Annotated in this window: 390 protein-coding genes, 5 tRNA genes, 1 pseudogene and 1 riboswitch (2 of these 397 cut by a window edge); of the genes and pseudogenes, 248 read left to right on the top strand and 148 right to left on the bottom strand. The window is 73.1% G+C overall.

The window, feature by feature from the left end; all coding sequences use genetic code 11:
• A tRNA-Thr gene (locus ACMXGY_RS04230) sits at positions 1 to 61 on the top strand (it extends 15 nt beyond the left edge of the window).
• A gap of 180 nt (positions 62 to 241) precedes the next feature.
• Positions 242 to 1,453, top strand: a complete 1,212-nt coding sequence (locus tag ACMXGY_RS04235; RefSeq protein ID WP_483775639.1) for a Fic family protein — start codon at positions 242 to 244, stop codon at positions 1,451 to 1,453.
• Positions 1,454 to 1,516: 63 nt separating this feature from the next.
• On the opposite strand, the gene ACMXGY_RS04240 is transcribed toward ACMXGY_RS04235, so the two are convergent.
• A complete protein-coding gene (locus tag ACMXGY_RS04240) occupies positions 1,517 to 2,263 on the bottom strand; it encodes a hypothetical protein (protein ID WP_483775640.1) in 747 nt (248 codons plus the stop codon).
• 174 nt (positions 2,264 to 2,437) lie between these two features.
• Here ACMXGY_RS04240 and ACMXGY_RS04245 point away from each other — a divergent pair, with 174 nt between their 5' ends.
• Entirely contained in the window at positions 2,438 to 2,974 is a 537-nt protein-coding gene (locus ACMXGY_RS04245; RefSeq protein WP_483776781.1) for a 23S rRNA (adenine(2058)-N(6))-methyltransferase Erm(C), read from the top strand.
• 15 nt (positions 2,975 to 2,989) lie between these two features.
• Here the strand turns inward: ACMXGY_RS04245 and ACMXGY_RS04250 are convergent, their stop codons facing one another.
• From ACMXGY_RS04250 to ACMXGY_RS04275, 6 genes are all read right to left on the bottom strand, one after another.
• The gene (locus ACMXGY_RS04250) at positions 2,990 to 3,589 is read right to left on the bottom strand and encodes an alpha/beta hydrolase family protein (RefSeq protein ID WP_483775641.1); all 600 of its coding nucleotides are present in this window, start codon (positions 3,587 to 3,589) and stop codon (positions 2,990 to 2,992) included.
• A 101-nt stretch (positions 3,590 to 3,690) separates the two neighbouring features.
• Positions 3,691 to 5,976, bottom strand: coding sequence for a heavy metal translocating P-type ATPase (locus tag ACMXGY_RS04255; RefSeq protein WP_483775642.1), 2,286 nt, complete (start codon positions 5,974 to 5,976; stop codon positions 3,691 to 3,693).
• 167 nt (positions 5,977 to 6,143) lie between these two features.
• Positions 6,144 to 7,031 (bottom strand): sugar phosphate isomerase/epimerase family protein, encoded by an 888-nt coding sequence (locus ACMXGY_RS04260; protein WP_483775643.1) that lies wholly within the window; start codon positions 7,029 to 7,031, stop codon positions 6,144 to 6,146.
• On the bottom strand, positions 7,028 to 8,224 hold the full coding sequence (locus ACMXGY_RS04265) for a dihydrodipicolinate synthase family protein (protein ID WP_483776782.1): 1,197 nt from the start codon (positions 8,222 to 8,224) through the stop codon (positions 7,028 to 7,030). Before ACMXGY_RS04265 ends, ACMXGY_RS04260 begins: the two co-directional genes overlap by 4 nt.
• Positions 8,225 to 8,343: 119 nt before the next feature.
• Positions 8,344 to 9,510: a Gfo/Idh/MocA family protein gene (locus tag ACMXGY_RS04270; protein WP_483775644.1), complete on the bottom strand. Its 1,167-nt coding sequence runs from the start codon at positions 9,508 to 9,510 to the stop codon at positions 8,344 to 8,346.
• A 141-nt stretch (positions 9,511 to 9,651) separates the two neighbouring features.
• A complete protein-coding gene (locus ACMXGY_RS04275) occupies positions 9,652 to 10,725 on the bottom strand; it encodes a LacI family DNA-binding transcriptional regulator (RefSeq protein WP_483775645.1) in 1,074 nt (357 codons plus the stop codon).
• Positions 10,726 to 10,842: 117 nt separating this feature from the next.
• On the opposite strand from ACMXGY_RS04275, the gene ACMXGY_RS04280 reads away from it, so the two are divergent.
• Positions 10,843 to 11,355 (top strand): hypothetical protein, encoded by a 513-nt coding sequence (locus ACMXGY_RS04280; protein ID WP_483775646.1) that lies wholly within the window; start codon positions 10,843 to 10,845, stop codon positions 11,353 to 11,355.
• A 94-nt stretch (positions 11,356 to 11,449) separates the two neighbouring features.
• On the opposite strand, the gene ACMXGY_RS04285 is transcribed toward ACMXGY_RS04280, so the two are convergent.
• A complete protein-coding gene (locus ACMXGY_RS04285; protein ID WP_483775647.1) occupies positions 11,450 to 11,782 on the bottom strand; it encodes a cupin domain-containing protein in 333 nt (110 codons plus the stop codon).
• 117 nt (positions 11,783 to 11,899) lie between these two features.
• Between ACMXGY_RS04285 and ACMXGY_RS04290 the strand changes: the two genes are divergently transcribed.
• Positions 11,900 to 13,927 (top strand): ABC1 kinase family protein, encoded by a 2,028-nt coding sequence (locus ACMXGY_RS04290; RefSeq protein WP_483775648.1) that lies wholly within the window; start codon positions 11,900 to 11,902, stop codon positions 13,925 to 13,927.
• A gap of 54 nt (positions 13,928 to 13,981) precedes the next feature.
• Here ACMXGY_RS04290 and ACMXGY_RS04295 read toward each other — a convergent pair whose 3' ends face one another.
• The 3 genes from ACMXGY_RS04295 to ACMXGY_RS04305 all read right to left on the bottom strand — a co-directional run bounded on the left by ACMXGY_RS04295 (position 13,982) and on the right by ACMXGY_RS04305 (position 16,185).
• Positions 13,982 to 14,941, bottom strand: a complete 960-nt coding sequence (locus tag ACMXGY_RS04295) for a COX15/CtaA family protein (RefSeq protein ID WP_483775649.1) — start codon at positions 14,939 to 14,941, stop codon at positions 13,982 to 13,984.
• Between the two features lie 138 nt (positions 14,942 to 15,079).
• Positions 15,080 to 15,511 carry a hypothetical protein gene (locus ACMXGY_RS04300; RefSeq protein ID WP_483775650.1) on the bottom strand — a complete coding sequence of 144 codons (432 nt, stop codon included), beginning with the start codon at positions 15,509 to 15,511 and terminating at the stop codon, positions 15,080 to 15,082.
• A complete protein-coding gene (locus ACMXGY_RS04305; RefSeq protein ID WP_483775651.1) occupies positions 15,508 to 16,185 on the bottom strand; it encodes an NAD(P)-dependent oxidoreductase in 678 nt (225 codons plus the stop codon). The genes ACMXGY_RS04300 and ACMXGY_RS04305 overlap by 4 nt, the downstream gene beginning before the upstream one ends.
• Before the next feature lie 131 nt (positions 16,186 to 16,316).
• Here ACMXGY_RS04305 and ACMXGY_RS04310 point away from each other — a divergent pair, with 131 nt between their 5' ends.
• Positions 16,317 to 16,889: a PadR family transcriptional regulator gene (locus ACMXGY_RS04310; protein ID WP_483775652.1), complete on the top strand. Its 573-nt coding sequence runs from the start codon at positions 16,317 to 16,319 to the stop codon at positions 16,887 to 16,889.
• 216 nt (positions 16,890 to 17,105) lie between these two features.
• Here the strand turns inward: ACMXGY_RS04310 and ACMXGY_RS04315 are convergent, their stop codons facing one another.
• On the bottom strand, positions 17,106 to 18,098 hold the full coding sequence (locus ACMXGY_RS04315; protein WP_483775653.1) for a universal stress protein: 993 nt from the start codon (positions 18,096 to 18,098) through the stop codon (positions 17,106 to 17,108).
• Positions 18,099 to 18,226: 128 nt separating this feature from the next.
• Complete coding sequence (locus ACMXGY_RS04320) at positions 18,227 to 18,922, bottom strand: hypothetical protein (RefSeq protein WP_483775654.1); 696 nt, start codon at positions 18,920 to 18,922, stop codon at positions 18,227 to 18,229.
• A 259-nt stretch (positions 18,923 to 19,181) separates the two neighbouring features.
• On the opposite strand from ACMXGY_RS04320, the gene ACMXGY_RS04325 reads away from it, so the two are divergent.
• The 7 genes from ACMXGY_RS04325 to ACMXGY_RS04355 all read left to right on the top strand — a co-directional run bounded on the left by ACMXGY_RS04325 (position 19,182) and on the right by ACMXGY_RS04355 (position 29,034).
• A complete protein-coding gene (locus tag ACMXGY_RS04325; protein WP_483775655.1) occupies positions 19,182 to 21,749 on the top strand; it encodes an ATP-dependent Clp protease ATP-binding subunit in 2,568 nt (855 codons plus the stop codon).
• A 1,100-nt stretch (positions 21,750 to 22,849) separates the two neighbouring features.
• Positions 22,850 to 23,974, top strand: coding sequence for an ABC transporter substrate-binding protein (locus ACMXGY_RS04330; protein ID WP_483775656.1), 1,125 nt, complete (start codon positions 22,850 to 22,852; stop codon positions 23,972 to 23,974).
• On the top strand, positions 23,971 to 24,834 hold the full coding sequence (locus ACMXGY_RS04335; RefSeq protein ID WP_483775657.1) for an ABC transporter permease: 864 nt from the start codon (positions 23,971 to 23,973) through the stop codon (positions 24,832 to 24,834). The genes ACMXGY_RS04330 and ACMXGY_RS04335 overlap by 4 nt, the downstream gene beginning before the upstream one ends.
• Positions 24,810 to 25,613: an ABC transporter ATP-binding protein gene (locus ACMXGY_RS04340; RefSeq protein ID WP_483775658.1), complete on the top strand. Its 804-nt coding sequence runs from the start codon at positions 24,810 to 24,812 to the stop codon at positions 25,611 to 25,613. Before ACMXGY_RS04335 ends, ACMXGY_RS04340 begins: the two co-directional genes overlap by 25 nt.
• Positions 25,610 to 27,022 (top strand): LLM class flavin-dependent oxidoreductase, encoded by a 1,413-nt coding sequence (locus tag ACMXGY_RS04345; protein ID WP_483775659.1) that lies wholly within the window; start codon positions 25,610 to 25,612, stop codon positions 27,020 to 27,022. The genes ACMXGY_RS04340 and ACMXGY_RS04345 overlap by 4 nt, the downstream gene beginning before the upstream one ends.
• Positions 27,019 to 28,101 carry an LLM class flavin-dependent oxidoreductase gene (locus tag ACMXGY_RS04350; protein WP_483775660.1) on the top strand — a complete coding sequence of 361 codons (1,083 nt, stop codon included), beginning with the start codon at positions 27,019 to 27,021 and terminating at the stop codon, positions 28,099 to 28,101. The genes ACMXGY_RS04345 and ACMXGY_RS04350 overlap by 4 nt, the downstream gene beginning before the upstream one ends.
• Before the next feature lie 75 nt (positions 28,102 to 28,176).
• A complete protein-coding gene (locus tag ACMXGY_RS04355; protein WP_483775661.1) occupies positions 28,177 to 29,034 on the top strand; it encodes a methyltransferase in 858 nt (285 codons plus the stop codon).
• 66 nt (positions 29,035 to 29,100) lie between these two features.
• On the opposite strand, the gene ACMXGY_RS04360 is transcribed toward ACMXGY_RS04355, so the two are convergent.
• The gene (locus tag ACMXGY_RS04360) at positions 29,101 to 29,805 is read right to left on the bottom strand and encodes a uridine kinase family protein (protein WP_483775662.1); all 705 of its coding nucleotides are present in this window, start codon (positions 29,803 to 29,805) and stop codon (positions 29,101 to 29,103) included.
• A gap of 91 nt (positions 29,806 to 29,896) precedes the next feature.
• Between ACMXGY_RS04360 and ACMXGY_RS04365 the strand changes: the two genes are divergently transcribed.
• Positions 29,897 to 30,538, top strand: a complete 642-nt coding sequence (locus ACMXGY_RS04365; RefSeq protein WP_483775663.1) for an NUDIX hydrolase — start codon at positions 29,897 to 29,899, stop codon at positions 30,536 to 30,538.
• Between the two features lie 63 nt (positions 30,539 to 30,601).
• Here the strand turns inward: ACMXGY_RS04365 and ACMXGY_RS04370 are convergent, their stop codons facing one another.
• Genes ACMXGY_RS04370 through ACMXGY_RS04380 form a run of 3 tightly spaced genes read right to left on the bottom strand, consistent with a single transcriptional unit; the run spans position 30,602 to position 33,656 of the window.
• Positions 30,602 to 31,258 (bottom strand): LutC/YkgG family protein, encoded by a 657-nt coding sequence (locus tag ACMXGY_RS04370; protein ID WP_483775664.1) that lies wholly within the window; start codon positions 31,256 to 31,258, stop codon positions 30,602 to 30,604.
• Positions 31,255 to 32,874, bottom strand: coding sequence for a LutB/LldF family L-lactate oxidation iron-sulfur protein (locus ACMXGY_RS04375; RefSeq protein WP_483775665.1), 1,620 nt, complete (start codon positions 32,872 to 32,874; stop codon positions 31,255 to 31,257). The genes ACMXGY_RS04370 and ACMXGY_RS04375 overlap by 4 nt, the downstream gene beginning before the upstream one ends.
• The gene (locus tag ACMXGY_RS04380; protein WP_483775666.1) at positions 32,871 to 33,656 is read right to left on the bottom strand and encodes a (Fe-S)-binding protein; all 786 of its coding nucleotides are present in this window, start codon (positions 33,654 to 33,656) and stop codon (positions 32,871 to 32,873) included. The genes ACMXGY_RS04375 and ACMXGY_RS04380 overlap by 4 nt, the downstream gene beginning before the upstream one ends.
• 174 nt (positions 33,657 to 33,830) lie before the next feature.
• On the opposite strand from ACMXGY_RS04380, the gene ACMXGY_RS04385 reads away from it, so the two are divergent.
• The 8 genes from ACMXGY_RS04385 (at position 33,831) to ACMXGY_RS04420 (ending at position 41,823) form a co-directional block, all read left to right on the top strand.
• Positions 33,831 to 34,544 (top strand): FadR/GntR family transcriptional regulator, encoded by a 714-nt coding sequence (locus tag ACMXGY_RS04385; RefSeq protein ID WP_483775667.1) that lies wholly within the window; start codon positions 33,831 to 33,833, stop codon positions 34,542 to 34,544.
• Between the two features lie 119 nt (positions 34,545 to 34,663).
• Positions 34,664 to 35,494 carry a rhamnogalacturonan acetylesterase gene (locus tag ACMXGY_RS04390; RefSeq protein WP_483775668.1) on the top strand — a complete coding sequence of 277 codons (831 nt, stop codon included), beginning with the start codon at positions 34,664 to 34,666 and terminating at the stop codon, positions 35,492 to 35,494.
• Between the two features lie 161 nt (positions 35,495 to 35,655).
• On the top strand, positions 35,656 to 36,633 hold the full coding sequence (locus ACMXGY_RS04395) for an ABC transporter permease (RefSeq protein ID WP_483775669.1): 978 nt from the start codon (positions 35,656 to 35,658) through the stop codon (positions 36,631 to 36,633).
• Positions 36,634 to 36,664: 31 nt separating this feature from the next.
• Positions 36,665 to 37,405 carry a YesL family protein gene (locus ACMXGY_RS04400; RefSeq protein WP_483775670.1) on the top strand — a complete coding sequence of 247 codons (741 nt, stop codon included), beginning with the start codon at positions 36,665 to 36,667 and terminating at the stop codon, positions 37,403 to 37,405.
• Positions 37,402 to 38,922, top strand: coding sequence for an extracellular solute-binding protein (locus ACMXGY_RS04405; protein WP_483775671.1), 1,521 nt, complete (start codon positions 37,402 to 37,404; stop codon positions 38,920 to 38,922). Before ACMXGY_RS04400 ends, ACMXGY_RS04405 begins: the two co-directional genes overlap by 4 nt.
• Before the next feature lie 114 nt (positions 38,923 to 39,036).
• On the top strand, positions 39,037 to 40,374 hold the full coding sequence (locus ACMXGY_RS04410) for a glycoside hydrolase family 28 protein (RefSeq protein WP_483775672.1): 1,338 nt from the start codon (positions 39,037 to 39,039) through the stop codon (positions 40,372 to 40,374).
• Complete coding sequence (locus ACMXGY_RS04415) at positions 40,358 to 40,912, top strand: hypothetical protein (protein ID WP_483775673.1); 555 nt, start codon at positions 40,358 to 40,360, stop codon at positions 40,910 to 40,912. Before ACMXGY_RS04410 ends, ACMXGY_RS04415 begins: the two co-directional genes overlap by 17 nt.
• Positions 40,909 to 41,823 carry a carbohydrate ABC transporter permease gene (locus ACMXGY_RS04420; RefSeq protein ID WP_483775674.1) on the top strand — a complete coding sequence of 305 codons (915 nt, stop codon included), beginning with the start codon at positions 40,909 to 40,911 and terminating at the stop codon, positions 41,821 to 41,823. The genes ACMXGY_RS04415 and ACMXGY_RS04420 overlap by 4 nt, the downstream gene beginning before the upstream one ends.
• Here the strand turns inward: ACMXGY_RS04420 and ACMXGY_RS04425 are convergent.
• From ACMXGY_RS04425 to ACMXGY_RS04435, 3 genes are all read right to left on the bottom strand, one after another.
• Positions 41,813 to 43,195 carry a serine hydrolase domain-containing protein gene (locus ACMXGY_RS04425; RefSeq protein WP_483775675.1) on the bottom strand — a complete coding sequence of 461 codons (1,383 nt, stop codon included), beginning with the start codon at positions 43,193 to 43,195 and terminating at the stop codon, positions 41,813 to 41,815. The genes ACMXGY_RS04420 and ACMXGY_RS04425 overlap by 11 nt on opposite strands.
• A gap of 157 nt (positions 43,196 to 43,352) precedes the next feature.
• Positions 43,353 to 44,984, bottom strand: coding sequence for a glycoside hydrolase family 10 protein (locus ACMXGY_RS04430; protein ID WP_483775676.1), 1,632 nt, complete (start codon positions 44,982 to 44,984; stop codon positions 43,353 to 43,355).
• A gap of 165 nt (positions 44,985 to 45,149) precedes the next feature.
• Complete coding sequence (locus ACMXGY_RS04435; RefSeq protein ID WP_483775677.1) at positions 45,150 to 46,187, bottom strand: LacI family DNA-binding transcriptional regulator; 1,038 nt, start codon at positions 46,185 to 46,187, stop codon at positions 45,150 to 45,152.
• A 286-nt stretch (positions 46,188 to 46,473) separates the two neighbouring features.
• Here ACMXGY_RS04435 and ACMXGY_RS04440 point away from each other — a divergent pair, with 286 nt between their 5' ends.
• The 7 genes from ACMXGY_RS04440 to ACMXGY_RS04470 all read left to right on the top strand — a co-directional run bounded on the left by ACMXGY_RS04440 (position 46,474) and on the right by ACMXGY_RS04470 (position 57,209).
• Entirely contained in the window at positions 46,474 to 48,930 is a 2,457-nt protein-coding gene (locus ACMXGY_RS04440) for a beta-xylosidase/alpha-l-arabinosidase (RefSeq protein ID WP_483775678.1), read from the top strand.
• Positions 48,927 to 49,967: an ABC transporter permease gene (locus ACMXGY_RS04445; RefSeq protein ID WP_483775679.1), complete on the top strand. Its 1,041-nt coding sequence runs from the start codon at positions 48,927 to 48,929 to the stop codon at positions 49,965 to 49,967. The genes ACMXGY_RS04440 and ACMXGY_RS04445 overlap by 4 nt, the downstream gene beginning before the upstream one ends.
• Positions 49,961 to 50,899, top strand: a complete 939-nt coding sequence (locus ACMXGY_RS04450) for a carbohydrate ABC transporter permease (protein WP_483775680.1) — start codon at positions 49,961 to 49,963, stop codon at positions 50,897 to 50,899. The genes ACMXGY_RS04445 and ACMXGY_RS04450 overlap by 7 nt, the downstream gene beginning before the upstream one ends.
• A gap of 85 nt (positions 50,900 to 50,984) precedes the next feature.
• Entirely contained in the window at positions 50,985 to 52,649 is a 1,665-nt protein-coding gene (locus tag ACMXGY_RS04455) for an ABC transporter substrate-binding protein (RefSeq protein WP_483775681.1), read from the top strand.
• 128 nt (positions 52,650 to 52,777) lie between these two features.
• Entirely contained in the window at positions 52,778 to 54,340 is a 1,563-nt protein-coding gene (locus ACMXGY_RS04460; protein ID WP_483775682.1) for a GH39 family glycosyl hydrolase, read from the top strand.
• Entirely contained in the window at positions 54,337 to 55,053 is a 717-nt protein-coding gene (locus ACMXGY_RS04465; RefSeq protein ID WP_483775683.1) for a DUF624 domain-containing protein, read from the top strand. The genes ACMXGY_RS04460 and ACMXGY_RS04465 overlap by 4 nt, the downstream gene beginning before the upstream one ends.
• Before the next feature lie 44 nt (positions 55,054 to 55,097).
• Positions 55,098 to 57,209, top strand: a complete 2,112-nt coding sequence (locus ACMXGY_RS04470; protein ID WP_483775684.1) for a beta-galactosidase — start codon at positions 55,098 to 55,100, stop codon at positions 57,207 to 57,209.
• Between the two features lie 18 nt (positions 57,210 to 57,227).
• Here the strand turns inward: ACMXGY_RS04470 and ACMXGY_RS04475 are convergent, their stop codons facing one another.
• The 6 genes from ACMXGY_RS04475 to uxaC form a co-directional block, all read right to left on the bottom strand.
• Positions 57,228 to 57,923 carry a GAF and ANTAR domain-containing protein gene (locus ACMXGY_RS04475; RefSeq protein ID WP_483775685.1) on the bottom strand — a complete coding sequence of 232 codons (696 nt, stop codon included), beginning with the start codon at positions 57,921 to 57,923 and terminating at the stop codon, positions 57,228 to 57,230.
• Positions 57,920 to 58,630 (bottom strand): GAF and ANTAR domain-containing protein, encoded by a 711-nt coding sequence (locus tag ACMXGY_RS04480; RefSeq protein ID WP_483775686.1) that lies wholly within the window; start codon positions 58,628 to 58,630, stop codon positions 57,920 to 57,922. The genes ACMXGY_RS04475 and ACMXGY_RS04480 overlap by 4 nt, the downstream gene beginning before the upstream one ends.
• Positions 58,631 to 58,745: 115 nt before the next feature.
• Positions 58,746 to 59,414 (bottom strand): ANTAR domain-containing protein, encoded by a 669-nt coding sequence (locus tag ACMXGY_RS04485; RefSeq protein ID WP_483775687.1) that lies wholly within the window; start codon positions 59,412 to 59,414, stop codon positions 58,746 to 58,748.
• A 172-nt stretch (positions 59,415 to 59,586) separates the two neighbouring features.
• A complete protein-coding gene (locus ACMXGY_RS04490; protein WP_483775688.1) occupies positions 59,587 to 61,035 on the bottom strand; it encodes a serine hydrolase domain-containing protein in 1,449 nt (482 codons plus the stop codon).
• 31 nt (positions 61,036 to 61,066) lie between these two features.
• Positions 61,067 to 63,214, bottom strand: coding sequence for an alpha-glucuronidase (locus ACMXGY_RS04495; protein WP_483775689.1), 2,148 nt, complete (start codon positions 63,212 to 63,214; stop codon positions 61,067 to 61,069).
• A gap of 84 nt (positions 63,215 to 63,298) precedes the next feature.
• Positions 63,299 to 64,795, bottom strand: a complete 1,497-nt coding sequence (gene uxaC / locus ACMXGY_RS04500; protein ID WP_483775690.1) for a glucuronate isomerase — start codon at positions 64,793 to 64,795, stop codon at positions 63,299 to 63,301.
• Between the two features lie 128 nt (positions 64,796 to 64,923).
• Between uxaC and ACMXGY_RS04505 the strand changes: the two genes are divergently transcribed.
• Entirely contained in the window at positions 64,924 to 65,967 is a 1,044-nt protein-coding gene (locus ACMXGY_RS04505) for a LacI family DNA-binding transcriptional regulator (protein ID WP_483775691.1), read from the top strand.
• A 526-nt stretch (positions 65,968 to 66,493) separates the two neighbouring features.
• Here the strand turns inward: ACMXGY_RS04505 and ACMXGY_RS04510 are convergent.
• Positions 66,494 to 69,862 carry a 3-keto-alpha-glucoside-1,2-lyase-like domain-containing protein gene (locus tag ACMXGY_RS04510; protein ID WP_483775692.1) on the bottom strand — a complete coding sequence of 1,123 codons (3,369 nt, stop codon included), beginning with the start codon at positions 69,860 to 69,862 and terminating at the stop codon, positions 66,494 to 66,496.
• Positions 69,863 to 69,995: 133 nt separating this feature from the next.
• Entirely contained in the window at positions 69,996 to 71,000 is a 1,005-nt protein-coding gene (locus tag ACMXGY_RS04515; RefSeq protein ID WP_483775693.1) for a LacI family DNA-binding transcriptional regulator, read from the bottom strand.
• Between the two features lie 254 nt (positions 71,001 to 71,254).
• Here ACMXGY_RS04515 and ACMXGY_RS04520 point away from each other — a divergent pair, with 254 nt between their 5' ends.
• The 8 genes from ACMXGY_RS04520 to uxuA all read left to right on the top strand — a co-directional run bounded on the left by ACMXGY_RS04520 (position 71,255) and on the right by uxuA (position 79,666).
• Entirely contained in the window at positions 71,255 to 71,854 is a 600-nt protein-coding gene (locus ACMXGY_RS04520; protein WP_483775694.1) for an adenine nucleotide alpha-hydrolase family protein, read from the top strand.
• 310 nt (positions 71,855 to 72,164) lie between these two features.
• Positions 72,165 to 72,992 (top strand): sugar phosphate isomerase/epimerase family protein, encoded by an 828-nt coding sequence (locus ACMXGY_RS04525; RefSeq protein WP_483775695.1) that lies wholly within the window; start codon positions 72,165 to 72,167, stop codon positions 72,990 to 72,992.
• Between the two features lie 62 nt (positions 72,993 to 73,054).
• Positions 73,055 to 73,945, top strand: a complete 891-nt coding sequence (locus tag ACMXGY_RS04530; protein WP_483775696.1) for an ABC transporter permease — start codon at positions 73,055 to 73,057, stop codon at positions 73,943 to 73,945.
• Between the two features lie 83 nt (positions 73,946 to 74,028).
• A complete protein-coding gene (locus ACMXGY_RS04535; RefSeq protein ID WP_483775697.1) occupies positions 74,029 to 75,057 on the top strand; it encodes an ABC transporter substrate-binding protein in 1,029 nt (342 codons plus the stop codon).
• Entirely contained in the window at positions 75,054 to 75,872 is an 819-nt protein-coding gene (locus ACMXGY_RS04540) for an ABC transporter ATP-binding protein (RefSeq protein ID WP_483775698.1), read from the top strand. Before ACMXGY_RS04535 ends, ACMXGY_RS04540 begins: the two co-directional genes overlap by 4 nt.
• 5 nt (positions 75,873 to 75,877) lie before the next feature.
• On the top strand, positions 75,878 to 76,882 hold the full coding sequence (locus ACMXGY_RS04545; RefSeq protein WP_483775699.1) for a Gfo/Idh/MocA family protein: 1,005 nt from the start codon (positions 75,878 to 75,880) through the stop codon (positions 76,880 to 76,882).
• Between the two features lie 145 nt (positions 76,883 to 77,027).
• Positions 77,028 to 78,548: a mannitol dehydrogenase family protein gene (locus tag ACMXGY_RS04550; protein ID WP_483775700.1), complete on the top strand. Its 1,521-nt coding sequence runs from the start codon at positions 77,028 to 77,030 to the stop codon at positions 78,546 to 78,548.
• A 2-nt stretch (positions 78,549 to 78,550) separates the two neighbouring features.
• Entirely contained in the window at positions 78,551 to 79,666 is a 1,116-nt protein-coding gene (uxuA, locus tag ACMXGY_RS04555) for a mannonate dehydratase (RefSeq protein WP_483776783.1), read from the top strand.
• On the opposite strand, the gene ACMXGY_RS04560 is transcribed toward uxuA, so the two are convergent.
• From ACMXGY_RS04560 to ACMXGY_RS04610, 11 genes and pseudogenes are all read right to left on the bottom strand, one after another.
• Positions 79,654 to 80,070 (bottom strand): PPOX class F420-dependent oxidoreductase, encoded by a 417-nt coding sequence (locus tag ACMXGY_RS04560; RefSeq protein WP_483775701.1) that lies wholly within the window; start codon positions 80,068 to 80,070, stop codon positions 79,654 to 79,656. The genes uxuA and ACMXGY_RS04560 overlap by 13 nt on opposite strands.
• Positions 80,071 to 80,304: 234 nt before the next feature.
• Positions 80,305 to 81,531 (bottom strand): MFS transporter, encoded by a 1,227-nt coding sequence (locus ACMXGY_RS04565; RefSeq protein ID WP_483775702.1) that lies wholly within the window; start codon positions 81,529 to 81,531, stop codon positions 80,305 to 80,307.
• A gap of 158 nt (positions 81,532 to 81,689) precedes the next feature.
• Positions 81,690 to 82,883, bottom strand: a complete 1,194-nt coding sequence (locus tag ACMXGY_RS04570) for an acetyl-CoA C-acyltransferase (protein ID WP_483775703.1) — start codon at positions 82,881 to 82,883, stop codon at positions 81,690 to 81,692.
• A complete protein-coding gene (locus tag ACMXGY_RS04575; RefSeq protein ID WP_483775704.1) occupies positions 82,880 to 83,551 on the bottom strand; it encodes a CoA transferase subunit B in 672 nt (223 codons plus the stop codon). Before ACMXGY_RS04575 ends, ACMXGY_RS04570 begins: the two co-directional genes overlap by 4 nt.
• A gap of 1 nt (position 83,552) precedes the next feature.
• Positions 83,553 to 84,299, bottom strand: a complete 747-nt coding sequence (locus ACMXGY_RS04580; protein ID WP_483775705.1) for a CoA transferase subunit A — start codon at positions 84,297 to 84,299, stop codon at positions 83,553 to 83,555.
• Complete coding sequence (locus ACMXGY_RS04585) at positions 84,296 to 85,321, bottom strand: fumarylacetoacetate hydrolase family protein (RefSeq protein WP_483775706.1); 1,026 nt, start codon at positions 85,319 to 85,321, stop codon at positions 84,296 to 84,298. Before ACMXGY_RS04585 ends, ACMXGY_RS04580 begins: the two co-directional genes overlap by 4 nt.
• A complete protein-coding gene (locus ACMXGY_RS04590) occupies positions 85,318 to 86,457 on the bottom strand; it encodes an FAD-dependent monooxygenase (protein ID WP_483775707.1) in 1,140 nt (379 codons plus the stop codon). Before ACMXGY_RS04590 ends, ACMXGY_RS04585 begins: the two co-directional genes overlap by 4 nt.
• A gap of 43 nt (positions 86,458 to 86,500) precedes the next feature.
• Positions 86,501 to 87,523, bottom strand: a complete 1,023-nt coding sequence (locus tag ACMXGY_RS04595; RefSeq protein WP_483775708.1) for a cyclase family protein — start codon at positions 87,521 to 87,523, stop codon at positions 86,501 to 86,503.
• The gene (locus ACMXGY_RS04600; RefSeq protein ID WP_483775709.1) at positions 87,520 to 88,692 is read right to left on the bottom strand and encodes an alpha/beta hydrolase family protein; all 1,173 of its coding nucleotides are present in this window, start codon (positions 88,690 to 88,692) and stop codon (positions 87,520 to 87,522) included. Before ACMXGY_RS04600 ends, ACMXGY_RS04595 begins: the two co-directional genes overlap by 4 nt.
• A gap of 8 nt (positions 88,693 to 88,700) precedes the next feature.
• On the bottom strand, positions 88,701 to 89,729 hold the full coding sequence (locus tag ACMXGY_RS04605; protein ID WP_483776784.1) for a VOC family protein: 1,029 nt from the start codon (positions 89,727 to 89,729) through the stop codon (positions 88,701 to 88,703).
• Between the two features lie 282 nt (positions 89,730 to 90,011).
• Positions 90,012 to 90,746: pseudogene (locus tag ACMXGY_RS04610) on the bottom strand (SDR family NAD(P)-dependent oxidoreductase); the annotation flags it as partial.
• A gap of 47 nt (positions 90,747 to 90,793) precedes the next feature.
• Here ACMXGY_RS04610 and ACMXGY_RS04615 point away from each other — a divergent pair.
• Positions 90,794 to 91,774, top strand: a complete 981-nt coding sequence (locus ACMXGY_RS04615; RefSeq protein WP_483775710.1) for a LysR family transcriptional regulator — start codon at positions 90,794 to 90,796, stop codon at positions 91,772 to 91,774.
• A gap of 16 nt (positions 91,775 to 91,790) precedes the next feature.
• Here the strand turns inward: ACMXGY_RS04615 and ACMXGY_RS04620 are convergent, their stop codons facing one another.
• Complete coding sequence (locus ACMXGY_RS04620; protein ID WP_483775711.1) at positions 91,791 to 92,582, bottom strand: IclR family transcriptional regulator; 792 nt, start codon at positions 92,580 to 92,582, stop codon at positions 91,791 to 91,793.
• Positions 92,583 to 92,631: 49 nt separating this feature from the next.
• On the opposite strand from ACMXGY_RS04620, the gene ACMXGY_RS04625 reads away from it, so the two are divergent.
• The 5 genes from ACMXGY_RS04625 to ACMXGY_RS04645 are packed head-to-tail and all read left to right on the top strand — an operon-like array spanning position 92,632 to position 97,846.
• On the top strand, positions 92,632 to 93,858 hold the full coding sequence (locus tag ACMXGY_RS04625) for an FAD-dependent monooxygenase (protein WP_483775712.1): 1,227 nt from the start codon (positions 92,632 to 92,634) through the stop codon (positions 93,856 to 93,858).
• Positions 93,859 to 93,879: 21 nt separating this feature from the next.
• Positions 93,880 to 94,764: a fumarylacetoacetate hydrolase family protein gene (locus ACMXGY_RS04630; RefSeq protein WP_483775713.1), complete on the top strand. Its 885-nt coding sequence runs from the start codon at positions 93,880 to 93,882 to the stop codon at positions 94,762 to 94,764.
• Complete coding sequence (locus ACMXGY_RS04635; RefSeq protein ID WP_483775714.1) at positions 94,764 to 96,146, top strand: MFS transporter; 1,383 nt, start codon at positions 94,764 to 94,766, stop codon at positions 96,144 to 96,146. Before ACMXGY_RS04630 ends, ACMXGY_RS04635 begins: the two co-directional genes overlap by 1 nt.
• Positions 96,143 to 97,270 carry a cupin domain-containing protein gene (locus tag ACMXGY_RS04640; RefSeq protein ID WP_483775715.1) on the top strand — a complete coding sequence of 376 codons (1,128 nt, stop codon included), beginning with the start codon at positions 96,143 to 96,145 and terminating at the stop codon, positions 97,268 to 97,270. Before ACMXGY_RS04635 ends, ACMXGY_RS04640 begins: the two co-directional genes overlap by 4 nt.
• Positions 97,271 to 97,273: 3 nt before the next feature.
• Positions 97,274 to 97,846, top strand: coding sequence for a maleylpyruvate isomerase N-terminal domain-containing protein (locus ACMXGY_RS04645; RefSeq protein ID WP_483775716.1), 573 nt, complete (start codon positions 97,274 to 97,276; stop codon positions 97,844 to 97,846).
• Here ACMXGY_RS04645 and ACMXGY_RS04650 read toward each other — a convergent pair.
• A complete protein-coding gene (locus tag ACMXGY_RS04650) occupies positions 97,838 to 98,896 on the bottom strand; it encodes a LacI family DNA-binding transcriptional regulator (protein ID WP_483775717.1) in 1,059 nt (352 codons plus the stop codon). The genes ACMXGY_RS04645 and ACMXGY_RS04650 overlap by 9 nt on opposite strands.
• A gap of 165 nt (positions 98,897 to 99,061) precedes the next feature.
• On the opposite strand from ACMXGY_RS04650, the gene ACMXGY_RS04655 reads away from it, so the two are divergent.
• From ACMXGY_RS04655 to ACMXGY_RS04695, 9 genes are all read left to right on the top strand, one after another.
• Positions 99,062 to 100,408 (top strand): ABC transporter substrate-binding protein, encoded by a 1,347-nt coding sequence (locus ACMXGY_RS04655; protein ID WP_483775718.1) that lies wholly within the window; start codon positions 99,062 to 99,064, stop codon positions 100,406 to 100,408.
• Between the two features lie 104 nt (positions 100,409 to 100,512).
• Entirely contained in the window at positions 100,513 to 101,397 is an 885-nt protein-coding gene (locus tag ACMXGY_RS04660) for a carbohydrate ABC transporter permease (protein ID WP_483775719.1), read from the top strand.
• 3 nt (positions 101,398 to 101,400) lie between these two features.
• On the top strand, positions 101,401 to 102,303 hold the full coding sequence (locus ACMXGY_RS04665; protein ID WP_483775720.1) for a carbohydrate ABC transporter permease: 903 nt from the start codon (positions 101,401 to 101,403) through the stop codon (positions 102,301 to 102,303).
• The gene (locus tag ACMXGY_RS04670) at positions 102,303 to 104,957 is read left to right on the top strand and encodes a family 78 glycoside hydrolase catalytic domain (RefSeq protein WP_483775721.1); all 2,655 of its coding nucleotides are present in this window, start codon (positions 102,303 to 102,305) and stop codon (positions 104,955 to 104,957) included. The genes ACMXGY_RS04665 and ACMXGY_RS04670 overlap by 1 nt, the downstream gene beginning before the upstream one ends.
• Position 104,958: 1 nt before the next feature.
• Positions 104,959 to 107,214, top strand: a complete 2,256-nt coding sequence (locus ACMXGY_RS04675; RefSeq protein WP_483775722.1) for a glycoside hydrolase family 3 C-terminal domain-containing protein — start codon at positions 104,959 to 104,961, stop codon at positions 107,212 to 107,214.
• Positions 107,211 to 108,395, top strand: coding sequence for an L-rhamnose isomerase (rhaI, locus tag ACMXGY_RS04680; protein WP_483775723.1), 1,185 nt, complete (start codon positions 107,211 to 107,213; stop codon positions 108,393 to 108,395). The genes ACMXGY_RS04675 and rhaI overlap by 4 nt, the downstream gene beginning before the upstream one ends.
• A gap of 64 nt (positions 108,396 to 108,459) precedes the next feature.
• Positions 108,460 to 110,538, top strand: coding sequence for a bifunctional aldolase/short-chain dehydrogenase (locus tag ACMXGY_RS04685; RefSeq protein ID WP_483775724.1), 2,079 nt, complete (start codon positions 108,460 to 108,462; stop codon positions 110,536 to 110,538).
• A complete protein-coding gene (locus ACMXGY_RS04690; RefSeq protein WP_483775725.1) occupies positions 110,535 to 111,962 on the top strand; it encodes a rhamnulokinase in 1,428 nt (475 codons plus the stop codon). The genes ACMXGY_RS04685 and ACMXGY_RS04690 overlap by 4 nt, the downstream gene beginning before the upstream one ends.
• Positions 111,959 to 113,215: an alpha-hydroxy acid oxidase gene (locus tag ACMXGY_RS04695; RefSeq protein WP_483775726.1), complete on the top strand. Its 1,257-nt coding sequence runs from the start codon at positions 111,959 to 111,961 to the stop codon at positions 113,213 to 113,215. The genes ACMXGY_RS04690 and ACMXGY_RS04695 overlap by 4 nt, the downstream gene beginning before the upstream one ends.
• Here ACMXGY_RS04695 and ACMXGY_RS04700 read toward each other — a convergent pair.
• Both ACMXGY_RS04700 and ACMXGY_RS04705 read right to left on the bottom strand, forming a co-directional pair.
• A complete protein-coding gene (locus ACMXGY_RS04700; RefSeq protein ID WP_483775727.1) occupies positions 113,184 to 114,314 on the bottom strand; it encodes a Gfo/Idh/MocA family protein in 1,131 nt (376 codons plus the stop codon). The two genes, ACMXGY_RS04695 and ACMXGY_RS04700, sit on opposite strands and share 32 nt — an antisense overlap.
• The gene (locus ACMXGY_RS04705) at positions 114,311 to 116,275 is read right to left on the bottom strand and encodes a DUF6807 family protein (protein WP_483775728.1); all 1,965 of its coding nucleotides are present in this window, start codon (positions 116,273 to 116,275) and stop codon (positions 114,311 to 114,313) included. The genes ACMXGY_RS04700 and ACMXGY_RS04705 overlap by 4 nt, the downstream gene beginning before the upstream one ends.
• A gap of 240 nt (positions 116,276 to 116,515) precedes the next feature.
• Between ACMXGY_RS04705 and ACMXGY_RS04710 the strand changes: the two genes are divergently transcribed.
• The 7 genes from ACMXGY_RS04710 (at position 116,516) to mgrA (ending at position 125,193) form a co-directional block, all read left to right on the top strand.
• The gene (locus ACMXGY_RS04710) at positions 116,516 to 117,445 is read left to right on the top strand and encodes a carbohydrate ABC transporter permease (RefSeq protein ID WP_483775729.1); all 930 of its coding nucleotides are present in this window, start codon (positions 116,516 to 116,518) and stop codon (positions 117,443 to 117,445) included.
• Entirely contained in the window at positions 117,438 to 118,445 is a 1,008-nt protein-coding gene (locus ACMXGY_RS04715) for a carbohydrate ABC transporter permease (RefSeq protein ID WP_483775730.1), read from the top strand. The genes ACMXGY_RS04710 and ACMXGY_RS04715 overlap by 8 nt, the downstream gene beginning before the upstream one ends.
• 88 nt (positions 118,446 to 118,533) lie before the next feature.
• The gene (locus ACMXGY_RS04720) at positions 118,534 to 119,886 is read left to right on the top strand and encodes an ABC transporter substrate-binding protein (protein WP_483775731.1); all 1,353 of its coding nucleotides are present in this window, start codon (positions 118,534 to 118,536) and stop codon (positions 119,884 to 119,886) included.
• Positions 119,887 to 120,048: 162 nt separating this feature from the next.
• Positions 120,049 to 121,494, top strand: a complete 1,446-nt coding sequence (locus tag ACMXGY_RS04725; protein WP_483775732.1) for a Gfo/Idh/MocA family oxidoreductase — start codon at positions 120,049 to 120,051, stop codon at positions 121,492 to 121,494.
• On the top strand, positions 121,491 to 123,062 hold the full coding sequence (locus ACMXGY_RS04730; RefSeq protein ID WP_483775733.1) for a UxaA family hydrolase: 1,572 nt from the start codon (positions 121,491 to 121,493) through the stop codon (positions 123,060 to 123,062). The genes ACMXGY_RS04725 and ACMXGY_RS04730 overlap by 4 nt, the downstream gene beginning before the upstream one ends.
• A gap of 31 nt (positions 123,063 to 123,093) precedes the next feature.
• Complete coding sequence (locus tag ACMXGY_RS04735) at positions 123,094 to 124,119, top strand: 3-oxoacyl-[acyl-carrier-protein] synthase III C-terminal domain-containing protein (RefSeq protein WP_483775734.1); 1,026 nt, start codon at positions 123,094 to 123,096, stop codon at positions 124,117 to 124,119.
• Between the two features lie 21 nt (positions 124,120 to 124,140).
• A complete protein-coding gene (gene mgrA, locus ACMXGY_RS04740; protein ID WP_483775735.1) occupies positions 124,141 to 125,193 on the top strand; it encodes an L-glyceraldehyde 3-phosphate reductase in 1,053 nt (350 codons plus the stop codon).
• 43 nt (positions 125,194 to 125,236) lie between these two features.
• On the opposite strand, the gene ACMXGY_RS04745 is transcribed toward mgrA, so the two are convergent.
• The 9 genes from ACMXGY_RS04745 to ACMXGY_RS04785 form a co-directional block, all read right to left on the bottom strand.
• The gene (locus tag ACMXGY_RS04745) at positions 125,237 to 126,226 is read right to left on the bottom strand and encodes an ornithine cyclodeaminase family protein (protein ID WP_483775736.1); all 990 of its coding nucleotides are present in this window, start codon (positions 126,224 to 126,226) and stop codon (positions 125,237 to 125,239) included.
• Positions 126,227 to 126,272: 46 nt separating this feature from the next.
• The gene (locus tag ACMXGY_RS04750) at positions 126,273 to 127,199 is read right to left on the bottom strand and encodes an ABC transporter permease (protein ID WP_483775737.1); all 927 of its coding nucleotides are present in this window, start codon (positions 127,197 to 127,199) and stop codon (positions 126,273 to 126,275) included.
• Positions 127,196 to 128,440, bottom strand: coding sequence for an ABC transporter permease (locus tag ACMXGY_RS04755; RefSeq protein WP_483775738.1), 1,245 nt, complete (start codon positions 128,438 to 128,440; stop codon positions 127,196 to 127,198). Before ACMXGY_RS04755 ends, ACMXGY_RS04750 begins: the two co-directional genes overlap by 4 nt.
• The gene (locus ACMXGY_RS04760) at positions 128,437 to 130,134 is read right to left on the bottom strand and encodes an ABC transporter ATP-binding protein (protein WP_483775739.1); all 1,698 of its coding nucleotides are present in this window, start codon (positions 130,132 to 130,134) and stop codon (positions 128,437 to 128,439) included. Before ACMXGY_RS04760 ends, ACMXGY_RS04755 begins: the two co-directional genes overlap by 4 nt.
• A 47-nt stretch (positions 130,135 to 130,181) precedes the next feature.
• On the bottom strand, positions 130,182 to 131,252 hold the full coding sequence (locus ACMXGY_RS04765; RefSeq protein ID WP_483775740.1) for a BMP family protein: 1,071 nt from the start codon (positions 131,250 to 131,252) through the stop codon (positions 130,182 to 130,184).
• 150 nt (positions 131,253 to 131,402) lie between these two features.
• The gene (locus ACMXGY_RS04770; protein WP_483775741.1) at positions 131,403 to 132,131 is read right to left on the bottom strand and encodes a GntR family transcriptional regulator; all 729 of its coding nucleotides are present in this window, start codon (positions 132,129 to 132,131) and stop codon (positions 131,403 to 131,405) included.
• A 9-nt stretch (positions 132,132 to 132,140) separates the two neighbouring features.
• Entirely contained in the window at positions 132,141 to 133,478 is a 1,338-nt protein-coding gene (locus tag ACMXGY_RS04775) for an RNA polymerase sigma factor (RefSeq protein ID WP_483775742.1), read from the bottom strand.
• A 32-nt stretch (positions 133,479 to 133,510) separates the two neighbouring features.
• Positions 133,511 to 133,948 carry a YciI family protein gene (locus ACMXGY_RS04780; protein ID WP_483775743.1) on the bottom strand — a complete coding sequence of 146 codons (438 nt, stop codon included), beginning with the start codon at positions 133,946 to 133,948 and terminating at the stop codon, positions 133,511 to 133,513.
• A gap of 128 nt (positions 133,949 to 134,076) precedes the next feature.
• Entirely contained in the window at positions 134,077 to 134,874 is a 798-nt protein-coding gene (locus ACMXGY_RS04785; RefSeq protein ID WP_483775744.1) for an ABC transporter ATP-binding protein, read from the bottom strand.
• Positions 134,875 to 135,144: 270 nt separating this feature from the next.
• On the opposite strand from ACMXGY_RS04785, the gene ACMXGY_RS04790 reads away from it, so the two are divergent.
• Positions 135,145 to 137,427 carry a SpoIIE family protein phosphatase gene (locus tag ACMXGY_RS04790; RefSeq protein WP_483775745.1) on the top strand — a complete coding sequence of 761 codons (2,283 nt, stop codon included), beginning with the start codon at positions 135,145 to 135,147 and terminating at the stop codon, positions 137,425 to 137,427.
• 59 nt (positions 137,428 to 137,486) lie between these two features.
• Here ACMXGY_RS04790 and ACMXGY_RS04795 read toward each other — a convergent pair whose 3' ends face one another.
• From ACMXGY_RS04795 to ACMXGY_RS04825, 7 genes are all read right to left on the bottom strand, one after another.
• Positions 137,487 to 137,960, bottom strand: a complete 474-nt coding sequence (locus ACMXGY_RS04795) for an ATP-binding protein (RefSeq protein WP_483775746.1) — start codon at positions 137,958 to 137,960, stop codon at positions 137,487 to 137,489.
• Entirely contained in the window at positions 137,957 to 138,271 is a 315-nt protein-coding gene (locus ACMXGY_RS04800) for an STAS domain-containing protein (protein WP_483775747.1), read from the bottom strand. The genes ACMXGY_RS04795 and ACMXGY_RS04800 overlap by 4 nt, the downstream gene beginning before the upstream one ends.
• 172 nt (positions 138,272 to 138,443) lie before the next feature.
• Complete coding sequence (locus tag ACMXGY_RS04805) at positions 138,444 to 142,052, bottom strand: Ig-like domain-containing protein (RefSeq protein ID WP_483775748.1); 3,609 nt, start codon at positions 142,050 to 142,052, stop codon at positions 138,444 to 138,446.
• Between the two features lie 181 nt (positions 142,053 to 142,233).
• Positions 142,234 to 144,378 carry a beta-galactosidase gene (locus tag ACMXGY_RS04810; RefSeq protein WP_483775749.1) on the bottom strand — a complete coding sequence of 715 codons (2,145 nt, stop codon included), beginning with the start codon at positions 144,376 to 144,378 and terminating at the stop codon, positions 142,234 to 142,236.
• Between the two features lie 155 nt (positions 144,379 to 144,533).
• Positions 144,534 to 145,877, bottom strand: coding sequence for an ABC transporter substrate-binding protein (locus ACMXGY_RS04815; RefSeq protein WP_483775750.1), 1,344 nt, complete (start codon positions 145,875 to 145,877; stop codon positions 144,534 to 144,536).
• A 109-nt stretch (positions 145,878 to 145,986) separates the two neighbouring features.
• Positions 145,987 to 146,931 (bottom strand): carbohydrate ABC transporter permease, encoded by a 945-nt coding sequence (locus ACMXGY_RS04820; RefSeq protein WP_483775751.1) that lies wholly within the window; start codon positions 146,929 to 146,931, stop codon positions 145,987 to 145,989.
• 2 nt (positions 146,932 to 146,933) lie between these two features.
• Positions 146,934 to 147,875, bottom strand: coding sequence for a carbohydrate ABC transporter permease (locus ACMXGY_RS04825; protein WP_483775752.1), 942 nt, complete (start codon positions 147,873 to 147,875; stop codon positions 146,934 to 146,936).
• A 215-nt stretch (positions 147,876 to 148,090) separates the two neighbouring features.
• Between ACMXGY_RS04825 and ACMXGY_RS04830 the strand changes: the two genes are divergently transcribed.
• Entirely contained in the window at positions 148,091 to 149,191 is a 1,101-nt protein-coding gene (locus tag ACMXGY_RS04830) for a LacI family DNA-binding transcriptional regulator (protein ID WP_483775753.1), read from the top strand.
• A 46-nt stretch (positions 149,192 to 149,237) separates the two neighbouring features.
• Here the strand turns inward: ACMXGY_RS04830 and ACMXGY_RS04835 are convergent, their stop codons facing one another.
• Positions 149,238 to 150,554, bottom strand: a complete 1,317-nt coding sequence (locus tag ACMXGY_RS04835) for an ROK family transcriptional regulator (protein ID WP_483775754.1) — start codon at positions 150,552 to 150,554, stop codon at positions 149,238 to 149,240.
• A 66-nt stretch (positions 150,555 to 150,620) separates the two neighbouring features.
• Between ACMXGY_RS04835 and xylA the strand changes: the two genes are divergently transcribed.
• Positions 150,621 to 151,838 (top strand): xylose isomerase, encoded by a 1,218-nt coding sequence (gene xylA / locus ACMXGY_RS04840; RefSeq protein ID WP_483775755.1) that lies wholly within the window; start codon positions 150,621 to 150,623, stop codon positions 151,836 to 151,838.
• Position 151,839: 1 nt separating this feature from the next.
• Positions 151,840 to 153,399, top strand: coding sequence for a xylulokinase (locus tag ACMXGY_RS04845; protein WP_483775756.1), 1,560 nt, complete (start codon positions 151,840 to 151,842; stop codon positions 153,397 to 153,399).
• 83 nt (positions 153,400 to 153,482) lie between these two features.
• Here the strand turns inward: ACMXGY_RS04845 and ACMXGY_RS04850 are convergent, their stop codons facing one another.
• A complete protein-coding gene (locus tag ACMXGY_RS04850) occupies positions 153,483 to 153,944 on the bottom strand; it encodes a tRNA (cytidine(34)-2'-O)-methyltransferase (RefSeq protein ID WP_483776785.1) in 462 nt (153 codons plus the stop codon).
• A 152-nt stretch (positions 153,945 to 154,096) separates the two neighbouring features.
• Between ACMXGY_RS04850 and ACMXGY_RS04855 the strand changes: the two genes are divergently transcribed.
• A complete protein-coding gene (locus ACMXGY_RS04855; RefSeq protein WP_483775757.1) occupies positions 154,097 to 154,492 on the top strand; it encodes a YybH family protein in 396 nt (131 codons plus the stop codon).
• 13 nt (positions 154,493 to 154,505) lie between these two features.
• Here ACMXGY_RS04855 and ACMXGY_RS04860 read toward each other — a convergent pair whose 3' ends face one another.
• From ACMXGY_RS04860 to ACMXGY_RS04870, 3 genes are read right to left on the bottom strand one after another with little or no spacing between them, the layout of a single operon-like run.
• Complete coding sequence (locus tag ACMXGY_RS04860; RefSeq protein WP_483775758.1) at positions 154,506 to 155,819, bottom strand: RNA polymerase sigma factor; 1,314 nt, start codon at positions 155,817 to 155,819, stop codon at positions 154,506 to 154,508.
• The gene (locus tag ACMXGY_RS04865) at positions 155,792 to 156,211 is read right to left on the bottom strand and encodes a YciI family protein (RefSeq protein ID WP_483775759.1); all 420 of its coding nucleotides are present in this window, start codon (positions 156,209 to 156,211) and stop codon (positions 155,792 to 155,794) included. The genes ACMXGY_RS04860 and ACMXGY_RS04865 overlap by 28 nt, the downstream gene beginning before the upstream one ends.
• Positions 156,212 to 156,258: 47 nt before the next feature.
• The gene (locus ACMXGY_RS04870) at positions 156,259 to 157,176 is read right to left on the bottom strand and encodes a LysR family transcriptional regulator (protein WP_483775760.1); all 918 of its coding nucleotides are present in this window, start codon (positions 157,174 to 157,176) and stop codon (positions 156,259 to 156,261) included.
• An 81-nt stretch (positions 157,177 to 157,257) separates the two neighbouring features.
• Between ACMXGY_RS04870 and ACMXGY_RS04875 the strand changes: the two genes are divergently transcribed.
• Positions 157,258 to 158,256 carry a DMT family transporter gene (locus ACMXGY_RS04875; protein WP_483775761.1) on the top strand — a complete coding sequence of 333 codons (999 nt, stop codon included), beginning with the start codon at positions 157,258 to 157,260 and terminating at the stop codon, positions 158,254 to 158,256.
• A 7-nt stretch (positions 158,257 to 158,263) separates the two neighbouring features.
• Here the strand turns inward: ACMXGY_RS04875 and ACMXGY_RS04880 are convergent, their stop codons facing one another.
• The 12 genes from ACMXGY_RS04880 to ACMXGY_RS04935 form a co-directional block, all read right to left on the bottom strand.
• On the bottom strand, positions 158,264 to 159,286 hold the full coding sequence (locus tag ACMXGY_RS04880) for a hydroxyacid dehydrogenase (RefSeq protein WP_483775762.1): 1,023 nt from the start codon (positions 159,284 to 159,286) through the stop codon (positions 158,264 to 158,266).
• Complete coding sequence (locus tag ACMXGY_RS04885; RefSeq protein WP_483775763.1) at positions 159,274 to 160,443, bottom strand: dihydrodipicolinate synthase family protein; 1,170 nt, start codon at positions 160,441 to 160,443, stop codon at positions 159,274 to 159,276. Before ACMXGY_RS04885 ends, ACMXGY_RS04880 begins: the two co-directional genes overlap by 13 nt.
• Positions 160,443 to 161,504, bottom strand: coding sequence for an NAD-dependent epimerase/dehydratase family protein (locus tag ACMXGY_RS04890; RefSeq protein WP_483775764.1), 1,062 nt, complete (start codon positions 161,502 to 161,504; stop codon positions 160,443 to 160,445). Before ACMXGY_RS04890 ends, ACMXGY_RS04885 begins: the two co-directional genes overlap by 1 nt.
• An 8-nt stretch (positions 161,505 to 161,512) precedes the next feature.
• Complete coding sequence (locus tag ACMXGY_RS04895) at positions 161,513 to 162,433, bottom strand: carbohydrate ABC transporter permease (RefSeq protein ID WP_483775765.1); 921 nt, start codon at positions 162,431 to 162,433, stop codon at positions 161,513 to 161,515.
• Positions 162,430 to 163,386: a carbohydrate ABC transporter permease gene (locus ACMXGY_RS04900; protein WP_483775766.1), complete on the bottom strand. Its 957-nt coding sequence runs from the start codon at positions 163,384 to 163,386 to the stop codon at positions 162,430 to 162,432. The genes ACMXGY_RS04895 and ACMXGY_RS04900 overlap by 4 nt, the downstream gene beginning before the upstream one ends.
• A 71-nt stretch (positions 163,387 to 163,457) precedes the next feature.
• Entirely contained in the window at positions 163,458 to 164,732 is a 1,275-nt protein-coding gene (locus ACMXGY_RS04905; RefSeq protein ID WP_483775767.1) for an ABC transporter substrate-binding protein, read from the bottom strand.
• Between the two features lie 62 nt (positions 164,733 to 164,794).
• Entirely contained in the window at positions 164,795 to 166,111 is a 1,317-nt protein-coding gene (locus ACMXGY_RS04910; RefSeq protein ID WP_483775768.1) for a Gfo/Idh/MocA family protein, read from the bottom strand.
• A gap of 315 nt (positions 166,112 to 166,426) precedes the next feature.
• Positions 166,427 to 168,631: a peptidase C14 gene (locus ACMXGY_RS04915; protein WP_483775769.1), complete on the bottom strand. Its 2,205-nt coding sequence runs from the start codon at positions 168,629 to 168,631 to the stop codon at positions 166,427 to 166,429.
• A gap of 85 nt (positions 168,632 to 168,716) precedes the next feature.
• Positions 168,717 to 170,876 carry a peptidase C14 gene (locus tag ACMXGY_RS04920; protein WP_483775770.1) on the bottom strand — a complete coding sequence of 720 codons (2,160 nt, stop codon included), beginning with the start codon at positions 170,874 to 170,876 and terminating at the stop codon, positions 168,717 to 168,719.
• 807 nt (positions 170,877 to 171,683) lie between these two features.
• A complete protein-coding gene (locus tag ACMXGY_RS04925) occupies positions 171,684 to 172,748 on the bottom strand; it encodes a GNAT family N-acetyltransferase (RefSeq protein WP_483775771.1) in 1,065 nt (354 codons plus the stop codon).
• A 154-nt stretch (positions 172,749 to 172,902) separates the two neighbouring features.
• Positions 172,903 to 173,652, bottom strand: a complete 750-nt coding sequence (locus ACMXGY_RS04930; protein WP_483775772.1) for an SDR family oxidoreductase — start codon at positions 173,650 to 173,652, stop codon at positions 172,903 to 172,905.
• A 114-nt stretch (positions 173,653 to 173,766) separates the two neighbouring features.
• Positions 173,767 to 174,453, bottom strand: a complete 687-nt coding sequence (locus ACMXGY_RS04935; RefSeq protein WP_483775773.1) for a GntR family transcriptional regulator — start codon at positions 174,451 to 174,453, stop codon at positions 173,767 to 173,769.
• A 150-nt stretch (positions 174,454 to 174,603) separates the two neighbouring features.
• On the opposite strand from ACMXGY_RS04935, the gene ACMXGY_RS04940 reads away from it, so the two are divergent.
• Genes ACMXGY_RS04940 through ACMXGY_RS04955 form a run of 4 tightly spaced genes read left to right on the top strand, consistent with a single transcriptional unit; the run spans position 174,604 to position 179,151 of the window.
• A complete protein-coding gene (locus ACMXGY_RS04940; protein WP_483775774.1) occupies positions 174,604 to 176,262 on the top strand; it encodes a hypothetical protein in 1,659 nt (552 codons plus the stop codon).
• Complete coding sequence (locus ACMXGY_RS04945; RefSeq protein ID WP_483775775.1) at positions 176,259 to 177,056, top strand: SDR family NAD(P)-dependent oxidoreductase; 798 nt, start codon at positions 176,259 to 176,261, stop codon at positions 177,054 to 177,056. The genes ACMXGY_RS04940 and ACMXGY_RS04945 overlap by 4 nt, the downstream gene beginning before the upstream one ends.
• A 2-nt stretch (positions 177,057 to 177,058) precedes the next feature.
• The gene (locus ACMXGY_RS04950) at positions 177,059 to 178,303 is read left to right on the top strand and encodes an enolase C-terminal domain-like protein (protein WP_483775776.1); all 1,245 of its coding nucleotides are present in this window, start codon (positions 177,059 to 177,061) and stop codon (positions 178,301 to 178,303) included.
• Between the two features lie 20 nt (positions 178,304 to 178,323).
• On the top strand, positions 178,324 to 179,151 hold the full coding sequence (locus ACMXGY_RS04955) for an SDR family NAD(P)-dependent oxidoreductase (RefSeq protein ID WP_483775777.1): 828 nt from the start codon (positions 178,324 to 178,326) through the stop codon (positions 179,149 to 179,151).
• Positions 179,152 to 179,179: 28 nt separating this feature from the next.
• Here the strand turns inward: ACMXGY_RS04955 and ACMXGY_RS04960 are convergent, their stop codons facing one another.
• The 3 genes from ACMXGY_RS04960 to ACMXGY_RS04970 all read right to left on the bottom strand — a co-directional run bounded on the left by ACMXGY_RS04960 (position 179,180) and on the right by ACMXGY_RS04970 (position 180,971).
• The gene (locus ACMXGY_RS04960) at positions 179,180 to 179,665 is read right to left on the bottom strand and encodes a GNAT family N-acetyltransferase (protein WP_483775778.1); all 486 of its coding nucleotides are present in this window, start codon (positions 179,663 to 179,665) and stop codon (positions 179,180 to 179,182) included.
• Between the two features lie 122 nt (positions 179,666 to 179,787).
• Positions 179,788 to 180,120 carry a nuclear transport factor 2 family protein gene (locus ACMXGY_RS04965; protein ID WP_483775779.1) on the bottom strand — a complete coding sequence of 111 codons (333 nt, stop codon included), beginning with the start codon at positions 180,118 to 180,120 and terminating at the stop codon, positions 179,788 to 179,790.
• 38 nt (positions 180,121 to 180,158) lie between these two features.
• Positions 180,159 to 180,971: an SDR family NAD(P)-dependent oxidoreductase gene (locus tag ACMXGY_RS04970; RefSeq protein ID WP_483775780.1), complete on the bottom strand. Its 813-nt coding sequence runs from the start codon at positions 180,969 to 180,971 to the stop codon at positions 180,159 to 180,161.
• Positions 180,972 to 181,041: 70 nt separating this feature from the next.
• On the opposite strand from ACMXGY_RS04970, the gene ACMXGY_RS04975 reads away from it, so the two are divergent.
• On the top strand, positions 181,042 to 182,046 hold the full coding sequence (locus tag ACMXGY_RS04975) for a C-terminal binding protein (RefSeq protein ID WP_483775781.1): 1,005 nt from the start codon (positions 181,042 to 181,044) through the stop codon (positions 182,044 to 182,046).
• Between the two features lie 70 nt (positions 182,047 to 182,116).
• Positions 182,117 to 182,971, top strand: a complete 855-nt coding sequence (locus tag ACMXGY_RS04980) for a fumarylacetoacetate hydrolase family protein (protein WP_483775782.1) — start codon at positions 182,117 to 182,119, stop codon at positions 182,969 to 182,971.
• A 17-nt stretch (positions 182,972 to 182,988) separates the two neighbouring features.
• Here ACMXGY_RS04980 and ACMXGY_RS04985 read toward each other — a convergent pair whose 3' ends face one another.
• A complete protein-coding gene (locus tag ACMXGY_RS04985; RefSeq protein ID WP_483775783.1) occupies positions 182,989 to 183,861 on the bottom strand; it encodes an SMP-30/gluconolactonase/LRE family protein in 873 nt (290 codons plus the stop codon).
• Between the two features lie 229 nt (positions 183,862 to 184,090).
• Here ACMXGY_RS04985 and trpS point away from each other — a divergent pair, with 229 nt between their 5' ends.
• Positions 184,091 to 185,248 carry a tryptophan--tRNA ligase gene (gene trpS / locus ACMXGY_RS04990; protein WP_483775784.1) on the top strand — a complete coding sequence of 386 codons (1,158 nt, stop codon included), beginning with the start codon at positions 184,091 to 184,093 and terminating at the stop codon, positions 185,246 to 185,248.
• Positions 185,249 to 185,270: 22 nt separating this feature from the next.
• Here trpS and ACMXGY_RS04995 read toward each other — a convergent pair whose 3' ends face one another.
• Both ACMXGY_RS04995 and ACMXGY_RS05000 read right to left on the bottom strand, forming a co-directional pair.
• Positions 185,271 to 185,930 (bottom strand): DUF4153 domain-containing protein, encoded by a 660-nt coding sequence (locus tag ACMXGY_RS04995; protein ID WP_483775785.1) that lies wholly within the window; start codon positions 185,928 to 185,930, stop codon positions 185,271 to 185,273.
• Positions 185,927 to 186,601: a PRC-barrel domain-containing protein gene (locus ACMXGY_RS05000; protein WP_483775786.1), complete on the bottom strand. Its 675-nt coding sequence runs from the start codon at positions 186,599 to 186,601 to the stop codon at positions 185,927 to 185,929. Before ACMXGY_RS05000 ends, ACMXGY_RS04995 begins: the two co-directional genes overlap by 4 nt.
• Positions 186,602 to 186,791: 190 nt before the next feature.
• On the opposite strand from ACMXGY_RS05000, the gene ACMXGY_RS05005 reads away from it, so the two are divergent.
• Positions 186,792 to 187,982, top strand: a complete 1,191-nt coding sequence (locus ACMXGY_RS05005; protein WP_483775787.1) for a VOC family protein — start codon at positions 186,792 to 186,794, stop codon at positions 187,980 to 187,982.
• 34 nt (positions 187,983 to 188,016) lie between these two features.
• Here ACMXGY_RS05005 and ACMXGY_RS05010 read toward each other — a convergent pair whose 3' ends face one another.
• Positions 188,017 to 189,939, bottom strand: a complete 1,923-nt coding sequence (locus ACMXGY_RS05010; RefSeq protein WP_483775788.1) for a phosphoenolpyruvate carboxykinase (GTP) — start codon at positions 189,937 to 189,939, stop codon at positions 188,017 to 188,019.
• Between the two features lie 123 nt (positions 189,940 to 190,062).
• Here ACMXGY_RS05010 and ACMXGY_RS05015 point away from each other — a divergent pair, with 123 nt between their 5' ends.
• Positions 190,063 to 191,574, top strand: coding sequence for a helix-turn-helix domain-containing protein (locus ACMXGY_RS05015; protein WP_483775789.1), 1,512 nt, complete (start codon positions 190,063 to 190,065; stop codon positions 191,572 to 191,574).
• A gap of 51 nt (positions 191,575 to 191,625) precedes the next feature.
• Here the strand turns inward: ACMXGY_RS05015 and ACMXGY_RS05020 are convergent, their stop codons facing one another.
• From ACMXGY_RS05020 to ACMXGY_RS05045, 6 genes are all read right to left on the bottom strand, one after another.
• Positions 191,626 to 192,900, bottom strand: coding sequence for an alpha/beta fold hydrolase (locus ACMXGY_RS05020; RefSeq protein ID WP_483776786.1), 1,275 nt, complete (start codon positions 192,898 to 192,900; stop codon positions 191,626 to 191,628).
• A gap of 96 nt (positions 192,901 to 192,996) precedes the next feature.
• Positions 192,997 to 193,956, bottom strand: coding sequence for an NAD(P)-dependent alcohol dehydrogenase (locus tag ACMXGY_RS05025; RefSeq protein ID WP_483775790.1), 960 nt, complete (start codon positions 193,954 to 193,956; stop codon positions 192,997 to 192,999).
• Positions 193,957 to 194,013: 57 nt separating this feature from the next.
• The gene (locus ACMXGY_RS05030; protein ID WP_483775791.1) at positions 194,014 to 194,523 is read right to left on the bottom strand and encodes a pyridoxamine 5'-phosphate oxidase family protein; all 510 of its coding nucleotides are present in this window, start codon (positions 194,521 to 194,523) and stop codon (positions 194,014 to 194,016) included.
• 162 nt (positions 194,524 to 194,685) lie between these two features.
• The gene (gene glpK / locus ACMXGY_RS05035) at positions 194,686 to 196,203 is read right to left on the bottom strand and encodes a glycerol kinase GlpK (protein WP_483775792.1); all 1,518 of its coding nucleotides are present in this window, start codon (positions 196,201 to 196,203) and stop codon (positions 194,686 to 194,688) included.
• Between the two features lie 136 nt (positions 196,204 to 196,339).
• Positions 196,340 to 197,101, bottom strand: coding sequence for an MIP/aquaporin family protein (locus tag ACMXGY_RS05040; RefSeq protein WP_483775793.1), 762 nt, complete (start codon positions 197,099 to 197,101; stop codon positions 196,340 to 196,342).
• A 119-nt stretch (positions 197,102 to 197,220) separates the two neighbouring features.
• Entirely contained in the window at positions 197,221 to 198,969 is a 1,749-nt protein-coding gene (locus ACMXGY_RS05045) for a glycerol-3-phosphate dehydrogenase/oxidase (protein ID WP_483775794.1), read from the bottom strand.
• A gap of 229 nt (positions 198,970 to 199,198) precedes the next feature.
• Here ACMXGY_RS05045 and ACMXGY_RS05050 point away from each other — a divergent pair, with 229 nt between their 5' ends.
• Together ACMXGY_RS05050 and ACMXGY_RS05055 are read left to right on the top strand one after the other, a co-directional pair.
• Positions 199,199 to 200,149 carry a sugar-binding transcriptional regulator gene (locus tag ACMXGY_RS05050; protein WP_483775795.1) on the top strand — a complete coding sequence of 317 codons (951 nt, stop codon included), beginning with the start codon at positions 199,199 to 199,201 and terminating at the stop codon, positions 200,147 to 200,149.
• A gap of 141 nt (positions 200,150 to 200,290) precedes the next feature.
• Complete coding sequence (locus ACMXGY_RS05055; RefSeq protein WP_483776787.1) at positions 200,291 to 200,812, top strand: amino-acid N-acetyltransferase; 522 nt, start codon at positions 200,291 to 200,293, stop codon at positions 200,810 to 200,812.
• 20 nt (positions 200,813 to 200,832) lie between these two features.
• On the opposite strand, the gene ACMXGY_RS05060 is transcribed toward ACMXGY_RS05055, so the two are convergent.
• Positions 200,833 to 201,711 (bottom strand): HhH-GPD family protein, encoded by an 879-nt coding sequence (locus ACMXGY_RS05060; protein WP_483775796.1) that lies wholly within the window; start codon positions 201,709 to 201,711, stop codon positions 200,833 to 200,835.
• A 170-nt stretch (positions 201,712 to 201,881) separates the two neighbouring features.
• On the opposite strand from ACMXGY_RS05060, the gene ACMXGY_RS05065 reads away from it, so the two are divergent.
• Positions 201,882 to 202,628 (top strand): hypothetical protein, encoded by a 747-nt coding sequence (locus ACMXGY_RS05065; RefSeq protein ID WP_483775797.1) that lies wholly within the window; start codon positions 201,882 to 201,884, stop codon positions 202,626 to 202,628.
• 9 nt (positions 202,629 to 202,637) lie between these two features.
• Here ACMXGY_RS05065 and ACMXGY_RS05070 read toward each other — a convergent pair whose 3' ends face one another.
• The 4 genes from ACMXGY_RS05070 to ACMXGY_RS05085 form a co-directional block, all read right to left on the bottom strand.
• Positions 202,638 to 203,360 (bottom strand): class I SAM-dependent methyltransferase, encoded by a 723-nt coding sequence (locus ACMXGY_RS05070; RefSeq protein ID WP_483775798.1) that lies wholly within the window; start codon positions 203,358 to 203,360, stop codon positions 202,638 to 202,640.
• A 41-nt stretch (positions 203,361 to 203,401) separates the two neighbouring features.
• Complete coding sequence (gene disA / locus ACMXGY_RS05075) at positions 203,402 to 204,487, bottom strand: DNA integrity scanning diadenylate cyclase DisA (RefSeq protein ID WP_483775799.1); 1,086 nt, start codon at positions 204,485 to 204,487, stop codon at positions 203,402 to 203,404.
• 285 nt (positions 204,488 to 204,772) lie between these two features.
• Entirely contained in the window at positions 204,773 to 205,141 is a 369-nt protein-coding gene (locus tag ACMXGY_RS05080; RefSeq protein ID WP_483775800.1) for a YciI family protein, read from the bottom strand.
• Between the two features lie 132 nt (positions 205,142 to 205,273).
• Positions 205,274 to 206,740, bottom strand: a complete 1,467-nt coding sequence (locus ACMXGY_RS05085; RefSeq protein ID WP_483775801.1) for a DNA repair protein RadA — start codon at positions 206,738 to 206,740, stop codon at positions 205,274 to 205,276.
• Positions 206,741 to 206,872: 132 nt separating this feature from the next.
• Here ACMXGY_RS05085 and ACMXGY_RS05090 point away from each other — a divergent pair, with 132 nt between their 5' ends.
• The 19 genes from ACMXGY_RS05090 (at position 206,873) to ACMXGY_RS05180 (ending at position 244,849) form a co-directional block, all read left to right on the top strand.
• Positions 206,873 to 207,358 (top strand): potassium channel family protein, encoded by a 486-nt coding sequence (locus ACMXGY_RS05090; protein ID WP_483775802.1) that lies wholly within the window; start codon positions 206,873 to 206,875, stop codon positions 207,356 to 207,358.
• A gap of 168 nt (positions 207,359 to 207,526) precedes the next feature.
• Complete coding sequence (locus tag ACMXGY_RS05095) at positions 207,527 to 208,288, top strand: hypothetical protein (RefSeq protein ID WP_483775803.1); 762 nt, start codon at positions 207,527 to 207,529, stop codon at positions 208,286 to 208,288.
• Positions 208,289 to 208,405: 117 nt separating this feature from the next.
• Complete coding sequence (proC, locus tag ACMXGY_RS05100) at positions 208,406 to 209,278, top strand: pyrroline-5-carboxylate reductase (protein ID WP_483775804.1); 873 nt, start codon at positions 208,406 to 208,408, stop codon at positions 209,276 to 209,278.
• Positions 209,275 to 210,378 carry a LacI family DNA-binding transcriptional regulator gene (locus tag ACMXGY_RS05105; RefSeq protein ID WP_483775805.1) on the top strand — a complete coding sequence of 368 codons (1,104 nt, stop codon included), beginning with the start codon at positions 209,275 to 209,277 and terminating at the stop codon, positions 210,376 to 210,378. The genes proC and ACMXGY_RS05105 overlap by 4 nt, the downstream gene beginning before the upstream one ends.
• Before the next feature lie 148 nt (positions 210,379 to 210,526).
• A complete protein-coding gene (locus ACMXGY_RS05110) occupies positions 210,527 to 212,185 on the top strand; it encodes a xylulokinase (RefSeq protein ID WP_483775806.1) in 1,659 nt (552 codons plus the stop codon).
• Positions 212,182 to 212,949, top strand: coding sequence for an L-ribulose-5-phosphate 4-epimerase (locus ACMXGY_RS05115; RefSeq protein WP_483775807.1), 768 nt, complete (start codon positions 212,182 to 212,184; stop codon positions 212,947 to 212,949). Before ACMXGY_RS05110 ends, ACMXGY_RS05115 begins: the two co-directional genes overlap by 4 nt.
• Positions 212,950 to 213,066: 117 nt before the next feature.
• Positions 213,067 to 214,575 (top strand): L-arabinose isomerase, encoded by a 1,509-nt coding sequence (gene araA / locus ACMXGY_RS05120; protein ID WP_483775808.1) that lies wholly within the window; start codon positions 213,067 to 213,069, stop codon positions 214,573 to 214,575.
• Positions 214,576 to 214,582: 7 nt separating this feature from the next.
• Positions 214,583 to 215,623, top strand: coding sequence for a glycoside hydrolase family 43 protein (locus tag ACMXGY_RS05125; RefSeq protein WP_483775809.1), 1,041 nt, complete (start codon positions 214,583 to 214,585; stop codon positions 215,621 to 215,623).
• A gap of 439 nt (positions 215,624 to 216,062) precedes the next feature.
• Positions 216,063 to 217,079: an ABC transporter substrate-binding protein gene (locus ACMXGY_RS05130; RefSeq protein WP_483775810.1), complete on the top strand. Its 1,017-nt coding sequence runs from the start codon at positions 216,063 to 216,065 to the stop codon at positions 217,077 to 217,079.
• A gap of 213 nt (positions 217,080 to 217,292) precedes the next feature.
• Complete coding sequence (locus ACMXGY_RS05135) at positions 217,293 to 218,834, top strand: sugar ABC transporter ATP-binding protein (protein ID WP_483775811.1); 1,542 nt, start codon at positions 217,293 to 217,295, stop codon at positions 218,832 to 218,834.
• Positions 218,831 to 219,889 (top strand): ABC transporter permease, encoded by a 1,059-nt coding sequence (locus ACMXGY_RS05140; RefSeq protein ID WP_483775812.1) that lies wholly within the window; start codon positions 218,831 to 218,833, stop codon positions 219,887 to 219,889. The genes ACMXGY_RS05135 and ACMXGY_RS05140 overlap by 4 nt, the downstream gene beginning before the upstream one ends.
• The gene (yjfF, locus tag ACMXGY_RS05145; RefSeq protein WP_483775813.1) at positions 219,889 to 220,944 is read left to right on the top strand and encodes a galactofuranose ABC transporter, permease protein YjfF; all 1,056 of its coding nucleotides are present in this window, start codon (positions 219,889 to 219,891) and stop codon (positions 220,942 to 220,944) included. The genes ACMXGY_RS05140 and yjfF overlap by 1 nt, the downstream gene beginning before the upstream one ends.
• 301 nt (positions 220,945 to 221,245) lie before the next feature.
• Positions 221,246 to 225,112: an alpha-L-arabinofuranosidase C-terminal domain-containing protein gene (locus ACMXGY_RS05150; protein ID WP_483775814.1), complete on the top strand. Its 3,867-nt coding sequence runs from the start codon at positions 221,246 to 221,248 to the stop codon at positions 225,110 to 225,112.
• 383 nt (positions 225,113 to 225,495) lie between these two features.
• Positions 225,496 to 229,689 carry a beta-L-arabinofuranosidase domain-containing protein gene (locus ACMXGY_RS05155; protein WP_483775815.1) on the top strand — a complete coding sequence of 1,398 codons (4,194 nt, stop codon included), beginning with the start codon at positions 225,496 to 225,498 and terminating at the stop codon, positions 229,687 to 229,689.
• Positions 229,690 to 230,477: 788 nt separating this feature from the next.
• Positions 230,478 to 233,366, top strand: coding sequence for a beta-xylosidase family glycoside hydrolase (locus tag ACMXGY_RS05160; RefSeq protein WP_483775816.1), 2,889 nt, complete (start codon positions 230,478 to 230,480; stop codon positions 233,364 to 233,366).
• 108 nt (positions 233,367 to 233,474) lie between these two features.
• A complete protein-coding gene (locus tag ACMXGY_RS05165) occupies positions 233,475 to 235,895 on the top strand; it encodes a family 43 glycosylhydrolase (protein WP_483775817.1) in 2,421 nt (806 codons plus the stop codon).
• Positions 235,896 to 236,238: 343 nt separating this feature from the next.
• The gene (locus tag ACMXGY_RS05170; protein WP_483775818.1) at positions 236,239 to 241,188 is read left to right on the top strand and encodes a family 43 glycosylhydrolase; all 4,950 of its coding nucleotides are present in this window, start codon (positions 236,239 to 236,241) and stop codon (positions 241,186 to 241,188) included.
• Positions 241,189 to 241,297: 109 nt separating this feature from the next.
• The gene (locus ACMXGY_RS05175; RefSeq protein ID WP_483775819.1) at positions 241,298 to 243,910 is read left to right on the top strand and encodes an immunoglobulin-like domain-containing protein; all 2,613 of its coding nucleotides are present in this window, start codon (positions 241,298 to 241,300) and stop codon (positions 243,908 to 243,910) included.
• Positions 243,911 to 244,213: 303 nt separating this feature from the next.
• Positions 244,214 to 244,849, top strand: a complete 636-nt coding sequence (locus ACMXGY_RS05180) for a hypothetical protein (protein ID WP_483775820.1) — start codon at positions 244,214 to 244,216, stop codon at positions 244,847 to 244,849.
• Between the two features lie 29 nt (positions 244,850 to 244,878).
• Here the strand turns inward: ACMXGY_RS05180 and ACMXGY_RS05185 are convergent, their stop codons facing one another.
• Entirely contained in the window at positions 244,879 to 246,204 is a 1,326-nt protein-coding gene (locus tag ACMXGY_RS05185; RefSeq protein ID WP_483775821.1) for an MFS transporter, read from the bottom strand.
• Positions 246,205 to 246,281: 77 nt separating this feature from the next.
• On the opposite strand from ACMXGY_RS05185, the gene ACMXGY_RS05190 reads away from it, so the two are divergent.
• Positions 246,282 to 246,875: an ArsR/SmtB family transcription factor gene (locus ACMXGY_RS05190; RefSeq protein WP_483775822.1), complete on the top strand. Its 594-nt coding sequence runs from the start codon at positions 246,282 to 246,284 to the stop codon at positions 246,873 to 246,875.
• 18 nt (positions 246,876 to 246,893) lie between these two features.
• Here ACMXGY_RS05190 and ACMXGY_RS05195 read toward each other — a convergent pair whose 3' ends face one another.
• Both ACMXGY_RS05195 and ACMXGY_RS05200 read right to left on the bottom strand, forming a co-directional pair.
• Complete coding sequence (locus ACMXGY_RS05195; RefSeq protein ID WP_483776788.1) at positions 246,894 to 247,598, bottom strand: potassium channel family protein; 705 nt, start codon at positions 247,596 to 247,598, stop codon at positions 246,894 to 246,896.
• 153 nt (positions 247,599 to 247,751) lie between these two features.
• Positions 247,752 to 249,128 (bottom strand): TrkH family potassium uptake protein, encoded by a 1,377-nt coding sequence (locus ACMXGY_RS05200; RefSeq protein WP_483775823.1) that lies wholly within the window; start codon positions 249,126 to 249,128, stop codon positions 247,752 to 247,754.
• A gap of 299 nt (positions 249,129 to 249,427) precedes the next feature.
• Between ACMXGY_RS05200 and ACMXGY_RS05205 the strand changes: the two genes are divergently transcribed.
• Both ACMXGY_RS05205 and ACMXGY_RS05210 read left to right on the top strand, forming a co-directional pair.
• Positions 249,428 to 250,612 carry an acetoin utilization protein AcuC gene (locus ACMXGY_RS05205; protein WP_483776789.1) on the top strand — a complete coding sequence of 395 codons (1,185 nt, stop codon included), beginning with the start codon at positions 249,428 to 249,430 and terminating at the stop codon, positions 250,610 to 250,612.
• 215 nt (positions 250,613 to 250,827) lie between these two features.
• Positions 250,828 to 250,926: a 30S ribosomal protein bS22 gene (locus ACMXGY_RS05210; RefSeq protein WP_003792170.1), complete on the top strand. Its 99-nt coding sequence runs from the start codon at positions 250,828 to 250,830 to the stop codon at positions 250,924 to 250,926.
• An 862-nt stretch (positions 250,927 to 251,788) separates the two neighbouring features.
• Here ACMXGY_RS05210 and ACMXGY_RS05215 read toward each other — a convergent pair.
• Entirely contained in the window at positions 251,789 to 252,652 is an 864-nt protein-coding gene (locus ACMXGY_RS05215; RefSeq protein WP_483775824.1) for an HAD family hydrolase, read from the bottom strand.
• Between the two features lie 49 nt (positions 252,653 to 252,701).
• Here ACMXGY_RS05215 and ACMXGY_RS05220 point away from each other — a divergent pair, with 49 nt between their 5' ends.
• Both ACMXGY_RS05220 and ACMXGY_RS05225 read left to right on the top strand, forming a co-directional pair.
• Entirely contained in the window at positions 252,702 to 252,995 is a 294-nt protein-coding gene (locus ACMXGY_RS05220) for a glutaredoxin family protein (protein ID WP_483775825.1), read from the top strand.
• Between the two features lie 58 nt (positions 252,996 to 253,053).
• Positions 253,054 to 253,725 carry a redox-sensing transcriptional repressor Rex gene (locus tag ACMXGY_RS05225; RefSeq protein ID WP_483775826.1) on the top strand — a complete coding sequence of 224 codons (672 nt, stop codon included), beginning with the start codon at positions 253,054 to 253,056 and terminating at the stop codon, positions 253,723 to 253,725.
• 199 nt (positions 253,726 to 253,924) lie between these two features.
• Here ACMXGY_RS05225 and ACMXGY_RS05230 read toward each other — a convergent pair whose 3' ends face one another.
• The gene (locus ACMXGY_RS05230; protein WP_483775827.1) at positions 253,925 to 254,476 is read right to left on the bottom strand and encodes a YceI family protein; all 552 of its coding nucleotides are present in this window, start codon (positions 254,474 to 254,476) and stop codon (positions 253,925 to 253,927) included.
• Between the two features lie 171 nt (positions 254,477 to 254,647).
• Between ACMXGY_RS05230 and ACMXGY_RS05235 the strand changes: the two genes are divergently transcribed.
• The 6 genes from ACMXGY_RS05235 to ccsB all read left to right on the top strand — a co-directional run bounded on the left by ACMXGY_RS05235 (position 254,648) and on the right by ccsB (position 260,411).
• The gene (locus ACMXGY_RS05235) at positions 254,648 to 255,175 is read left to right on the top strand and encodes a MarR family winged helix-turn-helix transcriptional regulator (RefSeq protein ID WP_483775828.1); all 528 of its coding nucleotides are present in this window, start codon (positions 254,648 to 254,650) and stop codon (positions 255,173 to 255,175) included.
• Positions 255,176 to 255,247: 72 nt separating this feature from the next.
• Positions 255,248 to 255,919, top strand: coding sequence for a histidine phosphatase family protein (locus ACMXGY_RS05240; protein ID WP_483775829.1), 672 nt, complete (start codon positions 255,248 to 255,250; stop codon positions 255,917 to 255,919).
• 127 nt (positions 255,920 to 256,046) lie between these two features.
• Positions 256,047 to 256,688, top strand: a complete 642-nt coding sequence (locus ACMXGY_RS05245) for a TlpA family protein disulfide reductase (protein WP_483775830.1) — start codon at positions 256,047 to 256,049, stop codon at positions 256,686 to 256,688.
• 104 nt (positions 256,689 to 256,792) lie between these two features.
• Complete coding sequence (locus ACMXGY_RS05250; protein ID WP_483776790.1) at positions 256,793 to 257,557, top strand: cytochrome c biogenesis CcdA family protein; 765 nt, start codon at positions 256,793 to 256,795, stop codon at positions 257,555 to 257,557.
• Positions 257,557 to 259,359 (top strand): cytochrome c biogenesis protein ResB, encoded by a 1,803-nt coding sequence (resB, locus tag ACMXGY_RS05255; RefSeq protein WP_483775831.1) that lies wholly within the window; start codon positions 257,557 to 257,559, stop codon positions 259,357 to 259,359. Before ACMXGY_RS05250 ends, resB begins: the two co-directional genes overlap by 1 nt.
• Entirely contained in the window at positions 259,356 to 260,411 is a 1,056-nt protein-coding gene (gene ccsB, locus ACMXGY_RS05260; protein WP_483775832.1) for a c-type cytochrome biogenesis protein CcsB, read from the top strand. The genes resB and ccsB overlap by 4 nt, the downstream gene beginning before the upstream one ends.
• 54 nt (positions 260,412 to 260,465) lie before the next feature.
• On the opposite strand, the gene ACMXGY_RS05265 is transcribed toward ccsB, so the two are convergent.
• Both ACMXGY_RS05265 and ACMXGY_RS05270 read right to left on the bottom strand, forming a co-directional pair.
• Entirely contained in the window at positions 260,466 to 260,894 is a 429-nt protein-coding gene (locus ACMXGY_RS05265) for an SRPBCC family protein (RefSeq protein ID WP_483775833.1), read from the bottom strand.
• Positions 260,895 to 260,934: 40 nt separating this feature from the next.
• A complete protein-coding gene (locus ACMXGY_RS05270) occupies positions 260,935 to 261,405 on the bottom strand; it encodes a PLD nuclease N-terminal domain-containing protein (protein ID WP_483775834.1) in 471 nt (156 codons plus the stop codon).
• Between the two features lie 31 nt (positions 261,406 to 261,436).
• Between ACMXGY_RS05270 and ACMXGY_RS05275 the strand changes: the two genes are divergently transcribed.
• The gene (locus tag ACMXGY_RS05275; protein WP_483775835.1) at positions 261,437 to 261,742 is read left to right on the top strand and encodes a DUF4229 domain-containing protein; all 306 of its coding nucleotides are present in this window, start codon (positions 261,437 to 261,439) and stop codon (positions 261,740 to 261,742) included.
• A gap of 30 nt (positions 261,743 to 261,772) precedes the next feature.
• On the opposite strand, the gene ACMXGY_RS05280 is transcribed toward ACMXGY_RS05275, so the two are convergent.
• The gene (locus ACMXGY_RS05280) at positions 261,773 to 262,642 is read right to left on the bottom strand and encodes a 1,4-dihydroxy-2-naphthoate polyprenyltransferase (protein ID WP_483775836.1); all 870 of its coding nucleotides are present in this window, start codon (positions 262,640 to 262,642) and stop codon (positions 261,773 to 261,775) included.
• A gap of 42 nt (positions 262,643 to 262,684) precedes the next feature.
• Positions 262,685 to 263,992 (bottom strand): AMP-binding protein, encoded by a 1,308-nt coding sequence (locus ACMXGY_RS05285; protein WP_483775837.1) that lies wholly within the window; start codon positions 263,990 to 263,992, stop codon positions 262,685 to 262,687.
• A gap of 129 nt (positions 263,993 to 264,121) precedes the next feature.
• On the opposite strand from ACMXGY_RS05285, the gene ACMXGY_RS05290 reads away from it, so the two are divergent.
• A complete protein-coding gene (locus tag ACMXGY_RS05290) occupies positions 264,122 to 265,165 on the top strand; it encodes a DUF3048 domain-containing protein (protein WP_483775838.1) in 1,044 nt (347 codons plus the stop codon).
• Positions 265,166 to 265,282: 117 nt separating this feature from the next.
• Complete coding sequence (locus ACMXGY_RS05295) at positions 265,283 to 265,522, top strand: hypothetical protein (RefSeq protein ID WP_483775839.1); 240 nt, start codon at positions 265,283 to 265,285, stop codon at positions 265,520 to 265,522.
• A gap of 25 nt (positions 265,523 to 265,547) precedes the next feature.
• On the opposite strand, the gene ACMXGY_RS05300 is transcribed toward ACMXGY_RS05295, so the two are convergent.
• Together ACMXGY_RS05300 and ACMXGY_RS05305 are read right to left on the bottom strand one after the other, a co-directional pair.
• A complete protein-coding gene (locus ACMXGY_RS05300; RefSeq protein WP_483775840.1) occupies positions 265,548 to 266,576 on the bottom strand; it encodes a 1,4-dihydroxy-2-naphthoyl-CoA synthase in 1,029 nt (342 codons plus the stop codon).
• Entirely contained in the window at positions 266,533 to 267,591 is a 1,059-nt protein-coding gene (locus tag ACMXGY_RS05305) for a DMT family transporter (protein WP_483775841.1), read from the bottom strand. The genes ACMXGY_RS05300 and ACMXGY_RS05305 overlap by 44 nt, the downstream gene beginning before the upstream one ends.
• Before the next feature lie 66 nt (positions 267,592 to 267,657).
• Here ACMXGY_RS05305 and pdxR point away from each other — a divergent pair, with 66 nt between their 5' ends.
• The 6 genes from pdxR (at position 267,658) to ACMXGY_RS05335 (ending at position 274,690) form a co-directional block, all read left to right on the top strand.
• Positions 267,658 to 269,097, top strand: coding sequence for a MocR-like pyridoxine biosynthesis transcription factor PdxR (gene pdxR / locus ACMXGY_RS05310; RefSeq protein WP_483775842.1), 1,440 nt, complete (start codon positions 267,658 to 267,660; stop codon positions 269,095 to 269,097).
• Between the two features lie 99 nt (positions 269,098 to 269,196).
• Positions 269,197 to 269,520 carry a DMT family transporter gene (locus ACMXGY_RS05315; protein WP_483775843.1) on the top strand — a complete coding sequence of 108 codons (324 nt, stop codon included), beginning with the start codon at positions 269,197 to 269,199 and terminating at the stop codon, positions 269,518 to 269,520.
• Between the two features lie 4 nt (positions 269,521 to 269,524).
• Positions 269,525 to 270,187, top strand: a complete 663-nt coding sequence (locus tag ACMXGY_RS05320; RefSeq protein WP_483775844.1) for a TetR/AcrR family transcriptional regulator — start codon at positions 269,525 to 269,527, stop codon at positions 270,185 to 270,187.
• A gap of 1 nt (position 270,188) precedes the next feature.
• Positions 270,189 to 271,196 carry an o-succinylbenzoate synthase gene (locus ACMXGY_RS05325; protein ID WP_483776791.1) on the top strand — a complete coding sequence of 336 codons (1,008 nt, stop codon included), beginning with the start codon at positions 270,189 to 270,191 and terminating at the stop codon, positions 271,194 to 271,196.
• Positions 271,193 to 273,004 (top strand): 2-succinyl-5-enolpyruvyl-6-hydroxy-3-cyclohexene-1-carboxylic-acid synthase, encoded by a 1,812-nt coding sequence (gene menD / locus ACMXGY_RS05330; RefSeq protein WP_483775845.1) that lies wholly within the window; start codon positions 271,193 to 271,195, stop codon positions 273,002 to 273,004. Before ACMXGY_RS05325 ends, menD begins: the two co-directional genes overlap by 4 nt.
• A 105-nt stretch (positions 273,005 to 273,109) precedes the next feature.
• Positions 273,110 to 274,690 carry a S1C family serine protease gene (locus tag ACMXGY_RS05335; RefSeq protein ID WP_483775846.1) on the top strand — a complete coding sequence of 527 codons (1,581 nt, stop codon included), beginning with the start codon at positions 273,110 to 273,112 and terminating at the stop codon, positions 274,688 to 274,690.
• A 70-nt stretch (positions 274,691 to 274,760) separates the two neighbouring features.
• On the opposite strand, the gene ACMXGY_RS05340 is transcribed toward ACMXGY_RS05335, so the two are convergent.
• Both ACMXGY_RS05340 and ACMXGY_RS05345 read right to left on the bottom strand, forming a co-directional pair.
• Entirely contained in the window at positions 274,761 to 275,258 is a 498-nt protein-coding gene (locus tag ACMXGY_RS05340; protein WP_483775847.1) for an N-acetyltransferase family protein, read from the bottom strand.
• A gap of 97 nt (positions 275,259 to 275,355) precedes the next feature.
• Complete coding sequence (locus ACMXGY_RS05345; protein WP_483775848.1) at positions 275,356 to 276,732, bottom strand: isochorismate synthase; 1,377 nt, start codon at positions 276,730 to 276,732, stop codon at positions 275,356 to 275,358.
• 100 nt (positions 276,733 to 276,832) lie between these two features.
• On the opposite strand from ACMXGY_RS05345, the gene ACMXGY_RS05350 reads away from it, so the two are divergent.
• A complete protein-coding gene (locus ACMXGY_RS05350; protein WP_483775849.1) occupies positions 276,833 to 277,528 on the top strand; it encodes a demethylmenaquinone methyltransferase in 696 nt (231 codons plus the stop codon).
• 8 nt (positions 277,529 to 277,536) lie between these two features.
• Here ACMXGY_RS05350 and ACMXGY_RS05355 read toward each other — a convergent pair whose 3' ends face one another.
• Positions 277,537 to 278,619, bottom strand: a complete 1,083-nt coding sequence (locus ACMXGY_RS05355) for an alpha/beta hydrolase (protein ID WP_483775850.1) — start codon at positions 278,617 to 278,619, stop codon at positions 277,537 to 277,539.
• A gap of 41 nt (positions 278,620 to 278,660) precedes the next feature.
• Entirely contained in the window at positions 278,661 to 279,212 is a 552-nt protein-coding gene (locus ACMXGY_RS05360; RefSeq protein WP_483775851.1) for an MOSC domain-containing protein, read from the bottom strand.
• A 271-nt stretch (positions 279,213 to 279,483) separates the two neighbouring features.
• Here ACMXGY_RS05360 and ACMXGY_RS05365 point away from each other — a divergent pair, with 271 nt between their 5' ends.
• The 31 genes from ACMXGY_RS05365 to ACMXGY_RS05515 all read left to right on the top strand — a co-directional run bounded on the left by ACMXGY_RS05365 (position 279,484) and on the right by ACMXGY_RS05515 (position 327,268).
• Complete coding sequence (locus ACMXGY_RS05365) at positions 279,484 to 280,785, top strand: geranylgeranyl reductase family protein (RefSeq protein WP_483775852.1); 1,302 nt, start codon at positions 279,484 to 279,486, stop codon at positions 280,783 to 280,785.
• A 109-nt stretch (positions 280,786 to 280,894) separates the two neighbouring features.
• Positions 280,895 to 281,257: an NADH-quinone oxidoreductase subunit A gene (locus ACMXGY_RS05370; protein WP_021481795.1), complete on the top strand. Its 363-nt coding sequence runs from the start codon at positions 280,895 to 280,897 to the stop codon at positions 281,255 to 281,257.
• A 68-nt stretch (positions 281,258 to 281,325) separates the two neighbouring features.
• Entirely contained in the window at positions 281,326 to 281,877 is a 552-nt protein-coding gene (locus ACMXGY_RS05375) for a NuoB/complex I 20 kDa subunit family protein (protein WP_047234408.1), read from the top strand.
• A gap of 47 nt (positions 281,878 to 281,924) precedes the next feature.
• On the top strand, positions 281,925 to 282,650 hold the full coding sequence (locus tag ACMXGY_RS05380; protein WP_483776792.1) for an NADH-quinone oxidoreductase subunit C: 726 nt from the start codon (positions 281,925 to 281,927) through the stop codon (positions 282,648 to 282,650).
• Positions 282,647 to 284,017 carry an NADH-quinone oxidoreductase subunit D gene (locus ACMXGY_RS05385; protein ID WP_483775853.1) on the top strand — a complete coding sequence of 457 codons (1,371 nt, stop codon included), beginning with the start codon at positions 282,647 to 282,649 and terminating at the stop codon, positions 284,015 to 284,017. Before ACMXGY_RS05380 ends, ACMXGY_RS05385 begins: the two co-directional genes overlap by 4 nt.
• A complete protein-coding gene (gene nuoE, locus ACMXGY_RS05390; protein ID WP_483775854.1) occupies positions 284,014 to 284,910 on the top strand; it encodes an NADH-quinone oxidoreductase subunit NuoE in 897 nt (298 codons plus the stop codon). Before ACMXGY_RS05385 ends, nuoE begins: the two co-directional genes overlap by 4 nt.
• Positions 284,907 to 286,262, top strand: coding sequence for an NADH-quinone oxidoreductase subunit NuoF (gene nuoF, locus ACMXGY_RS05395; protein WP_483775855.1), 1,356 nt, complete (start codon positions 284,907 to 284,909; stop codon positions 286,260 to 286,262). Before nuoE ends, nuoF begins: the two co-directional genes overlap by 4 nt.
• Positions 286,262 to 288,949 carry an NADH-quinone oxidoreductase subunit G gene (locus tag ACMXGY_RS05400; RefSeq protein ID WP_483775856.1) on the top strand — a complete coding sequence of 896 codons (2,688 nt, stop codon included), beginning with the start codon at positions 286,262 to 286,264 and terminating at the stop codon, positions 288,947 to 288,949. Before nuoF ends, ACMXGY_RS05400 begins: the two co-directional genes overlap by 1 nt.
• Entirely contained in the window at positions 288,946 to 290,367 is a 1,422-nt protein-coding gene (gene nuoH / locus ACMXGY_RS05405; RefSeq protein WP_483775857.1) for an NADH-quinone oxidoreductase subunit NuoH, read from the top strand. Before ACMXGY_RS05400 ends, nuoH begins: the two co-directional genes overlap by 4 nt.
• Positions 290,360 to 291,103: an NADH-quinone oxidoreductase subunit NuoI gene (gene nuoI / locus ACMXGY_RS05410; RefSeq protein WP_483775858.1), complete on the top strand. Its 744-nt coding sequence runs from the start codon at positions 290,360 to 290,362 to the stop codon at positions 291,101 to 291,103. The genes nuoH and nuoI overlap by 8 nt, the downstream gene beginning before the upstream one ends.
• 47 nt (positions 291,104 to 291,150) lie before the next feature.
• Positions 291,151 to 292,026, top strand: a complete 876-nt coding sequence (locus ACMXGY_RS05415) for an NADH-quinone oxidoreductase subunit J (RefSeq protein ID WP_483776793.1) — start codon at positions 291,151 to 291,153, stop codon at positions 292,024 to 292,026.
• Complete coding sequence (nuoK, locus tag ACMXGY_RS05420; protein WP_483775859.1) at positions 292,026 to 292,325, top strand: NADH-quinone oxidoreductase subunit NuoK; 300 nt, start codon at positions 292,026 to 292,028, stop codon at positions 292,323 to 292,325. Before ACMXGY_RS05415 ends, nuoK begins: the two co-directional genes overlap by 1 nt.
• Positions 292,326 to 292,338: 13 nt before the next feature.
• Positions 292,339 to 294,378, top strand: a complete 2,040-nt coding sequence (gene nuoL / locus ACMXGY_RS05425) for an NADH-quinone oxidoreductase subunit L (protein WP_483775860.1) — start codon at positions 292,339 to 292,341, stop codon at positions 294,376 to 294,378.
• A 13-nt stretch (positions 294,379 to 294,391) separates the two neighbouring features.
• Positions 294,392 to 296,014 carry an NADH-quinone oxidoreductase subunit M gene (locus ACMXGY_RS05430; RefSeq protein WP_483775861.1) on the top strand — a complete coding sequence of 541 codons (1,623 nt, stop codon included), beginning with the start codon at positions 294,392 to 294,394 and terminating at the stop codon, positions 296,012 to 296,014.
• Positions 296,011 to 297,813 carry an NADH-quinone oxidoreductase subunit NuoN gene (gene nuoN, locus ACMXGY_RS05435; RefSeq protein ID WP_483775862.1) on the top strand — a complete coding sequence of 601 codons (1,803 nt, stop codon included), beginning with the start codon at positions 296,011 to 296,013 and terminating at the stop codon, positions 297,811 to 297,813. Before ACMXGY_RS05430 ends, nuoN begins: the two co-directional genes overlap by 4 nt.
• Before the next feature lie 65 nt (positions 297,814 to 297,878).
• The gene (locus tag ACMXGY_RS05440) at positions 297,879 to 298,883 is read left to right on the top strand and encodes a polyprenyl synthetase family protein (RefSeq protein ID WP_483776794.1); all 1,005 of its coding nucleotides are present in this window, start codon (positions 297,879 to 297,881) and stop codon (positions 298,881 to 298,883) included.
• A gap of 369 nt (positions 298,884 to 299,252) precedes the next feature.
• Positions 299,253 to 305,273, top strand: a complete 6,021-nt coding sequence (locus ACMXGY_RS05445; RefSeq protein WP_483775863.1) for an Ig-like domain-containing protein — start codon at positions 299,253 to 299,255, stop codon at positions 305,271 to 305,273.
• A gap of 46 nt (positions 305,274 to 305,319) precedes the next feature.
• Complete coding sequence (locus ACMXGY_RS05450) at positions 305,320 to 306,294, top strand: AAA family ATPase (RefSeq protein WP_483775864.1); 975 nt, start codon at positions 305,320 to 305,322, stop codon at positions 306,292 to 306,294.
• Positions 306,295 to 306,377: 83 nt separating this feature from the next.
• Positions 306,378 to 307,697 (top strand): DUF58 domain-containing protein, encoded by a 1,320-nt coding sequence (locus tag ACMXGY_RS05455; RefSeq protein WP_483775865.1) that lies wholly within the window; start codon positions 306,378 to 306,380, stop codon positions 307,695 to 307,697.
• Positions 307,697 to 310,141, top strand: a complete 2,445-nt coding sequence (locus ACMXGY_RS05460) for a transglutaminase-like domain-containing protein (RefSeq protein ID WP_483775866.1) — start codon at positions 307,697 to 307,699, stop codon at positions 310,139 to 310,141. The genes ACMXGY_RS05455 and ACMXGY_RS05460 overlap by 1 nt, the downstream gene beginning before the upstream one ends.
• Positions 310,138 to 311,769: an RDD family protein gene (locus tag ACMXGY_RS05465; protein ID WP_483775867.1), complete on the top strand. Its 1,632-nt coding sequence runs from the start codon at positions 310,138 to 310,140 to the stop codon at positions 311,767 to 311,769. Before ACMXGY_RS05460 ends, ACMXGY_RS05465 begins: the two co-directional genes overlap by 4 nt.
• A gap of 17 nt (positions 311,770 to 311,786) precedes the next feature.
• A complete protein-coding gene (locus ACMXGY_RS05470; RefSeq protein WP_483775868.1) occupies positions 311,787 to 312,629 on the top strand; it encodes a PP2C family protein-serine/threonine phosphatase in 843 nt (280 codons plus the stop codon).
• Positions 312,626 to 314,404, top strand: coding sequence for an FHA domain-containing protein (locus ACMXGY_RS05475; RefSeq protein ID WP_483775869.1), 1,779 nt, complete (start codon positions 312,626 to 312,628; stop codon positions 314,402 to 314,404). Before ACMXGY_RS05470 ends, ACMXGY_RS05475 begins: the two co-directional genes overlap by 4 nt.
• A complete protein-coding gene (locus ACMXGY_RS05480) occupies positions 314,401 to 316,239 on the top strand; it encodes a serine/threonine-protein kinase (protein ID WP_483775870.1) in 1,839 nt (612 codons plus the stop codon). The genes ACMXGY_RS05475 and ACMXGY_RS05480 overlap by 4 nt, the downstream gene beginning before the upstream one ends.
• A complete protein-coding gene (locus ACMXGY_RS05485) occupies positions 316,236 to 316,931 on the top strand; it encodes an FHA domain-containing protein (RefSeq protein WP_483775871.1) in 696 nt (231 codons plus the stop codon). Before ACMXGY_RS05480 ends, ACMXGY_RS05485 begins: the two co-directional genes overlap by 4 nt.
• A gap of 109 nt (positions 316,932 to 317,040) precedes the next feature.
• Positions 317,041 to 321,543: an FtsK/SpoIIIE domain-containing protein gene (locus ACMXGY_RS05490; protein ID WP_483775872.1), complete on the top strand. Its 4,503-nt coding sequence runs from the start codon at positions 317,041 to 317,043 to the stop codon at positions 321,541 to 321,543.
• 145 nt (positions 321,544 to 321,688) lie between these two features.
• On the top strand, positions 321,689 to 321,958 hold the full coding sequence (locus ACMXGY_RS05495; protein ID WP_483775873.1) for a hypothetical protein: 270 nt from the start codon (positions 321,689 to 321,691) through the stop codon (positions 321,956 to 321,958).
• Positions 321,959 to 322,088: 130 nt separating this feature from the next.
• Complete coding sequence (locus ACMXGY_RS05500; RefSeq protein ID WP_483775874.1) at positions 322,089 to 322,562, top strand: LpqN/LpqT family lipoprotein; 474 nt, start codon at positions 322,089 to 322,091, stop codon at positions 322,560 to 322,562.
• Between the two features lie 216 nt (positions 322,563 to 322,778).
• On the top strand, positions 322,779 to 324,191 hold the full coding sequence (locus ACMXGY_RS05505; protein WP_483775875.1) for an FAD-dependent oxidoreductase: 1,413 nt from the start codon (positions 322,779 to 322,781) through the stop codon (positions 324,189 to 324,191).
• A 186-nt stretch (positions 324,192 to 324,377) separates the two neighbouring features.
• On the top strand, positions 324,378 to 325,265 hold the full coding sequence (htpX, locus tag ACMXGY_RS05510) for a zinc metalloprotease HtpX (protein ID WP_483775876.1): 888 nt from the start codon (positions 324,378 to 324,380) through the stop codon (positions 325,263 to 325,265).
• A 245-nt stretch (positions 325,266 to 325,510) separates the two neighbouring features.
• Positions 325,511 to 327,268, top strand: coding sequence for an L-aspartate oxidase (locus ACMXGY_RS05515; protein WP_483775877.1), 1,758 nt, complete (start codon positions 325,511 to 325,513; stop codon positions 327,266 to 327,268).
• Here the strand turns inward: ACMXGY_RS05515 and ACMXGY_RS05520 are convergent.
• The 3 genes from ACMXGY_RS05520 to rarD are packed head-to-tail and all read right to left on the bottom strand — an operon-like array spanning position 327,221 to position 329,666.
• The gene (locus ACMXGY_RS05520; RefSeq protein WP_483775878.1) at positions 327,221 to 328,117 is read right to left on the bottom strand and encodes an HAD family hydrolase; all 897 of its coding nucleotides are present in this window, start codon (positions 328,115 to 328,117) and stop codon (positions 327,221 to 327,223) included. The two genes, ACMXGY_RS05515 and ACMXGY_RS05520, sit on opposite strands and share 48 nt — an antisense overlap.
• Entirely contained in the window at positions 328,114 to 328,608 is a 495-nt protein-coding gene (locus ACMXGY_RS05525) for a YajQ family cyclic di-GMP-binding protein (protein ID WP_483775879.1), read from the bottom strand. Before ACMXGY_RS05525 ends, ACMXGY_RS05520 begins: the two co-directional genes overlap by 4 nt.
• A gap of 56 nt (positions 328,609 to 328,664) precedes the next feature.
• Complete coding sequence (gene rarD, locus ACMXGY_RS05530; protein WP_483775880.1) at positions 328,665 to 329,666, bottom strand: EamA family transporter RarD; 1,002 nt, start codon at positions 329,664 to 329,666, stop codon at positions 328,665 to 328,667.
• Positions 329,667 to 329,815: 149 nt separating this feature from the next.
• Here rarD and ACMXGY_RS05535 point away from each other — a divergent pair.
• From ACMXGY_RS05535 to ACMXGY_RS05560, 6 genes are all read left to right on the top strand, one after another.
• A tRNA-Tyr gene (locus tag ACMXGY_RS05535) sits at positions 329,816 to 329,897 on the top strand.
• Positions 329,898 to 330,073: 176 nt separating this feature from the next.
• Positions 330,074 to 330,146 (top strand) — tRNA-Thr (locus ACMXGY_RS05540).
• Positions 330,147 to 330,208: 62 nt separating this feature from the next.
• Positions 330,209 to 330,285, top strand: a tRNA-Met gene (locus ACMXGY_RS05545).
• A gap of 83 nt (positions 330,286 to 330,368) precedes the next feature.
• Positions 330,369 to 330,539, top strand: a complete 171-nt coding sequence (rpmG, locus tag ACMXGY_RS05550; RefSeq protein WP_021482899.1) for a 50S ribosomal protein L33 — start codon at positions 330,369 to 330,371, stop codon at positions 330,537 to 330,539.
• A 26-nt stretch (positions 330,540 to 330,565) separates the two neighbouring features.
• Positions 330,566 to 331,027 carry an FAS1-like dehydratase domain-containing protein gene (locus ACMXGY_RS05555; protein WP_483775881.1) on the top strand — a complete coding sequence of 154 codons (462 nt, stop codon included), beginning with the start codon at positions 330,566 to 330,568 and terminating at the stop codon, positions 331,025 to 331,027.
• Complete coding sequence (locus ACMXGY_RS05560) at positions 331,024 to 331,461, top strand: MaoC family dehydratase (protein ID WP_483775882.1); 438 nt, start codon at positions 331,024 to 331,026, stop codon at positions 331,459 to 331,461. Before ACMXGY_RS05555 ends, ACMXGY_RS05560 begins: the two co-directional genes overlap by 4 nt.
• A 93-nt stretch (positions 331,462 to 331,554) precedes the next feature.
• Here the strand turns inward: ACMXGY_RS05560 and ACMXGY_RS05565 are convergent, their stop codons facing one another.
• Together ACMXGY_RS05565 and ACMXGY_RS05570 are read right to left on the bottom strand one after the other, a co-directional pair.
• Positions 331,555 to 332,586, bottom strand: coding sequence for a hypothetical protein (locus tag ACMXGY_RS05565; RefSeq protein WP_483775883.1), 1,032 nt, complete (start codon positions 332,584 to 332,586; stop codon positions 331,555 to 331,557).
• Positions 332,583 to 333,239, bottom strand: a complete 657-nt coding sequence (locus ACMXGY_RS05570; protein ID WP_483775884.1) for a SigE family RNA polymerase sigma factor — start codon at positions 333,237 to 333,239, stop codon at positions 332,583 to 332,585. The genes ACMXGY_RS05565 and ACMXGY_RS05570 overlap by 4 nt, the downstream gene beginning before the upstream one ends.
• Positions 333,240 to 333,398: 159 nt before the next feature.
• On the opposite strand from ACMXGY_RS05570, the gene ACMXGY_RS05575 reads away from it, so the two are divergent.
• Complete coding sequence (locus ACMXGY_RS05575; RefSeq protein ID WP_483775885.1) at positions 333,399 to 334,928, top strand: Tat pathway signal sequence domain protein; 1,530 nt, start codon at positions 333,399 to 333,401, stop codon at positions 334,926 to 334,928.
• Between the two features lie 3 nt (positions 334,929 to 334,931).
• On the opposite strand, the gene ACMXGY_RS05580 is transcribed toward ACMXGY_RS05575, so the two are convergent.
• Positions 334,932 to 336,068, bottom strand: a complete 1,137-nt coding sequence (locus ACMXGY_RS05580; protein WP_483775886.1) for a LacI family DNA-binding transcriptional regulator — start codon at positions 336,066 to 336,068, stop codon at positions 334,932 to 334,934.
• Positions 336,069 to 336,140: 72 nt separating this feature from the next.
• On the opposite strand from ACMXGY_RS05580, the gene ACMXGY_RS05585 reads away from it, so the two are divergent.
• Genes ACMXGY_RS05585 through ACMXGY_RS05600 form a run of 4 tightly spaced genes read left to right on the top strand, consistent with a single transcriptional unit; the run spans position 336,141 to position 341,236 of the window.
• The gene (locus ACMXGY_RS05585) at positions 336,141 to 337,763 is read left to right on the top strand and encodes an MFS transporter (RefSeq protein ID WP_483775887.1); all 1,623 of its coding nucleotides are present in this window, start codon (positions 336,141 to 336,143) and stop codon (positions 337,761 to 337,763) included.
• Positions 337,760 to 339,073: an MFS transporter gene (locus tag ACMXGY_RS05590; RefSeq protein WP_483775888.1), complete on the top strand. Its 1,314-nt coding sequence runs from the start codon at positions 337,760 to 337,762 to the stop codon at positions 339,071 to 339,073. The genes ACMXGY_RS05585 and ACMXGY_RS05590 overlap by 4 nt, the downstream gene beginning before the upstream one ends.
• A gap of 55 nt (positions 339,074 to 339,128) precedes the next feature.
• Positions 339,129 to 339,914 (top strand): nucleotidyltransferase domain-containing protein, encoded by a 786-nt coding sequence (locus ACMXGY_RS05595; protein WP_483775889.1) that lies wholly within the window; start codon positions 339,129 to 339,131, stop codon positions 339,912 to 339,914.
• 17 nt (positions 339,915 to 339,931) lie between these two features.
• Positions 339,932 to 341,236, top strand: a complete 1,305-nt coding sequence (locus tag ACMXGY_RS05600) for a UDP-N-acetylmuramate dehydrogenase (protein ID WP_483775890.1) — start codon at positions 339,932 to 339,934, stop codon at positions 341,234 to 341,236.
• Positions 341,237 to 341,240: 4 nt separating this feature from the next.
• Here the strand turns inward: ACMXGY_RS05600 and ACMXGY_RS05605 are convergent, their stop codons facing one another.
• Together ACMXGY_RS05605 and ACMXGY_RS05610 are read right to left on the bottom strand one after the other, a co-directional pair.
• A complete protein-coding gene (locus ACMXGY_RS05605) occupies positions 341,241 to 342,128 on the bottom strand; it encodes a L,D-transpeptidase family protein (protein WP_483775891.1) in 888 nt (295 codons plus the stop codon).
• Positions 342,129 to 342,329: 201 nt separating this feature from the next.
• Complete coding sequence (locus tag ACMXGY_RS05610) at positions 342,330 to 342,815, bottom strand: GntR family transcriptional regulator (RefSeq protein WP_483775892.1); 486 nt, start codon at positions 342,813 to 342,815, stop codon at positions 342,330 to 342,332.
• A gap of 125 nt (positions 342,816 to 342,940) precedes the next feature.
• Here ACMXGY_RS05610 and ACMXGY_RS05615 point away from each other — a divergent pair, with 125 nt between their 5' ends.
• The gene (locus tag ACMXGY_RS05615; protein ID WP_483775893.1) at positions 342,941 to 344,392 is read left to right on the top strand and encodes a phosphotransferase; all 1,452 of its coding nucleotides are present in this window, start codon (positions 342,941 to 342,943) and stop codon (positions 344,390 to 344,392) included.
• Positions 344,389 to 344,790, top strand: a complete 402-nt coding sequence (locus ACMXGY_RS05620; RefSeq protein ID WP_483775894.1) for a hypothetical protein — start codon at positions 344,389 to 344,391, stop codon at positions 344,788 to 344,790. The genes ACMXGY_RS05615 and ACMXGY_RS05620 overlap by 4 nt, the downstream gene beginning before the upstream one ends.
• Positions 344,791 to 344,929: 139 nt before the next feature.
• On the opposite strand, the gene ACMXGY_RS05625 is transcribed toward ACMXGY_RS05620, so the two are convergent.
• From ACMXGY_RS05625 to ACMXGY_RS05660, 8 genes are all read right to left on the bottom strand, one after another.
• Positions 344,930 to 345,598, bottom strand: coding sequence for a response regulator transcription factor (locus ACMXGY_RS05625; RefSeq protein WP_483775895.1), 669 nt, complete (start codon positions 345,596 to 345,598; stop codon positions 344,930 to 344,932).
• Entirely contained in the window at positions 345,595 to 347,184 is a 1,590-nt protein-coding gene (locus ACMXGY_RS05630) for a sensor histidine kinase (protein WP_483775896.1), read from the bottom strand. Before ACMXGY_RS05630 ends, ACMXGY_RS05625 begins: the two co-directional genes overlap by 4 nt.
• Entirely contained in the window at positions 347,181 to 347,507 is a 327-nt protein-coding gene (locus tag ACMXGY_RS05635; protein WP_483775897.1) for a hypothetical protein, read from the bottom strand. The genes ACMXGY_RS05630 and ACMXGY_RS05635 overlap by 4 nt, the downstream gene beginning before the upstream one ends.
• A gap of 95 nt (positions 347,508 to 347,602) precedes the next feature.
• Positions 347,603 to 348,622 (bottom strand): adenosine deaminase, encoded by a 1,020-nt coding sequence (locus tag ACMXGY_RS05640; protein WP_483775898.1) that lies wholly within the window; start codon positions 348,620 to 348,622, stop codon positions 347,603 to 347,605.
• Positions 348,623 to 348,650: 28 nt separating this feature from the next.
• Positions 348,651 to 349,223: a response regulator gene (locus ACMXGY_RS05645; RefSeq protein ID WP_483776795.1), complete on the bottom strand. Its 573-nt coding sequence runs from the start codon at positions 349,221 to 349,223 to the stop codon at positions 348,651 to 348,653.
• Between the two features lie 74 nt (positions 349,224 to 349,297).
• Positions 349,298 to 350,602, bottom strand: coding sequence for a sensor histidine kinase (locus tag ACMXGY_RS05650; protein WP_483775899.1), 1,305 nt, complete (start codon positions 350,600 to 350,602; stop codon positions 349,298 to 349,300).
• The gene (locus ACMXGY_RS05655; protein ID WP_483775900.1) at positions 350,589 to 351,464 is read right to left on the bottom strand and encodes an ABC transporter permease; all 876 of its coding nucleotides are present in this window, start codon (positions 351,462 to 351,464) and stop codon (positions 350,589 to 350,591) included. Before ACMXGY_RS05655 ends, ACMXGY_RS05650 begins: the two co-directional genes overlap by 14 nt.
• Positions 351,461 to 352,420: an ABC transporter ATP-binding protein gene (locus tag ACMXGY_RS05660; RefSeq protein WP_483775901.1), complete on the bottom strand. Its 960-nt coding sequence runs from the start codon at positions 352,418 to 352,420 to the stop codon at positions 351,461 to 351,463. The genes ACMXGY_RS05655 and ACMXGY_RS05660 overlap by 4 nt, the downstream gene beginning before the upstream one ends.
• A 226-nt stretch (positions 352,421 to 352,646) precedes the next feature.
• Between ACMXGY_RS05660 and ACMXGY_RS05665 the strand changes: the two genes are divergently transcribed.
• The 5 genes from ACMXGY_RS05665 (at position 352,647) to rplA (ending at position 355,446) form a co-directional block, all read left to right on the top strand.
• Positions 352,647 to 352,719: transfer RNA gene (locus ACMXGY_RS05665), tRNA-Trp, on the top strand.
• Positions 352,720 to 352,866: 147 nt separating this feature from the next.
• A complete protein-coding gene (gene secE / locus ACMXGY_RS05670; RefSeq protein ID WP_483776796.1) occupies positions 352,867 to 353,097 on the top strand; it encodes a preprotein translocase subunit SecE in 231 nt (76 codons plus the stop codon).
• A gap of 113 nt (positions 353,098 to 353,210) precedes the next feature.
• On the top strand, positions 353,211 to 354,017 hold the full coding sequence (gene nusG / locus ACMXGY_RS05675; protein WP_483775902.1) for a transcription termination/antitermination protein NusG: 807 nt from the start codon (positions 353,211 to 353,213) through the stop codon (positions 354,015 to 354,017).
• 97 nt (positions 354,018 to 354,114) lie between these two features.
• Complete coding sequence (rplK, locus tag ACMXGY_RS05680) at positions 354,115 to 354,546, top strand: 50S ribosomal protein L11 (RefSeq protein ID WP_483775903.1); 432 nt, start codon at positions 354,115 to 354,117, stop codon at positions 354,544 to 354,546.
• Between the two features lie 183 nt (positions 354,547 to 354,729).
• Positions 354,730 to 355,446 (top strand): 50S ribosomal protein L1, encoded by a 717-nt coding sequence (gene rplA / locus ACMXGY_RS05685; RefSeq protein ID WP_483775904.1) that lies wholly within the window; start codon positions 354,730 to 354,732, stop codon positions 355,444 to 355,446.
• Positions 355,447 to 355,647: 201 nt separating this feature from the next.
• Here rplA and ACMXGY_RS05690 read toward each other — a convergent pair whose 3' ends face one another.
• Positions 355,648 to 356,943, bottom strand: coding sequence for a glycosyl hydrolase family 18 protein (locus ACMXGY_RS05690; RefSeq protein WP_483775905.1), 1,296 nt, complete (start codon positions 356,941 to 356,943; stop codon positions 355,648 to 355,650).
• A gap of 453 nt (positions 356,944 to 357,396) precedes the next feature.
• Here ACMXGY_RS05690 and ACMXGY_RS05695 point away from each other — a divergent pair, with 453 nt between their 5' ends.
• The 43 genes from ACMXGY_RS05695 (at position 357,397) to ACMXGY_RS05905 (ending at position 395,352) form a co-directional block, all read left to right on the top strand.
• Positions 357,397 to 358,032, top strand: coding sequence for an RNA polymerase sigma factor (locus ACMXGY_RS05695; protein WP_483775906.1), 636 nt, complete (start codon positions 357,397 to 357,399; stop codon positions 358,030 to 358,032).
• On the top strand, positions 358,029 to 358,526 hold the full coding sequence (locus ACMXGY_RS05700) for a hypothetical protein (RefSeq protein WP_483775907.1): 498 nt from the start codon (positions 358,029 to 358,031) through the stop codon (positions 358,524 to 358,526). The genes ACMXGY_RS05695 and ACMXGY_RS05700 overlap by 4 nt, the downstream gene beginning before the upstream one ends.
• A gap of 141 nt (positions 358,527 to 358,667) precedes the next feature.
• Positions 358,668 to 360,467 (top strand): S8/S53 family peptidase, encoded by a 1,800-nt coding sequence (locus ACMXGY_RS05705; RefSeq protein ID WP_483775908.1) that lies wholly within the window; start codon positions 358,668 to 358,670, stop codon positions 360,465 to 360,467.
• 96 nt (positions 360,468 to 360,563) lie between these two features.
• A complete protein-coding gene (locus ACMXGY_RS05710) occupies positions 360,564 to 363,059 on the top strand; it encodes a CHAT domain-containing protein (protein ID WP_483775909.1) in 2,496 nt (831 codons plus the stop codon).
• 273 nt (positions 363,060 to 363,332) lie between these two features.
• Positions 363,333 to 363,863, top strand: coding sequence for a 50S ribosomal protein L10 (gene rplJ / locus ACMXGY_RS05715; RefSeq protein WP_021483443.1), 531 nt, complete (start codon positions 363,333 to 363,335; stop codon positions 363,861 to 363,863).
• A 111-nt stretch (positions 363,864 to 363,974) separates the two neighbouring features.
• Positions 363,975 to 364,364, top strand: coding sequence for a 50S ribosomal protein L7/L12 (rplL, locus tag ACMXGY_RS05720; protein ID WP_483775910.1), 390 nt, complete (start codon positions 363,975 to 363,977; stop codon positions 364,362 to 364,364).
• Positions 364,365 to 364,839: 475 nt separating this feature from the next.
• On the top strand, positions 364,840 to 368,352 hold the full coding sequence (rpoB, locus tag ACMXGY_RS05725; protein WP_483775911.1) for a DNA-directed RNA polymerase subunit beta: 3,513 nt from the start codon (positions 364,840 to 364,842) through the stop codon (positions 368,350 to 368,352).
• A gap of 142 nt (positions 368,353 to 368,494) precedes the next feature.
• Entirely contained in the window at positions 368,495 to 372,376 is a 3,882-nt protein-coding gene (locus ACMXGY_RS05730) for a DNA-directed RNA polymerase subunit beta' (protein WP_483775912.1), read from the top strand.
• Between the two features lie 439 nt (positions 372,377 to 372,815).
• Positions 372,816 to 373,190: a 30S ribosomal protein S12 gene (gene rpsL, locus ACMXGY_RS05735; RefSeq protein ID WP_021479869.1), complete on the top strand. Its 375-nt coding sequence runs from the start codon at positions 372,816 to 372,818 to the stop codon at positions 373,188 to 373,190.
• Positions 373,190 to 373,660: a 30S ribosomal protein S7 gene (gene rpsG / locus ACMXGY_RS05740; protein WP_483775913.1), complete on the top strand. Its 471-nt coding sequence runs from the start codon at positions 373,190 to 373,192 to the stop codon at positions 373,658 to 373,660. Before rpsL ends, rpsG begins: the two co-directional genes overlap by 1 nt.
• A gap of 117 nt (positions 373,661 to 373,777) precedes the next feature.
• Entirely contained in the window at positions 373,778 to 375,880 is a 2,103-nt protein-coding gene (gene fusA, locus ACMXGY_RS05745) for an elongation factor G (RefSeq protein WP_483775914.1), read from the top strand.
• A 127-nt stretch (positions 375,881 to 376,007) separates the two neighbouring features.
• Complete coding sequence (tuf, locus tag ACMXGY_RS05750) at positions 376,008 to 377,204, top strand: elongation factor Tu (protein WP_483775915.1); 1,197 nt, start codon at positions 376,008 to 376,010, stop codon at positions 377,202 to 377,204.
• Positions 377,205 to 377,695: 491 nt separating this feature from the next.
• Positions 377,696 to 378,004, top strand: coding sequence for a 30S ribosomal protein S10 (rpsJ, locus tag ACMXGY_RS05755; protein ID WP_012867945.1), 309 nt, complete (start codon positions 377,696 to 377,698; stop codon positions 378,002 to 378,004).
• 14 nt (positions 378,005 to 378,018) lie between these two features.
• Positions 378,019 to 378,681 (top strand): 50S ribosomal protein L3, encoded by a 663-nt coding sequence (rplC, locus tag ACMXGY_RS05760; RefSeq protein WP_483775916.1) that lies wholly within the window; start codon positions 378,019 to 378,021, stop codon positions 378,679 to 378,681.
• 5 nt (positions 378,682 to 378,686) lie between these two features.
• Positions 378,687 to 379,391: a 50S ribosomal protein L4 gene (gene rplD, locus ACMXGY_RS05765; protein ID WP_483775917.1), complete on the top strand. Its 705-nt coding sequence runs from the start codon at positions 378,687 to 378,689 to the stop codon at positions 379,389 to 379,391.
• Entirely contained in the window at positions 379,388 to 379,678 is a 291-nt protein-coding gene (gene rplW, locus ACMXGY_RS05770; RefSeq protein ID WP_251153537.1) for a 50S ribosomal protein L23, read from the top strand. The genes rplD and rplW overlap by 4 nt, the downstream gene beginning before the upstream one ends.
• 31 nt (positions 379,679 to 379,709) lie before the next feature.
• Positions 379,710 to 380,546 carry a 50S ribosomal protein L2 gene (rplB, locus tag ACMXGY_RS05775; RefSeq protein WP_191612722.1) on the top strand — a complete coding sequence of 279 codons (837 nt, stop codon included), beginning with the start codon at positions 379,710 to 379,712 and terminating at the stop codon, positions 380,544 to 380,546.
• Between the two features lie 15 nt (positions 380,547 to 380,561).
• Positions 380,562 to 380,843, top strand: coding sequence for a 30S ribosomal protein S19 (rpsS, locus tag ACMXGY_RS05780; protein WP_021479878.1), 282 nt, complete (start codon positions 380,562 to 380,564; stop codon positions 380,841 to 380,843).
• Between the two features lie 67 nt (positions 380,844 to 380,910).
• A complete protein-coding gene (gene rplV / locus ACMXGY_RS05785; protein ID WP_251153538.1) occupies positions 380,911 to 381,282 on the top strand; it encodes a 50S ribosomal protein L22 in 372 nt (123 codons plus the stop codon).
• On the top strand, positions 381,282 to 382,142 hold the full coding sequence (rpsC, locus tag ACMXGY_RS05790) for a 30S ribosomal protein S3 (protein WP_483775918.1): 861 nt from the start codon (positions 381,282 to 381,284) through the stop codon (positions 382,140 to 382,142). The genes rplV and rpsC overlap by 1 nt, the downstream gene beginning before the upstream one ends.
• Before the next feature lie 3 nt (positions 382,143 to 382,145).
• Complete coding sequence (rplP, locus tag ACMXGY_RS05795) at positions 382,146 to 382,565, top strand: 50S ribosomal protein L16 (protein WP_069386374.1); 420 nt, start codon at positions 382,146 to 382,148, stop codon at positions 382,563 to 382,565.
• The gene (gene rpmC / locus ACMXGY_RS05800) at positions 382,565 to 382,801 is read left to right on the top strand and encodes a 50S ribosomal protein L29 (RefSeq protein ID WP_021480429.1); all 237 of its coding nucleotides are present in this window, start codon (positions 382,565 to 382,567) and stop codon (positions 382,799 to 382,801) included. Before rplP ends, rpmC begins: the two co-directional genes overlap by 1 nt.
• 11 nt (positions 382,802 to 382,812) lie before the next feature.
• The gene (rpsQ, locus tag ACMXGY_RS05805) at positions 382,813 to 383,112 is read left to right on the top strand and encodes a 30S ribosomal protein S17 (RefSeq protein WP_483775919.1); all 300 of its coding nucleotides are present in this window, start codon (positions 382,813 to 382,815) and stop codon (positions 383,110 to 383,112) included.
• A gap of 214 nt (positions 383,113 to 383,326) precedes the next feature.
• Entirely contained in the window at positions 383,327 to 383,695 is a 369-nt protein-coding gene (gene rplN / locus ACMXGY_RS05810; protein WP_021480431.1) for a 50S ribosomal protein L14, read from the top strand.
• A 2-nt stretch (positions 383,696 to 383,697) separates the two neighbouring features.
• Positions 383,698 to 384,039: a 50S ribosomal protein L24 gene (rplX, locus tag ACMXGY_RS05815; protein WP_483775920.1), complete on the top strand. Its 342-nt coding sequence runs from the start codon at positions 383,698 to 383,700 to the stop codon at positions 384,037 to 384,039.
• Complete coding sequence (gene rplE / locus ACMXGY_RS05820; protein WP_483775921.1) at positions 384,039 to 384,617, top strand: 50S ribosomal protein L5; 579 nt, start codon at positions 384,039 to 384,041, stop codon at positions 384,615 to 384,617. The genes rplX and rplE overlap by 1 nt, the downstream gene beginning before the upstream one ends.
• A gap of 1 nt (position 384,618) precedes the next feature.
• Positions 384,619 to 384,804, top strand: a complete 186-nt coding sequence (locus ACMXGY_RS05825; RefSeq protein WP_021480434.1) for a type Z 30S ribosomal protein S14 — start codon at positions 384,619 to 384,621, stop codon at positions 384,802 to 384,804.
• A gap of 81 nt (positions 384,805 to 384,885) precedes the next feature.
• Entirely contained in the window at positions 384,886 to 385,284 is a 399-nt protein-coding gene (rpsH, locus tag ACMXGY_RS05830) for a 30S ribosomal protein S8 (protein ID WP_483775922.1), read from the top strand.
• 19 nt (positions 385,285 to 385,303) lie between these two features.
• Entirely contained in the window at positions 385,304 to 385,840 is a 537-nt protein-coding gene (gene rplF / locus ACMXGY_RS05835) for a 50S ribosomal protein L6 (protein WP_483775923.1), read from the top strand.
• A gap of 2 nt (positions 385,841 to 385,842) precedes the next feature.
• Entirely contained in the window at positions 385,843 to 386,214 is a 372-nt protein-coding gene (gene rplR, locus ACMXGY_RS05840) for a 50S ribosomal protein L18 (protein ID WP_483775924.1), read from the top strand.
• A 40-nt stretch (positions 386,215 to 386,254) separates the two neighbouring features.
• Complete coding sequence (rpsE, locus tag ACMXGY_RS05845) at positions 386,255 to 386,911, top strand: 30S ribosomal protein S5 (RefSeq protein WP_021480438.1); 657 nt, start codon at positions 386,255 to 386,257, stop codon at positions 386,909 to 386,911.
• Positions 386,911 to 387,093 carry a 50S ribosomal protein L30 gene (rpmD, locus tag ACMXGY_RS05850; RefSeq protein WP_021480439.1) on the top strand — a complete coding sequence of 61 codons (183 nt, stop codon included), beginning with the start codon at positions 386,911 to 386,913 and terminating at the stop codon, positions 387,091 to 387,093. The genes rpsE and rpmD overlap by 1 nt, the downstream gene beginning before the upstream one ends.
• Before the next feature lie 2 nt (positions 387,094 to 387,095).
• Entirely contained in the window at positions 387,096 to 387,659 is a 564-nt protein-coding gene (rplO, locus tag ACMXGY_RS05855; RefSeq protein ID WP_483775925.1) for a 50S ribosomal protein L15, read from the top strand.
• 323 nt (positions 387,660 to 387,982) lie between these two features.
• Positions 387,983 to 389,281, top strand: a complete 1,299-nt coding sequence (gene secY, locus ACMXGY_RS05860; RefSeq protein ID WP_483775926.1) for a preprotein translocase subunit SecY — start codon at positions 387,983 to 387,985, stop codon at positions 389,279 to 389,281.
• Positions 389,278 to 389,892, top strand: coding sequence for an adenylate kinase (locus ACMXGY_RS05865; protein ID WP_483775927.1), 615 nt, complete (start codon positions 389,278 to 389,280; stop codon positions 389,890 to 389,892). The genes secY and ACMXGY_RS05865 overlap by 4 nt, the downstream gene beginning before the upstream one ends.
• 48 nt (positions 389,893 to 389,940) lie before the next feature.
• The gene (map, locus tag ACMXGY_RS05870) at positions 389,941 to 390,780 is read left to right on the top strand and encodes a type I methionyl aminopeptidase (RefSeq protein ID WP_483775928.1); all 840 of its coding nucleotides are present in this window, start codon (positions 389,941 to 389,943) and stop codon (positions 390,778 to 390,780) included.
• Positions 390,781 to 391,023: 243 nt separating this feature from the next.
• Complete coding sequence (gene infA, locus ACMXGY_RS05875; RefSeq protein ID WP_012867920.1) at positions 391,024 to 391,245, top strand: translation initiation factor IF-1; 222 nt, start codon at positions 391,024 to 391,026, stop codon at positions 391,243 to 391,245.
• Between the two features lie 94 nt (positions 391,246 to 391,339).
• Positions 391,340 to 391,453, top strand: a complete 114-nt coding sequence (gene rpmJ / locus ACMXGY_RS05880) for a 50S ribosomal protein L36 (protein WP_003956441.1) — start codon at positions 391,340 to 391,342, stop codon at positions 391,451 to 391,453.
• Between the two features lie 240 nt (positions 391,454 to 391,693).
• Positions 391,694 to 392,068, top strand: a complete 375-nt coding sequence (gene rpsM, locus ACMXGY_RS05885) for a 30S ribosomal protein S13 (RefSeq protein WP_483775929.1) — start codon at positions 391,694 to 391,696, stop codon at positions 392,066 to 392,068.
• 116 nt (positions 392,069 to 392,184) lie between these two features.
• On the top strand, positions 392,185 to 392,589 hold the full coding sequence (gene rpsK / locus ACMXGY_RS05890; RefSeq protein WP_483775930.1) for a 30S ribosomal protein S11: 405 nt from the start codon (positions 392,185 to 392,187) through the stop codon (positions 392,587 to 392,589).
• Between the two features lie 170 nt (positions 392,590 to 392,759).
• A complete protein-coding gene (locus ACMXGY_RS05895; protein WP_021479760.1) occupies positions 392,760 to 393,779 on the top strand; it encodes a DNA-directed RNA polymerase subunit alpha in 1,020 nt (339 codons plus the stop codon).
• A 74-nt stretch (positions 393,780 to 393,853) separates the two neighbouring features.
• Positions 393,854 to 394,417, top strand: coding sequence for a 50S ribosomal protein L17 (gene rplQ / locus ACMXGY_RS05900; RefSeq protein ID WP_483775931.1), 564 nt, complete (start codon positions 393,854 to 393,856; stop codon positions 394,415 to 394,417).
• A gap of 128 nt (positions 394,418 to 394,545) precedes the next feature.
• On the top strand, positions 394,546 to 395,352 hold the full coding sequence (locus tag ACMXGY_RS05905; RefSeq protein ID WP_483775932.1) for an alpha/beta fold hydrolase: 807 nt from the start codon (positions 394,546 to 394,548) through the stop codon (positions 395,350 to 395,352).
• A gap of 15 nt (positions 395,353 to 395,367) precedes the next feature.
• Here the strand turns inward: ACMXGY_RS05905 and ACMXGY_RS05910 are convergent, their stop codons facing one another.
• A complete protein-coding gene (locus ACMXGY_RS05910) occupies positions 395,368 to 396,138 on the bottom strand; it encodes an ROK family protein (RefSeq protein WP_483775933.1) in 771 nt (256 codons plus the stop codon).
• 125 nt (positions 396,139 to 396,263) lie between these two features.
• Here ACMXGY_RS05910 and truA point away from each other — a divergent pair, with 125 nt between their 5' ends.
• Entirely contained in the window at positions 396,264 to 397,160 is an 897-nt protein-coding gene (truA, locus tag ACMXGY_RS05915; RefSeq protein WP_483776797.1) for a tRNA pseudouridine(38-40) synthase TruA, read from the top strand.
• A 19-nt stretch (positions 397,161 to 397,179) separates the two neighbouring features.
• Here the strand turns inward: truA and ACMXGY_RS05920 are convergent, their stop codons facing one another.
• Positions 397,180 to 397,581: a DUF5709 domain-containing protein gene (locus tag ACMXGY_RS05920; RefSeq protein WP_483775934.1), complete on the bottom strand. Its 402-nt coding sequence runs from the start codon at positions 397,579 to 397,581 to the stop codon at positions 397,180 to 397,182.
• 103 nt (positions 397,582 to 397,684) lie between these two features.
• On the opposite strand from ACMXGY_RS05920, the gene ACMXGY_RS05925 reads away from it, so the two are divergent.
• From ACMXGY_RS05925 to ACMXGY_RS05960, 8 genes are all read left to right on the top strand, one after another.
• Complete coding sequence (locus ACMXGY_RS05925; protein WP_483775935.1) at positions 397,685 to 399,364, top strand: ABC-F family ATP-binding cassette domain-containing protein; 1,680 nt, start codon at positions 397,685 to 397,687, stop codon at positions 399,362 to 399,364.
• A gap of 20 nt (positions 399,365 to 399,384) precedes the next feature.
• The gene (trhO, locus tag ACMXGY_RS05930; protein ID WP_483775936.1) at positions 399,385 to 400,305 is read left to right on the top strand and encodes an oxygen-dependent tRNA uridine(34) hydroxylase TrhO; all 921 of its coding nucleotides are present in this window, start codon (positions 399,385 to 399,387) and stop codon (positions 400,303 to 400,305) included.
• 170 nt (positions 400,306 to 400,475) lie between these two features.
• Complete coding sequence (gene rplM, locus ACMXGY_RS05935; RefSeq protein ID WP_483775937.1) at positions 400,476 to 400,919, top strand: 50S ribosomal protein L13; 444 nt, start codon at positions 400,476 to 400,478, stop codon at positions 400,917 to 400,919.
• Positions 400,920 to 400,964: 45 nt separating this feature from the next.
• On the top strand, positions 400,965 to 401,453 hold the full coding sequence (rpsI, locus tag ACMXGY_RS05940) for a 30S ribosomal protein S9 (RefSeq protein WP_483775938.1): 489 nt from the start codon (positions 400,965 to 400,967) through the stop codon (positions 401,451 to 401,453).
• Positions 401,454 to 401,619: 166 nt separating this feature from the next.
• The gene (gene glmM / locus ACMXGY_RS05945; protein WP_483775939.1) at positions 401,620 to 402,981 is read left to right on the top strand and encodes a phosphoglucosamine mutase; all 1,362 of its coding nucleotides are present in this window, start codon (positions 401,620 to 401,622) and stop codon (positions 402,979 to 402,981) included.
• Complete coding sequence (locus ACMXGY_RS05950; RefSeq protein WP_483775940.1) at positions 402,978 to 403,589, top strand: peptide deformylase; 612 nt, start codon at positions 402,978 to 402,980, stop codon at positions 403,587 to 403,589. Before glmM ends, ACMXGY_RS05950 begins: the two co-directional genes overlap by 4 nt.
• Positions 403,590 to 403,596: 7 nt before the next feature.
• Positions 403,597 to 406,164, top strand: coding sequence for an ATP-dependent helicase HrpB (gene hrpB, locus ACMXGY_RS05955; protein WP_483775941.1), 2,568 nt, complete (start codon positions 403,597 to 403,599; stop codon positions 406,162 to 406,164).
• Between the two features lie 290 nt (positions 406,165 to 406,454).
• Positions 406,455 to 407,246, top strand: coding sequence for a DedA family protein (locus ACMXGY_RS05960; protein WP_483775942.1), 792 nt, complete (start codon positions 406,455 to 406,457; stop codon positions 407,244 to 407,246).
• A gap of 27 nt (positions 407,247 to 407,273) precedes the next feature.
• Here ACMXGY_RS05960 and coaA read toward each other — a convergent pair whose 3' ends face one another.
• Both coaA and ACMXGY_RS05970 read right to left on the bottom strand, forming a co-directional pair.
• Positions 407,274 to 408,263: a type I pantothenate kinase gene (coaA, locus tag ACMXGY_RS05965; RefSeq protein WP_483775943.1), complete on the bottom strand. Its 990-nt coding sequence runs from the start codon at positions 408,261 to 408,263 to the stop codon at positions 407,274 to 407,276.
• 104 nt (positions 408,264 to 408,367) lie between these two features.
• Positions 408,368 to 409,273, bottom strand: a complete 906-nt coding sequence (locus ACMXGY_RS05970; protein WP_483775944.1) for a DUF72 domain-containing protein — start codon at positions 409,271 to 409,273, stop codon at positions 408,368 to 408,370.
• Positions 409,274 to 409,432: 159 nt separating this feature from the next.
• Here ACMXGY_RS05970 and glmS point away from each other — a divergent pair, with 159 nt between their 5' ends.
• Positions 409,433 to 411,310: a glutamine--fructose-6-phosphate transaminase (isomerizing) gene (gene glmS, locus ACMXGY_RS05975; RefSeq protein ID WP_483775945.1), complete on the top strand. Its 1,878-nt coding sequence runs from the start codon at positions 409,433 to 409,435 to the stop codon at positions 411,308 to 411,310.
• Between the two features lie 31 nt (positions 411,311 to 411,341).
• Entirely contained in the window at positions 411,342 to 411,692 is a 351-nt protein-coding gene (locus ACMXGY_RS05980; protein ID WP_483775946.1) for a holo-ACP synthase, read from the top strand.
• 81 nt (positions 411,693 to 411,773) lie between these two features.
• Here the strand turns inward: ACMXGY_RS05980 and ACMXGY_RS05985 are convergent, their stop codons facing one another.
• Positions 411,774 to 412,823, bottom strand: a complete 1,050-nt coding sequence (locus tag ACMXGY_RS05985; protein WP_483775947.1) for an LLM class F420-dependent oxidoreductase — start codon at positions 412,821 to 412,823, stop codon at positions 411,774 to 411,776.
• A gap of 252 nt (positions 412,824 to 413,075) precedes the next feature.
• Between ACMXGY_RS05985 and ACMXGY_RS05990 the strand changes: the two genes are divergently transcribed.
• The 7 genes from ACMXGY_RS05990 to ACMXGY_RS06020 all read left to right on the top strand — a co-directional run bounded on the left by ACMXGY_RS05990 (position 413,076) and on the right by ACMXGY_RS06020 (position 419,922).
• Positions 413,076 to 414,779, top strand: a complete 1,704-nt coding sequence (locus tag ACMXGY_RS05990; RefSeq protein WP_483775948.1) for an NAD(P)H-hydrate dehydratase — start codon at positions 413,076 to 413,078, stop codon at positions 414,777 to 414,779.
• Positions 414,780 to 414,864: 85 nt separating this feature from the next.
• Positions 414,865 to 415,773, top strand: coding sequence for a pseudouridine synthase (locus ACMXGY_RS05995; protein WP_483775949.1), 909 nt, complete (start codon positions 414,865 to 414,867; stop codon positions 415,771 to 415,773).
• A gap of 14 nt (positions 415,774 to 415,787) precedes the next feature.
• Positions 415,788 to 417,092 (top strand): alanine racemase, encoded by a 1,305-nt coding sequence (alr, locus tag ACMXGY_RS06000; RefSeq protein WP_483775950.1) that lies wholly within the window; start codon positions 415,788 to 415,790, stop codon positions 417,090 to 417,092.
• The gene (gene tsaE, locus ACMXGY_RS06005) at positions 417,089 to 417,667 is read left to right on the top strand and encodes a tRNA (adenosine(37)-N6)-threonylcarbamoyltransferase complex ATPase subunit type 1 TsaE (protein ID WP_483775951.1); all 579 of its coding nucleotides are present in this window, start codon (positions 417,089 to 417,091) and stop codon (positions 417,665 to 417,667) included. The genes alr and tsaE overlap by 4 nt, the downstream gene beginning before the upstream one ends.
• Positions 417,668 to 417,698: 31 nt before the next feature.
• On the top strand, positions 417,699 to 418,436 hold the full coding sequence (gene tsaB / locus ACMXGY_RS06010; protein WP_483775952.1) for a tRNA (adenosine(37)-N6)-threonylcarbamoyltransferase complex dimerization subunit type 1 TsaB: 738 nt from the start codon (positions 417,699 to 417,701) through the stop codon (positions 418,434 to 418,436).
• Positions 418,433 to 419,014, top strand: a complete 582-nt coding sequence (gene rimI / locus ACMXGY_RS06015) for a ribosomal protein S18-alanine N-acetyltransferase (protein ID WP_483775953.1) — start codon at positions 418,433 to 418,435, stop codon at positions 419,012 to 419,014. The genes tsaB and rimI overlap by 4 nt, the downstream gene beginning before the upstream one ends.
• An 80-nt stretch (positions 419,015 to 419,094) precedes the next feature.
• Positions 419,095 to 419,922, top strand: coding sequence for a sulfurtransferase (locus ACMXGY_RS06020; RefSeq protein WP_483776798.1), 828 nt, complete (start codon positions 419,095 to 419,097; stop codon positions 419,920 to 419,922).
• Positions 419,923 to 419,970: 48 nt separating this feature from the next.
• Here the strand turns inward: ACMXGY_RS06020 and ACMXGY_RS06025 are convergent, their stop codons facing one another.
• The gene (locus ACMXGY_RS06025) at positions 419,971 to 420,591 is read right to left on the bottom strand and encodes a malonic semialdehyde reductase (RefSeq protein ID WP_483775954.1); all 621 of its coding nucleotides are present in this window, start codon (positions 420,589 to 420,591) and stop codon (positions 419,971 to 419,973) included.
• A 129-nt stretch (positions 420,592 to 420,720) separates the two neighbouring features.
• Between ACMXGY_RS06025 and tsaD the strand changes: the two genes are divergently transcribed.
• Positions 420,721 to 421,770, top strand: a complete 1,050-nt coding sequence (gene tsaD, locus ACMXGY_RS06030; protein ID WP_483775955.1) for a tRNA (adenosine(37)-N6)-threonylcarbamoyltransferase complex transferase subunit TsaD — start codon at positions 420,721 to 420,723, stop codon at positions 421,768 to 421,770.
• Positions 421,767 to 422,861: a hypothetical protein gene (locus tag ACMXGY_RS06035; RefSeq protein ID WP_483775956.1), complete on the top strand. Its 1,095-nt coding sequence runs from the start codon at positions 421,767 to 421,769 to the stop codon at positions 422,859 to 422,861. The genes tsaD and ACMXGY_RS06035 overlap by 4 nt, the downstream gene beginning before the upstream one ends.
• Positions 422,862 to 422,868: 7 nt before the next feature.
• Here ACMXGY_RS06035 and ACMXGY_RS06040 read toward each other — a convergent pair whose 3' ends face one another.
• Positions 422,869 to 424,026 carry a glutamate--cysteine ligase gene (locus ACMXGY_RS06040; RefSeq protein ID WP_483775957.1) on the bottom strand — a complete coding sequence of 386 codons (1,158 nt, stop codon included), beginning with the start codon at positions 424,024 to 424,026 and terminating at the stop codon, positions 422,869 to 422,871.
• The gene (locus tag ACMXGY_RS06045) at positions 424,023 to 425,306 is read right to left on the bottom strand and encodes a THUMP-like domain-containing protein (protein ID WP_483775958.1); all 1,284 of its coding nucleotides are present in this window, start codon (positions 425,304 to 425,306) and stop codon (positions 424,023 to 424,025) included. Before ACMXGY_RS06045 ends, ACMXGY_RS06040 begins: the two co-directional genes overlap by 4 nt.
• 244 nt (positions 425,307 to 425,550) lie before the next feature.
• On the opposite strand from ACMXGY_RS06045, the gene groES reads away from it, so the two are divergent.
• Positions 425,551 to 425,847: a co-chaperone GroES gene (gene groES / locus ACMXGY_RS06050; RefSeq protein WP_108048801.1), complete on the top strand. Its 297-nt coding sequence runs from the start codon at positions 425,551 to 425,553 to the stop codon at positions 425,845 to 425,847.
• 162 nt (positions 425,848 to 426,009) lie between these two features.
• On the opposite strand, the gene ACMXGY_RS06055 is transcribed toward groES, so the two are convergent.
• Entirely contained in the window at positions 426,010 to 426,300 is a 291-nt protein-coding gene (locus ACMXGY_RS06055) for a WhiB family transcriptional regulator (RefSeq protein ID WP_031316449.1), read from the bottom strand.
• 302 nt (positions 426,301 to 426,602) lie between these two features.
• On the opposite strand from ACMXGY_RS06055, the gene ACMXGY_RS06060 reads away from it, so the two are divergent.
• Both ACMXGY_RS06060 and guaB read left to right on the top strand, forming a co-directional pair.
• Positions 426,603 to 427,694: a MerR family transcriptional regulator gene (locus ACMXGY_RS06060; RefSeq protein ID WP_483775959.1), complete on the top strand. Its 1,092-nt coding sequence runs from the start codon at positions 426,603 to 426,605 to the stop codon at positions 427,692 to 427,694.
• A gap of 40 nt (positions 427,695 to 427,734) precedes the next feature.
• Positions 427,735 to 429,282 (top strand): IMP dehydrogenase, encoded by a 1,548-nt coding sequence (gene guaB, locus ACMXGY_RS06065; protein WP_483775960.1) that lies wholly within the window; start codon positions 427,735 to 427,737, stop codon positions 429,280 to 429,282.
• Between the two features lie 99 nt (positions 429,283 to 429,381).
• Here guaB and ACMXGY_RS06070 read toward each other — a convergent pair whose 3' ends face one another.
• Positions 429,382 to 430,995: a flavin monoamine oxidase family protein gene (locus ACMXGY_RS06070; RefSeq protein WP_483775961.1), complete on the bottom strand. Its 1,614-nt coding sequence runs from the start codon at positions 430,993 to 430,995 to the stop codon at positions 429,382 to 429,384.
• Positions 430,996 to 431,370: 375 nt separating this feature from the next.
• On the opposite strand from ACMXGY_RS06070, the gene ACMXGY_RS06075 reads away from it, so the two are divergent.
• Positions 431,371 to 432,009 carry a Rid family hydrolase gene (locus ACMXGY_RS06075; RefSeq protein ID WP_483775962.1) on the top strand — a complete coding sequence of 213 codons (639 nt, stop codon included), beginning with the start codon at positions 431,371 to 431,373 and terminating at the stop codon, positions 432,007 to 432,009.
• Between the two features lie 112 nt (positions 432,010 to 432,121).
• On the opposite strand, the gene ACMXGY_RS06080 is transcribed toward ACMXGY_RS06075, so the two are convergent.
• Together ACMXGY_RS06080 and ACMXGY_RS06085 are read right to left on the bottom strand one after the other, a co-directional pair.
• The gene (locus tag ACMXGY_RS06080) at positions 432,122 to 433,657 is read right to left on the bottom strand and encodes a UDP-N-acetylglucosamine 1-carboxyvinyltransferase (RefSeq protein ID WP_483775963.1); all 1,536 of its coding nucleotides are present in this window, start codon (positions 433,655 to 433,657) and stop codon (positions 432,122 to 432,124) included.
• A gap of 132 nt (positions 433,658 to 433,789) precedes the next feature.
• The gene (locus ACMXGY_RS06085) at positions 433,790 to 434,494 is read right to left on the bottom strand and encodes an exonuclease domain-containing protein (protein ID WP_483775964.1); all 705 of its coding nucleotides are present in this window, start codon (positions 434,492 to 434,494) and stop codon (positions 433,790 to 433,792) included.
• A gap of 109 nt (positions 434,495 to 434,603) precedes the next feature.
• On the opposite strand from ACMXGY_RS06085, the gene ACMXGY_RS06090 reads away from it, so the two are divergent.
• From ACMXGY_RS06090 to ACMXGY_RS06105, 4 genes are read left to right on the top strand one after another with little or no spacing between them, the layout of a single operon-like run.
• Positions 434,604 to 435,728 (top strand): GuaB3 family IMP dehydrogenase-related protein, encoded by a 1,125-nt coding sequence (locus ACMXGY_RS06090; protein WP_483775965.1) that lies wholly within the window; start codon positions 434,604 to 434,606, stop codon positions 435,726 to 435,728.
• An 8-nt stretch (positions 435,729 to 435,736) separates the two neighbouring features.
• Positions 435,737 to 436,327: a GNAT family acetyltransferase gene (locus ACMXGY_RS06095; RefSeq protein WP_483775966.1), complete on the top strand. Its 591-nt coding sequence runs from the start codon at positions 435,737 to 435,739 to the stop codon at positions 436,325 to 436,327.
• Positions 436,324 to 437,388, top strand: a complete 1,065-nt coding sequence (locus ACMXGY_RS06100) for a GNAT family N-acetyltransferase (RefSeq protein ID WP_483775967.1) — start codon at positions 436,324 to 436,326, stop codon at positions 437,386 to 437,388. Before ACMXGY_RS06095 ends, ACMXGY_RS06100 begins: the two co-directional genes overlap by 4 nt.
• Before the next feature lie 9 nt (positions 437,389 to 437,397).
• Complete coding sequence (locus tag ACMXGY_RS06105; protein ID WP_483775968.1) at positions 437,398 to 439,041, top strand: succinic semialdehyde dehydrogenase; 1,644 nt, start codon at positions 437,398 to 437,400, stop codon at positions 439,039 to 439,041.
• 42 nt (positions 439,042 to 439,083) lie between these two features.
• On the opposite strand, the gene ACMXGY_RS06110 is transcribed toward ACMXGY_RS06105, so the two are convergent.
• From ACMXGY_RS06110 to ACMXGY_RS06130, 5 genes are all read right to left on the bottom strand, one after another.
• Complete coding sequence (locus ACMXGY_RS06110) at positions 439,084 to 439,680, bottom strand: SanA/YdcF family protein (protein WP_483775969.1); 597 nt, start codon at positions 439,678 to 439,680, stop codon at positions 439,084 to 439,086.
• Positions 439,677 to 440,633 carry a DUF4031 domain-containing protein gene (locus tag ACMXGY_RS06115; protein ID WP_483775970.1) on the bottom strand — a complete coding sequence of 319 codons (957 nt, stop codon included), beginning with the start codon at positions 440,631 to 440,633 and terminating at the stop codon, positions 439,677 to 439,679. The genes ACMXGY_RS06110 and ACMXGY_RS06115 overlap by 4 nt, the downstream gene beginning before the upstream one ends.
• A 121-nt stretch (positions 440,634 to 440,754) precedes the next feature.
• The gene (locus tag ACMXGY_RS06120) at positions 440,755 to 442,014 is read right to left on the bottom strand and encodes an acetate/propionate family kinase (protein WP_483775971.1); all 1,260 of its coding nucleotides are present in this window, start codon (positions 442,012 to 442,014) and stop codon (positions 440,755 to 440,757) included.
• Positions 442,011 to 444,179 (bottom strand): phosphate acetyltransferase, encoded by a 2,169-nt coding sequence (gene pta, locus ACMXGY_RS06125; RefSeq protein WP_483775972.1) that lies wholly within the window; start codon positions 444,177 to 444,179, stop codon positions 442,011 to 442,013. The genes ACMXGY_RS06120 and pta overlap by 4 nt, the downstream gene beginning before the upstream one ends.
• Positions 444,176 to 446,674 (bottom strand): phosphoketolase family protein, encoded by a 2,499-nt coding sequence (locus ACMXGY_RS06130; RefSeq protein WP_483775973.1) that lies wholly within the window; start codon positions 446,672 to 446,674, stop codon positions 444,176 to 444,178. The genes pta and ACMXGY_RS06130 overlap by 4 nt, the downstream gene beginning before the upstream one ends.
• A 256-nt stretch (positions 446,675 to 446,930) precedes the next feature.
• On the opposite strand from ACMXGY_RS06130, the gene ACMXGY_RS06135 reads away from it, so the two are divergent.
• The 3 genes from ACMXGY_RS06135 (at position 446,931) to ACMXGY_RS06145 (ending at position 448,790) form a co-directional block, all read left to right on the top strand.
• Positions 446,931 to 447,248, top strand: a complete 318-nt coding sequence (locus ACMXGY_RS06135; RefSeq protein ID WP_483775974.1) for a hypothetical protein — start codon at positions 446,931 to 446,933, stop codon at positions 447,246 to 447,248.
• A 141-nt stretch (positions 447,249 to 447,389) separates the two neighbouring features.
• Positions 447,390 to 448,256, top strand: a complete 867-nt coding sequence (locus ACMXGY_RS06140) for an SURF1 family protein (RefSeq protein WP_483775975.1) — start codon at positions 447,390 to 447,392, stop codon at positions 448,254 to 448,256.
• 240 nt (positions 448,257 to 448,496) lie between these two features.
• Positions 448,497 to 448,790, top strand: coding sequence for a hypothetical protein (locus tag ACMXGY_RS06145; RefSeq protein ID WP_483775976.1), 294 nt, complete (start codon positions 448,497 to 448,499; stop codon positions 448,788 to 448,790).
• Positions 448,791 to 448,883: 93 nt separating this feature from the next.
• Here ACMXGY_RS06145 and ACMXGY_RS06150 read toward each other — a convergent pair whose 3' ends face one another.
• The gene (locus tag ACMXGY_RS06150; protein WP_483775977.1) at positions 448,884 to 450,617 is read right to left on the bottom strand and encodes an ABC transporter ATP-binding protein; all 1,734 of its coding nucleotides are present in this window, start codon (positions 450,615 to 450,617) and stop codon (positions 448,884 to 448,886) included.
• Positions 450,614 to 452,422 (bottom strand): ABC transporter transmembrane domain-containing protein, encoded by a 1,809-nt coding sequence (locus ACMXGY_RS06155; protein WP_483775978.1) that lies wholly within the window; start codon positions 452,420 to 452,422, stop codon positions 450,614 to 450,616. Before ACMXGY_RS06155 ends, ACMXGY_RS06150 begins: the two co-directional genes overlap by 4 nt.
• 134 nt (positions 452,423 to 452,556) lie before the next feature.
• On the opposite strand from ACMXGY_RS06155, the gene ACMXGY_RS06160 reads away from it, so the two are divergent.
• Complete coding sequence (locus tag ACMXGY_RS06160) at positions 452,557 to 452,985, top strand: DUF3817 domain-containing protein (RefSeq protein ID WP_483775979.1); 429 nt, start codon at positions 452,557 to 452,559, stop codon at positions 452,983 to 452,985.
• Positions 452,982 to 454,337: a ThiF family adenylyltransferase gene (locus ACMXGY_RS06165; RefSeq protein ID WP_483775980.1), complete on the top strand. Its 1,356-nt coding sequence runs from the start codon at positions 452,982 to 452,984 to the stop codon at positions 454,335 to 454,337. Before ACMXGY_RS06160 ends, ACMXGY_RS06165 begins: the two co-directional genes overlap by 4 nt.
• Positions 454,338 to 455,007: 670 nt before the next feature.
• On the opposite strand, the gene ACMXGY_RS06170 is transcribed toward ACMXGY_RS06165, so the two are convergent.
• The 3 genes from ACMXGY_RS06170 to thiO form a co-directional block, all read right to left on the bottom strand.
• Positions 455,008 to 455,751, bottom strand: coding sequence for a thiazole synthase (locus ACMXGY_RS06170; RefSeq protein ID WP_483776799.1), 744 nt, complete (start codon positions 455,749 to 455,751; stop codon positions 455,008 to 455,010).
• Positions 455,752 to 455,856: 105 nt separating this feature from the next.
• Positions 455,857 to 456,090 carry a sulfur carrier protein ThiS gene (gene thiS / locus ACMXGY_RS06175; protein WP_483775981.1) on the bottom strand — a complete coding sequence of 78 codons (234 nt, stop codon included), beginning with the start codon at positions 456,088 to 456,090 and terminating at the stop codon, positions 455,857 to 455,859.
• Positions 456,087 to 457,421, bottom strand: coding sequence for a glycine oxidase ThiO (thiO, locus tag ACMXGY_RS06180; RefSeq protein WP_483775982.1), 1,335 nt, complete (start codon positions 457,419 to 457,421; stop codon positions 456,087 to 456,089). The genes thiS and thiO overlap by 4 nt, the downstream gene beginning before the upstream one ends.
• A gap of 4 nt (positions 457,422 to 457,425) precedes the next feature.
• A riboswitch (TPP riboswitch) is annotated at positions 457,426 to 457,503 on the bottom strand.
• 52 nt (positions 457,504 to 457,555) lie between these two features.
• Here thiO and thiE point away from each other — a divergent pair.
• From thiE to guaA, 5 genes are all read left to right on the top strand, one after another.
• Positions 457,556 to 458,248: a thiamine phosphate synthase gene (gene thiE, locus ACMXGY_RS06185; protein ID WP_483775983.1), complete on the top strand. Its 693-nt coding sequence runs from the start codon at positions 457,556 to 457,558 to the stop codon at positions 458,246 to 458,248.
• A gap of 147 nt (positions 458,249 to 458,395) precedes the next feature.
• The gene (locus ACMXGY_RS06190; protein ID WP_483775984.1) at positions 458,396 to 459,046 is read left to right on the top strand and encodes a hypothetical protein; all 651 of its coding nucleotides are present in this window, start codon (positions 458,396 to 458,398) and stop codon (positions 459,044 to 459,046) included.
• The gene (locus ACMXGY_RS06195; protein WP_483775985.1) at positions 459,043 to 459,732 is read left to right on the top strand and encodes an OmpA family protein; all 690 of its coding nucleotides are present in this window, start codon (positions 459,043 to 459,045) and stop codon (positions 459,730 to 459,732) included. The genes ACMXGY_RS06190 and ACMXGY_RS06195 overlap by 4 nt, the downstream gene beginning before the upstream one ends.
• Positions 459,733 to 459,763: 31 nt before the next feature.
• The gene (locus ACMXGY_RS06200) at positions 459,764 to 460,192 is read left to right on the top strand and encodes a hypothetical protein (protein WP_483775986.1); all 429 of its coding nucleotides are present in this window, start codon (positions 459,764 to 459,766) and stop codon (positions 460,190 to 460,192) included.
• Between the two features lie 62 nt (positions 460,193 to 460,254).
• A protein-coding gene (gene guaA / locus ACMXGY_RS06205) for a glutamine-hydrolyzing GMP synthase (RefSeq protein WP_483775987.1) crosses the window boundary here: on the top strand, positions 460,255 to 461,373 show its 5' portion. The gene runs 489 nt beyond the window's last position; the window shows 1,119 of its 1,608 coding nt (coding positions 1–1,119); its start codon is at positions 460,255 to 460,257; its stop codon lies off the right edge, out of view.

The raw sequence follows: 461,373 nt of genomic DNA on the forward strand, positions 1-461,373 counted from the left end.
TCGGTAGAGCGATTCACTCGTAATGAATAGGTCGTCGGTTCGATTCCGACAGGCGGCTCCATCAGAGGCCCTTGAACTGCATGATGCAGTCAAGGGCCTTTGTCATGGCGGGAACTCGGCTCGCAGAGGGCGTCCCATCCCGAGGAGAGCCCCGCGTCGTGGATCTGTTCTGAGAAGTGAGGCCCGGAGTCCTCATCAGATATCTGATAAGTGATAACTTCGCAGGGTGGCGAGTTATCAGATGCAGTGGCCAGCAGTGGAGCACGAGCGGCTCGACTGGCGCTATGCAGGAACGGGCCCGACGGGCCGTGCTCCCGCGCGCACCTATGAAGCTGCGGTCGTCCCAGCAATCGCGGGCCTGATCGTGGACCTGCCCCCGGCTCTCGCTGCGGCTGCCGAGGAGGCAGCAAGGGGGATCGCGCGCTTCGACACCGAGATGGGTGGCGAGCTCGCGCCGTTCTCCACAGTCCTGCTGCGCAGCGAGTCGGCGGCCTCGTCCAAGATCGAACGTCTGACCGCGTCCTCACGGCAGATCGGCATGGCAGAGCTCGGCGCGGCAAACTTCGGGTCCAACGCGCCGACCATCGTCGCCAACACCAACGCCATGCGCGCCGCGCTCGCACTGTCCGACAGACCCGACGGGAACGCCATCCTGCGCATGCACCACGCCCTCATGGAGCACGACGACCCCGAGGAGGCGGGCCGCTGGCGCACCGAGCAGGTCTGGATCGGCGGTTCGGACCACTCACCGGCGGGAGCCGACTTCGTCCCTCCCCACCATGGCCGAGTGGCTGCAGCGATCGACGACCTCGTCGCGTTCATCGAGCGTGGCGACGTCCCCCCGCTGACGCGTGTGGCGATCGCGCACGCCCAGTTCGAGACGATCCACCCGTTCACCGACGGCAACGGACGCACAGGCCGTGCCCTCGTGCAGGCGATGATGCACAGCTCCGGTCTCACCCGGAACGTCACGATGCCGCTGTCCGCAGGTCTGCTCGCCGACGTCGAGAACTACTACGGCGCACTCGACACCTACCGCCGAGGCCATCCCGAGTCGGTCGTCGACCAGTTCATCCGTGCCAGCACCCGCGCCGTCGAGAACGGGCGGCGACTCGTGCAGGACGTCCGAGCGATCCGCGCCAGCTGGGACGAACGGCTGCACGTGCGTCGCGGCGCACGAACCTACGACGTCGCGGACCTGCTCACCCGCCAGCCCGTCATCAACGCCCAGGTGCTCGACCACGAGCTCGGCATCGGGCCGACGAACGTGCGGCGGCACATGGACCCGCTCGCTGAGGCGGGGATCGTCAACGAGACGAAGGTCCACCGCAAGGGCATCACGTGGTCGGCCATGGAGGTCCTCGCCGCGCTCGACGACTTCGCCGAACGCGCCGGCAAGCGCCGTATCGGGTACGGGAACGCCGCAGGACGGGGATCGGGCGAGAACGGCTGACAGTCGGTCGGGCGCGCGCCCGTGCTTGTCGTCGTACGGTGCCTCCGCCGTCGAACGACCTGTCTAGCCCATGCGCCGGACGAGCAGGATCGCTCCGCCCGCCGCCGCGGCGACGAGCCCGCCCAGGCCGACGACGGCGAGGGTGGGGAACCCGGAGTCGGCGGGCGGTGGGGGCGCCATGCGCTCGGCAGCGGACACGAGCGGCGTGCGTGAGGGCTCTGGACGGGGCCTGGTGGGCTCCGCGGTCGGGGAGGGCTCGACGGGGGCCTCGGTAGTCGGCTCCGGGGCCGGTTCCTCCGTGGCGACCGGCTCAGGGGCGTCCACGGTCTCGGCGGGCGCCTCCACGACCGGGGCGGGGGCCTCGACCGCGGGTGCTGCCTCGACCGGCGCCTCGGGCGTCGGGGCCGGCGACGGGCTCGGGGCCTCCTGCGCCGTCGTGCAGACGGCGTCGTCGCCGTCCCAACCGGCGAACTGGTCGTGGATGCCCGTGACCATGGCCCACGTGATGCAGTACCCGTCGGCGTACGGGCCGCGGGTGGGGACGTCGAGCTCCAGGACGCCGTCGGCCGCGTCCTCGCGCGAGTAGCCGTCGCCCAGGTTGCGCGCGTGCGAGCCGTCGGGCCTGGTCACGACGTACCCGAGCCAGCCACCGCCGGAGGACAACCTGGTCGCGTCGAACGAGACGGTGTCGACCGTCACGGTGAGCTCGCCGCCCCGGTCCCCCTCGGCGGCCACCGCCGGTGCCGCGACGAGCACGGCGGCGACGACTCCCAGGTGCGCGACGGCGAGCATGCCGGCAGCGGCGCGCATCGGTACCTCCGGGGTCGTCAGGGCGACGGGTCTCGTCCGCGGCACATCGTACGCAGTCGGGACGCTCGGGCGGAAAGCCCCGTCCGGGCGACGGACAAATCGCTCGACGCCGCCCGCGACCGCCTCGTAGCGTGCCGGGCATGTTCCAGGTGATGGTGCGTCGTGGCCGGGTCCGTGCAAGCGCCCCGCTCACGGCGCGAGTGGGGCTGGCACCCGCTCACTGACACCCACGCGGCGCGCGTGGTCGACGACGCGCACGTCCGTCCGGGCCAGCTCGTGCTCGACCTCGGCGCGGGTGACGGCGCGCTCACGCGCCACCTCGTCGCGGCGGGGGCCCGCGTCCTCGCGGTCGAGCTGCACGCAGGCCGTGCCCGGGCGCTGCGCGAGCGGTTCTCCGACGCCGACGTGACCGTCCTCGAGGTCGACCTCGGTGACCTGCGCCTGCCCGGGAGACCCTTCCGCGTCGTCGCGAACCCGCCGTTCGGGCTCACGTCCACCCTCCTCGCGCGCCTGCTCGCCCGCGGGTCCGCGCTCGTGGCGGCGGACGTCGTCGTGCAGCGGCAGGCGGCGCGGCGCATCGCGGCGGGCGAGGGGAGTGCCGGGCGGGCGGCGCGGCGCTGGGCCGTCGACGTCGGGCGCACGGTGCCGCGCGCGGCGTTCCGGCCGCCACCACGGGTCGACGCGGCCGTGCTGCGCGTGCGCCGGCGGTGATCCGACCGTCCGGGCTCAGGCGCTGAGCGTCGCGAGCCACGCGACGACGGCGTCGCACACGGCGGCGTCCTGGCCCTTGAGGTCGTGCGCGCCGGGCAGCTCGACGCGCACGACCGGGCCGGGGATCGCCGTGGAGTGCTCGGTGAGCTCGGCGGGCGTCGCGAACGGGTCGGTGCGCCCTGAGACGAGCAGCACCGGGACGTCGAGGTCCGGGAAGTGCTCGGTGCGCAGGCGGTCGGGCTTGCCCGGCGGGTGCAGGGGGTAGCTCACGAGCGCGAGACCTGCGGCGGGGAGCCCTTCGGCGACGGCCATCGAGCACATGCGGCCGCCGTAGGAGCGCCCGCCGAGGACGATCCGGTCGGTCGTCGTGCCGAGCTCGGCCGCGAACGCCTCGGCCTCGGCGCGCACGTGCGCGATCGCGACGGGCGGGCGGTCGGGCATCCGCTTGCCGGCGGTCCGGTACGGGAAGTCGACGCGCCGCACGGGTACGGGCGGGTCGAGCGCGACGAGCGCCTCTTCGAGCGCGACGAGCGTGCGGTGGTCCCGGCTCGCCCCCGCCCCGGGCGTGAGGAGGACGCCCGCGACGGGCCGGTCGTCGGGCGTCGGCGTGGTCACCCGTCCAGTCTGGCAGCGAGCAGGAGGTTCCTCGCGGTCGAGCACGAGGTTGCTGTCGTTCTCGAGTGGAGAACGACAGCAACCTCATGCTCGGCACCGCGTCAGCGAGCGGCGAGGTGGGCCGGGTCGAGGTCGATCCGGCGCAGGAGCTGCGCGTTGAGCGCGACGACGACGGTCGAGACCGACATGAGGATCGCGCCTACGGCCATCGGCAGGATGAACCCGACCGGCGCGAGCACGCCCGCCGCGAGGGGGACCGCCGCGATGTTGTAGCCCGCGGCCCACCACAGGTTCTGCTGCATCTTGCGGTACGACGCGTGCGACAGCTCCACGATCGACAGCACGGCGCGCGGGTCCGAGCTCGCGAGGATGACCCCGGCCGACGCGATCGCGACGTCGGTCCCCGCGCCGATCGCGATGCCGACGTCCGCCTGGGCGAGCGCGGGGGCGTCGTTGACGCCGTCGCCGACCATCGCGACGACGCGGCCCTCCTGCTGCAGCCCGGCGACCTTGGCGTCCTTGTCCTCCGGGCGCACGCCTGCGAAGACCTGGTCGATCCCGAGCTCACGCCCGACCGCCCGGGCGACCGGCTCGGCGTCGCCCGTGATCATGACGACCTGGATGCCGCGCCGGTGCAGCGCGTCGACGGCCTCGCGCGACTCAGGGCGGATCTCGTCCGCGAGGGCGAACGCCCCGACGACCCGTCCGGAGCTCGGTCCTTCCCCGGCGGGGTCCGAGACGACGACGTGGAGGACGGTCGCGCCGTCACGCTCCCACGCCGCGGCGTCGGCCAGGGGATCGAGGCCACGGTCGCGGAGCAGGGCCGGGCCGCCCACCGCGACCCGGCGCTCGCCATCCGGACCGGGAACCGTGGCCTCGACGCCGACCGCCGTGAGCGACCGGAAGTCCGTCGCGCGCGGGACGTCGACGCCGTCCTGGGCGGCCCGCGCCACGACCGCCCGGGCGAGCGGGTGCTGGCTGTCCGCCTCGGCCGCGGCCGCGAGCGCGAGCAGCTCGTCCTCGGAGGTTCCTCCGGCCGTCGCGAGGTGCGCGACGACGGGCTCGCCCTTCGTCAGCGTGCCGGTCTTGTCGAAGAGCACGGTGTCGACCGTGCGCATGCGCTCGAGCGCGAGGCGGTCCTTGACGAGCACCCCGGCCTTCGCGGCGCGCTCGGTCGAGATCGAGACGACGAGCGGGATCGCCAGGCCCAGCGCGTGGGGGCACGCGATGACGAGGACGGTGATCGCCCGGACGAGCGCCTGCTCGGGGGTGCCGAGCACGAGCCAGAAGGCGATCGTGATCGCCGCGGCACCCAGGGCGTACCAGAACAGCCAGCCCGCGGCACGGTCGGCCAGGCGCTGGGTCTTCGTGGACGACGACTGCGCGTCCGCGACGAGCCGCTGGATCCCCGCGAGCGCCGTGTCCTCGCCGACGGCCGTGATCCGCACGCGCAGCGCGTCGTCGGTCGCGACGGTCCCCGCGACCACGGGGTCGCCGACGCCACGGCGTACCGGCCTCGACTCGCCCGTGATCATGGACTCGTCCACGTCGGCCGAGCCCGACGCGACCTCGCCGTCGGCAGGGACGCGCCCGCCCGGGCGCACGATCACGAGGTCTCCGACGCCGAGCTCGGTGGGGGAGACGGTCGTGACGGACCCGTCCTCGGCCACCCGCTCGGCCTCGTCCGGCAGGAGTGCGGCGAGCGAGTCGAGCGCCGACGCGGTCTGGGCGAGCGAACGCATCTCGAGCCAGTGGCCGAGCAGCATGATGACGACGAGGAGCGCGAGCTCCCACCACACGTCGAGGTCGTGCGCGAGCACGCCGAGGCTCGCGCCGAGCGAGGACACGAACGCGACCGAGATCGCGAGCGAGATGAGCGTCATCATCCCGGGCTTGCGGTCGCGCAGCTCGCTCACCGCGCCGGTGAGGAACGGGCGCCCGCCCCACAGGAAGATCACCGACCCGAGGACGGGCGACACCCACGGCACCCACGCGGCGTCCGGGAGGTCGTACCCGAGGAGCATCGCGAACATCCCGCTGAGCACGACCGTCGGGACCGCGAGCACGAGCATGATCCAGAACAGCCGCCGGAACTGGGCGACGTGGTCGCCGTGGCCCCCATGCCCGCCATGGCCGCCGTGCTCGGCGTGGCCGCCGTGGTCGCCGTGGTCGGCGTGCCCGGCCTGCGAGTGCTGCCCGGCGTGGCCGTGGTGCCCGCCGTGGTCGTGACCGGCGTGCTGGTCGTGCTCGTTCCCGACGGCGGTCGCGGACTCCGCGTGCGTCGTCGCCGCACCGTGGTGGTGCTCGGGGCCGTGCTCGTCCCCGTGCTCGTGACCGCTCCGGTGCTGCGTGTGGTCGTCCACCGTGCCTCCGTCTCTCCGTCGCATACCCCCTAGGGGTATTACCTCCGTCTGATCATGCACCCGTTCCGTCGAGAGGTCAAGGGTCCCCGGACATGGCTCGGCGGCCCGCGCACCGGCTCGGCAGGAGGAGGACTGCCGGGCCGGCGCACGGGCCGCCGAGGTGTGGGGAGGCGGGAGGGGCCTCGAGGGGACTACAGGTGGGGGAGAACGTGCCGGGCGTAGCGGTCGGCGACGGTCGCGACGACGTCGCGCGGGTCGGCGTCCCAGATCTCCTGGCGGAAGATCTCGGTCTCGACGTCGCCGGTGTACCCGGCCTCGGCGACCCAGCGGGTGATGGTCGGGAAGTCGACGTACCCGTCGCCGACGTGCCCGCGCGAGAGCAGCGCGTCGTCGGCGAGCGGCAGCACCCAGTCGCACACCTGGTACCCCGCGATCCGGCCCTCGGCACCGGCGCGGGCGATGCTCGCGCGCAGGTCCGGGTCCCACCACACGTGGTAGGTGTCGACCACGACCCCGACCGTCGAGGCGTCGAACGGTGCCGCGAGGTCGAGCGCCTGCCCGAGCGTGGAGAGCACCGCGCGGTCGGCGGCGAAGATCGGGTGCAGCGCCTCGAGCACGAGCCGCACGCCGTGCTCGGCCGCGAACGGCGCGAGGTCCGCGAGGCGGTCGGCCACGCGCCCGCGCGCGGCGACGACGTCACGGTCCGCCGGGCCGGCGTCGAGACGCGGTCCCTGCCCGGGGGTGGCGTTCGCCGGGAGCCCGCCGACGACGAGCACGAGCTCGCGCGTGCCCACGGTCGCCGCCTCCTCGATCGCCCGCCGGTTGTCGTCGAGCGCAGCGGCGACGGCGGCCTCGTCGGTCGCGGTGAGGAACCCGCCGCGGCACAGCGACGAGACGCGTAGCCCGGCGTCGGCGACGACCTGCGCCGCGCGGTCCGCGCCGATCTCCTGGACGCGGTCGCGCCACAGCCCGACGGCGCCGTACCCGGCCTCGGCGGCGAGCGCCACGGCCTCGGCGAGGGTCGCGTGCTTGACCGTCGCGGTGTTGAGCGAGCAGCGCGAGAGGTCGGGCGCCGTCATCGGGTGACCCCGTTCGCGTCGAGGAGCGCGCGGGTGCGGCGGGCCGCGACGTCGGGGTCGAGCAGGAGCCCCGCGCGGTCCGCGAGGCGCACGAGCGCGACGAGGTGCGCGAGCGAGCGCGCGGACTGCATTCCGCCGACCATCTGGAACCCGGGCTGGAACCCGTTGAGCCAGGACAGGAAGGCGATCCCGGTCTTGTACGACGACGTCGGCGCGGTGAACACGTGCCGCCCCAGCGCCTCCGTCGCCGCGAGGATCGCGTGCGCGCGGTCGGGGTGGCCAGTGTCGAGCGCCTGGAGCGCCGTCGACGCCGCGGGGTAGATCGCGGCGAAGATGCCGAGCAGGGCGTCCGAGTGCAGCCTTCCGTCGCCGACGACGAGCTCCGGGTAGTTGAAGTCGTCCCCGGTGTAGAGGCGCACGGGTCCGGGCGCGTCCGGGCCGGAGCCGGGGTCCAGTGCCGCGAGGCGTGCGCGCAGGCCCTTCTCGTGGTCGGCGTCGAGCAGCGACACCTTCACCCCGTCGACGCGGCCCTGGTGCGTGCGGATCAGGTCGACGAACACGTCCGTCGCGGCGGCGACGTCGTCGCCCGTGCCCCAGTAGCCGTCGAGCGCGGGGTCGAACATCGTCCCGAGCCAGTGCAGGATCACGGGGGCGTCCGCCTCGGCGAGCACCGCGTCGTAGACGCGCGCGTAGTCCTCGGGCGAGCGGGCGACGCGGGCGAGCGCGCGCGACGCCATGACGATCACCTGGGCGCCGGCGTCCTGCACGACGCGCACCTGCTCGCGGTAGGCGTCGGTCACGGCGTCGAGCGCCGCGCGGTCGCCGGGCGCCCACGACGCGACGACGGCGGGGTCGAGCTGGTCGGTGCCGGCACCGCACGCGATGCGTGCGCCGACCGAGCGCGCCTCGGCCGCGGACCGCCGGACGAGCTCCTGCGTCGCGGCCCAGTCCAGGCCCATGCCGCGCTGCGCGGTGTCCATCGCGTCGGCGACGCCGAGCCCGTGCTCCCAGATGCGGTGCCGGTAGGCGAGGGTCGCGTCCCAGTCGACGACGGCGGGCGCGCCCGGCACGTTCTCCGCACCGACCTGGGGCACGACGTGCGCCGCCGCGAAGGCGACGCGCGAGGTGAACGGGGCGGTCGGCGTCGTCCACGGGCCGGGGACGAGCAGCTCGCGCACCTCGGTGCCGGCCACGCGCCCGTCGTCGGCGAACCGGGGCAGGTGCACGACGGCGCCGCTCCCGTCGCGGTCGCGCAGCTCGCGCGCGCCGGGCAGCGTCACCGGACCGGCGGGGCCGGCCTGCGTCACCGCGCTCACAGCGCGATCTCCGGGACGTCGAGGCGGCGGCCCTCGGCGGACGAGCGCAGGCCCAGCTCGGCGAGCTGGACCCCGCGCGCGGCGGACAGCAGGTCGAAGCGGTGCGGGCGCCCGGCGTGGACGTCGCGCAGGAACTCCTCCCACTGGGCCTTGAAGCCGTTGTCGAGGTCGTCGTTCGCGGGGACCTCGAGCCACTGGTCGCGGAACGGCTCGGTGACGGGCAGGTCGGGGTTCCACACGGGCTTGGGCGTGTGCGCACGCTGCTGCGCGACGCACTTGCGGAGCCCGGCGACCGCGGAGCCGTGCGTGCCGTCGACCTGGAACTCGACGAGCTCGTCGCGGTAGACGCGCACCGCCCAGGACGAGTTGATCTGCGCGACGACCGGGTCGCCGCCCGGGGTCTCGATGTCGAAGATCCCGTAGGCCGCGTCGTCGGCGGTCGCGGCGTACTCGCGGCCCTGCTCGTCCCAGCGGGTGGGGATGTGCGTCGTGGTCCGCGCGGTGACGGACCGCACCGAGCCGAGGATGCCCTCGAGCACGTAGTTCCAGTGGCAGAACATGTCCGTCGTCATGCCGCCGCCGTCCTCGGTGCGGTAGTTCCACGACGGGCGCTGAGCCGCCTGGTGGTCACCCTCGAAGACCCAGTAGCCGAACTCGCCGCGCAGCGACAGGATACGGCCGAAGAAGCCCTCGTCGACGAGGCGGCGCAGCTTGACGAGGCCGGGCAGGTAGAGCTTGTCGTGGACGACGCCGGCCGTCACGCCGGTCTCCTCGCGCAGCCGCGCGAGGTCGACGGCCTCGGCGAGCGTCTCCGCCGTCGGCTTCTCGGTGTACACGTGCTTGCCGGCCTGCATGGCCTTGGTGAGCGTCTTGGCGCGCAGCGCGGTCATCGAGGCGTCGAACACGACGTCGACGGTCGGGTCGGCGATCGCGCCGTCGAGGTCCGTCGTCCAGTGCTCGACGTCGTGCTGCGCGGCGAGCTCGCGGAGCTTCGTCTCGTTGCGCCCGACGAGGACGGGCTCGACCTGGAGCCGCGTGCCGTCGGGGAGCTCGACGCCGCCCTGCTCACGGATCGGCAGGATCGAGCGGACGAGGTGCTGGCGGTAGCCCATGCGGCCGGTCACGCCGTTCATGGCGATCCGCAGGGTGCGTGTGGTGGTCATGGGTCGGCTCCGTCGTCGGTCGGGCGCCCGGCGTCCGTGCCGAGCGCGGAATGCGCTTTCCGCAAGCGTAGGGGAACCGATTTCTCGCGTCAACCGCGAGCTGCTTCCGGGGTGGGAGGGCCGAGGATGCGGTGCGGCGGGTCAGAGCGGCGGCGTGGACTCGCGGAGCACGACGGCGCCCCGCACCTCGACGCGGTCGTCATGCCGCGCGAGCGCCAGCGCCAGGGCGCGCTCGCCGACGTCGACCAGCGGGATGCGGACGGTCGTCAGGGCCGGCGTCACGTCGCGAAGGGTCACGATGTCGTCGAAACCGGCGACCGCGACGTCGTCGGCCACCCGCAGCCCCGCGTCGCGCACGGCGGCCATGGCGCCCACCGCCATGACGTCGTTCACGGCGAAGACCGCACGCGGCCGGGCGTCGCCGACGGCACTGTCGGCGCGGTCGCCACCGCCCCCGTCCGTGGGGCCGACCCGGCTCAGCAGCTCGGCCATCCCGTGGTACCCGCCGTCGCGCGTGAACGCGCACTCCACGACCGCGGCGTCGCCGACCGCGCACCCGAGCTCCCGCAGCGCCGTCGTGAAGCCGCGGGCACGGTCGAGGGCCGTGCGGTGGCCGGCGGGCCCGGCGAGCACGCCGAACGACCGGTATCCCAGGCCGTGCAGCGCCCGCGCGAGATCCGCGGCGCCCTCCGCGTTCGCGATCTCGACCGCGGGCAGGTCGCCGATCGGCTGCCCGACCACCGACACCCCGCCACCGGTCTCCCGGTAGCGCTCCAGCGCCTCGCGCAGCGCGTCGTCGAGCGGCGCGCCGCCGGCGGACGGGCCGAGGCGCCCACCGCCGAGCACGATCGCGCGTGCCCGCTGCCGGTCCATGAGCTCGACGAACGCGAGCTCGCGCTCCGGCGAGTGCTGCGTGCTCGTCAGCGTGACGAGGAGCCCCTCGCGCTCCGCGGCGTCCGTGATGCCGGCGGCCAGCGAGGAGAAGTACGGGTCGGCGATGTCGTGCACGACGAGCCCGACCGTCGTCGTGCGTCCGCGGGCCATCGCCTGTGCGCTGGGATCGGGGGAGTAGTCGAGACGGCGGGCCGCGGCGAGGACCTTCTCCCGCAGGTCGGGGCGCACCGTGCGGGTCGCGCTCCCGTTGATGGCGCGCGACGCGGTCGCGAGCGAGACGCCGGCCGCGCGGGCGACGTCGCTCAGGGTGGGTCCGGGCACGGGCCCAGGCTAGCCGGACCGGCTCCGCAGGACGTGTGGGCCTCGCCGCGCACGGCTACGGTCGGATCGCGGCGCCGCCCTCGTGGCGGCCGCCCGTCCGATCCCGAGGAGGCCCGCATGCCCGGAAGCACCCACGCGGCGACCCGTCCCCGCCGCCCGGGGTCGACCAGCCCGTCGTCGCTCGTCGTCAGGGCCCTCGCGCTCGGCGTCGCGGCCGGCTCGCGCAGCACGCTCGGTGTGGCCGCCCCGGTGCTCGGTGGGCCCGCCGAGGGGACTCGCCCGGAGCGGACGGGGGCCGTCCGCGTCGGCGGGGTCGTCGCCGTCGCCGCGGTCGTCGGTGAGACGGCCGGCGACAAGCTTCCGACGGCGCCCAGCCGCCTCGCCCCGCCCGGCCCGGTGTTCCGCCTGGCGAGCGGCGCCGTCGGGGGCGTGCTCCTGGCCCGGCGCCGTGGGGCGCCGCGCTCCGCGGTGGCCGCCGCCGCGCTGGCAGGGATCGTGGGGTCGGCCGCCGGGACGTGGGGCGGCGCGGCCTGGCGGGGGCTCGCCGCCGGCAAGCGCCCCGACTGGCCGGGTGCCGTCGCCGAGGACGTCGCCGCGCTGGCGCTCGCGGCGTGGGCCGTGCGTCCCTGACCGACCGGTGCCGAACCCGGGGTTGCCGGGCACGACCGGGCCCCGGTGACCAGAAACCCGGGGTTCGGCCGGTGGCCGCTCGCGTCTGCCGCCCTCAGGCGTTCGGGATGCTCGTCACCGTGGTGAGCAGGAACGCGGAGTCCTGGAGCGCGCTCACGGCGTGCCGCTCGTGCGTGAGCACACGCAGCTCGCCCGCGCCGAGCTCGACGTCGCCCTCGCCCAGGGCGGTGACACGCACGCGCCCGCGCAGGACCTGGATCGACGCCGCGGGCGGCGAGTTGTGCTCGCCGAGCTCGACGCCCGCGCACAGCGCGAGGATCGTCTGGCGCAGCGGGCCGTCGTGCAGCACGACCTCGGCGCTGCGGCCGTTCGGGGCGCTGCGGGCGCTCGTGAGGTGCGCGTCGGTGAGAAGGTCGACGTTCGTCATCGGGGCTCCGACCTGTGGGGGAACCCCCATCATGCCGCGTCGCAGGGTCGTGGCACCTGCGGGTGGCACGGCGTGCCGGGGCGACGGACCGCAGCGCGGTCCGCAAGAGTGAGGGACATGCAGGTCGTCTCCGGTCTCCTCGGTGGTCTCGTCGCGTTCGTCGCCACCGCCGTGATGCTGGTGCTCCTGGCCGCGACGGCGCGGCGCGTCATGGGTGCCCCCGTCGGCTGGATCCGGTCGGGGGTCGTGTCGTTGGTCATGCTCTCGTTCGCCTCGTGGGCGCTGACGAGCGGCCTGCGCGACGCCGGCTGGTCGCGTCCCGACGGCACGCTCACCGTGAGCCCCGGCGTCGCGCTCGTGGCGGTCGCCCTCGCGTTCGCGTGGTCGTTCGTGCTGGGGCTGTGCGTCCTGCTCGTGCTCGAGCTGCTCGTACCCACGGGCTCCGTCCCGGGACCCTGGCGCGCGCTGCGCGGGATGCGCCAGGGGCGCCGGGAGACGCGGCGCTACGCGCAGATCCTCGCGATCGGCGCCCGGCACGGGCTCGGCGGCGCGCTCTCGCGCGGGGCGCGCCAGCCCGACGGGTCGCGGCTCTCGCGCACCGACCAGCGCCGCCAGGCCGCGGCGCTGCGCGACGCCCTGAGCGACGCGGGCGTGACGTTCGTGAAGTTCGGCCAGGTGCTGTCCACGCGCCGCGACCTGCTGCCCGCGACGTTCGCCGACACGCTCGCGACGCTCCAGAGCGACGTCCCTCCGGCGCCGTGGTCGCAGGTCGAGGCGGCCGTGACCGTGGCGCTCGGGCTCCCGGTCGACGAGGCCTTCGCGGAGTTCTCCGCGGAGCCGCTCGCGTCGGCGTCGGTCGGCCAGGTGCACGCGGCGCGCCTGCTCGACGGGCGCGACGTCGTCGTCAAGGTCCAGCGGCCCGGGGCGCGGGCCCAGGTCGAGACCGACCTGGCGATCCTCGGCCGGCTCGCGCGGCGCATCGAGCGCGACACCGCGTGGGGCCGCTCGCTGGGCGTCGTCGACCTCGCCGACGGTTTCGCCGCATCGCTGCGCGAGGAGCTCGACTACTCGGTCGAGCTGGAGAACACCGTCGCGCTGCGCGCGGCGCTCGCGGGCACCGAGAGCTCCGGCGTCTTCGTCCCCGAGGTCTACCCCGAGCTCTCCCGGCCGACGCTGCTCGTCATGGAGCGGCTCGACGGCGTCCCGGTGGGGCAGGCGGCCGACCTCCTCGCACGGCTCGACGACGAGACGCGGTCGGCTCTTGCGTCCCGGCTGCTCGCCGCGACGCTCGAGCAGGTGCTCGTGGCCGGGACGTTCCACGCCGACCTGCACCCGGGCAACGTCCTCGTGACCGACGACGGCCACCTGGGCCTGCTCGACATGGGTTCGGTCGGCCGGCTCGGCGAGCCCGAACGGCTGGCCCTCGCCGCGGTGCTGCTCGCCGTCGACGCCGACGACGCCGTCGCGGCGACGGACGCCCTCCTGGAGCTGCTCGACGCCCCGCCGGACCTCGACGTGCGGAGGCTAGAGCGCGCCGTCGGGCAGGTGATCGTCCGGTTCCGGGGTGCGGGAGCGAGCGGGGCGATGTTCACCGCGCTGTTCCGGCTCGTCACCGACGCCGGCCTCGCCGTCCCGCCGCAGGTCGCGGCCGCGTTCCGGACCTTCACGTCGCTCGAGGGCACGCTGCGCCTGCTCGACCCCTCCTTCGACCTCGTGGCGGGCGCACGCCAGACCGCGCAGCCGCTCGTGCGGCGCGTCGTGACGACGGAGAACCTGCGCAACCGGGCGACGAGCCTCTTCCTCGGACTCGCGCCCGAGCTCGAACGACTCCCACGGCGCCTCGCGAAGATCACGAGCGACGTCGAGGCCGGACGGCTCACCGTGAACGTCCGGTCGTTCGCGCACCCGGAGGACCGCGCGTTCCTCGCGGGCCTCGTGCAGCAGGTCGTCTCCACGGTCATCGCCGCCGCCGCGGTCGTCGCGGCCGTCGTGCTGGTCTCCGCGGACAGCGGCCCCGTGCTCGCCGAGGGCCTGCGGCTGTTCGCGGTGCTCGGCGCGGCGCTCGGGTTCGTCGGCACCGTGCTGGCCGTGCGGGTCCTCGTCTTCGCCTTCCGCGGGTCACCGGGGGCGACGACCCGGACCTGACCCGACCCCTGGTCTGAGTCGGTTCGACGCGGCACGTCGAGAGACAAGCTCGCCTCACGTTCTGGATGCGGTGGGCTCTGCCCCCGACGTCACGACCGATCCGTGCTCGACGTCGCCGCGTGCATCAAGCAGGACCCGAACGGCGCCGATCCAGACCAGCGCAGACCCGAGAAGGTGCAGCACGACGGCGAGCTCAGGCAGGCCGGACGCCACCTGGAAGACTCCGACCGCTGCCTGGGCGGCGAAGAGCAAGAGGAACACCGTCGTGCGCCAGTGCACCCTGGCGCTGGCGGTGTGCCGGCTGGCGAACCACAGCGCGAGAGCGACAATCCCGGCGAGGACAGCCGCCGCGCCGTGCAGGACGGTGACGGCGGTCCAGTCGAACGGCATGCGCGGGACGTCTGCTGAGTCGCCGGCGTGAGGCCCGGTCCCAGTCACCAACGCCCCCAGGACCACGAGCGCAGCCGTGGCGACCAGCAGGACGCCGGTGAGCCGCCGGACCCTCGGGTCTGAAGCCTCCGGCCGGCGGGCGGCCCCACGCGCCCGCACCTTGTGCCATGTCACGGTGGCTGCGGTCACGAGGAGCATCGCGGCGAGGAAATGGCCGGCGACCACGTAGGGGCTGAGGCGGGTCCACACGGTGATCCCCCCGACGACCGCATTCAGCACGATGACCCAGAACTGCGCCCATGCCCATCGGGTGATGATCGGGTCCGCGTCCCGCTGCAGTCGGGCGACGACGATGAGCCATCCGACGATCACGCACAGAACGATCGCCAGAAGCCGGTTGCCGAACTCGATCAGGCCGTGCACGCCCATCTCAGCGGTGGGGGCCAGCGTTTCGGCGGTGCAGTTCGGCCAGGTGTCGCAGCCGAGACCAGACCCGGTGACGCGGACGATCGAGCCGGTGACGACGATCATCACACTGGCCGCCAGAGCCGTGCCGGCCGCGATCGTCAGGTTGGTGGGTCCGAACTGGACCCGGTCAGCGAGCCAGCTCAGGGGCGTCTTCATCAGTCGGGCTCCGTCAGGGTGAATGGCAGCCGGGCCGGCAGGCGCCCAGCGATGTCGGCCCACGATATTCGTGGAGCACGAGATCGACGGCCCACTCGAGCCCTAGTCCGCGGCGGTCGAACGGGCACGCGAGTCGAGCTACCGGTCATGATCCCGCGGGGTGTGACGGGTCGTCGCCGCGGCGTCGCGTGACGTGGTTGCGCGTGCGAAGACCGCGGCGAGTGCCGCGGACCCGAGGGCCTGGTAGGCGAACCACACCTCGCCGCCGACCTCGGAACCGCCCCTCGCGAGCACGACGGCCAGGACCGTGGCGACGAGCCAGCCGGTGTCGTAGGCCACGAGGTACGTGACATGCGGTCGGACGTCGGAGCTCCTCACCGCGAACGCGACCTCGCACGCACCGCACACGACGAGGGCCGCGGCGGTCACCAGCACGAGCCACGGGGAGACGCCGAGACGGTCGGTGAGCATCGGGAGCAGCGCGGTGACGCCGGCTGCCGTGACGATCTTGAAGACCCCGTCCGCGACGAATCCGACGCGGAAGCGGCGGTCGGTGGTCGCGCGGCTCATGCTCGCCCCTCCGCGTGGCGGCGAGCCGGTCGTCCGCGGCTCGGCAGTCTTGCGAGACCGTAGGCGGTCCCACGTGTCTCCGGGCTCGTCGCGACGGCGAGCAACGCCGCCGCGAGGTCCGCACGCCGGACGGTGGCGATGGAGTTTCGCTCGGGGACGAGCCGGTAGCCGGCGGCCGGCCTGTCGACGAGGTAGCCCGGCCGCAGGATCGTCCAGTCGACCTCGTCGTCCGCTGCGCGCAGCACCTCCTCCATCGCCTCGAGGTCGGCGTAGACGAGCGGGCCGGACCGGCGCACGTACGGCCGTACCGTCTTGCGGAACCACCACGGCTCGCCGGCCCCAGAGCGGAGCGCCGGCGAGGCGGACACCGCCACGATCCTCCGTACGCCGCGGCGGCCCATCGCCGCGAGGAGGTTGGCGACGCCGTCGGCACACACACGCGTGGGGTCCTGGTACGACCGCTTCCCGAGGACGGACACCACGGCGTCGGCGTCGTCGGGCAGCTCGAGACCCCGACCGGTCACGACATCGGCCGCCTGGACCTGGGCCTCGTCCGGGCACGCGTACCGGGACTCGTCGCGCACCAGGGCGGTCACCCGGTGCCCGGCGTCGAGCGCCTGCTGGACCAACAGCGTGCCCGTCGCTCCTGACGCGCCTGCCACGACGAGATGCATCTGGCCTCCGGTGTTCGCGGGTGCCCCGGTCAGCGTCGAGGCACTACTCAAGTTTGTCTAATCATCGGACGCGGCGACGCGACTGGTCAAACTTGATGAGAAACTCGGGACGGGGTGGAACAGGAGGACGTATGACGGCGACACGACTGCTCATCCTGGGAGCGGTGCGCGAGCGGGGGAGGGCGCACGGCTATCAGGTGCGGCGCGATCTCGAGTCGTGGGGAGTGCACCTGTGGGCGAGCATCCAACCGGGGTCGATCTATCACGGCCTGCGGCGCCTGCACGACGACGGCCTCCTCGTCGAGGTCGAGGCGTCGCCGTCCGCAGGACCGTCGCGCACCGAGTACGCCGTGACCAGAGCCGGGCACACCGTGTTCCGCGAGATGCTCGAGGACGCGCTCCGCTCCGCCGACGGCTCGATCGCCGAGACCATCGCCGGTGTCGGCTTCATCACCGAGCTTCCGAGGTCTCGCGCAGTCGAACTGCTGCGGATGCGCGTGGAGGCGTTCGAGCGACGGCGCGCCCGGGTCGTGAGCGTGTACGAGCAGGATCCCGACGGCGACTGGCAGCACCACGCCGAGGCCGTACGCCTGTGGGCGCACACCGCCGACGCCGCTGTCCGGTGGACCCAGGGTCTGATCGAACGCCTCGAGGGCGGCGCATACGCGATGGCGGGCGAGGGGGACACGCTGCCCGACTCGTGACCGACGGTCATCGAAGACCGGCTCGAGCGCCGCGTCTGAGCGCTGAGTCCCTTTCTGACCAGCACGGACGACACGCCGCAAGACGCCTTACGTCAGCAGGTCGATGACGAACCCGGCCTCAGTCGCTGTGCGTCAGCCGCTCAAGCTCGGCGCTGGAGCGCTGCGCGGCCCAGACTGCGCATGCGCGTGACACGGATGAGCCCGAGCTACCCGACGTCAGTCGCCCGAGGGGTGCGTCGCGTCCGGCGGGCGGACGACGGTCACCGGGCAGTGCGCGTACTCGATCGCGTGCCGGCTCACGGAGCCGAGCAGGAGTCGGTCGAACCCGCCGATGCCCCGGTTTCCGAGCACGAGCCGCTCGGCGTGCGACGACGCCTCGATGAGTCCTTTCGCGGCGGCGACGTGACGCACGCTGCGCACGACGCGCTCTTCGGGCAGGTCCACCCCGGCCGCCTCGAGCGCGGCGTCGAGCTTCTGGGTGGCGAACTTCTCGTAGTCGTCGATCGGAGGCGCCCAGCCCCACGAGTCGGGCAGCGGCGCGAGCGACACGATCTGCCAGCAGAACAGCGCCTCGAGCGTCGCACCGGTCCGCCGGGCGACGTCGGCGCCGTGCCGCAGCGCGTGCAACGACGTCGACGACCCGTCGATCCCGACCACGACGGGCCGCCCGTGGTCGTGCCGCACGTCGGGCGTGCCGCGCACCACCGTCACAGGGACCGTCGCGTGCTGCACGACGGCGGTCGGCACCGACCCGAGGACCATGCGCCCGAGCCGTCCGCGGCCGCAGCGCCCGACGACGAGCAGGTCGGCGCCGTCGGCGGCGACCGGAGCGGTGCTCCCGTCTCCACGAGGTCTCTCGCCGTGCTCGTCCTCGTGCTCCTCCTCGTGGACCGCGGCCAGGTCCCTGCCGGGCTCGGCCAGCGCGAGGAGCGCGGTAGCGGGAGCGCCGGGCTCCACGCGGGCCGTCACCGTGACGGCGTCCGGTGCCAGTCCCGTGCGGCCGCGGGCCGCGTCCACCCACTCCTCGACCACGGCGCGCTTGCGCTCCACGGCCGCCTCCGGGCCGTCGTCGTGCGCGTCCTGGCGCCCCGGCTCCCAGGCGAGGGCCGCGACGAGCGGCACCCCGCGGTCCGCGGCCTCGCGCAGCGCCCAGTCGAGCGCGCCTGCCGACTCCTCCGAGCCGTCCACCCCGACGACCACGCCACGCATCCCGCCACCTCCCGCTCGGTCGGTCCGTCTGGTCCGACCCTAGGGCCGCGAGCGCCGCAGCGCCCGGGACGAGCGTCCCGAGCCGCCCCGACCAGGGGCCCTTGTCCCAGATCCGTCTCCGGACCGTCTCAGAACCGCGGGCTCTCCTGCTCGTGGAGGATGTTGCGCAGCGGGCGGGTCACGACGTCGACCCGGCCCAGCAGGTCCGACGGGCCGGAGACCACGAGCGCCCGGCCGCCCATGGGGACGTACACCGCGGACCGGTCGCGGACGGCGACGTGCAGGCACGGTCGTGGCTCGCCGTCGACCACGTACGTCGCGCGCTCGAGCGGTGCGTCGTCGACCTCCTCGACGATCGCGCGCATCGCGGCGCGGTACTCCTGGTAGGAGTCGAGGAAGTCGTCGTCGCCGGGGTTGTCGGAGTGCAGGGGCGCCGCGAGGGCGCCGCTCAGGGCGGTGCGCACGATGTCGGCGGCCTCCTCGTCGTGCGCTGCGAGGACCCGCAGCGTCTCGACGTCGAGCGTCTCGCCCGAGAACGACATGTAGGAGCGCAGGAACCGCTCCTCCGCGGGGTCGTGCGCGCCGCGTCCCGCTCCCGTGAGGGTCTCCTCGTCGAGGTCGAGGCCCCAGGTCAGCGGGTCGTCGACCTCGCCGACGTTCCCCCGGAACCTGTCGACGACCTGCTCCCAGGTCGCGGGCGCGCCCGCCGGACGGGCGTGCGGACGGGCTTCGCGGGCCGCGTCGTCGTGAGGTCCGGCGGCCGACTCGGAGGGCTTGGCGGCCGACGTCGTGGGGTCCTCGGGCTGCTGGTCCGGCTGCTGCATCGCTCTCGCCACCCTTCTGGCCGTCCGTGCGGGCCGTACTGCCGAGCCTGCCCGGGCCTTGAGCCGGGGTCAACGCCCGCGGTGCGTGTCGGCCCGGGTGATCCTCGCAGGTCACGGTCTGGCACCACTTTCACGCCCCTGGCGAACAACGGCATACGGAGGGGGTGTGCCTCGTTGGGAGCGCATAGAGTCAATGCGGTCAGGCTGTACCCGTCGATCCGACGGTGCGCAGGTGTACGCCGCTCGTGAGGAGCAGCACATGTTCGAGAGATTCACAGACCGAGCCCGTCGGGTCGTCGTCCTTGCCCAAGAAGAGGCACGGATGCTCAACCACAACTACATCGGCACCGAGCACATCCTCCTCGGCCTCATCCACGAGGGCGAGGGTGTCGCGGCCAAGGCGCTGGAGTCCCTCGGGATCTCCCTCGACGGCGTCCGCACCCAGGTGACCGAGATCATCGGCGAGGGCCAGCAGGCCCCGAGCGGGCACATCCCGTTCACGCCGCGTGCCAAGAAGGTGCTCGAGCTGTCGCTGCGCGAGGCGCTGCAGCTCGGCCACAACTACATCGGCACCGAGCACATCCTGCTCGGCCTCATCCGTGAGGGCGAGGGTGTCGCCGCCCAGGTCCTCACCAAGATGGGTGCCGACCTCAACAAGGTGCGCCAGCAGGTCATCCAGCTCCTGTCCGGCTACCAGGGCAAGGAGCCCGTCGCCGCGGGCGGACCCACCGAGGGCCAGCCGTCCGGCTCGGCCGTGCTCGACCAGTTCGGCCGCAACCTCACGCAGGCTGCGCGCGAGGGCAAGCTCGACCCCGTGATCGGGCGCAACCTCGAGATCGAGCGCGTCATGCAGGTGCTGAGCCGTCGCACCAAGAACAACCCGGTGCTGATCGGCGAGCCCGGCGTCGGCAAGACCGCCGTCGTCGAGGGCCTCGCGCAGGACATCGTGCGCGGCGACGTCCCCGAGACGCTCAAGGACAAGCAGCTCTACACGCTCGACCTGGGCGCGCTCGTGGCCGGTTCGCGCTACCGCGGTGACTTCGAGGAGCGCCTCAAGAAGGTGCTCAAGGAGATCCGCACGCGCGGCGACATCATCCTGTTCATCGACGAGATCCACACGCTCGTCGGTGCGGGTGCCGCGGAGGGCGCGATCGACGCGGCGAGCATCCTCAAGCCGATGCTCGCCCGCGGCGAGCTGCAGACCATCGGCGCGACGACGCTCGACGAGTACCGCAAGCACGTCGAGAAGGACCCGGCCCTGGAGCGCCGCTTCCAGCCGATCCAGGTCGCCGAGCCGTCCCTGACGCACGCGATCGAGATCCTCAAGGGCCTGCGCGACCGCTACGAGGCGCACCACCGCGTGTCCATCACGGACTCCGCGCTGGTCTCCGCGGCCACGCTCGCCGACCGGTACATCAACGACCGGTTCCTGCCCGACAAGGCGATCGACCTCATCGACGAGGCGGGCGCGCGCCTGCGCATCCGCCGCATGACCGCCCCGCCGGAGCTCAAGGAGCTCGACGAGGAGATCGCCGAGGCGCGCCGCGAGAAGGAGTCCGCGATCGACGCGCAGGACTTCGAGAAGGCCGCCGGGCTGCGCGACACCGAGAAGCAGCTCACGGCCAAGCGCGCCGACAAGGAGAAGGCCTGGAAGTCGGGCGACCTCGACACGGTCGCGGAGGTCGACGAGGAGCTGATCGCCGAGGTCCTGGCCATGGCCACGGGCATCCCGGTGTTCAAGCTCACCGAGGAGGAGTCCAGCCGCCTGCTCCACATGGAGGACGAGCTGCACAAGCGCGTCGTCGGCCAGGAGGCCGCGATCAAGGCGCTGTCGCAGGCCATCCGCCGTACGCGTGCCGGGCTCAAGGACCCCAAGCGCCCGGGTGGGTCGTTCATCTTCGCCGGCCCGACCGGCGTCGGGAAGACCGAGCTGGCCAAGGCGCTCGCCGAGTTCCTCTTCGGGGACGAGGACGCGCTCATCCAGCTCGACATGTCGGAGTTCTCCGAGAAGCACACCGTCTCGCGGCTGTTCGGCTCGCCCCCCGGCTACGTCGGGTACGACGAGGGTGGCCAGCTCACCGAGAAGGTGCGGCGCAAGCCGTTCTCGGTCGTCCTGTTCGACGAGGTGGAGAAGGCCCACGCGGACATCTTCAACTCGCTCCTGCAGATCCTCGAGGACGGTCGTCTGACCGACTCGCAGGGCCGCGTCGTGGACTTCAAGAACACCGTCATCATCATGACGACCAACCTCGGCACGCGGGACATCGCGAAGGGTGTCCAGACCGGCTTCAACGCCGGCGGCGACCTGGTGACGTCGTACGAGCGCATGAAGGCGAAGGTCAACGACGAGCTCAAGCAGCACTTCCGGCCTGAGTTCCTCAACCGCGTCGACGACGTGGTGGTCTTCCCGCAGCTCTCGCAGGACGAGATCATCCAGATCGTCGACCTCATGATCGCCCGTCTCGACGGTCGACTGCGGGACAAGGACATGGGCATCGAGCTCACCCCGGCCGCGAAGCGTCTGCTGGCCGAGAAGGGCTACGACCCGGTTCTCGGCGCCCGTCCGCTGCGCCGCGCCATCCAGCGCGACATCGAGGACGTGCTCTCCGAGAAGATCCTGTTCGGCGAGCTCAAGGCCGGCGAGATCGTCCTGGTCGACGCCGAGGGCGAGGGCCTGCTCGGGGAGTTCACCTTCCAGGGTGTCTCCAAGGGCGAGCACGACCGCGGCCCGGTGAGCGTGGGTGCGGCCGCCGCGCTTGACGCCCCCACCGGCGTGTCCGTCCGCGACCTGCCCCCGACGGGCGAGCTGCAGGCCGGCGCGGAGTAGTCCGCGACCCGGCAGCCGGTCCGACCGGCACCGCCTGACACACGGGCCCCGATCCTCCTCCGGGGGGGTCGGGGCCCGTCGTCGTCCGCGCCCGGGGAGAACCGTGGTCACGTGAGACAGAACCCTGGTCGCGCGAGGTAGAACCCTGGTCCGCCGAAGTAGAACCGTGGTCGTGTCGGACGGCGCGTGCGGCTGGGGTGTCGGGGTGGGTGGGGGCGCCGCGTCTTCCATCCGCCGCTCGTTCCTCGCGGCTCCCGCCAGGCCCTCCACGACGCGGCGCCCCCACCCACCCCTCCGGCGTCGTCGCGCCCTGGTCGTCGCTCACCTCGGGCGACCGCCCGGGTGCCGGGCTACGCCGGCGAGCGGGCTCACCCGCGTGCGGCCGACGGGCAGGGCAGCCCGTGCGGCGGGGTCCGGCCTGCTCGACCATCCCGTGCGCGCGCGACTCGCGCTCCCGACCCCCGCGTCGTCGTCGGACCACGCCTCTGTCTCGGCGGACCAGGGTTCTATCTCGGGCGACCAGGGTTCTATCTCGCGCGACCAGGGTTCTACCTCGTCGGTCCGATCGGGGGCCGGGCCACGGCACGGGTGAGGTGGTGGGCTGAGCGGTGGGGGTGGGCTCGGATGCGAAGGGGCGTCAGAGCCGCGCTCCCAAGACCCACGGCCGAAAGACCGAGGTGACGGCGCGGCAGCCCCGAGCACCGAGACCACCCCCACCGCGGACCCGCCCGCGCGGGTCTGAGACCCGATCCCCGCGGACCTCGGCCACGACCCGCGTTGCACGGCGTTACGTCTGTCCCCTGGGTGAGACGCTGCGGTCGGAGCCTTCCCGGGGTGCGGGCACGCTGGCACAGTCGCCCGCATGCAGACGACACCCGGGGGCCATGTCGTCGTCCCCGCCGCCGACGCCGGGCGCGTGCCCGGCCTCGCGTGTCGCAGCGCAAGCCCGTGTCGTCCGACCGCGTGTCGTCCGACCGCGTGTCTCTGAGCGCGTCCACGCGCTGACCGACGGCCGCCCACGGCCGCCGTCGGACCTTCCCCACCTCACCGCCCTGCACGGCTCCCGCACGTCTTCGTGCGCTCCCCGAGAGGACTCCGTCATGCCCGCACACCTGCACACCCGTCCGTCCGCGTCGCCGCCCGGCCGGCGCCGGAGCGTCGCGCTCGCGCTCGGCGTCGTCGCGCTGCTCGCCACGGGCGCGTGCAGCGCCGCCGAGGCGTCCGGCGAGGCCGACACGTCCGGCGCCGGCACGCTCGCGCCCGACGCCGAGCTCCCCACCGAGGTGCCCGAGGGCACCGTCCTGCGGATCGGCGACCCGACGACCCAGAAGGCGTTCGAGCTCGCCGGTGACGAGCTCGACAGCGACTTCTCGTTCGAGGTCGAGTGGGCCAACATCTCCGGCGGGCCGGCCACGACCGAGGCGTTCCGGGCCGACTCGCTCGACATCGGCGCCGTGGCCGAGATCCCGCCGATCCATGCGACGTGGACGGGTCTGGACGTGCAGATCTACGCGTCGATCGACCGCGAGAACTGGGAGGACGCACCGATCTACGAGTTCGCCGGGGCTCCGGGTGTCGAGCTCGACTCGCTCGAGGACTTCCGCGGACACCGCATCGCGTTCAGCCCGGGCCAGGCGCAGGGCGCGATCGTGCTCAAGGCCCTCCAGGAGGCCGGTCTCACGCAGGACGACGTCGAGCTCGTCGAGCTGCCGAGCACGGGTGACGTGTACTCGACGGCGCTCGCCGCGGGCGAGGTCGACATCGCACCGCTGGGCGGCACGCAGCTCTTCCGCTACCTGGGCACGTACGAGGCCGACGGCGCGACGTCGGTCAAGCACCACCTGCGCGACGACGCCTCGCACCTCTACGGACCGACCGACGTCGTGCGGGACCCCGCCAAGGCCGCGGCGCTGCGCGAGTACGTCGCCGCGTGGGCCGCGGCGAAGGTGTGGATCGACGAGCACCCGGAGGAGTGGAAGCAGGGGTACTACATCGAGGACCAGGGGCTGAGCGAGGAGGACGCGCAGTACCTCGTCGACCACGCCCCGGTCCCGGACATCCCGTCCGACCTCACCGAGGGCATCGAGCGCACGCAGGCGACGATCGACCTGCTCGCGACCGAGCTCGACCAGGAGCCGTTCGACGCGACCGACCTGTTCGACGAGCGCTTCGGCCCCGTCGCGGGCGAGGCCGCGACGGCGGCGCGGGACGGGGGCGCGCAGTGAGCGCGGCGGTCGTCGACCGGGTGGACCTCGCGGTCCCGAGTCGCGGCGACGCCCCTGCGGCCGCCACGGACGTGCGCCCCGGCGGCACGCGCCTGGGGCTGGGCCGCCCGATCCCGCTCGCCGCGCTCGTCGGGGTCACGCTCCTCGTGGGGGTCTGGTCGCTCGGGTCCGCGACCGGGCTCATCGACCCGCGCGTGCTCTCGGCGCCGTGGACCGTGGTCACGACGGGTGCCGAGCTCGTCGCGAACGGCAAGCTCGGCGCGCACCTCGGGGTGTCCCTCACGCGCGCGGCGCTCGGCCTCGCGTTCGGCATCGTCGCGGGCGTCGTGCTCGCGCTCGCCGCCGGGCTGAGCCGGGTCGGCGACGCCGTGCTCGACGGCCCGATCCAGGTCAAGCGCGCGATCCCCAACCTCGCGCTCCTGCCGCTGCTCATCCTGTGGTTCGGGATCGGCGAGGAGATGAAGGTCATCACCATCGCTCTCGGGGTCTTCATCCCCATCTACCTGCACACGCACAACGGGCTGCGGGCGATCGACAGCCGATACGTCGAACTGGCCGAGACGGTCCAGCTCTCGCGGTGGCAGTTCGTGCGCCGTGTCATCCTGCCGGGCGCGCTGCCCGGGTTCTTCCTCGGGCTGCGGTTCGCGGTCACGGGGTCGATGCTCGCGCTCGTCGTCGTCGAGCAGGTGAACGCGACGGCCGGCATCGGCTACATGATGGAGCTCGCCCGGACGTACGGGCAGACGGAGATCATCCTCGTCGGCCTCGTGGTCTACGGCGTGCTGGGCTACTCCGCGGACCTCGGCGTCCGCCTCCTGCAGAGGAGGGTGCTGTCATGGCGGCGCACGCTGGAGGACTGACCGGGACGAACCCGACGGCGGCCGGTCCAGCGGTCCGGGTCCGCTCGCTCGTGCGGTCGTACGGCGCGAAGCGGATCCTCGACGACCTGGACCTCACCGTGGACGACGGCGAGTTCGTCGCGATCCTGGGCCGCTCCGGTTCGGGCAAGAGCACGCTCCTGCGCGCGCTCGCGGCGCTCGACCACGGGGTCGACGGCTCGGGCGAGGTCGTCGTGCCTGACCAGGTGTCCGTCGTCTTCCAGGACTCGCGCCTCCTGCCGTGGGCGCGCGTGCTGGACAACGTGGTGCTCGGGCTCGACGGCAGGTCGCGAGGCCGGTCTCGGGCCGCGGCTCGCGACGCGGGCCGCGCGAGCCTCGCCGAGGTGGGGCTCGCGGGACGCGAGCGGGCGTGGCCCAACGAGCTCTCCGGCGGTGAGCAGCAGCGCGTGTCGCTCGCCCGCTCGCTCGTGCGCTCCCCGCGGCTCCTGCTCGCGGACGAGCCGTTCGGGGCGCTCGACGCGCTGACCCGGATCCGCATGCACGCGCTGCTGCGCGACCTGTGCGCGCGGCACCGCCCCGCCGTCCTGCTCGTCACGCACGACGTCGACGAGGCGATCGTCCTCGCGGACCGCGTCGTCGTGCTCGACGAGGGACGCATCGCGGCCGAGCGCCGCATCGACCAGAGCTACCTCCCCGGCGAGGCACGTGATCCCGCCGACCCTCGCTTCTCCCGGCTGCGCACCGAGCTGCTCGACGCGCTCGGCGTGGTCCGGGACGACAGGAAGGACACCGCCGCATGACCCACCGAACCACCGGGCACCGACCCGGACGCCTGCACCTCAACGCGTTCCTCATGAGCACAGGCCACCACGAGGCGTCCTGGCGGCTGCCCGAGAGCGACCCGTCGTGGACGTCGACGAACATCGCGCACCTGCAACGCCTCGCGCAGACCGCCGAGGCGGGCAAGCTCGACTCGATCTTCTTCGCCGACGGTCCGGGGCTGCGGTCCGACGTCGGGCGGCGCCCGGCCGGGTCGCTCGACCCGCTCATCGTCCTCACCGCGATCGCGGCCGTCACCGAGCGGATCGGGCTCATCGCCACCGCCTCGACGACGTACAACTCGCCGTACAACCTCGCGCGGCGGTTCGCGTCGATCGACCACGTCTCGGGGGGACGGGCCGGGTGGAACGTCGTGACGACGGCGGGGCCGGACATCGCGCGCAACTTCGGGCTCGACGACCAGCCGGCCCACGCGGCGCGGTACGAGCGAGCCGCGGAGTTCCTCGATGTCGCGTTCCAGCTGTGGGACTCGTGGGAGGACGACGCCGTGCTCGCGGACAAGGCCGCAGGCTTGTGGGCGGACGCGAGCAAGATCCACGCGCCCGGCCACGTCGGCACGCACTTCTCCGTGCACGGCGCGCTCACCACGCCGCGCTCGCCGCAGGCGCGGCCGCTCATCGTGCAGGCCGGGTCGTCGGAGGACGGCAAGGACCTCGCGGCGCGCTACGCCGAGGCGGTGTTCACGGCGCACCAGACGCTCGACGATGCGCAGGCGTTCTACCGCGATCTCAAGGCGCGGGCAGCCGCCGTGGGTCGCGACCCGCAGACGGTGAAGATCCTGCCCGGCATCGTCCCCGTCATCGGGTCGACCGAGGCGGAGGCGCTCGCGAAGGAGCGCGAGCTCGACGAGCTCATCGTCCCCGAGTACGCGCGCGCCCAGCTCGCGAAGACGCTGCGCCTCGCGCCCGAAGACCTGCCACTCGACCGCGAGCTGCCCGCCGACCTGCCGTCCGAGGACGAGATCGAGGGTGCCAAGAGCCGGTACACGCTCGTCGTCGAGCTGGCCCGTCGGGAGCGGCTCACGGTGCGCGAGCTCATCGGGCGCCTCGGCGGAGGGCGCGGTCACCGCACGTTCGCCGGCACGCCCGAGCAGGTCGCCGACGCGATCCAGGACTGGTACGACGCCGAGGCCGCCGACGGCTTCAACATCATGCCCGCGGTGCTGCCGTCGGGGCTCGAGCAGTTCGTCGAGCACGTCCTGCCCGTGCTTCGCGGACGCGGCCTGTTCCGCGAGGAGTACGAGGGCCGCACGCTGCGCGAGCACTACGGGCTCGAGCGCCCGGCCAACCGGTACGCCACGCCGTCGGGCCCGCTACAGGGGACGTCGCCGCAGGTGCCGTCCCGCGACCTCGAAGGAGTCCTCGCATGAGCGCCGCCGCCGAGCACCTCTGGTACATCCCGAACCAGGTGCGGCCGGGGCACCGCGGGGACGACGTCGTCGACGACCACAACAGCCTCGACACGCTCACGAGCCACGCCGTCGCGCTCGAGCGGCACGGTTGGGACGGCGCGCTGCTCGGGACGAGCTGGGGGCGTCCTGACACGTTCACGGTCGCGACGGCGCTCGCGGCCCGCACGACGACGTTCCAGCCGCTCGTCGCGGTCCGGCCCGGGTTCTGGCGGCCCGCGCACTTCGCGTCGGCCGCGGCGACGCTCGACCACCTCAGCGGGGGTCGCCTGCTCGTCAACGTCGTGTCGGGCACCGACGGGCAGGAGGCCTACGGGGACGGCGAGGCCGACCCGGTGCACCGCTACGCCCGCACGCGCGAGTTCCTCCAGATCGTGCGCCGGCTGTGGACGCAGGAGGAGGTCACGTATGCGGGTGACCACTTCTCCGTGACGCGGTCGTCGCTCGGGCCGCGGCCCGTCGTGCGTGAGGGCCGCGCGCACCCGCGGATCTACTTCGGTGGGGCGTCGGAGGCCGCGGAGCGGGTCGCCGCGACCGAGGCCGACGTGCAGCTCTTCTGGGGCGAGCCGCTCGACGGGATCGCTGAACGGATCGACCGGTTGAGGCGGCTGAGCGCCGAGCTCGGGCGCGAGCACGCGCCGCTCGAGTTCGGACTGCGGATCACGACGTTCGTACGCGACACCACCGAGGAGGCGTGGGCCGACGCCGAGGCCACCGTCGCACGGCTCGCGGCACGTGCCGAGCGGGGGGACGCCTGGTCCGCGCGGGACCGCGGGGGCCGTGCCGCCGTCGGGCAGCAGCGCCTGCTGGACCTCGCCGCGCGCGGCGAGGTGCTCGACGAGAACCTGTGGACGACGCCCGGCCGCTTCGGCGGCGGGGGAGCGGGCACCACGTGGCTCGTCGGGTCGGCGCAGGACGTCGCGAAGTCGCTGCGTCGCTACAAGGACCTGGGCGTCACGCACTTCGTCCTCTCGGACACGCCGTACCTGCGGGAGATCGAGCGACAGGGCGACCAGCTGCTCCCGCTCCTGCGTGGCTGAGGGGTGAGTCCCATCTCGTGGCGGCAGCGGTCGAAAAGCGCGGACGTACGGCCCGGCCCGGAGTACCGTCCGGACGTGAACCAGAGCCAGCTCGACGACCTCATCGCCCGCCTGCGCGCCGCCGGGTGCGTCTTCGCGGAGGACGAGGCCGCGCTCCTCGCCGAGCGGGCCGACGACGCCGCGCACCTCGAGGCGCTCGTCGCGCGCCGCGTCGCGGGGGAGCCGCTCGAGCACGTGCTCGGGTACGTCGACTTCCACGGGCTCCGGGTCGCCGTCGCCCCCGGGGTGTTCGTGCCGCGCCAGCGCACCACGCTGCTCGTCGACGAGGCGGTCGCGCTCGTGCGTCGCGCCGGGGGCGCGGCCTCCGACCCGTCGCCCGACGGTGCACCGGACGGTAGGCCCGACTGGTCGTCGGTCGTCGTGGTCGACCTGTGCTGCGGGGCCGGGGCGCTCGGCCTCGCGGTCGCGACGGACCTTGCGCGGAACCACGCCGTCGCGCTGCACGCGAGCGACGTGGACCCGGCCGCCGTCGCGTGCGCGGGGCGGAACGTCGCGACGGTCGGCGGTACCGCGTACGAGGGTGACCTCTTCGCCCCGCTCCCCGGCGGTCTGCGGGGCCGCGTGGACCTGCTGCTCGCCAACGTGCCGTACGTCCCGACGGCCGAGATCCCCCTCCTGCCGCGCGAGGCGCGAGACCACGAGGACCACGTCGCGCTCGACGGCGGCGGAGACGGGCTGGACGTGCTGCGCCGCGTCGCGGCCGAGGCGCCGGAGTGGCTCGCGCCCGGCGGTCACCTGCTCACCGAGTCGGGCGAGCGGCAGGCGGCGGGCGCCGTCGCCGTCCTCGAGCGCGCGGGGCTCTCCGCGCGCGTCGTCCGGGACGAGGAGATCGGTGCGACCGTCGTCGTCGGGACGCGTCCTGCCGAGACGTGAGAACGGGACAGGTCAGGTGGGCCGTCGGCCGCGACGATCGAGGTCGCCGACCCGCGAGCCTGACACCTACGCCGAGGCCGGGCGCAGGAGCGTGCGGATCTCCTTCTCGGCCTGGACGGGGGACAGGGCACGGCACCCGAGCGAGACCCAGTGGCGCACGAGTGCCGGCTCCGCGCGCAGGAGCGCCCAGCCGCGGCGCACGAGCGTGAGCGGCGGCTTGCGCATCTCCGCGAGGTCGCGCAGCAGGCGGAACCAGAAGGAGACGAGGCGTGGGCGGCGCAGGCAGATCGCGTCGGCCAGGACGTCCTCGGCGCGGCACGCCGCGACGATCTCCGCGGCGAAGATGCCCTCCGCGAGGACGATCCGCGAGCCGGTCACGTCGAGGTGCGTCGTCCCGGTGCGGCGCGACGTCGGGATGTCGTACACGGGGACGTCGGCGTGCCCGGTGCGGGCGAGCTGCACCAGCGCCGCGACGGCGCCGTCGGCGTCCCACGACCGGGGGTCGTCCCAGTCGACGATCCCGAACCGCTGCGGCAGACCGGGATGGTCGTGGTCGAGGTAGAAGTCGTCCAGCGCGACGACCGGCAGCCCGAGGCGGCGCGTGAGCGACGTCTTGCCCGAGCCGGACGCGCCCGTCAGGAGCACGACGCGCGTCGGGACCTCGCGCGAGCCGGGCGGGAGGTCGAAGAGCGCGGGGTCCGCGCCGTGGTCGTCGGTCGCCTGGTCCGCACCGGCGCCGGCCGGGCCTCCGTCGTGCTGAGGGTCGCTCACGGGACCCCATTCTCGCAGTGCGCGCGGGAGGTGGCGCCCTCGCCGGGCGGTGACGGTCGGGAAGAGGGCGTGCTCGACGTAGCCTTCCTCGGTGACCACGCCCGACCCCGCTGCCCTGCTCGCCCGTGACGCCCTCGCACGCCTCGACCGGTGGGAGCCGGTCGACGACCAGCAGGCGGTGCTCGCGGCGGAGTACCGCGCGTTCGTCCGCGGTGACGCCGGCCCGCGAGCCGACGCCGTGCGTCGCGACGGCGGGCCGCAGCACCTCACGGCGAGCTGCTTCGTGCTCAGTCCGGACCTCGACCGCGTCCTGCTCTGCTTCCACCGAAAGGGCCAGTTCTGGGTCCAGGTGGGCGGCCACACCGAGCCGGGCGACACGACCCTCGCGGGCGCCGCCTACCGCGAGGCGCGCGAGGAGAGCGGCGTCGACGGCCTCGTCCCGTTCGACCCCGACGCGTCGGCCGGCCCGGACGTACGACCGTCGGCGCCCGTCGACGTGCACCGCCACGACCTCGCGGCCGCGTTCGGGACGTGCCGGACGCACTGGGACGTCGGGTTCGTCGCGTTCGCCGACCCGGACGCGCGGACGGTCGTGAGTGACGAGAGCGAGGACGTCGCGTGGTTCGCCGTGGACGACCTGCCGGCAGGGTGCCCGCCCGACTTCCCCGTCCGGCTGGCGACGGTCCTCGCGGAGGTGCGCCACCGCCGTCGGGCAGGACTCCTCGCGAGGTAGAACGCTGGTACGCCGAGGTAGAACCGTGGTGAAGACCAGAGTTCTACCTCGCGGACCAAAGTTCTACCTCGGCGGGGCGAGGACCACGTGGAGCGTGCGCGGACCGTGCACGCCCTCGACGCGCGAGAGCTCGATGTCGCTCGTCGCGCTCGGGCCGCTGATCCACGTCTGCGGGCGCTCCGGGTGCGCGGCGAGCAGCCGCACCGCCTCCGGGACGGTGTGCAGGACCTGGTCCGTGCGCACGACGCACACGTGCAGGTCCGGCACGAGCGTGATGGCGCGGCGGCCCTGGTCGGGCTCGCCGTCGAGGACGATCGTGCCGGTGTCCGCGATCGCGACGCGGGCGCCGGTGACGACGGCGTCCACGTGGTCGAGCTCGTCGGGCGTCCGCGGGTCGTCGCGCGCGTCGTGCACGACGGCGGTCCCCGCCCCTAGCGCAGCCAGCCACGCCTCGTCCAGACCCGGGGGAACGACGACGGACGCCGCGTCCGCGAGCAGGTCGCCGACGATCGTGCCCACCTCCGTCGGGGTGCCGGCACGGTGCACGTGCGCCCGGTAGTCCACGAGCCGGTCGATCAGGACCTCGACGGCCTCGGCCGAGCCCGGCGCGAGCTCTCCGTGCGCGCGGTAGTCGCGGGGGACCGCCGTCGGGCGACCCTGCGCCGTCGACCCGCCGAGCGCCGCCCGGACGCGCGCGAGCACGTCGTCCCGCGCGCTCATCGGGCCTCGCCCTCCTCGTCGAACCCGGGGTCGCGGGTCACCGGGGCGTCGTCGTGCCCAGCGACCCCGGGTTCGGCGGGTCGGACCGGGACCGGGCGGTCACGCCACCAGTCGCGGAAGGTTTGCTTCGCGGGGGCGGGGAGGTCGCGCGAGCGGGTCCACGCGGACGCGGGCGGGGGGAGCGTCGAGATCCGGCCCTTCTGCCCGGCGACGACGCGTCCGAGCCCGGCCGCCTTCTCCGCGAGCTCGAAGCGCCGGGCGTCCGACATGACGAACGACGCCGCCGTCATCGCCGCACCCCACCCCGTGGGCAGGCCGCCCCGGTCCGCGTCGACCTCGCGCGCACGCAGCTCGACGAGGATGGACGGGATGTCGATCTTCACGGGGCACACCTCGTAGCACGCGCCGCACAGGGTCGAGGCGTAGGGGAGCGAGGCGTTGGGGTCGCCGTGACCGCCCAGCCCTCCGGAGCCCTTCGTGAGCTGCGGGGTGAGGATCGCGCCGATCGGGCCGGGGTACACCGACCCGTACGCGTGACCGCCGACGCGCTCGTACACCGGGCACACGTTGAGGCACGCGGAGCAGCGGATGCAGTGCAGCGCGGCCCGGCCCACCTCGTCGGCGAGGACGTCGGTGCGGCCGTTGTCGAGGAGCACGAGGTGGAACTCCTGGGGACCGTCGCCCGGCGTGACGCCCGTCCACAGGGACGTGTAGGGGTTCATGCGCTCGCCCGTCGACGAGCGGGGCAGGAGCTGGAGGAACACCTCGAGGTCGGGGTACGTCGGCACGACCTTCTCGATCCCCATCACGGTGATGAGCGTCTCGGGGAGCGTGAGGCACATGCGCCCGTTGCCCTCGGACTCGACGACGGTGAGGGTCCCGGTGTCCGCGACGCCGAAGTTCGCGCCGCTGATCGCGACCTTCGCCGAGAGGAACTTGCGGCGCAGGTGGGCGCGCGCGGCCATCGCGAGCTCACGGGGGACGTCGGACAGGTCGGGCGGGGCGTCGCCCATGCGCGCGAGGAAGATCTCGCGGATCTCGGCACGGTTGCGGTGGATCGCGGGGACGAGGATGTGCGACGGCATGTCGTCGGCGAGCTGCACGATGAGCTCGGCGAGGTCCGTCTCGTACGCCGCGACGCCCTCGGCGGCGAGTGCCTCGTTGAGCCCGATCTCCTGCGTCGCCATGGACTTGACCTTGACGACCTCGTCGACGCCCTTCGCCCTCACGAGGTCGGCGACGACCCGGTTCGCCTCCTCCGCGTCGCGCGCCCAGTGCACGACGCCGCCGCGTGCGACGACGTTGCGCTCCAGCTCCTCGAGGAGCTCGGGCAGGCGGGCCATGACGTCGGTCTTGATCGCGGACCCGGCGTCGCGCAGCGCCTCCCAGTCGGGCACCTCGTCGACGACGAGCGCGCGCTTGGCGCGGATGGTCGACGTGGCGTGGGCCAGGTTGCGGCGGAGCTGGGTGTTCTGCAGCGCCTCGCGTGCGGCGTCGGGGAAGGCGGCGCCCCAGCGCAGGGGAGCGTCGGGGTGCGGGACGGCACCGAACGGCTCGTCCGCGACCGGCGCGTCGGGGTGGCGCCGCGACCGGGGCAGCCCGAGGAACGTGCTCACCGTGCGCCTCCGCTCGTGGTCGCGGCCGGGGCGGGCGCGTCCTTCGTCGACGCGAGGATCTCTGCGAGATGGAGCGTGCGCACGCCCGCCCGGATGCGCGACAGCCCGCCGCCGATGTGCATGAGGCACGAGTAGTCGCCGGCGGTGACCACCTCGGCTCCCGTGGACTGCACGTGGGCCATCTTGTCCGCCAGCATCGCGGTCGACGTCTCGGCGTTCTTCAGCGCGAACGTGCCGCCGAACCCGCAGCACGACTCGGCCTCGGGCAGCTCGACGAGGTCGATCCCCTCGACCGCGCGCAGCAGCTGCAGCGGCTTGTCGCCGACGTGGATCATGCGCAGCGAGTGGCACGTCGGGTGGTAGGTGACCCGGTGCGGGAAGTAGGCGCCGACGTCGGTCACGCCGAGCACGTCGACGAGCAGCTCGGACAGCTCGTACGTCCGTGCGGCGACCGCGTCCGCCGTGGCGCCGAGCGCGTCGAGGCCCGCGCGCCGGCACACCATGCCCTGCTGGTGGCGGATCGACCCTGTGCACGACCCGGACGGCACGACGACCGCGTCCCACTCGCCGTCGAGCACGGGGGAGAACGTCTCGACGTGGTGCCGGATCACCGGCACGGCCTCGTCCATGTACCCGGTGTTGACGTGCATCTGGCCGCAGCAGGTCTGGCGCTCGGGGAAGAACACCTCGTGCCCGAGGCGCTCGAGGAGGAGGGCGGTGGCGCGCGGTGCCTGGGGGAACATCACGTCGCCGATGCAGGTCGCGGTGAGGGCTATGCGCATGGTCGCTCCGGGGAGGGGGAGTCGGTCCAGTCTCGCCGCACGGCGGCGCAGCCGCGCGGGGAGACCACCGTGGCGAGGCGCCGCGGCTGTGGTCTGACCACAGTGCGGCCACTCTAGACCATGCCGCACGGCGTGGTCTGACCACAGGGCATGGTGCTGGCCTACGCTGAGCGCGTGCGTACCCACGAGCGCGTCCTCGCCCGGATCGAGGCGGACCTCGCTGCAGGCCGCTGGGCCCTCGGCGAGCGGCTGCCGGCCGAACGCGCGCTCGCCGAGGAGCTCGGGGTCTCGCGACCGTCGGTCCGTGAGGCGATCCGCGTCCTGGAAGCCATGGGCATCGTGCGGACGGCGGTCGGCTCGGGGCCCGACGCCGGCGCGACGGTGATCGACCGGCCCGCGGCCGGGCTGGGCGCGGCCGTGCGGCTCCACGTCGCCTCGGGGACGCTCGCCGTGCGCGACGTCGTCGAGACACGGGTCCTGCTCGAGACGTGGGCCGTCGGAGTGGCGGCGGAACGGGTCGCGGCCGCCGGGGTGGCGGTCGGCGACGTGGCTGCCGTGCTCGCCGAGGCTCGGACGCTCCTCGACCGCATGGACGACCTGGCGCTCTCCGCGGAGGCGTTCCGCGAGCTCGACGCGTCGTTCCACCTGCTCCTCGTGCGGCTCGCGGGGAACGCGCTCGTCGAGGCGGTGATGACAGGTCTGCGCGGGGCGATCGAGGCCTACGTCGCGCAGGGCGGCGCAGCGCTGCCGTCGTGGGAGCGCACGGCGGCGCGCCTGCGCTCCGAGCACCGCGCCGTGCTCGAGGCGGTGGCCACCGGTCAGGCCGACGGCGCGGTGCAGCGGGTGCGTGCGCACATCGAGGGCTTCTACCGCGAGTCGGGGCTCTGATGCCGGTGGACGACCCGACACCCGGCGTGCGGTAGGGTCCTGGAAACCGGTTACCCGCGCGACGGCGCTCGGCGCTCGACGAGCGGGTAAGCGTTTGCCAGCGGCAGCACGCCGCGCCCGTGGGCATCGTCGCCCGTGGGGCCGAGACGAAGGGCGTGGTCGACGTGGACGCGAGCAGGGCCTCCGTGGCGCGCGAGGGGTACGAGGTGACGAGCAGCGGGGCAGGCGATCCCGAGGGCCGCGCGACGCGCGCCGTCCACCTCGCGGGCGACTCCACCGCGGCGCCGAAGCTCCGCGACGCCGCGCCCGAGACCGGGTGGGGCATGGGGCTCGGGTACTACCTGCGCCGGCACGGGGTCGTGAACCACGCGCGCAACGGGCGCAGCAGCGCCTCGTTCCTCGCGCTCGGCGGGCTCGAGCGCGTCGTCGGATCCCTGTGCGCGGGCGACGTCCTCGTCGTGCAGTTCGGCCACAACGACGCGAAGGTCGACGACCCGGAACGCTTCACCGACCCGTGGACCACGTACCAGGCGGCACTGCTGACCCTGGTCGAGGCCGCGCGGCGAGGCGGCGCGCAGCCCGTCCTCGTGACGCCGATCGAGCGGCGCGCCTTCGGCACCGACGGGCGAGCCGTCGCGGGGCACGGGGAGTACCCGGACGCGATGCGTGCGCTCGCCCGGCGCGAGGGCGTACCGCTCGTCGACGCCCAGGCGCAGTCGCTCGCCCTGTGGCAGAGCCTCGGCCCGGACGAGACGCGGCGGTACTTCCTGCACGCGGGCGGCCGTCGCGACGACACCCACCTGAGCCCGACGGGCGCCGGCGCGGTGGCGCGTCTGGTCACCGCCGGCCTGGTGTCCGCGGGCGTGCTCGCCCAGGACGACGTGGTCCATCTGGACACCTCGGTCCCGACGGACTGGTTCCGGTGGGCCGAGGGCGCGCTTCCCGACTGAGTCACCCCACCGAGGTCGGCCGGCTCGCGCCGGACGGGCTCTTGGCCTCGGCCGACGGGGCTGCTACTGTGCGTCAAGAAACCGGTTTCCCGCCTGGTATGCGAAAAATACTCCGTGGGAAAGCGGATTCCATGCTCGAAGAAGAGATGAGGAACGGCTGCATGAGCGTCACGACGGCGACCCGCCCGGTCGGGCAGGGGAGCACTCGCGCCCCGCGCCCTGCCGCACCCCGCCGCAGGTCCACGGCGAGCGGGTTCTGGAAGCACCGGGCGCTCTACCTGATGATCCTGCCCGGGGTCGTGTACTTCCTCGTCTTCAAGTACGTCCCCATGGGCGGGATCGTCATCGCGTTCCAGAACTACCAGCCGTTCCTGGGGTTCACCGGCAGCGAGTGGGTCGGCTTCGACAACTTCGTCCGGCTCTTCACCGAGGACACGTTCCTCGTCCTGCTGCGCAACACGCTCGTCATCTCCGGGCTGCTGCTCGCCTTCGCGTTCCCGACGCCGATCGTGCTCGCGCTCCTGCTCAACGAGGTGCGCACCAAGTTCCTCAAGAAGTCCGTGCAGACGATCGTCTACCTGCCGCACTTCATGTCGTGGGTCATCATCGTCTCGATCTTCTACGTGATGCTGACCATCGACGGCGGGAGCATCAACAACGTCATCGTCAGCCTCGGCGGCGAGCCCGTCCCGTTCCTCACCGACCCCGACTGGCTCCGGCCGATGTACGTCTTCCAGGAGATCTGGCGTGGCGCGGGGTGGGGCACGATCGTCTACCTCGCGGCCATCACGGCCGTCGACGAGCAGCTCTACGAGGCCGCCGAGCTCGACGGCGCGGGACGCCTCCGCCAGACCTGGCACATCACGCTGCCGGCCATCCGGCCGACGATCATCGTCATGCTCATCCTCAGCATCGGCGACATCATGGAGCTCGGCTTCGAGCACATGTTCCTCGTGATGAACTCGCTCAACCGCGAGGTCGCCGACATCTTCGACACGTACGTGTACACCACGGGCATCGTCAACGGGCAGTTCAGCTACGCGACCGCCGTCGGCCTCTTCAAGGGGCTCGTGGGTCTCGTCCTCGTCGTCCTCGCCAACAAGCTCGCGAAGCGCCTCGGCGAGGAAGGGGTCTACTGACGGCCCCCGCCGTCGGTGGAGCGGGACCGTCATGTTCTCCTTCGAGGGCTTCGTGCGCGTCAACACCTTCCTGGCCGGCGCCTACCGCCTCGTCCTCCTCAACCTGCTGTGGCTCGCCACGACCGTGCTCGGCCTCGGGGTCCTGGGGTTCGGCCCGGCGTCGTACGCGCTGGCCCGGTACGTCGACCGGTGGTTCCGGCTCGGGGAGGAGCCACCGGTGGTGCCCGCGTTCGTGGCCGCCGTGCGCGAGCACTTCTGGCGCTCGGCCGCGCTCGGCTGGGTCTACCTCGGCGCGGGGGCCGTCGTCGTGACCAACCTCTCCGCGTCCACGAGCTGGACCGTGCGGGTGCTCAACCTCGTGGCCCTCGTCCTGCTCGCCGTCTCGCTCTCGTACGCGTTCTCCGTCCTGGCCGCGCTCGACGTGCGCACCGTCCGCGAGACGGTCGCCGCGTCCCTCATGGTCGGCCTCGGGTCGCTGCACCTCACGATCCTCGGCGGCGCCGTGGTGCTCGTGACGGCGTCCCTGCTGTACCGCTTCGCGCTCCCCGTCCTGGCCCTGCTCGGGGCGGCCCTCCCGGCCGCCGCCGTCGGGCTCGTGACCCGTGTCGTCTACCGAGACCTCGAGGAGGAACCCGGACAACCCTCACGACGCCTGGCACCGCAGCCAGGCACGACGACGGTCGGCGACGACGCCGACCGAGGACACCTCACCACAGCAGCAAGGACGCGCGTGGCTCGTCGCGTACCGGAACGAGAGGAACACCCCGCATGAGGAAGACCAGGATCGGAGCGGCCGTCGCCGCGACCGCCGCGCTCGCGCTCGCGCTGACCGCCTGCGGCGGCGGCGGCGAGGAGGAGAAGGGCGCCGGCGCCGAGGAGAGCACCAAGGACAGCATCACCTGGATGACGATGCTGCACACCGCGACGACCCCGGAGCCCGACGGGGTCATCGAGAAGGCGCTCGAGGAGCACACCGGGCTCGGCATCGAGTTCCAGTGGGTGCCCGACGCGTCGAGGGACGAGAAGATCAACGCCGCGCTGGCGTCCGACTCGCTCGGTGACCTCGTCTCGCTGACGAGCATCACCAACACGACCGTGCGCCAGTCGATGACCCAGGGGCAGTTCTGGGACGTCGAGGAGTACCTCGCCGACTTCCCCAACCTCGCCAAGATCCCGGAGGGCACCCTGGAGTCGGCGAAGATCGACGGCCACCTGTACGGCGTGCCCTTCCAGAAGCCGCAGGCCCGCTACGGCGTGCTGGTCCGCAAGGACTGGCTCGACAACCTCGGGCTCGAGGTGCCGCACACGATCGAGGACCTCACCGAGGTCGCGCGGGCGTTCACCGAGGACGACCCCGACGGCAACGGCGTGGCCGACACGGTCGGGTTCTACGACCGCGAGGAGTCGTACGGCGTCGGCTTCCGCTCGCTCGCCGGCTACTTCGGCGCGGGGCAGCTCTTCACGCTGACCGAGGACGAGGAGGTCGTCCCGAGCTTCACGACGGACGAGTACAAGGACGCCATGGAGTGGTACCGGGACGTCTACGCGAACGGCTGGGTCAACCAGGAGTTCGTGACCGTCCAGAAGCAGAACCAGAAGGACGGCATCGTCCAGGGCAAGGGCGGCATCGTCGTCACCGGCCTCTTCGAGGCGAAGAACTTCCACCAGGCCGCGCTCGAGGCCGACCCCGCGACGCCGATGGAGTGGGCCCAGGTCAACGACATGACGTTCGGCGACGTCCCGCGCCGCATCCTCACGGACACCAGCGGCGGCATGGGTGGCTGGCTCGCGATCCCGAGGTCGAGCGTCGAGACCGAGGCCGACCTCAGGGTGGTCCTCGGCTTCATCGACAAGCTCCTCGACCCCGAGGCGTTCGACCTCATGACGAACGGCGTCGAGGGCACGCACTACGAGCTCGACGAGGCCGGTGTCGTGACGCAGATCAACCCCGTGTGGGAGCAGGAGGTGCAGCCGTTCGGCTCGTCCCGGCCGTCGGAGCTCGTCACGACGTTCGAGTCGTCGAACGAGTACACCAACCTCGCGAACACCCTCATGGCCGAGAACGACGAGTACGTGGTGTTCAACCCGGCGCAGTCGCTCACGTCCGCGACGTACGACGCGCAGTGGTCGCTCATCGACCAGCAGGTCAACGACGCCTACAACCGCTACATCACCGGGCAGATCGACATGGACGAGTTCGACGCGGTGATCGAGAGCCTGCGCGGGCAGGGCATCGACGCCGTGATCGAGGAGTTCACGGCGAGCTACACCGAGATCAACGGCGGCTGACGCCGTCAACCACCGACGGGCGGGGGGTGCGCACGCACGCACCGCACCCCCCGCCGCACCGGCGGCGCCCGGGAGAACGCCCGGAAGAAGCCGGCCCGACCCGACAGGAACACCGTGACCACGTACGACATCCGAGAGCTCGGCGCAGTACCTGCCGAGGTACCCGCCGAGGCGTCCGGCGAGGTGCCCGGCGTCCTGGCGACGCCGGTGATCCAGGGCGCGATCGACGCCGCGGCCGCTGCGGGCGGCGGCCGCGTCCTCGTGCCTGCCGGCCGCTGGACCACCGGGGCGCTGCGCCTGCGCTCGCACGTCGAGCTGCACCTGGCGGCCGGCGCCGTCCTGACCTTCGCCGCGGACCGCGACCTCTACCCGGTCGTCGACGCGCGGTGGGAGGGGGCCCCTGCGCGCATCTACTCCCCGTGCCTCTACGCGCACGGAGAGACGGACGTCGCGATCACGGGCCTCGGCACGGTCGACGGCGGAGGGCGGCCGTGGTGGGACGCCTTCCGCCGCGACCGTGCCTCGCTCGAGCACCCCCGCCCCACGCTGATCGGCCTGCACGGGTGCCGTCGCGTGACGATCCGTGACGTCACGCTGCGCGACTCGCCGAGCTGGACCGTGCACCCGCTGCTGTGCGAGGACGTGTCGATCTCCGGGGTGCGGATCCTCAACCCCGCCGACTCGCCCAACACCGACGGGATCGACCCCGAGTCGTGCCGGAACGTGCGGATCACCGACTGCCACATCGACGTCGGCGACGACTGCATCGCCATCAAGGCCGGCACCGAGGCGTCGCCGGAGCGGGTCGCGTGCGAGAACGTCGTCGTCACCGGCTGCACGATGGTGCACGGGCACGGCGGGGTCGTCATCGGGTCCGAGATGGCTGGCGGCGTGCGCAACGTCGTGATCAGCAACTGCGTGTTCCAGGGCACCGACCGCGGCATCCGGGTCAAGACCCGGCGCGGTCGCGGGGGAGTCGTCGAGGACGTGCGGGTGTCGAACGTCGTCATGGACGGCGTGATGTGCCCGTTCGTGGTGAACACGGCGTACTTCTGCGGGCCCGGCGGCAAGGACCCGGTCGTCGCCGACCGCGCGCCGCGCCCGGTGGACGACTCGACGCCGCTGGTCAGGCGCCTGCACGTCGCGCACGTCACGGTCCGCGGGGCGCACGCCGCGGCGGGGTACCTCCGCGGCCTGCCGGAGCGGCCCGTCGAGGACGTCACGTTCGACGACGTCGCGATCTCCTTCGCGCCCGACGCGGTCCGCGGCTACCCGGCGATGGCCGACGACGTCGAGGAGGTCGCGCGTCAGGGCTTCCAGCTCGCGTTCGTCTCCGGCGTCGTGTTCTCCGGCGTCCGGGTGGACGGCTGCGACGGCCCGGGGTTCGCCGTCGAGCACGGCGAGGACGTGCGCCGTCGCGACGTGAGGGTCAACGGTGCGTACGTCGACTGAGCGCGCCGCGCCCCACCGCACACCGCGGCGCACCGCGGAGATCGCGGTCGCGGGCGTGAGCCTCGCGCTGAGCACCGTCTTCCTCGGCGGGTTCGCCGCGGTCGTCGGACGCGCGGACGCGGCGTCGTTCGAGCGCGACGTGCTCCCCGCCCTCACGGAGGCGGGCATCGTCCTGGCCGGGGCGTCGGGGGCCGACGCCGCCCACGACGCCGCGCGGACCCTCGCCGCGTGGTTCGGGTTCACGCTCGTCGCGGTCCTGGCGGCGACGGTCGTCGGGATCGTCGTCGCGCGGGACCGGCCGTGGCGGCCGACGGGCGGCGTCTGGTTCCTCGTCGCGGGGGTCGCGTGCCTCGTCGGGAGCCAGCTGATCCTCTACCCGGTCGCGTTCGGGTTCTTCGTCGCGGCCGCGCTCTTCGCGGTGCGGCGCTTCCCGCCGCCCGAGGACCTGCGGCGCACCCGCACCACGCGCGAGGGACGACCGTCCCCGGCGCGAGCACCCAGCACCCGAGTACCGAGCAGCACGGGAGTACGACGATGAGCAAGAGCACCCCAGCGACCGTCACGAGCCGGTCGGGCCGACGGCGCCGGCCGACCGTCGGGCGCCGCGCGTTCCAGGTGGTGAACTTCCTGGTGCTCGGCGGGTTCGCCGCGATCTGCCTGGTCCCGTTCCTCAACATCATCGGCAGCTCGTTCGCGACCCCGGGCGAGCTGACGACGCGGCCGTTCGTCATCGTCCCCGAGACGTTCTCCCTGGACGCCTACCGGTACATCCTGTCGACGCCGACGATCTTCCGGGCGATGGGGATCTCGGTGTTCGTCACCGTCGTGGGGACGCTCGTCAGCCTCGTGCTCACGGCGCTCATGGCCTACGCGCTGTCGAAGCGGTACCTCAAGGGGCGTCGCGTCGTGAACTTCCTCGTGGTGTTCACCATGCTCTTCAGCGGCGGCATGATCCCCACGTTCATCGTGGTCAAGGAGCTCGGGCTCATCGACTCGCTGTGGTCGCTGATCCTCCCGGTCGCGATCAACGCGTTCAACTTCGTCATCATGCGCAGCTTCTTCCAGGCGATCCCCGACAGCCTCGAGGAGGCGGCACGCATCGACGGGTGCTCCGACCTCGGGGTGTTCTGGCGCATCGTGCTGCCGCTGTCGCTCGCGTCGATCGCGACGATCGGGCTGTTCTACGCCGTGTCGTACTGGAACACGTACCAGAGCGCGATCCTCTACATCAACTCGTCGGAGAAGTGGCCGATCCAGGTGCTCCTGCGCCAGATCGTCCTCGTCGCGAGCGGCATGAACGGCGACGCGAACGCGGTCGACGTCGTCCCGCCCGCGCAGTCGGTGAAGATGGCGGTCATCGTCGTCGCGACCCTGCCGATGCTGATCCTCTACCCGGTGCTGCAGAAGTACTTCGTCAAGGGCGCGCTCATCGGGTCCGTCAAGGGCTGACCTCGGACGCCGCCGCGTACGCGGCGACGAACGTCCACCGCGGGTCGACACCCTCGCCGAACCCCTGGGAGCGGACGGCCACAGTGTCGTCCGCGCCCACGTGCAGGCGCAGCCGGAACGTCGCGAGCTCGTCGTCGAGCATCCAGCACGTGACGTCGAGCGTGCGCGGCGCGGACCAGCCCGCGGCGACGACGCACGGCCGCGCGTCGGGCCCGAGCGTCCCAGGGAGCGCCCGGCCGGGGTGGGCGGCGAGCCGCCAGCCGTCGTCGTCGGCCGAGGCGACCACGACGCCGTCTGGCCGCAGGTCGAGGTCGAGGGTCGCCGGGCCGGCGCTCGCGGAAGCCCGGTAGCGGCCGGTGACGACGACGGCGTGCTCGGCGCGGTGGCCCGGCACCGGCCAGGCGAGCTCGGCGGACGGGGCGCGCGACGTCGTCGCGCTGGGGGCGGCCGGGCGGCCCGACGCGGCGACGAGCGGGTCGAGCAGGTGGCGCTCGACGAGCTTGACGAGGCACTGGTCGCCGTTCTGGCACGCCTGCGTGTCGGCCGTGACGACCAGCGCGAGGTCGTGGCGCGGGTCGCCCGCGACGATCTGCCCGCCGAGGCCGAACCACAGGAACCCGCCGCGCTCGGGCAGCCACTGCTGGTACCCGTACGCGCCCCGGAACGGCGTTCCCCAGGTCTGGGTCGCGGTGTCCACCTGCGGCGACGTCGCGTCGCGCAGGAAGTCCGCCGGGAGCAGCGCGACGCCGTCGTGCACCCCGCCGGCGAGCACGAGGCGGGCGAGGAGCAGGAGGTCGTGGGGGCGGCAGACGAGGCCGGACCCGCCGTGGCTGTACCCGTCGGGCCCGCGCAGGAACCGGACGTCGGCGCTCACGCCGAGCGGGTCGAGGAGTCGGGGGCGCAGGTAGTCGACGAGCGAGGTGCCGGTGACGCGCTCGACGAGCGCCGCGAGGGCGTACGACCCGCTCGTGTCGTACGTGAACAGGGTGCCCGGCGGGTGCGTGGGGGTCGTCGTGAAGTACGACGCGAGCCACGCCGGGTCGCCGGGCCGGAACGTCGTGGCGGCGTGCGGGCCGCGCATCGCGAGGACGTCGCGCAGCGTGGTCGCCTCGAGCCACGGGTGGAACGGGGCGTGCTCGCCGAACCACGTGGTCACCGACGCGTCGAGGTCGACGTGACCCTCGGCGGCGAGCAGCCCGACGGCGAGGCCGGTGACGGTCTTCGAGACGGAGTAGGTGCGGTGCGGGACGTCGGGGCCGGCCGGTCGGCACGCCGCACGGAGGATCGTCTCCGCGCCGAGCGTCATCTCCACGCTGTGCAGGGCGATGCCGAGCGCGGCGGACTCCGCGGCGAGACGGTCGAGGTCGGGCACGGGGAGCCTCCGGAGGCGACGGTGGTCCGCAGGCACCTGTCGCCGCGGAAGGGGTCGAGGCGAGGGTAACCGGTTTCCAGAGCGCCGGGGTACGGCGTCATGACGCACCGAGGCGGTGGGTCCCTGGGGAACCCACCGCCTCGGGTCGTCCGTCCGGTCAGGCCGAGCAGGTGGCCGTCGGGAGCGTCGTGTTGCCGTTCGAGTAGAGCGTGACGCCGAACGCGTCGCCGCTGCCGTTCGGCCTCGCGGTCAAGGTGCCGCTCGTGCCGGAGACCGTGGCGTTCCAGGAGTTCTGGAGGCTCTGGCCGGAGCCGGTCCGGATGGTGACGACCCAGCTCGCCGCGCCGGACACCTGGAACGTGGTGTTGAAGCGGTCGCCCCAGGAGTCGCCGCGCGTCACGGTCACGGTGCAGGTCTCGCCACCGCCGTCACCGCCGCCCGACGCGGACGCGCACGTGGCGGTCGGGAGGGTCGTGTTCCCGTTGGAGTAGAGCGTGACGCCGAACGCGTCGCCGTTGCCGTTCGGTGTCGCGGTGAGGGTGCCGCTCGTGCCGGAGACCGCGGCGTTCCAGGAGCTCTGGACGCTCTGGCCGGAGCCGGTCCGGATGGTCACGACCCAGTCGGACGCGCCGGACACCTGGAACGTGGTGTTGAAGCGGTCGCCCCAGGAGTCGCCGCGCGTCACGGTCACGGTGCAGGAACCGTCGCCCGGCTCACCGGGTTCGCCCGGCTCGCCCGGCTCGCCGGGGTTGCCGTCACCGCTGTTGAGCTGGTCGAGCACGGCGGTGTAGGCGGCCTTCTTGTTGCCGTTGCCGTCGAACAGCAGCGGCGTGCCCGACGCGCGCCACGAGTCCGTGTCGCGCACGCCCCACACCGTGATGCCCGTGCAGCGCGACACGGCCATGCACGCCTGGACGACGCCGCGGTACTGCTCGGCCTGCGACGAGCCGGAGCCCTCGATGTCGAGCTCGGTGATCTGCACGTCGACGCCCAGGTCGGCGAAGTTCTGCAGCGTCGTGTGGTAGTTGCTCGGCACGGGGTTGCCCGAGTTGAAGTGAGCCTGGAAGCCGACGCAGTCGATCGGCACGCCGCGCGCCTTGAAGTCGCGGACCATGTTGTAGACGCCCTGCGTCTTCGCGTGGCTCCAGTTGTCGGTGTTGTAGTCGTTGTAGCAGAGCTTGGCGCCGGGGTCGGCGGCACGGGCCGCGCGGAACGCGGCCTCGATCCAGTCGTTGCCGGTGCGCTGCAGGTTCGAGTCGCGGCGCCCGCCGGAGCTGCCGTCGGCGAAGGCCTCGTTGACGACGTCCCACGCGTAGATCTTGCCGCGGTAGTGCGTCGCGACCTGCGTCACGTGGTTGAGCATCGCCTGGCGGAGCGCGGAGCCCGACATGTTCTGCATCCAGCCCGGCTGCTGCGAGTGCCAGGCGAGCGCGTGCCCGCGCACCTGCTTGCCGCGGCTCGTGGCCCAGCTCACGATCTGGTCGCCCTGGGCGTAGTTGAACCGGTTCTGCGACGGCTCGGTCGCGTCCATCTTCATCTCGTTCTCGGCCGTGATCATGTCGAACTCGCGGTTGGCGATGGTCGAGTACGTCGAGTCGGACAGCCGGCCGGCGGCGAGCGCGGTGCCGAAGTAGCGGCCGGACTCGGCGGCCGCCGCCTCGAGGGTGGAGCCGGCCGCCTGTGCGGAACCGACACCGATCCCGGTGGTGACCACCAGGGCGGCGAGGGCGGCCACGACGGCCGTCCTCCTGCCGTTCTTCGTCGTGCGCGGGGGTAGTGCTCGGGTCATCGTCGATCCTCTTCCTCCCGGGACGAGCCACCGTTGGCTCGTCGGCGCGAAACGTGCGCGAGTGACGCTAGTCACTTCCGGAGGGCTTGGCAATCGGTATCGATACCGTTCTACACATGACAGCGCAGGCACTCTTGCGCTGGAGCGCGAGCGGGCGTCGACGCGTCAGGAACGCGGTGGAGCCGTGCTCTCGCGCACCACGAGCTCGGTCGCGAGGTCGAAGCGCTGGTTGACGGGCCGCTCACCGCGCGCGAGGTCGAGGAGCATGCGGGTGGCCGTCCCCGCCATGTCCTGGAGCGGCTGGTGCACCGTCGTCAGCTCGGGGCCGATCCATCTCGCGAGCGGGAGGTCGTCGTAGCCGACGACCGAGAGGTCCTCGGGCACGCGCAGCCCCAGCTCGCGCGCGGCGCGCAGCACCCCGAGCGCCTGCATGTCCGACCCGGCGAAGATCGCCGTCGGGCGGTCCGCGCGCGAGAGCAGCGCCTTGCCGTGCTCGTAGCCGCCGTCGACGTAGAAGTCGCCGTACCGCACGAGCTCGGGGTCGACGGGGATCCCGGCCTCGTCGTGCGCGCTGCGGTACCCGTCGATGCGGGCCCGGCTGCACAGCACGTCGGAGGGTCCGGAGATGATCGCGACGCGTCGGTGCCCCAGGCCGAGGAGGTGCCGCGTCGCGGAGAGCCCTCCGCTCCAGTTGTTCGACCCGACGGTCGGGACGCCCGCGGGCTGCTCGCCCTCGGTGTCGACGACGACGAAGGGGATCGAGCGGCTCTCGAGCTGGTGGCGCTGCCACTGGTCCAGGCTCGACAGCACGAGCAGGACGCCGAGCGGACGGCGGGCGAGGACGCCGTCGAGCCACTCCTGGGGCGGCCGGTGCTCGCCACCGAGCTCGGACAGCACGACGGCGACGCCGGCGGCCGCCGCCGCGTCCTCGACGCCCTTGATGATCTCCAGCGACCACGCCGAGGCGAGGCGGTGGAACACGAGGTCGATGAGCGGCGTCGGGGTCGACGGCGCGGACCGGCGCCGTCGGTACTGGTGGCGCTCCAGCGCGGCCTCGACCCGGGCGCGCGTGGAAGCCGCGACGTCGGGCCTGCCGTTGAGGACCTTCGAGACCGTGGGGACGGAGACCCCCGCCTCCGCGGCGATGGACGCGATGGTCGCCGGGCCGCCCGCGGCGGCGCCGCCTCGGTCCTGCACGGTCATGCTGCTCCTCGTGACTGGTCGCAACTTTCGAGGGAACCGTAGCACCGGATCGCGGTCGGCCTCACGCGGATCCGCGGCGTCGCGGGGGTGAATCGGCGGGACTCGGCGGTGGACCTCGTCATCGAATCGTGACCTGCGTCTCGCTTGACGGCGCAGATTCGTTCGGTCTAGCGTCCCGAGGCAACAGGTATCGGAGTCTTGCCCGATACTTTCGAACTCCACGATGCCGTGGACGCCCGGCCCCGCCGGGCGAGGCACGACGACGTGACCGAACCGAGGAACGCGATTGACGACCCAGACGACCCCGGCCGCAGCACGCGACCGGCAGGACGGCAGCACCACGCCCCCGTGGCGCGACGTGCGGCTCGCCGCCGCCGAGCGCGCCCGGGCGCTCGCCGCCGACATGACGCTCGAGGAGAAGATCGCGCAGCTCGTCGGCGTGTGGGTGGGGGCCGACGCGTCCGGAGGCGGCGTGGCACCGCACCAGGCCGACATGACGGGTGACGTCCCCTCGTGGCAGTCGGTGATCGAGCACGGCCTCGGTCAGCTCACGCGCCCCTACGGCACGGTGCCCGTCAGCCCCGAGGCCGGTGCGCGGTCGCTCGCCCGGTCGCAGCGCGAGCTCATGGCAGCGAGCCGGTTCGGTATCCCGGCCCAGGTGCACGAGGAGTGCCTCGCCGGGTTCGCGGCGTGGCGCGCGACGGCCTACCCCGTCCCGCTGTCGTGGGGTGCGAGCTTCGACCCCGAGCTCGTCGAGGCGGTGGCGGCGCGCATCGGCGCGACCATGCGGGCCGCCGGCGTGCACCAGGGCCTCGCGCCCGTGCTCGACGTGACGCGCGACCCCCGCTGGGGGCGGACCGAGGAGACCATCGGCGAGGACCCGTACCTCGTCGGCACGGTCGGTGCGGCCTACGTGCGCGGGCTCGAGTCGAGCGGCGTCGTCGCGACGCTCAAGCACTTCGCCGGGTACTCGGCGTCGCGCGCCGGGCGCAACCTCGCGCCGGTCGCGATGGGCCCGCGCGAGTACGCCGACGTGATCCTGCCGCCCTTCGAGACCGCCGTGCGCCACGGCCGCCCGCGCTCCGTCATGCACGCCTACACGGACGTCGACGGGATGCCGTCCGCCGCCGACCGCGGGCTTCTCACCGGCCTCCTGCGCGACACGTGGGGCTTCGACGGGACGGTCGTCGCCGACTACTTCGGTGTCCGGTTCCTCGAGCGGCTCCACGGCGTCGCGGCCGACGGCACCGACGCGGCACGGCTCGCGCTGCGCGCCGGGGTGGACGTCGAGCTGCCCACCGTGGACACGTTCGGACCCGCCCTCGCCGACGCCGTGCGGCGCGGTGACGTCGACGAGGAGCTCGTCGAGGTGGCTCTCCACCGCGTGCTGCGGCAGAAGGTCGAGCTCGGCCTGCTCGACCCGGGCTGGGAGCCCGTGCCCGACGGCGGCGCGGGCCTCGACCTCGACGACGCGGCCGGGCGCGACCTCGCCCTGCGCCTCGCCCGCGAGGCCGTCGTGCTCCTCGCGAACGACGCCGGCGCGCTGCCGCTCAGGGCCGGGACGCGCCTCGCGGTCCTCGGTCCGCTCGCGGACGACCCGATGGCGATGCTCGGCTGCTACTCCTTCCCCGCGCACGTCGGCTCGCACCACCCCGAGGTGGAGACCGGGATCGACATCCCGACGGTCCTCGATGAGCTCGGCTCGCGGTTCGACGTCGTGCACGCCCGCGGCTGCGACGTCACCGGGACGGACACGAGCGGGTTCGCCGACGCCGTCGCGGCGGCGAGCGCCGCCGACGTGTGCGTCGTCGCGGTGGGCGACCAGGCCGGGCTCTTCGGGCGCGGCACCTCGGGCGAGGGCTGCGACGCGGCCGACCTGCGGCTGCCGGGGGTCCAGGAGGACCTCGTGCGCGCGGTCCTCGCGACGGGAACGCCCGTCGTCGTGCTGCTGCTCACGGGCCGGCCCTATGCGCTGGGTGCGCTCCTCGGCTCGCCGACGCCGCCCGCCGCCGTCGTGCAGGCGTTCTTCCCCGGGCAGCTCGGCGGCCGGGCGCTCGCCGAGGTCCTCTCGGGCGAGGTGTCGCCGTCGGGACGCCTGCCCGTGAGCGTCCCGCGCGACCCGGGCGGGCAGCCCGGCACGTACCTCTCCGCCCCGCTCGGCCTGCGCTCCGGCGTCTCGAACGTCGACCCTACGCCGGCGTTCGCGTTCGGCCACGGGTTGTCCTACGCGACGTTCGCGTGGGAGGGCGTGCGCGTCGTGAGCCCGGTGGTTCCGGCCGCCGCACCCGACCGCCCCGAGGCCGCGGTCTGGCCGGTCGACGGCGAGGTGGACGTCGAGGTGACGGTGCGCAACACCGGCGCGGTCGCCGGGGCCGACGTCGTGCAGCTCTACCTGCACGACCCGGTCGCCCAGGTGACGCGGCCCGTCGTGCGCCTCGTCGGCTACGTGCGCGTCGCGCTCGGCCCGGGCGAGGTCGCGACCGTGACCTTCACGGTCCCCGCCGACGTCACGTCGTTCACGGGCGTCGAGGGCCACCGCGTCGTCGAGCCGGGTGACGTCGAGCTGCGCGTCTCGCGCTCGAGCGCCGACGCGGTCGCGACGCTCCCGCTGCGCCTCGTCGGGGTCGAGCGCGAGGTCGACCACACGCGCCGCCTCGTCACCGACGTCCGGGTCGAGCGACCCGGGGTGCCCGCCGAGCCCGGCCTGCACGAGAACCATCACGAGGAGGTGAGCGTGGGATGACCCTGGACCAGGGCCCCGTCGACGTCGGCGAGGCCACGAACGTCGCGACCGCCGTCGCCGCGGCCGAGCACGCACGCCCCGGCGAACCCGGGAAGGGTCGCGGGGAACGCAAGGCGCGCCGACGCCGGGCCGGCCACGTGACGTGGCGCGTCGCGCTGCGCAAGGACTGGCGGCTGTACACGTTCCTCGTGCTGCCGGTGCTGTTCCTGCTCGTCTTCCGGTACCTGCCGATGCTGGGGAACGTCATCGCGTTCCGTCGGTTCCGGCCGGGCGGCAACCCGTTCGGCGACGAGTGGGTCGGGCTCTACTACTTCGAGATGTTCATCCAGAACCAGCAGTTCTGGCAGGTGTTCTGGAACACGGTCGTCCTCGGCCTGCTGACCCTCGTGATCTGCTTCCCGCTGCCGATCGTGTTCGCGCTCCTGCTCAACGAGCTGCGCTCGCGCCGGTTCAAGCGCGTCGTGCAGACGGTCTCGTACCTGCCGCACTTCATGTCGATCGTCATCGTGGCCGGCCTGGTGCTGCAGCTCACGTCGATCAACGGCACGGTCAACCAGATCGTCGAGGCGTTCGGCGGCGACCCCGTCGCTTTCATGCAGCAGCCCGAGTGGTTCCGCACGATCTACGTCTCGTCGGAGGTCTGGCAGACCGTCGGGTGGGGCACGATCCTCTATCTCGCGGCGCTCACCACGATCGACGACCAGCTGTACGAGGCGTCGCGGATCGACGGCGCCAACCGGTGGCAGCAGACGTGGCACATCACGCTGCCGGGCATCCGGCCCACGATGATGGTCCTCCTCATCCTCAACATCGGCTCCTTCATGGCGGTCGGGTTCGAGAAGGTCCTGCTGCTGCAGAACCCGCTGATCTACTCCACGGGCGACGTCATCTCGACGTACCTCTACCGCGTCGGCATCCAGTCCGCGCAGTTCTCCTACGGGACCGCGATCGGGCTGTTCGAGGCCGTCATCGGCCTCGTCCTCGTGCTCACCGCGAACACCCTCTCGCGCCGCCTGACAGGAGCCTCGCTGTGGTGACCGACCCGCTGACCGCGGCCCCCGACATCGCCCGTGTGCGCCAGCAGGCCGGGGCCATCAAGGACTCCCTGGGCTACCGGGTCTTCCGTGTCGTCAACGGGTTCGTGCTCGTCGCGATCTGCGTCGTGACGCTGTACCCGTTCGTCAACCTCTTCGCGAAGGCGTTCTCGTCCGAGGGCTACATCGCGGCGGGCGAGGTCAACCTCGTGCCGCGCGGGTTCAACCTCGAGACGTTCCAGGTCGTCATGGGCGACCCGCTGTTCTGGACGAACTACAAGAACACGGTCGTGTACACGGTCGTCGGCACCGTCGTCGCGATGGCGCTCACGACGACGTACGCCTACGCGATCAGCCGCACGCAGCTCAAGGGCCGCAACTTCTTCATCGGCCTCGCGGTGTTCACCATGTTCTTCGGCGGCGGGCTGATCCCGAACTACATCCTCGTGGCCAACGTCCTGGGCCTGCGGAACACCATGTGGGCGGTGATCCTCCCGGGCGCGATCTCGGTGTTCAACCTGCTCGTCATGAAGTCGTTCTTCGAGAACTTCCCGTCGGAGCTCGAGGAGGCGGCGGCGATCGACGGGATGTCGACCTACGGCGTCTTCGCGCGGATCGTCCTGCCGTTGTCGAAGGCGGTGCTCGCGACGATGACGCTGTTCTACGCCGTGAGCATCTGGAACTCGTGGTTCACCGCGTTCCTGTACCTGGACCAGAAGGAGCTGTTCCCGGTCACGGTGTACCTGCGCAACCTCATCGCCGCGGCGACCGGCACGGAGGCCGTGACCGGTGGCGCCGGCGGCGACACCGTCCAGATCGGCGCCAACATCCAGTCGGTGACCATGCTCCTCACCGTCCTGCCGATCGTCTGCCTGTACCCGTTCGTCCAGAAGTACTTCGTCTCGGGCGTGATGCTCGGCTCCGTCAAGGGCTGACCTCTCGGACGAAGCACCCGCACCACGACCCACCCGCACATCTCAGCGACGTCAGAGCGACGAAGCTCGTCACCCGAGGAGAGAGATGAGAAAGACCCGAATCCCGGCCGCCGCGCTGGCGACCGCGACGACCCTGGCCCTGGTCCTGACCGCATGCAGCGGCAACGGCGGCGACACACCGGAGGCCGAGGAGGGCGGCGCCGTCACGATCGACGCCGAGCACTCCGTCGGCGCGATGGAGGAGTTCGAAGCAGGGACGACGTTCAAGGCCACCGAGCCCGTCGACTTCTCCCTCATGTACCGCGACCACCCGAACTACCCGGTGAAGGAGGACTGGTCGATCTTCGAGAACCTCGAGGCGAACCAGAACGTCACCTTCACGCGGACCGACGTGCCCCTGGCCGACTGGGACAACAAGAAGTCGCTGCTCATCGGCGCCGGCGACGCGTCCGAGCTCATCCCGGTGACCTACCCGGGCCAGGAGGTCCAGTTCGTCTCCGGCGGCGCGGTCCTGCCCGTCTCCGACTACCTCGAGTACATGCCGAACTTCGCCCAGAAGGTCGAGGACTGGGACCTGCAGGCCGAGCTCGACACGAAGCGCCAGGCCGACGGCAAGTACTACATCCTGCCCGGCCTGCGCGAGATCCCCGACGTCCAGTACTCGGTCGTGATCCGCGAGGACCTGTTCGAGAAGGCCGGCATCACGGAGGACGCCGAGACCTGGGACGAGTTCGCCGAGCAGCTCGAGCAGGTCAAGGCCGCGAACCCCGAGCTCTCCTACGCCATGACGGACCGCTGGACGGACACGACCCCGCTCGGCGCCATGCTCCAGTACATGGCACCGAACTTCGGGACGAGCGGCGGCTGGGGCTACGCCAACACGTGGTGGAACCCCGAGAGCGAGGAGTTCGAGCTCACCGGAACGACCGACGCGTACAAGGAGCTCGTCACCTACGTCGCCGGGCTCGTCGAGGCGGGCTCGCTCGACCCGGAGATCACCCAGAGCGACGACCAGGCGGTCCAGAAGCTCCTCGGCGGCCAGGTCGCCGCGATCTCGGGCAACACCCAGGAGATCAACTCCTACCGCCAGAAGCTCGCCGACGCCGGCAACCCCGACGTGCCGCTGCGCCTGATCGTGCTCCCGGACGGCCCGTTCGGCGGCCAGCTCGCGGGCAGCCGGCTCTCGTCGGGCCTCATGATCTCGTCCGACGCTGCCGAGCAGCCCCACTTCAAGGCGCTCCTGCAGTTCGTCGACTGGCTCTACTACTCCGACGAGGGCATCGAGTTCGCCCAGTGGGGCGTCGAGGGCGAGACGTACACGAAGGACGGCTCGGGCGTGCGCGCCCTCCAGCCCGACGTCGGCTGGAACGCGCTCAACCCCGACGCGCCGAAGAAGCTCAACGCGGACTTCGGCTACAGCAACGGCGTGTTCCTCCTGGCCAACGGCTCGTCCAAGGACCTGCTCCAGTCGGTCATGTCGGAGGAGACGAAGGAGTGGACCGACGCCGTGCTGGCGAAGAAGGAGACGCTCCCGGTGCCGCCGTCGGCCGGGCTCGACGAGCTCGAGCTCGAGCAGACCTCGCTGCTCGACACGCAGATCAAGGACGCCGTGATGGCGGCGACCGCGGCGTTCGTCACCGGCCAGCGCCCGCTGAGCGAGTGGGACGCGTACGTCGCGGAGATCGACGGGCTCGGCGGGACGCAGCTCATCGAGACCAACAACGCCGCCCTGGCGCGCCAGGGCGACTGACGCCGCCCGGCGCCGACGCCGCGGGGACTCCCCACCGCCGCCGCCCGGCCGCCCTGCCGGGCGGCGGCGGTCCCGCACCGTCGGCGCGCCGTACGACCCTTCGCAGACCCCAGACCTGGAGCCGTCCCGTGACACCCGTCGTCGTCCCGTCCGAGCCCGTCACCGTCCTGTCCGACGCATGGCGCACGTGCGTGGGGACGGGCCGCTTCAACCTCGCGCTGCGCCAGGACTACCAGGAGTCGCTCGCGCTCGTGCAGGCCGAGATCGGCTTCCGGTACGTCCGCGGCCACGGCCTGCTGTCGGACGACGTCGGGATCCACCGCCCGTACGACGTCGCGGGGCACCACGGCACGCGGTATGCGTTCACGTACGTCGACCAGGTGGTCGACGCGTACCTCGCGCTCGGGATCAAGCCGTTCCTCGAGCTCGGGTTCATGCCGTCGGGCCTCGCGTCCGGCGACCAGACGGTGTTCTGGTGGAAGGGCAACGTCACGCCGCCGCGCGACCACCGCGAGTGGGCCGCGCTCGTCTCCGCCGTGCTGCGCCACCTCGTCGACCGGTACGGGATCGACGAGGTCCGCACGTGGCCGGTCGAGGTGTGGAACGAGCCCAACCTCGTGAACTTCTGGGAGGGGGCCGACCAGGAGGCGTACCTCCGCCTCTACGAGACGACCGCGCACGCCGTCAAGGACGTCGACGCCGACCTGCAGGTGGGCGGCCCGGCGATCTCGCCCGGGGCCGACGACTGGTGGGCGCCGTTCGCCGACGCCGTCGCCGCGCGCGACCTCCCGTGCGACTTCGTCTCGTTCCACGCGTACACCACAGGTCCCGCGCAGCACGTCCCGTTCGGCGTCTACCAGACGCTGCGCCGCCCGACCGACCTGCTCGACCAGTTCGCCCGGCCCGGTGAGCTCCTCGCCGGGACCCGCCTGGCTGGGCTGCCAGCCCACGTCACGGAGTTCAACACGAGCTACCGCCCGGACAACCCCGTGCACGACACCGCGTACAACGCCGCCGCGCTCGCCCCCGTGCTCGCGGCCGGCGGCGACGTGGTGGACTCCTTCTCGTACTGGACGTTCTGCGACGTCTTCGAGGAGGAGAACATCCCCACGTCGATCTTCCACGGCGGCTTCGGCATGGTGGCCCACCGCCAGGTGCGCAAGCCCACGTACCACCTCTACGCGTTCATGGCCCGCATGGGCACCGACGTGCTCGCGCGCGGCGAGGACCACCTCGTGACGCGCGACGCCGCGGGCCGGGTCACCGTGCTCGCGTGGCAGCCCGTCGGCGGCACCGACGACCCGGCCGAGCCCGAGCGGCACGAGGTGCGGCTCTCCGTCCCGGTCGGCGCTCCGGGCGCCGGACCCGCGGGCGCCGACGGTCCCGCCCGTGCGTCCGTGCACCGCAGCGTCGTCAACGAGACCGACGGCAACGCGTTCACCGCGTGGCACCACCTGGGCCGCCCGGAGTCGCCCACCTCGCGTCAGCTCGACCTGCTCCACGAGGCGGCCGAGCCCGCACGCTCGCTCACGTCCCTGCCTGTCGACGGCGGCCGCGTGGACCTCGTGCTCACGCTCGCCCGGCACGAGGTCACGCTCGTCGAGATCGACCCGGTCCGCGACGAGACGCCGCCGTGGCTCGACGACGACCGCATCCTCGGCCGGGTCCTCGGCCGGGAGAGCGCGCGATGAGCGACCTGACCAGACCCGCGCCGCCGTCGGGCACGGGCGCGCCGCTCCCGGGTGAGCTGAACCAGGGCACGCTCGGCCGCGCGACGGCGCTCGTCTACTGGTACGTCGTCGTCACCGCGCTGCTCGCGCTGGCCGCGATGCCGACGCTCGTCCTGCTCCTGCTGCTCGACCGCTCGGCGTCCAACGCGCCCCTCGCGGCGCTCGCCGCCGTCCCGCTCGGGCCGGCGCTCTCCGCCGCGCTGCACGCCGTGGCAGCGCGCGAGACAGCGGACGAGGTGGCTCCCGCGCGCGCCTTCTGGCGCGGGTACCGTCGGAACGCGCTGGACGTGCTGCGCGTGTGGGCGCCCGCTCTCGTCGTGGTCGCGGTCGTGGGCGTCGTGCTCGCGAACGCCGACGCCGCCGGGGTCGGGCCGACCTACGCGGGCGTGCTCGTCGTGATCGCCGTCCTCGCGCTCGTCTGGGGCCTGCACGCGGTCGCGATCGCGACGTTCTACTCGTTCCGCACCCGCGACGTCGCGCGCCTCGCCGCCTACTACCTCGGCCGCCTGCCGCTCGTGAGCCTCGGCGTCGTCTCGCTGCTCGTCGCGGCCGCGGGAGTCGCGTGGTTCGCGACGGACGGCGTCCTCGCGCTCGTCGGCGGGATGTGGGCGTGGTGCTGGTACCGCAACGACCGGCGGATGCTCGACGACGTCCGCACCCGCTTCATCGCCTGACCAGCCGACTGATCCGCCCCTGACCCCCCGAGGAGCCTCCCGTCATGACGCCCGCCCGCCTCCCCGCGACCGAGAAGATCCTCTACGGGGGCGACTACAACCCCGAGCAGTGGACGCGCGACGTGTGGGAGGACGACTACGCCGCGTTCGACGAGGCGTCGATCGACACGGTGACGCTCGCGGTCTTCGGCTGGTCGTACCTGCAGCCCGCGGAGGACGTCTACGACTTCACGCGCCTCGACGAGATCGTCGCACGCGCTGTCGAGGGCGGGCGGAAGATCGTCCTCGCGACCTCGACCGGGGCGCTGCCGCCGTGGCTCGCGCACGCGTACCCCGAGGTGAACCGGACCGACTTCGAGGGCCGGGCGCACGCGTACGGGCAGCGGCACAACGCGTGCCCCAGCTCGCCCGTCTACCGGCGGCTGTCCGCCGAGCTCGCGGGCCGCATCGCGGAGCGCTACGCCGGGACGCCCGGCCTCGTCGCGTGGCACGTGGGCAACGAGTACGGCGGGTACGACGGCGGCTGCTGGTGCGAGCGCTGCGCCGTCGCCTTCCGCGGGTGGCTGCGCGAGCGGTACGGCACGATCGAGCGGCTCAACGAGGCGTGGAACGCGACGTTCTGGTCCCACCTGTTCTCCGACTGGGACCAGGTCGTGCCGCCCAACAAGCTCACCGAGCACTGGCGCGGGCCCGACCACACCGCGTTCCAGGGCATCACGCTCGACTACCGCCGCTTCATGACCGACGCGATGCGGCAGAACTTTCGCGACGAGAAGTCCCGCATCCGCGAGCACGACGCGACGACGCCCGTGACGACGAACTTCATGGGCATGTTCCGCCCGCTCGACTACCACCGCTGGGCCGACGACCTCGACTTCGCGTCGTGGGACAACTACCCGCCCGGGCAGCGCGAGCACGCGCGCATGGCGCTCGCGCACGACTTGATGCGCGGGCTCAAGGACGGCGCGCCGTTCTGGGTCATGGAGCAGACGCCGACCATCACCGCGAGCCGCGACGTCAACCCGGTCAAGCGTCCGGGCGTGCTGCGCCTGTGGTCGTGGCAGGCCGTCGCGCACGGCGCCGACGCGGTCCTGTACTTCCAGATGCGGCAGTCGAGGGGTGCGTGCGAGAAGTACCACGGCGCCGTCCTCGACCACGCGGGCCGTCGTGACACGCGCAGCTTCCGCGAGATCGCCGCGCTGGGCGCCGAGCTGCGCAACCTCGGCGACGCCGTGCTCGGCGCACGCACCCCGGCGCGCGTGGCGCTGCTGTTCGACTGGGACTCCTGGTGGGCGGCCGAGATGACGGACGGCTTCAACCGGCACGCGCGCTACGTCGACACAGCCCTGGCGTACTACCGGGCGCTCTGGCAGGCGAACGCCGACGTGGACGTCGTGCCGGTGACCGCGGACCTGTCGCGGTACGACATCGTCGTCGCGCCCATGCTGCACCTGCTCAAGGGCGACGTCGCCGCGCGGCTGGAGGGAGTGACGGCGCGCGGCGGGACGGTGCTCTCGTCGTTCTGGGCGGGGCGCGTCGACGAGCACGACAACGCGTTCCTCCTGGACGCTCCCGGCCCGCTCGGTCCGCTGTTCGGCCTGCGCGTCGAGGAGACCGACTCGGCCGAGCCGGGCGTCGTCAACCCCGTCGCGCTGCACGACCCCGACCTCGACGACGTCGCAGGCACCGTGGGGACGCCCGGCAGCGCGCAGGCCCCGCTCGTGGTGGGCGCCGAGCTCGTCTTCGAGGTCGTCGTCCCGCAGGGTGCCGAGGTCGTCGGGACGTACGGTGCCGAGTTCTACGCGGGCACGCCCGCTGTGACCCGGCACCGGGTCGGGGGAGCCGACGGCGCGCCCGGGGAGGCCTGGTACGTCGCCACGGCGCTCGACGACGCAGGCGTCGCCTGGGTCGTGCGGCGCGTGCTCGACCGGCACGCCCTCGTCGGGCCGTACGCCGACGTCCCCGACCTCGAGCTGGCCGTGCGCGAGCGCGACGGAGAGCGCACGGCCTTCGTGCTCAACCACGCCCAGGAGGCGGTCGAGGTCCCGGCCCACGCGTCGGGCACCGACCTCCTCACGGGCCGGCGGATCGAGCGCGGCGAGCCGCTGCGCCTCGCCCCGACCGGCGTCGTCGTGCTGCGGGAGGACCGCTCCTGAGACCGGGCGTCGGCAGGCCTACGGGCGCTGCGCCTGCCACAGGACGTCGCGCGCCGTCGCGGTCAGGGACCTGCTGTGCCGCTTCGACCGGTCGAGCAGCTCGTCGTACGCGGCGCCCATGTCGAGGCCGAGGTCCTGGGCGAGCGCGCCCTTCGCCTGCTCGATGACGACCCGCGCGCCGAGGGCGTGCGACATGCCGCGCAGGACGTCGTCCTTGCTCGGGGACTCGGGCTGGGCGATCGAGAGCGTGGCCATGTCGGCGAAGGCCCGTGCGGTCCGGCGGCTGGTGTCGTCGAGGACCAGCGGTGCTCGCGCGAAGAGGTTCAGACCACCGACGACGTCGCCCCGCCAGAACATCGGGGTCGCGTGGACGGCCTGGAAGCCGGCCTCGACGACGGCCGGCCCGACGGTCGGCCACCGCTGCGTCAGCTCGTCGACGCCAGTGGCGTGGATCGGCGCCTGGGTGTGGAGCACGTCCAGGCAGGGGCCCTCCGCACGCAGGGCCTGGTAGAGCTCGAGGTGGGTCGCCGCGTGCGACGTCGCGGTGAGGACCTCCTGGCCGCCCTCGGCCTGCACGAGCAGCCCACCGGCGTCGCAGCCGGTGAAGGTCGCGGCGTCCTGCACGAGCTGGAGGAGCAGACCGGCGAGGTCGTGCTCGTCCAGGAGCGAGGCGGCTGCGGCGGCGAGAGCGTCGGAAGGGGAGTGCGGCGTCATGGCTCCTCGGTTCTCTCGGACTCGACCGCGTCGAGGCCGTCCTGGGTGAAGGTGAGTCGACGCGCGATGACGTCGTTCGCCACGGCGTCGAGGGTGCTCGACGCGGCGAACGCGTGCGCCCGGAGGACGGCGAGCGCGTCGGCGGGCGGGATGCGCAGCTGCGCGGTCACCATCCCTGCCGCCTGGTGGACCTGCGCCCGGATGGACCAGTCGAGCGAGTCGACGTCGCCCACCACCGCCGCGCCCACCGCGTCCGCGAGGAACTGCAGGTCCGCGAGGTCACGGGTCAGGCGTCCCCCGCTCACGTACAGGGTGAGCACGCCGACGGTGTGGCCGCCCACCCGCATCGGGGCCGCATAGAAGGTCGCCGGACCGCTGAGCTCGCTGACGAGGGAGGAGAACAGCGGGAACGAGGCATCCATCGGACTCCCCCCGTCGAGCTCGGCGACGACGATCCGGTCCTGGTCCAGCGCGAGCCGCCCCGGCCCCTCACCGAGCAGCTGCTCCAGGTCCTCGATGTGCGCGGACATGCCGTCCGAGGTGCTGACGGTCAGCCGCTCCTCCGGTGTCGCCGAGACGACGACCGCCCCGCTCTGCGCGCCGAGGACCTCCACCGCAGCCCGGCACATCCGTGACGGCATCGGCAGCTCGGTCTCGACGTCCGCCAGAGCGCGCGCGAGCAGCCTGAGCAGCTGTGACGCGTCCACCACGCTTCTCCGTCCGGTCGGGTCCTGGTGACATTCTTCCACCAGCGCGCGCGCTCGCCCGGGAACCCGGCCCGGCTCGACATGACTCGAGGCGGCCGGGCTCGAGCGGCACGGCTCAGTGGCCATGGTCGACGATGTCCCCGTGCCCGCCCCAGACCAGGGTGCGCAGGATCGACTCCGCCACGACCCGCTCATCGACGCCCCGGCGGTCCGCGGTCGAGCGCAGCGCCGCCCGGGCGTCGTCCTGCGTTCCCCCGTTCGTCTCCATGATCGCTCCGACGGCCTGCTCGACGGCCACGGCGTCCGACATCGACCGGTAGAGGCCTGCCGCGGCGTCGTCGACCTCCGCGAACTGCAGGTGCAGCCTCACGCCTGCCGCCACGAGGCGCGCGTAGGCGTCCGCGACGCCGGGAAGATCGTCCGGCCACCGGCCTGGTGCACGGGAGTACAGGTTGAGCGCGATCGCGACCCCCGGTGCGACCTGGGCGGGCACGGCGAGGGCCTTGACGAAGCCTTCGTGCGTGGTCTGCTCGCGCCAGCTCGTCCAACGGGTCTCGTGCGCCACGTGCGGCACGTCCAGCTGGTCCTGGGCGACCATCGCGTCGATGCACGGCCCTGCGTCCGCCCGGGCCTCGGCCTGGTCGCAGCGCGCGGAGCCGGCGTCGCTGCTCCCGCCGCGCAGCGTGAGCCCGTGCTCGCGCACCGTGATCGACGCCTCGACGTCCTCGCCCAGGACCCCCGCGGCACGTTCGGCGTACTCCTGCAGGTAGCTCGAGAGAGCCATCGGTCCGCGTCCCGTCCGACGGCGAACCGCCAGTGGTGAGCCTGCCGAGGCAGCGGATCTGCCGGGCCGCTCTGTGCCGGAACCACGTGATCGCCCCGAACCTTCAGCCTACGCCTGCGCCGCCCACGTGCGGGTCGCCCCGGGGCCGCGTCGACGCCTTCTCGCCGCGACGTCAGACCGGGCTCACGACCCGTGCGGCGTGGGCGGCCGGGACGACGAGCGTCGTCAGGCTCGGGTGCCACAGCGGGGTCGTGTGCCAGCCGAGGGTCAGCCGCTCGCCCGGACGGCCCGTCGCGACGAGGCGGTGGGGCGAGGTCGGCAGCACCACGTGGAGCTCGACCCTCCCGTCCGGCAGGGCGCGGGCGCGTGCCGAGGCCACGAGCACGGGGTCGACGACCGGGCCGGCATCGGGCCCGGAGCCCTCCGCGGGGTACGGCCAGGGCAGGACGCGCGTCGTCCACGAGTGCTCCGCCACCGGGACCTGCTGCCCGCCGACGTCGACGCGCCACGCGAAGGGCGACCCCGCACGGGCGGCGTGGAGCGTCCACGGCACCGGGCTGATGACGTCCTGCGGCGTGGGACACGGGTCGAGCTCACGGTCGAGGGGACCCGGCCAGGCGTCGAGCCGCGCGAGCCGGTCGGCGAGGCGCGCCCCGGCCCCGGGGCCGGGCGGGAGTGTCGTCGCGTCGTCGACGCGTTCGACGAACGCCCAGATCGCGTCGAGCGTCGACTGCGTGTCGCGCGTCGACCCGCGGTAGCCGATCGCGAGCGCGCGCTCCGGGACGGCGATCGCGAACTGCCCGTACGCGCCGTCTGCCCGGAACCCGTGGCGGCTCGACCACACCTGGTACCCGTAGCCACGCGACCAGTCGGGCGGCTCCCCGCCGGGCACCCCGGCGGCGCCGCCGTGCACGGCCGTGTCCGACCACGGCACGCGCATCTCGTCCAGCCACGCGGGCGGGACCACCTGGACGCCGTCGTACCGTCCGCCGTCGGCCAGCGCGACGGCGAGGCGGCCCAGCGCGGGCGTCGTGACGTGCAGGCCGGAGAACCCCTGGTCGAGGCCGTCGATCGGCACCCACCACGGGTGCTCGACGCGCAGCGGGTCGAGCACGCGGGGGCGAAGGTAGTCGAGCAGCCGCTCGCCCGTGACCGCGGTGACGATCGCCGAGAGCGCGCGCGAGGCCGGTGAGCTGTAGACGAAGTGCTCGCCCGGGACGTGCTCGGGCGGTGTCGCGAGCAGGCGCGGGAGGTCGAACCCGATCTCGGCGAGCTGCTGCGCCGAGTGACCGGTGCTCATGGTCAGCAGGTGCTTCACGGTGAGCCCGGTCGGGTCGTGCAGCCCGAGCAGCTTCCCCGCGAGGTCGTCGACGGCGAGCCGGCCCTCGTCCACGAGGTGCCCGACGGCGATCGCCGTGAACGTCTTCGAGACCGAGTAGACCAGGCCGGGCAGCCCGGCGTCGTGCGGCGCCCACGACGCCTCGACCACGGGCACGCCGTGGCGTGCGACGACGAGGCCGTGCGGGTCGAGCCCGCCTCCCTCGAGGGCGTCGAGGAGCTCGAGCACCGCGGCGGTCGGGATGCCGTGAGCCTCGGGCGCCGCCGCGGACGGGTCGGTCATGCGTGCGTTCCTCCGGTGCTCGACAGGGTGCTCAGTAGATCGTGCGGCCGCGCGCGTCCGGAACACCGGACTTGCGCAGGAAGTACGCGCACACCTGGTCGCGCCACTCCCGGGCCGATCGCCGTTGCTCCGCGAGCCGTTCCGCGACGCGTGCGAACACCGCGTCGTCGACGGCGCCGCGCAGCCCGTCCCAGGTGCGGGCGTACTCCTCGGCGCGCTCGGCGCCCGCGAAGTGGGTGTCGTACACGTGCTGGACCACGGTCGTGCCGTCGTGCAGCACGTGACCGTACGGCACGTGGTGGAAGAACAGCAGCAGCTCGTCGGGACAGGTCGCGAGCGACTCGTACACCTCGCGCCACGGCTCCGGGTACTGACCGGTGTAGCCGGTGCCCGTCGCGCGCGTGCGGTCGACGCCGACGCCGTCGCGGTCCGCGAAGTGGTACGTGCCCCACGGCGTGTACTCGTAGCCGTCGACCGACGGCCCGTAGTGGTGGCCCGGGGCGACCATGAACCCCACGCCGAGCGGTGCCGTGTACGACTCGTAGGTGCGCCAGGAGTCGTCGAGGACGGCGTGCAGTGCGTCCCGCACGCGCGGGTCCACCGAGTCCTCGCCCGGGCGCGGCACCTCGCGCGCGAACGTCAGGGAGACCCACTCGTCGAGCACGTCGCGCGCGTCGAGCGTCGGGTCCCACGCGAGGCGGCCGAACGCGTACAGGTTGGCCTGCGCGAACGGGTGACCCGTCCAGAACGGGTCGTCCCCGACGTTCGACACGGCGGCGATGCCCCCGCCCCGCGCGGCCACGACCGACGGCGACACGCCCGGCCCCGCCCCCGCGACGACGTCGGACACCGTGGGTGACGCGACGTCCCCGTGGGCGCCCGCGGCCGTCGGGCCCCAGGGCCGGAACGCCAGGATCTCGCTCCACCACGGGCCGAGGTAGCACGCGTGCCGCTGCTGGCCCGTGTACTCCTGCGTCACCTGCAGCTCGACCGCCAGGCGCGTGCCCGGCATCGCCGCCAGCACGGGAGAGACGGGCTCGCGCGTCTGGAAGTCCATCGGCCCGTGCTTGACCTGCACCACGACGTTGTCGTCGAACCGGCCGTCGAGCGGCGCGAAGTGGTCGTACGCCGCGCGCGCCCGGTCCGTCGACCGGTCCCGCCAGTCCTGCGTGTGGTTGTACACGAACGCGCGCCAGTGCACCGTCCCGCCGAACGGGGCGAGCGCCCGCGCGAGCAGGTTCGCGCCGTCGGCGTGGTCTCGCCCGTACGCGAACGGGCCCGGCTGGCCCTCCGAGTCCGCCTTGACGACGAACCCGCCGAAGTCGGGGACCACCTCGTACACGTGGGCGGCGGCGTCGGCCCACCAGGCCTGGACGTCCGGGTCGAGCGGGTCCGCCGTCGCGAGCCCCCCGAGCACGATCGGTGACGCGAAGCTCACCGACAGGTGCACCCGGATGCCCCACGGCCGGAACGCCGCCGCGATCCGCGCGACGTCGGGCAGGTCGTCCGTGAGCAGCCGCGCCTCGCGGGCGTGCACGTTGACGTTGTTGATCGCGACCCGGTTCACGCCCGTCGCGGCGAGCAGCCGCGCGTACTGCTCGACGCGCGACAGGTCCTCCCGGACCTTCCCGTCCGCGTAGAAGATCGAGCCGCCCGAGTAGCCGCGCTCGACCTGGCCCATGACGGGGTGGACGTCGACGTTGTCCCAGTGGTCGAGCATCCGGAGCGCGTGCTGGGGCTCGTGGCGTTCGCTGCCGGGGGCCAGACCCTCCACGACCCGCCGCCGCCGCCCGGCATCGCGCCTTGCAGCGTGCGTCGCCCTGATCGTCGTGGCCGTCGTGGCCGTCAGCGTGCCCGTCCGGACCACGTGGAACCAGGCGTGGAGGAGGGCGGCGTCGCCGTCCGCCTCGATCGTCGTCGCGGTGTCGTCGCGGGTGAGCGTGAAGCCCTCGGCTGCCGCGGTGCTCTCCGAGCCGGTGTCATGGAGTGCGAGGTCGGCGGGGCCGCCGTCGGTGACGAGGGTCGCGCCCGCGCGGCGGGCCTCCGCGCGGACGGTGCCGGCGAGCGGGCCCTCGCCGACCACGCGGACGGTGCAGCCGCGCAGGAAGGCGGTCGCGGCGTCGGGCAGCCAGGCGGGGTGCACCGCAGGGCGCGCGGACGGGTGGTCCGGGATGGTCACGGAGGTCTCTCCTCGGGGACGGTTCGAGCGTGAGTGCATGAAACAGTCGCGCGAGCGGGCCTTCGCGGCGACTGTTTCACGCACTCAGCGGGGGGCGGGGTAGGAGGCCTTCGGGAGGTGGTAGGCCAGGTCGACGGCGGTCTCGAGGGCCTCGTCGAGGTCGAGACGGTGCTCGGCGACCAGGCGGGCGAGGTGGCCGGCGTCGATCCGGCGCGCGAGGTCGTGGCGGGCCGGGATGGAGCAGAACGCGCGCGTGTCGTCGACGAACCCGCTCGTGTTGTAGAAGCCCGCGGTGTCGGTCGCGGCCTCGCGGAAGCGGCGCATCCCGTCGGGCGTGTCGAGGAACCACCAGGGCGCGCCCAGGCGCAGCGCGGGGTACACGCCGGCGAGCGGGGCGAGCTCGCGCGAGAACGACGTCTCGTCGACCGTGAACGCGATCATCCGGAAGCCGGGGTGGTGGCCGAACGCCTCGAGCACCGGCCGCAGCGCCCGGACGTACTCGGTCTGCTCGGGGATGTCGTAACCCTTGTCGGGGCCGTAGGCCGCCGCGACCCCGGAGCAGTGGTCGCGCAGCACGCCCGGGTGGAGCTGCATGACGAGCCCGTCCTCCGCGGACATCGCCGCCATCTGGAAGAGCATGTGCGCGGAGAACGCCTGCGCCTGCGCGGCCGTGACCTCGCCCCGGAGCGCGGCGTCGAGGATGCGGGCCGCGTCGGCGGCGTCGAGCGGCGTCGTGTCGGCACGGAGGTGTCCGTGGTCCGTGGCGCGCGCGCCCGCGGCGACGAACGCGGCACGGCGCGCACGCAGCGCGTCGAGGTAGGTCCGGTAGTCGACGACGTCGGTGCCCGCCGCGGCGCCGAGCTCGGCCACCTGGGCGGCCCAGTCGCCGCGGTCCACGTGCAGGAGCGGGTCCGGGCGGAACGTCGGCACGACGCGCTCGCCCCAGCCGTCCGCGGCGAGGCGCGCGTGGTCGGCGAGCGGGGACTGCGCGGGGTCGGTCGTCGCGAGGAGCTCGAGGTTGAACCGCTCGAACAGCGCGCGGGGGCGGAACTCCGGGCGCGCGAGGCGGTCGACGAGGTGGTCGTAGAGCGCGTCGGCCGTCTCCGCGGAAGGCTTGACCGGGGCCTCGAAGACGTCGACGAGCGCGTGCTCGGTCCAGTAGCGCGTGGGCGTCCCGCGGAACAGGTGCCACCCGGCGCAGAAACGGCGCCAGATCTCGCACGGGTCGGTCTCGGCCGGCGCGGTGCCCGCGGGAGCCCCGGGCACCGGCGCGACCCCGAGGTCCTGGATCCCCCCGACACCGGGGGCACCGTGAGGTGACGTGCTCTGCGCGACGAGCATGCGCACGAGGTAGTGGTCGGGCGTGACGAACAGCTCGGCAGGGTTGCCGAAGGGGGTGTCGTCGGCGAACAGGGCGACGTCGACGTGGCCGTGCATCGACACGATCGGCAGCGCACGGGTCGCCGCGTGGATCTCCCGCGCGATCGGGCGCAGCACGGGGTCGGCCGGCAACGCGCGGTCGGGATGCAGCGACCACGGTGCCGTCGCGGTGGTCGGTTCACGGTGCGCCGTGCTCGTCACGGGATCCTCCTGATGCGTCGTTGCGAACGTTTGCATCCTACGCCACCGGAGATGTCCCTGGGTCGACGACCATGTGCCTACAATCGTTTGCACGGTCCGTCGGGGACCGCAGCACGAGGAGGCAAGCCGTGGTCACCGTCCGGGACGTCGCCCGCGAGAGCGGGGTGTCGATCTCCACCGTCTCGCGTGCCCTCGCGGAGCCCGACCGCGTCGCGCCCGAGACCCGTGACCGCGTCGTCGCGGTCGCGACGCGGCTCGGCTACCGGCCCAACCGCGCGGCGAGCGGGCTGCGGGCCGGGCGCACCGGGGCGCTCGGGCTCGTCGTGCCCGACCTCGAGAACCCGTACTTCGCGTCCGTCACCAAGGGCGTGCAGGCCCGGGCGCGCCAGACCGGCCACGCCGTGTTCGTCGTCGACGCGGGGGAGGACCCGGAGCTCGAGACCGAGCTCGTCACGGGGCTGGCCGCGCAGACCGACGGGCTCGTGCTGTGCTCCCCGCGGGCCGCCACGGCCGACCTGGACGCGGCGCGCGGCGCACCCGTGGTCCTCGTGAACCTCCGCGTCGACGGCGTCCCGTCCGTCTCGTCGGACGACCCGCACGGCGTCGTGCTCGCCGTCGAGCACCTGCGCGCGCTCGGGCACCGGCGTGTCGCGTACGTGGGCGGACCCGAGCGGTCGTGGTCGGACGCACGCCGTCGGGCCGGGCTCGAGGCCGTGCACGAGCGCTACCCCGACGTCGAGACGGTCGCCCTCGGGTCGTTCCGCCCCCGTGTGGACGGCGGGCGCGCGGCCGCCGACCTCGTCGTCGCGTCCGGCGCGACGGCGGTCCTCGCGTACAACGACCTCGTCGCCCTCGGCCTCGTGACGCGCCTGCGTGAGCGTGGCGTGTCCGTCCCGCAGGACCTGAGCGTCGTCGGCTTCGACGACACGTTCGTCGCGACCCTCGCGTCGCCTGCCCTCACGACGGTCCGCACCGACCTCGCGCAGCTCGGCGCGCGCGCCGTCGACCGCCTCGTCGCCGCCCTGGGCCCCCGCCGCCAGGCCGCCCCGACGGGCGCCGCCCGGACCGGCACGGCCCCGACGGGCACGGCCGAGGGACCGCTCGAGGCCGACGAGCTCCCCGTGGAGCTCGTGGTCCGCGACTCCACCACGATTGCTCCGCCCGCGAGGTAGTACCGCGGTCCACCGAGGTAGAACCGTGGTCCCGCGAGGTAGAACCGTGGTCTGCCGAGGTAGAACTGCGGTCCGACGACGGCCGGACCGTGCGCGCGCCGGCGCGCTGTGACCGTACCGAGCCTCGGGTGCGCGCCTGGGCTCGTTGCGACGATGCGGTTCCGGCCGGTCGAGCATGCGGTTGTCGCCCGTCAGGCGCCCAGGACGAGCCCCAACGACATGCTCGGCACGACACCGGGGTCGCGCCCGGGTGAGTACGAACCGGGGCGAGACGACGCCGGAGGGGTGGGTGGGGGCGCCGCGTCGTGGTCGGGCCTGGCGGGAGCCTCGAGGAACGAGCGGCGGATGGTAGACGCGGCGCCCCCACCCACCCCGACACCCAAGCCGACCCGACCGCCGTCGGGCATGGCGACCAGGGTTCTACTTCGCGGGACCACGGTTCTACCTCGGCGGCGGGTGACACGGCGGACCCGGGGCGGGTCCCACGTGGTGCGTGGGAACCGCCCCGGGTCCTGGAACCGGGCGGTCAGCCGCAGGTGGGCTGGCCGTGCTCCGGTGTCGCGACGGTCTCCCGCTCGTCGGAGCTGTCGGACGGTCGAGCGGTGACGGTCACGGATCCGGCCGCCGGGTCGGCGTCACGCACGGCGAACGACTGGTAGGCGTTCTTGCCGGGAGCGACGTCGGTGAACGTCTTGGACCCGTACGGCGTGTCGAGGACGACGTCCAGCGGGACGGTGTCGTCGTTGAGCGCGCGCACCGCGACGTACGGCGTGCCCGCGAGGCACCGGACCTCGGCGGTCGCGGTGACCGCGACCTCCTCCTGCCCGGGCTCCTCCACGCTGGGGAGGCGCTCGATCCAGACGTTGCGGAACCGGGGGTTGAGGCCGGGGTCGCCGTGGTCCTGGAGCTTGATGTACCCCGACGTCGGGCCTTCGTTCTTGCCGTTGCCGGTCTTCCCGTCCACGGCGACGTCGTCGTGCACGACCTGCCCGTTCCACACCAGGGTGATGCGGGCGTCCTCGGTCTTGACGCCGTCGGGGCCGAAGCGCGCACCCCGGAACTCGAGGTCGTACGTCTGCCACGTGCCCATGGGGGTCGCGGCGTTCACGTCGGGCGCCTTCTTGAGGTAGATCGACCCGGCGTCGTTGGTCTTGGGCGGGTCGATGCCGAAGGACTCGAGCACCTGCACCTCGTAGCGCTCCTGGATGTAGACGCCGCTGTTGCCGCGGGCCTGGCCCGTGACGTCGGGGGCGTGCTCGGGCTGGAACCACTCGACGTGCATCCGGAAGTCGTCGAACTTCTCCCGGGTGCGGATGTCGCCGCCGAGGGACTCGAACGAGCCGTCCGCGATCGGCCACGTCGCCGGCCCACCGCCGTTGACGGCGGCCCACGCGTCGAGGTCGTCGCCGTCGAACAGGGTGATGCGCTCGTTCGGGGTGACGGTGAGGCTGTCGAGGTTGACGTGACCGATGTCGTCGTCGTCGTGCCGGATCGTGATGGTGTTCGCGCCCTCGCGCAGCGGCACGGTCTCCACCTGCGTGGCCCACGTGGACCAGCTCACGGTGCTGTCGAACCAGACCTGCTTGAGCTTCTCGCCGTTGACGTAGAGGCTCAGGTTCCTCGGCAGCGGTGCGGGGTCGCTGTTCTGGCCGTTCGCGTAGCGGATCGCGAGGTCGTGCAGGCCGGCCTCCTCGGTGCGGACGGCGAACGTCGTCTGGGCGCCCGGCTCCCAGTTGCGGTCGACGAACCCGGAGCCCGAGTAGCCGGCGTGGTTGCTGTTCCAGCCGGCGCCGCCGGAGATGTCGGCGCCCTCCGCCTCGTAGACCGGCGGGGCGACCGAGCCGTCCGGCAGGCGCGTGAGGGTGTACCAGGCCTCGGTGCTCCACAGCTCCTGGCCGCTCTCGGAGGCGAACGGGCGCGGGGAGTGCACGTTGACGACGCGGCCGGGCTTGAGCCCGTCGATCTGCAGCGTGACGGTCTTCCGGTCCTCCGACACCGTCGCGGCGGTGACGCCGAGGTCCTCCTCGTCGACCTTCGGGCCGCCGTACTGCGGGGTCGCGACGTAGCGCCACTGTGCGGCGGTGTACTTCGACGCGAGGTCCTGCGCCGTCTCCTCGGAGAGCGGCTGCGTGTACTCGATCTCGAAGCCGCCCTCGACGGCGCGCATCGCGAGCATGTCGAACGCGTCGTTGCCGTCGTAGGTGAGCTTCTGCAGGCCGTAGGAGAGCTTGCCCGCCTGGCCCCAGTTGCCCGACCAGCCGATCCCGCCGACGTAGATCGCGCCGTCGGGGCCGACGCTCGTCCGGCTGACGCCGGACTCGAGGCCCTGCGTCATCCGGAAGACCGCGCCCTGCTCCTGGCCCGCGACGTCCTCGAGGTACGCGCGCTGGAGGCCGCCGTACGTCACGTCGCCGATCGCCAGCTGCCCGGCGAACACGCCCTCGGTCAGCACGACCGGGTTGCTCGGGGAGTTCGAGATCTCGCTGTGGGGCATCCACAGGACCGGCTCGGTGACAGGCTGGTCGTCGTACGGGCCGTCGGGGTTGGTGAAGTGGTTGTAGAACGCTCCCTCCTCCACGCGCACGAGCTTCGACGTGGGGATGCGGACGCCCTGGTTGTCGGTGACGTACATGCCGCCGTCGGCTCCCCAGCCCAGCCCGTTCGGGGTGCGCAGGCCGCCCGCGACGTACTCGACCTCGCCGGTGTCCTTGCTGATCTTCATGACCGACCCGCGGTTCTCCGCGAGCTGCGGGTCGAGCGAGTTGCCGCCCGGCACCATCGCGATGCCGGTGGTGACGTAGAAATACCCGTCCTCGTAGAGCAGGCCGAACGCGAACTCGTGGTAGTTGCCACCGAACGGCCAGGTCGCGATCGTGTCGTACTCGTCGGCGACATCGTCGCCGTCCGTGTCGACGAGGGCGGTCAGGCCGTCCTTCTCGGAGACGTAGATCGTGCCGTCGACGTACTTCAGGCCCATCGGCTCCGTGAGGCCCTCGGCGACCTGGGTGTAGGTCACCTCGTCGGCGCCGGTGTCTCCCGTGACGTGGTCGACCAGGTACACGGCGCCGAGCTGCGTCAGTCGGTCGCCGCCCCACGTGGAGATGGCGAGACGGCCGTCGGGCAGCCAGTCCATGCCCGTCACCTGGGGCTGGAAGCCCTCGGGCCGCAGGTCCGTGAGCGTGTAGTCGGGGTGGACCTCGGTGAGGGGGAGCCCGTCGCCGGGGGCCTCGGTGACGCCCTCGCACTGCTTGCGGCCGGGCGAGGTGACGCGCGTGACGTCGGCGTCGGTGCTCAGCACGGAGCTCGGGACGACGACGTAGCCCGTCGCGCCCGGCGGTCGCCACTCGAGCTTGAGCCGCTGGTCGAACTCGCCGTCGAAGTGGTCGATGCGCAGCGCGCGGTAGCCCGCCTCGAGCTCGATCGACCCTTCCTTGGGCGTCGCGCCGTGGCGGCCCGGGTGGTCGACCACCAGCTCGTCGTCCAGCAGCAGGCGCGCGCCGTCGTCGTTCGTGATCCGGAAGTCGTACGTGCCGGCCTCGGGGACGTTCAGGTACCCCGTCACCTCGGTGACGAACTTGTCCGTGAGGCCGAAGTCGGCCGCCGTGGTCCAGTCGATGGTCGGCATGATCTTGTCGACGTTGGGCGTCTGCCCGGGCTTGAGCGTGCAGTAGTCGTCGAGGATGACCTGCACGTCGAAGACGCGCAGGGTCACCCCGGGTTCCTGCGGCCGGATGTCGGCCTGCACGGTGGCCGGCACGTCGGCCTGCATCGCGGCCTGCGCCGAGAGCGTGCCGAACGGTACGGCCAGCGCGACGAGCGCGGCGACGGTCGTGCGCCGTCTCCGTCTGCGGTGCCGGGTGCGTGGGGGTCTTGCGTCGAACGAGGTGAGTTCCATCAGCCTGCCTCTCCGTCGAGGGCCTTGCGTGTGGGGAGTGCACGGGGTGCGCATCGGTGCGCTGCCTCGTCACTATCGGGCGGTGCGACGGCCACGGGCAACGAGTTGCCACTTGTTGCAGCAGTCGCCCGGATCAGCCGCGGCGGCTGGTCGAGGCCCGCTCCACGAGCTTCGCGGGGAGCAGGGTCGGCCCGGCGGCTGGTGCGGGCGAGGTGCGCAGCTGCGCGAGGAGCCTCTGGACGGCGAACGACCCGAAGTGGCGCAACGGCGCAGCCACGGTCGTCAGTGGTGGGGAGCAGAAGTCCGAGCCGAAGATGTTGTCGAACCCGATGATGCTCATGTCCCGCGGGACCTCCACACCGAGGCGCCGCAGGCCGCGCATCGCGCCGATCGCGATGAGGTCGTTGTAGGCGACGGCGGCGGTGGCGGAGTGCCTGACCAGCGTCTTCGCGGCCGACAGGCCGCCGGCGAGGGTCGGCGCGTACGGGCCGAGCCGACGAGCCTGCAGGGACACCTCGCGCGTCGCCTCGCGGAAGGCGCGCCAGCGCATGCCGTCGGCCCACGACGCCTCGGGACCGGCGAGGTAGGCGAGGCTCGTGTGCCCGAGGCCGGCCAGGTGCTCGACGGCGCTGCGCATCCCCTGGGCGTTGTCCGTCAGGACGCTGGGGACGTCGGTCATCAGGCGGTTCATGACGACGGTGGGGCGCTGCTTGGCGGCGACCCGGATCGAGGAGTCCGAGAGCCGGGACGTCGCGAGGATCATGCCCTCCACGAGGGGCAGCGTGCGGTCGAGGGCCTGGCGCTCCGCCTCGTCGGACTCGTGGGCGTCGACCATGAGGAGCGTGTACCCGGCGTCGCGCGCCGTCTTCTCCGCCCCGCGGATGATCTCGAAGAAGAAGGGGTTGGTCACGTCCGCCACGACGATGCCGAGGAGCGACGTCCGGCCCGTCGGCAGGCCGCGCGCGAGCGGGTTCGTCCGGTAGCCGAGCTCGCTCGCGACCTGGCGGATGCGCTCCGCGGTCTCCGCGTTGACACGGCCGGGGCGCGAGAACGCGCGCGAGACGGTCGAGGCCGCCACGCCGGCCGCCTCGGCCACGTCGTAGATCGTCGGGCTGGCACCATTGCCGGCTGAGGTCATGCGCTCGGACTGTAACGGTCGTGACAGCGCCGGACAACAACCGCTTGCGGCTCGGCGCGCGCCGGCGTGCGGCGAAGGCAAGTGATGGCAACTGCTTGACGCCCCCTGCCGCACGCCCTCCAATGGCAACCGTGATCAGGCGCGCAGACGCGCCCCTGCCTGTCCCGACGGCGAGTCGGCCGCGGGCCTCGGGGCCCCCCGGTACGACGACGGTCGACGAGCTCGTCCGGGCAGTAACCGCCCGGATCGCCACGGTGGGCGACGGGGGCCGCCTGGGCGTCGTCTTCTCGGGCGACGAGAGCTCGCAGGTCCTGCTCGGCCTGACGGTCGCCGCCCTCGGACGGTCGCGCGTCGTGGCCCTCGTGGACGCCGCGGGCGCCGCCACGCCGACCGAGCGCTGCGCCGCCGTGCAGGTCGCGAACGGGCTCGGCGCGCCGGCGTTCGACCTGGGCGGGGATGCGGTCGACGAGGTGGTCCGGGCGCTCGACCTGTGCGCCGCGGTCGTCGTCGAGGACGCGCACCGCCCCGACAGGCTGGCCGCCGTCGTCCCGCTCTCGCTGGCGGGGCTCGACCTCGCGGCCCTCGGGATCGCGGGCCCGACGCCGGACCGGTCGCGGGCGGGCGAGGACGCCGTCCAGGTCGAGGCGGCCGAGAGCGAGCTGCGCCGGCTCGGTCTCGAGGAGCTCCGTGTGCACCACCACGGCGAGCTCGCCCGGTTGGAGGCACCGCACACCGAGGTGGCGGCCGTGGCCGCCGAGCCTCTGCGCGGCGAGGTCCTGCGGGCCGTCCGCTCGGCGGGGTTCCGTCGTGTCGCGCTCGACCTCGGCGCCCTCGCGGACCCGCGCGAGGCCTGAGCCCTCGCTCGACCGGCGCCCGACAGGGCGCCGACGTGGCCCCGAGCATGGCAACCGGTGGCAACCGGCGCCGCCTCGCGCCAGGTGCGCGCGACCGCGTCGCGGACCTGCCGGAGGCGGACAGGTGCAACAAGTGGCAACTCGTTGTTCCGGTCGCGACCAGCCCCCTACTGTCCATGCAGACGCACCGAGAACGAGCTCCGTGCGCAGTTCCTCGACACGCCTCCCTCGGACCCGAACCCCTCGCAGAGGCCGCCGACGACGGCGCGGGTCGCTCCCGGGGAGGCACGACGAGAAAGGGAGGCACGACGTGTGGACGCTCTCGGGCTTCGCGGACGAGATCTCGCCTGATCTCGAGACGCAGTGCGTGGTGGCGACCGAGCTCGGTCTGCGGTTCGTCGAGCTCCGCAGCGCCTGGGACACCAACGTCCTCGACCTCGACGACGAGCAGCTCCTCCGGGCCGAGCGCCTGCTGGGCCGGTACGACCTGCGGGTGTCGAGCATCGGGTCGCCGATCGGGAAGATCTTCGTCGACGAGGACTTCGACGCCCACCTCGCACGGATGCGGCACGCCGCTCGCGTCGCGCAGCGGCTCCAGGCCCCGTACGTCCGGGTCTTCTCGTTCTTCGTACGGCCCGGGACCGATCCCGACGCGTGGCGCGATGTCGTGCTGCAGCGCATGACGGCGCTCGCGGACGTGGCGCGCGAGGCCGACGTCGTGCTGGTCCACGAGAACGAGAAGGACATCTACGGGGACACCCCGCGGCGCTGCCTGGACGTCGTGGAGTCGGTCGGCTCGTCCCACCTGCGGCTCGCCTGGGACTCGGCGAACTTCGTGCAGGTCGGCGTGCGCCCCTTCACGGACGGCTACGCGCTGCTGCGCCCGCACCTGGAGTACGTGCAGGTGAAGGACGCGCTGAGCGCCACCGGGCAGGTCGTCCCGGCGGGTCGCGGCGACGGGCAGCTCGTAGAGACGGTCCGGGCCCTGCGTGACGACGGGTTCGACGGCTTCTTCTCGCTCGAGCCGCACCTGAGCGCGGCCCACAGCCTCGGCGGATTCTCCGGACCGGAGCTCTTCACCGAGGCCTGGGAGGCCTTCACGACAATCCTCGCCGCCGAGGGGGTGCCGTCCCGATGACGGACGCACCGACCCCGGACGGACCCCCGAGCACCAGGACGACCACCATGGAGGACAGTGCGATGACGACTGCCCAGGACGTACGACCCGCCCGCCCGGCGCCGCCGACCACGACCCGCGCCGCGCGGCCCGGGACGGGCGCCCGGACCACGACGTCGTTCCGCGGCCGGGTGGTCGCGCTCGCCTCCGCGGCGTGGCGGCCCGCCCTCGTGCTCCTCGTCCTGTTCGGCGTCTGGTGGTTCGTCGCGTGGCGCGAGCTCGTCCCGGCGTACCTCGTCCCGTCACCGGGCGCGGTGTGGGAGACCATGGTCGAGGACTGGGCCATGCTGGCCGAGCACACCTGGGTGACCACGATGGAGACGGTGGTCGGGTTCGTGCTCGCCGCCGTGATCGGCGTCGCGACGGCGGTCCTCCTCGTCTACTCGCCGACCGCGGAGAAGTCGCTGTACCCGCTCATCCTCTTCGCCCAGGTCATCCCCAAGATCGCCATCGCCCCGATCCTCGTGGTCTGGTTCGGGTTCGGTGCCGCGCCGAAGATCATCCTCGCGGTGCTCATCGCGTTCTTCCCCGTCGTGGTCTCGGCGGTCGCCGGCCTGCGGTCGATCGACCCCGAGCTGCTCGAGATGTCGGCGACGATGGGCGCCTCGCGCTGGAAGACGTTCCGCAAGATCCGGTTCCCCGGCTCGCTCCCGCAGCTGATGTCCGGGCTCAAGGTCGCCGTCACGCTCGCGGTGGTCGGCGCCGTCGTCGGCGAGTTCGTCGGGGCCGACCGCGGCCTCGGGTACGTGCTGCTCCTCGCGAGCGGGAACCTCGACGCGCCGCTCCTGTTCGCGGACCTCATCCTCATGTCGCTCATCGGCGTCGTGCTCTTCCTCCTGGTCGAGCTGCTGGAGCGCCTCCTCATCCCGTGGCACGCGTCCCGCCGGGGCAACGTCGTCCTCGCGTCCTCCTGACGGACGCCGCGACACCTCAGATCCGCACCGATTTTCTCCCGCCGCCTCGACGACGAGGCGGCACGAGCAGAAGGGCACTTCCCATGCGCGGTGGAAAGTTCGCAGTCTCGCTGGCGCTCGCCGGCGTCGTGGTGGCAGGGACGACGGCCTGCGGGCAGTCGGCCGACCCCTCCGGGACCGGGGGCGGGGAGGGGGACGGCGGGCCGACCGAGGTCACGGTCACCCTCAACTGGGTGCCCTACGGGGAGCACGCGCCGTTCTACCTCGGGGTCGAGCAGGGGATCTTCGAGGAGGAGGGCATCGACCTCACGATCCAGCCGGGCAACGGCTCCGGCAACACGGTCCAGCAGGTCGCCCAGCGCAACACCGACTTCGGGTGGGCCGACACGCCGCCCCTGGCGAACGCGATCGCCTCGGGCATGCCGGTGCGCAGCGTCGGCGTCTTCCTGCAGACCGGCCCGAGCTCCGTCGAGTTCTTCGCCGACCAGGGCATCACCGAGCCCTCGGACCTCGTCGGCAAGACGGTCGGCGGGACGCCCGGCGACGCGATGTACGGCACGTTCCCCGCGTGGCTGGAGATCAACGGGGTCGACCCGGCGGACGTCACGGTGGTCAACGTCGACGCGGCGGGCAAGATCGCCGCGCTGATCGAGGGCAAGGTCGACGCCATCCAGGGCTTCCACCACGACCAGGCGCCGACGATCGAGAACCAGACCGGGGAGGAGGTCGACGCGCTGCCGTTCGCCGACTTCGGCATGAACCTGCTCGGGACGGGCCTGGTGGCGAACGAGGCCCTCATCGCGGACGACCCGGAGCTCGTGGAGGCGATGGTGCGCGCGACGTCGCGGTCGTTCCTCGCCGCGGCCGAGGACCCCGACGCGGCGGTCGCCGCCATGGCCGCCGGCGCCGAGCAGGCTCCCGCCGAGGAGGTCCTTGCGGCGCAGCTCGCGGCGACGATCGAGCTCCTCAACCTCGACGGCGCACCGGCGCCGGGCGTCAACACCGAGGAGCAGTGGACCGACACGCTGACGTTCCTGTCCGAGAACACCGACTTCGACGGCGGCACCACGCCCGCGGACTTCTGGGACGCCTCGTTCGGGGCGGACCTGTGACCGCCGCGACCGCGCTCGACGCGCGTGCGGACGCGCTCGACACCGAGCCCATCATCGAGGTCCGGGACGTGACGAAGCGCTTCTCCTCGAAGCGGTCGGAGACGGTGGCGCTCGACGACGTCTCGTTGACCGTCCGGCCCGGGGAGTTCGTGACGATCGTGGGGCCGTCGGGCTGCGGCAAGTCCACGCTCCTCAAGATCGTCGCCGGCCTGACGGCCTACACCGAGGGGGAGGTGCGGCTGTACGGCGAGCGCGTGACGCGGCCCCAGCGGGAGATCGGGTTCGCGTTCCAGCGCTCGGCGCTGCTCGAGTGGCGTGGCGTGCGCAAGAACATCCTGCTCCAGGCGGAGATGCGGGGGATGGACCGGCGTCGGGCGCAGGAGCGCGTGGACGAGCTCATCGCCCTCACCGGGCTCACGGGCTTCGAGAAGGCGCTGCCGCACGAGCTGTCCGGGGGGATGCAGCAGCGCGTCGCGCTGTGCCGGGCACTGCTGCACGAGCCGCGGGTCCTGCTCATGGACGAGCCGTTCGGCGCGCTCGACGCGCTGACGCGCGAGCAGATGAACATCGAGATGAACCGGATCTGGCGAGAGACGGGCACGACGGTCGTGCTCGTCACCCACTCCGTCCCCGAGGCGGTGTTCCTGGGGAGCCGGATCGTCGTCATGAGCGCGCGCCCCGGGCGGATCGTCGAGATCCTCGAGCCCGGCCTGCCCGACGAGCGCGACTACGGGACGACGCTCGTCGACCCCCGCTTCACGGGTGCCGCCGAGCGGCTGCGCGACCTGCTCGGCGCCAGCCACGTCGCCGAGTGACGGGCATGGGCACCCGGGCGGTCGGCGTCGGGCTCGTGGGCAGGGGCAGCATCGGCGCCCTGCACGCGAGGGCCCTGCACGAGCTGGAGCCCCGTGCGCGCCTCGTGGTGCACAGCGGAGGGACCGGTGGGTTGACGCCCGACGAGGTGATCCATCACGAGGACGTGGACGTGGTGGCGATCTGCTCGCCGAGCGGGACCCACGCCCGTCTGGCTCTGGCGGCGCTCGAGGCGGGCCGCCACGTCGTGGTCGAGAAGCCGCTCGCCGTGACGGTCGAGGACGCTCAGCGCGTCGAGAGCGCCGCGCGCGAGCGGGGTCTGCTGGTCTCGATGATCTCCCAGCGGCGCTTCGAGCCCCAGCACGAGGCGCTCCGGCGCGTGCTCGACGACGGCGCCCTCGGCGAGCTGCGGCTCGCCACCACGCACGTGCACTGGTACCGCGACGACGACTACTACGCGGCCGCCGCGTGGCGGTCGTCGGCGGCCCAGGGCGGGGGGTCGCTGATGAACCAGGGCGTGCACAACGTCGACCTCCTGCGCTGGCTGTGCGGGCCGGTCGAGTCGGTCACCGCGCAGTCCGGGACGCTCGCTCGCGCGTACGGCGTCGAGGACACCACCGTCGCGACGCTGCGGTTCGCGTCCGGGGCGCTGGGCGTCGTCACGACGACGACCGCGACGCCGCCGGGGTTCCCCGCGACCGTGACCCTCCACGGGTCGCGCGGGACGGTCGAGCTCGCGCAGGACGAGGTGCTCCGCTGGGACGTGCCCGGTGTGCCGGCACCGGCCTCGGGGAGCGCGGCCGGAGGGGCCGCGGACCCGCTCGCCATCGGGCACGCCGGTCACCTCGCCCAGTGGCGACTGGTCCTCGACGCCCTGGAGGGCTCGGCGCCGGCTCCCGTAGGAGCGGTCGACGCGGTGGAGACCGTTCGGCTCCTGTGCGCGATCCAGGAGGCGGCCGCGACCGGTCGGGTCGTCCGGCCGGCCGACCTCGCCGTGCTGCCGACCCGGTGAGGGCTCACGGCCCGCACAGACCCGAGAGGTGCGAGCCTGCGAACGTTTTCAGCGATGGCTCGACAGCCAGCACAACAGTGCCGTGGCTAGGGATACAATCGTTTGCACGGCCGGTCCACGGCCCACAGACCCGCAGGAGGCCAGCGTGACCGCCCCGACCGCCACCCCGACCCCTCCCGACGTCACGACAGCCGGCGCGCCGGCTGCGCGCCTGCACCGTGAGGCGGTGCCGGCGATCCCGCCCGCGCCCGCCCGGCCGACGCAGGTCGGCATCGTCCACCTCGGGATCGGCGCGTTCCACCGCGCGCACCAGGCCGTCGCGACGGAGGACGCCGCGAACGCCACGGGCGACACGCGGTGGGGCATCCTCGGCGTGACGCAACGCTCGGCATCGGTCCGGGACCAGCTCCGCCCGCAGGGCGGGGTGTACACCGTGCTCACCGTGGGCCCGGACGGCACGTCTCCGCGCGTCGTGGGGTCCGTGACCGACGTCGCCTGGCCGGCCGAGGAGACGCCGCGCGTCCTCGCGGCCCTCGCCGCCCCGACGACGCACGTCGTCACGCTCACGATCACGGAGAAGGGGTACGCGCGCGGGGCGGACGGACGGCTCGACGTCGGCGCCGTCGGTGCCGACCTCGACGTCCTCGCCGCCGAGGAGCGCGCGGGCGCTGCGGAGAGTGCGCACGCCGTGCCCGCGACCAGCGCCGTCGGGCTCCTCGTGCGCGGGCTCGCGGCGCGCCGTCGGGCTGGGGGAGGAGCGGTGACCGTGCTGAGCTGCGACAACCTCGCCGACAACGGGCACGTGCTCGGGCAGCTCGTGCGCGAGGCCGTCGACGCCGCGCTGCCGGGCCCCGAGGGCGACGCGCTGCGCGGATGGCTCGCGGCCGACACGGCGTTCCCGTGCAGCATGGTCGACCGGATCGTCCCGGCGACCACCGCCGCCCAGCGCGACGAGGTCGAGGCGCTGCTCGGCGCGCGCGACGAGGGCCTCGTCGTCGCGGAGCCGTTCCTCCAGTGGGTCATCGAGGACCGGTTCGCCGGCCCGCGACCGGCCTGGGAGCAGGGCGGCGCGACCTTCACGACGGACGTCGCGCCGTACGAGCGCGCCAAGCTGCGCCTGCTCAACGGCGCCCACTCCTACCTCGCCTACGCCGGGTCGCTCGCGGGGTACGCGACGATCGCCGAGGCGGTCGCCGACCCCGCGCTCGCCGCGGGCGCCAGCGCGCTGCAGACCGACGCGCTCGCCACGCTCGAGGCGCCCGACGGCGTCGACCTCGCGGCGTACGCGCAGGCGCTGCTCGACCGCTTCGCCAACCCCGCGACGGGGCACACGACGCGCCAGGTCGCGATGGACGGGACGCAGAAGATCCCGTTCCGCTGGGGCGCGACGCTCGCCGACCTCCTCGGTGAGGACCCCGCGGTGCTGCCGGGCGGCGTCGTCGCGGCGCTCGCGGCGTGGGCCGCGTACGTCGTCGCAGAGGTGCGCGCGGGCCGCGGCGTCGACGACCCGCGGGCCGACGAGCTCCGCGCCGTCGTCGACGACGCGGCGGACGACGCCGGGGCGGTGCGCGCGCTCGTGCGGCTCCCGGGCCTGCTGCCCGAGGTCACCGACCCGGCCGTGCTCGACCGGCTCGCCGACGCGGTGGTCGAGGTGGCAGCACCGTGAAGATGGGGTTCCGCTGGTACGGCGAGGGAAACGACACCGTCACGCTCGACCACGTCCGCCAGATCCCGGGCGTGGAGACGATCGTGTGGAGCCTGCACGGCAAGCAGGCTGGCGAGGTGTGGGAGCAGGCGGAGATCGACGCGGAGGTCGCGCGGATCACCGGCCTGACGGACGAGGCGCGCGCCCGGGGCGTCACGCGGACGTTCGACGCCGAGGTGGTCGAGTCCGTCAACGTGCACGAGTCGATCAAGCTCGGCAGGACCGTGCTCGGGCTGGGCCGCGACGAGGCGATCGAGAACTACGCGACCACGATCCGGCGCCTCGGCCGCGCCGGCGTGAAGGTCGTCTGCTACAACTTCATGCCGGTCTTCGACTGGCTGCGCACCGACCTGTGGCACCCGCTGCCCGACGGCTCGACCGCGCTGTTCTACGAGCAGGCCGTCGTGGACCGGATGTCTCCGCAGAGCCTCATCGCCGACATGGAGGCGAACACCCACGGGCTGACGCTGCCGGGCTGGGAGCCGGAGCGCCTCGCGAGCTTCGGCGAGCTGAACGCCGCCTACGAGGGCGTCACGCACGAGGACCTGTACCGGAACTACCGGTACTTCCTCGACGCGGTCGTCCCGGTGTGCGAGGAGGTCGACGTCAGGCTCGGCGTGCACCCCGACGACCCGCCGTTCGACGTCTTCGGGTGGCCGCGCGTCGTGTCGTCCAAGGACGACATCGCGCGGGTGCTCTCGCTCCACGACAGCCCGTACCACGGCCTGACGCTCTGCCTCGGCAGCTTCTCGGCGAACGCCGGGGCCGACGCCGTCGACGCGGTGCGCACCTTCATGGACCGGATCCACTTCACCCACGTGCGCAACATCAAGCACCTCGGCGGCGGCGACTTCACCGAGGTCGCGCACCGCGCGAGCGAGGGCAGCGTCGACACGACCGGGATCATGAAGGCGTACGCCGAGGCGGGCTACCAGGGCTATGTGCGCCCCGACCACGGCCGCCACCTCTGGGACGAGAACACGACCAACAAGCCCCGGCCCGGCTACGGCCTCTACGACCGGGCGCTCGGCATCCAGTACCTGCTCGGCGCCTGGGACGCGTTCCGCTACGAGGCCTGAGCGTCCTTCGCCTCGCCCCAGCCGTACCAGCGCTCGACCTCGATGAACGCGCTGACCCTCGGGTCGGTGCGGTTCGGGTAGGCATGGCCCGTGTAGTGCTGCGAGATGCGGTCGGTGTCCGCGAGGCCCTCGTCCGCGGTCAGCTCGACGACCCGGCCGATGAGCGTCACGTGCGTGTACCAGTTCTCGTCGAGCACGGTGAGCGAGACGCGCGGGTCGTTCCGCAGGTGCTTGAGGCGGACGCGGGACTCGTCCAGGTTGACGAGCACGCGCCCGTCGTCCTCCCAGACGTACCAGGTGGCAGCGGTCACGGGTGCGCCGTCGGACCGGACCGTCGCCATGACGGCGGCGTTCGGTCGGCGCAGCAGGTCGACGAGACGGGACGGCAGCGGGGGTCGGGACACGACGGCTCCTCGGACAGGGGGCGGGACGGTCCGACCGTACCGCCCCCGCCGGGCTGTCGCAGCGGTGCGGCCGTCTCGTCGAGCAGCCGCTCCATCGTCGGCGACCACTGTCTGGGTCACGGGTGACGCAACGGGATCAGCGCTGGGTGCAGATCGCTGAGGGAAGTGAACTTCAGCGATCGGGCCGGGGCGCTGGTGCGCCCCGGCCCTGACCACGTGCAGCGTCGAAGGCCGTCAGTCGAGCGTGCTCTCGCCGATCGCCGATCGTCGGCTGTGCGCGAGCAGGACTAGTGCGAGGACGAGGGCTGCTGCCCCCACGGCACCGATCGCTGCGGGCAGACCACCGAGAGCGGCGGCGATCCCGGTGGCGACGAGGGGAGCGAGGAACTGGCCGAGGTAGAAGGCCGAGTTCCACAGCCCGGACACACGGCCTCGTTGCTCGAACGGCTGGCGAGCGATGACCCAGACCACCAGGGTCGGCAAGAGCAGGCCGGACCCTACCGACGCGATCACTGCCCCGGTGACCACTGCTGCGAGGCCGCCCGGTGCGAGCCAGATGATCAGCATGCCGATGGACTGCAGGCCGAAGGCGGCGGGAAGCAGCCTCGCCGGGGTGAACCGTGCGACGCGCGGGAAGGTGAGGCCGCCGGCGGCCGTGGCCAGGGATGCCCCGGCCGCGACGGCACCGATGATCGCGGTGGACTGGGCATCGACTCCGGTACCCACCACGAGGTAGCTGATCTCTACGATGAGCACGTAGAACGTGATGCCGCCTGCCAGCGTGACGAGGAGGGGGACCGCGATCTCGCGCCAGGGGATGCGGGACAGCGTGAGTGATGTCGCGGCGGAGGCGGTCCGCTGGGCGGTGGGCTCCCAGAGGAGGAGCGCGACCGGGACGGCGATCACGAGACCCGCCGAGTAGATCCAGAAGGGTGTGTGCCAGCCGTTGGCGCCCAGCGCGCCACCGATGCCGATGAAGGCCGTTGCCGCCAGGGTCGTGGTGACTGCCTGCAGCCCGAGGTAGCGGTTCCTGCGCTTCTCGTCGGGGAAGTAGTCGACGATGAGCGCTGTCGCGACGGTCATGATCGCGGCCTCGCAGATGCCGAGAAGGACGCGGGTGACGAGGATGCTGGGCAGTCCGTCCATCAACGCGGGGGCGACGCCGACGACCGAGTAGACGACGAGCGCGCCCAGGAGGAGCTTCTTGCGTGCGATCCGGTCGGCGATCTGCCCGGCGAAGGGCGCGAAGAGGGCGATCATCAGGGCCGGGATGGCGACGATCATCGGCACGAGCACGGTCGCGCCAGGGGTGGTGGCGAAGTGCTCAGAGATCTGTGGAAGCACGGGGGTGATGAGGACAGATCCGAGCACGGGCATGCAGCTGGCAGCGAGAAGGGGCAGGGCTTGGGCTAGGCCTGCTGCGCGTGGAGTCGACGTGTGTCGTTCGACGACGTCGGTCATGAGATCTCCTTTGATCCTTGATGAAGGTGGTCGTGCTGCGTGCGTCTCGCCGTCGAGGCGCACGCCGCTGACGGGCGATTGGTCGGGAGATGAGGCGCCCGCCGGCGGTCGTGGGGAGCGACAAGGTCGCTGCCAGGTGGGTTCGTCTGAGCAGAGGGTCAGCCTTCAAGGAGCAGAGCGGCGCCCTGGCCGCCACCGCCGCAGAGCGCGACGCCCGCCCGCCCTCCCGTTCGGCGCAGGGTGTGCGCCGCGTGGACGACGAGTCGAGCGCCACTCGCTCCGAGCGGGTGTCCGAGGGAGAGTCCGCCGCCGTCGGTGTTGAGCCGCGGATCGGCTGGGTCGATGCCGAGGGCCAGCGCCGATGCGGCGACGACGGCGGCGAAGGCCTCGTTGATCTCGATCGTGGTGAGCTGGTCGGTGGTCCAGCCTTCGGCCTTGAGCGCGATCGTGAGCGCGCGGGCGGGCTGTTCGAGGAGCGTGTTGTCCGGTCCCGCTACTTCGACGTGCGCACGGAGCGAGGCGAGCACGGGCCATGCCTCCGCCCCGGCGCGAGCTCGGGTCGTGAGGACGACCGCTGCTGCGCCGTCGGACAGGGGAGAGGCGTTCCCGGCGGTGATGGTGCCGTCGGGCTCGAACGCCGGCGCGAGACGCGCCAGCGTGTCGCCCGTGGACTCCGGACGAACGCCTTCGTCGTCCGTGAGGAGGAGCTCGCCACGGCGGTGCGGGACGTGGACCGGGACGATCTCGGCGCGCAGGGTGCCGTCCGCGCGCGCCCGTGCCGCTCGGCGGTGAGAACGCACCGCGAGGGCGTCTTGGAGGACTCGGCCGATCGGCTGGCCGGCGATGCTGCGCTCTGTCAGCTCGCCCATGGATACTCCGTCGAACGCGTCGGTGAGGCCGTCGTGACGTGCGTGGTCGAGGAGCCCGACATCGCCGAAGGTGAATCCCGCCCGAGATCCGGGGAGGAGATGAGGAGCCCGGGTCATGGACTCCATCCCGCCTGCGACGACGACCTCTGCCTCGCCGAGCCGCAGCCACCGGGCCGCTTCGATGATCGCGGTGAGGCCCGAGAGGCACACCGTGTTGACCGTGACCGCACGGGCCTCCCAGCCGAGACCGGCGCGCAGCGCCACCTGACGGGCGGGGTTCTGACCGACGCCGGCCTGGAGGACCTGCCCCATCGCGACGCCGTCCACGACACGGGGGTTGACGTCGGCCTGGGCGAGTGCGCCGCGGAGAGCGATCGCGCCGAGCTCCGTGGCGGGTACGGGTGCGAGCTCGCCTCGCAGGCGCCCTTGTGGGGTGCGTGCCGCGCCGACGATGACGATCTCGTGCGCCCTGGGATCGCTCATGTGCGTACGGCCGCGGCAGCGAGACGCGTGAGGTCGCGGTCGACGAGGAACGCTGGTTCCGTCGACGTCCGCAGGTCGTCGACGGTGACGCCGGGCGCGAGCTCGCGCAGGATCAGCCCGCGCGGCGAGACGTCGAGCACGGCACGGTCGGTGATGATGCGGTCGACGACGCCCTGGGCCGTCAACGGCAGGTCGCACTCCTCGACGATCTTGGGTGCGCCGTCTCGGGTGAGGTGGTCCATGAGGACGACGACGCGGCGCGCACCGACGACGAGGTCCATCGCCCCTCCCATGCCCTTGACCATGGACCCGGGGATCTGCCAGTTGGCGAGGTCGCCGGACGCCGAGACCTGGAGCGCGCCCAGGATCGCCACGGCGATGTGCCCACCGCGGATCATGGTGAAGGACGTGACGGAGTCGAAGCAGCTCGCGCCGGGCTGCGTGGTGACCGTCTGCTTGCCGGCGTTGACGAGGTCGGGGTCCTCGTCCCCGTCGAACGGGAACGGGCCGATGCCGAGGAGTCCGTTCTCGCTCTGCAAGGTCACGCGGACGTCACTCGGCACGTGGCCGGCGACGAGCGTGGGGATGCCGATCCCGAGGTTGACGTAGTCGCCGTCACGAAGCTCGTGCGCGGCTCGGGCGGCCATCTGGTCACGGGTCCAGGGCACGTCAGGCACCTCCGTGGAGTGTGGGGACGGCAGCGCTCCGGGGCGTGCGTTCGCGTACGGTGCGCTTCTCGATCGGTCTGTCGTGGGTGGTCGTCACGACGGCGTTCACGAACACGCCGGGCGTCACGACGTCGTCCGGGTCGAGGTAGCCCTCGACCGTCGGATCGAGAAGGTGCTCGACGGATGCTGCCGTGAAAGGCGCGGCCGTCGCGACGACCGGGTTGAAGTTCCGCGCTGTGAGCCGGTATCGCAGGTTGCCGGCCGCGTCCGCCGTGTGTGCATGGACGAGCGCGAGGTCGGCACGGATCGCGCGTTCGAGGATGTACGTGCGGCCGTCGAACTCGGCGGTCGGCTTGCCGTCGGCGACGGCTGTGCCGACGCCCGTGGGAGTGTAGAAGGCGGGGATGCCTGCACCTCCCGCCCGGAGGCGCTCTGCGAGGGAGCCCTGTGGGACCAGCTCGACGTCGAGCTCGCCGGCGAGGAAGCGGCGGGCGAACAGCTTGTTCTCGCCCACGTACGAGGCGAGGACCCGGCTGACCTGGTCGTTCTCCAGCAGCACCCCGAGGCCCAGGCCGTCCACTCCCATGTTGTTGGAGACGATGGTGAGGTCGCGGACGCCGGAGGCACGGACGGCATCGATGAGGTCGTAGGGCACTCCGCAGAGGCCGAACCCGCCGACGGCGATGGTCATGCCGTCTCGGAGCACACCAGCGAGGGCCTGGTGTGCGTCACGCTCGAGCGTGGTCATCGCACCTCCTGCGGCGCGTGGGTCGCGGTGTCCGATGCTCGGTCGCGCCGTCGGTCTCGGGGGCGTGCGGGCGGTACGAGAGGAAGGTCGCTGAGGGAGGGTCCGGGAACGATCTGGTTCTCGACGGCGCCGATCCCTTCGACCTCGAGCCTGACGACGTCGCCGGGCACGAGCGGCGGCGGATCCTGGACGCCGGTCCGGCCCCAGAGCTCGGCGAGGCATCCCCCGTTGCCGCACGTCCCCGACGCCAGGACGTCGCCAGGCTGGACCCAGGTCCCGCGAGAGGCGTACGCGATCATCTCTTCGAAGGTCCAGGCGGCGTTCGACAGCAGGTCGCGGCCGACCGCTCGCCCTCCGATCGTCGCGTCGAGTCCGAGGGCGAGGTACCCGTCGGCGTCCCGGTAGTCCTCGAGCTCGTCGGCCGTGACGATCCACGGCCCGAGCGTGCTGGCGGAGTCCTTGCCCTTGGCGGGTCCGAGATTGACCTGCATCTCGCGGCCCTGGAGGTCTCGAGCGGACCAGTCGTTGAACACCGTGTACCCGAAGATGTGGTCGCGCGCCGCACGCGGGGAGAGGTTCGTTCCCGCGTGTGACACCACGACGGCGACCTCGAGCTCGAAGTCGAGCCGTGTGGAACCGGGCGGTACGGGGACGTCGTCGTGGGCACCGACCATCGAGTGCGGGTTGGTGAAGTAGAACGTCGGCGCGTCGTACCAGGCAGCGGGGACGGCACCGTCGTCGGACACGCTGCGCACGACTCCCTCGACATGCTCCTCGAACGCGACGAAGTCCCGTACCGACGGTGGCTGCAGCGGCGGGAGGAGACGGACGTCGGCGATCGGCACGAGCGCGGAGCTGGCGCGTGCCCACGACGCCGCCTCGACGGCGGCGGGCAGGCCCGCTCCCGCGACGTCGAGCACCGTGGTCCCCGGCCGCAGATCGTGCAGCCGTTCCTCGCCCGGCGCTCCGACGACGAGCGCGTGATGCTCCGCGCCCGCAAGCTCGTACCGTGCGAACCTCATGCCGGATCCGTGACGAGAGTCGAGATGCGTCGCATGAGGCCAGGGACGTCGGCCTCGATCGGCGGGGTGTGGTCGAGCATCCACCGAGCGACCTGGACCGACGCCTCGACGACCGTCGAGGCGCGAGGCCGGCGCCGGTCCGCGTAGGACGAGAGGAGCGACTCGTCGAAGGCGTCCGCGGCGACGAGGAGCTCCGCGAGGACGAGCGCATCCTCGAACCCCTGCGCGGCGCCCTGGGCGATCGTCGGCGGGCAGGAGTGTGCGGCATCGCCGACGAGGACCACGCGCCCGCGGTGCCAGGCCCCCGGTACGACGTGGTGCTCGAAGCGCGCGTAGTTGATGAAGGTGTCCGGAGAGAGGCTGTCCCGGATCTCGTCCCAGGCGCCGTGGTACGACGACGCGAGATCGCGGAAGACGTCGATCTGGTCGGCGTGGTTCAGTCCCGACCGGTCCTGCACGTCCTCGACGAGGTAGGCGTACATCGTGTCCGCACCGGTGGGGCAGTAGCCGGCGATGTAGCACCGCCCGCCGTAGGTGAGGTCGGTGCGCTCGACCGCGGCCGGGCGAGGCACGTGCACGCGCCAGATCCCCATCCCGGCGCTGGTCGGTTCGACGTCGATGCCGAGCTCACGTCGAGTCCACGAGTGGATGCCGTCGGCGCCGACGACGAGGTCGTATCGTCCGCTCGATCCGTCGGCGAACGCGGCGTCGACTCCCGAGGCGTCCTGGCTGAGGGTCGTCGGGACGGTGCCGTACCGGATCTTGACCCCGGCCTCCGCGGCGCGGTCCAGCAGGACGCGTGCCAGGACAGGTCGGGGCATCCCGAGGGTGGCCGGGAGGTCGGGCCCGCCGGTGCGCACGTCGGGGATCTCGGCCACGAGGGTCGCCGCGGGGTCGGGCAGGCGGATGCCGAGGGAGTCGAAGGGGTAGCCGGCCGAAAGGACGTCGTCCCACACGCCCAGCTCTCGCAGGATCCGTAGGGCGTTGCCCTGCAGGGTGATGCCGGACCCGACGTCGGGCACGTCGGGGCGCTCCTCGACGAGCTCGACGGCCACACCCTCTCGGGCGAGCAGGATGGCCGTTGCCGTGCCGGCGGCGCCACCGCCGACGATCAGGACGGAACGTACTGCAGGCATCGTTGCCTCACTTCCGGGTGGTTCGATGGAGAGGATCAGCGGTTCACTTCAGGGCGACGGGGTTCAGGGGCGAACCGACGGCACCGGTGATCGGCAGGGGTGGTGCGACGAGCAGGAACTCGTAGATCTCGTCGTCGGAGCAGTCTGCGCCGAGCTCCTCGAGCGCCCACATCTCGCCGAGGAACAGGCCGAGATGGGGGATGACAACCTGGTGGAACGGCTGGAACGCGTCCTCGAACTCGTTGGGCCTGACCTCGACGCCCCAGGTGTCCGTGGCCACGGCTGCCACGTCGCGCTCCCGGAGCCAGTCGATGGTCGTGAAGGACAGCCCCGGGGCAGGCCCGCCCGCGTACGCGCCCCACCCTTCGCGGCGGGTCCGTCCGTAGTGCCCGGTTCGGACGACCAGGAAGTCGCCGGGACCGACCTGGGACGTCGAGCCCTGCACGGCGATCGTGGCGTCGAGGTGTTCGGGCAGGATCGCGAAGCCGTCCGGCAGCTCACCGCCGGCCGCTGAGCCCAGGTGCCGCCCGACGTCGAGCAGGACCCCGCGCCCGGCGAAGTCTGCCGCGACGGTCTCCATGCCGGTGACGGAGTCGCCCGCCGAGGTGACCACCTCGCTCGCGCGACGGCCGTTCCAAGCGCGGCCGTGGTCGAAGATGTGCCCGAGCCCGTCCCACTGGGTGGAGCACTGCAGCGGCATGGCCACGACGTCGTCGGCGCCGCCGATGCCGTGCGGGAGACCCTGGTCGCCGAGCTCCGCCTCGACCCCCGTGTCGAGCATCGTGTGGACCGGGTTGGTGCGCCGGCGCCAGCCCTTCTGCGGCCCGTCCATGTCGAAGCGCTGCGCCAGCGAGAAGCTCGCCCCCCGCCGCACGAGGGCAGCGGCACGACGGCGGTGCTCGTCCGTCACGAGGTTGAGCGTCCCCTTGACGTCGTCCTCGCCCCACCGGCCCCAGTTCGAGCAGCGGGCCGCGGTTGCGGCGACCGCGCCCGCGGGGTCGGACCGGTCGATCGTCGGAGGCTTGTGGGTCGTGACCGTGCCGCCCACCTCCCGGGCGGTGCTCATCGTGTCCTCCCGCCGAGCCGGTCGGCGACCCAGTCGGCGATGACGTCCGTCGCGACCGACCCGTTGTCCACGCTCGAGTGCGCGGTGCCCCCGGTGCGGTCGGTGAAGACGACGAGCTCGCGGTCCGGCGACGACGTGAGCTGGTCGTAGGTGCGGTGGGCGTACTCGAGCGGGATCTGCCGGTCGTGCTCGCCGTGGGTGACGAGGAACGGCACCTGGACCCGGTCGAGGACGCCGTCGAGGTGGACGTTCTCCGCGATCTGGAAGAACTCGTCGAGGTCCTTCGCGCCCCACACCCACTGGACGTGCTCCCAGTAGTGGGGGACGGGTCGTTCGCCCTCACGGGCACGCCGTGCCTTCTGGACCGCGCGCCAGTCGTGGTTGGCACCCCAGGCGACGCCGAGGGCGAAGCGCGGCTCGAACGCGACCGCTCGGGGTGCGTAGTAGCCGCCCAGGGAGACACCCAGGAGACCGACCCGTTCGGCGTCCACGTCGTCACGGCCCGCCACTGCCTCGTAGACCACGGACGCCCACTTCTCGGCCTCCGCGATGGCGTGCAGTCCCTGCAGGCGCAGCGCCTCCCCGGTTCCCGGTTGGTCCAGGCACAGGCTGGAGATGCCGCGGGCGGCGAGCTTCGCGGCCGGCCCCGTGCGGTAGAGCATCTCCTTGGTGCTGTCGAGGCCGTTCACCTGCACGAGCAGCGGACTCGGCCCCTGGAGCCTGGTTCCGTCCGGACCCAGCGCGTGGGTGAGGATGCCCGCGAGGTGCGTACCTGCGTAGGCGATCTCCACCCGCTCGGCGTTCTCGCGCGCCAGGTGCGCGCCGCGGTCGAACGTGTCGCGGAACTTGGCGTACAACGCGGCGCGCGGTGCGTGGTTGGCGGCCTGCATCCGCTCCGCGGTGAGGAAGTAGGTCGCGGCGCGCGAGAGCTTCTCACCGGCGGACAGGAGGTGCCCGGCGGCCTCGTCCTCGTCAGCGAGCTCGACGAGCGTGTCGCCCTTGGCTTCCCACGCGGCCTTGAGCTCGACGGTGCCCGCGTCCTCGCCGCGTGTGGCAGCCTCGAGCAGGGGCCGACAGATGGTGTCGATCTCGCCGATCTGGCCGCCCATCTGGAGGGCGAGGTTCACGGAGAGGTTCCAGACGTAGTTTCCGGGAAAGTACTGGAACACGAGGCGCCTCAGCCCTGGCCGTGGCGGGCGTAGGGGTTGACGAGCGCGTCCTCGGTCCCGGGCAGCACGCCCTCCTCGGTGGCCGAGGGCTTGCCCGGGTCGGGCGGGAAGCACTCCGTCATCGACATCGGCATCGCGGAGTTGCGGTAGATGCTGTTCGAGCCGAGCGAGGGCCGCCAGGTGTTGGCCTGCCAGTCGGGGACGTAGTTGCGGTAGCCGCCGGTGTTCAGCTCGATGCGCATGCCGCCGGGCTCGCGGAAATACAGGAAGGACTGCTCTCCGATGCCGTGGATGGACGGCCCGTACTCGATGTGGGCGCCGTTCTCCATGAGCACGTCGGCGGCGACGAGAAGCTCCTGGACGGAGTCGGTCCAGAACGCGATGTGGTTCACGCGACCGCCACGGTCCGAGGAGTCGAGCACGACGCCGAGGTCGTGCGACTTCTCGTTGGTCGTGAGCACGCTGAAGACCGTGATCTCCGCGTGGTCGAGCTCGGTGAACGCCATCACGCGGAAGCCGAGGACCTCGCTGTACCAGGCGGCGAAGCCCTTGACGTCGCTCGCGGCGATCGTCACATGGTCGAGGAACCGCGGGGCGGCGGCGTGCGAGCTGCGGCGCTCGGGGCGGTCCGGGAACACGGACGCGAGCTCGGCGGGCGCCGAGTGCTGCGGCACGTCCCAGTACAGCTCCATCGTGTGGCCGAACGGGCCGGTGAACTGGAACGACCGTCCGTGGCCCTGTCGCTTGTCGTGCCAGGTACCCTCGACGCCCTTCGCCAGCACGAGGGCGCCGGCCTCCTCGAGCGCGTCGGCGCTCGTCGTCCGCCAGGCCATGTTCACCAGCGCGGGCTCGGCACCGGGGGAGACGATGAGGCTGTAGGGGTAGTAGTCGCCCCAGCACCGGAGGTAGGTGGTCCCGTCGTCGTCGCGGGCGACGGGCCGCAGCCCGAACTGCTTCTCGAAGAAGGCTGCGGTCGCGTCCACGTCGGGGGAGGCGATCTCCAGGTGGGCCAGGTGTGCCAGGTGCGTGCTCGTCATCGAACGTCGTCCTCTCGGGTCGGTCATCACCGGTCCGCGCGGCGCTCGTCGCACCTGAGGAGTTGCGCTACGCCGCGCGGCCTGGCACCACTCTGGGTCCCCGTGACTCATCAGGGAAGACGATGTTGTCGATGTGCGGTATCGACGCGATCGATACGACCAAGGAGACTGCGTACCGGGCGCCGGAAGGGCGTCTGCGATCGACCGCACGCCGCCGTGCGCCGTCAGGCCTCCGTCGACGGGGATCTCCGCGCCGGTGACGAACGAGGCGGCGTCGCTCACCAGGAAGGCGACGACGTGGGCGACCTCGTCGACGGTGCCGGTGCGGCCCAGTGGCGTCTCCGCGACGTTGGCGGCGCGGAACGACGCAGGTGCGGCGGCGGTCATCGGGGTCTCGACGTAGCCGGGGTGGACGGCGTTCACGCGGATCCCGCGTGTGCCGAGCTCGAGGCAGGCGACCTTCGTCAGGCCGCGGAGCGCCCACTTGCTCGTCGTGTAGGCGAGGGGGACGTGCGCCGTGAGCGCGACGACCGAACCGACGTTGACGATCGACCCGCCCGCGCCCATGAGGGGCACGCAGTGCTGGATGCCCAGCAGGGGACCGACGACGTTGACCCGGTGGACCCGCTCCAGGTCGACGGGGTCCAGGTCTTCGAGCCGGGCGCGCCAGGTGACCGCGGCGTTGTTGACCAGCCCGTCGACGCGCCCGTGCGTCTCGCGGAGGTCCATGGCCAGCGCGGCCCACGCGGCGGCGTCGGTCACGTCCAGGCGGTGGAACGCGGCGCCGCCCAGGTCCTCCTCGGGCCGGTCCGTGACGTCGACGGCGACCACGTGCGCGCCGCGTCGGGACAGGAGGCGTGCCTCGGCCGCCCCTTGCCCTCGGCCTGCGCCGGTGACGACGACGACCCGTCCGCCCAGGTCACCGAAATCGGGGCGCGCGCTCGGCGCGGGGGAGAAGACAGGGTCGGGGTCCGGGCCGGCACCGAGGTCGGTGACGGCTCCGTCGTCGAGGCTCATCCCGACACTGTCCGGTCCGAGCGCCGGGGGGAAGGCATGATGTGCCTATGGTGCCCATCGACCGCATGGATGCGGATCGGTCGAACCCGTCGTCGCGCCATCCCGTGTCCTCGACGCGACTGACGAACCTCGACCTCAACCTCCTCGTCGCGCTGGACGCGCTGCTCCAGAACCGCAGCGTGACCCGGGCCGCAGCGCAGATGGGACTCAGCCAGCCCGCGCTCTCCGCCTCTCTGGCGCGGCTCCGGCGGCACTTCGACGACCCGTTGCTGAGCCGACGCGGGAACGAGTACGTCCTCACGCCGCTCGCGCAGCAGCTCCGGGAACGGACACGCACGGTGCTCGCGGGCGTCGAGCGGGTGTTCGCCGCCGAGCCGGTCTTCGACCCGGCCTCCTCGACACGGCAGCTCACGATCGTCGCGAGCGACTACAGCGTCGCGATCCTCGGAGCGCCGCTCACCGCGCTGCTCGAGCGGGAGGCTCCGGGCATGAGGGTGCACTTCTCCGCGAACACGCCGAGCATCATCGACGACGCGGAGCACGCCCTCGTCGGCGTCGACCTCATCCTCCTGCCGCACGGGTTCGTGATCGACCTCCCGCACAGCGACCTCCACGACGACCGGTGGGTGTGCGTGGTCGCCGCGTCGAACACCGACGTGGGCGACGAGCTGACTCGCGATCAGCTCACCGAGCTCCCGTGGGTGATGACGTTCCACAGCCCGACGGCGTCGACACCCGCTGCCCGTCGTCTGCGGATGGCCGGCGTCGAGCCGCGGGTCGAGGTGGTCACCGAGCACTTCCTCACCGTGCCTGCCCTCGTCGCGGGGAGCGGCCGGATCGCGGTGCTCCAGGAGCGGCTCGCGCGCCGGCTCTCCCCAGAGGCCGGTGTGCGCACCGTGGCCTCGCCTGTCGACCTGGGGTCCCTCGTCGAGGCCATGTGGTGGCACCCGGTCAACACGAACGACCCCGAGCACGAGTTCTTGCGCGACGTGCTTCGGCGCGCGGCGCGCACGCTGGACCACCCCTAGCGAGACTGCACAGACGTCAGGTCAGCTCCACGTCGGCGAGGTCTCGCTCGATCTGTGCGCGCGAGTCCAGCAGCAGCGGCAGCAACGTCGACGGCAGCCGTTCCGCGAACCGGTCCGCCCGGGTGGAGAGGGTCACGGCGCCCACGGGTGTACCCCAACGGTCGTGGACGGCCGTCCCGACCGCTGCGACCCCACGTTCCGTCTCTTCGACGTTGACGGCGTAACCGTGAGCACGGGCCCTCTTCGCGTCGCCGAGCAGCTTCGCCATGGCGGCCTCGGTGAGGGTTGCTGCAGGCCCCGCCGTGTAGATCTCTCGGATCTGGTCGTCGGTGAGCTCGGCCAGGAGCGCCTTGCCCCCCGATGCCTCGTGCGCGGGCATGACGACGCCGTCACGGTCGTGTGTCGCCTCGACGGTTCGGGCCCGGACCGTGACGAGGAAGCGGACGTTCGTGCCCACGCGGATCATGAGGTTCGCCGACTCTCGACTGCGCCGCGACAGAACCTCGAGATGGGGCTGGCACAGCCGCCGGAAGTCGCGCGTCCACTCCAGGCGCGCCGGCCCCGCGTCCATGGAGGGCCCCGGTAGGTAGACGTGAGCCTCGTTCTGCACGGCGAAGCCGCGGAACACCAGGGTCTGCAGCAGACGGTGAGCGCTGGACCGCGAGACGCCGAGCTGCTGGGCGGCGTCCGCGACGCGCAGCGCGCCGTAGTCCCGCAAGAGCTGGAGCAGCCGCAAGCCACGGTCCAGGGACTCCACGGCGGTCGACGGGCGCTCCGGCAGCGGCGGGTGGGTTCGAAGATTCCTCACAGCGGAACATTCTCGCGCACACGTCACGGTCACGCTTACGGTCCCCGGCATGGTTCACGACGTGGTGGTCCCGACAGAGACGTCCCTGGTGGTCGGCGGAGGCATCGGAGGCCTCGCCGCCGCCCTCGCCCTCAGACGCAGCGGCCAGGCGGTCACCGTGGTCGAGCAGGCGCCCGCCTTCGGCGAGATCGGCGCGGGGTTGCAGCTCGGCCCGAACGCCACCCGCATCCTTGCCGACTGGGGCTTGCTCGACGAGGTCCGCGCGGTCGGCGTCGAGCCCCGCCGTCTCGTCCTGCGGGACGCGATCACCGGCGACGAGCTCGCGGCCCTCGACCTCACGGGCAGCTTCCGAGACCGGTACGCCTCGCCGTACGTGGTCATCCACCGCACCGACCTGCACGCCATCCTGCTGCGTGCCTGTCAGGACGCCGGGGTGGACCTGGAGACCTCGACGCGTATCGCCGAGGTCACCCAGGACGAGGGGGGCACGCTGGCGCGCACCGACGACGGCCGGACCTTCGGCGCGGACGTGACCTTCGGCGCGGACGGTCTGCACTCCGTGCTGCGGCAGGACATCGTCGGCGACGAGGTGGTCCCCTCGGGCTTCGTCGCCTACCGGGGAACCGTGCCCGTCGAAGACGTACCCGACGCCCGTGCGCTCGACGACGTGGTGTGCTGGGTCGCGCCCGGGGCACACGTGGTCCAGTACCGGCTCAGGGGCGGCAGCGTTCTCAACGTCGTCGCGACGTTCCGCTCGCCGGGCTTCGACCGTGGCGAGCCCGACTACGGCACGCCCGAGGAGCTGGAAGAGGTCTTCTCCGCGTGCGATCCGCGCGTGCGCGAGGCCGTGTCCCACGTGGGGCGCCAGCGTCGCTGGCCCCTGTTCGACCGCGAGCCCGCGGACCGATGGGGGGCAGGTCGAATCGTGCTGACCGGCGATGCCGCGCACCCGATGCTGCAGTACCTGGCGCAGGGCTGCTGCCAGGCGCTGGAGGACGCCCGCACGATCGAGGAGCTCCTGGCCGAGCAGACGCTCGGTGCCACCGACTGGCCACAGGTCCTCGAGCGCTTCACGCAGGCGAGGATCCCGCGGACCGCCGAGGTCCAGCGGCGCGCCCGGTTCTTCGGCGAGGTCTGTCATGCCGACGGCGCGGCCCGGGTGCTGCGCAACGCCCTGCTCGAGCACGCGGACGACCTCAGCGAGTACACCGACTGGCTCTATGCGGGCACCGCCGCCGAGCGCCTCGCACCGACCCGACCCCTGACGCTCGCCTGAGCCCGATCGACGGAGATCACCATGAGACTCGCAGTGCTGGACAACACCATCCCGGTCATCATCATCGGCGACGACGCCGTGGACGTCAGCGACGTCGTCGGCCCGCAGCAGGGGCTCGCCGGACCATGGGGAGCATTCCTGGAGGCCGGGCGCGGGGTGGACGAGCTCGCGGCCCTCGACCTGAGGGCGTTCCCTCTCGCCTCTCTGGATCTCGGGCGTCTGTCTGCGCCGCTGCGCCGGCCCCGCAAGATCGTGGCTGCGCCGGTCAACTACCTCGACCACAAGGTGGAGATGGCCGAGCAGAAGTCCATCGCGGACTACGGCGTCTTCCTCAAGGCCGGGACGTCGGTCGTCGGGCCGGGCCAGGACGTCCAGCTGCCGTATCACGACAAGCGCACCGACCAGGAGGGGGAGCTCGCCCTGGTCATCGGACGCACGGCCCGGCACGTCTCGACGGACGACGCCCTGGACCACGTCTTCGCGTACACGTGCGGGCTCGACATCAGCCTTCGCTCGACCGAGGACCGTTCCACCCGCAAGTCGTTCGACACCTTCACGCCGCTCGGCCCCTGGCTCGTGACCGCCGACGAGATATCCGACCCCGACGACCTCGCCCTGCGGTGCTGGGTCTCCGGTGAGCTGCGGCAGAGGACGAGCACGGCCGAGCTGCTCTTCTCGGTGCCGCAGCTCATCTCCTACGCCTCGTCGGTGATGACCCTGGAGCCCGGAGACGTCGTCCTGACGGGGACGCCGGCGGGCGTCGGCCCGCTCGCCGACGGCGATCGCGTTCGGGTGGAGATCGACTCGGTCGGTTCGCTCGAGGTCGGCGTGACGGCTCGGCACGCCGTCGCGTACGACGCCCGCCCCCAGGGGCGGATCGGCTCACTGGCGGGGGAGGGCCGCTGATGAGCCTCACGCAACGCGTGCAGTCCGCGCCGATGAGCCGGACGCAGTATGCGGTCGTCGCTCTGTGCGTCGCGATGAACATGCTCGACGGCTTCGACGTGCTGGCCCTGGCCTTCAGCAGCTCGGCCATCGCGGACGAGTGGCAGCTCTCGGGAGGGCAGCTGGGCGTGCTGCTGAGCAGCGCGCTGCTGGGCATGGCGATCGGCTCGGCCCTGGTCTCCCAGGTCGCCGACGTGATCGGACGTCGCACCACCGTCCTGGCGTGCGGCGCCGTGATCACCCTGGGGATGGCTCTGTCTGCGGCCGCCACCGGCTACGAGATGCTCCTGGCCGTGCGCGTACTGACCGGACTCGCGATCGGCACGCTGCAGGCGTGCCTCAACGTGCTCGTCTCGGAGTACGCCTCCGCACGCCACCGGCCCACGGCGATCAGCTTCTACACGGCCGGCCAGCCGATCGGCGGGACCCTGGGGGGCATCCTCGCCGGCGTCCTGCTCGCCACCCTCGGCTGGCGCTCGGTCTTCGCCTTCGGCGCCGTGGCGACCGGGGTGCTGATGCTCGTGGTCTGTCGTGTGCTGCCCGAGTCGATCGACTACCTCACCAGTCGTCGACCTCCCCGAGCCCTCGAACGCCTCAACGCGATCCTCGCTCGCATCGGCCACCCACCCGTGACAGAGCTGCCCGCACCGGCGGAGGCCCGTACGACGAGGGCACGCTGGAGCGCCGTCCTGATGGGCCGGGCCGGCCTGGTCACGCTGGCCCTGGGTCTCGCCTTCTTCATGCTCATGGCGGGCTTCTACTTCGCGAACTCGTGGACGCCGCAGCTGATCGTCCTGAACGGCTTCCTGCCGGCAGACGGGGTCCAGGCAGGGGTCATGTTCAGCCTGGGCGGTATCGCCGGGTCGCTGATCTTCGGCCCTGTCGCATCACGCCTCGGTGTCCGGCCGACGCTGGTAGCGGCCTTCGTCCTCGCCGGCGCAGCCTTCGCCGGCTATGCGTCGTCGATGGGATCGCTCGCCGTGGCCTTCGCTCTTGCCGCCGCGCTCGGGGCGATGACCAGCGCCGCGATGGCCGGCATGTTCTCCGTCGGGCCGATGTCCTACGACGCCGCCACCCGGGCGACCGGGGTCGGGCTGATCATCGGGCTCGGCCGGGTCGGTGCGATCGTGTCGCCGATCGTCGCCGGTCGTCTGCTCGACACCGGCTGGGACCCGGGCCAGCTCTACTACCTGTTCGTCATCCCCATGCTCGTGGGCGCAGCCGCGATCGCACTGCTGCGCCGCGTTCCGCTTGCCACCCCTGACACCACCGTGGCCAGCCCCGCTCCGACGGGACAGGCCGTCGGGACCGTGACGTCGACTACTTCAGGAGGTCAGCCATGAGCACGCAGTCCGAGACTCTTCCCGAGGCCCACGACGGCCAGCCCGAACCAGGCCCCGAGCTCGACCGTCTGTATGCGGACTTCGAGCGCAACAGCATGGCGCCGCTGTGGACCCAGACCAACGACCTCATGCCGATGGTCCCCAAGCCGGCGGCGGTGCCGTTCGTGTGGCGGTGGAGCGAGCTGGTCGACATCGCCCGCCGAGCCGGCGATCTCGTGCCGGTCGGGCGTGGCGGTGAGCGCCGCGCCATCGGGCTGGCCAACCCGGGACTCGCCCCCACCGCGTACGCCACCCCCACGTTGTGGTGCGCCATCCAGTGGCTGGGACCGTTCGAGACCGCGCCCGAGCATCGACACGCACAGAACGCGTTCCGGTTCGTCGTGGAGGGGGAGGGCGTCTGGACCGTCGTCAACGGGGACCCCGTCCGCATGAGCCGAGGAGACCTGCTGCTGACGCCGGGGTGGAACTTCCACGGGCACCACAACGACACCGACCAGCCCATGGCGTGGATCGACGGCCTCGACGTCCCCTTCGTCCACGACGTCGACTTCGGCTTCTTCGAGTACGGCTCGGAGCGCGTCACCGACGAGGCATCCCCGCCGTTCTCGCGTTCCGAGCGGCTCTGGGCCCACCCGGGGCTCACGCCCCTATCCTCCCCGGGCCCGCAGGTCTCCACGCCGATCGCCGCCTACCGGTGGGAGCACACCGACGCCGCGCTGCGCGAGCAGCTCGCACTCGAGGACGAGGGCCACCCCGCCACGGTCGAGCAGGGGCACGCGGCGATCAAGTACACCAACCCCACCACGGGGGGCGATGTCCTGCCGACGATGCGCTGCGAGTTCCACCGCCTGCGGCCCGGTGCCCGTTCGGCCGCCCGTCGCGAGGTCGGTTCGTCCGTCTGGCAGGTCTTCGAGGGCTCGGGGGCGGTCGTGCTCGACGGGGAGGAGCGCGAGCTGCACAAGGGCGATCTGTTCGTCGTGCCCTCGTGGGCCGAGTGGTCGCTCAAGGCGCGCGAGGAGTTCGACCTCTTCCGGTTCTCTGACGCACCCATCGTCGAGCGGCTGCAGTTCCAGCGGACCCATCTCACCGAGTCGGGCCGCCTGCTGCCGGGCAGCCGAGGCTGAGCGATGGTCGCACGTACCGACCTCGTCACCGACCCCGGCATCAGATCCGATCTCCTGCTGGCGCGGCGCGGCACCGCCTACTTCTCCCGCAAGCTCAACGAGCTCTCCGACGCCGACCTGTATTGCCCGTCTCGCGTGCCCGGCTGGAGCAGAGCGCACGTCGTCGCGCACGTGGGCTACCACGCCCGGGAGCTGGCCGGTGCCATCGAGCTCGCACGCACCGGCGCGCGCTCGGATCCGGAGGTGGCGTACGGACCCGACACGGTGGACTTCGGCGCCACGCTGCCACCCAGCGCGCTGCGCAACCTGCACGCACACGCCGTAGTTCATCTGAACGTCGAGTGGCGAGACCTTCCGTCCGAACGCTGGGAGCTGGTGGTCGCGGTCCCGGAGTCCGGCGACGAGAAGGTGTCGCGCACCCCGTGGCTGCGAGCACGGGAGGTGTGGCTGGCAGCGGTCGACCTCGACAACGGAGCTCGGCGGGAGGACCTGCCGGCGCGGGTCCGAGAACGTCTCCCGCTCATCGCGCGAGGTGGTGGCTCCGAGGGCATGCGGCCCGGGACGGGCTCAGGCTGAGCCGACGACCTTCGTGGTCCAGGCCGGGCTCGTGCTCGCGCGCACGACGAGCGTGGGCTCGAGCACCACGCCGCGGTGCTGGTGCTCGGTGCGCCCGCGCGCTTCCTCGAGCACGAGCTCGGTCCCGACCCGACCCATCTCTTCGCCCGGCTGGGCGACGGTCGTAATGGGGATCGGGCTGTCCCACGCGGCCTGGTTGTTGTCGTAGCCCACGACGGCGACGTCGCCCGGCACGGAGACGTCGGCGTTCGTGAGCGCCTGGACGATGCCGGCGGCGAGGAGGTCGGTCGCCGCGAACACGCCGTCGACGAGGCCTGACCGCACGTCGGCGACGAGAGCGCTGCCGACCTCCCACCCGTCAGCGCGGTTCACGCCGGACGGGTTGATCGTGCGCACGCCCTCGACGTCGCGCTCGCGCGCCGCGCGCTCGAACCCCCGGGCGCGGTCCCGGACGGGCTCCAGCGTCGCCGGCCCGCCGACGAAGACCAGTCGGCGGCGACCCGTGTCGGCCAGGTGGTTCGTGGCGATCCAGCCACCGAGCTCGTTGTCGACCGACACGCTGCACGAGCGCGCGGGCGGAACGGCGAGGTTGAGCATCACCGTGGGTGCCGAGCGGGGGGTCTCCCCGGCGACGGCCGCGTAGTGCTCCCCGTCGTTCAGCGTGAGGAGGATCCCCGCGGCGCGGGCCTGGGTGAAGGTCCGCAGGTACCGGGACTCCCGCTCGAGCCGTGTGTCGCTGTTGGCGATCATGAGCGTGTGGTCGGCGGCCTCCGCCGCGCCCTCGGCCCCGCGCGCGACGTCGACGAACAGGGAGTTGCTCAGGTCGGGGAGGACGATCCCGATCGTCCGGCTCGATCCGGCGGCGAGCGACCGGGCGTTGCCGTCCGGCACGTAGTCGAGCATGGCCATGGCCCGGACGACCTTGTCGGCCGTCGCCGCGGACACGCGGCTCGGGTGGTTGAGCACGTTTGACACCGTGCCGAGGGACACGCCGGCCAGCGCGGCCACGTCCCCGATCGACGGGCGCGCCCGGTTCTTCTCGCCGTTCATCTGGTGGTGAACCTCCTCGTCGCTGCCCTGGCAGCATAGCCGCAATTGATCCGCTTCATCCGCCGTCCGAATACCCCCACGTCGCAAGGGTGCGTGTCCAAACCTTGACTCCCAGGGGCGCATCGCTGCTTGCCAGACGGAGCGTCCGCACTCTAGCCTCACCGCTTGAAGCGCTTCAAAGGCGTGGCGGACAACTTCGAGGAGGAAGTGATGATCACTCAGGGACAGCGGCGCGCGGCGCTGCTCACGGCATCGACGCTGTCGATCGCGCTGATCGCGGCGGCATGCTCGTCCGGCGACGGCGGCGAACAGGGCGGCGAGTCCAGCGGGAAGTTCGAGTACCTCTCGCTGGCGGAGAACACGGCGGTCCAGGACACGCTGACCGCGCTGAGCGAGGACCAGTGCGCCGCGCCGGAGGAGACGGCCGCACTGTCCGTCACGACGCAGCCGCAGGCAAGCTTCGACCAGCAGCTCCAGCTGCTGGCAGGGCAGGACGCGCTGCCCACGCTCTTCGCGACCGGCAACTCGCCCCAGGTCATCAAGGACGTCCACGACGCCGGTCAGCTCGTCGACATCGACGCCGAGCTCGAGGCGATGGGCAAGTCCGACGCGATCATCCCGGCGGCACGCTCGACGATCGAGGCGCTGTACGACGGCGAGGTGTACGTCCTGCCGTCCGAGTTCAACGTCGAGGGCATCTGGTACAACACGGCCCTGTTCGAGGAGAACGGGGTCAACATCCCCACGACGTGGGACGAGCTCGTCACCGCGACGGAGCAGTTCGCGGCGGCCGGCGTCACCCCGATGGCGGCTGCCGGCAAGGACGGCTGGCCCCTGACGCGCCTCGTCGGCAACTACATCTACCGCACGGTGGGCCCCGACGCGCTGCAGAAGGTCGCCGACGGTGAGGCGGAGCTCACCGACCCGGAGTACGTCGAGGGTGCGGCCAAGGTCGCCGAGCTCGGAGCGGCCGGCGCCTTCGGTCCCTCCGTGGGGTCGATCGACTACACCACCGCGATGAACGAGTTCCTCACCGGCAAGGCCGCGATGTACTACATGGGCAGCTGGGCGCTGGCGAACTTCAACGACTCGGCCCAGAACATGGTGGGGGCGGACAACATCGGCTTCGTCCCGTTCCCGAACGTCGATGGGGGCGCGGGCGACTCGACGCAGCTCGCCGCCAACATCGGTGTGCCGCTCGCGATGTCGAAGAACGCGTACGACGACGGCGCGAAGGAGTGGCTCGGCTGCATCGCGGACGGCTTCGGCACCCAGTCCCTCGGTGAGCAGGGCGTCATCACCGGCTTCGCGGCGGACGAGTCCGTCGAGGTGGAGCCGCTCACCGGCACCGTGCAGGACCAGATCGCCGCGGCGGACACGACCGTCCTGTGGTTCGAGGCCCTGTTCAACCCGAAGGCCACGACGACCGCGACGGCCAACGCACAGCTCCTCGTGACCGGGCAGATGACCCCCGAGGACTTCATGGCGGCCGTCCAGGCCGACCTCGGCTGATCCCTCAGCGGGGCGTGCGCCGGACGATCCGGCCACGCCCCGCAGTGCCCTTCACCACCCGGGGTCCCTCGACGATGCGGATCCCTTGAGACGGAGAGAACTCCATGCGTCACGTACTCGGTGATCGGCGTGCGATCGCCCTGCTCCTCGGGCCCGCGCTCGTCCTGTACACCCTGATCCTGCTCGTGCCGGTTGTCTGGTCGCTCGGCTACACGTTCTTCGAGGGCAACGCGATCAGCGGGTTCACCTTCGTCGGTACCGAGAACTTCACGCGGCTGGCCACCGACCCCGCCGTGCGTGACGCGCTGTGGTTCACCGTCCGGTTCGCGCTCGTCCTGACCGTCGTGCAGGTCGCCGTCGGGTACCTGCTCTCCCTGCTGTACGTCTTCGTCCTGCGACGGTCCTCAGGCATCGTGCGAACGCTGGTCTTCTTCCCGGTCGTGCTGCCGACGGTCGCGGTGGCGCTGATGTTCCAGCAGCTCTTCGAGTCCGCCCCGCGCACCGGACCGGTGAACGCCCTGCTGGAGGCAGTCGGCATCGGCGCCGTCGACTGGTTCGCCAGCGGCTCGAGCGCCTTCTGGGTGATCATCCTCATGGAGGCGTGGCGTTCGATGGGGTTCTACGCCGTGCTGCTCTACGCCGGCCTCGTGGACATCCCCGAGGAGACGCTCGAGTCCGCGCGTCTCGACGGCGCGTCGGGCTTCCGTCTCGTGCGGCACATCGTGCTCCCGCTCTCGCTGCCGGTGCTGCTCTCGTCGGTGATCTTCTCGATCAACGGCACGCTCAAGGTCTTCGACTCCGTCCTCGCGCTGACCAACGGAGGGCCAGGCAGCCAGACGACGCCGCTGACGCTGTACATGTACCAGACCTCGTTCAGCTACGGCGAGTACGGGTACGGCAGCTCGCTCGCGCTGCTGCTGACGATGCTGTGCCTCGTCGTGACCCTCTTCATCTTCCGCTCGAGCCGCCGCGACCTGACGAAGGCCTGAACCATGACCACCACCCTCGCTCCCACCACCGCCCCGTCCGCGCCGACGCGTGCGCCGCGGCGCCGTCGGCCCGCACGACGCGTCTGGCACTCCGTCTGGACCGGCCTCGTCACCGCTCTCGTGCTCGTGATCGTTGTCTACCCGTTGGTGTGGCTCGTCCTCGGCTCGCTGAAGTCGCAGCCGGAGTTCCTCAACAACCCGACGTTCGCCCTGCCCGAGAACTGGGCGAACCTCGACAACTACGTGACGGCGATCACCGACGGCAACCTCGGCACGTACGCGCGCAACAGCATCGTCGCCGTGATCCCTTCTCTCGCCCTGACGATCCTGCTCGGCGTCGCCGCCGGCTTCGCCCTCGAGGTCATGGTGTGGAAGGGGCGCTCGACCACGCTCCTGCTGTTCCTGGCCGGGATCATGATCCCTGGCCAGATGATCCTGCTGCCGCTGTTCACCATCTACTTCGAGATCGGGCTCACGGGCTCGCTCTGGCCGCTCATCATCACCTACACCACGATCGGCCTTCCCCTCACGGTGTTCATGATGGCGACCTTCTTCCGCAGCGTGCCGCGCGAGATCTTCGAGGCTGCGACCCTCGACGGTGCGAACGTGCTGCGGATGTTCTTCTCGGTCGGCCTGCCGCTCGTGCGCAACGCGATCTTCACCGTGGCGCTCGTGCAGTTCTTCTTCATCTGGAACGACCTGCTCATCGCACTCACCTTCACCAACCGTGACGAGCTGCGCACCATCCAGGTCGGCCTCCTCAACTTCCGCGGCCAGTTCGGCCAGGTCGACTACGGCCCGACCTTCGCGGCGATCTGCCTCAACGTGTTCGGCACCCTGGCGATCTACCTGTTCCTCAACCAGCGGGTCATGAAGGGCCTCACCGCGGGATCGGTGAAGGGCTGATGGGCACGACCGTCGTCGACCTGCGTGCCGAGCACCGTGGTGACGCGCTGGGGATCGGGGAGCTCGCCCCGCGCCTGAGCTGGCGCCTCGAGGGGTGTGCACCCGGCGTCGAGCAGAGCGGGTACGAGATCGACGTCGAGCGAGACACGCGCGACCGCGCAGCGGTCCGCGTGGACTCGGCGGACGTCGCCCTGGTGCTCTGGCCGACGGAGGCGCTGGAGCCGCGCGAACGAGCGACGGTCCGGGTTCGTGCGACTCTCACCGACGGCAGCACGACCGCGTGGTCCGACCCCCTGACGATCGAGGCCGGGATCGGCACGCAGGACTGGGTCGAGCACTTCGTCTCGCCGTCGGTCTCGGCGCCGAGCGGCGAGGCTCGACCGGGTTGGCTCCTGCGCGCCACCTTCAGCGTCCCGGCCACGGCGGACCGTGTGCGCGCCTACGTCACCGCGCACGGGGTCTACGACCTCGAGGTGAACGGCAGCCGTGCGAGCGACGCCGAGCTCGCGCCCGGGTGGAGCAGCTACGCGCACAGGCTGCGCTACCAGACCCTCGATCTCGGCGGGGTCACCTCGACGGGGGAGAACGTCCTCGGCGTCTGGCTCGCCGACGGGTGGTACCGCGGCCGGATCGGGTTCAACGGCGGCCTGTGGGACGTCTACGGGGCGGACGTCGCCGTCCTGGCGCAGCTCGAGGTCCGGCACGTCGACGGCACCCTGGAACGCGTCCCGGTGGAATGGCGGACGGCGCCCGCGCCCGTCGTCGCGGCGGGGCTCTACGAGGGCGAGACGTACGACGCGCGGCTGGAGCAGCCGGGATGGTCCCGCGTGGGCTTCGACGACAGCGCCTGGGACGTCCCGGTCGTCCTGCCGCGCTCGGTCTTCACCCACATCGTCGAGGCGCCGCCCGGGCCCTCGGTCGAGGTCGTCGAGTCGCTTCGCCCGGTCTCGGTGGAGCACCGCGCCGACGGACGCGTGAGGCTCGACTTCGGCCAGAACATCTCCGGGAAGGTGCGGTTCAGCACGACGGCACCGCGCGGTCACGTCCTGCGCGTGCACCACGCCGAGGTCCTCGAGGACGACGAGCTGGCCACGCGCCCGCTGCGCTCCGCGACCTCCGTCGACGAGTACGTCTTCGCCGGGAACGGCACGGAGACCTGGACGCCACGCTTCACCGTGCACGGCTTCCGGTACGTCGAGATCGAGGGCTGGCCCGAGGGCCAGAGCCTCGAGACGGTCAAGGCTCTCGTCGTGCACTCGCCGATGCGCCGGACCGGGTGGTTCCAGTCGTCGCACGAGCTGCTCGACCGGTTCCACGAGAACGTCGTGTGGAGCATGCGCGACAACTTCGTCGACCTGCCCACCGACTGCCCGCAGCGCGACGAGCGGCTCGGCTGGACGGGCGACATCCAGGTGTTCGCTCCTGCGGCCTCGTTCCTGTACGACAGCACGGGCGTGCTCCTGAGCTGGCTGCGAGACGTCAAGGCAGAGCAGTCCGCGCAGGGGACGATGCGCAACTTCCACCCGTGGCTGGAGTGCGGGTTCCCGGCCGACCCCGCCGCAGCATGGGGCGACGCCGCCGTCATCGTCCCCTGGACGCTGTACGAGCGCACCGGGGACGAGCAGATCCTGCGTGACCATGCCGGGAGCATGGCGGCCTGGGTCGACCAGGTCGACAGGGCCACCGGTGGCACGGGCTTGTGGGACACGAGCTTCCAGCTCGGAGACTGGCTCGACCCCGCCGCACCGCCGGACAAGCCGGGGGAGTCCAAGACCGACCCTCACCTCGTGGCAACCGCGTACCACGCCCGCAGCGCGCACCTGCTCGCCCGGACGTTCGAGGTGCTGGGAGACCGCGAGAAGACGCAGCACTACGCCGCCGTCGCGGCCCAGGCACGACTGGCGTTCCAGACGACCTTCGTCTCCCCGTCCGGACGGGTCGTCAGCGACACCGTCACGGCCCTGTCCGTCGCGATCTGCTTCGACCTGCTCGCTGACGCAGCGCAGATCCAGGTAGCGGGTCAGCGCCTGGCCGAGCTCGTCCGCGAGAGCGACCACGTGATCAGCACCGGGTTCGTCGGTACACCGCTCGTGTGCGACGCGTTGGCGCGGACCGGGTCGGTCGACACCGCGTACCACCTCCTGCTCCAGACGCGGTGCCCGTCGTGGCTCTACCCCGTCACCATGGGGGCCACGACCGTGTGGGAGCGGTGGGACAGCATGCTGCCGGACGGCAGCGTCAATCCCGGTGAGATGACGTCGTTCAACCACTACGCGCTCGGTGCGGTCGTCGACTACCTGCACCGCGTCGTCGCCGGGCTGGCACCGTCGGCTCCCGGGTACCGCTCGGTCGAGTTCGCTCCGCGTCCCGGTGGTGGCCTGACGCACGCGTCGGCTGCGCATCTCTCGCCCCAGGGCTTCGTCCGCAGCAGCTGGCGCCGCGACGGCGACGTCTTCCGCCTGTCGGTCGAGCTGCCACCGGGTACCCGTGGGACGGTCCGCCTGCCAGACGGGAGCCCGGTGATCGAGGTCGGCCCCGGCGTCTGGGAATACGAGTGCCGGTGGAGCGCCGCTGACGAGGACCCGCCCCGGCCGCGCCTGTGGAACATCCACAACCCCGACGACCGCGCACTGATGGAAGCGGGAGCGGCCTGACATGTCCACCTCGACCCTCCGTGACCAGCTCTTCGAGGCGACCCAGCTCCTCGTCGGTGCCGACATGGCGAGCACGCGCAGCACCGCGGACGTGCCGCGCCTGGTCATGTCCGACGGACCCAGCGGGTTGGCGATGAACCTGCCTGACTTCACAGGCAAGGTCCCCGCCACGAGCTTTCCCTGCCCGTCGGCGCTGGCTGCCACCTGGGACACCGAGCTCCTCGAGGAGGTCGGTGCCGCAGTCGGCGCCGAAGCGCGGGCCGCGGGGGCCGACATCCTTCTCGGGCCCTCGGTGAACATCAAGCGCTCGCCGCTGGGTGGTCGCAACTTCGAGTACTACGCCGAGGACCCCTTCCTCGCCGGCAGGGTAGGCGCCGCGTTCGTCCGCGGCGTGCAGGGCGAGGGCGTCGGCGCCTGCGTCAAGCACTTCGCGGTCAACAGCCAGGAGACCGACCGCATGCGTGTCAGCGCGGAGGTCAGCGAGCGGGCGCTGCGCGAGATCTACCTCCCGGCGTTCGAGCACATCGTGCGCACCGCGCGGCCGGCGATGGTCATGGCGTCCTACAACCGGATCAACGGGCAGTACGCGGCGCAGAACCCGCACCTTCTGACGCAGGTCCTTCGCGAGGAGTGGGGCTTCACCGGCGTCGTGGTCTCCGACTGGGGCGCCGTGGACGACCCTGTCCTCGCGGTCGCGGCGGGGCTGGACATCCAGATGCCCGGACCTGCTGACTCCGCACGGGAAGCGATCCTCGACGCCGTCGATTCCGGCAAGCTCGAGGCGAGCACGGTCTTCCGGGCGGCCGAGCGGGTCACGAAGACGGCTCGTGCATGGTCGGGACTGCCCGCTCGTGCGGTCGACCGTGACGCGCACGAGGATCTCGCGCGACGGGTGGCGGAGCGGTCGGTGGTCCTCCTGCGCAACGAGGATCAGGTGCTGCCCCTTCCCGGGACGGGGACTCTCCTCGTGCTCGGGGAGCTGGCTCGCGCTCCTCGTCGCGAGGGCGGCGGCAGCGCACACGTCGGTGGTGAGTCCTCCGGCGAGACACCGCTGGATGCCCTGCGTGCCTCCTGGAGCGGTGAGGTCCGGTTCGACGCGGCGTACGACGACGACGGCTCGACGTTGCGCGACCTCGAGAACTCCCTCGCGCAGGTGAGCGACGCCGACGCGGTGGTCGTGTTCGCCGGCCCACCGGCGGGGACGGATTCCGAGGGCTACGACAGAGCTTCGATCGCGCTGCCGCAGGCGCAGGTGCGACTGATCGAAGAGGTGGGCCGCACCGGTCGTCCCACGGTCGTCGTCCTGAACGCCGGGGGTGTCGTCCAGACCTCCCCCTGGGAGGCGAACGTCGCCGCGGTCCTGCACACCTGGCTGCCGGGCGGGCACGGCGCGGGCGCGATCGCCGACATCCTTGTCGGGGAGGTGAACCCGGCCGGCAAGCTGACCGAGACGATCCCGCTGGCGATCGAGGACAGCCCCGCCTGGCCCGGGTTCCCCGCGACGGACGGCCGAGCCCTGCACGCCGAGGGCGTGCTGGTCGGATACCGCTGGTACGACCGAGCGGGAAAGGATGTGGCCTACCCCTTCGGCCACGGCCTGAGCTACACGACCTTCGAGTACTCGGCCCTCGAGATGAGCACCTCGAGCGACACGAGCGACGCGGCCGGCGACGGCCCGGTTCACCTGAGCTTCCTCCTGACCAACTCCGGAGAGCGAGCCGGGACGGAGATCTGGCAGGCCTACCTCGAGCGGTCTGGTTCGGGCCAGCACGCTGCGGTGCGAGTGCTCGTCGGCTTCGGTGCCGTGACCGTCGAGCCGGGAACATCGCAGCTCGTCCGGTTCACCGTGGACGCGCCGAGCTTTCGGACCTGGAGCGTAGACACCAACGGCTGGGTCACCCCCGGAGGCGACTGCTCGATCACCGTCGGCTCGTCGTCCCGCGACCTGCGCTGCGCCGTGGAGGTCTCGCGCCGCGCCGACAACCCCCTCGTGCCGCTCACCCAGGGTTCGACACTGCGCGAATGGGTCCAGCACGACGTCTACGGACCACTGCTGCTGGACCAGATCGCCGAGGTCGATCCGAGCGGACGCACCACGGGCTTCATCACCGACACCACCGTGCTGACCATGATCGGCGACATGCCGGTCCACCGGCTGTTCGGCGACGCCGGGAACGCGCTGAGCGCCGAGCTGCTGGAACGTGTCCGTCGGACAGCAGACCGTCGCGAGCAGACTTCTGAAAGGGACGACCGATGACCATCACCCCCCGCACGCAGTCGGCACAGGCCGCGCTGCGCGAGCAGACGATCGAGCTTCCCTCGTGGGCCTTCGGCAACTCCGGCACCCGCTTCAAGGTGTTCACCACGCCCGGCACCCCGCGCGACCCGTACGAGAAGATCGCGGACGCCGCTCAGGTGCACCGGTACACCGGCATCGCGCCGCGCGTGTCGCTGCACATCCCGTGGGACCTCGTGGACGACTACGCCGACCTGTCACAGCACGCAGCCGACCAGGGCGTGGTCATCGGCATGATCAACTCCAACCTGTTCCAGGACGACGACTACAAGCTCGGCTCCCTGACGCACCCTGATCCTGTGGTGCGCAAGAAGGCGGTGGACCACCACCTGCAGTGCATCGAGGTGATGGCGGCCACCGGCTCACGTGAGCTCAAGCTGTGGCTGCCGGACGGCATCAACTACCCGGGCCAGGACTCGCTGCGCGCTCGTCAGGACCGCCTCGCCGAGTCGCTGGCCGAGATCTACGCCGAGCTCACCGCCGCGCACCCGGAGAACGTGCTCGTGCTGGAGTACAAGTTCTTCGAGCCGGCGTTCTACGCCACGGACATCCCGGACTGGGGCACGTCGCTGCTGCACTGCCTCGCGCTGGGAGACCGGGCCAAGGTCGTCCTGGACACCGGCCACCACGCGCCGGGCACCAACATCGAGTTCATCGTCATGCAGCTGCTGCGGCAGGGGCGCCTGGGCGCGTTCGACTTCAACTCACGCTTCTACGCCGATGACGACCTCATGGCCGGCGCGGCCGACCCGTTCCAACTCTTCCGGATCATGCACGAGATCTTCCAGTCCGGAGCGCTCGCCCCTGACTCCGGCGTGAACTTCATGCTCGATCAGTGCCACAACGTCGAGGCGAAGATCCCGGGGCAGATCCGCTCCGTGATGAACGTCCAAGAAGCGACCGCCAAGGCGCTGCTGGTCGACGCCGAGGCGCTCCGCGCCGCCCAGGTCTCCGGTGACGTCCTTGCTGCGAACGGCGTCCTCATGGACGCCTACAACACCGACGTCCGGCCCCTGCTCGCAGAGCTGCGCGCCGAGCAGGGCCTGGCGCCCGACCCGATGACGGCGTTCGCTGCCTCGGGCTACACCCAGACCATCGTCGCCGAGCGCGTCGGCGGCGTACAGGCCGGATGGGGCGCCTGACGCCCCTCGCCGCAAGCAGCACCCGCCGCCCCACGCCCGTCCTCAGCACCCCGGAGACCGACTCATGAGTACCTCGACCACCGTCCACACCGGCACCCAGGCCGTCGCTGACCTGGTCGCGCGTTCGAACCGCCTGGGCGCAGACCCTCGCGTGACGAACTACGCGGGCGGCAACACGTCCGCCAAGGGCACCGAGACCGACCCGGTCACGGGTGAGCCCGTCGAGCTGCTGTGGGTCAAGGGCTCGGGCGGTGACCTCGGCACGCTCACCGAGAAGAACCTCGCGGTCCTGCGCCTCGACCGTCTGCGCGCGCTCGTCGGCGTCTACCCGGGCGTGGACCGCGAGGACGAGATGGTCGCGGCGTTCGACTACTGCCTGCACGGCAAGGGCGGTGCGGCGCCGTCGATCGACACCGCGATGCACGGCCTGGTCGACGCCGCGCACGTCGACCACCTGCACCCCGACGCGGGCATCGCGCTCGCGACCGCTGCGGACGGCGAGGCTCTGACGCGCGAGGTCTTCGGCGACGAGGTCGTCTGGGTGCCGTGGCGGCGCCCGGGCTTCCAGCTCGGGCTGGACATCGCTGCCATCAAGGACGCGAACCCGCAGGCGGTCGGGTGCGTGCTCGGCGGGCACGGCATCACCGCGTGGGGCGAGACGTCGGACGAGGCCGAGCGGCGCTCCCTCGACATCGTCCGCCGCGCGGAGGAGTTCATTGCCCGCCGGACGGCGCAGCTCGCCGACCGAGGCGAGCACCCGTTCGGCGCGGTGCGCCCGGGATACGAGGCGCTGGGCGAAGAGGAGCGGCGCGCCAAGGCCGCCGCGCTCGCGCCGACGATCCGTGGGCTCGCCTCGACCGACGCGCCGCAGGTCGGGCACTTCACCGACTCCGACGTCGTGCTCGACCTCCTCGCCCGCGAGAAGCTGGCCCCGTTGGCCGCGCTCGGCACGTCGTGCCCGGACCACTTCCTGCGCACCAAGGTCAGCCCGCTCGTCGTCGACGTGCCCGCCGACGCGTCCGTCGAGGACACGGTCGCCGCGCTGCGCGTGGCCCACGCCGCCTACCACCAGGCCTACCGCGCGTACTACGACCGGCACGCGACGCCGGACAGCCCGGCGATCCGCGGGGCCGACCCGGCGATCGTGCTCGTCCCCGGGGTCGGCATGTTCTCGTTCGGGAAGAACAAGCAGACCGCGCGCGTCGCGGCGGAGTTCTACGTCAACGCGATCAACGTCATGCGCGGCGCCGAGGCGATCAGCACCTACGCGCCCATCGAGGAGTCGGAGAAGTTCCGCATCGAGTACTGGGCGCTCGAGGAAGCCAAGCTCCAGCGGATGCCGCAGCCGAAGACCCTCTCGACGCGCGTCGCGCTCGTCACCGGCGGCGGGTCGGGCATCGGCAAGGCCATCGCCGAGCGGCTCGCGGCCGAGGGCGCGTGCGTCGTCGTCGCGGACCGCAACCTCGACGGCGCGCGCGAGGTCGCCGACGCGCTCGGCGGTCCGGACGTCGCCGTCGCCGTCGGCGGCGACGTCACCTCCGCGGCCGACGTCGCCGCGATGGTCGACGCGGCAGCCCTCGCCTTCGGCGGGGTCGATCTCGTCGTCAACAACGCCGGCCTGTCGATCTCCAAGCCGCTCCTCGAGACCACCGAGGCCGACTGGGACCTTCAGCACGACGTCATGGCCAAGGGCTCGTTCCTCGTGTCCCGCGAGGCGGCCCGCGCCATGATCGCCCAGGGCATGGGCGGCGACATCGTCTACATCGCCTCCAAGAACGCCGTCTTCGCCGGCCCGAACAACGTCGCCTACTCCGCGACCAAGGCCGACCAGGCTCACCAGGTCCGCCTGCTCGCGGCCGAGCTCGGCGAGCACCAGATCCGCGTCAACGGCATCAACCCCGACGGCGTCGTGCGCGGCTCCGGCATCTTCGCCGCAGGCTGGGGCGCGCAGCGCGCAGCGGTGTACGGCGTCGACGAGCAGGACCTCGGGGCGTTCTACGCCCAGCGCACGCTGCTCAAGCGCGAGGTGCTCCCCGAGCACGTCGCCGCCGCGGTCCTCGCGCTCACCGGGCCCGACCTCGCCCAGACCACAGGCCTGCACGTGCCCGTCGACTCGGGTGTCGCTGCCGCGTTCCTGCGATGACCCGTCGTCCCGTCCACGTCGTGGCGGTCGACCTCGGGGCGACCAGCGGGCGCGTCATCGTCGGCCGGGTAGGGCCGGAGAGTCTCGACCTTCATCAGGTCGCACGGTTCCCCAACGACCCGGTCCGGACCCCTGACGGGCTGCACTGGAACATGCTCGAGCTCTACCGTCAGATCCTGGTGGGCCTGGCGCGCGCGGAGCGCGAGCTCCCGGGCAAGGTGGAGAGCCTGGGCATCGACTCGTGGGCCGTGGACTATGCGTTGCTGCGCAGGGGGCAGGTCCTCGGTCTGCCCTACCACTACCGCGACGAGCGCACCGCCCGGGGCGTCACGTCGGTCCATCGACGGGTCGGCGCGCCGGACCTCTACCACCGCAACGGGCTGCAGCACCTGCCCTTCAACACCCTGTTCCAGCTCGCGGCTGAAGAGGGACTGCTCGACGTCGCCGACACGATGCTGCTCGTGCCGGACCTGCTGACGTACTGGCTGACCGGCGAGGTCGTCGCGGAACGCACCAACGCGTCCACGACCGGGCTGCTCGGCGTGCACACCCGCGAGTGGGACACCCAGCTCGCGGGACAGCTCGATCTGCCCGCGGAGCTGCTGCCACACCTGGTGGACCCAGGAACCCGGGTGGGTGAGCTCACAGGGAACCCGTTGTCCGTCGTCGGGCGCCCGATCGCGGTCACCACCGTCGGCTCGCACGACACCGCGTCCGCGGTGGTGGCGCTGCCGACGACCGAGCGTGACGTCGCCTTCGTGTCGTGCGGCACCTGGGGACTCGTCGGGCTCGAGCTGGACCGCCCGATCCTGTCGGAGGAAGCCCGTCTGCAGGGCTTCACGAACGAAGGCGGTGTGGACGACCGGTACCGCTTCCTGCGCAACGTCATGGGCCTGTGGGTGCTGACCGAGACGATCCGCACCTGGGAGCGCACCCCGGAGAGTGTCGCGTCGTTGCCCGAGCTGCTCCGCGACGCCGCAGCCGTGCCGGGCCCGCACCCCGTCTTCGACGTCGACGACCCCTGCTTCCTCCCGCCGGGAGACATGCCGTCCCGGATCAGCGAGTGGTTCGCCCGACATGGTGTGGAGGGTCCGTCCTCGCGGGCGGCTCTCGTGCGCAGCATCATCGAGAGCCTCGCCGAGGCCTTCGCCCGGACGGCGCACGAGGCGTCGCTCCTGGCGTCTCGCTCGATCAGGGCGATCCACGTCGTCGGCGGAGGGTCACAGAACGCCTTGCTGTGCCAAGCGACCGCCGACCGCGCGGGCCTACCGGTGCTGGCGGGACCGGTAGAGGCCACCGCGATCGGCAACATCCTGGTCCAGGCACGAGCCGCCGGCGCCGTGGACGACACGCTGGAGGACCTGCGCTCCCTCGTCGCGCGCGCCTTTCCCCCCACACGTTACGAGCCCCGGAGAACCGCATGACCCGTCGCCAGATGCCGCGCCCGGCAGAGCTCCTGCAGCTCGTCCAGCTCAAGAAGCCCGAGCTCGACGCCCGTCGACGGCGCCTGGACCGCGCGCTCACCATCGAAGATCTGCGCACGATCGCGAAGCGACGCACTCCTCGCGCAGCGTTCGACTACACCGACGGCGCCGCAGAGGCAGAGATCTCGCTCGCTCGTGCGCGCCAGGCGTTCCGTGACATCGAGCTGCACCCGTCGATCCTTCGAGACGTCTCCAAGGTCGACACCTCCGCGACGGTCCTGGGCGGCCACAGCGCGCTGCCCTTCGCCATCGCTCCCACCGGCTTCACCCGCCTCATGCACACCGCAGGCGAGATCGCGGGGGCCGGCGCCGCGGGCGCAGCCGGGATCCCCTTCACGCTCTCCACGCTGGGCACCACGTCCATCGAGGACGTGCGCGCGGCGAACCCGACCGGCCGCAACTGGTTCCAGCTCTACGTCATGAAGAAGCGTGAGGTCTCCTACGGCCTCGTCGAGCGCGCCGCCGCGGCGGGGTTCGACACGCTGTTCTTCACCGTCGACACCCCCGTCGCCGGCGCCCGGCTGCGCGACAAGCGCAACGGGTTCTCCATCCCGCCCCAGCTGACGGCCGCCACGATCCTCGACGCGCTTCCACGACCGTGGTGGTGGTTCGACTTCCTCACGACGCCGACCCTCGAGTTCGCGTCGCTGTCGTCCACGGGAGGGACGGTGGGCGAACTGCTGGACTCCGCGATGGACCCGACGATCAGCTTCTCCGACCTCGACGAGATCCGCCGCCTGTGGCCCGGGAAGCTCGTCGTCAAGGGCGTCCAGAGCGTCGAGGACTCGCGCCGGCTGGCCGACCTCGGCGTCGACGGCATCGTGCTGTCCAACCACGGCGGCCGCCAGCTCGACCGGGCCCCCGTGCCGTTCCGGCTGCTGCCCGACGTCGTGCGCGAGGTCGGGACGGACCTCGAGGTGGGGATCGACACCGGCATCATGAACGGGGCGGACGTCGTCGCCTCCGTCGCCCTCGGCGCGCGGTTCACCCTGGTCGGACGCGCCTACCTCTACGGCCTCATGGCCGGTGGTCGTGCCGGCGTGGACCGCGCGGTGCAGATCCTGGCGGACCAGCTCGTCCGCACCATGAAGCTGCTGCAGGTCGCCAGCCTGGAGGAGCTGACCCCGGCGCACGTCACGCAGCTCACCCGCCTCGTGCCGGTCAGCGCGCCCAGGGGGCCCCGAGCTCGCTGAAGGTGCGTGCGGTGCGGGCGGCCTCCTCGCACCAGCGCACGACGTGGTCCACCACGGGACGGCGGTCGTCGCCCTCGCCCGTCCACGTCACCGCGGACGGGTCGATCGGGCGAGGGTCGGCGGCCGTCCTGACGGCCTCCATGACGCGCATGAACGCGCCGGTGTCCCGGACGTCGCACGCGAGGCGGCGCTGCGGGTCGCGGCGCGCGGCGAGCAGGTCCTCCAGCAGGCCGGTCCGCCCGTACGTCTTCTCGACGTGCGCGCGCGGCGTCCGGACGAGCACGCGGTCGTGCTCGTACTCGAGCCCGATCTCGCCCTCGGTCCCCAGCACGAGGACGCGCGCCGGCGTGCGCTCGGGAGCGCAGAGCGTCAGGCCGAACCCGTAGGGCAGGCCGTCGCGCGCGACGACGCGCAGCGACGACGTGTCGTCCGACTCGATGGGGTTGGCGCGCCACAGGTCGGTGACGACGTGGGCCACGTCCTGCGCAGTGCGCGCCCCGCCGATGCGCAGCGCCGTCGCGACGGCGTGCGCGAGCGGGTTCGTCACGACTCCGTCGACGACGTCGCGGCCGTCGAGCCGGCGGCGGCCCGCCCACGGGGCGCGCTGCCAGTAGCCCGTCGTGCGCACCCACGTGCCGACGGCGCCGATCCCGACCAGGTCGCCGATCTCGCCGTCGGCGACGAGCTCGACCACGGCGTCGACCGCGTGCGACCCGAACGTCTGGAACCCGACCTGGCAGCGGCGGCCCGTGCGCTCGGCGACCTCGACGAGCGCGAGGTGCTCCGCGAGCGACGCCGCGGTCGGCTTCTCGAGCAGGACGTCGATCCCGGCCTCCATCGCGGCGCGCGCGAGCGGGAGGTGCGTCGGGATGGGTGTGCAGATCACGACGACCTCGGGCCGGACCCGCGGGTCGTCGTCGGAGAGGAGGTCGCCGAGGCTCGGGTACCAGGGTGCGGCTGCGTCGTCGGGACGACGCGGGTCGACGACGGCGCTGAGCCGCACGAGCCCGCGCTCGGCGAGCGTGGCGATCGTGCGGAGGTGGGAGCCGCCGTGCCCGTGCACGCCCACGACGGCGACGGGCACCGGTGCCCCGCTCACCGGACGCGTTCCGCGAGCGCCGCGGCCTCGTCGAGGTCGAGGCCGCGGTCGACGAGGACGGCGCGGGCGCCGGTCTCGAGCGTGCCGCCCGCGGGGATCGTCCGCGGCGCGTCCCACGCGAGGGCCGGCCCGGCACCCGGGTACTCCGCCGCGCGGAGGAACCACGGCACGCGCTCGCCCTGCTGGACGAGCAGCAGCGTCGTGGTGTGCGTGGGCTGCTCCTGGACGAACGCGACCCACGGCGACGTGCTGCCGTGAGCGCTCTCCTCGCCACGCCCGTGCGCGCTGAGCACCTCGGTCGACGTGGCCGTGCGCAGCCGCCAGAAGAACCCGCCGTAGCCGGCGCCGGGGCGCCCGTTGGTCGCGGGCGAGCCGATGACGAGCGCGCCGCGCTCCGCGCGCAGGGTCGAGCGCCAGTCCAGGACCCACGCCTCGTCGTCGAGCACCCACGCGTCGAGCAGCCGGTCCTCCTCGAGCTGGGGGACGCCCTGCTCGTCGTGCCAGCGGACGCCGTCGTGCAGCAGGTGCTGCTCGACCGGGTCGACGGCGAGCGCGTGGCTCACCTGGCGCCCGTGGTTCGGCAGGAGCGTCGGGCCGACGTCGGCGACGAACGTGCGCCCGCCCCAGTACGACGTCCCGTTGACGTCGGCGACGGCCATCGAGGCGCCGTAGTGGTGGCGGTGGTCGACGGGGCCGGCGTCCGTGAGCGGCACGCCCGCGAGGGTGTGCACGGGGTGCAGGTACGAGCGCGGGGCGTGCACGGCCGGGACCCGGTCGCCCTGCAGGTAGCGCGCGAGGCGCAGGTCGCCGCAGCGCAGGACGACGGCGTCGCCGTCGGGAACCCAGCGGACGTCGTGGGTCGTGGGCGGGCCCGGCGCGGCGACGGGCTCGACGACGGCCTCGACCAGCGTGGTGGCGCGGGCGCGCGCGACCTGCCGGGGGACGGGCCCGGAGGTCGCGCGCACCTCGAGCCGCGGCTCGAAGCGGGTCGTGCGGGACGCGGGCGCGGTGTCCTCGATCAGGGCGGACAGCTCCTTCCAGGCGTGGCGTCCGAGCTCGGACTGGGGGACGGCCACGGTCGTGAGCGCCGGGGTCGCGAAGCGGGCGAGGTCGATGTCGTCGAAGCCGACGACGGACATGTCCTTCGGCACCGCGACGCCGGCCTCGTTGAGCCCGGCGAGCAGCCCGAACGCCACGAGGTCGTTGAAGGCGACGACGGCGGTGGGCCGGGCGGTGAGCACCTCGTCGACGGCGGCGTGGCCGGCGGCGATGTCCGGGCCGGCCGGCAGCTCGACGAGCTCGAGGTCGGGCGTGCGGTCGAGCACGCGGCGCAGCCCGGCGCGGCGGAGCGCGTCGGACGCGCTGCCGGGCGGGCCGGCGAGGTAGGCGACCCGCCGGTGCCCGAGCGAGAGCAGGTGCTCGAGGACCTGCGCGGCGGCCTCGGCGTAGTCGACCACGAGCGACGGGACGGCCGGGACGTCGGGTCCGTGCGTCACCTCGCGGTTGACGAGGACGACGGGGGAGACGTCGGGGACCAGGAGGGCCAGCTCCGCGTCGGGCATCCGGGGCGAGACGAGCACGAGGGCGTCGCAGCGCAGGCGCGCCTCGAGCGCGATGGCGGCCTCCTCGGTCGGGTCCTCGGCGGTGTCCGCGACGAGCACGCGGTAGCCGGACGGTGCGGCCGCCGTCGTCACGCCGCGCAGGATCTGCTGGAACACGGGGTTGCCGAGGTCGGGGACGACCAGGGCGACCGTGTTCGTCCGTCCGAGCGAGAGGCTCCGGGCCACGTTGCTGGGACGGTAGCTGAGGTCCGCCGCCGCCCGGCGGACGCGCTCGCTGATGTCCGGGTCGACCGACGCGCGGCCGTTCATGACGCGCGACACCGTCGCCCGGGAGACGCCCGCGGCGGCCGCGACGTCGGCGATCGTCACCCCGCCTCGCCGTGTGCTCACGCTTGCCATCGTTCTCCCTCAGGTCGTGGTCCGCGCGTCGCGGGGCGCGCACGGCATCGTGGCGCCCGCGCTCGCCGGGGTCGTCCGGTGTCGCGCGATGCGATGACCGTACACCATGGGAAACCGGTTACACGTGTGCTACGGTCCTCTTCCAGCAACCGGTTTCCTACTGTCGGGGAACTCGGGGCTACCGATCGACGACGACCGGAGGTGACCGATGACCGGCACGAGCTGCGAGGAGGGTCTCGCATGGCGGTGACCGAGCTCGCACGAGCGAGCACCACTGCGACGCAGCGGCGACCGCGCCGGCGCGGGGACGGGAAGGCCGCAGCGCTCTTCCTCGCTCCCTGGTTCGTGGGGCTCGCGCTCATCACGGCGGGGCCCATGGTCGCGTCGCTCTACCTGTCCTTCACGGACTACAACCTGCTCCAGGCGCCGAGCTGGATCGGCTGGGACAACTACGAGCGCATGTTCTCCGACCCGCGGCTGCTCAACTCGCTGCAGGTCACCTTCACGTACGTGCTCGTCTCGGTGCCGCTCCAGCTCGCCGCGGCCCTCGGGCTCGCGCTCCTGCTGGACAAGGGTCTGCGCGGCCTCGCGGTCTACCGCTCGATCTACTACCTGCCGTCGCTCCTGGGCGGCAGCGTCGCGATCGCGATCCTCTGGCGTCAGGTCTTCGGCGCCGACGGCCTGCTCAACCAGGTGCTCGCGATCTTCGGGATCGAGGGCCAGGGCTGGGTGTCGCACCCGGACTACGCGCTCGGGACGCTCATCGCGCTCAACGTGTGGACGTTCGGCGCGCCGATGATCATCTTCCTCGCCGGCCTGCGGCAGATCCCGCGCATGTACTACGAGGCGGCCTCGATCGACGGCGCGAGCCGGTGGCGCCAGTTCCGGTCGATCACCGTGCCGATGCTCACGCCGATCATCTTCTTCAACCTCGTGCTGCAGCTCATCAACGCGTTCCAGTCGTTCACGCAGGCGTTCGTCGTCAGCGGCGGCACCGGCGGTCCGGCGGACTCGACGATGTTCTACACGCTGTACCTCTACCTCAAGGGGTTCGGCTCGCTCGAGATGGGCTACGCCTCGGCGATGGCCTGGTTCCTCCTCCTGATCATCGGCGGGATGACGTTCGTCAACTTCCTCGCCTCGAAGTACTGGGTCTTCTACGATGACTGACACCACCTTCCCCGCCACGTCGGGCTCCCACTCGGACGCAGAGTCCTCGGCGTCCGGCCCCGTCCGCGTCGCCGCCGACGCCGCCACCGCCACCGAGGACCGTCGCGAGTCGCTCTCCGAGCTCGCCGCCGGCACCCCGGACGGCCGGCCCCGACCGCGACGTCGTGCGCAGGCCGCCCGCACGCAGTCGGTGCTCAAGCACGTGCTGCTCATCGTCTTCGGGTTCGTGATGCTGTACCCGCTGCTGTGGATGCTCGCGAGCTCGTTCAAGCCGTCCGCGCTGATCTTCCGCGAGCCGGGGCTCATCCCGAGCGACATCGACCTCAGCAACTACACCGAGGGCTGGAACGCGCTCACGCACCCGTTCAGCCAGTACCTGCTGAACTCGGCGATCATCGTGCTCGGGTCCGTCCTGGGCAACCTCGTCTCCTGCTCGCTCGCCGCCTACGCGTTCGCCCGGCTGCAGTTCCGCGGCCGGGGCGTCTGGTTCGCGATCATGCTCATGTCGATCATGCTCCCGATCCACGTCGTGATCGTGCCGCAGTACGTGCTGTTCTCCTCGCTCGAGTGGATCAACACGTTCCTGCCGCTCATCGTGCCGAAGCTGCTCGCGACCGACGCGTTCTTCATCTTCCTCATGGTCCAGTTCTTCCGCGGCATCCCGAAGGAGCTGGACGAGGCCGCGCGCCTCGACGGGTGCGGGCACGGGCGGATCTACCTGCAGATCATGATGCCGCTCGCCCTGCCGGCGCTCGCGACGACCGCGATCTTCACGTTCATCTGGACGTGGAACGACTTCTTCAGCCAGCTCATCTTCCTCACGAAGCCGGACATGTACACGGTGCCGATCGCGCTGCGCACGTTCATCGACGCCACGGGCGAGAGCTCGTGGGGGCCGATGTTCGCGATGTCGATCGTCTCCCTGGTCCCGGTCTTCCTCGTCTTCCTCTTCGGCCAGAAGTACCTCGTCAAGGGCATCGCCACGACGGGGATCAAGTAGCACCTCTCGCCGGGGCGGAGCCTCACGCCGCCCCGGCACCACACCTGCACGACAGAACGACGACGTCCCGTCACGCACAAGGAGAGTCATGAACACCTCGATCTTCCGTCCGCAGCGCCGCCCCGGCGCGCGCCGCGCAGCGCTCGTCGCCGCGCTGACCGTCGGGGCCCTGGCCCTGACCGCCTGCAGCGGGGACGGCGGCGTCGCCAACCCCGGCGGCGACGACGACGAGACGTCGTCGGCCGACTCCGGCCCCGTCGAGATCCGCTTCTCGTGGTGGGGGTCGGACACCCGGCACCAGACCACGCAGGAGATCATCGACCTCTTCATGGAGAAGAACCCGGACATCACCGTCGTCCCCGACTACACCGACTGGGGCGGGTACTGGGACAAGCTCGCGACGTCCGTCGCCGCGGGCGACGCGCCCGACGTCATCACGCAGGAGGAGCGCTACCTCGCGGACTACGCCTCGCGCGGCGTCCTCGCGGACCTCGGCGAGCTCGAGATCGAGACCGGGTCGATCGACGAGTCGGTCCTCGCGTCCGGCGAGACCGAGGGCGCCCTGTACGGCATCCCGACCGGTGTCAACGCCTACGCCATGCTCGCCGACCCGCAGGTCTTCGCCGACGCGGGCGTCGAGATGCCGGACGACACGACGTGGACCTGGGAGGAGTACGTCGAGGTCTCCAACGCCGTGAGCGCGGGCGCGGCCGACGGCATCTACGGGACGCAGGACTACGGCTTCAACGAGGCTGGTCTGAACGTCCTCGCGCGGCAGCGCGGCGAGTCCCTGTACACGCCCGAGGGCGAGCTCGGCGTCTCCGAGGAGACCGTCGCCGACTTCTTCCAGATCTCCCTCGACCTGCAGGCGGGCGGCGGCCAGCCCGACGCCGCGCGCTCGGTGGAGCTCGAGGGTGCCGGCCCCGAGGGCTCGCTCCTCGGTACCAACACGGGCGCGATGGGCGTGTGGTGGACCAACCAGCTCGGCGCGATCAGCACCGCGTCCGGCCGCGAGCTCCAGCTCCTGCGCCTGCCCGGCGAGACCGAGGACGAGCGCACCGGCATGTACTTCAAGCCGGCCATGTACTACTCCGTCGCGAAGACGTCGGAGCACCCCGAGGCCGCGGCGAAGCTCGTCGACTTCCTCCTCAACGACCCCGAGGCCGGCGCGCTCATGCTCTCCGACCGCGGGCTGCCCGCGAACACCGAGGTGCGCGAGTCGATCCAGGAAGCCCTGTCGCCCGCCGACAAGCAGGCCGCGGACTTCCTCAAGTCGCTCGAGTCCGAGATCGTCGACGGCCCCCCGGTCCCGCCGCAGGGCGCCGGTGACGTGGTCGAGATCCTCAAGCGCATCAACACCGAGGTGCTCTTCGGGCAGGTCACGCCCGAGGACGCCGCGGCGAAGTTCCTGAGCGAGGTCGGCGCGGCGATCGGGCAGTAGCCCGACCGACCCGGCCACGACCGGGCGGCGACCTCGCCGCCCCCCTTGCCCGGCCGGGCCGGTCCGTCGCCCCGCGGACCGGCCCGGCCGTTCTCGCAGCAGCACGACCCGCACCACCCCGCGCCACGCCACCTGTGGCCGCACCGTCGAGAGGACAGCTCCGTGCAGGACCCCCGCGCCACCCCCACCGACCCGGTCGGACCGGCCCCGTCCCACGCCGCCCCGAGGCGCTACGCGGTCGCCGGCACCGGTCACCGTGCGCGCATGTTCGTCGACGCGCTGCTCGGCGAGCACCGCGAGGACGGCCGGCTGGTGGCGTGGTGCGAGCCGAACCCCGTGCGGGCGACCTGGCACGACGGCCGCCTGGCCGCGGCGGGCCACGCACCGCTCCCGCGCTACGCGCCGGAGCAGCTCGAGCAGATGTTCGCCGAGCAGGAGGTCGACGTGCTCGTCGTGACGTCGCCCGACCACACGCACGCGCGCTACGTCGTCGCCGCGCTGGACGCCGGCGTCGACGTGGTGTGCGAGAAGCCCCTGACGACCGACGCCGCGGGCATGGCGAGGATCCGGGCGGCCGCCGAGCGCTCGTCCGCGACGCTGACCGTGACGTTCAACTACCGCTACTCGCCGCGCAACACTGCGCTGCGGCGAGTCATCGCGTCGGGGGAGATCGGCGACGTCGTCTCCGTGCACTTCGAGTGGCTCCTCGACACGGTGCACGGCGCCGACTACTTCCGCCGCTGGCACCGCGAGAAGGCGGCGTCCGGCGGGCTGGCTGTGCACAAGGCGAGCCACCACTTCGACCTCGTGAACTGGTGGCTCGACGACGTCCCCGAGGTGGTCACCGCCCTCGGCGGGCTGCGGTTCTACGGGGACGACGGCGCGGGCAGGCCGCCGGGGGAGCGGCCCGGCCTGGGCCGCGACGCCGCGCCCGACGACCCGTTCGGCATCGACCTCGCCGCCGACGACACGCTGCGCGCGCTGTACCTCGACGCGGAGTCCGAGGACGGGTACGTCCGCGACCGCGACGTCTTCGCGCCCGGGGTGAGCATCGAGGACACGATCGGTGCGCTCGTCGGCTACCGCAAGGGCGCGACGCTCACCTACTCGCTCACCGCGCACAGCCCCTGGGAGGGGTACCGCGTCGCGGTCAACGGCACGCGAGGGCGCGCCGAGCTCGACGTCGTCGAGCGCGCGCACGTCGAGTCCGGCCGCGCCGCCGAGGCGCTCGGCCCCGAGGGCAAGCGCCGCCCGGCCGTCGACCCGAGCGCGGTCCACGACCCCGGGGCGAGCGACGTGCGCCCCTACGGCGCGCGGCTCGTCGTGCAGCGGCACTGGGAGACCGCCCGCGAGGTCGTGATCGAGGAGGGCGAGGGGTCGCACGGGGGAGGCGACCGGCTCCTGCTCGCCGACGTCTTCCGGGGGCCCGGGGACGACCCCCTCGCGCGCGCCGCCGGGTACGTCGACGGGCTGCGCAGCGTCGCCGTCGGCGTCGCGGTGAACCGGTCGCTCGAGACCGGCGGCACCGTGCGCACGTCCGACCTGGGCGTGTCGCTCGAGCGCGCGGCACGCCGTCCCGCGCCCGTGGCCGAGGGAGCGCGGGCGTGACCGCCCCGGCCCGTGCGGCCGGCTCGCCGATCCTGGTCCTCCGTCCCGACGACGACGTCGCCGTCGCGACGCGCGACCTCGTCCCCGGCGACGTCCTGCCGGGCGACGTCCTGCCCGGCTCGGCGGGGACGGGCGGTGGCGTCGAGGTGCTCGACGCCGTCCCGCGCGGGCACAAGGTCGCGCTGCGGGCCGTGCCCGAGGGCGCCCCGGTGCGCAAGTACGGCCAGGTCATCGGCGTCGCGACGCGCGACGTGCGCCCCGGCGAGCACGTGCACACCCAGAACCTGGGCTTCGAGGAGGGCGAGCGCGAGCACGAGCTCGCGACCGTCCACACCCCGATGGAGGTGCCGCCCGGCCCGCGCCCGACGTTCCGCGGCTACCGCCGCGCGAACGGATCCGTCGGCACGCGCAGCTACGTCGCGATCCTCACGTCGGTCAACTGCTCGGCCAGTACCGCGCGCATGATCGCCGACCAGTTCCGCAGGTTCGCCCTCGACGCGTACGACGACGTCGACGGGGTGGTCGCGCTCACGCACCAGTCCGGGTGCGGGCTCGTGCCGACGAGCGAGGGCGCCCAGGTGCTCGTGCGCACGCTGCGCGGGTACGCCGCGCACCCCAACGTCACCGGTGTGCTCGTGCTCGGGCTGGGCTGCGAGATGATCGCCGTCGACACCGTGCTCGCCGGTGCCGACGTGTCCCCGGACACGGTCGTGCGCACCCTGACGATCCAGGACTCCGGCGGTGTGCGCGCCACCGTGCGCGCCGGGGTCGAGGCCGTGCGCGAGATGGTCGAGGAGGTCGACGCGCGCTTCGAGCGGACCGAGTGCGACGTCTCCGGGCTCGTGCTCGGGCTGAACTGCGGCGGCTCCGACGGCTACTCCGGGATCACGGCGAACCCCGCGCTCGGCATCGCATCCGACCGTCTCGTCGCCTACGGCGGGACGTCGGCGCTCGCCGAGACGCCCGAGGTGTTCGGCGCCGAGCACCTGCTCACGCGCCGGGCCGTCACGCCCGAGGTCGGGCAGCGCCTGCTCGACCGGCTCGAGTGGTGGCAGGGCTACGCCGCCGCGGGCGGCGGCACCCTCGACAACAACCCGTCACCCGGGAACAAGGCCGGCGGGCTGACGACGATCCTCGAGAAGTCGCTCGGTGCCGTCGCGAAGGGCGGGCAGGCCGACCTCGCCGCGGTGCACGAGTACGCCGAGCCCCTCGACACGCCGGGCTTCGTCTTCATGGACACCCCGGGCTACGACCCCGTCTCCGTGACGGGGCTCGTCGCGGGCGGGGCGAACGTCGTGTGCTTCACGACCGGCCGCGGCTCCGTGTTCGGGTGCAAGCCGACGCCGTCGCTCAAGCTCGGCACGAACAGCGAGCTGTACGCGCGCATGGGCGACGACATCGACATCGACTGCGGGCGCGTCGTCGAGGGGACCGCGACGCTCGAGCAGGTGGCCGACGAGATCTTCGCGCGCATCCTCGCCGTCGCGTCGGGCGAGCAGACCGCGAGCGAGGAGCTCGACATCGGCGGCGAGGAGTTCGTCCCCTGGCAGCTCGGGACGGTCACCTGACCCTCCCGGGGCGCGTGACATGATCGGTCCCATGCTCACTCCCGCCACCGGTGCGGCCGGGTCGCGCCTCCTCGGCCTCGGTCACTTCCAGCCCGAGAAGATCCTCACGAACGACGACGTCGCGCAGCTCGTCGAGACGAACGACGAGTGGATCCGCTCGCGCACCGGGATCGTCACGCGCCACGTCGCGGACGACGACACGACGGTCGCGGACATGGCCACCGCCGCGGCACGGCACGCCCTGGAGGACGCGGGGGTCGAGGCCGGCGAGGTGGACCTCGTGATCGTCGCGACGGCGACCGCGACCGACCGCTCGCCGAACACCGCCGGGCGGGTCGCGTACCACCTGCGCACCGGCGTCATGCCGGGCCAGTCCACGCCCGAGGAGGCGTCCGAGCTCGACCTGCGCGGCGTCGTCGGGCCGGCCGTGCTCGACGTCAACGTCGCGTGCTCGGGCTTCGCGCACTCCGTCGCCCTCGCCGACCAGGCGATCCGCGCCGGGTCGGCGCGCACGGCCGTCGTCGTCGGCGCCGAGAAGCTCACCGCGTTCACCGACTGGACCGACCGCAGCACGTGCATCCTCACCGCCGACGGCGCGGGCGCGGCGGTGCTGCGCGCGACGGACGAGCCCGGCGTCGGGCCCGTGGCGTGGGGGTCCGAGCCCGACCTCACGCCCGCGGTGCTCATCGAGTCCCCTGAGGACAAGTTCGCCCAGGACGGTCGCGCCGTCTTCAAGTGGGCCATCACCCGCGCCGCCGAGCGCGCACGACTGGTGGTCGAGCGGTCGGGCGTCTCGCTCGACGACATCGAGGTGCTCGTCGCCCACCAGGCCAACCTGCGCATCATCGAGCCGCTCGCCAAGTCGCTCGGCCTCGACGCCAAGATCGTCGTCACCGACATCGTCGAGTCCGGCAACACCTCCGCAGCGTCCATCCCGCTCGGGCTCTCCAAGTGGTGGCACGCCGGCAAGATCCCTGCGGGCGTCCCTGCGCTGCTCTTCGGCTTCGGCGGTGGGTTCGCGTGGGCCGGCCAGGTCGTGGAGACGCCCTCGCGCTGAGCAGTGTGAAAGCCTGAACCCATGCCTCTCACCCCGCGCTACGTCGCCGCCGACGACCGGTACGACACCATGACCTACCGCCGCACAGGTCGCAGCGGCCTCGACCTGCCCGCGATCTCGCTCGGCCTGTGGCACAACTTCGGTGACGTGAACCCGTTCGAGACGCAGCGCGCCGTGCTGCGCCGGGCGTTCGACCTCGGAGTCACGCACTTCGACCTCGCGAACAACTACGGCCCGCCGTACGGCTCGGCGGAGGAGAACTTCGGCCGCCACCTCGCCCAGGACCTCGGCGCGTACCGCGACGAGCTCGTCATCTCCTCCAAGGCGGGCTACGACATGTGGCCCGGGCCGTACGGCGACGGCGGCTCGCGCAAGTACCTGCTGTCGTCGCTCGACCAGTCGCTCCAGCGCATGGGCCTCGACTACGTGGACGTCTTCTACCACCACCGCCCGGACCCGAGCACGCCGCTCGAGGAGTCCATGCGGGCGCTGCACGACGCCGTCCAGCAGGGCAAGGCGCTGTACGTCGGCGTCTCGAACTACTCGCCGTCCCGCACGCGCGAGGCCGCGCGCATCCTCGCGGACCTCGGGACGCCGCTGCTCATCCACCAGCCCAGCTACTCGATGCTCAACCGCCACGTGGAGGACGCGACGCACGAGGACCGTTACGACGGCGTCCAGAGCGAGTCGCTGCTCGACGTCGTCGGCGACCTCGGCGTCGGGACGATCGTCTTCTCCCCGCTCCAGCAGGGACTGCTCACCGACCGCTACCTCTCCGGGGCCGCCCCCGAGGGGTCGCGGGCGGCTCGTCCCGACTCGCCGTTCCTCTCGGCGGACAACCTGGACGAGGACTACCTCGCCACGGCCCGGGCGCTGAACGAGGTCGCGCAGGGCCGCGGGCAGTCGCTCGCGCAGCTCGCGCTCGCCTGGGTGCTGCGCGACGAGCGCGTCACCTCCGCGCTCGTCGGCGCGAGCAGCGTCCGCCAGCTCGAGAACAGCATCGCCGCGCTCTCCGCACCTGCGCTCACGGACGACGAGCTCGCCGCCGTCGAGCGGGCGCTCGCGCCGAGGTAGAACCCCCGCGGCGCACCAACGGTTCTCCCTCGTGCGGTCGGGCTCAGGCCGACAGCTCGAGGGAGAGGCCGCGACCGGCGGCGCGTGCAGCGTCCACGAGGAGGCGGCCGATCGCTACGTCGAGCAGCCCGAGGCCGACCGAGTCGAACAGCGTGACCTCGTCGGGCGTCCGCCGGCCGGACGCGCGCCCGGTGACGACGTCGCCCAGCTCGAGCCGGCACGCGGACTCGTCGATCGCGCCCTCGGCGATCGCGAGGAGCGCGTCGCCGGACTCGTGCAGCGCGGTCGAGACGGAGTCGACGACGACGCGCGCCCGGGCCATCGCCTCGCCGTCGACCTCGCGGTGGTCGGGGCGGGGCGGCGCCCCGACCACGTTGACGTGCAGCCCGGGGTGGAACCACGCGCCGCGCACGACGGGCTCGCGCGCGGGCGTGAGCGTGCACACGACGTCGGCCGACCCGACGGCGCTCGCGGGCGAGTCGACGCGTGTCACCTTGAGGTCGGGGTGACGCTCCGCCGTCCGCTCGACGAAGGTGCGCACGGTCGCGTCCGAGCGCGACCAGACGAGCACGTGCTCGAGCGGGCGGACGTGCAGGATCGCGCTGACGTGCTCGAGCGCGAGGCCGCCCGCCCCGACGAGGCCGAGCACCCGCGCGTCGGGCCGCGCGAGCCAGCGTGTGGCGACCGCGCTCGCCGCAGCGGTCCGCAGGCGGGTGGGCAGCCCCCCGTCGAGCACCGCGACGGGCTCGCCGGTCGTCGCGTCGGCGAGCACGAGGACCGAGCGCTGCGCGGGGAGCCCGTGCTCGCGGTTCGCGGGGATGTCGGCGAGGAGCTTCGACCCCGCGAGCCCGGTGCGCGGCGAGACGGCGGTCATCGGCAGGAAGTGCGCCCGGTCGTCGACGGCCGCGACGGCGAGGGGTGCCTGCGCCGCCGTCCCGTCGGCGAGGTCGGCGAACGCCTGCTCGACGACGTCGATCACCTGCGCGGGCGTGACGAGCCCGGCGAGGTCGGAACGGGTGAGGACGAGCGGCACGGGGCCTCCTGAGATAGCACGGGCGGGGGGTGGGGCAGGCGTGAGGTCAGGTCGCGCGACCGAGGCGGACGAAGGGTGTCGTGAGCGCGCTGGGCGGGCGGCTGTGGGTCACGAACCCGGCGACGGCGAGCAGCGCGAGGACGTAGGGGAGCATGACGAGCAGGGCGAACGGCACGTCGACGCCGAGCGCGGGCAGCGTGAACTGCAGCGCCTGCGCGAGGCCGAAGACGAGCGCGGCGACCGCCACGCCGACGGGCCGCCAGCTGCCGGCGATCACGGCCACCACCGCGAGGTAGCCGACGCCGGCGGTCATGTTGTCGGTGAACGTGCGCACCTCGGACAGCGCGAGCTGCGTGCCGGCGAGCCCGGAGAGGAGGCCGACGACGAGGACCGCGGCGAACCGGACGCGCGGCACGCCGATGCCCGAGCGGTCGGCGCTCGCGGCGTCCTCCCCGACGGCGTCGACCGCGAGCCCCCAGCGGGTGCGCCGGGACGTGAGCACGGCGAGGAGCACGACTGCGGCGAGCAGGGCGTAGGCGAGGCCCGTCTGCCGGAAGAGCGCGGGCCCGACCACGGGGATCTGCGACAGGACCGGGATCGCGACGCGCTCGAACCCCGGGACCTCGGTCCCGCGCTCGAGGAGCAGGCGCGCACCGAACGTCGTGCCGGCGAGCGCGAGCGCGTTGGCGGCGATGCCGGTGACGATCTGGTCGGCGCGCAGCGTGACGCTGAGGACGGCCTGGAGCACGCCGACCAGGAGGCCGGCGAGCGCACCGCACGCGACCCCGACGAGGGCCGAGCCGCTCGACGTCGCGCCCACGACCGCGGCGAACGCGCCGGTGAGCATCATGCCCTCGACGCTCATGGTGAGGACGCCGGCACGTTCCCCGACGAGCTCGCCGCTCGCGGCGACGAGGATCGGGACGCACAGCGCGACGCTCGCGACGAGCAGGTCGGTCAGCGTGGGGATCATGGTGCGGCCTCCGGACGGGGAGCGGGGGACGGGCGCGCCCGGCGCACGCGCCGCACCGACCAGATCGCGGTGCCGGCGACGCCGAGGATGACGAGGCTCTCGGTGATCTGCGTGATGGACGCCGGGACGCCGGCGGCGAGCTGGAGGTTGATCCCGCCCGAGACGAGGAACCCGAGGGCGGTCGCGATGCCCGCCGCGGCCGCGAACGAGCCGCGCGCGAGGAGGCCCACGACCAGGCCCGAGAACCCGTACCCGGACGACAGCCCGTCGTCGAGCACGTGCGGCGCGGAGGCGACGAGGACGCCGCCCGCGAGTCCCGCGGTCGCTCCGGCGGTCGACAGCGCCGAGAAGCGCAGCCGGTCGACGGGCAGGCCCAGGCGCAGCGACGCCGCGCGCGACTGCCCGACGGCGGCGAGCCGTACGCCGGTCGCGGTGCGCCGCAGCACGACCGACGCGACGAGCGCGGCGGCGAGCGCCAGCACGACGGCCACGGTCGCGGGCGACCCCGGCACGCCGAGCAGGGGCAGGTGCGCCGCGTCGACGAGCGGCGAGGACTGCGGGAGGGTCTCCGAGCTGGTCACGGGCTGGCGCAGGAGCGCCTCCTCGTGGACGGCGAGGACGAGCACGGCGGCGCCGACGAAGTTGAGGAGCAGCGTGGTGATGACCTCGCTCACGCCCCGGCGCACGGCCAGCCACGCGGCGACCGACGCCCACGCCGCACCGCCGAGCGCGGCGACGAGGAGCACGAGGGGCAGCGCGAGGACGGCGGGGAGCGACGGCGGCAGCGTGGTCCCGACGGCGGTGGCGGCGACCGCGCCGGCGCAGATCTGGCCCTCGCCGCCCACGTTGACGAGCCCGGCGCGGTGGGCGACGAGGAAGCCCGTCGCGACGAGCAGGAGCACCGCCGCGACGTTGACTGAAGAGCCGATCGCGTACGGCGTGCCGACCATGCCCTCCCACAGCGCGGACGCCGCCTCGGCGGGCGTCGCGCCGGCGAGGGCGGCGAGCGCCGCGCTCACGGCGAGCGCACCGAGCACGGCGGCGACCGGGACGAGGACGGGGGCGAGGGCGCGGACCCGTTCGCCGGTGGTGCGGGCCGGGCGGCGGGCGGGCCGGCCGGCAGGGTCCCGACGTGCGGATCTGCCGTGCGGCGGCGGTCCCGGCGGCGCCGCCCGGTGCGATCCGGGCGCCGTCGTGACGACACCGTGGACGACGCCCGTCCGGGCGGTGGGGGCGGTCATGCGGAGGCTCCCGTCATGAGCTGGGCGACGCGGTCGCGCGCGCCGGGGTCGGTGGTGGGGACCGGGCCGCGCAGCGCGCCCCGGTAGGCGACGTGGACGCGGTCGCACAGCACGAGCAGCTCGGACAGCTCGCTCGACACGACGAGCACCCCGATCCCGGCGGCGGCCGCGGCGCGCAGGTGCGCGACGACCGCGTCGACCGCGCCGAGGTCGAGCCCGCGCGTCGGCTGCGCGGCGACCACGCAGCGCAGCGGGTCGAGGCTCAGTTCGCGCGCGAGCACGGCCTTCTGCTGGTTGCCGCCGGACAGCGAGGAGACCGGGGCGTCGAGGCTCGCGGCCCGCACGTCGAAGCGTCGCGCGAGGTCGGTGGCCGCCGCGCGCATCGCCCGCCGGTCGAGGAGGCCGAACCGGCGGAAGCGGCGCAGGCGCCCGAGGAGGAGGTTCGTGGTGACGCTGAGCGTGGTCACGACGGCCTCGTGGTGGCGGTCCTCGGGCACGACGCCGAGCCCGAGCGCGGTCCGACCGCCGGGCCGAGCTCGCGTGACGTCGACGCCGTCGAGGAGGACCAGGCCCGCGGTGGGTACCGCCGCACCCGAGAGCGCGGCGACGAGCTCGCTCTGCCCGTTGCCCTCGACGCCGGCGATGCCGACGATCTCGCCGGGCCGCACGACGAGGTCGACCGCGTCGACCCGCCGCGCGCCGTCCGGACCGTCGACCACGAGCCCGCGGACGTCGAGCACCGCCGGTCCCGCGTGGGCTGCGGCGGGGTGCTCGCCGGAGCGCTCCGCGGTGTGCTCCTCCGGGGCGGCGACCGGTCCCGTGACGCCGACGCTCGCGGCGAGGACCGGGTCGAGGCTCGACGCGTCGCGACCGACCATGAGCGCGACGAGGTCGGTGGCGGCGAGCCGTTCGCCTTCGGGGGCCGGGTCGGGCCGACCGGTGCCGGAGCGGCCCGCGTCGCGAGCCAGGACGCCGGTCCCGACCACGCGCCCGCCGCGCAGGACCGTCGCGCGGTCGCCGACGCGCATGACCTCGGCGAGCTTGTGCGTGATGAGCACGACGGCGGTCCCCGCGTCCGCGACGCGGCGGCACGTCGCGAGCAGCCTGTCGATCTCGTCGGGCCCCAGGACGCCCGTGGGCTCGTCGAGCAGGAGGAGCCGGGGGCGGTCGAGGAGCGCCTTGACGATCTCGACCTGCTGGCGCGCACCGACCGTCAGCGTCCCGACCCGTGCGCCCAGGTCGACGCGCAGGCCGAGCGTCTGCTCGATCTCGGTGAGCCGCGTCGCGAGCCCGCGGCGGTCGGGGCGCAGCCCCCGCCCGCCACCCCGGCCGAGGAGCAGGTTCTCCTCGACGGTCAGCGTCGCGACGAGCGAGAAGTGCTGGTGCACCATGGCGACGCCGTGCGCGAGGGCGTCCGCGGGCGAGGCCGGCGCGTAGGCCTCGCCCGCGAGCAGGACCTCACCCGACGTCGGCCGGAGCGCGCCGAACACGATGTTGCACAGCGTGGACTTGCCGGCGCCGTTCTCGCCGAGCACGCAGTGCACCTCGCCGGGCGCGACCTCGAGGTCGACCGCGTCGAGCGCCGTGTGGGTGCCGAAGACCCGGGTCACGTCGCGCAGGACGAGCGCCGGTGACGCGGGCTGTGCGTCGGGCACGTCGAGCGCCGCCGCGCCCGCGGGGAACGTCGTGGGCATGAGGACTCCGTCCGGTGGGGGAGGTCGGGATCGTGGCGCGGGGTGCGTCAGTACGGGGTGACCGCGCCGCTCGCGACGGACTCGGTGATCTCGTCGATCGTGGCGACGGTCTCGGGGTCGTCCGTGCACACGACGAGCTCGGTGCCGCCCAGGTCGCTCGTCAGCCCGAACGGGACCTGCGCCGCCTCCCACGTCCCGTCGAGGACGGAGCGGACGGCGTGCTCGACCTCGGTGCCGACGTCGGTGCGCACGAATCCGACGTAGGGGCCGCCGTCCGTGCACTCACCGGGGATCGGGCCCCCGACCATCGACGCGCCCGCGTCCTTCGCGGCCTGCTCGATGCCCTGCTTGCCGAGGTTGACGATCTGCCCGACGACATCGACGCCCACACCGAAGTTGGCGGCGGCGGCCTGCTTGGCCTTGGCCGGGTCGTTGAAGTCGCCGAGGAACTGGGGTGTCACGACCGTCGTCCCGGGCACGGCGGCCTCCGCGCCGTTCGCGAACGCGACCGACGCGTTGACGATCGCGGGCAGCTCGACGCCTCCGATGAACCCGACCTTGCCCGTGGTGGACGACAGCGCGGCGAGCGCGCCGGAGAGGTACTCCGCCTCGGCCTGCTGCGGGTCGTAGTAGGCGAGGTTCTCGAGCGGCTCGGCGTCGGCCGGGCCGCCGATCTCGACGAACGTCACGTCGGGGAACTGGGGCGCGACCTTGCGCAGGTCCGCGTCGGTCTGGCCGCCGACCGAGACGACGAGGTCCGACGTGCTCGCGAAGCGCACCAGCGTCTGCTCGTAGTCGGCCGCGGCGACCTCCTCCACGAACGACAGCTCGACCTCGTCGCCGAGCTCCTCCTCGAGCCGCTGGTAGCCGAGGTAGGCGGACTGCATGAATCCGGTGTCGGACGTCGAGCCGGGCAGGAACACGCCGACCCGCAGCGGCTCCTCGTCGCCCGCGTCGGTGCCGGTGCCGGCCTCGGTGGGCGTGCTGCAGGCAGCGAGGGCCACGAGGCTCGCGGCGGAGAGGGCCGCGACGGCTGCGCCGCGGAACGGGCGGTCACGGTGTCGCTGGACGCGGGCGGCGGGGCCGGACGGGACGGCGGTGGAGCGGGTGCTGCGCATGGGTCCTCCTGGTCGAGTTAGTGGTATACCACTAAGCCTCGAGTGTGGGGACGCCATGTTTCGGGGGTGTCAACCGACCGTAAATCGTGCGTGACCGATCGGGGTGGAACCGTCCTCGGGACGCGCACCCACGTGCCGCGCGGTCGCGGCTCAGCGCGGCCGGGGCGCTCGGTTGCGCGTGCGCGTCGCCGCGACGGGGTCGATCGGTGCCGACGCCCACGTCTCGGCTAGGGCGAGGCTCGGCTCGCGCCCCGACGCGACGTGCTGCGCCGCGAGCGCCGCGACCCCGTCCTCGTCGCGTGCCTCGATCGCCGCGAGCATCGCGGCGTGCTCCTCGCACTGCTCGCGCGTGTCGCGCTGCTTCGTGAGATGGAAGAGCCACCGCACGCGGGCGTCGAGCGGGGCGAGCATCGAGCGCAGGAGCGGGTTCCCGCACGCGGTCACGACGGCGGCGTGGAAGCCTGCGTTGGCGGCGGCGGTCGCGGCGTCGTCGTGCGCGGCGAGCGCCGTGCGCGCGGCGTCGACCGAGGCGCGCATCACGGCGAGGTCCGCCTCCGAGCGGCGGAGCGCCGCGAGCCGGAAGGCGAGCACCTCGACGCTCTCGCGCACCTCGAACAGGTGCTCGACGTCGTCGCGCGTGAAGGGCGCGACGAGCGCGCCCTGCCTCGGCACGAGGACGACCAGTCCCTCGCTCTCGAGCAGCTGCAGGGCTTCGCGCAGGGGGACGCGGGAGACCCCGAGCTCGGTCGCGAGCTCACGCTCCACGAGCCTCTGCCCCGGGTGCAGGTCGAGCCCGATGATGCGGTTCTTGAGCGCCTCGTACGCCACCTCGCGCAGCGACGGGCGGGCGTCGTCGGGCGCGGGAGGCGTCGTGGTCACGCCCTGATCCTAGGGAGCGGCCCGCTCCGCCGCGCCCGCCGCTCGTTCGAGCAGCAGCTGACGCTCGTGCCGGGTCGGGGCGAGGCCCGCGGCGCGCTCGAGCACGTCCGCCGCCTCGGCATGGCGGCCGAGCCGTACCAGGACGTCGCCCCGCACGGCGCCGTACAGGTGGTGGCGTGCGAGGCGCGGGTCGTCCGCGACGCCGTCGAGCACGACGAGCGCCGCCTCGGGGCCGTCCGCGAAGCCCACCGCGACCGCCCGGTTGAGCTCGACGACGGGGGAGGGCGCCACGGACGCGAGCGCGTCGTAGAGCGCGACGATCGCCTCCCAGTCGGTGTGCGCCCACGTCGCCGCGCGCGCGTGGCACGCCGCGATCGCCGCCTGCAGCGAGTACGGTCCGAGCGGCTTGCCCGCGCGCGTGCCCAGCGCGAGGGCGCGGTCGAGGGCCGCGAGCCCGTGCGTGATCAGCAGCCGGTCCCACCGGGAGCGGTCCTGGTCCTCGAGGAGGACGGGCTCGCCGTCGGGTCCTGTCCGTGCGGCGAACCGCGACGCCTGCAGCTCCATGAGCGCGACGAGGCCGTGCACCTCCGGTTCGCCGGGCAGGAGACCCGCAAGGACCCGCCCGAGGCGCATCGCGTCCTCGGCGATGCCGCGGCGCACCCACGCGTCACCGGACGTCGCGGAGTACCCCTCCGTGAAGACGAGGTAGACGACCTCCAGGGCCGCCGGCACGCGGGACGGCAGCTCGTCGGCCTGCGGGACCTCGAACGGGACGTTCGCCTCCGCGAGCGTGCGCTTGGCGCGCGACACGCGCTGGCCCACCGTCGCCGACGGGACGAGGAACGCCCGGGCGATCTCGTCCGTCGTCAGGCCCCCGACGAGCCGCAGCGTGAGCGCCACCCGGGAATCCCGGGGCAGCACCGGGTGGCACGCCACGAGGACCAGCGCGAGCAGGTCGTCGCCCACGGGGTCCTCGACGATCGCGTCGGGTGCGGGGACGGACCCGACGAGGACGGCGCCGCCGTCGCCCGGGTGGGCGACCGCCGTCGTGCCGCGGGCCCCGCGACCGGGCGCGGCGAGGTCCGCCGCGAGCCGCGCGTACTTCTCGTCGCGCGTGCGCTCGCGGCGGACCAGGTCGACGGCACGTCGCCGGGCGACGGTCGTCAGCCAGGCGCCCGGATTGTCCGGGACACCCTGCTCGGGCCACTGCTCGAGAGCGGCGACGAACGCCTCCTGCGCGACCTCCTCGGCGAGGCCGACGTCGCGCAGCGTCCGGGCGAGCCCTGCGACGAGGCGCGGTGACTCGATGCGCCACACGGCCTCGACCGTGCGGGAGACGTCGGTCATCGTCGTGCCTGACCCTCGCGGCCCAGCGGCCCTCAGGAGCCCTGCTGCGCGCGGATCTGCTCCTCGAGCCGCGCGTCCTTCTCGCGCTGCTCCGGCGTGTACTCGGCGCCGAAGTCCTCGATCTCGAAGATCGGCCGGATCTCGAGCACCTCCTCGAGCCCGAGGCTCGGGTCGCTCGGGCACTTCTTCGCCCACTCGACGGCCTCCTCGAGCGAGGACACCTGCCAGATCCAGTACCCGGCGACGATCTCCTTGGACTCGGTGAACGGCCCGTCGACGACGGACGTCTCGCCGCCGCTGAAGACGACGCGGGCGCCCTTGGCCGTGGGCTGCAGGCCCTGGCCGTCGAGCATGATGCCCGCCTTGACGAGCTCTTCGTTGTACGCGCCCATCTGGGCGAGCATCTCCTGCGTCGGGGCGATCTTGTCCTCGTCGACACCGGCGCCCTTGATCATGACCACGACTCGCATGACGTCTCCTCCTCGGTGAGTGCCTCTCGACCGTAGTGTCGTGGAGGCGGGTTCACCAGGACGTCGGACGGCGCACCCCGGTTTTCGACACGCTCGTCGAAGAACTTTCTCCGGGCCACGGCCCGTGCTCAGCGGAAGCGCTGGACGGCGAGCGGCGCCGCCTCGGCGAGGCCGCGGACGGCCGGGTGGTCCGACCCCGGAGCCGCGCCGGAGAAGACGTCCCGCAGCGCGCCCGACGCGACGAACGTCCCGTCCGCGAGCACGTGGACGGTGGGGCACAGGCGCTCCACGAGCTCCAGGTCGTGGGACACGAGGAGAACCGCCGTGCCGAGCTCCGCGGTCGCCTCGCCGAGGCGGCGCACGACGTCGCCGCGCATCGCCGGGTCGACGGCGGTGAGCGGCTCGTCGAGCAGCAGGGCCCGGGGGCGGGTCGCGAGCGCGACGGCGAGCGCCACCCGCTGCTTCTCCCCGCCCGAGAGCGAGTGGACGGTGCGCGGTGCGTAGCGCGGCTCGAGCGCGACGTCGCCGAGCAGGTCCTCGACGGACCGGCCGCTCGGCCGGCCCGCGCGCCGCGCGTCCTTGAGCGCGGCGGCCAGCGTGCGGTCGACCGTCCAGCGCGGGTCGATGCCGATGCCGGCGAGGCCGTCCTGCGAGACGCGCCGGACGTCGGCGGTGAACTGCTTCTTGTCGCGGCGGGAGAGCTTGGTCACCGTGCGGCCCGCGTAGGTGACGTGGCCCGCCGTCGGGCGGACGAGCCCGACGAGCGCACGCACGACCGTCGACTTGCCGGCGCCCGACTCGCCGACGATCCCGACGGGCGTGGTGCCCGGCGTCACGTCGAGGTCGATGCCGTGGACGACGTCGGGCCCGCCGTAGCCCGCCGCGAGGCCGGTGGCGCGCAGGATCGGGGTCGTCGTCGTGCTCATGGGTCACCTTCAGGTCGGGTCGGGTCGCGGACGGTGCTCCGGGTCCCCGCACGTCCGACGAACGACGCTACCGCGGAGTTCCGTGGCGTCGCTCACGCCACGGCGCCGGGGCTCCGGACGCTCCGACGGGAAGACGGCCTCACGAGGGTCTCCCGCCCGCAGTACCGAGCGCGGTAGCCTGGGGCACTCGACTCGGATCCTCGAGACCAGGTGGTCCGTCGCGCTGCACCGCGGCTCGCTCGCGCGGGAGGCGACTCGGACGGAGGACCCATGACCAGGACGGTCGACGAGCCGGAGCTTCTCGCGCCCGGCGAGGCGGTGGACCTCGACAACTGCGCGCGCGAGCCCATCCATGTCCCCGGTCTCGTCCAGCCACGGGGCGTGCTGCTCGTCGTGCGCGAGGAGGACGGCGTGCTGCTGCAGGCGTCGGCGAACGCGGCGGGGTACGCCGGTACGCCGGTGACCGAGCTGCTGGGCCGGCCCCTCGCCCACGTCCTCGGAGAGGGTCCCGCCCGCCAGGTGCTCGACCACGCGGCGAGCGTCGGCGACCTCGCAGCGCGCAACCCCGTCACGCTGCACCTCGACGGACGGGACGGCCGGCCCCTGGAGGTCGACGCCGTGCTGCACCGGCCGACGCTCCCGCTTCGCGCCCCGGCCGCAGAGCCGGTGCTCGTCATCGAACTCGAGGTTGCGTCCGGCGCCCGCCCCCTGACCTTCCCGAACACCTACCTCGCGGTGCGGCACGCGCTGCGCGACCTCGAGCGTGCCGCGACCCTCGACGAGCTGTACGACGACGCCGCACGGCACGTGCGCGCGCTCACCGGGTTCGACCGGGTGATGATCTACCGCTTCGACGACGCCTACAACGGGGAGGTGGTCGCGGAGGCGCGCCGCGACGACCTGAACCCGTTCCTCGGGCTGCACTACCCGGCGTCGGACATCCCGCCGCAGGCGCGTGCCCTGTACGAGAAGAACTGGATCCGGCTCATCGCCGACGTCGACTACGAGCCGCAGCCGATCGTCCCGACCCTGCTCCCGACGACCGGCGCACCGCTCGACCTGACGTACTCCACGCTGCGCAGCGTGTCGCCCATCCATCTCGAGTACCTGCGCAACATGGGCGTCCGCGCGTCGATGTCGATCTCCCTGCTGCGCGACGGGCGGCTGTGGGGGCTCATCGCGTGCCACCACTACGCGGGGCCGCACGAGCCGCCCTACGAGGTGCGCACGGCCGCCGAGTTCCTCGGGTCGACGCTCTCGGTCCGCCTCGTCGCGCAGGCGGAGGACGAGCGCGAGGCGGAGGTGCGCCGGGCCGAGGGCGTCCTCGCGCACCTCGCGGCCGACAGTCGCGACGAGAGCGCGCCACTCGGCATCGCGCTCACGCGCTCGGGGTGGCTGCGACGGCTCGTCCGGGCCGACGGCGCCGTCGTCGTCGCGGAGGGCGGCCTGATCTCCGTGGGCAACGTGCCGGACGACGACGGCTGCCGTGCTCTCGTCGCCTGGGTCCTCGGCCACGACGAGGACCTCGTGTCGACCGACTCCCTCGTCCAGGATGCGCCGGACGTCGCGGCCCTCGCCCCCGACGTCGCCGGCGTGCTCGGGATCGTGCTGCCCGAGGGGCAGGTCGTGGTGTGGGTGCGCGACGAGGTGCTGCGCCACGTGGACTGGGGCGGCGACCCCCACAACAAGGCGATCGCGCTCGGCGAGGGCGAGACCGTCCGGCTGAGCCCGCGCAAGTCGTTCGAGCGCTGGCGCGAGGTCGTGCGCGGCCACAGCGCCCCGTGGACGGCGGACCAGGTCGACGTCGCCTCCTCCCTCCGCGGCCACCTCGTCGAGGCGCTGTACCTGCGGGGGCGCAAGGCCGTGCGGGCGACGGAGGAGCTGCAGCGCAGCCTCCTGCCGGCGTTCCTGCCCGACGTCCCGGGGTGGTCGCTGCGGTCGCGGTACGAGTCCGCGGGAACGGGCCTCGTCGGCGGCGACTGGTACGACGCCCTGGTCCTCCCGTCCGGCCGGGTCGCGCTCGTCGTCGGGGACGTCACCGGCCACGGGCTCCAGGCCGCGGCCACGATGAGTCAGCTCGGGACGACGCTGCGCGCCGCGCTGGTCGGCAGCGGGTCCGCCGTCGAGGCGGTGACGCGGCTCGCGGAGGTCGCGCGCTGGACGCTGCCCGGAGAGGTGGCGACCCTCGCCGTCGCCCTGCTCGACCCCACGACCGGCGTCGTGGAGCACGTCAGCGTGGGGCACCCCCCGCTGCTCGTCGTCGCGCACGACGGGACGACCACGTGGGCCGAGAGCGCGGGCGTCCCGCCGCTCGGGCTGGTGGACCGGGTACCGACCGCGCACGTGCTCCAGGTGCCTCGCGGGGGAGCCCTGGTGCTCTACAGCGACGGCCTCGTCGAGCGCCGGGGCGAGTCGATCCGGGACGGGCTCCGCCGCCTCGCGAGCGTCTTCTCCGAGCGTCCGGGCGTCGACGAGGACGGCATCGTCGCCGCGGCGCGGGATCCGCGCTCGGCCGACGACGCCACGCTGCTCGTGGTGCGTCGCGACCCGTGACGCGTGGTGCGTCGCGCGCCTGAGCCGGACGTGCCCGCCCGGCGGCCGGGCGGGCCGGGTCAGCCCGTGGTCAGGAGCGCGCTTCGGGCGCTCGCCCCGGCGCGGTAGACCGGGACGTCGAAGCGTGCCCACACGTGCTTCTCGCCCGCCCCGGAGCGGCACCACGCGACCGCGCTCGCCGCTCGCCGCGCGAGCACCAGGCCGAAGCCGCCCGCGCCCGGCGGCCGGCGCGCGGCGATCACGGGGGCGTCCGGCGAGTGGTCGACGACGTCCACGACGAGCTCACGGCCGTCGCTGAGCAGACGGACCCGCGTCGGGGGCATCCCGTGCCGCAGCGCGTTCGTGGCGAGCTCGCTCGCGACGAGCACGACGCGCTCGGGCGTGGCGTCGAGCGGGCGGTCCGGGGGGAGCGGCACCCCGGTGAGCATCCGGTGCAGCCCCTCTCGCAGCGTGGCCAGGTCGTCGAGGGCCGTGAGCTGCCAGGATCCGATCTCGACGAAGGTCGGCGGGACCTCGGCGAGGGCGATGCTCACGCGTCGTCCCGGATCTCGAAGAGCTCGGTGACGCCGCTGAGCTCGAGCAGGTCGCGGACACGGTGCGGGACGCGGACGAGCACGGGGGTCCCGGTGCCGGCCGTGGCCGCGTGGTACAGGAGCCGCAGGCCGCCAGAATCCATGAACGTCACCCCTCCGAGGTCGATGTGGATCCGCTCCCGGGCCGACTCGGCGAGGCGGACCAGCTCGTCCTCGCGACGCGCCTGCACCGACGCGTCGATCTCGCCCTGCATCTCCCAGCGCGTTCCGTCGTGCGTCGTCAGGACGTCTCCGCTGATCGTCGGGGTCACGTGGTGCGCTCCTCCTCGCCCCGGCACCGTACCGGGCACTCGGGACACGCTACGCGGACGCGGCGATCCTCGCTCGCGTGGCTCATGACGGTCCCGGTCGAACATCGTGAAGAACACCGGGCCCGGCCGAGGTCGCGGACGACGTCGACCGGGCCCGGTGCGAGGTTCTGCGTCAGCAGGTGCGCGCGCCGAACGCGACCTGCACCGGCTCGAACCGGTCGACCGTCACGACGGCCGTCCCGCCCGCGACGGACGTCGCGCGCGACGCGAACGACTGGTACGCGCTCGCGCCGGGGGCCACCGCGGCCACCGTGCGCGTGCCGTACGGCGTCGCGAGCGTCACGTCGAGCGTCGCGTCGCCGTCGTTCGTGGCGCGGACCGCGACGTAGACCTTGCCGGCGAGGCACCTCGTCTCGGCGACGACCGTCACCGGCGCCGCGCCCGCATCGGGCGTCCAGCGCAGGGCGTACGCCTGCTCCGTCCCGTCCTCGGCCGTGACGCGGACCGTCGTCGTGCCGGGCACGCCGTCGGCGGCCTCCACCGCGACCGTCGCGTACGGGTCGTGCGCGACCGCCTCGACGGCGGGCACCCCGCCCGTGACGGGCACGTCGTACGCCGTGACGGCCGGGTCGAACCCGGCGAGGGTCTCGTCGTCCACGGTGATGCCCGACGCCGTGACGTCGGTCCCCGTGCCCGGCACCTTGGCCAGGACCTCGATCTCGGAGACCACCATGTGCGTGCTGGCGCGTGCCGTGAGGACGACGCGCACGGAGGACGTCCGCACGTCCGCGGGGATCTCCACCGCCGGCGCCGGGCCGTCCGGCGACGCGTCCACCGTGACGGGCGCGCCGACGTCGGTCCACGTGCCGCCGACGAGCGCCTGGAGCCGGACGGACTGCGCCCAGCTCGCGCTGGACCCGTCCTTCCAGAACCGGGTCACGACGCCCGTGACGTCCCTGTCGGCCGGGAGCGCGACGGTGAGCGTGTCGGACGTCCGCTTGGTGCCGGACACCCAGTTCGACCACGACTTGTCGGTGAGGTTGCCGTTGACGACGTCCCCGACGGAGTAGCCCGGCTCGGTGAACGTCGCGCTCGCGGTCGTGCCCGCGGCGAGCGCGCCGTTGGCGGACGCGGCCTCGGTCACCTGGACCCGGACGGTCGCCGGGAGCGTGGCCCCCGCTCCGGCGTCGGCCGTGCCCGTGAGCTCGACGACCCCGACGGCGTCGTAGGCGCCCGCAGGAGCGTCGTCCCAGGCCACCGGGCGCTGGACCTCCGCGCCGCCCGCGGCGACCGCAGTGACGGTCGTGGGGAGGGCAGGCGTGCCGCCCGCGTACGCCTTGGCCCGCGCGGGGAGCGTCGAGGTGAGCTCGTCGACGACGACGGTCGCCGTCGCGGCGACCTCGCCGCCGGTCGGCGTGGCCACGGTCCCCGTCACCTCGACGGTGCCGGGCTCGGCCCACGCGTCGTCGTCCGGCACGTCCCACGTCACGGGGAGCGCGCCGCGCGCCCCGTCGCGGTAGACGGGCGTGACGGTCGTGGGCAGCTCGGGCGCGGTGCCCGGCGTCGTGAACGCCTGGACGGGCTCGGTGCCGAGGACCGTCTCGTCGACGATCCGCCAGCGCTGGTTCACGCCGGAGTTCGCGAGGTACGTGCCCACGGGGGACCCGTCGGCCGTCGCCTGGCCGCCGACCTCGAGGAGGGTCTTCGAGGACGCGTTGACGAGCGTGTAGGTGCCGTCGCCGGTCGTCGAGAGGATCCACTGCGCGGCGAGCGGGGTGTCGGCGACGTCGGCGGGCGCGTCCTGGAGGACGGCGGACGTGTCGGCCGCGACGGCGAGCTGGCGGCCCGTGGCCCCGTTCGTCACGGCGTAGCGCGTCCGGTGCGTGCCGGAGCCCTCGGAGGCGCCGAGCGCCGTGAGCTCCCACGCCTGCTCCGCGACCGGCGCGTCGGTACGGATCACGACGCCCGTGCCCGATGCGGACGGCGCGAGCGAGCGGTCCGCCTGGACGCCGTCGAGGCGGTACGCGTGGCCGTCCTGGACGAGCGCCGCGTCGTCCGCGACGCCGGAGACGCCGTCGACGACGAACGTCGTCACCGACTCGGCCGGCACGACGAGCGTCGCGCTCGGACCGGCGCCGTCCTCGGCGCCCGGCGTGACGGGCACCGGCTCGCCCTCGACGAGGTAGCCGGCCGTGCTCGTGACCACGGGGGTGACGGTCGCATCGGACCCGACCGCACCGAACTTCGACAGGTCGAGCGTCACGGCGCGCTCGGCCTTCGTGGCGTTCACGTGCACGACCGTCGCGGACGTGCCGTCGGCCGACACCGCGGCCGTGCTGCTGGCGTCGTCCGAGCGGATCAGCGAGTCGCCCGGCTCGATGTAGTGCGTGAAGTTCTGGGTCGCCCAGTACTTCGTGTTCGTGTAGATGGGGCACGTCTCGAGGGTGTCCGTGGCCGTGCAGTCGAACGGGATCTGGATCTCGCCCCAGTTCATGCCGTTCGCGCTCTCGCCGCCGGGCGCCATGTTGGCGTAGTCCTCGACCGGCTGCCAGAACACCCACGCGCTCGGCTCGAGCTCGCGCAGGTCGTCGACGATGTGCTGCGCGCTGCCGAGCCCGGACTCCATGGTCTCGAAGTCCTGGCCGGTCGAGCTCCAGTTGCCGCCGACCTCGCTCATCCACAGCGGCTTGTCCTCGCCCTTGGCGATGTCGCGGACCGTGGTCCGCTGCCCGGTGCCGTACGTGTGGACGTTGAGCTGGGACACCTGGTCGCGCACCGCCTGCGGGTAGGCGTTCCAGTTGGTCGCGAACGTGCCGGGGTTGGTCTCGTCCATCGCGGAGATCACGGCGTCGGTCGAGGAGCCCTCGAGCGCCGCGGCGAGCGCCGGGACGACCTGCGCCTGGAGCGCCGGGCCCATGTGGGCGCCCTCCTGGCGGCCCCCGGTCGGGTTGCCGTCGGAGCCGAGCTGGGTGCCCCAGTAGTTGGTGTTGGGCTCGTTGAACGGGTCGATCGTCGCGACGTCGATGCCGTGCGCGTCCTCGAGCCGTTCCGTGACGCCCACCATGTAGGCGGCGAAGTCGTCGATGCTCTCGGTCTTGAGCTGGTCCGCCGTGGAGCTGAACCCGCCCGAGACGTAGCCGCTCACGGTCATGAACCACGGCGGCGAGTTGCTGAACGTCTCCCAGTGGGTGACGTCGTCCTTGATGCGGTCGACCCACCAGCGCTGCGTCGCGTCCGCGTCCTCGTCCCAGTGGTCCGGGTTCGCGGGGTCCCACCAGTCGACGTCGGTGCGCGTGGTGCCCGCCGGCGCCTTCCACCAGCCGTCGACCGCGCCGCCGGCCCGCAGGTAGTCCGGCACGTCGGGGGCGTTGCCGCCGCCGACGTTGTAGCGCGCGATGTTGAGGTTGAGGCCCTCGTCGCCGAACACCATGTCCGCGAGCCGGTCGCGGATCTCGTCCGGGTAGCCGCCCGTGGCGTTGGCGAACCACACGAGGCTCGTGCCCCAGCCCTCGAACGGCGCGCCCGCGTACGACGGGTCGGGCGTCACGGTGACGCCGGGGACGTCCGGAGCGGCCGTCGTGCCGGTCGTCGGGGCCGTCGCGGCGGGTGCCGCCTGCGCGGGCAGCGCCGCGAGGGCGCACCCGGCGACGAGCGCCCCGGCCCCCAGGCCGGCGCCCAGGCGCCGGAGCGCCGGACGGGCGGACCGTCGTGGCGCTGTCGCGCGGTGCGGACCGCGTGGCCCACCCCGCGGGGTGGTGTCGTCGTACTCGGTCGGGCTCATCGCTGAGCCACCTCCTTCGCGTCGCTGCGAACCGGCTGCTGCACCGGGTGCGGGTCGTTCCCGCGGGGGTCTGTCTGCCGAGGTAGAGGCTCGGTAGGGCGTAGGGCGTAGGGCGTAGAGCGAGGTAGAGGCGTGGTGGTGACGGTCGTGCACCACGCCTCTACCTCGGCGGACCAGGGTTCTACCTCGGCGGGGCGGCGTCGGCCGGGCGGCGGACGACCGCGACGCCGCGCGGGTCGAGCAGGAGCACGCCGGGGTCGTCGCCCTCGCCGGTGCCCGACGGGGCTAGGCGGCGCCCGGCGAGGACGTCGCCCGCGACGTCGGGCACCTCGACCGGACGGGCGGTGCGGTTGACGAGGAACCAGAAGTCGTCGGTCCCGTTCGTCCGCACGGCGAGCTCGACGTCGCCGCGGGCGGTGGCGGGCAGCTCGCTGCGCACCCCTGCGTCGTCGAGCAGACGCGAGAGCACCGGGACGAGGCCGAGGCGACCGAACCGGGTCGAGACGTACGCGGCCGAGCCCGCGCTGTCGCCGGACCGGACCGTGCGGCGCGTCACTGCGGCGCGCCCGGCCTGCTCGCCGGTCTTGTACCACCCCAGCACCTCGACGTCGGGATCGACGACGTCGACCGGCTCGGTCCACACGGTGCCCTCGACCTGCTCGCCCGCGACCTCGACGGTCGCGCTCTCGCCGTCCAGCAGGGGCGCGAACTCCTCGACGCGGATCCCGAGCAGGTCGCGCAGAGCGCCGGGGTATCCGCCGAGCCACGTGTGGTCGTCCTGGTCCACGACACCGGAGAAGTACGTGGCCACGAGGTGCCCGCCGCCCTCGACGAACGCCGTGAGGCGGTCGCGCAGGTCCGCCGGGACGACGTGCAGCACAGGCGCCACGACGACGTCGTACGTCGCGAGGTCCGTGGTCGTCGGCACCACGTCGGCGCGCACGCCGAGCGCGAGGAACGCCGAGTACCAGTCGAGCGCCTCCTGCCGGTAGCGCAGGCGGTCCGTGGGGTGCGAGTCGAGCTCGCTCGTCCACCACGAGTCCCAGTCGAAGACGATCGCCGCGCGCGCGAGCTTCTGCCCGCTGCCCGCGACGGGGGCGAGGTCGCGCAGCGTCGCGCCGAGCGCGACGACGTCGCGGAACAGGCGCGAGTGCTCGCCCGCGTGCGGGACCATCCCCGAGTGGTACTTCTCCGCGCCCGCGGCGGACTGGCGCCACTGGAAGTAGCAGACCGCGTCCGCGCCGTGCGCGACGTGCGTGAGGGAGTCGCGCGCGAGCTCGCCCGGCTTCTTCGCGACGTTCACGGGCTGCCAGTTCACCGCGCTCGTGGAGTGCTCCATGAGGAACCACGGGCGGTGCCGGGCGATGCCGCCCGTGAGGTTCGCGGAGAACGACAGCTCGTCGAGCGCCTGCGGGCCGGGGAGCACGTAGTGGTCGTTGGAGACGAAGTCGAGCTCGTCCGCCCACGCCGCGTAGTCCATGCCCTTCGTCTCGCCCATGACCATGAAGTTGGTCGTCACGGGGACGTCGGGGGTCGCGCGGCGCAGGATCGCGGCCTCGGCGCGCAGGTACTGCCGCAGCGCGTCGGAGGAGAACCGCTTGAAGTCGAGCTGCTGCGTGGGGTTCGGGTGCGACGCGGCGAGCCGGGGAGGCAGGATCTGGTCCCAGGCGCTGTAGCGCTGCGACCAGAACGCCGTGCCCCACGCGTCGTTGAGCGCGTCGAGGGTCGTGTAGCGCTCACGCAGCCACGTGCGGAACGCGGCGGCGGCGTCGTCGGAGAAGTCGTGGACGTTGTGGCAGCCGAGCTCGTTGGACACGTGCCACGCGACGAGGGCCGGGTGGTCGCCGTACCGCTCCGCCATGCGTTCGACGAGGCGCAGCGCGTGCTCGCGGAACACCGGCGACGTCGGGCGCCACTGCTGGCGGGCGCCGGGCCACAGGGTCTCGCCCGTGCGGGTCTGCGGCAGGATCTCCGGGTGCTTCGTCGTGAGCCACGGCGGCGGCGACGCCGTCGCGGTCGCGAGGTCGACCGTGATCCCGTTCGCGTGGAGCAGGTCCATGATCTCGTCGAGCCACGCGAAGTCCCACGTGTCCTCGGTCGGCTGGATGCGGGCCCACGAGAAGATCGCGAGCGACACCACCGTCACGCCGGCCTCGCGCATGAGGCGCACGTCCTCGTCCCAGACCTCGCGCGGCCACTGGTCCGGGTTGTAGTCCGCGCCGTAGGACATGCCCGACGGCGAGTGCTGCTCCGCGACGGGCGTCTCGCCCGGCGGCGTGTGCGCCCCGGGGCGGCGCAGCCAGCGGTGCGGGGTGGGGGTCGACATGCATGCTCCTCGAAGAACGGTGCTCGGTGCGAGCGGTCGGGGGAGGCGGACGTACCTCCTCCGGTGGTGACCGCCGGGCCGGCCCCGGGTGGGGGACGGCCCGGCGGCTCATGACAGCCGCGGGTCGGACGGCGCGACGCCCTCCGACGCCCGGCTCACTCGTTGACGGTGAAGCCCTGCTCCGCGCCGTAGCTCGCGGAGGCGTCCTGCCAGTCCTGCAGGCCCTCGGTCAGCGTGGTCGACGAGACGTACGCCTGGCCGACCGTGTCGTTGAAGATCGAGTTCGCGTAGACCTGGAACGGCAGGTACGACCAGCCCTCGACGACGTCGGACGCCGACTGCGCGAGGACCTCGTTGATCTTCTGGCCGCCGAAGTACTCCGACTCGTAGCCCTGGAACTCCTCGGACTCGAGCTCGGCCGTCGTCGCCGGGAAGGCGCCGCCGTCGACGCGCGCCTGGACGCCGTCACCGGCGTTCGCGTACTCGAGGAAGCCGTAGGCGAGCGCCTGGTTCGTGCTCGCGGCGGGCACCGAGAGCGCGGAGCCGCCGTTCTCGGCGCTCGCGGACGCGCCCTCCTCCCACTGCGGGAGCGGGGCGACGCGCCACTTGCCGGCGCCGTCGGGCACGCCCGACTCGAGGTTCGCGGGCATCCAGGCGCCGATCGCGAGCGTCGCGATGGTGCCGTTGCCGAGGCCCTGGTACCACTCGTCGCTCCACGAGCTGACGGGCGCGAGGAGGTCCTCGTCGATGAGCGTCTGCCACGTCTCGGCGAACGCCGTGCTGCCCTCGTCGGCGAGGTCGATCGTGACGTCCGTGCCGTCGACCTGGAAGGGCTGGCCGCCGGCCTGCCAGATGAGCGACGTCGTGAAGCCCGCGTCGCCCGTGTCGTTGGTGATGTAGACGTTCGGGTCGGCGGCATGCAGGGCGCGGGCCGCCTCGACGAAGCCGTCCCACGTCGACGGCACCTCGATGCCGTGCTGCGTGAAGACCTCCTCGTTGTAGAAGAGGGCCATGGGTCCGGAGTCCATCGGCAGGCCGAAGATTCCCTCGCCCTGCTGGACCGCGTTCCACGGGCCGGGCGTGAAGGTGCCGTCGAGCTCGTCGGCCCCGAACGACGTGAGGTCGGCGACCGCGTCCGAGAGCGCGAACTGGGGCAGCGCGTAGTACTCGAGCTGCGCGACGTCGGGGACGCCCTTGCCCGCAGCGATCGCGTTCTGCAGCGCGGTGTACTGGTCGTTGCCGGTGCCCGCGTTGACGAGCTCGACGTCGACGTTCGGGTACTCGGCCTCGAAGTCGGTGACGACCTGCTCGAGCGTGGGCTCCCACGCCCACACGGTGAGCGAGCCGCCCTCCTCGAGGGCCGCGGCGACGTCGTCGGCCGAGCCGCCGCCGTCGGAGCCGGCGTCGTTGCCGCCGCCGGAGCTGCAGGCCGCCAGGGCGAGGGCGACGACGCCGGTGGCGGCGACGGCGCGCAGGGCGCGGGTGGTGCGGATGGACATGAGGGTTCCTCTCACTTCGTCGTCAGACGGACGGGTCACGCTGGGTCGGGCTGGGCAGGGCCGGGCGATGGTGGGAAAGACCGGGTGCGGACGGGTTGCCTGGGGCCGGTCACTCCTTGACAGACCCGGCGGCGAGGCCGGACTGCCAGTAGCGCTGCAGGAGCAGGAACGCCGCGATCAGGGGCAGGATCGTCAGCAGCGAGCCGGTGATGACGAGGTCGAAGATCGCCTCGCCGCCCGCCGTGGCGGCCTGCGCGTTCCAGGCGTTCAGGCCGAGCGTCAGCGGGTACCAGTCCGGGTCCTTGAGCATGATCAGCGGCAGGAAGTAGTTGTTCCAGGTCGCGACCATCGTGAAGAGCAGGACCGTGACGACGCCCGGGGCGAGCAGCGGCAGGGAGACCTGGAAGAAGGTGCGGAACTCGCTCGACCCGTCCACGCGCGCAGCCTCGAGGAGCTCGGTCGGGATCGACTCGGCGGCGAAGACCCACATCAGGTAGAGCCCGAAGGGCGAGATGAGCGACGGGATGATGACCGCCCAGGGCGTGTTCGTGAGGCCCATCTGGCTGAACATGAGGAACGTCGGGACGGCGAGCGCGGTGCCGGGGACCGCCACCGCCCCGATGACGGTCGCGAACACACCCCGCTTGCCCGGGAAGTCGAACTTCGCCAGCGCGTAGCCGCCGAGGATCGCGAGGAACGTCGCGCCGCCCGCGCCGAGGACGACGTAGAGCAGCGTGTTCGCGAACCAGCGGCCGAAGATGCCGTCGTCGTAGGACAGCGTGCGGGCGATGTTGTCGAACAGCGCGAAGTCGCCGCTGAACCACAGGCCGAACGAGGCGAACAGGCTCGACTGGGTCTTGGACGCGTTGACGACGAGCCAGAGCAGCGGGACCAGCGCGTAGAGCAGGACGATCCCGCTGAGGACCGTGAGGAGCACGCTGCGGCGAGGTCGCGCGGCGCTGTGGGGAGCCCGGGAGCGCAACCGGACGGGCTTGCGGGCCGCGGGCCGTGCGGTGGGCACGGCGGACGGGGACGTGGGGGTCGTCGCGGTCACGGTCAGGCCTCCTTGCGCATGCCGCGCAGCTGGACGACGTAGGCCACGATCATCGTGAGGACGCCCATGATGATGGCGACGGTCGCCGAGTAGTTGTACTGCTGGCCGGAGAACGACAGCGAGTACGCGTACAGGTTCGGGGTGAAGTACGTCGTGATGGCGTTCGGCGCCAGGCTCTGCAGGATGCTCGGCTCGTTGAAGAGCTGGAACGAGCCGATGATCGAGAAGATCGTCGCGATGACGAGCGAACCGCGGATCGCGGGGATCTTGATGGCCCGCACGACCTGCCACTGGCTCGCGCCGTCGAGCTCGGCCGCCTCGTACAACGACGCCGGCACGACGCGCAGCGCGGCGTAGAAGATGAGCATGTTGTAGCCCACGAACTCCCAGGTCACGATGTTGCCGATCGCGAGGAGCACCCAGTCCGGGGAGAGCGGGTTGGGGATGGACGTCCCGAGGGCGTCGTTGATGTTGCCGACGAGTCCGAAGCGCGTGCCGTACATGAAGCCCCACATGAGCGTCGCGACGACGGCCGGGACCGCGTAGGGCAGGAAGATCGAGATCCGGAAGAAGTTCTTGCCGTACAGCCGCCCGCTGTCGATCGCGAGCGCCACCAGGAGGGCGATGCCCAGCATGATCGGCACCTGGACGAGGAGGAACAGCCCGACGCGGCTGACGCCCGACCAGAACTGCGGGTCGGAGAAGGCCCGGGCGTAGTTCTCGAACCCCACGAACTGGGTCCCGCCGACCATCTGCGTGCGGAAGAGGCTGAGGTAGATCGAGTACGCGATCGGGGCGAGGAAGACGAGCGCGAAGACCGCCATGAACGGGCCCACGAAGCCCCATCCGATCCAGGAGCGCCGGCGGCGCCTGGTCGGGCGGGACGAAGGAGCGTCGACCGGTGGCACGTGCTGCCCTGCCACGGGTGGGGACGTCGTCGTCATGCTGTGTCCTCGTCGTCGGGGTTGCCGGGCGACGGTCGTCGTCTCCCCGGTGTTTGCGTAAACATCAGCATGGCACGAGGTCGATGGTTACGCAAACATCGCCTACGCTGGCCTTGTCCGCCGCACCGCGGCGGCGCAGGGCAAACTGTGCATGCAGTGCAGACGGTGCAGACGGTGCAGACGGTGCACGAACACGAGCGCGAGGACGAGGACCGATGAGCGACGGGCTCGACGAGGACGCCCCACCCACGACGGTGCGCGACGGCGTGGCTCTCGCGACGATGCAGGCACCCGTGCGGCGGGTGTCGATGGCCGACGTCGCACGGGTCGCAGGAGTCTCCGCCCAGACCGTCTCGCGCGTGTCGAACGGGCACCCCGGCGTCGTGGAGGCCACGCGGACGCGGGTGCTCGACGCGATGGCGGAGCTCGGCTACCGGCCGAACAGCGCGGCGCGCGCGCTCAAGAGCGGCTCGTTCCGGACCATCGGCGTGATCCTCTTCTCGCTCGCGACGACGGGCAACGTGCGCACGCTCGAGGCCATCGCGACGTCCGCCGCCGGCGAGGGGTACGCCATCACGGTGATCCCGGTGGCGGCTCCCACCCAGGACGGCGTGCGTGGTGCGTTCACCCGGCTCGGCGAGCTCGCCGTCGACGCGATCATCCTCCTCATGGAGGTCCACCTCCTCGACGTCGCGCAGGTCAGCCTGCCGCCGGGCGTCCAGGTGGTCGTCGCCGACTCCGACGCCGGGGAGAGCTACGCCGTCGTCGACACAGACCAGGCCGACGGCACGCGTCAGGCCGTCCAGCACCTGCTCGACCTCGGCCACTCGACCGTCCACCACCTCGCCGGACCGGCGCACTCCTTCGCCGCCGAGCGCCGCACGCACGCGTGGCGCGGCACGCTCGAGGCCGCGAACCGGGCGGTCCCGGCCATCGAGCGGGGGGACTGGTCGCCGTCGTCGGGCTACGAGGCCGGGCTGCGGCTCGCCGCGCGCGAAGACTGCACGGCCGTGTTCGTCGCCAACGACCAGATGGCGCTCGGGCTCGTGCGCGCCCTGCACGACTCCGGCAAGCGTGTCCCCGAGGACGTGAGCGTCGTCGGGTTCGACGACCTGCCCGAGTCGAGCGAGTTCCTGCCCCCGCTCACGACGGTCCACCAGGACTTCGCCGAGGTCGGCCGCCGGTGCGTCGAGCAGGTGCTGCGTCAGGTGCGCGAGGGCGTCCACGAGACCGGCACGCGTCTCGTCCCGACGCGACTCGTGGAGCGCGCGAGCACCGCCCCGCCCCCGAGGGAGGGCCCCGGCCGCGGGCGGTAGGGCCCGGGTCGGGCGAGGTCGAGCTCCGCTCGGCCCGCTCGGCTGGTCAGTCCTCGCCGACCCAGGCGCTCGGGTTCTCCACGACGGCGCGCAGCACCTCGCGCGCACCGCCCGTGAGCGCCGCGTGGTCGCCGACGGGGGCGGGCAGCAGGGCGACGTCCGTCCAGGGTGCCGCGAGCACGCGGGCACGCAGCTCGGCCTCGGCGGTCGAGCGCAGGTACGGCAGGAGCGCGGGGTAGATGCCGCCCAGGAGGACCGTGTCGATGTCGACGAGGTTGACGTAGTCGGCGAGCGCGCTGCCGAGAGCCGTCCCGGCCCGCTCGACCGCGGCGACGGCGTCCGGCTCTCCGGCGTCGAGCGCGTCGACGAGCGCCGCGGTGTCCGCCTCGAGAGAGAGTCCCGCGCCCTTGAGGAGCGCGTCCTTGCCCGCGTACTGCTCGAGGCAGCCGGTCGCGCCGCAGCGGCACCGTGGCCCGCGCGGGTCGACGACGACGTGACCGACCTCGCCCGTCCAGCCGTGGCGGCCGTGGAAGAGCCGCCGGTCGACGACGATCGCCGACCCGATCCCGACGTCGCCGGACACGTAGAGGTACGTCGACGGGGCGGCTGGAGCGTCGTCGTGCGACCCGGGGCCGTGCGCGGGGAGCCCGTTCGTGGGGAGACCGCTCGTGCGCGGCGCGTCGTCGGGGACGGCGTCCACGGGAGCGGCGCCGTCGGGCACGACGCCGTGGCTCGACTGGGCGAGGGCGGCGAGCTTGGCCTCGTTGCCGATCTCGACGGCGAGGTCGAGGCCGAGGAGCGGGACCGGGTCGAGATGGGACCAGCCGAGGTTGGGTGCGACCTCGAGGCGGCCGGCGCGGGAGTCGACGAGCCCGGGCAGTGCGAGGTACGCCCCGGCGACGGTCATGCCGTCGGACCGGACCCGGTCGAGCAGGTCGCGTGCGATGCGGCCGAGGCGGCCGAGCACCTCCGCGGGGTCGCTGTCGTGGAGGTCGTCCGGGTCGACGTGCTCGGCCACGACGGCGCCCGTGAGGTCGAGCACGCGCCCGCCGAGGTAGTCGACGTTCACCTCGAGCCCCAGCCCGACGAGGGTCCGCGGCGCGGGCGCTAGGGGGACGGCGGGCCGCCCGGCTCGCTGCGGGGTGGCGGGCGGGAGCTCGGCGACGATGCTCGCGGCGACGAGGCGGTCGACGAGGGTCGACACGGTCGCGCGCGTGAGCCCGCTGGCCGCGGCGATGTCGGCACGGGAGCAGGGCACGGGGGACTCGAAGACGGCGCGGGCGACGAGGGCGAGGTTGTGCTCGCGCAGCGTGGCCTGCCGGGCTGCTGGGGGACCCGAGCGGGTCGCGGCGCTGCGGTTCACGGTCTTGACCTTACCGACTCCGGCGGATAAGTTCAGCCGTACGACATAAATAGGCCGACGGCGACGGTGCTCGCCGCGGCCCTCTCGACGAGGAGACCAACTGTGGCCGACGAGACCACCCAGGACATCAACTTCTCCTTCGGTCTGTGGACCGTGGGCTGGAACGCGCAGGACCAGTTCGGCAGCGCGAGCCGTCCGGCGCTCGACCCCGCCGACTCGATCCGCCGTCTGGCCGACCTCGGCGCGTGGGGCTTCACGTTCCACGACGACGACGTCGTGCCGTTCGGCTCCGACGACTCCGAGCGCACCAAGCGCCTCGACGCCGTGCGCACCGCGGCCGAGGAGACCGGCCTCGTCATCGAGATGGTGACGACCAACCTCTTCAGCCACCCGGTCTTCAAGGACGGCGGCCTGACGTCGAACGACCGCGGCGTGCGCCGCTACGCGCTGCGCAAGGTGCTGCGCAACGTCGACCTCACGGCCGAGCTGGGCGCGAAGACGTTCGTCATGTGGGGTGGCCGCGAGGGCACCGAGTACGACGGCGCCAAGGACCTGCACTCCGCGCACGAGCGCTACGCCGAGGGCATCGACCTCACCGCGGCGTACATCAAGGAGAAGGGCTACGACCTCAAGATCGCCCTCGAGCCCAAGCCGAACGAGCCCCGCGGCGACATCTTCCTGCCGACGATCGGCCACGCGCTCGGCCTCATCGCGAAGCTCGACAACGGCGACATCGTCGGCCTCAACCCCGAGACCGGCCACGAGCAGATGGCGGGCCTCAACTACACGCACGGCATCGCGCAGGCGCTGTGGGCGGGCAAGCTCTTCCACATCGACCTCAACGGCCAGCGCTCGATCAAGTTCGACCAGGACCTCGTGTTCGGCCACGGCGACGTGCTGTCCGCCTTCTTCACGGTCGACCTGCTCGAGAACGGCTTCCCGAACGGCGGCCCCACGTACACGGGCCCGCGCCACTTCGACTACAAGCCGTCGCGCACCGAGAACGAGGTCGGCGTGTGGGACTCCGCGCGCGCCAACATGGAGACCTACCGCCTGCTCGCGCGCAAGGCCGCGGCGTACCGCGCGGACAGCCGCGTCCAGGAGGCGTTCGCGCACTCGGGCGTCTTCGAGCTGGGCCAGCCGACCCTCGCCGAGGGCGAGTCCGTCGCCGACCTGCTCGCGGACCGCAGCGCGTACGAGGAGTTCGACGTCGACGCCGCGGCGAACCGCGACTTCGGCTTCGTGCGCCTCAACCAGCTCGCGCTCGAGCACCTCATCGGCTGAGGTGGCCACCGACGCCAGGACGTCGGACGCCGGCGGCGAGCGCACGCTCGTCGCCGGCGTCGACACGTCCACGCAGTCCTGCAAGGTCGTCGTGCGCGACGCCGCGACGGGCGCGCTCGTGCGCTTCGGGTCGTCGAGGCACCCTGACGGCACCGAGGTCCACCCCGACGCGTGGTGGCAGGCGTTCCGCGAGGCCGCCGCCGCGGCGGGCGGGCTGGACGACGTCGCGGCGCTCGCCGTCGGCGGCCAGCAGCACGGTCTCGTCGCGCTCGACGCGGACGGGAACGTCGTCCGCGACGCGCTCCTGTGGAACGACACGCGTTCGGCCCCCGCGGCGCGTGAACTGACCCGCGAGCTGGGCGACGGCGACGTCGAGGCGGGCGCCCAGGCGTGGGCCGACGCGATCGGCTCCGTGCCGGTCGCGTCCCTCACCGTGACCAAGCTGCGCTGGCTCCGCGACGCGGAGCCGGAGAACGCGGCGCGCGTCGCGGCCGTCGCGCTGCCGCACGACTGGCTCACGTGGCGCATCGCGGGCTACGGCCCGACGGGCGACCCGTCGGCGCCGCTCGGCCCGGACCTCGACGCGCTCGTCACCGACGCGTCCGACGCGTCCGGCACGGGGTACTACGACGCCACGCGCGCGGACGGTGACGACGGCCGGGGCGCCTACCGCCTCGACCTGCTCGAGCTCGCGCTCGGGCGGACCGACGTCGTGCTGCCGCGCGTCGTCGCGCCGTCGGCCGTGGCGGGCGTCGCCCACACGTCGGTCGCGGGTGCGCAGGTCGAGGGCGGCACGCTCCTCGGCCCGGGTGCCGGTGACAACGCGGGCGCGGCGCTCGGCCTCGGCATGGTCGCGGGCGACGTCGCGGTGTCGATCGGGACGTCGGGTGTCGTGTCGGCCGTGACCGACGACCGCACCGCCGACGGGTCCGGCCTGGTCAACGGGTTCTCCGACGCCACCGGCCGGTACCTGCTCCTCGCGGTGACGCTCAACGCGAGCCGCGTGCTCGACGCGGCACGCGCGGTGCTCGGGGTCGACCACGCGGGGCTCTCGCGGCTCGCGCTCCAGGCGCCTCCCGGCGCGGACGGGCTCGTGCTCGTGCCGTACCTGGAGGGCGAGCGCATGCCCAACCGTCCCGACGCGTCGGGCACGCTGCACGGCATCCGGCTCGGTACCTCGACGCCGGAGCACCTCGCCCGCGCGTACGTCGAGGGCATGCTGTGCGGCCTCGCGGACGGGCTCGACGCCCTGCGCGCCCTGGGTGTGAAGGTCGAGCGCGTGCAGCTCATCGGCGGCGGCGCGCAGTCGGAGGCCGTGCGGCGCATCGCGCCGCAGGTCCTCGGTCTGCCGGTCACGGTCCCCGAGCCGGGCGAGTACGTGGCCGACGGCGCGGCCCGCCAGGCCGCGTGGGTCCTCGCCGCGCACGCGGCGGGCGCCTCGGGCGCCGACCAGGGCGAGGTCGCCCCGCCCACCTGGGCCGCGTCGTCGGCCACGGTGGTCGAGGCCGACCCGGTCCCGGCGATCCGCGAGCAGTACGCCACGGTGCGCGACCTCGTCTGACTCCTGCGCCCTGACGTGGGCATGACATGGGCCCGGTCTCCGTCAGGAGGCCGGGCCCGTTCCATGCCCACAACCGGTTCGGGTCAGGCGCCGCCGGCGAAGCCCGCCTGACGCCACGCCTCGTAGACCGCGATGGACGCGGCGTTCGTGAGGTTGAGCGACCGGCGGCCCGGCTGCATGGGGATCTTGAGCTGGTCGGTGATCCGCGCGTGCGCGAGCACGTCGTCGGGCAGGCCGGTGGGCTCGGGGCCGAACAGCAGCACGTCGTCCGGGCGGTAGGTCACGTCCGTGTACGACGTCGTCGCGCGCGTCGTGAACGCGAAGACCCTCCCCGGGAGGGTCGCGAGGGCGGCGTCCAGGTCGGCGTGCACCTCGACGCTCGCGAGGTCGTGGTAGTCGAGCCCCGCGCGGCGCAGCTTCGGCTCGTCGAGGTCGAACCCGAGCGGCTCCACGAGGTGCAGGCGCGCGCCGGTCACCGCGGCGAGGCGGATCGCGTTCCCGGTGTTGCCCGGGATGCGCGGCTCGAAGAACACCACGTGGGGCAGGGTCGACGGCGGTCGGTCGGCGGGGTCGGCGACGTGCGGTCGCCAGTCGGTCCCGGGCTCGGGGGAGTCGCTCACGCGACCGATTCTCCCAGCCGTCGCGAGCGCGGGCGTGCGGGTAGCGTCGGAGTCGCCGTCGTCGACGAGGAGGAACCATGACCGGGAACCGCGAGCGCGTCATGACCTGGGTCGCGGCGTACGAGCGAGCGTGGCGGGCCAGCGACCCGAGCGCCGTCGCCGACCTGTTCACCGAGGACGCGACGTACCTGCGGTCGCCGTACGACGAGGATCCGCTCCGCGGCCACGACGCCATCCGTGGCTTCTGGACCGCCGACGAAGGGGCGACGTTCACCGTGGCGGCCGAACCCGTCGCCGTGGAGGGCGACTCCGCCGTCGTGCTGCTCGAGGTGCGGTACACCGGGTCGGAGGAGCAGGAGTACCGCGACCTGTGGGTGCTGCGGTTCGCGCCGGACGGGCGGGTCGAGCACTTCGAGGAGTGGGCGTACTGGCCGGGCCGGTCGTACACGGCGCAGGCGCCCGACGGGTCGTAGCGGCCTGGGGGCGTCAGGCGCCGAGCGCTGCCGCCTTGAGCTCCAGCAGGGCCCGCTCGCGGGGGTTGGGGCACAGCCGGACGGCGAGCGCGTACTCGGCGCGCGCCTCCTCGACGCGACCGAGGCGCCCGAGCAGCTCGGCGCGCACGCTCGGCAGCAGGTGGAACCCGGGCAGCCGGTCGGTCGCGACGAGCTCGTCGGCGATCCGCAGCCCTGCTGCGGGTCCGTGCGCCATCGCGACGGCCACCGCCCGGTTGAGCTCGACCACGGGGGACGGCGCCACCCGCCCCAGCGCCTCGTACAGGAGCACGACGCGGTCCCAGTCGGTCTCCTCGACCGAGGGTGCGACGGCGTGGCACTCCGCGATCGCCGCCTGCAGCCCGTACGGCCCGCGCCCCCGGCCGAGCGCGTCGGCGTGCGCGAGCGCCGCCCGGCCGCGCCGGACCGCCGACCGGTCCCACCGCCGTCGGTCCTGGTCAGCGAGCAGGACGAGGTCGCCCTCGGGGGTGACGCGCGCCGGGAACCGCGCCGCCGTGAGCTCGAGGAGCGCGACGAGCGCGTGGGCCTCGTGCTCGTCGGGGACGAGGCCGGCGAGCACGCGCGCGAGCCGGCGCGCCTCCTGCGCGAGGTCGGGCCGCAGCCACTCGTCGCCCGACGTCGCCGTGGACCCCTCGGTGAAGATCACGTACAGCACGGCCAGGACGGACCCCAGCCGCTCCCGACGCTCCTCGGGCGGGGGCACGCCGAACGGCACGCCCGCCGCGGCGAGGGTCTTCTTCGCGCGCGTGATGCGGGCCTGGACCGTCGCGGTGGGCACGAGGAACGCGCGGGCGATCTCGTCGCTCGACAGCCCGCCCACGACGCGCAGCGTGAGCGCGACGCGCGCCTCGGGCGACAGCACCGGGTGGCACGCGACGAGCACGAGGGCGAGCACGTCGTCATCGACCTGGTCCGGGTCCCACAGCAGGTCGGCGTCCGTCCCGGCCGGCGTGCCCGACGGCGGCCGGCCCGTCACGGCGGCGCCGTCGCCCAGGCCGTGGGCCAGGGCGGCGTACCGCTCGTCGAGGGCGGACCGCCGTCGGAACGTGTCGATCGCGCGTCGCCGGCCGACCGTGAGCAGCCAGCCGGACGGGTTGCGCGGCACCCCGTCGCGGGGCCAGGCGACGAGCGCCTCGGCCAGCGCCTCCTGCGCGAGGTCCTCGGCGAGCGCGAAGTCGCCGGTGTAGCGCGCGAGCGCGCCGACGATCCGCGCCGACTCGATGCGCCACACCGCCTCGACGGCACGGCGCCCCGGGTCGCTCACACCTGGCCGGTCGCCTCGCGCCACGCCCGCTCCTTGCGGATCCACTCGTTGTCCTGCGGGAACTCGTCGATCGACGGGACGCGGCGGATCTCGACCTTCGTCCCGGGCCCGGAGTAGGGGAGCCGCTTGGCCCACTCGACGGCCTCCTCCTTCGAGGCGACGTCGAGCACGTAGTAGCCGCCGAACAGCTCCTTGGCCTCGCCGTAGGGTCCGTCGGTGACGACGGGGACGTCGGACGAGAGGTCGACGACCACGCCCTCCGCCGCGTCGTCGAGGCCCTCCGCGGCGAGCAGGACGCCCGCCCGGATGAGCTCGTCGTTGAACCGGCCCATGGTCTCGAGCATCTCGTCGAACGAGACGTTCTCGAACGCGGCCTGGCTCTCCTCGGTGCCTCGCATGATGAGCATGTACTTCATCGTTCGCTCCCGGTGTCGGTGGGCCGGTCCTTCCGACCCTCTCATCCTCAGGTCGAACGGGACAGGGCGAGATCGACACGGCCTCCGACGACGTCGCGGAGCGTCTCGACGACGGCGCGCGCGGGCGGCGAGCCCACGACGGCGTCGCGCAGCACGACATGGATGGAGCGCACCGGCGCCGGTCGGACCACGGGGACGGCGACGAGCCCGGGCGGCAGGTGCACGGCACCCAGCCCGGGCAGGACCGTCACGCCGATCCCCGCGCCGACGAACGCGATCGCGGTGGGGTAGTCGTGGGCCTCGACGTGGAACGTCGGGCTGAAGCCTGCTGCGGTGCACGCCTCGACGAGGTTGCGCCGGCACCAGCCGCGCGCGAAGTCGTTGTCGACCCAGCGCTCGTCGACCAGCTCGGTGAGCTCGATCTCCGCGCGCCCGGCCAGGTGGTGGTCCTGCGGCAGCACGACGACGTACGCGTCGTCGAGGAGGTGGTGCGCACGGAACCCGGGGCCTGGGTCGAACGTGCGGGGCGCCACGACGAGCTGCACGTCGGCACGTTCGTCCGGGTCGTCGGGGATCGTCTCGCGCAGCGAGAGGTCGAGGCGGACACCCGGGAAGTCGGTGGTCAGGCGGTGCACGACCCGCGGGAGCCACGCCGCGCCGACCGAGGCGAAGTACGCGATGGACAGCGACCCGGTCCGCCCGGCGCGCAGGTCCGCGACGACCGCCTCCACCTCGCCGAGGCGGGCGAGCACGCCGTCGGCCTGGGCGGCGAGCGCGAGCCCGGCCGCCGTGGGACGGACGCCGCGGCCCGCGCGCTCGAGGAGCGCGAGCCCGGTCTCGCGCTGGAGCGCCGTGACGTGCTGGCTCACCGCCGAGGGCGTGTAGCCGAGGTTGGCCGCGGCGGACTGCACGGAGCCGCTCGCGACGACGGAGCGGAAGATCCTCAGGCGGTGGACGTCGAGCATGGATCGACCGTACAGCGGAACTGAATCGGACGGAAGGAATGCGTGCTGGTGCTGAAGAGTCGGGCAGGGGACGATCGAGACATGACGCCGCCCGAACCCGCCGCCGTTGCCGACCTCCGACCCGCCCCCACCTCGCGGCCGACCCTCGACCGCCGACCGGGCGGTGGCGGTCTGGTCGTCGCCGCGGTCGCGGTGACGGTGGTCCTGTGGGCCGCCGCGTTCATCGGCGTGCGCGCTGCGGGCCACGACTACTCGCCGGGTTCGCTCGCCCTCGGTCGTCAGCTCGCGGGCAGCGTCGGACTGACCGTGTTCGTCGCGGTCCGCTGGTTCCGCAGCGGTGCGCGGCCGGTGCTCCCGCGCGGTCGCGTGCTCGTCGCGGTCCTCGCGTGGGGCGTCGGGTGGTTCAGCCTCTACAACCTCGCGCTCAACGCCGCGGAGCAGCACCTCGACGCCGGCACGACGGCGCTCCTCGTCAACGTCGCCCCCGTCCTCGTCGCCGTGCTGGCGGGCCTGCTGCTCGGCGAGGGCTTCCCGCGGCGGCTGCTCGTCGGCATGGCCGCGGCGTTCGCGGGGGTCGCCGTCATCGCGGTGGCGACGTCGTCGGGCGAGCGCGACGTGCTCGGCGTCGCGCTCGGGCTCGCCGCCGCGGTCCTCTACGCGGGCGCCGCGACGTCGCAGAAGCGGCTGCTGGCGCGCGTCGACGCGCTCACGATGACGTGGGTCGGCTGCCTCGCGGGGACGGTGGCGCTCCTGCCGTTCGCGCCGACCCTGTCCGCCGAGGCGACGTCCGCACCCGCCTCGTCGACCTGGGCCGTCGTGCTCCTCGGACTCGGCCCGACGGCGGTCGCCTTCACGACCTGGGGCTACGCGCTCTCACGCCTGAGCGCGGGCCGCGCCGCGGCGACCACCTACCTCGTCCCGCCGATCGTCGTGCTGCTGTCGTGGCTCGTGCTCAGCGAGGTCCCCGCCCCGGTCGTGTTCGCGGGCGGTGCGCTGTGCCTCGCCGGGGTCGCGGTGGCGACGGCGCCGCGTCGTCGCGCCGCTCCGGCGTCACGGCCCGCGCCGGACCGTCGGGCCTGACGGCGGCTCAACCCATGCGGTCGAGGTCGGCCTCGCGCACCTCGTGGGCCAGCGCCTCGCCGGCACGGAACCGTGCGAGCTCGTCGACGACGATCGCCCCCTGCGCGAACCGGCCCTGGACGGTCGCGGCGGCGTGGTGGGGCGTGAGCAGCACGGTGGGCAGGCGGCGCAGCGGATGGTCGACGGGCAGCGGCTCCGCGTCGTAGACGTCGAGTGCGGCGCTGATCCGCCCGGTCGCGAGCTCGCGCACGAGCGCGTCCTCGTCCGTGAGCCACGACCGCGCGGTGTTCACGAGGCCTGCGTGGTCGGGCATGAGCGAGAGCTCGCGCTCCCCGAGCAGGTGACGCGTCTCGGGCAGCACGGGAGCGTGGAGCATCGTGACGCGGCTCGTCGCGAGGAGCTCGTCCAGACCGACGAGCGTCGTGCCGAGCGCGGCGGCGTCGGCAGGGGAGAGCGTGGGGTCGGCGACGACGACCTCGGCCCCGAGAGCGCGCAGCATCGCGATCGCGGCGCGCCCCGTGCGCGACGCGCCGATGACCCCGACCCGCGTGCCGGCGATCTCGTAGCGCGGAGGCGCGGACTCCGCCTCCGCCCAGGGGACGCCGTCGTGCAGGGCGTTGTGGAACGCGGGCACCTGGTGGAGCAGCGCGAGCGCGAACGTCACCGAGACCTCCGCGACCGGGCGTGCCATCGCCTGACCCGCCTGCGTGACACGGATACCGCGTGCCCACAGGTGCGGCGTGACGAACGGCTTGACCGAGGCGCCCGTGTGCGCGACGAGCCGCAGCGCGGGCAGCCGGTCGAGGAGTCCGGCGTCCAGCGGCGGCGTGCCCCACGAGATCACCAGCGCGTCGACGCTCTCCCGTGCGGCGGGGTCGAGCCGGTCCAGCGCGGCGCCGAGCGCACGCGGGTCGTCGACGACGTCGGACGGACCCGCCGCGACCAGCCGCTCCCAGACGTCGGGCTCGAACAGCTCGGCGCGCAGCCACGGCGCGACCGCGACGACCGTGCGGGTCGTCATCGCAGCCATGCCTCGAGATTCTCCGCGACGAGCGCGTCGTCCGCGGCCGCGAGCCACGGGTACGACGACGTCACACGCGTGAGCTCCTCGGCCTGCCCGGGGGAGAGGGTCTCGTCGGGGTCGAGGCACCAGATGCCGTCGAGCAGACCCTGTCGACGCAGCACCTCGTGCACGCCGGCGATCACGCCCGCGAAGTCACCCGCGGCGTCGAACACCGCGGCGTTCGCGTCGGTGAGGCCCGCGGCCCTCGCGGTGAGCGTGGCGAGCGCCGCGTGGTCGGGCACGGTAGCCGAGCCGTCGGGCGCGATGCCGTGCGCCGCGTGCGCGAGGGCCAGCGTCTCGACGGCGCCGCGCGTCCACACCGCCCACTGCCCGAGCAGCCCGCCGACGAACCGCGCGGTGAAGGTGGTGGCCCGGCCGTCGGCGTCCGTCACGGGCACGTCGAGGCGCTGCGTCAGGTCGGCGACGATCGCGTCGTCGTTGCCCGTGTACAGCGCGATCTCGTCGCCGCGGCCCGACGCCGCGACGCCGTGCAGCACGTCGAGGGTCCGGTAGCGGTGGAACGGCGCGGCCTTGATCGCGACGACCGCCTCGATCGAGGCGTACTCGCGCCAGAACCCCACGGACAGGCGCGGGCCGCCGATCGCCTCCTGGAGGTAGAACCCGATGACGGGCAGCACCTCGCCGACGGCGCGCGCCCGGTCGAGCAGGGCGCGCTCCACCTCCTCGCGCGACCCCGTGAGGCCCGGCACGCGCGGGGCGAGCAGGACGGCGTCGTACCCGAGCGACGCCGCGAGCTCGGCCTCCGCGACGGCCTGGCTCACGTCGCCCGCGGCGCCCGCGACCTGCACGAGCGGGCGCGGGCCGGCGTGCGGCGAGCCCGCCGGTGCGTCGCCCGCGATCGTCGCGCGCGACACCTCGGCCGCGAGCTCGAGCACGGGGCGCAGGAGCCCGTGCTCGCGGATCTCGAACTGCGTCGTGTGGACGCCGACGGCCACGCCGCCCGCGCCCGCCGCGTGGTAGTACCGCGTGAGCGCGCGCTGGCGGCGCTCGTCGAGGCGGCGGTCGGCGTCGAGCGCGAGGGGCTGCGCCGGGATGACGGTCCCCGCGCGCAGGAGCGCGGCGACGTCGTCGGCGAGGCGCGGGACCGTGACGGTGCTCGTCATCAGAACGCTCCGTCGCGCACGGCGAACTTCGTCGGCTTGCCGCTCGTCGGCAGCCCGGCCGCGAGCCACGACGCCTGCCAGTCCACGAGCGTGCGCAGCGGCACCTGCGGGTAGCCGAAGAGCTCGTGGCACCGGGTCGCGTCGTTGAGGAGCGCCGACGGGGCGGGCTCGCCCGTGAACGACACCTCCCGGTCGAGGCCGCGCCCGAGCAGCTCCGCGAGGCGCCGGACCGACGCCGTCTCCGGGCCGGTGAGGTTGATCGCCGTCGCGGGCGAGGACGCGAGGCCGAGAGAGCGCAGCGCGACCTCGTTCGCGTACCCCTGCCACACGACGTTGACGTGGCCCGTCGTGAGGTCCACGGGCTCGCCCGCGAGGATCGGCGCCGCGACGTCGAACAGCACGCCGTAGCGCAGGTCGACGGCGTAGTTGAGGCGGATCGTCACGACCTTGGTGCCGCGCGAGAGCGCGGCGTGCTGGAGCACGCGCTCGCGCCCGAGGCAGCTCATCGCGTACTCGCCGACCGGCCCGACCGGGTGCTCCTCCGAGCACCCGCCCGACTCGACGGGCACGAGCGGGTAGACGTTGCCGGTGGAGAACGCGGCGATGGTCGAGTCGGCGTACCGGCGCGCGACGTCGTGCACGAGCGCGGCGTTCGCGGCCCACGCGAGCGAGGGCGCCGAGGACGTGCCGAACTTCGCCCCGACCATGTAGACGACGTCGGCGCCGTCGGGCAGCGAGCCGAGGTCGGCGTCGGGTGCGAGCAGGTCGGCCGCGACGACGTTCACCCCGGCCTCGCGCAGCCGGTCCGCCTGCGAGGCGTCCGACCACCGGGAGACGGCGTGCACCGCGTCGCCCGTGCGCCCGGCGGCGTCGAGCGCGCGCCGTGCGAGGACGGTCAGGCTCGGGCCCATCTTGCCGCCGGCGCCGAGGATCACGAGGTCGCCCGTGCGGGCGGCCAGGTCCTCGACGAGCGCCGGGGACGGCGTCGTGAGCAGGTCCTCGAGCTCGGCGACGGAGCCTGGGGCCTTCGGGGTGGCGGGTGTGCTGGTCTGCGTGGTCATGTGGTGGGTCATCCCTTGATGCCGGACGAGGTGACGCCCTCGACGAAGAAGCGCTGGGCCACGAGGTACGAGGCGAAGATCGGTACGAACGAGATGGTGGCGCCCGCGAGCACCATGTTGAGCGGCACGTCCTGCTGCTGGAGCGAGGCGATCCCGACGGTGAGCGTCCAGTGGTCGGTGCCCTGGCCGATGATCAGCGGCCACAGGAAGTCGTTCCAGTGCCACAGGAAGACGAACGTGCCGAGCGTCGCGAGGATCGGCTTGCACAGCGGCAGCACGATGCGCAGGAAGATGCGCCACTCCGAGGCGCCGTCGAGCTTCGCGGCCTCGAACAGCTCGTCGGGCAGGTCGAGGATGAACTGGCGCATGAGGAACACGGCCTGCGCGTTCGCGAGCGTCGGCAGGATGAGGCCCCAGTACGTGTCGAGCCCGCCCGCCTGCGCGATGAGGATGAACGTCGGGATGAGGGTCACGTGGTACGGGACCATGACCATCGCGAGGAACGACCAGAACATCGCCTCGCGCCCGGGGAACCTCTTCTTGGCGAACGCGTAGCCCGCCATCGACGCGAGCAGCAGCACCGCGACGACGGACACGACGGAGTACACGAGCGTGTTGACGAGCCAGGTGCCGATGTTGCCCGCGCCGAGCACGCGGCCGTAGGCCTCGGTCGTGAGGTTCGTCGGCAGGAGCGACGCGGGGAAGTCGATGGCGGCGGCCGGCTTCAGCGACAGCACGACCATCGCGTAGAACGGGAAGATCGTCACGACGGCGGCGAGAGACAGCAGGGCGTAGCGCACGAGCTTGCCGCGCACCGACAGGTCGCTGGCGCCGGAGCGGCCGCGGCGGCGCCGGGTCGCGGTGGGTCGCACGGGCAGGGCGGCGCCCTCGAGCACCCGCCCGGTGGTGGTGGGGTCGACGGTGGTCACTTGTCCCTCCCGATGGCGAGGCGCTGGAGCAGGGCGACCACGAGCGTGACGACGAACAGCGCCACGCCGAGCGCGCTCGCGTAGCCGAGGTCGAAGTACTTGAAGCCCTGGTCGTAGATGTAGAAGACGAGGTTGTAGCTCGCCCGGGCGGGGCCGCCCGCCGTCATCACGTAGACGAGGTCGAAGATCTGGAACGACGCGGTCGTCTCGATGACGGCGAGGAAGAACAGCGTGGGCTTGAGCTGCGGGGCGATGATGTGCCAGAACCGCTTCCAGGGCCCGGCACCGTCGATCGCGGCGGCCTCCTCGAGCTCGCGCGGCAGGTCCTGCATGCGGGCGAGGAGGATGAGCATCCCGTACCCGAAGCGCGACCAGATGGCGACCATCGCGAGCGCCGGCAGCACCAGCAGCGTGTCGCCGAGCCACGACTCCGTCGAGAACCCGAGCGCGCCCATGAGCTTGGACCACGGACCGTTCGTGGAGAACACCCACGTGAACACGGTCGCGGCGAGCACGAGGCTCGTGACGACGGGCAGGAAGAACACCGACCGGTAGAAGCCGGAGCCGCGGAACGAGCGGCGCACCATGAGCGCCATGAGGGTCGAGATGGCGAGCGACACCGGCACGATGAGCAGGCTCAGCACCACGGTGACGCGCAGCGCCGACCAGAAGATCGGGTCGTCGACCATGCGCCGGAAGTTCTCGACGCCCGTCCACTCGGCGCCGACGCCGATCGTGTAGTCGAAGAAGCTCAGCGCGACGCCGGCGATGGCGGGGCCGAAGCGGAACAGCAGGAACAGCAGGAACGCGGGGAGGGCGAACAGCAGGCCGATCCTCGCCTCACGGCGCTCCAGGACGCGGCGGGTCGCACCGTGCGGGGGCCTCGACGACGCCGGGCGCCGGTCTGGCCCTTCGGCGGTCAGCCCGTCCGAGGTGGGGGCGGTCGCGGTCATGGTTCTCCTCTCGTACCGCGAGGTGTCGCGGCGCGGGCAGCAGGGGGAGGCTGCCCGCGCCGCGACGTGGGTCAGCCGAGCAGCGGGTCTGCCGCCGCGGCCGCGTCCTTCAGGGCCTGCTCCGGCGTCTTCTTGCCGATGAGCGCGGCCTGGATCTCCGGGGCGAGCACGCCCATGACCTCACGGGACTTCTCGTTGACCTCGCCCGCGGTCGTGTACTGCAGCGTGTCCTCGAGCGCAGACAGGACCGGGTCGTCGGCGTAGAGGCCGGACTCGCTCTCGTACGGCGAGAACCAGCCCGCCGCCTTCGCGTACTCGGTGCTCACCTCGGGCGACGTCGCGAACGCCGCCCACTTCCCGGCGGCGTCGAGGCTCTCCGCGGTCTTGAGCACGGACAGCGAGCCGACCGTGCCGAACGCGACCGCCTCGGCCTCCTTGAGCGGCGGGAGCACGACGACGTTCTCCTCGCCCCAGAAGCCCGCGACGTCGGCCGGGCCCTGCTGCCACGTGCAGGCGATCTTGCCCTTGGCGGTGTTCGTCTGCTCGAACGCGGGGATCGTGGTCAGCAGGTCCTTCTCGATGAACCCGCCCTCGGCGAGGTCGACCACGAGCTGGAGCGCCTCGACGCCCTCGGGCGAGTCGAACGCGACCGACGAGCCGTCCTCGGAGAAGACGGACCCGCCCGCCTGCCACAGCAGCGGGTAGAAGGACTCGTTGAGCGTCGCGTCGACCGAGCCCCAGTAGTTGGTGACGTCGTAGCCCGCGGCCTGGAACGTCGGCGCGAGCGCCATGAGGTCGTCCCACGTCTCCGGGTAGTTGCCGGCCTCGCCGACGGCCTCGAACGCCGCGGCGTTGCACACGAGCGGCTTGCTGTTCATGATCAGCGGCGAGCCGAGCATCGCGCCGTCGACCGTGACGGCCTTCGACGCGTTCTCGCGCAGGTCGCCCACCTGGTCGGTGACGTAGTTGTCGACGGCCGCGAGCGACTTGCTGTACTTGGGGATCTGGTCCGGGATGAGGTAGACGACGTCCGGGCCCTTGTTGCCCGCGATCGCCGTCGCGAGGGTCTCGTCGCGGCCGGCCCAGGGGTAGATCTCGACCGTGACGTCGACGTCAGGGTTCTCCTCCTGGAAGGCCGCGACCTGCTCGTCCCAGAACGCCTTGTGGGCCGCCTCGTCCGCGATGACGGGGTAGGTCCACATGGTGACGGAGCCGGACGCGGCCCCGTCCTCGGGGGTGGGGGTGGAGCTGCCGGCGCCGGCGCCGCCGGCACAGGCGCTCAGCGCGCCGAGCGTGCCGACCGCGAGAGCGGCGGTCCAGAGGCGCTTCGTCGTGCGCAGGGTCATCGACGTGTCTCCTTGGTGAGGTCCCGCCCGGAGGGCGGGCGCGGGGTGGATGGTGCGGGTGGTCAGCGTGCCGGGACGTCGACGACGGTGCGCCGGTGCCTCGACTCCTCGGCCGCGAACACGGCGAGGTGGCTCTGCAGTGACTCGACGGCACCGGAGCGCACATGGCTCGGGTCGCCCGTCGCGACGGCGCGCACGAACGCGTCCATGACGCCCGAGTCGCCGCCGCCGTGGTCGTCCGCGGCGTTGGTGGCGCCGTGGTGGCCGCCGTCGTGCACCGTGACGGTGCCGTCGCGGAAGTCGGTGACGCGGACCTTCTCGCCGTCGCCGTCGAGGCACCCGTGGGTGCCGAAGATCTGCGTCTTGCGGTGGTCCTGCTCGGAGAACGCGGTCATGGTGAACGTCGCCGCGCCGCCGCCCTCGAGCTCCATGGCGACGACCTGGTGGTCGACGACGTCGTTGTCGGACGCGTAGACGCAGCGGCCGTAGTCGGTGGTGCGCAGGGCCTCGACGACGCCGGCCTCGTCGGTCGCGTCCGTGATGACCGTGACGGGCCAGATGGGGCCCTTCTCGCGCAGCGTCGACAGGTACAGGCGCGGCGCCGAGTAGGGGCACGTCGGCTCGAGCGGGCAGTCGAGGCAGCGGTCGGCAGCGCCCGCGGGACGCTCCTCGGGCCGGAAGTGCTTGAGGGAGCCGAAGCTCGCGACGGTCGTGATCCGCTTGCCCGTGACGTAGCGGATCCAGTCGAGGTCGTGGCTCGACTTCGCGAGCAGCATCGGGCTCGACGTCTTCTCCGAGCGCCACGGGCCGCGCACGTACGAGTGGGCGTCGTGCCACCAGCCCACGGGCTCGAGGTGCTGGACGTTGACGATCTCGCCCAGGACCCCGGAGTCGACGACCGACTTCACGAGGTCCGTGTACGGCATGTAGCGCATCACGTGGCACACGCCGAAGAGCACGCCCGACGCCTCGACCGCGTCGACGACGTCGCGGCACTCCTCGGGGCTCGGGGCGAGCGGCTTCTCGACGAGGATCGCGTACCCCTGGGGCGCGAGCGCGACGACCGGGTCGCGGTGCTCGCGGTCCTGCGTCGCGACGATCACCATGTCCGCGAGCCGCCCGGTGCCCCCTGCCGCACGGTCGGCCTCGCCCGCGGCGACGAGGTCGCGCCACGACGCGTACTGCGCGACGTCCGGGAGGGAGCCGGCCTGGGCGGCGACGGCCTGGTCGACCACGAGCCCGCGCTGGTGCGGGCGAGGGTCGGCGACGGCCACCAGGCGTGCACGCTCCGGGTGCTCGGCGATCCAGCGCGCGTACGTCTGACCGCGGTTGCCGGCGCCGACGAGGGCGACGGTGACGGGCTGGTGGGTGGGGGTCACGTGTGCGGTCCTTGCTCCGTTGCGATGGTCCTGCGGGTCGGGGTCTTCCGGCCCCGGCAAGCCTCGTTTGCTATTTGCTATAGCAAGCCTGCCAGGCCGATGTTACGCCAGATCGGCGCTCGTGTTAACTCGTCGGCGACGAGATGCCGAGTTGTGACCTTTTGCGCCGATGGGCTCTCGACGCCTGCCGAACCCGGGGTTGCGCGCCACGAACGGGTCGTCCTGGCGCGCAACCCCGGGTTCGGGCGGAGGCCGGTGGCGCGTGCGCACGCGTTCGGCCCGCGCTGTCCTCGGCCGGTTGCCGGTGGGGCGCCCTCAGACGACGAGGTTGCCCGTCGTGACGACGCGCTCCCCGTCCTCGGGGAAGGCCGCGCGGGTCACGCCCTGCTCGACGTTGCCGCTGTGCAGCACGTACGACTCGCCGCCCAGCGCGGACGGCGCGAGCGCGAGGCTGCCGCCCGCGAAGGTCGAGCCGGTCGCGGACCACTTGTTGATACCTGCGTCTAGGTTCACGTGTCCAGTGTCACCCGACGGCGCGGTGCTCCGGACGCCGTCGAGCGCCCACGTGACCGGCTTGTCCGCCTTCGCCCGGCGCAGGAAGCTGCCGCCCGCGGGCTTTCCCTCCAGCCGGGCGCCGCCGTCGAGCTGGATCGTCTGCTCCGCGGCGCCCGCCGCGACGATCGCGACGTTGCGCACGACGCCGCCGCGCACCGTGAGGTCGCCGCTCGCCGTGACCGTGCCCTCGCCCTCGGCCGCCTCGAGCGTGCACGCGTCCAGCACGACCCGTCCCTTCCCGGCGAACGAGGCGTTCTTCAGCCCGTTCAGTGTGGTGCGCACGAGGTGCACGGGGTTCGTGACGTTCGCCTGGGTGATCGCGGTGTCGGGCAGCACTGCGAAGCGAGACCCCTCGATGACGTTGGGCCGCTTCGACAGCGCCGACGCCTGGGAGATGATCAGGGTGTCGTCGGCCTGGCAGCCGCGGAGCTGCACGCCGTCGGCGTTGACCCACATCATCCCGGAGCCCGCAAGGCCGTCCTTGCGGATGACCTGCACGTCCTCGAGCGTGAGGTCGGTGACCTTGACGCGTGCGACGAACCACGAGCACACGTGCCGCGTCACCGTGATGCGCTTCGCCGCGCCGCCCCAGGCCGCGCCCGAGTTGGCGAACGTCATGAGCCCCGAGTTCCCCACGTAGGTGAGGTCGTGCTCGTACTGGCCGTGCGTGACGAAAGGGCCCTGGTCGTCGCCGTCGCCGTGGCAGTTCTCCACGAGCCCGTACGACGACGCGGTCCAGTCGTTGAGGTGTCGCGAGTTGGTCGTGTGGCAGTCCACGACGTGCCCGTAGTTGCAGTAGATCTGCTGCGTCAGGTAGCCCGCGCCGCCCCACGTGACCGACGCCGGGTTGGTCAGCGAGCAGCCCGACGTGCGGAAGAACGTGCTCCAGCGACGCATGACGAGCGGCCAGAACGTCGCGACGCCGTGCACGTTCTCCACGTCGCACCGCACCGCGTACTCGTAGGCGACCGGGTGGGAGCCGGTGTACTGGTCGCCGTCGGGCCGACCGCGGAACGCGAGGTTGCGCACGTGCACCTGCTCGACGGGCTCGACGCGCGTCCACGTGAGCGTGCGGCCCTTCGCCAGGGACCAGCCCGCCTTGTAGTTGACACGCACGTGGGTGGCGTCGACGATCTGCGTGACCTGCACCAGACGCTGCAGCTCGCGCTCCCACCGCCCGGCGAGCGCGTTCACCTCGAGCGCGTACCACTGGCCGACCTCGAACTGCGACGAGTCCGCGACCTCGTAGTCGTCGCGGAGCTCGGGCATGAGGGCCGTGAGCGTGTTCGTCCGGACGTCGTCCGTGACGTTCCCGCGGAAGAACAGGACCGCCGCGAACGGGTCGTCCTGACCCGCCTTCTCGATTCCCTCGGTGGTCATGAGGTGGCCACCGAAGTCGAGCTCGAGGTGGGAACGCGTGAAGGTGTGGCGGCGGACGAAGTTGAGGTCGGTGTGGGCCTCGATGCGGGTGATGCTGGGGTCGTCGACGAGGGCGTCGAGCGCGTCGTCGGCCGGGTTCTCGGGTCCGAAGAGGCCGAACCAGCGGAAGTCGGCGGTTCCGGTGTGCAGGGTGTGCCAGCGGCCCTCGGCCCCGGCGTCCGCCGGGGCGAGGACGGTGCCGCCGTTCGGGTTCGCCTTCGAGGCCGCGTCGTAGCGGACGAGCCGGCCGGCGCCGTCGCCCGCGGTGGCGTGGCCGAGGAGCTGGGCGACGGTGCCGTCGTCGAGCTTCTTCGCCCTCCAGCCAGTGAGCTCGGCGACGGTCGTCGCGACGAGGACCCCGGCGTCGGGCTTCTCGTCCTTCTTCGCGATGAGCGGGGCCGCGTGCGCGGTGCCGTTCCCGAGGGCGACGGCGCCCGCGGCGAGGGAGGCGATGCCCGCCACGCGCAGGAGGTTGCGGCGCGACGGCGGCTGGGCGCCCTCGGACGGGGCGGCGTCCGCCGGTCCGATGGTGGTGTCGAGGGTCATGGGTGTCCTTTCGTCGGCCCGCGCACGACGGCGCGGGTGTCGGTGGGAGGGCGGGTGAGTGCCCGAGGGCGGTAGCCCGGGCGCGTCAGACGACGACGTTGGCGTCCACCAGGACGTCGACGCCCGTCGTCGGCAGCCCGGCGCGGTCGACGCCGGTCTCGACGTTGCGCGCGTGGAGGACGCGTACGCCGTCGGGCAGGTCGAGGCGGCCGCCCGCGAACCGCGTGCCGGTCGCGGCATACCGGTCACCAGGCCGCAGGGCGACGTGCGCGGTGCCGGCCGGGACGCTCAGGTCGGCGCCGCGGAGGGTGACGTCCACGACGCCGGCCCCGGCGCCGCGGGAGACGAGCGCGCCGGCCGTCGTCGTGCCGGACGCGCGCAGGCCGTCGACCACGGCCCGCTGGTCCCGCGCCCCGCTGAGCCGCACGCCCACGCCGCGCCACGACCCGCCCGTGACGGTGACGTCCGCCGAGCCGAGGTCGACCGGCGCGGCCGGCGCGTCGTCCGTGCCGCCGACGAGCTCGCAGTCGGTGAACGTCACGGGGCCGGCGCCGCGCAGGATCGTGCCGTCCACCCCCGTGATGCGGGTGCGCACGAAGTGCACCGGGTTCGTCACCGGCGTCTGGTGCAGCACGGACCCTGCGGGCAGCGCGAACGCGCAGTCCTCGACGACCGTCGGGCGCCGCGACAGAGACGACCGCTGCCCGACGGCGAAGAAGCCCGCCGTGCAGCCGCGCACCTGCGCGCCGTCGGCGTTGATCGTCAGCGTGGCCTGCGGGTCGAACGTCGAGCGTGCGACGACGTGCACGTCCTCGAGCGTGAGGTCCGTGATCTTGGTGCCCGCGACGAGCCACGAGCACGTGTGGTGCCTGACCGTGATGCGCTTGGCCGCCGTCCCCCACTGGCCGCCCGAGTTGGCGATGTCCATGAGCCCGCTGTTGCCGACGAACACGAGGTCGTGCTCGTACTGGCCGTGGGTCGTGAAGGGGTTGCCGCCCTGGTCGTCGCCGTCGCCGTGGCAGTTCTCCACGAGGCAGTACGCCGACGCGGTGAGGTCGTTGAGGTGCCGCGCGTTGTGGCTCGTGCAGTCGGAGACCCGCCCGTACAGGCAGTAGATCTGCTGCGTGAGGTACCCCGCGCCGCCGTAGAACACCGTCGGCGGGTTGGCGACCGAGCACCGCTCCGTGACGAAGTGGGTGTTCCAGCGCCGCATGATCACCGGCCACCACGTGCGGTGGCCGTGCACGTCCGCGACGTCGCAGCGCACCGCGTACTCGAACGCGACGGGGTGCGAGCCGGTCATCTCGCGGTCGTCGGGCAGCTCGCCGTTCGCCGGGCCGTCGAAGGGCCCGGAACCGTGGAACGTCATCGCGCGCACGTGCACCTGCTCGACGGGCTCGACGCGCGTCCAGGTGAGCACGCGTCCGGCGGGCAGCTCCCAGCCGTTCTTGTAGTCGACTCGCACGTGCGTCGCGTCCAGCACCTGCGTGACCTGGACGAGGCGCTGGAGCTCGCGCTCGTCCCCGCCGCCGCCCGGGCGCTCGTCCGAGCGCAGCGCCCACCACTGCCCGACGGCGAACGCGCCCGCGTCGGCGACCTCGAACACGTCGGCCAGGTCGGGGAGCGTCGCGGAGAGCGTGCGGCTCTGCGTCTCGTCGGTCACCCGGCCCTGGAAGAACAGGACCGCCCCGAACGGGTTGTCGTGCGCGTTGCGTTCGATGCCCTCGCTCGTGACCGTGTGCCCACCGAAGTCGAGCTCGAGGTGGGAGCGGGTGAAGGTGTGGCGGCGGACGAAGTTGAGGTCGGTGTGGGCCTCGATGCGGCTGATGCTGGCGTCGTCGACGAGGGCGTCGAGCGCGGCATCGGCGCTGCCGGCCGGGGCGTCGGGACCGAGGGCGCCGAACCAGCGGAAGTCGGCGGTTCCGGTGTGCAGGGTGTGCCAGCGGCCCTCGGCTCCGGCGTCCTGCGGGGCGAGGACGGTGCCGCCGTTGGGTGCGGCGGTGGACGTGGCGTCGTAGCGCACGAGGCGTGCGGCGCCGTCGCCGGGCGTGGCGTGGCCGAGGAGCTGGGCGACGGTGCCGTCGTCGAGCTTCGTGGCCTTCCACCCGGTGAGCTCGGCGACGCTCGCGGCGACGAGGACCTCGGCGTCGGGCTTCCCGTCCTTCGTCGTGGGGAACGGGGTGGCGTGGGCGCCGCCGGTGGCGAGGGCGACGGCACCGGCGGCGAGGGACGCGACGCCGGCCACGCGCAGGAGATGCCGACGGGACGGCGGGGGCGACGCCGGCGTGGCGTCGACGGCAGGGGCGCCTCGGCCGAGGGCCGGCGACGTGGGGACGGACGGTGGTCGGGAGATGGGGGACAACTCAGGCACCCTTCGGGACGTCGGGAGGGACGCCGTATGGGCGGGCGACGCGGTGGCTCCGGCGGCCCGGGGCTGCGGGGTGTTCCGGGGGAGCGGTGCTGCGGGTCGTGCGGTTCCGGTGCTGGGTCGGGGTCAGCGGGTTCGTGCGCGTCGTTGCGACGGTGAACCGGACCCTCCGGAGACTAGTCGGATGCTATGGCATCGTCAACCCGTAAAGTCGTTGCATCATCCCAGGTCAGCACCGTTTCTTCGTAGCCAGGATGCCATAGCAACGAAACTTCGAGTCGCCGCGGCGACGTCCCGCGCCGCCGTGAGCGACCTCGCCCGCCAAGGTAGAACGCTGGCCCGCCGAGGTAGAACCCTGGTCCATCGAGGTAGAACCGTGGTCCGCCAGGTGGCGCTCGCCGGTGCCGCGCGACCGCGGTCATGCACGGGTGGGCACGGACCAGGGTGGGTGATGCCGGGAGGGGTGGGTGGGGGCGCCGCGTCGTGGTCGGGCCTGGCGGGAGCGCCGCGAGGAACGAGCGGCGCGGATGGAAGACGCGGCGCCCCCACCCACCCCGACACCCAAGCCGACGACGCGACGTCCGACACGACCACGGTTCTACCTCGCGCGACCAGGGTTCTACCTCGGCGGACCAGGGTTCTACCTCGGCAGACCGCGGTTCTACCTCGCGCGACGGGAGGTGGTCAGAGGTAGTCGCCCGGCCAGTGGAAGCCAGACCCCGCCGCCGCGGCCACGTGCAGGCGAGCGACGACGTCGGCCCCCGCGCGGACCGGGCGCAGCATCCCGGTCGTGTCGGTGTCGGCGACGGGCGCGTCGAGCACCATCGCGGCGAAGCGGTCGGTGAGGGGGTGTGCGGGCAGGCGCACCTCGACGGCCGGGGAACCGTGGAGCCGCGCGCGGTCGAGCGTGGTGCGCGCGAGCGCGTCGACGACCTCGCCGGCGCGCTCCGCCGTCGGGTCCAGGCCGAGCTCACGGACCTTCAGCAGGCCCGGTCCGGGCTCGAGGACGAGGTAGCCCACGACCTTCCCGGTCGCAGCCCGCGCGGTGAACACCTCGGCGCCGGAGTACCAGAGCGGGATGCGGCGCTCCCAGTGCTCGGCGGTGCGCCGGGTGGCGAGGGGACGCGGTCCGCCCGGCACGGTGTCGAACGCGTCGTGCAGCACGGCGAGCTGCTCCCACCGCAGCGCGACCCACCACGCGGGCCACGGGACGCCGGGCAGGCGGTCGGTGCGGACCCGCACGGGGGCGTCGCCCACGCGGTCCGACGGCGCGGCGTCCGTCGGGAGCCCGTCGTCGTCGAGGTCTTCCTGTCCGGTGTCCGGGTCGTCGACCGGACGCGGTGCGCCGCGCAGGAGCGGCACGTCGAACGTCTCGAAGCCGCTCGACCGGTAGACATCCGGGGTGCCGGTGAACAGCAGCGCGACGTCCGCGCCGTCCCGCTCCATCTGCTCGACGGTTCGGGAGAGCAGTGCGCGGACGAGGCCACGGCCCCGCGCCTCGGGGGCGGTCGCGACGTTCGCGACACCGCCCGCCCGGAGGGTGCCGCCGTCGGGCCCGCCGAGCTTGCGCGGCGTCCAGTACACCGAGCCCACGACCCGGCCGTCGAGCGGGTCGGCGGCGACGTGGGTGCGCTCGAGCCGGCCGTCGTCGGTCTCGTAGACCGGCACCATGAGCGCCGCGTCGAACGCGCGCCCCCACAGGGCGTAGAGGGAGGGGACGTCGTCGGGCGTGGCGGTGCGCAGGTGCATGGCCGTCCAGGGTCGCGGGCCGGTGTTGACGGGATGCTATAGCAAAAGTAGGGTCGCGGGACGACCGTCGGCGTGCGACGCGACGGACCGTGCGGGCCGGGCTGGGCACGCACGACACCCCGGGCGGCGGCGTGCCGCCACCCGGGGTGCACCGTCAGGCTGCCTGGGCGGCGAGCCAGTCGTCGAGGCGCGTGCCGAAGAGCTCGGCGCCGTCGAGGGCGACCAGCGTGCGCTCCTCGATCGGCGCGCCGAAGTACGGTGCGTCGTCCGCCGAGACGACCTCTCGCTCGACGCCCTGCGCGGCGAGCGTCCGGCGAACGAGGTCGCCGATCGAGAGGACCTCTGGCCCGGCGATCTCGACGTCGCCCACGGGGGCGCCCGCGGAGATGCGCGCGACGGCGGTCGCGACGTCCTCCGCGGCGATCGGCTGGATCGACGCGCTCGACACCCGCACCGTGTTGCCCTGCGTGGCGGTGCCGATGATCGCGGGCGTGAACTCGAAGAACTGCGTCGCGTGCACGAGCGAGTACGGCACGCCCGACTCCCGGACGACGCGCTCCTGCTCGGCCTTGCCGTGGAAGTAGCCGATGCCCTGCGGTCGGTCGGTCCCCACGATGGTGAGCGCGACGTGATGGCGCACGCCCGCAGCCTTCTCGGCCGCGACGAGGTTCGCCGTCGACGTGGCGAAGAAGTCCCGGACCTCGTCCGGGACGTACGACGGCGCCTGGGTGATGTCGACGACCACGTCGGCGCCGTCGAGCGCCTCGGCCAGTCCCGCGCCGGTGTACGCGTCGACGCCCGTGCGTCGTGACGCCACGACGGCGTCGTGCCCGTGCGCGGTGAGCTTCTCGACGACGCGCGAGCCCACGCGGCCCGTGCCCCCGACGACGATGATGCGTGCCATGTTCGGCCTCCCTGAGTACCGGGGATGCGGGTGCATCCCCTCGGCAGGTCGACCGGTGGCCCTCGGGCGCTGTGACGTCGGGCAGCTGGTGCTCTGCGGTCGGGCCGGTGTGCGTCAGGCCCCGACGGCGGGCTCTGCCTCGTCCTCGGTGTGGCTCGCAAGGCGGGCAGCGGCCTCGCCGATGTGCTCGGCCATGACGCGCCGGGCGGTGTCGGGGTCGCCGCCGGCGATGGCGTCGACGATGAGCTCGTGGGTGCGGGCGTGCTCGACGCGCGCCTCGGGCTCGAGAGCCGCGTTCGCGGCGCGCAGGAACCCGGTGATGCGGCTGCGGAGCTGGGCGTTGAGCGTCATGAGCATGCGGTGGTCGGCCATCTCCCAGAGCTGCTCGTGGAAGCGCCGGTCGAGCTCGAAGACGCGCGCGTTGCTGCCCTTCTCCGCCGCCTGGACCATCTGCTGCACGGTCTTGCGCAGCTTCGCCTCCTTGGCGGGGTCCCACGCGTCCTGGACCCGCACGACGGCGAACTGCTCGAGCAGCGTGCGCAGGCTCGAGATCTCCTCGAGGTCGCGGCTCGTGAGCGCGGCGACGCGCGCCCCGCGGTGCGGCAGCCGCTCGACGAGGCCCTCCTGCGTGAGGCGGGTGAGGGCCTCGCGCACCGGGATGTGGCTCGTGCCGAGGCGCTCGGCGAGCTTGCGCTCGACGAGCCGTTCGCCCGGCGCGAGGTCCCCGCTGAAGATCGCCTCCCGCAGCTCGACCGTCACACGGTCGGCGACGTTCTGGTCCGGCACGCTCTTGAGCGCCATGGTTTCTCCGTGGTGTCGTGGGGACGGCGGGCTCGGATCGTCGTCGGTCGGCTCGTCCGAAGGGTAGCGGCCACGGTGCCTGCCCTGGTGGGACGTGCCGACAGAGGAACATGCTATAGCATCGGCACTCCCGAGCCCAGAGGAGGTGCGATGGTCGCCCTGCACACGAGGGCCCCCGTCCCCGCGTTCGTCGGCCTGGCCGGCGTGGCCGTCCGCGACGTGACGCCCCCTGCCGGCGTCCGGGCGCGCAACTGGGGTCCGGCGGACTGGGACGTCTCGGAGGGCGCCCACCGCACGATGACGCTCACGGCGGTCGCGCTCGCGGAGGACCCGGCCGCCGGTGCCGACCCCGCGGCACCGCTCGTCCTCGTGACGATCGACGGCACGTGGTGGCGACGGGTCGACGACGAGGCAGCGCTGCGCACGACGGTCCTCGACGCGACCGGCCTGCCCGCCGAGCGACTGCTCGTGTCGCTCTCGCACACGCACGCCGGGCCCGTCCTGTGCTCGGGCGACGCCGACCTCCCGGGAGGCGACCGCGGCATCGAGTACCTCCACGACCTCGCCCGCGCCGCGGCTGCCGCCGCGGTCGAGGCGATCGGGTCGCTGCGCCCGGCGGTCCTCGAGTGGACCACCGGGCGCTGCGGCCTCGCGTCCAACCGCGAGGCGCTGCTCGACGGCTGCGCCGGAGACGGGGGCACGAGCGCGGCGGCCGAGCCGCGACCCCTCGTCGGGTTCAACCCCGACGCCGGCACTCCCCGCTCTCCCGGCGCCGACACCGCGGACGACACGGTCGTCGTCGGTCGTCTCACCGCGCGCCCCGGCCCCACGCCCGCGTCCGGCGCCGCACCCACCGGGACGTCGCCCGACGGCGGCGCGCACCCGGGCGGGCCCGTCGCCCTCGCGACGATCGTCAACTACGCGTGCCACCCGACGACGCTCGCGTGGCAGAACCGCCTCGTCTCGCCCGACTACGTGGGAGCGATGCGCGACCTCGTCGAGCGTGAGACGGGCGCCCCGGTCGCGTTCCTGCAGGGTGCGTCGGGCGAGCTCGCCCCGCGCGAGCAGTACACGGGTGACACCGCCGTCGCGGACCGCCACGGCACGTCGCTCGGGCACGCCGTGCTCGCGGCGCTCGCGGAGCTCCCGCCGCCAGGCACGGAGCTGGAGCTGACCCACGTCGTCGAGTCCGGCGCGCCGCTCGCCGTCTGGGAGCCCGCGCCGTCGGCCGCTCTCGCCGGCACGGGCACAGGCCCCCACACCGATGCCCGCCCCGACGCCCGGACCCTCGCCGCCGTCGAGGAGCCCGTCACGCTCGACCTGCGCGACCTCCCGACGTGGGACGAGCTCGAGGCCCAGTGGGCGGGCATCGATCCCCGCTCGCGCGAGGAGCGCCTGCGCCGCGCCCGGAACCTGCGCGACGGCTACGTCGCCGGCCCGACCGTGTCGCACCCCACGTGGGTGTGGCGCGTCGGCGAGGCGCTGCTCGTCGCGCACCCCGGCGAGGCGTACTCGCGTCTCCAGCGCACGGTGCGCGCCCACGCCGGGGTGCGGCCCGTCGTCGTCGCCAACCTCACCAACGGCCCCGGCTTCGTCTACCTGCCCACGCGCGAGGCGTACGACGTCGGCGCCTACCAGGCGTGGCAGTCGCCGCTCGCGCCGGGCTCGCTCGAACGCCTGGAGCGGCACGCGTGCGCCGTCGTCGACGACGTGCTCGCCGGCATCGCGGCCTGGCCCCCCGGCGCGGTCGCACCACCGCACACCGCACCCGCGACCCCGATCCGTCCCGTCCCCGAGGAGGACCAGTGACCACCCCCGCCCCCGACGCCCCGCGCGTCCCGCTCGCCGTCGTCACCGGGGGAGCGGCCGGCATCGGCCGTGCCGTCGCCGAGCGCCTCGCGACCGACGGGTTCCGCGTCGTGTGCGCGGACGTCGTGCAGCACGACCTCCCCGCGCTCGACCTCGGTGCCGTCCCCGACACGCCGGGACTCGTGTGGACCCCGCTCGACGTCACCGACCACGCCGCCGTGCGCGCCGCGTTCGACGACCTCGCGGCCGCGTTCGGTGGCGTCGACGCGCTCGTCAACAACGCGGGCATCCAGCGCCACCGCGCGCTCGAGGACCTCACGTGGGACGAGTGGTCCGCCGTCGTCGACGTCAACCTGCACGGCGTCTTCGCGTGCCTCCAGGCCGCGGGCCGTCACATGCTCGCCGCGGGTCGGGGAGCCGTCGTCAACATCTCGTCGATCTCTGCGCGCGGGTCCGCCGGGCGCGCGCCCTACTCCACGACGAAAGCCGCGGTCATCGGCCTCACGGCCACCGCGGGCGCCGAGTGGGCCGCGCGCGGCGTGCGCGTCAACGCCGTCGCGCCGGGCTACATCGACACGGGCGTGTTCCGCCAGGGCGTCGCGCAGGGCACGCTCTCGGAGGAGACGATCCTCGCGCGCATCCCGGCGGGCCGGCTCGCGCAGCCGGAGGAGATCGGCAACGCGGTGAGCTGGCTCGTCTCGGACCAGGCGGCGTACATGGTCGGCCAGACCGTCTACGTCGACGGCGGGTTCCTCGTCGACTACGGCGTGCCGCTCGCGAAGAAGCCGGAGTGAGCGTGGCCGCCACGACCGCGCGCGTCGTCGCCGTCCGCACCGCGACGACGGTCGTCCCGCTGCCGCAGCCGCTGCGCCTCGGCGCGATGACGGTCGAGCGCCGCGAGTACGTCGGCGTGCGCGTCGTCGCCGAGACGGACGACGGCCGGACGGTCGCGGGGGAGTCGTACGCGCTCACGCGCGAGGCGCCCATGGCCGAGCTCGTGGACCGGCTCGTCGCCCCGCACGTCGTAGGGCGCGAGCTCGTGGCGTCCGACGGCGTCGCCGCGCGCGCGAGCGTCGGCGCCGCGTGGGACGCGGCCCTGCGCGGGTCCGCGATCGTCGGCCGCGTGGGCCTCGTGCGGCGCGCGATCGGCCTGGTCGACGTCGCGCTGTGGGACCTCGCGGGCCGGCTCGCCGGGCGGCCGGTGTGGAGCCTGCTCGACGACGGCGCCGACCTCGCTGGGTCCGCGGGCCCGGTCGCCGCGCCGCGGCCCGCGATCCTCGTCGCCGCCTACCCGACGCCGGGCCGCACCGCGCGCGACGTCGCGGACGAGGTGCTCACGCACGGGCGCGCCGGGTGGCCGCTGCTGAAGATCTCGCGCTCGCCCGACCGCGCGCTCATGCGCGACCTGCTCACGATCCTGCGCGCCGAGCTGCCGGACGTCACGGGCCGGCCGACCGTCGCCGGGCGCAGCGGCGTCGTCGTCGACGTGGGCTTCGGCTGGCGCGACGCGGACGAGGCGCTCGCGGACCTCGACGCGTGGGGAGTCACGGGTGCGGAGGGGCAGTCGGGAGAAGTCGAGCCTGCGCTCGCGTGGCTCGAGGACCCGCTGCTCCCCGAGGACGCGGTCGGCGCCGCGCGCGTGCGCGACGCGTCCGGGCTGCCGCTCTCCGTCGGCGACGAGGTGACCGACCCCGAGGTCTTCGCGCACCTCGACGCGTTGGGCGCGCTCGACGTGCCGCGCGTCGACGTCGTCGCGATCGGCGGCATCACCGCCGCCGACCCGCTCGTGCGCGCGTGGACCGCGCGCGGCATGGTGGTCTCCAGCCACGTGTACCCCGAGGTGAGCGTGCACCTGGGTGGCGCGGCGGGCATCGGCGTCGAGACGTTCGACCGTTCGCCCTCGGGAAACCCCTACGACCCCGCGCCGCTGCTCGTGCGCGGCGGTCCGGTGTTCGACGGCGGCCACGCCATCCCGCCCGACGCCCCTGGTCTGGGCTTCACGCTCGACCCTGACCGCTTCGACCTGGAGGCACGCTCGTGACAGGACCCGCGGCCGAACCCGTGAACAGGCACCTGAACAGACGTCGCAGCGTCGTCGTCACCGGCAGCGGCAAGGGCATCGGCCGCGCCGTGGCGGCACGTCTCACCGCCGACGGGTGGAGCGTCGTCGGGCTGGAGCGCACCCCGGGCTCGGGGACGGTCGAGGAGGGGTTGTGCGCCGCCGTCGTGCTGGGCGACTCGCGCGACCGCGAGGCCCACCGAGAGGCCGCGCGGACCGCGCGCGACCTCGCGCCGCTCGGCGGATGGGTGAACAACGCGGGCATCACCGTCCGCACGCCGCTGCACGCGCTCGCCGACCCGGCGCGTGCGGCGCAGGTCGAGCGGGACGCGCGCGACGTCGTCGAGATCAACGGCCTCGGCTACCTGTGGGGCTGCGCCGCCGCCGTCGAGGCGTTCACCGACCAGGTGAGCGGCGGGTCGATCGTCAACATCGGCTCGATCCACGGGCGCGCCGCGTTCGCCGACCACGCCGCCTACGAGCTGACCAAGGGCGGCATCGACGCGCTCGCGCGGTCCGTCGCCGTGACGTACGGGCGGTACGGCATCCGCGCCAACACCGTCGCGCCCGGCGGCGTGCGCACCCCGCATCTCGACGCCCAGATCGCGCGCGCCGCCGACCCGGCAGCCGAGGAGCGTGCGCTCGCCGAGGGCCCGCCGCTCGGCCGTATCGCCGAGTCCGGGGAGATCGCCGCGCTCGTCGCGTTCCTGCTGTCCGACGAGGCGGGCTACGTGTCCGGCCAGTCGATCGCTGCCGACGGCGCCTGGACCGCGTCCTTCGGCAACCCGCCCCACGACCCCGACCTCGACGCGCGCTACGGCCTCACCTGAACCCGGGCGCACCGGAACCCGTCGGTCCCTAGCCCCTCCTGACCAGCCACAGCGTCGCGTCGCCGTCGTCGTCGACCCAGGACCCGGCGTCGACGTAGCCGAGCCGACGCAGGAGGCGCAGGGACGCCTCGTTCTCCGGGGCGACGGTGGCATGGACGGCATCCAGCCCGAGCGTCTCCAGGCCGTGCTTCGTGATGCCCTCCGCGATCTCGGTGCCGAGGCCACGGCCCCACGCGTCGGGAACGAGGGCATAGACCAGCTCGTGCCCGTCGACGTGCGGGTCGGGGCTCGGCTTGAGCTCGCCGTGGCCGACGTAGACGCCGTCCGCCCAGATCGCCCAGATGTCCCAGGTGGGCTCCGCGGCGACGACCGAGCGGAAGACCTCGCGGAGCGGCCGGGCGGGAACGCCCATCCAGCGGGTGACCACGGGGTCGCCGAGGAGCCCGGTGAAGTGGTCCTCGTCCTCGGGGGCGTAGGAGCGGAGCACGAGGCGGTCGGTGACGACGTCGGTCATGGGCGAACCGTAACGCCCGCGCCTCAGAGCGGTCCCGCGGATTTCCCTGGAAGTCTCCGGCCCGTGCACCGGGAGGACGCGGCGGCGAGGGATCGCGCGCCGCGCCACGTGCGCGGTACGCGTCAGCCCTTGACCATGCTCGCGCGGGTGATGAGGCCGTCGCGCACCTCGAACGTCGCGACGGTCTCGCCGGTGCCGTTCGACGTCGTGACCAGCTCGCGGGCGACGAGCCAGCGGTCGCCGAAGGTCACGGACGCGTCGATCACGCAGTGCAGCGCGGTGTCCTCGAACCGGCTCGCGTAGAACGCGCGCAGGGCGTCGCGACCGACGATCGGCTCGGGGGTCACGCCGCTCACGACGGCATCGGGCGCGTACGTCGCGCAGAATGCGTCGAGGTCGCGGACGTTGAACGCGTCGACCTGGGCGGTGACGACGGCGGACGGGGACGTGCTCATGGGTGCCTCCTCGGGCAGGGGTGTGCGGGGGAGCGTGGTCAGTCGATCCGGACGCCGCCGTTGACGTCGTACGTCGCGCCCGTGACGAACCCGGCGCGCGGGGAGGCGAGGGACGCGACGACCCACGCGACGTCGTCGGGCGTGCCGAAGTCCCCGAGGGGGATGGACGCGGTGAGCCCGGCGCGGGCGTCGGGGGCGAGCTGGTCGGTGATCGCGCTCGTCACCGGGCCGGGGGTCACGGCGTTCACGCGGATGCCCTCGCTCGCCAGGATGCGCGCGAACGAGCGCGTGATCGCGAGGATCGCGGCCTTGCTCGCGGCGTAGTGGACCCCGGTCTTGAGTGCGCCCTGCTCGCCGGCGATCGAGGAGAGGTTGACGATCGCGCGGTCGCGCGCGGCCCGCTCGTCGGGTGTCGTCGTGACTCCTGCGGGCGACGGACGGTCCGCGCGCAGCAGCGGGAGCGCGGCGCGCGACAGCACGAACGTGCCGCGCGCGTTGGTCTCCATGACCATGTCCCACTCGTCGAGCTCGATGTCGTCGAGCGCGCGGTAGGGGCACACGCCGCCGTTGTTGACGAGCACGTCGAGGCGTCCCCACGCGTCGGTGACCTCGGCGACGAGCGCCTCGACGGACGCGGTGTCGCGCAGGTCGAGGCGGGAGACGCGCGTCGCGGCGCCCGCCTCCTCGCAGCGAGCAGCGGTAGCGCGCGCGCCGGCCTCGCCGCCGGTGTACGTGAGCCAGACGTCGTGCCCGTCGCGTGCGAGCTGGAGGGCGGTGGCGGCACCGATGCCGGAGCTGGCGCCGGTGACGAGGGCGAGTCGGCGACGAGCGCCGTCCGGGGCAAGGGTCATGAGGCCACGCTATAGCATCCGACCGGCCCGACGGTTGGCCGTCGTTGCTATCTGCTATAGCATTCAGCGCATGACAGCCGACACCGTCGTCATCACCGACTGCGACCTGCCCGGGACCGCGTGCGAGGACACCCTGACCGCCGCCGGGCTGCGGGCCGTGCGCGCCGCCGCACGCACCGAGGACGAGGTGATCGCCGCCGTCGAGCAGGCCGCAGCGGGCGGCTCCGCGCCGTCGGCGCTGGTCGTGCAGTGGGCGCCCATCACCGCCCGCGTGCTCGACGCCGTCGCCGGGACGGGCGGGGTGCGCATGGTCTCGCGCATGGGCATCGGCTACGACATGGTCGACGTCGCGGCCGCCACCGCGCGCGGCGTCGCCGTCGCGAACACCCCGACCTACTGCATCGAGGAGGTCGCGAGCCACACGGTCGCGATGATCCTCACCCTCGACCGCGGCCTCGTCGCCTACGACCGCGCGCTGCGCGCCGGCACGTGGGCCCCGACGGCGCAGCACGCCGCGCGCCTGTCCAGCACGGTCGTCGCCGTGATCGGGTACGGGCGCATCGGCTCCGAGGTCGCGCGCTCGGCGCGGGCGCTCGGCTACCGCGTGCTCGTGCACGACCCGTTCGTCGACGCGGCGGCCGTCGCCGCCGACGGACACGAGACCGTGGGGCTCGACGAGGCTGTCGCGCGCGCCGACGTCATCACGCTGCACGCGCCGCTCACCGACTCGACGCGCCACCTGCTCGACGCCCGCACGCTCGCGGCCGCGAAGCCCGGCGTGCGCGTGGTGAACACGTGCCGCGGCCCGCTCGTCGACGAGGACGCGCTCGCCGACGCGCTCGCGTCCGGCCACGTGGGCTCCGCCGCGCTCGACGTCTACGCGACCGAGCCCCTGCCCGCGGACTCGCGCCTGCGCACCCTCGAGAACGTGCTCCTCACCCCGCACGCCGCGTGGTTCTCGCCCGAGGCCATGCAGGACCTTCCCGTGCACACCGCGCGCAACGCCGTCGACTTCCTCGCAGGCCGCCCCGTGCCGTCGATCGTGAACCCGGACCACGCGCGCGCCCTCGCCTGAGAACGCGCACACTGCTCTCGCGCCCCGGCGAGCCCGCCTCGCCACCCGTCCCGACCTAGGAGACCCACCCGTGCAGCTCGTCCGTCTCGGCCCCCTCGGCCAGGAGCGTCCCGCCGTCCGCGAGGACGGGGTCGTGTACTCCCTCGACCCGCTCACCACCGAGATCGACGGCGCGTTCCTCGCGGCCGACGGCGTCGGCCGGGTCCGCGCGGCGCTCGCCGCAGGCGCGCTGTCCGTGCTCGACGGCGCCGACGACCTGCGCGTGGGCGCGCCGGTCGCTCGCCCGACCGCGGTCGTGTGCATCGGGATGAACTACGCGGAGCACGCCGCCGAGTCCGGCTCGACCCCGCCCGACGTCCCGATCGTCTTCTGGAAGCACTCCAACACCGTGGTCGGCCCGTACGACGACGTCCTCGTGCCGCCCGGCGCGACGACGGTCGACTGGGAGGTCGAGCTGGGCGTCGTGGTCGGACGCCGCGCGCGCTACCTGTCGTCCCCCGAGGAGGCGCTCGACCACGTCGCCGGCTACGTCCTGTCCCACGACGTCTCCGAGCGCGACTTCCAGATGAAGGTCTCCGGCGGGCAGTGGTCCAAGGGCAAGAGCTGCGAGACGTTCAACCCGCTCGGCCCGTGGCTCGTGCCGGCCGACGAGGTCGACGCCCAGAACCTCGGGCTGCGGTCCTGGGTCAACGGCGAACCCCGCCAGGACTCGACGACAGCCGACATGATCTTCGACGTCGCCTACCTCGTGCACCACCTGTCGCAGTACATGGTTCTCGAGCCCGGCGACCTCATCAACACCGGCACCCCGCAGGGCGTCGCGCTCTCGGGCCGCTTCCCCTACCTGCGCGACGGCGACGTCGTCGCCCTGGAGATCGACGGCCTGGGCCGCGCCGAGCAACGCGTGCGCGACGCCGTCCGCTGACGACCCGGGGGCGCCGTTCAGCCGGCGAAGAGGAGGACCGGCAGCCCTCGCACGCCGGGGTCCGCGACGAAGAGCGAGCCCGACGCGGCCTCGTCCGGGTCAGGGTCGTCCAGACCCTGGCGCGACGTCGTCACGTAGAGCCGGTCGAGGTCGTCGCCGCCGAACGTGCACGCGCTGACCTGCGACACGGGGAGCGGGACGACGGCGTCGAGCGTGCCGTCGGGGGAGTAGCGCCGGACCGCGCCGCCGCCCCACAGCGCGACCCAGACACCGCCCTCGGCGTCGACCGTGAGACCGTCGGGCATGCCGTCGTCGGGGTCGACCTCGACGAACGGGCGGCGCCGCACGAGGCCGCGCGCGTCCTCCTCGGCCGGCACCACGTCGAGGACGTCGACGCGCCGCGTCGCCGAGTCGACGTAGTACGCCCGCGTGCCGTCCGGCGAGAACCCCAGGCCGTTGGACACCTCGATGCCGTCGAGCACGACGCGCGTCGACCCGTCGGCCTCCACCCGGTACAGCGCGCTCGGCCGGTCGCCCTCCGCCTGGCCGCCGGCGTAGAACGCGCCGTCCGGCCCGGAGGCGCCCTCGTTGAGCCGGACCGTCGGGTCCTCGACGAGCGTCGCAAGGGGACGGACCGGCGCGCCGTCGTCGTCCGCGACCGCGACGGACCGCGCGAGCCCGACGACGAACCCGCCCCCGGTACGCGGCCGCACCACGGCCGCGTGGTCACCCACGTGGAGACGGTCGACGCCGCCGTCGGGCCGCAGCGTCAGGAGGTCGCCCGCGAGCATGTCCACGTACCGCAGGCCGCCCCACCCGGGCCACCACACCGGGCCCTCCGCGTGGTAGGCGACGGGGCCGGTGACGTTCTCGACGGAGATCTCAGGCATCCGGCCATTCTCGTCGAGGCCACCCCCCTCGCTCGGCAGAGCGCGGCTCGGACACCCGGTCGCGGCGTAGGCTGGGCGCATGATCACGCAGAGCTGGTGGTGGCTGCCCCCGCAGCCGTGACCAGTCCTGCCCACGTCCCGAGCTGCGCGCCGCAGCCGGGACGTCGTCATGTCCGGGCCAGAACCTGCCAGGACGCGGCGCGCGGCTCCCCACCGAAGGAGAGCCCGCATGACCACCACCCTCGCCGCCACCGAGGCGACCCGACCTGCTGACCCTCCCGCGCCGTCGTCCGGCCCGGCGCGCTCCACCCCGCGCTCGTCCACCGCGTCCGTCGCCGCCGCGCACGAGCGCTCCGCCGAGATCGAGGCCCTACTCGAGGGGGACCCGACCGGCTTCCGCGTCCTCACCGGCGACCGCCCGACCGGCGCGCTGCACCTGGGCCACTACCTCGGCACGGTCGCCAACCGCGTCCGGCTGCAGGACGACGGCGCGGAGGTCGTGCTCGTCGTCGCCGACTACCAGGTCATCACCGACCGCGACGACGCGGGGGACCTGCGCGGGACAGTGCGCGAGGTCGTCCTCGACTACCTCGCCGCAGGCATCGACCCCGCGCGCACGACGATCTTCACGCACTCCTCGGTGCCAGCGCTCAACCAGCTCCTGCTGCCGTTCCTCAGCCTCGTCACGACGGCCGAGATCGAGCGCAACCCGACCGTCAAGGCCGAGGCCGTGGCGGCCGCCGCCCGTCAGGGTCGCCCGATGAGCGGCCTGCTGTTCACCTACCCCGTGCACCAGGCGGCCGACATCCTGTTCTGCCACGGCAACCTCGTCCCGGGCGGGCAGGACCAGCTCCCGCACGTCGAGATCACCCGGACGATCGCGCGGCGGTTCAACCAGCGCTACAGCCCCGCCCGCCCGTACTTCCCCGAGCCCGACGTGCTCCTCGCACCCGCCCCGACGGTCCTCGGCACGGACGGGCGCAAGATGAGCAAGTCCGCGGGCAACGCGCTCGAGCTGCGCGACGACGAGGACGCCACCGCGCGCTTCGTCCGCCGCCACCGCACCGACTCCGAGCGGCACGTCACGTACGAGCCCGAGCGCCGCCCAGAGGTCGCGAACCTCCTCACGCTCGGTGCGTTCGCCGCGGGGACGACGCCGGAGGCGCTCGCGGACGAGATCGGCGCGGCAGGGGCGGGCCGGCTCAAGCACGTGGTGACCGAGGCGCTCGTCGAGCACCTGCGCCCCCTGCGCGCCCGACGCCGCGCGCTCGCCGCGGGCGACGGCCCGGACCCTCTCGACGTGCTCCGGGAGGGCAACGCCCGCGCGAGCGCGGTCGCCGACCGCACCCTCGCGGACGTCCGCGACCTCATGGGCATGTCGTACTGATCGGCGCCGTGGTCAGCCCTCGTCAGACGTCGAGACCCGCCCGGTCCACCCTGCGGTGGAAGCGCATGCCGGCGATCCCGCCGAGCACGGCGCCGACGAGGCTGATCACGGCCGCCGCGACGAGAGCGATGACGCCTCCCGTCGTCAGGTCGCTCGTGCTCACCGGGATCTGGGGGAACGTGTTGAGCTCCGACAGCACGTTGTACTGGCTGCCGGCCACGAGCCCCAGGAGGGCGAGGACGATCGCGATGACCACGGCCCAGAGCCATACCGCGAAGCCCTGCTTGGCGCCGTCGAAGCGCGCCATGCGCCCGGCGACGTACCCGCCGCAGTAGTAGGCGACGAACAGGACGACGACGAGCACGATGCCGCCCACGATGCCGATCGTCTCGGCGTTCTCGCTCGCCTGGTCGACGGCCTCCTGGGCGTCGGTGGTGCCGTTGAGGCCGAAGGCCGCGCCCGCGGCGGCGGCCAGGGCGGTGAGGATGACGGCCGTCCCGGTGGCGGTGAGCCACCCGAAGAACGCGGAGCCGAACTTGATGCCGCCGTACTCCTCCTTCTCCCGCGCCACGACGGACTCGCGGTCGCGCGCCACGGGGTCGGGTCCGACCCGGTCGTCTCCGGCACGGTCCGGGTCGCGTGGGTCGTTCTGGGGCGGGGTGGCCCCGTAGCTGGTGCTCATGGCCGGTCGTCCTCTCCCTCGATGATCTCTTCGCGGACGCGTTCCGAGACCTTGCGCTCCTCGTCGAACCCCTGGCCCTCGGTACCCGACTGCTCGGTCGGTACCGTCCGCGTCTCGTACTCCGTGACGACGTACCGGCGGAGCCGGACTCGGCCCGCCCTGTCGTCGTCCGACGTCGCCGACGCGTCGTCGGTGGCCGGCCCGGCGGCGTGCCGCCCGACGGCACCCGCCTCGTGCGGGCGGTCGCCCGCGTCGTCGCCATGGCGGTCCTGCTCGTCGTGCCGGTCAGCGTCGCTCTCGCCGTGCCGGTCGTCCTGGTCACCGGTTCCGGAACGGTCGTCGCCGGCACCGGCCTGCGCCCGCCCGTAGTAGCGGTAGAGCTCTGCCTCCCCCTCGGGCGAGAGGTGGCCCTCCGAGTCGTCGACGCGCGGCGCGCCCTTGACCCTGTCCTTGTCGAACGGGACGCGGATCTCGTCGCCCTGGACGTCGGCGTCGGAGAGCGGGACGAAGGACTCGCCCGTGCCGAACAGGCCGGTCTTGACCGTCACCCACTCCGGCTCGCCGCTGCGGTCGTCGAGGAAGACCTGGCCGACCTTGCCGATCTTCTCGCCGCCCTGCGAGACGACGGTGCCGCCGGAGAGCAGCCTCTCGATCTGGTCCGTGGTGATCATGGTGGGTCCTTCGGACGGTGCTGCAGCAAGGCCCGTCTGCTGGAGCCGACGTCTTCATCGTGCGAGGACAAGCGGTCGCACGCACGCGGACAGCAGGACCGCACGCCGTCGCCGGCACGCCGTCGAGGACGGCTGCGATCGCGGGTGGGTCACCCGAAGGCGTCGAGGTCGTGGGCCCTACAGTGCAGGGATGGCAGAGACCGGAACGGACTGGCGGGTCCTCGCGGGTGTGGCGACGGCCTGGTTCGACGCTCCGTCGCTGGTCGAGGGGACGGCGCTGGCCGGGCGCGTCGTGGAGCTGTCCCCCGGGAGCGCGGTCGACGTGCGCGCCACAGGCGTCCGGGTCCACCTCGACACGCCCGAGCACGCCGAGGCGGTTTCGGCGGCGGCGCGGCACCTGGGCCTTGCCGCGAACCCGGACATGCTGCAGGAGCTGAGCATCGTGATCGACGCCGCCGACCCGTCGGTCGTGAGGCCGTTCTGGCAGCGCGCGCTCGACTACGGGGACGGGCGCGACGGCCGCCTGGTGGATCGGTTGCGGCGTGATCCCGCGTTGCGCGTCCGGCAGTCGACCGAGCTGCGGCCGTTGCGCAACCGCATCCATCTCGACGTGGTGCGGCCGGCTGCGGCGGTCGCACGGGCGAGCCTGGGGGAGGCGACGGGACCGTACGGGGTCTGCCACACCGACCCTGACGGCAACGAGGTCGACCTGGTGCCGGGTGAAGCGCTCGGCGAGGGCGCCGGGACCGCCGACTGGCAGGCGGTCTTCAGCGCGATGGCGTGCTATCGCGTCAACTCGATCACCCAGCACCGCGACCTGGCCGCCGCGGCTGCGGGTCTGGCCGCAGACGCGGGGTTCCCGCTGCTGGTCGACCTGCGCCCCGGGCTCGTGATCCTCGACAGCGGCAAGGACCAGTGGGAGGACGACGCCCACGGCCTCGAGCTCGACTTCACCGACCTGGCCGAGAAAGTCCAGGCCGCCGCCCGCGAGCTCGGAGCCGTGGCGGACCTCGGACTGCCGCGCTTCGTCCAGCTCTTCCTGGACGCAGCCGACGTCGCCGCGGTGCGCGCGTTCTGGCTCGCCGCGCTCGGATACGTCCCCGACCGACGGGACGGGACCACCGACATCGACGACCCGCGGCGGCTGAACCCGGTCCTCGTGTTCCAGGAGATCGATCGTGCGGAGACCGAGCGTCGCCGGCAGCGCAACCGGATCCACATCGAGCTGGCCGTGCCGACGGACGTCGTCCGGACGCGCCTGGACACGATCGTGGGCGCCGGTGGCCGGGTGCTCGACGAGTCGCAGGACCGCTGGCGGGTCGTCGACCCCGAGGGCAACGAGATGGTGATCGTCCGCGCGGACGGTCTCGCGGCCGGCTGACCTGCACCTGGCGGTGGCTCGGAGAACGCGCTCCCTACGCGCCGAGCCGGTCGCGGAGCCGCGCGAGCTGGGCCCACAGCTCGTCCGGGACGCGGTTGCCGAACGTGTCGAAGAACTCGGCGGTCAGCTCGGCCTCCGCGAGCCACTGCTCGGGCGACACGTCGAACAGGGCGTCGAGGTCGCCGTCGTCCAGGTGCAGACCGCCGAGCTCGAGCGCGCCGGGCGCGGGGAGCAGCCCGATCGGGCTCTTCACGGCGCCGCAGTCGGTCCGCACGCCGCGCGAGCGGTCGACCTGCGCGGCGATCCACGCGACGACGCGCGCGTTCTCGCCGAACCCGGGCCACAGGTAGCGACCCTCGGCATCCTTGCGGAACCAGTTGACCTGGAAGATCTTGGGCCGCTTCTCCGGGTCGAGCGACGCCCCCACGCGCAGCCAGTGCGCCCAGTGGTCGGCCATGTTGTAGCCGCAGAAGGGCAGCATCGCGAAGGGGTCGCGACGCAGCTCGCCGACCGTGCCCTCGGCGGCGGCGGTCTGCTCCGAGGAGATGGTCGCGCCCATGAACACGCCGTGCTCCCACCCGTACGCCTGCGCGACGAGGGGCACGTTGGTCGCACGACGGCCACCGAAGATGATCGCGTCGACCGGCACGCCCTCGGGGTCCTCCCACGAGTCGGCGATCGTCGGGCACTGCGCTGCTGCCACGGTGAACCGCGAGTTCGGGTGGGCGGCGGGCCGACCCGAGTCGGGTGTCCAGTCGTGGCCGGTCCAGTCGACGAGGTGCGCGGGCGGCTCGGGCGTCAGGCCCTCCCACCACACGTCGCCGTCGTCGGTGAGCGCGACGTTGGTGAAGATCGTGTCGCGCGCGAACGTCTCGACGGCGGCCGGGTTGGTCTCGACGCCGGTACCCGGTGCGACGCCGAAGAAGCCGGCCTCGGGGTTGATGGCGCGCAGGCGGCCGTCCGGCCCGGGGCGCAGCCAGGCGATGTCGTCGCCGATGGTCTCGACCGTCCACCCGGGGATCGTCGGGCGCAGCATCGCGAGGTTCGTCTTGCCGCACGCGGACGGGAAGGCGGCGGCGAGGTGGTACTGGCGCCCCTCGGGCGACGTCGCGCGGACGAGGAGCATGTGCTCGGCGAGCCAGCCCTCGTCGCGCGCCATCGCGGAGGCGATGCGCAGCGCGAAGCACTTCTTGCCCAGCAGGGCGTTGCCCCCGTACCCGGAGCCGTACGACCAGATCTCGCGCGTCTCGGGGAAGTGGGCGATGTACTTCGTGTCGTTGCACGGCCACGGCACGTCCTCGGCGACGGCGCCCGTGTCGTCGACGAGCGGCGCCCCGACCGAGTGCACCGCCGGGACGAACGGCGCCCCGCCGTCGATCAGGTCCATGACCTCCTGGCCCACGCGCGTCATGATCCCCATGCTCACGACGACGTACGGCGAGTCGGTGACCTGGATGCCGGCCTGGGAGATCGGTCCGCCCACCGGGCCCATGGAGAACGGCACGACGTACATGGTCCGGCCGCGCATCGAGCCCTCGAACACGCCGCGCAGCTCGGCGCGCATCGCCTCGGGCTCGCGCCAGTTGTTCGTCGGGCCGGCGTCGACCTCCTCGCGCGAGCAGATGAACGTGCGCGACTCGACGCGCGCGACGTCGCTGGGGTCGGACCGCGCGAGGTAGCTGCCCGGGCGCAGCTCGGGGTCGAGGGGGAGGAGCGTGCCGGCATGGACGAGCAGGTCGATCAGACGCTGCTTCTCCCCGGCGGAGCCGTCGCACCAGACGATCGCGTCGGGCTCGGTGAGGTTCGCGATCTCGCGGACCCACGCGCGGGCGTCGCGCGGGCGGGGATCCGTCCCTGAGGCGAGCCCGGGGGTGGAAAGCCCGGCGAGCTCCGTCTCGACGTCGTCGAGCAGCGCGGCAAGGCGCGTGCGGCGGGGGTGGGCGGTGCTGGTCGTCATGGGTTCTCCCTGCGGGGGCGTCGCGGGTCGTGCTCCGTCGTGCTTCCAGCCTCGCCCTGGTCTGGCGCACCTTTCCAGCCAGAACGCTGTGAAGAACGGCAGATCTTGACGTACGGTCAAGGGATGGCCACCACCATGCCCTCCGGTCGCGCGGCGGGACGCCCCGCGGACACCGACCAGCAGCCTGCGTCGCACGCGGACCTCATCACCCTCGGGCGGCGCATCCGTCACTTCCGCACGACGCGCGGGCTGACGCTCGACGCGCTGGGCGAGGCCGTGGGCACGGCCCCGAGCCTGCTGTCGATGATCGAGAACGGTCGCCGGGAGCCGCGGTTGTCGCTGCTGCAGCACCTCGCCCAGGCGCTCGACGTGCCGGTGACCGACCTGCTCGCGGACGAGCCGCCGTCGCGCAGGGCCGCCCTGGAGATCACGCTGGACCGGGCGCAGCGCGGACCCTTGTTCGCGGCGCTCGGCCTGCCCGCCGTGAGGGCGAGCCAGAAGCTCCCTCTGCCGGTGCTGGAGAACCTCGTCGGGCTCCACACGGAGCTGCAGCGCCGGGCCACCGAGGCCGTCGCGACGCCCGAGGAGGCGCGCCGCGCGAACACCGAGCTGCGCCTCGAGCGCCAGGCGCGCGACAACTACTACCCGGAGATCGAGGAGCTCGCGGAGGAGATGGCGCGCAAGGCCGGGTACACCGTCGGCGCGCTCACCCACCGCACGGTCGCGCGCATGGCGGAGCAGCTCGGCTTCACGATCTGGCACGTCGACGACCTGCCGCACTCGACCCGCACCGTCACCGACCTGGAGAACGGCCGCATCTACCTCCCGCCGGCCTCGATCCCGGGTGGCCACGGGCTGCGCTCGCTCGCGCTGCAGGCGCTCGCCCACCGCGTCCTCGGCCACGAGCGCCCGCGCTCGTACGCGGAGTTCCTGCGCCAGCGCGTCGAGATCACGTACTTCGCGGCGTGCTGCCTCATCCCGCAGAGCGCCGCGGTCGAGTTCCTCGAGCGGCGCAAGCGCGAGAAGGACCTGGCGGTCGAGGACTTCCGCGACGCGTTCGGCGTGACGCACGAGGCCGCGGCCCAGCGGTTCACCAACCTCGCGACCGTCCACCTCGGCATCCCGCTGCACTTCCTGCGCGTGGGCGACGACGGCGCCCTGTTCCGCGGGTACGAGAACGACGGGCTGCCCCTGCCCGCCGACGTGACAGGCGCGATCGAGGGCCAGATGGTGTGCCGCAAGTGGGCCGTGCGGGAGGCGTTCACGCGCCGCGACCGCGCGCAGGAGTCGTACCAGTACACCGACACCCCGGCGGGGACGTACTGGTGCTCGACCCAGACCGGCACGACGGCGACCGGCCAGTTCTCGATCGCCGTCGGGGTCCCGTTCGCGTCGGCGAAGTGGTTCCGAGGCCGCGACACGACGGTGCGGCGCCAGTCGACGTGCCCCGACGAGTCGTGCTGCCGCCGCCCCGCGGAGGACGACGCGGCGCGCTGGCGGGACGCGTCGTGGCCCAGCGCGCGCATGCACCAGCACGTGCTCTCCGCGCTCCCCACGGGTGCGTTCCCCGGTGTCGACGCGACCGAGGTCTACGCCTTCCTCGCCAAGCACGCCCCGACACCCTCGAGCCGCTGAGTGCATGAGATCGTCGCGGCTTCCCGCCGGGAGCGCGACTTCTTCATGCACTCAGGAGGTGGGGAGGGGGCCGCCCCGGGCGGTGAGGCGCTCCGTGAGGCGCGCGAGGACGTCTCCCGTGCGCAGGCCGTCGTGCTCGAACTCGTTCGTCACCCAGGTGCGGACGTTCCCCACGCGTGCGGCGGTCTCGAGCGACAGCCCGGCGTCGACGAACATGTCGTCGAAGTACACGGCCGCCTCGACCGGCACCTCGTTGCGGGCGAGCGTGTCGAGGTCGTACAGGTCCGCCCAGCCGTCGCGCGCGGCCAGCGCCTCTGCCGCCGCACGGAACGGCCGCAGCGCGCCGATCTCCTCGAACATCCAGGGGTAGATCATCTCGCCCGTGAGCAGCAGCGGGCGCGCGGCCGGGTCGAACGCCGGGTCCTCGGCGCGGACCGCCTCGGCGGCCCACGCCGTCGGGCCGGTGCCGGACTGCGCGTAGATCGACTCGTGCAGGACGGCGTAGAGCGGGTTCGTGCGGAACGACGTCGCCGCCGCGACGTCCGCGAGGAACGTCTCGCTGAGCTCGTCGGGCGCACCGGCGTCGAACGCCTCGTCCACGACCCAGTGGATCCGCTCGGGACCCGGCTTCATGCCGAGGTCCATGCCGAGCGACTGCAGGCGGCGCACGGTGAGCGTGTCGCCGTCGGGGAGGCGGACGTCGCCCGCGGAGACGCGGTCGGCGACGCGCGCGAGCCGGACCGTGTCGTCCGGGTACCGCTCGCGGTATCGCGCGTTCTTCGCGACGACGCGCGGCTGGGTGCGCCGGTAGACGTCGCGCGCGTCCGCCGTCAGGCCCGGAAGCCCGCCCGTGACGTAGCACGCGGCCAGCGCCTCGGGGGCCCGTGACAGGTAGGTCATCGTGAGGAAGCCGCCGTACGACTGTCCGAGCGACGTCCAGCGGCGGCCGTCGTAGACCGTACGCCGCACGTGCTCGGCGTCGGCGACGATCGCGTCCGCCCGGAAGTGCGTGAGGTACTCGGCCTGGGCGCGACCGTCGCCGCGCCCGGCGAGCGCCGCGCCGCGCACGGCGGACGAGCGCCCGGTGCCGCGCTGGTCGAGCAGGACGACGCGGTAGGTCTTCAGGGCCTCACCGAGCCACCCGTCGGGGCCGGTGGGCCGCGGCCCCTTGCCGCCGGGCCCGCCCTGGAGGAACACCAGCGGGGGCAGGTCGTCGCGGCGCCGCGCCGGGTCGACGACCTCGCGGACGAACAGGGTCAGCCGCCGCGGGTCGCCGTCGTCCCACCAGTCGAGCGGCACCTCGACCTCGCGGTCCGTGACGTGCATCCCGGGCACGGTGTAGCTGGTCTCGCGCGTGGTGCTCACGCCCGCCACCCTAGTCAGTGCTCGTCCTCGCGTCCGTGGCGGCGTTCAGGCGCACGGTCACGAGTCACCCACCCCGACGACGACCTTTCCCCAGGCCCTTCCCTCCCCGTGGAGCGTGAGCGCTGCGGGAACCTCCGTGAAGGGGAACGTGCGGTCGATGTGGACCTCGACCTCGCCGGTCGTGCACAGCTCGGCGAGCGGCGCGAAGTGGCGGGGTCCGGAACGCACGAGGAGGACGCCGATCCGTGCTCCGGTCAGTGCTCCCAGGACGGGCCCGACCGTGAGCATGCGCAGCAGCGTCCGCAGGGTGCCCCCGACCATCAGGCACCGACCGTGGCGGGCGAGAGCGCGCCGGTAGGCGAACACCGACCGACTCGCGACCAGGTCGACGACGAGGTCGTACGGGCCGGTCCGGGTGAAGTCGGTCCGCCGGTAGTCGATCACCTCGTGCGCGCCCAGCCGTTCGAGGAAGTCGAGCTTGTCCGCGTTGTCCACCGCTGTGACCCGCATGCCTCGCGCCACCGCGAGCTGGACCATGAAGCTGCCCGAACCTCCCCCGGCGCCGTTGACGAGCACCCGAGCCCTCGGCGCCGCCGGCGCGAGGGCCTGCAGCGCGATCGCGCCCGCCTGCGGGACGGTGGACGCCTGGGCGAAGGTCAGCGCCGGCGGCTTGTGGGCCAGCGCCTTCTCCGGCATCACCACGTACTCCGCGAACCCGCCCCGGCGTGGCAGGTTGTCGCCGTAGACCTCGTCACCTGGTCGGAAGCGCGTGACGTCCTCGCCGACGGCGGCGACCCGGCCCGCGACGTCCGACCCCAGGACCTGGGTGCGCGGCGCGCGGAGCCCGTCGAGACGGGAGTACCCGGGGCTGCCCCGCAGCGCCTCCCAGTCCGACAGGTTCACGGACGTCGCCACGACCTCCACGAGCACCTCGCCGCGTCCTGGCGCAGGGGTCGGCACGTCACGGAGCCGCAGCTCCTCGACGCCGCCGTACCGCTCGTAGACCCACGCGCGCACCCGACCACCGTAGGGACTCCCGCGGGCGGGAGCGAGCCCGGGCCGACGGCGCGGGCGTCAGAGCTCGACGGTCTCGTTCTCCCCGCCCTCGTACGGGCGCCCGGAGACCTTCGCCTTGACGAGGCTGAAGAGCGTCGCGACGCGGCCGCCGGGGGAGTCCCAGTACTCGGCGGACTCGGCGTGCAGACGGATGAGCACCACGCCGGGGGTGTCGGGACCGTCGGGGAACCACGCGTCGGCGACGGCGTTCCACAGCTCACGGATCTTGTCCGGGTCGTGCACCAGCGCGGCGCGCCCGGAGAGCGACACCCAGGAGCTCGTCCCGGAGAACGCGGCGTTGGCGGCGGAGTCGCGGGCGATCTCCGCGACCTTGTGGGAGTCCGTCGCGGCGAAGAACCACAGGTCTCCGTCGAAGTCGACGGCCTGCACGCCCATCGGCCGGCTGACGAGGCTCCCGTCCTCCGCGACGGTCGTGAGCATGGCGATCCGCTCGTCCTTGATGAGCTCGCGGACCTTCCGGACCTCGTCGGACCCGGCGTGCGGCAGCTCCTCGTGCGTGTCGGTCATGACGACTCCTGTCGTAGCGGGCCGCCGTGTCGCGACCTTCCCCGACGCTAGGCACCTGCCCGGGGGCTCGCCCGCCGGGCCGGGGACGACGAAGGGGCGGGGCGCCCCGAGCGCCCCGCCCCTCCGCACGTGCCGCGTCCCGTGCGGGACGTGACGACGCGCCTACTGCTCGACGTCCTCGTCCACCCACTCGAACGTCTTCGTCACGGCCTTCTTCCAGTTGCGGTACAGGCGCTCGCGCTCGCCCTCCTCGACGGCGGGGGACCAGCGCTTGTCCTCGGCCCAGTTGTCGATGACGTCCTGCTCGCCCTTCCAGAACCCGACGGCGATGCCCGCGGCGTACGCGGCGCCGAGGGCGGTGGTCTCCGCGACCTGGGGCCGCACGACGTCCACGCCGAGCTGGTCGGCCTGGAACTGCATGAGCAGCTCGTTGGCGACCATGCCGCCGTCGACGCGCAGCTCGGTGAGGTCGACGCCGGAGTCGGCGTTCATCGCGTCGAGCACCTCGCGCGTCTGGTAGGCGGTCGCCTCCAGCGCGGCGCGCGCGATGTGGTTGCGGTTGACGTACCGCGTGAGCCCGACGAGCGCGCCGCGCGCGTCGGAGCGCCAGTACGGGGCGAACAGGCCGGAGAAGGCGGGCACGAAGTACGCGCCGCCGTTGTCCTCGACCTTGCCGGCGAGCCACTCGACGTCGGGCGCGTCCTCGAACATGCCGAGGTTGTCGCGCAGCCACTGGATGAGCGACCCGGTGACGGCGATCGATCCCTCGAGCGCGTACCGGACGGGCTGGTCGCCGATCTTGTAGCAGACGGTCGTGAGCAGGCCGTTCTGGCTCATGACCTTCTCGGTGCCCGTGTTGAGCAGCATGAAGTTGCCGGTGCCGTACGTGTTCTTGGCCTGGCCGACCTCGAAGCACGCCTGGCCGAACGTCGCGGCCTGCTGGTCGCCGAGGATGCCGGCGATCGGCACGCCGGGCAGCAGGCCCTGCTGCCGGCCCTTGCCGTACACCTCGGAGGACGACTTGATCTCGGGGAGCATCGACATCGGGATGCCCATGTCCGCGGCGATGTCCTCGCGCCACGACAGCGTGTCGAGGTCCATGAGCATCGTGCGCGACGCGTTGGTGACGTCGGTGACGTGCACGCCGCCGTTGACGCCGCCTGTCAGGTTCCACAGCGTCCAGGTGTCGGTGTTGCCGAAGACGAGGTCGCCCGCCTCGGCCTTCTCGCGCGCGCCCTCGACGTTGTCGAGGATCCACTTCACCTTGGGGCCTGAGAAGTAGGTGGCGAGCGGGAGGCCGACGACCGACTTGTACTTCTCGGGGCCGTCCGACCCGCCGAGCTCGTCGACGATCTTCTGCGTGCGCGTGTCCTGCCAGACGATCGCGTTGTACACGGGCTTGCCGGTGGTCTTGTCCCACACGACCGCGGTCTCGCGCTGGTTGGTGATGCCGACGGCCGCGATGTCGTTGTGGGTGACGTTGGCGCGCGTGAGCGCGAGGCCCACCGCCTCGCGCACGTTGTTCCAGATCTGCTCGGGGTTGTGCTCCACCCACCCGGCGCGCGGGAAGATCTGGTCGTGCTCGAGCTGGCCCGTGGAGACGATCTCCCCGGAGTGGTTGAAGACGATGGCCCGGGAGCTCGTGGTCCCCTGGTCGATGGCGAGAACGTAGTCGGCCATGGTGCGTTCAGTCCTTCACGTCGGTGTGGGTTGGGGTTGCGTGCTGGGTGCCCGGCGCTCGACGGCGGCGGGTCGCGTGACCGGGGAGGCCCCCGGCTCCCCGGTCACGCAGGGTGCTCCCGGACGTCCGGGTCGGTCAGATCCAGGCGGCACCGAGGAGGCCGGCGAGGACGCCGCCGACCAGCGGACCCGCGACGGGGACCCACGAGTAGGCCCAGTCGCTCGAGCCCTTGCCCCGGATCGGCAGCAGCGCGTGAGCGATGCGGGGCCCGAGGTCACGAGCAGGGTTGATGGCGTACCCGGTGGGACCACCGATGCTCGCGCCGATCGCGACCACGACGAGCGCGACGGCGAGCGGGCCGAGGCCCGACGGCGTCTTGCCCGACGCGACGACGAAGAACACGAGGACGAACGTCGCGATGACCTCCGTGACGAAGTTCCACGCGTAGGAGCGGATCTCCGGACCGGTCGAGAAGACCGCGAGCTTGGTCGCGCCGGGCGCGTCCTCGTCGAAGTGCTTCTTGTACGCGAGGAACGCGACCACGGCACCGATGATCGCGCCGATCATCTGGGCGCCCCAGTACATGAGCATGTTGCCCACGGTGGGTTCGATGGTCGCGGTGACCATGCCTTCCGGCCCTGTGACGGAGTAGAACGGCTCCTGCGCGGTGAACAGGCCGATCGTCACCGCCGGGTTGAGGTGCGCGCCCGACTTGTATGCGACGTACACGGCGGTGAACACCGCGAGGCCCCATCCGAAGTTGATGAGGAGCCAGCCGCCGTTGAAGCCCTTGGTCCTCGGGAGGATCACGTTCGCGACGACGCCCGCGCCGAGCAGGATCAGGGTCGCCGTGCCGAGGATCTCGGACCAGAAGGCGTTCATCAGGAGTTGATCCATCGTGCTCTCTCTTTCGTGGTGGAAGACTTCTCTGTCTCTACCGACCCGGCGCCGCCGTGGCGCCGGGTCCTCGGGTCGGTTCGCCGTCGGCGTGCGCCCTCGAGATCGGTGTCCTGCTGTCAGGTGGTGCGCAGGGGCTGCAGCGGCGACACGTCGTCGACCTCCAGCCGGGTGCGCTCGGCGGAGGCGTCGTCGGGCTGCTGCTCGGCGGCGGCCTCCGCGTTCGCGCGGTCGGTGTAGCTCGCGATCTCCGCGTCGCGCGTCGCGTCGTCCCAGCCGAGCAGCTCGCTCGCGATCGAGGCGATCTCGGGCAGTGCGGCGAGGCCCCGGTCGGCGACCTCGTAGTTGAGGCGCGTGCGGTGCAGGAGCAGGTCCTCGAGGTGGAGCGCACCCTCGTGGGAGACGCCGTACGCGATCTCGGCACGCAGGTAGGCGGGCGCGTGCTCGAGCGGCTTCGCGAGATCGGGCTGCGCCTCGCACAGCTCGACGATCTCGCGCAGGTTCGACCCGTACCGGTGCAGGAGGTGGTCGACGAGCGCGGGGGTCCACCGGTAGCGCGACGCCCACGGACGGGCCTGGCGGCGCACGGCGTCGAGGCCCACCGCGCCGAGGAGCGGGATCTTCTCCGTGATGGAGGGCAGCGCGCTCGCGCGCTGGCCGATCGCGAAGTCGACCGCGTCCTTGGCCATGACGCGGTACGTCGTCAGCTTGCCCCCGGCGATGACCGTGAGGCCCGGGGTGGGGGAGGCCACGGTGTGCTCGCGCGAGACCTTCGCCGAGCTCGTGCCCTCCTTGGTGCCTGGCTGCAGGAGCGGTCGCAGGCCGGCCCAGGTGCCGATGATGTCGTCGCGCGTCAGGGGGTGCGCGAGGACGGCGTTCGCGTGGTCGAGCACGTAGTCGATGTCGGCCGCGGTCGCGACGGGGTGCTGGAGGTCCTGCTCCCACGGGGTGTCGGTGGTGCCGATCACCCAGTAGCGCGACCACGGGATCACGAAGAGCACGGACTTCTCGGTCTGCAGGATCAGCCCGACCTTGCCCTTGATGCGCTCGCGCGGGACGACGATGTGCACGCCCTTGGACGCGAGCACGCGCAACCCGCCCTCGCTGCCCGCGAGCGCCTCCGTGTCCTCCGTCCACACGCCCGTCGCGTTGATGACGGCGCGCGCCCGGACGGTGATCTCCCGGCCGGTCTCGAGGTCCATGAGCACGGCGCCGTTGACGGCACCGGTCGATCCCTTGGTGAGGGACACGACCTGGGTGCGCGACGCGGCGTGCGCGCCGTAGGACGCGGCGGTGCGCACGAGCGTCGAGACGAGCCGGGCGTCGTCGACGGACGCGTCCCAGTACTGGACCGCACCGACCGCGGCGTCGTGCGCGAGGTCGGGGAACTTCTTCTCCATGCGGCTGCGCGACAGGTGCCGGTGGATCGGCATCGCACGCTTGCCGGGCGCGAGACCCGCGAGCGTGTCGTAGAGCGCGATGCCGGCGCCGACGTAGGCGCGCTCCCACACTCGGTGCTCGAGGGGGTAGAGGAACGGGACGGGGCGCACGAGGTGCGGCGCGATGTCCTTGAGCAGGAGGTCGCGCTCGGTGAGCGCCTCCTTGACGAGGTGGAAGTCGAGCATCTGCAGGTAGCGCAGGCCTCCGTGGACGAGCTTGCTCGAGCGGCTCGACGTTCCGGCCGCCCAGTCCTGCGCCTCGACGATCGCGGTGGAGAGGCCTCGGGTCACGGCGTCGAGGGCGATGCCCGCGCCCGTGACGCCACCGCCGATGACGAGTACGTCGAGCTCCGCGTCGGCGCTCGTGGACGCCTCGAGCGCGGCCAGCGCCTGTCGTCGCGAATCGGCCGTGAGTCTCGTGGATGCCATCCGTCTCCCTCTCTCGCCCTCGGTGCTGCGGTGCTCCGCAGGACGGTCGCGCCCACGGTGCGCTCACAGCGACGGTCCCACGCTCGCCCAGGTCGCGCGAGCCGGAACCGCCGTGACCGCGCCGGGGTTCCGGCGCGGTGGCACGGCTCCCACACCACCACGGCGCGAACAAGCGCGCAAGCGCAGTGCACGAACGTGCAGAATGGAGGTCCGACGAGAGGAGACCGCCGTGGTCGACCGGGAGCAGGACGTGCTGCGCGCAGCATCGATGTACTACCTGCAGGACATGAAGATGGAGGCGATCGCCAAGCACCTGCACACGTCGCGGTCGACGGTGTCGCGGCTCGTCAAGCGCGCCCGCGAGACGGGGCTGGTCGAGATCTCGCTGCGTCCCACCCAGAGCCGGGCACCGGGTCTCGGCCAGCATCTCGCCAGCACGTGGGGCATCGACGCCTACGTCGTTCCCGTGCCGGACCAGGCCCCGCAGGTGGAGCGGCTCGAGCAGGTGGCCCTGACGACGGCGCGCCTCGTGTCGACGTGGTTCGACTCCGACATGATCCTCGGCATCGCGTGGGGTACGACGCTCTCGGCGATCTCCCGCCACCTGCCACGCCGGCCCACGCGGGGCAGCGCCGTCGTGCAGCTCAACGGCGCGGCGAACACGCGGACGTCGGGCGTGCACTACGCGGGCGACCTCATCGCGGGGTTCGGGACGGCGTTCGACGCGCACGTGCACCATTTCCCGGTCCCGGCCTTCTTCGACTACGCGGAGACGAAGCGCGCGATGTGGCGTGAACGGTCGGTGCGGCGCGTGCTGGACGTCCAGCACCGGGCGGACATCGCGCTGTTCTCCGTGGGCGCGGTCGCGGGCGGCGTGCCGTCGCACGTCTACTCGGCGGGCTACCTGGAGGCCGACGACATCGCGGTCCTGGACGCGGAGGGCGTGGTGGGCGACGTGTGCACGGTGTTCCTGCGGGCCGACGGCACCTACCGCGACATCGCGCTCAACGAGCGGGCGACCGGGCCCGCGCCCGAGGAGCTGCGCCGCGTCCCACGGCGCGTGTGCGCGGTCGCGGGGGACAACAAGGTCGCGCCGCTGCGTGCCGCGCTGCGCGCCGGCGTCGTCACGGATCTCGTGGTCGACGAGATCACCGCGGCCCGGCTCGCCGCGGGCGCCTGACGCCGACACGGGGTCGTGAATCTATGTCGCGCGCTGTATGAATATGCACGAACGGCCGTTTCGACGTACAGTGGCGGCGTGATCGCCAGCACCCCCGGGGGACCGACGTCGAGGTCGACCCAGGACGGGACGGGGCCCCAGGTGCGGGTCCGCCCGGCGCTCCCCGCCGACGTCCGCGCGATCCGCGGACTCGTCCAGCCGTACGCGGAGGCGCGCATCCTCCTCGCCAAGGAGATGGTGGGCTACTACGAGGCCGTGCAGGAGTTCGCCGTCGCCGAGGCGCTGCCGACGGAGGGCGACGACGTCACGGGCGCGCGCGTCGTCGGCTGCGGCGCGCTGCACGTCATGTGGGACGACCTGGCGGAGATCCGCACGCTCGCCGTGGACCCGGCCTGGCGCGGGCACCGCGTCGGGCACGCGCTCGTCACCGAGCTCCTCGCGCGGGCCCGGGCGCTCGGGCTGCGGCGCGTGTTCTGCCTGACCTTCGAGGTCGACTTCTTCATGCGCCACGGATTCCGCGCGATCGAGGGGACCCCCGTGTCGCACGAGGTCTACGCCGAGCTGCTGCGCTCGCACGACGACGGCGTCGCGGAGTTCCTCGACCTCGCACGCGTGAAGCCCAACACCCTCGGCAACACGCGCATGCTCCTCGACCTGGCCTGACCGGCTCTCGCGCGCCGGGCTCAGCAAGGCAGCCGGTAGAGCTCTCCGTCCTGCTCGACGAGGCCGTCCTCGACGAGGCTCGCGACGCACCGGTCGAGCTGCGCGGCGTCGTGCCAGACCTCGCTCATCACCGCGCGCGGCACCGGTCCGGGTGCGTCGCGCAGCGCTGCCATCACCCGGCCCCGCACCTGGCGGTCGGTGCCCGCCCAGGCCTGCGTGCGGCGTCGGTCCGCGTGCGCGTCCTCGGGACGCCCGGCGAGGCGCCACGCGCACGCGCGGCGCACCGGGCACGCGTCGCAACGCGGCGCCCGCGCCGTGCACACGACCGCGCCGAGCTCCATCGAGGCCGCGGCCCACAGGACCGCGGCGTCGTCGTCCGCGGGGGCGACGGCACCCGCGAGGGCACGCTCGGCGGCCGTGTACGACGGCGCGGGGAGCGCCGTCCCGGCCACCGCGCGCGCGAGGACCCGGCGCACGTTGGTGTCGACGACGACCGCGCGGCGCCCGTGCGCGAACGCCGTCACCGCGGCGGCGGTGTACTCCCCGACCCCGGGCAGGGCGCGCAGAGCCTCTTCGCCGTGGGGCACCTCGCCGCCGTGCCGCTCGACGATCACGCGCGCGCACTCCTGCAGCCTCAGTGCACGCCGCGGGTAGCCGAGCCGTCCCCACGCGCGCAGCACGTCGGCCGTCGGCGCCGCCGCGAGGTCCGCCGGTGTGGGCCAGCGCGACATCCACTCGCGCCACGCGGGCTCGACGCGCACGACCGGCGTCTGCTGGAGCATGACCTCGCTGACGAGCACGCCCCACGCCGTCCGGTCGGCCGCGCGCCACGGGAGGTCGCGTGCGGTGTCCTCGAACCAGCGCCCGACGGCGTCGCGCAGCTCCGCGGTGGTGGTCATGGTCCGGCGGCTCCCTCTCGGGTCGTGGGCGGGTCGCGTACGGGTCGCGGGCGCGGTCGCGCCCCGCCATTGTGCCCCGACCTGCGACGTCGTCGGCGCGGCACGTCGGCGGTCCTGGCGGGCGACCGCTAGCGTGGTGGCGACCATCCACCTGCCACGTCGGAGGACCCGTGAGCACGCCGCGGACGGACCGCGCCGCTGCGCGGACCACAGCGAGGCCGAGCGCCCCGCCGCCCACGCGCGCCGTCCTGGTCCGACGCCGCGTCGTCGCCCTCCTCCTCCTGGTGGGGCTGGTCGTCGGCCTGGTGCTGCTCGGGCAGGTCGTCGTGCGCGCCGTCCAGCCCATGCTGGCCGGCGAGGAGGCGCCGCAGGAGGGCAAGTCGGCGCCTCCCACGCCCGAGGAGGCGGGACCGCCGCAGGACTGCGCGGCGTCGTCCCTCGAGCTCGGCGTGACGCCCAGCGCGACGGAGTACGAGCCCGGCCGCATCGTCCAGCTCTCGGTGTCGGTCCGGCACGTCGGCGGCCGGCCGTGCCTCGTCGACGGGTCCGACGCCGGACGCCAGGTCCTCGTCTACGCGGGCGACGAGCTCGTCTGGTCGTCGGCGCACTGCGGTTCGACCGACCGTCTGCTGCTCATGAGCACGGGTGACGAGGACCCCCAGACGATCGTGCGCTGGGACCGGCGCCGGTCGGTCGAGGGCTGCGCGCCCGACCAGGCCGAGGTCGGCCCCGGCACGTACACGGTCGTGCTGAGCATCGCCGGGATCGAGGGCGCGACGAGCGCACCCGCCACGTTCACGCTCCTCGAGCCTCCGCCCCCCGCGCCGACGGAGACGTCGCCGCCCGCGCCGACGGAGACGGCGCCGCCCGCGCCGACGGAGACGGCACCGCCCGCGGAGACCGCTCCGACGGGTTGAGCCGGAGGCTCAACGGGTCGCGAGGGCCCAGCGGAAGGCGTTGCGCAGGACGTAGGTGCCGTCTGCCTGGCGAAACCGGCGCGCCGCGGCGAGGACGTCGGGCCGGAGCTCGGCCTGGAGCTCCGGGGACTCGCCGAACATCACCGCGGCGACGAGCGCGTCGGCGTCGTCGAGCACCATGGGCGCCTCGGCGAGCTGATCGGACACGACCGAGAACCCGTGCTCGGCGAGCAGGGCGCTCAGGTAGCCCTCCTCGCGGCTCGGGCCGCTCGGCTCGTAGTCCTCGCCCGCGACGACGCGTTCGAGCACGGTGACGTCGTTGAGGTCGTCCTCGGCCCAGCTCGCGACGGCGACCAGGCGGCCGACGCGGCGGCACTCGCTGAGCGTCTTGGCGGTGTCGGTGAACGCGAGGGCGTTGACGAGCGTCACGAGGTCGAACGCGTCGTCGGGCCAGGGAAGGTGCTCGGCCTGGGCGACGCGCAGGTCGGCCTCGGGGCTGCGCTCGCGCGCGGCCTCGATCATCCCGACGGCGGCGTCGCACCCGGCGACGTCTGCGCCGCGGGCCACGGCCGCGGCGACGAGCTCGCCCGTGCCGCACCCGACGTCGAGGACGCGCGACGCCGGACCGACACAAGCTGCGTCGAGGATCGCGTGCTGCGCCGGTGCGGCGGCGGGCGCCCACCAGCGCGCCCAGGCGTCGGCCAGTGCCGACCACTCGTCGACGTGGTCCACGGTCCCCCTCCGTGCGGGTCGTCGGTCAGGCGGTCAGCGGGTCAGACGTAGCGTTCGAGGATGCTGGACTCGGCGAGGCGGGACAGCCCTTCACGCACGGCGCGGGCTCGCTGCTCGCCGACGCCGTCGACCGTCATCAGGTCGTCGATGCTGGCGGCGAGGAGCTTCTGCAGCCCGCCGAAGTGCGCGACGAGCCGGTCGATGATCGTCGCGGGCAGGCGCGGGACCTTCGAGAGCAGGCGGTAGCCGTGCGGGGCGACCGCGGCGTCGAGCGCGTCGCCGCCGCCCGGCAGGTCGAGCACGCGGCCGATCTGGCCGAGGTCGAGGAGCTGGGTCGAGTCGAGGCCGCCGAGCGACTTCTGCACGTCCGCGAGCGAACGGTCCCTGCGGCCGAGGTCGACGTAGTCACGGATGACGAACTCCCGGTCGGAGCCGATGCCGCCGATGAGCTCGTCGAGCTGGAGGGCGAGGAGGCGTCCGTCGGTCCCGAGCTCGATGACGTACCCGGCGATCTCCTCGGAGATGCGAGCGACCATCTCGAGGCGCTGGACGACGGCGCACACGTCGCGCACGGTGACGAGGTCCTCGATCTCGAGCGCGGACAGCGTGCCGGACACCTCGTCGAGGCGGGCGCGGTAGCGCTCGAGGGTGGCGAGGGCCTGGTTGGCGCGGGACAGGATGGTGTCGGAGTCCTCGAGGACGTGCCGCTGGCCGCCGACGTACAGCGCGACGATCCGCATCGACTGGCTCACGGAGATGACGGGGAACCCGCACTGCTTGGCGACGCGCTCCGCGGTGCGGTGGCGGGTGCCGGACTCGGTCGTCTCGATCGTCGGGTCGGGCAGGAGCTGGACCGCGGCGCGCAGGATGCGGTTCGCCTCACGGTCGAGCACGACGGCGCCGTCCATCTTCGACAGCTCGCGCAGCCGGGTCGCGGAGAAGCCCACGTCGAGCACGAACCCGCCGGAGCACATCTCTTCGACGACCTTGTCCAGCCCGAGCACGATGAGCGCGCCGGTACGGCCGCGAAGGATCCGCTCGAGACCGTCGCGCAGCGCGGTGCCCGGCGCCACGGCGGCAAGGGTCTCCCGGAGCAACTCGTCAGGGTGCGCGGGGGAGTTGGCCACGGAGGAATCCTACGCGTCAGGGCCGTGCCGGCCTGCGCACGGCGCGGCGGCGTCGCAGAAACCGGTCACGATCCGGTCTCGGCCGGCCGTCACCGCCGCTCGCGGCGAGTGCTCAGAGGCGTCGGTACATGACGTGCAGCCCGACGAGGCCGCGGGTCGGGTGGTCGAAGGCCTCGGGCACGGTGGCGATGACGTCGAACCTGAGGGACCGCCAGAGCCGGACGGCGCGCTCGTTCGTCTCGACGACGGCGTTGAACTGTGGTCGGCGCCGGTGCCGGCCCCCCGCTACTCGGCGGGAGCGTCCTGCAGGGCACGGACCTCGACCCGGCTCGACAAGGCCTTGGACGCCTTCGCGGCCCACTCGACCGCGGCGTCCTGGTCGCTCGCCTCGATCACCCAGAAGCCGCCCAGGTACTCAGGGGCCTCGACGAAGGGGCCGTCCTCCCGCACAAGGGTGTCCCCGGTGTTGTCGACCGTGACGGCGGTCGCGGGCGGGTGCAGCCCGCCTGCGAAGAGGAACGACCCGGACGCCATGAGCTCCTCGATGAACGCGCCCGCCGCGGCCATCGCTGCCTGAGCCTCTGCGGGGTCCATCGTCTCCAGGGTGGGTGACTCGTCCGTGTCGTGCGGCAGGGACAGCAGGTACTGCGTCATGAGGTCTCCTCGTGTCGAAGCGCTGGTCGATCTGCTTGGTGCAGCCGATGACACCACCCCTGACCAGTCGCCGCACGAGAACTCATCGGGACGGCGACCCGGGGCCGTTGCTGCGGGACTCGCGGAGCCCGGTCAGGTCCGGGCCAGCTCGACCGCCTCGCCGAGGTGCCGTGCCGGCAGGATCGTCATGCCTTCGACGGGGCGCGGGAAGGAGCCGCGCGGCACGACGGCGCGCGTGAAGCCGAGGCGCGCTGCCTCGGCGAGGCGGCGGTCGAGCCCGGTCACGGGGCGGATGTCTCCCGCGAGCCCGACCTCGCCGAACGCGACCGTCCCCGCCGGCAGGGCCTCGTCCTCCCGTGCGGAGAGGACGGCGAGCGCGACGGACAGGTCGGCCGCCGGCTCGGTCACCTTCGCCCCGCCGACGGTCGACGCGTACACGTCCTGGTCGACGAGCCGGACGCCGGCGTGCCGGTGCATCACGGCGAGGATCATGGCGAGGCGGCTGGAGTCGACGCCGCTCGTGGTGCGGCGCGGGTTCGTGAGCGAGCTCGGCACGACGAGCGACTGGATCTCGAGAGCGAGCGGGCGTCGTCCTTCGAGGGTCACGGTGACGCACGTGCCCGGCACCCCGGCCCCGGTGTGCGAGAGGAACAGCCCGCTCGGGTCGGCGAGCCCGACGATGCCGTTCTCGGTGAGGTCGAAGCAGCCGACCTCGTCCGTCGGGCCGTAGCGGTTCTTCACGGCGCGCACCAGGCGCAGGCGTGAGTGCCGGTCGCCCTCGAACTGGCACACGACGTCGACGAGGTGCTCGAGCGTGCGGGGACCGGCGACGGAGCCGTCCTTGGTGACGTGCCCGACGAGGACGACGGGCAGGTCGCGCGCCTTGGCTGCCGCGATGAGCGACGCCGCGACCTCGCGCACCTGGCTCACCCCGCCTGGCGCGCCCTCGACCTGGGCGGACGCGATCGTCTGCACCGAGTCGACGACGAGGAGGTCGGGGTCGGTCGCCTCGATGTGGCCGAGGACGGTCGCGAGGTCGGTCTCGGCCGCGAGCAGGAGCCCCGGCGCGAGCGCGCCGACCCGCTCGGCACGCAGCCGCACCTGCCCGGCCGACTCCTCGCCCGTGACGTACAGGACACGACGTGGGACCGGCGTCGGACGTTCGGAGGCGGACGGGGCGCGCTCCCCCGGCGGCCGCACGGTCGGCAGGTCGGAGCCACCCGCCGCGACGTTGCTCGCGACGGCGAGCAGGAGCGTCGACTTGCCGACGCCGGGCTCGCCGGCGAGCAGCACGACGGCGCCCGGCACGATCCCGCCGCCGAGCACCCGGTCGAACTCCGAGACGCCCGTCGGGGTCGCGCGCGCCGCCTCGACGTCGATCTCGCCGATCGGCCGCGCGGGCGACCGGGTGGGGGAGACGGCCGTGGTGCGCGGGCCGGAGGCCGCAGGAGCGTCCTCGGTCACCGTGCCCCACTCCTGGCACTCCCCGCACCGCCCCACCCACTTGGCGGTGGTCCAGCCGCACTCGCTGCAGCGGTACGCCGGGCGGGAGCGCTTGGCCCCGCTGCCGGAACGGGCGGTGGTGGTCGACGACGTCACGTGGCCAACGTAGCCGGGTGCACCGACAGGGCGACACGAGGTGCGACGCGGCGCCGCCTCCCGCGCGGACGGGCGCGCAGGGTCGATCCTGGGTCCGTGCGCCGGCTCCCGAAAGACAGCCCATGGTGGACCGTGATCCTCACCGCCGCCTCGATGGTCGCGTGCCTCGGCATCTACTACACGGTGCCCCTGCCGCGCGACAGCCAGCCCGCGGCGCTCCAGTTCGTCCTGCTCGGGGCGGCGCTCGCGCTGCTGTGCTTCGTGCTCGCCCACCAGATCCGCCGCCAGCTGCGCGCCGGCGAGGTGCCGAGCGTGCGGGTCCAGTCCGTCGTCGGGCTGCTCCTGCCCCTGGTGACGCTCTTCGCGATCGTGTACTTCACCCTCGCGGACCAGTTCGTCGGCATCGAGAACCGGACGGACGCGCTGTACTTCTCGGTCGTCACGCTCGGGACGGTCGGCTTCGGCGACGTCCACCCCGTCGGCGAGGCCGCGCGGGTGGTGACCATGGTGCAGATCGTGCTCGACCTCGTCGTCGTGGGCGTGCTCGTGTCGGTCACGACGGCCCGGGCACGCGCCCGGGTCGGTCGGCCGAAGCCCGACCGGGGCGCCGACGGCTAGCCGCGGCGTCGCACCGGTGCGACGCGCCCCGCGCGGTCACCGGGTGAACCCGGTCGGCCGGTGCACGACACCCCGCGCCACGGCGCCTGACGGGGCCCGCGCGGGACCTACGCTGTCCCCGTGACCGGCGGTCCGGAGGTGCGGTCTCGAGCAAGCGGAGGTGCGGCGATGAGTCAGCCGACGAACGGCGACCCCGGCCGGGGTGCGGCGCCAGGCCGCGGCGTCGGCACGCGGGGCGCGTCACCGGGCGGCCCTCCCCGCACTGCAGCGCCGCGGCCCTCCGACGCCGTCGGCGCGAGCGACCGCCGCCACACGCGCCCCACGTCCGCCGCGGTCTACCGCCGGCGCCGCCTCGTCGCCGTGGTCGCGCTGCTGCTCGTCGTCGTGCTCCTCCTGGCGTTCGCCGCCTGGGTCTGGCCGGGGTTCGCCCGCTCCGGGGCAGCGGCAGGGACTGGCCAGGATCCGGCCCCGACGGTCACGGTGACGGCCGAGGCCCCGAGCCCCACCCTGGAACCCGCCGCGCGCACGGGCACGACCGCGTTCGCCCAGGCGCTCCCGGACACCGTGCTCGACCTCGTGCTGCGCAGCGAGTCCGTGACCGACGCGTGGTCGGGTGCGGGCGCACTCGAGGCGCACCAGCTCGTCTACGCCGACGGCGCGGGGGACGACGCGACGACCGTCACCGTCGTCGCGGGCCAGTGGGCCACGCCCGCGGAGGCCGAGGTCGCCGCGGCGGACCTCGTCGCCGCGGCGGGAGAGCCCACGGGCTCGGGCGACGTCGAGGTGGACGGCGAGACCGCAGGCCAGTACGCCGTCAGCCCGGGCGCCGACGGACAGGCGACGGTCACGTGGCGCAACGGCACCGCCGTCCTCCAGGCGACCGGCCCCGCCGACGACGTCGAGGACGTGTACGCCGCCTATCCCCTCTGACCCGCCCTGACGGGCGTCGCCGCCCTCCGGCCCGGGCCTCCTCCCGCGCCGGCTCGTCCGCACGTCGGCGTCGGGTGCGCAAGAATGCCCTCACCGACCACCGGGAGCTGATCGTCCATGTCCGACCTGCCCACTCCGCCGACCGTGCCCAGGCTCGCCGTGCTCGGCACGGGCGTCATGGGGGAGACCGTCCTGGCCGGCGCGCTCGCGTCCGGGTGGGAGCCCGGCGACGTCGTCGCCACGGTCCGCCGGCCGGAGCGGGGCGAGGAGCTCGTCTCGCGGCACGGCGTCGGCGTGACGCAGGACAACGTCGAGGCGGTGCGCGGCGCGGGCGTCGTCGTGGTGGCGGTCAAGCCCAAGGACGTCGCGGGTCTCCTCGCGGAGGTGCGCGACGCGGTGGGCGCAGGGACGGTGGTCGTGAGCGTCGTCGTCGGGCTGCCGACGGCCTTCTACGAGGAGCGGCTGCCCACGGGTACGGCGGTCGTGCGGGTCATGCCGAACACGCCCTCCGTCGTCGGTGCCGGGGTGAGTGCGGTCAGCGGGGGGAGCGCCGCGAGCGACGACGACGTCGCGCTCGTCGAGCGTCTGCTCGCCGCGACGGGCCTCGTGGTGCGCGTCGCGGAGAAGGACCAGGACGCCGTCGGCGCGCTCTCGGGCTCGGGGCCCGCGTACGTGTTCTACGTGATCGACGCGCTCGCCGAGGCGGGCGTCCTGCTCGGCCTCACGCGCGCGACCGCGCTCGAGCTCGCGACCGCGACCGTGCACGGCGCCGCGACCATGCTGCGCGAGACCGGGGAGCACCCCGCTATCGCGCGCGAGAAGGTCTCCTCGCCCGGCGGCACGACGGTCGCCGCGCTGCGCCGCCTCGACGCCGGCGGTGTGCGTGCGGCGTTCCTCGACGCGCTCGAGGCCGCGCGCGACCGGTCCGTCGAGCTCGCCGCGGCGCTCGCGGCGACCCCGGCCGACGGTGCCGGGAAGGACGCGCGATGAGCGACGTCGTCGGGCCCTCCCCGCGCACGCGCCCGCCCGCGATGTCCGACGTCGCGCGGCTCGCCGGCGTCTCCCACCAGACGGTCTCGCGCGTGCTCAACGACCACCCGAGCGTGCGGCCCGAGACGCGCGACCGGGTCCTCGACGCCATCGCGACGCTCGGCTACCGGCGCAACAGCGCGGCACGCGCCCTGGTGACGATGCGCTCCGGGACGATCGGCGTCGTGACGACCGGGTCGGCCCTGTACGGGCCCACGTCGACGCTCATCGCGGTCGAGGAGGCCGCGCGGGAGCAGGGGTACTTCGTCAGCGTCGCCACGATCCGTCGCTACGACGCGGACACGATGCACCGCGTGCTCGAGCACTTCATGGACCAGAGCGTCGAGGGCATCGTCGTCATCGCGCCGCAGACGGACGTCGCGGCGGCCGTCGACTCGTTCCGCGCCCCCGTCCCGGTGATCATGATCGCGGCGCGCGACCACCCGGGCGAGGAGCCCGACGGTGGTGCGGGAGACGCGCACGGCACCGACGCGGGCCGCCCGGGCGTGGCGGGCGGCGTGCTGCCGATCGCGGTCGACCAGCGCCTCGGCGCGCGCCTCGCCACGGAGCACCTGCTGGGGCTCGGGCACGCGACGGTCGTGCACCTGAGCGGCCCGCTCGACTGGTTCGACGCGCGCGAGCGCGAGACGGGCTGGCGCCAGGCGCTGGAGGACCAGGGTGCGCCGGTCACCGAGCCGATCCGGGGGGACTGGTCCTCGGACCGTGGGTACGCCGTCGGGCGCGAGCTCGCGGCCGACCTGCGTGGGGGCAAGGGTCCGACGGCCGTCTTCGCGGGCAACGACCAGCTCGCGCTCGGCCTGCTGCGGGCGTTCTGGGAGTCGGGAGTGCGCGTGCCGCGGGACGTGTCCGTCGTGGGGTTCGACGACGTCGCGGGCGCCGGGCACTTCATCCCGCCCCTGACGACGGTCCGCCAGCCGTTCGGGACGCTCGGGCGGCGCTGCATGGCGCTCATGCTCGACGCGTTCGCGGGCGCGCAGGTGCGTCCGGTCTCGATCCCGCCCGAGCTCGTGCTGCGCGAGAGCACGACGACCCCGCGCTGACCCGCGGCCCGCCGCGACCGTCGGCCCGGATCGACGGAGGTGGTTGGCCGGAGGGCGTGTGAGCGCTAACATTTACGATACGGGTCAGCGTGGCCCGGTGGACCGAGGTAACGACCGAGGCGCGACGCCGCGACGAGGAGAAGCAGCAATGGTGCAGCAGGACGACGTCGGCACCCTCAGGGCGGCCGTCGTGGCGGGGGAGACCGCGCTCGGGATCGAGCTCGGCTCGACGCGGATCAAGGCGTGCCTCGTCGGGCCGGACGGGACGCCGCTCGCGAGCGGCAGCCACGCGTGGGAGAACCGGCTCGACGACAGCGTGTGGACGTACTCGCTCGACGCCGTCGAGGCGGGGTTGCGGGACTGCTACGCCCGGCTCGTGGCGGACGTCGAGGAGCGGTACGGCGTGCGCCCCACCACGTTCGGCGCGCTCGGGGTCTCCGCGATGATGCACGGGTACCTCGCGTTCGACGACGACGGGGAGCTGCTCGTCCCGTTCCGGACCTGGCGCAACACCTCGACCGGTCCAGCGGCGGCCGAGCTCTCGGAGCTGCTCGGGCACAACATCCCCCTTCGCTGGTCCGTCGCGCACTGGTACCAGGCGATCCTCGACGACGAGCCGCACGTCTCGCGCGTCGCGTCCCTGACGACCCTCGCCGGCTACGTGCACCGTCGGCTCACGGGCCGGCACGTGCTCGGCGTCGGTGACGCGTCGGGCATGTTCCCCGTCGACCCGGCCACGCGCGGCTACGACGCCCGCATCGTCGACCTGTTCGACGAGCGCGTCGCGACGCGCCGGGCGGCACCGAAGCTCACCGAGCTCCTGCCCGAGGTGCTTGTCGCGGGCCAGGAGGCCGGGAGGCTCACCGCCGAAGGCGCCGCGTGGCTCGACCCCACCGGCACGCTGCAGCCGGGCGTGCTGCTCTGCCCGCCCGAGGGCGACGCGGGCACGGGCATGGTCGCGACGAACGCCGTCGCGCCCCGCACGGGCAACGTCAGCGCGGGCACCAGCATCTTCGCCATGGTCGTGCTCGAGCGCCCGCTCGCGAGCGTGCACCACGAGCTCGACCTCGTGACGACGCCCGCGGGCGACCTCGTCGCGATGGTCCACTGCAACAACGGCGCGAGCGAGCTCGACGCGTGGGCCGGGCTGCTCGGCGAGCTCGCGGCCGCGACCGGTGGCGACGCGTCCTCCGACGGCGTGTTCGGCGCGCTGTTCCGCGCCGCGCTCGACGGCGACGCGGACGGCGGCGGGCTCCTCGCCTACAACTACCTGGCCGGCGAGCCCATCACGGGGCTCGACGAGGGGCGGCCGCTGTTCGTCCGGACCCCCGGCAGCCGCCTGACCCTCGCGAACTTCGCGCGGACCCAGGTCTACGGCGCGTTCGGGACCCTCGCGCTCGGCCTGCGGGTCCTGGCGGGCGAGGGCGTCGGGATCGACGGGATGTTCGCGCACGGCGGGATGTTCCGCACGGAGGGCGTCGCGCAGCGGCTCCTCGCCGCGGCGACCGGCACCCCCGTGAGCGTGGGGCGCACCGCGGGAGAAGGGGGCGCGTGGGGCATCGCGGTCCTCGCCGACTTCGCCCGGGCGCGAGCCGCGGCGACGGACACCGTGCCGGTGGATGCCGACCTCGGCGCGTACCTGCGCGAGCACGTGTTCGCGACCGCGGAGATCGACACGGTCGACCCCGACCCCGCCGACGTCGCGGGCTTCGCCGCCTACCTGGAGCGGTACGCCGCGGGCCTCGACGTCGAGCGCGCCGCCGTGGCGGCCCTGCCCGCCCACCACGAGGGAGAGGTTCCCGCATGAGCACGCCCACCCCGGCCACGTCGCCCGCTCCCGTACCGACCGCCGTCGTCGCGGTACCCGCGCACCTGCGCGGCGCCGTGGACGCGGCCAAGGAGCGCGTCGCCGCGCTGCACGCCGAGCTGCCGCGCTGGGAGCTCGTCGTCTGGACGGCGGGCAACGTGTCCGAGCGCGTCCGCGACGCCTCGCGCCCCGACGGCTCGGGCGACCTGCTCGTCATCAAGCCGTCGGGCGTCGCGTACGACGACATCACGCCCGACGCGATGGTCGTGTGCGACCTCGACGGGGCACTCGTCGAGGGCGACCGGTCCCCGTCGTCCGACACGGCCGCGCACGCGTACGTGTACCGGCACATGCCCGAGGTGGGCGGCGTCGTGCACACGCACTCGACCTACGCGACCGCGTGGGCAGCGCGTGCCGAGCCCGTGCCGTGCGTCCTGACGATGATGGCCGACGAGTTCGGCGGCGACATCCCCGTCGGCCCGTTCGCGCTCATCGGCGACGACTCGATCGGCCGTGGGATCGTCGAGACGCTCCGCGGGTCGCGCAGCCCGGCGGTCCTCATGCGCAACCACGGCCCCTTCACGATCGGCACGGACGCGCGCTCGGCCGTCAAGGCGGCCGTCATGTGCGAGGAGGTCGCCCGGACCGTGCACGTCAGCCGCCAGCTCGGCGAGCCGACGCGCATCGCGCAGTCCGACGTCGACTCCCTGTACGCGCGCTACCAGAACGTCTACGGGCAGCAGGCCGCCGACACCCGGCCCTGAACCCGACGGCGAGCACCGACCCCGGCGCCGGGAGGCGCACCCCGCACGACCAGCAGCACGGCGGTCCCGCACCGACGCGAGGACCGCTCCCACCGACACGAGAAATGTGGACGAACGATGAGCAAGCCCTACGCGGACCGCGAGATCTGGTTCCTCACCGGCAGCCAGGACCTGTACGGCGAGGAGACGCTGCGGCAGGTCGCCGAGCAGTCGCAGGAGGTCGCGCGAGCCCTCGACGCGTCGTCCGACGTCCCGGCGAACGTCGTCTGGAAGCCGGTGCTCAAGGACGCCGTCTCGATCCGCCGCGCGATGCTCGACGCGAACGCGGACGACCGCGTGCTCGGCGTCGTGACGTGGATGCACACGTTCAGCCCCGCGAAGATGTGGATCACGGGTCTCGACCAGCTCCGCAAGCCGCTCCTGCACCTGCACACGCAGGCGAACGTCGAGCTGCCGTGGGACTCGATCGACTTCGACTTCATGAACCTCAACCAGGCCGCGCACGGCGACCGCGAGTACGCGTACATCGCGACGCGGCTCGGGGTGGCGCGCACGACCGTCGTCGGGCACGTGTCGAACCCCGCGGTCACCGCTCGCGTGGGCGCCTGGGTGCGCGCCGCGGCGGGGTGGGCCGCGACGCACGAGCTGCGCCTGGCCCGGTTCGGCGACAACATGCGCAACGTCGCGGTCACCGAGGGCGACAAGACGGAGGCCGAGCTGCGGTTCGGTGTGAGCGTGAACACGTGGGGCGTCAACGACCTCGTGCGCGCCGTGGACGAGGTCTCCGAGGCCGACGTCGACGCGCTCGTCGCCGAGTACGAGGGCCTCTACGACGTCGTCCCCGAGCTGCGCAAGGACGGCGACCGGCACGAGTCGCTGCGGTACGCGGCCCGTCAGGAGATCGCGCTCGAGACGTTCCTCGAGTCGGTCGGCGCCAAGGCGTTCACGACGAACTTCGAGGACCTCGGCGACCTGCGCCAGCTCCCCGGCATCGCCGTGCAGCGCCTCATGTCCAAGGGCTACGGGTTCGGCGCCGAGGGCGACTGGAAGACCGCCGTGCTCGTCCGGGCGGCGAAGGTCATGGGCGAGGGCCTGCCCGGCGGCGCCTCGCTCATGGAGGACTACACCTACGACCTCACTCCCGGCAGCGAGAGGATCCTCGGCGCGCACATGCTGGAGATCTGCCCGTCGCTGACGACGTCCAAGCCCCGCGTCGAGATCCACCCGCTCGGCATCGGCGGCAAGGAGGACCCGGTCCGCATGGTGTTCGACGCCGACCCGGGCGTGGGCGTCGTCGTCTCCCTGGCCGACATGCGCGACCGCTTCCGGCTCACGGCCAACGTCGTGGACGTCGTCGCACCGACGGCGCCGCTGCCGCACCTGCCCGTGGCGCGCGCCGTCTGGGAGCCCCGCCCCGACTTCGCGACGTCCGCCGAGGCGTGGCTCACCGCGGGCGGCGCCCACCACACGGTGATGTCGACCGCCGCCGGCATCGAGGCGTTCGAGATCTTCGCCGACATCGCGGGGACCGAGCTGCTCGTCATCGACGAGAGCACCACGCGCCGCGGGTTCCGCGACCAGGTCCGGTGGAACCAGGTGTACTACCGCCTCGCCCAGGGGCTGTGAAGGGGCTGTGACCCCGGGGTCGTCGCCGCCCGACGCGTTCGGGTACCTCCTCGTCCACGTCGTCGAGGACCCGTACGGCCATGGCGAGCGCGTCCACTACTCGCTGAGCCGCGGCGACGACCCGACGGCGTGGGACCGGCTCGGCGTCGTGCTCGAGTCCGGGCTCGGGACGACGGGTCTGCGCGACCCGCACGTCGTGCGGGCCGAGGGCGGCGAGGGGTTCTTCCTCGTCGCGACGGACCTGCGCGTGTTCGGGGGCGACGACGCCGGCTGGGACGCGTGGCAGCGCCACGGCAGCCGGTCGCTCGTCGTCGCGCGCTCGGACGACCTCGTGCGCTGGTCCGAGCCGTGGCTCGTCGAGGCCGCGCCGCCCGAGGCGGGCATGGCCTGGTCGCCCGAGGCGTTCTGGGACTCCCGAGCCGGGGTGTACGTCGTCCACTGGTCGTCGACGCTGTACGACCCGGCGGACACGGCGCACGCGGGGGCCTCGTACAGCCGTGTCCTCTGCGCCACGACCACGGACTTCGTCACGTTCTCGCCGGCGCGCGTGCTCCTCGACTCGGGCCGCACGACCCTCGGCACGACGATGGTCGAGCACGGCGGCCGCGTGTACCGCTTCCACAAGGACGACGACGAAGGCGGGCGCGAGCTCTACCTGGACGTCGTGCCGCACGCGCTGTCCGGCGACGCGGTGATCCTCGCGGAGCACATCGGCGCCGACCGGTACGGCCACGTCGAGGGCCCGCTCGTCTTCCGGGCGAACGACGGCGCGCGCTGGTACCTGTTCGTCGACCAGCTCGGCGGCACGGGGCAGGGCTACCGTCCGTTCGTCACCGACGACCTCGCGTCGGGCCGCTGGGAGCCGGTCGACGGCTCGTTCGAGCTGCCCGACCGCACCGGGCACGGCGTCGTGCTCCCGCTGCGGGGCGACGAGTGGCACCGGCTCGCGGCGGCGTTCCGGGCGGCTCCCGCGCCGCGGAACCCGCGCGCCCCGGTCCCCGCTTCGGGCGCGAACCCGGGGTTACGTGTCGACGGGGCTCTGTGGTGACCGGTAGACACGGGTTCGGCGCCCGTGACCGGGCGGCCCGCGGAGCGCGAGGTAAGCACTGGCCCGCCGTGGGCACGGAGCACGCGGCTCCGGCTCCAGGCTCCGACTCCGGGTTCGGGTTCGGGGCAGTCGTGATCCAACCGTGACCGGCAGGGCTTCCGTCCCGAGCGTGTGAGCGCTAACATCTCTCCACAGGGGGGTGTTAGCGTTCACATCGTCAGGATCGACGATCTGCTGGCGGCGGCTTCGCGGGAGATGCCGAAAGGGTTACCGAACGGTGATCCGACAAGCGGCTCCTGGGCTTGCCAAGAGGGCGCTGACACCGCTAGACATTGACACATCTCAACACGTACGAACAAGATCGAACAGCCCGATGATGGGCAGCACGACACGACGGACCCTCGGCACGGCGCCGGGACCGCATCTCAAGGAGGAGAGCATGTTCAGCACGACCAAGGCGCGCACGCGTCTGACGGGAATCCTCGCCGGCGCGGCGGTCCTCGCGCTCGCGGCGTGCAGCAGCGGTGGCGAGACGGACGGTGGCGGCGGCGAGGCCTCGGGTGACGGCGGCGGCGGCGGCGACGCGATCGTCGTCGGCTTCTCGCAGGTCGGCGCCGAGTCCGGCTGGCGCGCGGCGAACACCAAGTCCATCCAGGACACGCTGACGGCCGAGAACGGCTTCGACCTGAAGTTCTCCGACGCGCAGCAGAAGCAGGAGAACCAGATCCAGGCGATCCGCTCCTACATCGCGCAGGGCGTCGACGTGATCGCGTTCTCCCCGGTCGTCGAGTCGGGCTGGGACGCGGTGCTCGAGGAGGCCAAGGCGGCCGACATCCCGGTCGTGCTCACCGACCGTGCCGTCGACTCCGAGGACGACACCCTGTACGAGTCGTTCATCGGCTCCGACTTCGTGCTCGAGGGCGAGATGGCCGGCGAGTGGGTCTCGGAGAACCTCGCCACCGAGCCCATCAACGTCGTCGAGCTCCAGGGCACCACGGGTGCGGCTCCGGCGATCGACCGCAAGACGGGCTTCGAGGACGCCACCGCGGACAACCCCAACGTGACGATCATCGACTCGCAGACGGGCAACTTCACGCGCGCCGAGGGCAAGACCGTCATGGAGGGCTTCCTCCAGGCGCACGACGACATCGACCTCGTCTACGCGCACAACGACGACATGGGCCTCGGCGCGATCGAGGCGATCGAGGCCGCCGGCCTCGTCCCGGGCGAGGACATCAAGATCGTCACGATCGACGCGGTCAAGGACGGCATGCAGGCGCTCGCCGACGGCAAGATCAACTTCATCGTCGAGTGCAACCCGCTGCTCGGCCCGGACCTCGCGGAGATCATCAAGAAGGTCGTCGCCGGCGAGGAGGTCGAGAAGCGCATCGTCGTCGAGGACCAGTCCTTCACGCAGGAGCAGGCCATCGAGGCCCTGCCGACCCGCGAGTACTGAGCCGGTAGCCGGGTCGGCGACCGCCGACCGGCACGGCCCACGTGGCGGGACCGTTCGTCGAGTGCGATGCGGTCCCGCCACCACAGGACGGGCCGCGCGCCGGGTGAGCACGCCTCCCCGGCGCGCGGCCGACGCACCACCGCCGGAACTCCGGCATCCTGAGACGTACGGGGCACCGCGGCCCCGTCGTCACCGCTGCACGGAAGGTCTCCCATGACTACCGCCGTACCCGACGGTCGGCCCGTCGTCGAGATGACCGGGATCTCCATCGAGTTCCCGGGGGTCAAGGCGCTCGACGGTGTCGACCTCACCCTCCGGCCCGGAGAGGTCCACGCCCTCATGGGCGAGAACGGCGCCGGGAAGTCGACGCTCATCAAGGCGCTCACGGGCGTCTACTCGATCGACTCCGGCCGCATCGTCGTCGACGGTGCCGAGCACACGTTCTCCGGCCCGGGCGAGGCCCAGGCCGCCGGCGTGTCGCCGGTGTACCAGGAGGTCAACCTCTGCGAGAACCTGTCGGTCGCCGAGAACATCATGCTCGGCAACGAGCCGCGCCGGTTCGGCGCGATCGACTGGCGCGCCACGCGCCGTCGTGCGGGCCAGATGCTCGAGCGCCTCAACCTCGACATCGACCCGGCGTCCTCGCTCGGGGCCCACTCGCTCGCCGTGCAGCAGCTCGTCGCGATCTGCCGTGCGCTCGTCGTCGACTGCAAGGTCCTCATCCTCGACGAGCCGACGTCGAGCCTCGACGCCGACGAGGTCGCCCAGCTCTTCGCCGTCGTGCGCCGCCTGCGGGACGACGGTGTCGCCATCCTCTTCGTCTCGCACTTCCTCGAGCAGGTCTACGAGATCTCCGACCGCATGACGGTCCTGCGCAACGGCAGGCTCGTCGGCGAGTACGTCACCGCGGAGCTCCCGCGGCTCGAGCTCGTGTCCAAGATGATCGGCACGTCGCTCGAGGTCCTCTCCGAGCTCGAGGAGGCGCCGAAGCGCTCGGTCGCCGACCGGGAGGACGTCACCCCGTTCGTCCAGGCCGTCGGCCTCGGGCGCAAGGGTTCCGTCCAGCCGTTCGACCTCGACGTGTACCCGGGCGAGGTCGTCGGGCTGGCGGGCCTGCTGGGCTCCGGGCGCACCGAGCTCGCCCGTCTGCTCGCCGGGGCCGACCACGCCGACTCGGGCCAGACCGTGATCGACGGCTCGCCGGCCCGCCTGCGCACGCCCCGCGCCGCGATGGCGCGCAAGATCGCGTTCTCGTCCGAGCACCGCAAGGCGGAGGGCATCGTCGGTGACCTGACGATCCGGGAGAACATCATCCTCGGCATCCAGGCCGAGCGCGGCTGGCTGCGCCGCGTGCCCGCGCGCCAGGCCGACGAGCTCGTCGAGAAGTACATGGACGCACTGTCCATCCGGCCCGCCAACCCGGACGCGCTCATCAAGAACCTGTCGGGCGGCAACCAGCAGAAGGTCCTGCTGGCGCGCTGGCTCGCGACGGCGCCGAGGCTGCTCATCCTCGACGAGCCGACGCGCGGCATCGACGTCGGCGCGAAGGCCGAGATCCAGAAGCTCGTCGCCCAGCTCGCGAGCGAGGGCATGTCGGTCGTGTTCATCTCGGCCGAGCTCGAGGAGGTGCTGCGGCTCAGCCACCGCATCGCCGTCCTGCGCGACCGCAAGAAGGTCGCGGAGATCACCAACGACGACGACGTCACGGTCGAGGACGTCGTCGAGCTCATCGCGAGCGGAGGGTCCGACTCATGACCGCCACGACGTCCACCTGGCGCCGCGTCACCCAGCACCGGCTGTTCTGGCCGCTGGTCGCCCTGTTCGTGCTGCTGGCGGCCAACACCATCAACCGGCCGAGCTTCCTGTCGGTCAGCATCCGCGACGGGCACCTCGAGGGCTCGCTCGTCCTGCTGCTGAAGAACGGCGCACCGCTCCTGCTCGTCGCGCTCGGCATGACCCTCGTCATCGCGACGCGCGGCATCGACCTGTCGGTCGGCGCGGTCGTCGCGATCTCGGGAGCGGTCGCCCTGAGCTTCATCGCCTCGTCGCCCGACCCGGGCAGCGTCACGACCGTGCTCGTCGCGATCGGGCTCGCGCTCGTCCTGTCGTTCGTGCTCGGCCTGTGGAACGGCTTCCTCGTCTCCGTCGTCGGCATCCAGCCGATCATCGCGACGCTCGTCCTCATGATGGCGGGCCGCGGGATCGCGATGCTCATCACCGGCGGGCAGATCACGACCGTGACCAGCGCACCGTTCAAGACCCTCGGGTCGGGCTTCTGGCTCGGCCTGCCCGTCGCCGTGATCGTCGCGGGCCTCGTCTTCGCGGCCGTGGCCGTCCTGACGCGGCGCACGGCGCTCGGGATGCTCATCGAGTCGGTCGGCATCAACCCGGCCGCGAGCCGGCTCGCGGGCGTGCGCTCGCGCAGCATCATCTGGACGGTCTACGCGGTGTGCTCGCTCTTCGCGGGCCTCGCCGGACTGATGATCTCGTCCGGCACCATGGCGGCCGACGCGAACAACGCGGGCCTGTTCATCGAGCTCGACGCGATCCTCGCCGTCGTCATCGGCGGGACGTCGCTGGCCGGGGGCAAGTTCTCCCTGTCCGGCACGCTGGTGGGCGTCCTCATCATCCAGACGCTGACCTTCACCGTCACGCTCCTCGGCATCTCGCCGTCCGTGACGCCCCTGTTCAAGGCCGTCGTGGTCATCGCCGTCTGCCTCGCGCAGTCACCGGTGGTCCGCGAGAAGCTCGCGGCACGACGACGTCGTGCCGCCCCGACGGCGGCCGCGGCCGCGGAGGTGGGTGCCTGATGTCCGCAGTGCAGATCCCGATCTCGTCGCCCGGTTCTCCGAGCACCGAGCCCACTGCTCCCGGAGGCCGCCGCTCCACGACCGGGCGGTCCACCGGCCGGTTCCGGCTCGACCGGCGCTACCTGCCCGTCCTCGGCACGCTCGTCGTGCTCGTGCTCATGCTCGTCGTGGGCGGCTCCCGGTACGAGAACTTCCTCTCGGCCCGCGTGGTCTCGAACCTGTTTATCAACAACTCGTTCCTCATCGTCCTCGCCGTCGGCATGACCTTCGTGATCCTCACGGGTGGCATCGACCTGTCCGTCGGCGCGGTCGTCGCGCTCTCGGGCATCACGACGGCGTCGCTGCTGCAGAGCGGCTGGCCGGTCGCCGTCGTCCTCGCGATCTCGGTGCTCATCGGCACGGTGCTCGGACTGGTGGTGGGCCTCATGGTCCACGTGTTCGAGATACAACCGTTCATCGCGACGCTCGCCGCGATGTTCCTCGCGCGCGGGCTCTGCTACGTGATCAGCCTCCAGTCCATCCCGATCACGAACGAGTCCTTCGTCGCGCTCGCGAGCTGGAGCCAGGAGTTCGGCGACGGCTGGCGCATCACGACGAGCGTCGCCATCGCCCTGGCCGTCGTGGCGATCGCGTTCTACACGCTGCACTACACGCAGTTCGGCCGCACGGTCTACGCGATCGGCGGCGGCGAGCAGTCGGCGATGCTCATGGGCCTGCCCGTCGCCCGCACGAAGGTGCTCGTGTACGTGGTGAGCGGCACGTGCGCGGGCATCGGAGGCCTGCTGTTCGCGATGTTCTCCCGGTCCGGCTACTCGCTGACCGGTGTGGGCATGGAGCTCGACGCCATCGCGGCCGTCGTCATCGGCGGCACGCTCCTCACGGGCGGCACGGGGTTCGTGCTCGGTTCCGTGCTCGGCGTGCTCGTGCTCGGACTGATCCAGACGATCATCACCTTCGAGGGCACGCTGAGCTCGTGGTGGACGAAGATCGTCATCGGTGCGCTGCTCCTGGTCTTCGTGATCCTGCAGCGCGTCCTGGTCGTCAGGCGACGGTGAGCCGGCGGTGCCGGGCGGCGCGTGCGTCGTCCGGCACCACGGCCGTCTGCCCGGACGTCCCGCCGCACCCCGGTCGTGCCTCGTTCCCCTGGGGGACGGTGCACGACCCGGGACCGGCGGGCCTCCGGGATCACCGGTAGGACGGGGGCCGGCACCCCTGGGTCGGCGGGCGCGCGCCCGGCCGACGGTGTGTCCCCGACACCACCCTTGCCTGATGTGAGCGCTCACACTACGCTCGGCGACGAGCCTGTTAGCGCTCACACGCGATGGTGCGTGTCTTCTCGACGAAGAGAGGAAGCCCATGAAGACGTCCCTCCACCCCCCGCGGCCGAGATCGGCCCGCCCCCGACGCGCGATCGCGGCCGCCCTGGCGACCGGCCTGGTCGGCACCGTCGCGCTCGCGTCCTCGCTGCCGGCGTCCGCGGCCGAGCCCGAGCTGCCGGACGGCGCCTGGGTCGACACGTTCGACGGCGCCGCGCTCGGCGCCGACTGGACCGTCGTCAACCCGGCGCCCGAGGCGCTCACCGTCGCCGACGGCGCGCTGACCCTCCGGTCCCAGCAGGGCGACACGTGGCAGACCAACAACACCGCCAAGAACGTCGTCATGCTCGACGTCCCCGACGGCGACTTCACCGTCGTCACGCACCTGGAGGCGCCTGTCGACCGCGTCTACCAGGGCGCGGGCCTCATCGCGTGGCAGGACATGGACAACTACGTCCGCTCGGGGCTGACCTTCGTCGGCGACCTGGCTCCGTCGGCTCGCGCGATCGAGAACGACGTCGAGTCGGGCGGCGTGTTCGCCGCCGACTCGTTCACCGACCGGCCCGGCTCGACGGGCGAGACGCTGCGCATGCAGCGCGCGGGCGACACGATCACGACGTCGTACTGGGACGGGACGGCGTGGCAGCAGGCGGGCTCCGTCGACGTCGACTTCCCGACGACGCAGGTCGGGCTCTACGCGCTCGCCGCGCAGGACGGCACGTCGCACACCGCCGTCTTCGACTACGTCGCACTGACGACGGCCGAGGGCGCCGACCAGGTGCCCGACGGCGCGTTCACGCTGAGCGGCACCGGTGACGCCCGGTACCTGGTCGCCACCGACGACGGGTTCGCCCTCGACGACGAGCGCCCGGCCACCACGGTCGCGCTCGAGGCGACCGCCGTCGACGGTGGCGGCGACACCTCCCCGGTGACGCTCGCCGTCGGCGACCGGCCGGTCGTCCTGTCGGGTTCCCGCCTCACCCTCGGGGGCGCGGGAACGGACGGCGAGGCCCTGCGCCTCACCGACGCGGGCGGCGGCCAGGTCTGGCTGCGCAGCGCCGCCGACCCCGAGCTGTACGCCGGGGTGCGTGCGGCGGACGGCGCGCTCGTCCTCGGTCCCCGTGACGCGGCGACGAAGCTGACGATCACCCCCACGTCGAGCGCCGACCACCAGCTCACGGTCGACCTCGCCGGCGAGCGCACCGAGATGAGCGACGAGCTCTACGGCATCTTCTACGAGGACATCAACTACGCCGCCGACGGCGGCCTGTACGCCGAGCTCGTGCGCAACCGCTCGTTCGAGTTCAACAACCAGGACAACGGGTCGTTCACCGGTCTCACCGCGTGGAGCGCGGCGAACCGCGGCGGCGCGACGGCCACGACCCAGGTCGTCAACGACGCCGGGCGCCTCAACGCCACGAACCGCAACTACCTCAACCTCACGACCACCGCTCCGGGCGCGGGCGTCCGCAACGCCGGGTACAACACGGGCCTGTTCGTCGAGGAGGGGGAGTCGTACGACTTCTCCGTCTGGGCGCGGTCGGCCACGGCGCAGGACCTCACCGTCCGGGTCGAGGACGAGGCCGGCACCACCGCGTACGCGACCGGTCAGGTCGCCGTCGACGGCTCGAACGCGTGGAAGAAGTACGAGGTGACCCTCTCCGCGACGGGTACCACGAACACGGGCCGCCTCGCGCTGCTCTCCGGGGCCGCAGGGACGCTCGCCGTCGACCAGGTGTCGCTCTTCCCGCAGGACACGTGGGTCGGCCCGGTCAACGGGAAGTCCGTGCTGCGCAAGGACCTCGCCGAGAAGATCGACGCGCTCGACCCGAAGTTCCTGCGCTTCCCGGGCGGCTGCGTGACGAACGTCGGCACGTTCCGCACGTACGAGGAGTCGGGCTACACCGACCGCCGTCGGACGTACCAGTGGAAGGAGACCATCGGCCCGGTCGAGGAGCGCGCCACGAACTGGAACTTCTGGGGCTACAACCAGTCGTACGGCATCGGCTACCTCGAGTACTTCCTCCTCGCCGAGGACCTCGGCGCGACTCCGCTGCCCGTGGTGTCCGTGGGCGCCAACGGCTGCGGCAGCACCATCCCCGAGATGACCGACCCGGCGCAGATCCAGCGCTGGGTGGACGACACCGTGGACCTCATCGAGTTCGCCAACGGCGGCGTGGACACCGAGTGGGGCGCCGTGCGTGCCGAGCTCGGCCACCCCGAGCCGTTCGACCTCAAGTACATCGGGCTCGGCAACGAGGAGAACACGCAGACGTTCCAGGCGAACTTCCCGGCCTTCCGTGACGCGGTCGTCGCCGCGTACCCGGAGATCGAGATCATCTCGAACTCCGGTCCGGACGACACGGGCGCCCGCTTCGACGAGCTCTGGGAGTTCAACCGCGAGCAGGGCGTCGACATGGTCGACGAGCACTACTACAACGACCCGCAGTGGTTCCTCGAGAACGACGAGCGCTACGACTCCTACGACCGCGAAGGTCCGCACGTCTTCCTCGGGGAGTACGCGTCACGCGGCAACACGTTCTTCAACGCGCTCGCGGAGGCGTCGTTCATGACAGGCCTCGAGCGCAACGCCGACGTCGTCGAGCTCGCGTCGTACGCGCCGCTGCTCGCGAACGAGTCGTACGTCCAGTGGTCGCCCGACGCGATCTGGTTCGACAACGACGAGTCGTGGGGCTCGGTCAACTACTACGTGCAGCAGATGTTCGCCGAGAACGCGGGGGACCAGGTCGTGCCGAGCACGCACTCGGGCCCGGCGGCGGAGGGCGCGACCCTCGACGGCGGGATCTTCCTCTCGACGTGGAGCACGGCCGCGCAGTACGACAACGTGCGCGTGACCGACAACGCGAGCGGCGACGTGCTGTTCTCGGACGACTTCGAGGCGGGCGCGGGCCAGTGGGAGCCGCAGTCCGGGACGTGGGCGGCGCAGGACGGCGCCTACGTGCAGTCGGCGACCAACGTCACCGACGCGCGCTCGATCGTCTCCGGCGCCTACGCGAAGGACTGGTCGAGCTACACGCTCGAGCTCGACGCGCGCAAGACGTCCGGGTCGGAGGGCTTCCTCGTCGGCTTCGCCGCCGGCGGCCCGAACGACTACTACTGGTGGAACCTCGGCGGGTGGAACAACACGCGCCAGGCCCTCCAGCGGGCGTCCGGGGGCAGCGCCAACGAGGTGAAGGCGGTCGAGAACCACAGCATCGAGGCCGGCCAGCCGTACCACGTCAAGATCGTCGTCGAGGGCTCGACCATCGAGCTCTACCTCGACGGCGAGCTCCAGATGTCCTACGAGCAGCCGACGACCAAGTCGCTCTACCAGGTCGTCACGCGCGACGCCGACACGGGCGACGTCGTCGTGAAGGTCGTCAACCCCACCCCGACGGCGGCGCGCACCCAGGTGCACGTCGACGGCGGCTCGGTGGCGAGCGAGGCGACCGTCACCGAGATGGTGGGCGCGCCGTCGGACACCAACACCAAGGCCGACCCCGAGCGGGTCGTCCCGGTGGAGCGCACGCTGACCGGCGTGGGCGAGGACTTCTCGTACGAGTTCCCCGCGCACTCGATCACGTTCGTCCGGCTGCACACCGACGACGCCGCACCTGCGCTCGACCTCGAGGTCACCACGCAGCCGCGCTGCCTCGCGGGCAAGGCGTACGTCGCGGTCCGGGCGACGAACGGCGAGGACGTCCCGGTCGACGTGACGCTCTCGACGACGTTCGGCGAGAAGGCGTTCGCCGACGTCGCGCCGGGCAAGAACGCCTACCAGTCGTTCGCGGCGCGCGCCACGTCGGCCCCGGCCGGCACCGCCACCGTCACGGGCACGGCCGAGGTCGACGGCGAACAGGTCACCTCGACCGTCGACGTCGCCTACGACGCGCTCGACTGCGGCTGACGCCGAGGTAGAGCCCAGGTACCGCAAGGTAGAGGCGTAGTCACGACCACGCCTCTACCCCGGCGGACGAGGGGATCTCCTGGCCGAGACGACGGCTGAGCGGGCGGGGCGACCTCGGATGCGAAGGGCGTAGAGGCCGCGCGCGGCTACTGCACCTGGCCGCGTGAGGTGAGGGCGCGGCCAGCCCGAGCACCGAGGGCGCCGCGCGCGCGGTGGCGACACCGAACCGGAGCTCCCTCTCGACAGCACACCGCTCTTCCCTCGTGGCCGGTCCGGCGGGCCACGAGGGCGCGGCCCGCGCGACGTGCGCGGGCCGCACAGCACGACGACTTCGCACGTCCCGACGTGCGGGCGACGACGCCCGCGTGACACGAGGAGCAACGATGCACCCGAGAACGACCGACGGAACGACCGACGGCGTGCGCCGTCGACCCGGCGGGGCGACCCGGTTCGCCGCCGTCGCGGCGGCTGCCGCGCTCGCCCTGACCGCGTGGGCGCCGACCGCCGCCGCTGCCGACGCCGCGCTCGGCGAACCCGTCCTCGACCTCGCGTTCGAGGGCGACGTCGCGGACTCGGGGCCGCTCGCGCACCCCGTGGCGCTGCGGGGCCACAGCGGCTCCGCGCCCACGGGGTACTCGTACGTCGAGGGCGTGACGCCCGGTTCGCAGGCGCTGCGGCTCGAGGGGAACACGTACCTTGACCTCGGTGCGTCGACCGCGCTGCAGCCCGAGGACCTCACGCTGTCGTTCTGGGTCGAACCGAGCGGGAAGCTGTCGGGCGAGCACGTCGTCACGTGGAACAAGCGCGCCTACAACTCCGACGGCTGGTACCTGTCGTCCGAGTCCGATACCGTGCCGCTCGCCCTGTCGATCGGCCCGGCGAGCGGGCAGCCGTACAAGGTGCGCGTCGCGAGCTCGGACCGCGCGTCCTTCTTCCCGGCGGACGAGTGGACGCACGTCGTCGTCACGTACGACCACACGACCAAGGACGTCGCGTTCTACCGCAACGGCGAGAAGGTGCCGTCCACCGTGGCGAACGCGGTCGGGGGAGACGCCACGGGCGTGCTGGGGTCGGACCCCGCCCTGCCGAAGACCGTCGGCTTCAACGGGCCGCAGTACAACGGCGCGTACCTCCGTGCCGCGCTGGACCAGTACCGCGTGTACGACGGCGTCGCGCACCTCGCGGACGTCGTCGGCCTCTACGAGGAGTCAGGCAGGATGATCGACCGCGACGCGATCGCCCAGGACGACGCCGACGGGCTGTCGCTGCCCGAGCGCGCCACGGTGGCCCTCGTGCTTCCCGCCACGGGGTCGCGCGGGTCGACGGTGACCTGGACGTCGTCGGACCCTGACGTCCTCGGGACCGACGGCACGGTGGTCCGGCCCGAGATCGGTGCGGACGACGCGCACGTGACGCTCACCGCGACCGTGCGCTACCTCGACGGCGAGCCGGTGACGCGCGACTTCGAGGTCGTGGTGCCCGCGCTCGTGGACGAGACCCCGCTCGAGGACACAGCGCTGCCGTCCGTGCTGCTGTCGGACGACTTTCTCCAGAACGCTGCGGCGAAGGAGCACGAGTACCTGCTCAGCCTCGACTCCGAGACGTTCCTGTACGAGTTCTACAAGGTCGGCGGGCTGACCCCGACGACCGCCGCCGGGTACGGCGGCTGGGAGCGCAGCAACGCCGTGAACTTCCGCGGTCACGCGTTCGGGCACTACATGTCGGCCCTCGCGATGTCGTGGTCGTCGACGTCGGACCAGGCGACCAAGGACGCGCTGTTCACCGAGATCGAAGAGGCTGTCGGCGGCCTGTCGCGCGTCCAGGACGCGTACGCGACCGCGCACCCCGGCTCAGCGGGCTACGTGTCGGCCTTCCGTGAGTCGATCCTCGACGAGGTGCAGGGCACCGGGTCGTCCGACGAGAACGTCATCGTGCCCTGGTACAACCTGCACAAGGTGCTCGCCGGCCTGCTCGACGTCGCCGAGTACGTCGACGGGCCCGTGGGGGACGAGGCGCTCGCCGTCGCGACCGACTTCGGCCTCTACGTGCAGGGCCGCGTCTCGCAGCTCCCGAGCACCGACATCATGCTGCGCACCGAGTACGGCGGCATGAACGAGGCCCTCTACGAGCTGTTCGACCTCACGGGAGACGTGCGCATCAAGGAGGCGGCCGAGGCGTTCGACGAGGTGACGTTCTTCCGCCAGCTCGCCGCGGGCCAGGACGTCCTGCCGGGCAAGCACGCCAACACGCAGATCCCCAAGCTGCTCGGGGCGCTCAAGCGCTACCGCGTCTTCACGCAGAACCCCGAGTACTACGAGCTGCTCACGCCCGCCGAGAAGGACGAGCTGCCGATGTACCTCGCGGCGGCGGAGAACTTCTTCGACATCGTCGTGCGCGACCACACGTACGTCACCGGGGCGAACAGCCAGGCCGAGCACTTCCACGCGCCCGGCTCCCTGCACGAGCGCGCCGCCGAGCAGGGCACGGCGCGCAACGCCGAGACGGCCGAGACGTGCAACGAGTACAACATGCTCAAGCTGTCGCGCGAGCTGTTCAAGCTGAGCAAGGACGTGCGGTACGCCGACTACTACGAGAACGCGTTCATCAACACGATCCTCTCCTCGCAGAACCCCGAGACCGGCACGACGACCTACTTCAACCCCATGGCGTCGGGCTACCACAAGGTCTTCAACCTGCCCTTCACCGAGTTCTGGTGCTGCACCGGGACGGGCATGGAGAACTTCTCCAAGCTCGGGGACTCGATCTACTTCACCGGCCAGGGCACCGTGTGGGTCAACCTGTTCTTCTCCTCGACCTTCGAGCACGCGGAGCAGAACCTGCGCCTCACACAGGAGGCGAACCTGCCGAACGAGGACACGGTGACGTTCCGCGTCGAGGCGCTCGACGGCGGCGCGGTCGCCGAGGGCGCGACCCTGCGGCTGCGCGTGCCGTCGTGGATCGCGGGCGACCCGACGCTCGAGGTGAACGGCGCCGTCGTGCAGCCGGACGTGACCCGCGGGTACGTCGTGCTGCCCGTCGCCGCAGGCGACGAGATCCGGTACACGATGCCGATGGCGGTCTCCGTGGTCGACACCCCGGACAACCCCTACTTCGTCGCGTTCCGCTACGGGCCGGTCGTGCTCTCCGCCGACCTCGGGGCGGTCCCCGAGCCTGCGTGGCAGGGCACGGGCATCCTCGTGCGCTCGTCGACCCGCGACGAGGACGCCCAGACCACGATCACCGCGGCGAACATGGGCGCGGACGAGTGGAAGGAGCGCATCACCGAGAACTTGGTGCGCGTCGAGGACGCGGCGGACGGGCGTGTGCAGTTCCGCCTGCGCAACACCGCCGACGGGGACGGCCTCGTCTTCACGCCCCACCACACCAACTGGGACGTCACGTACGGCCTGTACCTGAACCTCGACGAGCCCGACTCGGCGGCGTCGCAGGAGCGCATCCTGCGCGCCAAGGAGGAGCTGCGCGACGCCGACCGGACGGTCGACGAGCTGACGAGCTTCGACAACAACAACTTCGAGAACGCGAAGAACCTCCAGCAGAGCGGGTCCTCGGTCGGCGCGTTCAACGGCCGCCAGTTCCGCCACGCGAACGGCACCGGGTGGTTCAGCTACGACCTCATGATCGACCCGTCCTCGTCGACGAACCACCTCGGCGTGACTCTCTACTCGGGCGACCAGGGACGGACGTTCGACGTGTACGTGAACGACGAGAAGCTGAAGACGGTCACCACGGTCGCGAACGCCCCGAACAAGGACGAGCAGGGCTTCTACGTCGACACGACGCAGCTCCCGGCGAAGTACCTGGAGCTCGGTGAGGGCACCCGCTGGAAGGTCGACAGCGCGGGGGAGTACGTGCTCGACGAGGACGGCGAACGCATCCCCGTCGTCACCGTGCGGTTCCAGGCCACCGGCGGCTGGGCCGGCGGCGTGTTCGGCGTGCGGATCGACCGCGCGGCGTCGTACGACACGACGCCGGGGCTCGCGGCGCTCGCGTTCGACACCGGCACGCTCGCGCCGGCGTTCGACCCCACGGTCGCCGACTACACCCTCACGGTGCCCGACGGCACGACGAGCGTCGTCCTCGACGCCGACCCGCACCTCCCGAGCGGCCTCGTCCGCGTCGACGGCGTGCTGATCGACGACACCCAGGGCCGCGTCGTGACCCTGCCGACGGACGGCTCGGGCCGGACGCTCGAGATCGTCGGCGTCGCGCAGGACCACGAGACCGCGACCACGTACACGGTCGAGATCGTGCCCGGCACGGACGCCACGGTCCCGCTCGACGCCGAGGTGTCCACTCGCTGCCTCGCGGGCACGGTCTACGTCGCGGTCCGGGCGACGAACACAGGCGACGCCCCGGTCGACGTGACGCTCTCGACGCGGTTCGGCGAGAAGGCGTTCACCGCCGTCGCGCCGGGCAAGGCCGCGTACCAGTCGTTCACGACACGGTCGGCCTCGGTCGAGCCAGGCTCGGTGACCGTCACCGGCACGGCGACGCTCGACGGCGAACAGGTCACCTCCATCGTCGACCTCGCCTACGACGCGCGCACCTGCGCCTGATCGTGGTCGGTCCGCGGGTGGGGAGGCGTCGGTGCTCGGGCCGGGTCGGGCTGCTTGTGGTCGGGTCCGCGGGTGGGGCGGCGTCGGTGCTCGGGCTGTCCGCGCCGTCGCCCTGGTCTGTCCGGTGTGGGTCTGGGGAGCGCGGCCTTGACGCCCTTCGCATCCGACGCCGCCCCACCCGCTCAGCCATCACCTCACCCGCGATCGCTGCCGCCCAAGCCTGCCGAAGCAGAACCCGGGTCTGCCGAGGTAGAACCCCGGTCGGGCGAGGTAGAACCGTGGTCTGCCCGACGACGGCGGCAGCTGGCTGGGTGCGCGAGCCCGCCCGGGTTCCGGTCGGGCAAGGCCGCGCGGGCCGATCTCCGAGCCGAGCCCGCTCGCCTGCTCGACGAGCCACGGTCGGTCGGGCGGGGCGGGTGCGACCACCTGCTCGGCGAGGCGCTGCGGTGCCGCGCCGGGGTGAGCCCGCCGACCGGCCCTGCCCGGCACCCGGGCGGGTCGCCCGGGTGGACGAAGACCAGGGTGGGTCGATGCCGGGAGGGGTGGGTGGGGGCGCCGCGTCGTGGTCGGGCCTGGCGGGAGCCGCGAGGAACGAGCGGCGGATGGTAGACGCGGCGCCCCCACCCACCCCGACACCCAACCCGACCACGCGCCGTCGGACACGACCACGGTTCTATCTCGCGCAACCACGGTTCTACCTCGGCGTTTCGATATCGATGCCGACACCGATTTTCACAGCAAGCGCACGACACACATCGACGAAGCACGACCACACGGAGGAGGACGACATGGCACGACACAGGAGGACGGCGGTCGCCGTCGCGGTGGCCGGCGCTCTCGCGCTTGGGACGACGACCGGCGCGGCGCAGGCCGTGGACGGTACGACGGCCGAGCCGGGAGCGAGCACGATCAGCGGGCTGACGACCACGGACCACGGCGACGGGACGTACGGCGTCCCGCTGCTGAGCAGCGACGTGCCGGACATCTCGGTCACGCGCGTCCCGGCCGCCGAGAACGACGAGGGCCGCGACGTCTACTACATGATCAGCACGACGATGCACCTGGCCCCCGGGGCGCCGATCATGAAGTCGTACGACCTCGTGAACTGGGAGATCGTCAGCTACGTCTACGACCGTCTCGGCACGGGCGACGTGTCGTCGCTGCGCAACGGGCAGAACGGGTACGGCAACGGGCAGTGGGCGTCGTCGCTGCGCTACCACGACGGCACGTTCTACGTCGTGTTCAACACCAACGACCTGGGCGGGTCGTTCCTCTTCCGCACGGACGACGTCGAGGACGGCGCATGGGAGCGCACGCCGCTCGGCCGCGGGCTGCACGACCCCTCGCTGTTCTTCGACGAGGCCGACGGCGGGACGCCGTACATCTTCTACGGCTCGGGTGCGACGAGCGCGGTCCGGCTGAACGACGACCTCACCGCGATCGTCGCGGACTACCCGAACATCTTCCGCGCGAGCGACTACGCAGGGCAGCCGTTCATCGGCGGGCTGTTCGAGGGTGCGCAGGTCCACTACATCGACGGTGAGTACTACGTCGCGATCATCACGTGGCCGAGCGGTCAGAACCGTCAGGAGGTGCTGTTCCGCTCGCCGCACCTGCTGGGGCGCTACGAGACCGAGGACGGCTCCAACCCGTACGAGGCGCGCAGCGCGCTGAACTCGGACGGGTTCGCGCAGGGCGGCCTCGTCGAGGTGCCCGACGGCGAGGGCGGCTACGAGTGGTGGGGCATGTTCTTCCGCGACACGTACCCGCTCGGGCGGATCCCGGCGCTCATCCCCGCGACGTGGGAGGACGGCTGGCCGACGTTCGGTGACGACGGCGTGGTCCGGGTGGGCGACTCGTTCGCCAAGCCGATCGTGCTCGACGAGGCGACGGAGCGGCGCGAGCGGCTCAAGAGCATCGTCGCGTCGGACGACTTCGCGAACGACGCGGAGCACCGCGCCTTCAGCGACACGGTCTGGGAGATCCCCGACGCACCGGACCACGACGAGTCGCTGCTCGGCGTCGAGCTCGTGGGCAACCCCGGGTTCGAGGACGCGACGACCGCGCCGTGGGGCGCGCAGTTCGGCGCGGCGATCACGCGTGAGACGAGCGGCCCGGCGTCGGGCACCGCGGCGCTGCGCGTGAGCAACCGGACGCTCAACGGGTCGGGTCCGAACCAGCAGCTCGGCGGGAAGATCCAGGCCGGGGTGACTTACGAGGTCTCCGCGCGGGTGCGGTACGCCCAGGGCCCGGCCCAGGTGCGGTTCAACCTCGTCGGCGACTGGGGCGCGGGCGTCAAGACCCTCGCGTGGGCGGACGCGACGCCGGGGGAGTGGACGACGGTCAGCGGCACCTACACCGTCCCGAGCGGCACGGACGTGTCCGCGTTCAAGCTCGCCGTCGAGACGCCGTGGGCCAACCCGCAGCCGCCGTCGTCGAGCGTCGAGTACCTGCTCGACGACGTCTCCGTCGTGGGCCTGACGCCGACGGTCGAGCACCCGGCGCTCGAGGAGGTGTCGTACAACGGGTCCGACCTCGACGTCGCGTGGCAGTGGAACCACGCGCCGGACAACCGCTACTGGTCCCTCACGGAGCGCGAGGGCTGGCTGCGCCTGACCAACGGCCACGTCGTCACGGGCGAGGCCGAGTACACGAAGGCGCCCGGGCGCGACCTCACGTACCTGGAGGAGGCCCGCAACACGCTCGGCCAGCGCACGTTCGGGCCTACCTCCTCGGCGGAGACCCGCCTCGACGTCTCGGGCATGCGCGACGGCGACGTGGCGGGCCTCGCGGTCTACGGCCGCAGCTTCGCGTACGCCGGGATCCAGCAGGTGGACGGCGATCGCACCCTCGGGCTCGTCACGCGCCTGCAGCCGTTCACCGACACGATCGACCGTGACGCGGTCGAGTCGTTCGTCGCGGGGTCGCAGGTGCCGCTCGGTGAGCACACCGACGTCCACGTCAAGGCAGACGCAGACTTCGCGTCGCCGAACGGTCAGCTCTGGGTGCAGTACTCGTACAGCCTCGACGGCCGGACGTGGCAGCCGCTCGGTGCACGGCAGGGGCCGCTCGTCATGGACTGGAGCCTGTCGCACTTCATGGGCTACCGGTTCGGGCTCTTCTCCTACGCCAAGGAGCAGACCGGCGGGCACGTGGACGTCGACCACTTCCTCCTGAGCGACACGCTCGACGCCGACGGCGGCGCGGACCGCACCGCGCTCGACGCCGTCGTCGCCGAGGCGGAGGCGCTCGACCCGGCGGCGTACACGCCCCAGTCGTGGGCCGCCGTCGAGCAAGGGCTCGCCTGGGCCCGTGCCACGACTGCGCCGTCGACCCAGAACCAGGCCGACGCCCCGGCGCGTGCGCTCGCGCTGGCGGTCGCGTCGCTCGTCGAGGCCGAGGCGCCCGCGGTGGCGTTCACGGCCGAGGCGAGCGTGCGCGCGATGGCCGGCAAGGACTACGTGGCCGTCCGCGTGACGAACGACGACGACGTCCCCGTCGACGTCGCCGTGTCCACGCCCTACGGCAGCCGCACCTTCGCCGGCGTCGCGCCGGGCGCGAACGCCTACCAGGCGTTCGCGACCCGCGCCGCGGACGCGCCCGCCGGAGAGGCGACCGTCACCGTCACGCGCCCGTCCGACGGCGCGTCGACCACCCGGACGGTCGCCTACGGCTGACCGACGGACCGACGAGAGGAGAGGTTCGACGACGGCACGGGCGCCGTCGCACGACCGTCCCGCGCACCGCGCGGACGGGATCAGCAGGACATCGATCGAGGAGGATCCATGGACAAGCACCACCGCAGACGACGCCGCGTGCGCGGCGCCCTCGCCGGGGCGGCGCTCGCGACGCTGCTCTCGGCGTCGTTCGCCGCGCTGCCCTCGCAGGCCGCGGACGAGGAGCTGGTCGTCAACGGCGGCTTCGAGGACGGCACCACGGGCTGGTTCGTCAACGACGGGAACGCGACCGACGAGGCCGTGCTCTCGACGACGGACGCCGCGTTCTCGGGCGCCGCGGCCGCGCTCACGACCGAGCGCGCGACGACGGGCTCGGGCCCGATGCAGGATCTCAGCGGGAAGGTCCAGGCCGGCCAGACCTACGAGCTGACCGGCAGGATCAGGTACGACGCCGCGGACGCGCCCGCGACCAAGCAGTTCTTCGCCACGATGCACTACGGCGGCGGGACGTACACGAACCTCGTCAGCGTCACCGCGACCAAGGGCCAGTGGGCGACGTTCGACGGAACGTTCACGATCCCGGCGAGCCAGGGCGTCGCCACGGCGCGACTGTTCTTCGAGACGCCGTGGACATCCAACCCGTCCGCCGACCCCGCCACGCACCTCATGGACTTCGTGCTCGACGACGTGTCGGTCGTCGGGGCGCCGCCGCCCAAGCCGCCGTCGAGGACGATCGAGGTCGTCGGGAAGCTCCCCGGCGAGCACAACCCGCTGATCTCCCACAAGTTCGGGGCCGACGGGTTCGGGTTCGTCGAGGACGGGCGCGTGTACATGTACATGACGAACGACACGCAGGGGTACGCCCCCGACCCGGTGACCGGCGTCTCCCCGCAGATCAACTACGGGAACATCAACCAGATCACCGTCATCTCGTCCGAGGACCTCGTGAACTGGACGGACCACGGCGAGATCCAGGTCGCGGGGCCGAACGGCGTCGCGCCGTTCACGAACAACTCGTGGGCACCCGGCATGGCCAAGAAGGTCGTGGACGGCGTGGAGAAGTACTTCCTCTACTACGCCAACGGCGGCGGCTCCTCGAACGTGATCACGGGGGCGTCGGCGCTGGGACCGTGGACGAGCGAGCGCGACAGCACCCTCATCGACGGCCGGACCCCGGGCGCCGAGGCCGTGGCGTGGAAGTTCGACCCGGCCCCGCTCGTCACCGACGACGGCGACGCGTACCTCTACTTCGGTGGCGGTCCCGCGTCGACGTCGATGCCGGCGGCGGAGCGCTTCAACAACCCGAAGAACATCCGGGTCATCGAGCTGGGCGACGACATGGTCTCGACGCAGGGCACCGCGGCCGTCGTGGACGCGCCCGTCGCGTTCGAGGCGGCGCAGGTGTTCGAGCGCGAGGGGAAGTACTACCTCTCGTACTCCTCGCACTTCGGCGGCAACGACTTCGGCGGCAACCAGACGCCGCTGCCGGGCTACCCGGGCGGCGGGCAGATCGGCTACATGATGTCCGACGACCCGATGTCGTTCCCCAAGGAGGCGTACGCGGGCGTGCTGTTCCCCAACCAGTCGCAGTTCTTCGGCGCGGGCACCGGGGGCAACAACCACCAGTCCGTGTTCGAGCTCGACGGGAAGTACTACTTCACGTACCACGCGCCGACGCTCAACAAGCGGATCAACGGGAGCACGACGCAGGGGTACCGCAGCCCGCACATCCAGGAGCTGGCGTTCAACGCGGACGGCACGATCCAGCAGGTGGTCGGGACGTACGCGGGCCCGGAGCAGGTCAAGGACCTCGACCCGTTCCAGGTCCTCGAGGCCGAGACGTTCGCGTGGCAGCAAGGCCTCGCGACGGCGAAGGTCGACGGCGGCTCCGCACAGTTCGGCGAGGGCGCCCCGAACCTCGTCGTGCGCGACGTGGACGACGGCGACTGGTCCGCGCTCTCGGCGGTCGACTTCGGCGCCGGCGCCGCGAGCCTGACCGCTCGCGTCAAGCCGCTCGTCGAAGGAGCGCACGTCGAGGTGCGGCTCGACGACCGCGAGGGTCCCGTCGTCGGGACCGTCGAGCTCGACTCCCCGGCGGGCGAGTGGTCTGACGTGACCGCGAACCTCGAGGGTGTCGCGGGCGTGCACGACGTGTACCTCACGTTCGCGGGGCCGCAGGACGCCGACCTCGTCGAGGTCGACACGTGGGAGTTCGCCGCCGAGGCGACCGGCCCCGCCGTCGACCTCGACGTGACGGCCGACACGCGCTGCCTCGCGGGCAAGGCCTACGTCGCCGTGCGTGCGACGAACGCGGGCGACACGCCCGCCGACGTCTCGATCGCGACGCCGTACGGCACGCGCGTCGTCTCCGACGTCGCACCGGGGAAGAACGCCTACCAGTCGTTCGCGGTGCGCTCGACGTCGGTCGCGGTCGGCAGCGTGACAGCCACCGGGACCGCGGTGGTCGACGGCGCGGACGTGAGCACGCCGTACGAGGTGCCGTTCGACGCGCTCACCTGCGGGGGCTGAGGACGGGACGGACGGCGCGCACGTCGCGCCGGGACGTCCCGCGAGCGGGTCGGCGTCGCGACGCCGACCCGCTCTGCCCCGACCTGCGTCGAGTGATGCATCAACGGTCGAGTGATGCACGCCTGCGTGCATCCCTCGGCCCGAAGTGCAGCACTCGACCCGAAGGCGTGGCTCCCTGGCCCTGTCGGAGCCGGACCCCCGGGCACATTCGACATCGGTTTCGACGGGGAGGGCGGCCTCGGGCCCTCGTCATGTTCGCGCTAACATGTTAGCGTTCACACGCGCGTCCGACGGAGGACGCGCGGCCGGCGGTGCCGCCGGGCACGACGACGAGGAGTCACCGATGACCTCACGCCAGCAACCCCCGCCGACGAGGACCGAGACCGCCCGACGCCGTCGCTCGCTCGCCGCGCTCCTCGGCCTCACGCTCGTCGCGCCGCTCGTGTCCACAGGAGCCGCAGGCGCGGCGACCGTGGCGGCGACGACGCCCGCGGACGTCTCGACGGCCGTCGCCGCGGCGCCCTCCGCCGACGGCCTGCGTCTCTGGCTCCCGCTCGACGAGACGGGGGGCACCGTCGCGCACGACGCGTCGGGCAGCGGCCTCGACGCCACGCTCGTCGGTTCCGGTGGCGGCTGGAACCCTGGCCAAGGGCTGACGTTCGGGGGCACCAACCACGTCGACCTCCCGGACGACCTGCTCGCGGGCTACGACGCCGTGACGGTGAGCGCCGACGTCTGGGTCGACCCGACGCTGTCCGGCAACTACTTCTTCTACACCCTCGGGAACCCTGCGGTCGGGAGCCCGCAGTCCGGGAACGGCTACCTCTTCTCGACCGGCAACCCGAACTACCGGGCGACGATCTCCGACCTCGCCTGGGGCCGCGAGCAGAACACCGTCAAGGCTCCGGCCGGTGCGCTCGCTCGGGGCGTCTGGAAGACCGTCACCTACACGCTCGGCGGCGGCACCGCCCGTCTCTACGAGGACGGCGCGCAGGTCGGGCAGAACACGGCCGTGACGATCACGCCCGGCGCGGTCGGCGGCGGCACCACGACTGCGAACGCGCTCGGGAAGTCGGCCTACGCCGCGGACAACCTCTTCAAGGGCCGCATGAAGGACTTCCGGCTCTACGACCGCGCGCTCACGGCGCAGGAGGTCGCCGACCTGGCGAGCGCAGGGGCCGACGCAGCAGTGGCCGCCGATGCCGCCGCGCTCGACCTGGGCGACACCAGCGCGGTCGTCACGGACCTCGCGCTCCCCGCGAAGGGCGTCGGCGGCTCGACGGTCACGTGGGCCAGCTCCGACGAGGGCGTCGTCTCGGCGAGCGGCGCGGTCACGCGCCCCGCGGGCGACGAGCCCACGACGGCGACGCTCACCGCGACCGTCACGCTGCGCGGCGCGACCGAGACGCGCGCGTTCGACGTCACGGTCCTCCCGGGCGACGGCGACCAGGCGAAGGCCGACGCCGCGGCCGCCGCGCTCGAGGTGCCGAACCTCGACGACGTGCGCGGGAACCTCACCCTGCCCACGACCGGGCTGCACGGCGCGAGCGTGGCCTGGGCGACGTCGTCGGGCGCGATCACGCCGACGGGCGAGGTGACTCGTCCCGAGCCCGGTGCGGAGGCGGGGAGCGTGATCCTCACGGCCACGGTGACCGTGGGCGCGGCCACGGCCACGCGCGAGCTCCAGGCGCACGTGCCGCCGCTGCCCGAGCAGGAGGACCTTGCGGGCTACCTGTTCTCGTACTTCGTCGGCGAGGGCACGGCCACGGGCGAGCAGGTCTACTTCGGGCTCAGCCAGGGCAACGACCCGCTGAAGTACCAGAACCTCAACGACAACCAGCCGGTGCTGACGTCGGAGCTGGGGGAGAAGGGCCTGCGGGACCCGTTCATCATCCGCTCGCCCGAGGGCGACAAGTTCTACCAGATCGCGACCGACCTGCGGATCTACGACGGCAACGGGTGGGACGCGGCGCAGCGGCAGGGCTCGAGGTCGATCATGGTGTGGGAGTCCACGGACCTCGTGAGCTGGACGGACCAGCGCCTCGTGGAGGTCTCGCCGGAGACCGCGGGCAACACGTGGGCGCCCGAGGCGTACTACGACGAGACCATCGGCGCGTACGTCGTGTTCTGGGCCTCGAAGCTCTACGCCGAGGACGACCCGGCCCACACGGGCGACACCTACAACCGCATGATGTACGCCACGACGCGCGACTTCGTGACCTTCAGCGAGGCGCAGGTGTGGGTCGACCCGGGCTACTCGGTCATCGACTCGACCGTGACGCAGCACGACGGCCAGTACTACCGCTTCACCAAGGACGAGCGGAACAACACGTCGTCCACGCCGTGCTCCAAGTTCATCCTCGGCGAGAAGTCGGCCGAGCTGCGCTCGACGGACTACGAGTTCATCACCGACTGCATCGGCAAGGCCAACTCGCTCGGCGGCGGGATCAACCAGGGCGAGGGTCCGACGATCTTCAAGTCGAACACCGAGGAGAAGTGGTACCTCTTCATCGACGAGTTCGGCGGCCGCGGCTACGTCCCGTTCGAGTCGACCTCGCTCGACGCGGCGGAGTGGACGATGTCCACCGACTACGAGATGCCGTCGCGCCCGCGTCACGGCACGGTGCTCCCGGTCACGCAGGCCGAGTACGACCGCCTGCTCCAGACGTACCAGCCCGACGCGTTCGTCGAGTCCGTCGAGGACGTCGAGGTCACCGTGCAGACCGGCTCCGCGCCCGTGCTCCCGGCGACGGTCACCGCACGGTTCGCCGACGGGTCGACCGGCCCGGCCGACGTCACGTGGGACGCGGTCGACCCGGCGTCGTACGCGCAGGCAGGGTCGTTCGAGGTCGGCGGCTCGCTCGGCGGCGGCGTGAGCGTGCGCGCCCGCGCGGTCGTCACGGTGACCGACGACGTCGTCCCGGTCGAGGGCCTGAGCGTCACACCCGAGTCGCTCGAGGTGGGCGTCGGCGGGACGCGGCAGCTCGCCGCGACCGTCACGCCGGCCAACGCGACGGCGCGCGCGATCACGTGGGCGTCGGACGACGCGGGCGTCGCCACGGTCTCGGCCGACGGCGTCGTCACGGGCGTCGGCGAGGGCCACGCGATGATCACGGCGACGACTGCCGACGGGTCGCACACCGCGTACGTCGCGGTCGAGGTGACCACGGAGATCCCGGGCCTCGTCGTGCGGTACGCGCTCGACGAGACGAGCGGCACGTCGGCGGCGAACTCCGCGCCGGAGTCGTCGTTCGGTGCGGCGACGCTCACCAACGGCGCGGCGTTCTCCGGCACGGGCGAGGGAGTGGTCCTCGACGGGACGAACGACTACGTCGACCTGCCCGACCACCTGCTCGCGGGCCTGACCGACGTCACGGTCGCGCTCGACGTCAAGGTCGCGACGGACCAGGCGACGCCGTACTTCATCTACGGGCTCGGCAACACGAGCGGCACGGCAGGCAACGGGTACCTGTTCACGACGGGCAACGCGTACCGCACGTCGATCGCGACGGGGAACTGGAACACGGAGCAGACCGTCACCAAGAACGCGAACCTCCAGCGCGGCGTGTGGAAGCACCTCACCTACGCGCTGTCCGGCACGACGGCCGTGCTCTACGAGGACGGAGTCGAGGTGGGCCGTCAGACCGGCGTCACCATCGACCCGAAGGACATCGGGAACGGCTCGACGCTCGCGAACTACCTCGGCCGCTCGCTGTACTCGGGCGACCGCTACCTCAAGGGCTCGGTGCGCGACTTCCGGGTCTACGACCGCGCGCTCACGGCGGACGAGGTCTACCAGGTCGGCGCCGACCACACCGCGGTCACGGGCGCCGAGCTCGACGCGCTCAAGGTGCCCGCGATCGTCGACGGCGCGAGCTCGACCGTGACGCTCGCGGTCGAGCCCGGTACGGACGTCTCGGCGCTCGCGCCCGTCCTCACGGTCTCCTCCCGCGCCACGGTGACCCCGGAGAACGGCTCGGTGCAGGACTTCACGCAGCCCGTGGAGTACGTCGTGACCGGGCCTGACGGCGCGTCGCGGACCTGGACCGTGCAGGCGAAGGAGATGGGCAGCCCCGTGCTCCCCGGAAGGTACGCCGACCCGAACATCGCGCAGTTCGGCGACACGTTCTACCTCTACGCCACGACCGACGGCACACCGGGCTGGGGCGGCAAGGACTTCTACGTCTGGACGTCCACCGACCTCGTGACGTGGGAGCGCTCGGAGCAGCCGTTCCTCACGCTCGACGGCGCGAACGGGAACGTCCCCTGGGCGACGGGCAACGCGTGGGCACCGACGATCATCGAGCGGGACGGGAAGTACTACTTCTACTTCTCCGGTCACAACCCGACGTACGACCGCAAGACGATCGGCGTCGCGGTGGCCGACAGCCCCGAGGGCCCGTTCACCGCGCAGCCGACGGCGATGATCACGAACGGCGAGGCGGTGACGTCCGGCCAGGCCATCGACCCGGCCGCCTTCCGTGACCCGGAGACCGGGAAGCACTGGCTCCTGTGGGGCAACGGCGGGCCGTCGAACGGCCCGGTCATGGCCGAGCTGGACGACGACATGACGTCGATCAAGCAGGACACGCTGCGGCGCATCCCCGGCCTGACCGACTTCCGCGAGGGCCTGTTCCTCAACTACCGGGACGGCATCTACCACCTCACGTACTCGATCGACGACACGGGCTCGGAGAACTACCGCGTCGGCTACGCGACGTCGGACAGCATCGACGGCCCATGGACGTACCGCGGCGTGATCCTCGAGAAGGACGCCTCGCAGGGCATCCTCGGGACCGGGCACAGCTCGATCCTCCAGGTCGAGGGCACGGACGACTGGTACATCGCGTACCACCGGTTCGCGATCCCCGGCGGCAACGGGACGAACCGCGAGACGACGATCGACCGGCTCACGTTCGGCGAGGACGGTCTCGTCCAGAAGGTCACCCCGACGCTCGAGAGCGTGGACCCGGTCGACGTGTCGCCGGCGCCGACGGTCGAGCTCGACGTCGAGGCCACCCCCCGGTGCCTCGCGGGCAAGGTCTACGTCGCGGTGCGGGCGACGAACGCGGGCGACGTTCCCGCCGACGTCACGCTCGCGACGCCGTACGGGACGAGGACCGTCACCGGCGTGGCGCCCGGAGCGAACGCCTACCAGTCGTTCGCGACCCGCGCGACGTCGGTCCCCGCGGGGACGGTCACCGTCACCGGCACCGCGACTCTCGACGGCCCCGACGGCCCGCACGAGGTCACCACGACCTACGACGTCGCCGTCGACGCCCACACCTGCTGACCGCACACCGCCGACGGGGCACCGCACCCCGCCGAGGTAGGACCAGGGTTCTACCTCGCGGGACCGGGGTTCCTCGGCAGCACGGCTATCTCGACGAGGAGAGGACGACATGATCCGGAGAACCGGACAACGCACGACCGGACGACGACGGGGGGCAGCGGCTCTCGCCGTCGGGCTGGTGGGCGCGCTCACCGCCACGACACTGGGAGCGGCGCTCGCCGCTCCTGCCGCCGCGGACGTCGGCGGCCCCACCGACGACGGGCTCGTCGCCTGGTACCCGCTCGACGCCGCGGCGACGACCGGCGGCACGACGGCGAACCTCGCCGCGGGCTCGGCGTTCGGCCCGGCGACCGTGGTCGGCGGGACGGCGACCGACGCCGGGACCACGCTCGACGGCACCGACGACTACGTCGACCTGCCCGACCACCTGCTGGCCGGGCTCACGGACGCGACGGTGAGCCTCGACGTCCTGGTCGCCCAGGACCAGGCGACGCCGTACTTCGTCTACGGCCTCGGCAACTCGAGCGGGTCGAGCGGCAACGGCTACCTGTTCACGACGGGCAACGCCTACCGGACGTCGATCACGACGGGCAGCTGGTCCACCGAGCAGACCGTGACCAAGGGCTCGAACCTGCAGCGCGGCGTCTGGAAGACCCTGACCTACACGTTGTCCGGCACGACGGCGACGCTCTACGAGGACGGCGTGCAGGTCAAGCAGGCCACGAACGTCACGACCGACCCGGGCCAGATCGGCGGCGGGCAGACGACCGCGAACTACGTCGGCCGCTCGCTCTACTCCGGCGACCGCTACCTCAAGGGCCAGGTGCGCGACTTCCGGATCTACGACCGCGCGCTCACGCCGGCCGAGGCGGGCACCCTCGCCGCCGAGACCTCGACGGCAGCCGCCGACGCCGACCTCGCCGCCCTCGACCTCGGCGACACGAGCGCTGTGACGGGCGACCTCACGCTGCTCACCGCGGGCGCCCAGGGGTCGCTCGTGACGTGGACGTCGTCCGACGCCGACGTCGTGACGACGACCGGGAAGGTCACGCGGCCCGCCGCCGGCGAGGACGACGCGACGGTGACCCTCACCGCGCTCGTCACCCGCGGTGCCGTCGCCCGGACGGCGACGTTCGACGTCACCGTCCTCGCGCACCTCGCGCCCGCCGACGCGGTCGCGTGGGACGCGAGCCACGCCGTCGTGCCGCACCTCGACGACGTGCGCGGCAACCTCACGCTCCCGGCGGACGGTGCCAACGGCTCCGCCCTCACGTGGGCGAGCTCGGACCCCGCGACGATCTCCGCCACGGGCGAGGTGACGCGGCCCGCCCACGGCGAGCCGGCCGCCGTCGTGCAGCTCACCGTCACGGCGACCAAGGACGGCGCGACCGCGACGCACACCTACGACGCGATCGTGCGCCCGCTGCCCGAGGCGGCGGACTACGAGGGCTACTTTTTCCCGTACTTCGAGGGGGAGAGCACCGCGGACGGGGAGTCGGTCTACTTCAGCGCGAGCAAGGGGAACGACCCGCTCGACTGGGTCGAGCTGAACGACGGCGAGCCGGTGCTCACGTCCACGCTCGGCGAGAAGGGTCTGCGCGACCCGTTCATCATCCGCTCGCCCGAGGGCGACCGGTTCTTCCTGCTCGCGACCGACCTGCGGATCTACGGCGGCAACAACTTCGCCAACGCGCAGGAGCGCGGTTCCCTGAGCCTCATGGTGTGGGAGTCGACGGACCTCGTGAACTGGTCGGAGCAGCGCTCGGTCAAGGTCTCGAGCGACTACGCCGGGAACACCTGGGCGCCCGAGGCGTTCTGGGACGCGCAGCGCGGCGAGTACATCGTGTACTGGGCGTCGGCGCTCTACCCGACGACGGACACCGCGGGCCGCCGGATCTCGACGAGCTACCAGCGCATGATGTACGCGACGACGCGCGACTTCGTGACGTTCAGCGAGCCGCAGGTCTGGATCGACGAGCAGCGCGGCGCCGGGCTGGGGATGATCGACTCGTCGATCGTCGAGAACGAGGGGACCTACTACCGGTTCACCAAGGACGAGGCCTACATGATCCCGCGCCTCGAGAAGTCGACCGACCTGCGCTCGACGGACTGGGAGCTCGTGGCCGAGAAGATCGGGTACGGGCAGCCGAACCCGTGGGGCGGGACGCTCACCGCGGGCGAGGGGCCGACGGTCTTCAAGTCGAACACCGAGGAGAAGTGGTACCTCTTCGTCGACCAGCCGAGCTACCACGGCGGGCAGGGGTATCTCCCGCTCGAGTCCACCGACCTCGACTCGGGCGTGTGGACGTCGGTCGACGCCCACCTGCCGAGCAGCCCGCGCCACGGCACGGTCCTTCCGGTCACCGCGGCCGAGCACGCCGCCCTCCTCGCGGCGTACGGCGAGCAGGAGCCGACGCCGGAGCTCGACCTCGTCGTCGACGCCTCGCCGCGGTGCCTCGCCGGCAAGGCGTACGTCGCGGTGCGCGCGACGAACGGTGAGGACGTGCCCGTCTCCGTGACGCTCTCGACGCCGTTCGGGCAGAAGTCGTTCGCGGACGTGGCCCCGGGCAAGAGCGCGTACCAGTCGTTCGCGGCGCGAGCGCCGTCGGCCCCCGCGGGCACGGTGACCGTCACGGGCACGGCGACGATCGCCGGACCCGGCGGGTCGCAGGAGGTGACCTCCACCGTCGACGCGCCGGTCGCCGCACTCGACTGCGCCTGACCCCTCCGCCGAGGGAGGACCCCGGACCGGGGCTCTCCCCCGCCAGGGTGGGGGTGACCACAGACTCCCGGGCGGTGTGCCGGCACCGCCTCGGGTCGGGCCCGGCCCCCGTCGTTCCTCGGAGCGACGGGGGCCGAGCCTTGTGCTGCCCGGAGCGTGGAGACGCGTCGTGGGTGAACCACTTGGACGGATGTTCAGTTCGCGTCTCGAAGATGGCAGGATGTTCCCGGCTGGACGCTCGTCCAGTCGGGTTCGGGGGGACCCAGCGGCGCCCGCCCCGGGCCGGACGAAGAGGTTCACCGCGTGACGACCACCCGCAGGCTGCTCGCTGCCGTCGTGATCGCCGGCTCGCTCCTCCTCCCCGCCGGCGCCGCGTCCGCCGCCGTGGTCGCCACCGCGTCGCCCGACCCCTCCGAGGGTGTGCGCGTGAGCGTCGAGATCACCGAGCGCGAGGTGCCCGCGGGGCCGCGCGTCGTCGTCGTTGGCGACGGCCCGTTCGTCGTCGGCGGCACGATCGTGGTGCGGGGCACCGGCCTCGCGCCCCACACCACCTACGAGGTCTGGCTCGAGAGCGACCCGGCGCTCCTCGCCGAGGTCACGACCGACGCCGACGGCGCGCTCGAGCTCACCGTCACCATCCCCGCGGGGACGGTTGCGGGAGAGCACCACATCCGTCTCGTCGCACCGGGGGACGGCACGGACGTGCTGTCCGAGCCGTTCATCGTCCTCGCGGCGCCGCTCGAGCCCCAGGAACCGGGCGGCACGCCGACCACCGGCTCCGGCGGGACGACGGGCGGCGGGACCACCGCCTCCCCGCGTCCGGGCGGTCTCGCCACCACCGGGACGGGCCTCGCCGGAGTGGCCGTGCTGGCGGGACTGGCCGTCGCGGCCGGTGCCGCGCTGCGCCGTCGGGCAGGTCGGGGCCAGGCCGCCTCCTGAACAGGGTGCGGCCGGGTCGACGGTAGGGCTCAGTCCTCGGCGTCGGGATCGCGTCGTGCGGTGAGGCTTTGCTCTCCCGTGCGCTCTCCGGGGCCGTCCCGCAGGTCGGCGGCACGCTCCGCGGCGTCCATCGCGTGGTCCTTGACGACGAGCATCCCGAGGAGCGTGGCCGCCGCGACCGCCGCCATGACGACGAACACCGTGCGCAGCCCGAAGAGCTCGCCGAGCAGCCCGCCGACGGCGGCGCCGAGGGGCATCGTCCCCCACGCGACGAGGCGATAGCAGGAGTTCAGGCGGCCGAGCAGCGCGTCGGGCGTGATCCGCTGGCGCAGGGAGAGGGTGACGACGTTCCACACCGCGATCCCGGCGCCTCCCACGGCGAAGACGGCCCCGACCACCCACACGCTGGTCGTCACCGCGGGGGCGGCCACGAGCGCCACGGTGCTGAGGACCGTGAGCGCGAGGGACCGCGCACGGCCCACGCGCGCCACGACGCCTTCGGCGACGAACGACCCGGCGAACGCCCCGACGGCGGTCGTCGTGAGCAGGGCGCCGAACGCGGGCTCCGACAACCCCATCGGCGACGTCGGCCCCACCGCGTAGAGCACGAAGACGGCGAACACGGCGTTGGTGGCGAAGTTGATACCGCCGACCATCATCGCGAGCGTGCGCAGGATCCTGTCGTGCCACAGGAACCTCAGCCCCTCGGCGATGTCGGCGCGCAACGTGGTCGACGACGTCCGTTGCGGACGGTACGACCCGGGGATCCCGAGCAGCAGCACGACGGCGAGCGCCCACAGGGCCCCGGGCAGGCCGAACGCGACCGCCGCGCCGGCCGCGACGAGGAGACCGCCGAGCGGCGGCCCGACGAACTGGTTGGCCGTGAGCTCGGCCGCGTACAGGCGACCGTTGGCGCGCGGGAGCGCCGTGCGGGGCACGACCTGCGGCAGGATCGACTGGGCCGACGTGTCGTAGAGCGTCTCCGTCACGCCGACGCCGAACGCCACGACGTACAGCACGACGATGCTCCCTGCACCGGGGACGAGAGCCACCGCGGCGAGCGCCGCCACGAGCAGGGCCCGCGCGACGTTGGCACCGATCATGGCGTGCCGACGGTCGAGACGGTCGGCGAGCGCGCCCGCCGGGAGCGCGAAGAGGAGCCAGGGGAGCGTGAGCGCGAACGTCAGGCCCGCGACGAGCGCGGGCGAGTCGGTGTACCGCACGGCGACGAGCGGCAGCGCGACCTTGAGCACGCCGTCGGCGAGGTTGGAGACCGTCGACGCCAACCAGAGCCGGCGGAACGGCACGCCGAGAGGAGCTGCCGTCCGGCGTCGTCGGCGTGGGGCACGGGCCATGCCGCCCAGGATGACACACTGATCGAAGAAACCCAATCGATCGAGAACACTGGACCGGACGTGCCTACGATGTCCCCATGACCGCGCTTCCGGAGGAGCGACCCGAGGGATCGAGCGACGCGCCCGCCGCCGACCCGCGCCCCGTCGCCCACGACATACCCCGGCGACGTCCGCCGACCGCTCTCGAGGCGAAGGCTCTCGCCCACCCGCTGCGTCAACGCATCGTGCGCCAGTGCGGCACCCGCGAGATGACGAACAAGGAGCTCGCCGACCACCTCGGCGTCCCGCCGGGCACGGCGCTCCACCACGTCCGGCTCCTCGTCCGCGCCGGGCTCCTCGAGGCGGCGGAGGTCCGCACCGGCGCGGGCGGCGCGCTCGAGCGGCCGTACCGCGCCACCGGGGCCACCTGGTGGCTCGACGACCCCCTCCAGGAAACCGCACCCGACGTGCGGTTCGGTCCCGTCGCCGCCGCGCTCGACGACGCCCTGGCAGCCGGACCCGACGCCGTCACGACCTTCGCGACCTTCCGCCTCCACCTCTCCGACGACGACCTCGCCGAGCTGGACCGCCGCATCCTCGCCGTCCTCGACGAGTACGTCGCGACCGACGACGACCGCCTCGACCGCCCGCTCCACCGCGGCCTGTTCGTCCTGCACCGCCCCGTGCCCTGACCTGTCGCCGACCCCGGCTCAGGGGCGGGCCGCGAAGCGCTCCAGGAGGTCGGCGTGGCCGGAGACGATGAGGAGGTCGTTCGCGCTGATCCGGGTCTCCGGCGTGGCGTAGAGGAAGTCCTCGCCCGGTGATTTCACGCCGATCACCGTGACGCCGTAGCGCTCGCGCACCTTGGACTGCGCGAGGGTGAAGCCCTGGACCTCCTTCGGGGGACGCATCTTGACGATGGTGAACCCGTCCTCGACCTCGATGTAGTCGAGCAGCTTGCCGGACACGAGGTGCGCGACGCGGGCACCGGCGTCGGCCTCGGGGAAGACCACGTGGTGCGCGCCGATCCGCTGGAGGATGCGGCCGTGCTCGGCGGAGACCGCCTTGGCCCAGATCTGCGGCGTGCCGAGGTCCACGAGGTTGCCGGTGATGAGCACGCTGGCCTCGAGCGAGGTCCCCACGCCGACGACCGCGACGGGGAAGTCGCGCGCGCCGAGCTGCTCGAGCGCGACCGGGTTGGACGCGTCGGCCTCGACGAGCGGGAGCTGGCCGCTCCACTGCGCGACGAGGTCGGGGTCACGCTCGACCGCGAGCACGTCCTGGCCGAGGCGGTCGAGCGTCGCCGCGATCGCCGTCCCGAAGCGGCCGAGCCCGACGACGAGGACGCCGGCGTCCTTGCGCGGCGCCTTGGCCTCGTCGCGCCGCGCCCGCTCGGCGCGGCCACGCTCGACGATGCGCCGGGCGACGGGGTCTGCCGGGAGGTTGCCCTTGGCGGCGCCGGGGGAGAGGGGGTCGGTCACGGTGGAGCCTTTCCTGGGTGTCCCGCGCGGACGCGGAGGGTGGAGGTGAGATCGCACGACGGCGGCCGGTCGCGCCGTCGTCGGGGCTCACCCGATGATGGGGCGCTCCTCGGGGTAGCGCACGATGCGGCGCCGGTCGCGCAGGGCCAGCGCGGCGGCGAACGTCATGGTGCCGGTGCGCCCGACGAACATGAGCGCGACGAGCACGTACTTGCCCGCGTCGGGCAGCTCGGGCGTGATGCCCGTGCTCAGGCCGACGGTCGCGAACGCCGAGATCGTCTCGAAGAGGATGACGTCGAGCGACTCGCCGGTGATCTCGAGGAGCAGCAGGCTCGACAGGAGGACCGCCGTCGCGCCGACGAACGACACCGCGACGGCGAGGCGCAGCGTGTCGCGCGGGATGCGCCGTCCGAACGCGTCCATGTCGCGGTCGCCGCGGGCCTCCGAGACGATGGCGATGAGCATGACCGCGAGGGTCGTGACCTTGATGCCGCCGGCGGTCGACGCGGAACCGCCGCCGACGAACATCAGCGCGTCGGTGATGAGCCAGCTCGCCTCGTGCATGTTGGCCGTGTCGACGGTCGAGAACCCGCCCGAGCGCGGCATGACGCCCGCGAACAGGGACGCGAGGAGCTTCTCACCGAACGAGAGCGGGCCGAGAGTCCCCTTGTTCGTCCACTCGAGCGCGGCGAAGAGGACCGTGCCGACGACCACCAGCACCCCGCTCATCGTCAGCGTGAGCTTCGTGTGCAGGCTCCACTTGTCCGCCCGACGGCGGCTGCGCAGGACGTTGAGGATCACAGGGAAGCCGAGCGACCCGATGAACACGCCGAGGACGATCGGCAGGCAGAGCATCCAGTCCCCGACGTACGGCATCAGGCCGTGCTCGGTAGGGACGAAGCCCGCGTTGTTGAACGCCGAGATCCCGTAGAAGATGCCGTGCCACGCCGCCTCGCCCACGGTCTCCTCGAGGACGAGGAAGCGCGGGAAGAGCAGGAGCGCGATGAGCAGCTCGAGGGCCGTCGAGGTGATGATGACGACGCGGACGAGGGAGCCGACCTCGCCGAGCCGCGTCGTCTTGGTCTCCGACGCCGTGAGGAGCTTCTGCGTGAGCCCGATCCGGCGTGAGACCGCCATCCCGAGGATCGACGCGAGCGTCATGACGCCGAGGCCACCGATCTTGATGCCGATCAGGATGACGACCTGGCCGTACGTCGACCAGTACGTGCCGGTGGGTACCACGACGAGACCGGTGACGCACACCGCCGACGTCGCGGTGAACAGCGCGTCGACGAACGGCGCGCTGCGGCCGCTCGCCGTCGCCCAGGGGGCGAGCAGCAGCGCCGTGAAGAGCGCGATGACGCCGGCGAACACCGTGACGGCGAGGCGCGCGGGCGACTGCCGGGCGAGGCGGTCGACGATCTCCCGCCCCTTGAACAGGCGCCCGGTCATGCTCGTCGGCATGGAGCCTCCCTCACCACTCGCGTCACTCTGCCACGGGCACCGGGACCCGTCATGTCGCCGCTCCGGCGCCGGGACATCATGCCTCCTCGACGGTGCGGCCGGGTACACGGACGTGCGTCGCGGCGTGCCCGTCCGGCGGCCGGTCGCCCCGGGCGGGCGTCCGCCGTCGGGCGTTACGGTGAGCCATGCCCACGACCGAGCCCTCGTCGTCGCCGGCCGCACCCTCGTCGTCGACGGCGGCCGCGCCGTCCTCGCGGACGGCACCCGGCGCCGATCCGGGTCGGTCGCCCGGCTCGTGCATGGTGTGGAGCCCGGAGCTCCTGAGCTACGACTTCGGGCCGGGACACCCCATGGCACCGACGCGCCTCGAGCTCACGATGGGGCTCGTGGAGGCGCTCGGGCTCCTCGGCGGTACTGACGGCGCGGGCGGCTCCGACGGGCACGACGTCGAGGTCGTGGCGCCGGCGCCCGCTGCCGACGACGTCCTGGCCCTCGTCCACGAGCCCGCCTACGTCGCGGCGGTGCGTGCCGCGTCCACGACCGGGACCCCCGACGAGCGCCGCGGCCTCGGCACCGAGGACGACCCCGTCTTCCCGGGCATGCACGAGGCGGCCGCGCGGATCGTCGCCGGGTCGTACGAGGCCGCGGGAGCGATCGCGGCCGGCCGCGTGGTCCACGCGGTGAACGTCGCCGGCGGGATGCACCACGCGAAGGCCGGGGCCGCGTCGGGCTTCTGCGTGTACAACGACGCCGCGGTCGCGATCCGGCGCCTGCTGGACGACGGCGTCGAGCGGGTCGCGTACGTGGACCTCGACGCGCACCACGGGGACGGCGTCGAGGAGATGTTCTGGGACGACCCGCGCGTGCTGACGGTCTCCGTGCACCAGAGCGGCGCGACGCTGTTCCCCGGGACCGGGCACCCGACGGACGTCGGCGGCCCGCACGCGGAGGGGTCGGCGGTCAACGTCGCCCTGCCGCGTCGCACCGACGGCGCTCGCTGGCTGCGCGCCGTCGACGCCGTCGTGCCGCCCGTGCTGCGCGCCTTCCGGCCCGACGTCCTCGTCACCCAGCACGGCTGCGACGCGCACGGCGACGACCCGCTGTCCGACCTCGACGTGTCGGTCGACGCGCAGCGCACCGCGCTGGCGCAGGTGCACGCGCTGGCGCACGAGCTCACGGGCGGGCGCTGGCTCGCGCTCGGAGGGGGCGGGTACGCGATCGCACGCGTCGTCCCGCTCGTGTGGTCGGCCGTCGTGGGGGAGGTCGTGCACCGGCCCGTGACCGCGGGCACGCACCTTCCCGAGAACTGGCGTGCGCGCGTCGCCGAGGTGGCGGGCTTCGACGCGCCGCTCGAGTTCGGGCCGCCCGTCGACGTGCGTCGCTGGCGCGACGGGTTCGACCCGGACGACGACGTGGACCGCGCTGTCGTCGCCACCCGACGTGCGGTCTTCCCCCTCCTCGGGCTCGACCCGCACTTCGACTGACGCCTGACGCGGTCAGCGAGCGGCAGTTCACGCTGGTTCCCGCACCCTGCGTCACGGGGCACGGGCGCGAGCGGGTAGTCTAGGGGGCGGATTTCTCTCGTGTTGGTCGGCTCGAGCGCCCTCGTGGACGCCGGGCGCCCCGATCAACCGTGGACCACACGCGGCCGGTCGACCGGTCGCCGACCGACACGCCGCTCGAGCATTGCGAGGACCGTATGGGCTCCGTCATCAAGAAGCGCCGCAAGCGCATGGCCAAGAAGAAGCACCGCAAGCTGCTTCGCAAGACGCGTCACCAGCGTCGTAACAAGAAGTGACGTCGCGCGCGTCCTGAACGCGCACGACGACCGCGAGCCCGGCCCCTCCTCGAGGGACCGGGCTCGCCCCGTCTCCGGCACTTTCGCGCCGCGTGCGTCTCTAGCCCGCATCGTCGGGTCCGCGTGCGGGGCGGCGTCGGTGCTCGGGCTGGGTTGGGCGGTCTCGTGGTCGGGTTCGCGTGCGGGGCGGCGTCGGTGCTCGGGCTGTCCGCGCCGTCACCGTGGTCCGTCGGGCGGGGGTCTTGGGAGCGCGGCCTTGACGCCCTTCGCATCCGACGCCGCCCCACCCGCTCAGCCACCACCCCACCCAGGCGGACGACTGGTCCCGGACCCGCCGAGGTAGAACCGTGGTCGCACGAAGTAGAACCAGGTCCGTCGAGGTAGAACCGTGGTCGCCGAAGTAGAACCGTGGTCGCGTCAGTGGCGACGGCGACGGAGGGCGTGGGGCTTTGCCAGCCGAGGCGGTGCGGCCCGCGTTCGTGGCGACCATGCGGTCACGGCCCGTCGAGCATGCGCTTCTCGCCCGTCACGTGCTCAGGACGAGCCGCAACGACATGCTCGGCGCAGCACCCGGGGGGCGGTCGCCCGGGTGAGCACCGACCGGGGTGGGACGACGCCGGGAGGGGTGGGTGGGGGCGCCGCGTCGTGGTCGGGCCTGGCGGGAGCCGCGAGGAACGAGCGGCGGATGGTAGACGCGGCGCCCCCACCCACCCCGACACCCAACCCGACCAAGCGCCGTCCGACATGACCACGGTTCTACCTCGGCGGACCACGGTTCTACCTCGCGCGACCACGGTTCTACCTCGGCCGACCACGGTTCGACCCCCCGCGCGACCGGGGTTCTCCCTCGGCGGAGGTGCGGTCAGAGGCGGGAGATCCGGCGGTCGACGGCGCGCCGTACCGACCGCAGGACGAGTGCCGCGGCCCACGCGGCGCCGGCCCAGCTCGCGGTGCGCATGCTGCTGCGGGCGACGCGACGCCGCCGGCCACGGAACTCGCGGATGGGCCAGCCGACGTCCTGCGCGTGACGGCGCAGCCGGGCGTCGGGGTTGATCGGGCAGGGATGCCCGACGGCCTCCATCATCGTCACGTCGTTGAGCGAGTCGCCGTAGGCGTACGACCCCTCGAGGTCGAGGTCCTCGCGCTCGGCGAGCGCTCGCACGCCGGCCGCCTTCGCGCGCCCGTGCATCATGTCGCCGACGAGCCGCCCGGAGTAGAACCCGTCCTCGTGCTCGGCGACGGTCCCGAGCGCGCCGGTCGCGCCGAGGCGGCGTGCGATGAGCTCACCGATCTCGACCGGGGTCGCGGAGACGAGCCACACCTGGTGCCCTGCGGCGAGATGCTCGTCGATGAGCCGGCGCGTGCCGGGGTAGATGCGCAGGGAGAGGACCGTGTCGTAGACCTCCTCGCCGATGGCGGTGACCTCGGCGACGGAGCGGCCGGCGATGAGCGCGAGGGCGCGGGAGCGGATGCGGTCGATCTGCTGCTTGTTCTCGCCGAAGAGGAGGTAGCGCGCCTGGTGGACGGCGAAGCGCACGAGGTCGCCGGTCGAGAAGAACTCCCGCTGGTACAGGGCGCGCGCGAGGTGGAACGACGACGCGCCGCGGATGATCGTGTTGTCGACGTCGAAGAACGCGGCGGTGCGGTGCGCGGGGGCTGGCGCGTCCTGGGTGGCGCGGTGCGTCCCGGGGGTCCGGGAGGGGCCCGGACCGCTCGACGTCGCCATGCCCTCCACTCTATGCCGTCGTACCACCGTGCCCTCGTACCCTGGGGACGTGAGCACCCCGGAGCAGCCGACCCCGCCCGTCCTCCTGTACGGCAGGCAGGGGTGCCACCTGTGCGACGACGCCCGGGTCGTCGTCGAGGCAGTGTGCGCCGAGGCGGGGGTCGCCTGGGCGGAGGTCGACCTGGACGACCCGGCGACGGATCCGGCGGTGCGCGAGCAGTACGGCGAGTACGTCCCGGTGGTGACGGTCCGGGGGGTCCAGCAGGGCTTCTGGCGCGTGGACGCGCGTCGGCTCGCACGCGCCGTGGGCAGGATTTCGGGCGCACGCGCCGACCTGGGATGATCGGCACGAACGAGGAGCGACCGTCGACGAGGACGGTCCCAGGACAACGGTGGTGACGGTGGCTGAGCAGGTTGTCGGTGAGGTGACGGCGCCGGGTATCCCCAGCGCGACGGTGGCGCGGCTCCCGTCGTACCTCCGGGCGTTGCGGGACCTCGTGGCGCGCGGCGTGACGACGACGTCGTCGGTCGAGCTCGCGGAGCTGTCGGGCGTGGGCCCGGCGCAGCTGCGCAAGGACCTGTCGTTCCTCGGGTCGTTCGGCACCCGTGGCGTGGGCTACGACGTGGACTCGCTCGCGCAGTACATCACCGAGGCGCTCGGGCTGGTGGACGAGCACCGGATCGCCATCGTCGGCATCGGCAACCTCGGGCACGCGCTCGCGAACTACTCGGGGTACGAGCAGCGGGGGTTCCACGTCGCGGCGCTCCTCGACGCGTCGGCGGACGTCGTCGGGACGCGGGCCGCCGGGATCGTCGTGGAGCACGTGGACTCGCTCGAGGAGGTCGTGGAGCGCGAGAAGGTGACGATCGTGGTCCTCGCGACTCCCGCCGCGCACGCGCAGACCGTCGCGGACCGCGTCGTCGCGGCGGGCGTGCGGGAGATCCTCAACTTCGCGCCGCGCGCGCTGCAGGTCCCGCCGGACGTGGACGTGCGCGGCGTGGACGTCGGCAGCGAGCTGCAGATCCTCGCGTTCCACTCGCAGGCACGGGCCCTCGCCGAGGCCCGGGAGTAAGTCGCGCGCGGTAGGCGCCTGCCCAGTCCTCTGGTGGGCCCGACGCGGGCACGCCGGTCTCGTCACCTGCCGGCGCACCGCTCTGCGGAGGTGTGGGTACGGCGAGAGGCCGCGTGCTCATGCACGCGGCCTCTCGGGCGGCGCCCCTGCCGGGGGGGGGGGGGGGCGACGGTTGCCCGGCTGGGGGCCGGGCTCGGCGTCAGGCCTGCTTGATGGCCGAGACGTCGAGCGAGATCTTGATCTTGTCGCCGACGAGCACGCCGCCGGTCTCGAGGGCGGCGTTCCAGGTGAGGCCGAACTCCTTGCGGGAGATCTCGGTCGAGGCCTCGAACCCGGCGCGCGGGTTGCCGAACGGGTCGGTCGCGGTGCCGGCGAACTCGGTCTCGAGCTCGACGGGCTTGGTCACGCCGTTGATGGTCAGGTCGCCCACGACGACGTAGTCGTCGCCGTCGCCCGTGATGCTCGTCGACGTGAACGTCCACGTCGGCTTGTTCTCTGCGTCCCAGAAGTCCGCGCTGCGCAGGTGGTTGTCGCGGTTCTCGTCACCGGTGCTGACCGAGGCGGCGTCGAGCTCGGCGGTCACGGACGTCGACTCGAGGTCGTCGCCGACCGTGATCGAGCCGTTCGTGATGGCGAGCGTCCCGCGCACCTTGGAGATGCCGGCGTGACGGACGGTGAACGCCGCGTGCGAGTGCGACGCGTCGAGGGCGTAGGTTCCGGTCGTGAGGCCGGCGGGCAGCGACGTGGCCATGGGTGCTCCTGGAGGTCGTGGTCCCTGCGGGACGCAAACTGGTTGAAGGTTCAACTTCGTACGGCGGTATCAACATACGCGGTCGCGCCATCTATTCCCAGCAGGATGGAAGAATGCCCATGACGCCCCGTCAACCGAACGACAGGACCCTATGCACCGCCCGAGGACCTCATGACCAGCAACGACGTCGAGACGTCGGCGACCGGACGCCCCGCCACGGATCTCGTGACCGGCGCCGAGCCCCGGTGGCTCGACGCCGATCAGCAGCGCCTGTGGCGTGCCTACCTCGACGGCACCGTGCGGTTCATCGAGGCGCTCGGCCGGGACCACGAGGAGCGGTCCGCGGTGTCCCTCAACGAGTACGAGCTGCTGGTGCGCCTCTCGGAGAGCCCTGACCGCACGCTGCGCATGTCCGCCCTCGCCGACGGGCTCGCGCGCTCGCGGAGCCGGGTGACCCACACCGTCGCGCGCATGGAGGCGCGCGGGCTCGTGCGTCGCTCGGCGAGCACGGGCGACCGGCGCGGCGTCAACTGCGAGATGACGGCCGAGGGCTACCGCGTCCTCGTCGCCTCCGCGCCGACCCACGTCGCGGCCGTCCGCCGGTACATGGTCGACGTGCTGACTCCCGAGCAGTTCCAGGCGCTCGGCGAGGCGATGGCCGTCGTCGCCGAGGCGTGCAAGCAGGATCGGGAGGCCTGACCGCGGGAGGTCCCCGGTCGGCTCGCCGTCCGGGTGCGGTGCTGCCGCGCGGAGTGCGGGACACTGGTGCCCATGGTCTCCACCATCGTCCACCTCCTGCGCCACGGCGAGGTCCACAACCCTGACGGCGTCCTCTACGGACGGATCTCCGGCTACCACCTCTCGGAGCGCGGCCACGAGATGGCCCGCCGTGTCGCCGCCCACCTCGCGGGCGAGCCCGGCCCGGACGGGACCTCGCGGCCCCGGGCGGACCTCGTCGTCGTCACGGCCTCCCCGCTCCAGCGTGCCCAGGAGACGGCGGCCCCCGCCGCAGAGGCCTTCGGCCTCGAGCTCGGCACCGACGACCGCCTCATCGAGGCGGCGAACCACTTCGAAGGCATGACCTTCGGCGTGGGCGACGGCTCCCTGCGCCACCCGCAGCACTGGCGCTTCCTGTGGAACCCGTTCCGGCCGTCGTGGGGCGAGCCGTACGTCGAGCAGGTGGCCCGCATGCAGGCTGCCGTCGTCGACGCGCGCGAGAAGGCAGCCGGGCACGAGGCGCTCCTCGTGAGCCACCAGCTGCCGGTGTGGCTCACGCGGCTGGGCTACGAGAACCGCCGCCTGTGGCACGACCCGCGCAAGCGAGAGTGCTCCCTCGCGTCCCTCACGTCGCTGCACTTCGAGGACGAGCGCCTCGTCGGTCTCCACTACACCGAGCCGGTCGCCGACCTCCTCCCGGGGGCCGCGACCGTCTCCGGAGCGTGAGATCGGTCATGCCGGACGGCTCGCTCCGAGACGCAGCGCCCGAACCGCCCGGATTGCGCGTGACGGCCGTCACGTCTCCCAGGTGGCGCCCAGGAACTGCGGGCAGGGTGCGTCCCGTGATGCCGTCGTGACCGCCTGGCCTCGCGCGCGACGCGCGCGCCCCGCGCCTCCCCGGGTACCCGCCCGTCGCGGGTTCGCCGCCGCCGCGGTCGCGCTGACCGCGCTCACCCTGTCCGCGTGCGCCCAGGACTCCGGCGCCACGACCGACGTCGTCGGGCAGGGGTACGTGTCCGGTGACGGGTCCGTGCGGACCTGGGACGCCGACGACCGCGGGGACGCGGTCACGCTGACGGGCACCGACTACGAGGGCGAGGCCGTCGACACGGGCGCGTGGCTCGGCGACGTCGTCGTGCTCAACACCTGGTACGCGGCGTGCGCGCCGTGCCGCGCCGAGGCGCCCGACCTCGTGGCGCTCGCGAACGACCGTGCCGACGACGGCGTGCAGGTCCTCGGCATCAACACGACCGACGAGGCCGGCGCCGCCCAGGCGTTCCAGCGCCGCTTCGAGGTCCCGTACCCGTCGATCGACGACCGCAGCGGCGAGGTCGTCGCGACCCTGTCCGGCACCGTGCCGCTCCAGGCGGTCCCGTCGACGGTCGTGCTCGACCGCGAGGGCCGCGTCGCGGCGCGCGTCATCGGGCTCGCGGAGGGCTCGACGCTCACCGCGCTCGTCGACGACGTGCTGGCCGAGGACGAGGCGGCCGGCTGACCGTGCCCGTCCTCCCGTCCCTCGCTGCCGTCCCGGCCGTCGTCCCCGCGGTCGCCGCGACGAGCGTCGGCGACACGTTCGCCACGACCGTCTTCAGCGGTTCGATGCTGCTCGCACTGCCCGTCGCGGTGCTCGCCGGGCTCGTGTCCTTCGCGTCGCCGTGCGTGCTCCCCCTCGTGCCCGGCTACGTGGGGTACGTGAGCGGGATGGCCGCCGCGAACGCGGGGGGCGGGCGCGGCTCGCGGGGCACGTCCGGCACGACGGCGACGCGCACCCAGACCGCCGCCCCGAGCCGGGGCCGGGTCCTCGCCGGGGTCGGCCTGTTCGTCGCGGGGTTCACGCTCGTGTTCGTCGCGCTGATGTTCGCCGCCGGTGCCGTCGGGGTGCACCTCGTGCGCTGGGAGGACGTCATCACGCGCGTGCTGGGCGTGGTCGTGATCCTCATGGGCTTCGCGTTCATGGGCGCGGTGCCGTTCCTCCAGCGCGAGCGCCGGCTGCACCTCAGCCCGCAGGCGGGCCTGTGGGGTGCGCCGCTGCTCGGGATCGTGTTCGGCCTCGGCTGGACGCCTTGCCTCGGGCCGACGCTCGTCGCCGTCCAGGCGCTCTCGCTGAGCGAGGCGTCGGCGGGACGCGGCGCGGTCCTCGGCATCGCGTACTGCATCGGCCTCGGGGTCCCGTTCCTGCTCATCGCGCTCGGGCTGCAGAGCTCGCAGCGCATGCTCGGCTTCCTGCGCCGGCACCGGCTCGCCGTGATGCGCGTCGGCGGCGGGCTGCTCGTGCTCATCGGCCTCGCGCTGGTGACGGGCCTGTGGACGACGTGGACGACGTCGCTGCAGGGCTGGATCGGCGGATTCGTGACGGTGGTGTGATGAGCGACGAGACGGAGCAGACGACGACGGCGCAGAGATACCGGCCCGAGGGGATCGACGACGCGTTCGACGCGCCCACCGGCACGAGGCCCCCGCAGGTCCCGACCCTCGGCTGGCGCGGCACCCTGCGCTGGACGTGGCGCCAGCTCACGAGCATGCGCGTCGCGCTCATGCTGCTCATGCTGCTCGCCGTCGCGGCGGTGCCCGGCTCGGTGCTGCCGCAGCGCCCGCAGGATCCGGCGGCCGTGCTGCGCTACCTGCAGGAGAACCCGACGACGGGCGAGTGGCTCGACCGCCTCGGCTTCTTCGACGTGTACACGTCGGTCTGGTTCTCCGCGATCTACCTCCTGCTGTTCGTCTCGCTCGTCGGCTGCATCCTGCCGCGGACGGCGGCCCACCTGCGCTCGGTGCGCGCCCGCCCGCCGCGCACCCCGCGCCGGTTCGACCGGTTCCCCGCGCAGGCGCGCGCGGTCACGGACGCGACGCCCGACGAGGTCGTGGCCGCCGCGGGCTCCCACCTGCGGGGTCGGCTGCGGTGGCTCCCGACGTTCCGTGTGGACACGGGGTCCGAGGACATGACGCCCGCGCGAGGCCGCGCCGCGGCCCGCCCGGCGGCCCGGACGGTGTCCGCCGAGCGCGGGTACGTGCGCGAGTCGGGGAACCTCCTGTTCCACCTGTCGCTCGTCGGGTTGCTGGTCGCCGTCGCGACGGGCCAGCTCCTGCACTACCGCGGCCAGGCGATCGTCACCGAGGGCCGCGGGTTCGCGAACGCCGTCGTGGACTACGACACGTTCGAGAACGGCGCGTGGTTCCGGCCGTCGTCGCTCGTGCCGTTCTCGATGACGCTGGACGCGTTCGAGGCGGAGTTCGCGGCGGACGCGGTCGCGTTCGCGCAGTCGCGGGACTTCACCGCGAGCGTCACGGTGCGCGACCCCGGCGGCGAGGCGCACGAGGAGACGATCAAGGTCAACCACCCGCTCACCGCGGGCGGCGCGAAGATCTACCTCCAGGGCAACGGCTTCGCCCCCGAGGTGACCGTGCGTGACGCCGACGGCGAGGTCGCCTTCGCCGGACGCGTGCCGTTCCTGCCCGAGGACACGATGTACACGTCGCGGGGCGTCATCAAGGTCCCGGACGTGTCGGCGGGGCTCGACCAGATCGGCCTGGTCGGCTACTTCCTGCCGACCGCGGAGCTGAGCGAGGACGGCACGACCGCGACGTCGGTCTACCCGCAGCCGATCAACCCGATGCTCGTCCTCGAGGTCTACCGGGGCGACCTCGGGCTGGACGAGGGCCTGCCGCAGAACGTCTACCGGCTCGACACGGACGACCTCACCGCCTCGGTCGACGAGCAGGGCGAGCGCGTCAAGCTGCTCGTCGCGCCCGGCGAGACCGTCGACCTGCCGGACGGTCTGGGCACGATCTCGTTCGAGTCGCTCCCGCGCTACGTCGCGCTCGACCTGCGCCACGACCCGTCGCTGACGTGGGTGCTCGTCTTCGCGCTCGGCGCGCTCTCGGGCCTGGCCGTCTCGCTCTTCACGCCGCGCCGGCGCGTGTGGGTGCGCGCGTGGCGCGAGGAGGTCGCCCCGACCGGCGAGGCGGCCGCGGCCGACGGCGCACCGCGCGAGCGCACCGTCGTCGCCGTCGCGGGGCTCGCCCGCGGGGACGACGCCGGGCTGCAGGGCGAGGTGGACCGGCTTCTCGCCGCGCTCCCGGGCGTGACACCATCAGGTGAGGGCGACCTCACCTCCCGCACGACGAACCAGACCGCGCGGGACCGCGCACGAAAGGCTGACCGATGACCGTTGCCGAGCTGAGCCAGGACCTGGTCTGGGCCGCCGCGACCGCGCTGACCGTCGCGCTCGTCGCGTTCGCGATCGACCTTGCACGGCTCGCGGGCCGTCGTGACGACGAGCGCGAGGCCGACCGCGCGGTCGAGGCCGCCCGCGAGACCGACCGCGCCGAGGTGCTCGCCGCGGCGGGAGGAGCACCGGCGGCGACGACGTCGGGGTCGCCCTACGGCCCGGACGCGCCGCCCGCCGGGACAGACGGCTCCGCCGACGGTCCGACCGTCGCCGCGCCGTCGCGCAAGGCGGCGAACATCGGCATCTCGGTGACGTGGCTCGGGACGGGGCTGCTCCTGGCCGCGATCGTCACGCGCGGCATCGCCGCCGGCCGCACGCCGTGGGCCAACATGTACGAGTTCACGCTCGTCGGCGCGTTCGTCGCGCTCGCGGTGTTCCTCGGCGTCTCGCTCAAGCGTGACGTGCGCTTCCTCGGGTCGTTCGTCACCGGGCTCGCGGTGCTGTTCCTCGTGCTCGCGCAGAACGCGTTCTTCGTCGCCGCGACGGGCGTGCAGCCGGCGCTCCAGTCGTACTGGCTGGTCATCCACGTCGGTGTCGCGATCATCGCGACGGGCATCTTCACGGTCGCGTTCGTCACGTCGGTGCTGCAGCTCCTGCGCGACTCGCGCGACGGCGGCAACGCCTTCCTCGGGGCGCGCGGCTGGCGCTGGCTCGACTCGACGCCGGGCCCCCAGCAGCTCGAGGCCCTGAGCTTCCGCCTCAACGCGGTCGCGTTCGTGCTGTGGACGTTCACCATCATCGGCGGCGCGATCTGGGCCGAGCACGCGTGGGGCCGCTACTGGGGCTGGGACCCCAAGGAGGTCTGGAGCTTCGTCGTCTGGATCGTGTACGCGGCGTACCTGCACGCGCGCACGACCCGCGGCTGGTCCGGCCGCCGGGCGGCGTACTTCGTGATCGTCGGGTACGCGTGCGTGCTGTTCAACTTCACCGGCGTGAACCTGCTGTTCAACGGCAAGCACTCGTACTCGGGCCTCACCACGGGCGAATGACCGCTCTGCCGCCCGGGCACGCGCCCGGGCGGCGCCGCGTGCGGTCGGAGCCCGTCAGGGCATCATGGCCTCCGCAGCGCGCTGGATCGAGGCCGCCTCCGTCTCCACGTACCGCGTGGTCAGCGAGCGCGTCATGAACCAGCCGAGCCACGCCATCGCGCCGGACACGGTCAGCGAGAGCGTGAGCAGGCTCCCGTCGGGGTGCGGTGCGACGAGGTGCGCGGCCGTCACGGTGACTCCCGAGGACCGCGACTCCCACGTGAACGACGACCCGTCGACCAGGTCGGTGACCGTCCACACCTCTTCGGGGAGCCGGGGCTGGCGCAACCGGGTCCGGGAGCCCACTCCCAGCGGCCCATCGTCGAGGCGCTGCACGGCCTCGACCGTCGGGATGCGCTCGGGCCATCGTTCGACGTCGGCGACGATCTCCCAGACCCGCTCGGGCCGTGCCGCGACGGTGACGGTGCGTTGCAGACCGGGCATGCGCCGAGTGTAGGTCCGGTCGTCCGCGCCCGGCGGGCGGTCAGCGGGCGGAGTCGTCGCCGTCGTCGGGGCCCTGGGGCGCGGTGCCGTCGCTCGACGTCGGCTCGTCAGGGTCGGGCGTCGCGGCGTCCGACGGCGGGACGTCATCCGGCGCCGCGTCAGGAGCGCCGGTCGGGTCGACGTCCCGGGACTGGCGGCGCTGCTGCTGGTCGAGCTGCCAGAGGAAGTCGGGGTCGTCGTCGGGAGCGACGGGCGCACTCCGACGGCGGCGAGCGGTGCCGCCCGACGACCCGCCGGGGCGCCCCGTCGCGCCGTACCGGGAGCTCCCGCGGGACGACGACCGCTTGATGACGATCCACGCGATCGGGCCGAGGAACGGCAGCAGGACGATGAGCACGATCCACAGCCCCTTGGGGATGCCGCCACGCTCCTCCTCGTCGCTGGAGGCGAGATCGACGAGCGCGTAGACCGCCAGGCCGACGGCGATCAGGGGGAGCAGGACGCGGAGCATGGCACCAGCCTATGCGCCGTACCCTGGAGTGGTGCCTGTCGTCGTCTACTCGGTCCTGCGCCTGCTGCTCTTCGGGGCGGCGCTCGGCGTCCTCTGGCTCGCCGGGCTGCGCGGGTGGCTGCTGGTGCTGGTCGCGGCCGTCCTCGCGCTCATGCTGTCGTACCTCACTCTGCGCGGGCCTCGCGAGGCCGCGTCGCGCTACCTCGCCGAGCGGGCCGAGCACCGCGCGCGGACGGGCGAGCGCTTCTCGCGCGAGATCGAGGACGACGCCGCCGCCGAGGACGCGGCGCTCGACGCGGCGTCGGACGATCGCCCCGAGGCTCCCTCCGCGCGCTGAGCCGACGGCGTCCCGCCCCGGGGGGTCTGCTCAGAGCGCGAGCCCGACCCCCAGCAGCACCCCGTACGCGAGCTCGAACAGCCCCGTCCCGGCGAGCACCGGCACGAGGAGCGGGCCCCGTGCGCCCGCGACGACGGGGAGCGAGAGCAGCACCGCGGGAAGGAGCAGGACCAGCACGCCGAGGGTCCACGGCGACGCGAAGGCGCACACGACGGCGAGCGCGAGCGGCAGCCAGATCATCGCCAGGTAGGCGCGCCGGGCGCGGAAGTCGCCGAGCCGCACGGCGAGCGTGCGCTTGCCCGCGACGACGTCGGTCGGGATGTCGCGGATGTTGTTCACCATGAGGAGCGCGCACGCGAGCAGGCCCACCGCGACGGCGCCCACCGCCGAGGGCCACGTGACGACGTCCGCCTGCGTGTAGGTCGTGCCCAGCGTCGCGACGAGGCCGAAGAACACGAACACCCCGACCTCGCCGAGGCCGCGGTACCCGTAAGGGTTGCGCCCGCCGGTGTAGTACCAGCCCGCGAGGATCGCGAGCGCACCCACGGCGATCAGCCACCAGTGGCCCGAGACCGCGCAGAGCGCGAGCCCGAGCACGGCCGCCACGCCGAACGCGCCGAAGGCCGCCGCGCGCACCTGGCTCGCGGGCGCGGCTCCCGTCGCCGTCAGCCGCATGGGCCCGACGCGGTCGAGGTCCGTCCCGCGCACGCCGTCGGAGTAGTCGTTGGCGTAGTTCACGCCGACCTGGAGAGCGAGCGCGACGCCGAGCGCGAGGAGCGCCGGCCAGAACGCGAAGCCGTCCACCTGCGCCGCGGCACCGGACCCGACGATCACGGGGGTCGCGGCGGCGGGCAGGGTGCGCAGGCGCGCGCCCGCGACCCATTCGGTGGTGCTGGCCATGGTGCTCCGTTCGGTCGTGCCGCGTCCTGGTCGTGCGCGGAGTCAGCCGTCGGCGCCCGGCACGTGCCCGACGGCGATCCGCGCCACGGCGGCGCGGTCCACCTTGCCGGGTCCGCGCCTCGGGAGGTCCGGGACGACGATCACGCGGCGGGGGGCCGCCGCCCGTCCCAGCCTATCCGCGACCCGGCGCCGGACGGCGTCGAGCAGCGCGGGGGCGGCGTCGACCGCGCTGCCCGGCGCGGGACCGGCCGCGCTCCCGCCGAGCGTCACCACCGCGACGACCTCCTGGCCCCACTCCGGGTGCGGCACCCCGACGACGCACGCCTCGCCGACGCCGTCGACCCCGGTGAGCGTCTCGGCGAGCATCTCCGCCAGCACAGCCTCGACGGCTGCCGGGGCGACGTTGACCCCGCCCGTGACGACGACGTCGTCCGCACGACCGAGCACCGTGAGGGTCGGGGCGTGCACCGGCCCGTCGAGCCTGCCGAGGTCGCTCGTGCGGAACCAGGACGTCCCGTCCGGGTCGGTGCGGAACGCCGCCACCGTAGCGGTGCGGTCGCCGAGGTAGCCGTCCGCGAGGAACGGGCCGGCGAGCTCGACGACGCCCGTACCGCTCACCTCGGCGCCCGGCCCGCCGGGCGCCTCCGCGCCCCCGTCCTCCTGCGGGACGACCCGCACGCGCGCGCCCGCGAGCGGGACGCCGTCGTACACGCAGCCGCCGCACGTCTCGGTCATGCCGTAGGTGGTCACGACCCGTGCGCCCGCCGCACGCGCGGCGCGCAGCAGCGGGGCGGGGGTGGCGGCGCCCCCGACGAGGACGGCGTCGAGCGAGCACAGGGCGTCGATGCCGTGCGCGCCGCCGTCGGCCCCCGCCTGTGCCGCGGTGACGAGCCGGTGGAGCTGGGTGGGTACGAGCGAGACGTAGCGCCGCCCGCCGGCCGGCGCACGGGCGACGAGCGCGGCAAAGCCTGCGGGCGTGAACGGCTCGCCCGGGGGCGCGACCGTGAGTCCGTGACCCGCGGCGTGCGCGCGCGCGACGACCTGGACGCCCGCGACGTGCGTGGGCGGGAGCGCCAGGAGCCAGTGGCCCGGGCCGCCGAGCCGCTCGTGCGTCGCCGCGCCCGAGGCGAGCACGGAGGCGGCCGAGAGCACGACCTCGCGCGGGGCTCCCGTCGAGCCCGACGTGCGCAGGACGAGCGCCGTGCCCTCGGGCACGCGCACCGTGTCGCCGGACGAGCCGGACCGAGCGAGAAGGGGGACGGGCGCCACGGCCGGCCCGTCGCCGTCGAGCGCGGCCCCGACCGCTCGGACGAGCGCCGCGAGGTCGGCGGGGACGACGGCGCGGGTCACCCGCCCAGAGTAGGACGCGTCGTAGGGTGTCGGGCAACGAGCCGCCGCGACGGGGCAGCCGTGGGGGGAGCGTCCCCGGGCGACGGGAGGTCGAGGGTGACGACACGGGTTCGACGCGCACGCGCAGGCGTGGGAGCCGCCACGGTGCTCGCCGTGGTGACGCTCCTGGTCGCCGCGTGCGGCGGGGGCGGGCCGACGGCGCCCGTGACCGAGACCGTCGACGCCGACGTGTCCGCCGACAAGGGCACGCCGCCCGAGCCCGACGTGCCGGTCGTCTGGCCGCTCACCGGCGTCGCGGCCGAGGAGGTCGCGGACCGGCCGGCGCTCGCGGTGAAGATCGAGAACGCGCCGCAGGCCCGCCCGCAGACCGGGCTCGAGCAGGCGGACGTCGTGTGGGAGGAGGTCGTCGAGGGCGGCATCACGCGCTTCGTCGCGGTCTACCACTCGCAGGTGCCGCAGAGCGTGGGACCGGTCCGGTCGGTGCGCCCGATGGACCCGGCGATCGTCGGCCCGTCGAACGGCATCCTCGCGTACACCGGGGGCCAGCAGCCGTTCATCGACGCCGTCGGGGCGGCCGGCATCCAGTCCGTCGTCATGGACCACGGCGACGACGGGTTCACCACGACCCGGTCGCGGCGCGCGCCGCACAACGTCTACGGGAGCCCGGAGGACTTCTGGGCCCAGGCCGACGACGACCGCACGTCACCGCCGCCCGCCGAGCTCGTGTTCGCGCGCGAGCCGGGTCAGGGGACCGCGACCCTCACGGGGGGACCGGCGACCCGTCTCGACGTCCGTCTCACCCACGCGAGCCGGGCCGTGTGGGAGTGGGCCGGCGACGAGGGCGTGTACCGACGCAGCGAGGGCGACGAGCCGGCGGTGTCCTCCGAGCAGGTGCGGTTGTCCGCGACGAACGTCGTGCTGCTCTCCGCGACGATGGTGAACACGCGGTTCAAGGACCCCGCCGGCGTCCCGGTGCCCGAGACGCAGCTCGTCGGGTCGGGCGAGGGCGTCGTCGCGAGCGGCGGCAAGCAGGTCGCGGTCACGTGGTCCAAGGACGCGGTCGACGCGCCGCTCGTGCTCACGGGCGCCGACGGCAAGGCCGTCGCGCTCGAGCCGGGCACGTCGTGGATCGAGCTCGTCCCGACCGGCTCGGGGAGCTGGACGATCGGCTGACAGCCCCTCGCTCCACCCGCGGGCGGACGCGGGCTACGCCCGGGGGAGGAGCGCGGTCGGGAAGGACGGTCCGGGGGGCCGATGTGCCGGGCGCAGCGTGCGCGGCACCGTGGAGTCATGGCAACCGACGTCCCGCACCGAGTCCACCTGACCTCCTCCCAGCCCGGCGAGCGCCCGCAGACCCCGCTGCCGCCGTCGTACACCCCGAGCACGCCGCCCGACGGCGAGCCCGGGCCCGCGCGCTCCGCCGTCCCCGTCGTCGTGTCGGTGGGGATGCTCTTCGGCCTCGCCGTCGCGGCGGCGTTCGTCGGTCGCGGCCTCGTCGAGATGCTGACGAGCCTCGTCGGCGGAGGCTGACGGTCGGCAGCGTTCGGTTCGCCGGTCAGTAGGCGTAGCCGAACCTGCCCCAGTCCGGGTCGCGCCGCTCGAGGAACGCGTCCCGGCCCTCGACGGCCTCGTCCGTCATGTAGGCCAGGCGGGTCGCCTCCCCGGCGAACACCTGCTGGCCCATGAGCCCGTCGTCGGCGAGGTTGAAGGCGAACTTGAGCATGCGGATCGCCTGCGGCGACTTGGTCGCGACGACCCGCGCGTACTCGATCGCGAGCGCCTCGAGGTCCGCGTGGTCCGCGACCTCGTTCACCGCGCCCCACTCGTACGCGTCCTGCGCCGAGTACTCGCGCGCGAGGAAGAAGATCTCCCGGGCGCGCTTCTGACCGATCTGCCGCGCGAGGTACGCGGAGCCGTACCCGCCGTCGAACGAGCCGACGTCCGCGTCGGTCTGCTTGAACCGCGCGTGCTCGCGGCTCGCGATCGACAGGTCAGCGACGACGTGCAGCGAGTGCCCGCCCCCGGCCGCCCAGCCGTTGACGACCGCGACCACGACCTTCGGCATCGTCCGGACGAGCCGCTGCACCTCGAGGATGTGCAGGCGCCCCGCGCGACCCGGGTCGACGGCGTCGCGCGTGTGCACGTCACCCCCGCCGTCGGGCGCGGTCGTGTACTGGTAGCCCGAGCGCCCGCGGATGCGCTGGTCCCCGCCCGAGCAGAACGCCCAGACCCCGTCCTTGGGCGAGGGCCCGTTGCCCGTGAGGAGCACGGTCCCGACGTCGGACGTCATGCGCGCGTGGTCGAGGACCCGGTACAGCTCGTCGACGGTGTGCGGGCGGAACGCGTTGCGCACCTCGGGGCGGTCGAACGCGACGCGCACCACGGGGAGGTCGCGCACGACGGCCCCGCTCGCGTCACGCTCGACGCCGCGGTGGTAGGTGATGTCGGTGAGGCCCTCGAAGCCGACGACGTCGCGCCACGCGCTCGGGTCGAAGGTCTCGGACACCGGGCGGGGGAGCTCCGACGGCGCGGGCCGGGGCTCAGGCGTGGCGGGGTGGGTGGGCGTGGGGTCGCTGCTGCTCACGACCGCCACGGTAGCCGGTGCGCGGCAGCGCTCGCGCTCGGCGCGGTGACGTCAGACCGAGCAGGAGACCGAGGCCCACGACGAGCGCACCCACCGCGGACGTCATGGCGAGCTCCTCGAATCCCAGCGCGACCGACACGGCGAGCGCCGACACCGGCATCAGGCCGGCGAAGAGGCCGGCCCGGGCGGGACCGACGGCCGCGAGGCCCGAGTACCAGAGCAGGAACGCGACCGCTGTGACGACGACCGCGAGGTAGGCGAGCGCGACCAGCTCGCCGGCGTCGGGCACGGCGAGGAAGGGGCGGCCCGCGACATGCTGCAGGACGAGCCCGAGCAGGGCGAGCTGCGGCACGGCGAGCACGCACGCGTACGCCGAGACGCGCAGGGCGCCCAGCCTCGGGAGCAGCGGCACGGCGAGCAGGGAGAAGCAGACCTCGCACGCGAGCGCGCCGAGCGCGATCGCCACGCCGACGGGGTCGCCCGAACCGCCGCCCTCGACGAGCACGACGCCGCCCGTCACGACGAGCGCCGCCACGACCGTCCGCGCCGCGACCCGCCGCGTTCGCAGCGCGGTCGTGACGGCCAGCACCACCGGCGTCGCGCCGACGACGGCCCCGACGAGCGACGGGTCCGCGCGGCTCGTGCCCTCCACGACGAGGACGCTGAACGCGACCAGGCCGGTCGCCGCGAGCGCCAGGAGCCGCAGCGTGTCGCGAGGCGAGGGCAGGATCCACGGCACGCGCCGCACCGCCAGGACGGCGAGCAGCACGAGCGCCGCGACCGCGTAGCGCACGGCCTGCCCGCCGAGGACCGGGAAGTCGACGAGCGCCGCCGAGGCGACGAACGACGCGCCGACGATCACCATCCCCGCGGCACAGCGGAGGTCGCCGGCGCGGCTCGACGCTCGCGCCGACGTGTCGTCGGGGGGTTCCGGGGCGGCGACGGACGGCGGCGCGAGGGCGAGGGCCGCGGTGTCCACCGGCGGCACGGGGAACGAGGCTTCGGAGGTCGGCACCCGACGACCGTAGGTCGCCACTGGACCAGAAGGCAGGGCCAGTCTCGATCTGGTTCACTGGGCCAGATGACGACCCGGCTGGAGCCTGACGCCCTGCTCCTCGCGCTCGGGCCGCGACCGGCGCGCGACGTCGGGCGCTGGCTCCACGAGACCCTGCGGGCGGCGGTCGTGGAGGGTCGCCTGGAGGCGGGTGCCGTCCTCCCGTCGAGCCGCGACGCCGCGTCGGCCCTCGGCGTCTCGCGCGGGACGGTCACCGCGACGGTCGACGTCCTCGTGGGCGAGGGCCTGCTCGTCTCCCGGCCGCGGTCGGGTGTCGTGGTCGCCGCGCTGCCCGCGCCGTCGGTCCCGCGAGGTCCCGTGGCCGCCGACGGCGACGTCGCGCGACGGCTTCCGAGCGTCGGGACGCCCGACCCGGCGCTCTTCCCGCGCGCCGCCTGGACGCGTGCCGTGCGCGACGCCGTGCGCGGGCTCTCGGACGCGGACCTCGGCTACCCGGACCCGCAGGGCTTGCCGGCGCTGCGCGAGGCGCTCGCCGTGCACCTGCGCCGCAGCCGGGGCGCGCAGGTGTCGGCACGCGACGTCGTCGTCGTGAGCGGCGTGGCGCAGGCGCTCTCGCTCCTCGCGCGGCTGATCGCGGAGGGGGCCGTGGCCGGCACCGCCCCCGGGCCGCGGGCGCGGGGGCGCCGGGCCACGTCGCCGGTCGCCGTCGCGGTCGAGGACCCGTCCTCGGCGGGCGCGCTCGAGCTGCTGCACGACGCCGGGCTGCGCACGCCCGCGGTCCCGGTCGACGGCGACGGCCTGCGCGCCGACCTGCTGCCCGACGACGCGCGCGCCGTCCTCGTGACGCCGGCGCACCAGTTCCCGCTCGGCGTCGTCCTGGCGCCGGACCGTCGCCGTGACCTGCTCGCATGGGCGGCGGCGGGGGACCGGCTCGTCCTCGAGGACGACTACGACGCCGAGCTGCGGTACGACCGGCGGCCCGTGTCGTCGGTCCAGGCGACGGACCCGGACCGGGTGGTCCTCCTCGGCTCGGTCTCGAAGCTGCTGTCTCCCGCGCTGCGGCTCGGCTGGGTCGTCGCGCCGCCGCACGTCGTCGGGCCGCTCGTGGAGGCGAAGCGCCGGGCCGACCTGGGGACGTCCGTGCCGGAGCAGGCGGCGCTCGCGGAGCTCGTGACCTCGGGCGCGTACCAGCGGCACCTGCGGCGCGCCCGGCTCGTCTACCAGCGCCGGCGGCGGGCGCTGCTCGAGGCGCTCGAGCGCGCCGTCCCCGGGGCCGTCGTCCGGGGGGTGGCCGCGGGGCTGCACCTCGTCGTCGCCCTGCCGGACGCCGCGAGCGAGCGGCGGGTCGTCGGTGCGCTGCGGTCCGCGGGGGTCCCGGCGGAACCCCTGAGCGGCTCCGCGGTGGAGCGCACCGAGCGCGGCGTCGTCGTCGGGACGGCGCGCGTGCGCGAGAGCGACGTCCCCACGGTCGTCGCGGCCTTGCGGGCGGAGGCGCGCGGAGGGTGACACCCGGTTGACACCGCGGCCGATACTGGTACGTTAGTACCAGTTCTGCGCACGACGGCGGGCCCTGCCACCCGGTGCGCCGACCGAGGGAGTCTCCCCATGGCATGGATCATCCTCATCCTCTCCGGCATGCTCGAGGCCGGCTGGGCGCTGAGCCTCAAGGCGTCGGACGGCTTCTCGAAGCTGTGGCCGAGCGTCGCGTTCGTCGTCATGCTCGCGCTGAGCATGGTCGGGCTGAGCATCGCGCTGAAGACGCTGCCCGTGGGCGTCGCGTACGGCGTGTGGGTCGGGATCGGCGCGTCGCTCACCGCGGTGCTCGCCGTCGTCCTGTTCGACGAGTCCGTCACCGTCCTCAAGGTGGTCTCCCTCGTGCTCATCGTCGCGGGCGTCGTCGGGCTCAACCTGTCCGGGGGAGGACACTGAGCCCATGGCGAAGACGACCGTCGACCCGCGTCCCGTCCCGCGCAGGCAGGCCCGCGGCGTAGCCCGCCGAGAGGCCATCGTGCGCGCGGCGGCCGACCTCGTGCTGCGCGAGGGGCCCGCTGCCGTGACCCACCGCGTCGTCGCCGCACGCGCGGACGTGCCGCTCGCCGCGACGACCTACTACTTCACCGGTCTCGACGACCTCATGAGCGCTGCTGGCCGGCTGATCGTGGAGGGCTGGGCGGCGCACGCGCGCGGCGCGGCCGAGCGGGCGGAGAAGGCGACCTCGTCGCAGCGCGCCGGCAGCGACGAGGTGCCGGGCCTGCTCGTCGACGCCGTCCTGCCGCCCGGCGGCGAGGGCGAGGTGCGCGGGTTCTACGAGCACCTCGTCGGGGCGGGTCGCTACCCCGCGCTCGCGCAGGCCTACGCGGACGGTCGGCACCAGCTCGACACGGCCGTGGGCCAGCTCCTCGCCGCGCGCGGTCTTGCGCGCGTCTCGCCCGCGCTGCTCGTCGCGGTGGTCGACGGCGCCGCGGTGAGCGCGCTGAGCGAGGGCAGGGACGTCCGCGAGACCGCGGTCCGGCTCGTGACGGACCTCGTGGCCTCCCTGGGAGCCGACGTCGCTCGCGACGACCGGGCCGCCGGCGCATCGTCCGCGGTGGCATAGCCTGGGTGGCGTGCCCGGCCCCTCCGTCGTCTACCGCACCCGCCTCACCACGCGCTTCCGCGGTCTCGACGTGCGCGACGGCGTGCTGCTGCGCGGGGACGCGGGCTGGGGCGAGTTCTCGCCGTTCTGGGACTACGACGACGCCGAGTCGGCCGCGTGGCTGCGCGCGGCCCGCGAGGCCGCCGACGACGGCTGGCCGGCCGCCGTGCGCGACCGTGTCCCCGTCAACGTGACCGTCCCCGCCGTGGGCCCCGAGCGCGCCCGCGAGCTCGTCGCCGCGTCGGGCGGGTGCCGCACCGCGAAGGTCAAGGTCGCCCAGCGCGGACCTGACGGCGCGCTCGAGCCGCTGGCCGCCGAGGTCGCGAGGCTCGAGGCCGTGCGCGACGCGCTCGGTCCGGACGGGCGGGTCCGCATCGACGCGAACGGCGCGTGGGGCGTCGACGAGGCCCTCGCCCGGCTCCCGCACCTCGACCGTGCCGCGGGCGGCCTCGAGTACGTCGAGCAGCCGTGCGCCGACGTCGCCGGGCTCGCGGCCGTGCGCCGCGGCCAGCGCGGAGACACCGCCGTGCCGGTCGCCGCCGACGAGTCGGTCCGGCGCGCCGAGGACCCCCTCGCGGTCGTGCGTGCCGACGCCGCGGACGTCGTCGTGCTCAAGGTGCAGCCCCTGGGCGGGGTGCGCGCGTGCCTCGCCCTCGCCGAGCAGGTGCGCCTGCCGGTCGTCGTCTCGTCCGCGCTCGAGTCGTCCGTCGGGATCGCGGCGGGCGTGGCGCTCGCGGCCGCGCTGCCCGACCTGCCGTACGCGTGCGGTCTCGCGACCGTGAACCTCTTCGCCGCCGACGTCACCGGCTCTCCGCTCGTCCCGGTTGACGGCGCGCTGCCGGTCGTGCGCCCGGCCCCGACACCCGAGGGCCTCGCCGCGACCGCACCCGACCCGGAGACCGACGCGCGCTGGCGCGAGCGCCACGGTCGCGTCTCGGCACTGCTCGCCTCTGTGGGCGGTGCACGATGACGCCGCCGTCCGGCGGGTCTCCGGCGGTGCGCTCGGCGCGCGCCCTCGTCCGCGCGCTCGTCGCCGAGGGCGTCCGGGACGTCGTGCTCGCCCCCGGCTCGCGCAGCGCGCCGCTCGCGTACGCCGTCGCGGACGCCGCCGACGCCGGGCACCTCACCCTGCACGTGCGCGTCGACGAGCGCTCTGCGGCGTTCCTCGCGCTCGGGCTCTCCCGCGGCTCCGACCCGCTGGTCCGTGCCGGGGTCGAGCTGCCCCGCCCGGTCGCCGTCGTCACGACGTCCGGCACCGCCGTCGCGAACCTGCACCCCGCGGTGCTCGAGGCGCACCACGCGGGCGTCCCGCTCCTCCTGCTCACGGCCGACCGGCCGCACGAGCTCCGCGGGACCGGGGCCAACCAGACGACCGCCCAGGCCGGGATCTTCGGGGTCGCGGTGCGCTACGCCCTCGACGTGCCCGCGCCGTCGGGACGGCCCGGCGAGGTGCGAGACCTGCTCGCGGCCGCCACGCGCGCGGTGGCCGCCGCGACCGGCGCCCGTTCCGCGTTCCCGGGGCCGGTGCACCTGGACCTCGCGTTCCGCGAGCCGCTCGTCCCCGACCCCCTGCCCGGTCCGGACGAGCCGCCGGCAGGGGTGCCGAACCCGCCGGAGCCGCGTCCCGCGCTCGTCGTGCCGCCCGTCGTCACGCTCGCGGACGGTCCGCCGCTCGGGGCGCGCACCGTCGTCGTCGCGGGCGACGGCGCGGGGCCGGTCGCGCGGCAGCTCGCGGAGACGCGGGGCTGGCCCGTGCTCGCGGAGCCGTCGTCCGGCGCCGTCGGCGGGGCGAACGCGGTGCGGGCGTACCCCCTCGTGCTCGGGGTGGACGAGCTCGTGGACGGCGTCGAGCACGTCGTCGTGCTCGGCCGTCCCACGCTCACGCGCCCCGTCCAGCGCCTGCTCGGCCGGAGCGACGTCGACGTGGTCGTGGTCGCGCCGGGCACCGGGCCGTGGCCCGACGCGGCGCGCAACGCCCGCACCGTGCTGCCCGCCGTCCCCACGGCATGGCTCGACGGCGGCGCGGCCACGACGGACGCGTCCGAGCGGGCGACCTGGCTCGCGCGGTGGCGCGCGGCCTCCGGTGCCGCCGCCGCGGTCGTGGCTGCCGCCACCGACGGCGCGACGACCGACGGGCCGTCCGTCGCGCGCGCCGTCGCGCACGCGTGCGGGCCGGAGGACGTGCTCGTCGTCGGCTCCTCCAACCCGGTGCGCGACCTCGACCTCGTGCTCGGCGCCGAGGCGTCCGACGGCGCGGCCGGCGTGCCCTCCGTCCTGGCGAACAGGGGGCTCGCGGGCATCGACGGCACGGTCTCCACCGCTCTCGGCGTGGCGTTCGCCGCCGCGCGCCGGGGGGTGCGCACGCGCGCGCTGCTGGGCGACCTGACGTTCCTGCACGACGTCGGCGGCCTGCTCCGCGGCCCGCACGAGCCGCACGTGGACCTGCAGCTCGTCGTCGTCAACGACGACGGCGGGTCGATCTTCGCGGGCCTCGAGCCCGGAGGGCTGGGCGCGACGTCCGAGCAGGCCGGCCGCACGTTCGAGCGCGTGTTCGCCACCCCCCACGGCGCGGACCTCGCGCAGCTGTGCACCGGGTACGGCGTCGACCACCAGCTCGTGCCCGACGTCGCGTCGCTGCGCCACGCGCTCGTGGCGCCGAGCCACGGCGTCCAGGTCCTCGAGGTCCGCGTCCCGCGCGCGGACCGGCGCGCCACGAGCCGCGCGCTCGCGGCGCAGGTCCGCGACGCGGTGCGGGCGGTGCTCGCGAGGCTCCGCTGACCGGGCACCCGCCGGGTCAAGAACTCGCAGTCAACTCCCAGGTTCGTTCAAGGGTCGTTCAAGCGCCGTGGTGTGAAGTAGGGGGCAGAAACGAGGAGGCCCACCATGACGAACACCCCCGACACCGAGCGCATCCCGAGCACGCCGGCCGCCGCCGAGCACCCGCAGGCGCAGCCGACGCAGCCGCTCGCCGCGCCGCAGCACGTCCAGCACGTCGCGCCGCCGCAGGCCCCGACGGGTGCCCCCGCCGCGACGCCGATGCCCAACCCCTACGCGCGCCCCGCCCAGGGCGCGCCGGCCGCAGCCGCCGCCCACACGCCGTCGGGCACCTTCGGCCCGCCGCCCGCGCCGCCGGCCCCGCCCGCGCAGGGCGAGGGCGCCGCGCCGGCCGACAGGCGCCGCCGGACCTGGGTCCCGGTCGTGAGCGCGGCAGCCGCCGCGGCGATCCTCGCGAGCGTCGGCACGGCCGGCCTCACGGGCGCGCTCGACGCCGACGGCCAGGACGGCTCCACGCTCGCCGACGTCGGCCAGCAGCAGGAGGCGACGACGGCGCCCGTCTCGGACTCGTCGTCCCAGAACCCGAACTGGGAGTCGGTCACGCAGGCCGTCGCTCCCTCGGTCGTCGCCATCCAGGTGCAGACGCAGCAGGGCGGCGGCGAGGGCTCGGGCGTCATCATCGACGACCAGGGCCACGTCGTGACGAACAACCACGTGGTCGCCGGCGCGGAGAACGACACCGTGCAGGTCACCCTGAGCGACGGCCGCCTCTTCGAGGCGAAGATCGTCGGGCTCGACCCGGCGACCGACCTCGCCGTCGTGCAGATCGTCGACGCGCCGGACGACCTGCAGCCCGCGACGCTGGGCGACTCCGACGACGTGACGGTCGGCGAGTCGGTGCTCGCGGTCGGCAATCCGCTCGGGCTGGCGAACACGGCGACGACGGGCATCGTCTCGGCCGTGGACCGCCCGGTCTCCGCGTCCGGAGAGGGCGGCGGCACGTCCGTGGTGACCAACGCGATCCAGATCGACGCCGCCATCAACCCCGGCAACTCCGGTGGCCCGCTGTTCGACGCGCAGGGCCGTGTCATCGGCATCACGTCGTCGATCGCGACCCTGTCGAGCGGCGGCACGCAGTCCGGTTCGATCGGACTCGGGTTCGCGATCCCCGTGAACCTCGCGAAGACGATCGGCCAGCAGCTCATCGAGAACGGCACCGCGGAGCACGCGTTCCTCGGCGTGACCCTCACCGACGCGACCGCGACCGCCGACGGCGTCACGCGCCGCGGCGCGCAGGTCCAGGAGGTCACCGAGGGCTCGCCCGCGGCCGAGGCGGGCGTCGAGTCCGGTGACGTCGTGGTCGCGATCGACGGCGACGCCGTCGGCGGCGCCGAGTCCCTCACGGCGTTCGTCCGTGAGCGGGCGGCGGGTGCGGAGTCGACCCTGACCGTCGTGCGCGACGGCAAGACGCTCGAGCTCGACATCACGCTCGCGACGCGACCCGCCGACGACGAGACGACGGGCAGCGGCTCCGAGGGCTCCGAGGGCGGTCAGCTCCCGGGCCAGGGCGAGCAGCCGCAGCTCCCCGGTCAGGAGGGCCAGCAGGGCCAGCAGGGCGGGGAGAGCGACCCGACCGACCCGGGCAACGTCCCGAACCCGTTCGACTGGTTCTTCGGCGGCCAGGGCTGACGTTCGGCCCACCGGCGCCACCGGCCCGGCCGGCACGGACACGTTCCGTGCAGGCCGGGCCGTCGTCGTACTACGCCTCGAGAGCCGCCTCGACGGGCACGACGAGAGGCTTGGTGAAGAAGCCCGCCGTCTCGACGTATCCCCCGGCGACGTAGAACTCCTTGGACAGCCCTGTCGCGAGCCCCACGCGGCGCGCGCGCACCTCGACCGCCCAGGCCTCGGCGCTCTCCAGCAGTGCGCGACCGACCCCGCGGCGGCGGTGCGCCGGCGCGACCGCGACCTCCTCCACCCGGCAGACGACGCCGCTCGACGCGAAGGTCAGGTGCCGGTTGGCGAGCAGGTACCCGACGACGCCGTGCTCCGGCAGCTCGGCGACCGCGAAGTACGTGTCGAGCGCCGCGAGCAGCGGCCCGAACGACCGGTCGAACGCCTCTCGCTCCGGGTCGTGGCGGGGCAGCTCCCGCACGAGCGGCCACACCGCGTCGCGGTCGGCGACCGTCGCGCGGCGCACGAGCACGCCGGACGGGTCGGTGGGGCGGGGGTCGTGAGGGCGCGTGGTGTGGGACACCTCGCGAACGTAGCAGCGCCGTCGTGCCTGGTGACAGCCTCGTCCGGGGAGCGGTCCACAGGTCGCGGCGGTGCCGTGCGCCCGTCCGGCGGTCTTCCTAGGAACCCAGCGCGAACCGCATGGGCTCGAGCTTCGCCTCGGACTCCGCGACCTCGGCGGCGGGGTCGGAGGCGGCGACGATCCCGCACCCGGCGAAGAGGCGCACGGTGCGGGGGTCGGTCTCGGAGAGCTCGGCGGAGCGCAGCGCGATGCCCCACTCGCCGTCGCCGTCGGCGCCGAGCCAACCGACAGGGCCGGCGTAGCGGCCGCGGTCCATGCCCTCGATCTCGCGGATCAGCTCGCGCGCGACGCTCGTCGGGGTCCCGCACACGGCCGCCGACGGGTGGAGCGCGGCGGCGAGGGCGAGGCTCGTCGGGCCGACCGCGGTGCTGGTCGAGGTGCCGCCCGACGCGCCCGGAGCGCTCGCGCCACGGGCGAGGACCGCGGTGACGTCCGAGGCGAGGTGCATGACGTTCGGCAGGTGCAGCACGAACGGTGCGTCGGGGACGTTCATGGACGAGCAGAACGGCTCGAGCGCGTGGGCCACGGACCGCACCGCGTACTCGTGCTCCTCGAGGTCCTTCGAGGAGCGGGCGAGCTGCGCGGCCCTGAGGAGCGCGTCGTCGTCGGACAGCCCGGCGCGGCGGATCGTGCCTGCGAGCACGCGCGAGGTCACCAGGCCCTTCTCGCTGCGGACGAGGAGCTCGGGGGTCGCGCCCACCAGGCCGTCGACGGAGAACGTCCAGCACGCCTCGTACGCGACGGCGAGCCGTGCGAGGAGCCAGCGCGGGTCGACCGGCTCGCTCGTGTGCGCGACGACGTCGCGCGCCAGGACGACCTTCTCCAGCGCGCCCGAGCGGATGCGCTCCACCCCCTCGGCGACGACGGCGGCCCAGTCGTCCGCACGCAGCGCGCCGTCGCGCCAGGTGACCGCGCCCGGAGCCGTGACGGGCGTGCGCGGCGTTCGGGCCAGAGCCGCGGCAGGGGCGGACGAGAGCGACCCGGCGGTGTCGACCGTCGTGAGCCACGTGCGCCCGTCACGACGGCCCACCACGACGCGCGGGACGACGAGCACACCGCCCGCGCGCACGGGCTCGTGCGCGTCGTCGCCGGCCGCGGAGTCGTCGAACGCGAACGACCCGAAGGCGACGGGCCCCGTGCCCGGCAGCCCGACCTCGTCGCGCACGACGGCGCGCGCGAGCGTCTCGTGCCACGCCGCCTCGGCGTCGGCGAACCGGCCAGGCCCCCAGGTCTCGAGCCGCAGCGCCTCGCCCCAGCCCACGATCCCGTCGCCGCGGCGCACCCAGGCGAGCGGACGCGCGTCGGGCATGAGGTCGACCAGGGCGTCGAGGCCGCCGGGCAGGTCGGGGAGCTGCGTGGTCCGCACGACCAGAGGGTGGGGCTGGGCGGCCGGGGCCGACGGTTCTGCAGTCATCGCCTCCCAGCGTAAGCCGCTCGTAGCGGTGCGCCTTGCGCAGGCGACGGGCGGTGACCGTGGTACCGCTCACGCGCCGTGGACGTGGAAGCATGGGCGCATGCCCCGCGCCAGCCTGGACAAGAAGCCCGCCGAGGTCGCGTCGATGTTCGACGGGATCGCCGCCCGCTACGACCTGACGAACGACATCATGTCGTTCGGCCAGGACCGGTCCTGGCGCCGGGCGACGGTCCGCGCGGTCGGCGCGCTGCCGGGGGAGAAGGTGCTCGACCTCGCGGCCGGGACCGGCACGTCGTCCGAGCCGTTCGCCGACGACGGCGTGCGCGTCGTCCCGTGCGACTTCTCCTTCGGCATGCTCCAGGTCGGTAAGGAGCGTCGCCCGGACCTGCCGTTCGTCGCGGGCGACGCGACGCACCTGCCGTTCGCGGACGAGACGTTCGACGCGGTGACGATCTCGTTCGGGCTGCGCAACGTCGTCGACACCGAGGGCGCGCTGCGCGAGATGCTGCGCGTCGTGCGGCCGGGAGGCCGCGTCGTGATCTGCGAGTTCTCCACGCCGACCTGGGCCCCGTTCCGCACGCTCTACCAGGAGTACCTCGTCCAGGCGCTGCCCCGCATCGCCGCCGCCGTGACGCGCGAGGGCGGGTCCTACCAGTACCTCGCCGAGTCCATCGCAGCGTGGCCGGACCAGCAGGGCCTCGGGCGCCTCCTGCTGCGGGCGGGCTGGGAGAAGGTCGCGTACCGCAACCTCTCCGGCGGGATCGTCGCGCTGCACCGGGGCGTGCGCCCCGCATAGCCCTGCGGTCAGGGCGCCGCGGTGCGCTCGTCCAGGAAGGCGAGGATGCGGCCCAGCGCCTCCGGGCCCGGCTCGTCGTCGAGGTCGAACTGGTACTCGTGGGGCACCGCGGGCTCCCGGCCGGCCGGGAAGAACAGCGGATCCACCTCGACGCCCTGCGCCTCCAGCGCCTCCGCGAGCACGTGCGAGTGCGGTTCGAGCGGGTCGCCGTTCCCCGCGGTGATGAACGTGGGCGGGAACGACGACGTCACGTTCTGCGGGATCGAGGCGTACGCGACGTGCGGGTCGTCCTCGAAGTCCTTCACGCCGGTGTAGGCCCAGAGGATGTCGCGCTGCACCCGCCCGGCGAAGCCGTCGGAGTAGTCGGGGAGGGTCAGGTCGTAAGGACCGCACGCGAGGATCGCCCCGACGAGCTGGTCGCTGCCGATCGGCTGGGGCAGCCCGGCGGCGCGCGCGTAGTCGTCGTCGGAGACGGCCAGCGCCGTCTGCGCGGCGATGTGCGCGCCCGCGGAGTCCCCCGCGATGACGATCTGGTCGGGGTCGACGTGCAGACGCTCGGCGTCGTCGACGACGTGCTCGATCGCGGCTGCGACCTGTTCCACAGGGATCGGGTACGTCGCCTCGGGCGCCTTCGAGTACTCGACGTTGACGGTCGTGTACCCGTGCGAGGCGAGGATCTTCAGGTAGGAGGCCGCACCGTCCTTCGTGCCGGCGACGAACGCGCCGCCATGGACCCAGACGATGGTGGGCTGCGCCCCGGCGACGTCCTCCCCCCAGAACACGTCGAGCCGCCCGTCGGGGTCCCCGTCCCGGTACTGCTCGTCCTCGACGCCCGTGACGCCCTCGGGCACGTGCTCCGCGAGCGCGTCGAGCGCGGCCGTACCGTTGACGTCGGGGGAGTACCGCAGCAGGAGCGTCGTCGGCCAGTAGCTCACCTGGAACGCGACGACGACCGCCAGGACGAGCACGAGGACGGCGGCGACGATCGCGGCGAGCACGGTGAGCAGGCGTCGTGGCCATCGGCGCGCGCGCTCCTTCGCGCCGCTCACCGGTTCCGTGCCGTCCGCCTGCGCTCCCGCAGAGTTCTCCACGCGGACACCCTCTCATCGGTGGGGTCGGTCGTGCGCGCTGATCAGACGGGTGCGAGCGGCGTGTGCGGCTCGTCGGGAAGGGTCGCGACGACTGCGTCGCCCGCCGTGATGGTGCCGCCTCGCTCGACCACGGTCATGATCCCGGCCTTGCGGACCAGGCCGCCCGCGCCGTCGGGCACGGCGACCTGCTTGAGCAGGCCCGGCCGGAAGTCGTTGATCTGCTGGCACGGGTTGCGCAGCCCCGTGACCTCGAGGACGACGTCCGGCCCGATCGCGAGACGCGTGCCGCGGGGCAGACCGAGCAGGTCGATGCCGCGGGTCGTGACGTTCTCGCCGAGGTCGCCCGGCGCGACGTCGAAGCCGGCCTCGGCGAGCTCGTCGAACAGCTCGGCGTGGACGAGGTGGACCTGGCGCAGGTTGGGCTGCGTCGGGTCGGCGCGGACCCGGCTGCGGTGCTGGACGGTGGTGCCTGCGTGGGTGTCGCCGACGACGCCGTGGCCCGCGACGACCCGGACCGCGGGCGCGGTGTGCTTGCTGAAGCCGTGGTCCGGGCTCGACGCGACGGCGAGGACGTGCGGCGCGGTGGCGGTCACGCCGTCATCCTGCCGTACGGCCCGGAGAGGTCGAGGGCCGCCTCGAAGGGCCCTCTGACCTCGGACGTCACGCCCGCGCGCCCGGGACCTCCGTCACAGGATCTCCAAGGAAGGTTCACCTTGCTACACATCGCGCGCCACGAGTGACTAGAGTGACGGTTGTCCATTGTGACCGACTTCACAAGGGGCCTGGGTGCACCGTGCCCCGGCCCGGGTCACGGTGGGTGCGAGCTTCGAGAGTGCTCCGACGACCGGACGGCGAGGTGAGGACGTGCGTGGCAGCAGCGACGACGCGGACGTCATCGTCGTGGGCGCCGGCCCCGCGGGGTCGACGGCGGCCCACTACTGCGCCGCGGCCGGGCTCAGCGTCCTGCTCCTCGAGAAGTCGGCGTTCCCGCGCGACAAGATCTGCGGCGACGGACTGACGCCGCGCGCCGTGGCCGAGCTCGTCCGCATGGGCGTCCCGACGCGCGCCGAGGACGGCTGGATCCGCAACGAGGGCCTGCGGGTCGTCGCGAGCGGACGCTCGTGGGAGCTGGCCTGGCCCGACCTCGCGTCGTACCCGAGCTACGGCATGGCCCGGGCGCGGCACTCGTTCGACCGCACGCTCGCGGAGCACGCCGTGCGCACGGGTGCCAAGCTCCTCGAGCGCACCGCCGTCACGGGCCCGCTCCTCGACGAGCGGACGGGCCGCGTCGTCGGCGTCACCGCCCGGCCCGTCGACGACAAGGGTCGCCGCGCGGGGGACGAGGTCACGTACCGCGCGCCCGTCGTGATCGCGGCCGACGGCGTCTCGTCGCGGTTCGCGCTCGCCCTCGGTCTCGCCCGGCGTGAGGACCGCCCGATCGGCGTCGCGGTCCGCACGTACTTCCGCACACCGCGGCACGACGACCCGTGGATGGAGTCGCACCTCGAGCTCTGGGAGGGCGAGCCGAACCGCTCGGCGCTGCTGCCCGGTTACGGCTGGATCTTCGCGCTCGGCGACGGGACGGCGAACGTCGGGCTCGGCGCGGTCAGCTCGACGCCGGCCAAGCAGTCGGCGGCGAACACCGACTACAAGGCCCTCTTCGCCACGTGGATGCGCAACGCGCCCGCCGAGTGGGAGTTCACGGAGGAGAACCAGCTCGGCCCCGTGCGCGGCGCCGCGCTGCCGATGGGGTTCAACCGGACGCCGCTGTACACGCGCGGCGTCGTGCTCGTCGGGGACTCGGGCGGCATGGTGAGCCCGTTCAACGGCGAGGGCATCGCGTACGCGATGCAGGCCGCCCGCACGGCGGCCGACGTCGTCGCGCAGTCGCGCGCCCGTGCCACGGACGCGGGTCGCGAGCGCGCGCTGCAGACCTACCCCAAGGTCATGCGCCGCGAGCTCGGCGGCTACTACACGCTCGGCCGGTACTTCGTCCGGCTCATCGAGCACCCCGAGATCATGCGGATCTGCACGCGCTACGGGCTCCCGCGCCCGGTCGTCATGCGGTTCGTCCTCAAGCTGTTGTCCGACTGCTACGAGCCCCGCGGCGGCGACTGGGTCGACCGGGTCATCGCGGGGCTGACGAGGGTGGTGCCATCGTCATGAACAGCCGAGGTGGGCCGGCACCGGGGATGGCAACGATGCCGCCGCTCGCACCACCTGACCGTGAACCCGGACGCCGTCGTCCGGGGAGCCCGAGCCCGAGGAGTCGACGATGACCAACCCCTACGTCCCGCTGCTCGTCCTCATGGGAGTGGCCGCCGTGCTGGCTCTCGGCGGCGTGGCCGCGAGCGCGGTCATCGGCCCCAAGCGCTACAACCGCGCCAAGCTCGACGCCTACGAGTGCGGCATCGAGCCCACGCCCCACGCCGTCGGCGGCGGGCGCTTCCCGATCAAGTACTACCTCGTCGCGATGACGTTCATCGTCTTCGACATCGAGGTCGTCTTCCTCTACCCGTGGGCGGTCGACTTCGCGACGCTCGCGACCTTCGGCCTCGTCGCGATGCTCGCGTTCCTCGCGCTCATCACCGTGCCTTTTGTCTACGAGTGGCGTCGGGGTGGTCTCGAGTGGGACTGAGCACGGGACCGAGCGCGCACCTGCACACCTGTCCGCGGCACGACCGCACGAAGGGCTAGGAGAACACCATGGGGATCGAGGAAGCTCCCTCGGGCTTCTTGCTGACCACGATCGAGGACCTCGCGGGCTACCTCCGCAAGGCCTCCTTGTGGCCGGTGACGTTCGGGCTCGCGTGCTGCGCGATCGAGATGATGGCGGCGGGCGCGTCCCGCTTCGACCTGTCGCGCTTCGGCATGGAGGTCTTCCGCGCGTCGCCGCGCCAGGCGGACCTCATGATCGTCGCCGGTCGCGTCAGCCAGAAGATGGCGCCCGTCGTGCGCCAGGTCTACGACCAGATGAGCGAGCCCAAGTGGGTGCTGTCGATGGGCGTGTGCGCGTCGAGCGGCGGCATGTTCAACAACTACGCGATCGTCCAGGGCGTCGACCACATCGTCCCGGTGGACATCTACCTGCCCGGCTGCCCGCCGCGCCCCGAGATGCTCATCAACGCGATCCTCGCGCTGCACGACCAGATCCAGCACGAGCCGCTCGGCGTGAACCGCAAGGAGGCGGCGCGCGCCGCCGAGGCGGCCGCACTCGAGGCGACGCCCACGTTCCAGATGAAGGGGCTGCTGCGGTGACGGACGAGAAGACCGGTGCCGGCACGCCGGTGCCGCAGCCCGAGGAGGTGAACGGCCCCCGGTCGGGCGACCTCGTGAGCGGCGCGCGGGCGCCCCGCACGCTCGAGGTCGTCGAGGTGCGCCAGGGCATGTTCGGCGCGGAGGGCTCGGGCGACACGTCGGGCTACGGCGGGCTCGTCCAGCCGGTCGCGATGCCGGGCGCGAGCCCCCGCCCCTACGGCGGCTGGTTCGACGACGTCGTGGACGTCCTCGCCGAGGTGCTCGCCGAGGCGGGGGTCGGGTTCGACGCCGCGGTCGAGCGCGTCGTCGTCGACCCGCCCGGCAGGCACGCCGAGCTGACGCTCCACGTCCACCGCGACCACCTGCTCGACGTGTGCCGCGCGCTGCGCGACGACCAGGACCTGCGCTTCGAGCTGAGCCTCGGCGTGAGCGGCGTGCACTTCCCGCACGACGTCGGCCGCGAGCTGCACGCCGTCTACCACCTCACGTCGGTCACGCACGGCCGTCGTCTGCGCGTCGAGGTCTCGGTCCCGGACGCCGATCCGCACGTCCCCTCGACGACGTCGGTCTACCCGACGAACGACTGGCACGAGCGCGAGACGTGGGACTTCTTCGGCATCGTCTTCGACGGCCACCCGGCGCTCGCGCGCATCGAGATGCCCGACGACTGGCCGGGCCACCCGCAGCGCAAGGACTACCCCCTCGGCGGGATCCCCGTCGAGTACAAGGGCGCGACCGTGCCCCCGCCCGACACGAGGAGGTCGTACTCGTGAGCACGTCCGCAGCACAGGGGTCGCCACGTGCGACCCGTCCCCCCGTCGGGGACTTCGAGCCCGGCGTGCCGAGCTTCGAGGCGTCGGGCGGCGACTGGGAGGACATCGCGCAGAGCGCGGTGGCCGCCGCCGCCCTCGGCGAGGAGCGGATCGTCGTCAACATGGGACCGCAGCACCCGTCGACGCACGGCGTGCTCCGGCTCATGCTCGAGATCGACGGCGAGACGGTCACCGAGGCGCGGTGCGGCATCGGCTACCTCCACACGGGCATCGAGAAGAACATGGAGTTCCGGACGTGGACGCAGGGCGTCACGTTCTGCACCCGCATGGACTACCTCGCGCCCCTGTTCCAGGAGACGGCGTACTGCCTCGCGGTCGAGAAGCTCCTCGGCATCACGGACGACGTCCCCGAGCGGGCGAGCGTCATCCGGGTGCTGATGATGGAGCTCAACCGCATCGCCTCACACCTCGTGTGCCTCGGGACCGGTGGCAACGAGATGGGCGCCACGACGGTCATGACGGTCGCGTTCACGGCGCGCGAGGAGATCCTGCGGATCTTCGAGGCCGTCACGGGCCTACGCATGAACCACGCCTACGTCCGGCCGGGCGGGGTGGCGCAGGACGTGCCGCCCGACCTCGTCGAGCAGGTGCGCAGCGCCGAGCCGATGATCCGCCGCTACCTCGGCCAGCTCGGCGACCTCATGCTCGCCAACCCGATCTTCAAGGGCCGGCTCGTCGGCGTCGGGCACCTCAACCTCGCCGGGTGCATGGCGCTCGGGATCACGGGGCCGGTGCTGCGCTCGACCGGCCTGCCGTACGACGTGCGCAAGTCCGACCCGTACTGCGGCTACGAGACGTACGACTTCGACGTCCCGACCGCCGAGGGCGCCGACTGCTACGACCGCGTCGTCCTGCGGCTCGAGGAGTGCTACCAGTCGCTGCACATCGTCGACCAGTGCCTGGAACGGCTCGAGGCGACGGCCGGCCAGCCGGTCATGGTGGGCGACCGCAAGATCGCGTGGCCCGCGCAGCTCGCGCTCGGCAGCGACGGCCAGGGCAACTCGCTCGAGCACATCAAGGAGATCATGGGCACCTCGATGGAGGCCCTGATCCACCACTTCAAGCTCGTCACCGAGGGCTTCCGCGTCCCCGTCGGGCAGGCGTGGCAGACCGTGGAGCACCCGCGCGGCGAGCTCGGGGTGCACCTCGTGTCCGACGGCGGCACGCGCCCCTACCGGGCGCACTTCCGCGACCCGTCGTTCAACAACCTGCAGGCCGTGGCCGCGATGTGCGAGGGCGGCCAGGTGGCCGACGTCGTCGTCGCGGTGGCGTCCCTGGACCCGGTGCTGGGAGGGGTGGACCGATGACGATCGACGCCGGACCTGCGACGAACGGCTCGCCCGCGGGCGGCCCGCGCTCGCGACCGGGCTACGACGCCGAGACGTACGCGCGCCTCGCGGCCGACGCCGCGCAGATCGTCGCGCGCTACCCGCAGGCGCGCTCGGCGCTCCTGCCGATGCTGCACCTCGTGCAGTCGGAGGACGGGTACGTCTCGCGCCACGGCATCCTGTTCTGCGCGGAACAGCTCGACCTCACCGCGGCGGAGGTCTCCGCCGTCGCGACCTTCTACACGCAGTACAAGCGCCACCCGAACGGCACCTACACCGTGGGCGTCTGCACGAACACGCTGTGCGCGATCATGGGCGGCGACGCGATCTTCGACGAGCTGTCCGAGCACCTCGGCGTCGGCCACGACGAGACGACCGCCGACGGCGCGATCACGCTCGAGCGGGTCGAGTGCAACGCGGCCTGCGACTACGCGCCGGTCATGATGGTCAACTGGGAGTTCTTCGACAACCAGACGCCCGGCTCGGCGACCGACGTCGTCGACCGCCTCCGCGCGGGCGAGCAGGTCGCCCCGACGCGCGGCGCCGCGAGCGTGTGCACCTTCAAGCAGATGAGCCGCGTCCTCGCCGGCTTCTCCGACGGCCGCGCCGACGAGGGCGTCGGCGCGGGCGAGCCCACCCTCGCCGGCCTCCGCATCGCCCGCGAGCACGGCTGGACCGCCCCTGGCACCTCGGCAGGTGAGACGGACGCAGAGGCGGGGGAGGCCGCCGCCCCCGCCGGAGGCGAGCCGGACACGGGGGAAGAGCAGTCGAGCGCCGAGCGCCAACCCACGACCGAGGCCGACGTCGACCCGGGCGGCAAGCCCGGCACGCCCGGTACCCAGCCCGACCCGTCGAAGGGAGCGGACGCATGAGCGAGCAGGACGGCACGCGACCCGACCCGCTGACCCCCGTGCTGTCGAGCACGTGGGACGCGGACCGGTCGTGGACGCTGCAGGCGTACCTCGACGGCGGCGGCTACGCCGGGCTGCGGGCGGCGCTCGCGCAGGACCCGGCCGACGTCGTCGCGACGGTCAAGGCCTCGGGCCTGCGCGGACGTGGCGGCGCGGGGTTCCCCACGGGCATGAAGTGGGGCTTCCTGCCGCCGCCGGACGGCGGCCCGCGCTACCTCGTCGTCAACGCCGACGAGTCCGAGCCGGGCACGTGCAAGGACATCCCGCTCATGATGGCGAGCCCGCAGGCGCTCGTGGAGGGCGTGGCGATCACGTCGTACGCGATCGGGTGCGACCACGCGTTCATCTACGTGCGCGGCGAGGTGCTCCACGTGTACCGGCGCCTGCTGCGCGCGGTCGAGGAGGCGTACGAGGCGGGCTTCCTGGGCAAGGACGTCCAGGGGTCGGGATTCGACCTCGACGTCACGGTCCACGCGGGCGCGGGCGCGTACATCTGCGGCGAGGAGACGGCGCTGCTGGACTCGCTCGAGGGCCTGCGCGGCCAGCCGCGGCTCAAGCCCCCGTTCCCCGCGGTCGCCGGCCTGTACGCGCGGCCGACGGTCGTCAACAACGTCGAGTCGATCGCGAGCGTCCCGTCGATCGTCGAGCGCGGCGCCGACTGGTTCACGTCGATGGGGACCGAGCGCTCGGCGGGCTTCGGGCTGTTCTCGCTGTCGGGCCACGTGACGCGGCCGGGCCAGTACGAGGCGCCGCTCGGCACGACGCTGCGCGAGCTGCTCGACCTGGCCGGCGGGATGCGCGGCGGCAAGGCGCTGAAGTTCTGGACGCCGGGCGGCTCGTCGACGCCGCTGTTCACCGACGCGCACCTCGACACCCCGCTCGACTACGAGTCGGTGGCGGCGGCGGGGTCGATGCTCGGCACGCGCGCGCTGCAGCTCTTCGACGAGACCACGTGCGTCGTGCGCGCGGTGAGCCGGTGGACGGACTTCTACGCGCACGAGTCGTGCGGCAAGTGCACGCCGTGCCGCGAGGGCACGTACTGGATGAAGCAGGTCCTGGCGCGCATCGAGGCGGGCCAGGGCACCGAGGCCGACCTCGACCTGCTGCTCGACACGTGCGACAACATCCTCGGCCGCGCGTTCTGCGCGCTCGGCGACGGCGCGACGTCGCCCGTGACGAGCAGCATCGAGCTGTTCCGCGACGAGTACGAGGCGCACATCACCGGGCACGGGTGCCCGTTCGACCCGTCTGCCGCGGCGCTGTTCGACTACACGCCCCGCGCAGCGCGCGTCCTCACGGCAGGAGTTCACTGATGACGACGACGACCCCCGCGCCGGGCGCCGGGACCGGCACCGCGCCCGCCGCGCCGTCGGGCGGCCAGGCGAAGCCGCCCGTGCCCGCCGACCACGTGACGTTCACGATCGACGACATCGAGATGTCGGTGCCCAAGGGCACGCTCGTGATCCGCGCGGCGGAGCAGATCGGCATCCAGATCCCGCGGTTCTGCGACCACCCCCTGCTCGCCCCGGCGGGCGCGTGCCGCCAGTGCCTCGTCGAGGTCGCGACGCCGGACCGCGAGGGCAACGTACGGCCCATGCCGAAGCCGCAGGCGTCGTGCACGCTCGAGGCGACGCCCGGGATGGTGGTCAAGACCCAGCGCACGAGCGCCGTCGCGGACAAGGCGCAGCACGGCATCATGGAGCTGCTGCTCATCAACCACCCGCTCGACTGCCCGGTGTGCGACAAGGGCGGGGAGTGCCCGCTGCAGAACCAGGCGATGAGCAACGGCCGCGCGACGACGCGGTTCGTCGACGTCAAGCGCACGTTCCCCAAGCCGATCAGCGTCTCGACCGAGATCCTGCTCGACCGCGAGCGCTGCGTCCTGTGCCAGCGCTGCACGCGGTTCTCGAAGGAGATCGCGGGCGACGCGTTCATCGACCTGCAGAAGCGCGGCGCCGCGCAGCAGATCGGCCGGTTCGACGAGGCGGTGCTCGACTGGGCGCCCCCGGCGGGTCAGGAGCCGGGCGACCGGCCGGTGGGCCTCGCGCTCGAGGACGAGTCCGGACTGCCGTTCGCGTCGTACTTCTCGGGCAACACCGTGCAGATCTGCCCGGTCGGCGCTCTCACGGGCGCGGCGTACCGGTTCCGCTCGCGCCCGTTCGACCTCGTCTCGACGCCGTCGGTGGCCGAGCACGACTCGTCGGGGTCGGCGATCCGCGTCGACCACCGGCGCGGCGTCGTGCTGCGGCGTCTCGCGGGCGACGACCCGCTCGTCAACGAGGAGTGGATCACCGACAAGGACCGCTTCGCGTTCACGTGGCAGTCCGCGCCGGACCGCCTCACGCACCCGCTGGTCCGCGACCGCGAGGTCGGGCCGGACGGCACGGTCACGCGCGGCGAGCTGCGCCCCGCGTCGTGGGCCGAGGCGCTCGAGGTCGCGGCGGACGCGCTCACGAGGGCTCGCGACGCCGGCGGCGTCGGTGTGCTCCCGGGTGGGCGTCTCACGGTCGAGGACGCGTACGCCTACGCCAAGCTCGCGCGGACGTGGCTGCGCACGAACGACGTGGACCACCGCGCGCGCGTGCACAGCGCCGAGGAGTCGGACTTCCTCGCGCACGCCGTCGCCGGGACGGGAGTGGGCGTGACGTTCACCGACCTCGAGAAGGCCCCTGCGGTGCTCCTCGTCGGCCTGGAGGCCGAGGAGGAGGCGGGCGTCGTCTTCCTGCGGCTGCGCAAGGGCGTGCTGCAGCACGGCGTGCGGGTGTTCGGCATCGCACCGTTCGCGTCGCGCGGGCTCGAGCGCCTCCACGGCACGCTCCTTCCGGCGGCGCCGGGCACCGAGGCCGAGTGGCTCGAGGGCATCGCGGCGGGGGACCGCGAGCGCACGCTCGACGAGGCGAGCGGCACGGACGTCCTCGCGGACGCGAGCGACGCGCTGCGGTCGCCTGGCGCGGTGCTCCTCGTGGGGGAGCGGCTCGCCGCGACGCGCGGCGGGCTGAGCGCGGTCCTGCGGGTCGCGGCCGCGACGGGCGCGCGCGTGGCGTGGGTCCCGCGCCGCGCGGGCGAGCGCGGCGGAGTCGAGGCCGGCACGCTGCCGGGCCTCCTGCCGGGCGGGCGCCCCGCTGCGGACGCCGCGGCGCGCGTCGACGTCGCCACGGTCTGGGGCGTGCCCGCCTCGGACGACCACCCGACCGGCCTGCCGGCGACGGCCGGCCGCGACACGGGCGAGATGCTGGACGCCCTGTCCGTCGGACAGCTCTCGGGCGTGCTCGTCGGCGGCCTCGAGCTCGACGACCTTCCCGACCCCGTCCACGCACGGCGCGCGCTCGAGGCGGCGGACGTCGTCGTCTCGCTCGAGGTGCGGCGCTCCGCGGTGACCGAGCTGGCGGACGTCGTGCTGCCGGTCGCGCCGCCCGTCGAGCGCGAGGGTGCGTACGTGAGCTGGGAGGGGCGCGTGCGCCCGTTCCCCGCGGCGCTCGCGTCGACGGCCATGACCGACCACCGGGTGCTCGACGCGCTCGCCGACGCGGCGGGCGTGACGCTCGGTCTCGGCACCGTGGACGCAGTGCGCGCCGAGCTCGCCCAGCTCCTGGGCGACGCGGCGTGGGACGGCGAGCGCGCACCGGCTCCGGACGCCGTGACGACCGAGCCGCCCGCCGTCGCACCGGGGACGGCCGTCCTCGCGAGCTGGCGCCTCCTGCTCGACGACGCGCGCGGCCAGGACGGCGAGCGCTACCTCGCGGGCACGGCCAAGCGGCCGGTCGCGCGCATGTCCGCCGTGACCGCGGCCGCCGTCGACGTGTTCGACGGCGAGCTCGTCCGGGTCGCGACCGACCGCGGCGCGATCACGCTCCCGGTCGTCGTCACCGACATGGTCGACCACGTGGTGTGGGTGCCGCTGCGCTCCGCCGGCTCGTCCGTGCACGCGACGCTCGGCGCGGTGCCGGGCGACGTCGTGACGCTCGAGCCCGGGAGCACCGACGGAGGGGAGGGCGCATGAGCACGGTCGGCGTGGTCCACGCACTCGCTGCCGAGACCCCGGGAGTCCCGGGGATCGTCGCGAACTTCTCGCAGGACAACGGCTGGACGTACCTCGTCAAGGCCGTGCTCATCATCGTCTTCCTGCTCACGAGCGTGCTCGTCGCGATCTGGTTCGAGCGCAAGGTCGTCGCGCGCATGCAGGTGCGGCCCGGGCCGAACTGGCACGGCCCGTTCGGCCTGCTGCAGTCCCTCGCCGACGCGATGAAGCTCCTGCTCAAGGAGGACATCACGGTCAAGGCCGCGGACAAGTTCGTCTACCTGCTCGCGCCGATGATCTCCGTCTTCTGCGCGCTGCTCGTGTTCGCGGTCATCCCGTTCGGCCCCGAGGTGCAGATCCCGTTCACGGACTTCGTCACCCCGGCCCAGCTCACGGACTTCCCGGTGGCCGTGCTCTACATCCTCGCGTGCGCCTCCCTGGGCGTGTACGGGATCGTGCTCGGCGGCTGGTCGTCGGGGTCGACGTACCCGCTGCTCGGGTCCGTGCGCTCGACGGCCCAGGTCATCAGCTACGAGCTCGCGATGGGCCTGTCGCTCGTGTCGGTGTTCATCATGGCGGGGTCGATGTCGACGTCCACCATCGTGAGCTCGCAGACTCAGCTCTGGTGGTTCCTGCCGCTCCTGCCGGCGTTCGTCATCTACGTCATCTCGATGATCGGCGAGACGAACCGCCTCCCGTTCGACCTCCCCGAGGCCGAGGGCGAGCTCGTGTCGGGGTACATGACCGAGTACTCGTCGATGAAGTTCGCGTGGTTCTTCCTCGCGGAGTACATCAACATGCTCAACGTCTCCGCCGTCGCGACGACGCTGTTCCTCGGCGGGTGGCGCGCCCCCTGGCCGCTCTCGGCGATCAACGACGGCATGTTCAACGAGGGCTGGTGGCCGATCCTCTGGTTCCTCGCCAAGACGTGGGCCTTCATGTTCCTGTTCGTCTGGGTCCGCGGCACGCTCCTGCGCCTGCGATACGACCAGTTCATGCGGTTCGGCTGGAAGGTCCTCATCCCGTTCGCGCTCGCGTGGCTCGTGCTCCTCGCCGTGGCCCAGGCCGTGCGCCAGTTCCTCGACGTCGACCTGCGCGTCTTCGTCGGGATCGCGGTCGCGCTGGCGCTGGTCGTCGTGGTCGTCGTGTGGTTCTGGCCCGAGAAGAAGGTGCCCCCGGGTTCCCCCGGGGCACCGGGCGCCCGTGGGCGCGCGGGCACCGAGCCGTTCGACGCGTTCGCGGGCGGGTTCCCCGTCCCGCCGCTGCCCGGCCAGTCGCTCCCGCCGTCGCCGCGCCGTCGTGCCCTCGTGCCCGACGACGCGCGCCCGGCCGGGACGCCCGGCTCACCCGGCGGCTCCGCCGCCACCCCGCTTCACGACAAGGAGGTCGACCGTGGCTGACGACCAGAAGCAGCGACCGGGCGGACCGTCGGAGTCGGGCGAGTACACCGTCCGGCGCCCCCAGGCGAAGGGGCTGCGCGAGGCGCTCGCCCCCGTGGCGGGCTTCGGCGTGACGTTCTCGTCGATGTTCCGGCCGACGGTGACCGAGCAGTACCCGCGCCAGAAGGTGGCGACCAAGCCGCGCTACCACGGCCGGCACCAGCTCAACCGGTACGCGGACGGGCTCGAGAAGTGCATCGGCTGCGAGCTGTGCGCGTGGGCCTGCCCTGCGGACGCGATCTACGTCGAGGGCGCCGACAACGCCGACCTGCCGGACGGCGGCCACATGTCGCCCGGGGAGAGGTACGGCCGCGTCTACCAGATCAACTACCTGCGCTGCATCTTCTGCGGGCTCTGCATCGAGGCGTGCCCCACGCGCGCGCTGACGATGACGAACGAGTACGAGCTCGCCGGCCCGACGCGCGAGGGGATGATCTGGGAGAAGGAGGATCTTCTCGCCCCGCTCCGCGAGGGCATGCTCGCGGCGCCGCACCCGATGGTGCCGGGGACGTCGGACACCGAGTACTACCGCGGCGAGGTGACCGGCCCGGCGGACGAGCAGGTGGCGTGGTTGCGCGAGCACCGCCCGGACGAGCCGACCCTGCCGCCGGAGCCGGCGGGCCCGGCGCCGGAGGTCCGGCGCGTCACGCCGTCCGGTCGCGCAGGTCGCACGACGGCCCGGAAGGTGACCCGGTGACCGCGAGCGGCGGCGAGGCGGTCCTGTTCTGGGTCCTCGCCCCTCTCATGGTCCTCGCGGCCCTGTCGCTGCTCTTCGCGCGCAAGGCTGTGCACGCGGCGATCGCCGTCATGTTCGTCATGGTCGACCTCGCGATCATCTACATCGCGCAGGAGGCCCCGTTCCTCGGCGTCGTGCAGGTCGTGGTCTACACGGGCGCGGTCATGATGCTGTTCCTCTTCGTCCTCATGCTCGTCGGCGTCGACGCGTCGGACTCGCTCGTCGAGACGATCCGCGGCCAGCGCTGGATCGGCGTGCTGCTCGGCCTCGGCCTCGGTGCCGTGCTCGTCGGGGTGGTGTCGCAGGCGACGTTCCCGCCGGCGGTCGGTCTCACCGCCGCCAACGAGGCGACGAACCCCGTGGCGCTCGCGCGCGTGCTGTTCGCCGACTACGTGTTCGCGATGGAGGTCGTGGGCATCCTGCTCATCACCGCCGCGGTGTCGGCGCTCGTGCTCACGCACCGGCGTCGCCTCGTGCCCAAGGTGGGGCAGCGCGAGCAGGCCGACGCGAAGGTCGCGGCGCTGGAGCAGGGCGGGCGCCTCACGCCCCTCGCCGCGCCGGGCGTCTACGCGCAGAACAACGCGATGGACACGCCGGCGCTCGACCCGCAGGGCCGGCCGATCGAGGAGTCCGTGTCGCGCATCCTGCGCATCCGCGGGCAGGAGCGCTCCGCCGGCACGATCCTCGAGGCCGAGCGCGAGGTGCTCGTCGAGCACGAGCCGCTGCGCGCGCTGCCCGCGCTCCGCGCCGGCGACGCGAGCGAGCGGACCGTCCCGGTGGAACCGGCGGGCCAGGAGCCTGCCGGGGACGTCACGGGACCCGACCAGCCCGGCCGGTCCCGCGTGCCCGGCGACGCTCCCGGAACCCGGGGAGGAGACGACTGATGGAGCTCACCAACTACGTCGTGCTCGCCGCGATCCTCTTCGCGATCGGCGCCGCGACCGTCCTGCTGCGACGCAACGCGATCATCGTGTTCATGGGCGTCGAGCTCATGCTCAACGCGACCAACCTCGCGTTCGTCACGTTCGCGCGCATGCACGGCGACGTGACCGGGCAGGTGCTCGCGTTCTTCGTCATGGTCGTCGCGGCCGCCGAGGTCGTCGTCGGTCTCGCGATCATCGTCGCCATCTTCCGCACCCGTCGGTCCGCCTCGGTCGACGACGTCAACCTGCTCAAGAGCTGAGGGGCCGGCACCGATGACGATGCTCCTGTCCTCGCCCGCGCCGTCGGCCCTGGCGGCCGTCCTGCCGGGCGCCACCGACCTCGTGCCCGCGAGCGAGGTCGTGCCCGGGCCGTTCCTCGCGGCGCCGTTCCTCGTCCTGCTGCCACTCTTCGGCGCCGCGGTGCTGCTCCTCGCGGGCCGCCGCAGCGACCGGTGGGGCGCGTGGTTCGGCGTGCTGATGTCCGCGGCGGCCTTCGTCGTGGGCCTCGTCGTGTTCGTCGCGATGCTGGGCCTGCCCGCCGACGAGCGCGTCGTGGACTACCGCCTGTTCGACTGGATCGTGTCGGGCGGGCTCGACCTCGCCGTCGGGCTGCGCATCGACCCGCTGTCGATGACCTTCGTGCTGCTCGTGACGTTCGTCGGCACGCTCATCCACGTCTACGCGGTCGCCTACATGGCCCACGACCGCGACCGGCGCCGGTTCTTCGCGTACCTCAACCTGTTCGTCGCGGCGATGCTGATCCTCGTCCTCGCCGACTCCTACCTCCTGCTGTTCGTCGGCTGGGAGGGCGTGGGCCTCGCGTCGTACCTGCTCATCGGGTTCTGGAACCACCGACGCGACTACGCGGTCGCGGCGAAGAAGGCGTTCGTCATGAACCGCGTGGGCGACATCGGCCTCATCGTCGCTCTCATGCTGATGTTCGCGACGTTCGGCTCCGTCGACTTCACGACGGTCTTCGCCGCCGTGCCGGAGGCGTCGACCGCGCTGCTCACCGCGACCGGCCTCGCGCTCCTGCTGGCCGCGTGCGGCAAGTCGGCGCAGTTCCCGCTCCAGGCGTGGCTCGGGGACGCCATGGCCGGCCCGACGCCGGTCTCGGCGCTGATCCACGCCGCCACCATGGTCACGGCGGGCGTCTACCTCGTCGTGCGCTCGGCGCCGATCTTCGAGGGCGCGCCCACCGCTCAGCTCGTGGTGGTGGTCGTCGGGGCGGTGACCCTGATCTTCGGAGCGATCGTCGGCTGCGCGAAGGACGACATCAAGAAGGCGCTCGCCGCGTCGACGATGTCCCAGATCGGGTACATGATCCTCGCGGCCGGCCTCGGCCCGATCGGGTACGCGTTCGCGATCTTCCACCTCGTCACCCACGGCTTCTTCAAGGCCGGGATGTTCCTCGGGGCGGGCTCGGTCATGCACGGCATGGACGACCAGGTCGACATGCGCCGCTTCGGCGGGCTCACCCGGTACATGAAGGTCACCGCGATCACGTTCGGCCTGGGCTGGCTCGCGATCCTCGGCATCCCGCCGTTCTCCGGGTTCTGGAGCAAGGACAAGATCATCGAGGCCGCGTTCGTGCCGGTCGACGGCGAGCCGTGGCGCGCCTGGGTGTTCGGCGGTGCCGCGCTCATCGGGGCGGGGATCACCGCGTTCTACATGTCGCGCCTTTTCTTCATGACGTTCCTCGGCCGGCGCCGCTGGAACGACGGGCACGGCAGCGAGGACGGCCTCGGCGCCCAGGACGGCCCGGTCCGCCACCCGCACGAGTCCCCGGGCCTCATGACGTGGCCCATGATCATCCTCGCGGTCGGGTCGGTGGGGCTGGGGTTCGTCCTCAACGCGGGCGGTCGGTTCGTCACGTGGCTCGAGCCCGTCACCGGGCACGCCGAGCATCACGAGCCGGTGCTGCCGGTGTGGTCGCTCATCACGCTCACGCTCGTGCTGGTGCTCCTCGGGGTCGCGCTCGCGTGGCGGCAGTACGTCGTCTCGCTCGTCCCGATCCGCGCCCCGCGCGGCTCCGTGCTCACGCGCGCGGCCCGGCGCGACCTCTACCAGGACGACGTCAACGAGACCGTGTTCATGCGGCCCGGCCAGTACCTCACGCGGTCCCTGGTCTACGCCGACAAGGAGATGGTCGACGGCGGCTGGATGGGCCTCGCAGGGATGGTCGGCCGCGTGGGGGAGTGGCTGCGCGGGTGGCAGAACGGCTACGTGCGCTCGTACGGCGCGACGATGCTCGGCGGCCTCGTGGTCGTCGTGGCCGTCGTGCTGGCCCTGACCACCGGCACCGCGAGCTGAGAGGGAGAGAGTCATGAGCACGGTCCCCTGGTTGACCCTCCTCGTCGCGTGGCCCCTCGTGGGCGCCGCCGCCGTCTGGCTGACGGGTGCGGCGCGGACCCGCGGCGTCGGCGCGGGCGCGCTGCGTGCGGTGCGCGGCATCGCGATCGGCGCCGCACTCGTCGAGCTGGCGCTCCTCGTCGGCGCGTTCACCGCGTTCGACACGTCCGCGGCCGGTACCCACCAGCTCACCGAGACGTACTCCTGGATCCCGCAGATCGGGGCGAGCTACGCCGTCGGCGCCGACGGCGTCGCGCTCGCGCTCGTCGCGCTCTCGGTGCTCCTCGTCCCGCTCGTCGTGGCCGCGGCGTGGAAGGAGCAGGACGGCGACGTGCGCCGCCTGCGCCACTACCTCGCGCTCGTGCTGCTGCTCGAGGCGTTCATGGTCGCGGTGTTCGTCGCGCGCGACGTGTTCCTCTTCTACGTCCTGTTCGAGGCGATGCTCATCCCGGTCTACTTCATGATCGGCGGCTTCGGGGTGGGAGCACGGCGGCGCTACGCGGCCGTGAAGTTCCTGCTCTTCTCGCTCGCGGGCGGGCTCATCATGCTCGCGGCGGTCATCGCGCTGTACGTGCAGGTGCCGATCGACCCGACGACGGGTGCCCGGCCCGAGGACGCGTTCCTCACGGCGAACCTCGTGGGGTACTTCGCCGAGAACCCGATGCCCGTGACCACCGAGCGCCTGCTGTTCCTCGGCTTCTTCCTCGCGTTCGCGATCAAGGCTCCGCTGTTCCCGGTCCACACCTGGCTGCCCGACGCCGCGCAGCACGCCCCGGCCGGCACGTCCACGCTGCTCGTCGGCGTGCTCGACAAGGTCGGGACGTTCGGGATGCTCACGCTGTGCCTCCCGCTCTTCCCGAGTGCGAGCGCGTGGGCGGCCCCGGTGGTGATCGTGCTCGCCGTCGTCTCGATCCTCTACGGCGCGCTCATGGCGATCGGGCAGAGCGACCTCATGCGGCTCATCGCCTACACCTCGGTCTCGCACTTCGGGTTCATCGTGCTCGGGATCTTCGCGTTCACGTCGCTCAGCGTGTCGGGGTCGTCGCTGTACATGGTCAACCACGGCGTCTCGACCGGCGCGCTGTTCCTCCTCGCGGGCTTCCTCATCGCCCGCCACCCGGAGCGCTCGCAGCGCATCGCCGACTACGGCGGTCTGCAGAAGGTGGTGCCGGTCCTCGCGGGGACGTTCCTCGTAGCGGGCCTCTCCGCGCTGTCGCTGCCCGGCCTGTCGACGTTCGTCAGCGAGATCATGGTCTTGGTCGGGACCTTCGCCCGCAGCCCGTGGGCCGCGCTCGTCGCCGTGCTGGGCGTCGTCCTCGCCGCGCTCTACGTCCTGCTGACGTACCAGCGGATCTTCACCGGCTCCACGCGCGAGGGCCTCGAGCAGCTCCCCGACCTCGGGGCACGCGAGAAGTGGGTCGTCGCGCCGCTGCTCGTGGTGCTCGTCGTCCTCGGCTTCTACCCGGCCCCCGCGCTCGACCTCGTGCGCGAGCCCGCACAGGTCACGCTGTCCGACCTCGCGCCCGCCGGCGTCGAGGACCCGCCCAGCGCCGACCCGTTCGCCACCCGCACCACCGACGAAGGGAGCGAGTCGTGAGCGACTCCTTCGTGGCACCCACGGTCGACTGGCTCTACCTCGCCCCGGTCCTCGCCGTGCTCGGGGCCGGCGTCGTCGGCGTGCTCGTCGAGGCGTTCGTCCCGGCACGGGTCCGGCGCACGACCCAGGTCGTCCTCGCCCTGCTCGCGACCGCCGTCGCGTTCGCGTTCGTCGTCGTGCTGTGGCGCGACCCGGTCGTCCAGGGCGTCGGCGGCTCGCCCTACGGCGTGCGCGTGCTCGGCGGGTCGATGGTGATCGACCCCTTCGGGCTCGCGGTCCAGGGGATCGTCGTCCTCCTCGCGTTCCTCGCGATCCTGGTCATCGCCGACAGGACGTCGACCGGTCAGGACGCCTTCGCGCCCTCCGCGGCGGCCGTGCCGGGATCACCGTACGAGGACCTCACGCGGCGCAAGGGGCTCGAGCAGACCGAGGTCTACCCGCTCGTGCTCTTCGCCGTGGGCGGCATGATGATCTTCCCCGCGACCGGGAACCTCCTCGTGATGTTCGTCGCGCTCGAGGTGCTCTCGCTGCCGCTCTACGTGCTCTCGGCGATGGCGCGGCGCCGGCGCCTGCTGTCCCAGGAGGCGTCCTTCAAGTACTTCCTGCTCGGCGCGTTCGCGTCGGCGCTGTTCGTCTTCGGGGTCGCGCTCGTCTACGGCTTCGCCGGCTCCGTCGACCTGGCCGTGGTCTTCCAGGCGCTCGCCGCGCCCGAGGGGCCGCTCGCGACGATGCCGGGCCTCGTCGTCGTCGGCGTGCTGCTGATCCTCGCCGGTCTGCTCTTCAAGATCGGCGCCGCGCCGTTCCACGCGTGGACGCCCGACGTCTACCAGGGCGCCCCGACGCCGATCACCGGGTTCATGGCGGCGTGCACCAAGGCCGCGGCCTTCGGGGCGCTCCTGCGCGTCCTGTACGTCACGAGCCTCGGGCTCCTGCAGTCCTCACCCCCGACGCGCGAGGACCTGTTCGTCGCCCTGTGGATCGTCACGCTCCTCACGATGGTCGTGGGGACCGTCGTCGGTGCGGTGCAGACCGACGTCAAGCGGCTCCTCGCCTACTCGTCGATCGCGCACGCCGGGTTCATCCTCGTCGGCGTCCTCGGGTTCTCGCAGCTCTCCCTGCGCGCGACGGTCTTCTACCTCCTCGTCTACGGGCTCGCCACGGTCGGCGCCTTCGCCGTCGTCACGCTCGTGCGCGAGACCGCGCCGACGCGCGAGCGGGTACCGGCCGCGGTCGGCGCGGGAGCCGTCTCGGCGGCGGACGGCGCACCGGCGGGCGGGACCGACGCCACGGGCACGGACAACCCGACGGGAACGCCCGGGCCGGAACCGGTCGCGGTGCTCGGTGAGGCCACGCATCTCGCGCAGTGGGCCGGGCTCGGGCGTCGTAGCCCGTGGCTCGCGGGCGCCTTCTCGCTCTTCCTGCTCTCCATGGCGGGCATCCCGCTGACCGCGGGCTTCATCGCGAAGTTCACCGCGTTCGGCGCCGCGATCGCCGGCCCCGACGGGCAGGGCGGGGGGTCCACGTGGGTGCTCGCCGTCGTCGGCGTGCTGGCCTCCGCGGTCGCGGTGTTCTTCTACGTCCGCATCATCGTCCTCATGTTCTTCACGCCGCCGGCGGCTGACGACGCGGGTCCTGGTGGCGCCTCCGGTGCCGCGGAGGGCACCGGCGTGACGGTCGTCCGCTCCTCCGGACCGACCGCCGTCGCGATCGCCGTGTGCGCCCTCGGCGTGCTCGTCCTCGGTGTGTTCCCGTCCCCGGTTCTCGATCTGGCGGCGGAGGCGGTTAAGTTCGTCCCGTGACCTCTGCGCCTTCAGGGCCTCCCGTGCCCTCCGTGCCGCCCGGGCTGCGCGCCCGGCCCGCGCCCGTGACGACCACCGCGATCCCGATCTCGGACCCCGGGCTCTCCGCCGCGCTCACCGAGCGGCTCGCGAGCGTCGAGACGAGGCTGCGGGCCGCCGTGGCGCACGCGGACCCGCTCGCCGACACGGCGTCGCGGCACCTCGTCAACGCGGGCGGCAAGCGCCTGCGACCGCTGCTCACGCTGCTCGCGGCGGAGCTGGGGGACGGGGCACGCCCCGAGGTGGAGGAGGCGGCCGTCGTCGTGGAGCTCACGCACCTCGCGTCGCTCTACCACGACGACGTCATGGACTCGGCGCCCGTGCGCCGAGGTGCGCCGTCGGCGCACGCGGTCTGGGGCAACTCCGTGGCCATCATGGTCGGCGACCTGCTGTTCGCGCGTGCTGCGTCGACCGTCGCGGCGCTCGGCCCGGAGGCCGTGCTCATCCAGGCACGGACGTTCGAGCGGCTGTGCCTCGGCCAGCTCCACGAGACGACCGGACCGGGCGCGGGGGAGGACCCGGTCGAGCACTACCTCCAGGTGCTCGCGGACAAGACGGCGTCGCTGCTGTCCACCTCCGCGCGGCTCGGCGCGATGTTCGCGGGCTGCCCGGACGGCGTCGTCGAGACCGTCGCCGCGTACGGCGAGAAGCTCGGTGTGGCGTTCCAGCTCGCCGACGACGTCCTCGACCTCGCGTCGTCGGGGGAGGAGTCCGGCAAGACGCCCGGCACGGACCTGCGCGAGAAGGTCCCGACGATGCCCGTCCTGCTGCTGCGTGCGCGGATCACGAGCGGTACCTCGGACGCGGCGGACGCCGAGCTCGTCGAGCTCCTCGACTCCGACCTCACCGACGACGCGGCCCTCGCGGCGGCGGTGGCGGCCCTGCGCCGGCACGAGGTCCTCGCGGAGACGCGGTCTCTCGCCGTCCGGTGGGCGCGCTCGGCGGTCGACGAGCTCGACGCGCTTCCCGCGGGTCCGGTGTCTGACGCGCTGCGGTCGTTCGCGGAGGCTCTGGCCGACCGCGCCGCCTGACCGGGTCGCACCCACCCGGTGAGGGTGGGTGAAGATGCTCGCCGCCCTCGCGCAGTGGTCGTCACCAGGCGCCCTCAGGGCGGTTGCCCGGGACATCCGTGTGACCTGGGAGGACGCTGGGCGATCCGTGGGACGAATCGGTCCCCCGGAGCGCCCGCGGGCTCGTCGTGGGGAGTACTACCCATGAGACGAAGGTCGGTTTTCGCCCCGGTGAACGCTATCCTCGGGTGCGCGATCGGTGGGGCCGCCCGGAAATGAGCGAGATCGAGGGGGCTGAGGTAGAGGACCGGTCGTCTCCCGATCCGATACCTCGGAGGACCTGTGGGTTTCCTGGCGCACGTGCACGACCACCGCCGCACCGTGGCGTCGGTGACGGCCGTATCGCTGTTCTCGAGCACGCTCGTGGGGCTCGCCCTGTTCTACGAGGGTGAGGCGACGGCGGACGTCGACCTGAACGACTCGGGTGTGTGGGTGACGAAGACGTCGGCCGGGCTGCTCGGGCGGTTCAACTACGAGTCGCAGGCTCTGGACGGGTCGCTGGTCGCGGGGAGCGCGTCGTTCGACGTGCAGCAGGACGAGGGCCGGGTGCTGCTCGACGACGCGGGCGCCGGGACGGCCTCGCCGGTCGACATCGCGCACCTGAAGCTGGACGGGCAGGTCCGGCTTCCCACGGGCGCGCAGGTCGCGTCGGGGGGTGCGACGACGGCGATCCTCGACGGCGAGGAGGGACTGCTGTGGGTGCTGCCGTTCGACGGCGCGACCTCGTTCGACGCGGAGAAGACGGACCCGACGGCGGAGGTCGGCGGCGACGGCGCGCTCACGGTGTCCGGCGACGGGACGGTGTTCGTCGCGATCCCGGAGACCGGTGAGCTCTGGACCGTCGACACGACCGGCAACGGCGTGGTCGAGGGCGAGCCGCGGTCGTCGTCGCTCTCCGTCGGCACGGGCGCCGAGGTCGAGGTGACGGCGGTCGGCGACGACCCGGTCGTCCTGGACCGGTCCGCGTCTCAACTCGTCCTCCCGGGCGGGAAGACGGTGTCCCTGGAGGACGGCGCGGAGGCACGGTTGCAGCAGCCCTCGGCGACGTCCGAGGCTGTGGTCGTCGCCACCACCGAGGGTCTCGTCACCCAGCCGCTGGACGGCGGTGACGCTCTGCGGCGCGCCGCCCAGGGGCGTCCGGCCGCGCCGGTCCAGCTCGGCGGGTGCACGTACGGGGCGTGGGCGTCGACCGGACAGGTCGTGCGTGACTGCGCGGGCACCGACCGTGACCTGGACACGCGCCTCGAGGGGATCGACCCGCAGTCGCAGCTCGAGTACCGGGTGAACCGTCAGGTGATCGTGCTCAACGACCTGTCGGCCGGGACGTTGTGGATGGCGGCGGACGAGTACCAGAAGGTCGACGACTGGGAGCTCGTGATGCCGGAGGAGGCGGAGGGCGAGGAGTCCGACGCCGAGCTGACCAACCCCGAGCAGGTCGACCAGTTCATCGCCGACCGCACGCAGCCGAACAAGCCGCCGCAGCCGAAGGACGACAGCTTCGGGGTGCGGCCCGGCCGCACCACGATCCTGCCGGTCCTCGCGAACGACGTCGACCCCGACGGCGACGTCATGACCGCGACCCCGGCGGGTGAGGGCCCCGGCGGGACCGCGGTGCAGCAGATCATGGGCGGCGCGGCCCTCCAGGCCGTGGTCCCCGAAGACGCGGAGGGCACGAGCTCGTTCCGCTACTCCGTCTCCGACGGGCGCGGTGGCGTCGCCGAGGCCGGGGTGAGCGTGAAGGTCTCGCCCTGGGACCAGAACGCGGCGCCCGAGCAGACCGGTGACCCGGTGCTCAAGGTGGAGCAGGGCGGCAAGGCGTCGATCAAGGTGCTGCCGTTCTTCAAGGACCCGGACGGCGACGACGTCTACCTCGCGTCGGGCGAGGCGACGGTCGCGGGGGACGACGTCCGTTCGCGCCCGGACGGCACGGTCGAGTTCCGCGACGGCGGGGGGTCGACGGGTCGCAAGACCGTCACGCTCGCGGTCGCGGACGGGCTCGGCGGTGTGGTCGAGGGCAAGCTCCTCGTCGACGTGGTGCCGGGCCAGCAGCCACCGGTCGCGGTCAACGACCACGTCGTCGTGCCCGCCGGGCAGCCGGTGACCGTCGAGCCGCTGCGCAACGACACCGACCCCAACTCGGACGAGCTGCGCCTGGCGTCGGTCTCGGAGTCCGCGCCGGCGGAGATCACGCCGAACTACGACGCGGGCACGTTCACGTTCCTGTCGATGGAGCCGCGGTCCTACGACCTGACGTACCAGGTGACCGACGGTCCGAACGCGACGACCGGGCTCGTGCGGGTGGACGTGCTGCCGCCCTCGGCGGCCGAGGGCGCCCCGATCGTCGTCGCCGACACGGCGCTGCTGCCGTCGGGCGGCAAGACGCTCGTCGACGTGCTCGCCAACGACACCGACCCGGCGGGGGGCGTGCTCGTCGTGCAGTCGGTGCGGGTCCCGCAGGACGCCGGCGTCTCCGTGGCCGTGCTGGCGCACCAGATGCTGCGCATCACCGAGATCCGAGGCCTCGACGGCCCCGTCACCGTGGAGTACACCGTCTCCAACGGGACGCAGACCTCCACGGGACAGGTGCGCGTCGTGCCGGTGCCGGCCCCGACGCGGCTGCAGCCGCCGAACGCGGTCGCCGACGAGGTCACGGTCCACACGGGCGACGTCGTGACGATCCCGGTGCTGAAGAACGACACCCACCCCGACGGGCTGGAGCTGTCCCTACAGCCCGAGCTGGAGCAGGAGGCAGACCCGACGCTGGGCGAGGCGTTCGTCTCCGAGGACACGCTGCGCTTCAAGGCTGGGTCCGAGGGTGGGACCGCCTACGCGATCTACCGGGTGCGCGACGTGAACGGGCAGGAGGACTCCGCCCAGGTCACGATCCACGTCCGCGACGGTGAGGAGAACGAGCCCCCGCAGCCGCGCGAGATCGAGGCCCGTGTGCTGTCCGGGGCGAGCGTGCGCATCGCCGTCCCGCTCGACGGCATCGACCCCGACGGCGACTCCGTCCAGGTGACCGGTGTGGCCTCGCCCGCCTCGAAGGGCACGGCGAGCGTCGTGGACGGGTTCCTGGAGTACGCGGCGTCGAAGAACTCGACCGGTCTCGACACGTTCACCTACTCGGTGCTCGACGCGCGCGGCGCGACGGCGACGGGGACGGTGCGTGTCGGGATCTCGCGACCGGCCGAGACCAACCAGTCGCCGGTCGCCGTCGACGACGAGATCACGGTCCGCCCCGGACGCACGGTCTCGGTCGCGGCGCTGGTCAACGACACCGATCCCGACGGGGACCAGGTCGGTCTCGTGCCCGGCGGGATCGAGGACACGCACGAGATGGACGCCGAGGTCGTCGCCGACCGCGTCGTCCTGACCTCCCCGGCCGACGACGGGTCGTACACGTTCTACTACGCGATCCAGGACACCTACGGCGCCCGTGCCACCGGTGCCGTCACGGTCAACGTCGCGGCCGACGCTCCCCTGCTGCCGCCGGTCGCGCGCGACGACGGCGTCCCGGTGGAGGACATCCTCGGCAAGACCGAGGTCACCGTGCCGGTGCTGGACAACGACGAGGACCCTGACGGCGCGGCGACCGAGCTCACGGTGACCAGCGACGCCACGACGACGACGGTCACCGACGACGGTGAGCTCGTCATCACCCTCGCCGAGAACCGCCAGGTGATCACCTACACCGTCACGGACATCGACGGCCTCACCGCCAAGGCGTTCGTCAAGGTCCCCGGTCTCACCGACCAGAAGCCCACGCTGCGCCCCGGCACCCAGCTCGAGGTGCTGGCGGGCGAGTCGCTGTCCATCGACCTCACCGAGCACGTCCTCGTCGTCGAGGGCCGCTCGCCACGCCTGACCACCGAGGACACGGTCAAGGTGACGGAAGGGTCGCGCGAGATCCCGTCCGTGACCGAGATCGTCTACACCCCTGCCGTCGACTACACCGGTCCGGCGTCGGTCTCGTTCGAGGTGACCGACGGGTCCGGTCCCGACGACCCTGAGGGCAACGTCAACGTCCTGAGCATCCCGGTCCAGGTGCTGCCCCCGGCGAACCTCGCGCCGGAGCTCGTCGGCTCGCCGACGCTCGACGTCGCAGCGGGTGAGGAGGCCTCGGTCGACCTCGCGCGCTTCGCCACGGACGCGGACGGGGACCCCCTGACCTTCAAGGCCACCGGCGAGGCCCAGGGTGTGACCGTCTCGGTCGAGGGCACCGCCCTGCACGCGCAGGCCACGCCGGACGTGCCCAAGGGCTCGGTCGTCCAGGTCCCGATCACCGTGACCGACGGCGAGCACCCGCCGGTCGAGGGCACCGCGACCCTCACGGTCGTCGCCTCCACGCGCCCGCTCGCGCGCGCCAACCAGGACACGGTCGACGACGCCCACCAGGGCAAGCCCACGACGGTGAACGTCCTCGCCAACGACTCCAACCCCTTCCCCGACACCGCGCTCGAGCTCGTCGACGCGGTGATCGAGACGGGCAGCGGCGACGTGTCGTTCTCGGGCGACGAGGTCGTCGTGACGCCGCGGGACGACTACATCGGCGTCATGGTCGTCGTCTACCGCGTGCAGGACGCGACGAAGGACCCCGACCGCGTGGTCGAGGGGCGTGTGCAGCTCAAGGTGCTCGGCAAGCCCGACGCCCCACCGACCCCGCAGGTCGAGGAGGTGCGCTCGAAGACCGTGGTGCTGTCCTGGGACCCGCCGAACAACAACGGCGCCGACATCACCGGGTACACCGTGCGCTCCCAGAACGGGTACGAGAAGGCGTGCGGCACCACCACCTGCACCCTCGACGGCCTGACGAACAACGTCGAGTACACGTTCACCGTGTTCGCCACGAACGCCGTCGGCGACGGACCCGCCTCCCCGGCCTCCGCCGTCGCACGCCCGGACGAGAAGCCCGACCCGCCCGCCGCCCCGACCCTCGAGTTCGGCGACCAGTCACTCACCGTCACCTGGACGAACAAGACCTACACGGACCGGTCGGCCATCGAGACGGTCAACCTCGAGATCTCCCCGGCCCCGCCGGGCGGTGCGATCCAGAAGACCGCGGTCACCGGGAACCAGGTCGTCTGGGACGGCCTGAAGAACGGCGTCGCCTACCGCGTGCGGGTCCAGGCCGTGAACCGCGCGCCCGACCCGTCGGAGTGGGGCGCCTACTCCGCCGCCGAGACCCCGGCCGGCAAGCCCGCGGCCCCCGCGAAGCCGTCGGCCCAGCGCACGTCGATCGGCGACACGTCGCAGATGAAGATCACGTGGGCCGCGCCGAGCGACAACGGCGCCGCGATCAGCAAGTACACGATCGAGGCGCTGCAGGGCGGTTCCGTCGTCAAGTCCGCGACGGCGGGCGGTACGGCCACGTCGGTGACCATGGGAGTCGCCGCTGACACGACCGGGTACACGTTCCGGGTCAAGGCGCACAACAAGGCGACCGAGAAGTTCGGCGACGCCGAGTTCTCCCCGGCTTCCGATGCGGTCCGCGCGTTCGCCACGCCCGGCACCGTGTCGAACCTCCGGGCGACCGCGACGGGGACGAACAGGCAGGTGCAGCTCTCGTTCGGCGACGCATCGGGCAACGGTGTCAAGCCGGGCGAGATCTCGTACCAGTACGCGGTCGGGAACGGCTGGCAGGCCCTGCGGGCGGACAGGCTCGTGACCGGGCTCGACAACGGGACGGCGTACTCCATCAAGGTGCGGGCAGTCGCCGGCGTCGACGGTGCCAACGAGCCCGGCGCTGCGGTGACGGCGAACTCGGCGACGCCCTACGGTCCTCCGAAGACGCCCGGGGTCTCCGGCGCGAACGCGGGCCAGGGAAGCAAGCAGACGACCGTCTCGTGGAGCGACCCCGGCGACAACGGCCGCGACTATCGCATCGAGATCAAGATCGGCGGCGGGAGCTGGGAGAACGTCGGCAAGGGAAGCGGCAGTCGCACCGTCGGCGACGGGTACGACCAGACGATCAAGATCTGCGCCAGGCTCATCGACTCCGAGGGCCAGCAAGCCGGAGGGGCAGACAACTGCGCCAACGGCACGACGGGAGCCGCTCCCCGGCCGACGGTCTACAAGCACTCCGACGCCCAGGGCGAGCAGGGCTGCGGCGACAACTCCTGCCGCTGGCTCGGCATCGACCCCAACGGCGCGACGGGGTCCGTCCAGTACCAGTGCTGGGCTTCCGACGACGGCTGGCACAGGTTCTCCCCGTCCTCGAACTACTCCAACGAGTGGTGGACCATCAACCTCAGCAACGGCCGTCAGCGGCTCCAGTGCTACTACGGCTGGCCGGGTCAGCAGGTCCAGGTGAAGTTCTCCGACGGGACCAGCACACCAGCCATGACCTGGTAGCCCACGAACGAACGCACTCCTCAGCACGCACGAGAAACGGAACCTCATGAGCACGATGACCCCCGAGCAGGCCACCTGGTTCGCTCAGACCTTCGACCGCCTCGTCGGCAACGTGGGCCAGGCCGTCCTCGGCAAGCCGCACGTCGTGCGCCTCGTGCTCACGTGCATGCTCTCCGAGGGGCACGTCCTGCTCGAGGACGCGCCCGGCACGGGCAAGACGTCGCTCGCGCGTGCGATCGCGGCGAGCGTCCAGGGCACGCAGCAGCGCATCCAGTTCACGCCGGACCTGCTGCCCTCCGACGTCACGGGCGTGACGATCTACGACCAGAAGTCGGGGAAGTTCGACTTCCACCCGGGCCCGATCTTCGCGTCGATCGTGCTCGCCGACGAGATCAACCGCGCGTCGCCCAAGACGCAGTCCGCGCTCCTGGAGGTCATGGAGGAGGGCCGCGTCACGGTCGACGGCGTGGCGCACGAGACGGGCCGCCCGTTCATGGTCATCGCGACCCAGAACCCGATCGAGCAGGCCGGCACGTACCGCCTGCCCGAGGCGCAGCTCGACCGCTTCCTCATGAAGACCTCGCTCGGCTACCCCGACCACGCCTCGACGGTCGAGATCCTCTCGGGGGCGTCGATCCGCGACCGCAGCAAGAACCTGCAGCCGCTCATCACGACGCAGGCCGTCACCGAGATGGCGGACCTCGGCGCGCGCGTGCACGTCGACGGCGCCGTCCTCGAGTACATCTCCCGCCTGGCCGAGGAGACGCGCAACGCGCCCGAGGTGCGGGTCGGCGTCTCCGTCCGTGGCGCGCTCGCCCTCGTGCGGTGCGCCAAGGTCTGGGCGGCCGCGCACGGGCGCAACTACGTGCTGCCCGACGACATCAAGGAGCTCGCGCAGCCCGTGTGGGCGCACCGGTTCGTCCTCGACCCCGAGGCGGAGTTCGCGGGCGCGACGGAGGAGGCGGTCCTGGGCCGCCTGCTCGCCGACGTCGCCGCCCCGCAGGAGCGCCGCTCGGCCTGAGCCGACCCGAGCCAGTCCCGGCCCGGCCCGAGCACGACCAGTACCGACCAGCACCACCCCTTCGTCCCGAGCGAGAGCACACCATGAACGCGTCCCGACGCCGCCCGGCCGGCCGTCCCGCCGGCAGGTCCCCCGGCGCACCCCGCCCGTCGTCGGCGCTCGCCGGGCTGCTCCGACCCCTCGGAACGGCCCTCTCGCGGGCGTTCGCACCGGTCGGGCGCGCGCTCGCCCCGGCGGCTCGCGCCGTGGAGCCCGTCACGTCGGCCGTGAGCCCCTTCGGGTGGGCGGCGCTCGTCGTCACGATCGCGTCGTGGTGGGCCGGGCTGCGCTACTCGTGGCTCGAGCTGCTGGTCGTCGCGGTCCTGCTCACGGTGGCGCTGCTCGCGGCGATCGCGTTCGTCCTCGGGCGGTTCCGCTACGCCGTCGTGCTCGACCTCGCGCAGCAGCGGGTCACGGTCGGGGACCGCGCGGTCGGTCGGCTCGACGTGCGCAACGACTCGGCGCGGCCGCTGCTCCCGTCGGTGATGGAGCTGCCGGTCGGGCAGGGCATGGCGACGTTCCCCGTCCCTCGCCTGCGGCCGCAGGCGAGCCACGAGGAGATCTTCACGGTGCCGACGCACCGGCGCTCGGTGATCTCGGTCGGCCCCGTGCGCTCCGTGCGCGCCGACCCGCTGGGGCTCCTGCGCCGCGAGGTCGTGTGGACCGAGCCCGAGGAGCTGTTCGTGCACCCCCGCGTGAAGAACCTCTCGGGCTCGTCGACCGGGTTCCTCAAGGACCTCGAGGGCCGCGTCACGACGGACATCTCCAACTCGGACGTCTCGTTCCACGCGCTGCGCGACTACGTCCCCGGTGACGACCGCCGCCACATCCACTGGAAGACGACGGCCCGCACCGGGCAGCTCATGGTCCGCCAGTTCGAGGAGACGCGCCGCTCGCACCTCGCGGTGCTGCTCTCGACGCGGGCCGAGGACTACGCGCACGACGACGAGTTCGAGCTCGCCGTGAGCGCGTGCGGATCGCTCGGTCTCCAGGCCATCAAGGAGGACCGTGGTGTCACGGTCCTCGTCAACGACGGCAACCTGCGCGGCGACCACCGCACGCGGCTGCTCGACGACCTCGCCCGGGTCGAGACGCAGTCGCAGCGCACGTCGCTCGTGGACGTCGCACGCGTCGCCGGCCTGACGATCAGCGACGCGTCCGTCGTCGCGTTCATCGTGGGCAGCCGGGTCACCCCGACCGAGCTGCGCGCGGCGTCGGCCCGCCTTCCGCAGGACGTGCGCGTCATGGCGATCCAGTGCGTGCCCGGCGCGTCCCTGAGCCGCCACGCGATCGCGGAGCTCGTCGTCCTCACCATCGGCGAGCTCGGCGAGCTCCCCCTCGCCCTGCGGAGGCTGAACGACTGATGAGCGCTCCCAGCACCACCACGCGCGGCTCGCGCCGCGCCACGCCGGTCGGCGCACCGGCTCCGTCCTCCGGGACCTCACAGCGCATCACGACCCGTCTGCGCGGCGCCGACACCCCGCGCGCCCTCACGGCGCTCGGGGCGGTCGACGCGCTCGCGCTCGTCCTCGTCCTCGGCGCGACGGCGGTCGGGTTCGGCCCCGTCTGGGGCTCGCTCGGGTATCTCGTGCCCGCCGTCGGCGGCGCCGTCGTCGGTCTCGGCGTCGCGTGGCTCGGTGCGTGGCGGCGCTGGCCCGCGGTCACCGTCCTGGCGGTCGCGGTCGTCGGCTACGTGCTCTTCGGCGGCGCGCTCGCCCTGCCGGCCGACACGATCGCGGGCGTGGTGCCGTCGCTGACCACGGTCACGGACCTGCTCCTCGGCGCCGTCACGGGCTGGAAGGAGTTCGTCACGACGGTCCCGCCGCTCGCCTCGTTCCCCGAGCTCGCGGTCGTGCCGTACCTCCTCATGCTCGTCACGGGGCTGGTCGCGGGCAGCATCGCGTGGCGGTCGCGCCGTGCGGCGTGGGCCATGGTCCCCGTGGCGGTCGCGTTCGTCGGCGTGATCCTCCTCGGGACCGTCATCGCGGCCTACCCCGTGGTGCAGGGCCTGGTGCTGGGTGGCGTCGGTCTCCTCTGGGCGGGGTGGCGGGTGACCGCGGCACGCCTCGGTGAGCACCAGATCACGACGGAAGCGAGCAGGGCGGCGACCCGTCGGCTCTGGTGGCACCGGGTCCGCACCGGAGCCGCGATGCTCGCGGTCGGCGGCGTCGCCGCGGCGTTCGCGGCTCCCGCGCTCCTGCCGGACGACCCGCGCACGGTCCTGCGCGAGACCGTCGTCCCGCCGCTCGACCTGCACGAGTACGTCAGCCCCCTCACGGCGTTCCGCAAGTACGCCAAGGACATGCGCGAGGACGAGCTCTTCACCGTCAGCGGCCTCCCGGCCGGGGCGAAGATGCGCCTCGCGACGCTCGACACCTACAACGGGGTCGTCTACGACGTCTCGAGCGGCCTCCCGGGCTCCGGCGTGTACACGCGTGCGGGCGAGGAGATCGCCACGGTCGCACCCGGCACGACCACGCGGCTCGACGTCGCGGTCGGCGACTACGCCGGAGTCTGGGTCCCCGACACCGGCCAGCTCGAGGGCATCTCGTACACGGGCGACCGCGCGCGGGAGCTGGGTGAGGCGACGTACTACAACGCGACGACGGGCACCGCCCTCACGACGGCGGGGCTCCAGCCGGGCGACACCTACACGCTCGACACGCGCGTCACGGTCGAGCCCTCGGAGGAGGACCTGCGCGCCGGCGCGATCGACCAGACCGAGGTCCCGCCCGTGGCGAAGGGTGTCCTGCCCGCCGCGCTGGCAGGCAAGGCGGCGCAGTTCATGGGCGAGGAGACGGAGCCGGTCGAGCAGCTCTTCGCGCTGCGCGACGGTCTCGTCGCGAGCGGCATCTTCTCGAGCGGTCTCGACACGCAGCCGCCGTCGCGCCCCGGTCACTCGGCCGACCGCATCGACCAGCTGCTCGCGGACGACGAGATGGTCGGCGACGACGAGCAGTTCGCCGTCGCCCTCGCCCTCATGGCGAACCAGGCCGGGATCCCGGCGCGCGTGGTCATGGGGTTCTACCCCGACCCGGAGAAGAACCCGCTCGAGCCGGGCGAGGCGTTCACGGCGACCGGCGCGGACGTCCACGCCTGGGCAGAGGTGCCGTTCGTGGGCTACGGCTGGGTGCCGATCACGGCGATCCCGGACGAGGACAACAAGATCCAACCCGAGCCCAAGAGCCTGCAGGTCCCCAAGCCGCCGATCCTCGAGGACCCGGAGCCGCCGGAGGAGCCCGCGGAGGCCGAGGCCGGCAAGGTCGACGACGAGGAGAAGGAGAAGGCCGACGAGGACGGCTTCGACTGGGGCCAGGTCTTCCTGGTCGGCGTCGCCGTCGCGATCCCGCTCGCGCTGCTCGCGCTGCCGGTCGTGCTCGTGCTCGCGTACAAGGCACGCCGTCGTGCGCGCCGCCGTGCGGCCGAGCGCCCGGTGGACCGCGTGAGCGGAGGGTGGCGCGAGGTGCTCGACGCCGCCACCGACCTCGGCACCCCGGTGCCGCCGGGCGCGACGCGGCGGGAGGGGGCGGGAGTCCTCGCGCAGACGTACGGCGCGACGGCGACGATCCCGCTCGCGCACCGCGCCGACGCGACGGTCTTCGGGTCGGGGGAGCCCACCGAGCAGGAGATCGAGGCGTTCTGGGCGGACGTGGACACGGTCGTCGGGGGACTACGCTCCTCCGTGAGCCGCCGTGCTCGGGTGCGTGCGGCGCTCTCGTTGCGCTCGGTGCGTTCCCGTGACCGGTCGTCCGGCGTGCGTCGGTGGCTTCCCCGCCGCCGGCCGATGAGACAGGGAGACGAGTCATGAGCGAGGTGACGTGCGCCGCGTGCGGCTCCGCGCAGTCGTCGGGTTCGGCGTTCTGCGCGGTCTGCGGGCAGCCGTTCCCCCGGACCGGTCGCCCGGTCCCTGAGGCCGCGGCGGGCCCGGTCGGCGGCGTCCAGGCGGTGGCCGGCCGCGGGAACCAGGGCGCCCCGCCGTTCGCGACCCCGTCACGCTCGGTCCTGGACACCACGACCGAGCCCGAGGTCTACGCCGCGACGCAGAAGGCGTTCGTCCCGGCGCCGGTACTGGAGTCGCCGACGCTCGCCTCGGCGCCGCTCGCGACGACCGGTCGCCGGTTCGTGGCCTACCTGGTCGATGCCGCGGTGCCCGGCATCGTGGCGCTCGTGGTCCTCCTGGTCGGTCTCGGTGTCGTCGGTGCCCCGCTCGGCAGCGTCCAGACCGTGAGCCAGGAAGAGGCTGCGGCCCTCGTCGGCAAGGTCCTCGGGGTGTATGCGCTCGCGGTGGTCCTCGCCCTCGCGTGGTGGGTCGGCCTGTGGTTCTGGGAGGGGTCGACCGGCAAGACCCTCGGCAACCTCGCCACCGGCATCCGGACCGTCGACGCGGCGACGCGCGCACCCCTGGGCTTCGGCCGTGCCGCGCTGCGCTGGATCATCGTCGGCGTGGTACCGGCGGGAGGCATCCTCGTCGTCCTGCTCAGCCCCGGCTTCGACTCCGCGGGCCGCCGCCAGGGGTGGCACGACAAGGCCGCGAAGGCCCTCGTCCTCGACGTGCGCGGCATCACGCCCGAGGCCACGAACCGGCCCGCGGGCCACGACGGCGTCGCCTCGCTCCTCGGCGGGCCGACGGCGCAGGGACCCGCGCCGCAGAGCGGCGCGCAGGGCTACGGTGCGCAGGGCTACGGCGGCGGGTACGGGGTGCAGGGACAGGGCGCGCAGGGCTACGGGGCGCCTGCCCCGGCCCCCTACCCGGGCACTGCCGCGCCGACCTCGTACGCTCCGCCGTCGGCTGCTCCTGCTCCCTCGGGCCCGTCGGCTCCCGGGGTACCGCTTCCCGCGGCACCGCAGCCGGCAGTGCCCGACCCGTGGGCCTTCCCGTCGACGCCGCAGCCGGCCGGCGGTGGCCTCATCACCGGTGTGCCGGGGGCATCCGGTCAGGTCTCCGCGCCGGCCGCACCCCCCGCCGCGCCGGCCGCACCGACGCCGGCGCCTGCCGTCGGGCGCGAGGACAGCGCCCGGCCCCAGCCCGCGGAGGCGGAGCCCGAGTGGGACAGCACGCGCATGACGGCGCCGGGCGTGCGCGCCATGGAGCCCGCGCCCGACGTGTCGGTCGTCCTCGAGCTCGAGTCCGGGGAGCGGCGCGCCGTCGACCGGCCCACGCTCGTCGGCCGCAACCCGCAAGCACCCGACGACGGACCGTGGAACCTCGTCCCGGTCGCGGACCCGACGCGCTCGGTGTCCAAGACCCATGCGGAGCTCCGCGCCGACCCCAGCGGGCTCTGGCTCACGGACCGCGGCTCGACCAACGGCACCGTCGTCTCGGTGCCCGGGTCACCGCCGCGGGTCGCCGAGCCGGGCGTGCGCGTGCGCGTCCCTGTGGGCGCCACCATCCACGTCGGCGACCGGCGCATCCTCGTGCACCCGGGGAACCGGTGACGGGCCCGGTGCCGGAGGTGCACCTGTCGTGGGGCGCGGCGTCGCACCGCGGCGCGCGCCGGATCCTCAACGAGGACCGGTTCCTCGTCTCGCGCTCGGTCTTCTTCGTCGCGGACGGCATGGGCGGGCACGAGGCGGGCGAGGTGGCGAGCGCGACCGCGGTCGACGCCCTGCGACCGCTGGCCGACCTCGAGGTCGTGACCCCGGACGAGGTGCGCGCCCGGCTCACGGTCGCCCAGGAGAACGTCCAGGCGATCGTGACCGAGCCGGGCCGCGGGGCAGGCACGACCGTCACGGGCGTCGCGGTGTCGGAGCAGGACGGGAACCCGTACTGGCTGATCGTCAACGTCGGTGACTCGCGCACCTACCACCTGGCAGGGGGCCGGCTGGAGCAGGTGAGCGTCGACCACTCCGAGGTCCAGGAGATGGTCGACGCCGGTCTGCTCACCCCGGCCGAGGCCCAGACGCACCCCCGGCGTCACGTCGTCACCCGAGCGCTGGGATCGCGCGCCGAGCCGCAGCCGGACTTCTGGTTCGTCCCCATCGAGCGGCACGACCGGGTCCTGGTCTGCTCGGACGGGTTGACCGGCGAGCTCACGGACGAGCGGATCGCCGAGGTCCTGCTCGACACGCCCGACCCGCAGGGAGCCGCCGAGCGACTCGTGCACGAGGCGATCGCCGCCGGCGGGCGGGATAACATCACTGTCGTCGTCGTCGACGCCACCGGCGTCTCGGACGACACGAGCGGCGGGAGCACGGCGCCGCGCGAACATCACCTCGAGAACGGCTCGTCCGGCGCGGCCGTCGACGAGGACACGTTGCCCAGAGACGTTCGACTGCAGATCGGGGGAATGGCGTGACGCTGCGCTACGTCACGGGAACCGCGCGAGCCCTGGTCCGGGGTGGCACCGTCGTCGTGCTGCCCGGTCCGGCGGACGACGCGCTCGTCGAGCAGGTGTGGGACCAGCTGGGCGCCGACCCGGGGGTCGTCGAGGTCCTGCAGGTCCTCACGGGCGCCTTCGGCTCGAGCCTGCGCACGATCCCGCCGTTCGCGGTCGCCGTCGTCTCGGGCCGTCGCGTGCACGTGGCCGTGCGCGGTGCGCTCGCCGTCACGCTCGAGCTCGAGGGCGGCGAGCGGCTCCACGCCGACGGCGAGGACGTCACCACCTGGTCGGAGCGTGTCGTCGACGATGTCGTCGAGCTCCTCGTCCGGACGGGCGTCGCACCGGTCGAGGCGCCGCGCGGCGAGCCGCTGCTGACCACGGCCGCGGGCGACGTCGCGTCCTTGCCGCTCGCGTCCGGCGTCGTGCTGGCCGACGCCGTCGCGTGGCAGCTCGCCGAGCGCCCGGTGCTGCCCGAGACGGCGCCCGAGCTTGCGCCCGACTCTGCGCCCGACCCTGTGCCGCTCGAGACCGGCCCGGCGCTCCTGGGCGGGTCCGTGACGTCGTCCGACGGCGCGTCCAGCGTCGAGTCGACCGTCGAGGACGCGCCGGCCGTGGGCCGCGGGGTGTCGTTGCCGGTCCCGGCGGCAGAGAGCACCCCCGCCCTCGGGGGAGTGCTCGGAGCGACCCTGCGTCTGCCCGAGGAGACGATCGCGCCGGAGCCGGACGGCGTGCACGCACCGCTCGGCGCCGGTCTCGCCGCGTCCACCGGAGAGGGCGGGGCCGACGCGGGACCCACGACGACTGCCGCCCCCGACGACGACGCGAGCGTCGTCGAGGAGCCGGACGACTACGCGCACCTGTGGGGCTCGACGGTCCTGCGCACCGTCGAGGACGCCGCGGTGCGGGCGGAGGCGGAGGACGAGGACGCCGACGAAATCCCGCCCGTCCCGGGCCCGCCCACGCCCGAGGAGCCCGTGGACGAGGAGCCCCGGACGGAGCCGTCCGGCGCGGGGCCCGTCGCCGAACCGGCCGAGCAGCCGGGCGGGCTCATCGCCGGGGTCCCCCGTGAGTGGACGGGAGCCACCCCGGCGGCCGCGCACCGCGCGGCGACCGTCGTCGACCCCGAGGGCGGCGCGGCGGACGACGCCGAGGCCGGTGCCGAGGGGCTCGACCACGACGGCCACACCGTCCTCTCGTCCGCGATCGCGGACCTGCGGGCTGCCGCGCAGAGCGCCGCGCCGCCTGCGCCGCCGGCACCGACGCCGTCGTTCACCGCCCCGCCCGGCCCGGGCCAGCAGCAGATCCTGGCGCGGACGTGCGTGCAGGGGCACGCGAACCCGCCCTCGCGCGACACCTGCGCGCTCTGCGGCAGCGAGCTCGAGGAGGACGCCGCGCTCGCGATCCGGCCGCCGCTCGGCCGCGTCGTCGTCTCGACGGGCCAGACGCTCGAGCTCGACCGGCCGGTCGTCGTCGGACGGCGCCCGCGCACGCCGCGCTCCCAGGCGGCCGACCTCCCGCGCCTCGTGACCGTGCCGAGCCCGCAGCAGGACATCTCGCGCTCGCACGTCGAGATCACGCTCGAGGGCTGGCACGTGCTGGTGAGCGACATGGCCACGACCAACGGCACGACGCTCCTGCGTGCCGGGCAGCCGCCGCGCCGGCTCCACCCGTCGGAGCCCGTGCTCGTCGTCGACGGGGACGTCGCCGACCTGGGCGACGGCGTGACCCTGACCTTCGAGGGAATCCGGTGAGCACCAAGCGCGCACCGTCACCTCCCCCCGAGATCAAGGGCTTCGAGTACGTCTCGCTCGTCGGCTCGGGCGGCTTCTCGGACGTCTTCCTCTACCAGCAGCAGCGGCCGCGGCGGCGCGTCGCGGTCAAGGTGCTGCTGCACGAATGGTCGAGCGAGTCCCAGCGTGCCGCGTTCGACGCCGAGGCCGACCTCATGGCGACGCTCTCGACGCACCCGTCGATCGTCACGATGTACGAGGCCGACGTCGCGGACGACGGCCGCCCGTACCTCGCGATGGAGTACTGCTCCCGGCCGAACCTCGGGGCCAGGTACCGCACCGAGCGGCTCTCGGTCGCGGAGGCGCTGCGCACCGCCGTGCAGATCGCGGGCGCCGTGGAGACCGCGCACCGGCACGGCATCCTGCACCGCGACATCAAGCCCGCGAACATCCTCGTCACCGAGTACGGGCACCCGGCGCTGACCGACTTCGGCATCTCGTCGACGCTCGACGACGCGGCCCGCGCCGAGGGCATGTCCATCCCGTGGTCGCCGCCGGAGTCGTTCGCCGAGCCGCCGCGCAGCGGGGTCGGGACGGACGTCTGGGCGCTGGCCGCCACGACGTTCACCCTCCTCGCCGGCCGGACGCCGTTCGAGGTGCCGGGCGGGTCGAACTCGAGCGCGAACCTCATCTCGCGCATCGAGTCCTCCCCGCTCCCGCGCACCGGCCGTACCGACGTGCCGGCGTCGCTCGAGCGCGTGCTCGCGACGGCGATGGCCAAGAACCCGGGCTCCCGCTACCCGACCATGCTGGACTTCGCCCGTGCGCTCCAGCAGGTGCAGAACGAGCTGTCCTACGCCGTCACGCCGATCGACCTGCTCGACGACTCGGGCCACGTCCAGGAGGAGGAGCCCGACGACGACGCCGGGACCCGGCTCCGGGACATCGTCTCGATCGACCCCGCCGGGCCGGCGCAGCCGCGGGTCACGCAGCCGACCTCGAACGTGCAGCCCGTGCAGCGCGTCACCGCCCCGTGGGTCCCGCAGCAGACCGGGCAGGGGCAGCCGGGCCGCCCGGGCGGCTACGGCCCCCCGACGCCGTACGCCCCGAACCCCGCGCAGCACGGCGCGCAGCCCGCGGCGTGGACCGGCACCTCGCCCGGTGCGGCGCCTGGCGGGACGTCCGGAGGCGCGGGGACCGTGCCGACGACGGCCGTCGGGCCGGGCGGGCACGCGCCGGCCACCTCCCCCGTCGCCGAGCTCACCGACCCCCGCGCGTACCCCGGCGGAGCGGGCAGGCCGACGCACTGGGGCACGCCGCCCGTCGAGGACACGGTGCACCGCACCGCGGGGCCCGCCCAGGCGACCGAGGAGCGCGCGGAGGCCGAGCGGTCGGGGAAGGGCGCGCTGTGGGCGACACTCGCCGGTGTCGGGGTCGTCGGCCTCGCCGTCGCGGGGTTCTTCGCGCTCCAGTCCGGAGGCGCTCCCGAGGGCACCGACCCCACGGCGGGCGGGGACGAGACCGCGCCGACGAGCGACACCACGTTCACGCCGTCGGACAACCTGGGCGACCTGGTCCCGCCGGTGAACGACCTCGTGGGGACCTACGACCCGGCGCGCGAGGTCGCGACCTTCACGTGGGCGTACGACTCGGACAAGGCGCAGGACGGCGACTCGTTCGCCTGGCGCAAGCTCGACGCGGTCGAGGAGTCGCGCTACAAGGAGATCTTCGACGAGACCACCGTCGAGCTCCGGGCGAAGCCGGGGGAGAAGGTCTGCATCGAGGTCATCGTCGAGCGTGACGGCAAGTTCTCCGCGGCCCCGCAGAAGACGTGCGTCGACGGGGAGGCGGCGTGAGCGAGCTCGCGGTCGAGTTCTGCGGCGAGTGGTTCCGGCCCGACGCAGAGGGGGAGTTCGACATCGGCCGCGACGGAGACCTGTCGATCGAGGACAACCCCTACCTGCACCGCCGCTTCCTGCGCATCACCCACGAGGGCGGCATCTGGTGGCTCGCCAACGTCGGCTCGCTCATCTCCGCGACGGTGTGCGACTCCGGCGGCGGCGTGCAGTCGTGGCTCTCGCCGGGCAACCGCCTGCCGATCGTCTTCCCGACGACGTCGATCGTGTTCACCGCCGGGCCGACGACGTACGAGCTCACCGCGCAGCTGCGCGGCGCGCCGTACCAGGAGATCCGCTCCGAGGACCCCGAGTCGGGCGCGACGACGATCGGGATGATCACGTTCACGACGAGCCAGAAGCAGCTCATCGTCGCGCTCGCGGAGCCGATGCTGCGCCGCGACGGGACGGGGCTGTCGGAGATCCCGTCGTCGGCCGCGGCGGCCGCACGCCTCGGCTGGGCGACCACGCGCTTCAACCGCAAGCTCGACAACGTGTGCGACAAGCTCGACCGCATCGGGGTCAAGGGCCTGCGCGGCGGCCCCGGAGCGCTCGCGACGAACCGTCGGGCCCGGCTCGTGGAGTACGCCGTCGCGTCGCGGCTCGTCACCGGTGACGACCTCCCCCTGCTCGACCTGACCGACGACGGCTGACCGCGGCGGTCGACCCGTGAGCCCGCGTCCGCGTGCTCCGGCCGACCGCGCCGTCGGCCTGCTCTCGACGACCCGCCCGCTCCCCGCCCGGACCTGAACGAGGACCTTCGTGCGAATCAAGCTCACGCTGCACCGCCCCGACGCCTCCACGACCAACGTGGCCGTGACGGCCGACGCGACGGCCACCGTGCGCGACGTGGCCGAGGCGCTCTTCGCGGGCGACCCGACCCGCGCGGGCACGGCGGTCCCGGACCGGCTGACGCTCCAGGTGGGCTCGGCGCCGTCGGGCGGCGCAGCTGCTGCCCAGGGCCGGGTGCTGTCGCCCACGAGCGACCTCGTCGAGGCTGGCCTGCGCTCGGGCTCGACCGTGTCGATCGTGCGTGTGTCCGAGCAGTTCGACGCGCCCGGGCAGGACCGCGGGGCCGCGGTCGCGGTCCTGCGCGTGCTCGAGGGCCCCGACGCCGGCCGGGAGTTCCCCCTGCCGGTCGGGACGAGCTACCTCGGCCGCGACCGCGACATGGACATCCGCCTGAACGACCCGCAGGTGTCCAAGCGGCACGCGCGCATCACGGTCGGCGAGACGATCGAGATCACCGACACGAACTCGGCGAACGGCCTCGTCATGGGCGGGCAGCGCATGATGCGCTCGACCCTCACGTCGGCGGACACCGTGACGATCGGCAGCACCGTCGTGTCGGTCGTCGCGCTGCACCGTTCGACGAGCCTGGCACCGACGAGCCCGGTCGTGGAGTTCAACCGGTCCCCGCGCGTCGTCGCACGCTTCGGCGAGCGCAAGCTCAAGGCCCCGCGTCCGCCGCAGCCGCCCGAGCCGCCGCGCTTCCCGTACCTCGCGATGGTGGCCCCGCTCCTCATGGGCGTGATCCTGTACTCGGTCACGCAGAACCTGCTGTCGATCGTGTTCATCGGCCTGAGCCCGATCCTCATGCTCGGCAACTACTTCGACCAGAAGATGCAGGCCAAGCGCAAGCTCAAGGCCCAGCGCGAGCAGTTCGAGCAGTCGGTCGCCGCGCTGCACGTGACGATCGAGCGCACGCACGCGGTCGAGCGTGCAGTGCGGCTCACGGAGGCGCCGTCGGTCGGTGACACGGTCGCCTCGGTGCGGCGCCTGGGCGGGCTGCTCTGGACGCACCGTCCCGAGCACGAGGCGTTCCTCACCGTCCGGGTCGGGCTCGGCTCCGCGCCCGCGCGCACGCAGCTCGACCTGCCGGCCGAGAACAACACGCTGCCCGAGTTCTGGAACGAGCTCGAGAAGCTGCACGCCGAGTGCGCGACGATCACGGGCGTGCCCGTCGTCGCCCGCCTGCGGACGGACGGCGCGATGGGCATCGCGGGCGCGGGCGCAGCTGCGGACGCGGTCGCGCGCGGCGTCCTCGTCCAGCTCGCCGGGCTGCACTCGCCGTCCGAGCTCGTGCTGGCGGCCGTCACCTCGCAGCGCTCGCGCACCGACTGGGAGTGGCTCGAGTGGCTCCCGCACACCGGCTCGCCGCACAGCCCGCTCGGCGGCGACCACCTCGCCGACAACCCGGGCGCGGCACAGTCGCTCCTGTCCCAGCTCGAGGACCTCGTCGAGCTGCGGGGCGCGGACCTCGGTGCCCACGCCGAGCTGCGCGGGCCGGTCGACCCGCTCGAGCCGGGCGACACGCCCAAGCCGGTCCTGCCGACCGTGGTCGTGCTCGTCGAGGACGACGCACCGGTCGACCGCTCGCGCCTCACCCGGCTCGTCGAGCGCGGCGCGGACGCGGGCGTGCACGTCGTGTGGGTCGCGCCCTCCGTCGAGCAGCTCCCGGCGGCGTGCCGCACGTTCGTGCTCGTCGACGGCGCCGCGGACGCCACGGCCGGTCCGGGCGGCACCCCCGGCAGCGCCGCGGGCGCGACCACCGGCGAGGTGCGGGTCGGTCGGCTGACCTTCCCCGTGACGTGCGAGACCGTGGACCTGGCGACGGCGCACGAGGTCGCGCGCATCCTCGCGCCCGTCGTCGACGTCGGTGCACCGGTCGACGACGACTCCGACCTGCCGCGCTCCGTCTCCTACCTCGCGCTCTCGGGCACGGCGCTCGCGGAGGACCCCGCGACCATCGTCGACGCATGGCGCGAGAACGGCTCCCTCACGCCGCGCGACGGGTCGCCGCCCGTGCGCCGCCGGGTCCCCACGAACCTGCGCGGTCTCGTCGGGCACTCGGGCACCGAGCCCCTGTACCTCGACCTGCGCACGCAGGGCCCGCACGCGCTCGTCGGCGGGACGACGGGCGCGGGCAAGTCCGAGTTCCTCCAGTCGTGGGTGCTCGGCATGGCGGCGGCCCACAGCCCCGACCGCGTGACGTTCCTCTTCGTCGACTACAAGGGCGGCGCGGCGTTCGCGGACTGCGTGAACCTGCCCCACAGCGTGGGCCTCGTGACCGACCTCTCGCCGCACCTGGTGCGGCGCGCGCTGACGTCGCTCCGCGCCGAGCTGCGCTACCGCGAGCACCTGCTCAACCGGAAGAAGGCCAAGGACCTGGCGTCGCTCGAGCGCACTGGGGACCCGGACGCGCCTCCGAGCCTGCTCATCGTGGTCGACGAGTTCGCGGCGCTGGTCAACGAGGTCCCCGAGTTCGTCGACGGCGTCGTCGACGTCGCCCAGCGCGGGCGCTCCCTCGGTCTGCACCTCATCCTCGCGACGCAGCGACCGGCGGGCGTCATCAAGGACAACCTGCGCGCCAACACGAACCTGCGCGTCGCGCTGCGCATGGCCGACGAGGACGACTCGACGGACATCCTGGGCATCCCGATGGCCGCGCACTTCGACCCGTCGATCCCCGGACGCGGCGCGGTGAAGACCGGGCCGGGCCGCATCACGCCGTTCCAGACCGGGTACGCGGGCGGCTGGACCTCGTCGAAGCCCGAGCGTCCGCGCATCGACGTCCAGGAGATGGCGTTCGGCTCCGACATCCGCTGGGAGCTCCCGGAGCCGGAGGTCGAGGAGGTCGCCGACCCGGGGCCGAACGACATCTCGCGCGCTGTCGCGACGATCTCCCGCGCGGCGACGGAGGCGGCCGTCCCTGCGCCGCGCAAGCCGTGGCTGCCCGAGCTCGCGCCGACGTACGATCTCGCGCGCCTGCCCAACCCGCGCACCGACGCGATGCTCCTCCTCGGCGTCGAGGACGACCCGACGACGCAGACCCAGCCGACCGTGTTCTACGAGCCCGATCGCGACGGCAACATGGCGATCTACGGCACGGGCGGCTCCGGCAAGAGCGCGACCCTGCGCACCATCGCGGTGTCGGCGGCGATCACGGCGCGCGGCGGGCCCGTCCAGGTCTACGCGATCGACTGCGGCGCGAGCGGCCTGCGCATGCTCGAGGACCTGCCCCACGTGGGCGCCGTCATCTCGGGCGACGACGAGGAACGGGTCCAGCGTGTGCTGCGCACGCTGCGCGACCTCGTCGACGAGCGCTCCGCGCGCTACGCGTCGCTCCGGGCCGGCGACCTCAACGAGTACCGGCGTCTTGCGAACGCGCCCGACGAGCCGCGCATCCTCGTCCTGGTCGACGGCATCGGCGCGTTCCGCGACGCGTACGAGTTCCGCCCTGCGTACGCGTTCCCCGTGTGGGGCGCGTTCACGCAGATCGCGACGGACGGCCGCCAGGTGGGCGTGCACGTCGTCGTGACGGGCGACCGTGCCGCGTCCGTCCCGACCTCGCTCGGCTCGACGATCCAGAAGCGGCTCGTGCTGCGCCTGACGAACGAGGACGACTACCTGACGCTCGGCGTCCCGAAGGACGTGCTCACCCTCACGTCGCCCCCGGGCCGGGGCATCCTCGAGGAGAACGAGGTCCAGGTCGCCGTGCTCGGCGGCGACGCGAACGTCGCTCTGCAGTCGCGCGAGCTGGGCAGGCTCCGCGACGCGATGACCCGCCTCGGCATCCCGCAGGCGCCCGGGGTGGACCGGCTCCCGGACAGCTTCACGCTGGACGTGCTGCCCGAGCTCACGGGTGACCGGCCCACGATCGGCCTCGACGACCTGGACATCGCGCCCGTCGCGCTGCCGGCGCGCGGCACGTTCATGCTCTCCGGCCCTCCGGGGGGCGGACGCACGACGGCGCTGGTCACCATCGCCCAGACGGTGCGCCGCGCGCGCAAGGGTCGGGTCGTGTACCTCGCGCCCCGGCGGACGAGCATCTCGGCGCTCGACGTCTGGGACACCGCGGCCACGTCCCCGGAGGAGGCGGTCACGCTGATCGAGAGCCTCACCCAGGCGCTCGACGGCGGCTCGCTGCGGCCGGGCAGCCTCACGGTGCTCGTCGAGTCCGTCACGGAGTTCACCGGCACGCCCGCCGAGCAGCCGCTCGCGGCGTTCGTGCGCGCCGCCGTGCGGGCCGACCAGCTCGTCGTCGGCGAGGCGGAGTCCTCGACCTGGGGCCAGGCGTGGGCGCTCGCGCAGCCGTTCAAGGCAGGCCGCTCGGGGCTGCTGCTCACGCCGGGCGACCTCGACGGCGACACGCTCCTGGGCACCGGGCTCGGACGCCTCCGACGGGTGGACTTCCCGCCCGGCCGCGGCTTCCTCATCGTCTCCGGGCGGGCGCGCAAGATGCACGTCGCGCTGCCGCGGTAGCGGCTCGGCGGGGCGCCGAAGACCCCCGGCGCAGTCATGGGGAGGCCTCCCCATCGACGCGTGCAGGGACCGATGGTTGAGTAGGGCCATCGACAACGGACGACGTCCACGCAGGGTGGAGGTCGAGGACAGAAGGAGATGAACCATGGCTGGTATGTGGGGCGCTAACGTCGAGGACCTCCGCGGACTCGGGCAGACGCTGCAGCAGAAGGCGGACGAGATCCGGACGACCATGAACACGCTCAACACGCAGGTGCAGGGCGTCTCGTGGGAGGGCCCCGACGCCCAGCAGTTCAAGGGCAGCGACTGGCCGGCCGCGCAGACGCAGCTGACCAACGTCGCGCAGGTCCTCACGGACGCCGGCCAGAAGGCCACGCAGAACGCGCAGGCGCAGGAGCAGACCTCGAACAGCTGACCTGTTCCGGTCCACCGAGGGCGCAGGATCCCGCAAGGGGTCCTGCGCCCTCGGCGCGTCCGGGGCAGGCCGGTCTGCGAGACTGCTTCCCGCACCCCCGACGACGAACGCCGACGAGAGGCTCTCCCGCATGACCGAGCTGCGCTACCCGAGCGACGACTTCCCGGCCCCCGTCGGCGTGCGGCTGACGGCGCCCGAAGGGTGGGTCCCGCTCCCGCACGTCGGCCTCCCGCTGGCCCTCGGCCGCGAGGTCGCGGACGGGGAGTTCAACCCGAACGTCATCGTGGTCGTGTCGCGGATCCGCGCCGAGCAGTCGCTCGACGACGCGCACGCGGAGGTCCTGCGCAAGCTCAAGCCCCTGCCGAGGCTCAAGGAGCTCGGCAGCGGCGACCTGGACGTGGACGGGCTGCCCGGTCGCTGGGTCGAGGCCTCGTTCAAGGGCGGCGGGGGAGTCGTCCTCGTGCAGTCCGTTCGGACGGTCGTCGTACCGCGCGGTCCCGTCGCGGACCTCGTCCAGACGACGGGCACGTGCACGCTGGTGCAGCACCCGTGGGCGGGTGAGGAGATCCGCTCGGTGCAAGGGAGCCTGCGGCTCGACCGCTGAGCGCCGTTACATTCGCCCGCATCACAAGACGTGGTATCCACCAGGCGAGACCGCTGGCACCCTGGTTGTGGAGGAGCGGGCCTGACTGAGGCAACCCTCACTCCAGTCGTACAATCGAGAAGGTCTTCTGCGACCGGTGCCCACCGGTCCGACGACGCGGCCCCCACCGGCGGCCGCGCGGAGACACCCGTCCTCGACCGGAAGGCGCCCTGTCCTGTGAGCAGCATCCGTCCACTGCGCGTCGCGATCGTCGGCGCTGGTCCCGCCGGGATCTACGCCGCGGACATCCTGTCCAAGACCGACCTCGACGTGAGCATCGACCTGTTCGAGCGCCTGCCCGCGCCGTTCGGCCTCGTGCGCTACGGCGTCGCGCCCGACCACCCCCGCATCAAGCAGATCATCGTGGCGCTCCACAAGGTGCTGAGCCGCGGGGACATCCGCCTGCTCGCCAACGTGGACTACGGCGTCGACCTCAAGCTCGACGACCTGCGCCAGTACTACGACGCGGTGATCTTCTCCACGGGATCGATCCGGGACGCGGCGCTCCCGATCGAGGGGATCGACCTGCCCGGCTCGTACGGCGCGGCCGACTTCGTCTCCTGGTACGACGGCCACCCCGACGTCCCGCGCACGTGGCCCCTCGAGGCGCAGCAGGTCGCCGTCCTCGGCGCGGGCAACGTCGCGCTCGACGTGGCGCGCGTGCTCGCCAAGCACGCGGACGACCTCCTGCCGACCGAGGTCCCGCAGAACGTCTACGAGATCCTCAAGGCGTCGCCCGTCACGGACGTGCACGTCTTCGCGCGCCGCGGCCCCGCGCAGGCGAAGTTCTCGCCGCTCGAGCTGCGCGAGCTCGGTCACGTGCCGGACGTGGACGTCATCGTCTACCCCGAGGACTTCGAGTTCGACGAGGGCTCGATGGCGGCGATCAGCTCGTCCAACCAGACGAAGCAGGTCGTCAAGACCCTCACCGACTGGACGCTCAAGGACCCGGCAGAGAACACCGCGTCGCGGCGCCTGCACCTGCACTTCCTGCACGCCCCCGTGGCGGTGCTCGGCGACGGCAAGGTCGAGGGCCTGCGCACCGAGCGCACGCAGCTCAACGGCGACGGCACCGTCTCCGGCACGGGCGAGTTCCACGAGTGGCCCGTGCAGGCCGTGTACCGCGCCGTCGGGTACTTCGGCTCGCCGCTGTCCGAGATCCCCTTCGACGAGCTCAAGGGCGTCATCCCGAACCGCGAGGGCCGCGTCATCGACATCGACGGCGAGCACATCCCCGGCGTCTACGCGACCGGCTGGATCAAGCGCGGTCCGGTCGGCCTCATCGGGCACACCAAGTCGGACGCGTCCGAGACCATCCGTCACCTCGTCGAGGACGTCACGGGGGCGGGCGACGGCGGCGACGTGGCGACGGCGGACGTCGAGGCGGGCCGCGTCGCGCCGCTGGGCGACCCGGAAGCGATCGTGGAGTTCCTGAACGAGCGTGGCGTCGGCCACGTCGAGTGGTCCGGCTGGGAGCTCCTCGACGCCTACGAGCGCAGCCTCGGCGAGCCCCACGGGCGCGAGCGTGTCAAGGTCGTCCCGCGCGAGGAGATGATCCGCATCGCGCGCGGGGAGTCGCAGGTCGGCTGACCCGCACCGCGGGCAGCACCCGCCCACCGCCGACGGCGCCCCGCCCTCCCCGGGCCGGGCGCCGTCGTCGTCCCCTGGGAACGAGGCGGGTGGCTCGCGCGTTCAGCAGGAGGGCGTCGGCACGGTCGACGTCCGGCGGGCGGCCCGGCACCACGGTGGGCCGCCGCGATCGTGGAAGGAGCGCTCGTGGGACGTCGTCACCACTTCAACGGCCTCAAGACCGCCGCCCTGTTCGGGTTCATGTGGGCCATCGTGCTCGGCCTCTGGGTCCTCTTCGGAGCACGGGCCAACCTGCTCTGGGTCTTCGTCGGCATCGGCCTCGTGACGACCTTCTACGGCTACTGGAACTCCGACAAGATCGCGATCCGCGCGATGCACGCCCGGCCAGTGAGCGAGCTGGAGCAGCCCGCGATGTACCGCATCGTGCGCGAGCTCTCGACCGCCGCCCGGCGGCCGATGCCGCGCCTGTACGTCTCGCCCACCCAGGCGCCCAACGCGTTCGCGACCGGCCGCAACCCCAGGAACGCGGCGGTCTGCTGCACCGAGGGGATCCTGCGCCTGCTCGACGAGCGCGAGCTGCGCGGCGTCCTCGGCCACGAGCTCATGCACGTGTACAACCGCGACATCCTCACGTCGTCGGTCGCGGGCGCGCTCGCCGGCGTCATCACGTCCCTGGCGCAGTTCCTGCTGATCTTCGGCGGCGACCGCGACCGCGGCGGCAACCCGCTCGCGGCGATCGCGATGGTGATCCTCGCGCCGGTCGCCGCGATGCTCGTCCAGCTCGCGATCTCGCGCACGCGCGAGTACGACGCCGACGAGGACGGAGCGAGGCTCACGGGCGACCCGCTCGCGCTCGCGTCGGCGCTGCGCAAGCTGGAGTCCGGGACGCAGCGCGCGCCGCTCCCGCAGAACCGCGACCTGGTGGACGTGTCGCACCTCATGATCGCCAACCCGTTCCGGGGCGCGGGCGTCGCCAAGATGTTCGCCACCCACCCGCCGATGGCGGAGCGCATCAAGCGGCTCGAGTCGATGGCCGGCCACGGCCCGGGGTACGGCGGCATCACCTACCACTGAGCCCGGCCCCGCGTGTCGCCGGAGCGTGACGCACCGGTGTGACCGACGGACGTGACCCACCGGCGTGACCCACCGACGTGACGCAGGAGCGTGACGCGCGAGCGTGAGCCACCGGTCACGTGATCCGTCTCACGATGCGGACTCGTCGGCGTCCAGGCGACCTAGCGTGGAAGAGGGCCCGACCACGGGCCCGTCTCCGCGGTCGGAGCCGCGGGGACCCGCGGTGCTCCGACGGAGGTCTCCCCATGCAGTCGAGTCATCGACGTCTCGCGACGAACGTCCTGGTCATCGGAACCGGAGGCGCGGGCCTGCGCGCGTCCATCGAGCTGGCAGAACGGGGGGTCGACGTCCTCGCCGTGGGCAAGCGCCGCCGCCACGACGCGCACACCAGCCTCGCGGCGGGCGGCATCAACGCGGCGCTCGCGACGATGGACCCGCAGGACTCGTGGCAGCAGCACGCCGCCGACACCATCACCGAGTCCTACGAGCTCGCCGACCCGGAGGTCGTGCAGGTCGTCACCCAGAACGCCGCGCGGGGGATCGAGGACCTCGAGCGGTGGGGCATGCCGTTCGCGCGCGAGGCGGACGGGCGCATCAGCCAGCGGTTCTTCGGCGCGCACACCTACCGACGCACGGCGTTCGCCGGCGACTACACGGGCCTGGAGATCCAGCGCACCCTCGTGCGCCGCGCGACCGAGCTGCGCGTCCCGGTCCTCGACACGGTCTACGTGACGCGGCTGCTCGTCGCGGGCGGGCGAGTGTTCGGCGCGTACGGGTTCGACGTCACGGACGGCACGCGCGTGACGATCCACGCCGACGCCGTGGTGCTCGCCGCGGGCGGCCACACGCGGATCTGGCGGCGGACGTCGTCGCGCCGCGACGAGAACACCGGCGACTCGTGGCGCCTCGCGGTCGATGCGGGCGCGAGCCTGCGGGACGCCGAGCTCGTCCAGTTCCACCCGTCGGGCATCATCGAGCCCGACGACGCCGCCGGCACGCTCGTCTCGGAGGCGGCGCGCGGGGAGGGCGGCATCCTGCGCAACGCGCTCGGCGAGCGGTTCATGGAGAGGTACGACCCCGAGCGGCTCGAGCTCTCGACGCGCGACCGCGTCGCGCTCGCGAACTTCACGGAGATCGCCGAGGGCCGCGGCACGGCCAAGGGCGGCGTGTACCTCGACGTCTCCCACCTGCCGCGCGAGCAGGTGCTGGAACGGCTCCCGCGCGTCTACCGCATGATGCTCGACCTGCAGATGCTCGACATCACGACGACCCCCATGGAGGTCGCCCCGACCGCGCACTACTCGATGGGCGGGGTGCGGGTCGACGCCGCGGACCACGCGACCGACGTCGAGGGGCTCTACGTCATCGGCGAGGCGGCGAGCGGCCTGCACGGCGCGAACCGGCTGGGCGGCAACTCGCTCATCGAGCTGCTCGTCTACGGGCGCATCACCGGCGCGGCCGCCGCGGACTTCGCGATCGGGTCCGACGCCCCCCGCCGGGACCGCGACGCCGTCGCCGAGGCCGCGCACGAGGTGGACCTCGCGCTCGGGCTGGGGACCGCCGTCGGCTCGGAGCCGGTCGCCCAGGAGAACGCGCGCCGCCTGCAGCGCGCCGTGCGCGACGTCATGACCGAGCACGCGGGCGTCGTCCGGTCCGGCGACGGGCTCACGGAGGGGCTGCGGCGCCTGGGGGAGGTCGAGGGCCGCGCTCGGGCCGTCGTCGCGCACCCGGACATCGCCGGGTACGACGACCTCGCGCACGTGTTCGACCTCAAGGGGTCGCTGCTCGCGGCGCGCGCGACGCTCGACTCGGCGCTCGCGCGGCGCGAGACGCGCGGGTGCCACAACCGCTCCGACTTCCCCGCGACGGACCCGGCGCTGCGCGTCAACCTCGTCTGGTCGCCGGGCACGGGCGTCACCGCGGAGGATGTCCCGCCCGTGCCGAGCCAGATCGCGTCACTGATGCGTCGGGACGACTCCGTGGTGGGCAAGCTCGTCGAGTAGGGCGCGCGCGACGCCGTCGTCGTCGTTCGCCGCGGTGACGTCCGTCGCCGCGGCGAGCACGTCGGGGTGCGCGTTCGCGACCGCGAACGAGCGACCGGCCCAGCGCAGCATGGGCAGGTCGTTGGGCATGTCGCCGAACGCCCAGACGTCGTGCGCGTCGACCCCGAGCCTCGCGCACCAGCGCGCGAGCGCGGCGTCCTTGGTCACCGTAGGCGCCAGCAGCTCCGCGAGGCCGGCAGCCCCGGAGTACGCGAGGTGGGCGCGGTCGCCGACGACGTCGCGCACGCGCGCGAAGAACGCCTCCTGCGCCGACGTCTGGGCGTCCGCGACGACGACGGGCCGCGTCGCGGGGGCGTCCTCGACCGGAGTGCGTGCGTCGCGCGCGAGGATCTTGCCCACGGGCGCCCGCCCTGGGCCCAGCGTCGACTCGACCGGCGCGACGACGTCGGGCGAGCCCTCGGCCGCGGCGTCGCCCGCCGTGGAGCGGAACCCGTGGTCGAACGTCGGCCCGTCGACGCGCTCGAACGCGAGCGCGACGCCCGGGACCGCCGCGCGCAGGTCGGCGACCAGCGCGGCCGCCTCGTCCTCGGAGAAGCCGCAGACGTCGAGCGGGCTTGCGCTCGCGAGGTCCCACACCGCGGCACCGCCCAGGCAGATGACGTGGCCGTGCCCGCCGACGACGTCGGCGAGCACGTCGAGCCAGCGCGGCGGCCGGGCCGTGACGAAGACGACCTCGACGCCCGCCTCCTCGGCGGCCAGCAGAGCGGACCGCGTCCGCGACGAGACCGTGCCGTCCGAGCGCAGGAGCGTGCCGTCGAGATCCGTCGCGACGACGCGCGGGAGGGTCACCGGTAGTTGGTGAACTGCAGCGCGACGTCGAGGTCGGCGGCCTTGAGCAGCGCGATGACGGTCTGCAGGTCGTCGCGCGACTTGCTCGTCACGCGCACCTCGTCACCGGTGATCTGGGTCTTGACGGCCTTGGGCGCCTCGTCGCGGATGATCTTCGTGATCTTCTTCGCGTTCTCGCTGGACAGGCCCTCCTTGAGGGTCGCCGCGAGCCGGTACTCCTTGCCCGACGCCTTCGGCTCCTTGTCGCCCAGGTCGAGGGACTTGAGCGAGATGCCGCGCTTGACGAGCTTGGTCTCGAGCACGTCGAGGATCGCGAGGACGCGCTCCGGCGAGTTCGCGACCATGAGGATGCTCTCGCCGCTCCAGCCGATCGATGCGCCGATGTTGCGGAAGTCGTAGCGCTGCGCGACCTCCTTGGCGGCCTGGTTCAGCGCGTTGTCGACCTCCTGGCGGTCGACCTTGCTGACGATGTCGAACGAGGAGTCGGCCATGGGTGGTCCTCTCTCGGGCCGGGAACGGGTGCTGGGTCCACCGTAGTCGAGCGCGCTCAGCTGCGGGACGCGAGCCGCGTGGCGCGCGCCGTGCGCAGCCCGTCGGCGGACAGCACGACGAGCGCGACCCAGACGAGGCCGAAGCCCGCCCAGCGCGTCGCGGACATGTGCTCGTGGAACACGAGCAGCCCGAAGAGGAACTGCAGCGCCGGGCCGAGGTACTGCAGGAGCCCGACGACGCTCAGCGGCAGGCGGCGCGCGGCACCGCTGAACAGCAGCAGCGGCAGCGCGGTGACGATGCCCGCGGACGCCAGCAGCAACGCGTGGCCGGCTCCCTCGGTGCCGAACGTCCCCGCGCCCGTGGAGGCGAGCCACACGAGGTAGGCGAGCGCGAGCGGCGCGAGCACCGCGGTCTCGACGGCGAGGCCCGGCAGCGCCTCGACCGTGCGGCCCACGCGGTTCTTCACGAGCCCGTAGAGGCCGAACGAGGCCGCGAGCACGAGCGCGATCCACGGGAGCCCGCCGGCGCCCGTGCTGATGACCACGACGGCGGCGGCGCCGAGCCCGACCGCGACCCACTGCGCGGGCCGCAGCCGCTCGCGCAGCACGACGACCGCGAGGAGGACCGTGACGAGCGGGTTGATGAAGTAGCCCAGCGCGGCGTCGAGGACGTGACCCGAGAGCACGCCGTAGACGTACACCGTCCAGTTGGTGACGATGAGCACGGCTGCCACGGCCAGGACGCCGAGGGTCCGCGGGGTGCGCAGCGCCGTGCGGAAGCCGGCGAGCTGTCGCGTCGCCGCGAGCAGGACGAGGCAGAAGAGCAGGCTCCAGACCACGCGGTGCGCGATGATCTCGAGGGGCGCGGCCGGCTCGAGGAGCGGGAAGTAGAGGGGCATCGCGCCCCAGAGGAAGAACGCCCCCGTGCCGAGCAGGAGGCCCAGGCGGTCGTTCGGGGTGGCGGTCGCGCGCGCGGTCGGCGCGGGCGTCGGGGTGCCGGCGGGATCGGGCGTCCCGGTGCCGGAGGGGTGGTCCGGCGTGGGGGAGGGGTGGGTCACCGCACCACTGTACGGAGGGCCGGGGACACGCCGACCGGCGCCGACCGGCGCCGATTTCGCACCCGGCCCGGGTGGGCTGTATCGTTGGCTCGCCCGCGTGGCCCACCCCGCACGATGTGCAGGGTCGATCGCGCGTGACAACTCCACACGGCAGGTTGCCCGAGCGGCCAAAGGGATCTGACTGTAAATCAGACGGCTCAGCCTTCGGGGGTTCGAATCCCTCACCTGCCACCGGAGCGACGGGGCGTCATCCTGCAGGGTGGCGCCCCGTTGTCGCGCGGGATGTGCTCGAGCCGGACGGCGAGGGCGCTCCCGGCGGGTGTCGTTCCCGGTGTCGCGGACGCCAGGAACGGCGGAACGGTGCCGATTTCGTCGGCGGCCCGAGTCCGTGTAGAGTTTTCCGCGCTGCCCCGATAGCTCAGTCGGCAGAGCGTCTCCATGGTAAGGAGAAGGTCAAGGGTTCGATTCCCTTTCGGGGCTCTGTGATGACGCGGGGCTGTCTCGCTGGAATACTGGCGGGACGGCCTCGCGTTCAGTCACGCGGCGGGGTAGCTCAGATGGTTAGAGCGCACGACTCATAATCGTGAGGTCGCGGGTTCGATCCCCGCCTCCGCTACCACTTTCGACAACTTCGCACGGCGGCCGTCGTGCGACCTGCACAGCACATGCGCCCTCCGGAGGCGCGAGAGGTGGCTCACTACCGTGGCAAGCAAGAGCGCTGACGTTCGCCCCAAGATCACGCTGGCCTGCGTGGACTGCAAGGAGCGCAACTACATCACGAAGAAGAACCGTCGCAACGACCCGGACCGCCTGGAGCTCGCGAAGTTCTGCCCGCGCTGCGGCAAGCACACCGCGCACCGCGAGACCCGCTGACCCAGCGGTCCACCCACCGACGACCCGTGGCGATCAACGCCGGCTTCGCCGGCCGTGAGTACCCGGCGAACGCGCCGTACTCCGTCGGACGCGAGAAGCTGCGCGAGTTCGCCGCCGCCGTCGGTTCCACGCACCCCGTGCACCACGACCTCGTGGCGGCGCGGGGTGTCGGCTACCCGGACCTGGTCGCACCCCCGACGTTCGCGGTCGTCGTCGCGCAGCGCGCCGAGGCGCAGCTCATCGAGGACCCCGAGGCGGGCATCGACTTCTCGCGGGTGGTCCACGCCGACGAGCGCTTCACGCACCACCGGCCGATCGTCGCGGGCGACGAGCTCGTGACGGTGCTGCACGTGGACTCGATCGTCGAGCGCGCCGGGCTCGCGATGGTGACCACACGCTGCGAGATCGCCGCGGTCCTGCCCGACGGCGGGAGCGAGCCGGTCGCGACCGTCCGGTCGACCCTCGCGGTGCGCGGGGAGGACGCATGAGCGACGACGCCACCGTCCGCCCCGTGATCGCCGACCTGGCCGTCGGCGACGTGATCGGCACGCGCACCGTCGAGGTCGACCGCGCACGCCTCGTCCGGTACGCGGGCGCGAGCGGCGACTTCAACCCCATCCACTGGAACGACACGTTCGCGGCCGAGGTCGGCCTGCCCGGTGTCATCGCGCACGGAATGTTCACCATGGGTGCCGCCGTCGCGCTCGTCGAGGACTGGGCCGGGGGCCCCGGTGCCGTCGTCGACTACCAGACGCGCTTCACGCGCCCCGTGCCCGTGCCGAACCCGGGTGTCGCGACGCTGGACGTGACCGGGACGGTCGGGGCGATCGATCCCGAGGCCGGCACGGTGCGCATCGACCTCACGGTGACGTTCGAGGGCGCGCGCGTGCTCGGCAAGACCCAGGCGGTCGCGCGCCTCTGAGACACGTGCCGTCGCTCTGCGCGCGACGCGCTGTCGACGCCACGAGGGCGCCGCACCCGCCGGGTGCGGCGCCCTCGTCGTCGAGTCCGGGGCTCAGCAGGTCTGCCAGCAGTCGGCGCCAGCGCTCTCGGGGGGCGGCCCGGCAACCTCTCCCTCCTCGAGGAACGTGGTGTGCTCCACGACGTGCTGGAGGGCGGCGGCACCCTCGTCACCCGACCCCGAGGTCGGGGCGTCGGCAGCGGGCTCGGAGCCGGACGTACCGAGGTCGACGTCGAAGGTGAGCTCGAGGAGCCGGTGCTCGGTGGTGTCGTAGACGAGGCGCACGATCCGGTTGCTCTGGTCCTCGCCGACCCACTCGAGGCCCTCCCCGGTGCGACCCTGCGTGTCCTGGACGGCACCGAGCGGGGTGCTGCTCGTGAGCCCGTTCAGCGTCGCCCAGAGCCCGTCGCGCACGGCGGGCGAGGTGGGCCCGCTCTTCAGGAGGTTCCACGTCTTCTGGGCGAGCGCGTCCTCGTTCACCGACCCCACCTCCGCCCGGATGCTGTCGCGAAGGAGCGCGTCGAGCTCCGCGGGGTCCGTCGGGAGCGTGGCGAGGGCGTCCCAGCTGAGCCGGACGAGCTCCCCGTCGACGACGAGCGATCCGAACGTCGAGCCGGGCCAGGGATCCAAGGTCTCCTCTCCCTCGAAGGCGCGGTACGAGTCGCCCTCGGGATCGCGGGCGGTCCAGTACGTGATGCCCTGCGAGCTCTCCTCCGTCCGTCCGTCGCTGGTCGTGTCCGTCCTGGTCGTCAGGGTCCGGACGCGCCAGTACGGCCCGTCGGCCGGACCGTTGCCCTGCGGCCTCCCGTCGGGGCCCGTGGCCGCGGCGTCGCCGCCGCTCGCCGGGGCGAGCTGCGACGGGTGCGTGGGACTGGGCTCCGCCCAGGAGGACACCGCACCCGCCCCGCCGGCGACGACGGCGAGCGCGCACAGGCCCGAGACGAGGGTGCGCCGCCGTCGTCGGCCTCGGCGGGCCGCCGGGAGCACCCGGTCGGTGTCGACGTCGATGCGGGGTGCGACGGCGTCGACCTGCTCGCGCAGCACGCGGACGAACGTCTCGTCGTCCGTCGGAAGGGTGCCGGTCATGACTGCCTCCAGTCGGTCCGGTCGGGAGTGGGGCGGTACGGAGTGCTGGCGGCCGTCGGTGCGTCGTCGGTCCGCGTGCGGACGACGCCCGCAGCACCGAGGACCGAGCGAAGCTGTGCGAGCCCGCGCGAGGCCGTGGACTTCACGGTGCCGACGGAGACGCCGAGGTCGTCGGCGACCTCCCTCTCGCTCAGCCCGACGAGGTGGCGCAGGACGACGATCCGACGCTGGCGTGCCGTGAGGGTCGCGAGCGCGCGGACGAGGGCGTCTCGCTCGGCGTGCCGGTCGGCACCGCCGTCGCTCGTGGTCTCGGGCAGGTCGGGCGGGGCGACCAGCACCTCGCGCCGCCGTCGCCGCCACGTGTCGACCCGCAGGTTGGCGAGCGTGCGTCGGGCGTACGCGTACGGGTCGCGCTGGCGTGCCGTGCGCCAGTGCAGGTAGGTGCGGGTGAGCGCCTGCTGGACGAGCTCGTCGGCGAGGTGCTCGTCCCCGCACAGGAGCCATGCGGTGCGCGCCAGTCGCGGGGCCGCGCCGGTCATGAAGTCGGCGAACTCCTGCTCGTGCGACGTGACGACGCGCACCATGGTGAGTATGTCGTCAGGTGGTTCGCTCCCGTCCGGGTCGTCGGCGGCGGACAGGGCGATCGCGTTCACGCTCATGACTTTCACACGCACGGGGCCGCAGAAAGGTTGAGTCTCGACGCCCGGTCGTGGCGTCAGGTTCGACATCGATTGCCGTGCGCGCACCTCTTCCCCTGTGGGAGCGCTCTCACTAGATTGGGTCCTGCCATCTCGACGTCGAAGGAGACGCTCATGACCCAGCTCGGTGGTCCCCCCGCACCCCACGACCCGCTCGACCGCGACGTCAGGTCGCCGCACGGCGTCGACCGCCGCACCGTGCTCGCGCTCGCCGGGGCGGTCGCGTTCGCGGGGCTCACGGCGAGCCCGGCCGCCGCGCAGGGGGGCACGGCCCTCCCCGGGGCGGCCCGCGCCGTCGGGCAGGGGGCGGGTGGTCCGGCGCGCGCCCGTGCGGCCTCGCTCCAGCGTGCCCACGCGTTCCTCGACGCCGCGACGGACGCCTATCCCGAGGTCAACCCCGGTCCGAGGCTCGCGCAGTCCTACGCCGACCAGCTCGGCCTGTTCTCCACGGCGTTCGTCTACGACAACGCGCTCGCCGTCCTGGCGACGCTCACGGCCGGGCGCCGGTACCTCGACCGGGCGCGGGCGATCGGCGACGGGCTCGTCTTCGCGCTCGAGAACGACCCCGACCACGACGACGGCCGCCTGCGCCAGGCGTACAACGTGGGGCCCTACGTCTTCTACGACGGCACGCCGCAGGAGCACGGGCTCGTCCTCCCGGACGGGACGGCGAACGTCGGGTGGCAGTTCGGATTCCTGGGGACGGCCGTCGGCGACATGGCGTGGCCGGGCATCGCGCTCCTGCACCTGCACGCCGCGACCCGCGACGTCCGCTACCTCCGCGCGGCGCAGCGGATCGGTGAGTGGATCGTCGCGAACACGTGGTCCACCCGGCCGCTGGGCGGCTTCTCGTTCGGCGTCGACGGCGCGAACGCGCCGGTGCCCAACGGTTCGACCGAGCACAACGTCGACTGCGTCGCCTTCTTCCGCCAGCTCGCGTCCGCGACGCGAGAGCGGCGCTGGGAGGGCGCGAGCGAGCACGCGCGCGCGTTCGTCGACCGCATGTGGGAGCCCGACGGCGGCTACCTCTACACCGGGACGAACGACGGCGTCGAGATCAACCGCGACCCGCTGCCGCTCGACCCGCAGACGTGGGGCTGGCTCGCGCTGCGCGAGCGCCGGTACGCGCGTGCGCTCGACTGGGCCGACGACGCGCTCGCGGCGCGCGACGTCGCGGGCGAGGGGGTCTCCCAGCTCCCTGCCGGGGTCGTGGTCGAGGGCGTGACGTTCTCGAGCGCGAGCCTGACGTCGACCGCGTCGTACAACGGGCTGCCCGTCCATCCTCAGGGTGTGTGGCTCGAGGGCACGGCCCAGCTCGCGGCGGCGCTCGCCGACCGCGGTGCGCGGGGCCGCGGGAACCGCCACGACCAGCGTCGGGGGCGACGCGGGTGCGAGCGTGACGACGACCGCGAGCGCGCCGAGGGCCTGCTGCGCGAGGTCCAGGGGGCGCAGGAGTCGGTCGGCGCGGGGCAGACCCTCGGTGGCGTGCCGCTCGCCGAGCGCGGCGGCGTGGTGGCGGCGTCGAGCCTCATCGACTCGGGCTTCGGGTTCGGCTACTTCCAGGTCCAGCACGTCGGCGCGACGTCGTGGTACCTCATGGCGGCGGCACGCGCGAACCCGTTGCAGCCGCGCCGCCTCGGCTGAGCGTCAGGTGGTGGGGGCGGGCCCGGTGGTCGTCCCCACCACGAGCTCGACGTCGAGCTCGACGGTCGTCGGCTCCTCGCCCGCGAGCTGGCGGATCACGGCGTGCCCGAGCTCGGCGCCCTTGCGTGCGAGCGGCTGGAGCACGGTCGTGAGGACGTCGGGGGCGAGCCACGGCAGGTCGAGGCCGTCGAACCCGGCGACCGAGACGTCGTCCGGCACGCGCAGGCCGAGCTCGCGCGCGCCGAGCAGCGCGCCCGCGGCGAGGAGGTCCGAGTGCGCGATGATCGCCGTCGGGCGCGAGGCGGGGTCCGCGGGCTCGGCGGAGCCGTCCGGGCCGGTCCGGCCGAGCAGGGCGAGGGTCGCGGAGCGGCCGTGCTCGACGAGCGATGCCTCGGTCTCCCAGCTCGCGACCGGCTCGACGACGTCGCGCACGCCCGCGAGGCGGTTGGCCGTGGGGGTGCGGTCCACCTCGGCGAGCCGGGCAGCGTCGATCGGCCCGCTGCGGTCGGAGGTGTCGAGGGGGAGCGAGACCTCGGCGATGCGCTCGTGCCCGAGCTCGACGAGGTGGCGCACCGCGTCCGCGGTGCCGGCCCGGTCGTGGATCGCGACGAGCGGTGCACCCTCGACCGCGCGACCCTCCCCGATGACCACGGGCACGCCGCGGCGCTGGAGCGCGGCGAGCGTCGCGTCGTCGGACCCGACGCCCCACACCAGGACGGCGACGTCCATCGCCGCGCTCTCCACGAGCGGGTCGACGGCGCGCGCCGGGTCGTCGGACGGGATGCCGGGGATGAGGAGCACGCCCAGGCCGTTCTCGCCGAGCGTCGAGACCAGGCCGTCGAGCACCTGGACGGCGACGGGGTCGCGGAACGCGCGCCGGAGCTGGTCGCCGACGACGACCCCGACCACGCCCGAACGACCGGACCGGAGCTGGCGCCCGAGCGGGTTGGGCCCGGTGTACCCGAGCTCCTTCGCGGCGTCCAGCACGCGTGCGCGCGTCTCCGGGGTGATGGGACCCGCTCCGGAGAAGGCGAGCGACGCCGTCGAGACGGACACACCGGCGCGCTCGGCGACCTTGGCGAGCGTCGGACGGTGGGCCGGTGCACCGGTCGGGGTGTCCCGGCCAGAGGTGTCGCTCATCACGCTCCCTGCTTCCCGCGGGCGCGGGATTCTCGATTGACGCGCGGCCAGCGTACCCGCACACTTGTCACCATGCCTCGAATCGATTCGAAGCGCAGCCTCGTCCGTCGGATCGAATCGATTCGAGGGGGCGCTGCGCAGTCTTCTCCCGCTCAGCTCTCCCGCGCCCGGTGGGCGCTCCTCGGCATCTTCGCGCTCAACGGCGTCATGATGTCGAGCTGGCTCGCGCGCATCCCCTCGGTGCGCGACGCGCTCGGCCTCAGCCCCGCCGACCTCGGCATCGTCCTCCTGGCAGGCGCCGTCGGCGCCCTCCTCACGGTCACGGCCGCCGGCCCCTTCGTCACGCGCTTCGGCGGGCGCCTCGCGTTCGGCGTCTCCGCGCTCCTGTTCGGGGCCGCGTTCCTGCTCCTCGGCCTCGGCCCCGCGACCGGGTCCGTCGCCCTGCTCGCCGCCGGCATCTTCCTCAACGGCATGGCGTTCTCGCTGGGCAACGTCCCCATGAACGTCGAGAGCGCGGGCATCGAGCGCCGCGTCGGGCGCACGATCCTGCCCCAGTTCCACGCGGCGTTCTCCGTCGGCGCCGTGGTCGGCTCGCTCGTGGGCGCGGCGTGCGCGCACGCCGAGGTCCCGGTCCTCGTGCAGTTCGTGGCGACGGGCGCCGTCGCGACGGTGTGGCGCCTGCTGGCCATCCCGGCGACCGTCCACGACACGCTGCCCGTCCGCGCGTCGGACCCGCGTGCCGCCGACCGCCTCGCCGACGTGCCCCTCGACGTGCCCCTCGACGCGCTCGGCGACGCGGTCGTCGACGTCGAGACCGCCGGCATGCGCAGGCGGCTCGCCCGCAGGGGTGCGCGGCTGGGTGCCGCGCTCTCGGCGTGGCGCGAGCCGCGCACGCTGCTCATCGGCCTCGTCATCCTGTCCGCCGCCCTCTCGGAAGGCTCGGCGAACGACTGGCTGTCGCTCGCCGTCGTCGACGGGTTCGCGCAGACCGAGGCCGTCGGAGCCGTGGTGTTCGGCACGTTCGTCGCCGCCATGACCGTCATGCGCCTCGCCGGCACGCGCCTCATCGACCGCTTCGGCCGCGTCACCGTGCTGCGGGCCTCCGGCGTCGCGTCGATCGCCGGCCTCGTGCTCTTCGGCTTCGCGCCCACGCTCCTGCTCGCCGGCGTCGGCGTCGTGCTGTGGGGTCTCGGTGCGGCGCTCGCCGTGCCCGTGGGCATCGCGGCCGCGTCGGACGAGCCGCTGCGCGCCGCGGGGCGCGTGTCCGTCGTGTCCGCGTTCTCCTCGATGGCGTCGCTCGCGGCGCCGCCGCTGCTCGGCCTCGCCGCCGAGGCGATGGGCGCGCGCCACGCGCTCGTCCTCATCGTCGCCGCGATGGTGCTCAGCGTCCTGCTCGCCCGCCAGGTCGCGCCGCTGCGCACGCCCGCGGCGCTCGCGGCCCGCCGCGAGCTCCCGGCCGACGCCGCCGCGCCCGCGGGGGAGGATGGTCCGGTGGGGCCGACGGAGACGGGTGCGGGGGCCGCGCAGGTCTCGGTGGACGACGCGCACCGGGCCGGCCGGTCCCGGCGCCGCCGCACCGTGGCGACCCGTGGCGCCGCGCCCACCACGACCCCGTCGCACGGCAGCGCGCACGCCACCGCGTCCCGCCGTCCCCGAAACCGCCCGTCGCACCGTCGCGAGGAGACCTCCGCATGACCGCCGCACCCGTCGACCGCCGCGTCGCCCTCGCCACCTGGGCCGTGTTCGCGGTCTTCTTCCTCAACGGTTTCAACTTCGCGACGTGGGCCTCACGCCTGCCTGCCGTCCGCGACGCGCTCGGGTTCACCGAGGCGCAGATGGGCCTGCTCCTGCTCTTCATGGCGGTCGGGTCGCTCCTGGCGCTCCCGCTGTCCGGCGTCGTGGTCCAGCGGCTCGGGGCGTCGAAGGCCGTGACGATCTTCGCGGTCGCGAACGTCGCCGGGCTCGTCACGGCCGTCATGGGCGTCGCTCTGGGCGAGGACGTCATGGTGCGCGCCGGGCTCTTCCTCGCCGGCATCGGCACGGGCGTCTGGGACGCCGCGATGAACCTCGAGGGTGCGGCCGTCGAGCAGCGGCTCGGCAAGGCGATCATGCCGCGGTTCCACGCCGGGTTCTCCTTCGGCACCATGGCCGGCGCGGGTGTCGGCGCGCTCGCGGCCGCGCTGCACGTGCCCGTCCAGGTGCACCTCACGGCCGCCGTCGTGCTCAGCCTCGTCGGCGTCCTGTGGTCCGTGCGGTTCTTCCTGCCCGCCGGCCGCGTCGCGACCGACGATGCTCCGGGCGCACGGTCCGACGACGCGCAGGGTGCCGACCCGGCGTCCGCGCTCGGTACCACCGCACCCACGACGGCCGACCACGCGCGCAGCGCCCTGAGCGCCTGGACCGAGCCGCGGACGCTGCTCATCGGGCTCGTCGTGCTCGCCGCCGCGCTCACCGAGGGCGCGGCCAACGACTGGGTGAGCCTCGCCGTCGTCGACGGGTTCGGCACCTCCGACGCGTTCGGCGCGCTCGGCCTCGCCGTGTTCCTCACGGCGATGACCGGGATGCGCCTTCTCGGCACCGGGCTGCTCGACCGGTACGGGCGGGTCGTCGTGCTGCGCCTGTCCGCGGCGCTGGCGCTCGTCGGCCTGCTCGTCTTCACGCTCTCGCCGAACCTGTGGGTCGCCCTCGTGGGCGTCGTCGCGTGGGGCATGGGCGCCGCGCTCGGGTTCCCCGTGGGCATGAGCGCCGCGTCCGACGACCCGGCCCGCGCCGCGGTGCGCGTGAGCGTGGTCGCGACGATCGGCTACTCGGCCTTCTTCATGGGCCCGCCCCTCATCGGGTTCCTCGCGGAGCACGTCGGGTACCGGTCCGCGCTGCTCGTCATCGCGGTGCCGGTGGTCGTCGGGCTCCTCGTCGTCGGGGTGACGCGTCCGCTGCCGACGGCGGCCGGGTCCGCCGGGCAGCAGGCCGCGGGCGAGAGGGCGCAGCGGTCCGGCGAGGGCTGACCCGCCGTGCGTCCGGCCGTCGGGGCCCGCCCCGGGTGCATGGTGTACTTCCGCCATGGAGGACCGGGGGCTCGACGACCAGGGGTACATCCGCCGCGAGGGTGACGCGGGCCGTGTGCAGGAGCCGTTCCGGGCGCTCGTCGCGGACCTCGTCGCGGCGGTCCGGCGCGAGCTCGACCCGGACGCGCTCGACGGCGTCTACCTGTACGGGAGCGTCCCGCGCGGGACGGCCCGGGTCGGCCGGTCCGACCTCGACGCGCAGGTGCTCCTGCGTCGTGAGCCCGACGACGAGGACCGGGCAGCGGTGCGGCGCGTGGAGGAGGCCGTCGCCGCGGCGCACCCCGAGGTGATCGGGGTCGGCGTGCTGCTCGACGCGCGCGACCGGATGGTGGACCCGTCCCGCCGCCACGACGAGGGCTTCCAGCTCCGGGTCCTGTGCACGCCGGTCTGGGGCGCGGACGCGGGTGTCGAGGTGTCACCGCACCTGCCCGACCTCGAGCTGGCCCGCAACGTCCAGGGCGACTGGCGCACCGCGTTCGAGCGGCTGCGGGGACGTGGCGCCGGAACGGGCCCCGACGACCCGGAGGCGTTCTCCCGCGGTGTCGGGCGGCGGCTCGCGCGCGTCGCTTTCACCTGGGTCGTGCCGCGCTGGGGCGGCTGGACGAGCGATCCCCGGGTCATGACGGAGGTCGTCGCGCGGTACGAGCCGGGGTGGTCGGACGCGATGGACCGGGCGGTCGTCCTCGGCTGGGAGGGCCGCACCGACGTCGCGTCGGCGAACCGGCTGCTGGACGGCTTCGCGCGCACTCTCGCCGCGCGCGGCGACGAGCTCGGCGCCTGACGACCTAGGCTGGTCGGGTGACCTGCGAACCCTCAGCCCCGACCGCGTCGCTCGGACGACCGGACCTCGCCGCCACTGCGCCGGGCCTGCGTCCCGAGGCCGTCGGGTCCCCCACGCTCGCCGAGCTCACGACGCTGCGCGTCGGAGGGCCCGTGGACCAGTACGTCGAGGCGCACAGCGAGGAGGAGCTCGTCGCCACGGTCCGCGCGGCCGACGAGGCCGGCGAGCCGGTGCTCGTCCTCGGCGGCGGCTCGAACCTGCTCGTCGCCGACGAGGGGTTCGGTGGCGTCGTCGTGCGCGACCTCCGCCAGGGCGTGACCGTCGACGCGCAGGACTCGTGCGGCGGGGCGAGCTTCCACGCGCCGGCGGGCCAGGACTGGGACGCGCTCGTCGCGCGCGCGGTCGCCGAGGAGTGGGTGGGCGTCGAGGCGCTGTCGGGCATCCCGGGGACCGTGGGCGCCGCGCCGGTCCAGAACATCGGCGCGTACGGCCAGGAGGTCGCGGGCGTGGTGTCGACCGTGCGCGTGTGGGACCGCGAGCGCTCGCGCGTGCGCACACTCGCGGTCGGCGAGCTCGGCTTCGGGTACCGCACGTCGGTGCTCAAGCGCAGCATGCACGCCGACGCGCACGAGGGAGGTGACGGCGAGGCCGGTGGCCCGTGGTACCCGTCACCGCGGTACGTGGTCCTCGACGTGGGGTTCCAAGCGCGGCTGGGATCGTTGTCGGCCCCGGTCGCCTACCCGGAGCTCGCGCGGACGCTCGGCGTCCAGGTGGGCGAGCGCGCACCGAGCGCCGACGTGCGCGACGCGGTGCTGGCGCTGCGCGCGCGCAAGGGCATGCTGCTCGACGGCGTCGGGCCGCACGTCGCGGACGCTGCGAACGGGATGGCCGCCGGTGCGTTCACGCCCGACACGGCCGACGTCCCCGACCACGACCGGTGGAGCGCGGGCTCGTTCTTCACCAACCCCGTCGTCCCGGCCGAGCAGGCCGACCTGCTCCCGACCGACGCCCCGCGCTACCCGGTGCGCTCCGCGACGCCGAGCCGCACGACCGGCCCGAGCCTCGGCGAGATCGACCCGACGCTCGTCAAGACGTCCGCCGCGTGGCTCATCGAGCACGCGGGCTTCACCAAGGGGTTCGGGGTGCACGGCACCGCGAGCCTCGCGACGCTCTCGACGAAGCACACGCTCGCGCTCACCAACCGTGGCGGCGCGAACGCGGCCGACGTCGTCGAGCTCGCCCGCGCGGTGCGCGACGGGGTGCTGGACGCGTTCGGCATCGAGCTCGTCCCGGAGCCGGTCCTGGTGGGCGTCGCCCTCTGACGGGTCAGTAGACGAGGACCGTGGTGCCCGGGTCGGCGCGCCAGGTGTCCCAGAGCCAGTTCATCGCCGAGTTCGCCACGCGGATGCACCCGTGCGAGGCGGGCCACGGGGGGATCGAGCCCGAGCCGTGGACGGCGATGCCGCCGGTGAAGAACTTGGGACGCCACATGTCGCCCAGCTCCAGGCTCGACGCGTGGTTGCCGTCGACCTGGCGCCCTACCTGGAACGTGCCGCGCGGTGTGCTCGCCCGGTAGCTGCGGCCCTGCGTCTCGAACTGCTCGCCGTTGCCCGACGACGCGTTGACCACCGTGACGACCCGACCGTCCTCGACGGCGAGCAGCAGCTGGCGGTCGAGGTCGATCTCGACGACCTTGCCCGACCCGCTGCGGGCCTGTGGCGTGACGCCCTGGTCGAGCGCGGCCTGTGTGGCCGGCCCGACGACACCGTCGCGCGACAGCCCGGCGGCCTTCTGCAGCGCCCAGACCGCCTGTTGCGTGCCGCCGCCGAAGTCGCCGTCGGGCGCGCCGATGAAGTACCCGAGGTCGGCCAGGCGCTGCTGGAGGGCGACGACCCGTTCGCCCGTCGCCCCGCGCGCGAGCTCGGCCGGCTCCGCGGGCGGCGGGGGAGGCTCGGGCGTCGGCTCGGGCGCAGGCGGAGGGGTGCTCGGCTCCGCGGCGGGCGGCGGGCTCTCGGCCGGGGGAGCGGGCGTCTCGGTCGGCTCCGGAGCGGCCGACGGCTCCTCCGGCTCGCTGGGCGTGGGCTCCGGCGCGGGACTCGGGGAGGTCTCCGCCGTCGCCGACGGCGTCCTGCCGGGCTCGAGGTCCGGGAGCCCGGCCTGGCACCCGGCGAGCACCAGCGCCGTCGCGAGCACGGGCGCGACCCCGCGCAGCACCCGACGTGATCTGGGCCGCGTCCGCGTCGTCTCTCCCCGCGTCCGGTCTTCCTCCACCTGAGTCCCCCTCCGCACCCGCCGCGGCGCGCGCCGCGGAGATCATCATGCGCTCCGACCAGCGTCCGGACGACACCGCGCCACGGGTCGCGCGCGGATCGTGACCCGGTCGTGACGCGGCGCGCGTACCGCGCCGAGCCCTTCTCACCCTGAGACGGGCGACGCGTCCGGATCGTTGGGTCGCCGCTGGGTCGCGCGTGCGTCACGCCGGCCGGGCGAGGGCTCGTGCAGCAGCGCCCCGCGGACGACGTCGAGGATCGCGTCGTCCGTGAGGCCCGCCTCGCGCGCGGTCCGGACGAGGTGGCCCGCGGCCTCGCGCGCGACGACGTCCGCGGGGGACGCGCCGTCGGACACGACGGTGCCCGCGCGCCGGCGCGTGGTGACGACCCCGGCGGCCTCGAGCTCCCGGTAGGCGCGCGCGACGGTGCCGGGGGCGAGGCCGAGCTCGGTCGCGAGCGCCCGGATCGTCGGGAGCCGGTCGCCGACGCGGAGCCGGCCCGTCGCGACGTGCGCGACGACCTGGGCCCGGATCTGCTCGTAGGGGGCGAGGCCCGAGGCGGGGTCGATCTCGACGCGCAGCTCGCGCGCCGCCCCGCCTGCACCGGCGAGTGCGTCATTTTGTATCAGCACGCTAATACAATGACACCGCGCGCGGCTGTGGTCAAGGTCCCGAGGGGCGACCCGTGCGCACGAGGATGAGAGAGCTCTCATCGGGGTCTCACGCCGCGCCCACCCCGTCGCGGTCCCCTGGGTCCATGACCCTCGCGACCACCACCCGAGCGCCCGACCAGCGTGCATGGCTCGACCTGCTCACCGACCCCGGTGCGGGCGAGCTCCTGGCCGTCGCGCTGGGTGCCGACGGCGCGAGCCTCGACACGTGGCGCGTCCACCAGGTGCACGCGCGCCCGGGCGCGGAGGTGACGGTCGGGTACGACGTCGTCGCGCGCCGCACGCTCGACCCCGTCGTCACCGCGGCGTGCGAGGGCAGCACGTCCGTCGGCGCCACCGAGTACCTGCTCGCCACGACCGCACCGCTCTCGCCGGACGCCGTCGGTCCGGGGGTGGTCCGTCTCGCCGACGGGCCGCGCGTCCTGCACGTGTGGCGCCACCCGGCCGACCCGCTGCTGCCCGGCCTGGCCGCCGCGTGCGACGCGCCCGAGCTCGCGCGCCGGCTCGCCGCGGCGGGCACCCTCCTGCCCGGCGAGAGCGTCGACGCCGTCGAGACGGTCGCGTACCGCCCGCTGCGCCGCGCGGTGCTGCGCGTGCGCACGTCGCACCGGACGCTCTACGTCAAGGTCGTGCGCCCGGACCGCGTGCGGTCGCTCGTGCGGCGCCACGAGCTGTTCCGGCCGGCGCCGCCGCCCGGGGCCGGGCGCGTCCTCGGACGCGTCCGGGCGCCCACCTGTCTCGCGTGGCACGACGACGGCGTCGTCGTCCTCGAGGAGGCCCGCGGCACGTCGCTCGCGCAGCAACTCGCCGACGTAGGACCGCACGCGCAGCCCACCGCGATCGACCCGCGGGAGCTCGTCCGCGCGCTCGACACCCTGCCGGCCCGCGCGACCACCCTGACCCGCCGCCCCGGCTGGGCCGAGCGCGTCGAGCACTACGCGGCGTCGGCGCTCGCGGTGCACGCGCTCGACCCGGAGCGGGTGGAGAGGATCGCGCGCGACGTGCGCGAGGCGACGACGACACGCGACCCCGGGCCCGTCGTCGCGACCCACGGCGACTTCCACGAGGCCAACGTGCTGCTCGACCTCGCGCCCGGCCGCGTGCGCGTCGGTGTGCTCCTCGACGTCGACACGCTCGGGCCGGGGTACCGCGTCGACGACCTCGCGTGCGTCGTCGGGCACCTTGCAGTCCTCCCGTCGCTCGCTCCGGCGGTGTACGGGGGAGCGGGGGAGCTCGTCGACCGCTGCCTCACGGTCTTCGACGAGTCCGTCGACCCGGTCGGTCTGCGGGCGCGCGCGGCGGGTGTCGTGCTGTCGCTCACCTCGGGGGCCGCGTCGCGCGACCTCGCGCACGCCTGGCTCGAGGTCGCGGAAGGACTGCTCGACGCGGCTCGCGCCCAGGGCTCCGGGGTCGACGGCGCTCGGGTGAGAGCACTCTCATCGGCCCCTCCTCGACGTCTCACAGGGGGACGCGAGGCTCATGTCATGCGGGCGGCCGAGGGGCCGTGCGCACCACCGGACGAAGGAGAAGGATCATGAAGGCACGCAGCGTGTGGATCGTCACCGGGGCGCTCGGCGCGGTCGGTCTCGGGGCCACGGTCGCCACGGCGCAGGGCGCGTTCGACGCCCCCGGCACGGCGGACCTCTCGCGGTCGGTCCAGGTCGACGGCAGCGCGCCGACGTCGAGCACCACGCCGTCGAGCACCGCCACGTCGACGCCCGGCCCCGCCGACGTCCAGAACGGGACGGCGATCACGACGGTGACCGCGAACACCGCCCCCACGGCGAACACGGCCCCGACCGCGAACACCGCGCCCACGGCGAACACCGCGCCCACGACGAACACCGCGCCCACGGCGAACACCGCGGACTCGCCGCAGACGCCGAACACCCCCCAGAGCCCGGTCACGCCGCCCACCCCGCAGTCGGCCGAGTGACCGGCGCCGACGTGTAGCGACCACGCTCGCCGAACCCGGGGTCAGGTGTCACCGCACGACGTGCGTGACGCGTAACCCCGGGTTCGGCGATCAGGGGTGACCCGTAACCCCGGGTTCGACGGCCGGGGCGGGAAGCCGGTCAGCGCGACGCGTCGGCGAGCCGGTAGCCCATGCCGCGCACGGTGACGAAGCGCTCCGCGCCGAGCTTGTTGCGCAGGTAGCGCACGTACACGTCGACGACGTTGGACCCGGGGTCGAAGTCGTACCCCCACACGCGCGACAGGAGCTGCTCACGGCTGAGCACCTGCCCGGGGTTGCGCAGGAACGCCTCGGCGAGCGCGAACTCGCGCGCCGACAGGTCGACCTCGCGGTCGGAGGTCCGGGCGCGACGCGTGCGCAGGTCGAGGCTCAGGGTGCCGTGGGTGAGGACGGTGACCTCGCCCGCGGGCTCGGTACGCAGCCGCAGCCGGATGCGCGCGAGCAGCTCCTCGAAGCGGAACGGCTTGGCCATGTAGTCGTCGGCGCCGCCCTCGAGCCCGGCGACGGTGTCCGTGACCGACGTGCGGGCCGTGAGGATGATGACGGGGATCGCGTTGCCCGTCTCGCGCAGGCGGCGCAGCACGGTGAAGCCGTCCTGGTCGGGCAGGCCGAGGTCGAGCACGAGGAGCGCGAACTCGCCGGTGCTCGCGAGGTCGAACGCCTCGCGGCCGGTCGCGACGGTCGTGCTCGCGTAGCCCGCGGCGCGCAGCCCCTTGGCCACGAACGACGCGATGCGGGTCTCGTCCTCCGCGACGAGGATCTGGCTCACCGGGTGGTCCTTCCGTCGGGGGATCGGGTCGGGGGGAGGTGCGGGGTGGCCGCCGACGGCGCGGTGGGCGCCGTGGGAGCGTCCGGCGCGGCCCCGGGGGCCGGAGCGGGCACGAGCGGGAGGTCGAGCGTGAAGGTCGACCCGACGCCCGGCGTCGAGGCGACGAGCACGCGCCCGCCGTGACCCTCGGCGATGGCGCCGACGATCGCGAGCCCCAGGCCGGCGCCGTCGGGGTGGGTGGAGCCGGGCGTCGTGGCCTGGGCGAAGCGCTCGAAGATCGTCGCCTGCTGGTCGGGCGCGATCCCGACGCCCTCGTCCCGGACCCACACGCGCACGCGCGCGCCGTCGTCGGACGCTGCGGACCCGAGCGCGACGACGGACCCGGTCGCGGAGAACTTCACCGCGTTCGCGGCGAGCTGCAGGAGCGCCTGGGTGACGCGCTGGGCGTCGACGCGCGCCACGACGTCGGCCCGCGCGTCGACGAGCCAGCGCCGGTCGCCGAGCGTGCGGACCTTGTCGTGCACGTCGTCGAGGAGCCGCCCGAGGTCCGTGTCGGCGGGCCGGACGAAGTCGGGCCGGCCGGCGGTCGCGAGCGTCACGAGGTCGTCGACGAGGCGGTTCATGCGGTCGAGCTCGTCGAGCGCGAGGTCGCGCGTCTCGGTCGCGTCCGTGGCGTCGTGCGGGTCCATGAGCTCCAGGTGGCCGCGCACGACCGTGAGGGGCGTGCGCAGCTCGTGCCCGACGTCGTCGAGGAGGCGCCGCTGCGACTCGAACGATCCCTCGAGCCGGTCGAGCATGCCGTTGACCGTGCGCGACAGGTCGGAGAGGTCGTCGTTGCCCGTGACGGGGATGCGCGCGGACAGGTCGGTCTCCCCGATGCGCTGCGCGGTGCGGGAGAGCGCGCGGATCGGCTGCAGGAGGCGGCCGGCGACGACCCACCCGACGACACCGGTGAGCACCAGCGCGCCGAGCGCGACGAGCGCGTAGGTCCCGAACACGCGCGCGAACTCGGCGTGCTCGGCCGAGCGGTCGTAGGCGAGGACGAGGGCCGGTGGCCCGTCGGGACCCGCCTCGGTGCTCACGCCGTCGACGACCACGGGGGCCACGAGCACGCGGTAGTCGGCCGTCGACGTGCCGATCGAGTACATCGCGACGCGTTCGCGCGTGACGAGAGGCGCCAGCGCGTCGACGAGCTCGGCGTCGTCCTCCAGGTGCACCTGCACGTCCTGCTGGGACACCAGCGGCGCCCGCCCGCCTCGCAGCCCCAGCACGCCCTCGTTGCGCGCGGGCACGGTGAGCTGGATGGCCGCGACGACGACGTCCTCGGCCGAGGTGAACGGCTCGCCCGACACGGGGTTCACCCCGGACGTCGCGAGCGTCTCCAGCTCGGCCGCGCTGCGCGCGAGGCTCTCCTCGATGCGCGCGTCCACCTGCTCGCGCTGCAGGAACCAGGCGGCGCCGCCTGCGAGGACGAGCGCGAGGGCCGACAGGCCGAGGAACGCCGCGAGCATGCGGACGCGCACCGTGAGGTGGACCCGGCGGCGCGCGTGCTCGTGCGGGGCCGGGTCGGGCGTCGTGCCGCTCATCCGTCGTCCCCGTCGTCGTCCCCGGCGCCCTGGCCGTCGCCCGGGCCGTCGTCGTCATCGTCGTCGTCGCTCGACGGCGGTGCGGGGGAGACGAGGCCGTCGTCGTCGTCATCGTCGTCGTCGTCCGGAGGGAGCGACGGAGCGGGGGCCGGGGCGTCGGTCGGTCCGGGCGTCGGCACCGTCGGGGTGGGCGCCGGGGTCACGACCACGGCGCCGCCGACGTCGTGGTCGTCGGGGCGGGACGCGACGGCGGCGGCGGTCGCGACGCCCGCGAGGGCGACGAGCAGCACGCCGACGATCCAGGCGACGGTCCGACGGGTCATGCGCCCAGTATCGGAGAGCAGGATGAGACGCACATGAGAGAGGGTCCGGCTCGCCCGCGCCTCCCTCCCGAGGCTGCCGCCGGGTCGTCCCCGGGTCAGCCCGCCGCGAGCCAGTCGTCGACGCCCGAGAGCAGCCGCTGTCTCGTGGCCGACGACGCGCGGCTCGCCCGGATCGACGCCCGCGCGAGGTCGGCGAGCTCCTCGTCGGAGAACCCGTGCTCGTCGCGCGCCGTCTCGTACTGCGCGACGAGGCGTGAGCCGAAGAGCAGCGGGTCGTCCGCGCCGAGCGCGACCCGGGCCCCCGCGTCGACGAGCGCACCCAGCGGGACGTGCGACGCGTCGTCGTACACGCCGAGCGAGACGTTCGACGCCGGGCAGACCTCGAGCGCGATGCCGCGGTCGACGACGTCGTCGAGCACGCGCCGGTCCTCGGCCGACCGCACGCCGTGGCCCAGGCGGTCCGGCACGAGCTCGCGCACGACCTCGTGCACGTGCGCCGGGCCGAGGAGCTCGCCGCCGTGCGGCACGGACGCGAGGCCGGCCCGCCGGGCGATCGCGAACGCGCGCGCGAACTCGGCGGTGTCCCCGCGCCGCTCGTCGTTGCTCAGCCCGAACCCCACGACCTCGCCCGCGCCCTCGCCCGCGTACTGCGCTGCGAGGCGGGCCAGCGTGCGCGCGTCGAGCTGGTGCCGCATCCGCGAGGCCGCGACGACCACCGCGACCTCCGTCCCTGTGGCGGCGCTCGCAGAGCGGGCCGCGTCGAGCACGATCTCCACCGCGGGGGTGATGCCGCCGACGAAAGGTGCGTACGACGTCGGGTCCACCTGGATCTCGAGCCGCCCCGACCCCTCGGCGGCGTCGTCCTCGGCTGCCTCCTGCACGATGCGCCGCATGTCGGCCTCCGAGCGCACGCACGCGCGGGCCGCGTCGTACAGGCGCTGGAACCGGAACCAGCCGCGCTCGGTCGGGGGCAGGCGCAGCGGGTCGCCGTCCCGGAGCGCGGACGGGAGCCGCACGCCGTACTGCGCGGCGAGGTCCTGCAGCGTGTCGGGGCGCATCGACCCGGTGAAGTGCAGGTGCAGGTGGGCCTTGGGGAGCGTCGCGAGGTCTCGCACAGGCCGGAGTCTGTCACGCGCCGTCGTCTCACGCGCCCGACAGGTACCCGCGCTCCATCGCGACCGTCACCGCGGCCGTGCGGTCGTCGACCCCCAGCTTCGCGAACGCGCGCAGGAGGTGCGTCTTGACGGTCGCCTCGGTGATGAACAGCTCGCGCCCCACCGCGGCGTTCGACAGTCCCCGCGCGACGAGGCGCAGCACCTCGACCTCGCGGTCGGTGAGGCGCTCCGCGCCGCGCACGGACGTCACGAGCCGGGTCGCGACGCTCGGCGCGAGCACCGTCTGGCCCCGCGCCGCCGCGCGCACGCCCGCGACGAGCTCCTCGCGCGGCGTGTCCTTGAGCAGGTAGCCCGTGGCACCCGCCTCGACCGCCCGCAGGATGTCGGTGTCGGTCTCGTAGGTCGTGAGCACGACGACGCGCGGCGCCTGCCGTCCCGCGGAGCGCGCGGTGATGGCCGACGTCGCGCCCACGCCGTCGAGCACGGGCATGCGCAGGTCCATGAGCACGACGTCGGGCGCGAGCTCGACCGCCAGCGCGACCGCCCGAGCGCCGTCGCCCGCCTCGCCCACGACCTCGAGGTCGGGCTCCGCGGCGAGCATCCCGACGATCCCCGACCGCACCACCGGGTGGTCGTCCACCACGAGCACCCGGACCGTGCCGTTCTCCGACGTGCTCACCGGCCGCCTCCCGTCCCCGTGTCGTGCCGACCGACGGAGGCGCCGGCGGCGGGCAGCCGGACCGCGACCCGGGTCCCGGAACCGCCCGGTCCCGGCCCGACCTCGAGCGTGCCGCCCTCCGCGGCGGCGCGCTCGCGCATGCCCCGCAGACCGTACCCCTCGCTGGCGCCCGCTTCCCCGGAGAGCCCGCGGCCGTCGTCGGACACCTCGAGCACCGTGCCGTCGCGGTCCTGGCGGAGCGCGACACGGACCGTGCGCGCGCCCGCGTGCCGCCGCACGTTCGTCAGCGCCTCCTGGGCCGAGCGCAGGAGCACGACCTCCTCCGCGCTCGAGAGCCCCGGCGCCTGGGTGTCGGTGAGCTCCACGCGCGCCCCGGTCTCCTCGGTGAACCGGGCGGCGAGCCGCTTCAGCGCCTCGCCGAGCGTGCTGCCCTGGAGCGGCGCGGGCGACGTCGCGGCGACGAGCGCCCGTGCCTCGGCGAGGTTGTCGCGCGCCGTCGACTCGACGAGCACGAGCCGCTCGCGCGCCGCGTCCGGTGCGCCCCGGGCGAGGTCGGCGCTCGCGGCCTGCGCGAGCATGACGACGCTCGTGAACCCCTGCGCGAGCGTGTCGTGGATCTCCTGGGCGACGCGCTCGCGCTCGGCGAGCACTCCCGCCGCGTGGTGCGTGCGGGCGAGCTCGGCCTGGGTCGCGCGGAGCTCGTCCACCAGCCGTGCGTGCCGCTCGGCCTGCCGCATCGTGTGCGCCGTCCACAGCCCCAGGCTGATCGAGAAGGCCAGCGCGACGCCCATCTGCGGAGCCGTGCGCGCGAGCTCCTCGAGCACGACGCGGCCCGTCGTGGGGTCGAAGGCGAGGCCGAGAGCCGTGCCGGACGCCAGCAGGACGCTCAGCAGGATCTGGGCCCACAGGTGCTCCGAGAGCATCCAGACCTGGGTGAACACGGCGAACAGCAGGAGGGTGCCGAGCGCGTCCTGGGCGACGACGACGACCGTGCACGCGATCGCGACGACGAGGTACAGGTGAGCGGTCACCTGGTCGCGCGAGCGCGCCGCCCGCCGGCCCCACCCCACGTAGCCGAGCACGAGGATCCCGATCGCCCCGAGCGACACGGCCAGAGCGGTCCCGTCGATGCCGGCGGAGAGCAGCGAGAGCGCGCTGAGCAGGGCGATGACGTAGAACGCCGCGTCCCACCAGCGCACGTCGCGCGCCCACGTGCCGTCGATCTGCGCGACGGCCGTGCCCGGCGCGTCCGTCGGCACGGCTCCCGCCCCGCGGCCCGACGACGGCTCAGCCGTCGTCACGGCGCCGCCACCGGAACGTGCGCGCGCCCACCACCAGCCCGACCACCAGCCATGCGACCAGTACAGCAGCGGTCGCGCCGTGCTGCCACGACCCCGACGGCTCGAGCGCCGCGGCCCCGTCCGGCAGGAACACCGACCGCATGCCCTGCGCCATCCACTTGAGGGGGAAGACCGAGGCGACGGTCTGCATCCACGACGGGAGGGCGAAGAACGCGAAGAAGACGCCCGAGATGAACTGGAGCACCAGGACGACGGGCGTCACGACGGCCGACGCGGACTTCCCCGAGCGGGGGAGCGACGAGAACGCGACGCCGCACACGGCCCCGGTGGCGCAGCCCAGCACGAAGACCCACGCGAACGTCGTGAGCCGCGCGCCGCCGTCGGGCATCTCCCACGGCATGGGGACGTCGTAGACCGTGGCGGCGAGCGCGAGGAGCAGCCCGATCTGGACGACGGACGTCGCGAGGACGAGGCCGATCTTGCCGTAGAAGTACGCGGGCGGCGGCAGGGGCGTCGCGCGCAGGCGCTTGAGCGTGCCGTCGTCGCGCTCGACCGCGATCGAGATCGCGAGCGACTGGAAGCTCGTGAGCATGATGCCGGTGGCGACCATGCCGGGCAGGAAGTACTGCGCGAACGGCACGGAGTAGTCGGCGTTCGACTGCTCCTCGCTGCCGAACACCGTCGCGAAGATCGCGAGCATGAGGAGGGGATACGTGAAGATGAAGATCACGGCGTCGCGCTCGCGGAAGAACGCGCGCAGCTCGGCGCCCGTGCGCGCGAGTCCGAGCCGGGCGTGGCTCGGGAGGGCGCCCGACAGCGCTCCGGCGTGCGGGGCGCGGGCGGTGGTCGGTGCGGTGCTCACGAGCGTGCCTCCTCAGGGACGACGGCGGACGCGCCGTCGGGCGTGACCGGTGCGCCGGCCGGGGATCCGATGAGCTCGAGGTAGACGTCCTCGAGGCTCGGGCGGGCGACCTCGAGGCCCGGGACCTCGCCGTCGGGCTCTCCGAGCGTGCGCGAGAGGCGCCCGACGAGCGCGGCCGGGCTGTCGGTCTGCTCGGAGCGGAAGGTCCCGCCCTCGAGCCAGCGGACGACCGGGCGGCGGGCGTCGGGCCCGCCCAGACGGTCGGGGGCGTCGAGCGCGACGACGCGCCCGTCGCGCACGACGGCGGCCCGGTCTGCCAGGTGCGCCGCCTCGTCGAGGTAGTGGGTCGTGAGGAGGATCGTCGTGCCTTCCGCGCGCAGCGACAGCACGAGGTCCCAGAACGAGCGTCGTGCCTCCGGGTCGAAGCCCGTCGTCGGCTCGTCGAGGAACAGCACCTCCGGACGGCCGACGATGCCGAGCGCGACGTCGAGCCGGCGACGCTGACCGCCCGAGAGCTGGCGCGTGCGCGTGCGCGCCTTGGCGCGCAGCCCGACGGCGTCGATCACCTCGTCGGGGTCGCGCGGCGCGGGGTAGAACGTCGCGAAGTGGTGCACGATCTCGCTCACGGTGAGCTCGGCCTGGTCCCGCGAGTCCTGCAGGACGACGCCGATGCGCGAGCGCCACGCGCGCCCCGCCGTCTGCGGGTCGACGCCGAGGACGCGGACCTCGCCCGCGTCGCGGCGACGGAACCCCTCGAGGATCTCGACGGTCGTCGTCTTGCCCGCGCCGTTGGGGCCCAGGACGGCGAAGATCTCGCCGACCTCGACGCGCAGGTCGATCCCGTCGACCGCCTGCTTGGTGCCGTAGCGCTTGCGGAGCCCGCGCACCTCGACGGCGGGCACCGCACGGGGCGCCGCGGCCGGGGCGTCGGGTGGTGGGAGCGGTGTCGGTGTCATGCGACCAGCCTGGTCCTGCGGGCGGAGCCGCCGCGACGTCCGGTCGTCCGGACCCGGCGTCCACCGATCGGTGGACGGGCTCGACGAGGGTTCGGCGACGGGTCCGGCCACGGGTTCGACCGTGGGCGCCGCGTCGCGTACAGTGGTCCCTCGGTGGTTGACGCCCACCATGCTGGACCGCGCCCGTGCGACGGGTCGGACCGGTCCGTGGAGGCGTCGGTCGCGAAGGGTAGTGGCGCAATTGGTAGCGCAGCGGTCTCCAAAACCGCAGGTTGCAGGTTCGAGTCCTGTCTACCCTGCACGGCGTGGCTCCCGCGAGCCGCGCGCGGTCCGGAAGCGGGTCGCACCGAGGGTTCCAGCAGGTCCCGCACGTCAGCGATGGGGAAGAACGAGTGAGCGAATCGCCGTCAGAGGCCGTGGGCGCGGACGGCGCACGCGCCGACGAGGTGCAGAAGAAGGGCCGTCCGGTCTCGGACAAGAAGCCCAACGTCTTCGCGCGCATCGCCCTGTTCGTGCGCCAGGTGGTCGCCGAGCTGCGGAAGGTCGTCACGCCGACCCGGTCCGAGCTCATCAGCTACACCACGGTCGTCCTGGTCTTCGTGGTCGTGGTCATGGCCTTCGTGACGGTGCTCGACCTCGGGATCGGCAAGGCCACCCTGTGGGTCTTCGGGGACTAGCCCGCGACGTCGCACCCGCCGTGCCGGCCTGATCGGCACCTGGCGCCCCTCGGGGCGCCTTCGGCGCTTCCAGAAGCAGTCATCGAGCAGTTCATCAGAAAGCAGGTTCGTTCGTGTCCCAGGAGTCGCTGGACCAGACGGAGAACGTCGACCCGACGCAGCCCGAGGGTGCCCAGGACGAGGTCGAGGAGACCACGGACGCCCCCGCGGTCGACGCGACCGACGAGGCTGCTGAGCCCGAGGCCGCCGCGGACGACGAGTCGTCGGACGTCGAGACGCAGGACGAGACGCGCACGGAGGACGAGGACGGCGACGTCATCGAGGACCCGGTCGCGGAGTTCAAGCGCACGCTGCGCTCGCAGCCGGGCGACTGGTACGTCATCCACTCCTACGCGGGCTACGAGAACCGTGTGAAGGCCAACCTGGAGAACCGCATCCAGAGCCTGAACATGGAGGACTACATCTTCCAGATCGAGGTCCCCATGGAGGAGGTGGCCGAGATCAAGAACGCGCAGAAGAAGATCGTCCGACGCGTCCGGATCCCCGGCTACGTCCTCGTCCGCATGGACCTCACCGACGAGTCGTGGGGCGCCGTGCGCCACACGCCCGGTGTCACCGGGTTCGTCGGGCACACCCACCAGCCGGTGCCGCTGACGCACGACGAGGTCTTCTCGATGCTCGCGCCCATGCTGGCCCCCGCCCCGGAGCCGGGCAAGCCTGCCACGGCGGCCACCAAGGCTCCGATCGAGGTCGACTTCACGGTCGGCGAGTCGGTCACCGTCACCGACGGCCCGTTCGACACGCTGCCCGCCACGATCTCCGAGATCAACGTCGAGAACCAGAAGCTCAAGGTCCTCGTCTCCATCTTCGGCCGGGAGACCCCGGTCGAGCTGTCGTTCAACCAGGTCGCGAAGATCTGACGTCCGGGCGGCCCGTGCCGCCCCTGCGTGAGCGCAGTACTGCAACCGGGTCATCGCCCACGGCGTCGGCCCACGAGAAGAAAGTCAGGGAAGAGTCATGCCTCCCAAGAAGAAGGTCTCCGGCCTCATCAAGCTCCAGATCCAGGCCGGTGCGGCGACGCCCGCGCCGCCGATCGGCCCCGCGCTCGGTCAGCACGGTGTCAACATCATGGAGTTCTGCAAGGCCTACAACGCGGCGACCGAGTCGCAGCGCGGCAACGTCATCCCGGTCGAGATCACGGTCTACGAGGACCGCTCGTTCACCTTCATCACGAAGACCCCGCCGGCGGCGGAGCTCATCAAGAAGGCCGCGGGCGTCCAGAAGGGCTCGGCGACGCCGCACACGGTCAAGGTCGCGAAGATCACGGCCGACCAGGTGCGCGAGATCGCGACGACCAAGCTCGAGGACCTCAACGCGAACGACATCGACGCCGCGTCGAAGATCATCGCGGGCACCGCCCGCTCGATGGGCATCACCGTCGAGGGCTGAGCAGAGCGAACGCGGAGGTAGGACGAGCGCCAGCGAGTCCTGCCGGAGCGGGAGCGGCGCTCAGCCCGAGCGAAGACACGGCGGGCTGAGCGCAGCAAGTACCAGAATCGTCCGTCCACGACCGTGGGCGGCAGTGGCAGGGTCCGCGCGGACCCGCTGACCACGACTGCAGAGGAGAAGCAGATGGCAACGCGCAGCAAGGCGTACCGCAACGCCGAGGAGAAGATCGACCGCGAGCGTCTCTACGCGCCGCTCGAGGCGGTGCGTCTCGCCAAGGAGACGTCGACCGTGAAGTACGACGCGACCGTCGAGGTCGTGTTCCGCCTGGGTGTCGACCCGCGCAAGGCGGACCAGATGGTCCGCGGCACGGTCAACCTGCCCCACGGCACGGGCAAGACGGCCCGCGTCATCGTCTTCGCGAACGCGGCGAAGGCCGAGGAGGCCCGTGCGGCCGGTGCCGACGAGGTCGGTGGCGACGAGCTCATCGAGAAGGTGGCCGCCGGCTACACCGACTTCGACGCCGCCGTGGCGACGCCGGACCTCATGGGCAAGGTCGGCCGTCTGGGCAAGGTGCTCGGTCCCCGTGGCCTCATGCCGAACCCGAAGACCGGCACCGTGACGATGGACGTGACCAAGGCCGTCACCGACATCAAGGGCGGCAAGATCGAGTTCCGCGTCGACAAGCACTCGAACCTGCACTTCATCATCGGCAAGGTCTCGTTCGACGAGAAGTCGCTCGTGGAGAACTACGCCGCGGCGATCGAAGAGGTCCTGCGTCTCAAGCCGTCGTCCTCGAAGGGCCGGTACATCACCAAGGCCACGCTGACGACGACGATGGGCCCCGGCATCCCGCTGGACCAGTCCAAGACGACGAAGCTGCTCGAGGACGACGCCGCCTGACGGCAGTCCTCCCGCGGCTGGTTCGCCACCTGCACCACGCACGACGGCGCGGCACCCACCCGGGTGCCGCGCCGTCGTCGTCTCCGAGCATGCTCGAACCCGCTCCGCCGACGTGCGCTAGGTCGAACGATGCACTCCGGGTCGAGTGATGCACGCAGGAGTGCATCGCTCGACCCGGAGTGCATCAGTGGGCCGTCCGGGTCAGCAGGCGCCGAGGTCCTTCCAGACGCCCCACTGGCCGCTCTGCGCAGGGTTCTCGTTGGTGGTCCACCACTTGGCCTCGTAGGCGTGGCCCTGGTACGAGACCCGGTTCCCGCCGGTGTAGATCGCCGACGCCGACCACGCGGCCGCGGTGCAGTCACCGGGGTCGGTCGGGTCGGTGGGGTCCGTCGGGTCGGTCGGGTCGGTGGGATCCGTCGGGTCCGTGGGGTCGGTCGGCCCGCTCGCGAGGCGCGCGCCGATCACGGACGCGAGCTCGTAGTTGTTCGTCTTGTCCCAGTTGATCGACCACGTCATGACGCCGCCGATCTTGCCGTACGGCGTCGCCGGCTTGAAGGCGCCGCAGCCGGTGCCGACCTCGAGGCAGTCCACCGCCTTCACGACGTTGGCCAGCGGCTGGTGGCCGCCGCCCGCGGCCCGGGGGACCGCGGGCACGCCGATCCCGACCTGGTCGGGGCGCAGCCCCATCTCGAGCTGGATGCACGAGAGCGCGGTGAGGAAGTCGACCGTGCCCTGCGAGTAGACCTGCTGGTTGCAGCCCATCATCGAGCCGGAGTTGTAGTACTGCGTGTTGACGATCGTGAGGATGTCCTTGATCGCGAGGGTGAGCTGGTAGTAGCCCATGCTCGTGGCCTGGTAGTCGATCGTCTGCGGCGCCATCGTGAGGATGAGGTCGGGCCCAGCCTTCGCGGAGAGCTGGTGCAGCGCGCTCGACATGTACGTCGCGTTGATGCCGTGCTCGAGGTCGATGTCGACGCCGTCGAAGCCGTACTCCTGCATGAGCGCGTACGCCGTGTCGGCGAAGTTCTTGGCCTCCGTCGCGTTGGACACGACCACGTTGCCCTTCTCGCCGCCGACCGAGAGCACGACCTTGCGGCCCTGCGAGCGGATCGTGGCGACGTCGGCCTTGAACTGGGCCTCCGTGTAGCCGCCGAGCTCCGCGCTCGCGAGGTTGAACGTGATGCCGCCGGGCGTCCCGGTGAGGTTGTCGGCGAAAGCGATCGCGACGAGGTTGTAGGCCTGCGGGATCTCCGACAGGCGCATCGTCACGGAGCCGTTGTCGAAGTTGTGCCAGTAGCCGGTGAGCCACTGGGTGCTGGCCGACGGCGCGGAGGCGGCCACCGCGGACGGCGCCGCTGCGGGAGCCGGTGCGGCCGTCGCAGGCACCGCGGCGAGCGCGCCGCCGGCCGCGACGGTCGCGGCGGCGACGACGGTGGCGAGGGCGCGCAGCGCGCGCCCGGTGCGGCCGCGCGTGCGGCCGGAGGGGACTGTTCTCACGGAGGTGCTCCTCGTGCTCGGGCGTACCGCGACGTCGCGGTACGCCGGTCCGCACCCGCGGTGGGTGCAGGGGTCGTTCCGACGCTAGGAGCCCGTGCGGCCCGGCGGCATGAGGGGATCCCCGGTAGTTCGCCTCCCGCGCGTACGGGAGAACGCGTACTCGGGTCCTCCTGCCGTCGCGGTCGCCGACGCGTCGGCGAAAGTCGGATGAACTGGTCGGCACCCGGATGTATCAGGCGCGCAGGGGGTCCCTCTCTCCCGGCGGAGGAGTGTCGAGCCGGCACCCTCTCTCCGCCGTCGAAGGAGCGAGATGGGACCCAGCCGCGCGAGCCGTGAAGGGTGTGACCAGTGACGATGGTTGTCGACCCGACCGGACCCGCCCTAGGATCAGGTGTCTCAGGGGACCCCCCGCTGATGCCTGACCGGACGAGCGTGCCGAGGACAGTGCCCCCCATGACGAGAACGACCGACGAGCTCGCCGACACCGGTGGCCCCGAGCTGAGCCTCGGTGACCGGGGCGCGTTCGCCCTGCTGGAGTTCCGCGACGGCCGCCCGCAGGCGTTCGGCGAGTTCGTGCGCGAGGCCACCCCCCTGCTGTGGCACACGGTGCGGGCCCAGGGCGTCGAGCGCGAGCAGGCGGACGACATCGTGCAGACGGTGTGGGTCGCGCTCGTCCGCAACGCCATGACGATCAAGGAACCGCACGCCGTCCTCAAGTGGCTCCTCATCACGGCGAAGCGCGCCGCCTGGGAAGCGGTGCGCAAGCATCGCGACGAGGCGCGACGGCGCACCGAGCTCCCCGACGACACGGACGAGGGGGTCCCGGAGCTCCCGTCGGGCGACCCGACGCCAGACGTCGAGGTGCTGCGCAACGAGCGGGACCGAGGGCTCTGGCGGGCCCTCGGGCAGCTGCCCGAACGGTGCCAGAAGCTGCTGCGCCTCGTGTCGCTCGCCGACCGACCGGACTACAAGGCCATCTCGGCCGCGATCGGCATGCCGGTCGGCAGCATCGGATCCACGCGCGGCCGCTGCCTGGCCAAGCTGCGCGACATCATCGACGTCCAGGGGGAATCGTGGGAACAGTCATGAGCACCGAGCCGCAGCACAGCCCCGACGAGCCCCTCGACGCCGTCGACCTCGCGCTCCTCGCCGACCTCGCGCGCATCGCGGAAGAGATCGATCCCGTGCCCGCCGGGCTCGTCGAGCGGTCGCTCTTCGCGATCACGCTCGCCGGCCTCGAGGCCGAGGTCATGGAGCTGGAGTACGTCCAGGTCCCCGCCATGTCGGTGCGCGGCGACGCGCCGCCGGTCGAGGCGCGCACCATCACGTTCACGTCCGAGTCGGTGACGGTCATGATCTCGCTGTCCGCGACGGACGACGGCCGCATCCGCATCGACGGCTGGGCCGCCCCTGCGACGGCGTTGCGCGTCGAGCTGCACCGCCCGGGCACCGTGAGCGAGACCGCGAGCGACGACGACGGCCGGTTCGTCTTCGAGGCCGTCGACCGCGGCCCGGCGAGCCTCGTCGTGCGACGCGCCGACGGCACCGGCGGCGCCGTGAGCACACCGGTCGTCGAGCTCTAGCCGCGTCGTGCCGCGGACGACCTGTCGTCCGCGGCACGACGGCGTCCAGACGGCGCCGAGAAGTTCCGCGCACCCGCGCGCCGCCCGCGGTCGTCGACCGGACGGGCACCGGACTGAGTTTCACCTCTCGAGGAGGAGCACGTGAGCGAGACCCCTGAGCCCCCCGCGCCGAGCCCCCGCGACGGCCGCTACTACGGCGACCGGCCCAACCGGCTGCAGTGGCGCACCCGCACGATCGACCCCGTCACCGCACCGCGACGGTCGGGCCAGCAGTCCCCGCACCCGACCTGGTACGTCGGCGACCGGCTGCTGATCCCCGACTCGCACTGCGGCGACCGTCGGTTGGCCCGCATCCGTGAGGCAGCCGCGCGCCTCGATCTGGACGTGACGATCGAGCCGGAGAGCGAGGACGACGCTGCGCTGGTTCGTGGGGCCGGGCTCGACGAGACGACCACCCGAGAGCTTCTCCGCGTCTTCGGTGTCTCGCTGCGCCTCACACCCCGCGAGGGGTCTCCGCGCGCGCTCCCGGACGCTTGGGCCGTCGTCGAGGACATCGGTGGCCGCATCCAGGTCGAGGACGCGGACGACCTGCGCATCGGACTCGACCACATCGTCGTGCCGTCGACGGGAGCCTTCATCGGTGGCCAGCCCTTCGCGCAGCCGAGCGCCTTCACGCACGCGCAGCCCTACGGTCAGCCGCACCCCTACGGTCAGCCGCACCCCTACGGTCAGCCCCACCCCTACGGTCAGCCCCACCCCTACGGTCAGCCACACCCCTACGGCGGCATGGCCGAGTACGCAGCGGCGGGGACCGGCGGGCGCACACCCGTCAACTGGATCGGAGCCGCGCCACGGCGCGACCTCGACCCCGGCGCCGACCCCTGGACCGCCGCGGACGGCGTCAGGAGGCCGGTCGTCGCGGTGCTCGACTCCGGAGTGGGCGAGCACCCGTGGTTCGACGAGAAGCCTGGTCGAGGCGTCGTCGTCGTCCGCGATCCGGACCTGCTCGGCGAGAGTCTGTCGGTCTTCCCGGAACCGGAGTACCCGTACGAGGACCCCGAGATCGGGGGCGTGTCGGTCTCCCCGTTGACCGGTCCGTTGGACCCGGTCGCCGGGCACGGCACCTTCATCGCCGGCCTCGTGCACCAGAAGTGCCCCGACGCCGTCATCCTCGCTCCGCGGCTCTACGGAGGCTCCGGGGTCATCCCCGAGCGCGACATGCTGCGCTCGCTGCGAAGGCTGCTGCTCTGGCACGTCCTCGGGCTCGCCCGACGTACGGGCTACGCACCGGTCGACGTCCTCGTCCTGTCGTTCGGGTACTACCACGAGCGTCCGGGTGACTCGGACTTCGACGCCCCCTTGGGCGCCGTGCTCGAGGCGCTGCGCCGGTACGGGGTGATCGTCGTCGTCTCGTCCGGGAACGACGGTCAGACCCGCCCGATGTTCCCGGCCGGGTTTGCTCCGCGAGTCCGCCGGCACGACAACCGCGCCAGCGCGCTCGATCCTGCCGAGGTACCGCTGGACAAGCCTCCGGTCCTCGCGGTGGGCGCGCAGAACCCGGACGAGACGACGGCGCTCTTCAGCAACGACGGCCCGTGGATCACCTGTGTGCGTCCGGGTGCAGCGCTCGTGTCCACGGCACCCCGGACGATCGACGGCGCGATGGCGCCGTCCCGGAGCGTCAAGGAGCTGTGGTCGAACGGGCGTCGGGCGACGATCGACCCCGAGGGTTTCCAGGGTGGGTTCGCCACCTGGAGCGGTACGTCGTTCGCTGCGCCCGTGCTGGGTGGGGAGCTCGCCGCGCTACTGTTGGCGGATGCTGGGCAGGACCCCACGAGGAACGGCGACGCGGTCGATCCGGGCGTCGGCGCGCCGGAGCGGTGCGCGTGGCTCTGGGGCGCGATCTCCGAGGCGACGGGTCTGGAGCCGACCGTGTCGTGACGACGCGGCAGGAACCGGATGACCGCGCGGCTCGGCCCGGCGCAGCTCGTCACTCGTGCGCAGGGGGCTTCGCAACGAGGCCGTTACGCCGACGCCGTGCGGCACTACGACCGGGCGCTGCGTCTGCTCGGAGGTACGCCGGAAGAGGACGAGACCCGCTATCTGCTCGTCCGGTGCCATGTCGGGGCCGCCGCCTGCGGGTTCGAGCTGGACGGCGACCTGGCGGCGGCGCTCGACGGGCTCGAGCGGGCGCGCCGACTGCTCGAGGGCGGAGCGGCCGGGACCCGGGAACGGTCCCGGCTCGCCCTGCTCATCGAGGGCCAGGAGGGCTTCCTCAGCTGGAGGCGCGGCGATCCGGGATCGGCCAAGGAGCGGTTCTCCCTGGCGCTCACGCATGCTCGCCGAGTGGGTGGACCGGACCTCGCGACGGTCCTGCTCAACCGCGGGTCCCTTCTGCTCGAGCTCGGCGACGTCGAGAGGGCGCGGGCAGATCTCGCGGAGTCGGTCGAGATCGCGGCGTCCGCGGGGGACGTGCTGCTCGTCTCCAAGGCTCGGCACAACCTCGGCTACGTGGAGTACCTACGGGGTGATCTCCCCAGCGCGCTGCGAGCGATGGACGAGGCGGCCGAGCAGGCCCCCGACCGGCACGCCGCCGTCGGGCTGATCGACCGGGCGCAGGTGCTGCTCGACGCGGGGCTCCTCACCGAGGCCGACGACGCGCTGAGCGAGGCGCGCCGGCATCTCTCGCGCTACCGCATGCTGCGCGACCTCGCGGAGGTCGAGCTCGTGAGGTCTCGCGCGGTGCTCGGCCTACGTCGGTTCGCCGATGCGAAGCGTCTCGCGCGGTCGTCGTCGCGCCGGTTCGAGCGCCTCGGCAACACGCCGTGGATGCTCCGCGCACGGGTCGCGGAGCTTCAGGCCGCGCTGACCGAGCACCGTTCCGCGGGTGTCTCGCCCGCGACGGCGCGGCGCCACGCGGCGTGGGCGCTCGACGTCGCGCACGACGGCGCGGCGATGGGCGACGTCGCGGGCCTCGGCGTGGAGATCCCGGCGTGGTTGCTCGCCGTGGAGTGGTTCGTGACGGCCTGGGACCTCCCGGCGGCGAGAGAGGTCCTCGAGCACGTGCCGGCCAACCTCGGCCGTGCTCCGCTCCCGGTGAGGCTGCAGCACGAGTCCGTCCTCGCCCAGCTCGCCTTCGCCGCAGGTGACCGCCGTGCCGGTGTGCGAGCCGTGCGCCGCGGGCAGGCCACGCTCGCCGAGCACCGGGCGCGGCTGGGGTCGGTCGACACGGTCACGGCGTCCGCGGTGCACGGCGTCCGGCTCGGCAACGTCGACGTGGAGTCGGCGCTGGGCACGCGTCGGCCGGCGACGATCTTCGACGCGGTGGAGCGTGGTCGCGCGGCCTTCGCGGGGTCGGGGCGGGTGCGCCCGCCGTCGGACCCGGTCCTCGCCGACCTCCTCGCGTCGGCGCGGCAGGAGGTCGAGGCGGCCAGGGCGCTGGGCGCGCCGTCGGACCCCGACCACCTCGCCCGACGCCAGGGTCACCTGAGGGCGGCCCGTCGACTCCAGGACGATGCCCGTCGCCGCGCCTGGCAGCACGGGGGAGGGGCCGCGATCCCGCAGCCAGCGACGGAACGTGACGTCCGGACCGCGCTCCACCGGGGCGCCTCCGACGCGGTCGTCGCGGACCTGGTGGTCGAGGGGGACGAGGTGCTCGCGGTCCGGGTCACCGGTGCCGGGTCCCGGATCGTCTCGCTCGGCAGCCGGGACACCGTCGGCGAGCTCGTGCGGCGAGCACGGGCCGACTACACCGTCCTGTCGAACGTGCTCATCCCCGTCCCCATGCGGGAGGCGGCCGTGGCGTCCCTGTCCCGCACGCTCACCACGCTCGACGACATGCTCGTCGCCCCCCTCGACGCCGACGGCGACCTGCACGTCGCCGCGCGCGCGGTCCTGCTCGCCGTCCCGTGGGCGTCGCTCCCGTCGCGGCGGGGCAAGCGCACGTGGGCCAACTCGTGGGTGGACCTGCGCGTCGGCGAGCCGGTGCGCCGTACCGACGCGGCGCTCGTCGTCGCCGGGCCTGGTCTGCGGTTCTCGACGGCGGAGGCGAAGCTCGTCGCGTCTGTCTGGGAAGGGTCCGAGTCGCTCGCGGGCGAGGACGCGACGTGCGCGGCGGTCCTCGGCGGGCTCGCGTCCGCGGGCGTCGTCCACCTCGCGGCCCACGGGAGCCACGAGTCCGACAACCCGCTCTTCTCGTCGCTGCGGCTCGCGGACGGCCCGCTGTTCGCCCACGAGCTGGACGGCACGGACCTGCGCGGCGTCGTCGTCGTGCTGTCGGCGTGCGAGGTGGGACTGTCGACCTCGCGGATCGGCGGCGAGTCGCTCGGCCTGACGAGCGTGCTGCTGCGCCTGGGCGCCCGCGCGGTGATCGCGAGCGTCGCCCCGCTGCGCGACGACGTCGCCGCGCGCGTCATGCCCGCGCTGCACGCCGAGCTCCGCGACGGCACGATGCCCGGCACCGCGCTCGCCCGTGCGGTCGCCGACGAGCCGGAGCCCGTCCCGCTCGTGTGCTTCGGCCCCCTCGTCCTCTGACGCCGGACCGCAGGACGACGACGGTTTGGACCACGCGCCGTCGTCCCGTACGATGGGCGTGTACCCAAGACCGCCGGTCGTCCGACGCTGCCCGCAGAATCCTCTGCGGGACGTGAAGGCCGAAGTCCCACCTCGAGGTGGAGGCCAGCGCAGGTAGCGAATCGACGACGTCCGCCCGGCCCCGCCGCGCGTGCGACTGCGAGCCCCGCGCCTGCGCGGGGCTCTTTCTCGTCCCGGGACCATGCCGGTGGTACCACCACCGGAAGGATTGCCATGGCGAGGCCGGACAAGGCAGCCGCAGTCGCCGAGATCTCGGACAAGTTCCGCGACTCGAACGCTGCCGTGCTGACCGAGTACCGCGGGCTCACCGTCGCGCAGCTCAAGCAGCTGCGTCGGTCGCTCAGCGGCAACGCAACCTACGCCGTGGTGAAGAACACGCTGACCGCCATCGCGGCCAAGGAGGCCGGTGTCGAGGGACTCGACGCCGACCTGCAGGGCCCGTCGGCAATCGCCTTCGTCACCGGGGACCCGGTCGAGGCTGCGAAGGGTCTGCGTGACTTTGCCAAGGCGAACCCCGCGCTGGTCATCAAGGGCGGTGTCCTCGACGGGCGCCCCCTGACCGCTGCGGAGGTCACGAAGCTCGCGGACCTCGAGTCCCGCGAGGTCCTGCTGGCCAAGGCGGCCGGCGCGATGAAGGCCAAGCTGTTCCAGGCCGCGTACGTCTTCACCGCGAACACCGCCCAGGCCGCCCGCGTCATCGATGCCCTGCGTCAGAAGCAGGAATCGGAGGGCGCTGCCGCCTGATCCCGCACCCGGGCTCGTCCCGGGTCGTGATCGACGCAGCGCAAGCACACACCCCGCTTCTGGCAGGCCCGCACGGGCCGTGGCCGAGCACCAACCGAAAGGAACGCCATCATGGCGAAGCTCAGCACCGAAGAGCTCATCGAGCAGTTCAAGGAGCTCACCCTCATCGAGCTCAACGAGTTCGTGAAGGCCTTCGAGGAGACCTTCGAGGTCACCGCCGCCGCCCCCGTCGCAGCTGCTGCCCCGGCTGCCGCCGGTGGCGGTGCCGCCGCCGAGGAGGCCGAGGAGAAGGACGAGTTCGACGTCATCCTCGAGGCTGCCGGCGACAAGAAGATCCAGGTCATCAAGGAGGTGCGTGCCCTCACGAGCCTCGGCCTGAAGGAGGCCAAGGACCTCGTCGACGGCGCGCCCAAGCCGGTCCTGGAGGGCGCGAACAAGGAGACGGCCGAGAAGGCCAAGGCTGCCCTCGAGGGCGCCGGCGCCACGGTCACCCTCAAGTGATCTCGCCGGTCCCGTCCTGACGGGACCGGTCAGCACGCCGCACGAGGCCCGCACCCCGCGAGGGGTGCGGGCCTCGTCGTGTCTCGGGTCCCGACGCCGTCCGCGTGTGCCCGGCTTCACGGAACCGCCACGAGTGTGCCACCATGTGCGGGTCGACGACGCAGGACAGCGAGGTCGACGGCAGCAGGTCGGGCCCGCCGCGCGGGTCGGGTTCAGGCAGATTGGCGGGCGACGGTGCCCGCGCGAGTGCCGGCAGACGCCCAGGCGTCGGGCCGGAGGGCAGCGCACGCCCCCGGGTTGTGTTGCGACCCGTGCAGGGGGTATGCTCACGCTTTGCGCTGTCCTGTGCCCATGACCTCAGATACCCCCGACCCCCTCGACGACGTACGTGCGCGTCCGCGAGGTGTCGTGGCGGCGGTGATCATGACCAGCCCGGCGGCGCAGCGTTCTTTCGATCTGCAGGGAAGGACCCCTCTTGGCTGCCTCGCGCACCCCTTCTGCTCCGTCCGCCGACGCCATCGCGAACCGTACCGCGTCGCGTCGCGTCTCCTTCGCCAAGATCTACGAGCCCCTCGAGGTCCCCGACCTGCTGGGCCTCCAGACCGAGAGCTTCGACTGGCTCCTCGGCAACGAGGCCTGGCAGTCGCGTGTCGCCGCGGCGTCCGCCGCCGGCCGCCAGGACGTCCCCTCGACGTCCGGGCTCGAGGAGATCTTCGAGGAGATCTCGCCGATCGAGGACTTCGGGTCCTCGATGTCCCTGTCGTTCTCCAACCACCGTTTCGAGCCGCCGAAGTACACGGCCGACGAGTGCAAGGAGAAGGACTTCACGTACGCCGCGCCGCTGTTCGTCACCGCGGAGTTCGTCAACTACAACACCGGTGAGATCAAGAGCCAGACGGTCTTCATGGGCGACTTCCCGCTCATGACCGAGCGCGGCACCTTCATCATCAACGGCACCGAGCGCGTCGTCGTCTCGCAGCTCGTCCGGTCGCCGGGCGTCTACTTCGAGCGCACGGCCGACAAGACGAGCGACAAGGACATCTTCTCCGCGAAGATCATCCCGTCGCGCGGTGCCTGGCTCGAGTTCGAGATCGACAAGCGCGACGCCGTCGGCGTGCGCGTCGACCGCAAGCGCAAGCAGTCCGTCACGGTCCTGCTCAAGGCGCTCGGCCTGACCGAGTCGGAGATCCGCGAGCAGTTCGCGGACTACCCGTCGGTGCTCGACACGCTCGAGAAGGACCACGTCCACACGCAGGACGAGGCCCTCGTCGACCTGTACCGCAAGATCCGCCCGGGCGAGCCGCCGACCGTCGAGGCCGGCCGCGCGCTGCTCGAGAACTTCTACTTCAACTCGAAGCGCTACGACCTCGCGAAGGTCGGCCGCTACAAGGCGAACAAGAAGCTCGGCATCGACGCGCCGCTCTCGGACTCGACGCTGTCCGTCTCCGACGTCGTCGCGACGATCAAGTACCTCGCCGCGCTGCACGCCGACCACGCGACCATGCCCGGCCAGCGCGCCGGCGAGGCGGTCGACGTCCGCGTCGAGACCGACGACATCGACCACTTCGGCAACCGTCGCATCCGCGCCGTCGGCGAGCTCATCCAGAACCAGGTCCGCACCGGCCTGTCCCGGATGGAGCGCGTCGTGCGCGAGCGCATGACGACGCAGGACGTCGAGGCGATCACGCCGCAGACGCTCATCAACATCCGCCCGGTCGTGGCGTCCATCCGCGAGTTCTTCGGCACGTCGCAGCTCTCGCAGTTCATGGACCAGAACAACCCGCTCGCGGGCCTGACGCACAAGCGTCGTCTCTCGGCCCTCGGCCCGGGTGGTCTGTCCCGCGACCGCGCCGGCATGGAGGTCCGTGACGTCCACCCGTCGCACTACGGCCGCATGTGCCCGATCGAGACGCCGGAAGGCCCGAACATCGGCCTGATCGGCTCGCTCGCCTCCTACGGGCGCATCAACCCGTTCGGGTTCATCGAGACGCCGTACCGCAAGGTCACGGACGGCAAGGTCACCGACGAGGTCGTGTACCTCACGGCCGACGACGAGGACCGCCACGTCATCGCGCAGGCGAACCAGACGCTCACCGCCGACGGCACCTTCGCGGACGAGCGCGTGCTCGTGCGCACCAAGGGTGGCGAGGTCGAGATCGTGCCCGGCGCGCAGGTCGACTACATGGACGTCTCGCCGCGCCAGATGGTCTCGGTCGCGACGGCGCTGATCCCGTTCCTCGAGCACGACGACGCGAACCGCGCCCTCATGGGTGCGAACATGCAGCGCCAGGCCGTGCCGCTGGTCCGCTCCGAGGCCCCGCTCGTCGGGACCGGCATGGAGTGGCGCGCGGCGGTCGACGCGGGCGACGTCGTCGTCGCGACGAAGCCCGGTGTCGTCACCGAGGTCTCTGCCGACCTCGTGCTCGTCGCGAACGACGACGGCACGACCGGCAGCTACCGCATCGCGAAGTTCCGCCGCTCGAACCAGGGCACGAGCTACAACCAGCGCGTGCTCGTCGACGAGGGCCAGCGCATCGAGGTCGGCTCCGTCCTCGCGGACGGCCCGGCGACGGACGAGGGCGAGCTCGCCCTCGGGCGCAACCTCCTCGTGGCGTTCATGTCCTGGGAGGGCCACAACTACGAGGACGCGATCATCCTCAGCCAGCGTCTCGTGCAGGACGACGTGCTCTCCTCGATCCACATCGAGGAGCACGAGGTCGACGCGCGCGACACCAAGCTCGGCCCCGAGGAGATCACGCGGGACATCCCGAACGTCTCCGAGGACGTCCTCGCGGACCTCGACGAGCGCGGTGTCATCCGCATCGGCGCCGAGGTCGGCGCGGGCGACGTCCTGGTCGGCAAGGTCACGCCCAAGGGCGAGACCGAGCTGACCCCGGAGGAGCGCCTGCTCCGCGCGATCTTCGGCGAGAAGGCGCGCGAGGTGCGCGACACCTCGCTCAAGGTCCCGCACGGCGAGTCCGGCACGGTCATCGGCGTGCGCGAGTTCAACCGTGAGGACGGCGACGAGCTGCCCGCCGGCGTGAACCAGCTGGTGCGCGTCTACATCGCGCAGCGCCGCAAGATCACGGACGGCGACAAGCTCGCCGGCCGTCACGGCAACAAGGGCGTCATCTCGAAGATCCTGCCCGTCGAGGACATGCCGTTCCTCGCGGACGGGACGCCCGTCGACGTGATCCTCAACCCGCTCGGCGTGCCCGGTCGTATGAACGTCGGCCAGGTGCTCGAGACCCACCTCGGGTGGGTCGCCAAGCAGGGCTGGGACATCTCGCTGGCCGAGGGCAAGGACCTCTCCTGGAAGGAGAACGTCCCCGAGATCGCGGCGTCGTCCGAGCCGGGCCGTCCCGTCGCCACCCCGGTGTTCGACGGCGTCCACGAGGACGCGCTGACCGGCCTGCTCTCGTCGACCATCCCGAACCGCGACGGCGTGCGGACGGTCGGCGGCGACGGCAAGGCGCTGCTGTTCGACGGCCGCTCCGGCGAGCCGTTCCCGGACCCGGTGGCCGTGGGCTACATGTACATCCTCAAGCTCCACCACCTGGTCGACGACAAGATCCACGCGCGCTCGACCGGCCCGTACTCGATGATCACGCAGCAGCCGCTGGGTGGTAAGGCGCAGTTCGGCGGTCAGCGATTCGGCGAGATGGAGGTGTGGGCCCTGGAGGCGTACGGCGCGGCCTACACGCTGCAGGAGCTCCTCACGATCAAGTCCGACGACGTCCCCGGCCGCGTGAAGGTCTACGAGGCCATCGTCAAGGGCGAGAACATCCCCGACTCGGGCATCCCGGAGTCCTTCAAGGTGCTCCTCAAGGAGATGCAGTCGCTGTGCCTGAACGTCGAGGTGCTCTCGAGCGACGGCGTCCAGATCGAGATGAAGGAGTCCGACGACGACGTGTACCGCGCCGCCGAGGAGCTCGGGATCGACCTGTCCCGCCGTCCCAACGCTGCCTCCAGCGTCGACGAGATCTGATCTCGGGCGGGTGGGAGCGGCGGCCCGGCCCTTGCGGCCGGGCACCGCTCCCACCACGTCCCCTCACCACCCCGTCTCCACCGCGCCGGCGCCGGTCCCGCCCCAGGACCGGACGCCCGGCAGACGAAGGAAGTAGGACACCTTGCTCGACGTCAACGTCTTCGACGAGCTGCGCATCGGCCTGGCCACGGCCGACGACATCCGTGCGTGGTCGCACGGTGAGGTCAAGAAGCCCGAGACCATCAACTACCGCACCCTCAAGCCCGAGAAGGACGGCCTCTTCTGCGAGAAGATCTTCGGCCCCACCCGGGACTGGGAGTGCTACTGCGGCAAGTACAAGCGCGTGCGCTTCAAGGGCATCATCTGCGAGCGCTGCGGCGTCGAGGTGACGCGCTCGAAGGTGCGTCGTGAGCGCATGGGCCACATCGAGCTCGCCGCTCCCGTCACGCACATCTGGTTCTTCAAGGGTGTGCCGTCGCGCCTCGGCTACCTGCTCGACCTCGCCCCGAAGGACCTGGAGAAGGTCATCTACTTCGCGGCGTACATGATCACGTCGGTCGACGACGAGGGTCGGCAGGAAGACCTCCCCAACCTCCAGAACGAGATCGACCTGGAGAAGAAGGAGATCGCGGACGCCCGCGACAACGACATCAACAACCGTGCCCAGAAGCTCGAGGCCGACCTGGCCGAGCTCGAGGCCGAGGGTGCCAAGGCCGACGCGCGCCGCAAGGTCCGCGACTCGGCCGAGCGCGAGATGACGCAGATCCGCAAGCGTGCGGACGCGCAGCTCGACCGCCTCGACCAGGTCTGGGACCGGTTCAAGAACCTCAAGGTCGCCGACCTCGAGGGCGACGAGATGCTCTACCGCGCACTCCAGGACCGCTACGGCACGTACTTCGAGGGCTCGATGGGCGCTGCGGCGATCCAGAAGCGTCTCCAGGACTTCGACCTGGTGGCGGAGGCCGAGTCCCTGCGCGAGACCATCCGCTCGGGCAAGGGCCAGCGCAAGACGCGTGCCCTCAAGCGCCTCAAGGTCGTCAACGCGTTCCTCACCACGACGAACTCGCCCACGGGCATGGTGCTCGACGCCGTCCCGGTCATCCCGCCGGACCTGCGCCCCATGGTGCAGCTCGACGGTGGCCGCTTCGCGACGAGCGACCTCAACGACCTGTACCGCCGCGTGATCAACCGGAACAACCGCCTCAAGCGCCTGCTCGACCTGGGTGCGCCGGAGATCATCGTCAACAACGAGAAGCGGATGCTCCAGGAGGCCGTGGACTCGCTGTTCGACAACGGCCGTCGTGGCCGTCCGGTCACGGGCCCGGGCAACCGCCCGCTGAAGTCCATCTCGGACATGCTCAAGGGCAAGCAGGGTCGTTTCCGTCAGAACCTGCTCGGCAAGCGCGTCGACTACTCGGGCCGTTCGGTCATCGTCGTCGGCCCGCAGCTCAAGCTCCACCAGTGCGGCCTGCCCAAGCAGATGGCGCTCGAGCTGTTCAAGCCGTTCGTCATGAAGCGCCTCGTGGACCTCAACCACGCGCAGAACATCAAGAGCGCCAAGCGCATGGTCGAGCGTGCGCGCCCGGTCGTGTGGGACGTGCTCGAAGAGGTCATCACCGAGCACCCCGTGCTGCTCAACCGTGCGCCGACGCTGCACCGCCTGGGCATCCAGGCGTTCGAGCCGCAGCTCGTCGAGGGCAAGGCGATCCACCTGCACCCGCTCGTGTGCGCCGCGTTCAACGCGGACTTCGACGGCGACCAGATGGCCGTCCACCTGCCCCTGAGCGCGGAGGCGCAGGCCGAGGCCCGCATCCTCATGCTCTCGAGCAACAACATCCTCAAGCCGTCGGACGGTCGTCCGGTGACCATGCCCTCGCAGGACATGATCATCGGCCTGTACCACCTGACGAGCGACAAGAAGGGTGCCGAGGGCGAGGGCCGCTCGTTCGCCTCGGTCGCCGAGGCGATCATGGCGTTCGACCAGGGCACCCTGGACCTGAACGCCGAGGTGAAGATCCGCACGACGGACCTCGTCCCGCCGGTCTCCGGCTTCGAGGCGCCCGAGGGCTGGGAAGAGGGTCAGCCGATCCTGTTCGACACCACGCTCGGTCGCGCGCTCTTCAACGAGACGCTCCCGGTCGACTACCCTTACGTGAACTCGGTCGTCGACAAGAAGCGCCTCTCGGCCATCGTCAACGAGCTGGCGGAGCGCTACCCGAAGGTCGAGGTCGCTGCCTCGCTCGACGCGCTCAAGGCCGCCGGCTTCCGCTGGGCGACCCGCTCCGGCGTGACGATCGCGATCTCCGACGTGGCGACGCCCAAGGAGAAGGCCGAGATCCTCGAGCAGCACGAGGAGCGCGCGCTCAAGGTCCAGCAGCAGTACGACCGTGGTCTCATCACGGACGACGAGCGCCGTCAGGAGCTCATCGAGATCTGGACCCAGGCGACGGACAAGGTCGCGTCCGTCATGCGCGAGAACCTCGAGGCGAACGACCGCAACACCGTGTACCGCATGGTGGGCTCGGGCGCCCGTGGTAACTGGATGCAGGTCCGTCAGATCGCCGGTATGCGCGGCCTCGTGGCGAACCCGAAGGGCGAGATCATCCCGCGCCCGATCAAGTCCAACTACCGCGAGGGCCTGTCCGTCCTCGAGTACTTCATCGCGACGCACGGCGCCCGCAAGGGTCTGGCGGACACCGCTCTGCGGACCGCCGACTCGGGCTACCTCACGCGTCGTCTCGTGGACGTGTCGCAGGACGTCATCATCCGCGAGGAGGACTGCGGCACCGAGCGCGGCCTGACGCTCCCGATCGCCGAGGAGCTCGCGGGCAAGCTCGTGCGCCACCCGAAGGTGGAGACGAGCGTCTACTCGCGCACCCTCGCCTCCGACCTGGTCGACGCCGACGGCAACGTCATCGGCAAGGCCGGGGAGGACGCGGGCGACATCCTCATCGACGCCGCCGTGGCGGCGGGCGTGCGGGACGCGAAGGTCCGCTCCGTGCTGACCTGCGAGTCGCGCGTCGGGACGTGCGCCAAGTGCTACGGGCGTTCGCTCGCGACGGGCAAGCTCGTCGACATCGGCGAGGCCGTCGGCATCATCGCGGCCCAGTCGATCGGTGAGCCCGGTACCCAGCTGACGATGCGTACGTTCCACACCGGTGGTGTGGCGTCCGCGGACGACATCACGCAGGGTCTGCCGCGTGTCACGGAGCTCTTCGAGGCCCGCACCCCCAAGGGTGAGGCGCCCATCGCGGAGTTCTCGGGCCGCATCGCGATCGACGACAGCGAGCGCTCGCGCCGCCTCGTCCTCACGCCGGACGACGGCTCGGAGGAGATCGCCTACCCGGTGACGAAGCGTGCGCGCCTGCTCGTGCAGGACGGGGACCAGGTCTCCGTCGGCACGCAGCTCGTGCAGGGTGCGGTCGACCCGAAGAAGGTCCTGCGCATCCTCGGCCCGCGCGCCACGCAGAAGCACCTGGTGGACGAGGTCCAGGAGGTCTACCGCTCCCAGGGCGTGGACATCCACGACAAGCACATCGAGGTCATCGTGCGGCAGATGCTGCGCCGCATCACGGTCCTCGACTCCGGCGACGCCCCGCTGCTGCCGGGCGAGTTGGCCGAGCGCGGCCGGTTCGAGGACGCCAACCGCCGGACCGTGGCGGAGGGTGGCCAGCCGGCCTCCGGTCGTCCGGAGCTGATGGGCATCACGAAGGCGTCGCTCGCGACGGACTCGTGGCTGTCGGCCGCCTCCTTCCAGGAGACGACCCGCGTGCTCACCGAGGCGTCGATGAGCGGTCGTCGTGACCCGTTGCTCGGCCTCAAGGAGAACGTCATCATCGGTAAGCTCATCCCGGCCGGTACGGGCCTGCCCCGCTACCGCAACGTCGAGGTCGAGCCGACCGAGCAGGCGAAGACGGAGCTCTACCCGAGCTTCGGCTACGACGAGATCGACTTCCCGGCGCTCGGCATGGGCTCCGGCGAGGCGATCCCGCTCGAGGACCTGGACTTCGGCGACTACCGCTGACGTCCCCGCTCCGACGGATGCCCGACGGCGGTCCGCACCTCGTGTGCGGGTCCGCGGTCGGGCATCCGTCGTCCGGGCCGAACGCGTGCGGTCACCCGACCTGCGCCTTTGACTACCTGCCAGGCGGCAGGTAACCTGGTAAACCGTGCCCGCGCCGTCGGGCCCTCCGTGATGTCCCTGGCGGGACGGTGTCAGCGAGCGATCGCCGCACACCGCCGCGTGGCGGTCTCCGGACGGGCCGATGTGAGTGCCCGGGCATTCCGGATCCGGTCCTGGCGGCGCCTCGCGCCCGAGGACGGGAGGCGGACCATCGAGCCGGTGGTAGGTGGCTGCTGCAGCGTGTCGAGCGCTGCGGGTGCCTCGTGCGATCGGTTCCAGGAGCCAGCACGACCACCATCGGGGATAGCCCCGGTACAGCTCGAGAAGACACGGAGACGTAGTGCCTACGATCCAGCAGCTCGTCCGCAAGGGGCGGACCTCGAAGGTGGGGAAGTCCAAGACTCCCGCCCTCAAGGGTTCCCCGCAGCGGCGCGGTGTGTGCACCCGCGTGTACACCACCACCCCGAAGAAGCCGAACTCCGCGCTGCGCAAGGTCGCTCGCGTGAAGCTCTCCTCCCAGGTCGAGGTCACGGCCTACATCCCGGGCGTCGGCCACAACCTCCAGGAGCACTCCATCGTGCTCGTGCGCGGCGGTCGTGTGAAGGACCTCCCGGGTGTGCGCTACAAGATCGTGCGCGGCGCGCTCGACACGCAGGGCGTGAAGAACCGCAAGCAGGCCCGCAGCCGGTACGGCGCCAAGAAGGAGAAGAGCTGATGCCTCGCAAGGGCCCGGCCCCGAAGCGGCCGCTCATCGTCGACCCCGTCTACGGGTCGCCCGTCGTCACGCAGCTCATCAACAAGGTGCTGCTCGACGGCAAGAAGTCCACCGCCGAGTCGATCGTCTACGGCGCCCTCGAGGGCGTCCGGGCGAAGACCGACGGCGACCCGGTCGTCGTCCTCAAGCGCGCGCTCGAGAACGTGCGCCCCGCGCTCGAGGTCCGCTCGCGCCGTGTCGGTGGCGCGACCTACCAGGTCCCGGTCGAGGTGCGTCCCGCGCGCTCCACGACCCTCGCGCTGCGCTGGCTCACGGACTACTCGCGCGCCCGTCGCGAGAAGACCATGACCGAGCGCCTCATGAACGAGATCCTCGACGCGAGCAACGGCCTCGGTGCCGCGGTCAAGCGTCGCGAGGACATGCACAAGATGGCGGAGTCCAACAAGGCCTTCGCCCACTACCGCTGGTAGTCCGCCCGACCGGCCTCGGGGACCTCCGGGTCCCCGGGGCCGTCGGCGGGTCTCCGGCCGGCCACCCCGGTCCGAGCAGCGCCCCCGACTCAACCCACCTAGCGAGGGAAACAGACCGTGGCACTTGACGTGCTGACCGACCTGAACAAGGTCCGCAACATCGGCATCATGGCCCACATCGATGCCGGTAAGACCACGACCACCGAGCGCATCCTGTTCTACACGGGTGTGAACTACAAGATCGGTGAGACGCACGACGGCGCGTCGACGATGGACTGGATGGAGCAGGAGCAGGAGCGCGGCATCACGATCACGTCGGCCGCGACGACCTGCTACTGGAAGAACAACCAGATCAACATCATCGACACGCCGGGCCACGTCGACTTCACGGTCGAGGTCGAGCGCTCCCTGCGCGTGCTCGACGGCGCCGTCGCCGTCTTCGACGGCAAGGAGGGCGTGGAGCCGCAGTCGGAGACGGTGTGGCGCCAGGCGGACAAGTACAACGTGCCGCGCATCTGCTTCGTCAACAAGATGGACAAGCTCGGTGCGGACTTCTACTTCACCGTCGACACGATCATCAACCGCCTCAAGGCGAAGCCGCTGGTCATCCAGCTGCCGATCGGCTCCGAGAACGACTTCACCGGCGTCGTCGACCTGCTCGAGATGAAGGCGCTCGTCTGGCACGGCGAGACGAAGCTCGGCGAGGCGTACGACACCGAGGAGATCCCGGCCGACCTGGTCGAGAAGGCCGAGCAGTACCGCAGCGACCTCATCGAGGCCGTCGCGGAGGCCGACGAGGAGCTCCTCGAGAAGTACCTCGGCGGCGAGGAGCTGACGATCGCGGAGATCAAGTCCGGGATCCGCAAGCTCGTCATCGCGGGCGAGGCGTTCCCGGTCCTGTGCGGGTCCGCGTTCAAGAACAAGGGCGTGCAGCCCATGCTCGACGCGGTCATCGACTACCTGCCGTCGCCGCTCGACGTCCCCGCGATCGAGGGCCACGACGTCAAGGACGAGGAGAAGATCATCGAGCGTCACCCCGACGCCACCGAGCCCTTCTCCGCGCTCGCGTTCAAGGTCGCGACGCACCCGTTCTTCGGCAAGCTCACGTACGTCCGCGTCTACTCGGGCAAGGTCGCGCAGGGCGCCCAGGTCCTCAACTCGACCAAGGGCAAGAAGGAGCGCATCGGGAAGCTCTTCCAGATGCACTCCAACAAGGAGAACCCGGTCGACGAGGCCGCCGCGGGCCACATCTACGCGTTCATCGGCCTGAAGGACACCACGACCGGTGACACGCTGAGCGCGCTCGACGCGCCCGTGATCCTCGAGTCGATGACGTTCCCCGAGCCCGTCATCGACGTCGCGATCGAGCCGAAGACGAAGGCCGACCAGGAGAAGCTCTCGACGGCGATCCAGAAGCTCGCCGAGGAGGACCCGACCTTCCGCGTCAAGCTGGACCAGGAGACCGGCCAGACCGTCATCGGCGGCATGGGCGAGCTCCACCTCGACATCCTCGTCGACCGCATGCGTCGCGAGTTCAAGGTCGAGGCGAACGTCGGCAAGCCGCAGGTCGCGTACCGCGAGACGATCCGCCGCAAGGCCGAGAAGATCGACTACACGCACAAGAAGCAGACCGGTGGTTCCGGGCAGTTCGCCAAGGTCCAGGTGACCTTCGAGCCGCTCGACACGGCCGAGGGCGAGCTCTACGAGTTCAGCAACGCCGTCACCGGTGGTCGCATCCCGCGTGAGTACATCCCCAGCGTCGACGCCGGCATCCAGTCCGCGATGGAGCTCGGCGTGCTCGCCGGCTTCCCGCTGGTCGGGGTCAAGGCGACGCTGCTCGACGGCGCCTACCACGAGGTCGACTCCTCGGAGATGGCGTTCAAGATCGCCGGCTCGATGGTCCTCAAGGAGGGCGTCAAGCGGGCGGACCCGGTTCTGCTGGAGCCGGTGATGGCGGTCGAGGTGCGTACGCCCGAGGAGTACATGGGCGACGTCATCGGCGACCTGAACTCACGTCGTGGAATGATCCAGTCCATGGAGGACGCGACGGGTGTGAAGGTCGTCCGGGCCCACGTACCGTTGTCAGAGATGTTCGGGTACATCGGTGACCTCCGGTCCAAGACCCAGGGTCGCGCCGTGTACTCGATGCAGTTCGACAGCTACGCCGAGGTTCCTCGGAACGTTGCCGAAGAGATCATCAAGAAGACCCGGGGCGAGTGAGTCCCCACAGGTCGAAGACCCGCACAACCATCAACCTGTAGGAAACCGCAACGCCCCGCGGATGTAGGATCTTTCGGTCGACATTCGCAACGTTCGGCACATCTACCCAAGTCCCAGGAGGACCCCAGTGGCTAAGGCCAAGTTCGAGCGGACCAAGCCGCACGTCAACATCGGCACCATCGGTCACGTCGACCACGGTAAGACGACGCTGACGGCGGCCATCTCGAAGACGCTCGCGGACACGTACCCGGACCTGCCGGCGAACGTGCAGCGCAACTTCGACGAGATCGACGCGGCTCCCGAGGAGAAGCAGCGCGGTATCACGATCAACATCGCGCACATCGAGTACGAGACGCCGAAGCGCCACTACGCGCACGTCGACGCCCCGGGTCACGCCGACTACATCAAGAACATGATCACCGGTGCCGCGCAGATGGACGGCGCGATCCTGGTGGTCGCCGCGACCGACGGTCCGATGGCCCAGACGCGTGAGCACGTCCTGCTCGCCCGCCAGGTCGGCGTGCCGTACCTGCTCGTCGCGCTCAACAAGTCCGACATGGTCGACGACGAGGAGATCCTCGAGCTCGTCGAGATGGAGGTCCGCGAGCTGCTGTCGGGCCAGGGCTACGACGGCGACGACGCTCCTGTCGTCCGCGTCTCCGGCCTCAAGGCGCTCGAGGGCGACCCCGAGTGGACCGCGAAGGTGCTTGAGCTCATGGAGGCCGTGGACGAGAACGTCCCCGAGCCCGTCCGCGAGCTCGACAAGCCCTTCCTCATGCCCGTCGAGGACGTCTTCACGATCACCGGTCGTGGCACCGTCGTCACCGGCAAGGTGGAGCGTGGCACGCTCGACCTCAACTCGGACGTCGAGATCGTCGGCATCCGCGCGCCCCAGAAGACCACGGTCACGGGCATCGAGACGTTCCACAAGCAGATGGACCAGGCCCAGGCCGGCGACAACACCGGTCTGCTCCTGCGCGGCATCAAGCGTGAGGACGTCGAGCGCGGCCAGGTCGTCGTGAAGCCGGGTTCGATCACCCCGCACACGCAGTTCGAGGCGCAGGTCTACATCCTGGGCAAGGACGAGGGCGGCCGTCACAACCCGTTCTACTCGAACTACCGTCCGCAGTTCTACTTCCGCACGACGGACGTCACCGGCGTCATCACGCTGCCCGAGGGCACCGAGATGGTCATGCCCGGCGACAACACCGAGATGACGGTCGAGCTGATCCAGCCGATCGCCATGGAGGAGGGCCTCGGCTTCGCCATCCGTGAGGGTGGCCGCACCGTCGGCTCGGGCCGCGTCACCAAGATCCTCAAGTGATCTGACGCTGCTACGCAGCACATCGTCGAAGGCCCGGTCCCCGTTCGCGGGGCCGGGCCTTCGCCCTGCGGTCACCGTCACACGTCCTGAGGCGCGATCGGGCTCGCCCCGACTTGGACTCCTGGAGTTCGTGTGGCAGACTGTTCAGGTTGCCTGTTACGGGTGCGCTCTTTCACGTGTCGAACAGTGTGTTGAACCGGCCCTCGCTCGGCGAGGGTCAGGACCCCGGGACCTCTCCCGGGTCTGCGGGTTGAGCTCTCTGTGTCGATACGGATCGAGACCCCGCGGAACACACGTTCCGGCCAGGCTCGACAAACGTTGTGGTCCGGTACCGCGGCGTCGTGCGTCAGCACGGTGCGCGGATGGTGGCCACATATCCAACGGCCCTCACGCCTCTCGGCGTGTGCGCCCTGGTGCGTCGCGAATACGCGACACGCCCGAGCGCGGGGGTCGGACAGCTAGCGGTTCGAGAGAGAGAGTCAGACGACGCCATGGCGGGACAGAAGATCCGCATCCGGCTCAAGTCCTACGACCACGAGGTCATCGACAGCTCGGCGCGCAAGATCGTCGACACGGTGACGCGCGCTGGTGCAACGGTCGTGGGTCCGGTGCCGCTGCCGACGGAGAAGAACGTCTTCTGCGTCATCCGGTCGCCTCACAAGTACAAGGACAGCCGCGAGCACTTCGAGATGCGCACGCACAAGCGGCTGATCGACATCATCGATCCCACGCCGAAGGCCGTCGACTCGCTCATGCGTCTCGACCTGCCTGCGGACGTGAACATCGAGATCAAGCTCTGAGGCTGGAGGACATCATGACTACCCCCCAGCAGAACGCCCGCGCGGTCACGGCCGTGCTCGGCACGAAGCTCGGAATGACGCAGCTGTGGGACGAGGCCGGTCGCCTCGTGCCCGTCACGGTCGTCGCGGTCGGCACGAACGTCGTCACGCAGGTGCGCACGACGGACGCCGACGGCTACTCCGCCGTGCAGCTCGCCTACGGCCAGATCGACCCGCGCAAGGTCACCAAGCCCCTCAAGGGCCACTTCGAGAAGGCCGGCGTCACGCCGCGCCGTCACGTGGCCGAGGTCCGTACCACCGACGCGTCCGAGTACACGCTCGGGCAGGAGATCACCGCCGACGCCTTCGAGGCCGGCGCCACGGTCGACGTCTCCGGTACGACCAAGGGCAAGGGCACCGCCGGTGTCATGAAGCGTCACGGCTTCTCCGGCGTCGGCGCCTCGCACGGTGCGCACCGCAACCACCGCAAGCCCGGCTCGATCGGTGGGGCCTCGACCCCGTCGCGCGTCTTCAAGGGCGTGCGCATGGCCGGCCGCATGGGCAACGCCCAGCAGACCACCCAGAACCTGACCGTCCACGCGGTCGACGTCGAGAAGGGACTGCTGCTCGTCAAGGGCGCCGTCCCCGGCCCCAAGGGCGGCGTCGTCCTCGTGCGCAGCGCCGCGAAGGGAGCGTGAACAACATGGCCGCTCTGACCGTTGACGTCCTTGACCCCAAGGGCAAGAAGGCCGGCACCGCCGAGCTCCCCGCCGAGGTGTTCGACGTCGAGACGAACGTGCCGCTCATCCACCAGGTCGTCGTCGCCCAGCGTGCTGCTGCACGCCAGGGCACCCACGACACCAAGAGCCGCGGTGAGGTCCGCGGTGGTGGGCGCAAGCCGTACAAGCAGAAGGGCACGGGCCGCGCCCGCCAGGGCTCGATCCGCGCGCCGCAGTTCGCCGGCGGTGGCGTCGTCCACGGCCCGACGCCGCGCTCGTACGACCAGCGCACCCCGAAGAAGATGAAGGCTGCCGCCCTGCGCGGTGCCCTCTCCGACCGGGCGCGTCACGGCCGCGTGCACGTGGTGACCGGCTTCGGCGTCGACGGCCTGCCGTCGACCAAGACCGCCGTCGCGACGCTCGCCAAGCTCTCCGAGCGCAAGCACGTCCTCGTCGTCACCGAGCGTGGTGACGAGCTGACCGTGAAGTCGCTGCGGAACGTCGAGCAGGTCCACCTCCTGGTGGCCGACCAGCTCAACACCTACGACGTGCTCGTCTCCGACGACGTCGTCTTCACGCAGGGCGCGCTCGACGCGTTCCTGGCCGGCCCGGCCACGGGTCGCTCCGCGAAGGCCGTCGCCACCTCCACCGAGGCGGACGAGACTGCTGCCGAGGAGGCTGCGAAGTGACCACCGTGACCAAGGACCCCCGCGACGTGATCCTCTCGCCCGTCGTCTCCGAGAAGAGCTACGGCCTCCTCGACGAGGGCAAGTACACGTTCGTCGTGGACCCGCGGGCCAACAAGACCGAGATCAAGATCGCGATCGAGCAGATCTTCTCCGTCAAGGTTGCGTCGGTGAACACGATCAACCGCAAGGGCAAGACGCGTCGGACGCGTTTCGGCCTGGGCAAGCGCAAGGACACCAAGCGTGCGATCGTCACCCTCCGCGAGGGCACGATCGACATCTTCGGCTGAGCCGACGAGAGCAGATTGAGGACAGATCCCCATGGGAATCCGTAAGTACAAGCCGACGACGCCCGGCCGCCGCGGCTCGAGCGTCGCCGACTTCGCCGAGATCACGCGCTCGCAGCCGGAGAAGTCTCTGGTCCGCCCGCTCTCCAAGAGCGGCGGCCGCAACAGCTCCGGTCGGATCACCACCCGTCACAAGGGTGGTGGCCACAAGCGTGCGTACCGCGTGATCGACTTCCGTCGTCACGACAAGGACGGCGTGCCCGCGAAGGTCGCGCACATCGAGTACGACCCCAACCGCACCGCGCGCATCGCGCTCCTGCACTACGCGGACGGCGAGAAGCGCTACATCATCGCGCCGAGCAAGCTCAAGCAGGGCGACGTCATCGAGAACGGTGCCGGCGCGGACATCAAGCCTGGCAACAACCTGCCGCTGCGCAACATCCCGACCGGTACGGTCATCCACGCCATCGAGCTCAAGCCCGGTGGCGGCGCGAAGATCGCCCGCTCGGCCGGTGCGTCGGTGCAGCTCGTCGCCAAGGACGGGCCGTACGCGCAGCTGCGCATGCCCTCCGGCGAGATCCGCAACGTCGACCTGCGCTGCCGCGCGACGGTCGGCGAGGTGGGCAACGCCGAGCAGTCGAACATCAACTGGGGCAAGGCCGGCCGCATGCGGTGGAAGGGCAAGCGCCCGACCGTCCGCGGTGTCGCGATGAACCCGATCGACCACCCGCACGGTGGTGGTGAAGGCAAGACCTCCGGTGGCCGTCACCCGGTGAGCCCCTGGGGCCAGCCGGAGGGACGTACCCGCCGCCCGAACAAGCCGAGCGACAAGCTGATCGTGCGTCGTCGCCGTACCGGCAAGAAGCGCTGATAGGAGCCTGGAGACATGCCTCGTAGCCTGAAGAAGGGCCCCTTCGTCGACGACCACCTGCAGAAGAAGGTGGACGCTCAGAACGAGAAGGGGACCAAGAACGTCATCAAGACCTGGTCCCGTCGGTCGGTCATCACGCCCGACTTCCTCGGACACACCTTCGCCGTGCACGACGGCCGCAAGCACACGCCGGTGTTCGTCACCGAGTCGATGGTCGGCCACAAGCTCGGCGAGTTCGCTCCCACGCGGACCTTCCGCGGCCACGTGAAGGACGACAAGAAGGGTCGTCGCCGCTGACCCGCGAGGGTCGCGATGACGACTGGATTGTCGAATGACGGTCAACACACAAGAAGGCAGGACAGCAATGGAAGCCAAGGCGCAGGCGCGGTTCGTCCGTGTCACGCCCCAGAAGGCCCGGCGCGTCGTGGACCTCATCCGTGGCAAGCAGGCCTCCGAGGCCGTCGCGGTGCTGAAGTTCGCACCGCAGGCGGCGAGCGAGCCCGTCCGCAAGGTCGTGGAGAGCGCGATCGCCAACGCCCGGGTGAAGGCGGACCGCGCGAGCGTCGCGTTCGACGAGCAGGAGCTCGTCGTGCGTGAGGCGTTCGTCGACGAGGGCCCGACCCTCAAGCGTTTCCGCCCGCGCGCCCAGGGCCGTGCGAACCGCATCCTCAAGCGCACCAGCCACATCACCGTGGTGATCGCTCCGCGCGAGAACACGAAGGGAAGTGCCCGATAGTGGGACAGAAGGTTCACCCGCACGGGTACCGCCTCGGCATCACCACCGACCACCGGTCGCGCTGGTTCGCCGACAGCACCAAGCCCGGACAGCGGTACCGCGACTACGTCCGCGAGGACGTCCAGATCCGCAAGCTCATGAGCACCGGTCTCGAGCGCGCGGGCATCTCCAAGGTCGAGATCGAGCGCACCCGTGACCGTGTCCGCGTGGACATCCACACGGCGCGCCCGGGCATCGTCATCGGTCGCCGTGGCGCCGAGGCGGACCGCATCCGCGGCGAGCTGGAGAAGCTCACCGGCAAGCAGGTGCAGCTCAACATCCTCGAGGTCAAGAACGCTGAGATCGACTCCCAGCTCGTGGCCCAGGGGATCGCGGAGCAGCTCGCGAGCCGCGTCTCGTTCCGTCGTGCCATGCGCAAGGGCATCCAGTCCGCGCAGCGCGCCGGCGCCAAGGGCATCCGCGTGCAGGTCTCCGGCCGCCTCGGCGGCGCGGAGATGAGCCGCTCGGAGTTCTACCGCGAGGGTCGCGTCCCGCTGCACACGCTGCGCGCGTACATCGACTACGGCTTCTTCGAGGCCCGCACGACCTTCGGCCGCATCGGCGTGAAGGTCTGGATCTACAAGGGCGACGTCACCGAGAAGGAGTTCGCCGCGCAGCAGGCCACGGCCGCTCCGCGCCAGGGCCGTGGTGGCCCGCGCGGGGAGCGCGGTGGCGACCGTCGCGGTGGCGAGCGTCGTGGTGGCGACCGTCGTCCCGAGCGTTCGGGCGAGCGGACCCCCGGGTCCGACGCGCCGGCCGCGGCAGAGCAGTCCGCTCCTGCCGCGGAGGCGAAGGCCCCTGAGACCGGAACGGAGGCCTGAGTCATGCTGATCCCGCGCAGGCTCAAGCACCGCAAGCAGCACCACCCGTCGCGCTCCGGTGCGGCGAAGGGTGGCACGCAGATCTCGTTCGGCGAGTACGGCATCCAGGCTCTCGAGCCCGCCTACGTGACGAACCGGCAGATCGAGGCTGCTCGTATCGCGATGACCCGCCACATCAAGCGTGGCGGCAAGGTCTGGATCAACATCTACCCGGACCGTCCGCTGACCAAGAAGCCCGCCGAGACCCGCATGGGTTCCGGTAAGGGCTCGCCCGAGTGGTGGGTCGCCAATGTCAAGCCCGGCCGCATCGTCTTCGAGCTGGCCGGTGTCCCGGAGCCCCTGGCGCGCGAGGCCATGCGTCGCGCGATCCACAAGCTCCCGATGAAGTGCCGTTTCGTGGTGCGCGAGGGTGGTGGCAACTGATGGCAATCGGAACGAAGGGGCTCGCCCCTGTCGACCTCGACGCCATGGACGACGAGACTCTCGTCGCCGAGCTCAAGAAGGTCAAGGAGGAGCTCTTCAACCTCCGCTTCCAGTCGGCCACCGGCCAGCTGGAGAGCCACGGGCGCCTCAAGGCCGTCCGCCGCGACATCGCGCGGATCTACACGATCCTGCGTGAGCGCGAGCTCGGCATCCGTACCGCGCCGAGCGCCGAGTGAGTGAGGCTGGAATGAGCGAGAACGCAACCAACGCGCCCGAGGTCGCCGAGGCGACCGCGCAGCGCGCGTACCGCAAGACGCGTCGCGGCTACGTCGTGAGCGACAAGATGGACAAGACCGTGGTGGTCGAGGTCGAGGACCGGGTCAAGCACCCGCTCTACGGCAAGGTCATCCGCCGCACGAGCAAGGTCAAGGCGCACGACGAGCAGAACTCTGCCGGCGTGGGCGACCTCGTGCTCATCATGGAGACCCGCCCGCTGTCCGCGACCAAGCGGTGGCGGCTCGTGGAGATCCTCGAGAAGGCCAAGTAAGCCCCGCCGCAAGGCAGGTTCGTGGCGGGCGGCGACGTCCGCCCGTCACGGACCGTCTCGTGCCGCACCGCGGTGCGGCAACCAGTGAGGACAGGTCCGGCGGGTCCACCGCCAGGCCTGGCCGGTTCACCCGCGAGGGACCCGGCACTGACAGCTATCCGTTCGGCAAGGCTCGCCCCGCGCGAGAACCGGCTCGACGACAGGAGTTCATTACATGATCCAGCAGGAGTCGCGACTTCGTGTCGCCGACAACACGGGTGCGAAGGAGATTCTCTGCATCCGTGTTCTCGGTGGCTCGGGCCGTCGCTACGCCGGAATCGGCGACGTCATCGTCGCAACCGTCAAGGACGCCATCCCGGGCGGCAACGTGAAGAAGGGCGACGTCGTCAAGGCGGTCGTCGTCCGCACCGCCAAGGAGCGCCGTCGTCCGGACGGTTCCTACATCAAGTTCGACGAGAACGCCGCCGTGATCCTCAAGAACGACGGTGAGCCGCGCGGTACCCGCATCTTCGGCCCGGTCGGGCGCGAGCTGCGCGACAAGCGGTTCATGAAGATCATCTCGCTGGCTCCGGAGGTGCTCTGACCATGGCCAAGATCAAGAAGGGCGACCTCGTCGTCGTCATCGCCGGCAAGGACAAGGGCAAGCAGGGCCGTGTGCTCGAGGTGCTCACCGACAGCGACCGCGTGATCGTCGAGGGTGTCCAGCGCGTCACGAAGCACACCAAGGTCGGCCAGTCGCAGCGCGGCACGCGGACCGGTGGCATCGAGACCGTCGAGGCCCCGATCCACATCAGCAACGTGATGGTCGTCGACCCGGAGACCAAGAAGGGCACCCGCGTCGGGTACCGCACCGAAGAGGTCGAGCGTGACGGCCGCCAGCGCACCGTGCGTGTGCGCGTGGCCAAGCGCTCCGGTAAGGACATCTGATGAGCACCGAGACCACTGAGATCGCAGCCCCCGAGATCCCGCGCCTCAAGCAGCGCTACCGCGAGGAGATCGTCGCCGGCCTGCGCGAGGAGTTCGGGCACGAGAACGTCAACCAGGTCGCCCGCGTCACGAAGATCGTCGTGAACATGGGTGTCGGTGACGCTGCCAAGGACTCGAAGCTCATCGAGGGCGCCATCCGCGACCTGTCCGCGATCACCGGCCAGAAGCCGCAGGTGACCAAGGCCCGCAAGTCCATCGCGCAGTTCAAGCTGCGTGAGGGCATGCCGATCGGTGCGCACGTCACGCTGCGCGGCGACCGCATGTGGGAGTTCCTGGACCGTCTGCTCTCGATCGCCCTGCCGCGCATCCGCGACTTCCGCGGGCTGTCGCCCAAGCAGTTCGACGGGCACGGCAACTACACCTTCGGCCTCACGGAGCAGTCGATGTTCCACGAGATCGACCAGGACAAGATCGACCGTGTCCGCGGTATGGACATCACGGTCGTGACCACGGCGACGACCGATGACGAGGGCCGCTCCCTGCTGCGCCGTCTCGGCTTCCCCTTCAAGGAGAACTGACATGGCGAAGAAGGCCCTGATCAACAAGGCGGCCGCCAAGCCCAAGTTCGCGGTCCGCGCCTACACCCGGTGCCAGAAGTGCGGTCGCCCGCACTCGGTGTACCGCAAGTTCGGCCTGTGCCGTATCTGCGTGCGCGAGATGGCCCACCGTGGTGAGCTTCCCGGCGTCACCAAGAGCAGCTGGTAACAACTACGTCGTAGGTCCTGGCGGAGCGCGCCGCACGGTGCGCCTCCGCCCGGATACCACGTCGAGGAAGGGCTAAGCCCGATGACGATGACCGACCCGATCGCAGACATGCTGACGCGTCTGCGTAACGCGAACTCGGCTTACCACGAGACGGTGACCATGCCGTACTCGAAGCTGAAGTCGCACATTGCCGAGATCCTCCAGGCCGAGGGCTACATCTCCGGCTGGAGCGTCGAGGACGCGAAGGTGGGCAAGAACCTCACCATCCAGCTGAAGTTCGGCCCGAACCGTGAGCGCAGCCTTGCCGGCGTGCGCCGCGTGTCCAAGCCGGGCCTGCGCAAGTACGCCAAGTCCACCGAGCTGCCCAAGGTGCTCGGGGGCCTGGGCGTGGCGATCCTGTCCACGTCCTCCGGCCTCCTCACCGACAAGCAGGCCGCCAAGAAGGGCGTGGGCGGCGAAGTCCTCGCCTACGTCTGGTAATCCGGAAAGGAGATACGCCATGTCTCGAATCGGCAAGATCCCCGTTCCGGTCCCGGCCGGAGTGGATGTCACCATCAGCGGCGCGCTCGTGACCGTGAAGGGCCCCAAGGGTTCTCTCGAGCACAACGTGCCCACCCCCATCCAGGTCGCTCAGGAGGACGGCACCCTCGTGGTGACGCGCCCGAACGACGAGCGCGAGTCCCGCGCGCTGCACGGCCTCACCCGCACCCTCCTGGCGAACCTCGTCCAGGGTGTGACGCAGGGCTACGAGAAGAAGCTCGAGATCGTCGGCACCGGCTACCGCGTGACCGCCAAGGGATCGGACCTCGAGTTCGCCCTCGGCTTCAGCCACCCGGTCGTCGTCACGCCGCCTGCGGGCATCACGTTCGCGGTCGAGAGCCCGACGAAGTTCTCGGTCTCCGGCATCGACAAGCAGCAGGTCGGCGAGGTCGCAGCGAACATCCGCAAGATCCGCAAGCCCGAGCCGTACAAGGGCAAGGGTGTGCGTTACGCCGGCGAGGTCGTCCGCCGCAAGGTCGGAAAGGCTGGTAAGTAACGATGGCTCTGAAGGTTCTCGGCAAGGGCAAGGCCGTCGCGCGACAGCGCCGCCACCTGCGCCTGCGCAAGAAGATCAAGGGGACCGCCGCTCGTCCGCGCCTCGTGGTGACGCGTTCCACGCGTCACATCACGGCCCAGGTCGTGGACGACACGATCGGTCAGACGCTCGCGTCGGCCTCCTCTCTCGAGGCGGACCTGCGCGCGCTCGACGGCGACAAGAGCGCCAAGGCCCGCAAGGTCGGCGAGCTCGTCGCCGAGCGTGCGAAGGCCAAGGGCGTCGACTCGGTCGTCTTCGACCGTGGCGGCAACAAGTACCACGGTCGGGTCGCTGCGGTCGCCGACGGCGCCCGCGAGGGCGGTCTGGCCCTGTGACGACGCCGACCATCCCCACACGGAAGCAAAGGATTCTCTGATGGCTGCAGGGCAGCGCAGCAACACCGGCGCCCCCACGGGTGCCGCCAACGAGTCGAGCGACCAGAACGCGCGCGGGGGGCGCCGCGACGACCGTCGCGGTGACCGTCGCGACGGTCGCCGTGGCGACGCAGCCGAGAAGAACGCCTTCGTCGAGCGTGTCGTCACCATCAACCGCGTCTCCAAGGTCGTCAAGGGCGGCCGCCGCTTCAGCTTCACCGCGCTCGTCGTGGTGGGCGACGGCGACGGCACCGTCGGCGTCGGCTACGGCAAGGCGAAGGAGGTGCCCGCGGCGATCGCCAAGGGTGTCGAGGAGGCCAAGAAGAACTTCTTCAAGGTCCCGCGCATCCAGGGCACCATCCCGCACCCCATCCAGGGTGAGGCCGCCGCAGGCGTCGTGTTCCTCCGTCCGGCCGCTCCGGGTACCGGTGTCATCGCCGGTGGTCCGGTGCGCGCCGTGCTGGAGTGCGCCGGCATCCACGACGTGCTGAGCAAGTCGCTCGGCTCGTCGAACGCGATCAACATCGTGCACGCGACCGTCGAGGCCCTGCGCAACCTGGAGCAGCCTGAGGCTGTCGCCGCGCGCCGTGGTCTCCCGCTCGAGGACGTGGCCCCGGCCGCGCTCCTGCGTGCCCGTGCTGCGGGGGTGAACGCCTGATGGCCAGGCTCAAGGTGACCCAGACGAAGTCCGCCATCGGCGGCAAGCAGAACCAGCGCGACACGCTGCGCACTCTGGGCCTCAAGCGGATCGGCGACACCGCCGTGAAGGAGGACCGCCCGGAGATCCGCGGCATGGTCGCGACGGTGGCGCACCTCGTCACCGTTGAGGAGGTCGAGTGACCATGGCTGAGAAGGCCACCAAGGAGACCGCTGAGGCTCCGAAGAAGAAGACCGCTGCCAAGGCTTCGGCCAAGGCGGAGGCCGCGCCGGCCGCCAAGGCCGGCAAGCAGACCGAGGGTGCCGGCGGCACGCTCAAGATCCACCACCTGCGTCCGGCTCCCGGCGCCAAGAAGGCCAAGACCCGCGTGGGTCGTGGTGAGGCGTCGAAGGGTAAGACGGCGGGCCGCGGTACCAAGGGTACGAAGGCTCGTTACCAGGTTCCCGAGCGCTTCGAGGGCGGGCAGATGCCTCTGCACATGCGCCTCCCGAAGCTGCGCGGCTTCAAGAACCCGTTCCGCACCGAGTACCAGGTCGTGAACCTGGACAAGCTCGCGGCGCTGTACCCCGAGGGTGGCCAGGTCACCGTCGAGGACCTCGTCGCCAAGGGCGCGGTCCGCAAGGGCCAGCTCGTGAAGGTGCTGGGCACGGGCGAGATCACCGTCAAGCTCGAGGTCGCGGTCGACGCGCTCTCGGGTGCGGCGCGCGAGAAGATCCTCGCCGCCGGCGGCTCGGTCTCCGAGGACTGATCCCTCCACGGACAGGGCCGATGGCGCAGCTGCGCTGTCGGCCCTGTCCGCGTCCCAGGGGTCGCCTCGCGGCACGACCGTCGCACGACCCGTGGTCCGTCCGGCAGCGCACCACGGTTAGACTTCCCGTCGGCCGTCGTCCGCCTCGCGCGGGTGACCGCCGTCACGCTCGGTGCCCCGTCCGGTCCGTCCGGTCGGTGACACCGGTTTGCCGTTCGACGCGGCGCAACGGCTAGGGTGCCACTTGGCGCTCGTGCCGTGCGTCACACCTCGCCGGGCCTCCCGGCGACACGACATCCCGCCTCGGCGGGCCAGGAGGATAGGTGCTCAGCGCATTCGCCCGGGCTTTCCGGACGCCCGACCTGCGGCGCAAGCTGCTGTTCACGATCGCGATCATGGCGATCTTCCGGGTGGGGTCGTTCATCCCCACTCCCGGTGTGGACTACCCCAACGTGCAGCAGTGCATCGCGGAGACCGCCGAGGGCAACGACCTGCTCGGCCTCGTCAACCTCTTCAGCGGCGGGGCACTGCTGCAGCTGTCGATCTTCGCGCTCGGCATCATGCCGTACATCACCGCGAGCATCATCGTCCAGCTGCTGCGTGTCGTCATCCCTCGCTTCGAGGCCCTGCACAAGGAGGGCCAGTCGGGCCAGGCGAAGCTCACGCAGTACACGCGCTACCTGACGATCGCGCTCGCGATCCTCCAGTCGACGACCGTCATCACGACGGCGCGCAACGGCCTGCTCTTCCAGGGCTGCTCGGTCGAGGTCATCCCCGACGGCAGCTTCGTGACGATGGCGATCATGGTCATCACCATGACGGCGGGTACGGGCCTCATCATGTGGCTCGGCGAGCTCATCACCGAGCGCGGCGTCGGCAACGGCATGTCGCTCCTCATCTTCACGTCGATCGCGGCAAGCTTCCCGACGGCCCTGTGGTCGATCGCGGGCGGCGCGAACGGCGCGACGAACTTCATCATCATGATCGCGGTCATCGTGGTCGTGATCGGGCTCGTCGTCTTCGTCGAGCAGTCGCAGCGCCGGGTCCCGGTGCAGTACGCGAAGCGCATGGTCGGCCGCCGCATGTACGGCGGCTCGAGCACCTACATCCCGATCAAGATCAACATGGCGGGCGTCATCCCGGTGATCTTCGCGGCCTCGCTGCTCGCGGTCCCGGGCCTCATCGCGCAGTTCGGCGACCAGAGCGCCGACTGGGTCATCTGGGTGAGCACCAACCTCGCCGACCCGGCCGCGCCGCTGCACATCCTGCTGTACGTGCTGATGATCCTGTTCTTCTGCTTCTTCTACACGTCGATCACGTTCAACCCGGACGAGGTCGCGGACAACATGAAGAAGTACGGCGGCTTCATCCCCGGCATCCGTGCCGGGCGCCCGACCGCCGAGTACCTCGACTACGTCATCACCCGCATCACCTCCGCGGGTGCCATCTACCTCGCGCTCGTCGCACTGCTGCCGACGCTGGTCCTCATCGGTCTCGGCGTGAGCACGAACATCCCGTTCGGCGGCTCCTCGATCATCATCGTCGTCGGCGTCGGCCTGGAGACGGTCAAGCAGATCAACTCCCAGCTGCAGCAGCGCCACTACGAAGGGTTCCTCCGTTGAGCACCACCCCCGACGGCACCTCCAGCTCCTCGCGCGCCGCGCGGCTCGTCATCATGGGCCCGCAGGGCGCGGGGAAGGGTACGCAGGCCGCGCGCCTCGCCGAGCGCCTGCAGATCCCCGCGATCTCGACGGGCGACATCTTCCGCGCCAACATCAAGGGCGGCACGGAGCTCGGTCGGCTCGTGCAGGAGTACACGGCCAAGGGCGAGCTCGTCCCGGACTCGGTGACGAACGACATGGTCCGTGACCGCCTCGCGCAGGACGACGCGGCCGGAGGCTTCATCCTCGACGGCTACCCCCGCAACGCGGCGCAGGTCGTCGAGCTGGACGCAATCCTCGCCGGCCTCGGCCAGTCGCTCGACGGCGTCGTGGAGCTCACGGCGGACCGTGACGAGCTGCTCGCGCGGCTCGCGCGGCGCGCCGAGCTCGAGGGCCGTGAGGACGACACCGAGGAGGCGATCGCCCGCCGCCTCGACATCTACGCGGAGCAGACGGCTCCGCTCACCTCCGCCTACGACGAGCGCGGGCTCCTCGTCCGCGTCGACGGCATCGGCGACATCGACGAGGTCACGGAGCGCATCGTCGCCGGCCTCGAGGCCCGGGTGGGCTGAGCGACCGAGGTCGCTCGTCGCACGGTCACGGTCTGAGGGAGCAGCAGGGTGTTCGGTCGCGAACGCATCGAGTACAAGACGCACGACCAGGTGCGCGCCATGCGGCGCGCCGGCCTGGTGGTCTCGCGCGCGCTCGGGACGGTGCGCGAGAGCGTGCGCCCGGGCATGACGACGGCGGACCTGGACGCACTCGCCGCAGCGGTGATCGCGGACGCGGGTGCGACGCCGTCGTTCCTCGGGTACGAGGGCTACCCCGCGTCGCTGTGCGTCTCGGTCAACGACGAGGTCGTGCACGGCATCCCGGGGGCACGGGAGCTGCGGCCCGGTGACGTCGTCTCGGTCGACTGCGGTGCGATCGTCGACGGCTGGCACGGCGACTCCGCGGTCTCGTTCGTCCTCGGTGAGGGCGACCCGCGCGACGAGGCGCTCGTCGAGGCGACGCGCCAGGCCATGTGGGCCGGCATCGCGGCGCTCGCCACGGGGGAGCGGCTGTGCGACGTCGGGTCGGCGATCGAGGACTCGGTCCGGGGCTCGGGGGAGGCCGACGGCGTCACCTACGGGATCGTCGAGGAGTACGTGGGGCACGGCATCGGCTCGGCCATGCACCAGCCGCCGGACGTGCCCAACTACCGCACGCGCGAGAAGGGGACGCGGCTGCGCCCCGGCATGTGCCTCGCGATCGAGCCGATGGTCACGCGCGGCGAGCGGTTCACCCAGGTGTGCGAGGACGACTGGACCGTCGTGACCGACGACGGCGCCCGTGCGGCGCACTGGGAGCACAGCGTCGCGATCCTCGACGACGGCATCTGGGTCCTCACAGCCGCCGACGGCGGCGCCGAGGAGCTCGCGGCGCGCGGCGTCCAGGTCGCTCCGCTGCCGGCGGCCTGACGCACGGGTGGCGTGACGCGCCCCACGCCGTCGTCACCCGCGCGTGGTTTCGCGACCCTTGCCCGATGCCGTAGGATGGTCCGTCGGGTGCAGTCCGTGCTGTCCGTTTGCCTGGCCCCCGTCCCTCGGGACCCGGGCGACCGGCATCGGCACACGGCTCCACGCGACTCCCACGGATGCACGGCCCTCGGGTCGGGCGCGCGCGGGAAAACCATGCAGTTCAGACGAGAGTTAGCGGAGGACATGGCAAAGAAGGACGGTGTCATCGAGATCGAGGGCAGCGTGGTCGAGGCCCTGCCGAACGCGATGTTCCGCGTGGAGCTGGCCAACGGTCACAAGGTTCTCGCGCACATCTCGGGCAAGATGCGCCAGCACTACATCCGGATCCTCCCCGAGGACCGGGTCGTGGTCGAGCTGAGCCCGTACGACCTGTCCCGCGGCCGGATCGTCTACCGCTACAAGTAGTCGCCACGCGTCCACCACTCACCAGCCCCGCCACCGGCCACCGGGACCGCCCGTCGGTCGCGCCCGGGAGCGCGGCACCACTGAGGGAACACAGATGAAGGTCAAGCCCAGCGTCAAGAAGATCTGCGACAAGTGCAAGGTGATCCGCCGGCACGGTCGCGTCATGGTGATCTGCGACAACCTGCGGCACAAGCAGCGCCAGGGCTGAGCCCAGCGCCTGCGCGCCACGGGTGACGGTCCCTCGGGACCACGGGTCACCAGGTCGCCCGCCACGAGGCGGTCACGACCACCAGCGCACCACCACGAACCTGCTCGGCACCCCGGACCACGTCCGGGAGGAGACGCCACAGGCAGGGGAACCCCCGGCTCGGAGGCCGGGGCCCGCGGAGCTCCCCGCGGGAGGGCGGTGCGAGAGACCTCCGACGATGAACGAGGAGCCGAAAGGCACATGGCACGTCTTATCGGCGTCGACCTCCCCCGCGACAAGCGGCTCGAGGTTGCGCTCACCTACATCTACGGCGTCGGCCGTACCCGCGCCCAGCAGACGCTGGCCGCGACCGGCATCAGCCCGGACGCGCGCGTGAAGGACCTCGGCGACGCCGAGCTCGTCGCGCTGCGCGACTACCTCGAGGGCAGCTTCAAGCTCGAGGGTGACCTCCGTCGTGAGGTGGCCGCCGACATCCGCCGCAAGGTCGAGATCGGCACCTACCAGGGCCTGCGTCACCGCCGCGGCCTGCCTGTGCGCGGTCAGCGCACGAAGACCAACGCGCGTACGCGCAAGGGACCCAAGCGCACCGTGGCCGGCAAGAAGAAGGCCCGCTGAGCCAGTCCGCAGGGCGGGCCCCGCTCGCGCGCTGACGCAGGCCGAATCTCGGTCCACGTCACGCCGGTCGGAGATCCCCGCGGTCAGACCACCTCAGACCAGGAGAAGAACAAGAGATGCCTCCCAAGACTCGCGCCGCTGCAGGGCGCAAGCCTCGCCGCAAGGACAAGAAGAACGTCCCGGCCGGCCAGGCGCACATCAAGAGCACGTTCAACAACACCATCGTGTCGATCACGGACCCGACGGGCGCCGTGATCGCGTGGGCCTCCGGCGGCGACGTCGGCTTCAAGGGCTCGCGCAAGTCGACGCCGTTCGCGGCCGGCCTCGCGGCCGAGGCCGCTGCGCGCAAGGCGCAGGAGCACGGCATGAAGAAGGTCGACGTCTTCGTCAAGGGCCCGGGCTCGGGCCGCGAGACCGCGATCCGCTCGCTCCAGTCGGCCGGCCTCGAGGTCGGCTCGATCCAGGACGTCACGCCGCAGGCGCACAACGGGTGCCGCCCGCCCAAGCGTCGTCGCGTCTGACCCCCCTCGTCGTCGGCGCCCGTCACGGGGCACTTGCCTCCTGACGGGCCCGGCGGCCCCTCCCGGCCGGGTGGACAGAGTCCCGGCCGGGGCCCGCGTGCCGCAGGCGCGCACCTCGCCTTGAACCGTGAAGCGTCATATGGCGGACGCTCACCGAAAGGAAACCACCAGTGCTGATCGCACAGCGCCCCACCTTGACCGAAGAGGTCATCTCGGAGAACCGTTCGCGCTTCTCCATCGAGCCGCTGGAGCCGGGCTTCGGCTACACGCTCGGCAACTCGCTGCGTCGCACGCTGCTGTCGTCCATCCCGGGCGCGGCGGTCACCTCCATCCGCATCGACGGTGTGCTCCACGAGTTCACCACCGTGCCGGGTGTGAAGGAGGACGTCACCGAGGTCATCCTCAACATCAAGAACCTCGTCGTCTCCTCGGAGAACGACGAGCCCGTCGTGATGTACCTGCGCAAGCAGGGCGCTGGTGCGGTCACCGCGGCGGACATCGTCCCGCCCGCGGGTGTGGAGGTCCACAACCCTGAGCTGCACATCGCCACGCTCAACGACAAGGGCAAGCTCGAGATCGAGCTCACCGTCGAGCGCGGCCGCGGCTACGTCTCCGCGTCGCAGAACAAGTCGTTCGACGCGGAGATCGGCCGGATCCCGGTCGACTCGATCTACTCGCCGGTCCTCAAGGTGACCTACAAGGTCGAGGCGACGCGTGTCGAGCAGCGCACGGACTTCGACAAGCTGGTCGTGGACGTCGAGACGAAGCCGGCGATCTCGCCGCGCGACGCGCTCGCGTCGGCGGGCAAGACGCTGGTGGAGCTCTTCGGCCTGGCCCGTGAGCTCAACGTCGAGGCCGAGGGCATCGAGATCGGCCCGTCGCCGACGGACGCGGCCCTGGCCGCCGACCTGGCGCTGCCGATCGAGGAGCTCAACCTCACGATCCGGTCGTACAACTGCCTCAAGCGCGAGGGCATCCACCAGGTGGGCGAGCTCGTGGCCCGCAGCGAGGCGGACCTGCTGGACATCCGCAACTTCGGTGCGAAGTCCATCAACGAGGTGAAGGAGAAGCTCGCCGAGCTCGGCCTGTCCCTCAAGGACTCGCCGCTCGACTTCGACCCGTCGGCCGCCGCGTACTACGACGGCGACGACGACGAGGCGACGTTCTCGGACACCGAGCAGCAGTACTGAGCCTGCGGCTCTAGACACCTCACCGCGTCCGGGTCCGCACCTGCGGCGCGAACACTTCCCAAGGAGCACATCCCATGCCTACCCCCACCAAGGGCCCGCGGCTCGGCGGTGGACCGGCTCACGAGCGTCTGATCCTCGCGAACCTGTCCACGGCGCTGTTCGAGCACGGCCGCATCACGACCACCGAGACCAAGGCGAAGCGCCTGCGTCCGCTGGCCGAGCGCCTCATCACGTTCGCGAAGCGGGGCGACCTGCACGCGCGTCGTCGCGTGCTGCGCGTCGTGCGCGACAAGTCCGTCGTGCACACGCTCTTCACCGAGATCGCCCCGCAGATGGCGGAGCGTGAGGGTGGCTACACGCGCATCACGAAGGTCGGCACGCGCAAGGGCGACAACGCGCCCCTCGCGGTCATCGAGCTCGTGACCGAGCCCGTCAGCCCGAAGCAGGCCGTCGTCCGCGAGGCCGAGAAGGCTGCGGAAAAGGCGAGCAAGAAGAAGGCCGACAAGCCCGCGAAGAAGGCCGACAAGGTCGAGGACGCGCCCGTCGAGGAGACCCCGGTCGCCGTCGAGGACGCACCGGTCGAGGACGCCGCCGACGCGCCGGCCGACGAGAAGACCGAGGAGACGAAGGAGGCCTGAGCCTCTCGTTCTCCCTCGTGAGGGCCCGGGACCGTACGCGGTCCCGGGCCCTTCCGTCGTCTCTCGCTGGATGCGCCGCAGCCCGTGCGGCGTCGAGGGGCTCGTCCTAAGGTCGAACGGTGAGCCCCGTGAGCCTTCGTCCTGACGGCCAGACCGGACCTCCCGTGGTGCTCGTGCACGGCTCGCGCACCTCTCGGACGATGTGGCGCGCGCAGCTCGACGCGCTGGACCGGGTGGGCGTCCGGGGGCTCGCGGTGGACCTCCCCGGGCACGGCGCCCGCCGTGGAGAGCCCTTCACGCTCGAGGGTGCCGTCGATGCGGTCACGCTAGGGGTCGACGACGTCGGCGGCCGTGCGCTCGTCGTCGGCCTGTCGCTCGGTGGGTACGTCGCGATCGAGGCGCGCGCACGGTTCCCCGAGCAGGTCGCCGGGCTCGTCGCGGCGGCGTGCTCCACCCCGCCGGCAACGAGGCTGCGGGACGGGTGGCTGCTGGTCGCGCGCGGCATCGAGCGCCTCCCGGACGGGGGCGCAGGGCTCAACCAGGCGCTCGTCGACCGGGCGCTGACGCCGCAGGGCGCCGCGGACATCGCGGCGGGCGGGTTCGCGCTCGACGTGATGAGCGCGATCCTGCGCGAGACGGGCTCGTGCGACCCGCTGCGCGCCCTCGCCGTGTCGGACTCCCCGGTGTGGGTCGTGAACGGCCGCTGGGACCACTTCCGGTTCGGCGAGCGGGCGTACGTCGAGGCGGCCCGGAGCGGGGGAGCGCCCGCACGGCTGGTCGTGGTCCCCGGCGCACGTCATCTCGTGAACCTCGACGCGCCGGTCGCGTTCAACCGTGCGCTGCTCGACGCCCACCAGGCGGTGTCGACGGCCGAGCAGGCGAGGGCGGACCGAGCCGGCGCCCGGACGGACCGGGAGCACCTGGTCGGCCGCTGAGCCCCTGCCGACCTCTCAGGCCGGCGGCAGGTCCCACGCGCGCGCCCCGCCCACGAGCGCGGCGGAGTTGGGCACCACGACGACGTCGTCGCCGAGCCGGTCGAGGACGCCCGGCGCGATCTGCCGCGAGTTCCCGCCCCCGAGGTACAGGCGGTCCCACCAGAACACGGGGCGCAGGCCCTCGACGACAGCCAGCACGCGGCGCGACCAGAGCCCGTTGCCGAGGCGGCGCCGCTCGGGCTCGCCGACGTACTCGTCGTACGTCGTGCCGCGCCGCACGGGAGCCCGGGACCACTCGAGGTGCGGGGCGAGCCGGCCGCCGTGGAAGAGCGCCGAGCCGAGCCCGGTCCCGAGCGTGAGGACGAGCTCGAGGCCCGACGCCGCGATCACGCCGGCGCCGTGGACCTCGGCGTCGTTGAGCACGAGCGCGGGCACGCCCAGCCGTCGCGCCACCGCTGCCTGGACGTCGAAGCTCGTCCACGCCTCGACGAGCGCCGGGTCGACGCGCGAGCGCGGCCCGCTGCGCGTCACGTAGTGCGGCGTATGCACGACCACGCCACGGCGGATCATCCCCGGCATGCCGACGGTCACGCGGTCCGCCGCGGGGAGCGAGGCCGCGATGTCCGCGACGGTCTCGACGAGGAGCTCGGGCGGGAGCGGGTACGGGGTCGGGACCCGCACGGGCGCGGCGTGCGCGGTACCGGACGTGTCGAGCACGCTCGCCTTGATCCCGCCGCCCCCGCAGTCGACGGCGAGCGTGCGGACGTCCGCGGTGTCCCCGGTCATGGGGGGCAGCGTAGGCACGCGCGAGGTGTCGCGCGCGGCGGCGGCGGCTACCGTGAACTCCCGTGACCGACGCAGCCCTCCCCGACGAACCCTCCCCGGCGCCCGCCGTCGCCGTGCTCGACGACGTGCCGGGTGACGTTCCCGACGACGTCGTGCGCGTCCGCCTCGACCTCGCCTACCAGGGGACGCGCTTCGCGGGCTGGGCGCGCCAGCCCGGCCTGCGCACCGTGCAGGGGGCGCTCGAGGAGGGGTTCGCGACCCTCCTGCGCGGCGGGCCTCCGCACGGCCCGCGGCTCACCGTCGCGGGTCGCACCGACGCGGGCGTGCACGCGCGCGGCCAGGTGGCGCACCTCGACCTGACGCGCACGCAGTGGGACGCCCTGCCCGGCCGGTCGGACCGGTCCCCCGGGGACGCGCTCGTGGCGCGGCTCGGCGGGGTGCTGCCCCCGGACGTCGTCGTGCACCGGGCGACGCGCGCGCCCGACGGTTTCGACGCGCGCTTCTCGGCGCTGCACCGCGCGTACACCTACCGCGTCGCCGACGACCCTGCCCAGCGAGACCCTCTGCGCCGCGAGTGGGTCCTGTGGAACCGGCGTCCGCTCGACGTCGACGCGATGGACGCGGCGGTCCGGCCCCTGCTCGGGGTCCGCGACTTCGCGGCGTTCTGCAAGCCCCGCCCCGGCGCCACGACGATCCGCGAGCTCCAGCACCTGTCGTGGTCGCGGCCGGAGGGCGGCCCGGACGCGGGACTCGTCGTCGCGCACGTCCGGGCCGACGCGTTCTGCCACAACATGGTCCGCGCGCTCGTGGGCGCGTCGCTCGCCGTCGGGGAGGGCCGCCGTGCCGTCGGCTGGCCCGCCGAGCTCCTGGCGAGCCGACGGCGCGACGCGGGGGCCGGCGTCGTGCCCGCGCACGGGCTCGTGCTCGAGGAGGTCACGTACCCGCCCGACGCCGAGCTCGCGGCACGCGCGGAGCGGATCCGGGCGGTGCGGAACGAGGAGGACGTCTGGGAGGCGCCCTGAGTCCCTCGCGTCGGGAGCCTCAGGGCTCCTCGACGATGTGCACCGCGGCCTCCTCGGCGCCTGCTGCGCCACCGGAGATCCCCTCGTCGTCGGCGTAGGTGTCGTTCTGCCGTCCGTCGAGCGCGTCCGGGTCGGAGACGAGGCGGCCCGACCGGGTCTCGTCGGGGCGGTCGAGGGGGTCGCGCTCCCACTCCTCCGGCTCCTCCTCGGACAGGCGCTGGTCGAGCGACTCGCCGTGGACCTCCTCCCACGGCGTCTCGCCGAAGTGGTTCTTCCGCTCGCGGTCGGGCGGGGAGTAGCCCTCGTCGAGGACGTCGGCCACACCGCGGTCCAGCAGCGTGTCCTCCGCCTGGAGCTGGTCGTTGTCGCCCTCCGCGCCGGTCTCGGGGTCGGGGCTCGTGCCGGTGGTGTCTTCGCTCATGCGTCCCACCCTGGCACCTCGCGGCGCGGCACGCAGCACCTCCGCCGGCGAACGCCTCGCAATGGACGTGACCCGCGCGGTGCGCCCGGGCGAGGATGTCGGGGTGGGACACCTCGACCTCAGCGACGTCACCTATCACCTGCCCGACGGGCGCACCCTCCTGGACGGCGTCGACCTGCGCGTCGCGGACGGCGCGCGGGTCGCGCTCGTCGGTCCCAACGGCGTCGGGAAGACGACGCTGCTGCGCATCGTCACGGGCGACGTCGCGCCGCACGGCGGGTCCGTCGCGCGCAGCGGCGGCCTCGGCGTGATGCGCCAGGACGTGGGGCGCATCGACGACGCGCGCACCGTGCGCGACCTCCTGGTCGAGCTCGCGCCCCCGGCGCTGCGGGACGCGGCGCTCGAGCTCGCCGCGGCCGAGCTCGACATCATGACGGTCGACGACGAGCCCGCCCAGATGCGCTACGCCCAGGCGCTCGCGGACTGGGCCGACGTCGGCGGGTACGACGCCGAGGCCGGCTGGGACGAGGTGACCGACGAGGTGCTGTCGATCCCCTTCGAGAAGGCGCAGTGGCGCGAGGTGCGCACGCTCTCGGGCGGCGAGCAGAAGCGGCTCGCGCTCACGGCGCTCCTGCGCGGCCCGGAGGAGGTCCTGCTGCTCGACGAGCCGGACAACCACCTCGACGTCCCGACGAAGCGCTGGCTCGAGGAGCGCCTCGTCGCGTCGCCGAAGACCGTGCTGTTCGTCTCGCACGACCGCGAGCTGCTCGCGCGCACCGCGACGCAGGTCGCGACGCTCGAGCCCACGCCGGGCGGCGGCACGGTCTGGGTGCACGGGGGCGGCTTCGCGACGTACGCCCAGGCGCGTGCGGACCGTCGGGACCGGCTCGCCGAGCTCGCGCGCCGGTGGGACGAGGAGCACGCGAAGCTCCGCGAGCTCGTGCTCACCCTCAAGACCAAGGCGGCGTTCAACGACGGGCTCGCGAGCCGGTACCAGGCCGCGAGGACGCGCCTGCGCAAGTTCGAGGAGGCCGGGCGTCCCGAGGTGCTCGCGCGGGAGCAGCGGGTGACCGTGCGGCTCACGGGCGGACGGACCGCCAAGCGCGCGGTGACGTGCGAGGGGCTCGAGCTCACGGGACTCATGAGGCCGTTCGACCTCGAGGTGTTCTTCGGCGAGCGCGTGGCGGTCCTCGGCTCGAACGGGTCGGGCAAGTCGCACTTCCTGCGGCTGCTGGCTGCCGGAGGGAGCGACCCGGCGCCCGGCGCCGCGCCGGACGGCGCCCCGCCTGCTCGCGTCGCGCACACGGGCAGGGCGGTGCTCGGCTCGCGCGTGCGGCCAGGGTGGTTCGCGCAGAACCACGACCACCCGGAGCTGCGTGGCAGGACGCTGCTCGAGATCCTCCACCGCGGGGAGGGACACCGGGCGGGCATGGGCCGGGAGGTCGCGAGCCGCGCGCTCGACCGCTACGAGCTCGTCGGGCAGGCGGAGCAGCGCTTCGAGACCCTGTCCGGCGGGCAGCAGGCACGCCTCCAGATCCTCCTCCTCGAGCTCGACGGCGCGACCCTCCTGCTGCTCGACGAGCCGACGGACAACCTCGACCTGCACTCGGCCGAGGCGCTCGAGGCGGGCCTCGCCGCGTTCGAGGGGACCGTGCTCGCCGTGACCCACGACCGGTGGTTCGCCCGCGGGTTCGACCGCTTCCTCGTGTTCGGCTCCGACGGCGAGGTCGTCGAGGCGCCCGAGCCCGTGTGGGACGTCGAGCGGGTGCAGCGCGCGCGCTAGCCGTCCTTATCCTGGTGGGCATGGCCGTCCACAAGATCGTGCTCTTCTACGCGTTCACGCCGCTGCCCGACCCGCGCGCGGTGCAGCTGTGGCAGCGCGCGCTGGGGGAGCGGTGGAACCTCACGGGGCGCGTCCTCGTGTCCGAGCACGGGATCAACGCGACGCTCGGCGGCACGGTCGAGGACCTCAAGCAGTACGTGAAGACGACGCGCCAGTACCCGGGCTTCGAGCGCATCGACGTCAAGTGGTCCGACGGCACGGGCCGGGACTTCCCGCGGCTCTCCGTGAAGGTCCGGCCCGAGCTGGTCACGTTCGGCGCCCCCGACGAGCTCGTGGTCGACGAGCACGGCGTCGTCGGGGGCGGCACCCACCTGTCGCCGCACGAGCTGCACGAGCTCGTGGACGCGCGCGGCGACGACGTGGTGATGTTCGACGGGCGCAACGCGTTCGAGGCGGAGATCGGGCGGTTCCGGGGCGCGGTGGTCCCGGACGTGGCGACGACCCGGGAGTTCGTGGCCGAGATCGACTCGGGCCGCTACGACGACCTCAAGCAGCGCCCCGTCGTCACCTACTGCACCGGGGGAGTGCGGTGCGAGGTCCTCTCGGCGCTCCTGCGGGCGCGCGGGTTCGAGGAGGTCTACCAGCTCGACGGCGGCGTCGTGCGGTACGGCGAGGTGTTCGGCTCCGGCGGGCTGTGGGAGGGGTCGCTCTACGTGTTCGACGAGCGCATGCACGTCGAGCTCGGCCCGGGCTCGACGCCGCTCGGCGCGTGCACGCGCTGCGAGGCGCCTACGGCAAAGTACGAGAACTGCACGGACCCGAGCTGCCGGACCCTGCAGCTCTACTGCCCGGACTGCGTCCACGTCGCCCGCACGACGCGGTGCGAGACGTGCGTCCGCGAGCGTCCGGCCGCTTTGACCGGGAGCCCGTCGCCCAGGTAGTCTGATGAGTCGTTGTGCTCTACTCACGACGCCCGTGTCGCTAGCGCGCCCACTCGCTGCCGGCCAAGGAGCGGGTGTCGACCGAGCCCGCCGCGCAACGACCTGCCCTCTCGGCCGCACGCTTCAGCGGCCGAAGAAGACATTCTGAGACAGAAACGAAGGCTACGACCGTGCGTACGTACACCCCGAAGCCCGGCGACGTCCAGCGCGACTGGTACGTCATCGACGCGACCGACGTCGTCCTGGGCCGCCTGGCCACCCACGTGGCCACCCTGCTGCGCGGCAAGCACAAGCCGACCTTCGCTCCGCACGTCGACGGCGGTGACTTCGTCATCGTCATCAACGCCGGCAAGGTCGCCCTGAGCGGCAACAAGCGCGAGCAGAAGATGGCCTACAACCACTCCGGTTACCCGGGTGGTCTGCGTGCCGTCGCCTATGGCGACCTGCTCGAGAAGCACCCCGAGCGTGCCGTGGAGCGTGCCGTCCGCGGCATGCTGCCCAAGACCACCCTCGGTCGCGGCCAGTTCGGCAAGCTCAAGGTCTACGCGGGTGCCGAGCACCCGCACGCCGCGCAGCAGCCGAAGCCGTTCGAGATCACCCAGGTCGCGCAGTAATCGCCGCCCAGGCGTAGCCGACAGAGAGACGCGAGGACACCACCCGTGGCTGAGACCACCGTCGAGACCGACACGCTGGGCGACGAGACGCCCACCAGCTACACCTCCGAGTCCGCCGCCCCCACGGGCCGCGGCCAGAGCATCACCGCCCCCGGCCAGGCCCTGGGCCGCCGCAAGGAGGCCATCGCGCGCGTGCGCCTGGTCCCCGGGACCGGGCAGTGGAAGATCAACGGGCGCACGCTCGAGGGCTACTTCCCGAACAAGGTCCACCAGCAGCTGGTGAACTCCCCGCTGAAGCTGGTCGACGTCGAGGGTCGCTTCGACGTCGTCGCCCGCATCACCGGTGGCGGCACCTCCGGCCAGGCCGGCGCGCTGCGCCTCGGCATCGCTCGCGCGCTCAACGCGATCGACGCTGAGCACAACCGCCCCGCGCTGAAGAAGGCCGGCTTCCTGACCCGCGACGCCCGCGTCGTGGAGCGCAAGAAGGCCGGGCTCAAGAAGGCCCGCAAGGCACCGCAGTACTCCAAGCGCTGATCTGCGCTGTGCGCTCGTCGGCCCCGGTGGACATCGTCCGCCGGGGCCGCTTGCGTTTGTGAGGACCGGTGACGTTTGTGAGGACCGGTGACCGAGCGCTCCTCTGCGGGAGCGCGCGGACGGTCGTACGGTCGTCGTACGGCCGGTGTGTGAAGAAGGGACTTCCATGGGACGGCTGTTCGGCACCGACGGGGTGCGGGGTCTGGCGAACGGGAACGTGACGGGCGAGCTCGCGCTCGACCTCGGTGTCGCCGCGGCACGGGTGCTCGCGAGCGGGCAGGAGGAGGGCCACCGGCCGCGCGCGGTCGTCGGCCGCGACACGCGCGTGTCGGGCGAGTTCCTGGGCGCCGCGATCATCGCCGGGCTCGCGAGCGCGGGCGTGGACGTCAAGGACGTCGGCGTCCTGCCGACGCCCGCGGTGGCGTACCTGACGAGCACCATGGACGTCGACTTCGGCGTCATGATCTCGGCGTCGCACAACCCGATGCAGGACAACGGCATCAAGTTCCTCGCGCGCGGCGGGGTCAAGCTCGACGACGCGGTCGAGGACGCGATCGAGAGCCGGCTCGGGCAGGAGTGGGAGCGCCCGACGCACGGCGGGGTCGGCCGGATCTCGCCCGACACGGGCCGCGCGGGCGGCGCGTACGTCGAGCACCTCATGTCGAGCATCGGCGCCGACGAGGACCACAAGCCGCTCGCCGGCCTGCGGATCGCGGTCGACTGCGCGAACGGCGCCGCGAGCGACGTCGGGCCGGCGGCCCTGCGTGCGGCTGGTGCCGACGTCGTCGTCATCAACGCGAGCCCGGACGGGCGCAACATCAACGCGGCGTGCGGCTCCAACCACCCGGAGCAGCTGCAGGCCGTCGTCGTGGCGTCCGAGGCGGACTTCGGCGTCGCGTTCGACGGCGACGCGGATCGCTGCATCGCGGTCGACCATGGGGGGACCGTCGTCGACGGCGACCAGATCATGGGCGTCCTCGCGCTCGCGCTCAAGGACGAGGGCGCGCTGCCGCACGACACGCTCGTCGTGACGGTCATGAGCAACCTCGGCCTCCTGCTCGCCATGCGCGACGCCGGCATCCGGACCGTGCAGACCGCCGTCGGCGACCGCTACGTGCTCGAGGAGATGCGCGCGCACGGCTACGGCCTCGGTGGTGAGCAGTCGGGCCACATCATCCTGTCGCGCTACGCGACGACCGGCGACGGCGTCCTCACCGCCCTGCAGCTCGCTGCGCGCGTGCGCACCACCGGGCAGAAGCTCGCGGACCTCGCGGGCGTGGTCCAGCGGCTCCCGCAGACGCTCGTCAACGTCCCTGGCGTCGACAAGGCCCGGGCGTCGAACGACGAGGCGCTGCTCGCCGCCGTCGCGGACGCGGAGCGGGACCTCGGCGAGACGGGGCGCGTGCTCCTGCGTCCGTCGGGGACCGAGCCGCTCGTGCGCGTCATGGTCGAGGCCGCCACCCAGCAGCAGGCGGACGCCGTCGCGGCGCGGCTCGCAGGCGTCGTCCGCGAGCGGCTCGCGCTGTGAGCGTGAACGTGCGCCGCGGCGTCGACGAGACGCTGTACGAGCACGTGCTCGTGCTGCTCGAGACCTCCGCCGACGGCGTCCTGCCGATCGTGCAGGCGGGGCACCCCGTCCTGCGCACGCCCGCCGTGCCCTACGCCGGCCAGCTCGGGGACCTCCTCCCGCGCTTCCTCGCGGCCCTGCGCGCGACGATGCACGCCGCGCCGGGAGTGGGCCTCGCGGCGCCGCAGGTCGGCATCGGGCTGGCGCTCGCCGTCGTCGAGGACCCGGGCTCGCCCGACCCGGACGACGAGCGCGAGCGCCCGGCGCTGGCCTACCGCGTCCTCGTCAACCCCCGGTACGAGCCGGTGGGCGACGAGACGCGCACCTTCGTCGAGGGCTGCCTGTCGGTGCACGGCTGGCAGGCGGAGCGCACGCGGCACCGCTCGGTGCGTCTCACGGGCGAGGACGAGCACGGGGCGCCGTTCGACGACGTGCTCACGGGATGGCCCGCGCGCATCGTGCAGCACGAGACGGACCACCTGCGGGGCGAGCTCTACGTCGACGGTGCCGACCTGCGCACCCTGGCGTCCACCCTCGGACCGGTCCGGCTGCCGGGCGGGGAACGCTAGCGCCGGGGTGGACCCTCTCGCCCGGCTCCTCGCCGAGCCGCCCGACCTGCCGGTGGGCCGCCACCTGGCCGAGGTGGTCGGCGCCGTGCGCGCGGCCGGCGCCGTCGTCGTGCAGGCGCCGCCCGGCACCGGCAAGACCACGCTCGTCCCGCCGGCCGTGGCCGACGCCCTGGGCGGTCGCGTCGTCGTGACCCAGCCGCGACGGCTCGCGGCGCGGGCGGCAGCACGGCGGCTCGCGTCCCTGCTCGGCGAGGAGCTCGGGGGCACGGTCGGCTACACGGTGCGGGGCGAGTCGCGGACCTCGCGTCGCACGCGGGTCGAGGTCGTCACGACCGGCACGCTCGTGCGCAGGCTCCAGCGTGACCCCGAGCTGCCGGGCGTGGCGGGCGTCGTCCTCGACGAGGTCCACGAGCGCCACCTGGAGGACGACCTCGCGCTCGCGCTGCTCGCCGACGTGCGCGAGAACCTGCGTGACGACCTCGCGCTCGTCGCGATGTCCGCGACGGTCGAGGCGGAACGCACCGCGGCGGCGCTCGGCGGAGACACGGCGGGCGGCGGGAGGCCGGTTCCCGTGGTGCAGGTCGACGGGGGGCTGCACCCGGTCGACGTCGTCTGGTGCCCCGGGCGCGGCCCCCGCACCGACGCCCGGGGCACGTCGCACGCGCTGCTCGACCACGTCGTCGCGACCGTGCGCCGGGCGCTGGTCGAGCGCGTGGGCGACGTCCTCGTGTTCGTCCCCGGGGCCCGCGAGGTGGACGCGGTCTCGAGAGGGCTGGCGGGACTGGCGGACGTCGACGTGCGGCCGCTCCACGGCCGTCTGCCCCCGCGCGAGCAGGACCGTGCGCTCGAGGCCGGCCCACGGCGCCGGGTGGTGGTCTCGACGGCGGTCGCCGAGTCGTCGCTCACGGTGCCGGGCGTGCGCGTCGTCGTCGACGCCGGGCTGGCGCGCGAGCCGCGCACCGACGTGCGGCGGGGTCTGCCAGGCCTCGTGACCGTGGCGGTCAGCCGCGCGGGTGCCGAGCAGCGCGCCGGGCGTGCGGGCCGCGAGGGACCGGGTGCGGTCTACAGGTGCTGGTCGGAGGGCGACCACGCGCGCCTCGCGCGGCACGCGGAGCCCGAGATCCGCACCGCGGACCTCACGGGGTTCGCCCTCGAGCTCGCGTGCTGGGGGAGCCCCGACGGCGCCGGGCTCGCGCTCCTGGACCCGCCGCCCTCGGCAGCCTTCGCCGCGGCGCGCGAGGTCCTGCACGGTCTCGGAGCCGTCGGACCCGACGGGGTGACGCCGCTCGGCCGCCGCATCGCGGCAGTGCCCGCCGACCCGCGTCGCGCCCGCGCGCTGCTCGACGCCGTCCCCGAGGTCGGCGCGCGGCGCGCGGCGGAGGTCGTCGCGCTCCTGTCGGAGGACGTGCGTGTACCGGGCGCCGACCTGCCGGCGGCGCTGCGCGCGCTGCGCCGTGGGGGCCCGGGCGCCGGTCCCTGGGCCGCGCAGCGGGACCGGCTCGAGCGCGTCGCGCGCGCCGCCGGGACGGACGGGCCCGACGGGGGCGAGGAGTCCGACGTCGGGAGTCGGGTCACGCGCGCGACCGCGCCGGACCGCCCGGGCGACGACGCCGCCGTCGGGCACGTCGTCGCGCTCGCCCACCCGGACCGGCTGGCTCGCCTGCGGCCCGGCGGCGAGACCTACCTCCTGGTCTCGGGGGCGGGCGCGCGGCTCCCACCGGGTTCCCCGCTGCAGGGCGCGCCGTGGCTCGCGGTCGCGGACGTGGACCGTGCGGCGGGCCGCGCCGACGCCGTGGTGCGGTCCGCGGCGCCCGTCGACGAGGGGACCGCGCTGGCAGCCGCGGCGGCCGAGCTGCGGACGACCGGCGTCGCCGAGTGGTCCGGCGGACGCGTACGTGCGGCCCGGGTCACCTCCCTCGGGGCGATCGAGCTCGCTCGCGACCCGTGGCGGGACCCGCCTGCTGACCTGGCCCTCGCGACGGTGCGCGACGGGCTGCGCCGGGACGGTCTCGGGAGCCTCGCGTGGTCCGACGGCGCCGTCCGGCTGCGGGACCGACTGCGGTTCCTGCACCACGCGCTGGGCGACCCGTGGCCCGACGTCGGTGACGACGCCCTCCTGGACGGTCTCGACGCCTGGCTGGGGCCCGACCTGGCCGCCGTCGCGCGGGGCAAGGGTGTGGACCTCGCCGGCGCGCTGCGCCGGCTCCTGCCGTGGCCCGAGGCGGCTCGGCTCGAGGAGCTCGCGCCCGAGCGGCTCGAGGTCCCGAGCGGGTCCCGCGTGGCGGTGAGCTACGCGGACGACCAGCCGGTGCTCGCGGTCCGTCTCCAGGAGACGTTCGGCTGGGCGAGCACACCGCGCCTCGCGGGCGGGCGCGTCCCCGTGCTGCTGCACCTGCTCTCCCCGGCGGGCCGACCGGCGGCGGTCACGGCGGACCTCGCCTCGTTCTGGGTGCAGGGCTACCCGCAGGTGCGCGCGGAGCTGCGCGGCCGCTACCCCAAGCACGCGTGGCCGCAGGACCCGGGCGCGGCCGAACCGTTGCGCGGGACGCCGCGCCCACGCCGTCGCGAGGGCTGAGCGAGAGCGACCATCGGGTCGCGGACGGCCGCGGTGGGCGAGGCGCCTGGTCCTCCCGACGTACTGCGCGGCGGAGCGATGTCCCTCGTCGGGATGACGACGCGACACGTGCGCGCAGACCAGACTCGTGCGCGGGCGCCGTCCGGTCGGACGGGAACCCTCAGGGTGAAACCGGGGGATTCCCTGATGGTCCTCGGCTCCGTGCTCCGTAGGCTTGACCGTGGCGCGGGACGCCCGACCTGCCGCCGCCGCCAGCCTGGCCTCCCCGCCAGCCGACGAACGAGGAACCCTTGACCGAGGCCGTCTCGACCTTCCTGGAGAATCTGGAGACCTGGATTCTCGCCCTCGCCGCGTCCGGCTGGATCTACCCGGCGCTCTACGCGTTCGCGACGATCGACGGCTTCTTCCCGCCGATCCCGAGCGAGTCCGTCGTCATCACGCTCGCCGTGTCCGCGCACGCCACCGGGGAGCCGAACCTTCTGCTCGTGCTGCTCATCGCTGCGGCCGGGGCGTGGACCGGGGACCAGATCGCGTTCTCGATCGGCCGCGCGATCGGCACGGACCGCGTGCGGATCCTGCGTACGCCGCGCGGCCGCAGGGCCGTCGCGTGGGCGGAGCGCGCGCTGGCGCACCGAGGCGCGTCGTTCATCCTCGCCGCGCGGTACATCCCCATCGGTCGGGTGGCGGTCAACATGACGGCGGGCGCCGTCGGGTACCCGCGCCGCCGGTTCATGGCGTTCTCCGGCATCGCGGCCGTGACCTGGGCGCTGTACTCGGTGCTCATCGGGCTCGTCGCGGCGCAGTGGCTGGGGCACGAGCCCCTGCTCGCCATGGTGTTCGGAGTCGTCCTCGGCATCGCCGCGGGGTTCGTCATCGACCGGGTCCTCATGGTCCGGGCCCGCCGCCGCGGCGAGCTGCCCGCCGACGCCACCCCGTCCACGGACGCGCTGTCGCCCGCACCCACCGGCGAGCCGGTCGTGCCCGACGGCGACCGGTCGCACGGGGTGACGGTGCCCGACGAGGCAGCGCCGCCGTCGGACACGACGACGACCCCTCCCGGGACCGGCGCCTCGGCGCCCTGAGCCGCCCGCGCCGCCTGCCGGACGGCGTCAGAGCTTGCGCAGACGCACCCGCTGGACCGAGTGGTCCGAGCCCTTGGTGAGCACGAGCGTCGCCCGACCGCGGGTGGGCAGGATGTTCTGCTCGAGGTTCGGGGCGTTGATCGAGTCCCAGATGGACCGCGCACGCTCGACCGCCTGCTCGTCCGTGAGGTCCGCGTACCGCCGGAAGTAGGACTCGGGCCGCGCGAACGCGGTACGGCGCAGCGCGAGGAAGCGGTCGACGTACCACTGGCGGATGTTGCGCGTGCGCGCGTCGACGAAGATCGAGAAGTCGAAGAAGTCCGAGACGGCGACCGTGGACTCGTCGTGCGCGCTCGGCCGCGCCGGCTGCAGCACGTTGAGCCCTTCGACGACGAGGACGTCGGGCTTGCGCACGACCGCCTCGGCACCGGGGACGATGTCGTAGGTGAGGTGGTCGTACACCGGGGCGCGCACCTCGGCGTGCCCGGCCTTGACCTTGGACAGGAACCGGATGAGGGCGCGCCGGTCGTACGACTCGGGGAACCCCTTGCGCTCCATGAGGCCGCGATGCGCGAGCTCGGCGTTCGGGTAGAGGAACCCGTCGGTGGTGATGAGCTCGACGCGCGGCGTCTCCGGCCAGCGCGCGAGCATCTCCCGCAGGACGCGTGCCGTCGTCGACTTCCCGACCGCGACGGAGCCGGCGACGCCGATGACGTACGGCGTGTTGCCCGTGTCCTCGCGCAGGAACGTCGAGGTGGCCTCGTGCAGGCCCGACGTCGCGGTGACGTAGAGGTTGAGCAGGCGCGAGAGGGGGCGGTAGACGGCGTCCACCTCGGCAAGGTCGATCGGGTCGCCGAGCCCGCGCAGCCGGGTGACGTCGTCCCCGGTCAGGGGCAGCGGCGTCGACTCCGACAGCCGGCTCCAGGCCGCCCGGTCGAGGTCGACGTAGGGCGACGCCGACGGCGCCGCCAGCCGGGCGGGCAGGAGGTCGGACGGGTCGTGTGCGGGGGAGGACACTCGTCCGATTCTGCCGGATGTGCGCGACCTCTCGTGCACGACGCCGTCCGGTGCCCCGGTCCGCGCCCGTACGCACCCTCGATGGGTGCGTCCGAGGGCGTCCCTCAGGCCGCGCGCGGTCGGCGCCGTCCGCGCGGTCCGCGCGGTCCGCGTGGCCCGCGTGGCACGGGCGGGGCGCCGGGGCCCGGGAGGGCGACGCCCGGCAGGCGCTCCATGAGCGCCCGGGCGTCGACCGGGGCGTGGGCGTGCGTGTCGTTGTCGAGGTACACCTCGACGTCGTGTCCGTCGGCGTGCCACGCACGGACCCGCTCGGCCCACTCGTCGAGGACGTGCGGGCGGTAGGCGCTCGTGTAGAGGGCTTCGTCCCCGTGGAGCCGCACGTAGACGAGCCGGTTCGTCACCTCCTCCATGAGCGGCCACTGACCGGCGCCGTCCGAGATCGCGAACGCGACGCCGTGGTCGCGCAGCAGGTCCAGCGCCGCGGGATCGGCGAAGGACGGATGACGCGGCTCGAGGACGTGGACGAGCGGCCGGTCGGCCTCGGTGGTCGTCCACGGCTCGGCTCGCAGACGGTCGTCGTGCTCGCCGGCCAGCCGCGCGGCGTCGGCCGTCGACCGGGGGAGCAGCTCGAGGAAGCCGCGCACCGTCGGCGCGTCGAACGTCGTGCGCGCGGGCAGCTGCCACAGGACGGGCCCGAGCCGGTCGCCCAGCGCGAGGACCCCGCTCGCGAAGAAGTTGGCGAGCGGCGTGCGCACGTCACGCAGGCGCTTCATGTGCGTGACGAACCGCGGGCCCTTCACCGCGAACGTGAACCCGGTCGGCGTCTGCTCGCGCCAGGCGACGAACGAGGACGGTCGCTGCAGCGAGTAGAACGAGCCGTTGAGCTCGACCGCGGGGAACTGGGAGGCGACGTGCTCGAGCTCGCGACGCTGCGGCAGGCCGGCCGGGTAGAACGGACCGCGCCAGTCGGCGTAGCGCCACCCGGAGAGGCCGATGCGGACGGTGGGCATAGACCGAGACGTGGACTCGGCGACGGACGCGGACACGAACTCAGCCTCACCGCCGTGCGGCTCGCACGCGCGACGACGAGTTAGTCAGCAGGCCTCACGAAAAACCGCGAGATCTCGCCGCTCCGGAACGGTCGGCACCCACGGATAGACTCGACGACCATGTGCGGAATCGTGGGCTACGTGGGCCCTGGAACCATGGTGGGAGAGGCCTCGGGGCGACCCCTCGACGTCGCCCTCGAAGGACTCGGCCGGCTCGAGTACCGCGGCTACGACTCGGCCGGTGTCGCGCTCGTCGCGCCCGGGGTCGACGCCGTCGCGTTCGCGAAGAAGTCGGGCAAGCTCGCGAACCTCGTCGAGGAGATCGGCCTCCACCCGCTGCCTGCGGCGACGGCGTCGATCGGGCACACGCGCTGGGCGACGCACGGCGGCCCCACCGACACCAACGCCCACCCGCACCTCGCGGACGACGACCGGCTCGCGGTGATCCACAACGGGATCGTCGAGAACTTCGCGAGCCTCAAGGCGGAGCTCGTCGCCGAGGGCGTGCGGTTCCTGTCCGAGACCGACACCGAGGTGGCGGCGCAGCTCCTCGCGCGCGCCTACCGCGAGACGAAGGACCTCACGCTCGCCATGGGGCAGGTCGCGCGCCGGCTCGAGGGCACGTTCACGCTCCTCGCCGTGCACGCCGACTCGCCCGACACCGTCGTGGGCGCGCGGCACGACTCGCCGCTCGTCGTCGGGCTCGGCGAGGGCGAGAACTTCCTGGGCTCCGACGTCGCGGCGTTCATCTCCCACACCAAGGAGGCGCTCGAGCTCGGCCAGGACCAGATCGTCACGATCACACCGACGTCGGTCGAGGTGACCGACTTCGACGGCAAGCCGGCCGAGGCCAAGCGGTACACGGTCGACTGGGACGCTGCGGCGGCCGAGAAGGGCGGCTTCGCGTCCTTCATGGACAAGGAGATCCACGACCAGCCGCACGCCGTCGGCGACACGCTGCTGGGGCGGACCGACCCGTCGGGCAAGCTCGTGCTCGACGACCTGCGCATCGACGAGGCCGTGCTGCGCGCGGTCGACAAGATCATCGTCGTCGCGTGCGGGACGGCCGCGTACTCCGGGCACGTCGCGAAGTACGCGATCGAGCACTGGTGCCGCATCCCCGTCGAGGTCGAGCTCGCGCACGAGTTCCGCTACCGCGACCCGATCGTGGACGAGAAGACGCTCGTCGTCGCCGTCACGCAGTCGGGCGAGACGATGGACACGCTCATGGCCGTGCGCCACGCGCGCGAGCAGGGCGCAAAGGTCATCTCCATCGTCAACACGCACGGGTCGACCATCCCGCGCGAGTCCGACGCCGTGCTCTACACGCACGCCGGGCCGGAGATCGCGGTCGCGTCCACCAAGGCGTTCCTCTCGCAGATCACGGCGGCGTACCTGCTCGGGCTCTACCTGGCGCAGCTGCGCGGCAACAAGTTCCCCGACGAGATCTCCGCGATCCTCGACGACCTGCGCGACATGCCGCGCAAGATCCAGACGGTCATCGAGCGTGGCGAGTACGTGCGGGCGACCGCACGCTCCATGAAGGACGCGTCGTCCGTGCTGTTCCTGGGCAGGCACGTCGGGTTCCCCGTCGCGCTCGAGGGTGCGCTCAAGCTCAAGGAGCTCGCCTACATCCACGCCGAGGGCTTCGCGGCCGGCGAGCTCAAGCACGGGCCGATCGCCCTCATCGACGAGGGCCAGCCGGTCTTCGTCGTCGTGCCGTCGCCGAAGGGCCGCGAGGGCCTGCACTCGAAGGTCATCTCGAACATCCAGGAGATCCGGGCCCGTGGAGCGAGGACGCTCGTCATCGCCGAGGACGGGGACGACGCGGTGCGGCCGTACGCGGACGAGATCTTCTGGATCCCGGAGTCGCCCACGCTGCTGTCGCCGCTGCTGGCCGTCGTGCCGCTGCAGATCTTCGCGATGGCGCTCGCGACCGCGAAGGGCCTCGACGTCGACCAGCCGCGCAACCTCGCGAAGTCGGTCACGGTCGAGTAGTCCCCTCGGTACGCGGCCGTAGGGTGGGCGCATGATCATCGGCGTGGGGATCGACGTCGTGGACGTCGCGCGGTTCATGGAGACGATCGAGCGCACGCCCCGGCTCCGGGAGAAGCTCTTCACGGAGGTCGAGCGCGACCTGCCGCCGTCCTCGCTCGCCGCGCGGTTCGCCGCGAAGGAGGCGATCGCCAAGGCGCTCGGGGCCCCCGGCGGGATGCGGTGGCACGACGCCACGGTGCACCGGGTCGTCGGCGGACCGCCGGAGGTCGAGATCGTCGGCACCGTCGCGGCGCGGGCGGACGCGCTCGGGATCACCCGGTGGCACCTCAGCATCTCTCACGACGCCGGCATCGCCTCGGCCATGGTCGTCGCCGAGGGCTGATGACAGGCGCGCGCTGCGGGCATGAAAAGGGCCTGGTTCTCGAGCGAGAACCAGGCCCTCTTCAAACCCACGACGACTTGGTCAGCCCTGGAGGGCGGGGATCACCTCGCGCCGGAAGAGCTCGAGCTGGTCGCGGTCGGTCGCGGCGAACGGGAAGTAGCCGATCGCGTAGCCGAGGCCCTGCTCGCGCAGCCCGGTCAGCGTCTCGACGATCTGTTCCGGGGTGCCCACCAGGGGGCCGCTGCGCCACGACGCGACGTTGTCGGCCGCCTTCTCCGGGAAGTACCGGCGCGCGTGCTCCTCGATCCGCGCGAGCCGGTCCGCGACGTCGCGCTCCGTCTCGCCGATGACGACGTTGTAGTTGGCCGACCGCGTGATCTCGCCGAAGTCCCGGCCGAGGTCGCGGCAGTGCTCCTCGAGCACCGCCGACTTGTGCGCGAACCCCTCCGGCGAGCCGTCGAAGTTCGTGTACTGCGCGTGCTGCGCGGCGATGCGGAGCGTCTTCTTCTCCCCACCGCCCGCGATCCACAGCGGGATGCTCGGCACGGCGCCCTCGTCGTCGACCGCGATGCGCTGGAGCGGCTGCGGGTAGCACAGCGCGCCGTCCACCTGGTACCGCTCGCCCTCGAACGTGCCCGACGACCCGGTGCGCCACATGCGCGCCATGATCTGGACCCCCTCGTCGAGCGCGCGCAGGCGCTCGCCTGCGCTCGGGAAGCCGTACCCGTACGCGCGCCACTCGTGCTCGTACCACCCGGCGCCGATGCCCATCTCCAGACGTCCGCCCGAGACGTGGTCGATCGTCGCCGCGACCTTCGCCAGGTACGTCGGCTCCCGGTACGCCATGCACGTGCACATCTGGCCCAGCCGCACGCGCTGCGACGCCGCGGCGAACGCCGCCATGAGCGTCCACGCCTCGTGCGTCGCCTCGGTGCTCGGGGTCGGGGTGGTGTGGAAGTGGTCGTAGACCCACACGCCGTCCCACGCGAACCCGCCGCCCTGCGACGCGTCGCCCGCCGTCGCGGCGTCGGCGTGCTGCACGAGGGAGAGCATCGTCGGCCAGTGGTCCTCGGGCGCGACGTCGACGAGGTCGTAGCGCCAGCCCTGGGGGATGAAGAGTCCGAATCGCATGGCCGCACCCTATGTCGCCTCGGTGTGTCCGCCACCTCGGTATCCCTGGGTATCGCCAGGTGGTCGCCCTGGGTGGTGGGTGGGGCGGGTGCGCCAGACCCACCACGATCCGGCGCACCCGCCCCACCCACCGTCGTCGGCTCGCCTTCTCGACCGGGCCGGCAGGTGGACCGAGGTCACGCGACCGTGTCGCGCCCGTGCTCGTCGGCGAGCGAGCGGGCGGACGCTGCCGCGGGTCGGCAGGATGGGGGCATGATCGAAGCCTGGTCCGTGGCCGACGTGCGTGCTGCCGAGGAGCCGTTGCTCGCGGCGGGGGAGCCGCTCATGGAGCGGGCGTCGTTCGCGCTCGCGACGATCGTGGCGCGCGACCTCGCCCGGTTGCGGTCGGTGGCCCTGCCCGACGGCGGTCGCCGGGACGGGCGGGTCGTGGGGGCCCGGGCGGTGCTGCTCGTGGGGTCGGGCAACAACGGCGGGGACACGCTCCACGCGGGCGCGTACCTCGCGCGCCGGGGCGTCGACGTGCTCGCCGTGCTCGCGGGGGAGCACGCGCACCCCGGTGGCCTCGCCGCGCTGCAGGCGGCCGGCGGAGCCGTCGAGGTGCTCGTCGGCAGCCCCGACGACGCGTCGCGTCCGGACCGGCCGCACGAGCACCTCGACCCGCACGTCGCCGACCGGGTCGCCGCCCAGGCGGTGCGGGCCGACGTCGTGCTCGACGGGCTCCTCGGCATCGGCGCCCGAGGCGCGCTGCGCGGCGTCGCGGCGGACCTGGTGCGGCGCCTGGACCTCGCGTTCGACGCGCGTCGCGAGGGCCGCGGCCGGCCGTGGGTCGTCGCGGTCGACGCGCCGAGCGGCATCGGAGTCGACGACGGGACCGTCCCCGGCCCCGTCCTGCGCGCCGACCGGACGGTGACGTTCGGCGCGGCCAAGCCCGGCCTCCTGCTCCCGCCCGCGACGCACCTCGCGGGCCACGGCGCGGTCGTCGACATCGGCCTGCGGCTCGGCGGGGCCTCGGGCGCCGGCAGGTCGGGTGCGGGCGACCCGCGGAGCGACGGCGAGGGGACACCCGTCGTGCGGCGGCTCGAGCCGGCTGACGTGGCAGCGCGGTGGTCGGTGCCCGGAGCGACCGACCACAAGTACACGCGCGGAGTCGTCGGGGTCGTCGCGGGCACGCCCGCGTTCCCGGGGGCTGCCGTCCTCGTCGCGAGCGCGGCCGTCCGGACCGGTGCCGGGATGGTGCGCTACCGCGGGCCCGACGACGTCACGCGCGCGGTCCTCGAGGCCCGCCCCGAGGTGGTCCCCGCCGCGGGCCGGGTGCAGGCCTGGGTCCTGGGCCCCGGCGTGCCGGCCGTGCCCGGACCGGACGACGACCCCGTCGACGACGGCGGTCAGCACGAGCGCGTCCGGTACGCGCTCGCGGCCGCGACGGGCGAGCTGTCCGCGGACGTCGTGGGGGAGCGCGTGCCGGCGGTGGTCGACGCCGGGGCGCTGTCGCTCCTGCCGGACCGGTGCCCGCCGTCGGTCGTCCTGACGCCGCACGCGGGCGAGCTCGCGACGCTCCTGCGTGCGCGCGGCGACGACGTGACGCGCGCCGAGGTCGAGGCCGAGCCGCTGCGCTGGGCGCGGCGCGCCCACGCCGCGACCGGGGCGACGGTGCTGCTCAAAGGATCCGCGACCGTCGTCGTCGGGCCGGAGGGCGCGTGGTCGCAGGCGGACGCGCCCGGGTGGCTCGCGACCGCGGGAGCCGGGGACGTGCTCGCGGGGGTCCTCGGCACCGTCCTCGCGGCGCAGGCCGAGCGGGCCGTGCGCGAGCCGGGGCTCGCCGCGGAGCTCGCGGCGACGGCCGCCGTCGTGCACGGCCTCGCGGCCGAGCGCGCGAACCCCGGGGGACCGGTCGCTGCGCTCGACGTCGCGGGCGCGGTACCCGCCGTCGTCGCGGAGCTGCTCGCCGCGCGCTGACCGCCCGACGTGCCGGCACGAGGTGGCGCCCGAAGGTCATGGGGTGCTGACGAGGTCCTGGACGGGCGCCGGTACCGTGGAGGGCGTGGTCCCCCTCCCCGTGCGCGACGGCCTCAACCCGACGCGCCTCGTGCTGCCGCACGACGCCGAGAGCGTCGCGCGGTTCCCGCGCACGCTCGACTACGTGCTGCACCGCTTCCCCCATGACGCCGGCCGCCTGGCCGAGAAGGTCGCCGCCGGCGAGGTGGTCGACGGGCGCGGCCGGCCGGTGGACGCGCGCACCCCGTACGAGCCGCGCGGGTTCGTGTTCCTCTACCGCGACCCGCCCGTCGAGCCCGAGGTCCCGTTCGAGGTCCGCGTGCTGCACCGCGACCGTGACCTCCTCGTCGTGGACAAGCCGCACTTCCTCGCGACGATCCCGCGCGGGGCGTACGTCGCGCGGTCCGTGCTCGTCCGGCTGCGCCGCGACCTCGACCTCCCGGAGCTCAGCCCGGCCCACCGCCTCGACCGCGTGACCGCCGGCGTCCTGCTCCTCACGCTGCGACCGCAGGTGCGCGGCGCGTACCAGGAGCTGTTCGCGCGCCGCGAGGTCCGCAAGACCTACGAGGCCGTCGCGCCGTACGACCCCTCGCTCGACCTGCCGACCACCGTCCGCAGCCGGATCCTCAAGCGGCGCGGGATCATGCGCGCGGAGGAGGTCGACGGCGAGCCCAACGCGGAGAGCCGGGTCGACGTCGTCGAGACCGATGCCGCACGCGGCCTCGCGCGCTACCGCCTCGAGCCGCACAGCGGCAAGACGCACCAGCTCCGGCTGCACATGGCTCGCCTCGGCGTACCGATCGTCAACGACAACTTCTACCCCGAGCCCTACGACGTCGCGCACGACGACTACTCCCGGCCGCTCCAGCTCGTCTCCCGGTCGCTCGTCTTCGACGACCCGGTCACGGGCCGCGAGCGCCGGTTCGAGACCGACCGGGTGCTCGACGCGTGGTGAGAGAATCGTCGACCGTGAGCGACACCCAGCGCACGACCTCCTCCGGCGCCTACCCGGCGCGCGCAGTCGTCGACCTGGCGGCGATCCGGGACAACGTCCGCGCGCTGGCCGTGCACGCGCCCTCGGCTGAGGTCATGGCCGTGGTCAAGGCCGACGCGTACGGTCACGGCCTCCTCCCGAGCGCGCTCGCGGCGCTCGCGGGCGGCGCGACGTGGCTCGGCACCGCTCAGCCGAGCGAGGCGCTCGCGTTGCGTGCCGCGGGGGTCGGGCCCGACCGCGCCCGGGTCCTCACGTGGCTCTACCCGCCAGGTGCCCCGCTGCGCGAGCTCGTCGAGGCCGACGTCGACGTCTCGGTCGCCGCGGGCTGGGCGCTCGACGAGGTCGTCGCCGCGGCCCGAGAGGCCGGGCGCGTCGCCCGCGTCCACGTCAAGGTGGACACGGGTCTCGGGCGCAACGGGATCGTCCCGGCGGACCTGCCCGACGTCCTGCGCGCGGCGGCCCGCGCGCAGGCTGACGGCGTGCTGCGCGTCGTCGGCGTGTGGTCCCACCTCGCGTTCGCCGACGAGCCCGGCCACCCGAGCGTCGTCGCGCAGGCGGAGGCGCTCGACGACGCCGTGCGCCTCGCCGAGCGTGCCGGGCTCGCGCCCGAGGTGCGTCACCTCGCGAACTCCCCGGCGACGCTCACCGCGCCGCGCACCCACTACGACCTCGTGCGCCCGGGGCTCGCGGTCTACGGCATGACGCCCGTGCCGCAGCTCGGTCCGCCGTCGCGGTTCGGCCTGCGTCCCGCGATGACGCTCGAGGCGCGGCTCGCGTCGGTCAAGCGGGTCCCGGGCGGGCACGGGGTGTCGTACTCCCACCACTACACGACACCGGGCGACACGACGCTCGGCGTCGTCCCCCTCGGGTACGGCGACGGTATCCCGCGCCACGCGTCGGGTGGCGGTCCTGCGCAGGCCCCCGGCGGACCCGTGCTCGTGGGCGCGCGCCCGGGCGAGCCCGGCGGGCGGGTGCTGCGCGTGGCCGGCCGGGTGTGCATGGACCAGGTCGTGCTCGACCTGGGCCCGGGCGCGGCCGAGCGCGCGGGCGACGTCGTCACGCTCTTCGGGGCGGGCGAGGGCGTCGAGCACGACGGCGTCCCCACCGCCGAGGACTGGGCGCAGGCCGCCGGGACCATCAGCTACGAGATCACCACGCGCCTCGGCGCGCGCGTGCCGCGCGAGCACGTGGGGACGCACGTGCTCGACGACGGCGCGCGGGCGCTCCTGGCGGACGACCTGGGCGAGCACCAGCGCACGGAAAGGACGGCCCGCGGATGAGCGGCGACCCGAACCCCTCGACACCCTCGACCACCTCGGCGGACGAGAAGAGCGCCATCACCGGTGCGACCGGCGTCGTCGTGCTCCCCGACGCCGACGCGACGCGCGCGTTCGGCCGTGCGCTCGCAGGCCTGCTGCGCGCGGGCGACCTCGTCATCCTCACGGGCGACCTCGGCGCCGGGAAGACGACGCTCACCCAGGGCATCGGCGCCGGGCTCGGCGTGCGCGGGCAGGTCGCGTCGCCCACGTTCATCGTCGCGCGCGAGCACCCGTCGCTCGTCGGCGGCCCCGCGCTCGTGCACGTGGACGCCTACCGGCTCGGCTCGCTCGACGAGGTCGACGCGCTCGACCTCGACTCGAGCCTGGAGGACTCCGTGACGGTCGTCGAGTGGGGCTCCGGCCTCGTCGAGGCGCTCGCGGGCGACCGCCTGGAGATCGTGCTCGAGCGCCCGCGCGGCGCCGGCGAGGGCCCGCACGAGGACGACGACGCCCCCGAGGCGGGCGAGCGGCGCGTCACGGTGCGGGGGCTCGGCGCCCGCTGGGCGGACCTCGACGTCGCCGCGCTCGCGCGCTGAGACGCCGCCCTCGCCGCCGTACGCTGGTGCCGTGGCTGTTCTCGCGCTCGACACCTCCGCCTCCGTCACCGTCGCCGTCGTCTCCGACGACGGCGCTCGTCTCGCCCGCCGCGACGCGCCCGAGCGTCGCCGGCACGCCGAGGCGCTCGCCCCGCTCGTCGAGGAGGCGCTCGCCGAGGCCGGCGTCGACCGCCGCGACCTCACGGCCGTCGCGGTCGGGACCGGCCCGGCGCCGTTCACCGGCCTGCGCGTCGGCCTGGTCACGGCGCGGGCGATCGGGTTCGCGCTCGGCATCCCCGTGCTCGGCGTCCCGAGCCTCGACGCGATCGCGGCGCAGGCCGTGAGCGACCTCGGGCTCGAGCCCGACGACGAGCTGCTCGTCGCGTCCGACGCCCGCCGCCGCGAGGTGTACTGGGCGCGCTACCGCGTCGTCGCGCACGAGGGTCCGCACGCCGTGCCCGTCCTCGAGACCGTCGCGGGGCCCGACGTCGGCCCGGCCGCCTCGGTCGCGGAGCACGCGACGGGCGCGGTGGTCGTGGGGGAGGGCGCCGAGCTCTACCCCGACGCCTTCGACGCCGCCGACGACGCCCCGCTCGTCCCCGACGCCTCCGTCCTGGCGCGGCTCGCGATCGCGCGACAGGCCGCGGGGGTCGCGCAGCCGACCGAGCCGCTGTACCTGCGGCGTCCCGACGTGCACGAGTCCGCCGCGCGCAAGCGCGTCAGCGACAGCGGGCCGGCCACGGCTCCCGAGCCGGAGCGGGCGCGATGAGCGGGCGGCGCTACGAGATCCGCCTGCGGCCGCTCAAGGCCGCGGACCTCGACCGCGTCGTCGAGCTCGAGCGCGAGCTGTTCGGGCGCAGCGCCTGGACGTACGGGATGCTCGCCGACGAGCTTGCCGGGTACGGGCGCTGGTACGTCGCCGCCGAGCCCGTGCGGCTCTACGCCGCCGGCCCGCAGCCCGTGGTGGGCTACGCGGGCCTGTGGTTCGACGGCGACGTCACGCAGATCATGACCATCGGCGTCGACCCGGCGTTCCAGCACCAGGGCGTCGGCTCCACGCTGCTCGAGGCGCTGGTGGCCCGCTCGCGCGAGCTCGGCGCGAGCGCGGTGCTGCTCGAGGTGCGCGTCGACAACGACCGCGCGCTGTCCCTCTACGCGAAGCACGGGTTCGAGCAGCTCGGCATCCGCAAGCGCTACTACCAGCCCGAGGACGTGGACGCCTACACGATGCGCCTCGAGCTCGGGCCCGTCGAGGACGAGGTGCCCGCCGACACGACGGCCGAGCAGGACGTCGCGGACGACGCGCCCGGGTACGGCACCGCGCCCGAACCCGGTGTCGTCGCGTGACCGGCTACTCCGAGGTCACGCACCAGGAGCGCGGGCGCGACGACCGGCGCCCGTCCCCCGAGGACGCTCGGCGCGACGGCGTGATCGTCGACCCGCGGGGGCTCGCGGACGCGCTCGCCGGCGAGCGCCCGCCCGTCGTGCTCGATGTGCGGTGGGCGCTCGGCGTCACCGACGGGCGCGATCAGCACCTCGCGGGGCACGTCCCCGGCGCGGTCTACGTCGACCTGGAGAGCGAGCTCGCGGCGCCGCCGTCTCCCGCGGCCGGGCGCCACCCGCTGCCCCACCCCGTCGACCTCCAGGCCGCAGCCCGCCGCTGGGGCGTGCGCGGCGACCGGGGTGTCGTCGTCTACGACGCCGTCGGCGGCACGTCCGCGGCGCGGGCCTGGTGGCTGCTGCGCTGGGCGGGCCACGACGACGTCCGGATCCTCGACGGCGGGCTGCCCGCCTGGCGGGCCGCGGGGTACACGGTCGAGGAGGGCGAGGTGCGGCCCGAGCCGGGCGACCTCGTCGTCGCGCCGGGCGGGATGCCGGTCCTGGACGCCGACGGCGCTGCGCGCCTCGCGACGACGGGCGTGCTCCTCGACGCGCGTGCCGCCGAGCGCTACCGCGGGGAGGTCGAGCCGGTCGACCCGCGGGCGGGCCACGTCCCGGGCGCGGTGAGCGCCCCGACGACGGGCAACCTCGCCCCGGACGGGACGTTTCTCGACGCCGCGGCGCTGCGCGCCCGGTTCGTCGGGCTGGGCGTCGCGGACCCTGACGGGCGACCCGCCGTGGGCGTGTACTGCGGGTCGGGCGTGACGGCCGCGCACGAGGTCGCGGCGCTCGCGACGCTCGGCATCGACGCCGCGCTCTACGCGGGCTCGTGGTCGCAGTGGTCCCACGACCGCGCGCGACCCGTCGCGACGTGACGGAGGCGGCGCCCCCGTCGGGGCGCCGCCTCGGGGCGACGTGCTGGCTCAGACGGTCGTGATGGCCTGCTCGGGGGCGAGGCGCGGCGCGCGCGGGTAGGGCGTGCCCTCGCCGTCGGCGACACCGACGTTGATGACGAGCATGGACTTCCAGCCGTTCTCGGCGAAGAACTCCGCGTCGACGCCGGCGCGGTCCATGCCGTTCATCGGGCCGGCGGCGAGGCCCGCGGCGCGCAGCCCGACGACGAGGTAGCCCGCCTGGATGTACGCGTTGTCGCGCGCCATGCCGTCACGGACGTCGGGTGCGCCGTGGAGGTTCTCGCGCATGCCGGGCACGTGCGGGAAGAGCGTGTCGAGGTGCTCGTGGAACGCGGGGTCGTACGCGACGACGAGCGACAGCGGCGCGGTCGCGACGCGCTCCTTGTTGCCGTCGTTCATGTGCGCGACGAGGCGCTCGCGGGCCTCGGGCGTGCGCACGGCGAGGATGCGCAGCGGGACCGTGTTCATGGCCGTCGGGCCCCACTTGACGAGGTCGTAGACCGCGGCGAGCTGCTCGTCGGTCACCTCGGCGTCGGTGAACTGCGCCGTGGTGCGCGCCTCGCGGAAGAGGCGGTCGGCCGTGGTGTCGTCGATCTGGAGGCTCGCGGACGCGAGGGTGTCGGTGCTCATGCCTCGGTCAACGGTTGAATGCTCAATCGTCTTCCGCGCAGACGGTGTGACGTGCGCGACAGCGCACGCGCCGACCTCGCGCGCGACTACCCTGGACGCCATGGTTCCCCCTGTGTCAGTGAGCTGTCAGTGAGTCCCGGCCAGCCCCTGGTGCTCGGCATCGAGACGTCCTGCGACGAGACCGGCGTCGCGCTGGTCCGTGGCCGCGAGCTCCTCGTCGACACGGTCGCGAGCTCGATGGACGAGCACGCCCGCTTCGGCGGCATCATCCCCGAGGTCGCGTCGCGCGCCCACCTCGAGGCGATGATCCCCACGCTCGAGCGCTCCCTCGGCACGGCCGACGTCGACCTGTCCGAGATCGACGCGATCGCGGTGACCGCCGGGCCGGGCCTCGTCGGCCCTCTGACGATCGGCGCCTCCGCGGCGAAGGCCCTCGCGCTCGCGCTCGGCAAGCCGCTCTACGGCGTCAACCACGTCATCGGCCACGCGGCCGTGGACGAGCTCGTGCACGGTGCGTTCCCCGACCGGGTCATGGCGCTCGTCGTCTCCGGCGGGCACAGCTCGCTCCTGCTCGTCGACGACGTCGCGACGTCGGTCACCGAGCTCGGCTCGACGCTCGACGACGCCGCGGGCGAGGCGTTCGACAAGGTCGGGCGCCTGCTCGGGCTGCCGTACCCCGGCGGCCCGCACATCGACCGCCTCGCGCGCGAGGGCGACCCGACCGCGATCCGCTTCCCCCGCGGGCTCACAGCCCGCAAGGACCAGGAGAAGCACGCGTACGACTTCTCGTTCTCGGGTCTCAAGACGGCCGTCGCGCGGTGGGTCGAGGCGCGCCAGGACGCGGGGGAGGAGATCCCGGTGCACGACGTCGCGGCCTCCTTCGCGGAGTCCGTCGCCGACGTCCTCACGGCCAAGACCATCGCGGCGTGCCAGCGGCACGGCGTGTCGACGCTCGTCGTCGGCGGCGGGTTCAGCGCCAACTCCCAGCTGCGCGACATGGCGGCGAAGCGCTGCGCCGAGGCGGGCATCGAGCTGCGCATCCCGCCGATCCGCTACTGCACCGACAACGGCGCGATGATCGCGGCGCTCGGGTCCGCCGTCGTCCGGGCGGGGGTCGCCCCGTCGAGCCTCGACATCGGCGTCGACTCGTCCATGCCGCTGACCGTGACCCACGTGTGAGCGCCTACCCCGAGCCGGGTCTCACGCCTGAGGAGGCGCTGCGCCGCGCCCATGCCTGGGGGCAGGCCGCGGCGTCGTCGACCGGTGCGTACCGGGCCGAGGCGGAGCGCGCGGCCGCGTACTGGTACGCGCAGCACCGCGAGCTCGTCGCGCGGCAGACGGCGGCGCTGCGCCCCGTCCCGGTCCCGCAGCCCGTGCCCGCTCCCGTCCCGCAGTACGGCACGGCACCGGTGCAGGCACCCGTGCTGACCGCGCCGGCGTACGGCACCCCTGGTGCGAACGCGCCGACGTACGGGGCGGCGACGGTCGGGTGGGGACCGCCTCGCCGACGCCGCAGGCGGCGGGGTAGCGGCGTGATGCTCGGCGTCGTGCTGGTCGTCGCCGTCGCGGCGTACCTCGTCAACGACGTGCGCGACGCGTCCGACGAGGGCACCGTGCTGCCGACCGAGCAGGACGGCGCCGTCCCGCCACCCACCGTGTGGGAGGACCCGAGCCCTGACGCGGGGACGTCGACGAGCGGGATGGAGGCGCGCTGGCGCTCGGGCGAGTACGCCGAGCCGGTCCCGGAACCCGTGCCGGGCGCGACGCAGACGACGCCGTTCCTGCCCGATCATTCCGACCCGACCGACTGGGTCGTCGCCCTCAACCCCGCGAACGAGGGGGTCCGCGTCGTGTTCACGGACGACCCGACGCTCAACTGCGGCATGGTGCACGTCGAGGAGCACGGCTCGTACGACGACGGGTACGCGGGCTGCTTCCACCCCTCCTACCCGCAGGTGCTGTTCGTGTGGTGGGCGGACGAGGCCGATCCGGCGGCGAAGCAGGTCCTGCTCGCCCACGAGCTGTCGCACATGATCCAGTGGTGGCACGAGTTCGACCTCATGCAGTCGGCGGTCGACTCGGGCCTCGCCGAGGACGAGGAGTGGACGCACGCCCTCGAGACCGACGCGACGTGCCGCGTCCTGTCATGGGGCGGGTACTCCGCCGAGGCGGCGGACCGGACGTCGTCGCCGTGCGACATCGACGACTGGTCGGAGACCTGGCTCGCCGACCGCGCGGCCGAGCTCGGCGTCGTCGTGCGCGACTACTGAGCCCGCCTCACAGGGGACGGCCCGCGCGCATCTCCGCGACGAGCGAGCGGACGACGGCGTCGAGCTCGCCCCCGTTGCGGCGCGCCACGGCCCGCTGCCGCTGGTAGGACGCGCCGCGTCGCAGGATCGTGCGCACGCCGTCGAGCTCGTCGACGCACCCGAGGCGCGCGGCGACCGGCTCGAGCTCGACGAGCAGCCGTCCGACGGCGTCCGTCACCAGCTCCTCGTTGCCCTCGCGGTCGAGGATGACGATGGCGTCCATGCCGTAGCGCGCCGAGCGCCACTTGTTCTCCTGCGCGTACCAGGGCGGGATCGTGGGCAGCTCGCGCCCTTCGTCGAGCATCGAGGAGAAGTGCTCCACGAGGCAGTGCGTGAGCGCCGCGAGCGCGAGGAGCTCGGAGATGTTCGTGACGCCGTCGCAGATGCGGGTCTCGAGCGTCCCGAACCGCGGGGCCGGCCGCAGGTCCCAGCGGATCTCGTCGAACGCGTCGATGACGCCGGTGTGCAGCATGTCGGCGACGTAGCCCTCGAGCTCGTCCCACGTCGCGAACTGGAACGGCAGCCCGGCGGTCGGCAGCTGCTGGAACATCAGCGCGCGGTTCGACGCGTACCCGGTGTCCTTGCCGCCCCAGAACGGGGAGCTCGCCGAGAGCGACTGCAGGTGCGCGAAGGTCGTGAGCATCGCGCGCTGGATCGGCAGCACCTTGTCGCGGTCCTCGATGCCGACGTGCACGTGCACGCCGTAGATGAGCATCTGCCGGCCCCACCACTGGGTGCGGTCGATGAGCGTGTTGTACCGCTGCTTGTCGGTGACCTTCTGCTGCGCCCAGCGCGCGAACGGGTGCGTGCCCGCGGACATGAGCTCGACGCGCAGCGGGTCCGTCACGGCGCGGATCTCCTCGATCGAGCGCTCGAGGTCGCGCCCCGCCTCCCCGACCGTGCGGCACACGCCGCTGACGACCTCCACCGTGTTGAGCAGCAGCTCCTGCTTGATGGACGGGTGCGAGTCGGTGCCCGGCGGCCGCACGGCGTCGAGCACGGTCTGGGCGACCTGGCGCAGGTCGCCCGAGTCGGCGTCGACGAGAGCGAGCTCCCACTCGAGGCCCACGCTCGAGCGCTCCGAGCGGGCGAACGGGATCGCCGTGCGGCGCGCTCCCGTGCTCACCGAGGGCCTTCCGCGGGCCCCGTCGTGGCAGGGGTCTCGAGCGGCTCGACGACGAGCACCTGCTGGGACCCGCCCACGCGCGTCAGCACGATCGTCGCCGTCGCGTCGCCGGTCAGCGCGAGCTGGCGGCGCAGCTGCTCGGGCGTCACCGCGGTGCCGCGCTTCTTGATCGTCAGGCGCCCGACGCCGCGCTCGCGCAGGTACGCCTTCAGCCGCTTGAGGCCGAACGGCATCGTGTCGAGCACGCGGTAGCCCCGCGCCAGGCCCTCGGCCAGCCCCGACTCGTCGAGGCGGGCCGGGGAGTCCGTCGTCACGTAGGCGATCGTGCGGTCGAGGAGGCGCCCGCCGAGCTCGCGCGCGGCGTGGGCGACCAGTCCGGCGCGGATCACCGCGCCGTCGGGCTCGTAGAGGTACTGCCCGACGCCGCCCACGTCGGGCACGACGTCGTCGTCGCCCGGGCGGTGGGCCAGGCGGCGCGTCGCCGTGCGGGTGTCTCCCGTGCCGTCCGTCGCCGCGCGCGTGGTGAGGACGAGCGCGGAGCGACCGGGGCCGTCGGGGGCGAGCGGGCCGAACCACAGGCCGGCCTCGACGACGTCGCCGTCGACCGACACCCACTCGGTCTCGGCGTCGACGGGCAGGCCGTCGTGCGAGATCCCGGGCCCGACCTTGATGCCGACCGCCGGCACGCGTTCGCGCAGCGCCCAGACCGCGTCGAGCGGCGGTGCGTAGGCCTTCGGGTCGAACACGCGCGAGCCGGAGCGGGTGCGCCGCGCCGGGTCGGCGTAGACGCCGTCGATCCGCTCGCCCTCGAGGTCGAGCGCCAGGCCGTCCCCGTGGCGCACCTCGGCCTCGGGGAAGTGGCGCAGGTTCACGGTCGCGACCGCCGCGGTGAGCTCGTCGACGTCGGTCGCGAGCACCTCGAGCTCGGACGCCGCGAACGCGAGCGCGTCGACCCCGATCCCGCTCGTGAGGTCCGCGACCCGGTGCACGCCCGCGTCGCGGTACCGCTGGGCGTGCAGGCCCGCGACGACGAGCCGCGTCGCCTGCTCGAGGCCCGCCTGGGTGAAGAGCATGCCGTCGGCGAACGCGCCGAGCTTGCCGCGCGCCGCCGCGCGCAGTCGCGACTGGGTCAGCGCCGCGGCTGCGAGGTCGGGGTCGACGCCCTTGGCGCGCAGTCCCGCGGAGAGCACGAGCGCCTGCTGCTCGTCGTACGGCGGGAGCGCGCTGAGCAGCGCCCAGCCCTCGGGGCTGAGCAGCTTCGACAGCGTGGCGGCGTCCATGGCGTCGATCCTTCCACGGACCTGCGGCGTGGTGCGCAGCCAGCGGTCACGGCGTCCGCCGGGGGAGAGTTGGCACTCGCCTTGACCGAGTGCTAACGGCGACCTAGATTTGAGGCGTGCCGCCACCGCTCACGGGCGAGGGCGGCACCACGAGCGATCATGCCGTCCGGCACCCGCGACGACGGCCGGCAGGGAGCGCTCGACCCATCCGTTGCAGTTCTCATAGCGAAAGGGGAGGTCCGACGTGTCGGTCCCCATCAAGCCGCTCGAGGACCGGATCGTCGTGAAGGCCCTCGAGGCCGAGACCACGACCGCATCCGGCCTGGTCATCCCGGACACCGCCAAGGAGAAGCCCCAGGAGGGCGAGGTCCTGGCAGTCGGTCCGGGCCGTGTCGACGACAACGGCAACCGCGTCCCGCTCGACGTGAGCGTCGGCGACAAGGTCATCTACAGCAAGTACGGCGGCACCGAGGTCAAGTACGGCGGCGAGGACTACCTAGTCCTGTCCGCGCGCGACATCCTCGCCGTGGTGGTCGGCTGACGCCGACCGTTCTGCACAGCAGGGCCCCGCGACCTTCGGGTCGCGGGGCCCTGCTGCGTCCGTGGACGGTCGCCCCACCGCCTACGGGTCGTGCGCACGTGCGCCCGGTGCGTCGTCGGACCGGTGCCGTGCCCGTCGGTCTCGGGCGCCGCGGGGCGGGCGTCAGCCCGTGCGGCGCGCGCCACCGGCGAGGATGGCGGCGCGCTCGTCCTCGCTCAGCCCGCCCCACACGCCGTACGGCTCACGCACGCGCAGCGACTGCTCGCGGCACTGCATCATCACGGGGCACGAGTGGCAGATCGCCTTCGCCGCTTCTGCGCGACGTCGGCGGGTCGACCCTCGCTCGCCCTCGGGGTGGAAGAACAGCGTGTCGTCGGCGTCGCGACACGAACCCTGGTACTGCCACTCCCAGAGTTCCATGACGGGTCCGGGAAGCCTCGAGATCTCTGCCATGGCGAACAACCTACAAGCGTTGCAGGAGTTGTTCAAGCCCCTGTGCTGAAACCGTGAACGGGCAGGTCGCCGCACTCGGTGCGACGGACCGCTTCACCGATCGAGGCGCGCCTCGGTCAGGGCTGACGCGATCCAGGCGCGGTGGCGCGTTTGGGTGAGAGGTGAACAAACGTCGCACAAGCCTGGCGCGAAGGGTGCACGACTGTGACCTGGGCGAGGTGGCGGGAGGAGGGTCCGCTCGGCAGAATCGATGCATGACCCCCGTCCGGTCCGCCCCTGACCCCGAGGGAGCCCGACCGAGCATGTCGACCAGCCCTGGCCTCGCCGTCGCCGCCGTCGCGCGCCGGCTCGGCGTCGCGCCCGCGACGCTGCGCACCTGGGACCGCCGCTACGGGCTCGGTCCGTCGCAGCACCGCGCCGGCTCCCACCGCCGCTACACCGACGACGACGTCGCACGCCTGGTCGTCATGCGTCGCCTGACCCTCGACGGCGTCGCGCCCGCCGACGCGGCCCGGGCAGCGCTCGCCGCCGGGGCGGACGAGCTCGACGCCCATCGGGGCGGGGTTGCGCTCGACGAGCTCGACGTCGACGCGAGAGCGACGGACGCCGACGACGAGGCGCCGGCCGAGGACGTCGCGGCGACCGTGCCCGACGCGCCGTCCCGCCCGTTCCTGCGCGCCGTCCCCGGAGGGGAGGCGCGCCGGCCGGGCGTGCCGCGCTCCGTCGGGGTGCGCGAGGTGCCGCGCCCCACGCGCGTGTCCGACGTCGTCGACGCGGCGATCGCCTACGACCAGCGCACGTGCGACCGCCTCCTGCGGATCCCCGCGACCGCCGACCCGGCGGCGTGGTGGTCGGACCTCGTGGAGCCCGCGCTCGGGCGGCTCGCGGAGCGGACCGTGCTGGCCGGGCCGGGCGAGGTCCCCGAGATCGTGCTCGCGAACGCGACGCTCGGCGCCCTGCGCGAGTACACGCAGGCCAGCGAGGACGCGATCGTTGCCGCGGGAGGGCCGCCCCGGAACCACCCGAGCCGGATGCGCCGGATCGTGCTCGTCTTCGCCGCCCCCGACGAGCCCCTGCCGCTCGCGGCGCACGCCCTGGCCGCGTCGCTCGCGTCGCACGGGGCGATGGCACGCATCGTCACCGGCCCCGCCAACGTCCACCGCACCCTCGAGCTCGTGACGATGGTCCGCCCGTCAGCCGTCGCGATGGTCACCACGCAGGCGCGGCCCGACCTCGGGATCGTCCACGCGACGCACGAGGCGAACCCGGACCTGCCCGTGTTCGTCGGCCTGCCCAGCGACGAGGCGGTCGGCGACCTGCCGCTCGCCGCGACCGTCCACCGGGTGCGCAGCTTCCCGGGGCTCCTCCACGAGCTGCTCGCCGTCGTCCGCTGAGGCGGGAATACGCCGGGGGCCCGCGGCGTAGAATCCTGGTGTGACCGCCTCGCCCGTCCCCGGTTCCGCATCCACCTCCGTCTCGGTGCCCGAGCGCGACCCCTTCGGGTTCCTCGGCCTCACCTACGACGACGTCCTGCTGCAGCCCGGCTACTCGGACCTGGCCCCGTCGGACATCGACACGACCACGCGCCTCACGCGCGAGATCTCGATCCGCGTCCCGCTCGTGTCGGCGGCCATGGACACCGTGACCGAGTCGCGCATGGCGATCGCCATGGCCCGCCAGGGCGGGATCGGCGTGCTGCACCGCAACCTGTCCATCGAGGACCAGGCGCTGCAGGTCGACCTCGTCAAGCGCACGCAGACCGGGATCATCGACAACCCCGTGACGATCGGCCCCGACGCCACGCTCGAGGAGCTCGACAAGACGGCCGGCGAGTACCGCATCTCCGGGTTCCCCGTGCTCGACGCCGAGCGCCGCCTCATCGGCATGGTCACCAACCGCGACCTGCGCTTCACGCCCGTCGCCGAGTGGGCGACGACCAAGGTCGACGAGGTCATGACGCCGCAGCCGCTCATCACGGGCCCGGCCGGCATCTCGCGCGAGGAGGCGACGGCCCTCCTGCGCAAGCACAAGCTCGAGCGCCTCCCGCTCGTCGACGCGGACGGTCGGCTCAGCGGGCTCATCACGGTCAAGGACTTCGTCAAGTCCGAGCAGTTCCCGCAGGCCTCGAAGGACGGCCAGGGCCGGCTCCTCGTCGGTGCCGCGATCGGCTACTTCGGCGACGCGTGGCAGCGGGCGACGACGCTCATCGACGCCGGCGTCGACGTGCTGGTCGCGGACACCGCGCACGGCAACGTGCGCATGCTCATCGAGATGGTCGCGCGCCTGAAGTCCGACCCCGCGACGCGCGACGTCCAGGTCATCGGTGGGAACGTCGCCACACGCGAGGGTGCCCAGGCGTTCGTCGACGCGGGCGCGGACGCCGTCAAGGTCGGCGTCGGTCCGGGCTCGATCTGCACGACCCGCATCGTCACCGGCGTCGGCGTCCCGCAGGTCACCGCGGTCTACGAGGCGTCGCTCGCCGCGCGCCCGGCGGGCGTCCCGGTCATCGCCGACGGTGGCATGCGCCACTCGGGCGAGATCGGCAAGGCCATCGTCGCCGGCGCGGAGTCCGTCATGCTCGGCTCGATGCTCGCAGGCACCGAGGAGTCGCCCGGCGACACGATCCTCGTCAAGGGCAAGCAGTACAAGGCCTACCGCGGCATGGGCTCGATGGGCGCCATGTCCTCGCGCGGCAAGAAGTCGTACTCGAAGGACCGCTACTTCCAGGCCGAGGTCACGAGCGACGACATGATCGTCCCCGAGGGCATCGAGGGCCAGGTGCCCTACAAGGGCTCCCTCGGCACCGTGGCGCACCAGCTCGTCGGCGGGCTGCACCAGACGATGTTCTACGTCGGCGCGCGGACCGTCCCCGAGCTGCAGGAGAAGGGCCGCTTCATCCGCATCACGTCCGCGTCGCTCAAGGAGAGCCACCCGCACGACGTGCAGATGACCGTCGAGGCCCCGAACTACACGGGATTCTGAGCCGGGAGCCACCGGTCGTCCGACGGCCCGGGCCGCGCCGCTCCTCGCGGGCGCGACCCGGGCCGTCGACGCGTCAGGCCCCGGGTGGCCGACCGGCCGTCACGACGTCATGACGCGCGTGTGCAGGGCCTGCACCGCGTACCGCGCGGCCCAGAACGCGCCGTGCTGCCACGCCGAGATCTCGGACATCCAGTCCCCGGCGAAGTACACGTTGCCCGCGCCCTGCTGGAGCTGCTTGAAGCGCGACGACTGCGTGTTCGGGTAGGCCCACGCCCCCTCGATGTAGGGCACCTTGTGCCAGGCGATGGAGAACGAGCTCTCCAGCTCGGTGCGGTACTTCTCGCCGTGGATCTTCACGCCCTGCTCGACGGCGCGCAGCTCGCGCTGCTTGGGCGCCATGTCGGCGTAGGCCCGTGCGTTCGCGCCGGTGTTGTAGTAGCCCACGACGAGCCCCTTGCGCTCGCCGTACCCGTACGACGGGTACCAGACGTGAGCGAGGTCCATGTCGGTCTCGGTGATGCCACCGAAGATCTTGTGGTCGTCCTCCCAGAAGCGGGAGCGGTACTGCAGGCCGATCTTGCCTGCCGGCGACCCGACGGCGAACTCCCCGAGGGCCGCGTCGATGTCGGGTCCCCAGTTCGTCTGCCACCGCCGCATGAGGCCCGCGGGCGCCGAGACGATCGCGAAGTCGGCCTCGACCTGACGTTGCTTGCCGTTCGGCGCCGTGTAGGTGACCGTGACCCCGCGGCTGGTGTTCTCGACCGCCGTCACCGGCGAGCTGAGCTGCACGTTCTGCTTGCCTATGGCGCGCACGAAGTAGTCGTACGTCGTGTCCATGCCGCCCTTGGGCTGGAACATGAGCATCGACTGCTCCCAGTTGATCTCGAACGGGAAGTACTGCCCGACCTTCGAGGCGAGCACCTCCGAGACGCTGCCGGGGCCGGCCAGCGGCGTGCCGTGCTCGTTCCAGGCCGAGGGGTAGACCGCGTACCCGCGGTTGCTCCCGCCCCGGTACGCGCCGTCCGTGCCGAGGGAGCCCCAGCTGCGCAGGAACGCGCGCAGGTTCTCCTTGTCCGCGGCGGTCAGCCGTTGGTCGAGCGCACCCTGGTCGGTCGCGTGGTGCAGCAGCTCCGAGGTGTAGCCGAACACGTCGGCCTTCGCGGTGCGGTAGCGCACGGGGTTGCCCGGGGTGGCGCCGGTGCGCTCGTTGTAGAGGTACGCGTCCGCGTTGGCGTTGGTGAAGACCTCGTAGGGCACGCCCAGCTCGCGGAGGTAGTCCATCGTGACCATCCACTGGGCGATGCGCCCCGCCCCCGCGTTCATGTAGACGTTGCGGTCGAACCGGGCCGTCTGCGTGACGCCGTTGATGTCGGTCTCGGAGTCCCCGCCGCGGATCGTCAGCGTCCGCCCACCCACACGGTGCCGCGCCTCGAGCACGGTGACCTGGTAGCCCGCCTTCTGCAGCTCGTAGGCGGACGCCAGGCCCGCGGGCCCCGCGCCGACGACGACGACCTTCTTGGCGGAGCGTCCCGTCAGGGTGAAGTCGCTCTTCGTCGGGGCGATCCAGGACTCGTTCCTCGGCTGCGCGGCCGCCGTCGGGGCGAGCCCGACGGCGCCCATCGTGGCGAACATGACGCCGGCGCCGGAGGTGACCCCGACCGCCTGGAGGAAGTTGCGCCGGGAGACGCCGCCCGTGCTCTCGTCTGTGACCATGTGGCTCGGACCTCTCGTCGTGAAAGGTCTGACGGGCGACGCTCCCGGTCCTCGGTGCCGGGTGCCGCCGTCAGCACCGCGGCTGACGCTAGGGAGCCCGTGTCGCCGTCGCGGGTCCGGCACGTTTCGCGGCGGTCAACGGGTGACCGACCTCGTAAACGTCTCATTTCGTGTCCCGGGGCAACCGGTCACGGGTCGTGGCGCGGCCGTGCGGTCCGACGGCCTCGGTGCCTGCTGTCCGGACCCGGCCCGACACGTCGCCGACACGACCGCGAAACGACCGGTCGCTACGTTCGCCGCTCCGGCCGGACCCCACGGGTCCGGTCGGGTCGTGCGCCAGGGTGGCGCTCGTCCGACCCCTCGCCTGGAGGCACCATGAAGAACCGTACGAAGGTCGTCCTCGCCGTGGCCCTCACGGCTGCCGTCGCGGTCCCCGGCACGGCCGTCGCGGCAGGCAGGCTCTTCGAGCCGAAGCCCACCGAGGCCGTCTCCTTCGTCACGGGCGACACGCCCTCGATCGCCGACGGCGTGGCGTTCGGCAAGAACGTCGCCTGGTACAAGTCTTCGGGGCTGGGGCCGTCCGCGATGAACACCGCGCCCGGGATCTCCGCGGAGGCGCGGTACATCCCGACGGACGTGTTCCCCGGCGGTGTGCTTCCCGCCGGCGTGACGATCACCGAGGCGCAGGGCATCAACGCGCTCATGCGGATCGGCGAGAACCTGGAGAAGGCCGGTCTGTCCTACGACGACGTCGTCTCGATGCGGGTGTTCCTCCAGAACCCCGAGGGTCAGGAGAAGATGGACTTCGCCGGCTGGAACCGGGCCTACCGGCAGTTCTTCGCCAACACGAACCTCGCGACGGGCGCGACGATGGACGTCCAGCTCGGCTCCACGACGACGAAGCCGATGGTCGTCAACGAGGCGCGCCCCTCCCGGTTCGCGCTCGAGATCGAGAACCTGCCCGTCAACGGGTGGCTCGTCGAGGTCGAGGTCGACGCGGTCTACCCGGGCTGACCCCGAGCCGGTCGGCAGACGGGCCGGAGGGGCCCGGCGGGTCGACGAGCCCTGAGAGGACCACCCGGGGCGGCAGGACGCCTGCCGCCCCGGGCGGCCGTGGGACGACGACTCAGTCCCGGAACGTCTCGATGTTCGCGCCGAGCTCGCGCAGACGCTCGGTGAGGCCCTCGTAGCCGCGCGCGATGATGTCGACGCCGCGCAGGACCGACGTGCCCTTCGCGGCGAGCATCGCGAGCAGGATCACGACGGCGGGGCGCAGCGCGGGCGGGCAGCTCACCTCGGCGCCCGACCAGCGGGTGGGGCCGGAGACCTGGAGGCGGTGGGCGTCCAGGAGTCGGACGTCCGCGCCCAGGCGCGTGAGGTCGGTCAGGTGGACCGCCCGGCCCTCGTACACCCAGTCGTGGATGAGCGTCGTGCCCTGCGCGCACGCGGCGATGACCGCGAAGAACGGCAGGTTGTCGATGTTCAGCCCGGGGAACGGCATGGGGTGGATCTTGTCGATCGGCGCGCGCAGCTCGCTGGGGTGGACCGTGACGTCGACCAGGCGGGTGCGCTGGTTGCGGGCCAGGTACTCGGCGCTCTGCGTGTACCGCAGACCCATCTCGGAGAGGGTCGCGAGCTCGATCTCCATGAACTCGATCGGCACGCGCGCGACCGTGATCTCGGAACCGGTGACGATGCCCGCGGTGAGCAGGCTCATCGCCTCGACGGGGTCCTCGGAGACGGCGTACTCCACGTCGACGTCGATGTCCGTGCGGCCGTGCACACGGAGCGTCGTCGTGCCGACGCCGTCGATGCGGACTCCCAGCAGCTCGAGGTAGAAGCACAGGTCCTGGACCATGTAGTTCGGGCTCGCGTTGCGGATCGTCGTGACGCCCTCGCGCCGGGCGGCGGCCATGAGCGCGTTCTCGGTGACGGTGTCGCCGCGCTCGGTGAGCACGACGGACAGGTCCGTGCCCGGCGCCGGGGCGACGGTCGCGTGGTAGTTGCCGCCCGTGGCGGTGACGGCGAGGCCGAAGGGGCGCAGCGCGATCATGTGCGGCTCGACGGTGCGCGTGCCGAGGTCGCAGCCACCCGCGTAGGGAAGCTCGAACGTGTCGCGCAGGCCGAGCAGCGGACCGAGGAACATGATGATCGAGCGGGTGCGGCGCGCGGCGTCGACGTCGATCGCGCCGAGGTCGAGCTGGTCGGGCACGACGATCTCGAGGTCCCGGCCCCCGGTCGTCCACGTCGCGCGGACGCCGATCGAGCGCAGGACGTCGACGATGCGGTCGACCTCGACGATGCGCGCGACCCCGCGCAACGTGGTGCGACCGCGGTTGAGGAGCGAGGCGCACAGGAGCGCGACCGCGCCGTTCTTCGAGGAGTTGACCTCGATGCGTCCAGACAGCGTGTGGCCGCCCTGGACGCGCAGGTGGGAGTGCTTGGGCCCACCGAGGCTGATGAGCTCGGAGTCGAGGGCGAGGCTGATGCGGTTGAGCATCTCGAGGCTGAGGTTCTGGGCGCCCTGCTCGATGCGGTGCACGGCGCTCTGGCTCGTGCCGAGCCGCTCGGCGAGCTGGGTCTGCGTGAGCCCACGGTTCTGCCGGGCGCCGCGGATGAGGGCGCCGACCTGGACCAGGGGGGCATCGTCGATCACAGTCATGCGGCGACGATAACTCATCCATGAGATACAGGCGGGTCGAGAGTGCCGCCACGGTGCGTCCTCACCGGGTCGTCACGAGTTCACCATCCGTCATGTGAGATATCCGTCCTGCTCGGCCCGGCACGGCGCGGCTCACGAGGGCCAGCGACCGTCCGCCCCCGCGCCGACGTACGCGTGCTCGCGGCGCTCCGGGTCGAGGTTGTCCACCCATCGCCGGTGCGCGACCACCTGGAGGTCGTGGAGCACGTCGGGCGGCAGCGCTCCCCGGTCGGGGAAGGCGCGCAGGAGTGCGTCGAGCACGTCGAGCGTCGCGAGCACGTCGGCGTCGGCCGTGTGCAGCGTGCCCACGTCGACCACGCCGTAGCGTGCGCACAGGTCGACGAGGCGCCGCTTGCCCTCGCGGTCGGGGTCCCACCACCGGTCGAGCACGAGCGGGTCGAGCACGGGCCGCACCGGCCGGCCGAGACGTGCGGCGAGCGTCGGCAGGTCGTGGCGCGTGAGCTCGACGTCGAGCAGGGACAGGTCGAACGCCGCGTTGTAGGCGACGAGGGGCACCCCGTCGCGCTGGGCGTCGACGACGAGAGCCGCGATCTCGTCGAGCGCGACGCGGGGCGACGCGCCGGAGGCTGCAGCGTGCGCCGTCGTGACGCCGTGGATCGCCGTCGCCTCGGCCGGGATCTCGACGCCCGGGTCGAGGAGCCACGTGCGCACGTGCGTCCCTCCCGGCTCGCGCAGCACGAGGGCCGCGGTGACGATCCGGTCGACGTCGACGTCGACGCCCGTGGTCTCGGTGTCGAGACCGAGGAGCGGCCCTGCCGTCCAGGGCGTCGTGATCATGGTCCACCTCGGTCTTCTCGCGGTCCTCGCCGGTGCCGTCCGGCGACGTCCGTCACCCTGCCAGCGGCCACCCACAACACCCGCTCCCGGCCGCCGGTAGGCTGACCCGGTGAGCAACGAGATCGAGATCGGACGTGGCAAGCGCGGGCGGCGCGCGTTCTCCTTCGACGACGTCGCGGTCGTGCCCTCCCGGCGCACGCGCGACCCGGAGGAGGTCTCGGTCGGCTGGCAGATCGACGCCTACCACTTCGAGCTGCCGATCCTCGCGGCCCCGATGGACTCGGTGATGAGCCCGGCCACCGCCGTCGCGCTCGGCAACCACGGCGGGCTCGGTGTGCTCGACCTCGAGGGCCTGTGGACGCGCTACGACGACCCCACCGCCCTCCTGGAGGAGATCGCGGCGCTCGAGCCGGTCGAGGCGACGCGGCGCATGCAGGAGATCTACGCCGAGCCGATCAAGGCCGACCTCATCACGCAGCGGCTCAAGGAGATCCGGGCCGCGGGTGTGACCGTCGCGGGCGCGCTGTCTCCCCAGCGGACGCAGGAGCACTACCAGACGGTCGTCGACGCGGGCGTGGACCTCTTCGTCATCCGCGGCACCACCGTCTCGGCCGAGCACGTCTCGGGCGTCGCGGAGCCGCTCAACCTCAAGCGGTTCATCTACGAGCTCGACGTCCCCGTCGTCGTCGGCGGCGCGTCCACGTACACCGCGGCGCTGCACCTCATGCGCACGGGCGCGGCCGGCGTGCTCGTCGGCTTCGGCGGCGGCGCCGCGCACACCACGCGCGTCTCCCTCGGCATCCACGCCCCGATGGCGACGGCGGTCGCCGACGTCGCGGCCGCACGCCGCGACTACCTCGACGAGTCGGGCGGCCGCTACGTGCACGTCATCGCGGACGGCGGCGTCGGGCGCTCGGGCGACCTGGTCAAGGCCGTGGCGTGCGGGGCGGACGCCGTGATGATCGGTGCTGCGCTCGCACGCGCCGAGGAGGCGCCGGGCAAGGGCTGGCACTGGGGCTCGGAGGCGCACCACGCCCAGCTTCCGCGCGGCGAGCGGGTGCGGGTCGGCACGGCCGGCACGCTCGAGGAGATCCTCTTCGGCCCGGGCCGCCAGGCCGACGGGACGCTCAACCTCGTCGGCGCGCTCCGGCGCGCCATGGCCACGACGGGGTACTCCGACCTCAAGGAGTTCCAGCGCGTCGAGGTCGTGGTCTCGCCCTACCAGCCGCGCTGACCGCCGTCGTGACCGGACGGATCGCGGACGGGCCCGGTCTCTCGCGCCTGGTCGACACCGGCGGCGTCGCATCGGAGCCGGAGCCGGAGCCGGAGCCGGGCGTCGTGTTCGGGGAGGTCGCGGACGACGACGTCGAGGCGGTCGTCGCGCTGTGGCGCACCTGCGGGCTGACACGGCCGTGGAACGACCCCCACCGCGACGTCGCGGACGCACGGCTGGGCGAGACGTCGACCGTGCTGGTGGGCCGCGCCGCGCGCGACCTCACCGACGACGGCCGGACCGAGGACGACGGCCACCCGGGTCCGGTGCGTGCGGGCGAGGTCGTCGCGACGGCGCTCGTGGGCGTCGACGGGCACCGGGGCTGGCTCTACTACGTGGCCGTCGACCCCCGACTGCAGGGGCGGGGCACGGGCCGCGCCACCGTGGTCGCGGCGGAGGCCTGGCTCGCCGGGCGTGGCGCACGTGCCGTGCGCCTCATGGTGCGCTCGACCAACGAGGCCGTGCGCGGGTTCTACGACCGGCTCGGGTACACGGACCAGGAGTGCGTCGTCCTCGGCAGGCCGCTCGGCCCGCCCGACGCCCGCGACGCCGGGCGATGACGACCGCCACCACCTGGGAGCCCGGTCACGACGAGCTCGCCGCCGTCGAGGCCGAGCACCGCGCACGGGTGGCCGCGCTCGACCCGCTCGTCGCCGTGCCCGACCTGGGCGCCGCGCCGGGGGACGACCGGTTGCTCGCCGTCCGGCTCCCCGACGGCTCGCGGGCGGTGGGGCTGCTCGCGGTCGGGGACGTCGCGCCCGACTCCCCGGCGGCGACGTTCCGCGCGCTGCGCGAGCACCGGCTGCGAGCCCGCGCCGCCGGGCCCGACGTGACGGCCGCCGTCGGGGCGCTCGTCGACGCCTGGGTCGCGCGCGTCCGGAGTGCGCCCGGCACGGCGCCTCGGGGCGACGGCCTGCCCCAGCGCGGCCCGGCGCCCCGTGACCACGGGCTGACCCTGCTGTGGCCGAGCCGCGACGCCGCGGCGGTCGCGGCGCTCGCCGCCCGGGGGCTGCGGCCGACGACGCACCTCGCGGCGCGGTCCGGCGCCGCCTCGACCAGGTCCTCTGCCGAGGTGCCGCACGGCCTCGTCATCGAGGACGCGACGCCCGACGACGTGGACGCGGTCCTCGAGCACCAGCTCGCGGAGATCGCGTACGACGAGCTCGTCGGCGCGGCGCGCCGGCGCCCCGAGGCGCGCGAGCGGCTGCGGGCCGAGGTCGCGTCGGCAGTGCTGAGCCCGGGCACGACGGTCCTCGTGGCGCGGGCCGTCCAGGGCAGGAGCGCTCCGGGGGCGAGCGATCCCGGTGACCGACCCGGGGACGTCCTCGGGGTCGTCGCCGTGGAGCCGCCGCACCGAGCGGTGCCCGTCGCCGGCGCCGTGACCGCAGGCCCCGTCGCGTACGTCGTGGTGCTGCACGTGGCGCCGGACGTCCGTGGCGGCGGCCTCGGCGCGGCCCTCGTCGCCGCTGCGCTCGCGCGTGTCCACGAGGAGATCGGGCCGGACGCCGTCGTGCTCCTGCACCACGGGGTGCTCAACCCGCTCTCGGCGCCGTACTGGGCGCGCCACGGCTTCCGGCCGGTGCTCACGACGTGGGAGCTGCCTGTCACCCCGACGACGTAGCCTGTCCCCATGACGAGCTCACCCGGCACCTCCGGACCTGCGCACGGCGACGGCGCCGCGCTGGACGGTCTGATCGACCCCGAGAACCCGGCGGCGACGTACGTCCTCGAGCCCGACGTCGTGGCGCCCCTCGCGGCGCGCGTCGTGACGAGCAGCTCGGCCGGGATGCACCGTTCGGTGCTCCCGTTCACGGGTGCGCCGCTCGCCGCGTTCCCGTTGTCGTCGGTCGACGACGTGGCGCGCGCGGTCGACCGGGCGCGCGACGCCCAGCGCTCCTGGGCGCAGGTGGCGGTCCGCGAGCGCGCCGCCGTGCTCCGGCGCCTGGGCGAGCTCGTGCTCGCGCGGCAGTCGGACGGCCTCGACCTCATCCAGATGGAGTCCGGCAAGTCGCGCCGGAGCGCGTTCGAGGAGATCGGGGACGTCGCGATCGTCGCGCGGCACTACGCCGTGCGCGGACCGCGGTACCTCGCGGATCGTCGGGTCCCGGGCATGCTGCCCGTCCTCACGGGAACCCGCGTGCATCGGCGTCCGGTCGGCGTCGTCGGCGTGATCGCGCCGTGGAACTACCCGCTCACCCTCGCGCTCGCCGAGGCGGTGCCCGCGCTCCTGGCGGGCAACGCCGTCGTGCTCAAGCCGGACCCGCAGACGACGCTCACGGCGCTGTGGGCCGCCGAGCTGCTCGAGGAGGCGGGCCTGCCCGCCGACCTGTTCCTCGTCGTCACGGGCGGCGGCGACGTCGGGGCCGCGCTCACGGACGAGGTGGACCACATCGCGTTCACCGGGTCGACCGCGACGGGCCGCAAGGTCGCCGCCCGGGCGGGCGAGCGCCTCATCGGTGCGACGCTCGAGCTCGGTGGCAAGAACCCCCTCTACGTCGCGGCGGACGCGGACGTCGCCGCGGCCGCTCGAGGTGCCGTGCGGGCATGCTTCTCCAGCTCGGGACAGCTCTGCGTGTCGATCGAGCGCGTGCTGGTGCACGAGGACGTCGCGGACGAGTTCCTCGACGCGTTCGTGCCGCTCGTGCGCGAGATGCGCCTCGGTGCCGGGCTGGACTACTCGTCCGACATGGGGTCGCTCACCTCGCAGGCCCAGCTCGACCGCGTCGTCGCGCACGTCGACGACGCGCTGGCCCGCGGCGCGCGCGTCCTCGCGGGCGGTGTCCACCGCGCGGACATCGGGCCGTGGTTCTACGCGCCGACCGTCCTCGACGGCGTGCCCGACGACGCCGCGTGCGCGCGCGAGGAGACGTTCGGACCGGTCGTCACCGTGCGCCGCGTCGCGAGCGACGACGAGGCCGTGCGCGTCATGAACGACAGCGACTACGGGCTCAACGCGAGCGTCTGGACCCGCGACGTGGCCCGGGGCCGCCGGATCGCGGCGCGCGTCGAGGCGGGGAGCGTCAACGTCAACGACGGCTACTCCGCGACGTTCGGTTCCGTCGCCGCCCCGATGGGCGGGTTCAAGTCGTCCGGGCTGGGCCGTCGCCACGGGCGCGAGGGGATCGAGGCGCTCACCGAGGCGCAGACGATCTCGGTCCAGCGCGGCGCCAACCAGGGCCTCACGCTCGACACGCTCTACGAGGTCGGCGGGGAGCTGCCCGGCAAGGTGCTCACGGCTGCGCTCGACGCGATGCGGCGGCTGCGCCTGCCCTGACACGCCGGTGTCGCGCGCTGCTGCTCGCGGGTAGGAGCGGGGTCAGCGGAACGTCGCGTCGAGCACGGCCTTCGTCGCGGCGGGCACCTCGCGCACGCGGTAGAGCACGGCCTTCCACGGCTCGACGCTCGCCGAGCTGACCCCGACCCCGACGGCGTCGAGACCCGCGACGCGGCACGAGAACAGGGTGCGCGGCAGGTGGTAGCCCTGCGTGACGACCACCGCCGTGCGCACGTCGAACTCTGACGCGGCACGCGTGCACGTCGCGTGCGTGTCGAAGCCCGAGCGGTCGAGCAGGATCACGTCGTCCGGCACCCCTCGGTCGAGCAGCCACGCCCGCATCGACCCCGGCTCGTCGTAGTCGTCGTGCGCGTCGCCGCTCACGAGCACGACGGGCGCGACGCCCCGGGCGTACAGGTCCGCGGCTGTGTCGAGGCGTCGCCGCAGGTAGGTCGACGGTGACCCGTCCGGCCGCAGACCGGCGCCGGGCACGACGATCGCGTCGCTCGTCGGTACGTCACCCCGGTCGGCGACGTGCGCCCGGCCGATGCCCTGCACGACGACGAACGGCGTGAGCACGAGCACCGCCAGCCCGACGGTGACCCCGACCGCCCTGCGACCGAGCCGGGGGCGCGTCATGCCGGGGCCTCGAGCGTCGCGAGCTCGTCGCGCAGGTTCGTCCGGGCGCGGTTCTCCCAACGCCGGTGGCCCGAGGCCGTGCGGAAGAGCGCCTCACCTCCGAGCAGCGACCGGAGGACGGCGGCGCGTCCGAGGCGGAAGGCGTCGTCGGGCACGTGCGCGTACTCGGCGCGCACCTGCCGGACGTACCGCGCGTACCGGTCGGGCGCCGACCCGAGGATCGCGAGGTCCGCGTCCGACACCAGCGCGCCCGCGACGTCGTCCGCCGCGGGGGAGTGGTCCGTCGTCACGAGCACGAGGCGCGCGACCTCGTCGACCGCGCCCACCTGGAGATGTGGACCGAGCATCTGGGCGGCGAGCTCGGCCGACCTCTCCTCGTCGCGCCCGGCCTCACCGTCGTGCACGGCGTCGTGGAACCACAGCGCGAGCTGGGTCGTCGTCGAGGTCGTCGCGCTCTCCCTGCCCGACGCCGCGGCCGCACCGACGAGCCCGGGCGCACGCGCGCCGTCGGGCACCCCCGCCGGACGCCCTTCGAGCAGCGCGAGCGAGTCCAGCGCGTGCGCGAGGTGCTCCGGGCCGTGATAGACGCGGTGCGGCTCGTGCCACCGTTCGACGAGCTCCACGCCGACGGCGCGTGCCCCGGGAAGCAGCGCGTCCCACCGTGCGAGCAGCGCGTCCGCCTTCGCCGCGCGCCGCGCCCGACCGGGCACCCGCAGCCCGGACGCCCCAAGCCGCCGCGCGAGCTCTCGGCCGCCCACGGGCACCGCCCCCGCGGCGAGGGCGTCGTCGTACCGCTCGGCGGCGACGTCGTAGTGGTCGAGGTCGAACGCCCGCCGGCTCACCCCGATCGACGCGGCGAACGCGTGGAGCTCCGCCAGCGACGCGTCGGACACGAGGTGCGAGAACAACGTCCCGTGCGCGGGCCACGCCGGCGGGTCGATCAGTACGGTCACCGACCGAGCATCCCACCGACCGGCGAGTCGAGGCGCGCGCCACGTCCGACGATCAGGCCGCGGACCTGCGCGCAACGACGAGGTGCCCTCCCGCCCCGCCCCGGGCTACGCCGGGCGTCGCCTACGAAGCCCGGGACGCCGCTTCCACGACCTCGACGCACTGGCGCGCGATCGCGAGCTCCTCCATCGTCGGCACCACCATCACGAGCGTGCTCGTCCAGTCCGGCGAGACGACGCGCGGCTCGCCGGAGTCGACGGCGTTCCGCTCAGGGTCGACGGCGAGGCCGAGCGGCTCGAGGCCCTCGACGACGGCGGCCCGCACGTGCGCGTCGTGCTCGCCGACCCCGGCGGTGAAGGCGAGGACGTCGACGCGGCCGAGCACCGCGTGGTACGCGCCGACGTACTTGCGCAGCCGGTGGATGTAGACCTCGAACGCATGGCGTGCGTCCTCGTCGCCCGAGTCGATGAGGCGACGCAGCTCGCGGAAGTCGTTGACGCCGGAGAGGCCCTTGACGCCCGAGCGCTTGTTGAACAGGTCGTCGATCTCGTCGATGCTCATGCCCGCGTTGCGCGCGAGGTGGAAGACCACCGCGGCGTCGATGTCGCCGGTGCGGGTGCCCATGACGAGGCCTTCGAGCGGGGTCATGCCCATCGACGTGTCGACCGCGACGCCGCCGCGCACGGCGGAGGCGGACGCGCCGTTGCCGAGGTGCAGGACGATCGTGTTGAGCCCCTCGATGCGGCGCCCGAGGACGCGCGCGACCTTGCCCGACACGTACTGGTGGCTCGTGCCGTGGAACCCGTAGCGGCGCACGCCGTGCTCCCGGGCGACCTCGCGGTCGAGCGCGTACGTCGACGCGGCGTCGGGCAGCGAGGAGAAGAACGCGGTGTCGAACACCGCGACGTGCGGGACGTCGGGCAGGAGCTCGCGCGCGACCTCGATGCCCTTGACGTTCGGCGGGTTGTGCAGGGGCGCGAGGGGTGACAGGTCGGAGATCTGGCGCACGACGTCGTCGTCCACGAGGACCGGGGAGGAGAACACGGCCCCGCCGTGCACGACGCGGTGCCCGACGGCGTACACGTCGGCGTCGGACAGCTTCGGCCCGACCTCGTCGAACAGGCCGAGCGCGATGCGGAGCGCGACCCCGTGGTCGGCGACGTGCTCCTCGCGGCTCGTCGTGTTGCCGGCGAACCGGTGCTTGATGATCCCGGACTCCTCGCCGATGCGCTCGATCGTGCCGGCGGCGATGGCCTCGCCGCCGACCGGGTTGACGAGCTGGTACTTGAGCGAGGACGACCCCGAGTTCATGACGAGCACGGACCCGTGCGCGCCGTAGGCGCTGTAGGGGTTGGGGCGCTCGCCCTCGGGCAGGATCGTCATGAGGTGGCTCCCTGGGAGGCGGCGGGTGACTGCGCCTGGATCGCGGTGATGGCGACGGTGTTGACGATGTCCTGCACGAGCGCGCCGCGCGACAGGTCGTTCACCGGCTTGTTGAGGCCCTGGAGGACGGGTCCGACCGCGACGGCGCCGGCGGAGCGCTGCACGGCCTTGTAGGTGTTGTTGCCCGTGTTGAGGTCCGGGAAGATGAACACGGTCGCACGGCCCGCGACGTCCGAGCCGGGCATCTTCGACGCCGCGACGGACGCGTCCACGGCGGCGTCGTACTGGATCGGGCCGGCGACGAAGAGGTCGGGGCGGCGCTCGCGGACGAGCTCCGTGCCGCGGCGCACCTTGTCGACGTCGGCGCCCGAGCCGGACTCCCCGGTCGAGTACGACAGCATCGCGACGCGCTGGTCCACGCCGAACTGCGCCGCCGTCGCGGCCGACGAGATCGCGATGTCGGCGAGCTGCTCGGCGGTCGGGTCGGGGATGACCGCGCAGTCGCCGTAGACGAGCACGCGGTCCTCGAGGCACATGAGGAACACCGACGAGACGACGGAGACTCCCGGCTGCGTCTTGATGATCTCGAACGACGGCTTGATGGTGTGCGCGGTCGTGTGCCGGGCGCCCGAGACCATGCCGTCGGCGAGGCCCAGGTGGACCATCATCGTGCCGAAGTACGAGACGTCCTGGACGCGCTCGCGCGCCTCGTCGAGCGTGACGCCCTTGTGCGCGCGCAACCGCGCGTACTCCTCGGCGAACCGCTCGACGTGCTCGGGGTCGTGCGGGCTGAGCACGCGCGCGGCGTCGATGTCGAGTCCGAGCTCGGTGGCGCGTGCCCGCACGCGCTGCTCGTCGCCGAGGATCGTCAGGTCCGCGACCTGGCGGCCCAGGAGGGTCGACGCGGCGCGCAGGATGCGGTCGTCCTCGCCCTCCGGCAGGACGACGTGCTTGCGGTCGGCGCGCGCCCGCGAGAGCAGCTCGTACTCGAACATGAGCGGCGTGACGACCTCGGGCCGCGGGACGTCCAGGCTGGCGAGGAGCGCGCTGCCGTCGACGCACCGCTCGAACAGCGCGAGCGCCGTGTCGATCTTGCGCTGCGACTCCTTGGTCACGCGTCCGCGGGCGGACGCGGCGGCGCTCGCGGTGCGGAACGTGCCGAGCTCGGTGCGGATGATCGGCAGGCTCGGGTCGAGGTCCGCGACGAGCCGCGCCGTCGACTCGGGCGGGAAGAACCCGCCGTTGAGGATGACGCCGGCGAGCGAGGGGAACCCCGACGCGGAGTGCGCGGCGAGCAGCCCGATGAGGATGTCGACCCGGTCGCCCGGTGTGATGACGACGGCGCCGTCGGTGAGCCGGTCGAGCAGGTGCTCGAACGACATGGCCCCGACGAGCAGGTCGAGCGCCTCACGGCCGAGCAGCTCCTCCTCGCCGAAGGCGAGCCGCCCGCCCACGGCCTCCATGAGGCTGCGCACCGTGGGGGCGTCGAGGAACGGGTCCTCTGGGATCGCCCACGCGGGCAGCCGTCCGGCGCCGTCACCCGGCTCCGCGGTCGCGGCCTCGGCCGACGCACCGGCCGAGGAGCCGTCCGGACCGAGCGCTCCGAGCAGCGCGCGCACCTTGTCGAGCTCCTCGGGGCGACAGCGGTTCGCGACGACCCCGACGGGCTGCGCGTGGTGCGAGCGCAGCTCGGCGACGCTCACCTCGACGAGGTTCCCGACGGCGTCGGGCGTGCGGTCCTTGCCCGACACGACGAGCAGCACCGGCGCCGCGAGGTTGGCGGCGACGCGCGCGTTGAACGACAGCTCCGTCGGCCCCGCGACGTCCGTGTAGTCCGTGCCGACGACCACGACGAAGTCGCACGTCGCGGCGACCTCGTGGTACCGCGAGACGATGCGCGAGAGCGCTGCCTCGGGGTCGTCGTGCACGTCGTCGTAGGTGACCCCGATCGCCTGCTCGGCGGTGAGGTCGACGCCGTCGTGCGCGAGCAGGAGCTCGAGGACGTAGTCCTGCACGTCCGGCCCGGCGGCCCGCGTGACCGGCCGGAAGACCCCGACCCGCTGGACCCGGCGGGTCAGCAGGTCGAGGACTCCCAGCGCGATCGTGGACTTGCCGGTCTCGCCCTCGGGCGAGGTGATGTAGATGCTGCGAGCGGTGTCGCTCACTCGTTGTCTCCTCCTGTGTCCTGCACGGCGCGCCCGCCGTTGTACTGCGGCCCGCCCTCTTCCGTCGCCGTCTCGCCGACGTCGGGCCACACCCAGTCCCGCACCTCGGGGATGTCCTCGCCGTGCTCGCGCGTGTACTGCCGTGCGGCGAGGCGCGCGTCGACCATCTCCTGGCGCAGGCCCGCGTAGGTCGAGCGCAGCGACGGGACCCGGTCGATGACGTCGACGACGAGGTGGTAGCGGTCGATGTCGTTGAGCATCGCCATGTCGAACGGCGTGGTGGTCGTGCCCTCCTCCTTGTACCCGCGCACGTGGATGTTGGGGTGGTTCGTGCGCCGGTACGTGAGGCGGTGGATGAGCCACGGGTAGCCGTGGTAGTTGAAGATCACGGGCCTGTCCGTGGTGAACAGGGTGTCGAAGTCCTTGTCCGACAGGCCGTGCGGGTGCTCCTTCTCGTCCTGCAGCCGCATGAGGTCCACGACGTTGACGACCCGGACCTTGAGGTCGGGGATGCGCTGCCGCAGGATGTCGGCGGCTGCGAGCACCTCGAGCGTCGGGACGTCGCCCGCCGAGCCGAGGACGACGTCGGGGTCCTCGCCCTCGACCTCGGTGCCGGCCCACTCCCAGATGCCCAGACCGCGCGTGCAGTGGGCGATCGCCTGCTCCATGGACAGGAACTGCGGTGCCGGCTGCTTGCCCGCCACCACGACGTTCACGTACTGGCGCGAGCGCAGGCAGTGGTCGTACGTGGAGAGCAGGGTGTTGGCGTCCGGCGGCAGGTACACGCGGACGATCTCGGCCTTCTTGTTCACGACGTGGTCGATGAAGCCCGGGTCCTGGTGGGAGAAGCCGTTGTGGTCCTGACGCCACACGTGGCTCGACAGCAGGTAGTTGAGGCTCGCGACCGGCCGTCGCCACGCGATGTGGTTGGTGACCTTGAGCCACTTCGCGTGCTGGTTGAACATCGAGTCGACGATGTGGATGAACGCCTCGTAGCTCGTGAACAGGCCGTGCCGCCCGGTGAGAAGGTAGCCCTCGAGCCAGCCCTGGCACTGGTGCTCCGAGAGCATCTCCATGACCCGCCCGGCGCGCGCGAGGTGCTCGTCGACGTCGGGACCGAAGAAGTCGGCGTTCCACTGCTTGTCCGTGACCTCGTAGACCGGCTGGAGGCGGTTCGACGCCGTCTCGTCCGGTCCGAAGATCCGGAAGTTGTCCGGGTTGAGGCGCACGACGTCGGTCAGCCACTGGCCGAGCACGCGCGTCGCCTCCGCGACGGAGCCGCCCGGCGCCTGCACGTCGACCGCGTAGTCGCGGAAGTCCGGCAGGCGCAGGTCCTTGAGCAGGAGCCCGCCGTTCGCGTGCGGGTTGTCGCTCATGCGCAGCGTGCCCGACGGCGCGAGCGCGGCCACGTCGGCGACGAGCCGGCCGTCGTCGTCGAACAGCTCCTCCGCGCGGTACGACTCGAGCCAGCCGCGCAGCACCTCGAGGTGCTCGGGGGTGTCGCGCGCGCTCGCGAGCGGCACCTGGTGGGCGCGCCACGAGTCCTCGGTCTTCTTGCCGTCGATGACGGGCGGGCACGTCCAGCCCTTGGGCGTGCGGAAGACGATCATCGGCCAGGCCGGGCGCTCGTCGTTCCCCGCGGCCGCGTCCGCCTTGATCTGGGCGATGTGGTTCAGCACCTCGTCGAGGAGCTTCGCGAAGCGCTGGTGGACCTCGAAGTGGTCCTCGCCGTCGAAGCCGCCGGTGAAGAAGTACGGCGTGTGGCCGTAGCCGATCATGAGGTCGCGCAGCTCGTCGTCGCTGATGCGCGCGAGCACGGTCGGGTTGGCGATCTTGTACCCGTTGAGGTGCAGGATCGGCAGCACGACGCCGTCGTTGCGCGCGTTGACGAACTTGTTCGAGTGCCAGCTCGTGGCGAGCGGCCCGGTCTCCGCCTCGCCGTCGCCGACGACCGCGGCCACCAGCAGGTCGGGGTTGTCGAACGCCGCACCGTAGGCGTGGGAGAGCGCGTAGCCGAGCTCGCCGCCCTCGTGGATCGACCCGGGGGTCTCGGGGGCGACGTGGCTCGGGATCCCGCCCGGGAACGAGAACTGGCGGAACAGGCGCCGCAGGCCCTCGGTGTCCTGCGTGACGTCCGAGTAGTACTCGGAGTACGTGCCCTCGAGGTAGGCGTTCGCCACGAGGCCCGGACCGCCGTGCCCCGGCCCCGCGACGTAGATCGTCGACTGGCGACGCTGGGCGATCGCGCGGTTGAGGTGCGCGTAGAGGAAGTTGAGTCCGGGGGTCGTCCCCCAGTGGCCGAGCAGGCGGGGCTTCACGTCGTCGCGCGTCAGCGGCGTGCGCAGCAGCGGGTTGTCCAGCAGGTAGATCTGCCCGACGGACAGGTAGTTCGCGGCACGCCACCACGAGTCGACGCGACGGAGCGTCTCGTCGTCGAGCGGAGTGACCTCGGCAGGGCGCCAGGCGGTGGTCTCGGTGGTCGTGGTCGTGCTCATCTCACGCTCCTGCAGAGGGGAAGGGTTCGTGAACGACTACGGCTTCATACAACCGCATCGACCGGGCACCTGCACGGTCCGTGACAGGGCCGGGCCCTGTGACGTGCGTCGGGAGGGCGACAAAGGGTCCAAGGTCCCGAGCGCCGCACCTCTCGCCAAGGACCTGCGACCTCGCTATGCTCACGGCCGCAGGGGGTTCGTTCGCAGTGCTTCCAATGGTGGAGGCGCGCGAGTCCCCTGGTTTGGGGGAAGTCGAATGAAGCGCAGGTTCCGTTCCGCCGTTCTCGCCGGTGTGCTCGCCGCGGGCCTCGTCGCGGTCCCGGTCACGGCCGCGTCCGCCGCAGGTGGTACCGGCAGCAAGACCTTCACGTGCCCGGCCGGGCGACAGGCCGTCGTGACGGCGAGCGCGACGTGGCACGTGCAGCTCACCGTGAACGGGACGACGCGGAGCAAGTCCGTCGCCTCCGGCGGCGCTGTCGTCACCATCGCGGCGGGCTCCTCGACGGCGAACTACTCGGCCTACACCGCCGGCCCGGCCTCACGGCCGTCGATCTCTATCGACTGCCGGATCTGACCGGTGGGCCGGGGCGGGTGACCACCCGCCCCGGCCGCGTCGTCGACGTACGACGCGCCCGGCACGTCGTCCCCGTGTGACCTTCGTCGTCGGAGGCTCCGGGATGGGGGTGCACGGGGGCTGCCCGGATACCGTGGGGGCGTGCCCGAGCCCACCACCCCGCGATCGTTCTGGGCGGTCGCCCGCCAGCCCCGCACGATCGGGCTGCTCGTGCTCTTCCTGGCCGCCGCCATGGTGTGCGCGCGCCTGGGCGTCTGGCAGCTCGACCGGGCTCAGCAGCGCGCGGAGCTCGCGGCGCAGCAGGAGGCGGCGGAGCTCGAGGCAGTCGGCCCGGAAGGCGTGGGTGACCTGCTCCCGCCGCAGTCGACCTTCCCCGGCGAGCTCGTCGGACGGCAGGCGTGGGTCGAGGGCGAGTACGACACGCAGGGACAGCTTCTCGTCGAGGACCGCGCGCTCGACGGGCGCGTCGGCTACCTCGTCCTGACGCCCCTGCGCGTGACGGACGACGGCACGGGCGGCGAGTCCTGGGCCGACCTGTCCGGTGCACCCGTGCTGCCTGTCGTGCGGGGGTGGGTCGAGACGCCCGAGGAGAGCGCCGCGCTCGAGCCGCCCGACGGCGTCGTACGCCTCACGGGCTACCTCCAGGCCTCCGAGGCGGCGGGCCAGGGCGGGTCCGCCCCCGGGCTGACGGACGCCATCTCCACCGGTGCGCTCGTCAACGAGTGGGGAGGGCCGATGTACTCCGGCTACCTCGTGCTCCTCTCGTCCGAACCGGAGCAGCCGTCGGCGGCCGAGGGGGGCCCGGCGCAGCTCCCGCGCCCGACGATCGAGGGCGGGACCGGGCTCAACCTCCAGAACCTCTTCTACGCGCTGCAGTGGTGGGTGTTCGGCGGCTTCGCCGTGCTGCTGTGGGTGCGTCTCGTCCGCGACGAGGCGTCCGGCGGGAAGCGCCGCACGCGCGGCGACGACGCCGGCATCGCGGGCCTGCCCGCGGAGCCCCGCGCCTGATTCCCTGCCCGGAACAGGGCGGGACCGGTTTGCTGCCCGCGTGGTCGGCTGGGTGGTCGGGTCGGGTCGTGTCGTGTGCTCGGGCTGCCGCGCCGTCGCCTCGGCCCCGGCTGTCTCACCTCGTGACACGGGCCTTGTGACGAGTATGTATGGACTGCAGTCTTATGCCCGTTCGAGCAGAGCGCCCGAGCTGTCCGCCGGACGATGCCGACCGGCGGTCGAGAGACATGGGGGAACTCCATGAAGAAGCGTCTTGCACCTGTCGCCGCCGCAGCCATCGCGCTGGGCCTGGTCCTGGTCCCGGCGACCAGCGCGAGCGCCGCGACCAAGTCCACGGCGTACAACTGCGGTACCCGCGACGCGAAGGTCACGGCGAGCGCGCCGACGAACGTGACCCTGAGGGTCGGCAGCACGACGCGGAGCGACAGCAACAGCGCGGGCGCGTCCGTCACGCTGTACGACTACGACGGCAGGGGCACCGCCTACGCGTCGTCGAGCAACAGCTCGGTCTCGATCCACGTCACGTGCTTCTGACCCGGGTGCACTTGCACCGTCGGATCGCCTGACCGCTCAGGTCACCGGTGCCCGGTCGACGTCTGCGCGACGACCGGGCACCGGTGTGACCGGCTACTCCTGCTGCCAGGAGTGCCAGAGGCTGGCGTAGTCGCCACCGGCCGCGACGAGCTCGTCGTGCGGGCCGATCTCGGTGATCCTCCCGCCGTCGACCACGGCGACGCGGTCGGCGTCGTGCGCCGTGTGCAGGCGGTGTGCGATCGCGACGACGGTGCGACCCTCGAGCACCGCGTTGAGCGAGCGCTCGAGGTGGCGTGCCGCGCGCGGGTCGAGCAGCGAGGTCGCCTCGTCGAGCACGAGCGTGTGCGGGTCGAGCAGGACGAGACGTGCGAGCGCGACCTGCTGCGCCTGCGCGGGCGACAGGGTGTGACCGCCCGAGCCGACCGTCGTCTCCAGTCCGTCCGGCAGCGCCTCGGCCCAGGCGCGGGCGTCGACGGCGTCGAGCGCGTCGAGCAGCTCGTCGTCGCTCGCCCCGACCTTCGCGAGGCGCAGGTTGTCCGCGAGCGAGCCGACGAAGACGTGGTGCTCCTGCGTGACGAGCGCGACCTGTCGCCGCAGCTCCTCGAGCGGCAGGTCGACCAGCCGTACGCCGCCCATGCGGACCGAGCCCGCCGTGGGCGGGTGGATCCCGGCGACCATGCGGCCGAGCGTCGACTTGCCCGCGCCCGAAGGTCCCACGACGGCCAGCCGCTCGCCGGGTTCGAGGTCGAGCGAGACGCCGTGCAGGACGGGGTGCCCCTCGCGGTACGCGTACTCGACGTCGCGCGCCACGAGCCGGTCGTCGGACGGCTGCTCGTCCGTCGCGGTGCGGTCGCCCGGGACCTGCGAGACGCCGACGATGCGCGCGTACGACGCCGCGGCCACCTGGATCTCGTCGAGCCAGAAGATGAGGTTCCACACGGGGCCGGCGAGCTGGAACGCGTAGGTGGTCACGGTCGCGACGGCGCCGAGCGTCGTCTGTCCCTGGGAGAGCAGCCACCCGCCCCACACGAGCGCGGCGACCGGAGCCACCGCGACCGCGAGGTCGATGCCCGGGAAGAGGACGGTCCGCAGGCCGAGCGTGTACCGCTCGGCCTCGAAGGCCTCCGTGAGGTCCGCGCGCACGCGGTCCTGGCGGCGACGGACGAGCGACAGCGCGTCGACGGTGCGCGCGCCCTCGACGCTCTCCGTGATGGTCCCGTTGAGCGTCGCGTACGCGGCGGCCTCGCGCTGGTACCCGGCCGACGCGCGGCGCAGGTACCACCGGGCGACGACGACGAGCAGGGGCACGCCGACGAACAGCGCGAGCGCGACGAGGGGCGCCACGACGAGGGCGGCGACGACCGTGAGGACGAGCGTCACGACCGCGACCAAGAGCTGCGGCAGACCGAAGCGCACGGCGTGCTGGATGCGGTCGACGTCGTTGGTGGTCCTCGCGACGAGGTCGCCCGTCCCCGCGCGCTCGACCGTGGACAGCGGGAGGGTCGTCACGGTGCCCACGAGGTCCTCGCGGAGCTCGGCGAAGACCGTCTCTCCGAAGACCATGGAGATGCGCTGCGCGTAGCGGCGCAGCACGGCCTGGGCGACGACAGCGACCGCACCGACGGCGACGATCCGCGTGACGTACCCGGACGTGGTGCCCTGCGTGACGGCGTCGACGAGCCGCCCGAGCAACCAGGGGCCGACGAGCCCGGCGACGGCGGCGAGGACGTGCAGGATCGCGACGAGCACGAAGGTGCCGCGGTGCCGCGCGAACAGCCGGTCGGCGGCGGCGCGGACGGCGGTGGTGTCGGCGACGGGGAGCTTCACGGTCGTCCTTCTTCCTGGACGCCGCCCGCGGGGGCGAGCGCGGGGATGGGCGCCTCGTCGAGGGAGCGGCCGACGACGCGCAGGTAGCGGGCGGCGACGTCGTCCGGCGAGACGTCGAGGGCGTGGGCGCGGTCCACGAGCGCGCGGTGCCTCCCGAGCCGGACGGCACGTCCCTCGTCGAGGAGCAGCACCTCGTCGACGTGCTCGAGCACGAGCGGGGAGGCGGTGACGACGAGCGTCGTGCGGCCGCGGCGTGCCTCGGCGAGGCGTGCCGCGATCCGCGCCTCGGTGTGGGCGTCGACGGCGCTCGTCGGCTCGACGAGGACGAGGATCTCCGGCTCGGTCAGCAGGGCGCGCGCGAGCGCGACGCGTTGGCGCTGCCCACCGGAGAGCGAGCGGCCCTTCTCGGGGAGCTCGCCCGCGAGCCCGTCGGGCACGGAGTCGAGCACGTCCTGCGCGTCGGCCACCGCGACCGCGGTCAGCACCTGTTCGTCGGTCGCGGTCCCGCGTGGGTCCAGCTCCTCGCGCAGCGGCCCGGAGAAGAGCTGCGGCGTCGCCTCCGCGACGACGACGCGCCGGCGCAGCGCGTCCTTGTCGAGGTCCGCCAGGAGCGTGCCGCCCAGGCGCACGGGCGTCGCCGCCTCGGCTGCGTCGTCGAACCGGCCGAGGCGCGTCGCGACGGCGGCGGACTCGTCCGGGTCGGCGGAGACGAGCGCGACGAGGCGGCCGGGCTCCAGCACGAGCCCGGTCGTCTCGTCCACGAGCGGGCTGCCCTCGGGCGGCATCGGCGCCGTGGCCTGGCGGGCGCCGGCAGCCGGCTCGACGGCGAGGACGCGCACGATCTTGCGCGACGCGACGTGCGCGCGCGTCGCGATGTTGAGCATCTGCGTCGCGACCTGCAGCGGCCAGCCGAGGAACGCCGCATAGCCGTAGAACGCGACGAGCTGCCCGGGAGTGATGTCGCCGCGCAGCGCCGCGTTCGCCCCCAGGTAGACGACGAGGACGACGAGGAGGCCGGGCAGCAGGACCTGGAGCGCGTCGAGCGTCGCCTGCGTGTGCGCGACCTTGACCCCCGTCTCGCGCACCTTCTGCGACTGGCGGGCGTAGCGCCCGACGAAGACGCTCTCCCCGCCGATCCCGCGCAGGATCCGCAGGCCCGAGACGGTGTCGGCGCCGAGCGTCGTGAGCCGTCCCTGCGCCTCGCGCTGCGCCGCCTGGCGCTGCTGCAGCGGCTTGACCAGCAGGGCCAGCACGGCCGCGACGACCGGGAGGCCCACCACGACCACGAGCCCGAGCTGGAGCGACGTCGACAGCATGATGACGGCCACGACGACGTACGCGCCCAGGGCGCCGAGGAACTGGCCCATCATCGAGAACAGCTGCCCGACGCGCATGGCGTCGCTCGCCACGGTCGACACGACCTCGCCGGTGGGCAGCTCCTCGGTGATCGCGTCGCCCGACCGCGCGGTGACGTCGCCCACGAGCTGCGACGTGGTGAGGGCCGACCGCATCCAGTTCACGATGTCGAACCGGTGCTGCGTCACTCCCGTCACGACGATCCCGAGCCCCAGGGCGAGCAGGAGACCCGCCCACCGCCACAGGTCCGGACCGAAGCCGGCCGACAGACCCTCGTCCAACGCCCGGCCCACCATGTAGGGCTGCAGGGCCTGGCACGCGAAGTTCACGAGGCCGAGCAGCACGGAGACCGTGAGCACCGTCCACTGGCGCCGGGCGAGCCAGAGGAGGTACCGGGCCGGCCCGCGCAGGTCGGGGGTCCCCGGGTCGGGGAGGGGGAGGGGTCGCACGGTGTTCTACCCTAGGTTCGGCGTCCGACACCGGGCGACGGATTATCCGCCGCGGACCGTCGCGCCACGGCGTGCGGCCCGGACCGCCGCGATCGTCGCGCAGGCAGTGCACAGGCAAGTGAGGAACGTCTCCCATGACCACGCAGGACCCGGCCACCCCGACCGCCACCCCGACGGCCGCGCCCAGCGCGGAGGCCGCACGCACCGCGATCCGCAAGGCCCGCGGCGCGCTCTCCCGCTACCGCGTCCTCGCGATCATCACTGGTGTCATGCTCCTGATCCTGTGCGTCGAGATGCTCGTCAAGTACGGCGTCGGCGCGTTCGTCGACGTCGACGGCGTCATGCAGTACGTCTCGTGGATCCCCTTCGCGCACGGCTGGGTCTACGTCGTCTACCTCGTCACGGTCCTTGACCTGTGGACCAAGATGCGCTGGGGCTGGGGCCGCCTCGCGACGATGGTGTTCGCGGGCGTGGTGCCGGTCATGTCGTTCATCCTCGAGAAGAAGGTGCACGCGGAGGCCGAGTCCAAGCTCGCCGTGCTGGAGGAGCAGTACACGTCATGACGGCGGCCCTCGCGCCCCTCGTCGAGCCCGGCCCCGAGCTGACCACCGCGGAGCTCGAGCGGTACGCGCGCCACCTCGCGCTCCCCGGCGTCGGGACCGAGGGACAGCGCCGCCTCGCCGCCGCGCGCGTGCTCGTCGTCGGCGCGGGCGGGCTCGGCAGTCCCGCGCTCCTCTACCTCGCCGCCGCGGGCGTCGGCACGATCGGCATCGTCGACGACGACGTCGTCGACACGTCCAACCTCCAGCGTCAGGTCATCCACGGCGGGCCCGACGTCGGGCGCCGCAAGGTCGACTCCGCGCGCGAGACCATCGCCGACGTGAACCCGCACGTGCGCGTGGTCGAGCACGCGGTGCGGCTCGACGCGGAGAACGCGCTCGACGTCCTGCGCGGCTACGACGTCGTGCTCGACGGCGCCGACAACTTCCCCACGCGCTACCTCGTCTCGGACGCCGCGGAGATCCTCGGGCTCCCCGTCGTCTGGGGCTCGATCTACCGGTTCCAGGGCCAGGTCAGCGTCTTCTGGCGCGCGCCGCGGTTCGCGGTGCCCGACGACGCCCCGAGCCCCGGCGGTCCCACCGCCAACACCGACGCCCCGGCCGAGGCGGGCCTGCGCGGTGTCACGTACCGCGACGTGTTCCCCGTCCCCCCGCCCCCCGGGGCGGCACCCGACTGCGCGACGGGCGGCGTCTTCGGCGCGATGTGCGGGACCGTCGGGTCGGTCATGGCGACCGAGGCGATCAAGCTCCTCACCGGCGCCGGTACGACGCTGCTGGGCCGCCTCGCCGTCTACGACGCGCTCGACCTCTCCTGGCGACAGCTCACCGTGCGCGCCGACCCGACGCGCGAGCCCGTCACCGCCCTCCTCCCCGGCGACGACGCCTACGCCGCGTTCTGCGGGCTCGGCCCGGCCGTCCCGCCGTCCGGCACCACGGCGAACACCGGCCGGCCCGTCCCGGGTGCAGGGACGACGTCGGGCACGGGAACGGTGACGGGGGAGCGCGACGTCACGCCGCGCGACGCCGCGGCCCTCCTGGCCGACCCCGCCGCCGCACCGTTCCTGCTCGACGTGCGCGAGGACTGGGAGGCGCAGGTGCGCCCCCTGCCGGGTGCGACGCTCGTCCCGAGCGGCGCGTTCGCAGGAGGTCAGGCCGCGGAGGCCGCGCTCGCGGATCTTCCGAAGGACCGGCCGGTGCTCGTCGTGTGCGCGGTGGGCGGTCGCTCGGCGCGCGTGGCCGACGCCGCACGCGCCGCCGGGATCGACGCCCGCTCCGTCGTCGGCGGGGTCCCGGCGCTCCTCGCCGAGCTCACCCCGACCCCGCCCGCGAGGGAGAACCAAGGCCTGCCGAAGTAGAACCGTGGTGGCGCGAGGTAGAACTGTGGTTGGTCGAGGTAGAACCGTGGTCTGCCGAAGTAGAACCGTGGTCGTGTCCGACGGCGGTCTGGTCGCCCTGGGTGTCGGGGTGGGTGGGGGCGCCGCGTCTTCCATCCGCCGCTCGTTCCTCGCGGCTCCCGCCAGGCCCGACCACGACGCGGCGCCCCCACCCACCCCTCCGGCGTCGTCCCACCCTGGTCCGTGCTCACCCGGGCGACCGCCCGGGCGTTCGGCGAGCATGTCTTTGCGGCTCATCCTGGTCGTCTGACGGGCCATGACGGCATGCTCGACCGGCCGGAACCGCATGGTCGCCACGAGCCCGGGCGCGCACCGCTTCGCCCCAGCATGCGCGAGCCGTCGCCGTCGCCGGACCACGGTTCTACTTCGTGGGACCACGGTTCTACCTCGGCCGACCGGAGTTCGACTTCGTGAGACCAGGGTTCTACCTGGGCGGACCAGGGTTCTACCTCGGCGGGCCCGCGACGCGACGTCGCCCCGCACGCGAACCCGACCACAGCACGCCCAACCCGGCCCAGACGCCGACGCCGCCCCGCACGCCGACCCGGCCGCGGGACGCCCGCGCGACCACAGCACCGACAGACCCCCCGGCCGCGGACCTGACCACGAGACGGGACACGTCGTCGGCCTGTCAGAGGGCGAGGTCGAGGCGGCCCTCCGGGGACGAGCTCGCGAGCGCACCCTCGCGGCGGGGGATGCGCCCGGCACCGGCGGCGAGACGCCCGGACTCGACGGCGAGGCGCATCGCGTGCGCCATGCGCACCGGGTCGGCGGCGCGCGTGACGGCGGTCGCGAGGAGGACGCCGTCGCACCCGAGCTCCATGGCGAGCGCGGCGTCGGACGCCGTCCCGATCCCCGCGTCGAGGATCACCGGGACGCGCGCCGCGGAGGCGATCGCCTCGATGTTGCGGGGGTTGAGGATGCCCAGGCCGGAGCCGATCGGTGCGCCGAGGGGCATCACCGCGGCACAGCCGACGTCTTCGAGCCGGCGCGCGAGGATCGGGTCGTCGTTCGTGTAGGGCAGCACGACGAAGCCGTCGCGCACGAGCTGCTCGGCTGCCTCGACGAGGCCGATCGGGTCGGGCAGGAGCGTCACGTCGTCGGCGATCACCTCGAGCTTGACCCACTCGGTGCCGCACGCCTCGCGCGCGAGGTGCGCCGTGAGCACGGCCTCGCGCGCCGAGAAGCACCCCGCGGTGTTGGGCAGCGCGCGGATGCCGAGGCGCGCGAGCAGGGTCCAGATCCCGGCGTCGGGGCTCGCCTCACCGCCCGCCCGCACCGCGACGCGGCGCATCGCCACGGTCGTCAGTGCGGTCCCGGACGCGACGAGGGCGTCCTCGAGAGTGAGCAGGTTCGCTGCGCCGCCCGTGCCCATGACGAGCCGGGAGCCGACCGTCGTCCCGGCGACGACGAGGGGGTCGGAGGCGGAGGTGGTCGCCCGGGCCGCGGGGGAGATGTCGGTCGTGGTCACTGTTCCTCCTCAGCCACCCTGGACGGCGGTGACGATCTCGATGCGGTCTCCTGGCGCGACGACCGTGGTGGCCCAGGCACCGCGCGGTACGACGGCGTCGTCCACGGCGACGGCGACACCCTGCGGTGTCCCGTCGGCGACGAATGCGGGCACGAGCGCGGCGACGAGACGCTCGAGCTCGACGGGTTCGGCGAGCGGATACGGCTCGCCGTTGACGAGCGCTGTCGGGGCGGGTGCGGTCATGGGTACCACCTCGGTGTCGTGGCGGGCTGACGTGCCGCCGGGACGGTGCCGAACCGGGGGCTGTTGGCCAGCTCGGGCGCAGCCTGGCGCACGAACCCGGGTTCGGCGAAGCGGTCGGGGTCGGTCGGGGCGAGGGCGCGCGCGACCCCGGGGGGAAGCGGGTCGCCCGTGAGCCGCGTGACGACCGCGTCGGCGGTGAGCGGGGCGAGCAGGATGCCGTTGCGGCCGTGACCTGTCGCGAGGTGCAGGCCGGGGACCGAGGTCGGGCCGACGAGCGGCAGGTTGTCGGGCGTCGCCGGGCGGGCGCGCGGCGTGACGTCGACGAGCGCGGCCTCGTCGATCCCGGGCAGCAGGGCGCGCGCGTCGCGGAGCAGCGCGAAGACGCCCCCGGCGGTGGCTCGCCGGTCGTCGGGGTTCTCCTCGGTCGTCGCCCCGACGACGACCTCCCGGTGACCCGCGCGCGGCCCGTCCGGGGAGGGATCGCGCGGCACGACGTACACCGGGCGGCCCTGCACGAGACCCCGTACGACGTGCTGGAGCGCGAGGTCCGGCCCGGCGTCGAGACGCAGCGTCTGGCCCTTCACCGGTCGCGTCGGCACCGCGATGCCCGGGACGTCCGCGACCAGCGCGCCGGTCTGCCAGCCCACGGCGAGCACGACCGCACCCGCACGGTGGAGCCGGCCCGCGTCGTCGTGCACGCCCGTGACCCGCCCGGTGGCGTCGAACGCGAGCCGGGTGGCGGCGGCGCGCACGACGGCGGTGCCCCGCCCCAGGGCTCCGGCGCCGAGCGTCGCGAGGAGCGCGGCGTGCGTCGCGCGCGGGTCGACCGCGTGGTCCCCGGGCGCCCACGCGGCCCCTGCCACGCGCGGGCCGAGGAACGGCTCACGGCGACGCGCGTCGGTGACGGAGATCTCGCTCGACGCGAGGCCGAGGGTCGCGTGCAGCGCGAGGACACGGCGCAGCAGCGCCAGGTCGTCCGCGTCGTACGCGAGCGTGAGGGTCCCGGCGGCACGGAACCCGACGCCGAGCCCGGTCGCCGCCTCGAGCTCCACCGCGAACGTCGGCCAGGACGCGGCAGCGGCGACATGGAGAGGCAGCGCGTCGTCCTCGCCGAAGTCGGCCTCGGTCACGGGGGCGAGCATCCCGGCGGCGGCGTGCGTGGCGCCGTCCCCGGGGGACGGGTCCAGCACGGTGACGGTCAGGCCTGCGCGCGTCGCACGCCACGCCACGGCGAGGCCCACGATGCCGCCGCCCACGACGACGACGTCGCGTACGCCGTCGGGCGCGCCGGAGGCGGGCGCCACGGACGGCGCGGTGACAGGGGGACTCATGTGCGCTCCCTTCGCTGGCATGACCCAGATCAGGTTCGACGGTCGGCTCCTGCGCCCTCTCAGCCCGTGCGGGCTCCCGTGCTGTCGGCCACAGTACCGCCTGCACCGGGCGGCCCGGGGCTAGGCTCCGGCGGGTGAGCACCGAGACCTTCGCCACGTCCGCCGCGTCGACCCCGGGCGCAGGTTCCGGCCCGCGCGCCCGTCTCGCCGACGCACGCCTGTACCTGTGCACGGACGCGCGCGAGGAACGCGGCGACCTGGAGGACTTCCTCCACGCCGCGCTGGCGGGCGGCGTCGACGTCGTGCAGCTGCGCGACAAGTCGCTCGACGTCGCGCGCGAGCTCGAGCTCCAGGAGCTCGTCGCGCGGGTCGCGACCGAGCACGGTGCGCTGTGGGCCGTCAACGACCGCGCGGACGTCGCGGCGCTCACGAGGGCGCCGGTGGTGCACATGGGCCAGGGAGACCTGCCCGTCCCGGCCGCGCGCTCCCTCCTCGGTCCCGGGCCCGTGCTGGGCCGGTCGACCCACTCCGCGGAGCAGGCGGCGACGGCGGAGGCCGACCCCGCCGTCGACTACTTCTGCGTCGGGCCGCTCTGGGCGACGCCGACGAAGCCCGGTCGCGCCGCCGTAGGGCTGGACCTCCTGCGCGAGGTCGCCGCGACCCGTCCTACGACGCCGTGGTTCGCGATCGGCGGCATCGATGCCGGACGGCTCGACGCGGTGCTCGACGCCGGGGCGACGCGCGTCGTCGTCGTGCGAGCCATCACCCAGGCGCCCGACCCCGAGCGCGCGGCGCGCGACCTGCGCGACCGGATCGTCGCAGCCTGACCCGGCTCCTGGGCCGCCGGCGAGGTGGGTGCATGGGGACATCTGCCCACCCGGGTGGGTTCCGTCCCTGCTGTCCGGTATGCCATGGTCGACGACGGGTCGCCGCCCGACCGTCGGGCGGCGGTGGACCGTCCGACTCGGGGGATCATGAACCGCACACGCTCGTCGCTCACCGCACTGACCGTCGTCGTCACGCTCGCGCTGTCGGGCTGCGGGCTCCTCGGCGGGTCCGGGGACGACGCAGACACACCTGCGGCCGGTGCGGCGGAGGCCGGTGACGGCACGAAGGCCGGTGACGGCGGGTCCGCAGAGCCGGGCGCGGCGCGCGTCGGCGACGCCGTCATGGCCGAGCAGACCGTCGACACCCCGAGCGGCGAGCTCGGAGGGACTCTCACGACCACGCTGCGCTCCGTCGAGGTCCAGGACGAGGTGCTGACCGTGCGGTGGGCGCTGCGGTGGGACAACGACGCCCAGCCCGACGACGCGTCCGCGAGCCACCTGGACCTCGGGATCGACTGGGTCCTCACCGCGACGGACCCCGTGGGCCTCGTCCAGTACCGCCCGTTCTGCACCGAGGGCTCGTGGAAGGGCAGCTCGCCCGACCCGCAGCAGTGCAGCTACCACATCGTCGGGTCGCCGCGGTACCCGTTCGACGGGTTCGTCAACCACGCGACGATCGAGGCGTGGGCCCAGCTCCCGGTGCCCGAGGGCACGCCCGCGACCATCGACGTCCTGCCCGGTCAGGGGCTGCCCGCCTTCACGGCGGCGGAGATCACCTACCTCGACGGTGCCGAGTGACGCCGAACCGCAGCCCGGTGCACCGCCTCGTCGCCACGGTCCTCGCGGCCGGTGCGCTCGTGGCCGGTCCGACCGCCGCCGTCGCCTCGCCGGCGAGCGCGGCACCTGCCGCGTCGGACGACGCCTCCACCCGCCACGACGAGCTCGTCGCGGAGGTCGAGCAGGCGCTCGCGGACGAGCGCGACGCGATCCTCACCGAGGCGAGCACCGAGACGCTCACCGACGCGATGCGGGAGGACGCGACCCATCCGCTGGCCGTCGACGACTCGACGTTCCCGCTGGACGTCGACGACGCGACGACGGGCCTCGAGACGACGCGCGAGGAGGCCGGGGAGACGGTGGTCGTGCTCACGGCGGACCTCATGTTCCCGTTCGACGAGTCGGCGCTCACGGCCGAGGCCGCGGCCGCGCTCGCCGAGCTGGTCGGCCAGATCCCGCAGGGCGCAGCCGTCGCAGTCGGCGGGCACACCGACTCGATGGGAACCGATGCGAGCAACGACGAGCTGTCGGCCGCGCGGGCCGAGTCCGTCGCGACTGTGCTGCGGGCCGAGCGACCGGACCTGACCCTGACGGTCGAGGGCCACGGCAGCAGGATGCCGGTCGCGGAGAACACCGTCGGTGGGCAGGACAACCCGGCCGGTCGAGCGCAGAACCGCCGCGTCGAGCTGTCGTTCGAGGGCTCGTGAGGCCCACGTCGCAGCGACGGCGGCCCGGCGCATGACCGCGGTCCTCGCCGCCGTGCTCTCCGGCCTCGCGCTCGTCCTCGGGGTGGCGGTCCTCGCCGTGAGCGGTCGACGCAGCGGACGGGCGCGCGCCGTCGATCGCGTGCGGGTCCCGGCGCGCTCGCTCTCCGAGAGGTGGACGCTGGGCGGGGGTGAGCACCTCGTCGAGTACCCCGGGCCGGACGGTGCGCCGTTGCGCGCGACGATCGTCGTCACGCGCGTCACCGCACCGGGTCAGCCCTACCTCTTCGACGGCTGGGTGTGGGTGGCGCGCGACGACCCGACCGACGTCGTCAGCCGGACGTGGGGCCGGCAGTCCGGGTCGTTCGTCACGATGATCCTCGGAATCATCCTCCTCGTGATGGCGTTCGGCCTGGGTCTCACGGCGGGCATCGTCGCGTTCGTGGGCACGCTGCCGAGCTGACGCGACGGAAGCGGGGCCGGGCACGGTTCGGACCGCCGGCGCTCGCCAACTATCCTGTTCCGGTGACCGCAACCCCCGCCGCAGCCACCACCACTCCCGTCGCGAGCGCGACGCCCCGGCCCGTGCTCGTCGTCGACTTCGGCGCGCAGTACGCCCAGCTCATCGCGCGTCGCGTGCGCGAGGCGAAGGTGTACTCCGAGATCGTGCCGCACACCTTCACCGTCGAGCAGATGCTCGCGAAGGACCCGGTCGCCATCATCCTGTCCGGCGGGCCGTCGTCCGTGTACGCGACCGGAGCGCCCTTCGTGGACCCGGCGCTCTTCGAGGCCGGCGTGCCGGTCATGGGCATCTGCTACGGGTTCCAGGCGATGGCCAAGGCGCTCGGCGGCGAGGTCGCCCAGACCGGCCTGCGCGAGTACGGCGGCACCGAGGTCGAGGTGTGCTCCGCCGGGGTCCTCCTCGCCGAGACCCCCGAGAACCAGACCACGTGGATGAGCCACGGCGACGCCGTGCACCGCGCGCCCGAGGGCTTCGAGGTCCTCGCGACCTCGTCCGGCTCCCCGGTCGCGGCGTTCGAGGACCGCGCGCGCCGCCTGTTCGGCGTGCAGTGGCATCCCGAGGTCAAGCACTCCGCGCACGGCCAGACCGTGCTCGAGCACTTCCTGTACGACGGCGCCGGGCTCGCCCCGGACTGGACGCCCGGCAACGTCATCGCCGACCAGGTCGCGGCGATCCGTGCGCAGGTCGGCGACGCGCGCGTCATCTGCGGGCTGTCCGGCGGTGTCGACTCGTCCGTCGCGGCGGCGCTCGTGCAGAAAGCCGTCGGTGACCAGCTCACCTGTGTGTTCGTCGACCACGGGCTCCTGCGAGCGGGCGAGGCCGAGCAGGTCGAGCGCGACTTCGTCGCCGCCACCGGCGTGCGCCTCGTCGTGCGCGACGAGCGCCAGCGGTTCCTCACGGCGCTCGCGGGGCACAGCGACCCCGAGACGAAGCGCAAGATCATCGGCCGCGAGTTCATCCGCGTGTTCGAGGACGCCGCACGCGACGTCGTCGCCGAGGCGGGCGAGCACGGCGAAGAGGTCAAGTTCCTCGTCCAGGGCACGCTCTACCCCGACGTCGTCGAGTCCGGCGGCGGCGAGGGAGCGGCGAACATCAAGTCGCACCACAACGTCGGCGGCCTC

The sequence above is a fragment of the Cellulosimicrobium sp. G4 BAM 1002 genome, assembly GCF_057126935.1.

Coding starts and splice junctions, on each gene's coding strand:
- ACMXGY_RS04235 (WP_483775639.1), top strand. CDS start 242: ATGCAGTGGCCAGCAGTGGAGCACGAGCGGCTCGACTGGCGCTATGCA.
- ACMXGY_RS04240 (WP_483775640.1), bottom strand. CDS start 2,263: ATGCGCGCCGCTGCCGGCATGCTCGCCGTCGCGCACCTGGGAGTCGTC.
- ACMXGY_RS04255 (WP_483775642.1), bottom strand. CDS start 5,976: ATGCGACGGAGAGACGGAGGCACGGTGGACGACCACACGCAGCACCGG.
- ACMXGY_RS04260 (WP_483775643.1), bottom strand. CDS start 7,031: ATGACGGCGCCCGACCTCTCGCGCTGCTCGCTCAACACCGCGACGGTC.
- ACMXGY_RS04270 (WP_483775644.1), bottom strand. CDS start 9,510: ATGACCACCACACGCACCCTGCGGATCGCCATGAACGGCGTGACCGGC.
- ACMXGY_RS04280 (WP_483775646.1), top strand. CDS start 10,843: ATGCCCGGAAGCACCCACGCGGCGACCCGTCCCCGCCGCCCGGGGTCG.
- ACMXGY_RS04285 (WP_483775647.1), bottom strand. CDS start 11,782: ATGACGAACGTCGACCTTCTCACCGACGCGCACCTCACGAGCGCCCGC.
- ACMXGY_RS04290 (WP_483775648.1), top strand. CDS start 11,900: ATGCAGGTCGTCTCCGGTCTCCTCGGTGGTCTCGTCGCGTTCGTCGCC.
- ACMXGY_RS04295 (WP_483775649.1), bottom strand. CDS start 14,941: ATGAAGACGCCCCTGAGCTGGCTCGCTGACCGGGTCCAGTTCGGACCC.
- ACMXGY_RS04300 (WP_483775650.1), bottom strand. CDS start 15,511: ATGAGCCGCGCGACCACCGACCGCCGCTTCCGCGTCGGATTCGTCGCG.
- ACMXGY_RS04305 (WP_483775651.1), bottom strand. CDS start 16,185: ATGCATCTCGTCGTGGCAGGCGCGTCAGGAGCGACGGGCACGCTGTTG.
- ACMXGY_RS04310 (WP_483775652.1), top strand. CDS start 16,317: ATGACGGCGACACGACTGCTCATCCTGGGAGCGGTGCGCGAGCGGGGG.
- ACMXGY_RS04315 (WP_483775653.1), bottom strand. CDS start 18,098: ATGCGTGGCGTGGTCGTCGGGGTGGACGGCTCGGAGGAGTCGGCAGGC.
- ACMXGY_RS04320 (WP_483775654.1), bottom strand. CDS start 18,922: ATGCAGCAGCCGGACCAGCAGCCCGAGGACCCCACGACGTCGGCCGCC.
- ACMXGY_RS04325 (WP_483775655.1), top strand. CDS start 19,182: ATGTTCGAGAGATTCACAGACCGAGCCCGTCGGGTCGTCGTCCTTGCC.
- ACMXGY_RS04330 (WP_483775656.1), top strand. CDS start 22,850: ATGCCCGCACACCTGCACACCCGTCCGTCCGCGTCGCCGCCCGGCCGG.
- ACMXGY_RS04340 (WP_483775658.1), top strand. CDS start 24,810: ATGGCGGCGCACGCTGGAGGACTGACCGGGACGAACCCGACGGCGGCC.
- ACMXGY_RS04345 (WP_483775659.1), top strand. CDS start 25,610: ATGACCCACCGAACCACCGGGCACCGACCCGGACGCCTGCACCTCAAC.
- ACMXGY_RS04350 (WP_483775660.1), top strand. CDS start 27,019: ATGAGCGCCGCCGCCGAGCACCTCTGGTACATCCCGAACCAGGTGCGG.
- ACMXGY_RS04370 (WP_483775664.1), bottom strand. CDS start 31,258: ATGAGCGCGCGGGACGACGTGCTCGCGCGCGTCCGGGCGGCGCTCGGC.
- ACMXGY_RS04380 (WP_483775666.1), bottom strand. CDS start 33,656: ATGCGCATAGCCCTCACCGCGACCTGCATCGGCGACGTGATGTTCCCC.
- ACMXGY_RS04395 (WP_483775669.1), top strand. CDS start 35,656: ATGAGCGTCACGACGGCGACCCGCCCGGTCGGGCAGGGGAGCACTCGC.
- ACMXGY_RS04400 (WP_483775670.1), top strand. CDS start 36,665: ATGTTCTCCTTCGAGGGCTTCGTGCGCGTCAACACCTTCCTGGCCGGC.
- ACMXGY_RS04405 (WP_483775671.1), top strand. CDS start 37,402: ATGAGGAAGACCAGGATCGGAGCGGCCGTCGCCGCGACCGCCGCGCTC.
- ACMXGY_RS04420 (WP_483775674.1), top strand. CDS start 40,909: ATGAGCAAGAGCACCCCAGCGACCGTCACGAGCCGGTCGGGCCGACGG.
- ACMXGY_RS04430 (WP_483775676.1), bottom strand. CDS start 44,984: ATGACCCGAGCACTACCCCCGCGCACGACGAAGAACGGCAGGAGGACG.
- ACMXGY_RS04435 (WP_483775677.1), bottom strand. CDS start 46,187: ATGACCGTGCAGGACCGAGGCGGCGCCGCCGCGGGCGGCCCGGCGACC.
- ACMXGY_RS04445 (WP_483775679.1), top strand. CDS start 48,927: ATGACCCTGGACCAGGGCCCCGTCGACGTCGGCGAGGCCACGAACGTC.
- ACMXGY_RS04455 (WP_483775681.1), top strand. CDS start 50,985: ATGAGAAAGACCCGAATCCCGGCCGCCGCGCTGGCGACCGCGACGACC.
- ACMXGY_RS04465 (WP_483775683.1), top strand. CDS start 54,337: ATGAGCGACCTGACCAGACCCGCGCCGCCGTCGGGCACGGGCGCGCCG.
- ACMXGY_RS04470 (WP_483775684.1), top strand. CDS start 55,098: ATGACGCCCGCCCGCCTCCCCGCGACCGAGAAGATCCTCTACGGGGGC.
- ACMXGY_RS04475 (WP_483775685.1), bottom strand. CDS start 57,923: ATGACGCCGCACTCCCCTTCCGACGCTCTCGCCGCCGCAGCCGCCTCG.
- ACMXGY_RS04485 (WP_483775687.1), bottom strand. CDS start 59,414: ATGGCTCTCTCGAGCTACCTGCAGGAGTACGCCGAACGTGCCGCGGGG.
- ACMXGY_RS04490 (WP_483775688.1), bottom strand. CDS start 61,035: ATGACCGACCCGTCCGCGGCGGCGCCCGAGGCTCACGGCATCCCGACC.
- ACMXGY_RS04510 (WP_483775692.1), bottom strand. CDS start 69,862: ATGGAACTCACCTCGTTCGACGCAAGACCCCCACGCACCCGGCACCGC.
- ACMXGY_RS04515 (WP_483775693.1), bottom strand. CDS start 71,000: ATGACCTCAGCCGGCAATGGTGCCAGCCCGACGATCTACGACGTGGCC.
- ACMXGY_RS04530 (WP_483775696.1), top strand. CDS start 73,055: ATGACGACTGCCCAGGACGTACGACCCGCCCGCCCGGCGCCGCCGACC.
- ACMXGY_RS04535 (WP_483775697.1), top strand. CDS start 74,029: ATGCGCGGTGGAAAGTTCGCAGTCTCGCTGGCGCTCGCCGGCGTCGTG.
- ACMXGY_RS04545 (WP_483775699.1), top strand. CDS start 75,878: ATGGGCACCCGGGCGGTCGGCGTCGGGCTCGTGGGCAGGGGCAGCATC.
- uxuA (WP_483776783.1), top strand. CDS start 78,551: ATGGGGTTCCGCTGGTACGGCGAGGGAAACGACACCGTCACGCTCGAC.
- ACMXGY_RS04565 (WP_483775702.1), bottom strand. CDS start 81,531: ATGACCGACGTCGTCGAACGACACACGTCGACTCCACGCGCAGCAGGC.
- ACMXGY_RS04570 (WP_483775703.1), bottom strand. CDS start 82,883: ATGAGCGATCCCAGGGCGCACGAGATCGTCATCGTCGGCGCGGCACGC.
- ACMXGY_RS04580 (WP_483775705.1), bottom strand. CDS start 84,299: ATGACCACGCTCGAGCGTGACGCACACCAGGCCCTCGCTGGTGTGCTC.
- ACMXGY_RS04585 (WP_483775706.1), bottom strand. CDS start 85,321: ATGAGGTTCGCACGGTACGAGCTTGCGGGCGCGGAGCATCACGCGCTC.
- ACMXGY_RS04590 (WP_483775707.1), bottom strand. CDS start 86,457: ATGCCTGCAGTACGTTCCGTCCTGATCGTCGGCGGTGGCGCCGCCGGC.
- ACMXGY_RS04595 (WP_483775708.1), bottom strand. CDS start 87,523: ATGAGCACCGCCCGGGAGGTGGGCGGCACGGTCACGACCCACAAGCCT.
- ACMXGY_RS04605 (WP_483776784.1), bottom strand. CDS start 89,729: ATGACGAGCACGCACCTGGCACACCTGGCCCACCTGGAGATCGCCTCC.
- ACMXGY_RS04615 (WP_483775710.1), top strand. CDS start 90,794: ATGGTGCCCATCGACCGCATGGATGCGGATCGGTCGAACCCGTCGTCG.
- ACMXGY_RS04625 (WP_483775712.1), top strand. CDS start 92,632: ATGGTTCACGACGTGGTGGTCCCGACAGAGACGTCCCTGGTGGTCGGC.
- ACMXGY_RS04630 (WP_483775713.1), top strand. CDS start 93,880: ATGAGACTCGCAGTGCTGGACAACACCATCCCGGTCATCATCATCGGC.
- ACMXGY_RS04635 (WP_483775714.1), top strand. CDS start 94,764: ATGAGCCTCACGCAACGCGTGCAGTCCGCGCCGATGAGCCGGACGCAG.
- ACMXGY_RS04640 (WP_483775715.1), top strand. CDS start 96,143: ATGAGCACGCAGTCCGAGACTCTTCCCGAGGCCCACGACGGCCAGCCC.
- ACMXGY_RS04645 (WP_483775716.1), top strand. CDS start 97,274: ATGGTCGCACGTACCGACCTCGTCACCGACCCCGGCATCAGATCCGAT.
- ACMXGY_RS04650 (WP_483775717.1), bottom strand. CDS start 98,896: ATGAACGGCGAGAAGAACCGGGCGCGCCCGTCGATCGGGGACGTGGCC.
- ACMXGY_RS04660 (WP_483775719.1), top strand. CDS start 100,513: ATGCGTCACGTACTCGGTGATCGGCGTGCGATCGCCCTGCTCCTCGGG.
- ACMXGY_RS04665 (WP_483775720.1), top strand. CDS start 101,401: ATGACCACCACCCTCGCTCCCACCACCGCCCCGTCCGCGCCGACGCGT.
- ACMXGY_RS04670 (WP_483775721.1), top strand. CDS start 102,303: ATGGGCACGACCGTCGTCGACCTGCGTGCCGAGCACCGTGGTGACGCG.
- ACMXGY_RS04675 (WP_483775722.1), top strand. CDS start 104,959: ATGTCCACCTCGACCCTCCGTGACCAGCTCTTCGAGGCGACCCAGCTC.
- rhaI (WP_483775723.1), top strand. CDS start 107,211: ATGACCATCACCCCCCGCACGCAGTCGGCACAGGCCGCGCTGCGCGAG.
- ACMXGY_RS04685 (WP_483775724.1), top strand. CDS start 108,460: ATGAGTACCTCGACCACCGTCCACACCGGCACCCAGGCCGTCGCTGAC.
- ACMXGY_RS04690 (WP_483775725.1), top strand. CDS start 110,535: ATGACCCGTCGTCCCGTCCACGTCGTGGCGGTCGACCTCGGGGCGACC.
- ACMXGY_RS04695 (WP_483775726.1), top strand. CDS start 111,959: ATGACCCGTCGCCAGATGCCGCGCCCGGCAGAGCTCCTGCAGCTCGTC.
- ACMXGY_RS04705 (WP_483775728.1), bottom strand. CDS start 116,275: ATGGCAAGCGTGAGCACACGGCGAGGCGGGGTGACGATCGCCGACGTC.
- ACMXGY_RS04710 (WP_483775729.1), top strand. CDS start 116,516: ATGGCGGTGACCGAGCTCGCACGAGCGAGCACCACTGCGACGCAGCGG.
- ACMXGY_RS04715 (WP_483775730.1), top strand. CDS start 117,438: ATGACTGACACCACCTTCCCCGCCACGTCGGGCTCCCACTCGGACGCA.
- ACMXGY_RS04720 (WP_483775731.1), top strand. CDS start 118,534: ATGAACACCTCGATCTTCCGTCCGCAGCGCCGCCCCGGCGCGCGCCGC.
- ACMXGY_RS04735 (WP_483775734.1), top strand. CDS start 123,094: ATGCTCACTCCCGCCACCGGTGCGGCCGGGTCGCGCCTCCTCGGCCTC.
- mgrA (WP_483775735.1), top strand. CDS start 124,141: ATGCCTCTCACCCCGCGCTACGTCGCCGCCGACGACCGGTACGACACC.
- ACMXGY_RS04750 (WP_483775737.1), bottom strand. CDS start 127,199: ATGATCCCCACGCTGACCGACCTGCTCGTCGCGAGCGTCGCGCTGTGC.
- ACMXGY_RS04755 (WP_483775738.1), bottom strand. CDS start 128,440: ATGACCGCCCCCACCGCCCGGACGGGCGTCGTCCACGGTGTCGTCACG.
- ACMXGY_RS04760 (WP_483775739.1), bottom strand. CDS start 130,134: ATGCCCACGACGTTCCCCGCGGGCGCGGCGGCGCTCGACGTGCCCGAC.
- ACMXGY_RS04765 (WP_483775740.1), bottom strand. CDS start 131,252: ATGCGCAGCACCCGCTCCACCGCCGTCCCGTCCGGCCCCGCCGCCCGC.
- ACMXGY_RS04775 (WP_483775742.1), bottom strand. CDS start 133,478: ATGACCGACGTCTCCCGCACGGTCGAGGCCGTGTGGCGCATCGAGTCA.
- ACMXGY_RS04780 (WP_483775743.1), bottom strand. CDS start 133,948: ATGCGAGTCGTGGTCATGATCAAGGGCGCCGGTGTCGACGAGGACAAG.
- ACMXGY_RS04785 (WP_483775744.1), bottom strand. CDS start 134,874: ATGAGCACGACGACGACCCCGATCCTGCGCGCCACCGGCCTCGCGGCG.
- ACMXGY_RS04790 (WP_483775745.1), top strand. CDS start 135,145: ATGACCAGGACGGTCGACGAGCCGGAGCTTCTCGCGCCCGGCGAGGCG.
- ACMXGY_RS04805 (WP_483775748.1), bottom strand. CDS start 142,052: ATGAGCCCGACCGAGTACGACGACACCACCCCGCGGGGTGGGCCACGC.
- ACMXGY_RS04810 (WP_483775749.1), bottom strand. CDS start 144,378: ATGTCGACCCCCACCCCGCACCGCTGGCTGCGCCGCCCCGGGGCGCAC.
- ACMXGY_RS04815 (WP_483775750.1), bottom strand. CDS start 145,877: ATGTCCATCCGCACCACCCGCGCCCTGCGCGCCGTCGCCGCCACCGGC.
- ACMXGY_RS04825 (WP_483775752.1), bottom strand. CDS start 147,875: ATGACGACGACGTCCCCACCCGTGGCAGGGCAGCACGTGCCACCGGTC.
- ACMXGY_RS04830 (WP_483775753.1), top strand. CDS start 148,091: ATGAGCGACGGGCTCGACGAGGACGCCCCACCCACGACGGTGCGCGAC.
- ACMXGY_RS04855 (WP_483775757.1), top strand. CDS start 154,097: ATGACCGGGAACCGCGAGCGCGTCATGACCTGGGTCGCGGCGTACGAG.
- ACMXGY_RS04865 (WP_483775759.1), bottom strand. CDS start 156,211: ATGAAGTACATGCTCATCATGCGAGGCACCGAGGAGAGCCAGGCCGCG.
- ACMXGY_RS04870 (WP_483775760.1), bottom strand. CDS start 157,176: ATGCTCGACGTCCACCGCCTGAGGATCTTCCGCTCCGTCGTCGCGAGC.
- ACMXGY_RS04875 (WP_483775761.1), top strand. CDS start 157,258: ATGACGCCGCCCGAACCCGCCGCCGTTGCCGACCTCCGACCCGCCCCC.
- ACMXGY_RS04880 (WP_483775762.1), bottom strand. CDS start 159,286: ATGGCTGCGATGACGACCCGCACGGTCGTCGCGGTCGCGCCGTGGCTG.
- ACMXGY_RS04885 (WP_483775763.1), bottom strand. CDS start 160,443: ATGACGAGCACCGTCACGGTCCCGCGCCTCGCCGACGACGTCGCCGCG.
- ACMXGY_RS04890 (WP_483775764.1), bottom strand. CDS start 161,504: ATGACCACGCAGACCAGCACACCCGCCACCCCGAAGGCCCCAGGCTCC.
- ACMXGY_RS04900 (WP_483775766.1), bottom strand. CDS start 163,386: ATGACCGCGACCGCCCCCACCTCGGACGGGCTGACCGCCGAAGGGCCA.
- ACMXGY_RS04905 (WP_483775767.1), bottom strand. CDS start 164,732: ATGACCCTGCGCACGACGAAGCGCCTCTGGACCGCCGCTCTCGCGGTC.
- ACMXGY_RS04915 (WP_483775769.1), bottom strand. CDS start 168,631: ATGACCCTCGACACCACCATCGGACCGGCGGACGCCGCCCCGTCCGAG.
- ACMXGY_RS04925 (WP_483775771.1), bottom strand. CDS start 172,748: ATGCACCTGCGCACCGCCACGCCCGACGACGTCCCCTCCCTCTACGCC.
- ACMXGY_RS04930 (WP_483775772.1), bottom strand. CDS start 173,652: ATGGCACGCATCATCGTCGTCGGGGGCACGGGCCGCGTGGGCTCGCGC.
- ACMXGY_RS04935 (WP_483775773.1), bottom strand. CDS start 174,453: ATGGCGCTCAAGAGCGTGCCGGACCAGAACGTCGCCGACCGTGTGACG.
- ACMXGY_RS04940 (WP_483775774.1), top strand. CDS start 174,604: ATGGTCGCCCTGCACACGAGGGCCCCCGTCCCCGCGTTCGTCGGCCTG.
- ACMXGY_RS04960 (WP_483775778.1), bottom strand. CDS start 179,665: ATGACCGACGTCGTCACCGACCGCCTCGTGCTCCGCTCCTACGCCCCC.
- ACMXGY_RS04965 (WP_483775779.1), bottom strand. CDS start 180,120: ATGAGCACGTCCCCGTCCGCCGTCGTCACCGCCCAGGTCGACGCGTTC.
- ACMXGY_RS04970 (WP_483775780.1), bottom strand. CDS start 180,971: ATGACCCTTGCCCCGGACGGCGCTCGTCGCCGACTCGCCCTCGTCACC.
- ACMXGY_RS04975 (WP_483775781.1), top strand. CDS start 181,042: ATGACAGCCGACACCGTCGTCATCACCGACTGCGACCTGCCCGGGACC.
- ACMXGY_RS04985 (WP_483775783.1), bottom strand. CDS start 183,861: ATGCCTGAGATCTCCGTCGAGAACGTCACCGGCCCCGTCGCCTACCAC.
- trpS (WP_483775784.1), top strand. CDS start 184,091: ATGACCACCACCCTCGCCGCCACCGAGGCGACCCGACCTGCTGACCCT.
- ACMXGY_RS04995 (WP_483775785.1), bottom strand. CDS start 185,930: ATGAGCACCAGCTACGGGGCCACCCCGCCCCAGAACGACCCACGCGAC.
- ACMXGY_RS05000 (WP_483775786.1), bottom strand. CDS start 186,601: ATGATCACCACGGACCAGATCGAGAGGCTGCTCTCCGGCGGCACCGTC.
- ACMXGY_RS05005 (WP_483775787.1), top strand. CDS start 186,792: ATGGCAGAGACCGGAACGGACTGGCGGGTCCTCGCGGGTGTGGCGACG.
- ACMXGY_RS05010 (WP_483775788.1), bottom strand. CDS start 189,939: ATGACGACCAGCACCGCCCACCCCCGCCGCACGCGCCTTGCCGCGCTG.
- ACMXGY_RS05015 (WP_483775789.1), top strand. CDS start 190,063: ATGGCCACCACCATGCCCTCCGGTCGCGCGGCGGGACGCCCCGCGGAC.
- ACMXGY_RS05020 (WP_483776786.1), bottom strand. CDS start 192,900: ATGCACGTCACGGACCGCGAGGTCGAGGTGCCGCTCGACTGGTGGGAC.
- ACMXGY_RS05030 (WP_483775791.1), bottom strand. CDS start 194,523: ATGACCGACACGCACGAGGAGCTGCCGCACGCCGGGTCCGACGAGGTC.
- glpK (WP_483775792.1), bottom strand. CDS start 196,203: ATGGCCGACTACGTTCTCGCCATCGACCAGGGGACCACGAGCTCCCGG.
- ACMXGY_RS05040 (WP_483775793.1), bottom strand. CDS start 197,101: ATGGATCAACTCCTGATGAACGCCTTCTGGTCCGAGATCCTCGGCACG.
- ACMXGY_RS05045 (WP_483775794.1), bottom strand. CDS start 198,969: ATGGCATCCACGAGACTCACGGCCGATTCGCGACGACAGGCGCTGGCC.
- ACMXGY_RS05060 (WP_483775796.1), bottom strand. CDS start 201,711: ATGACCACCACCGCGGAGCTGCGCGACGCCGTCGGGCGCTGGTTCGAG.
- ACMXGY_RS05080 (WP_483775800.1), bottom strand. CDS start 205,141: ATGACGCAGTACCTGCTGTCCCTGCCGCACGACACGGACGAGTCACCC.
- ACMXGY_RS05095 (WP_483775803.1), top strand. CDS start 207,527: ATGAGTCAGCCGACGAACGGCGACCCCGGCCGGGGTGCGGCGCCAGGC.
- proC (WP_483775804.1), top strand. CDS start 208,406: ATGTCCGACCTGCCCACTCCGCCGACCGTGCCCAGGCTCGCCGTGCTC.
- ACMXGY_RS05105 (WP_483775805.1), top strand. CDS start 209,275: ATGAGCGACGTCGTCGGGCCCTCCCCGCGCACGCGCCCGCCCGCGATG.
- ACMXGY_RS05110 (WP_483775806.1), top strand. CDS start 210,527: ATGGTGCAGCAGGACGACGTCGGCACCCTCAGGGCGGCCGTCGTGGCG.
- ACMXGY_RS05115 (WP_483775807.1), top strand. CDS start 212,182: ATGAGCACGCCCACCCCGGCCACGTCGCCCGCTCCCGTACCGACCGCC.
- araA (WP_483775808.1), top strand. CDS start 213,067: ATGAGCAAGCCCTACGCGGACCGCGAGATCTGGTTCCTCACCGGCAGC.
- ACMXGY_RS05130 (WP_483775810.1), top strand. CDS start 216,063: ATGTTCAGCACGACCAAGGCGCGCACGCGTCTGACGGGAATCCTCGCC.
- ACMXGY_RS05135 (WP_483775811.1), top strand. CDS start 217,293: ATGACTACCGCCGTACCCGACGGTCGGCCCGTCGTCGAGATGACCGGG.
- ACMXGY_RS05140 (WP_483775812.1), top strand. CDS start 218,831: ATGACCGCCACGACGTCCACCTGGCGCCGCGTCACCCAGCACCGGCTG.
- yjfF (WP_483775813.1), top strand. CDS start 219,889: ATGTCCGCAGTGCAGATCCCGATCTCGTCGCCCGGTTCTCCGAGCACC.
- ACMXGY_RS05150 (WP_483775814.1), top strand. CDS start 221,246: ATGAAGACGTCCCTCCACCCCCCGCGGCCGAGATCGGCCCGCCCCCGA.
- ACMXGY_RS05155 (WP_483775815.1), top strand. CDS start 225,496: ATGCACCCGAGAACGACCGACGGAACGACCGACGGCGTGCGCCGTCGA.
- ACMXGY_RS05160 (WP_483775816.1), top strand. CDS start 230,478: ATGGCACGACACAGGAGGACGGCGGTCGCCGTCGCGGTGGCCGGCGCT.
- ACMXGY_RS05165 (WP_483775817.1), top strand. CDS start 233,475: ATGGACAAGCACCACCGCAGACGACGCCGCGTGCGCGGCGCCCTCGCC.
- ACMXGY_RS05170 (WP_483775818.1), top strand. CDS start 236,239: ATGACCTCACGCCAGCAACCCCCGCCGACGAGGACCGAGACCGCCCGA.
- ACMXGY_RS05175 (WP_483775819.1), top strand. CDS start 241,298: ATGATCCGGAGAACCGGACAACGCACGACCGGACGACGACGGGGGGCA.
- ACMXGY_RS05185 (WP_483775821.1), bottom strand. CDS start 246,204: ATGGCCCGTGCCCCACGCCGACGACGCCGGACGGCAGCTCCTCTCGGC.
- ACMXGY_RS05190 (WP_483775822.1), top strand. CDS start 246,282: ATGACCGCGCTTCCGGAGGAGCGACCCGAGGGATCGAGCGACGCGCCC.
- ACMXGY_RS05200 (WP_483775823.1), bottom strand. CDS start 249,128: ATGCCGACGAGCATGACCGGGCGCCTGTTCAAGGGGCGGGAGATCGTC.
- ACMXGY_RS05205 (WP_483776789.1), top strand. CDS start 249,428: ATGGTGTGGAGCCCGGAGCTCCTGAGCTACGACTTCGGGCCGGGACAC.
- ACMXGY_RS05210 (WP_003792170.1), top strand. CDS start 250,828: ATGGGCTCCGTCATCAAGAAGCGCCGCAAGCGCATGGCCAAGAAGAAG.
- ACMXGY_RS05215 (WP_483775824.1), bottom strand. CDS start 252,652: ATGGCGACGTCGAGCGGTCCGGGCCCCTCCCGGACCCCCGGGACGCAC.
- ACMXGY_RS05230 (WP_483775827.1), bottom strand. CDS start 254,476: ATGGCCACGTCGCTGCCCGCCGGCCTCACGACCGGAACCTACGCCCTC.
- ACMXGY_RS05235 (WP_483775828.1), top strand. CDS start 254,648: ATGACCAGCAACGACGTCGAGACGTCGGCGACCGGACGCCCCGCCACG.
- ACMXGY_RS05240 (WP_483775829.1), top strand. CDS start 255,248: ATGGTCTCCACCATCGTCCACCTCCTGCGCCACGGCGAGGTCCACAAC.
- ACMXGY_RS05250 (WP_483776790.1), top strand. CDS start 256,793: ATGCTGCTCGCACTGCCCGTCGCGGTGCTCGCCGGGCTCGTGTCCTTC.
- resB (WP_483775831.1), top strand. CDS start 257,557: ATGAGCGACGAGACGGAGCAGACGACGACGGCGCAGAGATACCGGCCC.
- ccsB (WP_483775832.1), top strand. CDS start 259,356: ATGACCGTTGCCGAGCTGAGCCAGGACCTGGTCTGGGCCGCCGCGACC.
- ACMXGY_RS05265 (WP_483775833.1), bottom strand. CDS start 260,894: ATGCCCGGTCTGCAACGCACCGTCACCGTCGCGGCACGGCCCGAGCGG.
- ACMXGY_RS05270 (WP_483775834.1), bottom strand. CDS start 261,405: ATGCTCCGCGTCCTGCTCCCCCTGATCGCCGTCGGCCTGGCGGTCTAC.
- ACMXGY_RS05280 (WP_483775836.1), bottom strand. CDS start 262,642: ATGGCCAGCACCACCGAATGGGTCGCGGGCGCGCGCCTGCGCACCCTG.
- ACMXGY_RS05295 (WP_483775839.1), top strand. CDS start 265,283: ATGGCAACCGACGTCCCGCACCGAGTCCACCTGACCTCCTCCCAGCCC.
- pdxR (WP_483775842.1), top strand. CDS start 267,658: ATGACGACCCGGCTGGAGCCTGACGCCCTGCTCCTCGCGCTCGGGCCG.
- ACMXGY_RS05315 (WP_483775843.1), top strand. CDS start 269,197: ATGGCATGGATCATCCTCATCCTCTCCGGCATGCTCGAGGCCGGCTGG.
- ACMXGY_RS05320 (WP_483775844.1), top strand. CDS start 269,525: ATGGCGAAGACGACCGTCGACCCGCGTCCCGTCCCGCGCAGGCAGGCC.
- menD (WP_483775845.1), top strand. CDS start 271,193: ATGACGCCGCCGTCCGGCGGGTCTCCGGCGGTGCGCTCGGCGCGCGCC.
- ACMXGY_RS05335 (WP_483775846.1), top strand. CDS start 273,110: ATGACGAACACCCCCGACACCGAGCGCATCCCGAGCACGCCGGCCGCC.
- ACMXGY_RS05345 (WP_483775848.1), bottom strand. CDS start 276,732: ATGACTGCAGAACCGTCGGCCCCGGCCGCCCAGCCCCACCCTCTGGTC.
- ACMXGY_RS05350 (WP_483775849.1), top strand. CDS start 276,833: ATGCCCCGCGCCAGCCTGGACAAGAAGCCCGCCGAGGTCGCGTCGATG.
- ACMXGY_RS05370 (WP_021481795.1), top strand. CDS start 280,895: ATGACCAACCCCTACGTCCCGCTGCTCGTCCTCATGGGAGTGGCCGCC.
- ACMXGY_RS05375 (WP_047234408.1), top strand. CDS start 281,326: ATGGGGATCGAGGAAGCTCCCTCGGGCTTCTTGCTGACCACGATCGAG.
- nuoE (WP_483775854.1), top strand. CDS start 284,014: ATGACGATCGACGCCGGACCTGCGACGAACGGCTCGCCCGCGGGCGGC.
- nuoF (WP_483775855.1), top strand. CDS start 284,907: ATGAGCGAGCAGGACGGCACGCGACCCGACCCGCTGACCCCCGTGCTG.
- ACMXGY_RS05400 (WP_483775856.1), top strand. CDS start 286,262: ATGACGACGACGACCCCCGCGCCGGGCGCCGGGACCGGCACCGCGCCC.
- nuoH (WP_483775857.1), top strand. CDS start 288,946: ATGAGCACGGTCGGCGTGGTCCACGCACTCGCTGCCGAGACCCCGGGA.
- ACMXGY_RS05415 (WP_483776793.1), top strand. CDS start 291,151: ATGGTCCTCGCGGCCCTGTCGCTGCTCTTCGCGCGCAAGGCTGTGCAC.
- nuoK (WP_483775859.1), top strand. CDS start 292,026: ATGGAGCTCACCAACTACGTCGTGCTCGCCGCGATCCTCTTCGCGATC.
- nuoL (WP_483775860.1), top strand. CDS start 292,339: ATGACGATGCTCCTGTCCTCGCCCGCGCCGTCGGCCCTGGCGGCCGTC.
- ACMXGY_RS05430 (WP_483775861.1), top strand. CDS start 294,392: ATGAGCACGGTCCCCTGGTTGACCCTCCTCGTCGCGTGGCCCCTCGTG.
- ACMXGY_RS05450 (WP_483775864.1), top strand. CDS start 305,320: ATGAGCACGATGACCCCCGAGCAGGCCACCTGGTTCGCTCAGACCTTC.
- ACMXGY_RS05455 (WP_483775865.1), top strand. CDS start 306,378: ATGAACGCGTCCCGACGCCGCCCGGCCGGCCGTCCCGCCGGCAGGTCC.
- ACMXGY_RS05460 (WP_483775866.1), top strand. CDS start 307,697: ATGAGCGCTCCCAGCACCACCACGCGCGGCTCGCGCCGCGCCACGCCG.
- ACMXGY_RS05465 (WP_483775867.1), top strand. CDS start 310,138: ATGAGCGAGGTGACGTGCGCCGCGTGCGGCTCCGCGCAGTCGTCGGGT.
- ACMXGY_RS05495 (WP_483775873.1), top strand. CDS start 321,689: ATGGCTGGTATGTGGGGCGCTAACGTCGAGGACCTCCGCGGACTCGGG.
- ACMXGY_RS05500 (WP_483775874.1), top strand. CDS start 322,089: ATGACCGAGCTGCGCTACCCGAGCGACGACTTCCCGGCCCCCGTCGGC.
- ACMXGY_RS05515 (WP_483775877.1), top strand. CDS start 325,511: ATGCAGTCGAGTCATCGACGTCTCGCGACGAACGTCCTGGTCATCGGA.
- ACMXGY_RS05525 (WP_483775879.1), bottom strand. CDS start 328,608: ATGGCCGACTCCTCGTTCGACATCGTCAGCAAGGTCGACCGCCAGGAG.
- ACMXGY_RS05560 (WP_483775882.1), top strand. CDS start 331,024: ATGAGCGACGACGCCACCGTCCGCCCCGTGATCGCCGACCTGGCCGTC.
- ACMXGY_RS05565 (WP_483775883.1), bottom strand. CDS start 332,586: ATGACCGGCACCCTTCCGACGGACGACGAGACGTTCGTCCGCGTGCTG.
- ACMXGY_RS05575 (WP_483775885.1), top strand. CDS start 333,399: ATGACCCAGCTCGGTGGTCCCCCCGCACCCCACGACCCGCTCGACCGC.
- ACMXGY_RS05580 (WP_483775886.1), bottom strand. CDS start 336,068: ATGAGCGACACCTCTGGCCGGGACACCCCGACCGGTGCACCGGCCCAC.
- ACMXGY_RS05585 (WP_483775887.1), top strand. CDS start 336,141: ATGCCTCGAATCGATTCGAAGCGCAGCCTCGTCCGTCGGATCGAATCG.
- ACMXGY_RS05590 (WP_483775888.1), top strand. CDS start 337,760: ATGACCGCCGCACCCGTCGACCGCCGCGTCGCCCTCGCCACCTGGGCC.
- ACMXGY_RS05595 (WP_483775889.1), top strand. CDS start 339,129: ATGGAGGACCGGGGGCTCGACGACCAGGGGTACATCCGCCGCGAGGGT.
- ACMXGY_RS05615 (WP_483775893.1), top strand. CDS start 342,941: ATGACCCTCGCGACCACCACCCGAGCGCCCGACCAGCGTGCATGGCTC.
- ACMXGY_RS05620 (WP_483775894.1), top strand. CDS start 344,389: ATGAAGGCACGCAGCGTGTGGATCGTCACCGGGGCGCTCGGCGCGGTC.
- ACMXGY_RS05630 (WP_483775896.1), bottom strand. CDS start 347,184: ATGAGCGGCACGACGCCCGACCCGGCCCCGCACGAGCACGCGCGCCGC.
- ACMXGY_RS05635 (WP_483775897.1), bottom strand. CDS start 347,507: ATGACCCGTCGGACCGTCGCCTGGATCGTCGGCGTGCTGCTCGTCGCC.
- ACMXGY_RS05645 (WP_483776795.1), bottom strand. CDS start 349,223: ATGCTCGCCGCGGAGCCCGACCTCGAGGTCGTGGGCGAGGCGGGCGAC.
- ACMXGY_RS05660 (WP_483775901.1), bottom strand. CDS start 352,420: ATGACACCGACACCGCTCCCACCACCCGACGCCCCGGCCGCGGCGCCC.
- rplK (WP_483775903.1), top strand. CDS start 354,115: ATGCCTCCCAAGAAGAAGGTCTCCGGCCTCATCAAGCTCCAGATCCAG.
- rplA (WP_483775904.1), top strand. CDS start 354,730: ATGGCAACGCGCAGCAAGGCGTACCGCAACGCCGAGGAGAAGATCGAC.
- ACMXGY_RS05695 (WP_483775906.1), top strand. CDS start 357,397: ATGACGAGAACGACCGACGAGCTCGCCGACACCGGTGGCCCCGAGCTG.
- ACMXGY_RS05700 (WP_483775907.1), top strand. CDS start 358,029: ATGAGCACCGAGCCGCAGCACAGCCCCGACGAGCCCCTCGACGCCGTC.
- rplJ (WP_021483443.1), top strand. CDS start 363,333: ATGGCGAGGCCGGACAAGGCAGCCGCAGTCGCCGAGATCTCGGACAAG.
- rplL (WP_483775910.1), top strand. CDS start 363,975: ATGGCGAAGCTCAGCACCGAAGAGCTCATCGAGCAGTTCAAGGAGCTC.
- rpsG (WP_483775913.1), top strand. CDS start 373,190: ATGCCTCGCAAGGGCCCGGCCCCGAAGCGGCCGCTCATCGTCGACCCC.
- rpsJ (WP_012867945.1), top strand. CDS start 377,696: ATGGCGGGACAGAAGATCCGCATCCGGCTCAAGTCCTACGACCACGAG.
- rplC (WP_483775916.1), top strand. CDS start 378,019: ATGACTACCCCCCAGCAGAACGCCCGCGCGGTCACGGCCGTGCTCGGC.
- rplD (WP_483775917.1), top strand. CDS start 378,687: ATGGCCGCTCTGACCGTTGACGTCCTTGACCCCAAGGGCAAGAAGGCC.
- rplB (WP_191612722.1), top strand. CDS start 379,710: ATGGGAATCCGTAAGTACAAGCCGACGACGCCCGGCCGCCGCGGCTCG.
- rpsS (WP_021479878.1), top strand. CDS start 380,562: ATGCCTCGTAGCCTGAAGAAGGGCCCCTTCGTCGACGACCACCTGCAG.
- rplV (WP_251153538.1), top strand. CDS start 380,911: ATGGAAGCCAAGGCGCAGGCGCGGTTCGTCCGTGTCACGCCCCAGAAG.
- rplP (WP_069386374.1), top strand. CDS start 382,146: ATGCTGATCCCGCGCAGGCTCAAGCACCGCAAGCAGCACCACCCGTCG.
- rpmC (WP_021480429.1), top strand. CDS start 382,565: ATGGCAATCGGAACGAAGGGGCTCGCCCCTGTCGACCTCGACGCCATG.
- rpsQ (WP_483775919.1), top strand. CDS start 382,813: ATGAGCGAGAACGCAACCAACGCGCCCGAGGTCGCCGAGGCGACCGCG.
- rplN (WP_021480431.1), top strand. CDS start 383,327: ATGATCCAGCAGGAGTCGCGACTTCGTGTCGCCGACAACACGGGTGCG.
- rplX (WP_483775920.1), top strand. CDS start 383,698: ATGGCCAAGATCAAGAAGGGCGACCTCGTCGTCGTCATCGCCGGCAAG.
- rplE (WP_483775921.1), top strand. CDS start 384,039: ATGAGCACCGAGACCACTGAGATCGCAGCCCCCGAGATCCCGCGCCTC.
- ACMXGY_RS05825 (WP_021480434.1), top strand. CDS start 384,619: ATGGCGAAGAAGGCCCTGATCAACAAGGCGGCCGCCAAGCCCAAGTTC.
- rpsH (WP_483775922.1), top strand. CDS start 384,886: ATGACGATGACCGACCCGATCGCAGACATGCTGACGCGTCTGCGTAAC.
- rplF (WP_483775923.1), top strand. CDS start 385,304: ATGTCTCGAATCGGCAAGATCCCCGTTCCGGTCCCGGCCGGAGTGGAT.
- rplR (WP_483775924.1), top strand. CDS start 385,843: ATGGCTCTGAAGGTTCTCGGCAAGGGCAAGGCCGTCGCGCGACAGCGC.
- rpsE (WP_021480438.1), top strand. CDS start 386,255: ATGGCTGCAGGGCAGCGCAGCAACACCGGCGCCCCCACGGGTGCCGCC.
- rpmD (WP_021480439.1), top strand. CDS start 386,911: ATGGCCAGGCTCAAGGTGACCCAGACGAAGTCCGCCATCGGCGGCAAG.
- rplO (WP_483775925.1), top strand. CDS start 387,096: ATGGCTGAGAAGGCCACCAAGGAGACCGCTGAGGCTCCGAAGAAGAAG.
- infA (WP_012867920.1), top strand. CDS start 391,024: ATGGCAAAGAAGGACGGTGTCATCGAGATCGAGGGCAGCGTGGTCGAG.
- rpmJ (WP_003956441.1), top strand. CDS start 391,340: ATGAAGGTCAAGCCCAGCGTCAAGAAGATCTGCGACAAGTGCAAGGTG.
- rpsM (WP_483775929.1), top strand. CDS start 391,694: ATGGCACGTCTTATCGGCGTCGACCTCCCCCGCGACAAGCGGCTCGAG.
- rpsK (WP_483775930.1), top strand. CDS start 392,185: ATGCCTCCCAAGACTCGCGCCGCTGCAGGGCGCAAGCCTCGCCGCAAG.
- rplQ (WP_483775931.1), top strand. CDS start 393,854: ATGCCTACCCCCACCAAGGGCCCGCGGCTCGGCGGTGGACCGGCTCAC.
- ACMXGY_RS05910 (WP_483775933.1), bottom strand. CDS start 396,138: ATGACCGGGGACACCGCGGACGTCCGCACGCTCGCCGTCGACTGCGGG.
- ACMXGY_RS05920 (WP_483775934.1), bottom strand. CDS start 397,581: ATGAGCGAAGACACCACCGGCACGAGCCCCGACCCCGAGACCGGCGCG.
- trhO (WP_483775936.1), top strand. CDS start 399,385: ATGGCCGTCCACAAGATCGTGCTCTTCTACGCGTTCACGCCGCTGCCC.
- glmM (WP_483775939.1), top strand. CDS start 401,620: ATGGGACGGCTGTTCGGCACCGACGGGGTGCGGGGTCTGGCGAACGGG.
- ACMXGY_RS05970 (WP_483775944.1), bottom strand. CDS start 409,273: ATGCCCACCGTCCGCATCGGCCTCTCCGGGTGGCGCTACGCCGACTGG.
- glmS (WP_483775945.1), top strand. CDS start 409,433: ATGTGCGGAATCGTGGGCTACGTGGGCCCTGGAACCATGGTGGGAGAG.
- ACMXGY_RS05980 (WP_483775946.1), top strand. CDS start 411,342: ATGATCATCGGCGTGGGGATCGACGTCGTGGACGTCGCGCGGTTCATG.
- ACMXGY_RS05985 (WP_483775947.1), bottom strand. CDS start 412,823: ATGCGATTCGGACTCTTCATCCCCCAGGGCTGGCGCTACGACCTCGTC.
- ACMXGY_RS05990 (WP_483775948.1), top strand. CDS start 413,076: ATGATCGAAGCCTGGTCCGTGGCCGACGTGCGTGCTGCCGAGGAGCCG.
- tsaE (WP_483775951.1), top strand. CDS start 417,089: ATGAGCGGCGACCCGAACCCCTCGACACCCTCGACCACCTCGGCGGAC.
- rimI (WP_483775953.1), top strand. CDS start 418,433: ATGAGCGGGCGGCGCTACGAGATCCGCCTGCGGCCGCTCAAGGCCGCG.
- ACMXGY_RS06025 (WP_483775954.1), bottom strand. CDS start 420,591: ATGAGCACCGACACCCTCGCGTCCGCGAGCCTCCAGATCGACGACACC.
- ACMXGY_RS06045 (WP_483775958.1), bottom strand. CDS start 425,306: ATGGACGCCGCCACGCTGTCGAAGCTGCTCAGCCCCGAGGGCTGGGCG.
- ACMXGY_RS06055 (WP_031316449.1), bottom strand. CDS start 426,300: ATGGCAGAGATCTCGAGGCTTCCCGGACCCGTCATGGAACTCTGGGAG.
- ACMXGY_RS06060 (WP_483775959.1), top strand. CDS start 426,603: ATGTCGACCAGCCCTGGCCTCGCCGTCGCCGCCGTCGCGCGCCGGCTC.
- ACMXGY_RS06070 (WP_483775961.1), bottom strand. CDS start 430,995: ATGGTCACAGACGAGAGCACGGGCGGCGTCTCCCGGCGCAACTTCCTC.
- ACMXGY_RS06075 (WP_483775962.1), top strand. CDS start 431,371: ATGAAGAACCGTACGAAGGTCGTCCTCGCCGTGGCCCTCACGGCTGCC.
- ACMXGY_RS06080 (WP_483775963.1), bottom strand. CDS start 433,657: ATGACTGTGATCGACGATGCCCCCCTGGTCCAGGTCGGCGCCCTCATC.
- ACMXGY_RS06085 (WP_483775964.1), bottom strand. CDS start 434,494: ATGATCACGACGCCCTGGACGGCAGGGCCGCTCCTCGGTCTCGACACC.
- ACMXGY_RS06100 (WP_483775967.1), top strand. CDS start 436,324: ATGACGACCGCCACCACCTGGGAGCCCGGTCACGACGAGCTCGCCGCC.
- ACMXGY_RS06105 (WP_483775968.1), top strand. CDS start 437,398: ATGACGAGCTCACCCGGCACCTCCGGACCTGCGCACGGCGACGGCGCC.
- ACMXGY_RS06110 (WP_483775969.1), bottom strand. CDS start 439,680: ATGACGCGCCCCCGGCTCGGTCGCAGGGCGGTCGGGGTCACCGTCGGG.
- ACMXGY_RS06120 (WP_483775971.1), bottom strand. CDS start 442,014: ATGACGATCCTGCCCGAGGGCGAGCGCCCCAACCCCTACAGCGCCTAC.
- ACMXGY_RS06130 (WP_483775973.1), bottom strand. CDS start 446,674: ATGAGCACGACCACGACCACCGAGACCACCGCCTGGCGCCCTGCCGAG.
- ACMXGY_RS06135 (WP_483775974.1), top strand. CDS start 446,931: ATGAAGCGCAGGTTCCGTTCCGCCGTTCTCGCCGGTGTGCTCGCCGCG.
- ACMXGY_RS06145 (WP_483775976.1), top strand. CDS start 448,497: ATGAAGAAGCGTCTTGCACCTGTCGCCGCCGCAGCCATCGCGCTGGGC.
- ACMXGY_RS06160 (WP_483775979.1), top strand. CDS start 452,557: ATGACCACGCAGGACCCGGCCACCCCGACCGCCACCCCGACGGCCGCG.
- ACMXGY_RS06165 (WP_483775980.1), top strand. CDS start 452,982: ATGACGGCGGCCCTCGCGCCCCTCGTCGAGCCCGGCCCCGAGCTGACC.
- ACMXGY_RS06170 (WP_483776799.1), bottom strand. CDS start 455,751: ATGGGCACGGGCGGCGCAGCGAACCTGCTCACTCTCGAGGACGCCCTC.
- thiS (WP_483775981.1), bottom strand. CDS start 456,090: ATGACCGCACCCGCCCCGACAGCGCTCGTCAACGGCGAGCCGTATCCG.
- thiO (WP_483775982.1), bottom strand. CDS start 457,421: ATGAGTCCCCCTGTCACCGCGCCGTCCGTGGCGCCCGCCTCCGGCGCG.
- ACMXGY_RS06190 (WP_483775984.1), top strand. CDS start 458,396: ATGAACCGCACACGCTCGTCGCTCACCGCACTGACCGTCGTCGTCACG.
- ACMXGY_RS06200 (WP_483775986.1), top strand. CDS start 459,764: ATGACCGCGGTCCTCGCCGCCGTGCTCTCCGGCCTCGCGCTCGTCCTC.